Below are 461,373 nucleotides of genomic sequence, written 5' to 3'. Positions count from 1 at the left end.
TTGTGACAGGGCCACCCGAATGCTATGGCAGTGCGGCTACCGTCATGACGGCAGCCGAGTAGGCTTCATAGCCTTTGTCCTCGCTGGAGTTTTCCAAGCCAGCGCGGTCAAGGGCCTGCTCTTCGTTATCGCAGGTGAGCACGCCAAAACCGATTGGTGTTTTGGTGTCCACGCTCACATTGGTTAAGCCATTGGTCGCGGCCAAGCAGACGTAGTCAAAGTGCGGGGTACCGCCACGGATGACCACGCCGAGCGCGATGACCGCGTCGTAGTCGCCGGCAAGGGTGGAGGCAGCGACCGGCAATTCGAAGGTGCCCGGTACACGGACCAGGGTGGTGCTCGATTCCAGACCGGCATCCTTGGCGGCGCGCTCGGCGCCGTCAATCAGTCCGTTCATGATCACCTCGTGCCAGCTCGCGGCCACGATGGCCACCTTGAGCTGTGAGAACTTCTCCTGAACGGCCAGGGCCTTCAGCTGTTCGCTGACATCGGCAGGTGCGCCATGCTTGCTCATCTTGATGCTCCTTCTATTCTTCTGGATTCGTGGGGTTCAGGCGCCGTGGTAGGCGTCGGCCTGCTGGTCATCGTCGGCATCGGGCAGATCCAGGTGGTGGCCGAAGCGCGTCTGCTTGGTGCGCAGGTAGGCCGAGTTCTGCTCACGCGGTGCAATCTGCAGGCCGATCAGCTCTGCTACCTTGATTCCCGCGTCATTCAGCTGTTCCTGCTTGTCCGGGTTGTTGCTCAGCAATCGGATTTCGTCCATGCCCATGGCCTTGAGGATGGCAGCGACGGCGAAGTACTCGCGTGCGTCGGCAGGGAAGCCCAGATGCAGGTTGGCGTCCAGGGTATCCATGCCGCCTTCCTGCAGGGCGTAGGCGCGCAGCTTGTTGGCCAGGCCGATGCCGCGGCCTTCGTGCCCGCGGATGTAGATGACGTGACCGCCTTCGCGGGCGATGGTTTCCATCGAAGCATGCAGCTGTTCGCCGCAGTCGCACCGGTAGGAACCGAAAATGTCCCCGGTGAGGCACTCCGAATGGATGCGCACCAGGTTGCCGGGCTTAGCGCCGTCGGGGCCGGCGTGGCTGAGCACGACGTGCTCGTGGCCTTCTGCGGTAGCAGCGCGGGCGGTGAAGTCCCCGAAGGCGGTGGGCAGCTTGATCGGATCGGTCAGCTCGATCTCGTCGTTGACTCGGCGCCAGCGGGCCAGGTCGTCGATGGAGATCAGCGGCAAGTTGTGTTCAGCTGCGAAGACGCGCAGGTCATCCAGGCGCATCATTTCACCGTCGTCCTTGGTGATTTCGCCGATCACCCCAACCGGTTCCAAGCCGGCGGCCTGGCACAGGTCGACCGCCGCTTCGGTGTGCCCGCGACGTTCCAGCACTCCCCCGGCCGCAGCTCGCAGCGGGAAGATATGGCCCGGGCGGGAGAGCTGGGCCGGTTCGGTGGCCGGGTCGGCCAGCAGTCGGCTGGTCAGCGCACGATCGGCAGCGGAAATACCGGTGGTGATCCCTTCGGCGGCGTCGCAGGTGACGGTGAAGGCAGTGCCCTTGGCATCCTGGTTGATGCCGACCATCGGGGCCAGGCGCAGCGCGTCGGCCCGCTTGGCGCCCAAGGGCACGCAAATCACCCCTGAGGTGTAGCGGATGGTGAAGGCCATCAGCTCGGCCGTAGCGTGCTGGGCGGCGAAGATGATGTCGCCCTCGTTTTCCCGGTCCTCGTCGTCGACGACCACTACGGCTCGGCCGGCGGCCAGGGCTGCCAGCGCGGTAGGGATGGAATCCAAAGTCGAGGTGCCCATTACTGCTGGCCACCGAATTCATTCAGGCGTGCCACGTACTTGGCGAGCACGTCGACCTCGATATTGATCTTCTCGCCCACTTGGCGGGTGCCCATGGTGGTCTCGGCGAGGGTGATCGGAATGATGCCGACCTCGACCCAGTGCCCACCGGAATTCGTTGCCGGGGAGACTGCGGTAATGGTCAGCGAGATGCCGTCCAGCGCAATGGAACCCTTTTCCGCGGTCAGCGGCGCGTAAGCAGCGTCGATTCCAATGCGGAAGGTGGTCCACTGGCCGTGGTCTTCGCGGGCCAGCACCTCGCCGACGGTGTCTACGTGGCCCTGCACCACATGCCCATCGAGCCGGCCTCCGGCGGGGGTGCAGCGTTCGAGGTTGACCTGGTCGCCGGTTTTCAAGGCGCCGATGGTGGTGCGGCGCAGGGTTTCGCCCATGACGTCGACGCTGAGCGTGTCGCCTTCCAGCTCGGTGGCGGTCAGGCAGACCCCGTTGACGGCAAGAGAACCGCCAAGGCCCAGGTTTTCGGTGTGGCCCGGGGCACGCAGGGTCAGTACTGCCAGATCCTTGCCGCTGAAGGTCTCGATGCCTTCTATGACTCCCTGGCCGGTGACAATTCCGGTGAACATGATTACTCCTTGAAAAGTTTGGGGTTGCTGGCGCTTAGGCGCGGGGCAACGGTTCTAGATGCAGGGCAATATCATCGCCCAGCCGGGTCAACGATTCGTTGCTGGCCGAATCCAGCCGGAAACGCTGCGCGTCACTGAGTGTGGTGGTGCTTGGCATGTTGACCGATGAGCTGCCTGCGCCGATCAGCACTGGTGCTTGGTAGCAGTAGATTTCGTCGGCCAGATCTGCTGCGATGAAGGCCGAGGCGACCGTGGCGCCACCTTCAATCAGCAGGTGGGCCAGGCCCAACTCGTTAGCCCGGGCGATGGCCTCTTGCACGTCGTGGCTGCGGATCTGCGACCAATCGCTTCCCTGGGCGAGTGCCAGATCTGCTGGCAAATCGCGTTCGCCCATGACCAGGCGGAAGGGCTGGCGTTCATGCAGCTGCCCCTCGGGAGTGCGGGCGGTCAGCCGCGGATTGTCGATGATCGCCGTGTTCGTGCCGACCAGGATGCCATCCACGCGGGAGCGCAGGGTGTGCGCGTGGTTGCGCGAGGCCTCGGAGGTGATCCATTGGCTCGTGCCATCCGGTGCGTTGATCCGGCCGTCGAGCGACTGGGCAATTTTCACCGTGATGAACGGTCGGCCTTCGGCCTTGGCGATGAACCAGCGGTGGTTCAGCTGCTTCGCCGCGGAGAAATCCTCCAGCTGGGTGGCTTGGGTTCCGTGGCTGCGCAGGTAGTCGGCACCTCCGCTGGCGGCGGTGTTATCCGAGACTGCGTAGTACACCTGCCCGATGCCGGCTTCCACGATGGCTCGGGCACAGGGACCTGTGCGACCGGTGTGGTTGCAAGGTTCGAGGGTCACTACCATCGTCAGTTCGCGGGCCTTGGCAGGAGGCATCTTGCCCAGGCGCCGCAGTGCGTCGACCTCGGCGTGCGGATGCCCCGCCCCGATATGAAAACCGGTGGCGATGATATTTCCCTCGGCATCCAGGACGCAGGCGCCGACCAGCGGGTTGGCCCCGCGGTGGCCGCGTCCGGCGGTTTCCAGCGCGGTGCGCAATGCGGCGTCGAGCTGCTGGGTCGTAATCATGGTGCTGCTCCCCTTTCAGCGTTGGCGCGAGATGGTTGGATCGAGCATTTCGGTTTCAATCTGGGGTTTCGCGTCGCGCTTGGACTTGGCCCAGACGAAGAAGCCGACCAGGGTGAATGCCCCGTAGAACAGGTACATGAACGCGCTGGCGTAGTAGCCGGCGGAGAACAGCAGCGGCACGCCTACGGCGTCAACGGCGACCCAGATCAGCCAGAATTCGACCCAGCCCTTGGCCATGCCGTACGTGGCGAGCATCGAACCAACGAAGGTCCACGCATCAGCCCAGACAGGTTCATAGGAGCCGAGGAGGCGGAAGATCGGTGTCACTGCGAGGGTACCGAGGATCAGCACGGCGATCAGGCCCAGGCGAGCCTTGTTGGAAGCCCATTCAGGGGTGACGGCGCTACCGGTGCCGTTCTTGGCCTGCTTCCAGCGGTACCAGCCGAAGACCGAGACGGCGATGAACATGATCTGCCGGCCGGCTTGGCCCCAGAGGTTGGCAGTGTATCCGGTATCGAAAATGCTGCCCAGGAACACCGTCAGCAGCAACAGGTTGCCGACGATTCCGATAGGCCAGGCCCAGACTTTGCGGCGCATGCCGCCCACGGCGCTGGCCAGGCCGAAGATATTGCCTACGACTTCGCGCACCAAAAGTGCCGACGAGCCGATCGCAATTTGTGAGTTGAAAGCTTCAATGAGCCACCGCAGGAAATCCATCATTCCACCCTTCTCGAAGCGGCGGCTCCGGGGGTGTGCATTTGATGGGCCTGTGGCTCTGCTTTAAGAGATAGACCCGGTGCGGGCTATCGGCAGTACCAGTAGGCATATCAAATTCGTGCTTCTCCCATCCAGACTTTAACTGTCGGTACCGGAATTTCACCAGTTCAACCGTTCCCTCAGCTTGTGGCTTTGGTTGCGGGTCGCGGACTATCACCGCCGGTTCGGACTTTCACCGACCCCGGAGCACGTATTCGTGTTTACTGGGTTTATTCTGACACACTTTGTGCGCCGCTAGTGACCGCCCAGCGCAAGATTGCGTAATACATCGATTTCCACCGATGGCTCCTGGGCCGAGTACACCGCGGAACCGGCGACGAAGACATCCGCACCGGCTTCGGCGGCGCGCAGGATCGTGTCGCGCGAAATGCCGCCGTCAACCTGCAGCGCAATCGGCTTGCCGCTGCCGTCAATGGCAGCCCGGGCACGCTTGATCTTGGGAAGGACCAGATCCAGGAACTTCTGGCCGCCGAAACCTGGTTCCACGGTCATCAGCAGAACCATGTCCAGCTCGCCGAGCATGTCCAGGTAGGGTTCGATCGGCGTGGCCGGGCGCAAGGCCATGGCGGCCCTGGACCCGGCGGAACGCAATTCACGAGCCAAGCGGACAGGAGCTGCCGAAGCCTCGGCGTGGAAAGTTACCGAATCCACGCCGAGCTGCGCGTATTCCGGGGCCCAGCGATCCGCGTTCTCAATCATCAGGTGCACATCGATCGGCAGCTTGCTGACCTTGTGCAGCGCATCAACCACGGGCAAGCCCAAGGTCAGATTGGGAACGAAATGGTTGTCCATGACATCCACGTGGACCGCGTCGGCAGTGTGGATGCGGTCCAGCTCGCTAGCGAGGTTCGCAAAATCAGCGGACAGGATCGACGGGTTGATCCGCGCATTACGCATGGATGCTCCTTGGAATACTCGGGCTTGGCTAGGCTTTTTTGGTCAGGATTGCCATGAACATGGCGTCGGTGCCGTGCACGTGCGGCCACAGCTGCACGGTGCTCCCATCGCCCAGTGCATGGCCTGCCGATGGCGCGTCCTGATACATCACCGAGGAAACCGCGGCGCTGGTATCCAGCAGTGCCGCGTTTTCGTGGTGCTTCAAGAAGTCTTCCACAACCAGGCGGGTTTCGGCCTGATGCGGCGAACAGGTGACGAAGCCGATGACGCCGCCGACGCGGACCGCGTTGAAGGCTGCAGCGAGCAGCTCGCCTTGCAACTTGGTCAGTTCCGGAATGTCGCGCGGGGCTTTGCGCCAACGCGATTCCGGGCGGCGGCGCAATGCGCCCAAGCCGGAGCAAGGGGCATCGACCATGATGCGGTCGTAGTCCCCTGCATAGTCCAGACCGCCGAAGCTGCGTCCGTCGTCACCGGTGACCATCCAGTAGTCATGCGGCACCGCAGCCAACGAGTTCTCGACCAGGCGAGCGCGGTGCGGTGTTGGCTCGTTGGCAGTCAGTCGGGCGTCGCGCTGCACGGCGATCGCTGCGAGCAGCGCCGCCTTTCCGCCTGGACCTGCGCAAAGATCCAGCCAGTAGCGGTCCTCGCCGGCTTCGGGCAATTCGATAGTAGCCAGGGCGCGGGCCATGACCTGGCTGCCGGCATCCTGGACACGCACCGTGCCTTCCTTGACCCCTGGCACACGCGAGACGTCGCCGTGCTTGTAGGTGGCCGAATCAGCCAGCAAGGTGCCCGGTTCCGCCCCGGATTCCAGGGCGCCGGACAGATCGCCCAACCCCGGCAGGGACACCAGGTTCACCAACGGCGCCAGGTTATCCGCTTCCAGCAGGGCTTCGAGTTCGCTGGCGTCGCGGCCATGGGAAATCAGCGCGCCACGCAAGGCACGGACAATCCAATCCGGGTGCGAGTGCTCGATGGCCAGCCGCTCGGACTCCGAAGCGGCAGCATTGGCCAGCAGTTCGGTCCATTCGTCGGCTTCCTTGGCCGAAACGCGCCGCAGTACGGCGTTGATCAGGCCGGACGGACCGGCACCGATCTGCGCACGAGCCAGCGACACGGTTTCATCCAGGGCGGCATGCTTGGGCACACGCATGGCCAGCAGCTGGTGGGCGCCCAGGCGCAGCGCATCGAGGATGGCCGGATCCAGCTCGGCCAGCGGACGGTCAACCAGGGTGGTCAGGATCGCGTCGTAGAACCCCTGTCCGCGCAGTGCCCCGTAGGCCAGTTCGGTGGCGAAGCCCGCGTCGCGGCGGTCAAGCTGGTATTCGCGGATCATCTTCGGCAGCACCAGGTTGGCGTAGGCATCCGCGCCGGATACCTCACGCAGGGTCTTGAAAGCTACCAGGCGTGCCGGGTCGGCCGCGCGCTTTCGCTGGCCGGGTGCGGATGCCGAATACTTGCGCGGGCCGGCCTGGCCGCGGTTGCGGGTACGGCCCTGCTCATTGCGGCGATCATTGTCGCGGTATCCGCCGCGTGGTTCCTGTCCGCTCATGCGAAGCTCACTTTCGTTCCCTGGGTGAGCACTCCACGTGCCCAGTCGCTGGCGTTCATCATTTTCTTGCCCGGAGGCTGGATTCCGGTGGGCTGCAGGGCCCAGGTGGCGGTGCCGATGTATACCTTCGGCTGCTTGCCTGGCTCGATGCGCACTTCGCCTGGCGCAAGGTCGGTGATCTCGCGGTGCTCACGCAGTGGACCGAATTTGAAGCGCTTGTCTTCGGCCTTGACCCAGGCGCCCGGGGACGGGGTCGTTCCGTGGGCGCGCCGACGGATTTCCGTGGCGGTCCGGGTGAAGTCCAGCTCCGCATCCACGTCGGTAAGCTTCGGTGCGTAGGTGTGCGATCCGGACTGCGGAATGGCAATGGCCTGCCCGGAATCCAGAGCTTGCAAGGTCTGCACCAGCAGCTTCGAGCCGGACCGGCTGAGCCGTTCGAGCATGATGCCTGCGGTGTCCAGTTCACCAATTCTCTCGGTGACCTGTCCGAATACCGGACCTGTGTCCAGTCCGGTTTCCAGCTGGAAGGTGACTGCACCGGTGATGTCGTCGCCGTTGATAATGGAATGCTGCACCGGAGCGGCACCCCGCCAGTGCGGCAGCAAGGAGAAGTGCAGGTTGATCCAGCCATAGGTTGGAACTGCCAATGCCGCCTCCGGCACTAGCCCTCCATAGGCGACGATGGCCGCGGCTTGAAGATCCAAGGCCGCAAGTTCGGCGGTAGTTTCTTCGGTGATCTTGGCAGCCTTGATGATCGGCAGGCCAAGTTCTGCGGCGCGAGCGGCAACCGGCGATGGGGTCAGCACGCGTTTGCGTCCCAACGGGGCATCGGGACGGGTGAGCACTGCGGCAATTTCAAAACCGGCCTCGTGCAGGTAATCCAGGGAAGTGACGGCGACCTGTGGTGTGCCGGCGAATAAAATACGCATGAGTTAGAACCCCAATCCTGCGCCAAAGCTGGAGCCCAGGGCTCCGGAACGTTTCTTTACGGTGGCGTTAGCGGTCTGCGAGTAGTTGTTGGCCCGCAAGGTGCGCCACGCCGCTTTCTTTTCTTCTGGTGCCAGCCGGTCCAGGAACAAGATGCCGTCCAGGTGATCGGTTTCGTGCTGGAAGCAGCGGGCGAGCATGTCGGCGCCTTCGAGTTCTACCGGGTTGCCGAACTTATCGAAGCCGGTGGCCCTGGCATAGCGCCGGCGCCGAACTGGTGCTGCAATGCCCGGGATGGACAGGCAGCCCTCCACCTGGTCTTCCTGGTAATCCTCGCTGAGCTCCAGCACCGGATTCACGATATGTCCGCGTTTTTCGCCAATTTGGTAGGTGAAGACGCGCAGGGAAACACCGACCTGCGGTGCGGCAAGTCCTGCACCGGTGACGTTTTCCATCGTCTGGTCCATGTCTTCGACGAGCTTCTGGAGCTCCGGGCCAAAGTCGGTCACCTCCTGCGCTGGGGTGCGTAGAACGGGGTCTCCGATGATCCGAATTCCCAAAATCGCCATAATCCGCTGGTACCTTCCCTGCCGTGGACATTGGTATTAGGTTTCGCAATGCCGAAAGCTAACCGTTCCAGTCTACGCGGTGGGCGTGCGACTTTATTGAGCTGGCGGCGTGATTTCGGCCAGTGAGGCACGCGACTGCGCGATCCTGAATGAGGCTTCCCAATTCCGGCGCAAGGCATAGAACTTGGACCAGTAGTCGGGCAAAGCTGGAGGCGGGGCCATGAAGGTGCGCGCCCCGGTCTCGCCCAGGGCTACGGCGAGCAGCATGGCATCGGTCCCGTGCTCCCACTCTTCCCACGTGCCTTGTTCGGCATCGACGACTTGCTCTTCGGCTTTGCATGCGGCCGCGAGCTGCATGATCACCTTGTCGTCAGGACGCTTGACGAAGCCGTCGCGGTCGGTGTTTTTGGTCTTGTAGTCAACGAGACAGGTTCGACAGCCGATCTTGGCGACCAGGTCGATGGTGCCGGCGTAGCCGACGCTGTGATTCCAAACCGTCACCTCGGCGGCAAGGGGCCGGACATCGTAGTCTTCCCACCATTGGTCGAAGTGGCGTGCGAAGCCCAGCTCCATATTCGCTTCGAGCGCGGCTTGGGCTGAGCCTAGGTCATGTTCCAGATCCAGCGCTTGCAGGGCGCGCTGCTCCGCGTAGTTATGCACCCGGTCCCCGCGCATGGCCGCGGAATCCCGATAAGCTTCGGCCGCACCGGCTGCATCTCGCACGAGTGAGCGCAATTGGCGCGGGTCCCCCACCGCTTGCACCAGCCGATGATCATCGGAAAGCGACTTGGCCGCCATGTACCCGGCCCAGCCGGAGAGGTCGAGCTTGTCCATGCCAATGACTGTGGTGATGGATGGGACAATCGCTTCCCCGCCGACTTTTCGGCTGTACATGCGGCCCAGGTCTGTTTGAATAGCCAGTTTTGGTGACGTCATGCACACGATCATGGCATGCGCTCGGCTTGCTTCGCTCCTAGTCGAGACGGAAAAATCAATTTTCCGCGTAGTTCCGCGGTTTTTAGGCCATGTGAACCAGATCTCAGCGTCTCGATTTGTGGGGATGCGAAAACTCGTATAGAGTTTTTACTCGTTGGAGCGAACGGAAACGTTCACAAAACAACACATTTTGCGGACATAGCTCAGCTGGTAGAGCGCAACCTTGCCAAGGTTGAGGTCGCGAGTTCGAACCTCGTTGTCCGCTCGCAAAAAGATTCACCGACTAGGTAAAACTAGTCACTCTGACTTCGGTCAGTATGGTGGGGTGGCCGAGAGGCGAGGCAGCGGCCTGCAAAGCCGTATACGCGGGTTCGAATCCCGTCCCCACCTCGCAATGAAGATTGCTTGATCTTTTTTGCGCGATTGGCGCAGCGGTAGCGCGCTTCCCTGACACGGAAGAGGTCACTGGTTCGATCCCAGTATCGCGCACGGAATCATGGTTCACCAGACCATGGATCTAATAACTAAATATATGCGGTCATAGCTCAGCTGGTAGAGCGCAACCTTGCCAAGGTTGAGGTCGCGAGTTCGAACCTCGTTGACCGCTCTGTGAATTCATAAGGCAATTTTGAATTCTGTCGAGATTCCTTGCGAATCTTCGGCGCGATTGGCGCAGCGGTAGCGCGCTTCCCTGACACGGAAGAGGTCACTGGTTCGATCCCAGTATCGCGCACGGAATCATGGTTCACCAGACCATGGATCTACTAATTAAATATATGCGGTCATAGCTCAGCTGGTAGAGCGCAACCTTGCCAAGGTTGAGGTCGCGAGTTCGAACCTCGTTGACCGCTCCAAATAATTGAATATAGTTTTGCGGTCATAGCTCAGCTGGTAGAGCGCAACCTTGCCAAGGTTGAGGTCGCGAGTTCGAACCTCGTTGACCGCTCCAAATAAAGATGGGAATCACTTTTCGTGATTCCCATCTTTGCTTTAACCATCGTTCCAGGCGGCCACCACTTCCCTGACTAGTAAATAGCTAACCTGTGTGCAATCTGACAGCCACCAGCAAAACACCTAGGCAACTGGGGAAATGTCCCTAATGCACTTCCATGCGTTGGCCTGAGCCTTTAGGGTGGGTAGTAGTTGTGGAGCTACAGGGGTTCCCACAGACGAATGGAGGTGCAGCATGGCAGGATTTGATGATCTGCGTGGCAAGGCAGAGGAATTCGCCAAGGAGAACCCGGAGCAGGTATCCCAGGGTATCGAACAGGCTGGTGATTTTGTCGATGACAAGACCGGCGGCAAGTTCGCCGAGCAGGTAGACGGTGTCCAGCAGGGCGCTGGCGACTACCTCAATGGCCTTGGCGGAGGCGAAGGCGAGAATAACGAGGCCTAATTCCTCGACGCACTCCCCTCGGCTTGCCCGAGCATCCTGGGAAGGTACCGACCGAGGTCGGTGCCTTCCCTGCTTTAACGTCATATCAGGGGAATTAATTCATGCCGATTTTCGGCAAACCGGCGCCACCCTGTAGAAAAAGAGTATGACTCGTCACACGCCCCCGGATGGAGCTGGCCTTTTCCATTCCGTGCTTGCGGGATTGATCACCACCATGGTGGGATTCGTAGCATCCTTCGCTGTCGTACTGGCCGGATTATTCCAGGTCGGAGCTTCTAGCGAACAGGCCGCCTCAGGCTTATTCGTCCTGTCCCTCTGCGTAGGCCTGAGCACCATTGCGCTTTCGCTGCGATACCGCCAGCCGATCAGCATTGCATGGTCCACTCCCGGTGCAGCGATGCTCGCCTCACTGGCTCCCGGAGTGTTCGGGTTCAATCAGGCAGTGGGGGCATTCATCGTCAGCGGCGCACTGATCGTGTTGACCGGTCTGGTACCGTCCTTGCACCGGCTGCTCACTCGTATTCCGGTCCCAATTGCCCAAGGCATGCTCGCCGGTGTCTTGATCCCGCTGTGCCTGAAACCATTTACAGCCGTGGCCAGCATCCCGTTGCCCGCGTTGGGAATTCTCCTGGTGTTCTTCGTCGGGCTCAGGATCCTTCCGAAATTCGCCGTAGCGCTGAGCATGCTAGCGGCGGTGGGGTTCGGCCTATGGCATATTGGCCGCTCCGCGACGTGGGATTCACTCGAAGTTCTTCCGCAGCTGCAGTGGGTCAGTCCTGAATTCTCCTGGCAGGCCATTGCCAGCATCAGCGTTCCGTTGTTCGTGGTGACGATGGCATCGCAGAATATTCCGGGCGTGGCCGTGCTCAGCTCCTTCGGGTACACCGCGCCGTGGCGCCCCACCATGCTGGCGACCGGAGTGGGGTCGGCTAGCGGCGCGTTCTTCGGCGGGCATGCCATCAACCTGGCGGCAATCACCGCGGCGCTGGCTGCCGGAGAGCAGGCCGGCCCGGACCCCCGGCTGCGTTGGCGGGCGGCGGCGAGTTCAGGCGTCTTCTACTTGGTCTTCGGTGCCTTGAGTGCGCTGATCGTATCGGTGGCCAGCGCGTCGCCCGAGGGGCTGTTCCAGGCGGCGGCGGGCTTGGCCTTGCTGGCAACACTCGCCAATGCGCTGCTCGGAGCGATGGCCGATTCCTCCTGGCGGTTGAGCGCATTGGCCACGGTCCTGGTCGCTGCCGGCAATCTCACGCTCTTCGGGATCGGCGGTGCCTTCTGGGCCTTGGTGGCAGGGCTCTTAACGCACTTCATCGTCGAGCGCAGGGCTCGACGATGAAGTGGCGGGGCCGGCGTTTCCGGCTTAGAGCGCTGGTTCTCCAACTTGGCCTTCACGAGCCAAAGCGGTCAGGCGCGAGACGGCACGGAAGTACTTTTTCTGGTAGCCGCCGGACATCATTTCCGGAGTGAACAGTTCGCTGAATGGCTTGCCTGAGGCAACGATTGGCACGTCCTTGTCGTACAGGCGGTCAGCAAGAACCACGAAACGCAGGGCGATGGCCTGATCGGTGATGGTATCCACGTTGTGCAGAACCAGCACATCAGTCTCGGAAAGCAACTGGCGGTAACGCGACGGGTGAACCTTCGAAAGGTGAGCCACCAGATCGTCGAAGTTGTCATCGGCCAAGGTCTTGTCCGGGTAGCGATCCAGGGCGAATGCCTCGATGCCCGCATCTTCCAAGGGCTCGGGGGCATCGGGCAGGCCACGGTGGCGGAAGTCTTCGCCTTCGACGCGGTGCACGTCGAACTGCTCTGACAGGGTCTTGATTTCACGCTGGAAATCCACTGCCGCGAAGCGCCCCTCGCCCAGCGCACCGGGCAGGGTGTTGGAGGTTGCCGCCAGCTTCACGCCAGCATCGGACAGCTCGCGCATCAACCGGGACATCAGCACGGTGTCCCCCGGATCATCCAGTTCGAACTCGTCGATGCAGACCAGCGAGTATTGGCTGAGCACTTCAACGGTCTGGCGGAAGGACAGCGCGCCAACCAGGTTGGTGTACTCAACGAAGGTGCCGAAGGCCTTGCGGCCCGGGGCTGCATGCCACAGGGAGGCGAGCAGGTGGGTCTTGCCCACGCCGAAGCCGCCATCGAGGTAGATGCCGTTCTTGGTTTCCTTCTTCTTGCCGAAAAGCTTGGAGAGGAACGAACCGGAGCTGTTCTTGCCCACGGTTTCTGCGAAAGCCTTGAGCTTATTGACGGCTTCGGTCTGCGAAGGCTGGTTAGGATCCGGGCGATAGGTATTGAAGGACACTTCACCAAAGCGGTAGGACGGGTGGAATCCGGCCAGCAGTTCTTCGATTGAAAGATTCGGCTTGGTCTCGCTCAGGTGGGTGATCGTCGCCATTGGCTGTGGGAGTCCTTCAGTTGATTGCTCAGGAAATGGTCGGGAAGCCGTGGCTTTCCCATCGGCCAGTTTACCTTGAACGCGGCGAATCATTGCCGAAAATGTCGTAGAGCACACTGGGTTCGCAATGGATGAGGACTAGGCTAGAAGTAATGCCCGTGCCCGCTGTTTCCAGCGTGGCAAAAACTGACACCCGCAAGGATCGTGATTAGGAATGTCGTTGCCCGTCGAGTCCAACGAGAAATATGCAGCCTACGCTCACCCAGAACGACTGGTTTCCACCCAGTGGGTGGCAGACAACCTCGGAGCCGAGAATCTCGTAGTACTGGAATCGGATGAGGACATCTTGCTGTATTCCACTGGCCACGTGCCAGGCGCGCTGAAGATTGACTGGCACACGGAGCTGAACGACGAAGTCACGCGCGACTACGTCGACGGCGAAGGCTTCGCACAGCTGATGGCCGCCAAGGGCATCACCCGCGAGTCCACCGTGGTCATCTACGGCGACAAGTCCAACTGGTGGGCCGCCTATGCGCTGTGGGTCTTCACACTTTTCGGCCACGAAGATGTCCGCCTGATGGACGGCGGCCGCGACAAGTGGATCGCTGAAGGCCGCGAGCTGAGCACCGAGAAGCCAGCCGTGACCGCCACCGAATACCCGGTAATCGAGCGCGTCGACTCCGAGATCCGCGCTTTCCTTCCGGAGGTCCTGAAGCACCTGGGCAACCCGCTGATCGACGTGCGTTCGGCCGAGGAATACACCGGCGAACGTACCCACATGCCGAATTACCCGGAAGAAGGCGCCCTGCGCGGCGGGCACATCCCAACCGCCGCATCGGTGCCATGGGCCAAGGCCGCGGCCGAGGACGGCACCTTCCGCTCGCGCGGAGAATTGGAAGCCATCTACCTCGACGGCGCCGGCCTGAAGCCGGGCGACGATGTGGTGGCCTACTGCCGCATCGGTGAACGTTCGAGCCACACCTGGTTCGTGCTCAAGCACCTGCTGGGCTTCGAAACCGTGCGCAACTACGACGGTTCATGGACCGAGTGGGGCAACGCGGTTGGCGTGCCCATCGTTCGCGGCGAAGCCGCCGGCGAGATGCCTGCACAGCGCGGAGCCCGCGCATGAGCCAGCTCCCCGATGCACTGAACGAAATCGTCGAGGAGTTCACCGAGGTGCCCGAGGCCGACCGCTTGGAGCTGCTGCTGGAGTACTCGCGCGAGCTGCCCGAGCTTCCAGCACGCCTGGCTGATCATCCTGAACTATTCGAGCAGGTTGTCGAATGCCAGTCGCCGCTGTTCTTGGCCGTCGAGGTCTCGGCCGAAGCGAATAACCCGGTGGGACTGTTCTTCTCCGCTCCCCCGGAGGCTCCAACCACCCGCGGCTTCGCCTCGGTGCTGGCTGCCGGCCTGGACGGCGCGGAGGCCGCAGCGATTCTCGCCGTTCCCGATGACATGCCCCAGCAGCTGGGTCTGACCCGTGCGCTGTCGCCGTTGCGCATGCGCGGCATGACCGCCATGCTCGGCCGCATTAAGCGCCAGATCTCAGAGCAGCTGCCTGCGTAGGTTTTGCATCGAACGCAGCTAGAAGCCAATAAGCAGTAGTTAAGGATCCCCAAGCACGTGGGCAAGAAGAAGCAGGCCGCCTCCACCCCGGCGACCGCCGCGCTGGATGCGGCAGGTATCAACTATGTAGCGCACAGCTATGCGCATAGCGACTTGGCCGAAAGCTACGGCGCCGAAGCAGCCGAGCAATTGGGTGCCAGTGGCGACCGGGTCTTCAAGACCCTGATGGTCTCCACCGGGGCCAACGCCGCCCAGGATCTGGCCGTCGCAGTGGTGCCAGTGAATGCGAAGCTGGATCTGAAGGCGATTGGCACCGCGTTGGGCAAGAAGAAGGCGCAGATGGCTGACAAGGCTGCCGCCCAGCGACGCAGCGGCTATGTCCTGGGCGGGATTTCCCCGTTCGGGCAGCGCCAGAAAACCGCTACCGTCATTGACTCCAGTGCGCAGCAGTTCGAGACGGTATTCATTTCTGGCGGGCGCCGCGGTTTCAGCCTGGAGATCGCTCCGCGAGATGCCGCGAAGGCGACCGGAGCCATTTGGGCGCCGATCGCCTCCGGCTAGACAGCGATTGGCCAAAAAAGGGCCCTGCCTGCGGGATCGAGATCTGTTGATCGTTCTCGCGGGCAGGGCCCTTTGCCGCCTTGGGCTATTGGACTTGAGGCAGCGGCATGCGCTTGCTCAAGAAGTCGGTGATCGCCCGGGCAAAACCCTGTGGATCCACATTCGGCTCACGCGTGTGCCCTGCCTTGGCAAAGGTCTTGAGCGTGACCAAATCCGGGCGCAGCGCCGCCAGTTTCAAGCTCGGGCCATTAGGGACGAACTCGTCATCACGGCTGTGCATTATCAGCGTCGGGAATTTCAATTCGTCCGCGCGGTCCACCCAATTCAACCGGCGCAGATTGACCGGGGCCGCTTGGCCGGTGACCCAGCGCCCTGCCTTATTGGACAGCAGCCACTGGCCGAACAGGCCCACCGATTGCGGGATCTTATTGGCCCGGGCCTGGTGCGAAAGCACATCTACCCAATTGATTACCGGGCCGACCAGCATGAGCGAGTCAATATGGTGGGCCAGCTTGCTCCGATCGGCGGTCTGCAGGCTGATGGCACCTCCCATGGACCAGCCCAGCAAGATGATCTGCTTCGCTCCGCGGTCCAGTGCGAATTGGATACCCGATTCCACGTCATGCCATTCGGTATCGCCCAGACCGTAGCGGCCATCCGGGGCGCTCGGAGCCAAACCGTCATTGCGGTAGCTCATCAGCAAGGTCGTAACCCCGAGTTCGCTCAAGGCAGGCAGCGCCCGAATGGTCTCATTACGTCGGGCGCCTCGGCCGTGCACGCCAATCACCCAGACATCTTCGTTCGTGGAGCCACGCACCAGCCAGGCTGGACCGTCGCCGCCATCCAGGGGCACGACTACGTCTTCTGCGTCAAAGCCCAGGTCCGCGGGGTGCTCGTAAATTGCCCCGGATAGGTTGCCGCGGCGTACTCCCTGGAGGGTGCCGTGATAGATCTTCTCGATTTTGCGCGCAACCAGGCGGGATTTGCCCGGAACGGCTTCCGGCGCGGAAAGCCGCAGCGCGCAGGAGTCGAATTCGGTGAGGAAGCTGCACGGACCAGGTTCGCTGGTATCGGCGTCCTTGTTGAAATGCAACCAGAGTTTGCCCTCGGCATCGGTGACGACCTCCCGGATGATGCTGTTGCCGGTGCGGCGTTCTTCCGGGGTCACTACACGTCGGGCGAAGTAACCGGCGAGCGCTGATACGCTGGCGGCCACAAGGGAACCGGCGCCCAGTCCCAGCCCAACCCCAATCAGGGTTGCAGGCACTGCGCTGCGGGGTTGCATGGTATCTACGATGTTCCGAGCCATGTTTTCATCTTTCCATGACCTGGCCCGGGAATCATCTAGCCTGCTCAAGCGTTTTATATTGCATGAATGATGAATCGGTAAACCAATCAGCACAGCCAGCAGACGAAGCAGCCGCGCGCAGCGATGTGCAGTGGCAGCAGATCCTCTCTTCCGAGGAATTCCGCGTATTGCGCCAATCAGGGACCGAGCGTCCATTTACCGGCGAATACTGGGATACCACTACCGAGGGCGTGTACTCCTGCCGAGCCTGCGGTTCGGAACTGTTCGCCAGCACTACGAAGTTCGATGCCGGTTGCGGCTGGCCTTCCTTCTTCGCGCCGTTGGCCGAAGATCGGGTGCGCTATATCAGCGACGAGTCCATGGGCATGAAGCGTGTTGAGGTGCGTTGCGCCAATTGCGATTCGCATATGGGCCACGTTTTCGAGGGTGAAGGTTTCCAAACCCCAACCGATCTGCGTTACTGCATGAACTCTTTGAGCTTGACCCTGCGTCCTGCTCAGGGCTAATGCCTTTGTCGGTGGCAAGGCATGGATCACACTTAGAGCAAGAGTTGCTTATTCACTGATGACTTAGCATCACCTTTTCTGTTGTTTGAGCGTAGCGTTCAAGGTAAGCACTTGAGCGCTGCCCCAAACATGAAAAGAAGGTGTATGAAATGACTCAGATTTCCTCCAAGCCAGTACCGGCCACCGACGCAGAAGTACTGCAGATCGCAAACTCGGAAGCTTGGCTGACGCTGAAGTCTGCCGCCACCGAGTTCCAGGGCCTCCAGGCACAGGACGGTTCCTTGGCCGACAGCGCATCTGCACCACAGGCTGCCAAGCTTGTTGATTCCATCATCGAGTCGGTGCAGTCCTTGCGCGTGCACTTCGAGCACGACGCAGAGTATCTTGAGCAGCTGGTCACGGACCTGCGCCAGTGGGCAGATGCAGGCTTCGGCGTTCCCGACTTCCTCGATTCGCTGATGCAGTTCCAGCCCCAGGCCCAGCGCATTGACGGCCTGCTGCATCTGGTGCTTTTCCCGATGTACACCCAAAACGGTTCAACCAACCGCCACCTCGAAGCCGTGCTGGTGCAGGTCATGTGGCCTGAGTTCATTGCCGACCTGGAGAGCAAGGACTACGCCAACGCCCTGTTCGTGCCGCTGCGCTTCATCGACTTCACCGAAGGCTACAACACCAATTCCGCGGTGCTCTTCCCGGAGTCGGTCGCCATTCGGCAGACTCCGTCATTCACTTGGGGCGCGATCTTCCAGGATCGTGAGGCTGTACGCTTCCGCAAGGTCCTGCAGGAAGCTACACGCATCACCAACCTCGAACTGCCCGATGACGCCGCAGAGCTGCTCAAGGACCAGCACCTGACCGAAGAAACCTTCATCATGTGGGACCTGATTCACGACCGCACCCACATGCGTGGCGATCTGCCATTCGACCCGTTCATGATCAAGCAGCGCATGCCGTTCTTCCTTTACTCGCTCGAAGAACTGCGTTGCGATTTGACCGCGTTCCGCGAATGCATGAAGATCGCCGCCAACCCGGCTTCGGATCAGAAGAGCGCCAAGATGGCCAAGCTGGTGCAATACGCGGTGATCTTCGACCGCATCTTCCGCTTCGCCATCACCGGTTCGCGCGTACGCAACTACGACGGTCTCGGTGGCCAGTTGCTGTTCGCATGGATGCACCAGCACCATGTGCTGCACTGGACCGACACCAAGCTGAGCATCGATTGGGATCAGGTACCCGAGGTGGTTGCAGCCTTGGGGGATGCGATCGACGAACTGTATTGGAAGTCCATCGACCGTCCGAAGCTGGCCCACTGGCTTGCTGCCTACGAACTGGTTTCGGCCACCGTCACCCCGAACCCCGCGTCGGTCTGGGCCAAGGGTCCGGATGCCCTGCCGCTGACCGCACCACTACGTGAAATCACCGACCAGGTCATGGACGATGAATTCCCGCTGTCGATGTTCTACGAAGCTCTGAATAAGAAAATGGCCACCGTCATCGAATCGACCAAGGGCATGACCGGGGCAACGAAAATCTAGCCTTTCCTCTAGGCTAGAAAATGTGAGCAAAGAAAGAATCTCCTTGAACGAGACATCCAGACTAGTGCTCCTTGCCGGTGCTACTTCCGCCTCCGGCATTGCCAGCGCCACCGCGCTGGTTGATGCCGGAGCGCGTGTGCTTGCAGTGGGAAGCAACCAAGAGCGCCTCGACGAACGCCTCCCGTTCGTTCATGCCCGCTATGAATGCGATCTGGGCGACTTCGCAGCGGTCAAGCAATTGGCACTGCGGATTCATGAAGAGCACGGCAGCATCGATGCGCTGATCCACCTGGTAGGTGGCTGGCGTGGCGGTAAGTCGATCACCGGCCAAACCGACGAGGACTGGGATTTCTTGCACAGCAGCGTGCTGACCACCCTGCGCAACACCTCCCGCGCCTTCGTCGATGATCTGGTCGCCTCCCCCGCAGGCCGCTTGGCGATAGTCAGTGCCGAGGCAGTGCTGAATCCGACCCCGTCCAATGCCAACTACGGTGCGGTCAAGGCCGCAGCGGAACACTGGGTCAATGCCATCGCCCGCCTGTTCGCCAAGCAGGCAGAAAATGCCGCCGCGGTGAGTTGGGTCGTCAAGGCATTGAGCGACAAGTCTCCCGAAGAAACGCCTTCCGGGCAGACCCCGGTGCAGTTTCTTGCCCAGGCCGCAGTGGCTTTGCTTGGCCAGGATGCCCGCGAGCTCAACGGCACCCGGGTTGCATTGCCCAAGGCCTGATTATTGGTCGGTGCACACCTCTGGGCGCTGCACTGGCATAGCTTTCGACTTCACCCCTTGAACTACTAAGGACCTCCACAGCATGACTTTTACCCACGACGCTTCGATTCGCGGATTCGCTTCGGATAATTATTCTGGCGTGCACCCGCGCATCATGGATGCGATTGCCCGCGCCAACGGCGGCCACCAGATCTCCTACGGTGAGGACCAGTACACCGAGGAACTAGGCAACGTCGCCCGCAATGCCTTTGGCCCGGAAGCCCAGATCTTCCCGGTTTTCAACGGCACCGGCGCCAACGTCATCGCCTTGCAGTCCTTGCTTCCACGCTGGGGCGCTGTCATCTGCGCATCTTCTGCACATATCAACGTGGATGAGAACGGTGCGCCGGAGCGCATCGGCGGCTTCAAGCTGCTGCAGGTTGACACTCCCGTCGGCAAACTGACTCCAGAGCTGATCGACCAGGAAGCATGGGGCTGGGGCGACGAGCACCGCGCGCAGCCGCTGGCCGTGTCGATCACCCAGGCCACCGAGCTGGGCACCCTGTACACCCCTGGGGAAATCAAGGCCATCACCGACCACGCGCACAAGCTGGGCATGAAAGTGCATCTGGATGGCTCGCGCCTGTCCAACGCCGCGGCCTCCCTGGGCGTGCCGTTGCGCGCGCTGACCACTGACGTCGGCGTGGACATTGTTTCCCTCGGCGGTACCAAGAACGGCATCCTGCTCGGTGAGGGCATTTTGACCCTGCGCAGCGAACTGGCCCAGGACCTGAAGTACCTGCGCAAGATGAACATGCAGCTGGGTTCGAAAATGCGCTTCATCTCCGCACAGCTGATCGAGCTCTACGGCACCGATCTGTGGCGCGAATTGGCAAGCCACTCCAACGCCATGGCCGCCAAGCTCTCGCAGGCAGTTGAGGAAATTGACGGAGTCCAGCTGGTCTACCCGACTCAGGCCAACGGCGTCTTCGCCCAGCTGCCTACCGAGGTCAGCGACCAGCTGCGCGAGCACTTCCGCTTCTACGACTGGGATCGCGCGGCCGGCCAAGTGCGCTGGATGTGCTCGTTCGACACCACCGAGGAAGATGTTGCAGCGTTCATTGCCAAGCTGCACGAGCTGCTTGGCGCCTACGCCGCCGCTTAGCATGAACCCGCGGTCGGCGCGCCGTACCCATGCTCGGGTACGGCGCGCTTAGACTCAAATTGTGACCAATGATCGCCCTGCTTCCGCCATTCCGAAGGCCTTTGCCACGGCCCTTGAAGAGTTGTCGCATGCCAAGGTGCGCAAGGAACTGAAATTCACCGAAATTCCGGCCCCTGGCAGGCTGGCGCCGTTCGCGCTGGCACTCAGTGGCGACGTGATGGATGTGGTTGCTCCCGGACACGGCCCCCAGGGCCAGGAGATTGGCCGCACCCCGTTCCTCCAACCAGCCGAGCAGCTGGCCACCGGACGCTTCATCCTCCTCTTCGACCCCGCAGGCCAAGAACTGTGGAATGGCCAGTTCCGCATCGTCACCTACATTCGGGCCCGTCTGGATCATGAAATGGGCCAGGATTCCATGCTGGCTTCCGTCGCGTGGTCATGGCTCGAAGAAGCCCTGCGCGATCGCGACGCCGCATACCATTGCGCTGGCGGTACTGCGACTCGGGTAATTTCCGAATCCTTCGGCAATCTCGCCGGGGAACAAGACCATATCGATATCGAGCTGCGTGCTTCCTGGTCCCCGGACTCTGACCATCTGGGAACGCATCTGAGCGCGTGGGCCGATATGGTTTGCACTTTCGCCGGCCTGCCTCCCCTGCCCGAAGGCGTGCAGCAGCTGCCTCATCGCCGCCTGAGCTAGCGATTATCAATGCGATGGAGCCGAATAGTCCTAGAATGGAAGCACCATGCCGAATTCTGACTCTTCCGCTCCCGCATCATCCACCACTGCCAACGAGGCCGCCGCACCCGTTCTGACGCCACTAAGTGCGCCACGCGACGGGATCCCCGAAGTCATCGACACCGCACCTGCCTTGCGCCGTGCAGTGCGGGCGCTGGAAGCCGGCATCGGCGATCTGGCCGTGGATACCGAAAGAGCCAGCGGGTTCCGCTACGGCCAGCGCGCCTTCTTGCTGCAGATTCGCCGAGAAGGTGCGGGTACTTGGCTGATCGACCCGGAAACCCTGGACGATCTGTCCCCGTTGCGCGAGTTCGTCAACGAGCAGCCCTGGATCCTGCATGCGGCCACCCAGGATTTGCCGTGCCTGCACGAATTGGGCATGTCCCCTACCTCGCTGTTCGATACCGAGATGGCTGGCCGTCTTGCGGGATTCCCCCGCGTCTCGCTGGGTACCATGGTGGGCGAATTGCTCGAGCTGCAGTTGGCCAAAGAACATTCGGCAGTGGACTGGTCCACCCGCCCGTTGCCTGAATCGTGGCTGAACTACGCCGCACTGGATGTGGAAGTTCTCGAAGAGCTGCGCCAGGCCATCACCGCGGTGCTGGAAGAGCAGGGCAAGCTGGATTTCGCCTTCCAGGAATTCGAGTACGAACGCAATCTGCCTGACCCTTCCCCGGCACAGGTGCCGTGGCGCAAATTGTCCGGCATCCATAAGCTCAAGAGCCGACGCAACCTGGCGGTAGCTCGCGAACTGTGGCTTTCCCGCGAAGCCCTGGCGCAGAGCCGCGACGTTGCCCCGGGTCGGCTCATTCCCGACCGCGCCATCATGGCCGCTGTGGATCAGCGCGCCACCAGCGTTCCAGCGCTCTTGCAGATCCCCGGGTTCCACACGCGCAATGCCAAACGCGATGCCGCACGCTGGGTCGACGCGATCAAGCGCGGCAATAGCACCAGGGACCTGCCCGACCTGCGCGCCCCCAAGCCGGACTTGCCGCACCCTCGTTCATGGGCCGAAAAGAACCCGGCCGCGGCGAACCGGCTGGACGCGGCCAAGCTGGTCGTCAATGAGGTGAGCGAGCACTGGAATATTCCCGGCGAGAATCTCTTGACCCCGAAGTACCTGCGTGAATTGTGCTGGAATGCGCCGGCTCGCATCAGCGAGGCAAGCGTAGCGGACATGCTGGAAAATCTCGGTGCCCGCCAGTGGCAGCGTGGACTTCTTGCGGACAAGCTGGCCATCGCGTTGAAGCAGGCCTAGGCGGTTTCCAAGAAGGATTCACCGCGGGTTCCCGGATTTGCGAGGTGCTGCACTTGCACTTCAAGTTACTACTGAGTAACGTATGGTTCAGGTCACAGTGATGCTGGCCACTGCCCGGTCTTCACGGGCAGCATGAACTAACCCCAAGGAGCCCGACGGTGAGTGCCAACGCTTCGACCGTGCGCAACAATGCGCGCCCTTCGCTCGACGACCGCGATGTCGTCTTCATCGACGGGGTACGCACCCCATTTGGCAAAGCCGGCGAGAAGGGGATCTACCACGGTACCCGCGCCGATGACCTTGCCGTCAAAGCCGTACGCGGCCTGCTGGAACGCAACCCGGAAGTTCCTGCCGAGAAGATCGACGAGATCTCCATGGCCGCAACTACGCAGTCCGGCGACCAGGGCTTGACCTTGGGCCGCACCGTGGGCCTGCTCTCCGGCATCCCCAAGTCCGTTCCGGGCTTCGCCATCGACCGCATGTGCGCCGGAGCGATGACCGCCGTCACCGCGACCGCCGGCGGCATCGCTTTCGGCGCCTACGACGTAGTGGTCGCCGGCGGCGTGGAGCACATGGGCAACCACCCCATGGGCGCCGGAGCGGACCCGAACCCGCGCTTCCTCTCCGAGCGCATCGTCGACCCGCAAGCATTGAACATGGGCAATACCGCGGAGAACCTGCACGACCGCTTCCCTGCGATCACCAAGGAACGCGCCGACCGCTATGCTGTCGCATCGCAGGCCAAGCTGGCCAAGGCCTACGAGAACCAGCAGATCCAGGCCGATCTGATCCCCGTGGCAGCCAAGCGGCCGGGCGAAGGCTGGGCCGTGAACTCGGTTGACGAGCCGCCACGGCCAGGCACCACCATGGAATCGCTGGCCGAACTGCGCACCCCCTTCCGCGCCCACGGACGCGTGACCGCAGGCAACGCAGCAGGCTTGAACGACGGAGCCACCGCCGCCCTGCTGGCCAGCGGCGAGGCAGTGCGCGAACTGGGCCTGGAACCGAAGATGCGCATGGTCTCCTTCGCCTTCGCCGGCGTGGACCCGGACGTGATGGGCTACGGGCCGGTGCCGGCCACCGAAAAGGCCCTGGCCAAGGCCGGCCTTGGCATCAACGACATCGGCCTGTTCGAAATCAACGAGGCTTTCGCCGTGCAAGTGCTGTCCTTCCTCGACTACTACGGAATCGACCAGGACGATGAGCGCGTGAACCGGTACGGCGGTGCCATCGCCGTGGGCCACCCGCTGGCCTCTTCCGGCGTGCGCCTGATGTCCCAGCTGGCCCGCCAGTTCTCCGAAGACCATTCGGTGCGCTATGGCATCACCACCATGTGCATCGGCTTGGGCATGGGCGGCACAGTGATCTGGGAGAACCCAAACCACGCGGACTTCGGCAGCAAGGCATAAGGAAGAGACAATGACTGCAATGAGCAAAGATTTCCAGGCTGTCGCGCAGCTGATGCACGATGAGACCGTCACCCACACCTTCGTGAAGGACGTGGCCTTGCCAAGCGGCAAGACACTGGCACTGCTGACCCTGGATAACGGCCTGGACCACAAGAAGCCGACCACCCTCGGGCCCAATGGCCTGCTGGAACTGCGCGCCGCGCTGGAAGTCCAAGCAGAACGCGCCAAGAATGGCGAGATCGATGCCCTGGCGATCACCGGCAAGCCGTACTTCCTGATTGCCGGTGCCGACCTGTCGGCCGTCACCCGCCTGAGCGCACCGGATCAAGCAACCGCCATGGCTTCGCTGGGCCACTACACCTATGAGCTGCTTGCCGATTTGGGCGTTCCGACCTTCGCTTTCATCAACGGCCTGGCGCTCGGCGGCGGCTTGGAAATCGCGCTGGCTTGCAACTACCGCACGGTCAGCACCGCCGCGGGCGCTTTGGGCCTGCCAGAAGGTTTCCTCGGCCTGATTCCGGGTTGGGCCGGCGTATACCGCCTGCCCCGCCTAGTCGGCCCCGAGAACGCGCTGAAGGTCATGATCGAGAACCCGCTGAACAGCAACCGCACCCTCTCCGGTCCGGCAGCTGCCAAGATGGGGGTGGCCGACGCCCTGTTCGAACCAGCTGACTTCATCGAGCACTCCATTGCCTTCGCTGACGGTGTCATCTCCGGAACCACAGAGGTCAAGCGCCCCAATGCGGTCGATCCAACCGATCCCGAGGTTGCTCGCCGCTGGCTGGATGCGGCCGACGCTGCCGAAAAGTTCGTCGATGCGAAGCTGTCCGGCGCGGCCCCGGCACCGTACAAGGTGCTTGAGGTCTTCCGCAAGGGCCTGGCCATCTCGCAGCAGGAATCAGCAGTCCTTGAAGTCGAAGCGCTGACTGGCCTGATGAGCACCCCGCAGTTCCAGAACACCGTGTACGCCTTCCTGGACCTGGTCCAGAAGCGCGGCAAGCGCCCCGCCGGCGCACCGGATCCCAAGCTCGCGCGCCCCGTCACCAAAGTGGGTGTCGTTGGCGCAGGGTTGATGGCTGGCCAGCTGGCCCTGCTGTTCGCCCGCCGCCTGAACGTTCCGGTGGTTATCACCGATCTGGATCAATCGCGCGTGGACAAGGGCCTTGCCTACATCCATGGCGAGATCGACAAGCTGCGCGCCAAGGGCCGCATGAGCCAGGATGCGGTCAACCGCACCAAGGCTCTGGTTACCGGATCGGTCACCAAGAAGGCGTTCGCGGATGCCGACTTCGTCATCGAGGCCGTCTTCGAAGAGCTGAATGTGAAGAAGCAGGTTTTCGCAGAGGTTGAAGCGGTGGTCTCCCCCGAGTGCATCCTGGCCACCAACACTTCCTCGCTCTCTGTCACCGAGATGGGCCGCGACTTGTCGTATCCAGAGCGCCTGGTCGGTTTCCACTTCTTCAACCCGGTAGCCGTGATGCCACTGCTGGAAATTGCTGCTACGGAGTGGACCAACGATTCCTCGCTGTCCACTGCATTCGTGCTGGGCAAGAAGCTGAAGAAGACCACGGTGAAAACCAAGGATTCTGCCGCATTCGTGGTCAACCGCGTACTGCTTCGCCTGATGAGTGAAGTCCAGGCCGCTTTCGACGAGGGCACCGACGCGAAGACAGCTGACTCGGCACTGACCCCCATGGGCCTGCCAATGAGCCCGTTGACCTTGTTGGCGATGGTAGGTCTGCCGGTCGCGCAGCATGTCAACGAGTCGCTGAACGCCGCTTTCGGCGAACGATTTGCCGTCTCGGAGAATCTGCAGAAACTGATCGACGCGAAGATCACTGCCCTCTGGGTCAAGGATGAGGCTGGCAACCAGGTGCTGAATCCCGAGGCTGAAAAGCTGATGGCCTTCGGCGATCAGCACTCGAGCAAGGAACAGATCCTGGCTCGTGTTCAAGATGCGCTGGCCGAGGAAATCGGGCTGCTGCTGGATGAGGGCGTCGTTGCCGAAGCGGCCGACGTCGATCTGTGCATGATCACCGGTGCCGGCTGGCCAATGCACCTCGGTGGCATCACCCCGTACCTGGACCAGGTTGGCGCCTCCGAACGTGTCAACGGGAAGAAGTTCAACGGCTAGTACCTTCCAGGCCGTTCATGGTTCCGGTGCTTCTCCCTGAGTGCTGGAACCATGCGAAAAGCCGGGACCGCTTCCCGGCGGGTTCTAACGGTCGTTGCAACACCAACGGTCTAGGCTTCCGATAGTAATTCATGCATACGCTCGGCTGGAGTCTTCCAGTCGAGCGTTTTGCGTGGCCGCCCATTAAGCATCACAGCCACCTGCTCCAAATCCTCCGGACCATACATGCTCAAATCAGCACCTTTCGGAAAGAACTGACGCAACAACCCGTTAGTGTTCTCGTTCGATCCACGTTGCCAAGGACTGTGCGGATCACAGAAATACACATCCATATCCGTTGCCTCGCTAAACGACTTGTGCAACGCCATTTCAATTCCTTGATCCCAGGTCAATGAACCACGCAACGCCTCAGGCAACGACGCCATCGTCTTGATCAAGCCATCACGCACGGTCTCTGCCGTATGGTCCTCTGGCAAATGCACTAGCATCACGAACCTCGTGGCGCGTTCCACCAACGTACCAATCGCTGTTTGATTCCCTGCACCCATGATCAAGTCGCCCTCCCAATGACCTGGCACGGCACGATCTTCAACTTCGGCAGGCCGCTCACTGAAGTTGATCATCGGGTCACGGAAACGCGGACGGCGCTCGTCAACCTTCTTCTGCGGCTTACGTCGGGCCCGGCCTGAACGCAATGCTTGGGCAACTTCTCGTTTCAACCCACCGCGAGCCTGCAGATAGATCGCTTGATACACCGTTTCGTGAGTCACTCGCATCTCCAAATCCTCGGGGTGATCAGTCCTCATTCGGGAACAGATTTGTCCCGGTGACCACCTTAGACTTAAACCGTAAGTCACGTAATCACGTAACGGGCCAGGGCAAGCAAGCTTCGCTGTCTTAGACCGTGCCCGGCGTGTCACGGCCTGCCGGTGCGCTGCGTAAGGATAGTAATCATCTTGAGCAGTGCGGTTTCGTCGCAGTTCCCTGCTGATCGTGGACGGTGATCGGTGGAGCTTGATTGCGATCTGACGAATGGAATGTCCAGCGATGGTGAGCGCATAGATTTCTTCACGTTCAGTCATGGATAAGAATCGTGGATCAATCAGCTTGTCCAACGCCAGTATGCTCGGATTCGCTGTACTCTGTCGCCGGCCTGCCTCAGTGGTATAGGTAGTCATTCCACTGTTATAGTCCACCACCCGACCGTCAGGATAGATCCGTTTGTTTCCGCACTTGCGGATGCCATGGTCCCACTCTCGGCCGGTTTCCGCATGGACGCCCACCTGATTGGCGGCATCCCGAAGGCTCATACCTTCGACGCGTAGGCGTAAGAACTCCTCGCGCTTGCCCGCACGTGTTTGAGGGATTTTCAACCCCGTTTTGACCGCCCATTGATAGCAGGTGTGGATGGGGATGTTGACTTCGCGTGCTGCTTTACTGACGTTTTGGTGCTTGTCGAAAGCGTTGAAGAAAGTTTCTTTCTGTTCTTGGGTGTATCGCGTTTTGGGCTTGCCAAGTGTCGCAGACGGACCAGTTCGAGATGATGCCCAGCCGTATTTCTTAGCGAGTAGATAAGCGGTTGGCAGGGGAATACCAATGGCTTGGGCTGCGTCTTTGACGCGTTGGGTTCGGTCGAGGACTTCCTTGAATCGTCGCTTCTCGACTTCGCTTAGCCTTGCTCTTGACGCTAGTCGAGGGGTGGTAGGTACTGAAGTGCAGGTTAAATGAGGCACGGTCGTTGCAACTCCTGATTGTTCAGGTGTTGCAACGACCGTTGGAACCCGCCCCCCATGAGGAAAGCTGGTCCCGGCTTCTTGCTGCCCCGTTAAGATGCGGGAACCCCGTACAGCTGGAAAATGTTGCTGTACGGGGTTCCTGCGCTCCATGGAGCTGGGCTTCGCATGCCCAGTTACTTAGATGATGTCTTCACCATTGCGGCGGGCTTCCAGCCATTCCTGGATAAATCCCCTGCTGATGAAGAACAGTACTCCGGCCACTATAACTGGCCATACCAGTACGTACAGGCTCAGGAAAAACGTCGTCATTATTTGCCTCCCAGGCTCTTTGCGTCGTGTCCGGCTTCTGCAGCCCCGGTCTTTGCAGGTACTGCGTCGAAGTCACCGGTGCGTACTGCGATGACATCGAAGTCGAATTCCATCTTGGATCTGAATGACATGAGGTAGCAGACGATGGTACTTACCGAGTAGGCAACCAGCGAGGCGCTCAAGGTCGTGTAGTCGCGCAAGAATCCGAAGACGAATGGTGCGCTGGCCAGCATCGCGACGACCCCAACAATTTTGGCTACGCGCAGACCGAAGAACCCGAAGCTCATCAATGCCAAGACCACGCCAATGCCAATCACCGACAGCAACTCGATCAGCAAGCCGGTGACGCCATTGATAGGGATCAGCTCGAAGCGAACCGGGATGAAGATCGCCAGAGCAACCAGTACTGAAACGGTGAAAGCCTTGTTCGTGACCTTCTTCCAGTAGAAGCTGGCCAAAACCGGGAAGACCAGCGCGCCCCAAAGAGCTCCTACGAAGACCAGCAGGTCCAGGATGTTCAGTTGCATGCTCGCGAAAGCGACTGCCAACGCGGTGGCAACGACCATGGTCGCACGGCCAATGAGAAGCATCTTCTTCGGATCAGCCTTGTCCTTGCCTGCGACGTTCTGTCCGTACACGTCGGCCATCATGATCGAGGACAAAGCTGCCAAGTCCGAGTCAGCAGTTGACGACAGTGCACCAATGATCATGATGAAGAACAGCGCCAGCAGTACACCTGGCAGGTAGCTGGCTGCCATCTCAGGGATGAGGTTGTTCATGTCGCCACCGGATGGCTCGAACCCAATGTACAGGGCGAGCACGCCGAGCATGCCCACGCCAATGACCATCGCGCCGTAGCCGATGGTTGCAGTGATGAAAGTTGGCTTGATCAGGTCCTCGCGTACTGCGAAGAGACGCTGGGCAATGGTCTGGTTGCCAATTGCGTAGGCCAGAACAGCGGCAATGTATGGTGCGCCCTGGCCCAAGAATGCTTCAGAAGAGAAGAAATTGGACTGCTGCGGGGTCAAGTTGCTCGCACCGGTTTCGAATGCGGCCGGGAACCCTGAGGCAAAGAAGATTACTGGGACAATAATTGCTACAGCGCCGAGCATGGCAACGACCTGGACAAAGTCGGTCAATACCGAGGCACGGAATCCGGACCACAGCGTGTAGAGCAGAACGCCGCCGGCAACGGCCAGCACGCCTTGGATGAAGTTGAAGGGCGAAAGCATCGAAATCAATACGCCACCGGCAATGAAGTTGGACATCAAGGAGATGACCGAACCAACGATATTCGACCCGGCGAGCATCAGCTGGCTGGAGCGCCCATGGCGTGCGTGCATGACCTCTGCGAGCGTGTGCGCGCGTGGCGCGACCTTGCGTATCCGCTTGCCGAATGGGTAGATGAACAGAATCATCAACGCACCCCAGAGCCCATAGTGGATCGGGCCGGAGATTCCGTAGGTGTACCCGGACGTGGCCGAGGCATACATCGATGAGGCCCAGATCCAGGTAGCGGTCATGCTTGCAGCGGAAATGCCGAATCCAATTTTATTTCCCGCCGTCATGTAGTCATCGGCGTTTTCTTTCTTCTTCCCGATTCGGGTGGAAATATAGAAGGTTCCTCCATAGAAGAACACCAATAGCAAGACAACAGTTAGGGCGCTGAACTGCACTATTTCGTTATTCACGCGCCACCTCCCTCTAATAGACAGTGATGAGATTCGCGCCGGGAGCTAAATGCTCAACCGGCGACTTATCCTGCACGTCTTCCTGCGAGATGTCATCGCAAGGGGTAAATTTCAGCTGACGCGCACAAGCCCCTGGGCCCATGAACCACTTCCCAACACTCAAGTTTCGTTCGTTTCTCATTCGTATCGTTCATCCCTAGTCACGGGGAGCACCAGCTCGTGGATTCGCTCCAGAACCTGGCGCTTTTGGCTTCACAACGTGAATCCGGACCCATGGTTTGCCTGCATCGCACTTGCGGCTAGCCATATTGGCGCGCAATGGCGCTTCGGGTCAGTTCAGGCGCGGTACTCGCGTTGGCGAATGCCGCCTGCCTTCCATCGGAGGACTGCTGCCCGGAACTCAACACGCGATTACTGCGTGGAGTAACTCAGTCGGCGATAAAATGCCGCACGGGAAAACAGCGAAAGCTCTCTCCGAAATTAGTAGCTTCAACTAACTACATACAAATATTAGCATGAATGCAAAGATATTCGAATCTTCCGCCGCAAGGCAGCGGGGCAACCCAATCACCGATCGGCCGGCAGGGGGCACGATGTTGAATCAGCCCATCGCCTGTATCAATCACGGGACTACCTTGCAGATGCGTGTAACGGTGCGCACATAAGTGCGGAAAACCGGGGTAAAAAATATCTAGTTCTGGCCGTTCTATTCCCCACTGGGAGACGGGCGGGCATGCCCCAATTACACCACCCGAAATGCCCCACCTGGATTACTAACCTCTCCAAAGTGCGGGATTCAGAGCCATGCCGAGGGAGCACCCGGCGCTATGGATACTCTCGGGACTTCGAAAACACTGCATAAATATTCATAGTATTCGATACCGCCTGGCGAACGCATGCAGACCGCTCCCCCGCCGATCAAACTCACCGCATGCCGCATCCTCCTGACGCGGACGCTTTGCTCTTAGCGCCGGCACAGAGATCTCTGCCAGAATGGGTGCATGACTGACATCGCCCGACCAGCCCGTCGTACGTTCATGTGCGCCTCGGCAGCACTTGGTTCCGCCGCACTGCTCACCGCCTGCGGTGATGGACATTCTGAAGCCGACACCCCCGAGGCATTGCCGATCCCTGAACCAACCGGAGAAGGACAGGCGCTCATGAAGGCCAAGGACCTTGCCATCGGATCGCGTGCACTCGCTCCAGCCAAGGATCCTTCCGGAAAAGAAGTAGGCGTTTTGCTCTTCCGCAAGGATGAGAAGACAGTTTTGGCCTACTCGAACGTCTGCACCCACCAGGGTTGTGCCGTGAGCCCGAAGTCCAGCAAGGAAGATTTCTACTGCGCCTGCCATGGCTCACGATTCGCACCCGCTGACGGTACCGTGGACGAAGGTCCAGCTATCGCGGCTCTGCCACGCTACGCGGCGGCAATTGAAGGTGACGACATCGTCGCCTATATCACCGCCGCAGAGTAGTTTCCCAGCTCTTTTAAAGCACGAAAGGCTGAACCCGGATGGGTTCAGCCTTTCGTGCTTTCTAATTGGTTCGTTTAGAACAATGCAACCTTCTGTGGGGTCGGGAAGAGCTCATCCATCTGGACCCGTTCCGCAGCGCTCGGAACCCAACGCACCGCTGCAGCGTTGGCTCGAATCTGCTCGGGACGGGTGGCACCGGCAATCACTGAGGCCACCGGCGACTGCGCTGCCAGCCACGAAAACGCCAATTCGATCGGCGTCAGATCCCGTTCGGCGGCAAACGCATCGAATTGATCCAACTGCTCGAAATCGCTGGTTTCCACGAGATGCTGACGAGCGTGAGTCAGGCGACTGCCTTCTGGGGCATGCCCCTTGGAGTATTTCCCGGTCAGCAGGCCGTTTGCCAGCGGGAAGTAGGGCAAGACGCCCAGATCGAATTCACGAGCCGCTGGAAGCACTTCCAGTTCTGCACGGCGGTCAATCAGGTTGTAGTGATTCTGTGCCGAGACGAATCGCTCGGTTCCCAATTCACGGGCCACGTACTCCGCCTGGGCGATTTGCCAGCCGGCCCGGTTGGAATGACCGATGTAGCGAACCTTGCCGCTGGTGACTAGCTCATCCATAGCCCGCAAGGTTTCTTCGATGGGAGTGTTCGCATCTGGGGTATGGAACTGATACAGGTCGATGTAGTCGGTACCGAGCCGCTTGAGCGACGCTTCGACGGCTTTGACGATATAACGGCGCGAACCACGTGCATTGAAGTCCGGACCATTTGCGCCCTGCATATCCATGCCGAATTTGGTGGCCAGCACGATGTCATTGCGTGCTTGCCCTAGCGCTTTGCCCAGACGGATTTCGGAAAGCCCTGGTTCCTTTCCATAGACATCCGCGACATCGAAGAGCGTAATACCCGCATCAAGCGCCGCATGGATAACCGCGTCGGTTCCTTCTTGGGATTCGGTCGCAGTACCTGCGCGGCCAAGATTGTTGCAGCCCAGCCCGACGACGGAAACACTCAGGCCGCTGCGGCCTAGCTGACGGAATTCCATGGACACCTCATCTGTTGGTTTGTTCATCCGCTTCACTGAGCGACGTTATACCCATAGGCTATCCGGTAGGTAGTTGTGCTCAACATTTCACAGCACAATTCACTGCATTGCATATTTATCCATTAGGATGGAAACATGTCTAAAGTTCTTACCAATCTCCCTGTAGGCGAGCGCGTAGGTATCGCGTTCTCCGGTGGCCTCGACACCTCGGTGGCAGTAGCCTGGATGCGCGACAAGGGCGCCATCCCTTACACCTACACTGGCGACCTCGGCCAGTACGACGAGCCAGATATCGACGCTGTACCTGGCCGTGCACTGGAGTACGGTGCAGAGAACTCCCGCCTGGTTGATTGCAAGCCTGCTCTGGTTGAAGAAGGCTTCGCAGCACTCGCCTGCGGCGCTTTCCACATCCGCACTGGCGGCAAGACCTACTTCAACACCACCCCGCTGGGCCGCGCCGTCACCGGCACCCTGCTGGTCCGCGCAATGCGCGAAGATGGCGTGGATGTCTGGGGCGACGGTTCGACCTACAAGGGCAACGACATCGAGCGCTTCTACCGCTACGGCTTGATGGCCAACCCTAAGCTGCGCATCTACAAGCCATGGCTCGACCCCAACTTCGTTGCAGAGCTTGGTGGCCGCCAGGAAATGTCCGAATGGCTGCAGGAGCACGGTTTCCCTTACCGCGATTCGGCCGAAAAGGCCTACTCAACCGATGCCAACATCTGGGGCGCAACCCACGAGGCGAAGACCCTGGAACTGCTGAACAGCTCCATCGAGTCTGTTGAGCCGATCATGGGCGTGAAGTACTGGGACGAGAACGTAGAGATCAAGACCGAAGATGTCTCGGTTTCCTTCGTCGCTGGCCGCCCGGTAGCCATCAATGGCAAGGAGTTCACCGATCCGGTGGCTCTGGTCAACGAAGCTAATATCATCGGCGGACGCCATGGTCTGGGCATGAGCGACCAGATCGAGAACCGCATCATCGAGGCCAAGTCCCGTGGCATCTACGAAGCACCAGCAATGGCGCTGCTGTACATCGCCTACGAACGCCTCGTGAACGCGATCCACAACGAAGACACCGTGGCCAGCTACCACAACGAAGGCCGCCGCTTGGGCCGTCTGATGTACGAAGGCCGCTGGCTGGACCCGCAGGCCCTGATGCTGCGCGAATCGCTGCAGCGCTGGGTCGGCTCGGCCATCACCGGTACCGTCACCATCCGCTTGCGCCGTGGCGACGACTACACGATCGTGAACACCGAGGGCGAGAACCTGAGCTACCACCCGGACAAGCTTTCGATGGAGCGCGTAGGCGACGCCGCTTTCGGCCCAGTGGACCGCATCGGCCAGCTGACCATGCGCAACCTGGATATCGCGGACTCCCGCGGCCGCCTGGAGCAGTACGCCAACATGGGCCTGGTCGGCGGCACCACCGCTGAACTCGTCGGCTCGCTGGAAGCTGGCGGAGCTGAAGACATCGTGAACGCAACCCAGGTTGATAGCGATGACCTGGCGACCGACCGCGCTATCGAGTCTGCTGCATTCGACGCAGGCACCGACTAGACGCCAAGGCACAGCTAGTGGATCGGCCAGGTTCTCCCTTCACGGGGAGAACCTGGCCGATCTTTTATTCTGCCCGGAAACCGGTCAGCGCAAAAAAATAGTCCCAGACGTGTGAACGTCCGGGACTAGCCTGGGTTGCAGGCTGTCAGCCCTCGATCAAGGACAGCAGCGGGCTCACCGCGATGGTGAAACCAATCAAGGAAATCAGTCGAAGTACCATGCGGACACGTGCTCCCTGCTTGGTATTCGGTTCTGGCAGGCGGAAGCCCTGTTCAACGATCCACACCAATATGGCAATGACAACTCCGGTCAAGGCAACCTGCGCTGGGGCGAGGCCAGAAAGCAGGGACACCACTCCAATGCCGATGATGACACCGACGCAAGCCTGGAAAACCAGATGCAACGGCGTGCGGGTTGCTCCCATCCGCGGGACTTTACGCTGGGCACCGGGGGTCTCGTCCCGGTCTTCTTGTGGAATCATTTCTCCTTGTTTCCTGCTCGTTTAAACCTGTGCTTTCGCGGGGCCGCGCGAAGACACCACTTCCTTGGACAACAGCAGGCCACTGCCGCCGTTAAAAACCACAGTACCGAACCGTGGAGCCCGGGCTACTTCTTCGAATCCCAGGGCACGATGAAGCGCCAAAGACGCAGTATTCTGCGCGTTGACCACGCACCATGCGGTCGAAGCGCGCTGCGCAATCCATGACAGCCTGGCCTCGGTTAGGCTTCGTGCCACGCCCCGTTGCCGGTATCCGCAGGCAACCTCGATCCCGGCAAGGTAATAGCCAGCTGGCGCCAACGGATCAGCAGGCTCCCACCAATGGGCTCGAGCCCAGCCAAGCAGCTCTCCGGCCGGGTTCTTGACGACTACCTGGCATTCATCAGCGCCCCAATTTCCAGGTTCAGCCTGACGCCCCAAACTCTCCGACAGCCGACGGATGGCCGGGTGGTCCGCTGCCTGCATTGGCTGCGTCGCAACTATGGGGCTTATCATTCGTGATCAGTCGATGGACATCGGCTTTGGTGGCATCGGGTGCGCCATCTTCAGCTTGTTCAATTCCGCATAGGGCGCAACACCGATACTCATCTTGGTGAAGTCCAGCTTGGCTTCGCGGATGCACGTCTTGATCGCAGCGACTGCAAGCTTTGGAGCTGGTGATAGGACTCGGATGTTCAGCTTTCGGTTACCGAAATCGCTGGACTCCACCGTGCCAAGTCCGCGCCATGCCAAGTGGCCGGTCAGCGCTTCCTTGGCCTTCTTGTCCAGGTACTGGTCGCGCTCGGTGCCATTTGCGGATTTCAGCGCGTACTGCACGATAACCCACGACTGATCTTCTTCCTTGATCTCTGCATAGCCTTCGGCAGCACAGGCTTCAGCGAAACCAGCGAACAATTCGTCGGCGCGGTCGGTGTTTACGTCCTGGACTTCATTGGTCTTGGACATATGTCCCACGGTGCCGTGATTGATCACGAACTGACCCAATTCATCGTCCTCGAACTGCTGGAACCATGCTTCGCGGAATTCCAGTTCGTTCTTTTCGTTCATCCGGTAGGTGCGAATGATCGCCATGTGATTACCCCTTGGGTCTACGGTGTGCTTAGTTATCTAAATTTTTGGAGGCTTCGGCAAGCTGTGCGGCTAGGCGCTCAGCCTTGGATTGCCAGGTGGCGCGGTGTTCGGCATTGAACGGTGCATCGTTGTTGATCACGGTGCCGAGCAACAGTCCAGCTTCTCTTCCAATACTACGAACTAGGGAAGCTGGATAGTTCATGCCTATTTCATGTTCGGCGAATTCATCTTCATCATCAAGGAACACGCCTTGGCTACGTGAACGAATCACGTCCAAATCCATGTCAATGGAGTTGACTTCCCAAGCGCCCCGCTTCATCCGTCGCCATCCGATGTTGCTGGACAGGTCGATGTAGACATCAAAATCTTCCAGTGCATCCGCATAGAGGGTGGCAATCCACTGGCCCGAGTGTGGAATCAGGCAGAGCGCATTACTCGCTGCCAAGTGTGCGGTGCCCGGACGGGCTACCAGTGCGCCGGCCGGCTGGTGAAGCCAATGTCCGTATTTGTCCTGTCCGAGATAAAATCCGGGCACCACCCAGTGCGGGCTGGAATCATACTTCCAGGCGCGCGCTACCACCAAGGAACCCTCGGCGATAGTTTCTGGGCTACGGGGCAGGTCTACCGGGCAGCCGGACGGTGAGCTCACAGCTTCGGAATCTGACCGGTAGGCAGGTCTTGTCCAGGGAGGGGCCGGGCGAATGGAACCTTGGTTCCCAGAACCTGCGCCAGGGTATCGCGGGCTACCTGCTGTGCAGTCAGTCCAACGCGGTCCAAGACCTCAGCACGAGTTCCGTGCGCCAAGAATTCGGTAGGCAAACCTACTTCGTTCAGAGCCGTATCGACACCCGCTGCACGCATTTCGGTGCGCAAGCGCGAACCCACACCGCCGGCTCGGACGCCATCTTCGATGCAGACCACAATGCGGTGACGGGCTGCCAGTGAAATCACCGAGGTTGGCATTGGTAGAACCCAACGAGGATCCACCACGGTCACCGATACGCCCTGGCTGTTCAGTCGTTCTGCGACATCCAGCGAAAGCTCGCTCATGGCGCCCACGGAAACGATGAGAACATCCGGTGCGGAACGGTCCCCCAAGTGTGCCAGAACATCCACGCCATCTGGCAGGCGGTCCACAGCTTCGTTGGGTTCACCCACCGAGCCCTTGGAGAATCGCACGACACTTGGCGCATCATTGATGTCAAGGGCTTCACGCAGTTCCTCCCGCAGGCGGTCGGCATCGCGCGGCGCAGCCAGATGCAGGTTAGGCACGATCTGGGTCAGCGCCATATCCCACATGCCGTGGTGGCTGGCGCCGTCCGGGCCGGTGACTCCAGCGCGGTCCAGCACGATGGTGACACCTGCCTTATGCAGGGCCACGTCCATCAGCAATTGGTCAAAGGCACGGTTAAGGAAGGTCGCGTAGACGCAGACCACCGGGTGCAGTCCGCCAAAGGCAAGGCCGGCGGCAGTAGTCATGGCGTGCTGTTCGGCGATGCCCACGTCAATGACGCGTTCAGGGTGTTCCTGGGACATTTTCTTCAGGCCCACTGGCTGCAGCATGGCACCGGTGATCGCCACAATGTCCTCGCGCTCGTTGGCCACCGCCGCGATCTCTTCGCCGAAGACGCTGGTCCAGCTCTGCGCGCTGGACTTGGAAACCGGCAGACCGGTGATTGGGTCGATAACGCCAACGGCGTGGAACTGGTCAGCTTCATCGGCGCGGGCCGGAGCGTAGCCGTGGCCCTTCTCAGTCAGGGCATGCACGAGCACTGGGCCCGCGTACTGCTTGGCCTGCTGCAGCGCTTCTTCTACTGCGCGCTGGTTGTGGCCATCGATCGGGCCGATGTACTTCAGGCCCAGGTCCTCGAACAGGCCTTGCGGTGCCCACCAGTCCTTGATGCCCTTCTTGGTGGCGTGAAGGGACTTGTAAGTGAAATCGCCTACTGGCCCGGATCCCTTGAGCTTGACCTTGAGCTTGTCCATGGCGTTCTCGTAGGCCGGGTGGGTACGGAACTTGTCCAGCTGCTGGCGCAGTCCCGAAAGCTGGTTGGCCAGGCCGCCGATGGTCGGGGCGTAGGAGCGGCCGTTGTCGTTGACCACGATGACTGCTTTGCGGTCCTTGTCGGCAGCGATGTTGTTGACTGCTTCCCAGGCCATGCCGCCGGTCAAGGCGCCATCGCCCACCAGGGCTACGGCGTAGCGGTCATTGTTATTCATCAGCTTGTTGGCGCGGGAAATTCCATCAACCCACGACAGCGAGGAGGAAGCATGGGAGGACTCAACCACATCGTGTTCTGATTCACCGCGGTCAGGGTAGCCCGACAGGCCTCCTTGCTGGCGCAAGGTCTCGAAATTCTGGCGTCCGGTAACCAACTTGTGCACATACGACTGGTGTCCCGTATCGAAGACGATGGAGTCAGTTGGGGAATCGAAGACACGATGGATGCCCAAGGTCAGCTCGATAACACCGAGATTGGGACCCAAATGGCCGCCAGTACGAGCAACATTGTCGATGAGGAAGCCGCGGATTTCCTCCGCCAAGTCGTCGAGCTGCTCGAGGGTAAGCGCCCGCAGGTCACTTGGTTTCTTGATGGTCTTCAATAAAGACACGTTCATCCCCTTCACAAATTCGCCGACAATAGGCTGGAAAGCCCATGCGAAATACCTAGTTTACCGCGTTCAAGGCTTCTTTCATTATCCGTCAACGTCCGTGCTGGTGCTAATTTCCTAGCAATGACGTTCACTACCCCGAACGCATGTGCCCGTTCGCGTGCGAGCCTAGTTGCGGTCCAGCGTATCGGCCAGCATTTGCAGCCCTTGCGCTTCGAAGGATTCATCTCCAACTTCATAAGACCAGACGGCCGTGCCCAGGCCTTCACGTAGTTGCATCATTTTCCATGATAATTCTTCGCGCGGATCATAGCCGTAGCCCTGAAGGAAGGCTTGTTCCAGCTCCGGATGCCCCACCCACTGCTGTAGTGAGAGTCGCGCGAAGTCGCTGGAAGCTGGACGGAATTCAAAACGTCCAAAATCAATGACTTTCAGTTTTCCTTGGTCTACGAGCCAATTACGAGGCTGCCAGTCTCCGTGCGTTGGGACGACGGCCACGGATTTAGGCTCGTAGCTGGTGAACAGGTCCCTGATCTGCCGGCACCGTGAAGCACCAATGCGGTGCTTGCGTTCAAGCAGCTGAAGGAATTTTGCCGTCAGCCGGGCTTCGTAGCCATGAGCAACACGCTGTTCTTGATCGTGCAGCAACCTGAGCGCGTGTCCCGCCTGTCGATGCGAATCCGGCGCGTATTCATGTTCTGTCCCTACGCACAGTTCTCCGGGTTGGTAGTCCAGCACTGCCAGGCGGTGCACATCGCTTGAAAAACGCAGCCGCGCGGCCAGCCCGGCTTCGGCAAGTACACGCGTGTACCGGCGATGTGCTTCCAGCTCCCGGATGATGTGATGGTTGCTTTCGCCCGCGGTCTTGAGCACGAAGTGCTTTCCGGCTGCATCCAAATGGAGGACTTTAATGTCTGTCAGCCCCCAAGACATGTCCGAAACGACTGTTGCCTCTCCGAGCCAGGAACGCACTTGGTGCACTTGGCCCGCATTCAGCAGATCTTCAAGGGCAGGTGACGTCATCGGAAGTTCCTCTCCGCCAACAGTTTTCTGGAAGTGATTCCCGAGTCTAGCAATTGATCTCCAGGCTCCCTGCGGGCGGCGCTAAGCTGAGCGTATGCCATCTTCCTTCGATCCTCATCACGTCTCAGCGAGTTATTCGAGTCTCGCCAGCGCCTATATCGATCTGTTCGCTTCGCCCGAGCAGGCGGAGCTTGAAGACCGGGAGCTGATTGCGGCGTGGGCGGGGCAGCTGGAGGGGCCGGTCCTGGACGCTGGCTGCGGGCCTGGGCATTGGACACAGTTCATCGCCGATGCCCATCGGCCGGCTACAGGCGTTGACCTCGTTCCGGAGTTTCTGCACTTCGCACGGCGCAACTTCCAGAAGCCCGATTTCCTGCGTGCGGACTTGGCACAGTTGCCGTTCGAAGACCACCATTTTTCCGGGGTGCTCGCCTGGTACTCGGTAATCCATGCTCCTCCAGCCGAGCTTCCGCAGCTGTTGGGCGAGTTTGCCCGGGTGCTCAAGCCACGCGGCAAGCTGCTGCTCGGATTCTTTGCCGGGGATCAGCTAGAAGCCTTTGGCCACCAGGTCGCCCCGGCCTGGCATTGGCCGCCCCGGGAATTGGAGCTGTTGTTGGAAACGTCAGGCTTCAGCGTGCTGGAAGTTGGCACCCGCACCCGGTCCACGGCCCGCACCCATGGTCAGCTGAGTGCGCAAAAGGCTGGTTAAAAACCTGAGACCCAAGGCAATTGCCTTGGGTCTCAGGTTTTCCCGCGATGCGGAACTACTTAGAGATTCGCTTCGACCGGAGCCGAGGTGGATCTGCTAGTTGGCAGCGGCGATCTGGCGCAGTACGTACTGCAGGATGCCACCGTTGCGGTAGTAGTCAGCTTCACCTGGGGTGTCGATGCGCAGAACTGCGTCGAACTCGGTAACCTTGCCGTCTTGTGCGGTTGCGGTAACCTTCAGGGTCTTCGGGGTGGTGCCGTTGTTCAGCTCGGTCACGCCGGAGACAGCGAAGGTCTCGGTTCCGGTCAGACCCAGCGAATCAGCGGATTCGCCCTCTGGGAACTGCAGCGGCAGAACGCCCATGCCGATCAGGTTCGAGCGGTGGATACGCTCGAATGATTCGGTGATGACGGCCTTGACGCCCAGCAATGCGGTGCCCTTGGCAGCCCAGTCACGCGAGGAGCCCGAGCCGTATTCCTTGCCGCCAAGAACGACCAGCGGGGTGCCGGCAGCCTTGTAGTTCTCTGCAGCGTCGTAGACGTAAGCCTGCGGAGCATCAGCCTGGGTGAAGTCGCGGGTGAAGCCACCCTCGACGCCGTCCAGCAGCTGGTTCTTGATGCGGATGTTGGCGAAGGTACCGCGGATCATGACTTCGTGGTTGCCACGGCGCGAGCCGTAGGAGTTGAAGTCCTTGCGATCCACGCCGTTCTCGATCAGGTAGCGGCCAGCCGGGGTTTCCGACTTGAACGAACCTGCAGGCGAGATGTGGTCGGTGGTCACCGAGTCGCCCAGCTTCAGCAGCACGCGAGCGCCGCTGATGTCCTGGACTGGCTGCGGCTCGGCGGTCATGCCGTCGAAGTACGGTGCCTTGCGTGCGTAGGTCGACTTCTCGTCCCATGCGAAGGTCGAACCCTCCGGGGTGTCCAGTGCCTTCCAGCGAGCGTCGCCTTCGAAGACTCCGTCGTAGCCCTTGGCGAACATTTCCTTGTCGATCGACGAGTCAATGATCTCCTGGACCTCGACAGGCGATGGCCAGATGTCCTTCAGGAAGACATCGTTGCCCTCGGCGTCCTGGCCCAGTGCGTCGGTCTCGAAGTCGAAGTCCATGGTGCCAGCCAGTGCGTAGGCGATGACCAGTGGCGGGGAAGCCAGGTAGTTCATCTTCACGTCTGGGTTGATGCGGCCTTCGAAGTTGCGGTTGCCCGAAAGAACTGCGGTAGCTGCGAGGTCGTTGGCGTTGATGGCCTCGGAGATCTCGGCATCCAATGGACCGGAGTTGCCGATGCACGTTGCGCAACCGTAGCCAACAACGAAGAAGCCGAGCTTCTCCAGGTATGGCAGCAGGCCGGACTTCTCGTAGTACTCGGTAACGACCTTCGAGCCTGGCGCGACCGAAGTCTTGACCCATGGCTTGGAGGTCAGGCCCTTGTCAGCTGCGTTGCGAGCCAGTACGGCTGCGGCCAGCATGACCGAAGGGTTGGAGGTGTTGGTGCACGAGGTGATCGAAGCGATCGAAACCAGGCCGTGGTCCAGGGTGAACTGGGTGCCATCTTCCTTGGTGACATCGACGGCTACCGACGGGCGGCCAGCGCCCTGGGTGTCGTCGGCGTTCGATACGTAGTTGTGCAGGTCCTTGCGGAACTGTTCCTTCGAGGAAGACAGCTCGATGCGGTCCTGTGGACGCTTCGGGCCGGCGATCGATGGAACCACGGTCGACAGATCCAGCTCGAGGTATTCCGAGAAACGGATCTCGCGGCTTGGATCGTGCCACATGCCCTGTTCCTTGGCGTAAGCCTCGACCAGTGCCACGTTCTCGTCGCTGCGGCCGGTCAGGCGCAGGTAGTCGAGGGTGACATCGTCGATCGGGAACATCGCGGCAGTGGAGCCGAATTCTGGGGACATGTTGCCGATGGTTGCACGGTTGGCCAGTGGCACTGCTGCCACGCCTTCGCCGTAGAACTCAACGAACTTGCCAACAACGCCGTGCTTGCGCAGCATTTCGGTGATGGTCAGCACCACGTCGGTTGCGGTGGCGCCAGCTGGGATCGAGCCAGCCAGCTTGAAGCCGACAACGCGTGGGATCAGCATGGAGACAGGCTGGCCGAGCATTGCTGCCTCGGCTTCGATGCCGCCAACGCCCCAACCCAGCACGCCCAGGCCGTTGACCATGGTGGTGTGGGAGTCGGTGCCTACGCAGCTATCCGGGTAAGCGCGCAGTACGCCGTTGACCTCGCGGGTCATGACGGTGCGTGCCAGGTACTCGATGTTGACCTGGTGCACGATACCGGTGCCCGGTGGGACGACCTTGAAGTCATCGAATGCAGTCTGGCCCCAGCGCAGGAACTGGTAACGCTCGCCGTTGCGCTGGTACTCGATCTCCATGTTGCGCTCGACAGCGCCTTCGAAACCGAAGGTGTCGATCTGCACGGAGTGGTCGATGACCATTTCGGCTGGTGCCAGCGGGTTAACGCGGGTTGGGTCACCGCCGAGGTCCTTGACAGCCTCGCGCATGGTTGCCAAGTCAACGACACAAGGCACGCCGGTGAAGTCCTGCATCAGCACACGTGCAGGGGTGAACTGGATTTCGGTGTTCGGCTGAGCCGAAGCATCCCACTGACCCAGTGCATTGATGTGCTCGTTGGTTACGTTCGCGCCGTCTTCGGTGCGAAGCAGGTTCTCAAGAAGAACCTTAAGGCTGTAAGGAAGGCTGTCCGAGCCTTCAACCGTATTTAGTCGGTAAATTTCGTATTCGGTTCCATTGACGTCAAGTACGCCCTTGGCACCGAAGCTGTCCACATTGCTCACGTGGGACTCCTCTCGCCAGACACTCATTCTGTTGCACACGCACACTGTAATTCCAGTTAGGAGTTCCTAACTGAGATAGTCAGGCTCCTAGCGTGGCAGAGCTAAAAACAGTCTATCGCCTAAGCTCATAAAAAGACTCCTCGGAATAAATTTTCATCCGAATTCGTGTCTAATCGGACAATTTCAGGTGTTTAACGGCGCACGAAGAGCCCGATGGACTCCATATGGTGGGTATGCGGGTACAAATCGTGAATCTCCATATGCTCTAATTCGTAGCCGCGGCCCATCAAACGCGCGGTATCACGGGCGAATGCCGCAGGGTCGCAGGACACGTAACAAATCCGGGATGCAGCAATGGAAGCCAGCTCCGCAGCCACCTGCTTATCGATCCCGGTGCGGGGCGGGTCAAGTACCACGGCGTCCAGGGAGGCATCCCCGGCGACCTGCCGTAACACTCGCTCAACACGGCCTCGGATCACCGCGGCCTGCGAATAGGAGCGCAGATTCTTCTTCGCATCGGCATGCGTGCCCGGAGCGCCTTCAATTGAGAAGACCCGGCCCTGGGAGCCAACTGCCTTAGCCAACGGGACGGAGAACAAGCCAGCACCCGCATAGAGGTCGGCGATTTGCTCGCCAGCGGCTGGCTCGGTCAGTTCAACTACGCGCTGGGAAAGCAGGCTGGCCGCCTCTCGATGCACCTGCCAGAAGCCTTCACCGGTAATCCGGAACTTCTCCCCCAGTACCTTTTCGGTCAGGAACGCCGAACCAGCCAAGGTCTGCAAGCTGCCTTTGCCGTCAGCCGCCGAGCCGCCCCGCTGGCTGAAAGCGGCGACATTGACACCCTCCGGGAACTGCTTTGCCACCTTTGCCGCGGCGCCGGTACTTGCTTCAGCCAGCAGGATCAGCACGGTCTGGTCATCCTGGCTGGATACCGCAGCCTCGACACGCTCGATTCCGCTGTAGTCCACAGAGTACAAGCCGGTGGCCTCGATAGCCGGATGGGCCAATGGCATCTGCGCGATGCCGGTCAACTGGTTACTGCGGAATGCGCTCATCGCGAGCTTGCCCTGTGCGTCCACCGAATAGGACATCCGGGTACGCCAGCCCAGGCCGTCGGCCGCGCCCTTGACCGCTTGCACCGCAGGGAAGTTGTAGTCCTCCGCCTTCAGGCCGCCTAGACGGGTCATCTGCTCGGCAGCAACCTGCGACTTGAGCTCACGCTGGTGCTCAAGGGTGATGTGGCCGAACTCTGCGCCACCCACCGGGTCACGATGCTTCAGGGCATCAGCGGCATCCCAGAAGTGGGGCACGCGGTGCTCGCTGGCTTCGAGCACCTCGGCGACGTCGGCACGCCAGAATTTGGCCTCCGGCGCACTGTCCGTCAGGCGCACATTCACCAGCTCTCCGGGAATGCCGTGGCGCACGAAGATCACGCGGCCCTCATGGCGGGCGACGGTGTGGCCGCCATGGGCAATCTTGCCCAGGCGGACGGTGAGCATTGGTGTTTCAGTCATCGATCTTGTCTTTCATCAGAAGCATTGAATTCAGCGGTGTGCCGAAGATTCTTCGGTCGGCCCGCCGCCCAGGGCATGCGAAGCACTGAGCAGGCGCCATGGAACCGAGGCGATCAAGACGCCCGGTTCATAGTGCAGCCGGTTTTTCACTCGTAAAGCGGTTTGGTTGTGCACCAGCTGTTCCCACCAGTGGCCCACTACGTATTCAGGGATGTACACGACGATCAGTTCCCGCGGGGATTCACGCTTGATGGAACGAATATGCTCAATCAGCGCCCCGGGGATATCGCGGTACGGAGAAGCCAGGGCGGTGATCGGCACCGGAATCTGCAGGCGTTCCCAGTCCCGGAGGGTCTTTTCGGTTTTGCTTCGTTCCACATCCACGATGATTGCTTCGAGCTTCGAGGGACGCGAAGCTCGGGCGAAGGCCAAGGCCCGCAGCACCGGCTTGCGCACGGTGGAGACCAGCACCAGTGCATGCACCCGGGAGGGCAAGGCCGTGGCGGCAACGTCCTCATCCACCGCCAGCTCGTCGTCAACCTTCTGGTAGTGGCGCTGCAGTGAATCCATGATCAGCATCAAGGCCGCAATGCCCAGCACGGCCAACCACGCGCCGTGGACCAAGCGGGTGGCCAAGACGACCACCAGCACCAGTGCCGATAGGACCAGGCCCACCAGGTTCAGCAGGCGCTTGCGCTGCTTGGCCGCACGGATCCTGCGGTCGGCAATGGGAACCAGCACGCGTTTCCAGTGCTTGAGCATGGCCAGCTGGCTGAGCGTAAAGGAAACGAACACGCCCACCACGTACAGCTGGACCAGCAAGGTGACATCGCCTTGGAACAGCAGCACCAGTGCAATCGCGGCAACGCCCAGGGACAATATGCCGTTGGAGAAGCCCAGCCGATCACCGCGGGTACGCAGCTGGCGTGGCAGGAAGCCGTCGGTAGCCAGATGGCTGGCCAGCAGGGGGAAGGAGTTGAAGGCCTGGTTTCCGGCCAGCAGCAGCACGGCAATGGTCAGCACCGAAACAATGACCAGGCCGAAGGTGAAATCGCCGAACACGGCTTGCGCCAGCTGGCCAAGGACCGGGACCTGCACAAACCCTTCAGGGATCGGGGCACCGTCGAGCAAGAATGAGGCCTGCGGGTCGGCGACGACCTTGATGCCGGTGGCACGGGCAAGCATCAGCGTGCCAAGTGTCAGCACCCCGGAGAGCAGGCCCAGCACCAGCAGGATCCGCGCCGCGTTCTTGGCCCGCGGCTTGGCCAGGGTCTGCACGTTCGAGATCGGGACCTCGATACCGGTCAGCGCCGCCGAACCCGTACTGAAAGCACGCAGGATCAGCAATGCACCGACGACACCGTGCAGCCCATTGGCAAACTCTTCTTCCGGCACAATCGTGAAATCCGCGCTCGGGGCAAGCCCGAGAGTACCGGTCAGCGCCATCACCCCGCCGATAGCGACCAGCAGCAGCATGCCGATCACGAAGAGGTAGACCGGAATGGCCAGGGTCCAGCGCCCTTGTCCCCTGCCGCGCAGATTACCGACCACGAGGAATGCGACAAGGCCAGCAGCCACCCAAGCCTTGTACTCGGCCACTGCAGGGAAAATGGCGGCGAGATATAGGGCAGCTGATGAGCTGGACACAGCAACGGTGAGCACGAAGTCGACCAGCAGCGCAGCGGCGACCGCTGTTCCCGGGCGCGCACCCAGGTTCTTCTTCACGATCTCGTAGTCGCCACCGCCAGAGGGGTACTCCATGACCGATTGCCGGTAGGACAGCACCAGCACCACCAGCACGGCAAGGACAGCAAGTCCGACCATCGGCGAAAGCGCGGTGGCCGCGATGCCCGCAATGGCCAGCGTCAGCAAGATTTCGTCTGGCGCGTACGCCAAGGACGACAGGGCGCTGGACGAGAAAATCGGCAACGCGACGTTAGGTGGCAACGGCTTCTTTTTCAGCTGTTCAGTTCTGAAAGGCCGGCCCACCAAGATCCGCTTCAGACCGTCAAATAATGCAGGCACGACACAACGTTATCGCAGGGTGCAAGGCACATGGGTGCTGCACCACCGATAAACTGGGTGCGATCAGCGCTATTGTTGCATTCGGAGCACACAGCTTGTGTGCGCCACTGGACATGCAGCAAGCAGTAGACCCAAGGAGTTCTCGGTGGCACATTTCGTGATCATGGGGTGCGGACGCGTCGGTGTCTCGCTCGCCCACACGCTGGATTCAGCGGGGCATTCCGTGGCAGTCATTGACCAGGACCCGCATGCCTTCCGCCGGCTGAGCAAAGGCTTCTCAGGTTCCACGGTGACCGGCATGGGGTTCGACAAGGACACCCTGGAAGCTGCCAAAATCGATGAGGCCTATGCCTTCGCCGCCGTATCCAGCGGTGATAATTCCAACATTCTCGCTACTCGCGTATCGCGCGAAACCTACAACGTCCCCCATGTCGTGGCCCGCATCTACGATCCAGGGCGCGCCGAGATCTACCAGCGCCTGGGTATCCCCACCGTGGCCGCGGTCCGTTGGAGCACCGATCAGGTGCTGCGCCGGATCCTGCCCGACTATTCGATGCGCGGGGACTTCCGGGAGCCATCGGGGCGCCTGGTGCTTTCCGAAGTTGCCCTGCACCGCGACTGGTATGGACGGCTGGTCAAGGAGCTGGAAGCGGCCGCCGGGGTACGAGTGGCCTATCTGACCCGCTTCGGCGAAGGCACCATCCCCGAGAGCCGCACCCGATTGCAGGGCGGCGACCTGGTGCACGTGATGATGCGGCTCGATGAGTCCAAGGACATCGAAAAGATCCTTGCCAGCCCGCCGGCTGCGCAGGCCAACGAATAATCTGAGAGGCACCCCCATGAAGGTCATGATTGCCGGGGCCGGCTCGGTCGGTTCCTCCATTGCCCGCGAACTTGTGATCAACCATCACGAAGTCCTGCTTATCGACCTGCAGCCGGAAATGGCCGAGCGCGCCGACCTGGAAGCGGTGAAGTGGCTGATTGGCGATGCCTGCGAATTAGCTGTCTTGCAGCAGGCACAGCTGGAAGAGTACGACGTGGTCGTTTCGGCAACCGGCGATGACAAGGTGAACCTTGTGGTCTCGTTGCTGGCCAAGAGCGAATTCGGCATCCGGCGCACCGTAGGCCGCGTGAACAATCCGAAGAATGAGTGGATGTTCGATGACGCCTGGGGCGTAGATGTAGCGGTCAGCACCCCGCGGCTGATGACCGCGCTGGTGGAAGAAGCCGTGGAGGTGGGCGACCTGGTGCGGCTGCTGACGCTGAAGACCGGCGAGGTCTACATGGTCGAGTTCACCGTCCCGCACGATTCGGCGTTGATTGGCCGCAGCATCGGGCGCATCTCCTGGCCCGAAGACACCACCATGATGGCAGTGGTTCGCGATAAGACGCCGTTCCCGCCCAGTGCCGATGATGTGATTGAGGGTGGCGATGAAATCTTCTTCATCACCACCCCGCAAGCCGAAGCCTTGTTGCGCCGCACGCTGCGCGACGCCACCCGCTAGACGGCTTGTGCTGGAGGGCTGGTCCCGTTGCTGGCTTCTGCTGCAGGCTTCGAGACCAGCCAGGCAAACCAGAGCCCCGCTGCATACAGCGGCACCCCCATCAAGGCGCGGGCCAAGCCCAAGGCCACGACGTCATCTGCGATATACATCGGGATCTGCACTGCAAGGCGCAGCGCGAAAACAGCAATGATGATCCAGGTGGCCACCTGGTAGCGGCGCAAGCGCGCGGGTTTCTTGCGCCACTCGGTGCCTTCGTTGCGGATGAACCCGAAGAGCAGGCCGATCAGCGGCCAGCGGGCCATCACCGAAATCAGCAATCCCGCCAAGTAGGCGGCCGATACGTAGAACCCTGGAATGTAGTAGTCCTTGGCATTGCCTGAATTGCGTGCGGCGAACGCGCAGATCAGGATGCCGATCAGCCCGGAGCCGGCCTGGATCAGCGTCGAGCGCTTGGCTAGGCGGATGATCATGAACACCACGCCAAGACTGATCGAAGCGATCAGCCCCCAGCCCAGATTGGAGGTCAGCGCGAAGACCATGATGAACACGAAACCGGGAAGCACCGTTTCCAGGATTCCGCGCACGCCACCGACGGTGGAGAGCAGATCTATCCCGCCGTCGGCATTTTGCGCGATGTTGGCGTTCGAGCCAATCATTTCCGCGAAGCTTGGATGCTTTGCTTCCGGCGTGGATCCATCTTCCGGACGCGATTCGTCGTTGTTCATCATGTTTTCTTCCAGTTAGACGCCAGCATGCTCTCGTTCCCAAGACCTTGAGGGAACGCGCGGATCACCCGCGGGCCTCCGGCACGATTACGTAGCGCGGATTAAAGATCGTCGGAACTTGATCCACGGGAGCGACCATTCCCGAGTATTCCACCTTCACGCCCGGCTTGATTCCCGGAACGGATTTCTGGCCCATGAACGCCAAACGCACATGCGGTACAGTCCCGCGACGAGCAGACACCGCACCGAGCCGGTCGACCACCACCGCGGTCAGCGTGGGTGCGACGTGTGGCGCGGAATAGCTAACCGATTGGATGTAGCCCGTGTGCTCCACCCTGCCCTTGACAGGCAGCTGTTCCAAGCTGTCCAGTCGCTGGTAGCTGAGCTTTTGGCCCGAGGGGCCAAGCAGCGCAGTGACGGGTTTGTCCTTCAGCGACATGCATTAGCCGATCTGGGTGATCTCTGGTCCGCGTTCTGGACGCTTCAGCTCAGAGTTCTGCTCAGGGTTCTGCTCAGTGCCTGCCGGGCGGGCCTGCGCATTGGCCGGAACACTCAGGGGCAGGAGTTCGGCCGGTGGCAGTGGCTTGTCGCCGCGGTTGACCACGACAGTGCGCAGGATCCCGTCAACGATGCCAGCCGCTTCTTCGTCTCCAATGGCAGCGCCGCCAATGACCGCACGCAGGAACCAGCGGTGGCCGTCGATGCCGACAAAGCGCAGGGCGACATGCCCGGCGCGACCATCAGGCAGCTGCTGCGGCACCTTGGCGAGCAGCTCCTGGCCGTAATCGCCGTCGCGGGTGAAAATTTCGCCGTTCTGGGCACTGATATCGCTCTTGATCTTGTCGCTGATGCCAGGCCACAGCGATTCGGACTTCGAGGAAGAGAAAGCCATCAGCTGGATACGCGACTCGGCGATCTCCAGCGACACCGCGATGACACGCTTGTTGGACTCTTCAACGTCCATGCGGACCTTCAAGCCTGCTACTGGCTTGATCAGGATCGAGCCGAAGTCAAGGTATTCCTGCGTATTCTCGACCTCGCTGTAGTCGAACGGGCCGTCCTTCGGCTCGGCCTCACCCTGGCCTGCCTCAGCAGCTGGTGCGTCGACTGGCTGGTCTTGGGCTTTCTTGCGCTTGAAAATCATGGTGTCCTTAGAAAATCTCGTCTTGCACTCAAGGGTACTTACTTGGAACTGAATCCGCCGGTCGAACCGAACCCGCCAGCGCCGCGAGCACTGTCGTCCAGCGAATCGACTTGGATGAACGCTGCCTGCTCGACTTTCTGGATTACCAGCTGGGCGATTCGGTCGCCTCGGCTGACTTCGAAAGACTCAGACGTGTCGGTATTCAGCAAGGTGACCATGATCTCACCACGGTACCCCGCGTCAACAGTGCCCGGTGCATTCACAACGGTAATGCCGTGCTTAGCAGCCAAGCCGCTGCGCGGATGCACGAGACCGACATAGCCATGCGGGAGGGCCAGCGCAATGCCTGTTGGAATGAGCGCGCGGGCGCCAGGCTCCAGCACCAGCGACTCGCGAGCATGCAAGTCAGCACCGGCATCTGACGGATGCGCGTAGCCGGGAACCGGCAGTTCGGTGTCAAGCATCTTGATGGCAATGGAAATTGATGGCTCACTCATCGGTGTAGGTCTTCCCCCGGAGTTATGTGAAATAGTCACTCGATAGTTTCTCGTGGCTAACTCTATCGCGCGCGCAGGGCAATCCCCTGCCGCCAGCCCCGAGGTCATGGAACCAGGAAATATTGCCTAAACTTGGAACCATGAGTAATTCCAGCCCCGAGGGTTCGAACGTCCTGTACAGCGAAAAGCTCTGGCCATCAGCCAGCACCTGGATTTGGCCGATCATCATTTCCATCACCGCAGGTATCGCAGTAGCACCGATTAACAGCACCCTTGGATGGGTTGCCGGTGGCGTAGTTCTGATTTCACTGGTCGCGGTGTTCCTGCTGCGCGTGCCAGCCATCGAAGTCACCGATGATCTGGTCACCGTTGGCCGGGCCAGCATTGAACGCAAGTACATCGGCAACGTCGTCGGCTACCGTGGCGATGAGGCTTTCAAGCAGCGTGGACAGAAGCTTCACGGCTTGGCCTACATGCTGTTGCGTGGCTGGATCGACGGTGCCGTGCGCATGGAAGTGACCGACGAGCGAGACACCACGCCGTACTGGCTGACTTCCACCCGCCGTCCCGAAGAGCTGGCTGCCGCACTCTCGGGCGTGATGTACGAATTCACCGAGGAAGGCAAGGCCGAAGCAGCCAAGCAGGAACAGGCAGAAGACGCTTCAGGCGAATAGCATTCACGGCTCCATGGAATAAAGCGATGGCGTCCTGGACCTTCCGGTCCAGGACGCCATCGCTGTCAGAACTGTTGCGTAAGCTTCCTACCCTTCGCACTCGCTGCAGAATTTCTGCCCGTTGTCTTCACGGGCCAGCTGCGTGCGGTGACGCACCATGAAGCAAGATGCGCAGGTGAACTCGTCTGCCTGCTCCGGCAGGATCTCGATGCTCGCTTCTTCCTGCGATGCTTCGCCGCCGGGCAAAACATATTCCTCAGCCAAGGGTGTTTCGGCCTCATCGACCAGGTTGGCCATGGCTGCGGTCTTGCCTGCCTTGAGCTGAGCGATTTCCTTGGCTCGTTCCGCTTCTGACATTGCCACGGGTGCAGCAGATTCATTTGCCATAATCGTTTTTCGCTCTTTCCTGCAGGTCTTCGTCCTAGCCGGCTGTTTCACAAGGTGAAAACTTATACCGGCATAGAAGTATAGCGTTATTCCGGGTCATCCATTCCCGTTCTTGCCACGCTATGCCATGGGCGGAAGGTTCAAGGAATTACTGCGTGAGGTTGATGACTAATCTTGCGCCACACCCTGCGCGGTGGTAGGAATTCAGGCCTCGAGGTGGCAGAGTTTTACACAGGAAATAGAGCGTGTGGAGGGTAGGAATGCGTCAGCTGAGACTGGTAGGAATTCATGAAAATGGTTCCAGCCTGCAGGTCAGCAGCGACGACGGGATGAGCTTCGAGCTACCTGTTGACGATGCACTGCGCAGTGCAATGGCCGAAATTGCCCGTTCGCGGGCTCCAAGGAACCGTGAGGAGTCCTCGGTCCATTCGCCGCGCGAAATTCAAGCGCGAGTGCGCGCTGGTGCTTCCGCCTACGATCTGTCTCTCGAGTGGGATATCCCAGTCGAGGACATCGTCAAGTACGAAGGTCCGGTACTGGCTGAGCGCGAGCACATCGCCGAGCTAGCACGTCGTGTCGAGGTTTCAGGACCACAAACCGATGCCGAATACCGCGAAGTATTCGGCGAAGAGCCTGCGGATCTTGGTTCCATGGTGGTCCACCGCCTGCACCAGCTGCACATCGACGCCGACTCGGCTCGATGGAACGCCTGGAAAGATCCAGAAGGCCAATGGATCGTCACCGTGCAGTTCGATTCCCCGCTGCCGACCGAGAATGTCGAGTCCCTGGGCTCGGATTCCACTGAAGCTTCCTCGAACAGTGCGCGGTGGGCATTCACCCCGGCACGCAAGTCGTTGAAAAACCTGAACCGCTGGGCACAAACCTTGAGCGAACAGGTGGCCCCTGAATACTTTCGCCCGGTCTCTGCGCTGAACCAGCCAGAGCCTGAGCCGGCTCCTGCAGCCAGCACCCCGGAACCGGATGAGACCGAAGAACTGGTCACGTTGCTGAACGCTCGTCGTGGGCAGCGCACGAAGGACCAGGATCCGGAGCGCGAGTCACGCTACAACGAGATCATCGAACGCAGCATGAGCAAGTACGACGCCGACGATGAGGACTCGCTGCCGCACCTTCCGCAAGGAATTTCGGCACGCACTTCGCAGCTGGTGGTCGTCACCGATCAGGATGCCGGCGGTGCGAACAGCACTGAGGACAAGCCGTCCGAGCAGACTGCCGAGGAGTCCGCTCCGCGCAAGGCCAAGCGGTCTTCGGTTCCCAGCTGGGATGACATCATGTTCGGCAAACGCAAGAAGGACACCGATTCCTGACGCGCCGCCGAGCTAGAGCGCATACGGGTGCGGGAGCAGCATTGATTCAATGCTGCTCCCGCACCCGTATGCGCTTGTTCCGTTGAGCACTAGGTGGTGCGGTGCACCAGCAGCGGGATGAAACGCTCCCCCGCGGTGAGCGATCCGTGCTGCCCTACCATGTCAAACGCCATCGGCGTAACGCGCCGGCCGTCATAGAAAGCGATAGCTTCCGCTGCCAGGATCATCAGATCACCCAGCCGCGCTGCATGCTCTTCGGTAATGGCGCCGAAGTAGCCCAGTTCAATGGCTTCCTCGCGCGTCATCACCCAGGCTTTAGTGCCGTAGGCCTGCTGCCAGGCCTCGCGTACGCGTAACCGGCTAGCCGCGTCGGTCTGCGTGTCGAAGGTCAGTTGGACTCCACGAGGTTCGCCGCTGGTCAGCTCCACGCCTTCGATAAGCTCCGGCTGCTGGCTGTAGTCGATGCGTTGGGATGCGGGGATGTCCACCATTCCATGGTCACCGGTAATCAGCACCGTGGTTTCTTCTGGCAGCTTGGACACCAGGTTTTTAATGACGTAATCCAGTTCTTCGAGCGTGTCCCGCCATTGGCTGGAGTCCACGCCGAATTTGTGTCCGGCCTTGTCCAATTCATTGAAGTACGTGTAGACCAGCGAATTGCGGTTCGACTCGAAGATGGTTCGGGTAGCACGCGCACGGGCCGCAGGCTGGTTCGCCGGCACGAATTTGGGGCCGCGCAACGACGCGCGAGTCAGGGCCGACTTGGCGAACATCGGAATAGACACGGTGGCCACGTGGATGCCGTGCTCGGCGACTTTCTGGAAAACGGTCGGGCGAGTCTGCCACGCTTCGGGGTCCAAGTCCCCTGGCCATCCTCCGAGCTGGTTAACTACACGGCGCTTGGCCGGATCGATGACGTCATAGCCAACCATTCCATGTTCACCGGGAGCCAGGCCCGTGGCCAGGCTGCTCAGGGAAGTCGCGGTGGTCGAGGGGAATCCCGTTCCCAGCTTCTGCCCCTTTTCGAACAAGCCGCGCAGAAAGGGTGCATGCCCGAGATGGCTTTTGAGCTGGTTCCAGCCCAGTCCGTCAACCATAATCAGTGCCACACGTTTTGTCGGGGCAAAGCCCAAAGCGTTCTCGTAGCCCGGAACGCCCATTGCAGCGGCTGCCGACGGAAGGATCTCCGACAGCGTAGCTTGGCCGTATTTCGGCGCGTCCGGGATTTTCTGTGCCGGGACAGGCAGGTTGCTGCGTTTCTGTTCCTCGATCATGCTCAGGCGATCGTGGCCAGGCGCAGGCGGACAGCGAATTCCCGGGCCTTGTTCACGGCCTGCTGGCCGTCGGCCTCGGCGCTGACGCGGATGACCAAGTCCTCAGGCTGCGAGGTGCCATTCAGCCCATGGTCGGCATCGCACTGCGGATCGGCGCAGGCGGCAGGGGCCAGATCAATCCGCTTGGTTCCGTTCCAGGACAGTCCAAAGGTCAATTCCTTGACTGGATCAGCGGCCGAGTAATGCTGCGGCTGGTGGTAGACGTAACTGGTGGCAACCGAGGCGATGCGGGCCAGGGAAATCATTTCGACGGAGACCTGCGCCATGACGTCCTTGCCGTGGTCGTCAAGCTGCTGGTCATCGACGTGCACGATGAAAAGCACCTTTTCACTCATCACCATAACGGTGATATGGCGGTGCACTTCGGTATGGTCGAAGTGAGTTTCCAGATGTACATAGTGGTCAAGCACTGGTTGGCCCATCATGGCTTCAGCCAGTACATCCTGGACCATCTGCGGATAAAAACCCGCACGGACCAGATCATGCTGAAGCTCAGCGCCAGGAGTGGTCGAATACGTTGGAGAACTCATGCCCCAATTCTACTCAGTCGCCACAGGCAATTCACGTTTCGGCGATTGCACTCAGTTACGCAATGCCCGGCGGACGCTATCGGTGCGTTGCTCAGCGTTGCTGATCTGGATGTTCACCGCCAGCACGCTCAACGAATCGGTGGCAACGGTGATCGGCGCGAATTTGGCAACGGTCACTTCAGGATGGTTGTCCTTGAACAGCGAAACGCGGGTGATGAAGTCCTTCAGGGCATCAAGATCCACCGCCGGCAATCCCTGGTAGCCGAAGAGCCGCACGCTGCTGCGCGGACGGCGGATGAGCTGTTCCAGGTCATGGGTGGAGAACGGCGCCACGCCGTGGGCCCAATCATCGAGCAGGTTTACCGGATCGCCGCTGAGCCCGAAGGAAATGACTGGACCAAGCAACGGGTCTTCCACGGCCTTGACCACGCAAGCCTGGCCAGCAGGAGCCATGCTCTGCACTTCCAGGGAGTCCACGCCGTAAACCGCCATCAGCGACTTCATATGCGTGAAGTTCGCTTCCAGGCTCTGCTTGTCCGGGATGCTCAAGCGCACGCCGCCCAAGTCCAGGCGTTGGCGCAGATCAGGGTCGTTGGCTTTCAGTGCCACCGGCCAGCCGAATTCTTCGGCCGCCGCAACAGCTTCTTCTGCGGTGTGCACCACCCGATGGGACAGGAACTTGATCCCGTAGAAGTCAAGCAGCTTCTGCACCTGCGCGTCGTCCAATTCCAGCAGGTTGGTCCCCGAGATGGTCTGCACCAATTCATCAAGGTACTCCGCGGCACCGTCCACGTCGATTCCAGCTGGATCCTTCATCGGCTCGTAGGGAACGTCAACCCACTGCTGGTATCCATAGGCCTTGGCCAGGGCGCCGATGACGGTGGTTGGCGAGGTGTATACCGGAATCCCCTGCTTCAGGCCGCCAGTAATTTTCGTATCCGCCAGGCCCGGAACCAATGCCACCACTGGTTTTGGCTGGCCAATGAACTCCTTGGCGACCTTCAGAACTGCGCTGGTATCCAGCTCCGAGTAGGGCAGGTGCGCCAGCAAGATGGTGTGGACCTGCGGGTCTTCCACCAGTTCCTTGATCCGGGCGCGCAGCACCGGAATGGCCTTGGACTGGCCCATGCTGTAGTCCAGCTCTTCGCTCTGCACGACGGTGTTCAGGTTCCTGTCCTCGGCGACGTCGCACACCACCTCTGCGATGGTCGAGGAGTTGGACAGGATCGCAACGTTCGGGCCCTTCGGCGCAGGGAAGACCGAAAGCAGGGCCGTGACATCCAGCAGCTCTTCTGATGAACGCACGCGAATCACGCCAGACTGGCGAAGAATTGCGTTCATTGCACCTGGTGGCGCTTGGCCTACGCGCACCGAGTGGCCCGGTGGAAGCCGGCGGCCCATCACATCGGATTTAGCCACGATCACAGGCTTGCTGCGGGCCAGACGCCGGGCGATGCGTGCGAACTTGCGTGGGTTGCCAAAGGATTCCAGGTACAACGCGACGACATGGGTACGCGGGTCGTCTTCAAAGAACTGCATCGCGTCGTTGCCGGATACGTCAGCGCGCAGGCCTGCGGAAATGGCGCTGCTGGGGCCAACACCTTGCTGCAAGGCCACACCCTGGATGATTGTGCCCATGGCGGCCGACTGGGTGAAGAATCCGACGTTTCCGGATGGCGGAACGTGGTGGCTTCCGGTGGCATACAGCTTCACCTGCGGGTCAGTATTCATCAGCCCGGCAGAACCCGGCCCGACCACCCGCATGCCGTTGGCACGAGCCAGCGACACAAGTTCACGCTGGGCACTCAACCCTTCCGGAGTTTCGTAGCCGGTGGTCATGATGACCAGGGATTTGACCCCGTGGGTGGCGCAGTCCCTGATGGCTTCCATGACCCCTTCGCGCGGAATGCACAGGAAGGCGACATCCACCGGTCCCGGGATTTCGGTGACCTTCCCATAGGCCACCATGCCGCCCACTTCCAAGGCCGCATCGTTCACCGCATACACGGCACCGGTGTACCCGGATTCCACAATTTGTTCCAGCACGTCGTGCCCCAGCTTGCCCCAGGTGCGGCTGGCTCCGATGACGGCAACGGACCTAGGCGCCAGAAGAGCAGCAACACTGCTCGCCTCGGCGCGATGTTCTCGCGCCTCGGTCACTTCGCGGGACTTCTCGGTGGGACTGATGGAAAATTCGAGCATGACTACGCCGTCTTCAAAATGCCGTGCGACCGCGTACCCGGCATCGGAGAAGACGGTGAGCATCTTCCGGTTCTCTGGAAGTACCTCGGCCGAGAACTTCTCGATGTCGTTTTCACGGGCCGCCGCGGCCAGATGCTCCAAGAGGATCGAGCCGATACCGGTGCCCTGGTATTCGTCCGAGACGTTGAAGGCGACTTCCGCCTCCCTCGGGTCATCCAAGCGGTCGTAGCGGCCGACGCCGATGATCCTTGCGCCACGAACCACGGTGAAGGCGACGCGATTCACATGGTCGACATTGGTGAACCGTTCGAGCTCTTTAGGGGTCAGTGACGACTTATACGTAAAATAGCGTAAGTAGACTGACGTCTCAGACTGCTGCTTGTGCATCTCCTGGAGCGCTTGGGCATCCTGCGGAGTAATCGGCCGCAGGTGTGCAGTTGTCCCATCGCGAAGCACAACATCTGCTTCCCAATGCGCCGGATATGCCGCCGAAAGTTTACGATCCACCATAGGCTTAGGATAGTCGGCAGTTCGGCGTTGCGCCCAGATGCAACACGAAGATTCGGCAGTTCCGGCCCTAAGACAGTAGATGAAGGACGAACAGAGTAATGGCTCGTAAGAAGTCTGAAGAGATTCCAGCGGATTTCGTTGAAAATATCGTCGATATAGACGTCACCAATGAAATGGAATCATCCTTCTTGGAGTATGCCTACTCGGTGATCTACTCCCGCGCGCTTCCCGATGCCCGTGATGGGCTGAAGCCAGTTCAGCGCCGCATCCTCTTCCAGATGGCGCAAATGGGCTTGCGCCCGGAGAAGGGCCATGTCAAATCCGCCCGCGTGGTCGGCGAAGTGATGGGCAAGCTGCACCCCCATGGCGACACCGCGATCTACGACGCCATGGTCCGCCTGGCCCAGGACTTCTCCCTTCGGCTGCCGTTGATCGATGGCCACGGAAACTTCGGATCGCTCGATGACGGCCCGGCAGCCCCGCGTTACACCGAGGCCCGTCTGGCAGCCTCCGCTGTTGCCATGACCGCTAACCTGGATGAAGACGTCGTGAACTTCGTCCCGAACTACGACAACCAGTTCATGCAGCCCGAAGTGCTGCCGGCAGCATTCCCCAATCTGCTGGTCAATGGCACCACCGGCATTGCCGTGGGCATGGCCACCAACATGGCTCCCCACAATCTGGGCGAAGTTGTCGCTGCTGCGCAACACCTGCTCAAGGAACCCGACGCCACCGTCGAAGAACTCATGAAGTTCATTCCGGGCCCGGATTTGCCCTCGGGCGGCAGCATTACCGGTTTGGACGGCATCAAGGATGCCTACCGCACCGGTCGTGGCTTGTTCCGCACCCGAGCTACCGTGGCCCTGGAGAAGATCTCCGCACGCAAGTCGGGCCTGGTAGTCACCGAACTGCCTTATGGCGTGGGCCCTGAAAAGGTCATCGAGAAGATCAAGGATGGCGTCAACAGCAAGAAGATCTCCGGCATCTCCGATGTTGTCGACCTGACCGACCGGCATCACGGCCTGAAGCTGGTTATCGAGCTGAAGAACGGTTTCAACCCGAACGCTGTCCTGGCCAGCCTGTACAAGTACACCCCGATGGAAGACTCCTTCGGCATCAATAACGTTGCCCTGGTCGACGGCCAGCCACGCACCATGGGGCTGGGCGAGCTGCTCACCGTGTATGTGGACCACCGGCTGGATGTTGTACGCCGTCGCACCGCGCATCGCCTGGCCAAGCGTGAAGACCGATTGCATCTGGTGGAGGGCCTGCTGATTGCCATCGTTGATATTGACGATGTCATTGCCATTATCCGTTCCTCCGAGCAGACCGCAGAAGCACGCGAACGCCTGATGACGGTCTTCGACCTGAGCGAGCCGCAGGCCAGCCACATCCTGGAACTGCGGTTGCGCCAGTTGACCAAGTACTCCACGCTGGAACTGGAGACCGAAGCCGAGCAGCTGCGCAATGAAATTGAGGAACTGCGCGCCATTTTGGAGTCCGATGAGCTGCTGCGCACCCTGGTTTCCGATGAGCTCGGGGAAATGGCCGACACTTTCGGCACCCCGCGCCGGACCAAGCTGCTGAAGTCTGCTCAGCTGGCACCACTGAAGGGCACCGCGTTGCCTGAAGAAGTCGGGACAGGCAAGAAGGCCAAGTTGGCCATGGAAGTCTCCGACAGCCCGTGCTGGGTATTGCTCTCGGCCACGGGGCAGCTCGCCCGGACTCCTGATCGGGACGTCGTGGACTACTCCTCGGCGCGCATCAAGCACGACGTGCTCACCTCGCAGGTTGCCTCCAGCGCCCGTGGTGAGATCGGAGCGCTGACGAGTACCGGACGGATTATTCGCATCTCGCTGATCGATGTTCCGGTGCTTCCCGAATCCCATGGCTTCCCGCAGCTGGCCCATGGCGTGCCGATCTCCGAATTCCTCAAGCTGGGCAAGGGCGAAAGCGCGGTGGCACTGGTTCCGCTGAACCAGGTGATTGCCGTGGGCACCAAGAACGGTGTGGTCAAGCGGGTCACCCCGGACTACCCGCTGAACCGTGACGAGTTCGAGGCGATCACGCTCAAGGACACCGACGTCGTGATTGCCGCGGCGCCGGCCGAGGATGCCGATGAGCTGGTGTTCCTGACCAGGCAGGCTCAGCTGCTGCGTTTCAGCGCTTCGGCGGTGCGTGCCCAGGGCCGCACCGGACAAGGCATGGCCGGCATCAAGCTCGCAGCCGATGACCAGGTGATCTTCTTCGGTGTGGTTCCTGCCGGTGCTGGCGACGCGGTGGTGGCCACGATCGCTGCCGGTTCGCAGACCCTTCCTGGCACCTCGGGCCAGTCGGTGAAGCTCACCGACTTCTCCGAGTTCCCGGCGAAGGGCCGCGCCACCGCGGGCGTGCGCGCTCACCGTTTCGTCAAGGGTGAGGACTACCTGCAGCTAGGCTATGCCGGCCAGGGTCCTGCGCGTGCCAGCTCCACGGCAGGCGTAGTGCGTGCTTTGCCTACCGAATATGGCAAGCGCGATGGTTCGGGCGCGCCTTTGGCCCAGTCAGTGAACATCATTGGCGGAACCATTGCCGGCGGGCACGATGCTCCTGCAGCACCTGCTGCCCAGGACCTCCAGGCAACCGCGCGGCAAGAAGCGTTGATTCCCGAGCCAACCAAGGCAAAAGCGGCCCCGGCCATCACGCCGGGCGAAGACGCGCTGCCTTTCGACGACGGTGGAGTAATCCTCTAATCCAGCAGCGCCAGAACTGAACGCGGCGTCGTTTCCACCTCCTATCCGTGGGTGGAAGCGACGCCGCAGTCCTATGCGCTGACCCTGGGCTTCTGGCTTCCCAGTTCAATGCGGTGGGTGCACTGCCCGGCAAGCATCTGGTCATGGGTGATCAAGACGACGGTTCGTCCGGCAAGGGCGAGATGCAAGGTGGAAAGCAGCTCCTGGGCTTCATCCACCCCCAGATGGGCAGTCGGTTCATCAAGCAAGATGATCTGGTGGCCGCCCACCATGGCACGGGCCACGGCGAGCTTGCACCGCTGACCGCCGGAGAGCTGGTGCCCGCCGGAACCGATGCGTGCCTCGAGGCCTTCTGGCTGTGTTGCCAACCAGTCCGACAGCCCGACTTGCTCCAGCACTTCTTCCAGCTGCGCATCGCTGCGCAGCTTGCCTTCAGTGACGCCCAGCATCAGGTTCCGGCGAATCGAGGAGTCGAAGAGGTGCGCCTCTTGCGGGCACCAGGCAACCGATGACAGGTCTGCCTGCTCTAGATCCAGCAGGTTCCCGCGGGCATCGATGCCCTTCAACTTGCCCGATTGCGCTGGCAACGCGCCCAGCAACGCGGTGAGCAACGTCGATTTGCCAGAACCCGATGGACCGGTAATGGCCGTCCATTGCCCTGCCGGGATGCGGGCGTTCAGATTCTGCAGAACTGGCGTTCCCTGCTCGTACCCGAGGCTCAGCGCTTGCGCATCGAAGCCGGCGATCCTGCTTTGCTTCACCGGCGGGTTGTGCTGCGCTGCTCGTGCGCCGTGGCTTTGCATGCCGCGTTCTTCCAGCTTCGATGACAGTACCTTCAGCGCCCGCCCCTGCTGCACCGCCAGCAGGGCATTGCCAGCGCTCTCCCCCAAGGCCAGGCCCAGGAGTACGGCCAGTGCCGTAAACGATGCGCTGCTGTGCGATAGCGCGGTGATGGCAATGGCAAGCAATACGCTGGTCAACGTGGCCAGGGCCGTGGCGCTGCCTTGGCCCAGGGCATGCCGGCGAGCGCGCTGCGTATTGCGTGCTTCGGCGTCCTGGAACCGGCCAATGGTCCGTTCCATGGCCTGATTGCTGCGCAGTGCGGACTTGTGCCGCAAGATGCCCAGCACGCTCTGGTTCATCTGCATCCGGTGGCTGAGCTGATGCACGAGGTGTTCGCCTTCAATGCGCTGCACAAGCCAACGCACCGGGAAGACCAGCACCAGCAGCGCACCGAGGGCCAGATATCCGAATTCGGGCTGGATGAAGTACAAGGCCGTTGCTGCTGCAACCCACACTACGATTGCCTGCAGCGGCGGGAACAGCACCCGGGCCAATAGGTCGCGCAGTTCATCGACCTCGGCCAGCAAGAATCGCAGGATGACCGAGGAACGGGTCAGCAAGCCCCACTGTGCGGGGTTGGCCACCATCGCGTTCCACATCTTCTCGCGCAAATCCGAGGCATAGGCCAGCACCGCGTCGTGAATCGCGAGCTGTTCCAGGTAGCGGAAGGCAGCTCGTCCGATTCCCAGGCCTCGGACCATCGCGAAGGCTACGGTCAGGTGCAAGATGGGAGGCTGGTAGCTGGCTTCAACGATCAGCCAACCGCTCAGGGCCGCGAGCGCCACGGCGCATAGCACGCTGACTGTCCCCCAGAGCACGCCCTTGGGGGCAGCTTTGTACCCGGCAAGCAAGTCGCGCATCGGGGTGAACTTGGACTTCACCGGCCGTTGGCCAGTGGCGCCAGGCTGCGTTGCCGCGGTGGCTCGCGACCGGTTGCCTGCGGATTCTTCACGGTGGGCAGGGCCAGCACCATGCGCTATGCTGCCCGCACGTTCGTCCTGCCCGAAGGCGGGGTCGTGGCTGGCGACCAGCATCGCGCAGCGGGCTGGAAGTTCACTCAGCAGTTCGCGTACTTGCTGGGCGTTGCGCTCATCGAGGTGCGCGGTAGGCTCATCGGCCAGCAGCACGGTGCAGTGGTCGTCGCTGTGAACCCGCAGCAACGCGCGCAGCACTTCCAGGCGGCGCAGCTCGCCGGGTGAATATTCACCGATCGGGCGCTCGAGCATGGACTCCATCGATAGCCGGGAGCTGAGCTCTCGGCGCAGTTCAGCCGATGCCGCGGGGGCGTCCTGGTCCAGTTGCCCGTTGCCGGTTGCTGCGTTGAATTGCGGATGCTGGCTAATCACTGCAAGCTGGCCGGCTATGAAGACCCGCCCGGTGGCCAAGGCCGGATCGAAGGTGTTGTCGCTGCTGTGCGCCTCGGCGATCAGCTTGAGCAGCGTGCTCTTGCCCGAACCGCTGGCAGTGGACAATACAAGGCGCTCCCCCGCGCGCAACTGAATATTCACGGCTTGGTGGATTGGATGCATGCCATCGTAGCTGATCCGCAGGTCCGCGACGTCCAGGACGCTATCTGCATTCCTGGCAGTGCTGGCACGAAGCTGATGGACCGGGGTGGCAGCGGTGATGGCTGTGTACTTCTGGTAGGCAGCCAGCCCGTCATCGGCCGCATGGTAGGCAGAGCCCACTTCGCGCAGTGCCGAGAACAGCTCGGGTGCCAGGATGAGGATTATCAGCCCGGCGGCGAGATCCATATTCCCGCTGACCAGTCTCACGCCGATCATCACCGCGAGTACCGCCACCGAAAGGGTTGCGATCAGTTCCAGCCAGAAGCTGGACATGAATACGGTTTTCAGGTTGGCCATGGTGGCCGCCCGGTATTTGCTGCTGACGGCGGCGATGGCGCTGCCGTGGGCCCGTGCCCGGCCCAAGCCCAGCAGTGCGGGCAAGCCCTGGGCGAGTTCGTAGAGCTGGTGGGCAAGCCGATCCAAGGTGGCTTGGGATTCGTTGAGGGTGTCCTGGGTGTGCATGCCGATCAATGCCATGAACACCGGCACCAGCGGGATCGTCAGGAGCAGCACCACTGCGCTGATCCAGTCCAGCTGCAGAATGTAGAGGCCAAGCAGCAGCGGGACGGCCAGGGCGCCGATGAGCGCAGGAATGAATTTGGTGAAGTAGTCATCGAGCTTCTCAAGGCCATGGCTGGCCAAGGTGGCGGTGACCGGTATGGAATGCTGTTCCGCCGCGGGGACGATGGCCGGTTGCGCGGCTTGCCTGCGCACCAGGTTCAGCCGTAGCCGTTCCTTCGCGCCCAGGCCCATGCGGCGGGCGCCGGCGTTCAATCCCCATGCGCTGAGCGCTCGAAGCGCGGCGCCGGCCAGCGCCAGGATCAGCAGGTGCGATTTATTGGCCCCTCCATCGGCCATGGTGGCGATCCATTGGCCCAGCGCGTAGGCGACGAATACCAGCCCGACGACTTTGAGCGCGGAGAACAGCGCCAAAACCAGGAATTGTCGTGGCGTGATCAGTTCACGCGGCAGGAATCGCGGGGCTGGCATTACTACTTCTTTCCCTCGGAAATGCGGTTACTTGATGATGGAGACGACTCGATGAGTTTCTGGAATGTGCTCTTCGCGCAAGCGCTTGCGGAAGACCCAGTAGCTCCAGGCCTGGTACGCCAGGACCATTGGCACGCCGAAGGCGGCCACGACGCTCATGAGCTTCAGGGTGTAGGCAGTGCTGGACGCGTTAGCCACGGTCAGGTCGAAGGCCGGGTCGATGGTCGATGGCAGCACTACCGGGTAAGCGGCGGTGAAGATCGCTGCGACCCCGGCGAGCAAGGTGGCGCCCAGGGCGATGAAGGAGAGTCCCTCGCGCCCAGCGCGGCCGCTGGCTATCGAAATGGCCAGGCAGACCGCTGCCAGGCCCAACACCGCCCAGGCGATGGTGGAATCGTTGTCCAGCAGCACCAGCAGGACCCACGCAACTAAGGGCAGGATTGCTAGCGGCAGCCAGCGGCCTACGAGCTTTCCTGCTTCATGGCGGACTTTTCCGTCGGTTTTCAACCGCAGGAATGCCAACGCATGGATCCAGCAGAACGCCACCACTGCTGCGCCGCCGAGGACGGCATGCCAGTTCAGCCACGCGAAGGCCCCTCCGATTCGGTCGCCGTTCTCGTTCAAAGGCAGACCCAAGGTGGTCAATGCCAGCATGGCACCGACACCGAAGGCGGCCACCAGCGATCCGATTCCCAAGGCCAGGTCCCAAGCTTTCCGGGTTGCTGCGGTGATCGCCTTGCCTCGGTACTCAATGGCAACGGCACGGAAAATCAACGCCAGCAGGACAAAGGTCAGCGGAATGTAGAGGGCCGAGAACAGCGAGGCGTACCAGTGCGGAAACGCTGCGAAGGTCGCACCGCCGGCGGTCAGCAGCCATACCTCATTGCCATCCCAGACCGGGCCGATGGTATTGAGCAAGAGCCGTTTGCGCTTCTCGGTGGAACGGCCGAGACCGATGAGCATGCCCACCCCGAGGTCAAAGCCTTCGAGGAAGAGATAGCCGCACCAGAGCAGCGCGATCACAATGAACCAAAGTGTTGGAAGCCAATCCATTGATGTTCTCCTTAGTCCGTGCCGCTAGTAGGCGAAGGCCAGTACGTCGTTGTCATCGTTGTCCGGGTCCGAGGGGCCGTCCGCTGGTGAATGATCTGACGGTTCAAGCTCCGGCATTGCCGATGCCACGCCGCCACGAATGTAGCGGCTGAGCAGCACCAGTTCCACGACGAGCAGCAGACCGTAGATTGTCGTGAGCGCGATCAGCGAGAAGAGCAGTTCTCCTGCGCTCACTGTCGGAGAGACCGATGCTGCGGTGTACATGAACACCTGGTCCACGCCACCCATCTGCGGGTTGGGGACTACAGTGAATGGCTGCCGGCCCATTTCGGTGAAAATCCAGCCAGTGGCGTTTGCGCCGAAGGGTGCGGCAATGCCTAGCAGGGCAAGGCGCGAGAGCCATTTGTTTTCTGGGACGGTGCCCTTGCGAGTGATCCATAGCGCAACGCCAGCAGCCAATGCCGAGAGCCCGCCGAGGGTGATCATCAAGCGGAAGCCCCAGTAGGTCACTTCCATCACTGGCAAGTAGTTGATTTCCTGGCCTGCGTACTTGCCGAAGGATTCATCGTTCGGATAGTACTTGCCGTATTTTTCCTGGTATTCCGGAATCAGCGTGTTCACGCCCTTGATTTCGGTGGTGAAATCCCCATTGGCCAGATACGAGAGAATGCCCGGGATTTCGAAGACCGCTACGACGTTGTCGCAGTTGGTTGAACCCTTGGCGGTGATATCTCCCAAGGACAGCACCGAGAAGCCTGTTCCATCGTGGCAAGCTGCCTCCGCAGCAGCCATTTTCATCGGCTGCTGCTCGAACATGAGCTTTGCTTGTTCGTGCCCGCTCAGTGCCACACCGAGGAACGCGACCATTGCTACCGCGGCGCCGATGCGCAGGGACTTGATCCAGACTTGGTAGTCCACCTTGTCACGGCTTTTACCGCGGCTGGGATCTTCGCCCACGACAACATATCCGTTGGCATCCACCGAGTCGATGCCTTCTTTGCGTCGGCGGTAGAGATGGAACCATGAGATGCCCAGCAGGAAGCCGCCGGCAACGGCGAAGGCACCGAAAATAGTGTGCGGGAACGTCACTAGCGCCGTGTTGTTGGTGAACACCGCCCATGCGTCGGTCATCACGGCTCGGCCGTCAACTATTTTCGTTCCAACCGGGTGCTGCATCCATGAGTTCGCAACAAGGATGAAGTAGGCGGAAAAGATCGTTGCCAGGGATGCGCACCAGATGGTTGCCAGGTGCACGCGTTTGTGAAGCTTCTTCCAGCCGAAGATCCAGAGCCCCAGGAATGTAGATTCTACGAAAAAGGCCAGCAGTGCTTCCATGGCCAACGGCGCTCCGAATACGTCCCCTACATAGCGGCTGTATTCGCTCCAAGCCATGCCGAACTGGAACTCTTGGACAATGCCCGTGGCGATGCCCATGATGAAGTTGATCAGGAAAAGCTTGCCCCAGAATTTTGTCATTCGCAGCCAGTGCTCGTTGCCGGTGCGATGCCACATGGTTTGCAGCGTGGCCACGGTCAGGCCTAGTCCAATGGTCAGGGGCACCATCAGGAAGTGGTAGACCGTCGTAATGCCGAATTGCCAGCGGGCAATCTCTAGAGCATCCATGGATTCCTCAACTATCGTGGGATCGAAGTTCAATCACTTTTCTACGTTCCGTAGAAAAGTTCTCCAAGGCCACCATAGACGATTTCGACAGCGTGTAGAAATCGAGACGATGAGCAATTTCAGAAACTGGAAACTTCGCCAGTGCGCACGTGGGCGCAAATACTAAGCCTATTGACAGGGTTGTGTCTACGGTTCTTAAAAAACCCAAGTCAACAAGTTTCACCCGCGACATTCTCGCACCTCATTGCGAAACGGGTAAAGCATGTACTCACCCCTCTCTTTTACATGCCGTAGAAATATTGTGGAAAGATGGCTACAATTAAGAACCCAAGCAGTGTGCTTGCACTCCATGAGTCAAGCAACCGCGTCAAAACTAATGCAAGTGAGGTACGACCTAGTGGCCAGCCTTGGCGATCTGGAACGCTCCGTCATGGATCTTCTGTGGGATTCTGCAGAACCACTCACCGCGAATGACCTTCGTGATGATTTGGCGGCGCTTGGCACCGACGCGAAAGAACTCGCAGTCACTACGGTGCTGACTGTGCTAGCCCGTCTCGAAAAGAAGGGTTTGGTAGAGCGCGAGCGCACTACCCGCCCTCACCGGTACGCAGCTTCATCCTCCCGTGAGGATCACACCGTTGGACTGCTCAACGACGCCCTGGGCACCGCCCAGGACCGTGAAGCAGTCCTGGCACGATTCATCGGAGGCATCTCCCCCGACGAGGCAGCATCCCTGCGTGCTATCTTGGACTCAGTAAAGTCCGCATAATTTAGAAGAACTTCGGGGACTGAGTGCTTCTCACCTCATATTTCCTAGCGGCGTTGGCTATCGCATTGGCGTGGCCGACGCCGTTGGCTTTATCCAAGGCTAAATGGACCGCCCGCTCACCAGTGCAAGCGGTACTCCTTTGGCAAGCCATCGCATTAGGCGGTGGACTTTCCATGATCGGCTCGATGCTTGTTTGTGGCTTGGCCCCATTGGGCGATGACCTCATCTCCGCGCTTCATGGCGGCTGGCTCCTGATAATGGGAGATCCCAGTGTGCCCGACCCCGGCGAAGTGCACCTGTTCGCCTTGAGCGCAGCACTGCTCTTCGGATTTCACCTGGTATTAACCCTCATACGAGCGGCTTGGCGCATCTCTCGCCAACGAGCCAAGCACCGGCATCTGCTGCGCCTCTTGAGCAACCCGTCCCAGACGCGGCCAAATACCCTAGTGATTGATCACGACATGCCTGTTGCATATTGCGTGCCGGGGATTTCGCAATCGGTGACCGTGCTATCGCGCGGATTGCTCACCCAGCTCTCTGCCGAAGAGCAACAGGCGGTTATTGCCCATGAACGCTCCCATTTGGATCAACGGCATGATCTGCTGATCCTGGCATTCACGGCGTGGCACGAAGCGTTGCCTTGGCTACCGACTTCACGCCTTGCCCTCGACGCAGTGCGCCAACTGATAGAAATGCTCGCCGACGACAAAGCACTGGAAAAGGTCAATAGGCACACTTTGCTCAAAGCCATTGTCACTGTCGCCACCGCCGCAGCAATGGATGATTCGTCGTCAAAGAATCATTCGTCCAGTGCCGGCCTAGTTGGCATGCCAGATGGTGAAGTCTCCTCCCGCCGGCTGCAACGCTTGCTCTCCCCGCAGGATCCGCTGGGCCGCCCGCAGCGCGCACTAGTGCTCCTGAGCACCATCATGTTGCTGATCTGCCCGACAGTCCTGCTCATCGCACCGCGGTTGCTGGACTGGTAGCACTCTCTTGGCGCAAACAGCGAAGTCCCTGGACCCCGTTAGGGCCAGGGACTTCGCCGTTTGCATTGCTCTAGACGTCGATACGATCTCGTTCAAGATCGTCGGCGCCGTCGATAATGAACTTCTTGCGAGGCGCTACGTCGGAGCCCATCAGCAGATCAAAGACCTCCTCGGCTGCCTGCGCATGCTCGATGCCGACACGGCGCAGCATACGATGACGCAGGTCCATGGTGGTTTCAGCCAGCTGGTCCGCGTCCATTTCGCCTAGGCCCTTATAGCGCTGGATCGGCTCCTTGTAGCGTCGGCCTTCCTTCTCCAAGTTGGCCAGCAGCTTGGTCATTTCCGCCTCAGAGTAGGTGTAGATAACCTCATTCTGCTTCGACCCCGGATTGATCACCTCAATGCGGTGCAGCGGCGGAACCGCTGCATAGACGCGACCGTGCTCGATCATGGGACGCATGTAGCGATAGAACAACGTCAACAGCAATGTCCGAATGTGCGCACCGTCAACATCAGCATCAGTCATCAAGATGATCTTGCCGTATCGGGCTTGCTCAATGTCGAAGCTGCGCCCCGAACCGGCCCCAATCACCTGGATCATCGCTGCGCACTCCGCGTTCGAGAGCATGTCCGAAATCGAGGCTTTTTGCACGTTGAGGATCTTGCCTCGAATTGGCAGCAGCGCCTGGTACTCGCTGGAGCGCGCGAGACGGGCAGTGCCCAATGCGCTGTCGCCCTCGACGATGAACAGTTCAGACTTTCCAACTTCCTTGCTGCGGCAATCGAGCAGTTTGGTTGGCAGCGAAGAAGACTCCAAAGCGGTCTTGCGACGCTGGGTTTCCTTGTGCATACGTGCCGACACGCGAGATTTCATCTCGTTGACGACCTTCTCCAGCAGCGTGGACGCTTCAGCCTTCTCGTTGCGCTTATTGGATCCCAGTCGGTCGTTGAGTGCCTTCTCCAGCACCTTGGAAACAATCTGGCGCACCTGCGGTGTACCCAAAATTTCCTTGGTCTGCCCTTCGAACTGCGGCTCTGCCAGTCGGACGGTCAGCACGGCAGTCATGCCCGCCAGCACGTCGTCCTTCTCCAGCTTGTCCTTCTGGCCGAACTTGAGCTTCCGCGCATTGGCCTCCACATTCTTGCGGAAGGACTTGAGCATGGCCTGTTCGAAGCCGGCAGTATGCGTACCGCCCTTGGGGGTCGCAATGATATTCACGAAGCTGCGCAGCGAGGTTTCGTAGCCGATTCCCCAACGCACCGCGACGTCAACTTCGCAGACACGCTGCACATCTTCAATATGGCTGCGACCACTGCCATCGATGACCGGAACCTTTTCATGGAACGATCCGCTGCCATGGAAACGCCAGATGTCCGTGACCGGCGAGTCGCTGCTCAGATAGTCGACGAACTCGCTGATGCCGCCATCATGCTGGAACACTTCCTCATGAGGCCCGTCCGCACCCGGGGTATCCGGTAATCCACGTTCATCGCGCAGGGTGATGCGCAACCCAGGAACCAAGAAGGAGGTCTGGCGCGCTCGATCCTGCAAATCCTTATAGGAGAACTTCGCATCCGGGGTGAAGATATGGTTATCCGCCCAGTAGCGAATGCGCGTTCCAGTCACGCCCCGCTTGGCTTTGCCGATAACGCCCGGAGCCGTCGCCGTCTCATGAGCCTTGAAAGAAGCGTCCGCTTTCTTGCGGCCCTTATCGGTAAATTTGCCTGGCTCTCCACGACGGAACTGCAGGCCGTAGGTCTTGCCGCCGCGGTCAACTTCGACGTCCAAACGGGCCGACAAGGCGTTGACGACCGAGGCGCCCACGCCGTGCAGACCGCCCGAAGCACTGTAGGAGCCGCCACCGAACTTGCCGCCGGCGTGCAGCTTGGTGAAGACAACTTCCAAACCGCTCAAGCCTGTCTTGGGTTCAACATCGACAGGAATGCCGCGGCCGTCATCCTGGACTTCAACGGAGCCGTCAGAGTGCAAGATGACGTCAATTGCCTGGCCGAAACCGCCCAGCGCTTCGTCAACTGAGTTATCGATGATCTCCCAGAGGCAATGCATCAAGCCACGGGAGTCGGTGGAGCCGATGTACATGCCTGGGCGCTTACGAACCGCTTCCAGGCCTTCCAAGACCGAAAGGTGCCGGGCGCTGTAATTGTCGGATGAAGCCACTGAGCTGTTGTCTCCTACTTGCATGAGAAAGTACGTCTTATTCCATATTCTAATCGTTAATGTGTTCGAATACCCGCTATTTTCCGGTGCTGCCCAGCACGCCGGTCTCCTATGACCTTATCCACATGCGCTACGCGGTGAGCGAAAGAACAGGCAAATCGGGATAAAGTCGGAGCCCAAGCTGGTTGTATAGAGTAACCATCAACTTTAGGAGGCTGGCAATGACTACTACGACCGCTAGTCGTGAACTGAACGCCCTCGACCGGTGCGACCGCTGCGGCGCACAGGCCTACGTGCGAGCCGTGCTGGCTTCGACAGGCGGTGAGTTGCTCTTCTGCGCTCACCATGCCCGCGATGTAGAACCGAAACTGCGTCCGCAGACTTCGGTCTGGCAGGATGAGTCCTCGCGACTCTATGAAAAGCCCAAGGTGGACGCCAACGACTAAACTCGTTGCCAGCCACTAATTCGAGAAGGTGACCCAATTCTGGGTCACCTTCTTCTTGCATTAACGGCAAATAAAAAATGTGGCCAGCAGTTCAATGAATGAACTACTGGCCACATCCTCAGATTCTTAGTCTAGGTAATCGCGCAGTACCTGGGAACGCGATGGGTGACGAAGCTTGGACATCGTCTTGGACTCGATCTGGCGAATGCGTTCACGAGTCACACCGTAGACCTTGCCGATTTCATCCAAGGTCTTAGGCTGGCCATCGGTCAGGCCGAAGCGCATGGCCACCACGCCTGCTTCACGCTCTGAGAGCGTGTCGAGCACCGAGTGGAGCTGCTCCTGCAACAAGGTGAACGAAACTGCATCGGCTGGGACTACTGCTTCCGAGTCTTCAATGAGGTCACCGAATTCGGAGTCGCCGTCTTCACCCAATGGGGTGTGCAAGGAAATTGGTTCGCGACCATACTTCTGGACTTCGACAACCTTTTCAGGGGTCATGTCCAATTCCTTGGCCAGCTCTTCTGGGGTTGGTTCGCGGCCCAGGTCCTGGAGCATCTGGCGCTGGACACGTGCCAGCTTGTTGATGACTTCAACCATGTGCACTGGAATACGAATGGTACGTGCCTGGTCAGCCATGGCACGGGTAATTGCCTGGCGGATCCACCAGGTGGCGTAGGTCGAGAACTTGAAGCCCTTGGTGTAGTCGAATTTCTCCACTGCACGGATCAGGCCAAGGTTGCCTTCCTGGATCAGGTCCAGGAACAGCATGCCGCGGCCGGTGTAGCGCTTGGCCAGCGAAACTACGAGGCGAAGGTTGGCTTCCAGCAAGTGGTTCTTGGCGATCTTGCCGTCGTGGATGATCTGCTCATAGTCCCAGCGCAAGCGCTGGTCCATCGAGCCGTCGTCCTTTTCCAACTTGTCAGTTGCGAACAGGCCCGCTTCGATGCGCAGAGCCAAGTCAACTTCCTGCTCAGCGTTCAGCAGCGCGACCTTGCCGATCTGCTTCAGGTAATCCTTGACTGGGTCAGCGGTCGCTCCAGCGACCATGACCTGCTGCTGTGGAGCATCATCGTCACCGGTTGAAAGGGTGAAGCCCTTCGAATCATCGTCAGACTTCGAGTCCTTCGAATCGGTGCCTTGCTCAACATCGTCATCGGCGTCAGCCGACGCTCCGGTTGATTCGTCTTGCACTGCAGTTTCAGCAGCGACCTTTTTAGTCCGAGGCTTGGCCTTGGTAGCGCGCTTCTTCGCTGCAGGGGCGGCTGCCTCGACCTCGGCCGCTTCAACCTCGGCCTCAGTTGCTTTGCGATTAGCGTTCGTCTCAGAAGATGACACGAATAACCTTTCTAACGATGCGTTCCGGATGCACCTGCCGGTAACACCACTATGACCCTGTCAAGTCCGATGGCGTTTAATCATTGACTAAACACCGAGGGCTGGCACATTGATATCAACGCATCAAGCCCGCCTAATGTTCCCGAAATCCGGAGATTTCAAGACATAGGCAATTCGAACCTAACCGGGTCTGTTGTCCCATTATCCATGAATTGCCACCAGGACACCACTTGAGACACTCCGGCTGTTGCTGCTCAACTGAAACTAGCACGCCATGCCCGCAATTGGTCGGTCGCCCATTCTGGCATGATTCCATGGGACATCAGCTTTTGCAGCAGCCTGGCCAGCTCGTAATTCGGGTTTTCCTCGACCGCTCGCCCCAACAGGCACAACGCCATGGATCCCCTGCCTCGCGCCCACTCGATCCACGCAAGAATGCACAGCAGGGCGTGCCGCGCGTTGCCTTCAGCAACGCCGAGCAGGTCTCTGGCGACCAGCCACAACCGGTCAATCCTCTGCCAGTCCGGAGCATGCCAACCACGTCCCAGCAAATAGTTGGTCAACGGCGCGGCGGCAGCTTCGCGATCCCCGCGCATCACGCCGAACAGCACATCCAGTGATGCTTCAAGTCCTTGACCAGCCAGGTACGGAAGAAGGTCACGCACGATTTTCACTTCCAAGGAACCCAGTAGCAATGCGGCATGCTCATGCTCATCGTGAATCCAGGCCCGGGCTTCTGGCTCAGCCAGATCCATGGTCTGCAGCCACGCTTCCAAGCAGTTGACGACGTTGTGCTGCTGATTCGAGATGATCTTCAGGATCTCAGCAGCCTGCGGCCATTGCGGGATTCCGCTACCGTCCCATGGAATATCCAACGGAGCCGACCCGGCGAAGACCAACGACAAATGCGTTTCGTTCGTTTCCACCGGGCGCACGGGCGTCGGCTCTGCGTAATCATCGGTCGCGTAGTTCCAGACCACACGATCCTGCCGGCACCAGCTGTGACGCAGCAAGACCTTTTTGCTTGTCAGCCCCTGCTCTAGCTGCGCGACCAGATCCGCGTAGGGAATACCGGAGCCGGCCGACGTTCCTTCGGGCGCATAGACCACCAGAACCACCCCTTGGATATGGGGCATTCGTTCTAGCAGACTCAGCAGCTGCGCGGTCCACGTCCCAAGCTCTGCAGCCGTGTTTTCCTCGGGCAGATCAACTCGCAAGGTCGCTTCCAGATGGTCCTCGTCTATCAGCATCAGCACGGCCGAATTCTGAGGATAGAAACCTAGGGCATGGGGCACATACGCCAAGATGTCCTCGCAACTGGACAGCGAGAGAGGGTGGCGTTCCGGTGTAGTTGTCATGGCTCCACGGTGCAACGCTGCGCTTGGCGCATGAGGTCAGAGGCTGCGAGCTGTGGAGAACCTTTCGGATCGCCCCGGTGCGGGCTTACTGCTCGGCGAGGAAGCGGCGTGCCTTGCGGCGTTCAACGACCATGAACACCATACCGAGCAATGCCATGGCGAACTGGACTGACAGGGCCACGCGGAAGGCCTGAAGATTGTAGAGCTCGCCCACCGAGCCGTTGGCCTTATACAGCATGTCCATGATGAATCCGATGGCGTAGATCGTGACAAAGGCACCTATGAACCCGCCGGTGTTCACCAGGCCGGTGGCCGTTCCCAGCACCTGCGGCGGGTTGAACGTTCGGGCGAAGTCGAAGCCGATTACGGAGGCCGGGCCACCGGCGGCAATGGCGATCATCAATAGCACCAGAATCCATAGCGGGGCCTGCCCTGGCCAGAATAGGACGACTGCCCACATCACCAGGATTGAGCCGACAATGCCCAGGGCAAAGTTGGAACGCTGGCTGGCATGGCGCGAGGTCAGGGCGCCGAGGATCGGTCCCACCACGATGGAAACGACAACGAACACCGCCATCAAGCCCGATGCCAGCGCACCGTCTATGCCTTGGCCTTCGACAAGGAAAGGATAGCCCCAGGTCATCATGAAGGTGTTGATCATGAATGCCGTGGAGAAGTGGGTCCAGAACCCCAAACGGGTTCCTGGCTGTTTCCAGGCCCGGGCGATCCGCGAGCCGGTCTCCTGCTCCCCCTGGCCGGACCCTTCCCAGGTCCTGCCATTGCGCACGAAAGCGATCGTGGTGATGAAGGTGGCAAAAGCGAAACCGGACATGACCGAGAACGCCGAGGACCAGCCGACGCCCAGCAAGATCATATGGAAAGGAAAGAGGCTGATGAGCTGGCCGAGCTGGCCGAAGGTACCGGTGAGCTGGGTCAGCACCGGGATTCGCGAGCCGGAGAACCATAGGGGCAACAGCTTGAGCACCGATACGAAGACCATCGCATCGCCCATGCCAACCATGACGCGCCCGGCCAACCCCATGGGGACGTTGACTGAAATCGCAAGGAACGCTTGACCTGCGGCCATCAGCAGGGCGCCGCAGGTAATCAGGATGCGCGGACCGAATTTATCCAGCAGCAGCCCTACGGGCACCTGCGCGCCGGCATAGACAACCAGCTGCACGACGGAGAAGGTCGCCAAAATCTGCGCGCTGGCATCAAATCGTTCGGTGGCTTGGATGCCAGCGACGCCGAAGCTGGTGCGCTGCGAAATTGCAGAAATGTAGGCAAGAATTGCGAAGCCGAAGACAACCCACGACTTTGGTGAATTCAGATGGGCCTGGCTCACTGGTCGTGATCACCTGGCAACGGTTCGATGTGACCGTTTTTCAACCAATCTTCAGTGTTCTCAATGGCCGCAAGGAAATGCTCGGCGCTGGCGCCCAATTCCTCGGCATCCGCCATCTGCTCGTCTTCATCCAGCAACAGCGAGCGCGGTTCATGCTCTTTGGCATGCGCATCGAACCGTTCTTCGAATCCGTCGACCATTTGGCGAACATCGCTATTGGTTTCAAGCTGTTCGGCTAGCTGCTGGTCGACCAGTCGACCTGCCTCACGCAGCTTGTCCGTTGGCAAAGCCAGCTTCAGTGCCGCTCCTACGTATTCCAGCGTCGCAACGGCAACGGCCGGGTACTCGGATTCGGCGAGGTAGTGCGGGGTGTGCAGGGAGTATCCCACGACATCACGGCCAGCTTCGCTCAGGCGAATTTCGAGCAGCGAGGCCAGACCTGCTGGCGATTCCACCGTAGGGCTCCACGTCGAGATGTTCTCGATCAGATCCTTGCGGTTTCCATGTGCGGTAACGCCTACCGGGCGGGTATGCGGCACCGGCATCGGCAACGATGCGGTCCCCACAACCAGCGATACGTTGAAGGCTTCAATGAAGGAATGCAGTTCCGCGATCACGCGTTCCCACTTCAAGTCGGGTTCTACACCGGTGAGGAACCAGAACTTGCGGTCCATCTCATCGGTCATCAGGTAGATCTCCATGCGTGGAGCCTGGTATCCAGCGAAGTGGTCACCCAGGAAAGAGACCCGCGGGCGCTGGGAGGTGTAGGCGATCAGCTCATCGGCGTCGAAAGTGGCGAAGAGCTCCGAGTCGAGGCGTCCGAAAAGCTCGTTGGAGACCTGCGAATGGTTATGCCCGGCATCGCTGATGCTCTTCAGCGAGACGAACATGCCAAGACCTTGAAGGCGCGAGTCATCCAAGTCGTCTGCGACCAGCGTCATCAACGATTCCTTGGACATTTTCTCCTCATTCAGGGTCGGCATCCGGCAAAGCGGGAGCGGCAACCATCGGCTGGGACTGCACCTCAAGTACAGATCAATGGTCCATCTTATCGCTACTTGGCTTTCGCTCGCTGTGAAGTAACGCACGATGACGCGGAACCTCGGATAACCTTGGGGTAGGAGACGCACAGCCCGCCGGCATGACCTGTTCCGGAAAACCACAGGGGCTGTCGCGACCTTAGACCCTACAAAGGCATAGAAGGAATGATTTTGTGATCAACTCCAGTGATCTCACTTTGAGCGCCATTGGCGCCGACATCAAGCGCAAGAGCGCTGACACCCTCATCCTGGGTGTACTCAAGAACGGCGAAAAGGTGTCCATCGCGGCATCCCCATTCACCGCCGAAACCACCACTTCCCTGGAGCAGTCGCTTTCAGCTTTGGGCGTTGCCGGGAAGGCCGACGAAATCACCGCGCTGCCAGGCGTAGACGGTGCCAAGACCAAGACCTTGCAGTTCATCGGCCTGGGCGTTGACGAGCTAGCTGATCTGACCGAGGAGAAGCTGCGCCGTGCCGCCGGTTCGGCTGCCCGCCAGCTGAGCAACGCCAAGAGCGCCATTTTCGCCCTGCCTGCTGACAGCGTGGAGCGCGTGGCCGCCATCGCAGAAGGCATCGCGCTGGGCAGCTACCGCTACGAGAACCACCGTTCGAAGAAGAGCGAGAAGCCGGTACTGGCCGAAGCCCAGATCGTCACCTCGGTAGCGACGTCCAAGGACCTGCCAGCAGTACTCAAGCGCGCTGCCATCCTGGGCCGCGCAGTACGGGGCACCCGCGATCTGATCAACGCCCCAGCCAACGTGCTGTACCCGGAGTCCTTCGCCGCAGCAGTGAAGGACCACTCCAAGTCCCTGCCGCTGAAGGTCACCATTTTCGACGAGAAGCGCCTTGCCAAGGACGGCTTCGGCGGCCTGATCGGTGTTGGCGGCGGTTCGGTTCGCCAGCCGCGCATGGTCAAGATCGAATACGCGCCGTCGAAGGCCGCCAAGCACATCGCCTTGATCGGCAAGGGCATTACCTTCGACACCGGTGGCACCTCGCTGAAGCCTGCTGCCGGCATGCACGCCATGAAGTCCGACATGTCCGGTGCCGCCGCGGTTTTCCAGACCGTTGCCGCAGTCGCCGAGCTTGGCCTGAATGTCAAGGTCACTGCCTGGCTGTGCCTGGCAGAAAACATGCCTGGCGGCGCCTCGACCCGTCCGGGCGATGTGCTGACCATGTTCGGCGGCAAGACCGTTGAAGTGCTCAATACCGACGCCGAAGGCCGCTTGGTCATGGCCGATGGCCTGGCAGCTGCCAGCTTGGAGAAGCCGGATGTCATGATCGACATCGCTACGCTGACCGGCGCCCAGATGCTGGCCCTGGGCCTGCGCACCGCAGGTGTCATGGGCGACAAGCAGGTCGCCAGCGACTTGGTTGCCGTCTCGGACAAGGTGGGCGAATTGGCTTGGGCCATGCCGCTTCCGGAGGAGCTGCGCCCGTCCATCGAGTCGCAGGTTGCCGATCTGGCGAACATCGGTGAGCGCATGGGCGGCATGATGACTGCCGCCGTGTTCCTCGAAGAGTTCGTCGGTGAAGTGGACGGCAAGAAGATCCCTTGGGCCCACATCGACTTCGCTGGTCCTGCGTTCAACGAAGGCAGCGCCTGGGGCTACACTCCGAAGAACGGCACCGGCTCCCAGGTACGCACCCTGGTTGCCTACGCAGAGCAGCTCGCTGCAGCAAACTAGCCGCAGCAACGCAGGACTAATGGCAGTTCCTGTGTCCTGGAACTCATCCCGGTATCGCCAGAACTATCTGCACGATGCCGGGATGAGTTTAAAAATAAGAGACATACCTGACTTTTAATGCCCCGAAGGTGACTGCAACCATTGGACGGTACTAAGGTAAGTTTTGAAACATCACCGTGGATTAATGGTGCGCGCCCGCATGTGTCACGCTCCAGGAAGTCCACACCCGATCCCCTGGTCGGCCTAAGCCGGCCTCACTAAGCGAATACGAGGGAGCGTTCACGTGGCCGATTCGGCAGCAACGCAAGAATTTGATGTCCTCATCCTCGGCGGCGGATCCGCTGGATACTCGGCAGCATTGCGCGCCATCCAGCTGGGCTACACCGTTGGATTGATCGAGAAGGAAAAGCTGGGCGGCACCTGCCTGCACACCGGCTGCATCCCAACCAAGGCTTACCTGCACGCAGCAGAGCTGGCCGAGAACGCTCGCGAGGGTGCCAAGTTCGGCATCAACTCCTCGCTGGAGTCGATCGACCTGGCTGGCGTGCGCAAGTACAAGGAAGACATTGTTGCTGGAAAGCACAAGGGTCTCCAGGGCTTGCTGAAGATGAAGAAGGTCAACGTTATCACCGGTAACGGCCGACTGGTCTCCCAGGATTCCATCGATGTTGATGGCACCGTCTACAAGGGCAAGTACATCATCCTGGCTACCGGCTCCACCTCCAAGACCATGGGTCTGGAAATCGGCGGCCGCGTACTGACCAGCACCGAAGCACTGAACATGGAAGACCTGCCAAAGAGCGCCATCGTGCTCGGCGGCGGCGTCATCGGTGTCGAGTTCGCTTCCGTATGGAAGTCTTTCGGCGTCGACGTCACCATCGTCGAGGGCCTGCCTTCGCTGGTTCCGAACGAGGACCCAGCCATCATCAAGAACCTGGAGCGCGCTTTCAAGAAGCGCGGCATCAAGTTCAACACCGGCGTCTTCTTCGAGAAGGTCGAGCAGGATGCTAACGGTGCCAAGGTCTCCCTGGCTGACGGCAAGGTCCTGGAAGCAGAGATCGTTCTGGTTGCAGTGGGTCGCGGTCCGGTAACCGAGGGCCTCGGCTTCGAAGAGCAGGGCATCACCATTGACCGCGGCTTCGTGATCACCGATGAGCGCCTGCACACCGGCGTTGGCAACATCTACGCAATCGGCGACATCGTTCCAGGCGTACAGCTTGCACACCGCGGTTACCAGCATGGCCGCTTCGTAGCCGAGGAAATCCACGGCATGAAGCCAACCATCGTCGAGGACATCAACATCCCGAAGGTGACTTTCTGCGAGCCAGAGATCGCTTCCGTGGGCTACTCCGAGCCGAAGGCCAAGGAGAAGTTCGGTGCCGACCAGATTGAAACCACCGAGTACAACTTGGCTGGCAATGGCAAGTCCTCGATCCTGGGCACCAGCGGCATCATCAAGATGGTTCGCGTCAAGAACGGCCCAATCGTTGGCGTTCACGGCATCGGCGGCCGCATTGGCGAGCAGATCGGTGAAGCCCAGCTGATCGTGAACTGGGAAGCTTACCCAGAGGACGTATCGCAGCTGATCCACGCACACCCAACCCAGAACGAGTCCCTGGGCGAAGCCGCAATGGCTTTGGCCGGCGCCCCGCTGCACGGTTAATCACGCTTTGGTCATACAGGCAGCGCGTTAGTTCAACGCGCTGCCTGTATGCACTAGGCTCGGAGGCAACGCCTCCCACCACTTTTCAAGCTTTATAAAACAAGGAGATACGGGACGATGTCTGAAACCGTAAACCTACCCGCACTGGGTGAAAGCGTTACCGAAGGTACGGTAACCCGCTGGCTGAAGCAGGTCGGCGACCGTGTAGAGGTAGACGAGCCGTTGGTGGAAGTTTCCACCGACAAGGTTGACACTGAAGTTCCTTCGCCGGTTGCCGGCATCATCGAGGAAATCTTCGTAGCCGAAGACGAGGACGCTGAAGTTGGCGCCCCACTGGTTCGCATTGGCGATGGCTCCGGCGCTGGCGAAGCTGCACCAGCAGCTCCGGCTGCTGAAGAAGCACCTGCCGAACCAGCCGCTGAAGAAGCACCAGCAGCACCTGCAGCCGAAGAAGCTCCAGCAGCTGCACCAGCCGCCGGCGCTGCTTCAGGCACCGACGTGACCCTTCCAGCTCTGGGCGAGTCGGTTACCGAAGGTACCGTCACCCGCTGGCTGAAGGAAGTTGGCGAGGAAGTCTCCGTCGACGAGCCACTGCTTGAGGTTTCCACCGACAAGGTTGACACCGAAGTTCCTTCCCCCGTTGCAGGTACCCTGCTGGAAATTCGCGTTCCAGAAGATGAGACCGCTGAAGTTGGCGCTGTTCTGGCTGTTATCGGTGCAGCTGGCGCTGCTCCAGCTGCCGCCCCAGCCAAGGAAGAAGCACCTGCCGCTGCTCCGGCTCCTGCAAAGGAAGAGGCTCCGGCCGCTCCGGCTCCCGCTAAGGAAGAGGCACCTGCCGCTCCGGCCGCTCCCGCTCCTGCAAAGGAAGAGGCACCTGCCGCTGAGGCAACCAATGAGTCCGGCTACGTCACCCCACTGGTCCGCCGCTTGGCTAACCAGCACAGCATCGACATTGCTTCGGTGAAGGGTACCGGCGTTGGCGGTCGCATCCGCAAGCAGGATGTCTTGGACGCTGTTGCCGCCCAGGAAGCCGCTGCACCAGCTGCCGCCCCAGCTGCCGCCCCTGCCCCTGCCGCCGCGAAGCCAGCTGCTCCTGCAGTTGAGGTTTCCTCGCTGCGCGGCACCGAGGAGAAGGCTCCACGTATCCGCCAGGTCATCGCTCGCCGCATGCGCGAATCCCTGGACGTATCGACTCAGCTGACCCAGGTCCACGAGATCGATATGACCCGCATCGTGAAGCTGCGTGCTTCGGCAAAGGCCAACTTCAAGGCCACCAACGGCGTGAACCTCACTTACTTGCCATTCATCGCCAAGGCTGTTGCCGAGGGCCTGAAGGCACACCCTAAGTTGAACGCCGAGTACAACGAAGAGACCCAGAAGATCACTTACCACAATGCCGAGCACTTGGCATTCGCAGTCGACACCGACAAGGGCCTGCTGGTTCCTGTTGTATCGAACGCTGGCGATCTGAACCTGGCTGGCATGGCTTCGCGTATCGCTGATGTAGCTGCACGCACCCGCAGCAACAAGATCGGTCCGGATGAGCTCTCCGGTGGCACCTTCTCGATCACCAACATCGGTTCGGTTGGCGCACTGTTCGACACCCCGATCATCAACCAGCCACAGGTAGCCATCCTGGGCACCGGTGCGATCGTGAAGCGTCCAATGGTCGTTACCGACGCAGAGGGCAACGATTCGATTGCCATCCGCCACATGATGTACCTGTGCCTGACCTACGATCACCGTCTGGTAGACGGTGCCGATGCAGGCCGCTTCCTGCAGACCGTCAAGGCTCGCCTTGAAGGCGGCGCTTTCGAAGGCGAACTGGGACTGTAAAGATCCAGCTTTCGCTTTCGCAGCCTAGGTAGATAATCGCCCCTGTCGTTGGTTCGACAGGGGCGATTCTGCGTTTTCTACGATCAGTCGAAAATAGATTAGGCTAGTATCATGACTATTCTTCTTTCAATCCTGATTTTCGTGCATATCTTGGGTGCAGCAGCTATCTTCGGCGGCTGGCTTGCTAATTTCAAGACTCCAACCGTCTCCGTATGGCAGTGGTATGGCGCTATCGTTCAGGTCGTAACGGGTCTGGCCATGGTCGGTATTCTCGAGGCTGGCGACGGTTCGCCAAACCACATGAAGATTGGAATCAAGTCGCTGATTGCAATCATTATCTTGGTGGCAGCGTTCCTTGGCCGGAAGAAGATGAAGAACGGCGAGGAAGTTCCTACGGGGATCGCTCACGCCGTGGGTGGCATGGCCTTGATCAACATCGCCATCGCGGTACTCTGGAACTAATCAGCATTAGCATTGACGGCGGGAGCCGCAACCATCAGCTTGGAGCAAGCTGTGGTTGCACCTCCCGCCGTTTCGCTTTTAACGGCGCAATACCTTGCCAATTTTCCAGCGCTCGTCTTCCAGCACTAGTTCCACTTCGATGCGTTGCGGCTGCGCGGTCTGGACGGCGTGAACCGTGGCTCCGCGGGCATCCACGTAGCGGTATTCCTCTTGGGTAGAAGTGGCAGCAAGAATGACAGAGTCCCCCTGCCCACGCGCCGATACCGTGACGTCCGTGAGTCTCGTGCGCAATCCCGCAAATTCCAAACCCATTTTCCGAAGCTGATCGATTGTTTCGAGATCTCGTTGCAGCTGCTCCGCTCCTGAAGTGTAGAGCCCCTTGAGCTTCTCCCCCGCCAGCTGCCCCATCGCTTCATCGCGCTCTCTTGAAAGCGCGAGGAATGCAGAGATCACGGTGTCCCGATTCAAGGCACAAGCTGGAACGTGCGCCCCGTCTTCAATTCTGCAGCTTTGCTCTGCTGACGGTACTGCCGTAGCCGCAGTCGTTTCGGTGGCCACAGCCGCACGGAAATGATTGACGCCCACGAGGCTCCCGATAATAACCAAGGAGCCCAGTGCTGCGGCACCGGCCAATTTCACGGCCCCGGGGGTCCGGCGCAATCGATGGCTATGCCAGGAGTCATCGCGGCTGGGGCTTCGCTGCCTGCTTGCGGTATCGGCCTGGCGCTTGAAGCGCTTGTGCGCAGCATTCTGTTCCGCGGATGGATGGATGGTCTCCATCAGATGAGTAGCTTCTGGAGCTACATGCCCTTCCCAGCTGATGGGCTCTGCCGGACAGCTTGCGAACAACGTTCGAGCAAACTGATCTGCGGTCGGTCGTGCTTGCGGATCTGGATTCAGCGAATCGATCAACAGTTCATGAATGATCGAAGGGATTCCGGGGAACATCACGCTTGCCGGTGGACGCATCAGTTCCTCTTCGGGAATCCGTCCGGATAGGAGAAACCACAAGCAGGCGCCCAGCGAAAACACGTCCTGCTCTCCAACTTGGCTTTCCCGTACCCCGGCCTGCATTTCAGGGGCCATGAATCCTGGCGTACCGGAGCCGGTGAGCGCCTGCCGTGCTGAAGCTGATTCCTGGAAGTCAATGATCTTCGGCATTCCCTTGGCAGTGAGCAATATATTGGCCGGCGATAAGTCTCCATGGCGTTGGCCCTGCGCATGCATCACCGAAAGCGTCTGGGCGATGGGTGCCAGAGCGGTCACGCACTCCCCCAGGCCAAAGGCGCTTCGACTTGCCACAAGATCAGCCACGCTGCCACCGGGGCAATATTCCATAACCAGCCCCTCGCCCAATTGTGTCGACAGGGTTCCGTAGAAATCAACGACATATTTCCTTGACTGCGTTACCTGCTCTTGGCGAAGCGAAGTGATGTTTTCCATAGTCAGGCTAAGTTTTAGCGTGAGGTACAACTGGTCGCTTTCCCTCCGGATCAGCCAAACTTTACACGGTGACTTGGAACTTAGCGGCCTTACCGTGACATGCCCGGGGCTTGTCGGCCACGCTAGAACATTCGTAGAATCATCCATGACTCCGTTGTAACCCAGAATCGTAAATTGCAAGCTGGATATCCACAGATGGGTTCGACGGCTCTGAATTAGCGACCGATCGTTCAAGAGCGTAGGCTAGCCGTCATGGCGATCGAATTCGAACGAGTCGGACTAGGCTCAAAATTTGTGCCCTACATGGAAGCTTGGGATTACCAAATCCAACTGCATGATGCGGTAGCCGCGGACACGCAAACCCCAAAAGTCCTGTTCCTGGAGCACGAAGCGGTTTACACCGCAGGCAAGCGAACTGAACCTGAAGATCTCCCGATGGACGGGACCCCCGTGGTGGATGTGGATCGCGGTGGAAAGTTGACCTGGCATGGCCCGGGACAGCTCATTGGCTACCCCATCGTCAAGCTACGCAAGATCAGCGCAATCCGACTTTACGTGGAGACCTTGGAAGAAGCCCTGATTAACGTGGTCAGCGAGCTAGGCATTCCGACGGCCCAGATCAAGGGCCGCTCCGGGGTCTGGGTACCGGGCAAAGATGGCGCTCAGGACCGCAAAATCGCAGCCATTGGAATCCGCATCAACCACGGTGTCACCATGCACGGTTTCGCATTGAACTGCTCTAACGCGCTTTCCGCCTACGAACAGATCATCCCCTGCGGCATCTCCGATGCAGGTGTCACCACCATTTCCGAAGAACTCGGCCGTACCGTCACCCCCGAAGACGTCGTTGACCGCGTACAAACCGAAATAGAGCGTCTGCTCACCCCTCAAGTCGTCTAGACAGTCACGCCCTCACCAAAGAAAGAGCTGTTTAATGAGCGTCGAACCAGAAGGCCGCCGTATGCTGCGCGTAGAAAAGCGCAACGCTGCCGTACCTGTGGAGCGTAAGCCAGAATGGATCAAGGCCAAGTTGAGCATTGGCCCTGAATACGTTGGCCTGAAAAATCTCGTACAGAGCGAAGGCTTGCATACGGTCTGCGAAGAAGCAGGCTGCCCGAACATCTTCGAGTGCTGGGAAGACCGCGAGGCTTCCTTCCTGATCGGCGGTTCAGAGTGCACCCGCCGTTGCGACTTCTGCCAGATCGCCACCGGCAAGCCCTTGGCAATTGACCGCTCAGAGCCATTCAAGGTCGCCATGAGCGTGAAGAAGATGGATCTGCGCTACGCCACCGTAACCGGCGTCGCCCGTGATGACCTCGAAGACGAGGGCACCTGGCTGTATGCCGAGACTGTGCGGCAGATCCACAAGATGAATCCAAGCACCGGCGTAGAGCTGCTGATCCCCGATTTCAGCGGCAAGCCGGAGAACCTGGATACCATCTGCGATTCGGAGCCAGAAGTCTACGCCCACAACGTAGAGACTGTGCCTCGCCTGTTCAAGCGCATCCGCCCGGCTTTCCGTTACGAGCGTTCCATGGATGTGATCACCCATGGCCGCAAGCGTGGCTTGATCACCAAGTCCAACCTGATTCTGGGTATGGGCGAAACTCGAGAAGAAATTTCCGAGGCCATGCGTGATCTCCATGAGGCAGGCTGCGATCTGCTGACTTTGACCCAGTACCTGCGCCCAACCGACCTGCATCTGCCAGTCGACCGCTGGGTCACCCCGCAGGAGTTCCTGGAGCTTCAGCAAGAAGCCGAAGAACTCGGCTTTGCCGGAGTCATGGCTGGGCCGCTGGTCCGTTCTTCCTACCGCGCTGGCCGCCTGTGGGCCGGCGCCATGCGCAAGAAGGGCCGCGAAATCCCTGAGGCATTGGCACATATCGAGTCCTCGGGCAACACGCGCCAGGAAGCAGCTTCGCTGATCAAGTAGCTCGGTCCAGTGGACCCCACGGCTAAGGCCCCGGAACTCCTGATGGAATCCATCGAGGGTTCCGGGGCTTTCCCACTGCCCGTCCATGGGCAATTCAGCTGAAAATGCCGTGTTCGATCCGGCTCGGCTTAGAACTATCAACTTCATCGCGTAGAATTAAGGCACTATGGCCAAAAACTCCGACAACGACGCAGCCGCGCCTAAGCGTGGCTTGTTTTCGCGTAAACCAAAAGCTGAGAAGAAGAACAAAGAACCGGGCCGCCTGAAGCAAATTGGCCAGGTCTTCCAGATGACTCGCCGCAATGACCCGATGGTCGTGTGGTGGATGGCATTGGCAGCCTTGGCCGTCATTGCTGTCTGCTTGGTCATCGGCTTCTTGATCAAAAACTGGATCACGATGTTGATCATCGCAATCCCGCTGGCGCTCCTTGCTGCAATGTTCGTGATGTCCCGCCGCGCAGAGAAAGCTGCGTTCTCGCAGCTTGAGGGCCGCCCCGGCGCTGCCGGCGCCGCCATGAGCGTGCTGCGTCGCGGCTGGATCCTGAAGCAGGAACCAGTTGCCTACAACCGCCACCAGGATCTGGTGTTCCTCGGTATCGGTCGCCCGGGCATCGTCCTGGTCACTGAGGGACCAAAGAGCCGGGTTCGTGAGCTTGCCTCTTCCGAGCGCAAGCGCATCGCCCGCGTTCTGCCGAACGTTCCCGTGCACATCATCAACGCTGGTTCCGAAGAAGGCCAGACTCCGTTGGCTGAAGTCGGCAAGGCAATGAAGAAGCTTCCAAAGTCGATTACGAAGCTGGAAGTCAGCGCAATCGACAAGCGCTTGAGCACGTTGACCGCGAATCGTCTGCCTATCCCCAAGGGCGTAGACCCGAACCGCGTCCGTCCAAACCGCCGCGCTACGCGCGGACGCTAAAGACAACTACTAAAGAAGCCGCAACTGGAATTTCTAGTTGCGGCTTCTTTCTTGCTGTCCGGATCTATTGCTAGGAGATATTCACCAGGATGGTCTTGGGCAAACGATCATGCAGTCCACGCTGGTCCTTGTCGGTGACGAAGGCCGGAATAGCCAGGCAAAGCAGCAAGGAACGAATCAGGCCTTGCAACGGCTTGATTGCGGTTCCATCCAGCGACTGCACCTGCATTCCAAAGGTACGGTGCCCGATCGTGTGCCCGGTGAACCCGACACCGATGATCTGCCCGGCGCAGAACAGGCTCAATGTTGCCAGATCGTGGCTGTCAAACAGCCACCAGCTCAGCAGCATCGAGAGCCCCCAGTCCAAGAGCAGTGCACCGACCCGTCGCGGGAATCTGGCAATGGAGCCGGGGCCCTTCTCGGGGCGCCCCATATCCTGCCCGGGCCATTGTTGCGTATTATGCTGCGGCGGCCCTTCAAGCCACGAGCTGAAGTCTTTTCTTTCCACCAATACAGTCTATCCAGCGATTCTGTGCGCCAGTTAGAACGCGATAACCAGGTAGCAAGTATCCAAGTCAGATTGTTACAGCAGGCAATCAGCGCAGATCAGCGCGATACGACACGCCCGGATTCTCCGCTTGTAACAGGTTGGAAACAATAGAGACACCATTCAGAAATGGATTATAGGTAAGCTTGATACGTAAGCAAGAGGACCAGCCGGATCATTCCGGCTACCGGTTCCGTTTACCAAACCTTATATCTCACCAGGGAGTCACCTGCACATGTTTACCAGTCCAGAAGAAGTCTTGGCATATATTGCCGAAGAGGACATCAAGTTCGTCGATATCCGTTTCACCGACCTACCAGGTGTACAGCAGCACTTCAACGTGCCTGCCAAGTCCGTGGATGCCGACTTCTTCGTCAACGGCCAGCTCTTCGATGGTTCTTCCATCCGCGGCTTCGCCGGCATCTCTGATTCCGACATGCAGCTGATCCCGGACGTCACCACCGGCTTCATCGATCCCTTCCGCCTGGAAAAGACCCTGGCCTTCAACTTCTCGATCATCAACCCACGCACCGGTGAGCCGTACCACCGCGACCCACGTGGCGTTGCGGAACGTGCCGAGGCATACCTGGAATCGACCGGTATCGCTGACACCGCGTTCTTCGCCCCAGAAGCAGAATTCTTCATCTTCGAAGACGTTCGCTACGAATCCAAGCCACAGGGCGCGTTCTACTCGATCGATTCCGACGAGGCACCTTGGAACACCGGCCGCAAGGAAGAAGGCGGCAACCAGGGTTACAAGACCCCGTACAAGGGCGGCTACTTCCCAGTTGCACCGACTGACAAGCAGGCTGACCTGCGCGACGCGATCTGCGTCGAGCTGGACAAGGCTGGCCTTGAGGTTGAACGCAGCCACCACGAGGTGGGCGCTGCTGGCCAGGCAGAAATCAACTACAAGTTCAACACCATGGTTCACTCCGCTGATGAACTGATGCTCTTCAAGTACATCGTGAAGAACGTCGCTGACGCGTGGGGCAAGTCCGCAACCTTCATGCCAAAGCCAGTCTTCGGCGACAACGGCTCGGGCATGCACGTGCACCAGTCGCTGTGGGCCAACGGCGAACCGCTGTTCTACGATGAAAAGGGCTACGCTGGCCTGTCCGATACCGCACGCTGGTACATCGGCGGCCTGCTGAAGCACGCAGACGCCGTGCTCGCGTTCACCAACCCAACCGTGAACTCCTACCGCCGCCTGGTCAAGGGCTACGAAGCTCCAGTGAACATGGTTTACTCGCAGGGCAACCGCTCTGCCGGTATCCGTATCCCGATCACCGGTTCGAACCCTAAGGCGAAGCGCATCGAGTTCCGCGCTCCGGATGCTTCCTCGAACCCATACCTGGCGTTCGCAGCCCAGCTGATGGCTGGCCTGGACGGCATCAAGAACCGCATTGAACCTGCAGAGCCAATCGACAAGGACCTCTACGAGCTTCCTGCCGAAGAGGCCAAGGAAATCCAGCGCGCACCTGAAAGCCTCGAAGAGGCGCTCAAGGCCCTGGAAGCTGATCACGAGTTCCTGCTCGAAGGCGGCGTCTTCACCGAGGACCTGATCCAGACTTGGGTCGAGTACAAGCGTGAAAACGAAATCAAGCCATTGAGCCTGCGCCCGAACCCATACGAGTTCGAGCTCTACTACGGTTGCTAATCAGCTGACGGGGCATCGCCCCGTGTAGTTTGCAGAGGAGTCTGCACAAAGCGCAAGAACTATGTTCTGGCACTTGTGCGGACTCCTCTGTTTAAGCATCAGTGCGGGCCCGCACATGGGCGGCCATCGCGCTCAGGGCAAGTGCCGCCCCGATAACAAGTACTAGTATTCCTGCTTGTCGCTCTTTGCTTCCCAAAGCTCAAATGCCCTGAGCGCACCGGAATCTTCAACCTTGGTAAACGGAATTTTCCGCTCGCTCATGGGAAGCTCAAGCTCCTTGTAAATGAAATCATCATCGAAGCCGATCTTCGCGGCTTCGTCGCGCGTATTCGCGTAGTAGACATGCTCGAAGCGGGACCAATAGATGGCACCCAGGCACATGGGACATGGCTCGCAGCTGGTGTAGAGCTCGCATTGCGACAGATCGAAGGTTCCCAGTGCTTGTCCCGCTGCGCGGATGGCATTGATTTCGGCGTGCGCCGTTGGATCCTGGCTACCCACCACCGAGTTGTAGCCAGCGGAAACGACTTTTCCGTCAAGGACTACCACCGCGCCAAATGGTCCGCTGTCATTGGATTCCAGGGCCAGCAAGGACTGATCAATGGCAGCCTGCAGCATCTTTGGGTCCAGCATTTTCGAAGCTCCCCTGCACTCATTATTCGCGTAGAGATTACAATCCCCACCCTAGTCCCCCAGCATCCTGTTTCGGCGGGAAGCGCAGGAAATTGCCGGTTGCGGACTAAGGTTTCAGCGCACGAAGGTAACGCTGACGTGTCACCCACTGCGCCAGGAGCAGCGCCTTGAAGACTCGACGCCAAGCAGGCACATCAGAAGGTGCCGTGACCGACCTGATCAGCAGGAAAACTTGCTCGTCCGCGCGTTCAAGAATGAAAGCTTCCACACCCTGAACCGGATGCCCCGGCAGCGTCCGGTAGGAAAACCCTACCCAATCACTTTCCGCAACGACGTCAACGACCTCCACAGGTTCATGGATGCGCAACGGTCCGACACCGATGGTGATCAAGGGTTGCTGGCCCACGGCGACCGGCAACTGCGGCTGAAGCCTGAACCCGCTGCGTGTCTTGACTTCCCAACGGAGCAAGGCAGCGCACGCAACGTTCCACAGGGCTACTCCCCTACCTAGCAGCACGCGGCGTTGCCACGGCCTGGATGAAGCAGCCAGCGGGCTCCAGGTACGTTCCAGCAGCGTTTCAACGGCCACCGCGGTTCCTAGTTCTCAAAGCCGTAGAACAGCAGTTCAAAGATGCCACGCGCGTGCCGGGTTGCACGCAAGTAGTCCTCTTCGAGTTCCACGCCAAAGTGCGGCTCATAGCCGCACCACCGAGCCACGGCTTCCATATCGCGCGCCGAACTCGGCAAGACATCGCTGGAACGTCCGGACGTGATGATTTCAGCACTGCGAATCTGCGTAGCCAGCCGCCAAGCAATCGCCAGCAGTTCGCTATCGTCTTGCGCAATGAGCTCCAATTTCGCCAGCTCTTCCAACGCCCGGAGCGTCGAGGTGGTGCGCAGGGATTCGTGCTTCCAGGCGTATTGCAACTGGTAGAACTGCACCAGCCATTCAATGTCCGAGAGCGAGCCTCGTCCCAGTTTCAGGTGGCGGTTGGGGTCGGCACCTCGTGGGAGCCGTTCGGACTCAACGCGGGCCTTGATCTTGCGGATATCCCGGATCTCCGACTCGTCCAGTCCCTTGCCGTAGCGCACCGGCCTAATCAATTCCATGAAATCTTCAGCCAACTGGTCATCGCCGGCAAACGGGCGTGCACGCTGCAACGCCTGGCGTTCCCAGATTTCCACCCATCGCTGGTAATAGGTGGCGTAGGCGTCCAGAGAACGGACCAGCATTCCCTGGCGGCCCTCGGGGCGCAGATCCGAGTCCACTTTCAATTTCACTTCAGCTGGAATGGCTGGTTTCAACGGTTTGGCGGTCCACGACACCAGGTCGGTAACTACCCGAAGCGCTTGTTCTTGAGCAGCTTGGGCCGTGGCGCCAGGAACCGGGCGCTGCACGAACAGGACGTCCGCATCAGAGCCGTAGCCGATTTCCCGACCGCCTTGGCGGCCCATGGCAATGACCGAAACGACAGCATGTTCCCCGTTCTTGGCCTGGTCAGCAGCCAAGAGGACCTTCAGCACCCCGTCAACCATGGCGGCGTCGATGTTAGAGAGTGCTACGCCAACTTCGTCAACGGTCAGCAGGCCGGCGCCGTCGGCAAGCGCGACACGCAAGAACTCGCGGCGGCGCACCATGCGGATCATGCGGATGGCAGCTTCTGGCTGCTTCGTGCGATGGATGATCGAGGTGTTCTGCTGCAGCAGGTTCTCGAATGTCTGCGGCGTCAAGGACGCGTCGGAGCCCAGCCAAGCGGCCGCCGCCGGCTCATTGGCCAGCAGGTCGGTCAGGAAGCGCGTATTGGAGAGCAAGTGGCTCAGCCGTTCGGCGGCAGCGTTGGTATCGCGCAGCATGCCGAGGAACCAATGGGACTTGCCCAGCGCTTCGCTGAGCCGGCGGAAGCCCAGCAATCCAGCATCCGGGTCCACCCCGCGGGCAAACCAGTCCAGGAGTACCGGCAGCAATTGCCGTTGCAATGACGCACTGCGCGAGACCCCACCGGTCAGGGCTTCAATGTGCCGCATCGCCGCCTTCGGGTCGAGATAGCCCAGGGCGCGCAGGCGCGCTTGCGCCGATTCGGCGGTGAGCTTGACATCATCGGCCGAGAGGTTGGAACTACTGACCAGGAGCGGACGGTAGAAAATACGCTCGTGCAGCGAACGCACCATGCGCTTGGTTTCATTCCAGCGGCGCATCAGCTTCTCCGGGCTGCTGAGCTGCAGGTCTCCGGCACCACGGATCGATCGTGCAAGCACGCGCTGGGCGCTTTCTGCCCGGGGCATCAAGTGGGTACGGCGCAATTGGCTGAGCTGTATCCGGTGCTCCAGCAAGCGCAGGAAACGGTATGAGTCATCGAAATTCGTCGCATCATCACGGCCGATGTAGCCGATATCGCTCATCGCTTGGATGGCCAGGGTGGTGGTTGGCACCTGGATGGCGGGGTCGACTCGACCATGGACGAGTTGGAGCAGCTGGACGGTGAATTCGACATCGCGCAGTCCACCGGGGCCCAGCTTGATTTGCCACGCAACATCTTGCTTGTCGATGTTGTCGCTGACGCGTCGGCGCATGGCCTGGACGGATTCAACGAAGCCCTCACGCTCGGAACTGGACCAAACCATTGGCGAAACCATCCGCTCATAAGAGCGTCCCAGTTCCTTGTCGCCGGCAATCGCGCGGGCCTTGAGCAGGGCTTGGAATTCCCATGAATGAGCCCACCGGCGGTAATACGCTTCATGGGATGAGAGCGTACGGGTCAAGGCCCCGTCCTTGCCCTCGGGGCGAAGATTCGCATCCACTTCCCAGAGCATCGGCTCAGGGCCAGGGACCATCAGTGCACGTGCCGTGTTCCCGCAGATCACCGTCGCGATCGCGGCGGCCAGGTCGTCATCGATTCCCGGCGTGGAATCGTGGGCGTAAATGACATCGACGTCCGAAATATAGTTCAGTTCACGTGCACCGCACTTGCCCATGCCAATGATGGTGATCTTAACCCGATCAACGTCGCCAGCATCATATTGTTCGGCGGCTTCGGCCCGGGCAATGGCCAATGCCCCCTCCAACGCGGCACCAGCCATGTCGGCCAGTTCGGCGGCGACCAGGGGCAGAATGCGCTGCGGCTGGGTGGAACCCAAGTCCCGGTGGGCCAGCGAGAGCAAGGCCTTGCGGTAGGCGGTGCGCAAGCGCTGTCGCGCTTCAGCACCGGTATGGGAAGAGACCCAGTGCCCGCCGTCTGATTGCTTGGCCTCGATCGATGCCAGCAAGTCCTCGACCAGCTGTTCCGCGGGCACGGGTACGAATTCACCGGGTGGGGCGTGGCGGACGATCTCCAGCGCCTCGGGACAACGCATGAGGAACTCCCCGAGCGCAGAAGAGCTGCCCAGAAGCCTGACGAGCCCTTGGCAGCTATCGGGCTCCAGGAAGATATCGATGACTTCCGGGTGCCGATCTACCAACCGCAGGGCCAGCAGCAGTGCCTGGTCCGGATCTGGCGCATGCGCCATCTTGCTCACGATCAGGCTGGGATCAATCCGGGACAGTTCCTCGGCCTGAAGGAATTTCTTGGCCCTTTCGATGTCGCTGAAGCCAGCGTTGAGCAATGCTCGCGAGGGTACTTCCGGCATGGTGTCTCGTGTTCTCCCGCATTTCGCCGCGCAGCTTCACGCGGCGAAGTCTCTAGAGGATTCCCAAATACTTGTTCAGTTCGTAGGGGGTAATGACCTGACGGTACTCTTCCCATTCGGTGCGCTTGTTCGACAGGAACGAGTTGAATACCTGCTCGCCGAGGATCTCGGCCATCAGTTCCGACTCTTCCATGGCGCGCAATGCGTCGTGCAGGCTGCCAGGCAGCGGAACGTGGCCCGAGGCGCGGCGTTCTGCCGTGGACAGGCTCCAGACATCATCCTCGGTTGGCTCTTCCAGCTCGTAGCCTTCGCGGATGCCCTTCAGCCCAGCGCCCAGCAATACTGCGTAGGCCAGGTACGGATTGGCTGCCGAGTCGATACCGCGGTATTCCACGCGGGCGGACTGTCCCTTGCCTGGCTTGTACAGCGGCACGCGGACCAGTGCCGAGCGGTTGTTGTGCCCCCACGAACGGTGGCTCGGCGCCTCGCCTCCACCCCACAACCGCTTGTACGAGTTCACGTACTGGTTGGTGATGGCGGTCATTTCCGGCGCATGGTGCAAGATGCCGGCGATGAAGGACCGGGCCACATCGGAGAGCTGGTATTCGCGGCCAGCTTCGAAGAACGCGTTAGCGTCACCTTCGAACAAGGAGAAGTGGGTATGCATGCCGCTGCCCGGATGGTCGGCAAATGGCTTGGGCATGAAGGTTGCGTGGATGCCTTTCTGCATCGCCATCTCCTTGATGACGGTACGGAAGGTCATGATGTTATCGGCGGTCTGCAAGGCATCTGCGTAGCGCAGATCGATTTCGTTCTGGCCTGGACCTGTTTCGTGGTGGGAGAACTCCACCGAAATGCCCAGCGCTTCCAGCGTGGTCACGGAAGCACGGCGGAAGTCCTGCCCCACGCCATCTGGCACGTGGTCGAAGTAGCCACCGTTGTCGATCGGCTGGGGACGGCCATTGGCATCCAGTTGATCGTTCTCCAGCAAATAGAATTCGATCTCCGGGTGGGTGTAGCAAGTGAAACCCATATTCGATGCTTCGGCCAGCTGGCGCTTGAGCACCTGGCGCGGATCTGCATTGGACGGCTGGCCCTCAGGGGTCAGGATGTCGCAGAACATGCGGGAGGTCGGTTCGACTTCGCCGCGCCACGGCAGGATCTGGAAGGTGGCAGGATCTGGCTGAAGCAACATGTCAGACTCGGAGATCCGGGACAGTCCATCAATGGAGGAACCATCGAATCCCAGACCTTCTTCGAAAGCATCTTCAACTTCAGCAGGAGCCAACGCCACCGACTTGAGCGAACCAACGACGTCAGTAAACCACATTCGCACAAATCGAACGTCGCGTTCTTCAATGGTGCGCAGTACAAATTCCTGCTGACGATCCATTTTCCACCACCTTTGGGATTCTGATATCCGGCGCTGATCACAACCGGTAAGAAAATTGACCTGTGGCAACACTATATCGGTTCAGAACCGTCCCAACGATCAGCATCGCCCTGTCCAAGTGCGATAAAGTCGATTCATGCCACAACCATACCTAGGGAACCCTGAAAAAGGCCCGTCCCGTATCCGACTTCATCATTTGCAGCAGGCCAAGGACAATGGCGAAAAATTCGCGATGTTAACTGCTTATGACGTAATGATGGCAGAGATTTTCGATTCGGCCGGGATCGAGATGCTGCTGGTTGGCGACTCCGCTGCCAATACCGTACTCGGCTACGAGTCCACGCTGCCGATTACCCTCGACGAAATGATCATGTTCACCAAAGCTGTCGCCAACGGGGCCAAACGCGCCATGGTCGTTGCCGACCTCCCGTTTGGCAGCTACGAGCAGTCCCCTGCCCAGGCCGTTGCCACTGCGGTGCGCCTGATGAAGGAGGGCCATGCCCACGCGGTCAAGATGGAGGGCACCGCGCAATACGCCGAGCATGTCCGCGCCATGGTCCTTGCCGGAGTTCCCGTTATCGGGCACATCGGATTCACTCCGCAGTCCGAGCATGCATTGGGCGGGTACCGTGTGCAGGGCCGTGGCGACGCTGTAGAGCAAATGAAGCACGACGCTGTGCAATTGCAGGATGCAGGCGCCTTCTGCATCCTGATGGAAATGGTGCCAAGCCCGGTCGCTGCCAAAATCGATGCCGCGCTGAAGGTGCCGACCATCGGCATCGGCGCTGGCAATTCCACCACCGGACAGGTCCTGGTTTGGCAGGACATGCTGGGTCTTGGCGGGGGCCGCACCCCGCGCTTCGTGAAGAAGTACGCTGATCTGCGTGAGGTTGTCGGCAACGCGGTGCGCGAGTACCACCAGGACGTGGTTTCCGGCACCTTCCCCTCGGCAGAGTACGAGTTCAAGGAATAGAAGCCGGCTCACGCCATATCGCAAAGCGGTGCGCTGCCTCGATGTCATCCATCGTGGCAGCGCACCGCTTTGCCATTCGCCGCACCGGCCTGGCTCGGTGCCCTTGACTTCTACTCGTCGTCTTCCTCTGCGTCGTCCCACGCCTCATTGCGTGCCTGGACCTTCGCCATTGCCGCTTCGGCTTCAGCAACCGTGTCATATGGGCCAAGCAACTGCGACCAATCAGACTGCGGGCCATTCTCCACGGTCTTGGTCGAGACGTTGTACCAGTACTGCCCCTCGCCCGGGGTGCCAACTGAGCTCATGGAAAACTCCTCTATTCTCGATTCTTGCTGCTTCTTCCACGGTATCCCAACCGGCGGAAAATAGGTGCAACACCACCTGTTCTATCGGCTATCTCCTAGCGAAGCGGCAGATACGTGAAGCTAGAATTAAAGCATGGCTATTGCTTCAACTGCACCCCTTGGAAATCTCACCGCCGGCACGGTCTCCCCGGAACTTCCGGTACCGAAACACATTGAACGCCCCGAATACGTTGGCAAGAAGGAACCTGCCAGCAACACGGCTTCGGAAATCAAAAGCCCAGAAGTCATCGAACGCATTCGCATAGCTTCAAGGATTGCCGCTCAGGCACTGCAGGAAGTTGGCAAGGCTTGCCAGCCGGGAGCCACCACCGACCAGCTCGATCGGCTTGGCCACGAATTCCTCATGGATCACAACGCCTACCCGTCAACCTTGGGCTACCGCGGATTCCCCAAGTCGCTGTGCTCCTCGTTGAACGAGGTCATCTGCCACGGCATCCCGGACACCACCGTGTTGCAAGATGGCGACATCATCAATATCGATATCACCGCCTTCATCGGTGGCGTTCACGGAGATAACAACGCCACCTTCCTGGTCGGTGACGTGGATGAAGAATCGCGCCTGCTGGTCGAGCGCACCGAAAACTCGCTGAAGCGCGCCATCAAGGCCGTGATGCCAGGGCGTGAGATCAATGTGATCGGCCGAAGCATTGAAACCTACGCCAAGCGGTTCGGCTACGGCGTGGTCCGCGACTTCACCGGCCACGGCGTCGGCGAGGCCTTCCATTCCGGCTTGATCATCCCGCATTACGATGCGGCGCCGGCCTACAACACTCCCATCGAGCCGGGCATGGTTTTCACCATCGAGCCGATGCTCACCTTGGGCACCGTCGAATGGGACATGTGGGAAGACGACTGGACCGTGACCACCAAGGACAAGAAGCGCACCGCGCAGTTCGAGCACACCCTGCTGGTCACCGACGATGGCGCGGAAATTCTCACCCTGCCATAGCCGCTGCGACGCCTACGCCAAACGCCAGTGCCCGCGACCTCGAAAGGTCTGGGGCACTGGCGTTTGCTCTATGCGAAAACTGCTAGTCGGCCGAGAGCGGACGCTGGTTTCCCTGCGGAACCTTGCCACGGCGATCGCGCAGCCGGGCAATGGCGGTCTCGAAATCAGTCAGCGACTGGAAGTTGTGGTAGACACTGGCAAAGCGCAAGTAAGCGACCTCGTCGAGGCGCGACAATGGCTCCAAGATGGCCAAGCCCACCTGGTGGGCCGGGATTTCAGCAGCCCCGGAGGTCCGGACTGCCTCTTCGACTTCCTGGGCCAGGACGGCAAGGTCGTGATCGGTGACCGGGCGGCCCTGGCAGGCCTTGCGAACACCGTTAATGACCTTGTTGCGCGAGAACGGTTCTACGGCACCGGACTGCTTGAGCACGTTGAGGCTGGCAGTTTCGGTGGTGGTGAAACGGCGCGAACAAGCCGTGCACTGGCGTCGGCGGCGGATCGAGACGCCGTCGTCGGCAACTCGACTATCGACCACTCGGGAATCCGCATTGCGGCAATACGGGCAGTTCACGGCACCTCCATCTGTAGCCTAAGAAGCATTCTCGGTTCACCCATGGTGGCAAGAATCAACTCATGTCACCTAACAGTTTAGCGTCTATTGCGCGTTTCGCACCGCGACCGCGTCTCCATGGGCTGGCAGGTCCTCGGCATTGGCAAGATTAATCACGTGAGCGGCCACTTCGCCCAGCGCGGCCTTGTCGTAGTTGATCACCTGGATGGCTTTCAAGAAGGTATTCACGTTCAGCCCCGAGGCGTGCAGCGCGGTGCCACTGGTCGGCAGCACGTGGTTGGATCCTGCGCAGTAGTCGCCCAGCGAAACCGGGGCATAGGCGCCGACAAACACGGCGCCAGCAGCGGTGATGCGGGCCGCGGTGGATTCCGCCTCGGCCACCATGATTTCCAGGTGCTCGGCGGCGTAGGCGTTGCACACCTCGATCCCCTGCTCCAGGTCCTTGACCAAGATGACGGCCGATTGGGATCCTGACAGTGCCTCTGTCACACGGGCGGAGTGCTTGGTGGCGGCAACCTGCACCATGAGTTCCTTGCGCACGCCAGCAGCTAGTTCAGGTGAATCGGTAATCAGCACGGCCGCGGCGTTGGCATCGTGTTCTGCCTGCGAAATCATATCGGCAGCGACGAAGCCCGGGTTAGCTCCCTTGTCGGCAAGAATCGCGATTTCCGTAGGACCAGCTTCAGCGTCAATGCCTACCACGCCCTTGACCAAGCGCTTGGCGGTTGCCACGAACACGTTGCCTGGACCGGAGATCACGTCAACCGGTTCGATCCCGCCACGCTCATCGTTCGGCATGTCCACCCCGTAGGCGAACGCGGCAACAGCCTGGGCACCGCCCATGGCGTGCACCTCGTCGATGCCCAGCAGCTTGGCGGCAGCCAAGATGGTGGGGTGCGGCAGTCCGGCGAATTCCTTCTGCGGCGGGCTGGCCAGGGCTAGCGAGCTGACGCCGGCTGCCTGGGCAGGTACGGCGTTCATGATGACCGAGGACGGGTAGACGGCCAGGCCACCTGGCACGTACAGGCCGACGCGGCGCACCGGGACCCAGCGCTGGGTGACAGTTGCCCCGGTAGCGTAGCGGACTTCGGCGTCGTCCGGGCGCTGGGCCTTGGCGAATACGCGGGCGCGGTCAATGGATTCTTCCAGCGCCAGGCGGACCTGCGGGTCCAGTTCTTCCAGGGCGCGGTCCAGCTCATGCTGCGGCACACGGGTATGCTCCAGCTCAACGTGGTCAAAGCGCTGGGCCAGGTCCTTGAGTGTTTCCATGCCATGGGCGCGGACATCATCGATGATCTGCTGCACGGTTTCGGCTGCGGTCTGGGAGTTCATCTCCGGGCGCGGCAGCTTGGCTTTCAGCTGTGCGTAGCCCAGGGATTCGTTGCGCCAATCAAGGGTGGCGAGTGCTGAGAATTCGGTTTCTGGAATAGTGCTCACCTACCTAGTTTAACGCCGATGACCGGGGAAGGTTCATTAGTTACCTTCCCCGGTCATCCAAGCCGTGATCCGTTTCCCTATACGTCCAGGCAGTGAGGGCCCAGCAGCACCTTCAAATCGCCGAACAGGGCAGGATTGGGGTTCACCCTGAAGTTCATGCCCAGGCGCAGCAGCGAGGTGCCGCGGCTGCCGGTGAGCTTCACCCGCACCTCGGTGTTGCCGCTGTGGGTGCGCAGCACATCGCCCAGCTTCTGCACCAGGGTCTCGGTGGCCTTGTGTGTCGGAATGCCGATGACTACCGGTCCCCCGTTGGCATCCTCGGAAATTTCCGGGATCATCATTTCCTGCGCGTTCAGGGTGATGGAGCCGTCATCGCGGCGCTGCACGCGCCCCTTGATGACCACGATCAGGTCATCGGCCAGGATCTCGGCGATCGGCTGGTAGGCCTGGCCGAAGAACATGACCTCCATCGAACCGGAGAGGTCTTCGATCTCGCAGCGCGCATACGGGTTGCCGCTCTTCTTGGCGATGCGCCGCTGCAGACCGGAAATCATGCCGGCGATGGAAATGATGTGGCCATCCTGCGGGCCGTCATCCGAGAGCACGTGCGTGACCGGCATGTCAGCGTACTGGTCCAGGGCCGAGCCCAGTCCCTGCAGCGGGTGGTCGGAAACGTACAGGCCGAGCATGTCGCGCTCGTAGGCCAGTTTTTCCTTCTTGTCCCAATCGGGCATGTCGGGGATCGCCACGTGCATCGACTCCGAGGACTCATCCGCGCCCAGGGCGCTGAACAGGTCGAACTGGTTGGCCGCCTCGTTGCGCTTGACCTGGATCACCGAATCCACGGCTTCTTCGTGGATGGCCACCAGCGCCCGGCGTGGATGCTTCATGGAGTCGAAGGCACCGGCCTTGATCAGCGATTCAATGGTTCGCTTGTTGCAGACCACGGCCGGGACCTTGCCCAGGAAATCGTTGAAGTCGTTGTAGTTGCCCTTCTCCGTGCGGGCCTCGACCATGCCGGCCACCGCATTGGTGCCGACGTTGCGGATGGCGCCCATGCCGAAGCGGATATCCTTGCCCACTGGGGTGAAGTTCAACGCCGATTCGTTGACATCCGGCGGCAGCACGGTGATGCCGATGTGGCGGCATTCGTTCAGGTACAGTGCCAGCTTGTCCTTGTCATCGCCCACCGAGGTCAGCAGCGCGGCCATGTATTCGGCCGGGTAGTGCGCCTTGAGGTAGGCGGTCCAGTAGGAGACCACGCCGTACGCGGCCGAGTGGGCCTTGTTGAACGCGTAGTCGGAGAATGGCAGCAAGATGTCCCACAGGGTCTGCACGGCGGCGTCCGAGTAGCCGTTGTCGTTCATGCCCTGCTTGAAGCCGGCGAACTGCTTATCCAGTTCCGACTTCTTCTTCTTGCCCATGGCACGGCGCAAGATATCGGCCTGGCCCAGCGAGTAGCCGGCCAGCTTCTGCGCAATAGCCATAACCTGCTCCTGATACACGATCAGGCCGTAGGTGCCGCCGAGGATCTCTGCCAGCGGTTCAGCGAGCTCCGGGTGGATTGGGGTGACTTCCTGCAACCCGGTCTTGCGCAGGGCGTAGTTGGTGTGGGAGTTGGCGCCCATCGGGCCCGGACGGTACAGCGCGATCACTGCGGAGATGTCTTCGAAGTTATCGGGGCGCATCATCTTCAGCAGCGAGCGCATGGGACCGCCATCGAGCTGGAACACGCCCAGGGTGTCGCCGCGGGCCAGCAGGTTGTAGGCCTCGGGGTCCTCGATACTCAGGGTCTCGAGGTCGATTTTGGTGCCGGTGTTGTACTCGATGTTCTCCAGGGCATCGGAAATGATGGTGAGGTTGCGCAACCCCAGGAAGTCCATCTTGATCAGCCCCAGGCCTTCACAGGTCGGGTAGTCGAACTGGGTAATGACCTGTCCATCCTGGATGCGCCGCATGATGGGGATGACGTCGATGATCGGGTCCGAGCTCATGATCACGCCGGCGGCGTGCACGCCCCACTGGCGCTTCAGGCCTTCCAGGCCCTTGGCCGTCTCGAAGACGCGGGCCGCCTCCGGGTCATTGGCCACCAGGTTGCGGAAGTCCCCCGCCTCCGAATAGCGCTTGGATTGCGGGTTCTCGATGTCGTTCAGCGGGATGTCCTTGGCCATCACCGCCGGCGGCAGCGCCTTGGTCAGGGTCTCGCCCATGCTGAACGGGTAGCCGAGCACGCGCGATGAGTCCTTCAGCGCCTGCTTGGTCTTGATTGAACCGTAGGTCACGATCATCGATACGCGCTCATCACCGTACTTCTCGGTCACGTACTTGATGACCTCGGAACGGCGGCGATCATCGAAGTCGACATCGAAGTCGGGCATGGAAACACGTTCCGGGTTCAGGAAACGCTCGAAGATCAGGCCGTGCACCAGCGGATCGAGGTCCGTGATCCGCATGGCGTAGGCGACCATGGAGCCTGCACCCGAACCACGCCCCGGGCCAACACGGATGCCGTGGTCCTTGGACCAGTTGATGAAGTCGGCCACGACCAGGAAGTATCCCGGGAAGCCCATCTTGATGATGACGTCCAGCTCGTAGTCTGCCTGCTTGCGCGAAGCTTCTGGGATGCCGTTCGGGTAGCGGTAGTGCAGTCCCTTGTCGACTTCCTTGATCAGCCAGCTGGTTTCGTCCTCCCCCGGCGGGCAAGGGAATTTCGGCATGTAGTTGGCGTTCGTGTCGAAGGAGACCTCGACCCGGTCAGCGATCGCCAGGGTGTTGTCGCAGGCTTCAGGAAATTCCTTGAACAAATCGCGCATTTCGCGCGCCGATTTCAGGTAGTAGCCGGTGCCGGAAAAAGCGAAGCGGCTGCCGCCCTGGTCATAGGTGGGCTCGTCGAGCGTGGAGCCGGAGTTGATGGCCAGCAGCGCCTCGTGGGCTTTGGCATCGGATTCATGGGTGTAGTGCAGGTCGTTGGTAGCCACCAGCGGAATGCCCAGTTCCTTGGCCAGGCGCAGCAGGTCCTTGGTGATGCGGCGTTCGATCTCCAGACCGTGGTCCATGATCTCGCAGAAGTAGTTTTCCTTGCCGAATAAATCCTGCAGTTCAGCCGCGGCCGCCTTCGCCGCATCGTACTGGCCCAGGCGAAGCTTGGTCTGGACTTCACCCGAAGGGCAGCCGGTCGTGGCAATGAGGCCTTCGTGGTGCTCGTTGAGCAGCTCGCGGTCCCAGCGCGGGTATTTGCCGAACACGGAGTCCAGCGAGGCGCGGGACGAACCCTTGAAAAGGTTGTCCATGCCCTTGTTGTTGTACGAGAGCAGGGTCATGTGGTTGTACAGGCCGCCACCGGAAACGTCATCGCCCTTTTGCGATTCGTCGGTACGCCATTTCACGCGGGTCTTGTCGTCGCGCGCGGTGCCCGGGGTGACATAGGCTTCTACGCCGATGATCGGCTTAACGCCAGCTCCGGTGGCTTGGCGCCAGAAATCGAAGGCACCGAACAGGTAGCCATGGTCGGTAATCGCCATGGCTTCCATGCCCTGCCGGTTAGCTTCGGCGAAGAGTTCGCCTAGGCGCGCCGCACCGTCCAGCATGGAGTATTCGGTGTGGGTATGAAGATGGACAAATCCGTCACGTGTAGCACTCACCCAACCAGTCTAGCGATCAAACCCGGACTTGGGCCCACCCCGGCGCGGTGCTGTGGCTAGCACGACACAAGGTGCTGCCGGCCAGTGGCCAACAGCACCTTGGAACTCAGTATCCGCCTTCGCGCAGCAGCTCGACGGCGCCTGCCAGATCCGCAGGATATTCGCTTTCGTATTCCATCCACTGGCCGGAGACCGGATGGGAGAATCCAAGACGTTTTGCATGCAGCCACTGCCGGGTCAGGCCCAGAGCGGCACCCAGCTTGGGATCCGCTCCGTAGGTCTGGTCTCCGGCACAAGGGTGCCCGAAGGCTGAGAAGTGGACGCGGATCTGGTGGGTGCGCCCGGTTTCCAGTTGCACCTCGACCAGCGAGGCGCGGCCGAAGGCCTCGATCACCTTGTAGTGGGTGACCGAGTCCCGCCCGCCATCCAGGACAGCGAACTTCCAGTCGTGGCCCGGGTGGCGCCCGATCGGCGCGTCGATGGTGCCTTCCAGCGGGTCAGGCAGGCCCTGCACCACCGCATGGTAGATCTTCTTGGGGGTGCGTTCCTTGAAGGCGCGCTTCAGTTCGGTGTAGGCGCGCTCGGTTTTCGCCACGACCATCAGGCCGCTGGTGCCCACGTCCAAGCGGTGCACTATGCCTTGGCGTTCGGCGGCACCGGAAGTGGTGATGTTGTAGCCCTCGGCCATGAGTGCGCCGACAACTGTCGGGCCCACCCACCCCGGGGATGGATGGGCTGCGACACCCACGGGCTTGTCGATGACCACATAGTCATCGTCGTCCGCGATAATCTTCAGCTCTTCCACTTTCTCAACCTTAATTTCTAATGGGTCTGCCTGCGGCGGGATGGTGACTACCAGCTGGTCCCCCGCCTTGATCTTCAGAGATTTGGCAATGGTTCGTCCGTTGACCTGGATCTGCGAATCCTTGCAAAGGCTCGAAGCCAAGGTGCGCGGGATCTGCAGGGACCGGGAGATATAGGCGTCAAGGCGTGCGCCGGCATCGGCTGGGTCAACCAGCAGTTCGTGAATGGTGGTTTCGTTCGAGATCATGCGTTTGGTTCTGCTTCGTCCTTGTTGGACTTGTCTTTCTTTGGAGGATCGCCAATGCTGCCATCGAGGTTGCGCCCGCGGATGAGCATGTACGCCACCGCGATCATGGAACAGACGATGAACGAGTCGGCGACGTTGAAGATAGCGAAGTGGGTGACGGAAAACATGTCTACCACATGGCCGAATCCGAAGCCCGGTTCACGGAACAGCCGGTCCACGACATTGCCCAGGACACCGCCGAGCAGGCAGCCCAGGGCTATGGCCCAGCTTCTGGACAGCACCTTGCGGAAAAACAGGTAAATGACGTAGACCGCGACTGCCGATTGCAGGATCGCGAAGACTATGGTGAAGTCTTCGCCGATGGAGAAGGCGGCACCAGGGTTCAGGATGTAGTGGATGTTGAAGAATCCGGGAATCACTTCAATCGATTGGCCAAGCCGCATGTTCTGTTCAACGGCAATTTTGACGGTTTGGTCCAGTACCAGCGCGATCAGAGCGATCACGAGGCCAAGGCCAACGTATTTCTTCGCCTTCGCGCCCGCGTTTCCGGATTGAACTGCGTCCACAGTGGTACCCATTATTTCCTCTTAAACGTCAACGGTGGTGATCGGAATGTATCCGTTCACCACCGTTGATCTTACTTGATAGCTAGATCAAGTTATGAACTGTCAGCGACTAGCTGGTCTTGCCTGCCGCACCAGCATCGATCGAACCCTGGGACTCAAGGTCACGCAGCTGTCCTTCGATGTAGGTCTTCAGGCGAGCACGGTAATCGCGTTCGAAGCCACGCAACTGCTCGAGCTTGCGCTCCAGAACCGACTTCTGCTGCTCCAAGGCCGACAAGGTCTTGCGGCTCTTCTCTTCAGCGGTGGTGACCAAGGTGTTAGCTTCGGTCTTCGCTTCGGAGATGATCTTGTCGCGCTGCTCGACACCGGCAGCGACGTACTCGTCGTGCAGACGCTGAGCCATGGACAGCACGTTGGCTGCCGACTCTGCGGATTCGGAGCGAGGAGTTGCAGCTGGCGCTGCTGCTGCGGCCGGAGCTGCAGGTGCCTTCTCAGCGGCAGCTGGCTTAGCTTCTGCCTTCTTTTCCTCAGCTGGCTTGGCAGCTGGGGTTTCTGCCTTCGCTGGCTCTGCAGGCTTAGCTTCTGCCTTCTTCTCTTCAGCTGGCTTAGCAGCTGGAGCAGCAGGAGTAACTGGAGCGGCCGAAACAGGTGCAGGAACAGCCTGCTCCTTCGATACCGAACCCGCATCTTCGCCAAGTTCGGCAAGGCGGCTGCGCAGAGCCTCGTTCTCACCGGTTAGGCGACGCAGCTCCACAACGATTTCGTCGAGGAAGTCATCTACCTCGTCTTGGTCGTAGCCTTCACGGAACTTGGTCGGCTGAAACCGCTTATTGACTACGTCTTCTGGCGTCAGAGCCATTGGGTCACCTCAATACTGGGATCATTTCCGCACGACCATTGTCTTGCCTTGCGAAACACTTACCGTTTTTGTCAGTGTCGCGACCGGTGAAGTCGGAGCACCATTTCCTAAAGGATATAACGATTTGGACAATTATTACGAAATCGAGCTTACGCGCGAGTCTCTTATTCTTTGAATCTACAGCTTTTGACTGCTCAGGACAATCCCCGTGAAGCACGGAAATGCCCTAATCAGATCCCTGTCCTGAGGCCCAGGTTGGCTACCACCGCTTTAAGAATGATTACGACGATGAACAACACAAGAAAGGACAGGTCAAGACGGATTCCGCCGAGATCCAGGGGTTTGATCTTCCGGCGCAACCAGCGCAGCGGAGGATCGGTAATCGACACGATTGCACTTGCGACAATCAATGCGATGCCTTTGGGTCGCCAGTGGCGAGCAAAGCTTTCCGTTACATCCAACACAATTCTCATTAAGAGCAGAATCTGGAGGATGGCTAAGGCGAGATAGATGATCCCGAACACCATTTTGTGCTTGTGCTCCTGGTGTCTTAGCTCTGATTAAAGAAGGTTGCTTGCGCTTCGGACTGCTTGCGATCTTCGCCGAGGACCTCAACGGTCGCTGGTGAGAGCAAGAAGACCTTGTTCGTGACTCGCTCAATGGAGCCGTGCAGGGCGAAAACAAGACCGGCCGAGAAGTCGACGAGGCGCTTGGCATCGGTTTCACCCATGTCGGTGACATTCATAATCACCGGGATGCCGTCACGGAAGTTCTCACCGATGATCTTGGCATCGTTATAAGAACGAGGGTGGACGGTAGTAATCTGACGCAATTCGGAATCCTCATCCCGTACTGAAGGGGCACGCTTAATAGGGGTGACCGGAGCACGGTATTCCGTCTCTGGTTCTCTAGCTTGAGTTTGCGGCGCAGCCTGCCTTGCAACAGGCTGTGGGCGTGGGGCTTCGGCAGGTCGCTTTGGAGCTGTGTCCTCAACTACCCGAACCTGGGTTTTGGGCTCAGCGTGTTGTGTCTGGGTCTCTTCCTGCTCGACGGCGTCCGCCAAGCCGAGATATACCATTGCCTTACGCAGTCCGTCAGCCACGATGTTTCTCCTCGTTTATCCCATGCATGCAACCCCATTGCACGCTTCCGCTACTTCGACGCTACCGCACAAAATAATGCAGGCATCGTTCATTCGATCAATTCTTGGCGGTGTGTCGCGCACGCCTACGCGGCGGTCCAGATGAGTCCGGCAAGTCGTCCTGCACGGCTTGAACGCCGGTAGGAATAGTAGCTTTCGTCTTCCAAGGTGCAGACACCGGATTGCCGCACGTCCACCCCGAGGCCGCGCAGTTCTTGTTCGGCTGAGGCCGGAAGGTCCAGCCCATGGGTCCCCCAGCGAGTCGTGGTGCGAATCCCGGTGCGCAACTCTTCGGATTCCTGGGCCATGCTTTCTGGAACTTCATAGCATCGGCCGCAGATCGAAGGGCCGATCACGGCTTCCACTGTGTCGGCACCATGAGCCTTCAGGCCCTCGACCGTTTTCGCCAGGATCCCGTCGAGCAGCCCGCGCCTGCCGGCGTGGGTTGCGGCACTCAGGGTTTGCCCATTGCGCGTGTTTCTTCCGACAAAGAGCACCGGAAGGCAGTCGGCGACCATCACTGCCAGGGGCTGGGTGCCAGTTGGGTCCAGCAATCCATCGCAGGTTGGCGCTGCCGGCTCTAGCCACGAGGTGCGCCGCACCGGCGTGACCTCATATACATCGGCGGAGTGCACCTGGTTCATGAAGTTAAGCGAGAAGCGTCGAACCCCGATCAAGTCCTCCAATTTGGCTCGATTCTCCGCCACAAGGCGGGGATCGTCATTCACGTGCAGGGCGAGGTTTCCCTCAGCCTGCGATGTGAATGCCAGTTGGATGCTCGGATCGAGGTTCGACGCGAAATGTAGCACTGCTCAGCTTCTTGCTGTTTTTACTTCAGGAAGTCCGGGACATCCAGGTCGTCGTTCGAACCGTTCAGGTCCGAGTCGACAACATCTGGAAGGTCCTGGAAGGAGCTGGCCTGCTCTGCGGCAGCTGGCTTCTCATGAGCAACCTGGGCTGGCTTCGCAGCTTCGGTTGCAGCAGGTGCTGGTGTTTCTGGAATGCTCGCTGGCACTTGCTCAGCCGGGCGCGCGGAGACAGCTGGCTTTGCTGCGACCGGTGCCATTGGCTTGCTGGTGACATCTGGCTCGTCGAAGCCGGCTGCAATCACGGTGACACGTGCTTCGTCGCCCAAGGCGTCGTCAATGACGGCGCCGAAGATGATGTTGGCTTCCGGGTGGGCAACTTCCTGCACGAGGCGTGCAGCTTCGTTGATTTCGAACAAGCCGAGGTCGGAGCCGCCCTGGATGGAGAGCAGGACGCCGTGGGCGCCATCGATAGAAGCTTCGAGCAGTGGCGAGGCAATAGCCAGCTCCGCTGCCTTCACTGCACGGTCTTCGCCCCGCGCCGAACCGATGCCCATCAATGCCGAGCCTGCGCCCTGCATAACGGACTTCACGTCGGCGAAGTCGAGGTTGATCAGGCCCGAGGTGGTGATCAGGTCGGTAATGCCCTGCACGCCGGAGAGCAGAACCTGGTCTGCCTGGCGGAATGCATCGAGCACCGATACGTTGCGATCCGAGATCGACAGCAGTCGATCGTTCGGGATCACAATGAGGGTATCCACTTCGTCGCGCAGGGCTTCGATGCCCGACTCGGCGGAGTTAGCGCGGCGGCGACCCTCGAAGGTGAATGGACGGGTGACCACGCCGATGGTCAGCGCGCCAAGCGAGCGGGCAATGCGGGCCACGACCGGCGCGCCACCAGTACCAGTACCGCCGCCTTCGCCAGCGGTCACGAAGACCATGTCCGCGCCGCGCAGGACGTCTTCGATTTCTTCTACATGATCTTCCGCTGCCTGGCGTCCCACATCAGGGTTGGCGCCAGCGCCCAGGCCACGAGTCAGTTCGCGTCCTACGTCGAGTTTGACGTCGGCATCACTCATAAGCAGAGCCTGGGCATCGGTGTTAATGGCGATGAACTCTACGCCCTTGAGACCGACTTCGATCATTCGATTGACTGCGTTTACACCGCCACCGCCGATTCCGACGACTTTAATGACCGCGAGGTAATTCTGTGGAGCTGCCACGTCCCGCTTCCCTTGTTAGATGTGCTACATATTTCACGACTCCAGCTAAAGACCTTCACCTTTAGCCTTAAGGTTAAGATTCTGTCAAGCTGTCGTTATTAGAAACGCTATGAGTCGTGTGGTCTTTCTGCAACGACCGCCTAGGCGTGTCGCTTATTCAAAACTATCTTTCCAGAATTTCTTGGCTTATTGGTCTTCCCGCGCCCAGAGCACCGCGACTTAATAGACCACGGGATTTTCTGGGTTGGTGACGTCGATGGTCGTCTTGGCCGCGTGCTTTTTCTCAAGCTCTTTCAAGAAGATCGTCGCCACTTCATTTTTCAGGGCCGCTTTCTTGGCGTCTCCCCAAATCAAAGTACGGTTCTTCGGCAACGCCAGTTCGGCGAACCCTGCCTTGGACAAGGATGCCGTTGAGACTTCCTTGAGCACTTTCTTGTCAACGGTGCTCAAGATTCCGGTCAGCAGCTTGAACTGCTCCGGATCAGCAGTGACGTCGGTGGCCTTGATCTTGGGCAACTTGTCCTTGTCATTCTTGCCGACGGTGCGAAGCTTCTTGCCGGTCTCGGAGACCAGGTACTGCTTCTTGCCCTCCAGCAAGATGGCCACCGGCACAGCTTCGATTACCTCAACGACCAAGGTGTTGGGCATCTGGGCCTTGACCACGATTTCGTCGATGGCCGGCTGCTCGCCGATCAGCTCCTGGACCCTCGATTCAGAGATCCGCGGCAGCGGAACGCCCTTCAATGGTTCCAGGGACTTCCCCAGCTTCTCGGAATTGACCAGCTTGGTGCCGGTTACTTCGATCTTCTTGGCAGCGATCACCGGTGAGAAGCTCAAGATCAAAACCGCAGCGAGGCTGAGCACGACGATGCATGCCGCGAGAATAATCAGGATCTTGCGCCGTTTTTTCTCCGGGCTCTCCGGAAGTTCTACGACTTTTGCTGCTTCACCCATGGATCACCTTGGTAGACGGAAGTGGACCAACTGCGATGGCCTCGGACTCGGGACGGAATTCGTCAGCTCAGCGACTTGACGATGTCTGGACCTAGCGCTGTGACATCGCCGGCGCCAATGGTCATGATGACATCGCCCGGCTCGGACTGCTCAACCACGTGCGCTACAGCGGCTGCCGGCGAAAGTACCTGGGCAGGAACCTCGATGCGCGATGCGATCAGTTCGCTGTCCACGCCATCGATAGGTTCTTCACGTGCCGGGTAGATATCCAGCACGGCCACCGAATCGGCCAGGGACAAGGCCTGGGCAAATTGGCGGAAGAACTCTTGGGTACGGCTGAACAGGTGCGGCTGGAAGACAATGTGCAGCCGGCCGGTGCCGGCCACCGTACGGCCGGCGGTCAGCGCTGCCTGCACCTCGGTCGGGTGGTGCGCGTAGTCGTCGTAGACACGGACCTCTGCGGCTTCACCCTTGAATTCGAATCGGCGAGCTGCCCCGGAGAAACTGGAGAGCGCCTGCAGCGCTTCGTCAACGTCCACACCTGCATCAATGCCGACAGACAATGCGGCGGCAGCATTAAGCAGGTTGTGCTGGCCGGGCACTGCCAGATCCAGGATGCGGCTTTGTCCGCTGCCCCATTCGATGGTTGCGGTGAAGCGGCCGTCTTCGGTGGCGCGGGCATCGGAAAGGCGGCGGTCGGCGTGATCGCTGAAGCCGTAGGTCTGCACGCGGATTTCCGGACGCTCTGCGCGCATCTTGTGCGCCAGGTCGTTGGAACCCTCATCATCTGCACAGCAGATCAGCAAGCCGTCTGCCGGCAATAGCCTGGCGAAGTCCACGAAGGCCTGGTGCACTGCTTCAGCGGTACCGTAGTGATCCAGGTGGTCGGCTTCGACGTTGGTCACGATGATGGCATCCGGCCGGTAGTTGAGGAAGGAAGCGTCGGATTCGTCCGCTTCGGCCACGAAGTAGGATCCGGATCCGAGCTCGGCGTTGGTGCCCAGGCTTGGAATATTCGCTCCCACGGCGAAGCTCGGACGCGCGCCAATGGTCTTGAGCATATGGGCGGTCAGCGAAGTGGTGGTGGTCTTGCCGTGAGTACCGGCGATGGCCACGATCTTCTCGTGGCCGCGCATGGTAGCTTCCAGGCCTTCGGAGCGGTGCAAGATTCGCAGTCCGCGGCGCAGGGCTTCGTCGTATTCCGGGTTTCCGGCCTTGATGATCGAGGAGATCACCACGGTGTCGGCGTCGCCGAGGTTCGCTGGGTCGTAGCCTACGTGGATTCGCGCGCCGCGCTCACGCAAGCCATCGAGCACCGGGAGATCCTTGGCATCGGTGCCGGAGACAGCCAGGCCGTAGTCGAGCAGCAGCCGTGCAACCGCTGATACGCCAACCCCGCCTACACCCATCAGGTGTACCTTGCCCAGATCGGCGTTCAGTTCGTCGGCTCGCAGTGCCATGGTTCTAGCCTTCCTGACCCGCACGGCGGCGGGTTGAAACTTCATCAATAATCCGTCGCGCCATGATCTGCGCGGCGTCGCGCTGCCCCAATGAGGCAGCGGCTTGAGACATCTTTTCAATTTTATGCTGATCGGTCAGCAGATTGATGACATTTTCGCTGATATAGGACTTTGTGAACTCCGCGTCGGAAACCAGGACGGCTCCCCCGGCAGCGACCAGTTCACGGGCGTTGAGCTTTTGCTCGCCGTTGCCGATGGGCAACGGGACCAGTACCGAGGCCGTGCCAGCTACGGCCAGTTCGCAGACGGTGCCCGCGCCGGAGCGGCAGATCATCAAATCCCCGACGGCGTAGGCGTAGTCCATGCGGTCCACGTATTCGGTCTGGCTGTATCCTTCATGGGACAGCAGATTGCCCGAGGCGTCCAGAATCTGCTTTCCGCGTCCGGTGATGTGGATAGTGTGGATGCCAGCTGCGTTCAGCTCGTCCAGGGACTGCTCGATGGCGGTATTGATGCTCTGCGCTCCGGAGGATCCACCGGTGACCAGAAGTACCGGCTTCTGCCCGGTGATACCGAAGTACCCGCGTGCTTCGCCTCGCAGCGCGGCTTTGTCCATGGTGGCAACGTTGGAGCGCATCGGCATGCCCACCTGCATCTCACCGGGCAGCCCGGTGTTGGCGAAAGTGGTTCCGACGAATGCCGCGTTCTTTGCCCCGAGCTTGTTTGCCATGCCGGCAACGGAGTTGGCCTCATGCACGAAGATCGGCAGCTTCAGCTGCTTCGCGGCAAGATATGCCGGGGTGCAGACATAACCGCCGACGCCCAGGACGGCCTCGGCCTTGGTAGTGCGCAGAACGTTCTTCGCGTTGTTAATGGCCTTGATGAAACGGAAAGGAAACTTGAGCAGATCCATGTTGATGCTGCGTGGCATCGGGGCCTTGGGGATGAGTTCGAGCGGGTAGCCGGCTTCCGGTACCAGCTTGGTTTCCAGGCCACCGGGAGAACCCAGTGCTGTGACCATTGCTTCGGGATGCTCGGCCTTCACGGCATCAGCTATGGCCAGCATGGGCGAGATATGGCCGGCAGTTCCGCCGCCGGCGACGACTAGACGAAGTGCTTCGCTCATCTGTTGCTGTACTCCTTCGTCCTGCCAATGGGCAGGATCAACGTCCACCGCAGATTCAGCGATGGGCCTCTGCTTCTGATAGCGGCCGCTTGCGGCGCACTATTTGGTTTTCTTGCTCTTTGCCGGTTTCTTTTCCAGCGTTGCTTCGAATTCAAGTTTTTGCGCCCGGGCCGAGGAGAGGACATAGCCCATTGCCAGCATGATGGCGAGCATCGCCGAGCCGCCGGAGGAAATGAACGGCAGCGGAACACCGATCACGGGAAGTACGCCGGTGACGGTACCCAGATTCACGAAGGTCTGGCCGATGACCCAGGACATCAGGCAACCCATGAGCACCTTGGTGTACAAGTCCTTGGCGCGTGCTGCAATGCGATACATCGCCAAGGCCAGCAGCATGAACATGACCAGGACGAACAGCACGCCGATCAGGCCGAACTCTTCACCCAGGATGGAGAAGATGAAGTCGTTCTGCGCCTCAGGCACATAGGACCACTTCATGCGGGACTGGCCTGCGCCCACACCGAACCAGCCGCCGGAGGCGAAGGCGTGAAGGCCCATGCTGGCCTGGTAGCAAAGGTCGCTGCTCGGGCCGCAATCGGTATCAAGCCAAGCGAGGATGCGCTGGCGGCGGTTGGAGGAAGCGAAGATCGCCACGGACAGGCCCAGGACACCGACCACCGAAAACGCCGCCAGCCACTTCATCCGGATGCCGCCCAAGAACATCGCCGAGGCAATGATCATCAACAAGACCAGCGCTGTACCTACGTCCTTGCCGACCACGATGAGGCCAACAATGAAGACCCCCACCGGGGCAACCACTGGGACGACCAAATGCTTGATGTCGTGCAGCAGATGCTGCTTCTTTTCCAGCATGAACGCGGCAAAAACAGACAACGCCAGTTTGGCGAACTCGCTGGGCTGCAGGCCGAAGCCGCCGATGCGGATCCAGTTTCGGTTGCCGAGCACCGTATGGCCCAATGGCGTGAACGCCACGAGGAACAACAGGACCACTGCCGCAATAACGGAAGGCCAGGCCAGCCGCTTCAGCGTTTCCGGCTTGATCCGCTGCATGACCAGCATGCAGAGAATACCCAAGGCGGCAAAGCCACCCTGGGACAGCGCCACGGTGAAACCGTCCCTGCCCTTCGCGATCGCTTCAACCGACGCCGATGACTGGACCATGACCACACCGAAAACGGCCAGCACGATGGAGCCCACGAGCACCAGCCAGTAGTCCGTGGAGGCCATGCGGCCGCTGGAGTTCTCGACGGTTCCGAGCATCCTGCCGAATCTCACGTACCAAGGGAATTCGGCTTTGGAACCTGCTGGCTTCTTGTTCATTTTCATCGCCATCGGTGCCTCCTGCCTCGGTGTCGTTTATTCGGTCAGCTTTCGATTACTGGTCTTCGCCAGTTTTATCCATCAGATCACTGACGGCAGCGATAAATGCGTTGCCACGCTGGGCGTAGGAACTGAATTGGTCCATCGAGGCCGCGGCGGGAGCCATGAGCACGGTATCCCCTGCTTCGGCTACTTCGGCAGCCTTGGAGACCGCACGCGTCATGACCTGGGCGCCGCTTGGAACCGAACCGTCACCGCCCTGCGCTGCCCCGGTGATGTCGATGACTTCAACCTCTGGCGCGTGGGCAGCGAGTGCTTGGCGCAAACTTGCGGTGTCGGTGCCGATGAGCAAGACCTTGGCCAGGCGCTGCGCGTGCTTGGCGATCAAGTCGCCGTATTCCACGCCCTTGGACAAGCCACCGGCAATCCAGACCACACGGGTGAATGCGGCCAACGAAGCATCGGCCGCATGCGGATTAGTGGCCTTGGAATCATTGATCCACAGGATGTCGTTCTTGCGGGCGACGGCCTGGATCCGGTGATCGCCGGAGTCGAAGTTCGCCAAACCCGCAGCGACAGCTTCTGCATTCACTCCGTACGCGCGGGTCAGCGCCGCCGCGGCAGCCGCGTTCGCGGCGGTGTGGCGCGGAACAATCTCGCCGATGTCCTTCAGGGCGATCAGTTCCACGGCACTGGTCTTGCGCTCTTCGATGAAGGCGCGGTCCACCAGCAGGCCTTCGACAACACCCACCATCGATACTGCTGGGGTATCGGTGGTGAAGCCGATAGCACGGCAGCCTTCGATGACTTCCGCGTTTTCCACCATGGTGATGGTGCGCTCATCGGCGGCGTTGAAGATCGCTGCTACCTGGGTGCGTTCGTAGATCTTGGCCTTGGCGGCCTTGTAGTTGTCGAAGCCGCCATGCCAGTCCACGTGGTCTTCGGCCAGGTTCAAGACCACCGAGGCAAGCGGAGAAATGCTATGCGTGTAGTGCAGCTGGAAGCTGGAGAGCTCGACGGCGAATACGTCATAGTCCACCGGTTCGCGTACGGCATCCAGGATCGGGGTGCCGACGTTGCCGACGGAGATGGCCTTCAGCCCATCGGCGCGCAGGATCGCCTCGGTCATGCCCACAGTGGTGGTCTTGCCGTTGGTGCCGGTAATCGCCAGCCACTGTGGTGCTGTGTGGCCGGCACGGTTCTGCACGCGCCAAGCCAGCTCGATATCGCTCCAGATCTCGATGCCCTCGGACTCGGCCTCTGCGATGACCGGATTACGGGGATTCCAGCCTGGGGAAACCATGACCAGCTGGGCCGGCTTGCCATCGACCAACGGCAGGGCTTGAACGTTCCCGTCGCCCAGCAGCACCTCATGGGCCCCGACGATCTTCAGCGTCTCGGCGCGTTGCTGGTTCAGCTGGTCATCGCGGCCGTCGATGACGGTGACGATGGCACCCAGCTCGATGAGGGTGTCGGCCGCAGAGAATCCGGAGAGTCCCAATCCGGCGACGACTACGCGCAGGCCTTTCCAATCAGCATCCCAGCTGGTTAGCGAGTCAAGAGATTTGCCAGCGTCTACGCTCACAGTGCGACAACCCATTCAGAGTAGAAGAGACCCAGGCCCGCGGCCACGAACAGGCCGGCAAGGATCCAGAATCGGATAACAACGTTTTCTTCGGACCAGCCCGAAAGCTCGAAGTGGTGCTGCAGCGGCGCCATCTTGAACACGCGCTTGCCGCCCGAGAGCTTGAAGTAGCCCACCTGGATGATCACCGACAGGGAGATGATCACGAACAGGCCGGCGATTACCACCAGCAGCAGCTGGGTGCGCGAGAGGATCGCGAAGGCAGCCACGGCGCCGCCGATGGCCAGCGATCCGGTGTCGCCCATGAAGATCTTCGCCGGCTTGGCGTTGAACCAGAGGAAGGCGATCAGCGCACCGGAGAGGGTGGCCCCCAGCAGGGCCAAGTCCTGCGGGTCGCGTACCGAGTAGCAGACGTCCAGCGAGTCCATGTTGCTGCAGGCCTGGTTCTGCTGCCAGATGCCCATCAGGGTGTAGGCGCCGAAGACCATGATCGAGGCACCGGTAGCCAGTCCGTCCAGGCCATCGGTCAGGTTCACGCCGTTGGTAGCACCGGTCACGATGAAGTTCGCCCAGAGCACGAACAGGATCATGCCCAGCATCGGGCCTGCGAAGGCCAGGTCGATGTTGGTGTCGCGCAGGAAGGAGATCGCGGTAGAGCCCGGAGTCAGGCCCTGGTCATTGGGGAACTGCAAGGCCAGCACGGCGAAGCTGATGCCGAAGAATGCCTGCAGGACAATCTTCTGCCAGGCGCGCAAGCCCAATGAGCGCTTCTTGAAGATCTTGATGAAGTCATCGAGGAATCCGACCAGCCCCATGCCGCCGAAGAGCATCAGGACCAGCATTCCGCTGGCGGTAATTCCCGAAGAAGTGCGTCCCATGAGCGAAAGGATGCCATGGGTGGCGAAGTACGCCACGAACACGGCCAGGACGAAGACCACTCCGCCCATGGTCGGGGTGCCGGACTTGATGGCGTGCGAGTTCGGCCCATCGTCGCGCACGACCTGGCCGTATTGCTTCTTGGTGAGCAGGCGGATGTACAGCGGCATGGCCACCATGGTCAGCACGAGGGCAATGCCGGCCCCCAGAATCAATGCGATCATGCGTTGTCGCCTTCCTTCGCGAATGCTGCAATGTCGTCGCCGAGGAAGCGTAGACCGGCCCCGTTAGAGGACTTGAACAAGGCGATGTCGCCTGGCTGAAGCTGCTCTTGCAGCAGCGCGCGAGCCTCATCTACGTCTTCAACGTAGAAGGCCTCGTCGCCCCAGCTGCCTTCGAGCACAGCGGAGTTGTAGGCGGGCTTTGCGCCACGGCCTACCACTACAAGTTTCTTGATGTTCATGCGAACTGCCATGCGGCCCAGCAGGTCGTGCTGGTGGATGCTGTCATCGCCCAGTTCCAGCATTTCGCCCAGGACTGCCCAGGTGCGTCGGCCCGGTGCGCCGTCGGCGCCCAGGCCCAATTCGGCCAGGGTCACCAGCGCAGCGCGCATTGATTCAGGGTTCGCGTTGTACGCGTCGTTGATGATGCTCACGCCGTCAGCGCGCTCGATGCGCTCCATGCGCCAGCGGCTGCCGGCAGCGCGGCCTTCCAGGCCTGCGGCGATCACTTCCGGGGCGATATCCAGGGCCAGTGCAGCGTTGGCCGCGGCGAGGATATTCGAGACGTGATGGCGTCCCAGGAGGCCCGAGGTGATGCGCTTGCTGTAGCCGCCAGGGAATTCAAGAGTGAGTTCTGGCTGCCCGTGGGAATTCACAACAACGTCGGTGGCCCAGACCCCAGCGTTTTCCGGCTTGTTCTTTCCGGTGCCGAAGAAGCGCACGGCTCCCCCGGAACGCAAGTCCATGCGTGCCACGCGGGGGTCTTCAGCATTCAAGATGGCCGTGCCATCGGCTGGCAGGGCTTCAACGAGTTCGCCCTTGGCCTTCTCGATGTTCTCCACCCCGCCGAATTCGCCGGCGTGGGCGGTACCGACGCACAACACGACACCGACCTGCGGGTGCACCATATCTGTCAGGTACGTCAGGTGGCCAAGGCCGGTGGCCCCCATCTCGATGACAAAGTACTTGGTCTCTTCGGTGGCGCTGAATACCGTCAGCGGGACGCCGACTTCGCCATTGTATGAGCCGATTGGCGACACGGTCGGCGCCACTTGCGACAGAATACCGGCGAGCAGGTCCTTGGTGGTGGTCTTGCCGGCCGAACCGGTGATTCCCACGACCTTGGCGTCGTTCTTTTCCTTGAGAAGGGCAACGATGTGCGCGGCAATTTTGCCCATCGCTTCTACCGCGTCTTCAATGATGATCGCCGGGTGTTCCCTGCGGTCTTCATCGTGGGTAATGCGTTCGGCTAGGGCCAGCACTGCGCCGGCGGCGCGTGCACGGTCGATAAAGGCGTGCCCGTCGGAGAATTCTCCGGGCTTGGCGACGAATAAGGCACCCGGGACGACTTCGCGCGAGTCAGTGGTCACGGAAGTGATCACCGTGTCGGAGGCGGCTGTAGCAGTCGCTTTTCCGCCGGTGATTTCCAGCAGGTCGGTCAGAGACAGTTCAATCATGGCAATAAGGACTTTACACTTGAGCGGTGGCGATAGTGGACTTGTACGTTCTAGGAATTGGTCACAAATCCATGAAGATTCAGTGCTTTCGCTAGTTCCACTCGATCATCCAGTTCCACGTCAATTCCCGCGACGTCTTGGCTGACTTCATGTCCCCGCCCGGCCACGAGAATCGCGTCGTTGGCTTCGGCCAAACTCACAGCGAACTCTACGGCTTTGGCGCGTGGCGCGATGTTGTGAAGCTGCACCTGCGGACGCTCGGAATCGAGAACTTGCTGTGCTCCGGCGGCAACCTGGGCGCGGATCGGAGCCGGGTCTTCGCTGTGCGGGTCGTCGTCGGTCACAATGACGATATCCGCGTGGCGGGCTGCCACCGCTCCCATATCCGGGCGCTTGGTCTTATCGCGCTCTCCGGTGGCGCCGAAGACGACGATCCGGCGTCCCTGCTCCCCCGGACGGACGGAATCCAAAGCCTTTGCCAGCGCATCCGAATTATGGGCGAAATCGACTACGGCTACCGGAGATTCGGCTACGACCTGCATCCGCCCTGGAACGGCGACCGACAGCGGATCCTTGGAGTCCAAGGCCTGCTGCAGGGCTTCGAGGTCCGCACCGCCGGCCAGCACCATCAAGGCCGCCAGTGCTCCGTTGGCGACGTTGAACATGCCTGGAAGCAGGGTCCGGGTCCGCAGCTGGCGTCCATCCCGGTGCACCAGGGTGAAACTGTGGCCCAATCCGCAGTGCGCCAGTTCGGCAACCCTCCAGTGCGCCGAAGGGTGTTCGCCGTCGAGGCTCAGGGTCTCGGTAGGCACCAGGGCGCGCTCGGCCAGGCGCTGGCCGTATTCATCGTCTACCATGACCACTGCGCGCTCGGAGCGTTCCGCGGTGAATAGTTCGGCCTTGGTTTCGAAGTACTCGTCCATCGTGCCGTGCAGGTCCAAGTGGTCCTGGGTCAGGTTGGTGTAACCGGAAACGGCAAAGCGCAGGGCATCAACGCGGCCATAGCTCAGCGAGTGGCTGGATACCTCCATGGCCACCGACGTGACTTCCTGCTGCGCCATTCGCGAGAGCACGCCGTGCAGCTGGGTGGACTCCGGGGTGGTCAGCACGCTGGGGATGATCTGCCCGCGGGCGGACATCTCAATCGTGCCGATCAGGCCGGTTTCTTCACCCAGCGCATCCAGGATCGCGCGGATCATGAAGGTTGTGGTGGTCTTGCCGTTGGTGCCGGTGACAGCGAACAGCTTCGGGCTGCGCTGGTCGGTTCCGTAGACGCTCTGCGCGATCACGGCTGCGGATTTGCGTACATCTGCAACGACGGCCACCGGGATCGAGAGGTCATCGTTGAGGAATTCGAGTCCTGCAGTATCGGTGATCAGTGCGACAGCACCGTTGCCGATGGCGGTTTCCACGAATTCGGCACCGTGGCGCTTGGCGCCGGAAATACCCAGGAAGACGTCACCGCTCTGTACGATCTGCGGGTTGAGGCTGACGCCGAGGATTTGCGGAGCGGCATTGAGCAGCGCTCCAGTTCGCACCGCGCCAGCTGTGCCGCAGAGCTGGTCGAAGCCAAGACCGGCGATGCTCTCTGGGCGTAGGTACCGTTCTAGCTCACGCGGAGTGTCGGGGTTCTGGACTACCAAGATTTCTTCTGATCCTCACCTACAAAGACGTCATACGCCTCTGACTTTGTCGTGCTCGGTGGCACATTGAATGTGTTGAGAGTATGGCTCATAACATCGGTAAACGTGTCAGCTACCGAGAAGTCTTTCCAGTTGCCCTTTGGCCTGTACATGGTTGCCACGACGACGAACTGCGGATCTTCCAAGGGAGCGACACCTGCAAAGGAATAAGTATATCCGTCATAGCCCTTGGCGCTTGCCGCCTGGCCTGTACCGGTCTTGCCGCCCACGCGGTACCCGGGAATGCGCTCCTTGTAGCCGGTACCGTCGTCAACGACCGATTCCATGAGCTTGAGCATTTCGTCAGCGGTGCTTTTCTTGACCACGCGCTTCTTTTCCGGTGCGGGGATCTTGGTGATGGTACCGTCTTCGTTGCGGTAGCCCTCAATCAGGCTTGGCGAAAGGCGAACGCCGCCGTTGGCCAAGGACTGGAAAATTGAAGCGGTGTGCAGCACGGTCTGCGAATAGCCCTGGCCGAACATGGTGGTGTACTGCTGGCGGCGGTCCCAATTATCGGGATGCGCCAATTGGCCAGCGCTAGCGCCATTCAAGCCGACGCGGATGGGCGAACCCAATCCGAAGGCACGCATGTAGTCGTAACGGGTCTGCTTGCTCATGGTATTTCCGACCATCACGGTGCCGGTGTTGTAGGAACGAGCGAAGATGCCCGAGACCGTCATGTCGTACGTTGGGTGTTCCAACGAGTCATTGATGGTTTCCTTGGTGAACGTCTTCTTATTCGGCACACGCATCTCGGTCAGCGGATCCACTCCGCCCTGGTCGATGGCCGCCGCGAAGATCGCGGCCTTGCCGGTGGAACCTGGCTCGAAAGCACGGGTGATGGAGGTGGAGCGGCGGAACTCCGGCTTGGTAGCGCCTGGATCATTCGGGTCCAATTCAGCGGAGTCGCCGATGGCGAGGATCTTGCCGGTATCCGCTTTCATGACGACCACGGAAACCCACTCAGCGTTGAACTGAGCTTGCTTCTTTTCTGCTGCACGCTGGGCAACGTAGTTGATGTCCGAGTCGATGGTCAGGATGACGTCCTGGCCATCGACTGCAGGGGTTTCTTCGACCTCGGTGACGGGAATGCGCACGCCATCGGCGCTGATCTCGAACTTGCGGCTGCCGGCCGTACCGGCCAGGTGTTCCTCCTGGCTCAGTTCCAGGCCTTCGGCTCCCACCACGGCTGTTTGGTCTTCGGAGTTGCGCACGAACCCCAGCAGTGGTCCTGCAATTACGCCTTGCGGGTACTGGCGTTCGCTGCGCAGCAATGAGGCAAGTCGCGGAATACCGATTTCGAGGACTTCGTTGCGTACTTCCGGGGTCACGCTCTTGGCGAGCATGACGTACCCTTTGGGCTTGGCATCGCCCTGCGGGCGAACCTTCGTGGCAAGTTCCTCACGGTCCTGGTCAAGGGAATCGGCTAGTTCGTCAATGGCTTGGTCCCACGTGATGCGTTCCTGGCCATTGGTTCCATCCCGCTTCGCACGGCGAATGTTCTCACCCTGCTCGCGCTGGTCGATGACCAGATCATAGCGGTCTACTGAGACGGCGAGGGTGGTGCCATTGCGGTCTTCGATGGATCCTCGATTTGGCGCAATGTTTTCAACGCGTTCGCGGTTTTCCTGTGCAGCATTGGCAATGGTTGCCGAGTTGATGCCCTGGACCCAGACCAGCCGGCCCAGGATCACCAGCAGCAAAACCACGGAGAGGAGCAGCACAAAGCGCATTCGCTTTTTCGCAGTGTCGATTGCCGTCGAGCTCACAAAAGAACCTAACTTTCCCTCAGCGTGGTTTTCCAGCAGCGTAGGCCACCTGTATCTAGCTTAGAAAGGGCTAACTACTCTGCTGGGGATTTGATGCTTGGTGCAGGGATCGTGCCCCCGTTAAGCTCAGCGTCATTGAACACTGGGCGGCCATCACTGGCAACTTCACGTTCAGCTTTCTCCGGCTTCACCTCTGGTTCCTTGGAACCTTCAGTGGCACCGGACTCCTTCTGTGAATCTGCTGAGGCTTTACCCACAGTGGTCTTCGGCGTGTTTGATGCGTTGGCTTCAGTTTTGCTTTCACCCTTGCGGATGCTGTCGCCCGGCAGCGGAATAGTTCCGTATTCCTGCTTGCTGTTCTTTGCCTTGACCGCCTTCTCAGCGTCTTGGGCAACCTTGCCCTCAGACAGGCTGATCAGCCCTGGAGCACCTGGCGAAACCAAACCGAGGTCCTTTGCCTTGGCGGCCAGTGCCTGTGGCGCCGCCAACGACTGGGCCTCCTTCAGCAGTGCCTGATTCTCTTGGGAAAGCGCACGCTCTTGCGAACGCAAGTTCACGATGTCGTACTGCCGCTGAGCTACAGAAGTATTGAGCAGCACCAGCGTAACGATCACGCTGAATGCCAAGACAACGAGCACCGCAGACATGGTGAACATGGAGCGCTTGCTGGTTTCGTTCATCTTAGGAACCAACGAAAGAGTTACGCGCTGACGCGAATCGCCTTTAGGCAGGTTGCTAGCTGGGACGGGCTCGGGTCGCATTGCACGCGCAGTATTACCGTCGACAACAGGCTGGTTGTTCACGGCTGCGGTCTTCTGCACGCGGCGCTGGGCTCGTTGGCTCATGCTAGCTCCTCTTCAACACTCGTTCCACAGCTCGCAAGCGGGCTGAGGCTGCACGTGAATTTTCTGCTATTTCGTGGTCGCTTGGCTTCTCGGTGCCCTTGGTGAGCACCTTGTATTCAGCTTTGTGTTCGTCCAGCTCCACCGGGAATCCCGGAGGGGCCGACGAGGTAGATCCATGGACGAAGTGCCGCTTGGTGATTTTGTCTTCCAAGGAGTGGTAACTCATCACGACGACTCTTCCGCCGACGTTCAAAGCTCCCATTGCCGCCGGGATCGCACGTTCCAAGACGTCAAGTTCCTCATTCACTGCAATACGCAATGCTTGGAAGGTCCTCTTGGCCGGGTGTCCGTGGTTTCGAGCTGCCGCCGCGGGCACAACGCTGCGGATCACTTCAACTAGTTCAGCAGTGGTAGTGATGCGGCTCTTGGCGCGTGCCTCGACGATTGCCGTCGAGATGCGTCCAGCAAACTTCTCTTCGCCCCACTGTCGAATAATTCGAAGCAGTTCGTCGCGTTCCAAGTCGTTGACCAGGTCCTCGGCAGTTGGGCCAACAGAGGTGTCCATGCGCATGTCCAGCGGTGCATCATACGAATAGGCGAAACCCCGTTCACGCTCATCGAGCTGCAGCGAGGAAACGCCAAGGTCGAACAGAACGCCGTCGACCCCCGGGAACCCCAGATCTTCTACGACATCCGCAATTTCGTCATACACCGCGTGCACGAGGTCGATGCGGTCCTGGAACGGGGCGAGCCGTGCACCGGCAAGTTCGTGAGCCTGCTCGTCACGGTCTAGACCGATCAGGTGCAAATTGTCGAACCGCTTGAGGATGGCTTCGGAGTGCCCACCCATCCCGAGGGTGCAGTCAACCACAATTGCCCGACGGCCTTCAGCATTGGCTCGCTCAATACCTGGAGCTAGCAAATTAACGCATCGGTCCAGAAGTACTGGAACGTGGCGTTCGGATGCTGGTCGCTGGGAATCCTGATTTGGCACTGCGCCCCCTTTCGCTTTCGATCTGCTGTTGAGATCAGATCCCCCTCCAACCAAGTGGCGATCCAACCTTCTGGCTCCGGGGAAGTGAAGCCAGACGATTTTCTACCCCAAGGTGGCTGGAGATCTCATCTCAACAAACGTGGTGTTTTGTCGGTGTAGGGCACAAGGCCCTAATCTTCGTCAGTATCGGAGAACACGTCTTCTTGTTCATCCAAGTACTGCTGCCATGCGGTCGAATCCCAGATTTCAATACGGTTACCCGCACCGATAACTGTGACCTCCCGATCAAGGCCTCCATAAGTGCGCAGCACTTGCGGAATCGTTACGCGCCCCTGCTTATCTGGAACTTCATCCGAGGCCCCTGAGAGGAACACACGCGCATAGTCGCGTGCTCGTCGGGAGGTCAAGGATGCCTGCGCCAGCTGCTCGTGCTGCTTCTCAAATTCCCGCTGGCTGAAAACGTATATGCAACGCTCTTGGCCGCGAGTGAGAACCAGCCCATAGGACAGCTCATCTCGATATTTAGCTGGAAGAATCAACCGACCTTTTTCATCAAGACGCGGTGTGTAAGTTCCAAGGAACATGCACACCACCTTTCCCGTGAAGTGGCCAGAAGCCCCATTCTCCTCTACTTGCCTCCACTTTACTCCACTACCCTCCACTGTCAATGCAATTTCAGTGGTTTCGCGAGGGTCTGGACTTAAAAAACACCTGAATCTAGCGGATGCTCAGCCTATGTTCAGGTGGAGGGATGGGAATCGTCCCGCTGCATGATCCAGTATTTTTCAGAGATTCCACACGCAAAATCCGCGGAATATAGCTATTTTTAGGCGCGGTGGTGGGAAGTGGAGGAACCTGGGGAGGGAAGTGGGGGCCTGCCTGACCGGCGAGGTGGACGTGAACCTTGGAATCTGCAGAGAATTCAAGATCACTTGCAAAGTCGCGCGGCCCTCAGATAGGCGCACCGAATATCCAGGACATCCAACTTCCCGAATTGAACGAAACCCATGCGCCCCGGCATGAGGTGCACGGTGACCGTAGGGACGTGAGAAGCGGGGCTTAAACAAGAAAAGAGGTGCAACCCTAGGGGTCACACCTCAATATCAATGCAGATCAGCTATCGGACTGATCACGCTTTCGCTGGTTCCATTTTTCTTCCAGGCCGGAAAGGAACTGCGAATTGTTCTTGGCTGCAGATTTTGATCCCGTTCCGTTGGACGGACCAATTTTTCCAGTAGCCGATTTAGTCAGGGCAAGCAGTACACCCGCGAACATCACCGCAAATCCGAGAACGCCTACGATGATGATGTGCTGCGAGATTCCAAAGATGAGTCCCGCTAGGCCGACGATTACCAGCAAGATACCCAGAGCAATATTTCGGGTCGACAAACGTCCCGTGCCCGATGGGCCTTTCATGCTCGAAGCGAAGCGACGGTCTTCATGCAGCTGCTTTTCCAACTGCTCCAACAAACGCTGCTCGTGTTCCGATAGCGGCATCGTCTTCTCCTTCCAAAGGCAATCTCGACGGTCGTCCACCGTCTTCAAGTTCAACGTCGGGTCGAAGGGAAAAGTTCCCTGGATTCGATCGAACTTAATTCAAGGATAGTCTCTTTTGCACCCGCCCTGCTAGTTGATCTTCCCCACTGTCCAGATATCCATACGTTCTACACAGAATGTGTTTATTCCTTGGGGCGCAGAAAACGTGCTGGGGTCACGATGGACTGCGGGAATCTCTGTCCGATCTGGTCAGCGATGCGTTCCGCTTCTCGGGCTTTCTCTTCGCGGGGGTCCAAGCTAAATTGCAGACCCAACTCGTAATCTTGCAACCGTTCAGCTTTCACCCCGATCAGCCGGACCGGTTGCGGCATAGGGGTCAATTTTCGCAGAAGGGCCAGCGCGGACTCGCTAATTTTCGTTGAAGAATCTGTCGCAGCTGCGAGCGCCTTCGAACGCGTAATTCCAGAAAAGTCCTTGTACTTGATCTTGAGCCCAACACCGTTGGCTGATTTGCCGTGCCGCCGCAGCCGTTGACCGACCTTATGGCTCAGCCGCAAAAGTTCGCCCTCAAGCACCTGGGGATCGGTGATATCCACCGCAAAGGTATGTTCCGATGAAATGCTCTTCTCATCCCGGTTAACCTCCACCGGACGGTTATCGATCCCCCGCGAGAGCAAATAAAGGGCGCGGCCGTGTTCCCCCAACCGGCTAATCAATCTTGCTTCTGGCTCGCCAGCGAGTTGCCCCACGGTCTCAATCCCCAAGGAGTGAAGCTGACTAGCGGTTCGTTTTCCCACGCCCCACATTTTCGACACGGGTAATTCGTGCAGGAATTCTTCGGTTCGCTCGGGTGCAACTACCGCCATGCCGTCAGGCTTGGCGTACGTCGAAGCGAGTTTCGCAACGAATTTATTCCTTGCAATGCCCACGCTGGCCGGCAGTCCCATTTCTTTGCGTATATATTCGCGGATCTGCTGAGCGATCTGCACTGGCCCGCCAAGCATGCGCATGCTTCCAGTAACGTCTAGGAACGCTTCGTCGACACTGACTTGCTCAACCAGAGGCGTCAATGTGCGGAAGTACGCCATGATCTGGGCCGAGGCTTGCGAGTACTTGTGATGGCTCGGCTCGATCACGGTAGCTTGTGGTAGCAGCGGGATGGCTTGGCTCATCGGCATCGCCGAATGGATCCCGCGAGCTCGGCAGTCATAAGACGCAGAGAGCACCACGCTCCGGCCTGAACGGTGGCCTACAATAACTGGCTTGCCTACTAGGTCGGGGCGGTCCCGGAGTTCCACTGAAACAAAGAAGGCGTCCATATCGACATGGAGGATTGCACGATCCACCATTTCAATTCCTCTCCCCTCGTTCGGCTGCACCACCAGCTTACTCGAATGTATATTCGGATTCCGTTTGCACCCCGTGTACTTTGGGTGCCTTCTTCGCCGGGCGGGAATCACCGGTAGAGTTGTTGCTAACCACTAGTTGTTTACCCGTAGAAATGATTTTGCATGTCGATGCCTGATTCTGTGCCGGACCTCAACACTGAAGCCCAGAGCTTGAGCCGTACCTACACTTCTGACGTTGCTCAGTTATTGGAAGAATTCCTGGCTGCGAAAAGCGTTGAAGTTGGTCAGATTACTAGCAGCGCCGTCGAAATCGTCAATGCGATCACGTCACTGACTCGTGGCGGCAAGCGGCTTCGCGCCCTGTTCGCTTTCTGGGGTTACCTCGGTGCAGGTGGTCGGCCCGACGAACGCGACATCGTCCAACTCGGGGTGGCCTTGGAACTCTTCCAAGGAGCCGCGCTGATTCATGACGACATCATCGACAATTCCGATACACGACGCGGTCAGCCGAGCGTTCACAAGCGCTTCGAGGCCCAGCACCGAGAACTTGGGCTTGCGGGGAGCGCAGCGAGCTACGGCATGGCCAGCGCAATCCTTACCGGCGACCTATGCCTGTCGTTGAGCGAGGAAGTTTTCTCAGGTATTGCTTCCCTCAACGCTCGGGCGCGTACCATCTTCAATCAGATGCGCACCCAGGTGATGGCCGGGCAGTATCTTGATGTTCTAGAAGAGTCTGCGGGCCCCGCCTACGATCCGAAGGAAGCGGTCAAGCGAGCTCGCACTATCGTGCGCTTCAAGTCAGCCAAATACTCCACTGAAAACCCTTTCTTGCTTGGCGGCGCGTTGGCCGGCGCCAGCGAGGCTCTTATGGAGCGCTACTCCGCATTCGCGCTTCCGCTGGGTGAGGCATTCCAGCTACGTGACGATGTTCTGGGCGTGTTTGGCGATCCAGCAGTCACAGGGAAGCCGACCGGCGGCGATTTGCAAGAAGGCAAGCGCACGGAATTGATTGCCCACGCCCTCTTGCTATCAACTTCTGACGAACAGGACTTCATTCAGAGTCGCCTCGGCGCAGTGGATCTCAGCGAAGAAGAAGTGTTGAGACTAAGCGGTATTCTGCGCGATAGCGGCGCCCTGGCGGCCACCGAGCAGAGCATTAGTGAGTTGACCACCCAATCAGATCTCGCCCTGAACGCATTGCACGTCACGCCCCTCGCCTTAGCGGGAATGCAGCAGCTCAGTGATGCAGTGACAAAGAGAAGTAAATAGCGATTCGTTACTAAGACATAACGAAAGGTCTCAACCATCCATGCGATATGGAATACGGTTGAGACCTTTTGTTATTACTAAGGCTAGTTCGTCCGGGCCATTACCAGCCCATGGCCTGCGCCCGCCGACGGATTTCAGTTTTACGTCCGGTGCGCAGAGCATTCATTGGAGTGCCGGGCAGCGATTCATCCTCGGTGAACAGCCAAATAACCGATTCCTCATCGGAGAAGCCGGCATCCAAGAGTACCGAAAGAGTGCCCTTCAGGCTTTCCACCACTACTCCGTCTTGGAGAAAATCTGCAGGGATCGAACGGACATTGCGAGCGCCAATTCTCAACGAAACAATGGCACGCTCATCCAGCAGTCGGTGCACGCGGCGAATATCTACATCTAATTCTTCAGCCACATCGGGCAGGGTCAGCCACTGGCCGACGAGATCTACGGTTTCCTTCACTCCTTAAGGTTCCCACAAATTCCTGATCCGCGCAGAAATTTGGATGAAACTCACCTCAGCAGTTCCCATGAGTCACAGGAGTAGTGTAAATTTTCTTGTATCACTTTGATAACAATTGCATCACAGTCAACATGGGGAACCACTTCCCCTCTGTTACCTGCGGAGCAAAGCCCGTTATTTTCACCGTATAAATGAGGATTGACTCCATGCCCCACGAATCCAAACATGCTTCCAAGCATGCGTTAGGCGTTGTAGCAGGCGCGGCCATTCCCGCTGCGGTCATTGGCAGCCTCGCCTTAGCTCCCGCAGCGCAGGCAGCACCGATGACTGTTCCCAACACCTCAGGAAGCTTTGCCAAGTCGGTAACTCCGGAGACCCTCAAGGTCGCTGAAGACCAGATCAAGGCCCACCTGATCGCTTCGCGAGTATCTACGCTGGGATTGCCAGCTAAACGAGATGTTTCCGAAATCAAGATCCCGGCAGGTGCGTCCCTATGGAGCATCGCTCGGGAATATGACACAACCGTGTCAGAGCTGAAGAAGCTCAATAATCTTAAGAATGATTCAATCGTCGCCGGCAAGACACTCAAGGTCTCCGGTCATGCTTTGAAGAACAGCTCCAAGGGCAAGTCTTCGAGCTCGTCATCTTCAAGTACCGCCACTTACACCGTCAAGAACGGTGACACCCTCAGCGGCATTGCGAGCAAGCACGACATGAGCTTGTCTGATCTGTTGAAGAAGAATGACATCTCTGCAAGCAAGGTAATCTTCCCCGGCAATAAGCTGAAGGTCAAGGGTTCGGCGTCGAGCTCCAGCAATACGACGCAGACGAAGAAAACTTCTTCTTCGTCGGGTTCTTCAACCTACACTGTGAAGAACGGTGACACCCTCGGAAGCATCGCCATCAAGCACAATATGAGCTTGTCTTCGCTCCTTAGCAAGAACGATATCTCGGCCAGCAAGGTGATCTTCCCTGGCGACAAGATCAAGGTCAAGGGTTCTTCGTCCTCTGGCTCTTCGTCGAAGTCCTCCCAGAAGAAGTCCTCCTCCTCCTCCTCCGGTTCTTCAAGCTACACCGTCAAGTCCGGTGACACGCTCAGCGGCATTGCGGCCAAGCACGGCATGAGCTTGTCCGATCTGTTGAAGACCAATGACATCTCTGCCAGCAAGCCGATCTTCCCAGGCAGCAAGATCAAGGTCTCGGGTGGCACGTCGTCTTCGAGTTCCTCGCCGAAGAGCACTGCTGCGCCCAAGGCCAAGGCCAAGACGTCGACCTACTCCGTGAAGTCCGGCGATACTCTCAGTGGCATCGCGACCAGCCACGACATGAAGCTGGCCACCTTGCTGGACTTGAACCCCGAGTACAGCTCGAGCACGCCATTGAAGATCGGCGCCAAGCTGAAGGTTTCGGGCTCCTCGGTTGCACCGTCGGGTCAGGTCAAGAAGCAGAAGATCGGCAATAGCTTCGCTGGTCGTACCTACGCAGATCACGTTGTGCGAGATGCTAACTCGAACAAGGACTACCTTGACTCGATCAGCGTCCCGAGCCGCGGCGAGATGCAGGACCTCATCCGTTCCACTGCAAAGAGCATGGGCGTCGACCCGGCTCTGGCGTTGGCTCACGCGTACCAGGAGTCTGGCTTCAACATGCGTGCGGTCTCCCCTGCTAACGCCGTTGGCGCCATGCAGGTACTGCCAAGCACCGGTGACTGGATCGCATCGGTCATTGGCCAGGACCTGAACGTCCTGAACCCACGGGATAACGTTGTCGCTGGTGTCGCAGTAATTGCCTACAATTTGGACAACACCGACAACCTGGACAACGCAATCGCATCGTACTACCAGGGTCTGGCCGGTGTTCGTAACAACGGCATGTACGAAGACACCAAGCATTATGTAGCCAGCATCAAGGCTCACATGAAGAATTACCGCTAAATAGCCAAAAGGAGAGGCGCTTCCAACACGGTGTGTTGGAAGCGCCTCTTTTTTGTTGCAGCTGATCAGGCTGCTTCTAGCCTGTACGGTGGTCAAGATCCAATGGCATGTCGATTACCACCTTGGTCCCGCCCTTCTCGCTCTGTACCCAACGGATTTCACCCGATAGTTCGCTGGTAACCAGAGTGCGGACGATTTGCAGCCCAAGTCCCTCGCGGCGTGGCTCTTCTGGCAACCCGTGGCCGTCATCTTCAATGACAACCCGTAGCCAATCCTTGCTATCGGCACCCTTGTAGCGTTCGGCAACCAGCGCGACTTCACCGTTGCGATGCGCTAGTCCATGTTCCACGGCATTAGTCACCAGCTCATTGATCACCAGTGACAACGGTGTCGCCAAATCAGCGTCAAGCATGCCGAATTCGCCTTCACGACGCGTGGATACCCTTTGCTCCGGAGAAGCGATTTCCACGATCAGACGGAACTGGCGATCCATCAGATCATCAAATTTGACGGTTTCGTTCAGGCCCTTGGACAGGAAGTCGTGGACCGAAGCGATAGTGGAGACTCGTCGCATTGCCTGCTCCAGGCCCTGCTTGCCGTCCTCTGAGCTCATCCTGCGCGATTGCATGCGCAACAGCGCCGCGACAGTCTGCAAGTTGTTCTTCACGCGATGATGGATTTCACGGATCGTAGCGTCCTTGGTGACCAGTTCTTTTTCGCGACGGCGCAGTTCGGACACATCGCGGCACAGCACCAGTGCGCCCCAGCGCTTTGATTCGTTGCGCAGCGGAATGGCACGCAGGGAGAGGGTGACTCCGCGATGTTCCACCTCGGTACGCCATGGCATCTTGCCCTGGAGCACCAGCGGAAGAGTTTCGTCGACTACACGACGGTCGCTGACCAGTGCCATCGTCAGATCAGCCAGTGGCTGGCCCTGGAGGACATCAGCTGCGCCTAATCGGCGGAAAGCTGAAACAGCGTTCGGGCTGGCGAATTCGACGGCTCCATCAACGTTGAGCCGGATGAAACCATCACCGACGCGCGGCGCGCCACGGCGGGAGCCGGTAGGGCTGGCGAAGTCCGGCCACAGCCCTTGGGTACCCATCTGCAACAGGTCATCAGCGCTTTGCCGGTAGACCAATTCCAGATTGCTGGGTGTGCGGGACTGGTTCGGATCGAAGTGGGAAGTGATGACCGCAACCGGTTGGTTCTGGCGCACTAGCGGAATCGCCTGCACCGTGGTCAACCCCATGATGATATCTTTGCCGGCTTGTTCGGCCGAGCGTTGTACTTGCTTGGTTTCCCAAGCGCGGTCCACCATGATGCGCAGATCCTTGCGGATCCGTTCTCCCACGAAGTCGCTATGGAAGGCGGTATGCGAGGTGGAAGGGCGCACGTGTGCCAAAGCCGTATAGGAACCGTCCCCGGTGGGGAACCAGAGCACCAGGTCTGCGAATGCTAGATCCGAGACCAGTTGCCAGTCCCCCACCAGGAGGTGGAGCCAATCCTCATCACCGGGCGCTAGTGCAGCACGTTGACGTAATTCTTCGGTGATGAGGGCCATTGGCGGTATTTACCTTCGGACGATGGAACGCAAGAGGCGAAGTGCCACGGAAAGTGAAGCCATGTCGTCTCGTTCCAGGCTGTTCACTTCCGCGAACATAGTCTTCGCACGATCAAGGTTAGCCGCGTTTGCCTCTTCCCATGCAGCAACACGCTCTGCCGGGTCAGCAATATCGCCGTGGGCATCCAGGATGTTGCCGGTCAGGTCGATGATCGTGGTGTACAGGTCATCGCGCATTGCGGCACGAGCCAGCGCCTGCCAACGATCCGAGCGAGGAAGGTTGGTGATGCGATTCAGCAGGCTGTCCACATCGAACAAGTCGTAGAGCACGTAGTAGGTTTCTGCGACCTTGACCGGAGCGGTCCCGGTGCGGTGCACATATTCTGCCACGTCCAGCAGCGCGTAGGATTCGAACTGAGTCGCCCACATGCTGGCACGACGCTCCGGGATCCCCTGGTCCATGGCCTCTTCACGCCACTCCTGGAATCTCTGGAGGTCAGTGCCCCGAACCAAGGTTGGCAGGGCCTCACGCAGTTCGGTAACCGTCGCTTCGTAGCGTTTGACCGCTTCGGTGACCAGCAGTTCCTGATCGACGCGGTTGATGAACCAGCGGGTGGCACGGTCCAGCAGGCGGCGCATGTCGTGGTGCTGGCGGCCCCAGTGTTCCAGATCGGTTCCGGCAGGCTGTGCATTGATCGCATCGAACTGGCGGTCGAACCCGTAGATCTCACGCAGCGCGCAGAAGACCTTGGCAATCTGGACTTCGCTGGCACTGGTCTCTTCCATGGCACGGAAGACGTAGGTGATGCCGCCCATGTTCACGATGTCGTTGGCGATCACGGTCGCGATGATTTCGCGGCGCAACGGATGGCTTTCGAGCTGATCCCCGAAACGCTCTACCAACTTGGTTGGGAAGTAGCGGCGCAGGGTCCGGGTGAAGTACGGATCATCGGCGAGATCGGATTCGGTCAGCGCGTTCGCCAGCTGGATCTTCGCGTATGCGGCCAGCACCGAGAGCTCTGGGGTGGTCATCGCCTCGCCAGCGGCGCGGCGCTCTTCCAGCTGATCCGCGTTTGGCAAGAACTCCAAGCCACGGTTCAAGTCAGCATGGGCTTCCAGCCACTGCATCAGGCGCTCGTACGCTGGTGTCCAGGTCAGTGCCGCATGCTTCTCATTGAGCAGCAACACGTTCTGTTCGAAGTTGGTCGTCAGCACCAGATCACCGATGTTATCGGTCATCGAGAGCAGGAACTCCGTGCGTTCAGCCTCGGTGAGATTGCCCGCCTTGATCTGGCGGTCCACGAAAATCTTGATGTTCACTTCGCGGTCAGAAGTGTCCACGCCAGCAGAGTTGTCAATGGCATCGGTGTTCAGCAGGACGCCCTTGCGGGCTGCCTCAATACGGCCCAGCTGGGTCATGCCCAAGTTGCCGCCTTCGCCAACAACTTTCACGCGCAGATCTGCACCGTCGACGCGGATGGCGTCGTTGGCTCGGTCGCCGACCTGGCCGTGGGTTTCAGCCGCTGACTTCACGTAGGTACCAATACCGCCGTTGTAGAGCAGGTCCACTGGCGCTGAGAGGATGGCCTTGAGCAGTTCGTTAGGGCTCAACTTGGTGGTGCCGGCGTCCAAGCCCAGGACCTCGCGGACCTCGGCGCTAACCGGCACGGACTTGAGGCTGCGCGAGTACACCCCGCCTCCGGCCGAGAGCAGCTCCTTGTTGTAGTCTGCCCAGCTGGAGCGTGGCAGATCATACAGGCGCTGGCGCTCGTCAAAGGCGACCTGGGGATTCGGGTTCGGATCCAGGAAGATATCACGGTGGTCGAAGGCCGCCACCAGCTTCACGGTGGGGGTACGGCGCAAACCGTTGCCGAACACGTCTCCGGACATATCGCCCACGCCGACGGCGGTGAATTCGTCCTTCTGGGTGTCGATGCCCAGCTCGAAGAAGTGGCGCTTCACCGATTCCCAGGCGCCGCGTGCGGTGATGCCCATGCCCTTGTGGTCGTAGCCCACCGAGCCGCCCGAAGCGAAGGCATCGCCCAGCCAGTGGCCCTTGTCGGCCGAGATCGAGTTGGCGATATCGGAGAAGCTCGCGGTGCCCTTGTCGGCAGCGACCACCAGGTAGGAATCATCGCCATCGCGACGAACCACGTTGGCAGGGGCTTCGATGTGCTCACCGTTTTCGTCGGTAACCATGTTGTCGGTCAGCTCCAGCAGGGTGCGGATGAAGACCTTGTACGCGCCCTTGCCTTCTTCCATCCATGCACCGCGGTCGAGAGCTGGATTGGGAAGCTGCTTGGCGTAGAAACCGCCCTTGGCACCAGTTGGCACGATGACGGAGTTCTTGACCATCTGGGCCTTGACCAGACCCAGCACTTCCGTACGGAAATCTTCTCGGCGATCGGACCAGCGCAGGCCACCACGGGCCACGGCGCCGAAGCGGAAGTGGGTACCCTCAACACGCGGCGAGTAGACCCACAGTTCGTGCTTCGGACGCGGGAATGGCGCGAAATCGATCTCTTCCGGGGCCAGCTTGAATGCCAGTGCCTGGTGGGTGGTGAAGTAGTTGGTGCGTTTGGTCGCTTCGATCACCTTCACGAAACGGCGCAGCAAGGTGTCGGCATCCAACGTTGGCACGGATTCCAGCGCTTCGGCGACCTTTGCGTGCGCCTTCTGCCGAGCAGCTTCCGAAGCCACGGAGCTCAGCTGCGGGTCGAAGGTGGCCTGGAACAGCTCCACAATGGCGTGGGTGACTGACGGGTTGCCAACCAGGGTGCTGGCGATGAAGCCAGTGGAGTTCGGAACCCCGAGCTGCAGCAGGTAGTGGGCGTAGGCACGAAGCATCGAGACTTCCTCCCACGTGAGTCCCTCGTGCAGCACCAGTGCGTTAAGGCTGTCGGATTCGGCGAGGTTGCGGACCACTGCGCAGTAGGCCTCAGCCAGCTTGGCTTCCACGGCCTGGAAGTTGATCTCCTCATCGATCTTCAGGCCCATGTCGTAGATGTAGCGTTCGCCGATTCCTTCTGGATTCAGCTCGTAGGGGCGTTCATCGACGACTTCAAGACCCAGATGCTGCAGAACTGGCAGTATGCGCGAGAGCAGCAGCGGCTTGGTCACATAGATCTTCATGCGCTTGGAAACAGCAGAATCCTCATCCTGCTTCTCGTCATCGTAGAAGGAGACAACCGGGCCATCGACTTCTGGACTGCTCAACTCGGTGAGCAGGTCAATATCCTTCAGCGCATCTTCGATTTCGAACTGCACCTTGTAGGAAGCCGGGAAAGCTTCGGCCCAAGCGTTGGACAGCGTGTTGGCATCGCCCAGTTCCAGGCGCGCGCGGGCGGTGTCAACGATGGCGTCAGACCAGGAGCGCACGGCCTTGGCAATACGATTCTCCAGTGCCTTGCGGTCAACCACGGGGGCCAGTCCGTGGCGTTGCAGGCGCAGCCGGTAGAACAAGCGAACGAGCGCGCCCGCACCCAGCTGCGCTTCATATTCAACGGATTCTGCGTTGAAGCTGCGCTGCAGCTCCTGCTCCACCCGCAGGCGCACTGCGGTGGAGAAACGATCACGTGGCAGGAACACCATGGCAGTGACGAAGCGGCCGTAGTCGTCCTTGCGAAGGAAGACCGAGGTGCGGCGGCGTTCCTGCAGGCGCAGGATACCGAGGGCAATCTTGGTCAACTCATCGACGGAGATCTGGAACATCTCATCGCGTGGGTAGCTTTCCAGAATAGTGGTGATGTCCTTGCCCGAGTGGGAATCAGGCGCGAAGCCGGTGCGCTTCAGCACCGCTTCAACCTTTTCGCGTACCAGCGGGACGGTCTTCACGCTCGAGGTGTAAACACTGGAGGAGAAGAGGCCGATGAAACGGCGTTCGCCGTTGACTTCGCCATTGGCATCGAAGCTCTTGACTCCGACATAGTCCAGGTACACGCCACGGTGAACGGTGGAACGGGAGTTCGCCTTGGTCACGATCAGCGCTCGCTTGTCGCGAGCGGTGATGCGGCCGCGCTTGGTCAGGTGCTGTGGACCTTGGTCCGCCAGATCGCGCATCAGTCCCAAGCCGCTGCCTGGGCGGGCGACCAGGACGTCTTCGCCGTTGATGGTTTCCAGCGAGTAGTCGCGGTAGCCCAGGAACGTGAACTTTCCGTCAGCTAACCAGTCCAGCAGCTCCGATGCCTGCTGCACCTCGGCGATTTCCTCAGCCTTCGGAGTCTGCGGAAGGCTCTGCGCAATATCCTTGGCCCGGTCCAGCATGGCCGGCCAGTCCTTCACTGCAACACGCACATCTGCCAGAACGCTATAGAGGCGCTCAACAAATTCCTTGGCCTGCTCATCGCTGAGCTCGCGAGCGAGCTCGACTGAAATCCACGATTCGATGCGGGTTTCTGCACCGGCCGAAATCAGGGTGCTCAAATCCGAGAGCGCAGCGGTGTCACCGCTGGCAACATGCTGCAGACCAGCATGGCTGATCTTTGAAATTTCGCCGGTCTCGGTCTTGCGGGAGACAACGAACGTCGGATGCACTACCAGCTGAATTGGTGAATTCAGCTGCACTAGTGCGGCAGTTACCGAATCAACAAGGAATGGCATGTCATCGGTGACGATGTGGACCACTGAAATTCCGTTGTTGCGGGTAATGGCGACATTAGCGTTTTCAGCATCACGCTGATACCCGATTTCCAGATGTGCTGCCACGCGAGCTTCGAGTTCGTCTGGCCGGTAGGCCGCCACGTCTTCGGTCGCAATTTGGCCATAGTACTCGCTCACCAATTTCGAGGTGAGTGTCTCATCCATGAATGATTCTGACATGCTGGATTCCGACGAGTTCAAAAGAACGCCTCCAAGAACAAAGTTCGATCAACCCGCGCCTTTGCGGATCTCTAGTTTTACCCACATTACTCGGTTTTCACCTCTGGGGTTCAAGCTTCGGAGCGAAATCGACGACTATTCCATTTCTTGGGTGAATCCGTGGAATTTATGCCGGCCAAAGACCGTATTTCCATACGCAATAGGCACCGAGGTGCGATTTCGAGCAATGGGCTTCCTCCCAGCACTGCCGCGTTGCACGCGGCGTTGTCCTCGGGCAGATACCCTGCGATTTGGTGCGTCGGCCCAAACCGGTCCCACGCTTCAATCAACCTGCGCTTCGGGCTGCGCCCGGTACTGCTGGCTCCCACGCGGTTGAAGACGATTTTCGGATTCAGCCCGGGCAGTGCATCCTCCAATTCGTCGATGGCGCGAAGTGCACGCGGAATTCCCAAGCTGTCGGCACGCACGATCATGAAAAGCTCATCGGAGCACTGGAGCATCTCGACGGTGACAGCGTTTCGCTGTGGTGCTTGGGTATCGAAACTGAGCTGTTCGTCCAATTCAATGTACGGAGCCAAATCCAATACGACCAGGTCGTAGTGAACTTTGAGCAGCATGGCCGCTCGCCGCAGCGCCGAGGCCCGGACCTCGGGCCACCGGCTAGCACGCGGGATTCCGGTCGCCACGCGCATGGTCGCCTCCCCGACCTGGACCAAGGAACATGCAGCGTTGAGTCGGGCAACATCCAACGAGCCGGCGTCGATGGCACGGCACAACTGCGCGATGGATGCCGATTCGTCCATGAGCCCCAATTGAATGGCGATGCTGGCGGCGTAGGTATCTGCGTCCAGAAGCACCACGGTTTTTCCTGCTGCCGCCGTTTCCACCGCATAATTCAGCGCGACGGTACTGCGCCCGGGAGATCCAGGGGCGCTCCAGAAGCTGACGATCCTTCCGTTCCGGCCCGTAGAGTCGTCCTCCGGTTCGGGAACCGCGAGCGTTCCGTCGGTTCCAGAATGATTCAATGACTGAACTACGCCCCTGATGCGTCCTTCCAGCTCGGCCATGCCGGAATCCGCAGGCAGATGAAGCACATCAGGCAATGGCTTCCAGTCTTCGGGCCGGTCAAAGAACAGGACAACCGCTGTCTGGCGCATCAGCAACGCATCAAGTTGTTCCATGGGCGGCACCAGCTGGGCGTCGGCAACGATCAGCACATCAGCCATTCCGGTATCGCAAGCGGCAATGGCTTCGGCTATGCCGGAGCAGACGCGGGTGACCATCAGTTCCCCGCGGTACCCTTCGATTTGCCGGACGATTTTCTCCTGGTCTCCGAGCACTACGACCGAAATACTCATTGTTCGGTCCCGGCCGGGTTGTAGACGACGATAATTCTCGATTCGTTGGCCAGCGCTTGAAGCAGCGGTTCAAGCTGATTCGGTTCCAACAGCAGTTCCAGGTTGGTGCCTTGGGTTCCCACCAGTCCCCCGCCGCTTTCAACGCGTGCGGCGACTTCGACCATGGAGGAGAGCTTTTCCGGGACTCCGTAGGTGCTGCCGCTGGTTTCGCGTTTGGCAATCCATACGTCAACGAAGCTACCGGGGGTAATCGACGAAGAAAGGTCTGCCGGAAGATCGACATTGACCGGCCTGCGCGATCCCACTTCACTGTGCATTATCGAGGTGACTGGAATCAGCTGCCCTTCGCTGATAAAGGTGTTCGCTCGGGCGTCCTGGCCGAGCTGCGCATCTGTGTGCAGGTAGTTCTCGAGAGTTTCGCCAAGCTGGACTTCTTGAGTTTTCATGTTCTCGCTGGTCAGCTTTTCTCCGAGGGTGATATTGGTGCTGGCGACATACACCGTGGACGTCTGATGCAATTCGCCGACCAGGTACACGGTTCCCGCGACCGAAGCGACTACGAGCACCGCGCCGAGAGCCAGGCGTGGGTCCTTCCAACTAGGCCGTCGCACACGCGAGGCCGAGGTTGTCCGCGCGTCCTGGGCGATCTGTTCTGTGATCACGGCTTTGACCTTCCGCCAGCATAGGTGCTTATGGATGGTGAGCCTACGACAACTTGGTCCTGCTGGAAAGACCTTGCGTGCACTTGTGGATCACGAAAGAGTGATCGCTTCGACCCATCCGATAGCATCCAGTGGAATCAGCAGTTGCGTTGAGGCCTGCTGGGCTCTGGCGAATTCATCGCGAGGATGCACCAGAATAATCAAAAAATCCTTGGCTACCTGAGTCAGAGTTCCTTCAGCCATGGAGCTGCCCGCACGGCCAAAAACATGGCATCGTGCGCGGTCCCGGAGCAATCCCCGCAGAACCGAGGAAAACTTCACCGAGCGGCCCGGCGCCCGCCGTTCCACCGCAGGTGCGCGCCTCGGCGGAAGGGCAAAGGATTCAATCGCTCCACTGCGGATCACCCATTGGGCCTGCTCTGTTTCCAGGCAGATGTAATCGGTCGCGCAAGGGCCGAGCTTGGCGCGGAGTTCGGTTCCCCCGGCCAGCCGGAGGCTCAATTCGTGTCCGTAGAACCGCATCAGAGTAGGCAGCAGTTCGGCAGTTGCCCGTTCAACCCTGATGTTTTCGGCAATTTCTTCACGCAGCTGCGCCCGGCTCTGTTCTGCTAGCTGAGCCTCCAAGTCGTCGAAGAGTGAATCCCACCGCATGCGCCCACTGTACGAGAATAAACATTTTTGCGTAACCCTATTCACAAAACGAACTCTAAGTGTCACTATAAACATCAAACAACATCAAATGACATCAAAATTCATTCAAGGAAGTGATTCGGGTGTCTCGCCAACGGCAAATATTCGTGCTGCTGCTCTTTTCGGCAGCGTCATTGGTCATTATCTATGTGGGAATCCAGTGGATATCTGATTACTTCCGGTCCCCAGTCGATGGGCGCGCCACAGCGGACCACATAAGGCTTCTCGTCAGCCTTTCGTTCCTGGCGTTACTTACGCTGTACTTGCTGCGCGTGGCCTTGGCCCAGATGATCCGCTGGGCGTTCACCCACCGCAAGCCGAAGCTAGCGCGGTTCTTCGAACGAATCGCCCCCGCACTGAGCAGGAGAATTCTAGGCTCAATGCTTGGAACCTCGATTGCCCTCTCTTCAGTCGCTGCAGCCTACGCGGGTGAACCACTGGCAGTTTCCCTGGCACAGGTCCCGGCGGAAAACGCCAGCCAAGAACTAGCCAGCCATGCAGGCCCGCAGCAAAACTCCGTACCGAGCCCGCAATGGTTCCCCGAATCCATGAGCGTTCCCCTGAGCCCACTGGTATCCCCCGGGGCCAGGAATCCAGGCCAACGTTCGGTGCAACGCACAGAAGTTGTCGTCGCTGAAGGGCAGAATCTGTGGACCATAGCGGCAGATCATCTAGGTACCCAGGCCACCGTGGAAGAAATTTCTGCCTATTGGCCAAAGATCTATCAACGCAACAAGAAGTCCATCGGCACCGACCCGGACCTGCTGCGAGTTGGAACGGTACTTGAACTACCACCAGCCAGCTAAGCGCATTCAAGAACTTCCCCACGCCCAACTAGGAGTCATCATGAGCACCATCGCCATCAGCCCCCGTAGCGCCAACACCGGCTACTATCAACCGGACATCTACGCAGCCAACCTCCCAGACCCGAACCCGGCTGGCGCCACCTCGGCTGCCGATCCATGCCAGGCTCCGGCTCACCTGCGTCGGGCAATGGACAATATCTTCCATCGCTCTGCTGTCTACCGCAGCGAGCACCGGGCCATCGTTGAGATTTCGCATGCAGTAGCCCGCGCGGTCTTCGAAATCGTGGCTGGGTACCGCACCGTGAATCAGCTGGCATTCGTGATGGAGCCCTCTTGCATTGCCAAGCTCCGGCGCCGGGCCCTCCTGGAGACCCAGTGCTACACGCTCGAGCCGCTGCCGGGCACGGCACACGGGCAGATCATCTCATTGCACCTGGACCGGTGCATATCAGGTTCTTGGGAATGCACCGTCATCTTGGGCTTTAAATACCGCGTCCGTGCCGTGGCTCTGAAAATTCAGCCCTGGCACGGACGGTGGCAGGTGACCGATGTGGAGCTAATCTAGCTGCGCTTGGCCTTCTTGTTCTTCTTCTTGCTCGACGTTGCCTGGGCGCGAGTGGTGCTGGCTTCGCCATCTTCATCCGGGCCGGTGAACTGCAGGTTCTTCGGCTTCGCCGATTCGTCGACCGCTGGCGCGGCAACTGCTTCAGCTCCGGTGGGGATCTCCAAGTTGAAGAGGGTTCCGATGCTTTCCTCGCGGATGCCCTCCATCATGGTCTGGAACATGGTGTAGCCTTCACGCTGGTATTCCACTAGCGGGTCGCGCTGGGCCATGGCACGCAGTCCGATTCCTTCCTTGAGGTAATCCATCTCGTACAGGTGCTCCTGCCACTTGCGACCGATGGTCGAGAGCACTACACGGCGCTCCAGATCGCGCATGGTGGAAGAACCAACAAGCTTTTCCCGCTCTTCGTACTGGTACTGGGCATCCGAGAGGATTTCGCGTTCCAGGAACTGCGCGGAGAGGTGCCCCACTCCGCCGGCCTCTTCGAGAACTTCATCGATGGTGATGCCGATCGGGTACAGCTGCTTGAGGTTGGTCCACAACGACTTGAGCTCCCAATCGTCCGGATCGCCGACCTGGGTCGCTTCCAGGACCATTGCCTTGACGACATCTTCCAGGAAGTGGCCGACCTTCTCTTCGAGGTCGTCGCCTTCCAGGATGGAACGGCGGTCAGCGTAGATCGCTTCACGCTGGCGGTTCATCACGTCATCGTATTTCAGCACATTCTTGCGCTGCTCGGCGTTGACGCCTTCCACCTGTGCCTGGGCGGACTCAATGGCGCGCGAAACCATCTTGGATTCCAGCGCCACGTCATCTGGCATCGACGGGTTGTTCATGATGCGCTCGGCCATCCCGGAGTTGAACCGGCGCATCAGGTCATCGGTCATCGACAGGTAGAAACGCGATTCGCCCGGGTCGCCCTGGCGGCCGGAGCGACCACGCAGCTGGTTATCGATGCGGCGTGATTCGTGCCGTTCGGTGCCCAGCACGTACAGGCCGCCGAGCGCCGCAACTTCCTTCGATTCGTTGGCGACGGTTTCCTTCGCCTTGTCAAAGACTTCATCCCAGACCGTGTTGTACTCTTCCGGGTTGTTCTCCGCATCCAGGCCACGGCGCTCCATCTCGGCCACGGCCAGGAACTCAGCGTTGCCGCCGAGCATGATGTCGGTACCGCGGCCGGCCATGTTGGTAGAAACGGTCACCGCGTTCTTGCGGCCGGCCATCGCGACCACGGCAGCTTCGCGAGCGTGCTGCTTGGCGTTGAGCACCTCGTGGCGGATGCCCTTCTTGGAGAGCAGCCGGGAGAGGTATTCGCTCTTTTCCACGCTGGTGGTGCCCACCAGGATCGGCTGTCCCGTCGCATGGCGCTCGGCAATGTCCTCAACCACAGCATTGAACTTGGCGACTTCATTCTTGTAGATGTAGTCCGACTGGTCCATGCGGATTGCTGGCTTATTGGTAGGAATCTCCACCACGCCCAGCTTGTAGGTACCCATGAATTCCGCGGCCTCGGTCTGCGCCGTACCGGTCATGCCCGAGATCTTGGCGTACATGCGGAAGTAGTTCTGCAAGGTCACGGTGGCCAGAGTCTGGTTCTCGGCCTTGATCTCAACGTTTTCCTTGGCCTCGATGGCCTGGTGCATGCCCTCGGAGTAGCGGCGGCCAGCCAGTGCACGGCCGGTATGCTCGTCAACGATCATGACTTCGCCGTTGACAACGACGTAGTCCTTGTCCTTCTTGAACAGTTCCTTGGCCTTGATGGCGCTGTTCAGGAAGCCGATCAGCGGGGTGTTGTTCGCTTCGTAGAGGTTATCGATGCCCAGGTAGTCCTCGACCTTTTCGATGCCCGACTCCAGCACGCCGATGGTGCGCTTCTTTTCGTCGACCTCGTAATCGTCTTCACGCTTCAGTCGCGAGACGATCTTGGAGAATTCGGTGTACCAGCGGTTCACATCTCCCGAAGCCTGTCCGGAAATGATCAGCGGGGTACGCGCCTCATCGATCAGGATCGAGTCGACCTCATCGACGATGACGAAGTTGTGTCCGCGCTGGACCAGCTCGTCCTTGCTCCACGCCATGTTGTCGCGCAGGTAGTCGAATCCGAACTCGTTGTTCGTGCCGTAGGTGATATCGGCTTCATACTGCTTGCGCCGCTCGGCAGGCTTCTGACTGGAGAGAATGCAGCCGCAGGTCAGACCGAGGAAGCGGAAGACGCGACCCATCAGATCCGACTGGTACTGGGCGAGGAAGTCGTTGGTTGTCACCACGTGCACGCCGTCACCGGTCAACGCGTTCAGGTAAGCCGGTGCGGTAGCGACCAGGGTCTTGCCTTCACCGGTACGCATTTCAGCGATGTTTCCCAGATGCAGGGCAGCACCGCCCATGAGCTGGACATCGAAGTGGCGCATGCCAAGGACCCGGTCCGAGGCTTCGCGGACCACCGCAAAAGCTTCTGGGAGCAAGTCATCCAACGTCTCACCGTTAGCCAAACGTTCGCGGAACTTGTCGGTTTCACCCTTGAGCTCTTCGTCCGAAAGTTCGCGAATTTCGACTTCCAACGTATTGGTCGTGTCGGCGTACTTACGAAGAGTCTTCAGAATCTTCTTGTCGCCGGTACGCAAAATACGTTCTAGCAATGATGCCACGTGGTAGCTCCCAATATCTCAAGCACAGTAATTTCTGGCGTCTTCAGTCTACGTGAGGAAAACAGCACATCTGGCTATTTCAATCCCATTTGCGCTGTTCTTATAGCGAACAGCGATTTGATCAACAGGCCCTTCACAGCCCGATTTCCACTCGTTCAAGTTCCAGCCAGCGCGCCATGCGATCCAGCTCGGCTCGCAATCCAGCCTCGACACTGGCGTCGACACCCGGCTCGTAATGCACCTGCTTTGCGTGCAGCACCGACCTGGCCCGGTCAGCTTTCAGATCCACTCGGCCCACGAACTCTTCGCCGAAAAGCATCGGGAAAACGTAGTAGCCGTAGCGGCGCTGATTTTCCGGCACGTAGATTTCGATGCGGTATTCGAACCCGAAGAACTTCTCCAGCCGGCGGCGATTGAAAACCATCGAATCAAAAGGTGACAGCAAACGCAGGTCAGGATCGATCCTGCGCGGAATCTTGGTGCCGGCCTGCAAATAGCAAGGCTCGGCAATGCCGGCAACCTGTACTTCTTCGATGAGACCAGCACGTGTCTGCTGGGCGAGCTCTTCTTTGGCCGCGCGCACCGGAAGACGGAAATACTCTGCGACGCAGTGAGCGGTGGCGATGCCAAGGGCATCCATGGCCCGGACAACCAGCCGGGCGAGGGCCTCGTGCCGCTGCGCCGCATCGAGTTCCTGTTGCCTGCCCACCACATCCGCGGCTAGTGCGTAACGGCGTTCAAACTGGGAGTTGCGTCCCAGCGTCAAGATCTTGGCTTGGGCGAAAAGGGACTCGGTGACGAACTTGGTGTCATTCCAATTCCACCCCCAATGCTTTTTCTCCCCGACCGGGGCGACGTCCAAAGCCTGGCTGATTTGCCGGGCGCTGGAGCCTGGATTATTGGACAGGTATTCAAGGACGCGATCCGAGAGGTCATGCTGTTCGGCGGAGAACCCATCTGATTTATCGATCCAGGTTCGGCGCTGCCATACCCGCAGGTCTTGAATGAGTTCCGAGCTGACCACCGAGGCCTCATGGGCCCAATATTCGGTGATAGGGCTGAGCGGTTTGGCCAGAAGCTGGTCCAGCACCTTGGTGTCATAGGCGCCGAGCCGGGCGAACATCGGCATGTAATGGGCCCTGCGAACGACGTTCACCGAGTCAATCTGCAATTGCGCGATACTGCCGATAGCGCTGACGATTTTCCGCGCGGTGACGGGTTGTACTTTCCTGCCCTTGGACAGGCCTTGGGCGGCCAACGCGATTCTTCGTGCCTGCTTGAGACTGAGAATGCGTTGGCCGCCCACGCTAGTTGTGGCTCCGATGACTAGCCTTCTGTTGCCAAGGCTTTGTCACGGTAGCCGCGAGTTTCCCTGGTGGCTTCTTCATTGGAGTTCAGTGATGGATCCAAGGAGATGACACCGTACTGGTACTGGGTGCGGCCATAGACCACAGCGTGCTCGCCGGTGGCTTCATCGATGAATAGGTAGAACGGATGGCCGACCAGTTCCATGCGGTCCACTGCGTCATCAACGCTCATCACTTCTGCAGGGAAGGACTTGCGGCGGATGACCACTGGCGAGTACTCGGCGTTGGCCTCGACTTCGGCAGCTTCCGCGGCTTTCTGGGCTTCGATGGTTTCTTCAACCAAAGACTTGCCGCTCGATGCGGTAGGCAGGCCGCCAGTTGCCTGGTGGACAGCCAGCGGGGTGTGGTTGCCGCGATGCACCTTGCGCTTGTCGCGGGCCTTGCGCAGGCGTTCAAGCAGTTTTGCGAACGCGATGTCGAAAGCCGCGAACTTGTCAGCGCCGCGAGCCTCGGCTCGAATTGCTGGGCCACGGCCAACAACGGTCAATTCAACGGACAGTGCAGTGCTCTGATCACGAGCGTGTGCTTCTTTGAGGACCTTGACGTCGATGCGCTGTATTTTGGTGGCCAGCTGGTCAACCTTGGTGATTTTCTCGTCAACATACTCACGGAAACGATCCGAAATGGTGATGTTGCGTCCGCTGTAGTTCAGCTCCATGGTGTCCTCCAATAGGGAGTCGGGTGACACAACAGTCCGAAAGTTCCATCCTTTCGGACTGAAGATGGGCTTTTAGCTGCATCTGTGATGCATCCCATACTTCACCTTATGCCACCGTGGCCAAGATTCAAGTATCCGGGCTCACAATTTCCGATCGCGGTAAGCGTAATTACTGTTCAGGTGCATTATTTGGCGGTCTCGTCAAAGCCAGTACCACAGCGCTGGTGACGTCATATCCTGCCTCATGGCAGGCCATGGCCGCGTGCCGCAACGTAGAACCGGTGGTGAGGACGTCGTCGACCAGGATGACCGGCTGGCCATTAGCGCTGGCACGCTCGGCTACGAAATGGGTCCGGCCGCCGCGCCGGTCTGAACCGCTCTTGGATTTCTGCGCCCCGCCCAAGGCAGAACCGAGGCGGTAGTGCAGCAGCGTGCGGCACTCTAGATCTGCCGACAGCAGCCCGCGAGCGAAGCCGTGGTCGAGCATCGTCTTCACCGGAGAGTAGCCACGCTGCGCTGTTGCCTTGAGCGAACTGGGCACCGGCACCACCAGGGTAGGAAGATTCGCGCGCTGCGGGATGCATCCGGCGTTCAGCGCGGCAGCAAGATAAGGGGCGAAGAGCGAGACGAGGAAGTAGCGCTGCTTGTTCTTGAATGCCAGCAAAGCCCGAGCCAGCTCCTTGCCGTAAGCGCCGCAGGAACTAACGGCAAGCTGCTGGCCGAGCGCGGGAAGCTCGACATAGAGATGATGCGTGTCCGGCAGGGGCGGCAGGCTCAGTTGGCGTTGGATTTCACTGCGGCATTCGGGGCAAAGCCGAAAATCTGCCCGGGCGCAGACCGCGCAACAGGCCGGAAGCAGGAAGTTCGCGATTTCCCTGGTGCCGAATCCCAGCCAGCGCATGGGCCGGCTGCGGGACAGCTCATCGACGCACCGCAGCCACTCTTCGGGAATTTCCATACGGCCAGACTGGCCGATGAACCGCGTCGATCGGTCTGGTCGCCAACGAGTTGTGGAGCAAGGTCCTGCTTAGCCGGGATAGGCGACGTCCTGGGCAAAATCCTCAAGCTCGTGCCAGGAATTGCCCACGCGGGTATACAGCTTCTCGTTGGTCTCGGCATACACTTCGCGGCGACTGCCGACACCGGTAGCGATGCCGACCATGCCCAACAGCAGCTGCAGGTGCTCGCTGCCGCCTTCGAAGGTGATCTGGGCCGCTTCAACAGCTTGGTCATCACCGAGCTCGGCAACAATAATGGATCTGTCCGAATCCCATAGCGCGGTATTCACCGGAACTTCTGGATAGATCTTCATTGGCGAATCCGTGAGTCCGCGGGGCACACCTTCAGCATCGCGGATCACGCCGGCGACGTAAACCGACGTGGTCTTGCCGATGGTTGCCACGATCAGCGCCCGCGCGCCGTCACGGGAAATCCGCAAGGAATCGATCTGGGCATCTTCCAGCCAGGCCACATCGATTGGACGGGCTTCACCCTTCATTTCGGTGTCGGCAGGGACCGCCCTGATCGGGGTAGCTGCCCCGTTATCCGCGGTCCAGGTCCAGCCGGCCAGATCCATGGACGGCTGGATGAGCTCCTCGCCCTCCAGCGAAAGGCGCAGGCTGCCCTTGTCGTCAATCCCCCACAGCTGGGTGCGGCGGCCGTTGAGGAAGGCATAGCGATTGCCGACCGGAGACATGGCCGGGTCCCGTGGGTTGTATCCGGAAATATCCGGGACGCCGCCCACCGGAATGATCGAGAGTCCCTTGACGTAGACCAAGTACTGGTCCGAAATGCCGATCAGCGTATCCTGCGTGCTGGGGTTGGACGTAGCCGGCTCGAAGTTAGTGTCTTCGGTCGAAAGGTTGACTTCGTTTTCCTCCCGCAGCAGCTTTACCGAGTCCACCGGAGCTAGGCTGGTCAGCGTGGCTTCCATCTGCTGCTTCATCAGCAAGATGCTCCGGTCGGTAGCATCTGCGAAGGTATTGGAGTTCAAATCAATGGTCGCTTCGCCATCGCGCACCGGCACCGCTGAACGCACCAGTCCGCTGGCCGTCGAGAAAGCGGAGACGACAGCATTTTGCAGGTACGGGGCTGGTCCTGCCAACAAGGCTTCCACCATCGACGTGGTGGTGCCCGAACCCGAGGTGAACCACCGTATGTCGGGAACCAAATAGGCGAAGCTCGCATCGTAGAAGTACAGGGTCTGCGCGGCAAAGATCTTGGTGAACGTCGAGGCTTCGAGCATCGTGCCGTCCGGGGCTTTGGTAATGCGCCATTCGTCGTCTACCTTGGCGACTTCGATATCCACTGCACGGGTCGAGTGATCCGGGTAGTCGGTGCGCACGCCATGCGCGTCGACTTCACCGGTGATTTCGAGCTGGATGGTGTACTTGTTCGCATCGGCCCCGTTGACCACATTGAAGGCATCGTAGATCAGCGTCTGCGTATCACCGCGCCAGGTGTTGCTCAGCTGCGCGTCCATGAATTCGCGGGAGACAGCATAATCTTCGGATACCGAACGCCCAGCCTCGACGAACCCCTCGACGATGGCCCTGGCATCAGCACCTGCTGCCGGTCCATCGGCCGCATAGCTGTAGCTTTCAGCCCCGCTGGTGTCGGTTCCGGCTTCAATCTGCTGGACGGTGGAAGTTCTGGGAATCGAGGCGCAGCCAGAGATCGCAAGCGCAGCAGCAAGGATGATCGCGAGGCTGGAAAAGAATTTCTTCCGCATCAGCTCTCCCCTTCCTTCTTCTGCTCGTTGCTGCCGAGGTTCGGATTGGTGACATCGTCATCTGGCGAATCCGCATCCAAATCCGGATCAAGAACCAGCGGCGTGTATCCGATCTTTGGCACTTCACCGGTCAGCGGGAAGCTGTCTCCCAAAATCACCGTTGCCAGGCTTTCAGGAACTGGCGGTTCCAGTGGAAGCGGCGACGAAGCGATCTCCAGGTCCTCGCTGCGTGGCAAGGTCAGTCGGAAGACCGAGCCGACCCCCGGCTTGCCCCACGCTTCCAATCGGCCATCGTGCAACCTGGTGTCCTCCATCGAGATCGACAAGCCCAGGCCGGAACCTCCGGTGGTCCGTGCACGGGCCGGATCAGCGCGCCAGAATCGGTCGAAGACGTGGTTGCACGCCTCTTCGGACATGCCGATGCCGTAGTCGCGCACGGTGATCGCCACCGCGCTCTGGTTAGCGCCGATGGTGATATCGATTGGCTTGCTTTCACCGTGCTCCACCGCGTTGAGCACCAGATTGCGGATCACACGCTCGACGCGGCGCGGATCCACTTCTGCGACGCAACCGTCGCTGGGCGCGTTCAGGCGGATGAGCGAACCGTATTCATCAGCCACCGGGGTGGCGATATCGATAACCTTGCGGGCTATGACGTTCAAGTCCGTTGACTCACGGTCAAGCACCGCGACACCAGCATCGAAGCGGGACACTTCCAGCAGGTCATTGAGCAGGTGCTGGAAACGCTCGATCTGGTTGTACATCAGCTCGGCGGACCGCGCGGTAAGCGGATCGAAGTCCTCGCGGGCATCGTGGATCACTTCGGCAGCCATGCGCACGGTGGTCAGCGGGGTGCGCAATTCGTGCGAGACATCGGAAACGAAGCGTTGCTGCATGGCCGAGAGATTATTCAATGCGGTGATCTGCTCTTGCAATGAATGGGCCATGTGGTTGAAGGCCGTCCCCAATCGGGCCACCTCGTCCTTGCCGGCGACCTTCATTCGGCGGTCGAGGTCACCGGAAGCAATCCTCTCCGAAACATACGCGGCATCGGCCACCGGGCGGACCACGGTACGGGCGACCGACCACGCAACGAAGCCAACCACTGCCAGCAGAATCAGCCCGGTGAAAGCCATCGCACGATTGATGAATTCGAGGGTATCCTGCACGCTGGACAGGTCGTAGACCAGATACAGTCCGTACTCGCGTCCAGGCGGAATCAGTACCTTGGTGCCGACAATGAGACCGGGCTTGGTTGCGGTATCGGCACCCAGCTCGATGGAACGCCAATAGATGCCTTGCTCCCCTGCAACCCGCTCCGCGAGATCGCCAGGGATCACGCGGGTGGTCAGGGAACCGGAAGCCATTGGCCCAACATAAAGGCTTTGGTCACCGGCAATGGGCATCAGCACGAAATCGCGGACTACGGTTGCGCCATCGCCTTCCAGGGAAGCCAAGGTCGAATTCACCAGGGCCTGGGTGGAGGCGCGATCGGTGGTGGAAGCCGATTCGAGAATGGAGCGGGCCTGGACCAGGCCGCGTTCCGATTCCTTGGATATCTGGTTCACGCGCTCTTCGAAAAGCGTGGAGGCGATCTGGTTGGAAAGGAAGGCGCCGGCGGCAACCAAAGCCAGCGCGGTGAAAAGCAGCGTCGAAATGACGGTGCGGAACAGCAGGTGGCGTTGCCAACGCAGCTTGGCGGTGTGCCAGGGACGCTTGATCCACTGCTCGATTTTGCTCCACCGGGCGGGTTTGGACTGCGACTGGGCATGCACATCGACCGGAACCAACTCTGCACCGGTCGACGTGTGCGAACTCAACTTGCCGAACCAGCCTTGTATCCGACACCGCGAACGGTCTCGATAATCTGCGGCTTCTCCGGGTCAATTTCAATCTTCGAGCGCAGGCGCTGCACGTGCACGTTGACCAAGCGGGTATCTGCAGCGTGCCGGTAGCCCCAGACGGCTTCCAGCAGCTGCTCGCGGCTGAAGACCTGCCATGGCTTGCGGGCCATGGTGACCAGGAGGTCGAATTCCAGCGGGGTCAGCGACACGACATCGGTTCCGCGGGTCACTCGGTGCCCGGCCACGTCGATGGTCACTTCGCCAACTTGCAAAGTCTCCGCGGCGTGGGTTTCGCTTGGACGCAAGCGGGCTCGCACGCGGGCCACCAGCTCGGCTGGCTTGAAAGGCTTGGGCACGTAGTCATCGGCACCGGATTCCAGCCCGCGGACAACGTCGGCAGTGTCCGACTTGGCGGTGAGCATCACGACGGGAACGTCGGATTCCGCGCGGATCTGCTTGCATACCTCGATGCCGTCAATGCCAGGCAGCATCAGGTCAAGGAGCACCAGGTCGGGGTTCGCTTCACGGAATGCTTCCAGAGCACCGGAACCGTCGTAGCAGAATGAGGCATCGAAGCCGTCATTTTGCAGGACAATGCCAATCATTTCCGACAACGCTTCGTCATCGTCAACGACTAAAATCCGTGCCTTCATCCCATGTCCCCCTGAAACCGTAGGTTTGAGGTTTCAGCCAACTGGCCAAACCGGGTAGATCCGCTACCCCACTATTCCTAAGATACATGATCAACCGCCCTTTTCGGGCTGTGACCGGCAGGAATCAGGCAGTTAGCTACGCATCGACGCGTGTCTGCTCCAACGCTTGGGCATAACTGGCCAGCCGTCGCAGGTTCTCGATGGCCTGCGCCGAGCTGCTGCGCGAGAAGTCTCCACGCGGCATCAGGGTTAGTGCACCTAGCTGCCCCAAGCCCAAGCCCAGCTGACGCCAAGGACGAAGAATGGAGTTCACCCCTTCTACAACACCTGGTGCCCGGGTTCCGGGGGCGAGCACCTGCAAGAAGACGCGGCCCCCGCCTTCGACAAGTCCCGCTACCCGCTCCCACTTGCGGTGCGTCAAGCCTCCAGGGTCGATGACCAGCGCGCCGGCACCGGCTTGGTGCAGCAGATCCACCCGTTCAATCCAGTGTTCATCCTGGGTAGGCAGATTCAGCAGCGAGGTGACCCGTTGGCCTTCGGCCTCGCCAGCGAGCACCTTGAAGAACTGCGCATAGGCGCTTCGCACTTCGGCGCGTGGGATCGAGCGCAGGGTCCGGTATCCGCTGGCGGTACTGATTGTGCCGTCGAGCACGTCGCCCAGCAGCGGCTCATCAATCTGGATAGTGAAGTCCGCCAGCGAGGTAATGCGGGCCAGTCGGTCCAGATGCTCGCGTGCTCCGTGGGCGTAGGACTCGATGATGTCGCGGCGCGCCCCATGATCGCTGATCACCCGCTCCCCGTTCGACAGGTACAGGCTGGCGGCCAAGGTCCACGGACCGAGCAAGGTGAGCTTGAGGCGCTGGGCAGGTTTCGCTTCCGCGCCGAGTACATCAGCTAGCAGATTCTCGTCACTGCGCAGGATGCTGCGGGCACGACGGGCATCGATACCGTCCTTGGCACCGATCCTCCAGCCGTGCGGCTGCAGATCGAAGCCGAGGTCTGCCAGCAAGGTGGCGCTGCGCCCTACCGCATCGGCGCCGACGCCACGATCCGGCAGCTGCGGGAAGACCGCGAGGTTGGGTTCTCCCAATTCCCCGCGCACCACTTCGTGGATGGCCGACGGGTCGCTGCCCGGGAACTGGCAGAAAGCGGTGGCGTGAACATCGCGGCGTTCAGCTGCCTCGTGTTCCTGCTCAGTCATTGTTGTGCGAGTCAGAAATGTTCTGGTGGTGGCGGATGACTTCAGAGATCACGAAATTCAGGAATTTTTCGGCGAATTCTGGATCAAGATGCGCTTCGTGGGCCAGGGCGCGCAGGCGCTCGATCTGCGCCTTCTCGCGGCTAGGGTCGCTCGGCGGCAACTGGTGCTCGGCCTTCAGGACCCCTACGCGCTGGGTCGCCTTGAAGCGTTCAGCCAACAGGAAAACCAGCTGCGCATCGAAGTTGTCGATGCTGCCGCGGATGGCGTACAGCTCTTCGAGGACTTCATTCTGGACCTCGCCCTGCAACGAGCTGGCGTGCGGGTCGAATGACTGGGTGGTCTCAGTGTTCTTCGGCTCGTTCATGATCACCAGTTTACGGGTTCGCATGACGGATTACCCACAAGGTGACATGCCCCGGACACGGTGCCTGACCGTGCCCGGGGCATGCCCGTTGTTCCTTGATTGCCAGCTGCTCAGGAGGCGTTCAGCTGTTCAATCAGCTTGCGTCGCTGCGCCTGTTCGCGCGGGTCCGGAACCGGAAGCGAGGCGATCAGGCGCTGGGTGTATTCATGCTGCGGGTTGGCCAGGACCTTGGAGCCCAAGCCTTCTTCCAGCAAGGTGCCCCGGAACAGGACGCCCACCCAGGTAGCCAGCTGGTCCACCACTGCCAGATCATGCGAGACGAACAGGGCTGCGAAGCCCAGTTCGGTCTGCAATTCGCGGAACAGCTCCAGCACCTTGGCCTGCACCGAAACGTCCAGTGCGCTGGTTGGCTCATCGGCAATCAGCAGCTTCGGCTCCAAGGCCAGTGCGCGGGCCAGCGACGCGCGCTGGCGCTGGCCGCCGGAGAGTTCGTGCGGGTAGCGGTTGGCAAAACCGGCTGGAAGCTGCACGGCCTCAAGCAGTTCGGCCACCTTGTTGCGGGTCTGCAGCGGGTTCAGATCACGGTGCACGGCCAGTGGCTCGGCCACGCATTCGCCTACGGTCAAGTGCGGATTGAAGCTTGCCGCTGGATCCTGGAACACGAAGCCGATCTGCTCACGCAGCGGCTTGAAGGTGCGTTCCTTGAAGTGGGCCATCTCGTAGCCCAGCACCTTCAGCGAGCCACCGGTGATGCGGTTCAATCCCGCGATGCTGCGGCCGATGGTGGTTTTCCCCGAACCGGACTCGCCCACCAGTCCGTAGACCTCGCCGGCGTGGATCTTCAGATCCACCTCATCGACCGCGGTGAAGCCCGGGGCCCCGAGGCGTCCCGGGAAATGCACCTTCAGGCCCTTGGCTTCCACCAGCAATTCAGCATCCTGGTTCGGACGTTCGACTAGTCCCTCCGAGGCGCTTTCGCGCCCCAGGTGCGGCACGGCAGCCAGCAGGGACTTGGTGTAGTCCTCTTGCGGTGCTTCGAAGAGCTGGATCGATGGTGCTTGCTCAACGATCTGCCCCTGGTTCATCACGATCACGCGGTCGGCGATATCGGCCACCACCCCCATATTGTGGGTGATGATGACGATGGCGGTACCCAGCTGATCACGCAGGTCGCGCAGCAGCTGGAGAATTTCAGCCTGCACCGTGACATCCAATGCGGTGGTTGGCTCATCTGCCACAATCAGTTCCGGCTTCAGGGCCAGCGCCGCGGCGATGACCACGCGCTGCTTCTGGCCACCGGAGAACTGGTGCGGGTAGTAGTCCACGCGCTGCTCTGGATCCGGGATGCCGACCTGGCGCATCGCCTCGATGGCGCGCGTCCTGGCCTCCTTCTTGGAAATCCTGTTGTGCGCGCGGATGCCCTCCATGATCTGCCACCCCACGGTGTACACCGGGTTCAGTGCCGTGGACGGTTCCTGGAAGACCATGGCCACATCCCGGCCGCGAGCCGCGCGCAGCTCGCGGCCGCGCAGGGTGAGCATGTTCTTGCCTTTGAGGTAGACCCCGCCGTGCGAGGCACCGTTCTCGGCCAGGATGCCCAGAGCAGTGCGTGCCGTGACGGACTTGCCGGATCCGGATTCGCCCACGATGGCCAGGATCTCGCCGGCCCTGACTTGCAAATCAACGCCGCGCACTGCCGGCACTGCGCCGGCGTCCGTGACGAAATCAATGTTCAGGTCTTCGATGCGCAAGACAGCGGGTGTGCCGACGTTGGCCTCGGAGTCGAGGAGAGGACTGTTGGTCATTTGTTTGCTCCTACCTGTCCGGACTGGGTGATGCGCTTGGCCTTCTTGCGGCTGAAGCGGCGCAGGCGCGGGTCATTGAGGTCATTCATGGACTCGCCAACCAGGGTCAAGCCCATCACGGTGAGCACGATGGCCAAGCCCGGGAACAGGCCGGTCCACCAGATTCCGCTAGTGGCATCTGACATCGCTCGGTTCAGGTCGTAGCCCCATTCCGAAGCACTGGTCGGTTCGATGCCGAAGCCCAGGAAGCCCAGGCCCGCCAGGGTCAGCAATGCCTCGGTGGCATTCAGCGTGAAGATCAGCGGCAAGGTGCGGGTGGCGTTGCGCAGCAGGTGCGCGAACATCACTCGCCATGGGCTGGCGCCGATCACCTGTGCGGATTCTACGAAGGGTTCCGCCTTCAGCCGCATCACTTCGGCGCGGACCACGCGGAAGTACTGCGGGATGAATACCACGGTGATGGAGATGGCCGCTGCCATCACGCCGCCGAAGAGCGAAGACTGGCCCTGGGAAATCACGATGGACATCACGATGGCCAGCAGCAGGGATGGGAACGCGTAGATCGCATCGGCCAACACCACGGCGATGCGGTCGAACCAGCCGCCGAGGTAGCCGGAGATCAAGCCCAGCAATACGCCCAGGAACAGGGACATGACCACGGCCGCCAGGATCACCCAGATGGCCGTCTGCGCACCGAAGAGGGTCCGCGAGAACACGTCATAGCCGGTGGCGGTGGTGCCCCAGATGAATTTGCTGTCCGGAGCCGCCTGGCGCGGGAAGTCCCCGGATGCATCCGAGGACTGCGCGAAATCGAAAGGCGCAATCAGCGGCGCGAACAGGGCGGTAACGATGAACAGGCCGGAGAGCGCCAGACCGGCAACCAGCATGCCCCGCTGCAGGCCCGAGGACATGCGCAGGTGGGAGATGACCGGGAGCCGGTCCAGCCAGGACTTGTTCGAAGCCGGCAAGGTAGCTGTACTCATGATTAGTACCTGACTCTCGGGTCGATCAAGGCGGCCAGCACGTCAACGATGAAGTTGGTGACGGCGACGATAATGGCCAGCAGCACCACGATGCCCTGCACAGCCACGAAGTCGCGGGCGGTGAGGTATTCGGCGAGCTTGAAGCCCAATCCCGACCATTCGAAGGTGGTCTCGGTCAGCACTGCTCCACCGAGCAGCATGGCAATCTGCAGGCCCATGACAGTGATAATCGGAATCAGCGCCGGACGGTAGGCGTGCTTGGTGGTGAGGCGGAATTCGCTGACACCGCGCGAACGGCCGGCTTCCACGTATTCGCGGCCCAGCGTGCCAATTGCGTTGGTGCGCACCAGGCGCAGGAACACGCCGCCGGTGAGCAGGCCCAGTGCCAGGGCTGGCAGGATCGCATGCTCGGTGACATTCCAGAAGGCAGCGCTATTGCCGCTGCGCAGCGCATCGAGCCAGTAGATGCCCGATGGGCTCTGCAGGCCGGTCAGTTCAAGCTCGGTCTGCCAGTCGGCACGGCCGCTGATCGGCAGCCAGCCTAGCCATACGCCGAAGACCAGCTTGAGCAGCAAGCCGGCGAAGAACACCGGGGTGGCGTAGGAGAGGATTGCAAGGATGCGCAACACGGCATCCGGGTAGCGGTCGCGGAACTTCGCGGCAACCAGGCCCAGCGGGATGCCGACCAGCAGTGCGACGAGGACCGCGTTGATGGCCAGTTCCAAAGTTGCTGCGCCGTAGGTGGCCAGCACCTCGGTGACCGCCCGGTTATCGCTCATGGTGCGGCCCAGGTCGCCGGTGAAGATCTGGCCCAGGTACTCGAAGTACTGGATCAGGATCGGCCGGTCGTATCCGGCTTCATGGATGCGCTGGGCCAGCTGGTCCGGGGTGAGCCGTCCGCCCAAGGCTGCGGTGATCGGGTCTCCGGTCACGCGCATCAGGAAGAACACCACTGTGATGAGGATGAAGACAGTGGGAATGATCAGCAAGAATCGGGTAATCAAGTAACGGAGGAATCCTCCGCCTTTTTGCTTTGCTGGTTTGGGTGTTGCTAGCGGGCTTGCTTCTTGGCCCGGTGGCGACGTGATAGTCATCGTCTGTCCTTATGGTTCAGGATGCGTGGCAATGCGCCGCCTTGAGCGGTCAATGACGGCGCATGCCAAGGGGATCCACCGCGCGCGCCAAGGGTTGGCGCGTGGCAGATCCCCTCAGGTTTGGTGTCTGCGAGGCGAGAGCCGAATTACTTGCTCAGCACACCGAGACGGAACTTGAACGATGCGTCCAAGGTCTTGTCAACGTCCTTGACGTCCTTGCCTGCAATGGCCACCTGGGCACCCTGCAGCAGTGGAAGCGTGGACAAGTCCTCAGCCACCATCGTCTGCAGTTCTTCGATGGCCTTGGTGCGCTCCGCAGCGTCGACCATTCCTCGCTGATCGGAGATCAGCTTGTCAACCTCGGGGTTGTCGTAGTTGTTCGAAAGGAAGTTCTCCTTGGCAAAGAACGGCGACAGGTAGTTGTCGGCATCCGAGTAGTCCGGGAACCAGCCCAGCTGGTAGGCCGGGTAATCCGTGACGCGCTGCTTCTGGTAGGTCACCCATTCGGTGGACTTCAAATCCACTTCGAACAGGCCATCGGCCTCCAGCTGCTTTTCAACCAGTGCGTATTCGTCACCGGAGTTCGGGCCATAGTGATCCGGGTTGTACTGCAGCGCGAGCTTGACCGGGGTCTTCACTCCGGCATCTTCCAGAACCTTCTTGGCCTTGGCTGCATCCGGCTTCCCGTCGGTGCCGTACATGTCCTTCAGCGGCTCGGTGGCGCCGGTGAAGCCTTGCGGCACGTACGAGTAAGCCGGGGTGTAGGTGTCCTTGTAGACGTTCTTCGCGATGGCTTCGCGGTCCACAAGGTGCGCCGCTGCCTGGCGTACGGCCAGTGACTTCGCTTCATCAGCATCATCGGTCTTGGCACCGTATGGCATGGAATCGAAGTTGAAGACGATGTAGCGCAGCTCGCCACCCGGTCCCTTGTGGACCGCCAGATTCTCATCCTTGCCCAGGTCTTCGATGTCGGTTGGGGTCAGCGAACGCCATGCGACGTCGATCTTGCCTTCTTGGACTTCGAGCTTCAGGTTATTGGCGTCCGCGTAGTACTTGATCGCTGCCTTGTCGTTGGCTGCAGGGCCCAGAACGCCCTGGTAGGACTCGTTGGCACTGAAGGAGATCAGGTTGTTCTTGTTGTACGAATCAATGACGTACTGGCCGCCGAAGGCCTTGGCCTCAACGATCTTCTGGTCGTCCATGACTGCGTCTGCAGAGAACACTTCATCATCGACGATCGGGCCGACCGGGGAGGTCAGCACCTGCGGGAAGGTCTGGTCATTGCCGACCTTCAGCTTGAAGACCACTGTGGTGGCGTCAGGAGCCTCGATGGATTCAACGTTGCCCAGCAGCGAGGATGGACCGTTAGGGTCCGCGATCTTCAGCTGGCGGTCGAAGGTGAACTTGACGTCCTTGGAGTCAAGGTCGTGGCCGTTGGCCCACTTCAAGCCCGGCTTCAGCTTGACCGTGTATTCAGTCGGGGTAGTGAACTCCGCGGACTCGGCAAGGCTCATCGATGGGTCCGGGCTGCCCGGCTCGGAGTTGAGCAGGAACGGGTAAATCTGGTTCATGACCATGAACGAACCGTTGTCGTAAGATCCGGCAGGGTCCAGGGAGGTCACTTTGTCGGTGGTGCCCAGGGTGATTGGGGCGCTGGCTTCGCCATTGCCGCCCTCTTCATTGCCGCTGTCTGCGGCTTGGGTGCAGCCGGTCAGTGCCAGGGCAGAGATACCCACAACGGCTGCTGCGAGTCGCAGCCCGTTCTTCTTGCGAGCCATGAGTCATCCTTCGTCTAGGTACATGCATGGGCTGTGATGATTAGCACATGCTTCACATATCCTAAGTGATGCAAGGCACAAAATACGAATGGGGCCGGCGGAAACTGGCAAAAACGCGGTCTCGACGCCCACTTTTTGTGCTTCAGCCCATAGCCTTTCTAACTCAATGGTGAGATGGGTTGGGATTCCTTCCGGCTCGTTGGCCAGGTGGCATAAGCTAGATGTCAATGATGACTCGTAGAGACGCGGCAATCGCGTTGGATATCCCAGTAGAAATGGCCAAGCGCCACGGCATTCCTTCCAAAATGAGCGAAGCAGAATTCCGTGAGCTGAACACCAATCCACCAGCTTGGTTGGAGCAGTCGCGCGCCAACCGCACCGGCAAACGCCCCGTGTGGATTCATCTGGTCTGCGAAGTCTGCGGCTTCAGCGAATACGAACGCCCCAAGAAGTGGTGGCCTGCCTTCGATTTCGTTCACTGCCACACCCACTCCCCGGCGCAGCTTCCAAAGCTGGAAAAGGGCAAGACCCGGGTGGAGTACCAAGATATTTCCGCTCATATGTTCGGCATTGTCGATGAAGGCTAAAAGCTGACGACAACACAACGGCGAAGGGTGCCGGACCGATATTGGTCCGGCACCCTTCGCCGTCGCGCTAGCGCGTGCTCTTCACTCGGTTCATCCCCCTGGGCGTCCTTTCCGCCACGGGAATGCATGCAGCGGGCAACCGGACAGAGTCCAGCATCATCCAGTGCAGGTTCCATGCACCGGCCGTCGGCTGGATCTTGCGCAGGCCTTGAGTACTGCTGCCCGAGCCCCTCGGGCATCTAGCTCGTGGAGGCCTTCCGGATTGGTACGAATTGGTTCTGCCGACTGGAATGATCCGTTGTTCTGGACGATGCGCCCCTATCCGCCCAGCTACCGCTGGTGAGCATTCTCGAGAACATCGCAGCGAGCGCATTGGAAGCCAGGGCATCCGGTGGCGCAACAGGGTCGGCAGCCCAATTCAATAGCGAGACCTAGAGGGTCGAACCAATGCAGTGAGCCAGCAAGCCCCAAGCGGCCCTTGAAGACAGGCCGAATCCCACACACCACCGGTCATCGCCGGCAATGCCGGGCGAATACGTGCCGGACGCCCACGGCCGAAGCGGATGGCCGCCGAGCTCCGTTGCAACCAGCCGTTCGTCTAACTTGAATCACGACGCGAAGAAACCCTTGGTCCAGTTCATTATCTTGAACTTGACCAAGGGTTTCTTTGGATGGCTAATTAATTGACCATGCTGGAGTCCCATTCGCTGGAACGAGCAGAATCGATGGTCGCTTGGCCCAGCACGCGGCTGTCCTGGTAGACGACCATGGTCTGGCCCGGCGCGACTCCACGCATGCCTTCGGGAAGGTTGACAACCAACTCGTCGCGGCCTTCTTCCGAGCGCTCCATGTGGGCTACCGCGGCGACCGGATCGCCGTGCGCGCGCACCTGCACCATGCAGTCGAACTTGTCTCCGCTGAAAACTTCAGCGATCGGCAGGCCAGCCCAGGAAATGCGGATGCCGCGCAGCTGGTCCACAGCCAGCAGGGCCTCTGGACCGACGATGACCTTGTTGTCCTTCGGACGGATTTCCAAGACGAAGCGCGGTTTGCCGTCGGCGGCCGGACGACCCAGTCGAAGACCCTTGCGCTGGCCAACCGTGAAGGCTTGGGCGCCTTCGTGCTCACCGAGCTGGTTGCCCTCGTGGTCAACGATCTCGCCTGGTTTCATCTCGATGCGTTCAGCCAGCCAACCGCGGGTATCGCCATCGGGAATGAAGCAGATGTCATAGCTATCTGGCTTGTTCGCCACGGTCAGTCCGCGCGCTGCGGCTTCGGCGCGAACTTCCGCCTTGGAGGGAGTCTCGGCTAGCGGGAACATGCAGTGTTCCAGCTGTTCGTGGGTCAGCACGCCCAAAACGTAGGACTGGTCCTTGGCCCAGTCTGCGGCTCGGTGCAGCTCCGGGTTGCCCTCGGAATCGCGCAGCACCTTGGCGTAGTGCCCGGTGCATACCGCGTCGAAGCCCAGGGCCAATGCCTTTTCCAGCAAGGCAGCGAACTTGATCTTCTCATTGCATCGCATGCAGGGATTCGGGGTGCGGCCAGCTTCGTATTCATCCACGAAGTCCTGCACCACGTCTTCTGCGAAGCGGTCCGAGAAGTCCCAGACGTAGTATGGGATGCCCAGCTTGTCGCAGGCACGCCATGCATCATTGGAGTCTTCCAAGGTGCAGCAACCGCGCGAACCGGTGCGAAGGGTCCCCGGCATGCGAGACAGGGCCAGGTGCACGCCGACCACATCATGGCCGGCTTCAACTGCGCGGGCCGCGGCTACCGCCGAGTCCACGCCTCCGGACATCGCTGCTAGTACTTTCATCGTGTAAAACCTGTTCCTGCCGTGTGGATGCTGCTTTCATCGGCTGCCATGCCAGCCTTCTTTGCCTGAGCATACGCTTGGGGCAAAGCCTCTAATAATGCGTCAACGTCGGCGCGTGTGGATGTATGCCCCAATGTGAAGCGTTGCACACTGCGCGAGGTGCGCGCATCGCGTCCCATAGCCAGCAAAACATGCGAAGGCTGCGGAACACCAGCGGTGCACGCCGAACCGGTGGATGATGCGATGCCAACCATGTCCAAGCCGAATAGCAAGGAGTCCCCCTCGCATTCCGGGAAGGTGAAGTGCAGATTGCCCGGGAGGCGCTGGCCCTCATTGCCCTGATCCCGTGGTCCGTTCAGCACCGCTTCCGGAATCAAGCCGGTGATCTTCTCAATCGCATATTCACGCAGTTCGCTCAGCCGCGCAGCTTCCTGCCGCAATCCAGAACGCACCGCGGTAGCCGCGGCGGCAAAGCCGGCCGCGTGGGCAGCATTCAAAGTTCCCGATCGCAGCTTGCGTTCGTGTCCACCGCCGTGCTGGACCGGGGTGAGCACAATATCGCGGCGAACCAGTAGCCCGCCGATGCCTACCGGGCCACCGATCTTATGCGCGCTAATCGCCATGGTGGCCAGATTCGAGGAGCCGAAGTCGACCGCGAGCGCACCAAAGGCCTGCACCGCATCCGAATGCACCGGGACCCCGTACTTGCCAGCTAGGGCAGCAAATTCACGGATCGGCTGAACGGTGCCGACTTCATTGTTGGCCCACATCAAGGTGGCCAAAGCGATCTGCTCGTGCTGCTCTTCAAATAGCTTTTCGGCCGCCTGCAGATCAACGACACCGTCTTCATCCACGGCGAGCCACAGCAAGGTGGCATTCTCATGGTCCTGCAGCCAGGTAGCCGTATCCAGGACCGCGTGGTGCTCAATGCCGGTGAGCACGATGGCACGCGCCTGCTCATTGGCCGCCACGCGGTTCCAGAACAGTCCCTTCAGCGCCAAGTTATCCGATTCGGTCCCACCAGATGTGAAGATCAATTCGCTGGAGTGCGCCCCGGCGGCCATGGCGATAGCTTGGCGGGCATCATCCACCGCACGGTTGGCGCGACGTCCGGCCCCATGCAAAGAAGACGGGTTTCCGGTGCGGGAATACTGTTCGGTGATGGCAGCCAGAGCTGCTGGATTCAGATCGGTGGTTGCCGCGTGATCCAGGTATACGGCGGAAGTTTTCATAACACTTCAATGGTACGGGGTGGGGCGCCCTAGTTTGAATGGCCGATCCGTGTGAATTGGCCAACCTCAATGGCCTCCAGCGCCGGATTGTTCAAGACCGCCTCAATCAATGAAGCAGGACCACCCAGGATGGTGCAATCATCAAACGGTTCTGTCGACAGCATCCAGGAATGGTCCGCCGCAAACGCCAGCGCCGGGCGCTGGCGTTGGGCGCCGTCGGCAGTTCTGGCCCATTCGGGCTGCGCCAGGAACTCCGCGTCCGCTTCGAACAGGTGGTAGTTCCGGTATCCGCCACCCAGGTCGAACGGATCTGCCTGGATGATCTCGGGACCAAAGGCAGGTTTCTGCGCCTCGGCGAGCGCCAACTCGTACACCCGCTGGTTCTCGTCATCGCTCAATGCAGGATCCGGCTCGCGCTCAATCTGTATGCGTTCCCCGCCCGCGATAAATGCGTAACCGGCCCACAAGCCCACCACGAACTTCTGGTCTTTGGCAGAAACCCGGACCATTTCGGCGGCTAGTGCTTGCCATTGCGATTCCGGGAGCTGGTCCAGCGGCAGGTCGGTATCTACCCAGGCGTCTTCGGTCGCAGGATTGCCTTGCGCGTCCAGTCCGGCCACGGTTTCAAAAAGATCCGCGGCGGTGATGATGTGCTTGCGGCTCTGTGCCACCGTCTCCCAGCGCACCAACTGGTCATCTTCATCCAGTGCTGGGTGAAGGATGCGGACGTAGCGTTCGTAGCCATGCGGGATCTGGGCTACTACCGTGCTGGGGTCGGCTGATGCACAAGCTGCGGCGATCCATTGCCCGTGGGCTGCGGAGAGGTGTGAAAACTGCATGGTCCAAGCCTAGCGAGAGCAGCGGGCGGATTCCTCCTCCGAACCGTGGTCGGTGGTATGAATAGAGGAACAACTGATGACGTGTCGATTCCAGCTAAGGGAGCCTTCCTGCATGTTCAAGCCTGATTTCTTGGTTCCAGTCCATGATTTCTCCCAGCGCTCCCTGGATTTCTCACAGCGGATCGCGGTGATGGCAGTGATCAACCGCACTCCGGATTCTTTCTACGATGCCGGGTCGACCTTTGGCTTGGATGATGCTGTGGCCGCTGCCATGCGTGCGGTCGAGGCAGGTGCTGACTGGGTGGATATCGGCGGAGTCCCCTTCTCTCCTGGCCCGGAGCTCCCGTGGCAGGAGGAAGCAGAGCGAATTGTGCCGGTTATCCATCAAGTGCGTAGCCGCAGTTCGGTGATTATTTCTGCAGACACTTTCCATCCACAGGTGGCGCAGGCTGCCATTGATGCCGGCGCTGATGTCATCAATGACACCACAGGCTTTTCCTATCCCGGTTTGGCTCGGGTGGTAGCCAAGAACAACGTGCATGTGGTGATCACCCATTCGCTAGCCAAGCCCCGCACCGTTTACCCGCGCCCTAGTTACGACGATGTGGTGGCCGAGATCCGCCAGTATCTGCTGGAGAAAATCCAGATTGCGTTGGACGCTGGTGTTTCTGCGGCAAAGATCATTGTTGATCCAGGGCACGACCTGAACAAGAACACCCGCCACACTCTGGATTTGACCGCTGGGTTCCAGGCCTTTGCCGATTTGGGCTATCCGGCCTTGGCAGCGGTCTCGAACAAGGACTTTATCGGTGAAACCTTGAACTTGCCGAAGGCTGAGCGCATGGTTGGTTCTATGGTGGCAGCAACGATCTGTGCCATGAACGGTGCCCGCATATTGCGGATGCACAATATTCCTGAATCGGTGCAGACAGTACGCCTGCTCGAAGCAGCTCAAGGGTGGCGGGAGCCTGCCTACCAGATACATAACATGGGGGATGTCAATCCTCCTGCTCACCCAGAACCCGAAGTCAGCAAGTAAGGAGTTTCCCAGGTGCGTGCCCTGCTTCCCCAACCAGCAGATCAGGTTGATGACCAGTTCCTGCTTGAGCGCTATTCCAGCGAGCATCGCCCATTCGTTCGTTTCAACTTCGTCAGCAGCATCGACGGAAGTGCCCAGGTTGATGGGCTCTCCAAAGCATTGGGCTCTCCTGGCGATCAGAGGGTTTTCGCACTCTTGCGCCGGCTTGCCGACGTGATCATGGTGGGTGCTGGAACGGTTCGTGCCGAGGGCTACGAAGGCCAGCTCCTGTCCGCGGAGGACATGGCGTGGCGTATCGAGCATGGCCTGCCGCCACAACCCGTGCTGGCGCTCATTTCACGAGGATTGCATCTGGAGCCAACGGCCCCGGTGTTTGCCCAATCCCCGGTTCCGGTTCTGCTTTTCACCAGCGTCCAGGTCACCGACGAACAGCGTCGGTCCTTTGGACCCAATGCCACTCTCGTGCAGGTTTCCGAAACCGAGGGCGGGTGTGATCCGACCGAAATCATCGCATATCTGCATTCCAAGGGATACGGCTTCATCCACGCTGAAGGCGGTCCTCACGTTTTTGGGCAGTTCGCCTCGGCTGGCGCGGTGGATTCGGTTTGCATCAGCTACTCCCCTGTCCTTGTGGCAGGTGATGGCATGAGAATAGCGGTTCACGATCGGCAGGGGTTCCACGCCTTCGAGCTGCATTCCTTGTTTGAAGAGGACAGCATGCTCTTCTGCGACTATCGACTTAGGAAATCAGCTGGATCCCCGCGGGAATAACAGCTAGCTCAAAGGACCCGGCCCCCATGCATTCCCCGTCAGCATAGCTGTCCCGGGATGTCTCGATGCGGGCCCGCGTGAGGTTTGCGCTGACCTTCCATGGATGCGGCGCTCCGGTGAGGATCCTTGCCAGATACGGAAGGACCCGCAGAATATTTGGTCCGCGTACGATAGCCAATTCCGCGGTACCGTCGGTGAAATCAGCATGCGGGAAGAGCTTGATGCCGCCACCAAGGGACTTGATATTCGCGACGCTGGCGGCCAGGACGCTTCCGCTGAATCGCAGCCCGTCGGCCCTCACCCCACTGGGGCATCCGCGCAGCTGGGGAAGGCACAGGATCAAACCGGCGATATACCGCAGTGCTCCCAGCTGCCGCGGCAACGCGTTGGCTTTCGCGTTGACGGTGGCTTCAAATCCCCAGGACACGGCACCCAGTGCATAGCGCGGTGTTCTGCCGGCCTGGTCAAACCGCAGCTCCAGCACGTCAATGGGCATAGTTGCTCCCGGCTGCTTGCAAAACGCAATCACCTTGGCCAAGGATTCTTCTGCATTCGCGTCCCCTGTCATGCGCCAGAAGTCGTTGCCGCTGCCTGCGGGGATGACACCGATGGGAATCGAAGTTCCCGCAACGTGCTGGATGCAGTGGTGGATGAGCCCATCACCGCCAATGATGACGATCGCCCGCGAAGCTCTGAGCTGGTCCCCCACCAGTTCCACGCTCGTCCTTGAAGTATCAACTAACCCATGTTCCAGCCCGAGCTTGCCAAGCGCGTGTGCAAGCTGCTGGGCAAGGCGCATCCCCCGGCCTCGGCCTGAGGCGGGGTGGAAGATGATGCGGATTTCTGCGGTGCGACCAAACGAGCTCATGACCATAGAGATTACCCAGCAACTTGACGCTTCTACAAAGAATTTGCTGGGTTGGATTCGCTAAACTGGGGAACACTGGCCATCCGGTCTTTTTCACCGAGAGGATTCCTCCGTTCAATGAGTACACCAAGCCCATACGAAATTCTTGGTGTCGCGCCTACTGCGAGCATGGAAGATATCAAGGTCGCTTACCGAAGGGCCGCTCGCGCGACCCATCCCGATCTCGGTGGCAGCGAAGAAAAGTTCAAAGAAGTACAGCGCGCTTTCCAGCAGCTCAGCGAGATGGCGTCTCCGCTGGGTTATGAGCAGACCTTCCAGTCTCCGGGCAACGCTCCACGCGCCGGGTTCAGCGCCCGTCCTTTTGACGAGCGCCTGCGCAAGAGCCCTCAGCAGCCCAAGGCGCAGTTGCCCACCGAATATGTTCCACCGTTCTCGGATACGTCTCCTACATTGCTGGACAGAAAAGTCTGTGAGCAGCGCGTTCATGGAGAACCCCGAAAACGCGGTCTGTTCTCCAACCGTGCACGGCTGATCCGCGAGGCGCAGACCATCAACCTGCTTTCCAAGAACGTCCTGAATATCTTGCCAGCTGCCCGTTTGGTCAACGGCCTGCGTTCGCCCGCGTCGGGGCACTACGATCATGTGCTGATTGCCGGTTACCGCATGGCGGTGATCAATACGATGACTCTGCCCGATGGCTACTATTCATTTGATGGCAATGTCTTGCGCCACGGCAATAAGCTGACGCAGCCTCCGCAGTTCTCCATCTCCGGTTTGCAACGGCAATTCATGCAGATGAACGTAGTTGCGTTCACCTTGGTGCTTTCTGCCAACGGCAATCACCACGAACCGGTCATTGAGTACCGGCGCAATGCCGATCCAACACTTGCATCGACTCCGAATGTGCTCAATGCAGCGGGATTGATTCGCGAGTTGAAACTCTTCTTGGGCTCTGGCCCATCGCCGAATGTCGTCGATCGCCTAGCCCTGGCGCAGTTACGTGAAGCGATGTACTAAGGTCAATGGCCTATTTCTTGTTGGTGAGAGCTTAAACTGGTTGAGTGTTTCGTATCGTTTTCAATGCCCCAGAGATCCCGGGTAATTCCGGCAACGCTATCCGACTAGCCGCCATCACCGGCGCAGAACTGCATTTGGTCAAGCCATTAGGCTTCAACTTCGAGGATGCCAACCTGCGTCGCGCAGGATTGGACTACCACGACCTGGCTTACGTCACGGTGCATGAAAATCTTGACGCAGCCTTTGAAGCACTGGGAGAAGGCCGGGTCTTTGCCTTCACATCCGAAGGAACTACTGTCTATTCGGATATCAGCTACGAGGCCAGCGACATCCTGCTCTTCGGCCGTGAATCGGTTGGCTTGAGCGCAGAAGACAAGAAGCATCCGCGCATCAACGACCTGGTCCGCTTGCCGATGCTTCCAGGCCGCCGATCGATGAATCTGGCCAATACCGCTTCGGTGGTAGCCTTCGAAGCTTGGCGCCAGCACGGCTTCGCTGGCGCATAAAGTACCAGCCAGCCCGCGCCACGCATACAGCTTTACCTAATCTTTATAAAGTAGGCTCGAGTCTGTACCCGCAGTTTTCGGGTATTGAACTGTGCCGACTACATTTCGGGAGAATCCAAGACAATGAACGGTAGCCATTCTCAGCACCGCGACGAGCCCCAGGACGAGAACCTGGGTCTAGATCTGGTGAGCCAAGTGGCCAGCAGTTCACGTGCAGCCAAGAAAAAGCCTAAGCGCTGGATCTTCGCTGTCACGGGACTTGCCATCATCGTTGTCCTAGCGGTGGTCATTTTCTCCCTGCTCAATGGAGGCACCAAGGCGTCCAAAGCATCCAAGGCCGATGATGCAGTCACCGAGACCGTCGAATTGAAGAGCGGAGGCCAAGCGGTGCTCAGCTCGTCGAAGTCCGAAAGCGCTGTGGGTGTCGAGCTCTCCGAGCTGCCTGCCCTGGACGGTTCGGAACAGTACGTTGCATGGGCCGTGCATGAGTCCGGCAGCGTCTCCGTGATCGTTTCCAGCACCGGTGAAGATGCCGCGGCTGGGCTGTCTCCAGCTGAAGACGTGATTGCCCTCCACATCACCATTGAGGGATCCAAGATCCCTGACGCTCCATCTGAAGATGCTGAAGCATCGGTCGACCTGCCACTGGCTCAAGACAAGGCAACGGAAGACGAGAGCTAGCAGCTCACCTCTGGCCAGCCAAAAAGTTCGGGGCGAAGATCAATTCTTGATCTTCGCCCCGAACTTTTTCCGGTCTGCTTTGCCTGGATACTCAGAACCCGGCTATCGTGTCGCGGGCGTTCACGGCAACTGCGTGGAATGCTTCGGCAAGCTTGCCCTTTCCCAGCTGGCCACGCTCGGCGTTTTCCTCGCACTGCTGCAAAACGTAGTTTTCCATGGCGGCAACATCCGGGTGCTGGGTGAAGTGCGAACGCAAGGCGTCCATCTTCTTCTCGAAGAATTCGGTGATGTCCACATAGGCGTTCTCGCGTTCCTGCGGAGCCCCGCACAACCAGAGCCAAGGCACCTTGTAGGCTTCCAGTCCTTCGCCATGCAGCAGCTCCGGGTAGGAGAACGGATTCTCCACCGCCGGGTAGATCGCACGGGTGACCGCTTCACCGCAGGCCAGATGGTCTGGGTGCGAGGCCTGTATCCGATCCCACTTGCGCTCCGGGTGCATTGCAATCACGATGGTTGGCTTCACCTGGCGCATCAGCCGGACCACCTTGCGCATGACATCGTGGTTGGCTTCCAGGAAGCCATCGCGTTCGCCAAGGAAGTGGACCGTTTTCACACCCACCTTGGCGGCGGCCTGTTTCTGCTCTTCGTGGCGCAGCTTAGCCGTTTCCTCAGGATCCCGGTCATCAAAACCGCCGGCGTCGCCGTCAGTCATGATGCAATACTGAACCTCTGCCCCCGCCGCGGTCAGGGCCGCTACCGTCCCGGCTGCCCCAAAGTCCAGATCATCGGGATGGGCGCCGAAGGCCAGGACCCGTTGGGCGCCTGCACCAATGAATTGCGCTGTATCGATCATGCCTTGCGACGTCGAATCTCTTCGGCGGCCTGCGGCAGGACCTTGGCCAGGTCACCAACGATACCCAGGTCTGCGATCTCGAACACCGGGGCGTCGACATCCTTGTTGATCGCGATGATGAACTTGCTGGTCTGCATTCCGGCCTTCTGCTGTATCGCTCCCGAGATGCCGGCAGAGATGTACAGCTGCGGTGCGACGGTGGCACCGGTCTGGCCGATCTGCGCATCGTGCGAGATCCAGCCGGCATCGGTAGCTGCACGAGAAGCGCCCACGGCAGCTCCCAGGGCATCGGCAAGGTCTTCAACCGGGCCAAAGTCTCCGTTGACACCACGACCACCAGCAACCACGACGCGCGCTTCGGTCAGGGCAGGTCGATCACTTGCGACTTTCGCCTCCGCCGCAGCAATCCGGACCTTGGCATCGTTGGAGTTCTCCAAAGCCAATTCCTCAACTGCCAAGGCGGTGCTGGAGGCCGCTGGCGTGTCTTCGATGCTGTTCGGCTTCAAGGTGGCAAACAGGGTGCCGTTGGTTGCCCTGGCCTGAACGCTGTAGCTTCCTGCCAGTTCATCCTTGGTAGCTACAAGATCCCCGCTGATGCCAATGATGTCGGTGATAATCGCACCGTTGCGGCGCACAGCCAAACGGGCACCGAGCTCACGGCTGAAATTGTCATTAGCAAGCAAGACCAGTTCGGCGGCAGTAGCCTGCACGGCTGCGTCAAGCACGGAAATTTCGTGCTGGCCGAAAACTGGGGCATCGCCGGAAGCGGTGAATAGCTTCACCACGCCATAGGAAGCGAGAACCTGCTGGGCTTCGTCGCTGACTTGGTTGGCAACGGCCACGGCCGGGTTCTCGAAACCAGAGACCAGGGTCAGCAGTTCGCGCTGGCCTTTGGAGGGAGCCGCGGAAAGCTCAGTGAAAAATACTAGTGCTGAAGGCATGTTCAATATTCCTTAGATCAGCTTCTGTTCGGCCAAGAAATCAACCAAGGCGATACCTGCCTGGCCGCTGTCGTTGATGACCGTTCCGGCTTCGCGCGCAGGGCGGGCTTCAGCTGCGATAACTTCGGTGTTCGAGCCGAGGGCGCCGACCGCGGCTGCATCCAGGCCGATAGCGGCCAGGTCCAGCTCGGTGACAGTCTTCTTCTTGGCAGCCATGATGGCCTTGAAATTCGGGTAGCGCGGCTCGTTGGCCTGGTCGGTGACCGAGAGCACTGCCGGCAGGTTCGCCTTCAGGGTCAAAGTGCGGTCCAGGTGATCGCGCTTAATGGCCAGTTCACGCTGTGCGGCATCGAACTCAACGGCCAGCGCGTGAGTCAGCTGCGCAAAGCCCAGCCGTTCTGCGAGCTGGGCTGGAACAACCGAGGTTTCAGCGTCGGTCGAGGACATCCCGGTAATAACCAGGTCCACGTTGCCGGCATGCTCAACCAGCGCCGCAAGCGCTTTCGACGTGGCGATGGTGTCGGAACCGGCCAAGGCGTCATCGTTCAGATGCAGCCCTGAGCTGGCACCCATCTGCAGGGCCTTCTTGACGGAGTTGCCCGATCCCTTGCCGCCCATGGTCGCGGCGATGACTTCATGCCCGGCGGCGAATCCGCCGTTGGCTTCCACGATGGAAACAGCAGCTTCCACGGCGTATTCGTCAAGTTCGGAGAGTACTGATTCTGCACGGTCAAGGCGCAGCGTTCCCGAATCGATATGACGGTCAAATTGAACATCTGGGACGTGTTTGACCAGGACCACTATTTTCAGTGGAGTGGTGCTTTCCTCGCTCATTCGCGCCTTCCTACGAGCTTCGATGCCCGCACCGGTGCGGGGCACCGGGGCAGGCTAATTCCTTCAGTGTCTATCGTATCGACACAATGCAGTTCACTGGGTGTTTATCGCTCTCAGATCAACAAGTGACGCGGGCTAGTCGATCACCAGCCCGCGTCACTTGTTTCACAGCGTCATCATGACGATTTGTTTAGTTATTTGACAGCGCTCCGACAGTTGCTGTTGCGGTCTGTTCCTTGCCATTGCGAAGGTAGCTGATTTCCACTTCTCCCCCGGCTGGAATCTCGCGGATGGCCGCGGTCACGGTCTGCGAGTCCTGGACTGCACGGCCGTTGACGCCGGTGATCACGTCACCGGACTTCAGTCCGGCCTTATCAGCTGCCGAGTCAGGGCTAATTTCAACAACGCGGGCACCCACCGAGAACGCCGAAGCGTTCTGCTGGTTGGATCCAGCTGCTCCCTGCGGGGTCACCGTGGCTCCGAGCAGGCCGTGGGTAGCCACGCCGTTATCGATCAGTTCCTGGGCAACACGCTTTGCATAGTCGATAGGGATCGCGAAGCCCACGCCAATCGATCCGCCTTCTTCGCTGTTGCCTGCCGAGGCAATAGCAACGTTGACACCGATGATTTCACCATTGGCGTTGACCAATGCGCCGCCGGAATTGCCGTGGTTGATCGCCGCGTCAGTCTGGATGACGTTTACGTAGATCGAACCGCTTGAACGCTGCTGCTCTTGTTCCTGTCCCGGGAACTGGAAGTTGAATTGGTTGCCATCCCCGCCCTCGCTCTGGTCGCTTTCCTTCGGAACGGCCGAAGAAGCGATGGAGATGGTGCGGTTCAAGGTGGAAATGATGCCGTCGGTGACGGTGCCGCTTAGACCCAGCGGTGCGCCGATGGCGACAGCGGTATCCCCGACATTCAGCTCGGCCGAGGAACCCACGGTGGCAGGTACTAGGCCGTCGGCCTGGATATTAATGACTGCCAGGTCCGATAGAGGATCTGTGCCTACCACGGTGGCACTATGCACCGAACCGTCGTTCATCTGGACCGAAATTTTGGGATTGGCAACTTCGCCACCCAGGGTAACCACGTGGGTGTTGGTCAGAATATTGCCCTTGTCGTCCATGACGATGCCCGATCCGGAACCGCCCGAACCGTTGCCGGAAACCTCGATGGTCACCACGCTTGGGCTTGCCTTGGCGGCAGCGGCGGTGACTTCGGTGACCTTGTCCGGGTTGTTGATCACCACGCCCTCACGCGGCGAACTGCTCACCGAGGAAGACCCCGCGTCGTCATTCATCAGGTAGGTCGTGCCAGCGGCAGTGACGCCACCTACCAAGGCCGCGGCAATCATTCCGGCGATGAGCGTGCTGCCAGAGAAGGACTTCTTGTCCTTGGAAGGCTTCTCGGGCGGGATCGGGTAATTCGCAGGCTCGTTGGACGGAGGGCCGTAAGGGGAACCGTAGGGAGAGCCGTTCTGGACTTGCTGGGCGTCGGAATGCTGTCCGTGGGAGTGGGCCGCGTTCTGCGTTCTGTCAACGGACGGCGCGGGGTAAACGCTGGTTGGATTCTCGCTGGCGCTTGGAGCCTGATTCACTCGCGGGTAGCGCACCGTAGGTTCGGCCGAAGCAATTGGGTCGTTATTGGTGTCGTTAATTGGCTCTGCTGAATCGCCCGCATCGTTCCCACGTGGCTCATTCGGTGTCTGGCTCATGGCTTGCCTCTTTCGAACTGTCGAATCTCTTGAGTTCTATTATCCAACTCTGGTCTGTGGCATCGAATTGTGGTGTCTGAGCACCGGCTGTGAGTTAACTATTCTGCCAGCTGAATGTCGTAGACGTTGTTCATTAGGGCAAATAGAATCAATCATAAGTGTGAACCCAATCTCGGGGATCACCAGATCGGGATTCTCCCGATTTTAGATTGACTGATGCATTTCAGGTGGGGAACAAGACATGCGTATGAAAGCTCGACGGCTCATTGCTGGAGCAATATTGGCAACGGTAGCCTCTTTCGGCTTATCGGCACCTGCGATGGCTGAATCGCCTGTAACGATTCCACCTGGCGACTTCGTCGTCGATTCTTCAGGCGTGCTCGGCTCCGACGAAACGCGTTTGGAATCCGAAATTAAGGAACTTCGCAGCAATACCGGACTAAACCTGTTTGCGATATTCGTCGACGAGTTCTCCAACCCAGACCAGGCAGATCAATGGGCCGCCGAAGTTGCCAACCAAAAGGGTTTGGGCAGCGCTGACTCCATCCTGGTGGTGGCAACCGAGACCCGCCAAGCATATTTTGCTGGCGCCGAAGGCGGTCCGATTGCCAAAGCCGATACTGAAATCTACAGCAGCCAAATCAGCCCGGCACTCAGTGAGAAAAACTGGGCCGGTGCAGTCGAGGGGGCCATCGCTGGCATGCGCAGCGTTGAAGGTGGAGGCAGCCCAGATGGTTCATCCTCTGGCGGTGGTTTCCTAACCGTCGTACTGGCCATTGGTGCCGTTGCTGTGGTTGGGTTCCTTTTCCTTTCACGGCGCAGCAAGAAGAAGACCGCGCAACTCGGCCAGAGCCAAGGCCAACACCCAGGACAGTACGGGGCCCCTGCTCCGCAGCAGCAACTGGTCCCCCTGGACAAGCTCCGTTTGCAGGCAGACCAATTGCTGGTGGCTGCAGATGACTCGATCCGTTCTTCGCAGCAAGAATTGGGCTTCGCCGAAGCACAATACGGCAAGCAGGCTGTCCAGGTCTATGTGGAGGATATTGAACAAGCCAAGAACCACCTGACTGAATCTTTCCGCCTGCAGCAGCAGTTGGATGACGATATCCCCGATACCGAGCAAGATCAGCGTTCATGGTTGAATGAAATCATCGACCGTTGCAAGAAGGTCAACAGTTCCCTGCAGGCCCATGCCGACGAGTTCAAGCAATTGCGCCAGCTGGAGCAGAATGCCGAGGATCGCATTACTGAGGTATCGGCGAACCAGGAACCGCTCAACCAGAGGCTGTCGGCCCGCGTGGCAGACTTGGAACGCCTTGCCGGCCAATATGACGCCAGCGCAGTATCGCAGATCAAGGACAACGCCGACCAGGCCGCCGAGCGCCTGACCTTTGCTTCTTCCGCCTTGAAGCAGGCATCAGAGAAACTGGCCACTGACCGATCCAATGCCGCGATCTTGATCCAGAATGCGGAAGAAGCCCACGACCAGGCCGATGTGCTGCTCAAGGCCATCAACAAGGCTGGCGAAGCCTTGGGGCAGGCCCAGCAAGACTTGAAGTCCGCAATCGCGCTGGCCGAACGCGACCTGGCTCAAGCGAACGCCTTCGTTGGCAACGGAGCAAATCCCCGCCTTTCCAGCGCCGCGGCCGGTGTCGAAAGCACTCTGGCGAATACCAAGCAAGCACTGAGCAGCGGCAAATACAACCCGCTGGCTTTGATCACCCAGCTCGATGAGTCCGTTCGCCCGCTTTCAGAAGCTCTTTCAAGTACGCGTAACCAGGCTCAGCAGGAACAATCAGCCCGTGCACAACTGGATTCGTTGCTGCACACCGCAGCGTCGCGCATCAGCGGTACCGACGATTACATCCGTGCCCGTCGCGGCGGCGTCCGCTCTTCAGCTCGAACCCGCCTTGCTGAGGCGCAGCGCACCTTCGATGAGGCGCGCTCGCTTTCTGGCAGCGATCCGCTGCGTGCTGTAGGTTCCGCACAGCGTGCCATTCAGCTAGCTGACCAAGCTGCGCAGATGGCCGAAAGCGACGTCAGCGGATTCGACGGCTTCGGCGACTCGCGCGGTTACGGGAACTACGGCCGTGGCCGCGGGGGCGGGATGTTTGATGGCATCGGTGGCGCGATGCTCGGAGGCATCCTGATCAATACCATCCTCGGCGGCGGAGGCCATGGCGGTCATTCCGATGGCGGCGACGGTGGAGGTTTCTTTGGCGGGGGCGGCTTCGGTGGCTTCGGCGGCGGCGGAGGCGGCTTTGGAGGAGGTGACTTCGGAGGCGGAGGAGGCGGCAACTTCTAGCTTGCCGGACCAGTTTCACCAGAAGGTTTCAAGTTCATAGTGTTTTCTTGACGGACAGAAAGGTCCAACCATGATCAAGCAGTCAATCTTCGGACGCATTTCCCAGTTGGCCAAGGCCAATATCAATGCAATGCTCGACTCAGCTGAAGATCCCCAGAAAATGATGGATCAGATGGTGCGCGACTACAACGACAATATTGCTGAAGCAGAGCAGGCGATTGCCCAGACCATCGGCAACTTGCGCATGCTGGAAGACGACTTCCGCGAAGACGAGCAGGCAGCTTCCGAGTGGGGCAACAAGGCTCTGGCAGCATCCAACAAGGCAGAAGAGTTCCGAGTTGCAGGCAATGCCGATGATGCCTCGAAGTTCGACAACTTGGCTAAGGTCGCCATCCAGCGCCAGATGCAGGCAGAGTCCGAGATGAAGACCGCCGAGCCGACGATCGCCTCGCAACGCGAGATCGTGGACAAGCTCAAAAGCGGCTTAAACATGATGAAGGAAAAGCGTACCGAACTGGCAAGCAAGCGCGACGAGCTGGTCGCCCGTTCCAAGTCGGCACACGCTCAAAACCAGGTCAATGAAGCCATCAAGTCCGTGAACATCATGGATCCGTCCAGCGAAATTGGTCGCTTCGAAGAAAAGGTTCGTCGCGAAGAAGCCCGCGTTCGCGGTGCTGCAGAATTGCAGGCATCAAGCCTGGACTCCCAGTTCGAGTCTCTGGAAGATCTGGGTGAGCAGACCGAGGTGGAAGCCCGTCTGGCCGCTCTGAAGGCCAAACAAACCGATGCTTTGGAGAGCTAAACTTTCTGCTCTCTGAACTGTGTCAATTGGCTGGCAGTGCGAAAGCATTGCCAGCCAACTTCTTTAATGCTTAAACCAAAAGCGGAGACCCTTCCGGATCTCCGCTTCCACTTTCGTGGCGGGGAGAGGATTTGAACCTCTGACCTCCGGGTTATGAGCCCGGCGAGCTACCGAACTGCTCCACCCCGCGTCGGTAAATACAACATTACCAATCAGTGAATGACTTGGCCAATCCTGGGATAGTGCATTGCATCACCAAGAGACCCCTGGCTCATGAAGCGGGGAAATCGCCCCACTCCCCACGGCATCTCCACAGGGTCAAGGGAAAGCTTTTCAGGACCATCCGGCGGGCTCGAAACAAAATCAACGCCATGGGTCCGCTGCCTGTCCGCCTCGGCCCAGTGAATGCGGACATATTAGTTGCTCCCCCATCGGGAAGTCGATCATGTGCCTACTGGCGCTTGGCCACGCTCACCCGTTGGCGCCGTCCTGAGAAATCCAATTAAACCAAAAACGGAGACCCTTCCGGATCTCCGTTTCCACTTTCGTGGCGGGGAGAGGATTTGAACCTCTGACCTCCGGGTTATGAGCCCGGCGAGCTACCGAACTGCTCCACCCCGCGTCGGTAAATACAACATTACCAATCAGTGAATGACTTGGCCAATCCTGGGATAGTGCATTGCATCACCAGGACACCCCCGGCTCGCGAAGCGGGGGCAACCGCCCAACTCTGCACAGGCTCTCCCCCGGATGAAGAGAAAGCTTTTCAGACCCATCCGGCGAGCTTGAATAAAAATAAACGCCACGGTCGCCCATTGGCGCAGGCCTGAGAAGTCCGGTTAAACCAAAAACGGAGACCCTTCCGGATCTCCGTTTCCACTTTCGTGGCGGGGAGAGGATTTGAACCTCTGACCTCCGGGTTATGAGCCCGGCGAGCTACCGAACTGCTCCACCCCGCGTCGGTAAATACAACATTACCAACTGGTGAACTCAATAGCGAATCGAAAAGAGTGTCCTTAATCGCACTACGCCTAAATGTCCGACCTGATCCGAATTATCCTTTGGTTATATCCAGATGCCTTGGCCCGGCGTTACCCGGGTTTCAAAGACCCCAGGGGTCTTCCGCCGCATGATTGCACACTCCGGCGGGTAGCCCGTCGCCACAAGGTGCCTGAGAGTCTGCTGCGATCACCCTAGCCCGCTCAGGGGAAGATTCTCGGGCCTTCCAGCGCCCGGGGCCCTGCGGTAGGCCTGGAACTGCGTCAGCCTTCGGCCCCAACTTACACATATGCCGGCGACCGCCCCCTTCCCGTACATGGGTTGACGGCAGTTCCCACATCAATTCACGGGTACTGATCCGGCAACGGGCAACTTGCAGATTAACGCAAAATGGAGATCCGTTAGGATCTCCATTTTGCCATTCGTGGCGGGGGCAAGATTTGAACTTGCGACCTCCGGGTTATGAGCCCGGCGAGCTACCGAACTGCTCCACCCCGCGATGACTAGACAATTCTTGCATCATCGCGGAGTGAAAGCAAATCGGTCAGCTGATGCTAGTGCTTAGCCTTCAGTACCGTCCTGGGGTGCTGGCGATTGGGCTGCGTCCTGATTTTGTCCGTCGTCCAGTTTCACATCCCCGTCAACCTCGGTGCCGTTGATGGCCGCATCTGCGTCCATCGCGCGGGTCAAGGCATCCTCCAACTGCTTCTGCGATTCGCCGTAGGCTCCGAAGTCACTCTTGGCCAGCGCTTCCTGGCCATTCTTGATGGCTTCATTCGCATCAGCCAGAGCTTCGGAGAGCTTCTGGGTATCAGTCTTGGTTGGTTCCTTCTCGCCCTTTGGATCATCCTCTGGCGTAACGCCTTCGGTCTCACCAGTCACTGCACCGGACTCACCGCCGAAGACCTCATCCAGTGCTTCAGCCAAGGTATCGGCGAAGCCAACCTTGTCGCCGAAGGAAACCAGGACCTTACGCAAGGTCGGGTAGCTGGTCTGTCCCGAGGACTGAACGTAGACCGGCTGAACGTAGAGGATACCGCCGCCAACTGGCAGCGACAGCAGGTTGCCGTTCTTGACCTCCGAAGCACCCTGACGCAGCAGGTTCAATTCAGTGGTCACGCGTGTGTTGGTATCGAAGTTCTGCTGTGCTTGGCCTGGGCCAGGAACCGCAGTATCTCGTGGCAGCTCGAGCAGGCGCAGCTTGCCGTAGTCTTCGGCCTTCGCCCCAGGTTCGGAGCCGGCATCGGCGTTGGCCGAAAGGAAGCCGAAGAGCACGTTGCGCTGCTGGCCGTTGGCCGCGGCAGCAGGGATAAACGTCGAGGTCAGCGAGAACGACGCTTCATCCTGGGTCGGCATCTTCAAGGACATGAAGTATGGCGGCTGCTTCACGCCAGCGGCGGATGAGGTCGGATCATCCGGCACAGCCCACGCGTCGTTGGACTCGTAGAACGCGTCCGGGTTGTCCACGTGGTAGGTGGTTAGCACTTCGCGCTGCACCTTGAACATGTCTTCAGGGTAACGTACGTGCTCCATCAACTCAGCCGACATGTCATCCAACGGGTTCAATGCCGTAGGGAAGACCTTCTGCCAGGACTGCAGGATCGGGTCTTCGGTGTCCCAGGCGTAAAGCTTGACCGTTCCGTCATAGGCGTCGACGGTGGCCTTCACCGAGTTGCGCAGGTAGTTCACGCGGCCGGTCAAAGACAGGTCCTGCGCATTAGTCAGCGAGTCGGTCACTGCCGAGTCCAATTGCTGCTGCTGCGAATACGGGAAGTCGTTGGAGGTGGTGTAGCCATCGATGATCCACTGCACGCGGCCATCAATGATGGCAGGGTAAGCCTGGGAATCCAGCGTCAGGTACGGAGCAACCTTGCTCACGCGATCGCGAGGATCACGATCGTAGAGGATCTGCGATTCGCTATTGACGTTCTGTGAGAGCAAGAGGTCAGTGGAGGCGAACTTCAGTGCGTAGACCAAGCGGTTGAACATGTTGCCAACGTTCGGACCGCCATCGCCCTGGAAGGTATAGCGGGTGTCTTGGTTCTCGCCACCGGTACCTGGACGGTCAAGTTCCTGGTCGGTCCATCCCTCATCCGGCCCGCCGACAATGGAGTAGGACGGAGAATTCTCACCGAAGTAGATCCGCGGCTCGTAATCCTCGTCGGTAATCAAATCACCGGAGGTCGGGATGCCACCGAGCATGAAGTCCGGACGACCACCGGCAGCCACGCGGTTACCGTAGGCAGCCACCAGGCCGTAGCCATGGGTGTAGTTGATGTGCTGGTTCACCCACGTGTCGGTTGGGTCCACGTTCACTTCACGGGCGGCAATAACGGTATCTTCCACCTTGCCGTCGATCTCGTAACGGTCGACGTTAAGGGTCTCGGCGAAGGTGTAGTAGCCGCGGAACTGCTGCAGCTGCGCGAAAGCAGCCGAAACCAGGTTTGGATCCAGCAGGCGGATATTCGCGGTGGTTGAGGTTTCCTCGGCCAGCGCATTCTTCTCAGTCGAGATCTTCGCATCGTAGTCAGTAACTTCGACATCGTCGAGACCGAAAGCCAAGCGCGTCATTTCGATGTTGCGCTCAATATAGTCGCTCTCCAACGCCCTTTGGGAAGGGACCACCTTGTACTGCTGGATCAGGAACGGGTAGACGCCGCTGGCAACGATCATCGTTGCTACCAGCATGGCGGTGCCGATCAATGGCAAACGCCAGCGACCGTTGATTGCCGCAATCACGAAGGTGATGGCGATAAGGACTGCCACAATGGCCAGAATCATCTGTGCAGGGATGACAGCGTGGACATCCTTGTACAGTGCACCGGCGACACGGCCGGACTGGTCGGTGAGGGTCTCGTACTGGCCGATCCAGAAGTTCACAGCCTGGAAGATCAAGAAGACTCCGACAACAACTGCGGTGTGCACCCGAGCGGCCTTGCCAACGGTTATGCCGCCACGCTCTTCAACGCGGATTCCGCCGTAGAGGTAGTGGGTCAGCAGACCAGCCACGCCGCTGAGCAGCACGACCGAGATCAGGAAGCCGTTGACCAGTGCGATGAATGGAAGGGAGAAAACGAAGAAGCCCAGATCCATGTTGAACTGGGGGTCAGTGCTACCGAAACCGACCTGGTTGAAGAACAGCAAGATGGTCTGCCACTGTCCGGCCACGGCAACGGCAGCGAAAATGCCGATCACCAATGGAATGCCAACCATCAGGAATCGGCGGACTGGTTCCAGCTGGGCCTGGTAGCGCGACATGGAATCAGGTCGGGTCGAGTTTGGCGCATAGACAGGGCGGTGCTTGTAGGCACTGCGCATCGAGAACCACATTGGAACCGCCATCAGCACCAAAGCGATCAGGAAGATCACTAATTTGGAGATCCGCTCAGTCCAGTAGACCTCGGAGAAACCCAGCTGGTTGAACCAGAGGATATCAGCGTAGAAATTCGACAAGAAAACGAAGACTGCGACGAGAATGACCACCGCGAAGATGGTCAGGGTCAGCGGTGAGGCTTTCTTGCCCGAAGGGTTGGAAGGTCGTTGTGGTTCTTGGGGCCGCGGCGGACCCCCGAACGGACTATCCGATCCGAAAGACACTATCTATTCCTTACTTTGGGTTCTTCCCGTTGTTCCCAACAAGAGAACTCGTATACCTAATTCTTGTACGGGCGTTGTGTACTAGATTGGTTTCCTTGCATCACATTCTTCCCTTGATGCGCGGCTAAATCTATTCGCATGTCGTGAAAGTCGCCGGGTCTTCACCTTCGGCGATCTTCACCAATGCCTGGCGAGCTTCTGACAGGGTTGCAACCTTGATGACATCCAGTCCGGCAGGAACACGACCAATGGCTTCAGCGCAGTTATCAGCCGGGGCCAAGAAGACGGTTGCTCCGGCATTCTTCGCCGCCACCATCTTCTGGGCGATTCCACCGATTGGACCGACCTTGCCATCGGCTGAAATCTCACCGGTACCTGCGATGTGGTGGTCTCCCGCCAATGAGCCTTCCGTCAGGCGGTCAATGATCGCCAAGGCAAACATCATGCCGGCGCTGGGACCGCCAACATTTTCCAACCCGAAGCTCACATCGATAGGGAACTCGTATTCGTTGCCCAGGAAGACACCCAACTGGCGTTCGCCATTCTCGGCTTCCTTGGTGTTCACAGTGACATCTACGTCGCTGTAGACGCCATGCTTATCCGGTCTGCCAACGGTCAAGATTGCTGGTTCTGCACCGCGGGAATTCAGTTCTTCCTTCAGCTGTTCCAGCGAAGTGATCTTCTCTCCTTCGAATTTCAGAAGGCGATCCTTGGGCTCAAGCACTTTTTCATTCGTGCCGGTGGAGAACTCAGCGACCGTAAGCCACTCGGTAAAGCCCTGATCCAGCTCGGCCAAAGCCGCTGCCACAGCCAAGTCCTGCGATGAAGTCATCATGAAATCATTTTGTTCATTCTTCTCTTCTGAAGAGACACCACGAGAAATGATGGTTTCTTCAGGAACTAGATCCTTGGCCGGATTGACCAATGCTTCAAGTACGACAGGTATGGTGATTCGGTTCTGCCCGCCACCCTGGACGTAAATGGTCAACAGATCCAAGACGCTCTCCGAAGGGTATGACTGGGCTCCCTTGATGGAGACCACATCGTGCCCGTTGTCCTCGCCAAGAGTGTTAAACACTGGGCCAGGCGACCGGATCATGAAATTCGTCGGGAGAAACATCATGACGCCGATCAGGAGGAGCGCAACGACGCCGGAGCTGGTGCGTTTCATGGTTTTGGAACCTCGCGGAGTGCGGCTGGAATCGCCTGGCTCCAAAGTCGAGTCTTGTGGTTCCTGTACGTGCACTGATCCTGCTCCCGCCAACTGTCAAAAAATACGCGGATCCGTCCTTGCAGACATCCCCACCCTTAGCCTACTGAAGCCCTGGGTTTAAAAGCATCAGCATCAAGGCGTATTCGATGTGCCGAAAGCGAACTGAAGCCCAGATTCATGGGAACTATCAGCTACTCGCGGTAGTTTTAAAGGCATGGCACAGAACCCCCCGAATAACCGCCCTAACGGCGATGACGACGAAAACAATCCGCAGGACCCATTTTCTGCAATGTTTGGTCAGCTCTTCGGTGGCGGATTCGACCCGAATGACCTCCCGCCGCAGCTTCGTGATGCCCTTGGTGCTCAAGGCGATCCGGCTGCGATGCAGAAAATGATGCAGCAGGCCCAGGCCATGATGTCCGCGATGATGAGCAATAACGCGTCTTCCGGTCCGGTGAACTGGAAGCTTGCATCCGACACCGCTTTGCAGGCATATGCCAGCGATGATCCGGCGGTATCGGACGCGCGCAACAACGCCATCAGCGATGCGTCAAACCTTTCTGAACTGTGGCTGAACAACGCTACGGTGTTCGAGTCGAACGGCCGCTCGACCGAGGCATGGACTCGTAAACGATGGTATGACAAGACCCTGGCCACCTGGAAGCAGGTCACCGAGCCTGTTGCCGAGTCGGTAGCTAACGCAATCACCACCGCGATGAAGGATCAGATTCCCGAAGAGATGAAGGGCATGCTCGGCAATTCCGATGGCATGTTCCGCAATCTCGGAGCCAGCATGTTCGGCATGCAGCTGGGCACTGCGCTGGGCGGTTTGGCAACCGATGTGCTTGGCGGCACCGACATCGGCCTGCCTTTGGCAGGAACCACTCCAGGCATTATCGCGGCCAACGTCAGCAAGTTCGGCGATGGCCTTGAAATCCCTGAGCAGGAAGTCCTGCTGTATGTGATTCTGCGGGAGAACGCTCACGCACGATTGTTCAACCGGGTCCCTTGGCTAAGCTCCAAGTTGATTGGTGCCGTGGAATCCTATGCTCGGGGCATCCATATCGACATGTCGCGCATTGAAGAAGCAGTACGCGGTATCGATCCGTCCAACCCCGAAGCGCTGCAATCGATGCTGGGTGAAGGATTGTTCACCCCGCAGCGCACCCCCGCTCAGGAGAAAGCTCTAGAAAACCTAGAACTGACGTTGGCATTGATCGAGGGCTGGGTTGATCATGTGGTCTCCTTGGCCGCTCAGAACCTTCCATTTGCTGGTCACCTGCGCGAGACGATGCGTCGCCGCCGCGCTTCCGGTGGCCCAGCTGAGACTGCCTTCGCATCTCTGGTGGGACTTGAATTGCGCCCACGCAAGCTGCGCGAAGCGGCTGCCCTGTGGGAGCACTTGTACGACGAACGTGGTATCGAGGGCCGTGATGCCGTATGGGATCACCCAGATCTGATGCCTACTGCGGAAGACCTCACCGATCCCAAGGGCTTCACGCATCGCCGTGAAGTTGCCGCGACCGAGTTCGACGACTTCGACGCAGCACTGGGTAAGCTTCTGGACGGCGGCTTCGACAACGCTGAACCCGAAGCCGAAGGCGATGACGGCTCAGGGAATCCAGAGGATCCGAAGAGCTGATTAGATCGAAACCTCGAAGGAGGGATGTGCACGAGTGCACATCCCTCCTTCGTGCATTGAACTACTGTTCTTCGTCATGGCCGAAACCCGAAAGTTCATCTTGGGCCCGGCCCAATTCCTTGGCGTGAGCGTTGTAGCCTGCGTGGAATGCCTCCAAGAAAATATCCGCCTGCGCTCGGCGTTCGAACCGGTTCAGCAAAGCCTGGAACCTAGGTCCGTGGCCGGCCCGCGGGGCCACCAGATGCGCAAGCTCGTGGACTAGAACATAGTCTTGCACCCAGCTGGGCATATGCTGCAACGTGACCGATAAGCGGATGCTGCGCTGCCGATATGAAGCCGAACCCCAACGCTTATTCTGGTTGGCTACCCAACGCACGGATTGCGGCGCGGCTTCGCCGGCGAAGTACTGCTGGTCAAGAGATGCCGCTCGGCGCTCCAGCGCATCATCGGTATGACCCGCGGTACGTGCTTGGCGTCCCTTGCGATACTTCGAGATCATCTCATCAACGAAAGCGCGTTCCGTTTTTTCGTCCAGCGCTGCAGGGACTTGGATAATCAGCCGGTTATCGCGCCACTGGGAGGAAATGGTCTTCTTGCGCTTGGCCGAGCGCAGAACCCGCACTGGAATCTCATCCGGCGCTATGAAGTCGACGGAGTTTGGAAAAGCTGGCATTGCATTGCCCCTCTTTCCTCATCTATGGCAGTGGCCGCGGATCTTCCCGACCGCTCACTACGTCATCTCTCTAAGCTACGTCCTAGCCTGAACAGCTTCGGACCAATTCGCCAACTTGTGGAGAACCCTATGCTCGGCGCTCTCCAACGACCGCAAGCACCGCCTCGCCATATCGTTCAAGCTTGCTACGTCCCACCCCGGGAATCTTCGACAATCCCTGGATTGAATCCGGCTGGTGCTCCGCGATGGACATGAGGGTTGCATCGGTGAATATGACGAATGCCGGGACCGCGTTGGATTGGGCAACCTCCGATCGCCATTCACGCAAAGTCTCAAACAACGCTTCATCATAGGCAGCAGGGCACGAGGCGCAACGTTTGAGCTTTCGCTCTTTTGCACTGGTCAAGAAGGATCCACAGGTCATGCAGACTGCGGGCGTGATTTTCTGTTCGCGTTTGCGGTAGGTGGTCTGCTGCCTGCTGCTGGCTTGGCGTACCGATTTAATTCCATCGAGGAATCGTGATGGGTATCGGTGCGCGCGTCCGCCCGGGGTCCTTGCCAGCGACCAGGACAGGTACAGGTGCTTCCGTGCGCGGGTAATACCCACGTACAGCAGCCGCCGTTCTTCATCGAAGCCCGCTTGGTCCTTGGCATAGGAGATCGGGACCAGGCCTTCGTTCAATCCAACCAGGAATACAGCATCCCATTCCAGCCCCTTGGCTGCGTGGAATGATGCCAAGGTGACGCCATCCAGAGTTGGCGCGTGCTGGATCGCTGCGCGGTCTTCCAATTCCTTGACCACATCGTGCAATGTGGCATCAATGTCTTGTTCTTTTTTAAGCGCAACGACTTCGTCGGCCAGGCGAACCAGTGCCGACATCGATTCCCAACGCTGGCGCACCGCACCAGTGCCGCCGCTTGGGGCATTCGCCGAGTAGCCGTGCGAGGAGAGCACATCGCGCACCATCTGCGCAACCGGAGTATCTGCGGCGACGCTCAAGCCGGCCCGCAAGGCCAGCATCCCTTCCTTGACTTCGCGACGGGAGAAGAACCGCTCGGCACCACGCATTACGTAGGGGATGGAATACGCCGTCAGTGCTTGCTCAAAAGCCTGGGACTGCCCGTTAGTGCGGTACAAGATGGCAATCTCGGAGATGTCCTGGCCGTTTTTGAGCAGCCGCTTGATGCGCTGGGCGACTTCCTCGGCTTCATTTTCGTCATCCGTCGCTTCAAAGAATTCAGGGGCCGGACCGTGATCGCGTTGCGCGATGAGTTCCAGTGGTTCGGGCCAGGTCACGTTACGGTCAGGGACTTGGGATTCAATGCGCCGATTAGCAAGCACCTTATTCGCCAGGTTCACGACTTCAGGAGTGGAGCGGTAATCGCGTACCAGCTTCACGACCTTTGCTTCCGGAAACCGTGTGCCGAAGTTCAGCAAGAAGTCTGGGCGTGCACCGGTGAAAGAATAGATGGTCTGGGAGGCATCGCCCACCACGCACAGTTCGTTGCGCTGGCCAAGCCAGAGATCCAGGAGCCGTTGCTGCAACGGCGAAACGTCCTGGTACTCGTCGACGACGAAGTGGCGGTACTGCTGGCGTACACTGGCTGCGACTTTTTCATTGTCTTCAAGAATTGCAATGGTCAGCAGCAGTACGTCTTCAAAGTCGATAACTCCGCGGTCATCTTTGAGCTCTTCGTAGGTTTGGAAGATGCGGGCCATGCTCACTGCTTCGAGACCGTTGGGCAGTTCTCGGGAAGACGCAATCTTGGCGTAGCTTTCCGGGGTATGCATGGAGACCTTGGCCCATTCGATTTCCGCAGCCAGATCACGGACCATGGCGCGGTCGCTGGAAATGCGCAGGCGACGCGCCGCCTCCGCAATGAGCGGGGCCTTGTGTTCTACCAAGTTCGGCAGGGTACCGCCAACGGCCTGCGGCCAGAAGTACTGCAGCTGGCGCAAGGCAGCTGCGTGGAAGGTACGCGTCTGCACGCCGGGTGCGCCGAGCTGACGCAAGCGGGTACGCATCTCCGCAGCTGCACGCGTGGTGAAAGTCAGCGCGAGAACACTGGTCGGGTTGTAGATGCCAGTATGCACGCCGTGGGCGATCCGGTGGGTAATTGCCCTGGTCTTGCCGGTTCCTGCGCCCGCCAGAATACACAGTGGACCGCTGAGGGTTTCAGCTGCTTGCCGCTGTTCAGCATCCAGTCCCGCTAGCAAATTGTCTGCTGGCGGGTTGTCGTATTCGGTCACTTGCTCAGGGCCTCCGGAAGGGGTTCGCCGTACCAGGTACGGATCAATGCGTGGGCTATCGAGACTCCGCGCGGTATATCTATTGTTCCTGATTCCAGAGCTTCACGCAGTTCGGCTCGTGTGAACCAGCGAAGGTCCATGATTTCTGCACCATCCGGAACCAGCTCTTCGCTCAAGGCTTCAGCAGCGAAACCGAGCATCAGCGATCGCGGCATTGGCCAGGGCTGGGAACCGCGGTAGGCGACCTCTCCAATACGCACACCGGATTCTTCAAAGATCTCGCGGCGCACAGCAGACTCTAGGGACTCCCCTGCTTCGACGAATCCTGCAAGCACCGAGTACATCCGGTGCTTGAAGGTGGCGTTGGATCCGAGCAGCAATCGATCTTGGCTGTCGATCACCGAGGCAATGATTGCCGGGTCGGTACGTGGAAAAAGCTCGTGGTCATTGTTCACGCAACGCTGGCCCCACCCGAAGGTGGCAGCCCTAACGGGTGAACCGCAGCGTGGGCAGAATTTCTCTGAACGGATCCAATTGGCGATCGCCTGCGCTTCAACGAAGAGTTCTGCATGCAGTTCATTGAGCAGGTTGAAGCCTTCACGTAGCGTCGTCCAGCGCTCGATGCCGCTGGAGGTATAGTCCTCGGCATCAACGAGAGCCAGAACGTATTCCGTGCCTGATGCACGCCCCAGGTACACCTGGCGCTCGGAGTCTTTTGCGAGGTAGTCCGTGCCGTTGAGAAAGAAGAGATCAGAGCCGATAGTTGCCGCGCCACCACCACTGATGAGCAGCACCTTGGTGCTGCGCTGCTTAAATAGGCCAGGCAAAAGCATCGGGTCTTGCTTTTCGGTCAGTGGGCGCTCAATCAGAGACTGTCCGAAGTGAAGTCCGGTAAGTGGGGTTCGATAAGTTTCTGCCAGAGCCATACCTCTAACCTAATGCACATAGCGCTCCAGAATCTTGATGCTTGCTCAATGTGGATAGCTGTTGATCAATGAGATTCGTCGCAACTCTGAATGTTGCCGGTGAATCCCGCCATATTCCGTGCGTCATTCAACGATAGAAAAGGGAATCTCGCATACGGTGGAACTTGTGAAACGCACTGCCATGGAACTCGCCGCAATTGCCACCGCCGCCGTCCCCGGATTGACTCCGGTAGGCTTCGCGGCGCTGTCCGACGATGCAGAAGATTTTGACTCAGCATTGATCGTCGACGCACTCAAGCATCGCTGGCGCGTTCGTTCACCTCGGCATGACGAGGCAAGCATGCGTCTGGAAGCAGAGCTTTCGGCCTTGCGCGCTTTCTCCGCCAAGGTCCGCGCTTCACTGCCGTTTTCCTTGCCTGCCGTAGCCGGCACCGTGCGCCAGGGCCCACTGCGCACCTTTGTCTACAAGGATATGCCCGGACACGTTCCGACCCTCGATGAATTGGTTGATGTCGGCAGCAACCTGGCCAAGTCGCTGGGCCAGTGCATGGCTGCCATCCACCAGATCCCAGATGAAGCTGTTGAAGTAGCAGGCCTGCCGACCTACACTGCCGACGAGATTCGCCAGCGCAAACTCAACGAACTGGATACGGCCGCGGCTACGGGCAAGGTGCCAAGCGGTTTGCTGCGCCGTTGGGAACACGCCATGGAGGACGTGGCGCTGTGGCGTTTCAACGCTGCCGTAGTTCACGGCGACTTCGATGAAGAGCAGCTGCAGATTTCCCATTCCAGCATCACTGCAGTCAAGGGCTGGACAGATTTGCACGTCGGTGATCCCGCTGATGACTTCGCTTGGCTTTCGGCCATAGAAGACCAGAGCTTCAGCGAGCGCGTTTTCACCGCCTATGTCGAAGCCCGCGGCAAGGCTGCGGATCCGCACATCATGCGTCGCGCCGCGCTGGCCGCCGAATTCGCGCTGGCGCAGTGGCTGGTGAAGTCTTTGGATTCCAAGGACTACGAGCGCATCGCCGAGGCCGAAGAGATGCTACGCGAATTGGACCAGAACATCGCGGAGTACGGTGGCCAGCCATTGTCGGTCGTGGAAGCTCCGCGCCCTTTGGCTCCCCAGCCAGAAGCACCGGCCCAGAAGGCTCCGGAAAAGCCGGCCGCCGTCGCCGCGCCAAGCATTAACACCGACAAGGTCACTCCCCTGGCAGCGGAATCGCCGAACTCCGCAACACCCCGAAGCACAGCGTCCAATGTCCAGGCCGCGCCAGAGGAGTCTGGTGACCAGCCAAAATCTGATGCTGTTCAGGCTGATGCCAAGAACAGTTCGCCTGCGAAGGATGAACCCGCCTCCAAGGCCGCCGAACACGATAGTGATGCAGCGGAGGCCGAGTCAGCTGCCGCAGGGCCAATGAGCACGGCTGAGCCTGCTGAAAAGAACAACAAGCCTGTTGAGGACGCCGAGAAGTAAAGACTTCCCAGCGTCCTGAGCGGCTAGCCCTCGAGCTGTTCAAACGCGCTGCTGATCATCTGTTCCAGTTCTTGCTCATCGGAGAGATACTCCGCGTGGATCGTAATGCCCGCCGCCACATAGTAGAAGGCGGCCTTGATCTCCTCTAGCGGGATTCCGTGCAGGCGTGACCAGCCCAGACGATACACCGCGAGCTGGACCAGCTTGCTCTTCAGATCCTTGCCGCTAGGAACTCGACCGGTTTTCCAGTCCAGCATCAGCCACGTACCGTCGTCCATCCGGAAGACGGCATCAATGCGGCCACGCACAGCCACCGGACCCACACGGGTCTCCAATGGAACCTCGACATAGGCCGGCTGCAGCTTGGACCATTCGCTGGATAGGAACGCTTCCTTCATGGATTCAAGGTCCAGCGCCTCATCAAGATAGCCATCTGCCGGATCCTGCAGGTCTCCCAGATCAAGCATTGACGTCTTCTCGTAGAACTCTTCAATCCAGGCATGGAACGCGGTACCGCGCCGTGCAGCGAGCCCCGGTCGACGCGGCACCGGGCGTCGAAGGTTTTCCAGTACCCCAACCGGGTCCTCGGCCAGCTCGACAAACAACGAAGCACGCACATGCTCTGGTGCCTCGATGCTGCGCTCACGGCCAGCCAAGAACTCGCGCTGGCCTAGAAGTTTCTCGGCTTCTTCAGCCCACTGCCTCCCGAAGCTGGTCAGCGGCTCATGATCTGTTGGAACGGATTCGAGATCCTTCGCCACTTCCGCAATGACATTGCGCCGTGAATACGGGTATGGAGTCTTTTGCACTCCCCCCGTGACGACGGGGCCTTCCAATGGATCGTACGGCCACAGCGCTTCAAGGGGCGTCAAAGTGCTCGGGTTTTGTTCCGGCGCTTCTTCGTCCTTCACCCAGACCCCGATCTCCGCCTGGGGTTCCTCGCCTTCGGCCAGCGGAAGCAAACAGGTGAAGAATTCTGATGGCTCGGTTGGCTTGGTACGGGTGCTCGTCCAGACGCTGCTACTGCAAATCAGCAATGACTTGGCGCGGGTCACCGCAACATAGGCCAGGCGACGCTCTTCGGCAATGTGGTGGTCCTCTACCTGGTCCTTGAAGACCGATTCGGCTTCCAGCAGTTCCTTCAAGGCCGGCTGGTCGGTGTCCCATTGGGGCAGGTCGCGGGCGTCGCCACGGATTTCCCAGGGCAGCGCTTTGTCGCCGCTGGTCCACCGGTCAGACTTCGAACCCGGGAACACCCCGTCGTTCAAGGTCATCACCGCCACGATGTCCCATTCCAATCCCTTGGACGCGTGAACCGTCAGCAATTGGACTGCCGCGGGGTCAGCATCTTCGCTTGGCAGCGGTAGTCCCTTTTCCTTTTCGGCGGCCTGTTCCAGCCACATCAAGAAGCCGGACAGTTCAACGCGTGGCGCATTGCGGCAGTATTCGCGCACCACATCGGCGAAGGCATCGAGGTTGGCTCGCGCCTTGTCTCGAGATATCCACGGACGGGCAGCCACCTCGATGTCCAGGTTCATGGCGCGTTCGGTCTCGCGAATCAGCGTTTCAAGGTCGTCATTGGCCAGCAGCCGCAGGCCGGCGAGTTCATCGCGCAGAGCCGCCAAGCGCTCGTAGCCCGCTGCGCTAATGGTCCTGCCGTCATTGCTGGTCCACCCTTCCCTGGGCAGGAAGTCCAGTGCTTCGACGAGGCTGGCCGCATCATTGAGTTCGGCGCGGGCCGCCTCGGTCACTGCTTCTTCGGGGCTCTGCGCCTCTTCGCTTTCTGCCGGGTCTGGCTGCAGCCCGCGGGCTCGCCGCCGTTCCAGCTGGCGGGACCAATCGGCGAAGGCCATCAGGTCTGCGGCACCCAGCCGCCAGCGCGCTCCAGCCAATAAGCGCATGAGCTTGTCGGAGCGCAGCGGGTCAACCAGCACGTGCAGGTACGAGACCAGGTCGGTGAGCTCAGGGGTGCTCAGCAATCCGGATAGTCCCACGAGCTGGTATTTGATGCCCCGCTCAGCGAGCACCTCGCCCATGATGCTCAACTGGGTACGATTTCGCGAGAGCACCGCACTGGTCTTCGGCTCGGAAGATGCCCTATTCTCGGCAACAATCATGTCGGCTATGGCGTCTGCCTCGTCGCGAACCGTTGCGCAACGGTTGAGCACCACACGACCTGGCTTGGCATGCGCCGAGGAATCCAAGGGCTTGACCGAGACCGGGCCTTGATGCTGCGGCCCGCCGGCGGTGATGCTATTCGCTGCCGCGAGCACGTTGACGGTATTGCGCCATGCGATGGTCAGGTGCTTCACGTGGGCGACGTCCCGGCCTGTGTCCCGAACAATCGGGAAGACTTCTGGGAATCGGAACAGCTGTCCGGCACTGGCCCCGCGGAATCCGTAGATGGATTGGTTAGGGTCACCCACCGCGGTGACCGGATGGCCTTCGCCATAGAGTTGAGAGAAGAGCACCATCTGCGCGTGCGAGGTGTCCTGGAATTCATCCAGCAGCACCACCTTGTGGCTAGCCCGTTCGGCGAGCGCAGCTGCCGGCACCTCCTGGGCGATACGCGCTGCGTGGGCCACCAAGTCGCCGTAGTCCATCACCCCGAGGCGCTTCTTTTCCCGGGCGTACTCTTCAGCCAACTCAGCGATGGTGGCACGTGAAGCCAGCTTGTCGATGAGCTTGAGGGCTGCTTGGGTAGTTTTCTTGGGCTTCTCTGCGTCCATCGGCAAGGTGCGCAGGCGTGCCACCAGGTCATCAATCCACTGATGGGCCTCAGGTGCGGTGACCAAGTGCTCGGATGCTTCCGAACTGAAGGAAACGATGGCATCAATCAGTGTGCTGGTGGCACTGTTCAGGTGCTCGTAGTTGCCGGTGTATCTTTCCAGCACCGAGTGGGCCACCTGCCATGATTGGGCCGCGCCCAACAAGGCACTGTCTTCTTCAAGGCCAAGCCGCAGCCCATGGTCTTGGACCAGGGTGTTGGCGTAGGAGTGGTAGGTGGATACCACAGGGTCCAGGAAGTCCCGGGTTTCTTCTGGGCTGAGCAGACCGGTGGCCACAAGCTGCGCGATCTTGGCACGGATACGCACGGAAAGCTCTCCCGCTGCCTTGCGGGTAAAGGTCACCCCGAGAATCTCTTCCGGCCGGACCAGCTGGTTGGCTACCAGCCAGACGACTTTATCCGCCATGGTTTTGGTCTTGCCCGAGCCGGCGCCGGCGATGACCAGCATCGGTTCCAATGGCGCAGCGACTATCTCAGCCTGCTGCGCGGTGGGCGGAAACTGCTCGCCCAGGGCTGCGGAGAGTTCTTCTGGAGTGAATCTGATATTGCTCATGGTTCGGTGACCTGTCGTCCTTGGGCGCACAAAGGGCAGATTTCAGGCAGCGTGCAGTTGCCGAGGATCCCTGCGGCTCCCGAAACGTGCCGGGTGATGAATTCACTGTTTCCCATCAGCGAGGCAGCTTCGAAGATGAGCGCGCGGGCCCAGTCCCCTTCACCAATTGATGGTTGTTCACGGACCGAGGCGCCCTTGGTGCTGGTACCGACGTAGACCAAGGATGCGCCGGCTGGCTCATCCGGGAGTCCTGCAGTTTCCTCGTGATCTTGCAATGCACCGAGCTGGATTGCGGTTTGGTAGACGCCTAGCTGCGGGTGTTCCAAGGTTGCGTCCTTGGATGGCGCAGTGGAACCGGTTTTCAGGTCAACGACCCTCACCTTGCCGTTGGCGTCAGCTTCGACGCGGTCGATAATTCCGCGAAGCTGGATATGCGTGCCGTCAGGGGCCGGGACCTCGATCTGGAACGGCATCTCGCGAGCCACCAGTTCGCGTCCTTCTTGGCGCATGGTGACGCAGTAGGCGGCGAACTTCTTGAGCATGCTATTGGCACGGTCGAAGTCCCTTTGACCTTCCCAGTTCTCCAGTTTTTCCAGCTCTGGCCAGCGTTGATCCAGGATCTGCTGGTATTCGCTTCCGCTTGCATCGGGATGCTCTTCGGCGATGGAGTGGATCAGCGTACCCAAGGAGGCCGCGAAATCGCGGGCAGCGGTTCCACCAGCGCTTTGCACAAACCAGTTCAGCGGCGATTTCACCAGGGTTTCCACCTTCGACGGTGACACCCGCCGAGGCTGGTCTTCCGGGATAACCGGTTCATGGGTAGTCAGTTCGCGCAACCCCCACCAGGAACTTGGATGCGCTCCTCGCACCGGGCGCTCTGCCTGAGCCAGGCGTCCAAGCACGTGGGTGGCGTCCTGGTACAGGTTAGCTGCTTCCACATCGTCCGGCGCTGGCGCTGCCCCAAGGCCGGCGGCCCTGGCTCTCTCGGCGGTGCTGCGCAGCTCTGCCACCAAGGTTGGAAGCGAACGGATGCGCGGAACCGCGGTTGGTTCCCTGCCTTCTGGCCCCGGTGGCTCGACCAGATCCAGGAAAGAGGAAGGCTGGCTGTCTTCGTTATCGACCGCCGTGCAAATCAGCTGGTCTCCAGCACGGGAGACGGCATTGCTGAAGCTGCGCAATTCGTCGTTGCGGATTTGGCGTACCAGATGCGTTGGCGTTCGGGTGGCCAGGAATTCAATGCCATGCTCCGCGGCGTCGGCGAGCGCATTGGAACCGAGCAGCTCGCCACGGAGCCGGAGGTTGGGCCAGGAGCCTTCTTGCAGCCCGGGGATAAAGACCACTGGCCATTGCTTTCCGGCAGCGGCAGCGGTAGTGAGAACCGTGACGGTTTGCCCACCGGCAGCACGGGTTGCCAAGGAGTCCATGGGCAATTCCTGCTGCAAGATGTGCTCGATGAACTGCTGGACGCTGGCGCCGGGAAGCTGATCCACAAAACGTTCTGCGGCTTGGAAAAGCGACAGGACAGCATCCAGGTCATGATCTGCGCGGCGGGCGGCAGTGCCGGTGCCCAGGGCCTCTTCGCGCCAGGCCTTTGCCCGGCCCGAGGCCTCCCACATCACCCAGAGCGCTGTTTCCGGTGTAGCGGTTCCGCTGGCCAGTTCGTCTTGCAGCGCGGAGTACATCTTCAGCAGCCGGTTCAATCCGTAACCCGGCTTGCCCAATTTCTCGGCCATTGCCGGTTCACGCAGGCAGGATTCAAGCAACTCCTGGCTGGAGCGGCGTCCGCCGGCTGCGGCTTCCTGCTGGCGCAAGAGCTGGCGGATCCGGCGGATTTCCAAGGCAGTGCTCATCCCATAACGCGACAGCAGCAGGTTCTGCATCAGGAGCGGGTCATCGGTGACAGAATCGCTGAACGCCAAGTTCAACAGGTCAAGCAGCGGACGGACCGCACCTTCATCCTTCAATGGAATTTCGGCCGGCGGCACCTGCACGCCGATTCCCTGGCCTTCAAGAAAACGGCTGAAGGAGCGCACCTGTGAACCGTTGCGCACCACAATCGCAATTTCAGCGAGGCTGCGGTTCTCGTAGAGGTTCAGATGCACTATCCGCTGGGCAATGAAACGTTCTTCCAAGGTGGAATTCTCGAATACCAGTGCCTGGCACAGTTCGTGTTCCGGCACGTTCAACGGCTCAATAGCTCGTCCGCGCAAGCCTGCAGCCAGCGGCACGCGGCTGACGATCCGTTTCCATGCCTCGGTGATCTGTCCAGACATTCGATAGCCGTGGGTCAGTTCGAGGCACGTCGCTTCGCCAGCACTCGCGTAATTCTGTGCGAAACGATGCAATTCATCGGTGCGGGCACCGCGGAATCCCTGAACTACGCTGTCGGGTGCAGCGAAAGCGACCATGGCGCGGTCCTTGCCGAGCAGAGCCAGGAGGCGGTGCTGCGACAGGGTGGCTTCTTGCAGGTCATCCACGAGGATCAGGGCCAACCGGTCCTGTTCTGCGTGCAGGAACGCTTCATTGTCTTCCAGAATTTGTGCCGCCCGGGTAATCAGCCCTGCCGGGTCGAAGGCTTCGGCGCTGCCCAAGTCCAGCAGGTCGCGGTATTCCTGGTAGAACAGCGCAGCAGCGTGCCATTCGGGGCGGTTGGCTTGCTGGCCGAGGTCAGCGATGTCTGCAGGTTCCAATCCCAGCTCTGAAACACGGTCGAAGAACTCGCGGATTTCCTTGCGGAAGCCGCGAGTCCCTACTGCCAGCGCCAGTTCGCTTGGCCACTGCGGTCCTTCGGTGAGGCCTTCGGCATGGCCTTCCAGCAGGTGGCCGATGAGGGTGTCCTGTTCCGGACCGGAGAGCAAGCGGGGAATGCGTTCAAGCTGGGGCAAGAGTCCTTCAACGCGGGCACGGCGGATCAAGTCAAAGGCATAAGCCGACCAGGTGCGAACCACCGGTTCGGTGAAAGTCCGTTCTGCTCGGCGGCTGAGCTCATCACGGATCGAGGCAGCGGTCAGTCGAGTTGGCCCGATGATCAAGAGGGCCTGCGGATCGAGCCCGGCGTCAAGGTGCGCCACCGCGGTGTCGATGAGCAGATGGGTCTTGCCGGTACCCGGAGCCCCAGTGACCAGGACCGGGCTTTCCACCGAATGCAAGTGGCCAAGGACCGAGGTGGCTTCTTCGCGGGGCTGGCTTCGGGTCTCTTCCATACTCATAGTTGATCATCCATCTCGGACATTTTGGGGTTGCCCAGCGCCGTACGCAGCGCGTCAATTTTTTCCCACGCCCAGTCGTTGGGGTTCCAGCGGTATCTATTCATGTTCACGTGACGGCCAGGTGCTGCCAGTTCTTCTGCGATCCAGTGCCGTTCTGCTGCTTCGGCAAGCGCATCGGCCATGGAACCGTTGGAGCGGATAATCCGCCACCATGGTGTCCCTTCCGGCGCGCTTGCCATCGCCTTGCCCGTTTGGCGTGCTCCCCCGCTTCCGAGAAGTTCTGCCACGTCCTTGTAGCTGAGCACCGCCCCTGCCGGGACGAGTGCTGCGAGGCGATGCACCGCCTCTGAATAGTCCAGGGGCTTCTCGGCTGCGTCAGATGTCATAGCCCTATTCTGCCAATTAGCTTGCAGGACTCCACAACACGCAATTCGCAGGGCCGTCCTGTCCCGCCTTGGCTGTAGCGTTATATCCATGACTGAATGGCACAAGGGCCTGGCAATTGGCTTTGATTTGGAAACCACTGGTGTTGATACCAATACTGCACGCATCGTTACGGCATCGGTTGTCTTGCTGGATGCCGATGGCAAAGTGGTGAACAACCGCGAGTGGCTGGTAAACCCCGGGGTCGAGATTCCAGAGGCCGCGGCCGCAGTTCACGGAATCTCCACCGAGAAAGCCCGCGCCGACGGTGCCCCGGCGAAACAGTCCGTTCAGGAGATCTTGAATTTGCTGAAGTTCGCCTCGGAGCAAGCGCCAATCGTTGCTTTTAATGCTTCGTACGATTTCTCAGTGCTCTACAGCGAAGCCGTTCGCTACGACCTTGAGCCGTTTTTCCCGGGCAATGTGATCGATCCGTTCATCATCGACAAGCAGGTTGACAAGTTCCGCAAGGGGAAGCGCACCCTTGCGGCGGCTTGCGAGTTCTACGGTGTAGTCCTCGAAAATGCGCACACCTCGTTGGCCGATGCAGTTGCCTGCGTCGAGGTCGCTCGCCAGCTGGGCGAACGCTATCCGCAGTTGCAAGTAGATCCGATGGTGCTGCACGGCTGGCAGATCGGTTGGGCGAAAGAACAGGCAGAAAGTTTCCAGAAATACTTGCGCAAGACGAAGCCTGAAGCTGTTGTCGACGGCGCTTGGCCTATCACCGAGTCGTAAAGATTGAAATAATCAGCTTCTTGTGCCCCGTTTCACATGGGGTCAACAGGCCTCGCGACCACCATGCGGAAGCCAATCGTTCATTTTGTGTCACAAATCAACAAATTATATTCGAAGGCTCCCCCATTAAGGCCTCATACTAAGAATCTTGACTGTAATTTCCCCTTGATTCGGGCGATTTTGTTCGATGATGATTCAATGGAGGGTACTCTCTACACCCTTTGAGAATCTGAAGGAACACGCCTAGTGATCACAGTCAGTGACCTGCGCAAGGTCTACCAGCAAGACGGCAAGGATGTTGTTGCCCTTGATGGTGTCAGCCTTGAAGTCCCTACCGGGAAAATTCATGGCATCGTCGGACATTCCGGAGCGGGTAAATCCACTCTCGTCCGTTGCTTGACCTTGCTCGACCAGCCCACATCCGGAACCGTTGCCGTTAACGGCAAGGAGCTGACCAACGTCAGCACCGACGAGTTACGGAATGCGCGACGTCGAATTGGCATGGTTTTCCAGCACGCGAACCTCTTCGACTCGCGCACCACCGAGCAGAATGTGGCATACCCGCTGGAGCTTGGTGGCATGCCCAAAGCCGAAATTGATGCCAAGGTCGCTGAACTCCTGGAGCTCGTGGGCCTGACCAGGTTCGCCAAAGGGTACCCATCCCAGCTTTCCGGTGGCCAGCGCCAGCGCGTTGGTATCGCCCGGGCGCTGGCCACCGATCCGGATGTCCTGCTCTGTGATGAGCCGACCAGTGCCTTGGATCCGAAGACCACCGATGAAATCCTCGATTTGGTCAAGAAGCTGCGCGATCGGTTGAACATCACCGTGCTGATCATTACCCACGAAATGCACGTCGTGAAGCAAGCCTGCGATTCCGTTTCGCTGCTGGAAGGCGGCAAGATCGTGGAGCACGGCAATATCGAACAGGTCATCACCAACGCCGAAGGCACTTTGGCTTCCACGTTGCTCCCGCTTCCGGGCGACGCACCACGCATCGAGGGCGAAGGACCGATCCTGGACCTGCTCTACACCGGCGGCCAGGCGACCCAGCCTGTCATCTCTTCCATTGCCCGCTTGTTCAATACCGATGTCAATGTCTTGGCTGGTTCGGTCGAGCAGCTTGGCAACCAGCAGTACGCGCACTTGCGCCTGCAGCTGGCTCCCGACGCGGATCTGGATGCAATCGTGAACCACCTGAAGTCCACCGGCATCGCCGTAACCGTGAAGGGAGCCAAGTAAGCAATGGATTTCTTCACCCCCACCGTACTCAAGGCCGTAGGCCAAGCGACCGTCGAAACCCTGCAGATGGTCTTGATCTCAGGTGTGATCACCGTGATCATCGGACTGTTGCTGGGTATCTTGCTGCATGTCACTGGCAAAGGCGGACTGGCGCCGGTCCGCTGGCTAAACGCGATTCTCTCCACGGTGATCGTGAACATCACCCGTTCCGTCCCGTTCGCCATCTTAATGGTCGCCCTGATTCCGTTCGCCGCGATGCTCATCGGCACCGCGCTGGGCCCGATCGCTGCCTCGGTCTCTTTGACCATCGGCACGGTCCCATTTTTCGCCCGCCTGGTGGAAACCGCCTTGCGCGATGTTTCCGCTGGCAAGGTCGATGCCGCGCTGGTGATGGGTTCCACCAAGCTGCAAACCATTCGCAAGGTCCTGGTGCCTGAAGCCATGCCCGGCATCATTTCGGCCGTCACCACCACTCTGGTGACCTTGATCGGCTACTCCGCGATGGCTGGCTTGGTAGGCGGTGGCGGTTTGGGTCGTCTGGCCTACAACTACGGCTACGTCCGCTACAACATGCCCATCATGCTTGCGACCATCGTGATTATCGTGATCATGGTCCAGCTGGTGCAGGTCATCGGTGATGCGATCGCCCGCAAGGTCGATCACCGCTAGTCAAAACTTCCGCCGGTCTATCCGGCGGAGCCGTGGAACCGCTGAGGACACGGCAAATCCACTCGCATCGTGCCTCACGGCTCTACCTAAGGAAAGACAAGTTATGCGCAAGAAACTCGCACTCGCCATCACCGGTGTTGCCACCGCATTCGCCCTGACTGCTTGCGGCAGCAGCGAACCAACTGCTGATGCTGCAGCGACCCTGGATCCGGCAAACCCTACGGTTATCAAGGTAGGCGCCAGCCCGGTCCCACAGGCAGACATCCTGAACTTCATCGATGAGAACTTGGCGAAGGAAGCCGGCATCGACTTGGAAGTCATGGAGATCGATGACTACGTCACCCCGAACACCGGACTTGCCGACGGCTCGCTGGATGCCAACTACTTCCAGACCGAGGCCTACCTGGCTACCGAGATGAAGGAAAAGGGCTACGAGTTCGCGCACGGCGCTGGCGTTCATGTGGAGCCAATGACCGTCTTCTCGAAGAAGTTCAAGGACGCCAAGGACGTCGCAGAAGGCACCAAGGTACTGCTGAACAACGACCCGGTGAATCAGATCCGCGGCATGCGCGTCCTGGAAGAAGCAGGGCTGCTGCAGAACCTCAGCGATGATGATTCCCTGCTGACCGTCAACGGCAACGCGGACAAGAACCCGCTGAACCTCGAAATCACTGACGCCAACGCCGAGCAGGTCGTCCAGTACTACAAGTCCGATGATTCCATCGGCTTGGCGGTCATCAACGGCAACTACATCGTCCAGGCCAAGCTGGACAAAGCAGAGATGCTTGCCCAGGAGTCGGGCGCGAACAACCCCAACGCCAACTTCCTGACCTGGCGCGACGGCGAAGAGACCCCGGCTGTTGCGAAGCTTGAAGAGCTGTTGCACTCCGATGAGGTCCGCGATTACATCGAGAAGACCTGGACCGACGGCAGCGTTATCGCCGCTTTCTAATCCGGTTTCCAGCCACGGGGCATTCCCGAACGCTTGAACCTTGACTGCCCGAGTTCCGTATACGGAACTCGGGCAGTTCCGTTTCCCACCGTCTTTCCAGGCTTAAATGAGCCAGGGCCAGGCAAGCACCTCACGGTGCCTGCCTGGCCCTGGCTGTTGCCCTCGGGAGCCTGCAATTAGGCCGTGGCGGCCGCAGCGGCCCGGGCAGCTGCTGGGAGGGCCGCGAAGATCTTCTCCATTGCGGCATCATCATGGGCCGCCGAGACGAACCATGCTTCGAAGACGCTTGGCGGCAGGTACACCCCGGAGTCCAGCATCGAGTGGAAGAACGGTGCATAGCGGAAGGCTTCCTGCCCCTGCGCGTCAGCGTAGTTGCGCACTCCCCTTTCGGAGGTGCCGAAAGCTACCGAGAACAAGGTACCGGCGCGCTGGATCGAGTGGTCCAGGCCAGCAGCATTGAAGGATTCGGTGATGGCACCCTGCAGCGCCTCGGACTGCTTGGCCAGGTGCGCGTAGACGTCCTCGGTCGCGTGGGTCAGCTGGGCGATGCCGGCAGCCATCGCTACCGGGTTGCCCGACAGCGTGCCTGCCTGGTAGACCGGACCCAATGGTGCCAGGTAGTCCATGACCTCAGCGCGTCCGCCCAGGGCCGCGGTGGGCAAACCGCCGCCGATGACCTTGCCGAAGGTGTAGAGGTCTGCGTTCCAGCCCTCTTCCTTGCCGGTCAGGCCCCAGTAGCCCGATGAGGAAGCGCGGAAGCCGGTGAGGACCTCGTCGAGGATCAGCAGCGCGCCGTGCTTGGCGGTAGTTTCCTTCAGGAACTTGTTGAATCCGTCCTCTGGAACTACGACACCCATGTTGCACGGAGCAGATTCGGTAATCACCGCAGCGATATTCGCACCGTGCTCGGCGAAGGCCGCCTCGATGGCGGCGCGGTCGTTATAGGGCAGCACCAAGGTCTCTGCTGCCGTGGCAGCGGTCACGCCGGCGGAACCTGGCAAGGCCAGGGTGGCAACACCCGAGCCGGCGTCGGCCAGCAGGCCATCGAGGTGGCCGTGGTAGCAGCCGGAGAACTTGATGACAAGGTCACGGCCGGTGTAGCCGCGGGCCAGGCGGACGGCGGTCATGGTGGCTTCGGTGCCGGTGGAGACCATGCGCACGCGTTCCACCCCGCCCATGCGGGACTTGATCAGCGCGCCGAGCTTGGCCTCATCCGGAGTGGATGCGCCGAAGGACAAACCGCGGTCCACGGCCGCGTGCACGGCAGCCTGGATCTCCGGGTGGGCGTGGCCCAGCAGTGCCGGACCCCATGAGCACACCAGGTCGACATACTCCTTGCCGTCGGCGTCGGTCAGGTATGCGCCCTTGGCGCCGACCATGAATGGAGGAACACCGCCGACCGAACCGAAGGCGCGCACCGGGGAGTTCACGCCACCTGGCATGACTTCGCGGGCTTCGGCGAAAAGCTTTTCAGAGTTCGACATGTTATTACTTGCCTTCCTTGAGCCAGCCGGCAACTTCGGCTGCATAGTAGGTGAGGATCTGCTGGGCACCGGAGCGCTTGATCGACAGCAGCGATTCAAGCACGGACGCCTTGCGGTCAATCCAGCCGTTGGCGGCGGCGGCCTCGATCATCGAGTACTCGCCGGAAATCTGGTAGGCGGAGACTGGAACTGGGGAAATATCGGCAATATCGCGCACGATATCCAGGTAGCTCATGGCCGGCTTGACCATGATCATGTCCGCGCCTTCGGCAATATCCAGTTCAGCTTCCAGCACCGCTTCGCTGCGGTTGGCCGAATCCATCTGGTAGGTGCGGCGGTCCCCCACCAGCTGGGAGTCCACTGCCTCGCGGAACGGGCCGTAGAAGGCGCTGGCGTACTTGGCGCTGTAGGCGAGGATGGAGACATCCTGGCGCCCGGCAGCATCCAGTGCCTGGCGGATGACGCCGATCTGGCCGTCCATCATGCCCGACGGGCCCAGCATGTGGGCGCCGGCCTCGGCCTGGGCCACTGCCATCTGGCCGTAGATTTCCAAGGTGGCATCGTTATCCACGTTGCCCTGGGCATCGAGCACGCCGCAATGGCCGTGCGAGGTGAATTCATCCAGGCAGACATCGGACATGACCACCAGTTCATCGCCTACCTCGGCGCGCACCGCGGCAATGCCGCGGTTCAAGATGCCCTGCGGGTCCAGACCGGCCGAGCCGTTCTCGTCGCGTACTTCCGGGATGCCAAAGAGCATGATGCCACCCAGCCCCAGCTCGGCCGCGTACGCCGCGGCAGCCTTCAGCGAGTCCATGGTGTGCTGGTAGACCCCCGGCATGGAGGTGATCTCGTTGGGTTCGCCCAGTCCCTCGCGCACGAAGGCAGGCAAGATCAGTTGGCGTGCCGAAAGCTCATTTTCTGCCACCAGGCGGCGGATGGCAGGATTCTGCCGCAACCGGCGCGGGCGATGCTGAGGGAAACCCATGGCTCCTCTTTCTCCAGTTCTCATAACTTCTTATTCCGTTGTGCACACTTCCGGTCCCGGAGTTACCGGTGCCGGAGCAAATCTTGGGCCGCACGGGCCAGGCCCTGCGGGGTGGGAGCGGAAGCCACGGCATGCACCGGCAGCCCGGCACGCTCCATAGCCCGGGCCGTTGGATGGCCAATCGCGATGGTCTGCAGCTTCCCGGGCAGCTGCGTCCCTGCCAGCTGCACGAAGCGGCGGACCACGCTGGGCGCCGAGAAGACCACCAAATCCTGTTCTTCCAGTCTGTCACCGATCCGGTTCGCCGGTAGGACGTTGAGTCCGGCTGCCGCTTCCGGCTCAGAGACCGGGGTGCCGGGCGCCGGGGCATCCACGGTTTCATAGGCAATGAATTCGTTGACCTGCACCGGGTATTTGCCCAGCCCATCAGCCAGCGTGGAGCTGGCCAGATCGCCGTGCGGATAGCAGATCCTGGCACCCGGCTCCGGGATCCATGCCGCAAGCATGCCGGCAGCCGATTGCTCTTCAGCTTCGAAGTCCACGCTGCGGCCCAAGTGCCGCTTGATGGCCTCGGTGGTCTTCTCTCCAACCGAGGCCAGACGCAGCTGCTCCGGCAGGAGCGCTCCAGCCAGCACCTGCTGCACCACCTTGACGGTATTCACCGAGGTGAAGACCAGCCAGGAGTAGTCTCCGGCGACCAGATCGCTGGCCATGCGCTGCAATGCGCTGCGGTCGGCGGGCCAAACAGTTTCGATCAGCTGGGCGCACCACGAGGTGATGCCCAGCCGATCGAATTCCTGCACGGTGGCCGCGGCACGTGCTGGGTTGCGCAGGATCAGTGCTTGATAAGCCATGGTCCGGAACTAGGCCAGCCCGGCAACTACGGCAGCGCCATCAGCGATCATCGACTGCGCCAGCGAACGGCCCAGCTGCTGTGCTGCATCCGCCGTGCTGCAGGAGATCCGCGCACTGCGGCGCATGGTCTGCGAGCCATCGGGGTTGCAGGCCACCGCTTCGAGGACCAGCTCATCGCCCTCGATATGGGCCAAGGCGCCAATCGGGGCAGCACAGCCGGCTTCCAATTCGGAGAGCAGCGCACGTTCGGCCTCCACCTGCATGCGGGTAGCGGCATCATCGAACTGCGCCAGAGCCGCATCCAATGCGCCGTGGCCGGTGCCCGCGGTACGGGTTTCCAGCGCCAAGGCGCCCTGGCCCGGGGCGGGCAGCATGATGGAGGGATCCAGGTACTCGGTGATGTGCTTGTCCAAGCCCAGGCGGCGCATCCCGGCAGCTGCCAGGATCACCGCGTCCAGGTCACCCTGGGTGCCGCGGCCCACGCTGCCATCATCCAGCGTCTTCCCGACACCCTTGACCCGGCCTAAGCGGGTGGGGACGTTGCCGCGGATATCGACAATCTCGAAGTCGCTGCGGTAGGCCAGCAGCTGGGCTGCACGGCGCGGCGAACCGGTACCGATCTTCGCACCCTGGGGCAGCTGGTCCAAGCCCAGCGAGTCGCGCGAGCACAGGGCATCGCGGACATCCTCGCGCGGCGGGATCGAGGCCAGGACCAGGCCCTCGGGCTGCGCAGTGGGCAGGTCCTTGAGCGAGTGCACGGCCAGGTCGCAGCCGGAATCGAGCAGGTGCTGGCGCAGCGCGGCGGCGAAGACGCCGGTGCCTCCGAGGGTGGCCAGCGAGCCGGTCACCACATCGCCTTCGGTCTTGACCAGCACGGTCTGCGCGGCCAACCCGGAAATCCCGGCCAGCTTCTGCGCGGCCCATCCGGTCTGGGTGGTCGCCAGCGCGCTGCCGCGCGTTCCTACGCGAAATGCTTCGGTCATGGCTGGGGTACACCAACTTCTGAATCGACTGCGCCGATGGTCGGGCGCAAGGTTCCGTCCAGGGCGCGCTTCTCGCAGCAGCCCGGACGGCAGACATCAAACCATGGGCCGCATTCGAGAACCGAGGTGCGGCCGGCGCGCAGGGCCTTGCCATCGGGGCCGGCCAGGCGTTCTTCGACCAAGTCCACCAGTCCGGAGATGAACGCCTGGTGGGTGCCCGGGGTGGCGACGCGGTCAAAGGCCAGGCCCAGTTGGGCGCAGCTGTCCTTGGCTTCGGTATCCAGATCCCACATGACTTCCATGTGGTCCGAGATGAAGCCGATGGGCACGACCACGACGCCGGCGACACCGGCTGCGGCATCCTCTTCCAGCGCGTCGTTGATATCCGGTTCCAGCCATGGCACATGCGGTGCCCCGGAGCGGGACTGGTAGACCAGGCTGTGCTCCAGGCCCTTGGCCTCCTCTACCTGGGACAGGATGTAGTTGGCCACCGCCTGGTGCTGGCTGGTGTAGAGATTCCCGTAGCCTGCGGCCCGGATACCTTCGGGTCCTGCGGCCTCGGCGTCGGCCATCGGAATGGAGTGGGTGACGAAAACGATCTTGATCTCCCCGTCTTCCTTGCCTGCTTCGGCCAGCTGCGCACGCACGTTGGCCAGCGAGGAACGCAAGGAATCCACAAAGGGCGTCACGAAGGCAGGAGTGTCGAAGAACTGGCGCAGCTTGTCCACTTCCACCACACCGTCCAGCCCGGTGTTGACTAGGCCCATGCCCGCATCCTCGCGGTACTGGCGGCAGGCCGAGTAGCCGGAGTAGGCGCCGGTGCCCATGAGCAGCACCTTGCGGTGGCCGTCGGCAGCCAGCTGCTTGAGGGTGTCGTCGATAAACGGGTGCCAGTTGCGGTTGCCCCAGTAAATGGGCAGGTCGATGCCGCGGGTAGCCAGCTCTGCCTCCAGCGCGGCCTTCAGTGCACGGTTCTGCGCGTTGATTGGCGAGACGCCGCCGTTCTTGCGGTAGTGCACCGCAACTTCTTCCAGGCGCTCGTCAGGGATGCCGCGGCCCTCGGTGACCTTGCGCAGGAACGGGATGACATCATCCTGCCCTTCCGGTCCGCCGAAGGATGCCAGCAAGATGGCATCGTAGGACTTGGGAATCATCTGGCCGTTGCGGTCATATCCCTCGCGGGGGTCAAAGGCCTGGCTCACTTCAGTACCTCTAGCGCTTCAGCTGCCGAGATGCGGCGGCCGGTGTAGAACGGAGTCTCCTCACGCACATGGTGGCGGGCTTCGGTGTAGCGCAGGTGGCGCATCATGTCGACGAGATCGATCATGTCGTCGGCTTCGAGGCAGATCTGCCATTCGTAGTCGCCGAAGGAGAACGCCGCTACGGTGTTGGCCAGCACGTTCGGGAATTCGCGGCCCAGGATGCCGTGGTCGCGCAGCATCTTGCCGCGGGCCGCTGGATCCAGGGTGTACCACTCGGTGGAGCGGACGAATGGGTAAACGGTCATCCATTCCTTCGGATCCAGGCCGCGCGCGAACGCTGGCGAGTGGTCCTTGGCGAATTCCGCTTCACGGTGCACGGCCATGGTGGAGTAAACGATTTCGGTGCCGGCCAGCAGGGCCGAACGGCGGATCTTGCGCATCGATGCCTGCAGCAGCTGGGCCGATGGCCCGTGCACCCAGAACATCACGTCAGCGTCCTCGCGCATGGCCGAAACGTCGTAGATGCCGCGCACGGTGGCGCCTTCGGCGGCCAGCTCGGCGACCAGCGCATCGAATTCAGCGGCAGCAGCCTCGGAACGCTCGACAATTTCCGAACGCTTGAAAATGGTCCAGAGAGTGTAGAAGAACGTCGGGTTTTCTCCTGCATTTTCGCGTTCACGAATTACTGGGGAATTATGCTCCGGTGCGTTGCTCACTTGATATTCTCCTTGATCTGGTTTCGGACAAAAGTCCAGGATAGTTGGCCCGGGTGCGGTTAGCGGGCGCTGATCGCGACGGCACTGCGGGCTTGGGCGATAACTCGCGCCAGTCCGGTGCCGGCAATCCATGCGCCAACCACATCGAGCCCTTCGAAGCCCGACAGGCTGCGCTGCAGTTGCGCGCGGCGCGCGGTAGCGGCCTGGCCCTGCAGCGGAACCATGTCGCTGAAGCGTGAAACGGTGCTGCCCAAGACATCATCAAGATGCAATTGAACACCGAGAATCTTTGAAGCATCTTTGATTGCCTGGTCGATGAGAGCTGAATCATCTCCGGATTCGACAAGTTGCTCATGTTCGCCGATTCGTCCAAAGGACAGGCGCAGTACGTGGGTGCCAGGGCCGGCCTCTGCGGCGAGCCAGGGCCACTTGGCCGTGGAATGGGTCAGAGCCTTGGCCGTCAGCGGGGCGTTCCTGGAGACCAGCACACCCGATCCGCGCGGGGCATCATCGAGTTCCGGCTTATCGACCACCAAGATCGCCAAGGCAATGGCATTGGCACCGCTTTCGCCGGCGATCCGCTCTTCTGGTGCCAGCAGGGGGTTCAGCAGGTCCAGTGCCGGCTCGGCCGGCGTCGCGAGAACTACCCGGTCAGCGAGCAGTTCATGGCCCAAGGTCGTGACTGCATACGGAGTTGGCGACTGCGCATCGTGGCGCAAGGAGGTCACCGGCGAATTGCGCACCAGCGCAACGCCAGCCTGCTCCAGCTGGGACACCAGGGCTTCGACCATGGTGTACATGCCGCCGTTGAGGCCAGCCACACGGGAACCAGCCGGAGCCGAAGCCTGCAGCCGGGTGACGGCGCGGGCCAGCGAACCGGTCTCCTGCATGGCTTGGCGCAGGCCAGGCGCGGCGGCGTCAATGGAAATCTTGGCAGGGTCGGTGGAATAGACGCCGTTGATGACCGGGGCCACCAGCTGGTCCAGTACCGCCTGTCCCATGCGGGAACGGACCACTTCAGCGATGGTCAGGTTCTCCGTGGCCCACTTCTTGTTCATTGGCGTGATCAGATCCGCTGCGGCACGCACGGTGGCCGGTCGGCCAATGATGCCGCGCACCTCGTCGGTGCGCACATTGCCCGGGATGCCCAGCATTGCGGTGGCAGGCATCTGGTGAGCATGAATTTCCTGCTCTTCCCCCTGGATGAGCCAGGCCCGCTCTCCGGAGGTCCTGGCGATCTGCCCGCCTAGATCCAGCTCGTCGAGGTAGGAGGAAACAATGCCGCCACGCAGGGCGAAGGATTCCGCGCCAGCATCAATCTCCATGCCGGCAACTTCGGTGGTGCGCACGCAGCCACCGAAGTTCGCGGTTGCTTCCAGCACGGTCACTTCGTGTCCGGTCTGGCGAAGTTCACGGGCAGCGACCAGGCCGGCGATGCCGCCGCCAATCACCACCGCATGCGGGGCCAGCGGCTTCTGGGCCTGATCGGCCGATTCGGTCTTCGCTAGGCGAGCTTCGCTGGCGCTGCGCACCTTTTCCAGCAGGCGCAAGGCATGCGCTGCGGCATCGTTGGCAATATCGCGTCGCGGTTTGGACGCCCCAGTGGCTTCAGCTGAATCCCCTGCGCGCAGATTGCGCTGTTCCTTGCTCACGTGCCTAGCACCTTCTACCTTCACAATATGCCGATGCCCTGTTCCCTGCCCATGGCCTCGGGGGCCAGCTGGAACACAGCGTTAAACCTAGCTTAGACCTGTTGAATTACAGCGAGTGAATGAGCTCCACCACACGGGTCAACACGGTTGGGTCGGTGGTTGGCGGAACGCCATGGCCCAGGTTCACCACATGTCCGCGGGCCTTCTTGCCTGCTGCAACCACTTCGCGCACGTGCGCCTCGAGAACTTCCCACGGGGCATCGAGCAACGCCGGGTCGATGTTGCCCTGGACCGAAACGTCCTGGCCCAAGCGTTCAATCGCGGTTTCCAGCGGGATGCGGTAATCCACGCCCACGGTATCCACGCCAGCATCGCGCATGGCGGTGAGCAGTTCGCCGGTGCCGGTGCCGAAGTGGATCAACGGCACGCCCAGTTCGCGGACGTAGTCCAGGGACTTCACCGAGTACGGGGCGACGTGCTTCTGGTAGTCCGGAAGCGAGAGCGAACCAGCCCAGGAGTCGAAGAGCTGCGCGGCCGAGGCGCCGGCTTCAACCTGCGCCCGCAGGAACTTGCCCGAGGCGTCGGCAGCCCAGGTCATCAGTCCGTCCCAGACATCCGGGTCGGTGTGCATCATGGTGCGCGGGCCCAGGTGGTCTCGGCTTGGCTTGCCCTCGACCATGTAGGCGGCCACGGTGAATGGCGCGCCGGCGAAACCGATCAGCGGGGTCTTGCCCAGCTCGGCCACGGTCAAGCGCACGGCTTCGCGGATGGGTTCCAGCGACTCGTCCGTCAGCTCCGGAAGGGCAGCTACCTGCTCCCTGGTGCGAATCGGGGTGTCCAGCACCGGGCCAACGCCTGGCACGATGTCCACGCCAATGCCTGCAAGGCGCAGCGGGATGACGATGTCCGAGAAGAAGATGCCGGCGTCCACCTTGTGGCGGCGCACCGGCTGCAAGGTGATCTCGCTGGCCATGGCAGGGTCAAGGCAGGATTCGAGCATGCTCACCCCTTCACGCAGCTTCAGGTATTCAGGCAGCGAACGGCCAGCCTGGCGCATGAACCACACCGGGTGATGCGACGGCTTCTTGCCGGTCAAAGCTTGGATCAAAGCGGAATCTTGGGTACGTCCATCAATCAACGGATGGTTCTGCGACAGGGTCATGCCCCAATTCTGCCAACTCTTCAGATTAAAAGCCCATTTACTGCGTTCGCCCGCAGGGGAAGGTGAGCAAACTAACCCCTTGGAACCATGCGGATTTAGGCACACCTGCGTTGTCTGCCGGTATTTTCCGGCCTATTCTGGGGTCACTGTGGTTTTCTTATCTCTTGTCGCATCGCATTCCCAGCTCGATCTGGAGACCGTCGCACAAATCAGTGCTTCGGCCGACGGGCTGGCAGCTGCCTCCGTTAACGGTTCGGCGGCTATCAATGGCGCCGTCGTGCTGGCCACCTGCAACCGCTTCGAAGTCTACGCAGACGTGGACCACGTGGAGGACGCAGCAGAACATCTGGTCAACGAGCTGGCAGCAAGCACCGACCTCTCCCCCGAATTCCTGGCCCGCCGTCTCACCACGCTGGAAGGCGACCCGGTAGTTGAGCACCTCTTCTCCGTAGGCGCCGGACTGGACTCGGCCGTTGTCGGCGAACGCGAAATCGCTGGCCAGGTGCGTCGAGCACTGACCCAGGCGCAGCAAGAGAAGACCACAACCAGCAACCTCACCCGCCTGTTCCAGAACGCCACCCGCGCGGCCAAGGATGTCGGTTCGAATACCGACCTTGGCACCCAGGGCAAGTCCGTGGTTTCGGTGGCCCTCGATCTGGCCGAAGAACTGGCCACTGAAGGCCGCGACTGGTCCGAGCAGGATGTTGTGCTCTTTGGCACCGGTTCCTACGCTGGCGCCACCATGGCATTGCTCAAGGAACGCGGCGTCCAGCGAATTTCGGTTTACTCCCATTCCGGGCGCGCCGCAGATTTCACCGCGAAGCGCGGCGGCTTCCCGCTCAGCGACGAATTGCTGCCGCAGGCCCTGCGCGAAGCTGACATCATCGTCGGCTGCTCCGGCGGCGGTCACCAGTTGGCCCGTGCAGAGCTCGAAGCGCTGCGCGTGAAGAAGCACCCGCTGATCGCCATCGACATGGCGCTCACCCACGACTTCGATCCGACCATGGTCGAACTGCCCGATGTTGAACTGATTACCTTGGAATCGGTGCGCATGGCCGCCCCGACCGAGCAGGCCATGGCCGTTCACGCGGCTAGCCGCATCGTCAAGAACGCCACCGCAGAATTTGCCGCCGCTCAGCGTGAACGCGAGGCCGACTTCGCGATTGTCGCGCTGCGCCAGCACACCAAAGCCGTTCTGGATGCCGAGATCGCGAAGGTCCGTGCCCAGCACGGCTGCAGCGCCGCGGCCGAAGAAGTCGAGCTGGCCATGCGCCGCATGGTGCGCCAGCTTTTGCATGTGCCTACCGTGCGTGCCCGCGAACTGGCAGGCGAAGGCCGCACCGGCGAATATGTCTCGGCCCTGGAAACCCTCTACGGCTTGGAGCTCTCGCAGCCGGAGCCCGGGAAATCGGAGACTACGCAGGCCCCGGGCAACTGTCCAGCCGCCCCGGAAGCCAAATCAGCGTAGAAAACCTGATTTCCCCCAGCATATTTCCACTTTCCGCACAGAAGCATGGAATACTACTTCCAAGTAGATTATCCACCCGAGAATTCCTTTGATGACTTGGGAGCTGATCACTCTGCAGCTGGAAAGGCCCCATTCGACATGACGGAACTCGAAAATATCAAAGGCACCCGCCCGCAACGGATGCCCCGTGAAGCGCGTCGTCGCCAGCTGCTGCAGGCAGCGCACCGGGTTTTCGTGGCCCATGGGTACCATGGTGCGTCCATGGACGAAATCGCTGAAGTCGCCCTGGTTTCCAAGCCGGTGCTCTACCAGCATTTCCCCGGCAAACGCGAACTCTACCTCGCCTTGCTGGATTCGCACCTGGCCGACTTCAGCCGTCAGCTGGATGAAGCGATCCGCTCCACCAGCGACAATCGCGAGCGCGTCTTCGCCACCATCAACACCTACTACAGCTACATCAAGGGCGAATCCCAGGCGTACCGCCTGATCTTCGAATCCGATGTGCTCTCGGACCCGCTGATCGCCCATCGCATCGAGCAGTTCAACAGTTCGCTGGCTTCCTCCATCGCCCGCGTCGTGGTCGAAGATACCGACATGAGCGAGGAGGAAGGCCTGCTGGCAGGCCGTGCCCTGGCAGGCCTCTCCCAGGTTTCGGCGCGTTACTGGGCCACCAGCAGCTCCTCGGTGGACCAGAATGCCGCCGTGGATCTCATCTCCCGTTTAGCTTGGCGCGGAATTTCGCAGTTCCCGAAAGAAAACTAGCTAAATTAGTGTTCAGAGGCCCCATACGGGACACCTATTTCGTTCGAGAGGATCTGCGACAATCATGGAAATCCGCATTGGCATTCAGAATGTAGCCCGCGAAGTTGTACTTGAATCCGAGCTCAGCAACGCCGAAGTCAATGAGCTGGTCTCGAAGGCGATCGCCGACGGCACCGTTCTGGCACTGAAGGATCCAAAGGGCCGCGAGGTCCTGGTGCCTGCTGCTGGCATCGCTTACGTTGAGGTTGGCCCGGAAGAAGTCCGCCGCGTCGGCTTCGCACAGTAGAGCTTGTTGCGCGCCGAGGCATCGCCTTGGCAGCTGGTGGCCGGTTTCGCTTAGAAGCGAAACCGGCTATTTCTTCGCCCAAATGGTGATTTGACTCACCGAGTCATGGTATTGCTAAGGGGTGACTGAACGAAGAATCCGCAGCCCCCGCCCGGTTCCCGCCAACTCGCTGGCCCAGCTACTGCTCGGCCTTGAAGCAGAGGTCGAGGTACCGGCACCCTTCGACGAGCAAACCCTGAAAGCCGCGGAACTGGCGGTAGCCCAGGTCCAGCACCCCGAAGAAGACGCCACCGGCATCCCGTTCTTCACCATTGACCCGCTCGGCGCCACCGATCTCGACCAGGCGATGTTCCTTGAACGAAACGGCCAGGGCTATACCGTGCACTATGCGATCGCGGACGTTCCCGCGTTCGTGACCTTGGGCAGCCAGCTGGACCAGGTGGCCCGCCAACGCGGTCAGACCTATTACCTGCCGCACCGAAAGATCACCTTGCACCCGCCCCTGATTTCCGAAGACCAGGGCTCGCTGCTGCCAGACCAGGACCGGCCGGCCTTCCACTGGAAAATTTCCCTGGATGCCGATGGCGCCTTGGGCGAGGTCCAGCTGAACCGCGCGCGCATCCGTTCCCGCGCCCAGCTCGACTACGCCTCCGCCCAGGCCCGGCTGGATTCGGGGGAACCCGATGAGCAGCTGGAATTGCTCGCCGAAATCGGTGCTGCGCGCCTGCTGCAGGAGCAACTGCGCGGCGGCGCCTCATTGAACCTGCCGGACCAGGAAATTGAAGAAGCAGGCGACGGCTATAAGCTGGTCAGCCGCACCCCGCTGCCCCTGGAAGGGCACAACGCGCAGATTTCCCTGCTCACCGGCATAGCCGCAGCCCGCATCATGCTCGAGGCCGGTGTGGGCATCCTGCGCACCATGCCCGCACCGGATGAAGCGGACCAGCAGGAATTCCGCACCCAGACCCAGTTGCTGGGCACGCCGTGGGACGCAACGCAAAGCTATGGGCAGTACCTGCATGCATTGGATGTCAGCGACCCGAAGCAACTGGTGATCATGCATCGTGCCGCCGCGCTGTTCCGCGGTGCGGACTACCGGGTCATAGCCGGGCAGCCCGAAGAGGAACTGATCCAAGCGGCACTGGCGGCACCCTACGCGCACACCACCGCGCCTCTGCGCCGGCTCGTGGACCGCTTCGTGCTACTCACCTGCCACCTGCTTTCCACCGGCCAACCGATCCCCGAGCAGCTCGCCTCGGCCCTGGAAGAGCTGCCCGGGCTGATGCGTACCAGCAGCATTGCCGCCAACCGGGTGAACAATGCGGCCGTCGACCTGCTCGAAGCCTATGTGCTCAAAACACGTGTCGGGGAAGAATTCCAAGCCATCGTGCTGAAGTCAGCCGAGCAAAAGGAAGATGGAAAGATTCGTCCCGGAGTGCTGCAGCTGGCCGATGAACCGGTCACCGGAGAGTTTTCCGGTTCCGCCCAGCCGGGCACCTTGGTGCGCGTAAAGCTGGTCCAAGCTGATCCCGTGGCCCGCAAGATCAGCTTCGAAATCGTGGCCTGAGACTCCTAAACCCGGGTTTCCGGGCAAAACCGGCTATGCTTGGCCTATTAGTAAATAGGATGCCCGATCGCAATGGGCTGATAGATGAAACAGTTTTATGGCGACTTCCCAGCGGCCGCCATCCCGCAGGTGCTTGACCAAGCCACCTAACGTGAAAGTAGCGATCGGCTCCGCTGGATTCGTGCGGTATCCGCATGCTCCTGGCTTGTTGCAAGCCGGAATGGAGCAGGTACCGTGCCCACATGAAACGAGAACAAAGACATCGTGACTGACACGACGCTTTCGGCCCCAGTGGCCGAACCACAAGACAATGAGCCAACCATCGCAGAGCCGATCAAGCAGAGCTTTGCCGATTTGAAGGTTCGCGAAGACATCGTTGCTTCGCTTTCGGAAGCCGGGATCGAGTACCCGTTCCCCATCCAGGCCCTGACCCTGCCAGTTGCCCTGGGCGGCAACGACATCATCGGCCAGGCCAAGACCGGCACCGGCAAGACCCTGGGCTTTGGCATCCCTGCCCTGCAGCGCGTGATCCGCGAAGGCGACAAGGGCTACGGGGATCTTGAATTCCCCGGTGCCCCGCAGGCACTGATCGTGGCCCCGACCCGCGAGCTGGCCATCCAGGTCGGCGCCGACCTGGCCCAGGCATCGAAGCACTCGAACATCTCGATCACCACCATCTACGGCGGCCGTCCCTACGAAGAGCAGATCAATGCCCTGAAGGCCGGCACCGACGTGATTGTCGGCACCCCGGGCCGCTTGATCGACCTGAACCGCCAGCGCGTGCTGAACCTCAAGCAGGTTCGCACCGTGGTACTGGACGAGGCCGACGAGATGCTGGACCTGGGCTTCCTGCCCGATGTCGAGCGCATTCTGGCCGCCTTGCCGCCGGTACGCCAGGCGATGCTGTTCTCCGCCACCATGCCCGGCGCCGTGATCACCATGGCCCGCCGCTACATGACCCGTCCCACCCACATCCGCGCCCAGGATCCCGGCGATGATGACTCGCTGACCAAGCGCAACATCCGCCAGCTGGTCTACCGCGCGCACAACATGGACAAGGACGAGATGGTGGCCCGCCTGCTGCAGGCAGAAGGCCGCGGCAAAACCATCATCTTCACCCAGACCAAGCGCTCGGCTGCCAAGCTGTCCGATGAGCTGGTGGACCGCGGCTTCAACGCCGGTTCGCTGCACGGCGATCTGGGCCAGGGCGCCCGCGAGCAGGCCTTGAAGGCCTTCCGCGCCGGCAAGGTCGACATCCTGGTAGCTACCGATGTCGCGGCCCGCGGCATCGACGTGGATGACGTCACCCACGTGGTCAACCTGCAGTGCCCGGATGATGAGAACACCTATCTGCACCGCGTAGGCCGCACCGGTCGTGCCGGCAACACCGGTATTGCGGTCACCTTCGTGGATTGGGATTCGGTGCCCCGCTGGTCGCTGATCAACAAGGCGCTGGGCCTGAACGTTCCCGAGCCGGTAGAGACCTACTCGTCCTCGCCGCATTTCTTCGCCGACTTGGGAATCCCCAAGGGCACCAAGGGCCGCTTGCAGCGTGCCAAGAAGACCGCGGCAGCTGAGGGCGATGGCTCGCCACGCCGCGAGGATTCGGCGCGCACCCCGCGCCGCCGCAGCAATTCGCGTACCCGCACCCGCACCGTGAACGGCGAGCAAACCCAGCAGCGCGGTGCGCAGGACTCCGGCGCCGAACAGGAGGGCGCACGCCACGGCCACTCCAAGGGCAAACAGGACCGTCCGGCACGCGAAAACGAGCGCCACCGCGAAACCCATGCTTCCGGCGGGGAGCAGGAGGCGACCGAGGGCGCATCCGCTGCCCGCCGACGCCGTCCGCGCCGTCGCACCCGCAGCACCGAAGCAGGCGGCCAGGACTAATTCCCAGTCCAACCGGTCAGCCAACTTTTCCGAAAGGAACCCACACCAGCGGTGCTCGCTCTACCCGAAGAACCAGCTTTGCCCGACGCTGGAACGCAGGATGCCCCGGCGTCCGTCGTTCCAGCCTCGGGTAATACCGTGTATCACGGTGATAACCTCTCCATCCTTGGCACCCTGCCCGATCAAAGCTTCACCTTGATCTATGTGGACCCGCCGTTCAACACCGGGCGCAAGCAGACCCGTGCCCAGCGCACCATGGTTCGCGCTGCCGAAGGCGAAGGCGATCGCACCGGATTCAAGGGACGCGAGTACAACACCGAGCTGGGGATCGCCCGTTCGTATCACGATACCTTCGACGACTACCTCAGCTTCATCGAGCCGCGGCTACGCGAGGCCCACCGCCTGCTGGCCGAGGACGGCACGCTCTATGTGCACCTCGATTACCGCGAGGTGCACTACGTGAAGGTGCTGCTCGATGGGATTTTCGGCCGGGACTGCTTCCTGAACGAACTGATCTGGGCCTACGACTATGGTGCCCGCGCCAAGAGCCGCTGGCCGGCCAAGCACGACACCATCCTGGTCTACGTGAAGGATCCGAAGAAGTACCACTTCGATTCGGCCGAGGTGGACCGCGAGCCGTATATGGCTCCCGGCCTGGTCACCCCGGAGAAGCGCGCCCTGGGCAAGTTGCCGACCGATGTCTGGTGGCACACCATCGTCTCGCCGACCGGCAAGGAAAAGACCGGCTACCCGACGCAGAAGCCCGAAGGCGTGCTGCGCCGGATTGTGGCCGCGTCGTCGCGCCCCGGCGATTGGGTGCTGGACTTCTTTGCCGGCTCAGGCACCACCGGTGCGGTGTCCGCGAAGCTGGGACGCCAGTATGTGTTGATTGACCAGAACCCCGAGGCCGTCGAGGTGATGAAGGCTCGTTTGCCTGGAAGCACCAGCTATATCGAGGCCTGAGTTCCGTTCCCCTGGGCAATAATCCTATGCAGCATTTCCGGCTCGGTGAGATTCTCGCCGAGCCGGTTCAGCTTTCCGGTGCCGTGGTAGTCGGAGGATCCGGTGACAATCAGATCGCGATCTGCGGCCAGCTGGAGCAACCAGGCCTTTCCCTCGGCGGTATTGTCCCGGTGGTGCACTTCGACCCCCGCTAGCCCGGCATCGATCATCTCGTAGAAGGTGGAATCGGGAACTACCCGTCCGCGTGCAGAGGCCTTGGGATGCGCGAACACCGGAACGCCACCGGCTTCCCGCACCAATTGCACCGCAGTGGCAGGATTCACCGCTGGATGCGAAACGTAGTAGCGCGAACGCGAGGAGAGGATGTTGGCGAACGCTTCATTGCGGTTATCCACCACCCCCGCGGTCACCAGCGCATCGGCAATATGCGGGCGGCCCACGGTTGAACCCGGCAGGCAATGCTCCCCCACCAGATCCCAGCTGATCGGATAGTCCTCGGCCAGCAGGTCGACAATGCGGCGGGCACGAACGATCCGCGAGTTCAGCGCAATATCCAGCTCATCGAGCAGCGGCTGGTAGGTGGGGTCATGCAGGTAGCTGAGCAGATGCACGCTGATGCCGTGGGTATCCTGGCAGGTGATTTCCATGCCCGGTATGAATCCCAGTCCCAGCTTCCCGGCTTGCGCCGCGGCTTCGGCCCAACCGGTGGTCTGGTCATGATCTGTCAACGCCACGACATCCAGGCCCGCAACCGAAGCGGCGCGCATGAGCTCGGCCGGAGTTTCAGTTCCGTCGGACACATTGGAGTGGGTGTGCAGGTCGATTCGCATATGCCTAGGTTATCCCCTGCGCTGATTCTTTGCTGGGATACAGCTGATGGTGACACACTTGGAACATGACCAATCAAGATTCATCTGCACCAAGCACTGATCAGCCGTTGGAAGACCGCGTGAACAACCGTTCCCAGCGTCCAACGTCCAAGGCATTCCAGGACTTCATGGCCTCCTCGTGGGCGCAAGACACTTCTGATCTGCCAGAACAAGATGCCGCTGCCAGCTACGCAGCCGCTCGCCGTGCCAAGCTCTCGGAGAATTTCCCCGGTGAGCGCATCGTCATTCCGGCAGGCCCGCTCAAGGTCCGCTCCAACGATACGGACTACCGTTTCCGCCCGCATTCGGCGTTCGCCCACCTGACCGGCCTGGGCGTCGACCACGAGCCCGACGCCGTACTGGTCATGGAACCGACCGATGACGGCGTGGGCGAGCACGGCTCCAACCACGTTTCCACCCTGTATTTCGCGCCGATGGCCGGCCGCGACACCACCGATTTCTATTTGAATTCGCGTTCCGGCGAATTCTGGGTGGGCCCGCGCCCAACCCTGTCCTCGCTGTCGGCGCGCACCGGGATGCCCACCGATTCGTTGGAACAGCTGGAAATCGCGATCACCAAGAATTCCGGCCCGCAGGCCCTGGGCGGCATCCGCATCCGTCTGGTGCGCGAGGTGGATCTGAACATCGAGGCGCTGGTGGATACCTCGCGCATCAACACCGGCCAGGACCTGGAAGCCAGCGATGCCCTGGATACCGAGCTGGCCGAGTTCGTTTCCGAGCTTCGCCTGGTCAAGGACGCGTACGAAATCGCCGAACTGCGCAAGTCGGTTGCCGCGACCATCAACGGCTTCGAAGACGTGGTGCGCAACCTGGACAAGGCCGTCGCGCACGAACGCGGCGAACGCGTTGTCGAAGGCGCGTTCTTCGCCCGCGCCCGGCTTGAAGGCAACGAGCTGGGCTACGACACCATCGCCGCCTCGGGCAACAACGCCACCATCTTGCACTGGATCCGCAACACCGGAACCGTCAAGCAGGGCGAGGTGCTGCTGCTGGATGCAGGTGTCGAGGCCGAATCCCTGTACACCGCAGACATCACCCGCTCGCTGCCGGTGTCCGGCAAGTACACCGAGGTGCAGCGCAAGGTCTACCAGGCCGTGCTGGATGCCGCCGATGCCGCCTTCGCTGCGGCCAAGCCGGGCCTGAAGTTCCGCGACCTGCATCTGGTGGCTACCCGCGTTTTGGCTGAGCGGCTCTCCGAGTGGGGCATCTTGCCGGTATCTGTGGAAGAAGCCATGGATCCAGAGGGGCAGCATCACCGCCGCTGGATGCCGCATGGCACCAGCCACCATCTCGGTCTGGACGTGCACGACTGCGCCCAGGCACGCGCCGAGCTGTACCTGGATGCCGAGCTGGAGGAGGGCATGGTCTTCACCATCGAGCCCGGACTCTACTTCAAGGACGAGGATCTGGCGATCCCTGAGGAGTACCGCGGCCTGGGCGTGCGCATCGAGGATGACATCCTGGTCACCGCCGATGGCGCCGAGAACTTGAGCGTTGCCCTGCCACGCAAGCCTGAGGAAGTTGAAGCGTGGATGGCTAAATTGCGCGGCTAATTCGTCCCGCAGCGTTAACCAGCGAAAGGCATGGGCGCAGTTACCGAGGTAACTGCGCCCATGCCTTTCTTTGGCCTAGCTGGTCCCTATGCTTCAGGATCCTTGCGAGGCGCTGGTTCCTGGACCGGGGCCTGAGGCTGCTGCGAAGTATCCACTCGCGGCTCTACCTGCGACAGGTCCTGCGTGTCCTTGGCCTCGGCGGCCGGTGCTTGCGCTTCGTCCTTGGCTGGCTGCTCGACCGGCTCAACTGGCGCAGCTGGCTTGGCTTCGTTGACGCGCACGCCATAGCGGGGACGCCCATCGGGCAGGTCGGGGAACTGCGAGCTGCGCTCTTCCTCGGCGGCCGGCTGCGCAGGCGTGGCCGGCACTGCAGCGGCTGCCTGGGCCGACGGTGCGGCAGCTTCGGCAGGCTGCTGCTGCGGGGCTTGGGCAACTGGTTGCGCAGGTGCCTGCTGCGGACGCATGGGCAGCTTGGAGGCCAGGATGCGGGCCGACTGCGCATGCTCGAAATCCACCACCACGTCAAAGCTGGTGGCCACGAACTGGCTGGAGGACGCGAAATCGCGCTTGCCGCGACGGGTCGAATAGCTGATCACGCCAGCGATCATCCAAATAGCCATGCCCAGGCCGATGGCGGAGAGAATCTGGTACAGCCCGTTGCCGCCACCGCCGAAGAGGGTCAGGAGCAGGCCGACAAACAGGCCCATCATGCCGCCCTGGGCCGCGCCAGCCAGCGCCACGCGCGGGTAGGAAAGTTTCGCGGTGACTCGCTCCACGGTGCGTACGTCATTGCCGACGATGCTTACCGCGGCGACCGGGAAATCATTATCGGCCAGGTAATCCACGAGCTTCTGCGCGTCGAGATAGCTGGTGTAACGTCCAAGCAGTTCTCCGCGCGGCAGGCCGCTGGTGCTAATCGAATTTACTCCATGAGGCGAGGTCATAACTATATTGTGCACAGGTTTACTGTGAGCCTGCCTAGTTGTGAAGCAACTATCGCTGAGGGTGAAAGAAACAGCACTGGCCCTGTGGCTTTGCACACCGGGAACGGGGCTGAAACGCGATAGTCTAGGAGGGTGAGCGCACAAGTGTCTAAAATCTTCGTCGCCCGGCTGCTCGGGCTTGATGTCTTTGACCCCTTGGGCGACCGCTTAGGCCGCTTGCGCGATGTCGTGGTGGTCTCCCGCGGCCCCAAGAAACCCGCCGCCTGCGTGGGCTTGGTCGTCGAGGTCCCCGGCAAACGGCGGGTGTTCGTTCCGATGACCCGCATCCAGTCCATGGAAGCCAACCAGGTGATCTGCAACGGCCTGGTGAACATGCGCCGCTTCCAGCAGCGCGGCCAGGAAATTCTGGTTGTCGCCGAAATGTTCGACCGCACCATCACCTTCGTTGATGGTTCCGGTCGCGGTGTCATCGAGGACATCGGTTTGGCGCAGACCCGTCGCGGGGACTGGGAAATCAACGAATACTATGTCCAGCGTGGAGAACCGACGGCCAATTTGCTGGGACTGCGTTCGCGCCGCCGCAACAAGGTGCTGGTCTCCTGGGACGAGGTCAGCCACGGTTCGAAGAATGAACCGCAGTCCGCTGACACCTTCGTGGCCGCCCACGATGAGATGAAGCCTGCCGACTTTGCTGACGCCCTGCATGAAATGAATGAGAAGCGCCGCCTGGAAATCGCGGCCCATCTGCAAGATGAGCGCCTGGCCGACGTGCTCCAGGAACTTCCGGACCGCGAGCAGGTGGAGATCCTTTCCGCCCTGGGCCTGGAACGTGCCGCGGACGTGCTTGAGGAAATGGACCCGGATGACGCGGCCGACCTTCTGGCTGAAGTCAGCGAAGAGACCAAGCACCAGCTGCTGGATCTGATGAACGAGGAAGAGGCCAAGGATGTCCGCCGCTTGCTCGCCTACCCGGAAGGTACCGCCGGGTCGATCATGACCCCGGTTCCGGTGATTCTCACCCCTGAATCCACGGTCGCTGAAGCCCTGGCCTCGGTGCGCCTGGAGGAATTGAGCCCGGCGCTTGCTTCGACCGTATATGTGGTGCGCCCGCCGCTGGAGACGCCCACGGGACGCTACCTGGGCCAAGTCCACATCCAGGCGCTGCTGCGTGCCGCTCCCCCGGAGCCGCTGGGCGATATCCTTGATACGGAGCTGGAGCCCATGTCGGATCTGGCCAATATCACCGAAGTGGTTCGCCATTTGGCCACCTACAACCTCACCAGCGTAGGCGTGACCAACAAGGAAGGCCGGCTTGTAGGGGCCATCACCGTGGATGACGTGCTGGACCACATCCTCCCGGATGACTGGCGTTCCCAAGACTAGCCAACGCCCCACCCACCCATCAGCAGCAAAGGAGTTCCAGCTATGGCTGAGCAGCGCAAGAGTAACGGCCTGGATACCCCGCTTGCAGCACGACAACGCTTCTGGCCCCGGTTCTCCCCGAACCCCGACCTCTTTGGTTCGGCCACGGAGAAGTTCGCCCGCTTCATGGGCACCCCGACCTTCCTGCTGTACATGACGGTGTTCTGCGCCTTCTGGCTGATCTGGAACTCGGTCGCCCCGATCAATTGGCGTTTTGACGATGCCACCATCGGCTTCACCGCGCTGACCTTGATGCTCTCCTTGCAGGCCTCCTACGCGGCTCCGCTGCTCCTGCTGGCGCAGAACCGCCAGGATGACCGCGACCGCGTCTCGCTGACCGAGGACCGCGCCCGTGCTGAACGCAATCTGTACGACACCGAGTACCTGACCCGCGAGCTGGCTTCCCTGCGCTTGGCACTGCGCGATGTTGCCACCCGCGACTACGTGCGTTCCGAACTGCGCAATGTGCTTGAAGAGCTGCTGGAAACCTCTGATGGCGAAGAGCTGCACCTGCGCGCGAAGAAAAAGGGCGGCAATAAGAATTCGCACCCGCAAACCGGGATGATCGAAACCGTCAAGCCCCAGCAGGGCCAGCACCGGAAGAGCAAATAAGCATTGAGCACCACGCCAGAACTCCTAGCCGCCCTCGCAAAGGTCAACGACCCGGAGCTTCGCCGGCCGATCACCGAATTGGGCATGGTGGAATCAGCTGTCCTGGCCGATGGCACCGCCAAGGTCAAGATCTTGCTGACCATCGCCGGTTGCCCGATGCGCTCCACCATCGAGGAAGAGGCCACCGCGGCCCTGCTGACCGTAGCAGCGGTGCAGCGCGTTGAGGTGAGCCTGGGCGTCATGGATCCGCAGCAGCGCGCGGAGCTGCGCGAGTCACTGGCCAGCCGCCGCACCCCGTTCTCCGATCCTGCTTCCCTGACCCGGGTGATCGCTGTGGCCAGCGGCAAGGGCGGCGTGGGCAAGTCGTCGATTACCGCGAATCTGGCCTGCCAGCTAGCCTCCCAGGGCTTGAAGGTCGGCCTGATCGACGCCGATGTCCATGGTTTCTCCATTCCCTCGCTGATGGGTATTTCGCAGAACCCCACCCGGGTTGATGACATGATCCTGCCGCCGGTGGCGCACGGAGTGAAGGTCATTTCCATTGGCATGTTCCTGGATTCCAACCAGCCGGTGATCTGGCGCGGCCCGATGCTGCATCGGGCCCTGGAGCAGTTCCTCTCGGATGTCTACTTCGGGGACCTGGACTACTTGTTGCTGGACCTGCCGCCAGGCACCGGGGACATGGCCATCTCCGTGTCCCAGCTGCTGCCCAATAGCGAGCTGCTGGTGGTCACGACTCCGCAGTCCACGGCTACCGAGGTTGCCGAACGCGCCGGCACCATCGCCTTGCAGACCCATCAGAAGGTGATCGGGGTTGTTGAGAACATGAGCTTCCTGCAGCTGCCCGACGGGTCGCGCATGGAGGTCTTCGGTTCCGGTGGCGGTGCCAAGCTCAGCGAATCGCTGAGCCAGCAGCTGGGCTACCCTGTTGGGATGCTGGCCCAGATTCCGCTGGAAGAGTCCGTACGCGTGGGTTCGGATCAGGGCCAGCCGGTAGTGCTCAGCACCCCGGGGGCACCGGCCGCGGCAGCGATGCGTGAATTGGCCGGGAAATTGGAACAGCGACCGCGCGGGCTTGCCGGGCGATCACTGCCGATGTCTTTCTGAGGACTTCTGGGCCTAGGTGGCTTCTGAGTCGAAGGGGGCCGATTCGTTGGCGCCCAGCTGCAGCTGCTGCGCGGTAGCCGAAGGGACCGCGGTGCGCACCGGTGCTGGGGCCACGGTCTTGGCTGGAGAACCCTTTGCGGCATTCACGGCGTCGTCGAATTCATCGACAAGCGCCTCCTTGATGATTCGACGTGGATCATACTGGCGCGGGTCCAGCTTCTTCCAGTCGATGTCGGCAACCTCGTCGCCTACTTCCTCGCGCAGCTGCTCCTTGGCGCCATTGGCCATGCGCCGCACTTCCTTGACCAGGTTCGCTAGCTTTTTGGCGTACTCAGGAAGCTTTTCGGGGCCCAGAATAACGACCGCCAGCACGGCGAGAACGATAAACTCGCCACCATTAATACCAAAAAGATCCACGTAAGAAGATTACCTTGTTCCAGTGCCACTAACGAAGTCACCGCGCCACGCCAACGGTGAACACGCGATGAACGGGGTTAGCTGGCGGCGCGCAAGCCTCGCGGGATGCGCGGCAACGACATGGTCTTTGCAGGGCGGTTGGCTGGATTGCGGTGAGCGAGCGCATCACGAAGCATGGCGCGGCCACGGTGGATGCGAGAACGCACGGTCCCGAGCTTGACATCCAGGATGCGTGAGACTTCCTCGTAGGAGAAGCCTTCCATATCGCACAGGACAATAGCGGCACGGAACTCCGGCGACAACGCACGCAGGGCTTCTTGCACGTCGACATCCAAGTTGTTGAATTCGAAATAGCGTTCCGGGGTTACCGCGGTACCGGGCATCCGGTCTTCGGATCCCTCGGCGAAACGGTCGAAGCGGATCTTGCTCTTGCGCCGAGCCTGGTCCAGGAACAGGTTGGTGGTAATGCGGTGCAGCCACCCGCCCATGGTTCCGGGGGTGTAATTTTCCAAGGCTTTGAATGCGCGAACGAATGCCTCCTGCGAGAGGTCCTCGGCATCTTGGCGGTTACCAGTCAAACGGTAGGACAAACGGAAGACCCGTTGCCCATGTTCTTGGACCATCTGATCCCATGTCGGAGTCGTGGTTTCGGCAGTCACCGTAGAAGAAACTGTTTCACTTCGTGCATTGTTCACACTCCAAGTATGAAATGGGAAGCTGAGCTGAAGCTAAGAATACCCTGCGCGAGAACCTCCAAGTTCAACAACTTCAGGTAACGACGTAGGTACGATGGGAACTGGCCCCGCCAATTCAACCCTTGAGGACCTCCGCCGATGCCATCGATGAATCCAGAACTCTTCGCGAGCTGGACCTATACCCAGAACCACGTCAACGAACCAGAGCATGTCGCCCCGGTTCGCGAACGTGCGGAAGACCTGGGCGTGCGTTGCATCGATCAGGCCGGCCGCTCGATGCTGCAGATGCTCTGCACCCTGCGCCAGCCGCGCAATATCGTGGAGATCGGATCCGGTGTGGGTGTCGCATCGCTGGCGATGCTCGAGGTCATGGGCAACGCCATGACGTTGACCGCGATTGAATCGGATCTGGAGCACGCCAACGCGATGCGCCAGGGCCTGCGCGATTCAGGCATCCCGACGGCCCGCGCCCGCATTATCAACGAGCGCGCAGAGAACGTGCTCTCGCGCTTGGCCGACCACGCCTACGACCTGGTACTCATCGACGCCGGCGCTGAGCTGCTGCTCGAGTACGTGGCCGAGGCCAAGCGGCTGGTCGGAATCGGCGGAGTGATCATAGTGAACAACGCCTACGACGAGCACCGCCTAGCCAAGCCCGCGGTTCGCCGCCCCTCCACCGTCACGACCCGAGATGCGCTGCGCATGCTGCGCGAGGACCCGCGCTTGCAGACCCACCTGTTCCCTACCGAGCAGGGCCTGTTTGTGGCCACTGTCCTTCCTGCCAAGGCCGCGACCCGCCTCTAGCGGCTGATTTCGGGAAAAACAAAGGACCGACATTTCTGTCGGTCCTCGATTGCCGCACCAGCAACCCGTGCGGCCAAAGCTAGAACTTGGGCAAGCTTACTCAGTTACCTTGAGCAGGCACTCACGCAATTCGGTTGCCTCGTCGTTGTTCAACTCGACTACCAGTCGTCCGCCTCCGTCGATTGGCAGGCGCAAGATGAGGCTGCGGCCTTCCTTAGCGACTTCCATTGGTCCATCACCGGTGCGTGGCTTCATAGCAGCCATTAAGCTGTTCCCTTCGTCTGTGGCTAACGCATGCACTGGCGCTTGCCGTGCATACAACCGAATGCCTAGTCCATCCTCAGCAAGGATTCCCTGCTGAGTTGGGACACTTATCTTTTATTATTACTAATTTTCGCCCGTGTCGCTAATCACACGCCGTGACTCAAGGTCACGAACCGTATTCTCCAGCTCGGTAATTTCTGCCGCGAGGACATCGAGCACCTCATCCACCTGGTCGCAGCGGTAACCGCGCAAGCCCAAGGAGAAGCGAACTTTCTCCACATCTTCAGCGCGCGGATTCTTGGCCAGCAGCACCGGCGGCAACGAAGCCTGGTGCTCTACCAATCCCGTGATGGGCTCCCCAGTGGATTCGAAGTGGCGACCTGCCGGTACATTCTTCCGCTGGCTGGACAGCAGCAGCGCAACAGCACCCACCAGCAATACTGCGATGGCAACAAGGAGGAACGGCATCGCCTACTGCCCCTTCGCCAGGTCGCCGACCTTCAGGTTTTCTTTATGCGCACGCAGCACCAGATCCACCGCTTCATCAGGATCATCGGTGATAGTGAACAAGTCCAGATCACCGGGCGAAATGGTGCCTTCAGCAACGAGCGTCTTGGTCATCCAGTCCACCAGGCCGCCCCAGTATTCGGTGCCCACAAGCACAATCGGGAAGCTGGTGATCTTCTTGGTCTGGACCAAGGTCAATGCTTCGAACAGTTCGTCCAGGGTGCCAAAACCCCCGGGGAGCACGATGAAGCCCTGCGAGTACTTCACGAACATCGTCTTGCGCACGAAGAAGTAGCGGAAGTTCAGGCCCTTGTTGACCCAGGCATTCAGTCCGGTTTCAAAAGGCAGCTCAATGCCCAGGCCTACGGAAACGCCGTCCTTGTCAGCAGCTCCCTTGTTGGCCGCTTCCATGGCGCCGGGGCCGCCACCGGTGATGGTAGTGATGCCTTCCTCGGCCAAGCGGCTGCCGACACGCTGGGCCATCGCATAGTACGGGCTGCCTGGATCCGTGCGCGCGGAACCGAAAACCGCGATGGCAGGACCGGTGCCGGCCATATTTCCAAAGCCGGAGACGAATTCCGATTGGATTCGCAACACGCGCCACACGTCGCTATGCGTGACATCGACCTGCGGGCTTTCCAGAAGATGGTGGTCAAGCTGATCTTCCGGTTGCTTTCCTGGCCAGCTCGCTTCGATGTGGCGCTTTTGCCCGACCCGGGCATTTTCTTCACTCTTACGCTGATGAACCATAGCTTCACTCTATCGGTTACTCCTGCGCATCTTCGGATGTGACCTACCGCGGATTGGAGAACAGTTTGATAACAACTAGGTGTGACATGGTCGACGGGTCGCGTAGTCGCCGTCACATCAAGTAATGTCTACAACATGAAAAGCGATCATCAGGCTCAAGCTTCTTCTGAAGGCCCTATCGTCCAGCTGACTGGGGTCAATAAGCACTACGGTGCGCTGCATGTGCTCAACGGCATCAATCTCGAAGTGACCAAGGGCGAGGTCGTTGTGATCCTCGGCCCGTCGGGCTCGGGCAAGTCCACGCTGTGCCGCGCCATCAACCGACTGGAAACCATCGACGAAGGCACCATCAAGATTGATGGCAAGACCCTTCCCGAAGAGGGCAAGGCACTGGCCAATCTCCGGGCCGATGTCGGCATGGTCTTCCAGTCCTTCAACCTCTTTGCCCACAAGTCGATCTTGGAGAACGTGACCCTCGGTCCGATGAAGGTCAAGGGCATGAAGAAGGATGAGGCCAAGAAATTGGCGATGCAGCTGCTGGAGCGTGTGGGCGTGGCCAATCAGGCCGGCAAACTGCCCGCACAGCTTTCTGGCGGCCAGCAGCAGCGTGTGGCGATCGCCCGCGCACTGGCCATGAAGCCGAAGGTGATGCTTTTCGACGAGCCAACCAGTGCCCTGGACCCGGAAATGATCAACGAGGTCCTGGACACCATGGTGGGTCTTGCCAAGGAAGGCATGACCATGCTCGTGGTCACCCACGAGATGGGCTTCGCCCGCAAGGCGGCGGACCGCGTGATCTTCATGGCCGACGGCCAGATCGTCGAGCAGGCCACTCCTGAGGAATTCTTCACCAATCCCAAATCCGACCGTGCCAAGGATTTCCTTGGCAAGTTGATCACCAACCACTAATTTCATCATCACGCATCCAATAGGAGGAACAATGCGCAAGACTCGTTTCGGCACTGTAGCCGCAATGGCCGCCGTCGCAGCCCTGGCCCTGACTTCATGTGGCGGCTCCGGCGACAGCGAAGCCGACGGCGACAAGATCCGCATCGGCATCAAGTACGACCAGCCGGGACTCGGCTTCAAGGACGGCGATAACTACACCGGTTTCGACGTTGACGTCGCCAAGTACGTAGCCAGCGAACTGGGCTACACCGAGGACAAGATCGAATTCATTTCGGCACCGTCGGCCAACCGCGAGACCATGCTGCAGAACAACCAGGTTGACATGATCTTCGCAACCTACTCGATCACCGATGAGCGCAACAAGGTTGTCGACTTCGCTGGTCCATACTTTGTCGCCGGCCAGGACCTGCTGGTTCCATCCGACTCGGATATCGCCGGCCCAGAAGACCTCGATGGCAAGAACCTGTGCTCGGTCACCGGTTCCACCTCGGCCCAGAAGGTCAAGGACAACTACGCCCAGAACACCAACCTGCAGGAACTTCCGGGCTATGCAGAGTGCACCACCCAGATGAGTGGCGGCACCATTGACGCGGTTACCACCGATGACATCATCCTTGCCGGCCTGGCTGCGCAGCCTGCCTACAAGGGCAAGTTCAAGGTTGTCGGCGCGCCATTCACCGAAGAGAACTACGGCGTGGGCCTGCCTGATGGCACCGACAAGTGCGGCGACATCAATGCGGCAATCACCAAGATGATCGAGTCCGGCGAGTGGCAGAAGGCCCTGGACAAGAACACCGAAGGCACCGGTTACAAGCCGAACGCTGAAACCAACCCGCCAACCCTTTCGGATTCCTGCGCCTAGCAGCATCTGATGCGATGGGGGCCAAACGCAGCGTGTTTGGCCCCCATCTGCAATCTGCGTTTCCCAGGTACCAGCTAATGCAGGTACCGGACCCATAGCCGCTTGGCCGGTTTTCCGGCCATCGAGACAGAGGCTTGCAGTGGAGAATTACTTATCCATATTCACTGAGTACGACATTCCCGGAGCTTTCTGGGTCAATATCCAACTAACTTTCTGGGCTGCCATTGGCGCCCTCGTGCTGGGCACCATCTTGGCCTTGCTGCGCATCTCCCCCGTGGGGAGCTTCCAGGCCCTGGGCACCAGCTACGTTAACCTGATTCGCAATACCCCGCTGACCATCATCATCCTGTTCTGCGTGCTGGCCCTCTACGGCCAGCTCGGATTCGTGCTCAGCAGCGATTTCCAGGGAAACTTCTTCCGCCTCGCCGTCCTTGGCCTTGCGGTTTACCACGCGGCGTTCGTGTGCGAAGCGATCCGCTCGGGCGTGAACACGGTTCCCCTGGGACAGGCAGAAGCTGCTCGTGCCATCGGCCTGAGCTTCTTGCCCGCAGCGCGCTTGGTGATTCTGCCGCAGGCCTTCCGCGGCGCGATTGTCCCCTTGGGCAACACCTTGATCGCCTTGATCAAGAACTCCACCGTCGCAGCGGTCGGTTCGGTTGCCACGGAATCCTCCTCGGTCATGAAGACCATGATTGAGTTCCGCGCAGATATCGTGATCCCGATCTTCTTGACCTTCGCAGTGGGCTTCGTGATCATCGTCATTCCGGTGGGCCTGTTGACTACTTGGGCTTCTAAGAAACTGGCGGTGGCACGATGAGCGCGTCGATTCTTTTTGATACTCCCGGGCCAAAGGCCCGCCGCCGCATCTTGGCGGTAAACATAGTCGGCGCCTTGATTGCCTTGGGCATCGTGGCGTGGATCGTCCTCGGCCTGGCCGCCAAGGACCAGATGCAGCCTTCGCAATGGGATGACTTCATCGAAGGCAGCACCTGGAAGAACTACCTGCTTCCGGGCTTGTGGAACACCACCAAGGCAGCAGTCCTGGGCATCATCGGCTCGGTGATCTTCGGCCTGATCTTCGGTGTCGGCCGCTTGGCGCAGAATACGCTGATCAACGGAATCTCCACCGTGATTGTCGAATTCTTCCGCGCGGTACCAGTGCTGCTGATGATCGTGTTCTTCAACGTCTTCTTCTCCCGTTCCCTGCAGCTGTCAGGTGATACGGCGATGTGGGCCGTGGTCGCGGCGCTGATCTTCTACAACGGCTCGGTCGTTGCGGAGCTGGTCCGTTCCGGCGTTCACAATCTGCCCAAGGGACAGCGCGAGGCAGGCATAGCGATCGGCCTGACCCGTGGCATGTCGCTGCGCCACATCGAGATTCCGCAGGCGCTGGTCGCCATGCTGCCGGCGTTGATCGGCCAGTTCGTTGTGATCTTGAAGGACTCGGCTTTGGGCTACATCATCAGCTTCAACGAGTTGCTGTTCTTCGCCCGCACCTACTCCTCGCCTAACGGCAACGTCCTGCAGGCGCTGATTGTGGCGGCAGCCATCTTCATCATCATCAACTTCACCTTGAGCAAGATTGCCGTGATTGTCTCGCGCCGGCTGAGCAGCCGGGTGAAGAAGGAGAAGAATGCCCCGGCCGGCCCGGCCGCAGCCATAGTCGGCGCCCCAGCCGGCCTCGACGTGCCAGCGCCACAGGATCCTTCCGATCCCAAGGCCTAGCAGCTGAAACAAAAAAATCTCCGTACCGCATGATTCGCGCGGTACGGAGATTTTTTGTCTCTTCAAAGGCTGATCATCCCAGCCTCGCTAGCCCAACCAAGTACGCAGGGTCTGCAGGCAATCGCGGATGGCCTGCTGCGGCACATGCTCATCATCGCTGTGCGCCAGCAGCGCATCGCCCGGGCCGAAGTTCACGGCAGAGATGCCCAGGGCGGAGAAGCGGGAAACATCGGTCCATCCGTACTTCGGCTTCGGTTCCTGGCCCAGTACCTTGATCAGGTCTGCGGCGATCTCCTGGTCCAAACCGGGTTTGGCGCCATCAGCGCCATCGGTGCGTTCAATGTCGAAGCCGTCGAAAAGCTCAAGGACCACGGCTTCAGCTTGGGCCAGTGTCTTGTCCGGAGCGAAGCGGTAGTTCACTTCCACCTCGCAGTAATCGGGAATCACGTTGCCGGCAATGCCGCCGGCAACACGGACCGCGTTCATGCCTTCACGGTAGTCCAAGCCCTCAACGGTGATGGTCCGGGGCTGGTAGGCAGCCAAGCGCTGCAGGATCTCCCCCGCATCGTGGATCGCGTTATGCCCCATCCATGCACGTCCCGAGTGGGCTGCCTTGCCGCGGGTGCGGATGACGAAGCGGCTGGTTCCGTTGCAGCCGCCTTCGACGGTGCCGTCGGTCGGTTCCAGCAGGATCGCGAAGTCGGCCTCCAAGAGTTCCGGGCTGTTCTTGGCCAGGCGGCCCAGACCGGATTTGGCTGCTTCTACTTCCTCGTGGTCGTAGAAGACGTAGGTGATATCGTATTTGGCCTCGGTCAGTTCTGCAGCCAGCGCAAGCTGCACGGCGACCCCGCCTTTCATGTCCGTGGCACCACGGCCATAGAGCACCCCGTCGATGACTTCTGCGGGCACGGTGCCCTTGGCGCCCTCGGTGCGCGGCAAAGGCACGGTATCGAGGTGCCCGGCCAGCACGACGCGGCGTTCGCGGCCGAAGTTGGTGCGCGCTACGATGGCGTCCTGGTCCCGGTGCACATCAAGGTGCGCCTGCTTCCGCAGCGCCTGGTGCACCTTGTCGGCCAGCTCTTGCTCGTTGCCGGAAACGGATTCAATGTTCATGATCTGCTCGGTAAGCAGGGCAACGTCTTGCTGCAGGTCCAATTCGTTCACGGCTGGCTACGTCCTGAGTCTCTAGCTTCACTTTTTTGTCATTTATCAACGTTACTCCGGGCAACAAAGATACGATCAGTGTATGACTTCAGAATCTGTGACATCCAGCGAATCATCTGTCCGTTTAGCCTCAGCCCATGGCCTGGCAACGGTCGCATCCGATGGAACGATCCTTGATGTTTGGTACCCGGCTCCAGTCTTGGGCGAACTCGCCAAGGCTGAAGGGCTCTCCGGTGAACTCGCTGCCGCCGCGCAGGACGATGCAGCCCGCGGCACCACCCAGAAGGTCGTTTCACTGACCATTAATCTTGATGTAGCACCAGCTGACACCGCCGATGTGTGGCTGCGCCTGCACCTGCTCTCGCACCGTCTGGTCCAGCCGAACAGCATCAACCTCGACGGCATCTTCGGCCACCTCGCCAATGTCGTGTGGACCAACTTCGGGCCTTGCCAGGTAGAGGGCTTCGAGGTGACGCGCTTGAAGCTGCGCGCCCGTGGAGCGGTCACCGTGTACGGCGTGGACAAGTTCCCGCGCATGGTCGACTACGTGGTCCCAGCCGGCGTACGCATTGCCGACGCTGGCCGCGTGCGCCTCGGCGCACACCTGGCCGAAGGCACCACCGTCATGCATGAAGGATTCGTCAATTTCAACGCCGGCACCTTGGGCACTTCGATGGTGGAAGGCCGCGTGTCCGCTTCGGTCGTTGTCGGCGATGGTTCGGATGTCGGTGGCGGCGCCTCGATCATGGGCACCCTCTCCGGTGGCGGCAAGGAGCGCATTGTCATTGGCGAACGCGTACTGCTGGGCGCCAACGCCGGTGTAGGCATTTCCATCGGTGACGACTCGGTAGTGGAAGCTGGCCTGTACGTGACTGCCGGCACCCGAGTGGTTCTGGGCGAGAAGCAGGTCAAGGCGCTGGAGCTTTCCGGCGTGCCGAACCTGCTCTTCCGCCGCAATTCGATCACCGGCGCCGTTGAGGCGTTGCCGCGCGCCGGCCAGACCGTAGAGCTGAACAGCGCACTGCACGCCAACTAGTTCTTGCCCTGCAATCCAACTGGCAGATCACGGAAGTGATCTGCCAGTTTTTTATTGCTCGGCTATCCGCCGGGGAAGATGATGGTCACCATCGGCTGGATGAAGCCGTGGAAGGCCTTGGAGTCGCGTAGCAGCGACGTACTGGCAACGATGGTAGCCGTGCCGGTCAGCCATGCCCTGGGCTCGTCCAGGGGCACGTCAATGAGCTGGATTTCCTGGCGGGTGGATTGCATGCCGTGCTCCACCCCGTGGTCGATGAGGATTCTTTCCAGCTCATCCATGCGGTGCGGCACGTACTTGCCACTGTTTTCTGCAAAGTCCTGGGCATGCTGCTGGGCAAAAACCGTGGCCTGGCCGTAGTGCGCGCGGGCCAGCCGGGCCAGGGCCGGGTAGCCGTCGTCTTGAAGCCGTTCAATCAGTGCATCGCTGGCCGCCGGCTCCTTGGCCGGCGCTATTGCGGTCAGCGAATCCCACCAGGAGCTCCATTCCTGCTTGAGCTGTCCATGCGAGTCGTCGATCTTGTTGCGGTTCTTGATATTGGAAGCCAGCCGGCTATTGGGTCCGGCCTCCGCGGGGTGGACGCCTGACAGTTCGCGCAGGTACAACGCCATCAGCATATTCTGATTGGTATTTATGGCTAGCGACCAATTATTTCCACGACGTTGGTACATGCATACCACCTGACTCTTCGGCACACTTGTCGTTCCCTCTGCCTCATAGGATACTCCCGAAGTACCGCTTAAAACAGGGAAGGACCTGTCGCCCCACTTGTGTGGGAAGACAGGTCCTGCCGCCGGGATCCGGAAACTCGCCCTAGGCCTGGTAGCCGGGATAGTCGCGAGCGGTTTCACCCATGTACAGCTGGCGTGGGCGGCCGATCTTCAGCTCTGGGTCCTTGATCATTTCGCGCCACTGTGCGATCCAGCCTGGCAGACGGCCGATGGCGAACAGCACGGTGAACATCTTTTCCGGGAAGCCCATGGCGGTGTAGATCAAGCCGGTGTAGAAGTCCACGTTCGGGTAGAGCTTGCGCGAGATGAAGTACTCATCATTCAGCGCAGTTTCTTCCAGCTTCATCGCGATCTCAAGCAGCTCGTTCTTGCCCTGCTTTGCCAGCAGGTCGTGAGCGGTCTTCTTGATGATCTTGGCGCGTGGATCGTAGTTCTTGTACACACGGTGGCCGAAGCCCATCAGGCGTACGCCGTCTTCCTTGTTCTTGACCTTCTGCATGAAGTCTTCTGGGGAGATGCCGGAGGACTGGATCTCGCGCAGCATCTTCAGCACGGCTTCGTTGGCGCCGCCATGGGCTGGGCCGGACAGTGCATGGATACCTGCAGAAACCGAAGCGAACATGTTGGCTTCGGAGGAACCGACCAGGCGCACGGTGGAGGTGGAGCAGTTCTGCTCGTGGTCAGCGTGCAGGATCAGCAGCAAGTCGAGGGCCTTGACCACATCCGGATCCGCAAGGTAAGGCTCGGCAGCGGTGCCGAAGCACAGGCGCAGGAAGTTCTCGACCATGTTCATCGAGTTGTCCGGGTACAGCAATGCCTGGCCGATGGACTTCTTGTGCGCGTACGCAGCCAATACCGGCAGCTTTGCCAGCAGGCGCAGGGTCGAACGCTCAACCTGTGCGTCATCCTTCGGATCCAGCGAATCCTGGTACCAGGTCGACAGGGCCGAAACAGCCGAGGACAATACCGGCATCGGGTGCGCGTCGCGCGGGAAGCCGCCGAAGAAGCCCTTGAGCTCTTCGTGCAGCAGGGTATGGCGGCGCAGCGAATTGTCGAACTCGGCCAGCTGATCAGCAGTCGGCAGTTCGCCGTAGATCAGCAGGTAGGTTACCTCGATGAAGCTGGACTTCTCGGCCAGCTGCTCGATTGGGTAACCGCGGTAGCGCAGGATGCCCGCGTCGCCGTCGATGTAGGTAATCGCGGACTTGGTAGCCGCGGTGTTCATGAAGCCGGGATCGTAGGTCACGTTCCCGGTAGTCTTCAAAAGTGGGGCTACGCCAAATCCGTCATTGCCCTCTGCTGCCTGAATTACTGGCAGCTCGAGGTTGGATTCTCCAAAGTGTAGCTGTGCAGATGTGGTATCTGTCATTGCATCTCCTAACCGGAAAGCGTGTAGTTCCGAAAGGTCAGTCGTCACCGTAGAACATACCGCGATTTGACCCATTCAAGCTAATTAGGGTGTCATCTTCACCGGTTGGCGGAAGAATTCAACCGTTCAACGGCAGCCGCGATCCGCTCATCGGAGGCGGTCAAGGCCACGCGTACATGGCGTTCCCCCGCGGTGCCGTAGAAGACGCCAGGACCGGCAACGATGCCCAGTTCCGCCAGCGCCCCGATGGTTTCGAAGCTTGGCCGCCCAGCGGTGCACCACAGGTACAGTCCTGCCACCGAATCATCGATGGCCAAGCCGAAGTTCTCCAGCGCTGGCCGCAGCATGGCCCGGCGTGCCCGGTACAGCTCGCGCTGCGCCGCAACATGCTCGTCGTCATTCAATGCCACCACCATGGCGTGCTGGATTGGACCGGGCACGATCATGCCCGCATGCTTTCGACTGTTGACCAGAGTTGGCATCAGGTTCGGGGCGCCGGCAACGAAAGCGGCGCGGTATCCGGCGAGGTTCGACTGCTTGGACAGCGAGTACAGGGCGAACAGGTCATCGAGGTTTCCTCCGTTGACCGCCGGGTCCAGGATGCTTGGCACCTGGCCCTCGTATTCATCCCATCCCAGTTCGGCGTAGCACTCATCGGAGGCCACTACGGCACCCATCTCACGCGCCTGGGCCACGATGCTTGCCAGCTCGGCGGTAGCACGGACCTTGCCGGTCGGGTTGCCTGGCGAGTTGACCCAGATGAGCTTCACGCGTTCACGCTGCTCAGCAGTCAAATCCGAAAGGTCGTCGGTGGCGATGGGGGTCGCGCCAACCAGCTGGGCGCCGATGTCATAGGTGGGGTAGGCGATCTCTGGACGTACCACGATGTCGCCGGCACCCAGGCCCAGGAACAGCGGCAGCCATGCCACCATTTCCTTGGAACCGACCGTTGGCATGACATCATCGGTGCTCAAACCGGTGACATTGCGGCGACGGGCGAACCAGTCGACGATGGCCTCGCGAACTTCAATGGTGCCGTGCGTGGTCGGGTATCCGTGCGAGTTCGCCGCCTCGGCCAGCGCCTGCTGGATCAGTTGCGGCGTGCCATCGATCGGCGTGCCGATCGACAGGTCCACGACTCCCCCCGGATGCGTGGATGCTTGCTCGCGGTATGGGGCAAGCTGGTTCCAGGGGTAATCGGGGAGCTCAAGCATAAAAGTGAAAACCTAGCCTTGGTTCTGTGGTGGCAAGGCGCTGATCAGTGGGTGGTCAGTGCCGGTGTTACCAATTTTAGCGGCGCCGCCCGGGGATCCAAGTTCATCGAAAAAGTCGACGTTTGCCTTGTAATAGTCGGCCCATTCATCCGGCACGTCATCTTCGTAGTAGATGGCTTCAACGGGGCAGACAGGTTCGCAGGCGCCGCAGTCAACGCATTCATCCGGGTGAATGTAGAGCGAGCGCTCACCTTCATAGATACAATCTACCGGGCACTCTTCGACGCACGCCTTGTCTTTAACGTCGACGCACGGCTGAGCGATGATGTAAGTCACGAGGGCCGAGACCTTTCCTTGCACTGGGTGGTTTCAACAGGAGCTAGTGGTCTTCCTCAGATGCTCTTTGAATCCTTTACCAGCTCAAACTACAGTCTAGTCCTGATACCCATGCATCGGACCGCCCATTGGCTCGCTGTGACGTAATCGACCATTCACATTTCAGCTTCCCGGGGTCCAGATGAATTCTTCTTACGAAAAGATGACGTTTCCAAATGCTTAATTTCAGTGATGTGACGCCCGGTGAACGGCTTGTTGTCCGCTACCGCTTGGCCGACGGCCGGGCCGGTGAGCATTTTTCCGATGCACTGGGCGAGTTGCAGGAAGTGACGGAGGAATCGGTGAGCATCCAAACCCGGGCTGAACTGGTATGCATCCCCCGCGCGGCGATCACTCACGCCAAGCGGGTACCGCCGGCTCCGGCGCGCCGCAGGCCCCGTGCCCCTCGCGCCGAGTAGCAGCCTGCAAGCCGCGCAATTTTCCTGCTTCCATGGGTTGCTGCCGCGGGCACACCCATACCGCTTGGGACGACATGTGATTTGAAACTGCCAATCACTCAGCGCTTTTCGCGTATGCTGTTTCCATGCCCTCCGATAAACTTGTCCAATCGCGAGCACGAGCCCTCAGCTCCCCGCTGAGGCTTCGCATCTTGCGCTTGTGCCTGCATGAGTCACGAACGAACAAGGAAATTGCGGACATTCTCGATTTGAATCCCGCCACCTCCTTGCATCACGTGCGAACCCTGGTCAGCAACGGTTACCTCGCGGCAGAAGAATCGCGCCGAGGCAACCGTGGCGCCAAAGAAGTGCCCTACCGCAGCACCAAGCAGTCCTGGGGCACGCGCATTCCCGACGCGGCCCCCATGCTGGTGGACACCTTCCTGCAGGAAATCGAGGGACTTGATCCCCAGGAGATACAGGTAATCCGCTTGGGCCTGAAGCTCAATGAAGAAAGCCAGAAGGATCTCATGAGCCGGCTGCGCGCTGTGATCGAGGACTACGCGATGCGAGATCCGGATCCAGATGGCGTTGCCACCTCGTTGTTCTTGGCCCACCACCTGGATATCACCGGCAATGCGCGCAAAGACCAGTAGCCTGCTTTTCGCCTAATTAAACACAGAAGGAGCTCTTCCCGTTGGGAAGAGCTCCTTCTGTTTTCAGTTCTGGCGTTGTTGCTTGCGCAGCACTCGCAAGGAGCACAGCAGGGCAATCACCGATGGAATAACCATTCCATACATCCACAAGGCCGAGGCCAGCGTTGGCCCGGGCAGGTACTTGTAGTACTCCATGCCCAAGATCAGCTGGTCATCGCCCACATAGGAAATCAGGCCAACGGTCACATAGCAACCGATGAACCCCAGCGCACCGGCCCACAGCTTCGATGAAGAAACCGCAGCCCAGTACACCAGAACCCCGAGCAGGAGCCAGGCCAGACCCACACCCCAAACCAGCGGGATGTCGTTTCCGACATAGCTGATGGAGGCGTGGATTGCGGTCCCGAATAATCCTGCTGCCACGGCGGCAACAACACCGCGCCAGAGCGCGGAGAAGTTGCTGCCGAGGGATTTGCGCTTATTAGGAGCGAGCGCGTGCACGGGTAGCCTTGGCACGGTCGTTGGCGTTCAGCAGAACCTTGCGGATGCGGATGGCTTCCGGGGTAACCTCAACGCACTCGTCTTCGCGAGCGAATTCGAGCGACTCTTCCAAGGTCAAGTTACGTGGTGGGGTCAGGTTCTCGAACGAGTCCGAGGAAGCAGCACGCATGTTGGTGAGCTTCTTTTCCTTGGTGATGTTCACGTCCATGTCGTCGGCGCGGGAGTTCTCGCCGACGATCATGCCCTCGTAAACCTCTTCGGTTGGCTTCACGAAGAAGTTCATGCGCTCCTGCAGGTTGATCATCGCGAATGGAGTCACAACGCCTGAACGGTCGGCAACGATCGAACCGTTGATGCGGTATTCGATTGGGCCTGCCCATGGCTCGTAGCCTTCAGCCAGCGAAGCAGCAATGCCGGCGCCGCGGGTTTCGGTCATGAAGCGGGTACGGAAGCCGATCAGGCCACGTGCTGGAACCATGAATTCCATGCGAACCCAGCCGGTGCCGTGGTTAGCCATGTCGGTCATGCGGCCCTTGCGCGATGCCATCAGCTGGGTGATAGCACCCAGGTACTCTTCAGGTACGTCGATGGTCATGCGTTCCATTGGCTCGTGAACCTTGCCGTCAACCATCTTGGTAACAACCTGTGGCTTGCCAACGGTCAGCTCGAAGCCTTCACGGCGCATCTGCTCAACGAGGATGGCCAGTGCCAATTCGCCACGGCCCTGGACTTCCCAAGCATCTGGACGCTCGGTAGGCAGGATGTTCAGCGAAACGTTGCCGATCAGTTCCTTGTCCAGGCGATCCTTGACCTGTCGTGCGGTGACCTTGGCGCCCTTGACCTTGCCAGCCAGTGGCGAGGTGTTGATACCGATGGTCATCGAGATCGCAGGTGGATCAACGGTGATCAGTGGCAGCGGCTTAGGGTTCTCAAGGTCGGTGAGGGTCTCGCCGATCATGATGTCTTCGATACCGGCAACTGCAACGATCTCGCCTGGACCAGCTTCGTCAGCTGGAACGCGGGTCAGGCCCTGGGTGGCCAGCAGTTCGGTGATCTTGACCTGCTTCATGGTGCCATCCTGGCGGGCCCAGTTAACCTGCTGGCCCTTGCGCAAGGTGCCGTTGATCATGCGCAGCAGCGCCAGGCGGCCAAGGAATGGCGAAGCGTCAAGGTTGGTGACGTGGGCCTGCAGGACTTCACCTTCGGTGTAGGTCGGTGCAGGAACGTGCTTGATGATGGTCTCGAACAGTGGCTCAAGATCTTCGTTGTCCGGCAGGGTGCCATCGCCAGGCTGGTTCATCGAAGCGTAGCCGGCCTTGCCCGAGGCGAAGACGACAGGAACGTTCAAGATTGCGTCCAGATCCAGATCCGGAGCTTCGTCAGCCAAGTCCGAAGCCAAGCCCAGCAGCAGGTCCATGGAGTCGGAGATGACGCCATCGATGCGGGAGTCGGGACGGTCGGTCTTGTTGACCACGATGATCACTGGCAGGTTGGCGCTCAATGCCTTGCGCAGCACGAAGCGGGTCTGCGGGAGCGGGCCCTCGGATGCGTCAACGAGCAGAACCACGCCGTCAACCATGGACAGGCCGCGTTCCACCTCGCCACCGAAGTCGGCGTGGCCTGGGGTGTCAATGACGTTGATGGTCATCTTCTTGCCCTCGGCTGCTGGGCCGTTGTAGAACACGGTGGTGTTCTTAGCAAGAATGGTGATGCCCTTCTCGCGTTCCAGCTCACCTGAGTCCATCACGCGATCTTCGGTTTCACCATGGCTGTCGAATGCGCCAGTCTGCTGGAGCATGGCGTTGACGAGGGTGGTCTTGCCGTGGTCAACGTGCGCAACGATGGCTACATTGCGAAGTTCATCGCGAGTAATGGTGTTTGCTGACATGCGTGAAGGCTCACTTCCGCTCGAAAATTTGGGTCTGTGGAGTCGGGGCCAAAGTCGACCCAACAATCCAGTTTACGCGCTCGAGACTCATAGTCTGTTGATCTGTGTCAGAACATACAGGAATTTCATGTATCTGTCGCAAAGAATTCAGCGGATTAACCGCGTTGGCATCCAAAAACGCAGCTTGCTAGGCCCAAAGTTGACTTCAATTTCCGGGAGTTCAGCGTCAAGCAAGCCGCCGCATTTTTCTATGGTGGATTTTGAACCGATGTTATCGGAATCACAGGTAACCAGCGCATGTTCAATTCCTGATTCGCGAAGTTCCTGCAACCCGAATTTGCACAGTTCCTGTGCCGCACCACGGCGACGATACTCGGGAACTACACCATAGCCGATATGTCCGCCGACCTGAAACAGGCTCTCGTTGATTTCATATCTGACGGAAACCCGGCCAACCAGTTCCCCCTCGTCAAAGGCGGCGAACAGCGCCGAGCGAACCCAGCCTTCTGGAATGTGCTCGCCTCGGCGCCCGGCCTTCATCCGGTAGATATAGTCCTCCCAGTCCTCGGCTGCAGACCAAGTCGGCAAGAACTCGAAGTCTTCGCGAAGCATCAAGTGGTGGGCATCGATTGCCTGCTGTTCGTCCTGGCTTTCCAATTCACGGATCTCCAGCGTCTTTCCCAACGTCATAGCGCCAGTATGCCAGAGCGCCTCCACCTCCCACCGGTGAATTGCGCGCCAAAGATGCGCCTGAGCCCTAGTAGGCCACCTGCTGGCCCCGCACTTGCCTGGCCCATTCCACGGTTCCGCCGCTAAGGCTGTAGACCGCAATGCCTGCATCCCGACCGGACATGGTGATCCGCGCCGCCTGCTGCGAACGGGCACCGGTTTTGCACACGAATACGACCGCCGAAGCGCCGTGCGCGAGCTTTCCCAGTCCCCGTTCTTTGAGCTGCGCGAGCGGAAGGTGCTGGCTGTGCGGGATCGCTATGATGTCGCGTTCCCAGGATTCGCGCACATCCACCAGCAATACCGGTTCATCCGCTTCCAGCTCCGCTAGCTGCTGAACCGTGAGCTCCGGGACATGCCCGTCGACAGCGCAGGAAACCGGCTGGTACTCCCCCAGCCCGGTCACCGGCTCACGTTGCGGATCCCTGGCGAATTCGAGGGTCCGCACACTGGCTTCCAGCGCATCATAGAGCCAGAGCTTGCCGCTCAGTGTGGTCCCGATTCCGGTAATGAGCTTCAGGGCTTCGGCGCACATCACCGAACCGATAACGCCGCACAGTGCGCCGAAGACTCCTCCTTCGGCGCAGCTGGGCACGGAGTCCGCGTCGGGGATTTCAGGAAAAAGATCACGCAGCATCGGGCCGGTGCGCGGATCGAAGACGGACACCTGCCCGGAGAACTGGACGAGGGTTCCCCACACCAGCGGGGTGCCGGTGATTTCCGCGGCATCATTGGACAGGTACCGCGTGGCAAAGTTGTCGCTGCCGTCGATGACCAAGTCGTATTCACTGAAAAGCGCCACGGCGTTGGATTCATCCAGCTTTTCATCCACGGTGATGATCTGGACGTTCCGGTTCTGCTCGTGGGCCATCCGCCGCACCGAATCCACTTTCAGGCGCCCTGCATCCTGTTGCCGGTGCATGGTTTGTCGTTGCAGATTGGACAGCTCGACGGTGTCATCGTCGATGACCCCGAGGGTGCCGATTCCCGCAGCGACCAGGTAGCTGGCAATGGGACTGCCCAGGCCCCCGGCTCCGATAACCAGCACCTTGGCGTTGGCGATGCGGCGTTGCCCTTCTTCTCCCACCCCGGGCAGGGACAAGTGCCGGGAGTAGCGCGCCAGCTCTTCCGGTTCCAGCTGCGCGCCGGGTGCTACCAGGGCTTCCCGGCTCACGAGAAGTCACCGACCAGGGTTTGCATCATGCCTTCGGCCGGCGAGGAGGCCAGTGCGGTATCGCGGCGCGGGATCCGGCCAGCGAGCCGCGCGGCGCGCCCGGCACGCACAGCATCCTTCATGGCCCTGGCCATGAGCGGCGCGTTGTGCGCCCGGGTCACCGCGCTGGCCAGCAGCACCGCGTCGCAGCCGAGCTCCATGGCCAGGGCCGCATCCGAGGCGGTGCCCACCCCGGCGTCAAGGATCACCGGTACCTGCGCGCGGGAGACGATGGTGGAAATATTGTGCGGATTCAGGATCCCCAGGCCCGAGCCGATCGGCGCTCCGGCCGGCATGATTGCCGCAACCCCGGCGTCCTGCAGGCGTTGGGCAAGTGCCGGATCATCATTGGTATAGGCGAAGACCTGGAACCCGTCGGCCACTAGTTGCTCGGTGGCCGCATGCAGTTCCAGCGGGTCCGGCAGCAGCGTGTGCTCATCGGCAATGACTTCGAGCTTGATCCAATTGGTTTCCAGAGCTTCACGGGCCAGGTGCGCGGTGAGGATCGCATCGCGGGCGGTGAAGCATCCAGCGGTGTTGGGCAGCGCAATCACGTTGTTGCGCTGCAGCAGTTCATACACGTTGCCTGCGCCGGCCGCCGAAAAGTGGCGGATGGCCACGGTGGTCAGCTCCGTTCCGGAGGCCTGCAGGGCGCTTTCCAGGGTGGTCAGCGAACTCGCTCCCCCGGTGCCGAGGATCAAGCGCGAGGACAAGGTGCGTCCGGCGATCTGGAATGGGTCGCTGTGGATGTCCAGCTCGGTGATGTTGCGCGTTTCCATGCCTAGCCTCCCTGGGCCGCGGTAACGAGTTCAATGCTGTGCCCTTCGGCCAGCAGGTAGCTATTCCAGGCGCTGCGTGGAACGACAGCGCCATTGACGGCGGCGGCAACTCCGAGCTTGCTGCCGTCAGCGGCCACCGAGTTGGCGTCCAGTTCCTTGCCGATTTGCGTGCTGATGAATTCGCGAAGGGTGGTTCCTTCGTCCAGGTTCAGTTGCCGTGAATTGAAATTAATGCCGATGCTTGTCATGGTTGCTGCTCCGTTCGGTGAGCGGTCTAGGTTGCGTTGGCAAAGCGGTGGGGATCCACAGCCTGGTGCAAGGGGTGGGATTGGTGGCCGTGGGCGAGATCCGCAGTGAGCGTTGCGCCCAGCGGAGCCAGCAGCACGCCGTGCCGGGAGTACCCGGTGCAGAGCAGCAGCCCTGGATCAAGGCGTCCAAGCAGCGGCCGGTCATCTGGCGTGGCGGGACGTGCCCGGGCCGTTGCCTCGTTCAGCGTGCAGTCGCTGATGCCGGGGACCAGCTTTCTCGCGTTGTCCAGCAGCAGGTGCATCGCGCCAATGTTCACCGCTTGTTGCCGGTCTTCACGGACGCTGGCGCCAAGGACGAGGCTGCCGTCCCTTCTCGGCACCAGATACACCTGTTCCCGGTGCACGAGGCCGCGGATGGTGCGGGTGATGAGCGGCGGGCCTGCTGGTCCCTGGATCCGGAGGATGTCCCCGTAGACCGGGCGCAGCGGAAGTTCGTTCAAGCCATCGAGGGTGCCAAGACCGGTGGCCACGATGGTCTGCTCCGCTTCGAGGATTCGGCCCGATGCGGTCCGCACAGCGGTGGTCCGCTTCCCGTCGGTCACCAGTGCCTGCGCCCGTTCCTCGACCAGGTGCGGACGCAGATGCTCCAACAGGATCTTGACGATGGATCGAGGGTCGACCTGGTGGTCATCTTGGCACAGGACCGCGCCAGCAATATTGGCGGCCAAGGCTGGTTCGAGCTTGCGGGCTTGGCTGGGCAGCAGCTTTTGCGCTGACAGGCCGAGGGATATCTGCAGTTCGGCCAGCTCGTGCAGGGCTTCGCGGTCCGCAGGCTCTGCGGCGACAACGAGCGTGGAGTTCTGCAAGTAGTCCGGGCGTTGCCCGGTGGCCGATGCGATGCGCTCGATGAACTGCGGATAGGCGGCATTCGAGGCGGCAAGCAGCTGGTGCAACGGGCCATTGCCCCAGACCGTTTCAGCTGCCGGGGCCAGCATTCCTGCTGCCGCGTAGCTTGCACCTTGGCCGGGTGCCGGATCGATGAGGGTGACGGTGTGTGCGCGTGATTCCAGCTCGAACGCGACGGCCAGGCCGATTATCCCGGCGCCAACAATGTTGACATGCACAAGGGCACGCTTCCTTCCTACGGCGGCATGACCCGCATCAGGTGTAGCGGTCGGCTCGGTGCCCTCTCAGCCTGGTCGATTCAGGCTCCCGCGGATTACAGCGATTATAAGCATGATGCAGCTCATAAAGTCGAACTTCATTGAAAGCAGTTCCGTCATCTTCTGTGATGTACTTGCTGACATGGCATTCCATGACTTCCCTATCGTGCTTCCCCAAGGTTCTGCGCTATCCAGCACCATCATCTCGTTGGAGCAAGAACTCTTGGAATCCAGCCAACGCCATAGCCAGGAGCAATTGCAGCGGCGCTTGCATCCTCGGTTCGCCGAGGTGGGAGCCAGCGGGCGAGTCTATGATCGCGAGGCCATCATTGCCCAGCTGGCCCGGGAGCCGGCACGGGATGCCGGGGCGTTGAAAGTCGAAAGCCCGGTGGCTCTCCAGCTTTCAGACCAGCTGGTGCTGCTGCGCTGGAAGCTGCTCGCCGGTTCCCCCAGCGAACGCAGTTCACTGTGGATCCATGAGCAGGGCCGCTGGCAGCTGCTCTTCCACCAGGGCACGGCCGCCGCTCATCCGCAGCCATCTGCAGGACCGGAGGAAGCCGTGCATGCCGACGGTGAATTCGCGGTGCGCCGGCTGCGCCTTTCGGATGCCGAAGCGGTCTACGAGGCATTTTCCTCGAACCCCGACATGTTGCGCCAAGGCGACGCCGATTCCCCGCAAAAGGCTGAGTCGTATGTTCGCGCACTGCTGGAGGCCGGGGAACGCCAGCAGGCGTTGGCCGTCGCATATCGGGATCGGCTGGTGGGACTGGTGTGCGGTACGGTAGACCCGGCCAATCGGAACGCGTGGATTTGGTATTGGATGAACCAGAATTACCGGGGCCGGTCGCTGGCCACCCGCGCCGTGGCAACCTTGGTGGATTACCTGTTCGACGAGCTGGGACTGTACCGCTTGGAGCTGGGATTGCGGGCAAATAATCCCGGGTCGAAGCATGTGGCAGAAAGCAACGGCTTCCTGCACGAAGGTATCGAACGGGGCAAATTCCTGGTTGCCGGAGAACGCATCGATGTGCACACCTACGCACGGTTGCGTACCGATGGCGGCTCTGCGGTCATGCCCTTGCCGTGGGGCACGCAGCAGTAGCTTGGCGGGCATCAAAAAAGTCGCGGAATCCGGTCTTGGATTCCGCGACTTCTTATCTGTCCCTCAGGTTTTGTGATGCGTGGTTAGATGCCTGGGCTCGATGCCGGTGGCGTCGAGTCCGGGCCATTGGTGGTCTGTTGGGCCTCCATCTTTTTCAGCGTGCGGGCCGCAGCATCACGACCGCCGAGGCCAAAGGCCAGAGCCGCTGCCAATGCTGCGCCAATGACGATTGCGCCGAAGGCCATGTTGATGATCGAATCGGCGATACCCATGTACTTCAGGCCCATCGCCACGAACAGCGCAATTGCCGTGTAGCGGATGATCTTCGAAGCAGTAGTGTCACCCAAGAAGCGGCCAATGACGTTGGCGATGACGAAACCTGCGGCGATAATTGCTGCGCCGAAGAGGATCTTGCCGCCCAAGGCCAGGATCTCATTGAGGATATTGGTGATCGCTGGGAAGTTCAGCATCTGGGCCGCCATCACACCGAAGAACAGCACGATAGCAATCTTGACGATGCCAGCGATGATTCCCGAAGCGCTCTTGCCCTCGGGAACTACGCCCCACTGGGCAACAACAGTGTCGGTACCCACGCCGTGGAGGGTGGATTCAAGTAGCTGCCCGACGAACTTGGCAATCAGGATACCCACGGCCAAGAGCGCCAAGGCCATGATGACCTGCGGGATTGCGGTGAAGACCAGCTGCAGCATCTGCTGGGCAGGTACCGAAATTGCCGCGATGCCCAGAACCTGCAGGGCTGAAATTGCGACGACTAGCAGGATCAAGGCGAAGACGATGTTGGCAATGATGTCAACGATCTTCGCTTGGGATTCGCGAGACTGAACTTCATCTACTGGTTCGTTGCCTGGGGTGACCTTGCGGACCAGTCCGCTAAAATCGACAGTTCCCAAACCGGTCCTCAGCAGCTGGCGAACAATATTCGCGATGACGTAGCCAATGAAGAAGATGAAGCCCGCACCGATGAGGTTGGGGATGAAGGCCATGACGCCGCCGAGCATGCCCTGCACCGGCGATAGCACTTCGGATAGAGCGAAGACTTGCAGGATTGCCACGAGGCCGAAGAGCCAGACAATCAACCCCGCGACCTTGCCCAGGGATTGGCCTATTTGTTCTCCGTCATTGCCCTGCTTTTGCAGGAACTTCACCCTGTTCACCAGTTTGGCGGCAGCCCAACGAACTATGCGTGCAACTAGCCACGTAATGATGAGGATGATTAGCGCGATGCCAACCTTTTGTAGCATCGACGCCCAGTCGATATTGCCTAAAACGTTCTCAGACTGCATTGCTGCTCCTTCAACGTAGGGACAATCCGACCCTACGATGAAGGTTCTCCGCTGACTAGGGCAAAGACCCATGCTCCCAGCTTGAATCATTGGACTTTCACAGCTCGAATTGCGAAAAGCTGACTATATCCCGATGGATTCAACGAATTCCGAACAATAAGGCCCTACCGACAACCGATCCACGCAATATTAGAAAGTTCGCGGCTGCGTCCAAACCCGTGAATTGCCATGGAAGCTATTGCGGATTCAGCCATTGATCTTTATCAATCCGGGAATTACCGGAAGTCCCGCTACCTAGTTGATGACTTCGCTCCGCACGGAAGCACCCAGTTCAACGGTGCGGGAGACGGTGCAGTATTTGTCATGCGAAAGCTTGACGATGCGCTCCACCATGCTGGCTGCCTTGCGGCCTTCCTCGGTGTCGGGGAACTTCAAATCGAAACCAAGATGAATGTCCTCCATCCGGCTCGCCGAGTTCTCAGAGACCTTGTAGCCGCCCGCTTTGACTTCGAATTTCTCAGGCTCGCTTCTCCTGGTGGTCGCCACATCAACATCAATTGCGGAACACCCTGCGATGGCAGCAAGCAGCAACTCCACCGGGGTTAGCAACCCTTCGCCCTGGCCGAATTCTAGGCTGGCTCCCGATTCGAGGCTGGTGGCCTTGTACTTGCGTGCCTCGACGCGTTCGATGCTGACTTCACGGATCTCACGGCTATTTTCACTCATGAAACTATCGTGCCACGATCCAGGCTGAAGACTACACGTGGCGCAATACGACTCGTTGCGGCGACGATGCAGTTTCCCCGGGCACAGGCACGAATCCGCAGTCGCCAAAGAACGCAATGGCAGGCTGGCGCTGGCAATCGAGATGAACGCTGATCCCGGGAATGCTGGCGATGATTTCATCCAGCAGGATGCGGCCCACACCCTTCTGGCGATCAGTGTGCCTCACCCAGAGCAGTTCGATGCGTGTACTGCTCCATGCCGCAAAGCCAACAATGCGTCGACCATGCTGGGCAATCCTGACTGAGACCGATTGGCTATAGACAGCTTCCAGGGCGACGGCCACCGCATCAATATCAGCAGCCGAGAGGAAGTCTCCCCGGCGTTCCACCGAACTGCGCCAAATGTCGAGCAGGTCAGGCACTTCATCTACGCTCGACAGCTCGCGCAGCAGGAGAGTCTCTTCCATGCCATATTCCTTCATGCTCAAGCGAATCCGTACTTGCTGATTCGAAATGTAGCCGGGTGCCAGCGATTCCTCAAGTTTTCATGGATCGTTGCGGCACACCAGCATGCGGTTTTTCCCCGGCTTAAGCCGGCTCGTTCATGCGGCCCGTGCGGTGGGCCCAGTCCCGCAATTCGGCCGCGGCCTGCTCGGGCTGCTCAAGGTGCACGTTATGCCCTGCAGAATCAAGCACGCGGATCCTCATCGAGGGGTACCGGCGCGATAGCTGCTCGGGATCCCGGTATCCGGTGATGTGGTCTTGTTTCCCGCACAGGATGGTTACCGGAATATCCAGCTGGCGTTTACGCTCCACGGGCAGAGGATCCAGGAAGTAGCGCTTGGATAGCTTGGCCATAGAGCGCAAGTTCGCGCAGTCCAGCCCGGGCAGCACCCACTGCGCGAAGCTCTGCCACGCCTGCTGCGATTGCACCACGGCAATATCGGAGAATTGCTGTGCTTGGCGGGGATCTATCCGGGCCAACAGCCCGGGATCCTCTACGACTACCTGCGCTTCGGGCACAGTGCGCCGCGAGGCATCGGGAAAGACCACTGGGGCCAGGAGGAATAGTCCTTGGGTCTGGCCGGGAAACCTGTCGGCCATCTCCTGGCAGAGCAAGGCGCCAAGAGAGTTGCCCAGCAGTGCGAACGGCCCCTCTCCCGCGGTTTGCCTGATCAGTTCCTCCAACCAGTTTGCAAGTTCTGGCAGTCCCCCGGGGTTCCCTAGCGGTGGACAGGTTCCGAAGCCGGGCAAGTCGACGTAGTGCAAGTCGAAGATCTGCGCGTTGGCCAGCTCTGCTTCCAGCGGCTTGAGGATACGGTGGTCTACCCCGTTGCCATGCACCATGAACAACGGGATCCTGCTCTTTGGCGCTACTCGCATTTCACCGTGCTCTTCTCCTGTGCCTCGCGCTGGCTCGCAGCGTAGCTGATCATCCATTGGCCAGCTACGTAGGTGAGCATAATCCAGAATCCCATTCCGGGGACATCGATATCCGCAAATGAGCGCAGTGCGATCAAGGAATCAGAGAGGAAGAATATTGCGCCGCCGAAGCCTGCGATCGGACCCAGCCCGGTACTGAGGATGGCCATCATCATCAATGCCAAGCCATAGATGATCACCGGGGCGAGCAGCACTCCCGCACCGGGTGAGCAGAGGACCAGCAGCAGGGCAAATGCGGCAAGATAAGGAAGCGGCATCCACCAATGGCGCAGTATCGAAGATTTCCAGTATCTTGCCAGAGCGGCGATGTAGAAGAACTGCGCAACCAGGAATGCGCTAACCATGGCCAGGAATGCAGAATCGCCGTCCATGAACCGGGGCAAGGTGTCACCGACCCAGGAGAAGAAAAGGGCTATGAGCACCAGCCGGATCAGTGTGCCACGCGGCGAGGTGGTGAGGGCGAGAACCGTTCCTGCCAACAGCGGCATCAGCAGGATCTGCGTGGCGTCCGCCAGCAGCCCCGAAGGCCAGAACAGTTGTGCCAGCAAATGGGTGGCAGTTGCGAGCAGGAGCGCCAGAGCCGCGATCCCGCGGCGTGACTGCCCCGGGATCACCGCAACGGTGTGCTCATTGCCTAGGTGTGGTTGCACTTTCTTCCTTGGGTAGTGCCGATAATTGCGTTTAGCGGCCTCGGGGCGTTGCCGGATCCGTCACCGGTTGGAAGCCGACGGGGCCAGGACGCAGAATTCATTGCCCGAGCGGTCCTGGAATACCCGCCATGGCAGCGTACCCCACGGACGGTCCAGTTCCTTGCCGCCCAATGCGCAGATGATTCCCAACGCGTCCTCCATGCTCTCGGCCTGTTCGAGACGCAGGTCCAGATGGATCGCATTCTTCCCCGCAGTCTTGGGTGAAGCTTCCCGGACAAGGACCAGCCGCGGGCCCGCGCCTGATGGATGAGCCAGAACCACTGGAGACCGCGCAACGATGTCCCATCCCAGCAGCTGCTTCCAGAATTCTGCATCTCCGGCCGGGTCAACGCAGGCCAGTTGCAGGGCTTCAAGCACCAAGCCGCTTGCGTCCTGGTCGTGGGCACGGAGCAGAAATTCGTTGCCTGCGGCATCGAGCCTGGACTCCATGGCATCCCGGTGCCGATCGCCAAGGCGTTCGCTGAAATGGGTGCCGGATCCGAGGATCAGGTGCACGCGCTGTTGAGCACGGTCCGGGTTCCGGACAGCGGGGAAGCACAAATCCAGGTATCTCGGTCCCGCCAGCTGCAGTCGGGTTTCATAGCCGTCGGCGTTATCGGTCAGCATCTGGCACTTGAGCAGGACCTCCCAGAATTCCCCTTGCTGTTTCGGGCTTTCGGCATCGAAGACGATATTTTCCCAGTACATGCTTCCAGCTTACCGCTGAGGTGATTCCGGTCACTTCGCGCATTCGTTGAACCGGCCAATAATATCCACATATGGAAATTGATTATCGTTGACTTAGGCAATGGAAACAAGAATTCTTTTCGCAGGATTTCCATAAGAATTAGTTGCAATGCTAATTTCTAACACCATTATGACATGCTTGAATTTGAGCAAGTTGTTTATCTTAGTGCCATTAATTCCAATTCCAAGATTCTCCTGGCGGAAATTGGAGCATTTTCCGCCGGTATTATGTTGCCATGAGCAACACGGATTTTCCCCACCTGATGTCAGAAGGCCGGATCGGGCCTATGAGCACCGCCAACCGCATTGTCCTTCCCGCTATGGACATGAACGTTTCCGAAGGCGGTGAAATCGAGCAGTCGGAAATCGACCACTATGTCGCGCGTGCCGCCGGCGGAGCCGGACTTGTCATCACCGGCGCATGCGCTATCGCCTTCCCTTACGGAGCGGCCTCGATGAAAGAACCGGGACTGTCAGAGGACAAATACATCCCGGGCATCAAGGCACTGGCCGACGCCATCCACGCTGCAGGCTCCAAGCTGTGCATCCAGTCCACCCACCATGGCAAGGTAGCGCGCGTAGACACCGCCAACGGACGTCCAGTCATGGCGCCGAACAAGCCGGACTACAGCTACTCCATGAGCGCGCTGGCCGACTGCACCCCCGAGGAACTCGCGAAGATGGGTGCTGCCACCAAGGGCAAGCAAGCCAGCTACCACGAGATGGCCCAAGAGGACATCGACTGGCTGATCGCCGCATGGGCCGACGCGGCAGAACGCGTAGCCAAGGGCGGAGCAGACGCCATCGAGATCCACGCGGCGCACGGATACATCCTTGGCGTCTTCTTGAACCAGCGCGATAATCTGCGCACCGACCAGTACGGCGGCTCGCTGGAGAACCGTGCCCGCCTGGCCTGCCAGGTCATCGCCGCCGTCAAGGAACGTGTGGGAGATTCCTTGGCGATCCTGGTGCGCGTAGCCGGAGAGGAATACGGCCAGGAAGGCGCGTTGAGCCTTGCCGAATCCATCGAGGCGTCCAAGATGTTCGAAGCCGCAGGCGCTGACGGCATCCACGTGACCGGTTGGGGACGCAACCCCTTCGACAACTTCACCGACGGGCCGCTGCCGAACAAGGTCGGGGCCTACCTGGAGAATGCCGCAGAGATCAAGAAGCATGTTTCCATTCCGGTGATCGCCGTGGGCCGCATGCTCCCGGACATTTCCGAGAAGGCGATCGCCCAGAACAAGGTGGACTTCGCTGCCATGGGACGCCAGCTGCTGGCCGACCCGGAGCTTCCCAACAAGCTGCGCGACGGAAAGCTTGACCAGGTGCGCCCATGCATCAATTGCTACCTGTGCGTGGCGGAGAACTTCTTCGATGACACCCCGTTCTGCGCAGTGAACCCGGCACTGGGTAACGAGAAGCTGCTGCCGTTGAAGCCGGCAAGCGCCTCGAAGCATGTGGTTGTCGTTGGCGCGGGCCCTGCGGGCATGGAGAGCGCACGCGTGCTCACCGAGCGCGGGCACCGGGTGACCATCGTCGACAAGGCCGACCGCTTGGGCGGAACCATGTGGTTCTCCACCATGACCACCCCGGATAACGAGCGCCTGCTGCGCTGGTTGAAATCCGAGCTCAAGCGCCTGCGGGTTGCGGTGAAGCTCAATACCCCAGCCACCGCGGAAACCATCCGCGGGCTGAACCCCGACCACGTCATTGTCGCTACCGGCGCCGTGCGCCCGAAGCCGGACATGCCAGGCGGCGACCTGCCCAACGTGCAGACCGGCGACACCCTGCGCGCCATGATGCTGGGTACCGCTACAGCCGAGGAAGCCGGACTGGTGCTGAGCACCATGGGCAAGCTCGGACGACTCTCGGGCTTGACCAAGTCCCCGGAATTCGTCCGCCAGTTCACCAAGTTCTGGCTGCCGATGGGCAAGGACGTTGTAGTCATCGGCGGCTCGCTGGTGGGACTGGAACTGGCCGAGTTCCTGGCCGAGCGCGGCCGCAACGTCACTCTGGTCCATGAGAGCCAGCAGCTGGGCTTGCCGCTGGCCATGCCGCGCCGCTGGACCGCCGTCAAGGAGAATCTCGCGCATGGCGTCAAGATCCACCGCAATGTCTCGGTCACCCGCATCACCGAGAAGACCGTGGAATGGACCGAAGGCGAAGAGCAGTTCAGCGCCCCGGCCGACATGGTCATCTACGCCGATGGCACCACCAGTGCCGCGCCGGTAGCCGATCAGCTGCGCGGTGCCGGATTCAGCGTCGATGTCATCGGCGATGCCAGTGCGGTCAACTACATCCACGGTGCCGTGCATTCTGCGTGGAAGGCCACCGCCAACCTGTAGTCCGATGCAACTTGCACGCCCATAGGCAGCGGGCCAGCAGCATCCGGCGGATGCTGCTGGCCCGCTGCCTGCCGCGAACCCTTGTCCCATGGCAGGCCCAGTGCTTGAATGGGCCAATGAGCCTTAGAATGCTTACCCCCGCCGCGGCGCAGGTTGCCGACCTCGTCGATGAGCTCGCCAGCTGGCAACGCGATGGCCTGCCCCTGCAGCTGCATCCCGGGGATGTGGGCTGGTACGCAATTCGGGGTCTGGAAATCACTGCGCAAAGCCTGCGGGTCTGGGCGGATCGCGAATCGATTTATGCCATTGGCCTGCTCGATGGCCCGGATCACATGCGAATGGCCCTGCATCCGGACTACGTCGGCATCCAGCCGCTGGCCGAGCAGATCCACACCGACCTCCTCTCGCCGCAACAGCGGATCTTCCCTTCCTCATCCGCCAGCATCGAAGCCCGCGGCGCGACGGCCTTGGGCCAGGTCCTGCAGGCCAACGGGTGGGTTCCGGGCGAAGCATGGACTCCCTTGCGCCGTTCGCTGGACACTCCGGTGCATCTGCCGGAGCTTACCTTTCGGCGGGTCGATTCCGCCCAAGCCAGCCAATGGATGGAAGTCCACCTCAATGCCTTTCGCGGCGCCGATTTCTCAGCAGAAGACTTGGCGCGTGCGGTGCAGCGCTGGCATACCATGGCCAGTACTCCCATCTATGCCCAGGGGCAATGCCTGACCGCCTATGACAGCGACATGAACCCGCTGGCTGTCGCAGCGGTCTGGTCTGCTGGTCCCGGACGGCCAGGGCTGCTGGAGCCCATCGCGGTGCATCCGGCATCCCGCGGCCAGGGGTACGGCACGGCGATCAGCCTGGCGGCCGCTGCAGAACTGCGATCCATGGGAGCATCCAGCGCCTTGGTATGCACTGCCAGCGACAACACTGCCGCCGTTGCCACCTATCTCGCCGCCGAATTCATTGCCGATAACGAATCCTGCGACTGGCATCGCGGGAAGAACGAGGAATCATGAAAGTCTCCGAGCTCCTGTCAGACTTGGCCCAGCGGACAATTGACGCGGCACGCGCGCTACCGAAGCTGGGCAATGAACAGCTCAACGCGCACCCGGGCAACCACCCCAACTCCATTGCATGGCTTCTATGGCATTCAGGGCGCGAAGCAGATATCCAGCTCTCGGCGCTGAGCGGTCAGCCTGAACTCTGGGAGCAGTTCCGGGACCGCTTCAATTTGGGCGAGCTCGGCGATTCGATGGGCTTCGGGCACAGCGCCGAGCAGGCTCGCTCGATCATCGTCAACGACCAGCAGCTGCTCCTGGACTATTTGGAGGCGTGCTTTTCCGCGCTCGGCGGCTACGCCTCAAGACTGCGCGAGGACGAACTCGACGAAATCATTGATCGAAGCTGGGACCCGGCGGTTACCCGTGGGGTGCGCTTGGTATCGATCATTGACGACGCCTCGGTCCATGTCGGGCAGGCTGCCTATGCCGCTGGCGCCTTGGGCTAGGCTGCAGGCAGGCTTTTGGCCCTCTTGGCGATCCACCAGAAGATCACCAGCTGGAGCACCAGTACGATAGCCGAGATGCCGGCATCGCCCCATCCCATCGAATACCCAGCCTGCAAGGTCCCGATTCCACTGGCTACTGGGTAGAACAGCGGCCACAACACCGCGAGGTTGCGCATCATGGCAAAGGCAATCGCGAACAAGATCGCGAAAACACCGAATCCTGCTGCAGCTGCCACCGGAACCGAACCGAGGTGCTGAACCATGAAGCCGAGGCCAGTCAGCGCAATAGCTGGCAACCATCCGAAAGCGCGTTCCCACCGCAGATACAACCATCCAAAGACAAAGAACGGTTCCCACAAGACCAAGAAGTTCGCCGCCAGATGGCTTGCGATATCGGCGCCACTGGCGTTGGCCAAGGTGACCAGCTGGTAGGCGGACCCGGCACCCAGCACCAGGGAAATAGCGAGGGATGCCAGCAGGAGTTTTCTCGTGATCCCCACCCCTGCAAGAGTCTCTCGGCGCCGGTGCAGCACCGTCCAGAGAGGGACAAAGGTTCCGAAGACCAAAATGCCGAGCCAGAGAAAAAGGCTATCAATCGCGGTCCCCGCGTAGTAGCACAGGGAAAACGCCAGCAACGTGGCCAAGGCAATGAGCGTATCGGCTTCAGGTCGCCACGCGAATGCACTCCGACGGTGATCCATGGCTGTTTCAGATCGAGCAGAAAAAGCATTCATGTTGACGTGCCTCGGTGCCGTGGGTGGTTTAGCTGGCTCCGTCCGAGAATAGCAGTTCCTCAACCGTCCGATCATAAAAAGCATGAACAGATACGGAATTGAAACAAAATACTACTTGCAAATATTGCAACTAGTTGCAAAGATTGAGGCATGAGCCAAGATTCCAGTTCATCCACCCCGCTATCGCCCGGCAAGGCGCAGCAACTGCTGGGCTCGGTCCCCCACCGCCCCCGCCGCGAACTCAAGGCCGTCGATCACGCGATAGCGATCTTGGTTGTTGCCGCATCATTGGCGGCAGGACTACTGGCAATGTCCGGATACGGTTGGATCTCCATAGCGCCAGCAATTATTGCCTTTTTGTCAGCGAATCACTGGTTCGCTGCGCGGCAGCGCCGCATCAATGAACCGCGTTATCCCGGTGCCCGCACGATCCTGGCCATTTTTGCCACCTGGTTGCTCCTGCCTATTTGGCGAAGCATCGTCCATCATGAAACCGCACCTTGGCCTGAAGCGCTGCTGCTGGGAGGCTTCGCACCGATGCTGTGGCTTGGCTACTATCTCTTCCTGTTAATTCGGCGCTGAGCTCCATGAATTACCAAGAACTTGATCCCTTGCTTCTGGCGCCCAAAAGATTCGTTACGCTGGCGCATCTGAGCCAAGTAGAACAGGCGGATTTCGCTGGACTCCAAGCAGCCACGGGGCTGTCCACCGCCGACCTTTCAAAGATCCTCAAGGATCTGGAAAATCGTGAACTAATCCACCTGTCAAAGGAACGCAAAGACCGCTACGGCATCACCCTCGTGTGCCTGTCGGAGACTGGCCAGCGCACCTTCAAGAAACTGATGAAAACTCTCAACCGCATTGCGGGAGAATAGTGCAGGGCACCTGATGCCTTCACGCTTCAAGGAAAGAACTCATGAAACTCGTTATTATCGGTGGCAACAGCGGAACCGGCGCTGCGCTGGCTGAACTCGCTCGCCAGGCATCCCATGAAGTTACCGTCGTCTCGCGAAGCGGTTCCCGCACCGCGCATGGGCAAATAAATCAGCTCAACGGCGATGCCTCTGATCCTGAATTCGCGGTGCAGGCGATTGTCGGCGCCGACGCCGTAGCTATCACCGTGGGTGGCAGCAAGGGAAAGAAAAATGCCCGCACCAGCGTGACACGCAGTGTTGTCCACGCGATGCAGGCGAACGGTCCCCAGCGCCTGCTGATCCAGTCTTCCCTGGGCGCCGGAAACTCCGGTTCGCAACTTCCCGGCGTCATCGGTCTCATCTCCAAAATGCTATTGGCCCAGCCTTTGGCCGACCACACCGAGCAGGAAAAGCTAGTGGAAGATTCTGGCTTGGATTGGAGCATTGTGCGCCCCACCGGATTGGGCAGCAAGCCTGCCCTCGGCAAGTGGACCGCACTGCAAGTTGGTGAACCAGGCCGGCTGGGTGGAAGCATCACGCGTGATGATCTTGCCGCGTTCATGCTCGAAACACTTCAAAGCAACCAGAGCATCAGCAAGGCCTACGGCATCAGCAACTAATTCGGCTGCAGAAAGCCAGGGGCCCTTGACACCCGTTTGGTGCGGGCCAGTCCCGGCATTGCCGGAGCCTGCCGCCAAGGCGAAATGCCCTGGCGGCAGATTTTCCAACTATTCACAGAACACAAATGTCCTGTGAGGTGCCGGACTGTGCCCGGGTTGCCGTTCCTCGTTGCAACCAGCGTGCGGCCGTCGCCCGCCTGGCGCGCACTGCCTGATCCGGGGAAGGCCTAGAGCCAAGCTCCGAGCTGCTTGCCGGACATCTCCGCCAACCACATTTGCCACAGCGGTCCGAAGCTCACGCGACGAACCCCTAGCTCACGCAAGGCTGCGAGGTCACCGGCCGGGTGCGCGTTGACTGGGTGGGCCGTCACGTTCACCGGAATGCTGACTGCTTGCACGACCTGAGCAACCTGATCGGCATTGGCCAGGGCCACCGGATACACGCTACGCGCACCAGCCTGCTCCATCAGCTTGATGCGCTCGATTGCCTCGCCCAGCGGGTCTGCGAACTTATCGGCCAGCTTCACTGCATCGGTGCGTCCGTTGATCACGAATTCGATGCCTGCTGCATCTGCTGCTTGGCGGACGCCGTTAATGTAGTCCGCATGCTCATGGCGTTCACGGACACGGCCGCCTTCACTGTGGAGAACATCTTCGATATTCACGCCGACAGCGCCCGCTGCCGCAACGCGTTCGAAGAGTTCCTTCGGATCCAGGCCGTAGCCGGATTCAACGTCAGCGCTGACCGGCACATCGACACTGCTGGTGATTCGCTGAACCGCGGCCAGATAGTCTGCGAAGTCCATCTTCTCGCCATCTTCACTGCCCAAGGCATCGGCGACGGGGTGGCTTCCGACAGTCAGCGAGGCGAAGCCAGCGGATGCCGCGATGTTGGCGCTGAAGGCATCCCACACGGTTGGCATGACCAGCAGTTCACCTGAGGCGTGCTGCTTGGCGAGGTTCTGGGCGAGAGCTGAAATTTCAGTCAAGGATATCTCCTAGAGTCGTGACGGAATCCACCCAGTCTACGGCTCGGAGTCCACGATGGAAACAACTGGAAGATGAACTCCCAGGATTCGGCATGAGCGCTGGAACCAGGCATCATTTCAATCCTATTGCTACTTGCCAGGTAGCGGTTTAACCATGGTCAAGCAGGGCGTCCCAGCTCCCCAGAGGCTAGTTTCCTCCAGGGGAAGGAAGCCCTGCTTTTCATAGAATCGCCGAGTTTTCGCGTAGCCGGCATCCGGGTGCGAAGGACCCAGGGTCTTGACCTGCAAGAGCTGCACTCCGCCGGCGAGCGCCTCGGCTTCAATGGCTGCGCACAAAGCCGAACCGATTCCACCGCCGTGGTATCCACGGTCGACCACCATCAGATGGATCTCAACGGAGTGGTGGTAGTGCCGTTCTGCCAAGAGCACACCGAGCACTGCGCCTTGGGCATTGCGAACGGTCCAGGTTTCCTTGGTCCGCGCGGACTGGATGTACTCTGCGTTTGATTCAGGTTGGCCAAACCATTCAGGAACGGTGGCAAGCAACCGCGCAACGTCGTCTGGCACGGGATGGTCCCTGGTTGCTGCAAAGCTGGATTGTTCCACGATGGCTCCTGACCGGATAGTACTTGCGCTAGCTAGATGGGGTCATGATTTCCAGACGATTCCCGAACCCGTCGCGGGCATGGAACCGCAGATATCCTTCAAAGGTTTCGCGCTCTGCCCAAGACAGTTCATAGCCCATGGAATCGATACGGCCAGCGAGGGTTTCCCACTCCTCTACCGAGTCGCAGACCATTCCAGGATGCGCTTTCTTGGCTGGAATGAATGGATCGTCTATGCCCAGATGGATTTCCGCCACAACGGCATCTGCTTTGAAAGCGCGGAACCAGCAACCTCCCCTGCCGGCAAGGGAAGGCGGCTTGGGGACTTCGATTAGCCCCAGGGCTTCACCGTAGAACCGGCGGGCTTCAGCTTCCTGGCCGCGTGGCATCGGCAACTGAACGTGATGGAGTCTCATCTGGTCCCTCCTCGTCGCTGTTGCTGCCAATATACCTGCAAGGAGACTGCCCAGGGCTAGGTTCGGCCAATATTGAAGATCAGGGTTTCAGCCCGTGCGGCGTCGCTGTCTGGATCTTCAACCCGGCGTCCTTCCGGCTTGAATCCGGTCTTTTCAAGGACTCGGATGGAAGCTGCGTTTCTCGCATCGCAGGTTGCACTGATCCGTTCCAAACCAAGATCCTCGAATCCCCGACGGAGCAGGAGTCCAGCAGTTTCGGTGGCGTATCCGTTTCCCCAGTATTCTCGATTCAGGGTGTAGCCGATCTCCCCTGCCTTGGCTTTCCGGTCGGTGACCCACACCGAAGCCGAACCGATGAGAACATCACCGAGCATGACCGCCTGCAGGACCCTATGCGGTTGCTCGAGCAGTGCATCGGCGAGAAATTCCCGGGTGTCGGCCAGTTGGTTGGGTCCCCATGTCGAGTACTGGCACACCACTGGGTCAGCGGCAAAGGCATGGATTGCAGGCAAGTCCTGCGGTTGAAAATCAGCCAAGCGTATTCCGTGCCCAGCGGTACTCCTGCCGCGGGCTGCCTGAGCATCGCGCATTATTTCTCCTTTGCAGGGCAACGCCAGTCTATGTGTTGGGGCGGACCCTATCGGGCTGGCGGGGTTCAAGTCCAAGCATGTTGCGCAGCTGTTAAGCGGTGTTGAGATTCGTTGCGTTTTTTGGAATCGTGGCACCCACATGCCCTGAACTTGGTATGTCCTCAACCGGAAGGAGAGCCTCGTGCTCGCACTGACCGACCAAGCAGCATCGATCGTGACCGCGATCGTCACCAACCAGGCCGAGGAAGAAACCGCTGGTCTGCGCATCATGCAGGCAGACAGCACCCACCCGGAAGATGCCGCTTTCGGCCTGCAGATTGTCCCCGCTCCCGAAAGCACCGACGGCGTCGTGGCTTCCGAAGGCAGCCCAGTCTACGTGGATGAAGCGATTGCCGACGCTTTGGAGGGCAAAGTACTCGACGCGGCGGTGGATGAGCAGGGTGGCGTAAGCTTCCAGCTCCTTGAGCAGGGCTAATTCTGCACCCTGCCCTTTAGCTTTGGCTGCGGGGGTCGTCCTTCGGGACGGCCCCGCAGTTCGTTAACAATCTCCCTGCACCGGTACGCTGGACGGATCATATTTGCAGGCCAGATGCCCCGCACCCTTGTATATTGCGACGCAGTGCGTCATCGTTCAACTAAGGGAAAGGGGAAAGCAGTGGAAACGCGCGCGGTACGCAAGCATGAGTGGGCGACGATTCCGAACGCCATCACGATTATTCGCTTTCTCCTGGTGGTTCCCATCGTCGGCTATTTGCTGGCCGATACCGAACCGGCACTGACAGCGGTTCTGCTTCTCGCCTTCGGCCTGAGCGACTGGGTTGACGGGTTTATTGCCCGCAAGTTCAATCAGGTTTCGCATCTGGGCGTCCTGCTGGATCCCATAGCTGATCGTTTGGGCATCGTGGCTATCGCGATCGCCCTGGTGGCCAATGGGGCGATCCCCTTATGGGTTGGCCTGGCCATTTTCATCACCGACCTGATCCTGCTGTGCACCTATTTCTTCTTGCGCCTGGGCTCCCCGCCAGCTTCCACGTGGCTGGGAAAGATCCGCACCGCCATCATGATGCTGGGGCTGGCCTGCGTGGCGTGTGGCAGGATCCCCGATTTTTCGGTGCTGGCAACACCGGGCGTAGCCATTTTGACTGCCGGTACGGTGCTGCATTTATTTGTCGGGTTCGGCTATCTGCGCATCATGCGTGCTTCTGCCAAAGAGCAAGCTGCATCGGCCAGCTAGTCGCGGTTTTCCTGCTGCATTGCTCCGGCCAGGAGCGTCAGTTCGGGTATTCGCGGCTTCCACAAGGCTGCCCGGCAGGCAGTCAGTTCCCTGAGCTGCGTTGAGGCCAGCTCTTCAAGTGCCCGGATATAGTCGGGAACAATTTCGCGTGGCAGCCGCAACCCCATGGTCAGGTGCGGGGTCCACCGCGGTCCCCGCCCATCGGGATTCAGCGCGCTGATTTCCCGGGCTGCCATTTCCAAGGCATCCGTGGTTTCCAGCAGCCACGCAACCGTTTGCTTGCGCTTCGTGCCAAAGACAATAGTGCCCACCCGTTGGAAGCTCGCGGGGATGAGCGCAGGCAGTAATTCTGCCGCCCGCTGCGTCACGACCTCGCTCATGCTGGGCGAAAAGGTAATGGTGATATGCGGAGTCTGGTGTTGCGCGGGGAAGCCGCGCATCTCCAACTGGGCAAAGACCTCCTGTACTTGCTGCTCCTGCTCTGCTGGAAGGTGCAGCAAAATGTTGTCCGGGGACCTACTCATCAAGGTTCTCCTTCCTCATGCTGGTGATCGGGCGCGACCACGTGCGCGCCCATGACTGCTTGTCCCCCACCGCGTAGGTGCTGATTTCTCCGGTCGGCGCATAACCAAGGCTCTTCCAGAACGGTTCAACTTCAGCAGCATTGGCATCGACTATCGAAATCCGGCAGGCGGTGATCAACGGATGATCCTGGATCACATCGAGCACCGCTTCATGGATCTGCTTCCCCAGGCCCCGTCCGTGCCTGGCACCATCGACCATGAGCAATCCGATGTGGACCGTATCTGGTCTGGGCCAGCCGACGATCAGATCCGCGAATCCGGCCAGTTCTTCGCCTTCCCATAGGCCAAGATCAATTTTCTGCTCGGATTGCGCCTTCGGCGGCAGGGCGCTCAATGCCTGAATTGCGGCATCGGATGCAGGCCCGGCACCGGTGACACGTTGCGAATATCCCGGGTTGCTTTCCATCAGCCGTTGCAGGCAAGCTGAATGCTCGATGGAAAGCACGGTAACCGGCAACTTGGAAGGTTGCCTATCCATGAGCAGTCTCCCCGGCCACTTTCCTGATCGCTTCCGCTTCGAAGATCATCAGGGGTTGTTCTCCGTTGAAGCGGTTCTTCTGCCAGTCACCCCAAATTGCGCGAACTTTGAACCCTGCGGCAACTAGATCTGCACTGATCTGCTCGGCGCTGCGGAAAGCCAGGTCCAGCTTTTCGACCAGTACTTCCTGCGAGTGCTCAATCTTGGCATAGGATGTCAAGCGCACGAGTCCCGCACTGGTTTCTTCCGCATCGCTCCACTCGGTCAGCGGACCGAATTGCGTGTCCCGGGTTGCGGTTTCTTCGTCATTCCATTGCTCCCAGGCGCGAGTCGACGGGTTCCTGCTTTCAAAGGCCAGCACGGCCCCGGTCGCCGCGGCAGCGCGGAGTTGTTTCAGGGTTTGCGCCCACTGCGGATCCGGGATGTGCTGGGCTACGTTGCCGGTCATCACCATCAGGTCAAAGGGCCCGCCGTCGATTGCCGAAGCGTCGCCGTCAATCCATGTGACTCGCTCAGCGTTGGGCCGTTGTCTGGCGTAGTCCATCATTACCGGTGAGGGGTCAACTCCAACGACAGTTCTTTGCGCAATGGCAAGCGTAACCGTCAAAAGGCCGGTGCCGGAGCCGAGATCCAGAATCCGGTGCGCTTTGGTTTCAGCCGCTAAGGCACGGTAATAGTCATGATCCGGTCCGTCGGGATTATCCGTATCGTAGAGCGCAATGATTCGTGGATCGTAGTCAGCGAAGCTCACTTGGGCCTGTTCCGTTCTCAAAATTTCCGTCGAGGTGCAGTGTGCTCCATCAATTCTTGCATTGCCTAGGTGCAGCCCGCCCATTGGCAAGTACTTCCATCAGGCGTGTTCAATTCGCCGGACACCACGCCGAGTACTCGCGCCAACACCGAGGGCACCGCGCTCCTGCTTTGACCTTCCAGGACTCCAGCCTTGGCAAAGCGCGGAACCGAATTGGCTGCCTTCCATGCCCTGTCTCCACCTGGCAGCACCCGGAATCACGCCACGAGTTGACCGCGGCCTTGGGCACCGCAGGTCCAGCGGAGGCCGGATGAGTCCCGGCAATGGTTGCAGGCTTCCCGAAGCAAAAACGATCAGACGGTCTTGTGCCCGTGACTCGGCGACGTTTAGCAGGTCCGGGTTGGGGTCGCTGAACCTGGACTGGGCGCTATTCCGGTCGCAGGCAATTTCCCGGCTCGCTTCGCCCGCGCATCCGTTTTCCGTTCTGGAGCATACTCCCCAGCCAAGCCGCGCCTATCGGTAGCGAATTTGGAGCTAGTGGCATTTTCCCAAGCCAAGCGTGGCAATTGTGACCTAGACAACCGTTGATGAATTGGGCATTGTTGGTTCAGCAGACGTTTCCTGTCAAAAACTTCCTGGAGGAGCCCATGCCCGAGGCCTACATCATCGATGCGCTGCGTACACCTGTCGGACGCCGGGGAAAGTCTCTGGCGCATATGCATCCGCTGGACCTCGCCGCCGCGCCGCTGGCCGAACTGGTGAACCGCAACAACATTGATTCCGAGCAATACGATGAGGTCATCCTCGGTTGCATCGACCAGCTGGGACCCCAGGCAATGGACATCGCCCGCAACGCATGGTTGGCCGCCGGCCTTTCCGAACATGTCCCCGGGACAACGGTAGAACGCCAGTGCGGCTCCGGGCAGCAGGCGATCTCCTACGCGGCCCAAGCGGTCATGAGCGGAAGCAGCGACCTCGTGGTTGCCGGTGGCGTCCAGTCCATGTCGAGCATTCCCCTGTCCTATTCCAACTCCGCCGCCAAGGACTTCGGCTTCCCCGATCCCTACACCGGCTCCACGCTGTGGGCGTCCCGCTACGGCGAGCAGGAAATCTCGCAGTTCCGCGGCGCAGAGATGATGGCAGAACGCTGGAGCCTCACCCGCACCCAGCTAGAGGACTTCGCTGCGGCCTCCCATGAGCGGGCATTGAACGCCCAGGCGCAAGGATACTTCGACCGCGAGATCCTTGCTTTGGATTCCCTGGCTGCAGATGAGGGGCCACGCCCCGTGGACCGTGCCAAGATGCAGTCATTGGCACCGATTGCCGAAGGCGGCGCGCATACGGCAGCCACAGCATCGCAGATGTCTGACGGCGCCGCGATGCTGCTCATTGCTTCCGAGGCCGCGGTCAAACGCTATGGGCTGAAACCCCGCGCCCGCATCCACCACATCTCGGCCCGAGGCGATGACCCGGTCATGATGCTTTCGGCCCCGATCCGCGCCACCAAGCATGCCCTGGCACGCGCCGGGATGGGCATCGAAGACATGGACCGCATTGAAATCAATGAGGCCTTCGCCGCGGTAGTGCTTGCCTGGCAGCAGGAAACCGGCGCCGACATGTCCAAGGTCAACGCCAATGGCGGCGCCATCGCCCTGGGCCACCCCATCGGTGCCACCGGTGCACGGCTGATGACCTCCTTGCTCCATGAGCTGGAACGCAGCGATACCCGCTTCGGCCTGCAGACCATGTGCGAGGGCGGCGGCCAAGCCAACGTCACCATCATCGAACGCCTCTAGCTACCCGCACCCGCCGCAAAGGAAACTACCATGAGTGCATTGCGAGCCACCTCGGCGATGAATTCCGATGACCAGAACACCATTGGCGCGCTGCTGCGCCGCTCGGTGGCCCGCTGCCCCGCGGACAATGCTCTGGCCTTCGGGGAACGGAACTGGACCTACAGCCAGCTGGCCGACGGGGTGAATCGGGTGACTGCCCGGTTGCGGCAGGCAGGCCTGCCGGCCGGTTCGCGAGTTGCTGCCTATGCAGCGAACAGCGACGCCTATGCCATCTTGTTCCTCGCCTGCGCCAGTGCCGGGTTGGTCCACGTGCCGGTGAACTTCGCACTCAGGGGCGACGAGTTGCGCTACCTGCTGCACGATTCCGGGGCCGCACTGGTCATCGCCGATGAGTCCCGCCTCGAACTGGTCCAGGAACTGCGCGATGCCGGCGGCCTGCAGGCAGTCAAGGATGTTTGGCCGCTGCTGCCCGGAACCGGAAACAGCACCAGCGTGCTGGAAACGGCGATGGATGAAAGCGTGGAGGCCGCGCCGCCTGGAGCTGCGGTGGCCGGCACGGATCTGGCCCAGCTGCTCTATACCTCCGGAACCACCTCGGCACCCAAGGGCGCAATGATGACCCATTCGGCGCTGGTGGCCCAGTACGTCTCAGCCATTATCGCCCTGGATCTGGAGGGCACGGACCGGCCCCTGATCGCGATGCCGCTCTACCACTCGGCGGCCATGCACGTGTTCCTGCTTCCCTATCTGTCATTGGGTGCCAGCATCCGCTTGCTCGCCAAACCCGATATCGGCGAAATCCTGGAACGCGTCGAATCCGAACGCATCGGCTCGCTGTTCTTGGCGCCCACCGTCTGGGTGCCTCTGAGCAATCACCCGGATCTGGACACCCGCGACCTGGGCTCGCTGGCCAAGGCGCAGTACGGTGCCTCGATCATGCCGGTAACCGTGCTGGCCCGCTTGCGCGACCGCTATCCGCAGATCGGGTTCTACAACTGCTTTGGCCAGTCCGAGCTCGGCCCGTTGTGCACGGTGCTGCGCCCCGAGGAGCACGATGCACGCCCCGCGTCCTGCGGCCGCCCGGTGTTCTTCATCGAAGCGCGCGTGATGACCGCCGAGGGGAAGCTCGCCGATGCCGGTGAGCCCGGAGAGATCCAATACCGTTCTGCACAGGTCATGAGCGGCTACTGGAACAAGCCGGCGGAAACCGAGCAGGCATTTGCCGACGGCTGGTTCCGCTCCGGGGACCAAGTGGTCAAGGACCAGGGCGGCTACATCCAGGTGGTGGATCGCATCAAGGACGTCATCAATACCGGTGGGGTGCTGGTAGCCCCGCGCGAAGTGGAGGACTGCATCTACGAATTGCCCGAAATTGCGGAAGTCGCGGTGGTGGGCATCGATGATGAACGCTGGATCGAGGCGGTGACCGCGGTCATTGTGCTCAAGGCCGGCGCCACGCTCACCGCCGAAGAGGTGCGCGAGCACGTCAAGTCCAAGCTGGCGCACTACAAGGTTCCCAAGCGGGTGGACTTTGCCGCACAGCTGCCCCGCAACCAATCGGGCAAATTGCTCAAGCGCCAGCTGCGTGCCGAACGCAACAAGACTTCGGGCGGCACCCATTGACCCGGGACCCATGGGCACCCTACGACCTGGCCTCGGCTTTGGACATCGATTATCTATCCGCTTTCGATGCTGCCACCGACGAGGATCGCAAGCATTGGGCCCGCGCCCGGCACTACGGAGTAGAGATCCTGCCCAGCATCAACCAGCATTGGGAGAACGCGCATTATCCGCTGGATCTGGTTCGCCGCATGGGCGAACTCGATTTGTTCACCGACGGTCTTCGGATTCCAGGCCACGCCCACTTCTCCCCGCTGGCCGCGGGCCTAGTGGCCATGGAGCTTTCGCGCGCAGACGGTTCGATGGCCGCGGCCGCCGCGGTGCAGGGCGGCCTGGTGCTGCGCAGCCTGAAATTCTTCGGCAGCCCCGAACAGCAGGAGAAGTATCTGGAACCCGTGGCCTCCGGTGAGCTGCTCGGTGGTTTCGCCCTCAGCGAGCCGCATCATGGCTCGGACTCTGTTGGCCTGGATTCCAGTGCCCGGCGCGACGGGGATCACTGGATCATCAATGGCCATAAGAAATGGATCGGCAATGGAGCCGCCGGAGGCATCACCATTGTGTGGGCACGCGACGTCGCCGACTCCCGGGTCAAGGGGTTCATTCTCGACCAGCAGGCCCCTGGCTACGAGGCTTCCCCGGTGCGCGGCAAGGGCGTGCTTCGCGCGATCGAACAGGCAGAGATCCGGCTCACGGACGTTCGCGTTCCTGAATCCGCCAGGCTCACCGGGGCCGGCGCATTCAAGGATGTCTCGCGGGCACTGGTTGAAACCCGGGTGAATGTTGGCTGGTCGGCGCTAGGCCATGCCCAGTTCGTCTTCGAAGCGGCCCTGCAGTACGCCAAGCAGCGCACGCAGTTCGGCAAACCCCTGGGCGCGCACCAGATGGTGCAGGAACGGCTGGCGCAGATGCTCGCCGAAATCACCAATATGCAGTTGCAGTGCATGGCCGTGGCCGGTGCCCAGGCTGCCGGCCGGTTGAAAGACACGCAAGCTTCGCTGCTGAAGTACCACAACACCCGGGCTGCCCGCCGGGTGGCAGCCACCGCCAGCGACCTGCTCGGCGGCAATGGAATCTTGCTGGAAAATCACGTGATTCGCCATTTCGGCGATATCGAAGCCTTGCATACTTATGAGGGAACCGAGTCTGTGCAGGCATTGATCCTCGGCAGGGATCTGACCGGATTCAGTGCCTTCGGCTAGTTTCGCGGAGTACGATAACAACGAATTACCGAATCCACGGGGCCAACGCCCGAAGGGATGCCCATGCCATACCTTGTTGATTTCAAAGACGTATCCACCCAGGGTCTTGAGACTTCGCCTGTTGCTGACGCGCTGGCAGGCTTGCGCGCCAACGAAGCGCGCTATCTGAAGAACAAGTTCAACCACGACTTTGCCGTGGAGCAAGCAGACGACGCTAGGGAAGCCATAGCTTGGGTGCACACGATTCTGGCGCAGGAACGCGACTTGCACATCGCATCGAAGCCATTGCAGGCAGCTGTGTTCGAGGCGGATGGCGCCAAGCGCGCCTATGTCTTCTACGAGTCCGGCTTATCCATCAATGTTCTCTACGGCCTGGATCCCGGCGAGAAGCGCGCAGTGGGCTTCAAGCTTTCCGATGGCATGGCTGTGCCCAGCGAGCTGGAAGGGAAGTTCAAGTTCGCTCGCCAGAAGTCCAAGCTTGCAGGGACCATCCGCGGCTCGTACTTCGTGATCAAGAACGAATACTGACATTTCGCCCATTCCGCCGCTGCCCTCAGTCACGTGCCGGCCATGAGGTCATTTAGTGCTCTGGCTTCATGCGCCGCGTTTTCCTGGTTCCTTCGCGTTATCCGGCAGCTGCGCGTAGGCATCCTTGGCAGCTTCGAGAAGGAAATCGGCAGGCCACAGTTCTTGCAGTTCTGCAGGGAACGCAATGTCCTTGATTGCCGCACCGTTCCCATGAGCCGAACCCAGGGTCGCGGCGAGCAGCTCGAAGCAGTGCATTTGCCGAACGACGAATTCCCGGTCGACGGGCTCTCCATGGCCTGGAACAATGACGTCTCCCGGCTGGATGCGCGCTAGCAGGGATTGGAGCACCACAGGCCACTTCATCGGATAGGCGCCCGAGCCGAACATCGGTGGACCAGACTGCTCGATGATGTCGCCAAGGAACCATGCCTTGGCATCAGGAATATGGATCGCAAGGTCGGTGTCGGTATGCCCGGCACCCAGCGGGATCAGTTCAACTTCCCGTCCGCCTAGATTTGCCGTGCAGGGTTCGGCCAGCAAGTGGCTAGGCGGCGTCAGCGTTACACCGCCCCAATTCATTTCAGGTTCGAGTTCCGGCGAGCGCTGCACCATTTCAAGCCGGGGCTTCTCGAACTGCTCGAAGTGCGCGGGGATCCGGTGATGGCCGTAAATCGGGATTCCCCGCTGGGCAAAGAGCTGGTTGCCGAAGGTGTGGTCATAATGCGCGTGGGTGTTGATCACGGCAACGATCGGCAGTCCGAATTGCGTTGTGGCTTCGTCAAGGATTTCTTGTGCTTCGGGTGCGTTGTTGCGGGTATCGATGATCGCCACGCCTTGCCCGCCGAGCACCGCTCCCACGGTAATATCCAACGGATCATATCTGCGCTGGAATACTCCCTCGGCAACGTGCTTCCAGGGTCCTTCAGCCATCTTTTCCCCTCCCGCCAGCCTTGCTTGGGCTATAGCCCCGCCTTCAGCAGCTGCTTCCAGCGCTGCGGCATGGGTGCCTCGATCACCAGTTCCTGGCCATCGGGCTTGGGAATCACCAGCTTAGTCGCATGCAGGAACAGCCCGCGACCCCCAAGCTGTTCGACGCGGCGGTTGAACTTCGCGAAGCCATACCGGTCGTCTCCTGCAATCGGATGGCCTTCGCTTTGCAGGTGGACCCGGATCTGGTGCTTGCGTCCGGTCATCAGCTGCACATCCAGAATGGTGGCGCGCTGGCCTACGCGCTGCTTCACGGTGACATGGGTTTCGGCTCGCTGCCCGTTCGGATCAACCACGACCTTGTCGGCACGGCGCAGCAGCGGCGAGTGGATCGATTCGGTCTTGTAGCTCCAATGCCCTGCAACGAGCGCAAGGTAGTGGCGTTCTATCTCCTCTTCGCTCTCCCGAAGCATCTCATGCAGATAGCGCAGCATGCTCGGGGTCTTCGCCAACACCAGCAGCCCGGAAGTATCGCGATCCAGCCGGTGGCTCAATTCCAGGTCCGGCAGCTCGGGGCGCAACTGGCGGAAAGCTTCGATAACCCCCGCAGGAACATCGGTTCCCCGGTGCACGGCGACGCCGGCAGGCTTGTCAATCACCAGGACGTCTTGGTCTTCGTGCAGTACGCAGTTGCGTAGCCGCTTGAGCAAGGGTGCCGGGACACCGAAGGCTGGTGCCACGCCCTGTTCTGCATATAGCGCCGGCAGCGTGATCTGGTCGTTTACGGCTAGCCGGTAGCCTTCCTGGACTTTCTTGCCGTTGACACGCAGTTGCCCTTTGCGCATCAGCCGGAAAAGCTGCCCGGCGGGCATCGTCTTGAGCTGGACCCGGAGGAACTTCTCGATCCGCCGGCCAGCATGCCCGCCGTCGACAAGGATGGTGCGTGTCTTGGAATCAGACCGCTGTTCTGACGCTGGCTGCTGGAGGACTCCAGACAAGAATTATCACTCCGTTTATAAGGCCACATCCAGTGGTGGATCATGGCGTCACCGCTTTCGACGAGTCATTTGCGAGGGACTTCCGGGAGCTGCCGCCCCGAATTGGCCAACTTTCATGGTACCCCGATGCCGTGAGCCGGTACGAGCAAAGGCGCTGTTATGAGGACTGAACTCACACCTCGCCCGGCGCTCATCGAGCCATAGCGTTCGCTCGGCGAACCAATGAACAGCCCTGGCCCTCGCGTTGCAGCAAGGGTGCAACGGGTGAAGGTACCGCACCTCCAGAACCTGCCGGGCTCTTCGAAGCCCCGGACCTGTTTTCAGCCCAGGAGTCGCTTGCCACCATCTCCATGACTAGGCTGGGTTCATGGCCACAGTAATCCTTGTGCGGCACGGACGCACTACCGCCAACGCCACCGGCGTACTGGCCGGACGCACCCCCTCAGTATTCCTCGACCAAACCGGCGAAGAACAGGCGATTCGTACCGCCGAACGCCTAGCAGCGCTCCCCTTGGCTGGCGTTGTCTCAAGCCCGCTGGAACGCTGTGTGCAGACGGCGGAGTTCGCCATGCAACGGCAAAGCCCAGCGGCGCATTTGCTAATTGAACCCGAACTCTCGGAATGCGACTACGGCCAGTGGCAAGGCCGCACGCTGCAGGACTTGGCCGCCGAAGACCTCTGGAAAACAGTGCAGTCAGCTCCGTCCTCGGTGACCTTCCCGGATGGCGAATCCATGGCCGGAATGCAATCCCGGGCAGTAGCAGCCATCAGGCGCCATGACGCGGCCATCGAGGCCGAACATGGTGCCGGAGCAGTATGGGCAGCCTTCAGCCATGGCGATATCATCAAATCGATACTGGCTGACGCGCTGGGAATGCATTTGGATCTGTTCCAGCGACTGAATGTGGGCCCGGCTTCCGCATCAATTGTGCACTACGGGACCGGTGCGCCTCGCGTGTATTCCATCAACACCGACGCCGGAGACCTCTCCTGGCTAGCCCCAGGAATCAAGACAACCGACGCCCCAGTCGGCGGCGGAGCAGGACACTAAGGAGAGCGAAATGACGGCAACAGTCAACGAATTCAATTGGCCAGACCGCATTGTCATTGGCACCATCGGCGAGCCCGGGTCCCGCACCTTCTACCTCCAGGCAAGAGCCGGCAAGGAACTGTCCAGCATCGCCTTGGAAAAACAGCAAGCCGCGGTGGTTGCCGAGATGATTGACGAGATTCTCGATCAGCTCTCCACCGTCAAGGGCAACCCCTTCAGCGTTCCCGAACATACTCCGGTGGAACTGGTTGACAACGATCCGCTGGAAGAAGTCAACGAGTCCTTCCGGGTGGGTTCCATGAATCTCGGATGGGATGCCACCGTAGCGCAGGTAGTTCTGGAAGCCTTCTCCTTGAACGAAGAAGATGAAGCCGACTTTGATCCAGATGGACCGGGCGCGCTCCTGCGCGTGCGCATGCCCGTAGGCACTGCACGCGCTTTCGCCATGCGCACCCACGAGATCGTGGCTGCTGGGCGGCCTATGTGCGCCAACTGCGGTTATCCGATTGATCCGGATGGGCACACTTGCAAAGATGAGAACGGCGAATGAGCTCTCCCGATCTGCTGACCGCGCAGCTGGAACTCACCGGCCGCATCACCACCGCCTCCAACGCAACTTTCCTGGGCAGCATCGGCGAGAACAGCGTGGTCTACAAGCCCATTGCTGGCGAGAAACCCCTCTGGGATTTTCCCCAAGGCACCCTCGCATACCGCGAAGTTGCCGCCTTCCTCGTATCTGAAGCCCTGGGCTGGAACCTCGTCCCGCGCACTTGGCTGCGCGAAGGGCAGTTTGGCGAAGGCATGGTGCAGCTATGGCAAGAAGTTGATCGAGGACAGCACCCAGTAGACATCGTAGCCGCGGACATGGTGCCAGCTGGCGGTTGGAAGACCATTCTGCATGGGCAGGATGAATCGGGGCGGCAGATGACGTTGATCCACGAGGATACACCTGCGCTGCGGCGCATGGCGGTCTTCGATGCACTGGTCAACAACGCAGACCGCAAGGGCGACCACGTTCTAGCCATGCCCGGTGGCCACCGCTACGGAGTCGATCATGGGCTCTGCTTCAACGCAGAGCACAAGCTGCGCACCGTGCTTTGGGGTTGGGTTGGCCAACCGCTGGGTGAAGAAGAACTGGCCGGCCTCCGGACGGTCAGCGAAGCCCTGCACGCAGAACTTGGCCAAGAACTGACCAACCTGCTAGACGATGAAGAAATCGCGGCGCTCGCCGAGCGCTGCGCTACCCTGTGCAGCGAAGGGCACTTCCCTGCTCATAGGGGGCAGATGCCCGCCGTGCCCTGGCCGCTCTTCTAGAACTCCGATTCCTATTGACCCCAGGACGGCAGGCAAGCCATCCTTGGATTCTGATAGCAAAGGCAGGTCGCGCATGGGAACGGTTGAAGCCAACGGTGTGGAGCTCGGTGCCGAATCCTTCGGCAGCAAAAGTGATCCATTGGTTCTCCTCATCGGCGGAACCACCATGCTTGCTTGGCCAGATGCCCTGTGCCAGGCTCTGGCCGCTGGGGGGCGCCATGTGGTTCGCTACGACCTGCGGGATTGCGGTGAATCAACGGCCGGGAACCCGATGAAACCCGATTACAACCTGCGCGATCTGGCCTCGGATGCCGCAGCGCTGGCCAGATTACTGGATAACCGTCCAGCGCATGTAGCCGGTATCGGAGTCAGCGGCATGATCGCGCAGATTGCGGCGCTGGATCATCCCAAATCATTTGGCGCCCTGACGCTGATAGGCACACGACCAGTAGCTCCCGGTCCGGTAGACAAAGATTTGCCAGATCATGACCAGGCAACCATGGGCAAGCTGTTGTCCCGCCCTATGCCGGATTGGGCAGACCGCGCGGCCGTTGCCCAATTCTCCGCCGAGGGTTCGCAAATTCTAGGCAATGATCCAGAAGTTGCCATGGACTTGGCCTCCCGCATCTGGGACCGTACGGCCAGCGCAGAGCCCGAAGCCCATCTGGCAAACCAGATCGGGATCGTCTTTTCCAAGCTGGACTGCACTCCGCGCTGGCGCGAGCGGCTGTCCGAGCTCGATATCCCCACCTTGGTGGTTCACGGTGCAAAGGATCCGTTTTTCCCCGTCGGCAACGGCATAGTGCTAGCCGAAGAAATCCCGAACGCTTCCTTGCTCGTCCTTGAAAACGCTTCAACTGCCATTCCGTCTTCGGCGATCTCCGAGGTAGCTTCTTCGATGCTGCTGCTCTAGGAACGTAGCGATGCAATTCCTAGTCACAGGGCAATATAGGCTGTCCCCATGGATAACCGACCTAAGCGAGTCCCAGGCGGAGAACTTCGACCTGCTGAACTAGAGCTGCTGGCCTTGCTCTGCAGCGGCACAGATGCTGAATCAGCAAAGGCTCGACAGCAACTGAAGTTTGCGCGTTGGGGCGGCTACCAGTTCAAAGAATGCGAGTGCTTCTCGATTTCCTTCACAAGCAAACTCGATTGCCAAAGCGTCCGGCATGGTGGTGGCCCATTCTCCACTGTTCTCGTTTCAAAAGATGGCAAGGAGCTGGGGCATCTGGATCTCTGGGTTGTTGCCGGATACCTGCATTCAGTCGATTACATGCCGTTTGAAGACGATCCCGGGCACCTGCCAACGGCGGAGAATTACACGTTGGAATTCAGCTGACGGAACTAGGCTTCAGCACTTGCGGGCAGCCGTTCTCCACTGTCCCGAGGCATGCGTCTTTACTTGCCTGCGGGTCATTTCAACCAGCCTGGTTGCTGCTGATCAGGGCGCCATCACTGGTGGCGATTAGACGCGGAAGGCCGCAAGGATGCCAGTCGTGGAGCACACCGTGGTTCTCGTGCGCTAGCCGCGTGGCATCCTCCGGCTACTACTTCTATGCGCGGCGTGGGATTAGGTCTAGTATTCGAGGCACCTATTCATGCCTTCGAGAGGTTTCTCCATGTCATTTCAAGCCTATCTGGACACCATAGAAATGAAGACCGGGCTCACTGCTCGCCAGTTGATCGAGATCGCCCGTGAGAAAGGCCTTAGCCAAGAAGGGGTCAAAGCAGCAGAGATTCTGGCATGGCTCAAGGAGGACTACCAGCTGGGCCGGGGCCACGGCATGGCGATGGTCCATGTCATTCAAAAGGGACCGACTATCGCTAGCAAGCACGTTGGATCCGGAGGCAAGCACAATGACGAATCAGATGTTCTGTGGCTCGACGGCATCGCAACTAAGCCTTCCAACTGAACCAGCCGAAAGGCAGGGGCTATAGTTCCGGCTCGGAATACTCGGTTCCAGTGTCTTGCCGTTGGTCGCGTACCGCAGTGATAGCGGATGTAGCAAGAGCAATTGCTATCGCGATCCAGAAGCTGCCAAGAGCCTCGGCGAGCGACCGGCCGGAAATCATGCAATAGCACGCAAGGAACAAGGCCAGCCCCAAAATCGAGATGCCAAGGTACACCGAGACTCGTAGCCAGGCTACCTTGGGAAGTTTCCTCATTCGATCTGCCTCCACTTCCCTAGCGCTCGATCCTTTTTCTTCCAACGGAATGTTGAGCTGTGGGGATATACAACATCGACCGTGAAAAATAGCCCGGGCTATCGCCAAGCCCGGTCATAGCCTGCGTAGGATATCGCTTGGGCGTCACCACGCCCGCCCGCGAAGGTCGACTTCACCTTCTGGCCAGGAAGCAAGCTGGGACTCGATGGGCAAAATAAGCAGAGGTTGGCCCGGCGGGTCGTAAATTGCGTGGCCTCCACGGCTAATCGAACGCTCGGCAGCGGAAATCCGAGTCCATCCGCACGAGCTGTAGAAAGCGGCCACCTCCTCGCGACAACCGAGATAGCCGAACGCAATACCGCCGGCATCAACCATCGATGAAGCCACGAGATTCATCAGGATCCCGCCTAGGCCGCGGCCCCGCGCGCGCTCGGAAACCAACACTCCACCCACACCTGCAACGACAAGGTCGCGGCCTCCCACACCGATCGTGCGTCGCGCCCACCCGACATGGCCGACAACCTCGCCTTTGCACCGGGCCATGATGTGGAAATCATGCGGGGCATAGCCATATGGCAGATCCGGATCCCAGATGCCGGCATCCCGCAGGTACTCGGCATCGAACAGTCTGCGAAGCTCCGCGGCATCTTGCTCTGCCAGTTCTGCGTGCGCAACAATCTCCAGCGCAGTTTCAAGTATCGTGGCTTCGCTCGAATCGTCTGCTCGCGTCAACGACAGGCCTCCTTTTGGATTCCGGTAACTGCTTCAAGTATCAGGGGTATGCGTGGGATATGGATTACTGTCTCCTGCCATATTTCCCTTGCCAGTATCCCGCACCTTCCGAGCTTCCGGGATGGCTGAGTCCAACGAAAAAGAGCCGGACCCGCACCAACGTGCGGATCCTGCCCTCTGTCTGGCGCAGCTCATCCAGTAATCAGCGTGGAACGCGACTATGCATTATCCCTGGACTCCACGAGGTTCCGGCACAGGCCAGCCTCTGCTCTCGCGACCTGCAATCAGACGAGCGGCGCGACCAGCGGCACCCGCACGAGCGAGTTCGCAGGCATCCGATCAGGCGTGATCACTTCAGCCAGTCGCCGAGTCCGTACTGGCCGGGGACGCCGAGGTTCTCGCGCAACGTGGAGCCCACGTAGTCCTCGGGATAGAGGCCGCGTTCGCGCAGGATCGGCACGACCTCGTCGACGAACGCGTCAACGCCGTCCTCATAGACATCGGGCGACAGCCAGAAGCCGTCGGCAGCACCGGCCTCGAACCATTCCTGCAGGTGATCGGCGTGCACCGTTCCCGGCCCCACGGTCACGGGATGGTAGTCGATCACGCCGTGCGCGAGGATGTCGCGCGGCGACCACCCCTCGCGCGCCACCTTGAGCGCGATCCCGGAGCGCGGGTCCTGCGGCGAGGCGTGAGCGCTGGCCAGCTGTTCGGGCGTGAGCGGCTTGTCGATGCGCTCGGACAGGATCGGCACACCGATCATCGCGCTGAGGTGCGGCAGGCGCGCCTCCATGACCTCGCCTGACATCGACAGGCGCCGGTCGAGCCCTTCGCGCACCGTTGGGGACACTGTGGTCATGATGCCGACGATGAACTTCACGTCGTCGGGGTTGCGGCCAGCTTCCTCGGCGGCCCGGCGCAGCGCCCTGCGCGCAGCGCGAGCCTCGTCGATCGTCCACACCTCCGTGATGAAGCCGCTCGCATAGCGCCCCGCCAGCTCGAGCAGATGCGGGCTCGGTCCTCCCGAGGTGAAGACGACGGGCTGCCCTTGCTCCGACGGCGGCAACGCGAGCGGCCCGCGGGATGCGACGTACTCGCCGCTGAGGTTGATCGGCTGCAGCTTCGCGGGGTCGATGAAGCGGCCCGATTCCTGGTCCTTGATCCAGGCATCCATCTCCCAGCTGCCCCAGAGCGACTGCACGATCTGGATCGATTCATGGGCGCGCTGGTATCGCTCGGCCCGGTCCGCGACGGGCTTGCCGTAGTTCGACGCGACGAGCTGGTCGCTCGTCGTGACGGCGTTCCAGCCGGCGCGGCCACGGCTCATGATGTCCAGCGTCTTGAACTGCCGGGCCGTGTTGAACGGTTCCTGGAACGTTGTGGACCCCGTGAGCACGAAACCGATGTTGTTCGTCGCTTGCGAGATCGCGGCCGCCTCCATGAGCGGATCCATGATGTTGCTGACGGTCGAATGCTCCAGGCTGCCCCGCACGGCCGGGAAGTCGGGCGTGAATACGAACGAGAAGCCACCGCGCTCGGCGGCTTGGGCGTAGCGAATGTTCGCCTCGACCTTCGAGTAGTTTCCGGGGTCGACGTGCGGTGCCCGCCAGGCACCGGGCAGGGTGCCGTAGCCGTCAGTCAGCGCCAAGCGGAGAATCATCTTGCGTTGTTCCTTGTCCATGGAACCATCATCGAACATTGACATCCATGTAAAGGTCAAATTACCGTGCCTGCAGGTCCGCGGACTCTGGAGTCAAGGCCGACTGCGCGCAGCCTGCGGGCGGATTCGATGAGGGCTGCCGTGGCCGGGAGGCGGTTCCGACCCGTATCCTTGACATGGATGTGAAGGAGAACGGGAATGCGGATCGGCGAGCTGGCCAATCGAACGGGGGTGCCCACGCGCATGCTCCGGTACTACGAGGAGCAGGGACTCATCACGCCGCTACGGCTGGAGAACGGGTACCGCGACTACGACGAGTATCTCGTGGAGCGCGTGCTGAAGATCCGCAGGCTGCTCGACTCAGGGGTCCCCACCCGGATCATCCGCGACATGCTGCCGTGCCTGAACGACATTGGCAGCACGATCGTTGCCGATCCCGATCCCGAACTGCGCGCGATGCTCGTCGAACAGCGCGACAAGCTGGCCGAGCGCATCGTCCTGCTCCAGCAGAACCGCGACGCGCTGACGCGATACATCGACGCGATGGATCGCGTCCTCTGCGGGGCATGATCGGCAGGTCAGCTCCTTGCGCGCCGCGGGCAGTGGCCGCAGGGAGCTCAGGCCGATACTTGAGTGCCCATGAACTCAACAGGTCCCTAATCGCGCTTCGGGGCTCCACCCAAGTAAGAGCTCTAGAGCGCACGGCGGAGTCCGACCGGAATGCCTCGCGGATCCGGCTCCCAGACAGTCGGTTAGATCGCCGTAACGCGGGGCCTGGTGCCTTAGCCTGCTTGCGGCGTTGCCCCATAAGGGAAATGGCCCATGCACCTTGAACGGCATCGCTAATGTGGAGGAGCTTTCCTTCCGGCGCTACTTCGTGATGAATCAAGGGCACGATGCAAAAAATCGCCCCCGGCTCCAAGAGAATCCGAGGGCGATTGAGACATGAGAATTGCACGTTGAAGCGGAACTCCACCGAGTTCCGGCACTACCAACCGCTGGGTGCCGAAACGGTGCCACGAATCAATCCACCGACCACCTGGCACCTCGCGGGCACCAGCCCAGGTCGAGCACAGAGTTGTGCCGTCTGCGATCGAAGCATAAAATGAACAGAAATTCATTGAAAGGATCTTCGTGCCGCGGACGACGGAACAGAATGAAGCGTTGCGTTCAGCCACACGCGCTGCTGTGGAGACGGCCGCCGTCCGGGTCTTCGCGCACCGTGGTTTCGCGGCCACGAACATGCGTCAGATCGCCGTCGAGGCGGGGATCAGCACTGGGTCGATCTACCGGCACTATGCGAGCAAGGAAGAACTGTTCGATGAACTAATCGATCAGGCCTCACGCGGGCTCGAGGCTGTCGCCGTTCAGCTCTCGACCGAAGGGGATCCGCTCTCCATGATCCGATCCTTCACCGAGGTATACGTGGCAGACCTCGCAGCGAACAACGGCGCGGCCGAGTTCTACATGGTGATCAACCAGGGCTTCTCGACGGACACTCCTGAGGGGACTGCGGCGCGACTGGCCGCAACGCAGGGGACGCTCTGGCGGGCCTTCACCTTGCTCATCGGTCGAGGCCAGGCCGCAGGCCAAATCACCGCGGGAGACCCAACCCGAATGACTTCTCACTACTTCGCCATGCTTGCCGGTATAACGACGATGCACGTTGCTCTTCGGGAGGGATTTGCGGAGCCCGATGTCGAGCTGATCCTACGAATGTTCACAAGAGGACCCCGATGAAGATCGAAGTCGCGCGCGCAGACGAACTGGGTGAGGGGTATCGGCACAGGATCGCTGAAGTTCTCACGCAAGGGTTCGCCGAGGATTTCGCGTTCTTCTCCAAGGACCCCAGTGTGCTTGCCGACGCGTTCGCCCCGATGCTCATCCTGGAGCGCTTCCACGTCGCGCTCGTCGACGGCGAGCCCGCCGCGGTCGCGGTCGTCACCGAAGGCGAGCAGGAGTGCTTCGAGCCGGATCGGCGCGAGCTCCAGCGCGTGCTCGGTCCAATACACGGCATGATCAGCTATCGGATCATCCGCAGTCAATTCATGGGGGCCTATGGCGGTGCCCGCACCGGTCTGACGGAGATTGCGTTCGTCACGACAGCGCCGCAGCATCAGGGCAAAGGCGTAGCCACTGCGCTGATGCGCCGACTCCTGGAACTGCCCTCCGACGAGTTCGTGCTGCGCGACATCAAGGACACCAACACCCCCGCCCTCGGGCTGTACGCCAAGCTCGGCTTCACCGAAACACAGCGGCGACGCATCAAGTTCGCGAAGCGAGCGGGGTTCTCCGCGTATGTCTCCATGGGGCTCAACCGCGCTCAGGCTGATGCTTGAGGGCCCATTCACTCAACAGGTCCCTAGTCGCACTTCGGAGCTCTCTCAAGTAAGGGCTTTAGAGCGCAGGGCGGAGTCCGACCGGATTGCCGCGCGGATCCGGCTCCCAGACAGTCGGTTAGATCGCCGTAACGCGGGGCCTGGTGCCTTAGCCTGCTTGCGGCGTTGCCCCATAAGGGGAATGGCCCATGCACCTTGAACGGCATCGCTAATTTGGAGGAGCTTTCCTTCAGGCGCTACTTCGTGATGAATCAAGGGCACGATGCAAAAAATCGCCCCCGGTTCCAAAAGAAACCGAGGGCGATTGAGACATGAAATTAAACGTTGATGCGGAACTCCACCGTAGTCCGGTACAGACAAACCTCTTGCGCGTCACCTGAACGGGGATCGCAATACGCGGCGCTCAGCGCATCCGCGAGTCGAATCAATTCTCCGAGGGATAGAGGCCAACCGGCTTCCTCAGCCGACGCTCGGGCTCCTACCATGGACCCTGCCTCGCACTACGACTCCACCCGATAGCAACAGTATTCGGAGAGCGGCCGACTCAGACGGTATACCGGAGCTCCACCCCGCGTCCACAAATACCGGCCTCTAGTCACACATCAGTCATTTTCAAGTTCCAGAGAATTGTGTTCTATCGCCACTCGCACACGTGAACGTCCTTGCGCCTTAAAGCCGCCGCAAAAGTGCTCGGACTCTGGATACATTTTTGAAAAGGTTTCCAGGGTACGTATTTTCAGGAAAATGATCCTCAAAGTCTGCCACGAGTTTCGTGGCCTGAGAAGGCACAGCATCTAACACGGGCACGAGTTCCGATACAGGATTCGAAAGGAACGCCCTACCCAGGTTTTGCATAATCAGATGAGCAATCACCCTTCGTCCGTGAACGGCAATACCAGCGGTGATTCCGTCTGATGCGTCGACATAGTCATCCAACGCATCATCGACAGCTGCAACAATTTGCACAGCCCTACTTAGACGCAGTGGATCCGTTGAGGGGTTAAACAGTGCAGAATATGTATCCGTGAACAGCCTAGACACCTCACGTTTTGCTGTGACTGCGTGAGATAAATCTGAAGAGGCACAGGCCAAGGCAATCGCGGCGTCTCGGACACGAATAATGTCCTTGGGGTTGGCGCTCTTAGGGACTTCGGCGGCGCGCAGCAGGTACTCAAACCCAAGAACATGAAGCTCCTGCACAAGCCGGCCTTGTTCGGGATCCAGAAACGCGAAATCTTGAGAACTGACCTGGTTCTGAGTATTGGCGAATCTCGTGATCGATGCCCCGAGGGTCTCCTCCTCCGCTGGAACCTCGATACAACGAATCATCACAAATGCGCGCCCCAAGTTCTCCATATAAGGCCCGCTCGCGAGCTTTCCAAGCGTCGAAACTGTCTGGGCCCCGTTGACAATACTTGCATTCTTAAGCTTAAAGTAACCAACCTCACGCGATAGTCCACCGATCGGACCAATTGAAATGGAGTCAGCCAGCATTGTCAGTCCATTGTTAAAATAGAAGAAGTCCTCTGGGGAATCCTGAATCGTCTCCTTGATGCCATCGTTAATCTCAGACCGCGGAATCACGACTCGGATATTCTCGGCGAATAGGTCAGCTCCATGCTGAACATACCAGTTAGCAACTTCGGCAGCGCTTACCCTGCCGTAGTAGACACGTTGAGGCTCAGTAAGCCTGCCCCAGTCGAGAATCTGAAGGTCCACGCTAACTTCTTCATCTGCTCGAACTGAGATAGATCTGAACAGTTCGGCTTGCCCTAAGTGAACATGAATCGCTAGAGGTTCAACTTCCTGAAGGTCGTTCAGTTGCTCTAGCATCACATTGAGTGGCTGCAAGACTGCATTATCCAGCGCATGCGCGGCTGTTGTGACAGTCACTAGACGGATCTTTGCGCCTGGAGTTCGCAGCACTGTTTGCAGGGATTCCCGAGTTTCCTGAGAGGCCGTAGCTGGCTCGCCAGTGACACGCATTCCAAGCAAGGAACGGGCCCCGTCCAGAAACTTGAGCATTCCGTCCAGTCCCATCGAGCCTGTGCCGTCTGCGCGCCATTTGGCCTGAACCAGAACAACTACGTTGGAGACAGGATCTATCCCCACAGCGTCAATCCCTCGGTCGCCGCCCCCATCAACAATCTCAAGCTTTTGTGATCCGTCAGCGCCTTCACCAATGTTCATCTTGAGGGCGTGAAATGCGAGCAAACGAGAAAGGTTGTTTACATCTGTCAGCTTGGGATCCCAATGATCCTGCTCATAGAGTCCTCGAAGATGACTCTCAATCTGATGTACGTGAAACAAACTCATGGTGGCACCTTTGCGTTGTAAAAATTCAAATCCATGGTGGGGTCAGCAGCAAAGCAGCATCTAGCTGGGAAAGAGGGTTACGCTGGTGCGAACGAAAGCAGAGACGCAAAAGGCCCGGAACAGTACAACTCTCCCTACGCAACCCTACTCATTTCATAGTGGTAAATACATTTCCGTGATGCCCTCGCCAGATTGTCCGCAGTGAACTGATCAAGATTCTGAGACACAATCTCTGATTTTTCCTGAATGCTCTCAAGCCGCAACAGCCTGAGAGCTCAACCCGCCATGGACCGTATGCGGAAGCCTCCGGTTGTTCTATGCCTCGATGTTTTCCGTTACCGCGGGCCGGGCCGTCAAATGGCCGGTGAACGCCCTACGATGGAACAACGCATTCTTAACCATCGAAAATGCAGACTCGTCTACGGCGTTATCCCAACATTCCCAATTCAGCTCTTGGATTGCACGGTACCAAGCGCCTGCAAAATATCTTTCCGGCCCCAGACGGCGTACTGCCGCCCGTGATCTACATGTGCCAAAGCCCTGGAGCCTTCGTGTAGCTTTTCCGAGCCTCCGCGCAGTATCCCGTCGCTCATCGATCCGCTGGCGTTGGTCTCTATTCTTAATGCAACTACAATCCGAAATAAAACGCGAAAACGCCCCCGATTTCTTTAAGAAACCGAGGGCGTTCGGGCTAAGCAGGATTAGACGTTGAATCGGAACTCCACCGCGTTTCGACACATACGACCATCTGACGTAAACACTCACCGCTATCTTGTTACTCGTCAGATCCGCCGAATCTAGAAATCCAGACCGAGGTCGATGCTGATCCATCGCTTGATCTCACGATTGATCGAAGTATCGATATCGAAGATGTCAAACTCCTTGTACAGACGGTGGACCACGTCTGAGGGGACACGCGGCAACCGTTTTTCCTTCAAGAGCAACGTTCGCTTACCTCGGCCCATTAGATAGCCCAGTTCCAGCGACACATTCGGGTTAAAGTCGCGCTGCTCGACATCCTCAAACACCGCGATGCCGTACTGACAGCCGGTTAAATACACCTCGATGTTGGACCACAGCTCCCCGGTATAGTCCCTGTCGTCGGCTCGCACAGCAGTCATTCCCAACTCCGCGAGTGCGGCTTTAACCGACTCGTAGATCTGGTTCATCTGTACAGTGTCGGCGAAGCGCATCATGACGAAGACATTGCGGCTCGGCTCTGGGTGGTCTTCTAGAAAGCGGCGGAGGTCGCCTTCAAGGTGTCGAACATGGCTGATATCGCCGAGCTTGCCGAGCGTATTCATGGTCTCCATTTCGTGTGCGTGCTCTGCCGAGACTCGCCGCACGACGCCAGATCGCTGGGGGCTGCCGGGGAGCGGCAACGAAACCACCGCCGCAACTGGCCAACCCTGTTGGTTCTGGAGTAAGTCGACCATAGCTGAGAGCGGATAACGGTCGTTCGGGCGGTCCAGCCAGATAACCTGAGGCATACCTGTGGCCGGACTAATCCCAACCAAGATCTGCGAATTGTCGCGTATGGCAATGAACGAGAACTGTCGATAAAACGGGGAGGCATGAGGCGGCAGCCCGCGAGAAGCCAATTCGTCCTTCAAAGCGTCGCCGAACTCATCGACGACTGCTTGGCATATCTTCTGCTCCGGTTCCGGCAGCTCGTTTCCGCCCATGAATGCGCCCGGCCAGTTCAACCCCATAGTGATTCCTTTCATACGAGAGCAGGTCTATATGGATCTTAGCCACGTCCACCGACAACGAAAGACGCGTGCAGACAGCGGAAGGCATATCTGGACCTGCTGCTAGACGTTAAATCGGAACGTTCGACCCCTTTGCCCGCAGGGAACCAAGCAGTAAAGCCCCTGGCCAGGACGTCTTCCTACACGTTAAATCTAAACTCCACCGAGCGCCGGCACGATGCAAGCTTAGAGATCGCCATCGATACCGATGCTGCCAAGTCGCGCGCCAAAGCCAGCACAGAGAACGTGGGCATCGCTCAGCTTCATCCACCAGCACGTCCAGCTGACCGGTTGCCCGCCGTCAGATGCATCGTTCTCACCGCACTTCCACCTAACTTGAACGTCCGAGTCCACCAGCTCAAGTTGAAAGAAGTGCCGTTCGTGCACCTCAGGCTTCGCAGGCCACATGTCGTACGACTCGACGCCCAGCGAGCGAACGATCCTGGCTGCGAGGCCGGTCTCTTCCCCCACCTCGCGCACGACGGCATGCGCAGGCGACTCGCCCTCGGCGATTGACCCAGCGGGCACCTGCACACCAGTGACTTCCACCGGGTAATCGTCGTGTGTGAACACGAGCAGGTTTCCGTCGTGGACGACGTACCCGACTGCCTTTTTGACCGAACGTCTACTCATGCTCACGATGGTACAGCTTGTTGTACGGCAGACCACACCGTGCGTTTGAATCCCCTAGATTTGGGGGCAGCCTTTGTTCTCGACTTCCGATTTACCCGACGATACGCGTTGGACTCTGAGATCAGGCCAGCGAGAGTGGGATCACTTCATTCACCTGCTAGGCGAAGCACTGTCGGAGAATCTCAGACATTCGGCTTTCGATGCAGCGGGCGTTCCAGGGAAAAACGACACGAGCCAGCATCCATTCGGGACTATTGGACGTCTTCAAGAACTCATGACCATGAATCATGTGACTCCGGAACAAACGGAGCGGGCTGTCACGCCTCGCAAGTTGGTGAGGTCGGCTCGCCAGAAACCGGCGCACGCGCTACGCAAGAACGTCACTGACCGCACTCTAGTTCGGAAGTAGGTGGATCTGCTCCGATTCGTAAATGAAGTTCTGGTCAACATACGACAGTGGCTATCGAGTCATCCTAAGAATATGGACTGGGAAGAAAACTGGCCGGACGCTAACGACTACTTCCTCTGACGCCCTCAGCCAGCGATCAACGCCGATCTTTGGCACAGACATGGCACACAGGGCAGTTTGACACATTTATTTTGTGTCAAACTCCCCTCAAAGAAGCGCGGGATTGCGCGCAACTACACGTTGAAGCGGAGCTCAACCACGTCGCCGTCCTTACCAACCTCTCAGTACCCGGCGAATCCCCGAAGCGTCGATCCTCTCCTGGCCCAGCGAACACCAAACTCGCCGAGCAATTAGGCAACCCAGGTTGACATCCGGCCAATTAGCAACATAGGTTGACGACATGGAGTCTCCGCGGATCGCAGTAGAAGCAGCCGATACCAGCGACCCGAAAGCAGGATTGCGGGCCGTAGCGTCCTTGCGCGTGCTTGCGGACACCTTGGAACTTCGGCAGGTCGAGGCCGCGTTGCGTTCGGGCATGAGTTGGCAGGAGATCGCCGACGCGCTCGGAGTGACGCGACAAGCTGCCCACAAGAAGCACTCCAAAAGAATTGACCCCGCGATCTCGACACCTAGGAGGAACAGATGAACAAACTCGTCCGCGCCGCTCAGACCAGCCAATCGCTTTCCCTGGCCGCCATGGAGGAAGCATCACGGCTCGGGCTCCGCGAAGCCGACATCGACCACCTGTTCCTCGCATTGGTCATCAACGACCAGTCTGCCGGCCGCGCACTGCGCGAGCTGGGTATCGACATTGACAGCGCACGTCTCGCCGTCGAGGACCAACGTGATGCACAGCTGGCTTCACTCGGCATCGAGGCGTCGTTCCCCGAGGCCGGGCGCATCGTGTTCCATGAGACGGATGGGTACGAGTGGACTCGTCCCGCTCGGGACCTCATCGCGAAATCCAGCAGCAAAGGCAAGTCGGGCGACGCTGCCGCCGTTCTCCGGGAACTCGTCGTAGAGCCCAGCGGCCTGATCACGGATATCCTCGGCCGCCTTGGCACAACATCCGATGCGCTCATCGAACGCCTCGATCGGGCCGACTCGCCCTCTATGAAGTCCATGCCCTTTGCAGCGAAAGTGAAGGGGCGGACCACGGGAACGATTGAGACTTTCGTATCCGCACCACTGGACGAAGTGTGGGCGTTCCTCACAGATCCCGCACGTATCCCCGAGTGGGAACCGAGCATCGGCACCCTCGACCAGACCGGGCAAGAAGCGATGCCGGGTACGGTCTGGGAGGGCTCGGCACCCGCAATCTATCCAGACGGCAAACCTGTGAAGATCAAGCCTCAGTTTCGTCGACGCAGTGTTGAGCTCATCGCAATTCACCAACCGGACAGGATCGCATGGAGCTTTGGCTATCCCGACGTCGCGCAGGGTAATTCGATTCTGACTGAATTCACCTTGGCGAACGCGACCGGTGGCACACAGCTGCGGATCAGCAGGTCCTGGTCGCGACGCCAAGGGTGGCGAGGACTTGTCGCATGGCCGCTGCGTCCAGTCCAGAAGTTCCTGGTGTGGATCACCCTGTTCCAGACCGGCAGCGCGATCAGCCGAACATTTCGCTAGTCCCAGGCACGGCGACTCGCCTGCTGGTCGCACATAGATCAAGTGCCCGGATCTCCACAGGGAGATCCGGGCACTCGAGCGGGACACTGAAGCGGAACGCGACTACACGTTGAAGCGGAACTCCACGACGTCGCCGTCCTTCATGATGTATTCCTTGCCTTCGATGCGGGCCTTGCCCGCAGACTTGGCATTAGCCACCGAACCAGCGGCAACGAGGTCTTCGAAGCCGATGACCTCGGCCTTGATGAAGCCGCGCTGGAAGTCGGTGTGGATGACACCGGCTGCCTCAGGCGCGGTGGCGCCCTTGGCGATGGTCCATGCGCGGGTTTCCTTCGGGCCAGCGGTCAGGTAGGTCTGCAGGCCCAGGGTGTCGAAGCCGACGCGGGCCAGCTTGCCCAGGCCGGACTCGACGATGCCGGCATCTTCCATCATTTCGGCCGCTTCGTCTTCTTCCAGTTCAGCCAGTTCGGATTCGAACTGGGCATCCAGGAAGATCGCCTCGGCAGGGGCAACCAGCTCGGAGAGCTTGGCCTGCATCTCGGTATCGGCCAGGCCAGCCTCATCGGTGTTGAACACGTAGATGAATGGCTTGGTGGTCATCAGCTGCATCGGCGCGAGCACTTCAAGGTCCACGCCCTTGGTATTCGCGGCGGCGAACAAGGTGATGCCTTCTTCGAGCACCTTCTGCGCGTTGAGCACTGCGTCCAGGAACGACTTCTCGATCTTCTTGGTGCGCAGTTCCTTTTCCAGGCGAGGCAGCTGGTTCTCGATGGTCTGCAGGTCCGCGAGGATCAGCTCGGTAGCGATGGTCTCGATATCCGAGGCCGGGTCCACCTTGCCGTTCACATGGATCACGTCGTCATTCACGAATGCGCGGGTGACCTGGCAGATCGCATCAGCTTCGCGGATGGTCGCCAGGAACTTATTGCCCAGGCCTTCGCCTTCCGAAGCGCCCTTGACGATGCCGGCGATATCCACGAAGGAGACGGTCGCAGGCAGGATGCGCTCGGAATTGAAGATTCCGGCGAGCACCTTCAGCCGCGAGTCAGGCAACGGCACGACACCCACATTGGGTTCGATGGTTGCGAACGGGTAGTTGGCTGCCAGCACCTGGGCACGGGTCAGCGCGTTGAACATGGTGGACTTGCCGACGTTTGGCAGTCCGACGATTCCGATAGTAAGAGCCACGGGAGGAAATTCTACCTTTTACTAGTGATGAGCGCGCAATGGTGTACTGGCGCTTGAATTCTTATGGAGAAATCAGGCCTGCGGGCGGGCGTGCCCGCCCAGGGCACGTTCCTCGTCCCCGGCTTCCTTGAGCTTTCCGCGGATTTCCTTGGGCAGCGAGAAGATGATGTCTTCCTGCGCGGTGGTGACCTCGGAAACGTCGGTGAAGCCGTACTCTGCCAGCAGCGCCACGACTTCGCGGACCAGCACCTCTGGCACCGAGGCACCGGAGGTCACGCCGACGGTGGAGACGCCCTCGAACCAGGCCTCGTCCACTTCGTTGGCGAAGTCCACGCGGTAGGAAGCCTTTGCCCCGTGGTCCAGTGCCACCTCGACCAGGCGCACCGAGTTCGAGGAGTTCGCCGAACCGACCACGATCACCAGATCCGACTGCGGCGCAATGTTCTTGATCGCGGCCTGGCGGTTGGTGGTTGCGTAGCAGATGTCATCGCTGGGTGGATCCTGCAGGTTCGGGAAGCGCTCGCGCAGCCGGCGCACGGTTTCCATGGTCTCGTCCACGCTCAGGGTGGTCTGCGAGAGCCAGATCAGCTTGTCCGGGTTCTTCACCTGGACGGTGTCGGCTTCCTCGGGGTTGTTCACGATGGTGGTGACCTCCGGGGCTTCGCCGTAGGTGCCCTCGACCTCTTCATGGCCTTCGTGGCCGATCAGCAGGATCTCGTAGTCGTTCTTGGCGAAGCGCACGGCTTCGCGGTGCACCTTGGTGACCAGCGGGCAGGTGGCATCGATGGTCTGCAGGTTGCGGTCCGCCGCGGACTGCACCACAGCTGGGGAGACGCCGTGGGCGGAGAAGACCACCAGGGCGCCCTCGGGCACTTCCTCGTTCTCCTCGACGAAAATCGCTCCGCGGGATTCCAACTCGGAGACCACGTGCAGGTTGTGCACGATCTGCTTGCGCACGTACACCGGCGGGCCGTAGTGCTCCAGCGCCTTTTCAACGGCAACCACTGCCCGGTCCACGCCTGCGCAGTAGCCGCGAGGAGCGGCCAGCAGGACCTTGCGCTCGGTGACCGTTGGGGAGGCAGCTGCAATCTCGGCCGGAGTGCGGCGCACCCGCGGGATCCGAGGCATTGACAGCGAGACCGTAGTGGAAGTGGAAGTAGCCATACCTCTAGTCTACGAAGTGCATGCAAGTTAGCCCATGCTCATATGATGCGCGCCACCCTCCGGGGACTGTGAGATCTGCCTCCGAAGGGTGCATGCCGGTTCAGCAGGGCAGCGAACTGGGCAGCAGCACCGGGGTGCGCACCACCGCGCCGGTGCCATCGGACCCGCGGTAGGCCCGGCACACGCCCACCGAGCGGGCGCCGAGGTTCGCCTTGATCTGGCGCAGCGCATCGGGCGAGAAGCCATACCACTGCATGTGCATCAGCACGGTGTCCCCGGGCACGGCGGCCGAGGCCCGCGAGATGGTGATCGACTTGGATTTCACGTCCCAGTCGCGGGTGTCGCGGGACCAGGTCCAGATGGCCATCCCGCGGCTGTCGTAGCCGCAACGCACCGAAGCGTCGATGGCTCCGAAAGGCGGGCGCCCGAAATTCGTGTGCACTCCGGAGCCGCCCAGTTGCGCACCGGCCTGCTGGCAGGACAGCGGGCGCAGATCCGGGTGGCTGATCGAATGGTTGATCACCCATTGGCCCTTGGCCCGGGCCAGCGCGGCCAGGTCCACGCCGTAGCGCGACTTGAACGAGCCGAGGCAATCGCCGGTGGGAGCGATCACCAGGCCGATGTTGCTGCTGGCGGCGTAATCCATCACCGAGGTGAAGGCGCTCAGCGTGCGCGGGCAGTCATCGAAGGTGAGCACCACCCTCGATGTCCGGTTGGGACCGGTGGACTGCGGTGCGGAGGGCGGCTTCGGATAGGTGGTCACGTAGCTGCCGCTGACCCAGCCGGTGTACCCTCCGTAACTGGCCTTGTACCATCCGTTGGAGGCGCGGGCGTACGCGGGCACCGTCTTCCCTTTCGGGATGCTCAGCAGGACCCGGTAGCTGGTGGATGTGCCGGTGCGCAGATTCAGGTCATCGAGCGTGCGCACCGAAGCGGCGACCACGTAGTAGCCGCTGACGTACCCGGTGTACCCGTTGTAGCTGACCTTGTACCAGCCGTTGGAGGCACGCCCGGATACCGGAACCGAGGTCCCCGTGGGTATCTGCACCAGGATCCGGTAACTGGTCGAGGCGCCGGTGCGCATATTCAGATCCGCCGTGGTGCGCACCCGGACCGGCAAGTCGATGGATATGGCACTGGCAACGTGCACCGTTGCGGCCGGCACTGCCGCAGCCGCCAGCGCGGGCATCGAGGCCGCGGCGGAGAGCGGAATGGAACCGGCCAGCAAGCTGAGCGCTGCCACCCAAGTCCACCCCGAACGCGCAATATTCTTATTCCCCAATGCCCCACGCATGGCCCTGCATCCTTCTCGAGTGCTTCCCCAATGCTCAATAGTGTCCACCCGCACATTGCCCCTCGCAATGCCCGCAGGCAGGCTTGTCCCAATCGTTGGAAAACCCCGTTTCCCCGGGTCTTGCGGGGCCAATCGGGTATGAAAATCGCCCATTGCGATACCTGCGCTCCACCTGCCGCGGCCTAGCCCCAGCCCCCGGGGATCCGGCCAGCCGTCGGTGCCATGCGGTAGTCTCACAGATGCACCAGAGATTCGACTTTCCAAGGAGCGGCACCGATGGATCCCCAAGCCCCCGCCAGTTTGCCGGCGACCGCCGGGCAGACCACCGCGGACAATCCTTGGCCGCTGCGGCTGCTCTCGGAGAAGCTGAAAATCCATATCGAGAACTCTCCGGTGGTTTGGGTTGAAGGCCAGTTGCTGGAAGCCAATGTGCGCAACGGCCACGCCTACCTCACCCTGCGCGATGTCGATGCGGACTTCTCTTTCTCGGTGACCATTTGGGCCTCGACGATGCGCAAGCTGGATGCCACCCCGCAGGTGGGCTCCCGCGTGGTGGCCCAGGTGAAACCGAGCTTCTACGCCAAGACCGGCCGGCTTTCCTTGAATGCCACGGACCTGCGCCCAGTTGGCTTGGGCGAGCTGCTGGTGCGCCTGGAACGATTGCGCCAGGCGCTGGGAGCAGAAGGCCTCTTCTCCCCTGAGCACAAGCGCCCGCTGCCGGTTCTTCCCCACCGCATCGGCCTGATTACCGGGCGTGATTCGGATGCGGAGAAGGACGTGCTGCGCAATGCCAGCCTGCGCTGGCCATCCGTGCAATTCAAGGTCATCAATACCGCCGTGCAGGGAATGGATGCCGCCAACCAGGTCATCGCAGCCCTGCAGCAGCTGGATGCGGACCCGGACATCGATGTCATCGTCATCGCCCGTGGCGGCGGGGCCCTGGAAGACCTCTTGCCCTTCTCCAATGAGGATCTGGTGCGTGCGGTCTTCGCCGCCCAGACGCCGGTGGTTTCGGCCATCGGCCACGAAGCGGACCGCCCGATCCTGGACGATGTGGCCGATCTTCGCGCGTCGACCCCCACCGATGCAGCCAAGCGCATTGTCCCGGATCTGCAAGAAGAATTCGCCGGCTTGGAAATCGCCCGCAATCGCTTGGACCGTTCCATCAACAATCTTCTCCAGCGCGAAGCCCAGCTGCTGGCCTCGGTGCGCGAACGCCCGGTGCTGGCCAACCCGCAGGTGATGGTCACCTCCCGTGCCGAAGACCTGGAGCGCTGGAAGCAGCGCTCGACGGATCTGCTGCGCCACCGCGTGATGCGCGCCAACGACGAGATCAACCATCTGAAGAACCAGATGCGTGCCCTGTCCCCGCAGCAGACCCTGGACCGCGGCTATTCGGTCACCCAGCTGGAGGACGGAAGCATCGTGCGCGAGGCAGCCCAGGCGCCAGCAGACAGCAAGGTGCTCATCCGGGTGGCTTCCGGGCAGCTGGTTGCACGAACCCTTGAATCCCTCCCTGCCGGCGACAACGCAAGCTAATCACCACGAATACCAATTTGGAGTAATCATGACTGCACAAATCCCTGACGACATTGCCAAGCTTTCCTACGAGCAGGCTCGCGAAGAACTGCTGGCCGTGGTCAACCAGCTCGAGACCGGCGGAGTTGCGCTGGAAGCCTCGCTGGCATTGTGGGAGCGTGGCGAAGCACTGGCAGCCCACTGCGAGAACTGGCTCAACGGTGTCTCTCAGCGTCTGGAGCAGGCTCGCGCCAAGCACGAGCAGGCCGCCGGCGAATAGCCTGTCCTCACCCGGACCTACTTCGCGGCCGCCAGCCGGGCCTTCTCCTGCTCCACATCGAAGGTGGCAACGGGCCAGTCCGGAGCGACACGCTCCAGGGTAGCCAGCAGCAGCTCAGCGACGCACAAGCGGGCCTTCCACTTCTGGTCAGCGGGAACGATATGCCATGGTGCGCCCTGGTTATCGGTGCGGTTAATCGCCACCTCGTAGGCGGACTGGAAGTCATCCCACAGCAGGCGATCATCGACATCGCCCGGCGAATACTTCCAATGCTTGTCGGCACGCTCCAGGCGTGCCGAGAGGCGCTCGAATTGTTCTTCTCGGCTGATATGCAGCATCACCTTGATCGGGTGGATGCCCTGCTCGATCAGCTGCTTCTCGAAGTCGACTATTTTCCCGTAGCGGGACTCGACCGCATCCGGGGTGGCGAAGCCCTTCACTTTGGCGACCAGAACGTCTTCATAGTGGGAACGGTCAAAGACTCCCACTAGTCCCCCGGCGGGCAATTGCCTGGTGATGCGCCAGAGGAAGTCATGGGCTGCTTCTTCCTCGGTTGGCGCCTTGAAGGCATGGTGCTTGACGCCCTGCGGATCCAGCATGCCAAGGACGTGGCGAACAGTCCCTCCCTTGCCGGACGTATCCATTCCCTGCAAAATGAGCAGGACTGCTGGGCCTTGTCCGCCAGCTACCGAGGCGGCGAAGAGCCTCTCTTGCAGATCCGAGAGCAGTTCAGCCAGCTGCACCATGCGCTTCTCGGCGGCCTTCTTATCCTGCGGGGCGTCCCCGGGCCACCAATCAGCATCCTTGGTTGCGCGCTCTGAAAGCTTCACGCCCGGTTCTGCACGTAGTGCTTCTAACAGGTTGGCAGGGTAGGCGCTCATCATTAAGTCCTCACGCGTGTGTCGAAGTGATGCGATTCGTTGTTGCCAGCCTACTGCCACTGCAGGCGCCGTGAGAAGCGGTATTCGTCAACGGCGAAGCACCCATCACGGCTCGATGCACAGGATCGCTAAGCCTCGCGAAAGCGCCGGCAACGGGCCGATACGCCAAATCCTCAGGACACCAAATTCTCCGGTCGCAGTCGCTGGCAGGCGATATCCCTGAAGTTCCGGGGGCCGCATTCCCCGGTGGCCGCTTTAACGCACAACCGGCCCAGAATCACGTGGGTGATTCTGGGCCGGTTGCGCTTCCGGGCAGCCTATGCGCGAGCGCGCCAGTCCTCCAGGAACTGTCCGATGCGTCCAACCGCATCAGTCAGGTCGCGCACGTTGGGCAAGGTGACCAAACGGAAGTGATCCGGACGGATCCAGTTGAAGGCGGTGCCCTGGGAGATCAGGATCTTCTGCGCCTTGAGCAGCTCAAGGGCGAAGGTCTCATCGTTGTGGATCGGGTAGACCTCGGGATCCAGCTTCGGGAACATGTAGAGCGCGCCCTTGGCCTTCTGGACGCTCACGCCAGGAATCGCGCTGAGCAGGTTGTAGGCCGCATCGCGCTGTTCAAGCAGACGTCCGCCAGGCAGGATCAAGTCATTGATCGACTGGTAGCCGCCCAAGGCGGTCTGGATTGCGTGCTGCGCCGGCACATTGGCGCACAGGCGCATGTTGGTCAGCAGGTTGATGCCCTCGATGTAGTCGCCGGCCTGGTGCTTGGGACCGGAAATAGCCATCCACCCAGCACGGAAGCCGCACACGCGGTAGGCCTTGGACAGGCCGGAGAAGGTCAGTATCAGCACGTCATCTGCCAACGAAGCGGTGTTGATGTGCACGGCGTCTTCGTAGAGGATCTTTTCGTAGATCTCGTCCGAGAACACAATCAGGTTGTGCTTGCGCGCCAGCTCGAGGATCCCCTCCAAGGTTTCCTTGGGGTACACCGCACCGGTCGGGTTATTGGGGTTGATGATCACGATGCCCTTGGTGCGATCGGTGATCTTCGCTTCCATGTCCTGAAGATCAGGAAGCCAGCCCTCTTCCTCGGTATTCATGTAATGCACCGGAGTGCCGCCGGCCAGTGAAACCGAAGCGGTCCACAGCGGGTAGTCAGGGGCGGGAATCAGGATCTCGTCGCCGTTATTCAGCAGCGCATTCAACGAGAGGGTGATCAGCTCGGAGACACCGTTGCCCAGGTAGACGTCATCCACGCCGATGGTCTGGATGCCACGGGTCTGGTAGTACTGCGAGACGGCGGTACGTGCCGAGAGAATGCCGCGGGAGTCGGAGTATCCTTGGGCGTTAGGCAGGTTGCGAATCATGTCAACGAGCACCGCGTCGGGCGCCTCGAAGCCGAACGGCGCGGGATTGCCGATGTTCAGCTTCAGGATGCGGTGTCCTTCGGACTCCATGCGCGTGGCGTGCTCAAGCAGCGGGCCGCGGATGTCGTAGAGGACGTTGTGCAGTTTCGTTGATTGTTTGAATTCTGCCATGGTTACACTTTCTCACGTCAGGTGCGATCGACACACCTTGTTACTCGACCGCTATGGTCAGCGGTCGAAATCCTGGGAGAGCTGGCTGGGGCCTACTCTTCGATGATCCATTCCCAACGGGTGGCCGCTTGCTCTGGGCTCAGTCCGTCGGCCTGGCTGACCATCCGGTTCAGGTCCACGAGGGACTGCTGCGAGAATTCGCCGGTGATCTTGTCCAGTTCTGCCCGGGCCTTGTCATTCACGTCGCCGTTGGCCAGCACCATGTACTGTTCGGCGTTGAAGAAGGCGGCGCTTCCCGGAATGCTGTAGAAGCCTTCATCGGAGATGACTGCATCTCCCGACCCGAGCGCCACCGCGCTGTCCACCGAGGCACGCAGCTTGCTGGCCAGTTTCGCCGGCTCCTCAGCCACGACCTTCGGCTTCTCGCAGCCAGCGTCCTCCAATGATGCCTTCAAGGATGCGGCGTTGGCTTCATCGCTAATGATCGTCAGATCTGTGCAAGCCGCAATCAGGGTTTCCACCGAATCGACCTTGTGCAAGGTTGCCTGGGCCTGGCTCATGACCAAGACCTTTCCCGCATCAGCTGGGCTGAGTTCCAAGGCAGAAAGCTGCCCCTCAGCGTCATTGATGGCGCTGCGCAGGTTCTTGGATTCTTCGACGCTCAGCAATTGATCTTCACCAGTGATGGCCGCCGGGTCAGCAACCAGGGGCAGCGCCTTGGCCGCTTGGTCCACCGCCAAATCGGCTTTCCCGTCGACCACCTGCTGGTAAGGATCAGCACTGGGCTTGTTCAGCGACACCTTGTAGCCTTCGGCTTTCAGCGCATTGGCATAGACATGGGCCAAGGCCTGGTCTGCAGGCTGGGAACCGGCAGCAATCTGCAAGGTGATGGCCTTGCTTGGCTCGGCCGTCGGCGTTGCCTCTTCGGTGCAAGCAGACAGGGTTAGCAGCAGGGTTGCGCTGAGTGCGCCAACGGTGATGGTATTTCGCAAGTTCATGTCCCTATTGATTCTAGGGCAGGCCAGCGGCGATCCGCCGCTACTTGCCGGGTGCGGTCAGTCGCAAGATGCTCTCAACGCGTTCAATGCAGTTCAGCTTGGCGATCTCCTCGCGGGTAAACCAGGCGGCCTGGCTGGTAGAACCGTTGACTTCATGGCGCAGTTCTCCACCGGTCAGTTTGGCCCGATAGGTGACCGCCACCGTTTGCATGGCATGGCCTTCGCCCGAGTAGCGCTTGGAACCGGGAATAACTCCCGTGCTGACATCCAGGAGCGCCAGCTCGCCCACCGCGTAGCCGGTCTCTTCATAGACTTCACGGCGCGCGCCTTCTTCGATAGGCTCCCCCAAGTCGATGCCGCCGCCGGGAAGGGACCAGCGCGGGGTGAAGCGTGGATCGCGATGACGCATATCCCAGAGCGTAAGCAGTACCTTTCCTTCATGTTCCACCAAGCAATAGGCCGCCAGCCTGGTATCAAAGGATTCACCGGTGTGCTCAGAACGACGTGTCATATCCCCAATATATCCGTTTGTTCACCGATTATTTACTCGTACGCGGACGGCATACGCCGATTTTTCTGCCAAAGATCCCACTGATATCTCGCGAATATGATGAAATATTCTTATGGCCCAGCAATCAGAGCTTTCATCAAACGTCGATCTGGACGAAATCGATCGAATCATCATCGACGAATTGGTCGCTAATGCACGTATCTCCAATGCGACGCTCGCACAGCGTGCGGGCATCGCTCCATCCACCGCACTGCTGCGCACCCGTTCGCTGGTCGAGCGCGGCATCCTCACCGGCTACCACGCGGAAGTATCGCTGGGCGCTGTAGGCCGTACCGTGCAGGCACTGATCTCGGTCAAGCTGCGCGCCCACGACCGCGAGAAGATCGACGCTTTCGTGGCACGCATCCCGCAGCTGCCCGAGGTGCTGTCCATGTTCCATGTTTCCGGCGGCACCGATTACCTGCTGCATATCGCGGTCGGTTCCACCGATGCACTGCGTGACTGGGTGCTGGACAACCTCGCCACCGACGAGTCGGTGGGCCATACCGAAACCACCTTGGTCTTCGCGCACCACCGCGGCAACCGCGGCCCGCTGCCATTCGATGACATGATCAGCTAGCAGCGCTTAAGCGACTTGTGGCCCGGACCTCGCGAGGTCCGGGCCACAAGTCTTTGTGCTTGGAATGCTTATGCGCGGCGGCGCTGCATGACCGCGTCCAGGTTCAGGCGAGGCTTGGTACCTGCGCCAGCCACGGGTGCGGCTTCCGGTGCGGCAGATGGCGCTGCAACGGTTTCCTTGGCAGCTGGTGCGCTCTCGGTACGCTTGGCAACTACCGAAGCGACCGCTGCGCGCTCTTCAGCCGAAACTTCGGTGGCCAGGCGCTTTGCATCTTCCGATGCCTTCAGGCTGATCTGCTTGCTCGGACGCAGCGGTTCTTCCACCGGCAGTGCTGCCTTGTGGGTCCGCTTGGCACCCTGTTCAGCTGCCAACTCCGCGGTCTTGGCGATGCGCTCGCTGGCTTCCACGTACGTTGGCTTGGGCACGTGCGTTGGTTCCCAGGTCCCTGGCTGCTTTACGCCGCCATAGCCGTGGGCCACTCGCAGCGCTTCGGCGCGCAGCTCTTCAGCGGTAATCGCTGGAGCGCGGCGGGACGAACCCGGGCGAGCGTCGAAGACCTCGTTATCCTCATGCTTGCGCGAGATGACCTGGTTAGCCGCGTCGTCAAAAGCGGGAGTCCGCAGCGCCTGCTGCCGGGTGGCTTCGAGGTGCTCGAGCAGCTTGCGGTTGCGGTCGCGGACAGCCAGCCCGCGCAGGGTGGCGAAGGATGCTACAGCAATCAGCGCGAACAGGCCTACGGTGCCGAAGGTCAGAGCAGTGAAAGGAGCCAGGATGAGACCGAAGACGGTCGCGAGGACAGCCAAGGCACCGACGAGCGCGACGGACAACCGGCCATAGCGCACACGAATCTTGAGTTTGGTCGCAGCACTTTCCTGCGAAGCGCTCTGTGACGTGCCAGCCATGTGGGTCCTCCATCACCGATTGAGTCGGTCAAATCCTCGTGGAACTAAATATGGTTCCTCCGAATCAACACTATGCAACCTTGGGTGCGCGCTCATGCACATCCCTTGGCGTGTCTGCATGTTTTCAATCCAGTTCTCTCATATCAGAGCTCGATTGAACGAAATAGCACGAAATCCGCCTCAGTATTCGTAGATGCGTTCGAGCAGCGTCGTTTCCACCTCTTCACGGGTCAACGCAAAGGTGCGGTGATCCCGCCACTGCCCATCGATGTGCAGATAGCCTTTGCGCAGCCCTTCATCGCGGAACCCGAGCTTGTCCACCACCCGCAGGCTGGCCGAATTCTCCGGACGGATGTTGATTTCCAGGCGGTGCAGCTGCAGTTGCTCGAAGCAATGGTCTATGACCAAGGCGCAGGCTTCGGGCATCAGGCCGAAGCCGGCATGGTTGCGATCCAGCCAGTAGCCGATGGACGCTGTGCGCGCGGCACCATATTGCACCGACGCCACGGAAACCTGCCCGATTAATGGCGGGCGCCCCTTGTGCAGCTGGGGAAGAGCCAAGGCCCAGGTGAATCCGCTGCCGTCAACTGCTGATTCATCCTTGGCCCTGAGCATCTCGCGAAAAGTCATGGCTTCTGGCGGGCCCAAGGGACTGGTGGGATCCCATGGCTTGAGCCATTTGGAATTGGCGTAGCGCAGATTGATCCACTCGGCTTCGTCACTGGCAGTCAGTTGGCGCAACAACAGCCGTTCCGAGGCCAGATCCGGAACCAGGCGCTTTGCTCGACGAGAGAAGAACATGTGCACATCGTATTACTTCGTCATGCTTGCAGCTGGCAACAGCGCTAGCAGGCAGCGTTTCGTTTCTTGCACGTAAGCTGTAGGCATGAATCCCACCGCTGATCTGAATTCTGGCGCCGGCAAGAAGGCCGCGCGTGCCGCTGTGCGCACTTGGCGCAGGGCACTTGATCCGAGCAAGCGTGAGCAATTCGGACTGGATCTGGCTCACACGGTGATTGGCTATCTGAGCCAGAGCACCGGTGTCGTCCAGAAGGTCGCGGCCTATTGCTCGGGTCCGGATGAACCGTCCACCGAGGCGCTCTTGGATGCTTTGGCCAAGGAAGGCATTGAAGTCTACCTGCCGGTGTGCGAACCGGAGTATGGGCTGTCGTGGGTTGAGTACTCCCCCGGCATGGAATTCCAGCCAAGTACCTTGGCCCCGGTGATGGAGCCGGTGGGCACGCGGATGGGCACAGAGCTCTTTGACGAGATCAATACGCTGATCATGCCTGCGCTGTCCATCGATTCGAATGGGCTGCGTTTAGGCCAAGGCGGTGGCTACTACGATCGCTTCCTGCCCTTGATCGACGATGCGCCGGTCCGTGTGGCGGCCGTGGTTTATGAGCACGAGTATGTTCCGGCCGGTTCCTTCCAAATCGATGAGCATGACCAGCCCGTGGACTTGGTGTTCACTCCGCAGCAGGTGCATCAGATCATCTGATTTACCCACAGCTCGCGGGCAGCTCGCAGTGGGCCGCTGGACCTGAAGGTTGCATGGGGTTATGAGCTTCTTCTCCAGACCGCATGCCGCCTCCCGGCCCCCGGTGATTCCCAAGCCGAAGATCCGTCCCGTGCGCAACCGCAATGAGTTGTTGCGCCGCTACCGGAAGCCTTTGGCCATCGCCTGCGCGCTGCTGGCCTTGGCGGGCGTGCTCAATGTGTTTTCCTCCGGGCAATTAGCGCAGCGCGAGGTCGTGGTGGCGCTGAGCGACATTCCTGCCGGGTCCCGCATATCCGCCAACCAGCTGACGGTGCAAACGGTGCGGCTTGCCCCGGAAGATGCCGAAGTCTTTGAAAGCATCCATGCTATCTCGGGGCAACGGGCAGCCGTGGCACTGACTGCCGGAACGGTGCTGCGCAACTATTCCTTGGTGGGGCCACAACTTTTGACCGGTTCGCCGGAAGGCACCGTGGCCGTTCCCTTGCGCTTGAGCGATCCTGCCACCGTGACGCTGCTCCATCCAGGGCAACTGGTGGATATCGTATTGACCACCGGAGATGGCTTTGAAAAGGACATCAGCTCGCAGACCATCGCCAAGGCGGTGCCCGTGCTCTGGGTTCCGGATAATGCCAGCAGCTCCGAATTCGGCATGCTCAGCGGCGCGGCTCCGACCGGTGAAGGAATTGTGGTGGTCGCGGCGGCCAGCAGCCTCTCGGATGATCTGGCCGGGGCAGTATCGCGCGGCAAGGTTTCAGCCGTCTTGGTGAATTAGGAAATCAGCCCCAGTGCGGCGGCTTCTCGCGCTTCATCATTTCAGCCAGGTCTTCCTTGGCGTCGCCCCAGTTTCTCGGGTCCTGGTCTTTGGCCAGCAACTCGGACAGCGGATCGGCGGCCGGCTGTTTGGCGCGGGACGCCGTCGCCGCAGCAGAAGTCTCGGCGGGCTGGTGGCCGGCTAACGCCCGGTTCACGGAGTCTGAATGCGGCACTGGCGCGTAGCTGCCGGTGAGTTCAACGCGAGCAGTCAGATGCTGTGGGGGTGCGACAACGCGCGGCCGCTTGCGGCGGCCGCGCGTTGGTTCTTGCTCAGAAGTCATTACTTCTTTGGCTCCGGATCCTCGTTCTTGCTGGTAGCCGGGACAGGGGCTGGAGTCAGTGGCTTATCCGCGCTGTCCTTTGCAGGAGCTTGGGCAGCTTCAGCTTTGGCACCGCTTTCAGCAGCTGGCGCTTCCTGCTTGGTCTCGGCCTTTGGTTCCAGTCGTGCCTTGGCCGACTTGAGCAGATTGGACTTTTCCTTCGGCGTTTCCGCCTCGGTGGTGACTTCACGGGCCGACACCGGCCGAGCGGCGGCCACACCGGTACGGGTCGAAGCCTGGGCTGGGGCCGCAGGCTTTTTCAATCCCAGTGCATGGGCCAGGCGATCGGTGACAGCACCCGGATCGGTGAAGACGTCAATGGTCCACAGCGGAACATAGCGCCAGCCGTGCTTCTCGAAGAATTCCGGGCGCAGTCGGCTGCGTTCACGCACGGTCAGTCCGGCATAGTGCTCGGTGCCGTCGTAGACCACAGCCAATGGGCGGATGCCGCTGTGCGCAGAGTCGTAGGCGTGAGCCGACAGGTCCAGCACACCGCGGTAGTCCTCGGAAACGATGGCACCGCTTTCGCGCAGGCGGCGGGCCAGATCGGAGACCAATGGATCGAAGCGCGGATTGCGCATCGAGCTGACTCCGGAATCCCCTGCCTGCACGCGTCCGAACAGTTCGAAGAACTGGCGGGCACCACGGTAGACGCGGTTCAGGTCCACGTCTTCGGGCAACAGGCTGGACACCAAGGTCATGCGGGTCCGCGATCGGGTCATGGCGGCGACGAACAGCTGTTCGCCGCCCTCGCGGGACAGTGCACCGAATTCGTGCAGGGTCTTGCCGTGCGGAGTACGTCCGTAGCCCCAGGCGAAGATGACCGAGTCCCGGCGCAGGCCGATCAGTCGGTCCATGGTGGTCACCACGAATGGTTCGCGCTTGGAGCGCAGGTGCTCCATCGCGTACTTGTGGTTTGGCAGCTGGACACGGATCGCTTCGGCGATGGCCGAGGCATGGCTGCGGTTCGAGGCAATGACTGCCAGCGATTCGCCCCCGTGGTTCTTGAAGTGGGCGAAGACCAGATCCACCACGCGCGCCACTTCTGCTGCGGTGGTCTGCACACCGTCTTCGCTGCTGGACAGCGAGCCGGTGGCATCTGGCACGTATTCGCCGCGCAGCAGCGAGGAGTCGCCGGTGAGGTTCACCGCCATTGGCAGGCGCGAGAGCGCCGAATCGTAGTAGGTGGCGGACAGCTGTTCCACCAGGCCTTCGTCAATGCCGCGGTACACGGTGGACAGCGAACCGGTCACCAGGACCTTGTTCAGGGCTTCCAGCGCGGAACGTTCCACGCTCTGCTCGCGAACTCGTGCGGTCGGGTCTACGGAGACCTCGAAGCGCTTCGGACCGCCCAGCATTTCATCGCCAATGGCAATGACCTGGCCGGAGCGGCGGATCGCATCCAGGACTTCACGCAGGGTGAGGTAGTTGGCTTCCAGCAGGATGACCGCATCGAACTTCGTGTCCTCCGGCAGGGCGCTGCCCAGCAGCAGCGGAGCCGAGACGATGACCGGGGTCAGCGAATTGGCCAGCGGTGCTCCAAGATCCAGCAGCCCGGCAATGCTCGGGGTTCCGCCCTTGAGCATCTCGCGCAGCGCGCGGGAACCGGCTCGGTGGTCAGCCAGCGCTGCCTTCCAGTTGCGAGTCAGCGCCCAGCGGATGCGCTGCGGGCCGGCAGCGATGTGCGCGCCGTCAGCCAGACGGTAGTCAGCCTCGATCTTCTCCAGCTTGGAGCCATCATTCATGGCCAGGAAGTCGTCACCGGAGATCATGGCATCCAGCACGGACTGCCACCAGGCAAGCTCCAATTCGCTGTCTACCTGGTCGGCGTCGATCTCGCGTTCGGCGAAGTCATCAAGCAGGTCGCCCAGCCCGGCTTCGGCCAGCTGCTCGGAGATCAACGTGCGCTCGGGCAGCTCGCCCAGGTCCTCGCGGCGCTCGACCAGCGCTGCAATCACCGAGAGCAGCTCCTTGATGGGCATTTCGCGCAGGCGCGAGCCCAGGGAGGACGGCAGCATTTCGGCCAGCTTGTCGATGCGGGCACCGGCGTCGTGGTATCCGGCTTCAACATCCAGCAGGCCGCCTGGGACCTGCGGGTTGCGCTGGCTGGTGGCAATGGCTCGCCAGGCATCGCGCTGGACCGCCACCGCCTGCAGAGCGGACTGCAGGTCAGCTACGTGCATGCCCGGGCGGACGTATTCCTTGGCAATCTTGCGCAGCCGGGAACGGACAATGGAGCCCATCTCCACGCCGTGCTCGCGGCGCCATGCGCTGGTTGCGGTAGCGGCGATCAAATCATCGATGTCGCCCTCGAAGATGTCGGCCTCGAACTTGTCCAGCGATCCGCGGACGGAGACCAGCAACTGCAGCTGGTCTCCCCACTTGTCGTAGCTTTCTTCCAGGCGGATCTGCGAACGCTCGGCGATCTGCAGCATGTGCTCATGCAGGATGGGCAGGTCGCGGCCCAGCCCGCTGGCCAGGTTCAAGGCCTTTTCGGTGGCTTCGGTGTTGCGCAGCGGTGCACCATGCCATGGGCTGGTGGTGTGCATCTTGGAGAAGGCGCCAAGCTGCGCTGCGCGCTTGAGCTGTGCGGCAACATGTCCGCGCTGGCCCATGGAATCCAGCACCGAACGCTTCAGGCGCACGGTGGTGGATGGCGCTGGTTCCAGTGCGGAGAGACGTGCCAGTTCCTGCATTGCCTGGTATGGCGAGCAACCCCAACGGCTGCGCACCGAGTGCAGCGACTTCACGTGCTCGTGCAGTGCGTGGCGGGATTCGCGCAGGCGCTTGAACATGGAGCCCAGCTGCGGCTCGGCAGCGCGTTCGTTGCGCAGAATTGCCTTGGTCATCATCGCGCGCAGCGCTTCTGGATCCTCGTTGGGTTCCAGCAGCATGCTGCCTGCATCCAGGTGCTCGTTGAAGCGGGTCACGAATTCTTCGGCGGCAGAACGCTGTTCCGCAACCACCAGTACTCGCTTGCCCTGGGCGGCCAGCAGCGCGGCTGCGTTCAGCGCGGTCTGGGTAGCACCGGTACCGGCAGCGGCGTTGATGGCCACCGATTCACCGGCAGCGATGTAGTCAAGCATCTTGGACTGGGACTCATCCGCGTCCAGCAAGAACAGTTCATCTTCCGGATCACGGTCATCAGAAGACTTGGCAATGGTGGTGGTTCCGGTGTGGACCTTGCGGGCAGAAGATCCTTCGGAGGCAAGGCTCTGCTTACGCGAGCGCGCGGTTTCCTTGAGAATGTTCTTCACGCGGCTCAGGCGGGAGCCGGCAGCTTCATGGCCCTTGGCATCGGCGGCCTGCGCTTCAGGCTGCTCTTCGTCCTGCTTCTTTTCAGCGGCAGACTCGTCCTTGGCTTCTTCAGGCTTTGAGCCCTCGGTTTTGGAAGCGCCCGGCTTGGAAGCGACCAGGTTGGCCAGCGCTTCGGAGGTCTTGCTGCTTTGGCTGTTCCCAGCCTGCTTTTCCGCGGAGTCGTGACGAATTAGCGCCTCGATGACCGGGTGGGACCCATTGAGCTTGGCCGGGTCAGCTGGGTCCATCAGCTCGGAGAAGGTGGAGAGCAGCAGGCGGTGGCCCACCACTACGCCGGGAACCTCGGACATCTGGTGGCGCAGGGCATCCATTCCGCGGACCGGGTCGAAACGGGCGATGGAGTACGCTTCGGCGTCCACCGCGGCGACATCGACCTTGGCGTTGTGGTCGGCTTCGAATTGGCGCACGAAGGCCGGGGATACGGTGGCGCGGCCGACCAGCTGCAGGTCGTAGTCGTCAGCATCAACGTGCTTGGTCAGTGTGATGCGGCCGAGCATGATGGGAGCCGAGACAGGCTCGCTCTTGCCATCGTGGACCGCGCGCCAGTTGGCGACACCGGCGGCCAGGTAGCCGACGTCGATGCCGCGTTCTTCCCACAGTTCATTGATCTTGGCCGAGAGCGCACGGGCAGTGCGGCGCGCGGTAGCGTACTGGTCCGCATCGTGCAGCAGCGTGGACAGGCGGGTACGCCGTCCGGCAAGGAACTGGGCCAATCCCGATGGATTGGCATGGGTTATGTCGATGCTATTGGAGGTCGACGGAGCAAATCGCAGGGTGGTATCCGCCCCGGCACTCTGTCCCAGGGATTTCACCCAGGCAGCTACACGCTCGGCGGCAGCATTCTGTCCACTAGTCACGACAGTCATTCCCTTCACTGAACCGACCACATTCGGGCGCACCACAGGTGCAGATACGCCTCTTTCTAACGTAGTGCACGCACCGTGCAGAACCGGTGCGCGAAACACGTTTTAACTGCGGGAAGCGGAACCGGCGTACCGGATCCGCTTCCCATTCACCCGCCAAAGCGCAGTGAATTAGCAGTCTTGGGGATTTACTCCCACTCGATGGTTCCAGGTGGCTTGGAAGTAACGTCCAGCACCACGCGGTTCACCCCATCTACCTCGTTGGTGATGCGGTTGGAGATCTTCGAGAGCAGATCGTATGGCAGGTGCGACCAGTCAGCGGTCATGGCATCCTCGGAGGAAACCGGACGCAGCACGATTGGGTGGCCGTAGGTGCGGTGATCGCCCTGTACGCCTACCGAGCGTACGTCAGCGAGCAGCACTACTGGCATCTGCCAAACTTCGTCATCCAGTCCTGCAGCAGTCAGCTCGGCGCGAGCGATCGCGTCAGCCTTGCGCAGGATGGACAGGCGCTCTTCGTTGACGGCACCGATGATGCGGATGCCCAGGCCTGGGCCAGGGAATGGCTGGCGGCCAACGATTTCCTCAGGCAAGCCGAGCTCGCGGCCCACTGCACGGACCTCGTCCTTGAACAGGGTGCGCAGTGGTTCAACCAGCTCGAAGTCCAGGTCCTCTGGCAAGCCGCCCACGTTGTGGTGGCTCTTGATGTTCGAGGTGCCTTCGCCACCGCCGGATTCGACGATGTCCGGGTACAAGGTGCCCTGGACCAGGAACTTCACTGGCTCGCCCTCGGAAGCGGCCTCGGCGATGATCGCCGCTTCCGCTGCTTCGAAGGCGCGAATGAATTCGCGGCCAATGATCTTGCGCTTGGTCTCCGGGTCGGTGACACCGTCCAAAGCAGTCAGGAAGCGCTCGCGCTCGTCGGCAATGTACAGCTTGGCGCCGGTGGAAGCTACGAAGTCCTTCTCAACCTGCTCGGCTTCGCCTTCGCGCAGCAGGCCGTGGTTGACGAACACGCAGGTGAGCTGGTCGCCAATAGCGCGCTGCACCAGGGCAGCTGCAACAGCGGAGTCCACGCCGCCGGACAGGCCGCAGATGGCCTTGCCGGTGCCGACCTGGGCGCGGATGCGCTCGATCTGCTCGTCAGCGATGTTGTCAGCGGTCCAGTCGCCCTTCAGGCCAGCACCGTTGTACAGGAAATTCTCCAGGACATCCTGGCCGAACTCGCAGTGCTTCACCTCTGGGTGCCACTGCACGCCGTACAGTCGCTTTGCTTCATTTGCGAAAGCGGCAACCGGAGCACCAGCGGTGGTGGCCAGCACTTCGAAGCCTTCTGGGGCCTTGGAGACGGAGTCGCCGTGGCTCATCCAGACGGTAGGGGCCTGAGCGGCGCCTGCCAGGATGGAGCGGGCATCGCCCTCAAAGTTGGTTGCGGTGCGGCCGTACTCGCGCAGGCCGGTTTCGGCCACGGTACCGCCCAAGGCGTTAGCCATGGCCTGGAAGCCGTAGCAGATGCCCAAGACCGGCACGCCGGCTTCAAACAGGTCAGCCCCGACGGAAGGGGCGCCATCGGCGTAAACGCTGGAAGGACCACCGGAGAGGATGATCGCTGCAGGGTTCTTGGCCAGGATGGCTTCGGTGGACAGGGTGTGCGGAACGATCTCCGAGTACACACGGGCCTCACGTACGCGGCGAGCGATAAGCTGCGCGTATTGGGCCCCGTAGTCGACGACCAGAACCGGCTTATGTTCTGGATTGAGGGGAGCAGTAGTCACCGTTACAGTCTACGCGGTTCACTGCGCGCGAAACAGCCAAGGTGATGTCATCAGCGTCACCTAGTGGATTTTTGGCAAAGGCAAAGGGCAGATCTGTTCATTTTCGATGAACGGATCTGCCCTTTGGCAATGAATGCGGCCACGTGTCAGTAGCGCTTGGCGGCCTTTGGATGCGCGGCCAGCTCGCGGTCTACTTCTGCGTGCACCTTGGCTTCGGTCCAGAAGGAAAGGAACGGAACGACGCCGCCGAGCGCGATCGTAATGAAGCGCATGAATGGCCAGCGCATCAAGGTCCACAGGCGGAAGTCGGCAAAGAGGTACACCACGTATAGCCAGCCGTGGGCGATCAGGATGCCCAGCGAGAGGTTCAGTCCCCCGGCCACCTCGGCGCGGTTGTACATGCCGACGGCGTTGGAGGTGCCATCTACCAAGGTGCCACCCACGAAGAGTTCCAGGGACCAGAAGTACTTGAAAATCATTTCCAGCACGAGCAGCAGCAGCATCACGCCGGTGATGTAGGCGAAGACCTTGTAGAAGGTTGCGGCTGCACGGATCTGCTTAGGGGTGCCGCCGAATTTCCGCGGCTTCGGTGCCGGGGTGGTGCTGGACATCGTTAGTGATTCCTTCCGATTTCGGTAAGAAGTGCGGTGTGCGTGAAATGCTATTCGTTGCTGTTTCCAGCTTGGGTGGCGTTGCCGCCCTTGATATGTTTTTCGGCAGCGAGCTCAGCAATCTCGTCAAGATCCCGCTGGTAATCATCGCGCACCATGCGGTACCAGAGGAAGATGGCGAACCCTGCGAAGAGGACCCATTCCAAGCCGTAGAAAACGTTCAGCCAGTTGATCTGCGCTTCCTGGGGCTGCGGACCGACGTCGACAATTTCCAGGCCCGGCTGCGCTACGGTCTCGCCCTTGGCAGTGGTGATTTCGTGGGCCGTGACGAATCCTTCAAAGAGGACCGAATCCCAGATGTTCGCCAGCTGTGCCGAGGCGAGAGTTGGCAGCGTTGCGCTGCGCAGGTCTTCGCGGAATTCCGGGCCTTCGCTAGGCAGCAGGCGCCCGGTGATCTCCAGTTCGCCTTCAGGTGCCGGAGCTGGCTTGGTTGCTTCAGGCTGCCAGCCGCGTACCACCGCAATACCGGCGTCCTGGGCCGCGCCCTCGACCTTGAATTGGGTGATGACCCAGACACCGCGCTGATCGCCATTAAGCCGAGGCGCAATCAGCTGATCGGTGCCGGGGACGAATTCGCCCTCCATGGTGACGATCTGGTCTGCCTTGATGCCCAGCAGTTCCTTGCCGACTTCCTGATGCTCGATCAGCGCGACCGGCTTCTCGGTCTTGTCGATCTTGACCGGCGGCTCGGTTTCGGAGGCGCCGAACTGCCATCCGGACAAGAGAACGAATCCGGTGGCGAGAGCTAGCGCGGCAAAGAGGGCGCCGATCCATTTGGGCTTCAGAGCGGTTTTAAGCACACTCTAACGGTACTTCTATTTGGCGTAGAACTCGAAATGCGATGGCGTGAGATTAGCCCTGTTGCCTTATTTTCCGCTGGTGGAACCAACTTGCTTATTCATTCGTTGAGACCAAGCGCTTAAACGACACTGGCCCCACCCTTCGAAAGAAGAGCAGGGCCAGATCAGGATCCGCTAGAAGCGATCGGATTCGTACGGGGACAGCACGACGTCGACGCGCTGGAATTCCTTGAGGGTCGAGTAGCCGGTGGTGGCCATCGAGCGGCGCAGTGCGCCAACCAGGTTCGAGGTGCCGTTGGTCTCGTGCGATGGGCCGTGCAGGACCTTCTCCAGCGAGCCGACGGTGCCGACCTTGGCGCGGTCGCCACGTGGGCTGGCCTCGTGAACTGCTTCCATGCCCCAGTGGTAGCCGGCGCCTGGTGCTTCATCGGCACGGGCCAGTGCGGTACCGAGCATCACTGCGTCGGCGCCCATGGCGATGGCCTTGACGATGTCGCCGGAGTTCCCCATGCCGCCATCGGCGATGACGTGGACATAGCGTCCGCCGGACTCTTCGATGTAGTCGCGGCGTGCGGCTGCAACGTCGGCGATGGCAGTAGCCATCGGTGCGTGGATGCCCAGGGTGCGGCGGGTGGTGGAGGACGCGCCGCCACCGAAGCCAACGAGCACGCCGGCTGCACCGGTGCGCATCAGGTGCATGGCCGGGGTGTATCCTGCTGCGCCGCCCACGATCACTGGGACATCGAGTTCGTAGATGAACTGCTTGAGGTTCAGCGGTTCGGTGGTCTTCGAGACGTGCTCAGCCGAAACGGTGGTGCCGCGGATGACGAAGATGTCCACGCCGGCAGCGACAACGGTCTTGTAGTGCTCCTGGGTGCGCTGCGGGGTCAACGAGCCTGCAACGACAACGCCGGAGTCGCGGATCTCGGAGATGCGCGAGGTGATCAGCTCAGGCTGGATGGGAGCCGAGTACAGTTCCTGCAGCTTTGCGGTGATCTTCGGGTCGTTGCGGGTTGCCGCCTCGGACTTCAGGCTGGCAATTTCAGCCAGCACTGCTTCCGGGTCCTCGTAGCGGGTCCACAGGCCTTCGAGGTTCAGCACGCCCAGGCCGCCGAGCTTGCCCAAGGCGATTGCAGTAGACGGGGAGGTCACCGAATCCATTGGTGCGCCCAGGATAGGGGTGTCGAACTGGAAGGCGTCGATCTGCCAGGACACCGATACGTCCTTCGGATCACGGGTACGGCGATTCGGTACGATCGCTACGTCGTCCAGGGAATATGCCTTAGTTGCCCGCTTGCCGCGGCCGATCTCAATCTCGTTACTCACCTAACTAGGTTATCAAGATTCCCGGATAATCCCGCTTTTGATAGCGCATTGGCTTTAGGCGATGTTTCTGCGCTGGCTCTGGTGCATGGGGCCGCAAGTGGCACACCGGGACAACAATGCCCTGCCATCCGGTGAGTAAGATCACCGGATGGCAGGGCCTATGTTGAGCTAGGTTTACCTGGCTGCCTTGGATGCAAGCTTCTTGGCGGTCACGGCCAAGGAGGTGGCGGCTTGCTCTTCATAATCGGCAATGCGCTCAATCGCGTCAGCCAATACGGCGAAGTGCTCAGCACGCTTGGCGAACTCGGTCTCTGGATCAATCAGGTCCGCGAACGCATCCCACTGGGTGGTGAGCTGCTGGTAAGCATCTACGTGAGCTGCCAGCGCCGCCAAGCCTGGAAGTTCCGCCGCTTCCGAAAGGAACTCCGCGTACAGGCCGCGCAACGCGCCCTCGCCGCTGAAACGCGTGTCGGAGAAGAAACCTGCGAGCTGGTCCAAGCCGTTGGCCAGCGCTTGCTGGCTTGCGAAGATCTGGGACCAACCGGTCTTGGACTCGTTATCGCGCAGTCGCGTGGCCAAGGTGCGCATGCCGGTAATGCCGAAGTTCTTGGCAAAGTGCACTGGAACCCCGGAAAGCTCGCTGGTGCCCAGCAGGCGAGCGGTGGTTTCCCCAATCGCCTCGACAGCATTGGCGGCCAGGGTCTCGGCCTTCGGCGAGCGCGAGGACGGGATCCATGCCTGCCAGTGCTTTTCCTTCTTGCGCATCGCACGGGCGATGGCCAGTTCCTTGGGGCTAATAAGGTTCAGCGCACCTGAACCGTCATCTACCATCAGGTCTTTCTTGTGCTCGCCAACGACGACGAGATCCAGGGTCTCGGCCTCATCAACCGTGTTGCCGTCAATCCATGGCAGCGCGCTGATTGCCACGCGAACCACCACGGTGCGGCCTGCGTCCAGGGCAGCGTCCATGTATTCGACAGCGCGTTCGGCTGAGCCGGTGGTACGTTCGGTCACCGTAGCACCGCAACGAGCCAGCAGGTTCTGTGTATAGGGTTCCGGGTTGTGGCGGGTCACCAAGGTTACTGCAGTCTCTTCGCCGCCTTCATGGGTAAAAGCCATGAAGCCGATACCGCCGGCAAGGCCAGCGAGCAATGCCTGGCTCAGCGGTTCGCCGGTGTGCTTGTTGGTGACGCCAGCTTGGACTAGGACTCGGTGCCAGAGCGCAGCATCGTACTGGATGACATCTTTTGGCGCTGGGTACTCAGGCAGTTCGTCAGCTGGCGAAGCAGCCGGAGCGTTCTTGCCTTTCTGCTCCTGCGCCTTGGCCTTTTCGCGTGCTTCCTTGGCGTAGTCGCGTGCGGCGGCAGCGCGAGCGGCCCGGGGGCTTTCAGGCTTGCCGGCCAAGATGTTCTTGCGCGCGGTGGTGTAGCTCTCCCCCGTGCGTTCCATACGCTGTCGGGTTTGCTTCTTCAGGTTGGCTGGCTGGCCCATGTACTGATTGTCCTTCCGTCACCGGCGCATTGGCGCGAGGTTTCCCGCACGCGCAGGGAAGCGCCGCCATCGAACAAGTCTACGTGTCCGCGGCGAGCGAGTCCCGCGATGTTCTAGTGGGATTGGATACGCCACGGCGCGCGCCAATGCGCGGCGTCAAACTGGGACTAGGACAAAACAAGGCTCCATCTATGCCTGCATGGGGCAGGACAGATGGAGCCTCGAGTCTGTTTGATTTTGTGCTGCTATTCAGGCCGAAGGCATTTGGCGCCTAGAAACCGACTTTGTCGCGCCCCTTGAGCTCCAGCATCTCCCGGGCTTCCTCGGGAGTCGCGACCTCGAAATTCAGTGCTTCCAGTATGGTCCGGATACGGGTCACTTGCTCGGCATTGGAAGCGGCGAGCTGCCCCGGTCCGATCCACAAGGAATCTTCCAGCCCAACACGTACATGCGATCCCATGGCCGCTCCAATGGTAGCTAACGGCATCTGGTTCTTGCCTGCACCGAGGATGGACCATTCGTAGTTCTCTCCCAGCAGGCGGTCAGCCGTGCGGCGCATATGCATCAAGTCTTCCGGATGCGCCCCGATGCCGCCGAGCAGACCGAAAACCGACTGCACGAAAAGCGGGCCACGGGCCAGGTCGCGCTGGTGGAAATGACTCAGGTTATTTAGGTGGGAAATGTCGTAGCATTCGAATTCGAACCGGGTGTCATTGGCGTTACCGATTTCCAGGATCCTCTGGATATCGGCAAAGGTGTTCTTGAAGACCAGATCCCGTGAATTTTCCAGGCCTTCTCGTTCCCAATCGTGTTCGAACTCCGTGAACCGGTCCAGCATGGGATACAGTCCGAAGTTCATTGATCCCATATTGAGCGAAGCGAGTTCAGGTTCGAAGGTTGCCACCGGAAGCATGCGTTCTTCGACGGTCATATGCGGGGAGCCACCGGTGGTGATGTTGACGATGGCGTCGGTGCCGTTCTTGAGCTTCTCCAAGATCGGTTCGAAATGCTTGGGATCCTGAGATGGGCGGCCGTCCTTGGGATCACGCGCGTGCATGTGGACTATGGCCGCGCCAGCCTTGGCGGCGCCAAGCGCAGCTTCGGCAATCTCATCGGCGCTCACCGGCAGGTGCGGCGACATGCTGGGGGTATGGATAGCGCCGGTGACAGCGCTGGTAATGATGACTTTTCGCTTGTTTTTCAAAATACGCCTTCCTAGTACAGTTTCTCGGTGTTGCCATCGACTGCCATGGCCTGGCCGTTGATCCGAAGTGCCATCGGGCTGGCCAGGAACACCGCCATATTGGCGATGTCCTCGGCCTCGACCAGCTTGTTGAGCGATGACTGCGCGTGGTACAGATCGGAGACTTCGTCCACCGGACGCTGGAGCATTCGCGCCTTCGCCTCGATGACGGATTGGATGCGCGGGCCATTGACTGCCCCCGGGCAGATGGCATTGACCCTGATTCCTTCACCGCCGAGCTCGATGGCAAGCGTCTTGGTCAGCCCGATCACTGCCCATTTCGATGCCGAGTACGGACTGCGACCTGCCATGCCCAGACGGCCAGCGGCCGAGGACAAGTTGATGATGGATCCGCGGGTGGACTGGCGCAGCAACGGGAGCAAGTGCTTGATGCAGAAGAATTGTCCGTGGACATTAATATCGAAAGTCGTCATCCAATCTTCGGATTCAAGAGTCTCGATAGGCCCGGTAGGACCGGCGATTCCGGCATTGTTCACCAGGACGTCCAGTCCCCCTAGAGACTGCTGGATCTGATCGGGCAATCCACGTACCTGATCTTCATCCGACACGTCGCTCACGGAGGCGGCAAAACCCGCCGACGCGGCGGTACGCACTGCTTCAGGATTGATATCCGTAACGAAGACTTGTGCGCCATGGTTCCTGAACTCTTGAGCGATCGCCAGGCCGATGCCCGCAGCTCCAGCCGTGACGAGAACCCGGAGTCCGTCAAAGTCCATTTTCATGTTATGGGTATTCATTAGAGTTCGTTGCTCCTTAGTTAGATGCCTAGTGGCCGGACACAGCGGCTTTAGCGGGATCCTCGGTGCCTTGCTTGAGCTTGAGAGTGAGCAGTGCGCCAACGGCGCAGATCGCGACAATGAACCAGAGGCCCGACATCTTGCTTCCAGTAGCTTCTTCCATCAGCCCCATGATGTAGGGACCAAGGAATCCGCCGAACAGCCCGACGGTGTTCACGAAAGCAATGCCGCCAGCCAGAGTCGCACCGGAAAGGCGGGTTGCCGGGTAGGTGAACAGGATCGGCTGCAACGCGAAGAAGTTGAACGCGGCTAGCGAGAAGCCGATCAGTCCGAGCACCGGTCCGCCAAGCGCACCGAGGGTGAACCCGGCAACGATGCCGGTCATGGTTGCGCTGGCAACGATCCGCGATCGCGAGCCATTGGTGGCAAGTTTGGGGATCAGCAAGGCGCCTGCGGCAGAGAAGACCCACGGTATCGAGGTGAGCAAGCCGATCTGGATGGTGGATAGCTCTCCGTATGTACCGATGATCGAAGGCAAGAAGAAGCTCAATGCGTAGACTGCGATCTGGTGGGAGAAGTAGATCGCAACGACCAACAGGATCTGCTTGTCCTTGAGAACATGGAGAAGCTTGGAATTTCCAGCAGCCTTCGCGCCGGCGATTTCCTCAGCCGCGATTCGCGCTTCCAAGTCCTCGGCCTCGGCCTGGGTGAGGAATTTAGCTTCGGTGGGCTTGTTGGGCAGGAGTTTCCAAACTGCGATAGCCAAGAAGCACGCTGGCAACCCCTCGATGATGAACATCCACTGCCATCCGTGCAACCCGCCAACGCCGTCCATAGTCAGCAGCAGGCCGCTCAGTGGCGCCCCGATGACGTTCGCCAGGGCTACGCCGAGCAAGAAGAGTCCGTTGGCCCGGGCGCGGTCTTTGACGACAAACCACTGGGTGATGAAGTAGATGACTCCCGGGAATAGGCCCGCCTCAGCGATGCCCAGCAGCATGCGCAGGATATAGAAGGACCACTCCCCCTGGACCAGTGCCATGCAGGCAGACAGGATTCCCCAAGTGATCATGATCCTCATGATCCAGAACCGTGCGCCGACCTTGTGCATGATCAGGTTTGAGGGAATCTCCGAAAGCGCGTAGGTCAAGAAGAACAGCCCGGCACCCACGCCGTACGCTGTAGCCGAGATACCCAGATCGATTTCCAACCGGTCTTTGGCCATGCCGATATTCGTGCGATCAATGAAAGCCATGACATAGGCTGCGATCAGCAGCGGCATGATGCGCCGGAAAATCAGCTTGTTGAGCATTTCCGGTGAGCGCATCCGACGTGTCGCGTTGGTAGTTTGCACGGTCAGTTCCTTCCGCATGCAGGCATGACGAGTAGAGGGCACCAGGCCCTTGGCTTTGAGAATGTCTAGTGGTGAGCTAGAGGGCAGGCATTCGCCCTGTAGCAGGGCACCCGCAAGTCCTACCGATATGGAGGCTGTGCTCGCAGATCGTGTGCTTGTAGGTGTTCCGCGGCTCGACGATCTGTTCCAGGAGTAGCTCGAAGGACCTTTCCGCCATGTCTTTCACCGGCTGGACAATTGTTGTCAGCCCGATGATTTTCGAGCGGCTGTGCCTGAGTCCGTCACAGCCGACGATCGCGACATCCTGTGGAATGCGCAGGCCCAGCGACAGCGCATGCTCCATGACACCAATGGCAATTTCATCCGATCCGCAGACCACAGCCCGTGGCGGATGCGCCGAGCTGAACAATCTTTTGGCGGCCAGCTGCCCGCCTTCCGAACTGAGCTTGGTACTGATCAGGCGTTCTCCCGCAACCCGGACACCCCTTTGTTGGGCAACCCGGACAAAAGCCTGTTCGCGCAACAAAGACGCAGTAGAGGAACGCGGCCCGATGACAGTGGCCACCTCCGAATAGCCGTGATCCAGAACGTGGGACATGAGTTCCCCCGCAGCCGCGTCGTCATCGATCCCGACGAAATCACCAGGCAGATGCTCGGAATTGCGCGACAGGCAGACATAGGGAATTCGTTTCTGGCGAAAGGTCCTCAGAGAACGCGAATCTTCCTTGATTGCAGCGGCGATAATGACGCCATCAACATTCCGGGCAGCCAGGGTACGAGCAACTTGATCCAGCGCCTCGGGGTCGTCCCCCGTTGTTGCGACAAAGACATCGAACCCGGCCGCGGCGGTGGCATTGATGATGTGCTGTGCCCAGATCGTATACATCTGGTTCACGATGTTCGGCAGCACTAGGCCGACCACGCGGGTCAGAAGCGGGTCCTGCTGCTGCCCATGGTTGGCGGGACGGTAGCCAAGTTCGTTCGCCACCTTCAGCACATGGCGCCGGGTCTCAGGCGAGGCACCGGGTCGACCGTTCATGATGTAGCTGACCGTTGCAGAAGAGACCCCTGCAGCTCGGGCAACAGCAGCAGCAGAGACACGCGCTGGCCGAAGCGATAAATGCGACTGCGTGGTCAACGCGCACCTCCATTGGTGAAATCGGATAAGAACCTGCGAATGCTTGTGATCACCATTACATGGCATGGAAATACGTTAAGCAACATTAAGCTTCAAAAGCTAAATCTTCTGAATCACCTTATTCATGCACCTGAAGCACCGGGTGCAACCGGAGATAGGACGCCTAGCCACTTACGATTGCTTAATGCCGAACCGCACTAGTAGCGTCCTCGAAAGGATGTGACGGTAGTCATATTCCTCTCCAGCAAATTGATCGGCCTACTCTTGGAGGTGCACGATGCTCACAACCGCAATGAAGCCTGTGACTCGTCTTGTCGAACGATGGATGCCATCAGCAATGGTATTCGCCGTCCTGCTGACGTTGATCGTGATGCTCATGGCATTGACGATGACCGATTCGTCTCCGATCGCCGTGGTAAACGCTTGGGGCGAAGGATTGACAGGGCTACTGGCCTTCATCACGCAGATGTGCCTGGCCCTGCTCTTCGGGCATGCACTGGCCCATACCCGCCAGGTCCAGGGGGTGCTGTCGAAAGTATCAAGCATTCCAAAGAACGCGGTGCAGGCCTACGCCTGGGTCACCCTGCTGACCTGCTTGGTGTCCTGGGCCCAGTGGAGCCTGGGACTAATCGTCGGAGCGATTCTGGCCAAGAGTATCGCCACCAGCTGCCGCGAACGCGGCATCAAAGTCCACTTCCCTTTGTTGGTCGCTGCCGCCTACACCGGCTTCATTCCCTACCATATGGGATATTCAGGGGCAGCCCCGCTGACTTCGGCCACTCCTGGCAGCTTCATCGAGGAATTCCTGGGTGCTCCGGTCCCGGTCACGGAAACGGTCTTCAGCTGGTGGAATATGACTGGCCTGCTCATCATGATTCCCGCGCTGGTCATCGGCATGGTGATGTCCCGGCCTAAGACCGACGAGGAGATCCTGGAGATCCCGCTCAGCAACCCGGATTCCCAGACGGAGGCCCGTCAAGCTGGGAAACCGGGAAGCCCGGCAGATTGGATTGAATCCAAGCGCTACGTCACGACCGGACTGGGACTACTGCTCAGCGTCTTCATCGTCGGGCACTTCATGCGCCTGGGCTTCGTTTTGACCTTCGACATCGTGAACTGGTCGATGCTCGCGATCATCCTCTTGCTGGTTGACTCCCCTGTAGCGTTGGCCGGGCTGATCAAGAACGCTTCGACAGTCACCGGCGAAGTGCTGCTGCAGTATCCGCTGTACGCCGGCATCCTGGGGATCGTGACAACGACGGGACTGATCACCGTGCTCAGCGATGCGTTCATCTCGATGTCCAACGCGAACTCATTGCCGATTGTCGCCTTCCTCGCCGCCGGCTTGGTAAACATCTTCGTGCCCAGTGGTGGCGGCCAATTCGCCATTCAGGGACCGATTTTCATCGAAGCGGCCAACGCCTTGGGCACGGATCCCGCCTTGATCATCATGGCAATCGGTTACGGCGACACCTGGACCAACATGATCCAGCCGTTCTTCGCATTGCCGATCTTGGCGATCGCGGGGCTCGGAGTGAGATCCATCTTGAAGTACACCTTTGTTTCATTGGTCATCAGCGGTGCGGTATTCCTCTTCATCTTGCTGTTGCCCACCTACATTTTCTAACGAGCACGCAAACAAGGAATTCCCATGAGTCTTGAACAGTTTTTACTGGCCAACCGTCACGTTTTGGTGACCGGAGCTGGCCGCGGCATCGGGCAGGCTATGGCACTGGCAGCCGTCAAAGCCGGCGCACGTGTCAGCGCAGTGTCCCGCACGGAGTCCCAGCTGGAGCAAACACGGCAGCTTGCCGGACTCGATGGGCAACGCCTGCACACCTATACCTGGGATGTAGCGCAAACCGGCAAAGCCAATGAACTTGTAGACCTTGCCGAAGGCAACGGTCCGGTTGATTCCGTGATCCATGCTGCGGGTGTGCAGCTGCGCAAGCAGGCCATCGATTTGGATCCTGAGGAATGGCGATGGGTACAGAAGGTCAATGCCGAAGCCCCTCTGTTCCTCAGCACCGAGATCGCGCGGCGGGAGATCTCCCGCGGCAGCGCGGTCGGAAGCCACGTCTTCCTCTGCTCCCTGGCAAGCACCATTGGGCTGCCCAATGTCGCACCATACGTCATGTCGAAGTCAGCCGTACTCGGAGCTGTCCGCGCGCTGTCCCGGGAATGGTCGCAACAAGGCATCCGCGTGAACGGCATTGCTCCCGGATACGTCCAAACGCAGCTCACTTCAGATCTCCTGGCCAAACCGGCAGACAGAGAACGAATTCTCTCACGGATCCCGATGAATAGGCTGGGGCACACTGATGACTTTGCCGGACCGGTGGTTTTCTTGCTTTCGGAAGCATCCCGGTACATCACTGGACAGATGCTCAACGTCGACGGTGGCTGGCTGGCCTCCTGAATCAGCTAGCAGAGATGCGAAAAACCCCATCGCCTCTGGCAATGCGCCAGTGGTGATGGGGTTTTCCGCATCAGATGAGCCTTAGCGCGAACGGTAGTTCGGTGCCTCAACGGTCATCATGATGTCGTGCGGGTGCGATTCCTTCAGGCCTGCTGCGGTGATGCGGACGAACTTGCCGCGTGCCTTCAGCTCGGGAACGGTGCGTCCGCCAACGTAGAACATGGTCTGGCGCAGGCCGCCCACGAGCTGGTGGGTGACAGCCGACAGCGGGCCGCGGTAAGGGACCTGGCCTTCGATGCCTTCAGGGATCAGCTTCTCGTTCGATGGCGCGTCAGCCTGGAAGTAGCGGTCCTTGGAGTACGAGGTGTTCTTGCCACGGGTTTCCATTGCGCCCAGCGAGCCCATGCCGCGGTAGGCCTTGAACTGCTTGCCGCCCATGAAGACCAGATCGCCTGGGGACTCAGCGGTACCTGCCAGCAGGGAGCCGAGCATGACCGAGTCGGCGCCGGCCACCAGGGCCTTGCCGATATCGCCCGAGTGCTGCAGGCCGCCGTCAGCGATCAATGGAACGCCAGCTGGAATAGCTGCCTTGGCTGCTTCGTAGATAGCGGTAACCTGGGGAACGCCCACGCCGGCAACGATGCGGGTGGTGCAGATGGAGCCCGGGCCAACGCCGACCTTGATGGCGTCAGCGCCAGCATCGATCAGTGCCTTGGCACCGTCATAGGTGGCTGCCTGGCCGCCGATGATGTCCACGTGCGCGGCCGCTGGATCCTTCTTCAGGCGTGCAATCATCTCCAGCACGCCCTGCGAGTGGCCATTGGCGGTGTCGACAACCAGTGCGTCAACTCCGGCGTCGATCAGGGTCATGGCACGCTCGTAGCCTTCGCCGAAGAATCCAACAGCAGCTGCAACACGCAGACGGCCTTCGTCGTCCTTGGTCGCCAGCGGGTACTGCTCGGCCTTGTCGAAGTCCTTGACGGTGATCAAGCCGGTGAGCTTGCCGTCGTTATCGATGAGTGGAAGCTTCTCGATGCGGTTCTTGGACAGGAGCTCGATTACCTTCTCTGGAGCTACACCGTCATGAGCGGTCACCAGCGGCATGCCGGTCATCACTTCGTAGACCTTGGTGGTCATGTAGCGTTCGCGAGGAACAAAGCGGGTGTCGCGGTTGGTAATGATGCCCAACAGCTTGCGGTTCTCATCTACCACTGGCAGACCGGAGACGCGGTACTGAGCGCACAGCTCATCCCATTCAGCCAAGGTGGCACCCGGGTGCACAGTGACTGGGTCGGTGATCATGCCCGACTCGCTGCGCTTAACCTGGTCAACCTGCTTGGCCTGGGACTCAATGGAAAGGTTGCGGTGGATCACGCCGATACCGCCCTGGCGTGCCAGCGCGATTGCCATGGGTGCTTCGGTCACCGTGTCCATTGCAGCGGAGCTGATGGGCACCTGGATGTTGATGCGCTTGGTGAAGCGGGTGGTGGTGTCCGCCTCCGAAGGAATCACATCCGTCGGGCCAGGCAACAGCAGAACGTCGTCGTAGGTGAGTCCTTCAAAGGCAAAGGGGTTGAACTCAGTCACGGGGGAACCTTTCGGGGCGACAGCGGAGATTGATTAAATGGTAGAGCTCTTTTGGCGTTCCGGTTATTCCTTCGTGGCGCACTGTGTTCAACCTCATGCCCCATCCCGCATCAGGGGTGACTTATTCCCAGTTTGTTGCTTCCTTGAAAGAAGAAGCGAACTGGCGCTTAGCACTGAGCACGAAGGTCTTGGACAGGTGCGAATCATCCAGGTACGTCAAGACGTTGCCAATGACAGCTTTGCAGACCCCCTTGGGGCAGAGCAACCCCGTCATGTCCAGGGAAACAACCTGGTCGCCATAATCATTGGAATCCAGGAATTGCTCTACTGGATTCACGCTGTTCAAGGCGTAGCCGGCCGAACCATCGCAGTTGGCAGGAAGTCCCTTGTTCGAATCCACGCATTCCGGAATGGAGTAGGTATAGCGCGGGGTATCGCGCATCGCGATGACCCGGCTTCCGGCATCGAGCAGCGGCTGGATCATCTCGGCGTAGTTGTCCACCAGGATCTCCTGCTCCCCCGGGCTGCGAAGCATGTCATCAGGGTCCGCTACGGTCTTGCTGGCCGTGGTCAGCACCATCTGCGGAGCCAGGTCCGCTACATATTCCTGCGCCGCGTCCTGGAAGCCGGAGCAGGCTTCTTCCACGCGGTCCGCATCGGAGCCGTAGCGGCAACCCGGTTCGTACACCAGGATCCAGCTGCCGCCAGCTTCCTCGATCATTGCCGAAGCCGCCGCGGACCAGTGCTGTATGTGCGAATCGCCCAGCAGTACCAGGTCCGGCGCTCCCCCGTCGAAAGTGCCGCCCTGCTCGCAGAAGTGGATGCGCTCGTCATCTGGAGCGTTCGCCCCTTCGCAGACATCGCCGGGAGTCTGCCATTCGCTATCCAGTTCGGTCGCCAGCGGCAGGGTCAAAGCCGCAGGTGACGGATCCCAGTCATCTTCGGCGTTGGCCCCGGGGTTGTCGGTGGCGGTCTGCGCCGCGGCCATGGCCCTGCGGTGCTCGACGTTGTTCTCCCAGGCCATCACCGGAAGGCTGGCTACGCCAAGCCCCACAGCGACCACGGCAAACTGGGCAATGAGCTTGAACCCGGTTTGCGGAATCAGGCGCGAGAAGCTGGCACTGGCTTGCCAGGCGATGGCCGGTTTCTCGACGAACTTGGTGGTGGCCCATGAAGCGAGGATCGAGGCAAGAATCAAGACACTGCCGGCAGCGAAGGAGGCCTTCTCGTTCCCGGAGACCTCAAGGTAGAAGACCAGCAACGGCCAGTGCCACAGGTACATGCCGTAGGACAGGTCGCCCAGCTTTACCAGCGGGGGCAAGGAAAGCAGGCCCGACGGGTTGGCCCAGCTGCGCGGTGCCGGAGCCGAGATCACCAAGGCGGCGGCGACCGTGGGCACCAAAGCCATGAAGCCCGGGAACTGCCCCTGCACATCCAGTACGGCGCCACTGCCTATGACGGTGGCCAGGCCGGCCCAGCCTCCGATGCGGCGGATCTTCTCGGGCAGGCTGGAGAGCCACGGCAATGCCAAGGCGAGCAGCGAACCGAGGGCGAATTCCCATAGGCGCGCGCCCGTGTGGAAGTAGGCCACCTGCTGGTTGGTGGCGGTGATGTGAATGGAATACGCGAGCGAGCCGAGGAAGGTGGCTCCGAAGGCGCCGCCTGCTACGGCGGCGAAGCTGTGCCGGGAGAAGAGCTTCTTCCAGAGCAGTGCGCTGCCGGCAAGAACCAGCGGCCAGATGATGAAGATCTGTCCCTGGACAGACAGGGACCAGAAGTGCTGCAGCGGCGAGGCGGCGGCTGTGTTGAAGGCGTAGTAGTCCACCTGGTGATCCGAGAGGTACCAGTTCTGCCAGTAGAACAGCGCGGCATTGGACTGGTCGATCAGCTCCAGCCAGCGCGTACTAGGCAGGATGATCCATGCCGCGATGACCACGCCAATGATGACTACCGCCGCTTGCGGTATCAGGCGCGAGAATCGATGCAGCCAGCCGTCGAGCAGAGGCGGGCGCTGCCCGCGGGCGATGCGCCGTGCGGTGGAAGAAGTGAGGAAGAAGGCGGAGAGCATCAAGAAGATGTCCACACCGCCGGAGACCCGGGAGAACCAGATGTGATAGCACATCACCAGCAGGACTGCGAGGGCGCGAAGTCCCTGCAAATCAACTCGGAAACCGGCACGCTGGGTGCTTGTCCGAGACTGATCCAAGGTATGGCTCACTGGCTGCGCTTTCTTCGGGGACAGGTAATTGTCCTCGGCGTTTTCTACTTGATTCACGTCAGACAACCAACCATCTTATCAATTCGCCATGGCCACACCGTGCGAGTTGACGCTGCTGCCGCTGTAAAGCAGCGTATATAGATTGACCGTATTGGCCTGACCTGCTCAGGATTAGCTGTCGAAATTCGAGAACTGGCGCAAAGTTCCACGGCGGTTTGCCGCCCAGCCATCGTCGGCACGGCGGCAAATTGTTGCTTGGCCAGGTGAGCGAAGTCAATCCGCGCATTCTGAAACAACAGCTTTCTTGATTAGACTCATGAATAACTCTGATCAGTTCTAGCCGAGGGGCTCCCGGGTGACGTCTTCAACTCCTATGCCAGGACGACGCGAACGCAACAAGCAGGCGAAGCTTGAACGGATCATCTCCGCGGCCAGCGAACTCTTCGCGGCACACGGTGTCGATGAGGTCACCACGCAGCAGATCGCCGACGCGGCGGATATCGGAACCGGAACCCTTTTCCTCTACGCCAAGTCCAAATCCGAGCTGCTGCTCATGGTGCAGAACCACCGCTACGAACGCTCCTTGGAGCAAGGCATCGAGGCCTCTAAATCAGCAAAGACCGCGCTGGAGGCAACCATGGCCCTTTTGGTACCGATCATCGACTGCAATCGGAAGCATGTCGACAACGGGCGCTTTTATCTGCGCGAAATGGTTTTTGGCGATTCGGCGGAACCGCATCATGCCGAAGCCCTGCGCATAGCGGCGTTGACCGAACAGGCGATTGCCGAGCTCCTGGGCACGCATAGGAATCTGGAGGCGCCGGAGGCAGCCACGATTGCGCGGGCCATCACTTCCATCCAGTTCCTGGCGATGGCTACTGCTGCGGACCCGGCACTGGCCACAGCTGAAGTCGCCCGGGGCATCCGCGCTCAGATTGCTGCAATCCTCCCCCACTGACGAGCAAAGCGCGCCCACCGCCCAGGCGAACGCGCTCGCTTTACTTCTGCTGCATGGTGATGACGGTCTTGCCGCGCCGGCCACCAGCCTCCATCGATTCAAGGGCCTCTGCAGTTTGCGCAAAACCGAAGACCTGGCCCACCACGGGCGTCAGGACCCCGGAGTCCACCAGTTCGGCAATGCCTCGCAGCTGCTGGCCGCTGGGCTTCATGAAGAGGAACTCGTACCCGACACCCAGCTTCTTGGCCTTCTTGAGAACTGACCGGCTTAGCGCGCGGACCGCCAAGCCCATCACCGGATTCAGCCCTGCTTCCTTGGCGAATGCCGGAGTCGGCGGACCCGAGATGCCGATGACCTTCCCTCCAGGGCGCAGAACTCCCAGCGACTTGGCAAGCGTTTCGCCGCCCAGGCTGTCAAGCACCAGGTCATAGCCCGAGATACTTACCTGGAAATCCTCGGTCTTGTAGTCGATGACTTCATCGGCTCCGAGATCCTGCAAGAATTCGGCGTTCGTCGCCGACGCTGTTGTCGCGACGTAAGCGCCCAGGTGCTTGGCCAGCTGGATGGCGATGGTTCCGACGCCGCCAGCGCCAGGGTGGATGAGTACTCGCTGCCCCGGCTGCAGATTTCCCCGCTCAACTAGTGCCTGCCACGCAGTCAGTGCAACCAGGGGCAGCGAGGCCGCTTGCACCAGGTCGATGGAGACAGGTGCCTTCGCAATATCCATTTCATTCACGGCCATGCGCTGGGCGAAAGCTCCGATCCGATGATCTCGAGGGCGGGCAAAAATCTGGTCCCCTACCGTAAAGCCGCGGACTCCTGAGCCGAGCCCGATCACGGTCCCTGCGACGTCGTGGCCGAGAACCAGCGGCATCTTGTAGGGCAGGATTGCCTTGAATTCGCCTGCGCGGATCTTCTCGTCAAGCTGGTTGACGCCAGCGGCCGCAATCTCGATGAGTACCTCCCGCTCCCCCAACTCAGGTTCAGCGACCTCGGCCTGCACCAGGGCACCTTTGTAGTTTTCGAGAACGAACGCGTGCATGGAAGATCTCCTGTACGGATATGAAATGGGCATCAATCTTTGACTGAGTTCAATTATGAGCGCACTCATTTATCGTGTCAATGAGCTGGGTCACCCCGGGTGGATCGTTTTCTGAGAACAAAAAGCCGCCGCTGGATCCAGGAGATAAATCCTGGATCCAACGGCGGCTTTCGCTCACGAAGCAATGCTTCGGTGACGGGCTAAACCCTAGTGGCCGTGCGCCTCTTCAGCTTCTTCAGCCTTCTCTGCCACCAAGGTCTCGGTGGTCAGAACCAAGGCCGCGATCGATGCTGCGTTGCGCAGTGCCGAGCGGGTTACCTTGACTGGGTCGATGACGCCTGCGTGCAGCAGGTTCTCGTAGACACCGGTCTTGGCGTTGAAGCCTTCGTTGGCTGGGGACTCCGCCACCTTGGAAGCAACTACCGCACCGTCGAAGCCGGCGTTGGTAGCGATCCAGAAGAGCGGCTGCACCAGCGCGCGGCGGACAATCGCAACGCCTGCTGCTACGTCGCCTTCGGTGGCTGCGATGCGGGCATCGGTATCCAGCGAAGCCAGCGCGTCGACCAGGGCGGTACCGCCGCCGGCAACGATGCCCTCTTCCAGGGCAGCACGGGTGGAGGACACAGCATCCTCGATGCGGTGCTTGCGTTCCTTCAGCTCGACCTCGGTGGAAGCGCCCACCTTGATCACGCCGATGCCGCCGGACAGCTTGGCCAGGCGCTCGGACAGCTTCTCGCGGTCCCACTCCGAATCGGTGCGGTTCAGCTCAGCCTTCAGCTGGGCTACGCGCTCTGCGACATCTTCCTCGGTGCCAGCGCCATCAACGATGGTAGTGGAATCCTTGGTGATGGTCACGCGGCGTGCCGAGCCGAGTACCTCGGTGCCAACCTGGTCCAGGGACAGGCCCAGTTCCGGGGAGACAACCTGGGCACCGGTGAGGATAGCCAGATCCTGCATCATTGCCTTGCGGCGGTCGCCGAAGCCTGGAGCCTTGACGGCTACCACGTTCAGCAGGCCTCGCAGCTTGTTGACCACCAGAGTGGAAAGGGCTTCGCCCTCGACATCCTCGGCGATGATCAGCAGCGGCTTCTTCGCTTCCAGGACCTTTTCCAGCAGTGGCAGGAATTCTGCCACGGTGGAGATCTTGGCTGGGTTGATCAGGATCAGTGCGTCTTCCAGGACAACTTCCTGGCGCTCCTGGTCGGTGATGAACTGTGGCGAGAGGTAGCCCTTGTCGAACTGCATGCCTTCGGTCAGGACCAGCTCGGTAGCGGTAGTCGAGGACTCCTCGATGGTGATCACGCCATCGGTGCCCACGGTCTTGAAGGCCTTGGCCAGCAATTCGCCGATTTCATCCGACTGCGCGGAGATCGCGGCTACGTTAGCAACCTTGTCCTCTACGGCAACGGCGTTAGCGGCCAATGCGTCCGAAACGATCTCCACAGCCAGTTCAATGCCCTTGCGGACATCGCCCGGAGCGGCGCCTGCGGCGACGTTCTTCAGGCCTTCCTTGACCAGGGCCTGAGCGAGCACGGTGGCGGTGGTGGTGCCGTCGCCTGCTACGTCATTGGTCTTGGTGGCTACTTCCTTGGCCAGCTGCGCGCCAAGGTTCTCGTATGGATCTTCCAGATCGATCTCACGCGCAATGGTGACACCGTCATTGGTGATGGTCGGGGCGCCCCAGGTCTTGGCAAGCACCACATTGCGGCCGAGTGGGCCGAGGGTGACCTTCACCGTGTTTGCGAGCTTATCAATGCCCGCTTCGAGGGCGCGTCGCGCTTCCTCGTTGAATGCTAGCTGCTTAGCCATGCATTTTCTCCTGAAACTTTAGAGAGGTTGGCGTTACTTTACGACGACTGCCAGTACGTCGCGAGCCGAGAGCACCAGGTACTCTTCGTTGCCGACCTTGACCTCGGTTCCGCCGTACTTCGAGTACAGGACTACGTCGCCTTCTGCAACGTCCAGGGGAATGCGGTTGCCGTTGTCATCGATGCGGCCTGGGCCTACGGCGACTACGGCGCCTTCCTGTGGTTTTTCCTTAGCGGAGTCTGGGATGACCAGGCCCGAAGCGGTGGTGGTTACGGCTTCGACCTGCTTGATGACAATGCGGTCTTCGAGCGGCTTGATGGAGACAGACATGGTCTCTCCTTTTCGTGTATGAACCAATGGTTGTAGGGGTGCGCCCTATGGCATTGGACCAACCGTCGTCGCGGTGCCAGTTGGTGGTATCCAGTCAGGCGGTGTGTAACGCTGCAAGCTGCAGATGCAACTTCCATCGTGACACCCACACATGACTTTAGGACGAGCCTTAGCACTCGGTCAAGGCGAGTGCTAATCATTGCCCTACTTCTTCACACCGGTTCGCGCAGAGCGCACAGCCGCAGACTCTTCGATATCCTCCGGAGCGTCCAGATCCATCTCGGTGAGCTTGACCATCTTGGACTTGGTCACCATGCGGTGCACCAGCCACAGTCCGAGGAACAGCGGCAGCCCGATATAGGCCGAGAGCACTTCCAGCCCGTGGCCGGCCAGCACCGCTTGGTAGTTCTGACCGACGATCACGGCAATCAGCATCAGGAAGGCCACGATGGGTCCTAGCGGGAAGAGCGGGGCCAAGTAGGGCAGGTCCTTCACGCTGTAGCCCTGGGCGAGATAACCGCGGCGGAAGCGGTAGTGGGATACGGCAATACCCACCCAGACGATGAACCCGCACAGCCCCGAGACATTCAGCAGCCAGGTATAGGCCGCACCCTGGCCCACCAGGGCGGTGAGGAACCCGAAGAGGCCTACCGCAGCGGTGGCCAGCAGAGCCATGATCGGCACGCCGCGGGAGTTGGTGCGCCCGAAGATCTTCGGAGCCTTGCCATCGTGGGCCATGGAGTAGAGCATGCGGGTTGAGGCGTAGAGCCCCGAGTTGCCAGCCGAGAGGATGGCGGTGAGAATGACCGCGTTCATGGCAGCAGCGGCAAAAGCGATGCCGGCCCGCTCGAAGACAAGGGTGAAGGGCGAGGAAGCCACGTCGGCTTCGCCGCTGGCCAGCAGGCTCGGGTCGGTGAACGGAATCAGGCAGCCGATGATGAAGATGGCACCGATGTAGAAGAGCATGATGCGCCAGAACACCCGGCGGATGGCCTTGGGCACTTCGCGGCGCGGATCCTTGGCTTCGCCTGCGGCGACACCCACCAGCTCGGTGCCCTGGAAGGAGAATCCGGCAATCATGAAGACCGAGACGATGGACAGCCAGCCGCCATGGAAGACATCCTTGCCTTCGCGCCAGTTGGCCAGCGGATCGGTGTGCGTGCCGAGCACCCCGAAGATCATCAGCACGCCGGCGGCCAGGAACGCGATGACGGTGACCACCTTGATCATGGCCAGCCAGAACTCGCCTTCGCCGAAGGCCTTGGCGGACAAAGCATTCAAGGCGGTCAAGGCCACCAGGAAAGTGCCGGCCCAGACCCAACCGGGGACATCAGGCAACCAGAAGCTCATCACGATGCCAGCGGCCACCAGTTCCGCTGCAACGGTGATGGCCCAGTTGAACCAGTAGTTCCAGCCGATGGCGAAGCCGAAGGAGGGGGAAACGAAGCGGGTAGCGAAGGTCTGGAAGGATCCGGCCACCGGGATCTTCGCGGTCATCTCGCCCAGGGACTGCATGAGCAGGTACACCATGAGACCCACCGCGGCGTAGGCCAGCAGCGCGCCGCCGGGACCCGCCTGGGCAATAGTGCCGCCGGAGGCCACGAACAGCCCGGTGCCGATGGAACCGCCAATGGCGATCATCTGCAGGTGGCGGCTGCTCATGCCGCGCTTAAGCTGGTTCTGCACCAGGGGTGCGGGATCCACGGCCTTTGGACCGGTTGTCGACGTCACTGTCGTTCGCTGCATAGGTTTCATCACAGGTGCCATACAACACCAGTTCCACAGGGGAATGCGACGTGGATCACTTCAGGTCTTGCGGAGGACATGCAGCCGCTTGCAGCAAGCGGGGCAACTTGGTCCAGCGAACCGCTTCCTAGTGGCGGAGAACTGTAAAACAGCGATAGGGCTACTCGTTAGCCAGATGATCCAATTAGCAACAAGCATTACTCTCTCTAACCAAATCAATGCCCATGAGATAGCGATACTTAGTCTTTTGGTTTCAGGGCTTCACATCTCCCGGCTTCGAACTGCTCTTGGCGCAACTGCTGGGCGCCCGGATCCCGGAGCTTGGCGGAGCCCGCTTGGCGATTCTGTGAATTCTGAATGTGACGCGTTTTTGTCACATAGATCACTGGCCCTGCGGGCTGGGCACACCGAGAGGGCCAGTCTGTTCCAAGACGCATCAACGATAGTCTTGGATCATGGCCCAGGCTTCAAATGACTCAACGCTCAATGAACAATTCGCCGCCCTGCTTTCGGAAGACGGCTGGAAGCTGCTTTCCACCATCGACCCGTCCATGGTGGCCACCAAGGATGCTGCTTGGTCGCTGAATGAGAAGCTGCGCAAGGAAGGCCACGACGCCCAGGTGGTTCGCGCCGTCATGGCGCAGGCCGAGCTGCGTTTCCGGGCGAGGGTGAAATTCGGCCCCTTTGCAGACTCGTTGATCTTGACCCCGGCCGGACTGGAGCAGGCCACGCGCCTGACCATCGCCGGGCTGCATGCCCGCCGCTACACCAATGCCGGTTCCACCCACGTCGCAGACCTCGGATGCGGCATCGGCACCGACTCCATTGCGCTGGCCAGCGCTGGCCTGCAGGTCACCGCAGTAGAGATGGATGAAACCACCGCGGCAGCCACAACCTTGAACCTGATGCCCTTCGACAATGCCACCGTGATCCACGGCAGCGCCGAGGACACCGATCTGACCGGGATTGACGGCGTCTGGCTGGATCCAGCCCGGCGTACCGACGTGAAGGGAAGCACCCGCCGACTCTTCGACCCCGAGGCGTTTTCCCCGCCCCTGTCTTTCGTGGAGAAGCTGGTGGACTCCGGGCTGGACGTCGGAGTGAAACTCGGTCCGGGCCTGCCCCATGAAGCGATTCCGGTGAACGCCGAGGCTGTCTGGATTTCGGACCACGGCTCGGTCATCGAGGCCTGCCTCTGGTTCGGCAAGCTCAAGCGCAAGGACATCGCCCGTGCCGCGCTGGTCATCGACAAGGACGGCGCCCACGAGTTGGCCAGTGCAGCAGCCGCGGCAAATGACCAGCCGGCCCCGGTAGGCGAACTGGAAGCGCACATCTACGAACCCGATGGCGCAGTGATCCGTTCCCACCTGATCTCGACCTTGCTGGAGCGCACTGGCGGCCACCTGCTCGATGAGCACATCGCCTACTTCACCCATGACCAGCAGATTTCCACGCCGTTTGCCCGCGGCTACAAAGTCATGGCAGTGCATGACTACAACGTGAAGAAGCTGCGCAGCTGGGTGAAATCCAACGGCATCGGCACATTGGATATCAAGAAGCGCGGAGTCGACGTCACGCCCGAAGAATTGCGCCGCATTTTGCTGGCAGGCTCCCCCAAGAGCGCCAAGAACAAGGCAACGCTGATCCTGGCTCGCCTCGGCGACAAACGCGTAGCTTTCGAGGTCATCCCGCACTAGTCTGGGGTGACGCAGGTCCCACCGGAGCATTGTCCCGGCAGGAGCGGCGCAATACATACAATGAGTATGGAGAAACATCGAGGAATCGGTGGACGCTCCATCCACTTTGTTCGGCTCCGGAGCATTCCGTCCGAGACGTCATCAATAGGAGCGCCGTGCAGAAAATCGAGTTCGCCCACTCTTCCCAATCCACTATCGGTGTCGAATGGGAAATCGCCTTGGTCAATCGCGAAAGTGCGGACCTGTGCTCGGTTGCCGAGAGTATCCTTGACCAGCTCAAGGATGAGGCCGGTCTTGACCGCGAAGATGAGCATCCGACAGTGAAGCCGGAATTGTTGATGAATACCGTGGAGGTGGTCACCGGTGTCCATACCAACGTGGCAGACGCGGCTGAGGAACTGCGCACCAACGTGCGCATGCTCAACGAGGTCGCCGGAAACCACGGCGTGGACCTGTATTCCGCGGGCTCCCATCCTTTTGCCGCGCCGACCTTGCAGCCGGTGACGGACAAGGACCGCTATGCCAAGCTGATTGACCGCACCCAGTGGTGGGGCCGCCAGATGGTGATCTACGGCGTGCACGTGCACGTGGGCTTGGACGATCGCGAAAAAGCGCTTCCAATCACTGACGGTTTGATCAACTACCAGCCGCATTTCCAAGCACTCAGCGCCTCCTCCCCGTACTGGGGCGGGGAAGACACCGGCTACGCTTCGCAGCGTTCGCTGATGTTCCAGCAGCTGCCAGCTGCCGGGATCCCCTTCCACTTCGATTCATGGTCCGAATACGAATCCCACGTTGCAGACATGCTGCATACCGGGGTTATTGATGATGTCTCCGAGATCCGCTGGGATGTGCGTCCGGTACCTCGTTTGGGCACCGTGGAAATGCGCATCTGCGATGGCGTGAGCTCTCTGGATGACATTGCCGCTTTTACCGCACTGACCCAGTGCCTGGTGCACGACATGTCGCTATCAATCGAAGCCGGCTACAAGATTCCTGTCATGCCGGCCTGGTTCCGAGTGGAGAACAAGTGGCGCGCCGCCCGCTACGGGCTGGATGCCATCATCATCCTCAACGCCCAAGGCGACGAGATGCTGGTGACCGACCACCTGCGCTCAGAGGTCAAGCGCCTGGCACCGATTGCCGAGCAGCTGGGATGCGCCGAGGAACTGCAGGGCATCATCCGTTTGATCGAACGCGGGGCGGAATACCAGTTGCAGCGCAATACCTTTGCGGCTTCGGGCGGGGACTTCAAGGCAGTGGTGCAGGAAAACGTCCGGCGCATGAAGGCTGTCTAGTCCGGGCAGCGCCCTCGAAGTCAGGAATTAAGGCATCCAGCTCATGCAGTAATCAAGATTCTTGATAACAGTTCGAGCTGCTGCCTCGGGATCGCCTGCTTCGATTGCGTCTACCAGTGATTCGTGGCCCTCGTGCAGGCAGCCATCGAATCCGTCGGCAAGCCTCTGGACCATCTTGGTTCCGTGGAAAACATCCCCGAAGCTCTCATAGATCTCATGCATCAGCGGAACACCGGAAGCCCGCGCCACTTCCAGATGGAATTTCCAGTCGGCTTTCGCCCACGCAGGATAATCCCGGTTTCCCCATGCTTCGCTTCGCTGGCCCAGCAAAGCGCGCAGCTGTTCGACTACTTTTGCATCAGCGGCTTTGGCAGCGAGCCGGGCCGACTGGGTATCCAGGGCGAATCGCACCTGGAGCACGTCCTGGTCGGAGTGGTCGCGGTACACCCGTTGGGCGGTGCCGCTGATCTCGCTGGTCGCGCGCACATAGGTGCCATCTCCACGGCGGACCTCGAAGATCCCCGTGCTGGCCAGCGCCTTGATGGCTTCGCGCAAGGTCCCGCGGGAGACGCCCATTTCCGCCATCAGCTCGGGTTCAGCCGGAATGCGGTCCCCCACCTTCCAGCGGCCCTGCGCTACGGCGCCCTGCAGCTTCGCCACAACCTCTTCGGACAAGGGCGGACGCAACGGAGCCTTGCTCATGGCCGCTCCGCTTCAGCCGAGCCGTCCACTTCGATCAACGGATGCGAATCGGCTTCGGTACGCAGGCCGCCCAGCTTGTAGCAGAACAGAAGCTGCACCACAGCGAAGGCGAGGATGATCACCAAGCCAACCGTCCAAGATCCCAATGCGCCCTGCATGAGCCCCAGGGCGAAGGGTCCAATGGCTGCAATCAGGTAGCCGACAGATTGGGCCACCGTGGACATTGCTGTCGTTTCTTCTGCGCTGCCGCCACTGCGGCTGAGCATGAGCATCACCAGCGGGAACACCCCGAAGCCCAGGCCAATGAAGACCGAGCTGATCAAGGACAGTTCTACCGGCAAGAGCAGCAGAGCGATAAAACCGAGTACCGAGCAGCTGGTAGTCAGCACGAAGGCACTGCGCAGCAGGGCCGGCTTCGAAGCCATCCAGAGCATGATCATGACTGCCGGGATGCTGACTCCCTGCACGATGCCCAGCATCAAGCCGGCATCAACTGGCTCCAGCCCGCGCGAAATGAGGATATGCGGCAACCAGCTGACCACGGTATAGACCAGCAGCGACTGGATGCCGAAAACAGTGGTGAACAGCAAGCCCTTGCGCGTGGCCAGTAGCGGCCATGGAGAAACATGCGTGCCCTTCTGAACAGCGGAGCGCTTCCCGGAGATGGACAGCGGCACAAAGACCAGCAAAGCCAGGCCGGCGGGAATCGCCCACAAAGCCAATGCCGTCGTCGGCGAACCCGCCTTCACCGCCAGCGGGACGCTGATTGCGGAGGCCAGCGTCGCGCCGATGGACATGGTGGTCGTGTAGGCCGCGGTCATCGACGCGGCGCGGTTCCCGTGGTGCTCTCGAATAAATGAGGGCATGGCCACATTGCAGATGGCCAAGCCGCACATGCCTACCACGGTGCCGGCCAGCAAAGCCCAAGTTGAATCGACAATGCGCAAGGCCAGCCCAGCGGTGAGCAGCAGCAAGGACAGGGCGATGCCCAGTTCCAGTCCGGTCCTGCGGATCACCAAGCTCGTTGCCGCGCCAGCCACGGCAAAGCACAAAACTGGGATCGTCGGCAGCAGCGAAGCGATGAACGTGCCGTACCCCATCATCTCCTGCAGGTCATGGAAGAGCGGAGATGCCGAGGCAATACCCATGCGCAGGTTCAGCCCGACGAGGATCACCGCCGCAACTGCCAGTGCGCTTGCCCGCCAGGGATGCTTGGCGGCTTTGCTGGCAGGAGGCGGGGCCGCGGATTCTGATGCGTTGTCGATCACGTTTAAACATTAGACGTTTGATGTTTCACGCGGCGAATCCTGTGATCCAGCGCACCAGAACCTCGCGGCGTGCCCGCTTCTGTCCGCCAAGTACTGCTGCTCGGGGCCGAACTCCGGCTACGTCGTGCACTTGGCAAGCACCGCAGGATGGCCCGCGACCCAATTTACCCCAAGCCACCCTCGGGCTTCCTGGACCCTGGCAGCAGCCAGCCTCCTATGCGAAGCCCAGCTCGCGCGCCGTGAGATTCTTGTAGGACGCTTTCCCGCCGGAGACAAAGAGCTTGATCCCGGCATCAGTGGACAGCGGGAACACGCGATGAGAGTGGACGAGCCGCCCGTCGCCGAAGAACACCTCGACGCTAGAGCGATCCACCAGGATACGCACGTCGAGTTTCCCGCTCGGTACCTCCAATGGGCTCTTGGATTCGCCCTTATCCCCCGGATGGAAGCCCGGCTTGCGATTCACATAGGCGAACCCGCCGGCCAAATAGAGCCCGGTTGCCACATGACGCGTTCCGGATACGGCCCGGCACAGCTCGAAACCGATGTTTTCCGGCGGATTGGCCGGGTCCCACTGCAATTCGCACTGCAGCACATAAGCACTGCTGGAGAACGGGAGAATCTTCTCCCCCGAAACCACAGGGCTGCCGAACTTGGTGGTTGCACGGGCTAGCCTGTCCAGCTGCGCCACCGGAACAGAAGCGAGGTAATTGCCATTCGGTCCGGCAACCATCCGCACCTCGCGCACAATCATGTCGTCTCCGTTGTAGCCATCGGTGGCCATGCTCGGAGCATTATGCGGATAATCCCAGAAGTTGTTCCAGCCAATGGCGCGGCGCATTCCGGGATTTTCGCTGCCATCGGCGTGGTGGTCCGGATAGGTCACCGCGCCGTAGAAGTCGAAGCCCCAATCCAGCCATTGCGGCTCGGCCTGAGAAGCAGTGAAGGCCTTTCCGTCGAAGTCGCCAATCCAGTAGGCGTAGGTAGCGGGCAAATCGCGGGGCTTGCCGTTAGCGCTGGTTCCCAGCACCCAATGCCTGGAACCATCCGAAGCCTGGATCTGGAAGAGATCTGGGCATTCAAGAATGCCCAGAGTGGTGCGCACGAATTCGCTGGTTCTCGTCCACTGCTTCAGATCCGCCGAAGCATAGATTCCGATGCGGTCTCCCTCGGCATTGAGCAGGACCCACTGAGAGCTCTGCTCATGCCAGATCACCTTCGGGTCTCGGAAGGCATCGGTGCCCGGGTTGGCCAGAACCGGTTCGGTCCCTCCGGGTTTGAAGCTGCGTCCCTTGTCGGTGGAGTACCAGAGGTACTGGGCCTGCACGCCATTGGGGGCTTGGGTGACCAAAGCAATCAGCGTGCCCTTCCCGTATCCTGCGGTGTTTTGCTGGTCGATGACAATTGATCCGGACCAGCAGTCCCCGTTGGGGCTCTCATGCTTGCTGATAGCTACGCCGCGGTCAGTGAAATTGACGTGGTCAGTGGTGCTCGCCATGCGCCAGCTGGTCCCATTGCCGCCGAGAATGTAGTCCTCGTTGTAGAGGTAGTAGTACAGGTATTCGCCATCAAGATACACCGGACGCTGCGGGTCGTTCTTCCAATTGTCGGGGACGCTGAAGTGGTAGGTGGGACGGTAGCTCATGGCCGGGGAAACGCCCCTCTTGGTCTTGGAGCTGCCTGCGGGAGCGGCATTGGCTGCATCTGGGCCAACCCCGGCCAGCCCCAAAGCGGTGGCTGCAGCCAGGGTTTTGACAACATTTCTCCGGGAGGCGCTGCCGTAGGCGGCATTCATATCCAGATTCAATTCATTTCGCTTTCGCCGGCCAGCACCCAGTGCTGGCGTGATTCATCGATCATGTGCTTTTTCAGGGTGGTGCTGGCCGACCAGCGGTGGATCTGTTCACGCAGGGCCGCGCGCTTCGACGCATCCTGGCTGCTGTCGCGGTCCGGGTCGGGTACCGCGCCCACCAGCAGCCGGGTGTATGGATGCCGGGGATTGTCCAGCAGCTGCACGGACTCGCCCGACTCGACTATTCGCCCCTCGTTAAGTACCGCGATCCGGTCCGAGAGATAGCGGGCGGATGCCAAGTCGTGGGTGACATAGAGGATGCAGATCCCATGCTCATCGCGCAGCTTGTGCAGCAGATTCAGCACGCCGATCCGCACCGAGACATCCAGCATGGAGGTCGGCTCATCGGCCAGGATGACTTTCGGCTTGGCTGCCAGCACGCGGGCGATTGCAATGCGCTGGCGCTGTCCGCCGGAGAGCTCGTGCGGGAATGAGGACAACACATCCGGGCTCAGCCCGACGGTGGACACCAGCTTGGCCATTTCTGCGCGCTTGGACTTGATGCTTGGCTGGTGCAGCGCCAAGGCGCGTTCCAGGATGTGCTCCACTCGGAAGGCCGGGTTCAACGAACCGAAAGGGTCTTGGAACACCATTTGCACTTCGCTGCGGTAGTTCCGGGCCGCTGATCCCTTGAGCCCGGATATGTCCTTTCCATTGACCAGCATTTCCCCGGAATCCGGTACCTCAAGCAATGCCAAGCAGCGGGCCAACGTCGATTTACCGGAACCTGATTCGCCCACCAGCGCCACGATTTCACCGCGGTGCAGCTCCAGGTCGATACCCCTCAGGGCCGGAACCTTCGTGCGACGGAACAGTGCGGTGCTGGTGAAAGATTTGCTCAGCGAACGGATACGCACCACTGGCACCATAGAGGCGTGCTTGGCAGCTGTCGAGGTCATGGCAGTTCTCCTTGAGTGAGGACCGGGGCTTGGGTCGGGGCGACCCAATGGCCTTCGCCTACCTGCCTAAGGTCCTTGATGTTGGTGAATCTGGTGCCTTCGGCCAAGCCGGTGAGCTTGACTTTCGGTCCGTGCAGGGGCGGGAACGCTCCGAGCAGCGCCTGCGTATAGGGGTGCTTCGAACCATGGCGCAACGACGGCGCCGGTGCCAGCTCCACGATGCGCCCGCCGTACATGATGCCAATGCGATCGGAGAGCTCAAGCATCAGCGACATGTCATGGGTGATGAACAGGATGGCGAATCCGAGTTCGCTTTGCAGTTCCCTGATCTGCTCCAGGATTTCTTGCTGAACCACTACGTCCAGCGCCGTGGTGGGCTCATCCAGGATCAGCAACCGCGGGTTCAGCGCACAGGCCATGGCAATGACAATGCGCTGGCGCTGTCCGCCTGAAAGCTGGTGCGGATAGGCCCGCAATCGCGCCGGATCGATGCGCACCATGGTGAGCAGCTCTTCGGCGCGCTGCACCGCGGCAGCACGGGTGCCGCCACGGTGCGTGCGGATCACGTCGACAAACTGCTCGCCAATTCGAGTGACCGGGTTCAATGAGTTCATCGCCGACTGGAATACCATGGCGACGTTGTTCCAGCGCCAGGCGCGCAGTTCCGCTTCGTCCATGCCCAGCACATCTTGGCCTTCAAAGAGGATCTTGCCGTGGGTGATCCGCGCAGGATCTTTCAGCAAGCGCATGATCGAGTTGGCAATGGTGGACTTGCCGCAGCCGGACTCCCCCGCCAAACCGAAGATTTCACCGGAGTGGATGGCGAAGCTGACCCGGTCAGCGCCGCGCACAGCTCTCTCGTCGCTGACGTACTCGACGGTCAGGTCCTGGACTTCCAATACCGGGACGCTCATTTTTCTTCCTTTCGCACCACGGTAGTCGCCGCGGTGCTTTTCGTTGCATGCTTCGGGCGGCGCAGGCGCGGATTGGTGATTTCATCCACCGCGTAGTTGCACAGGGCCAAGGCGAAGGCGACCAAGGCGATGGCCAGGCCCGATGGCACGAAAATCCACCATTGGCCCAGCATCAGCGATCCGTCGCTGGTCGCCCAGAACAGGTTGGTACCCCAGGAGATGGTGTTCACGTCGCCCAAGCCCAGGAATTCAAGCCCAGCCTGTGCGCCGATGGAGCCGATGATGCAGCCAAGCAGCGTGGTCATGACGACCGAGGCCATATTGGGGAGCATTTCGCGGACCATGATGCGCAGCGGGCGCTCGCCCGATACCAAAGCCGCGGCAACATAGTCTTTTCCGCGGATGGACATGGCCTGGGAACGCATGACGCGTGCGCTGCCTGCCCATCCGGTAATCATTAGCACCACGATCACCGTGCCAAGACCAGGCGGCATGAATGCCGCCAGGATCACCAGCAACGGCAGGCCGGGCACCAGCAGGAAGACGTTGGTAACCAGGGAGAGCACCTCGTCCAGGCCGCGGCCGAAGTAGGCCCCGCTCAACCCGACCAGCACGCCGACAATGGTGGAGAGGATGCCGGCGGCGAAGCCGACGAAGAGCGACGAGCGGGCACCCCACAGGGTCAGCCCCAAAACGTCTTGGCCCTTGCTGGTGGTACCCAGCCAATGCTCCATGCTTGGTGCGCTGGCACCGGCCGAGGTAATCCGCGACGGATCCCCGGGGAAGAGCGCCGGGGCAAGCAAGGCCAGGATGATAAAGGCAAGCAGGATGCTGAGCCCAGCCACGGCCTTGCCGTTGCGGAGCAAAGTCCGCAGCAACCGGGTAGCACTGACTCTGGCACGCGCGGAGCCGCTTTCCTCCGCTGGTTGCGAGGCAGCCAGAGTCTGTGGATCTGTAGCATTCTGGGTCATGGCGATCAGCCTTTCCGCACGCGAGGGTCGAGTCGGACGTAGACAAGGTCTACGAGGAAGTTGGCTATCAGCACCGCGGCAGTAATGGTCAGGAACATGCCCTGCATCAGCGGATAGTCAAGGCCTTGGACAGCGCCGAGCAGCTGGTAGCCGACGCCTGGGTAGGCGAATACCACTTCGGTCAGCAGTGCGCCGCCGACGATGAAGCCGATGCTCATGCCCATGCTGGTGACCGATGGCAGCATCGCGTTGCGTGCCGCGTAGTTCAGCATGATGCGGTGCGGTCGCAGCCCCTTGGCCTCGGCCATCAAAATATAGTCTTCGGAGTTGGTGGCAATCATGGTGTTGCGCATGCCCAGCATCCAGCCGCCCAGGGAAACCAGCACGATGGTCAACGCGGGCAGGACCAGGTGCGCTGCAACGTCCAGGATGAATTCGAGATTGAATCCGGGAACCAGGCCTACGGAGAAGGCATGGCGCATCGGGGCGACGCCCATGTTGATGCCGAAGATGTACAAGGCCCCCATGGCTAGCCAGAAATACGGGAAAGAACCGATGAACACCAGCAGGGGTGGAGCAACCGAGTCCAAGAAGCCGCCACGGCGCCAGGCGGCAAGGATGCCCAGGAGGTTTCCGAGGATCACGGCGAAAATCAATGAAGTCAGTCCCAGCAGCAAGGTCCACGGCAGCTGCGAGGCGATGACCTCGGAGACTGGAGTGGGGAAACGGGAAATCGACATCCCAAAGTCGCCGGTCAAGACACGGCCAAGATAGCCAAAGTATTCGGGGATGATGGGGCCGCCGTCCACTCCCATCAGGGTTCGAAGTGCTTCGACTTGTTGTGGCTCAAGCCGTTGCTGCGAGCGGGACAGCATGCGGGTGACGGGATCGCCTGGCATCAGCCGCGGTAGAAGGAAATTCAGGGTGATTGACGCCCAGAAGGCTAGGAGATAAAAGCCCAAGCGCCGTAGGAGGAAACTCATGTTGTGTGTCCTTGGCTAAGGATCGCAACGCAGCGGGCGGACGGTATCCGCCCGCTGCGAAGGGAAAATGTTGCTAGTTCGCTGGTTCCAGGCTGGTGAGCACCAGAACGGTGGTCGGGGCCCGGTTGCTCAACGTGGCATACGGGTTATCTTCGGTTGGCCAACCCACGAAGTTCTCAGTGGTGTAGGCACCCCATTCCGGGCCGGCGAATAGCGGTACTACCGGTGCCAGTTCGCTGTAGCGAGCCTGCAGGTCGTTAACGATCTGCTTCTGTTCTCCCTCATCGCCGGCAGCCACGAACTTGTTCAACAGCTCATCTGCTTTTTTATCGCTGAACCGGTGGTAGTTGTCAAAGGTCTGCTTGCCCACGGGCTTGACGTTCTGGCTGCCCATGAGGTTGAGGTAGTACTGGTAAGGAGTCGGAGCGTTAGCGGTCCAAACGATTCCGGTGTCGAATTCACCGGTTTCGTAGCTTGCGGTCACCGCGGCCCAATCCGGCGAATCAACAGTGGCCTTGATGCCCACGTCCTGGAGGTTTTGGGCGATGATATTCGCTACCGAAAGCCAATCCGAGGAGGTTGAACCCACGGAGATATCGAAGGTGAATGGCTTGCCAGCGGCGGTGGTGCGCTGCCCCTGTGCATTCTCCTTGAAGCCTGCTTCATCAAGAAGCTTCTTTGCGCCTTCCACATCCCGCGTGGTCCAGTCGCACTGTTCGACGACCGCAGCGTCGCGCCACTTGTCATAGTTGCCGGACAGTCCGGTGCAGTCCGCTGGTTTGGCGTAGTCGGACATGCCGACCTTGACAACCTGTTCGCGGTCTACGGCCATGCTCAACGCCTTGCGTACGCGAACATCCGAGAATTCTTTCTTGGTAGTGTTCAGCTGCCAGTTGATTTCGGCGCCAGTGGTCGGGAACCAGAAATGACGGTGCTCCGGATCCTTGTCCACGTAGGTCGATTGGATATCCGGCATGTAGGTTTGCGTCCAGTCAACATCGCCGGAGATGGCGGCGAGGTTGGCTCCGTCGTTGCCGGCGAAAGCGAGCATGCGGATGCCGCCGATATTCTGCTTCTCGGGTTGCCAATAGTATGGGTTCTTGCCCAATTCGAAGGACTGCGCCTGGAAATTGGCTACTTCGGTGTATGGTCCGGTGCCTACCGGTTTCGGGTTCTCTTCATTTCCGGGCTTGTCGAACTTGGACCAGATGTGGGCCGGGACAATCACCTGCTGGCCCAGTTCGTAGAGGGCCGGGGTGAATGCCTGCTTGAAGTGGAACTCGATGGTCGAGTCATCGAGAGTCTTGATGGACTTCAGGTAGTCATAGCCGCCGAGCAGTTCCTTTTGCAGTTCAACTGAGAGCTTGACGTCCTTGGACGTCAGCGGGGTGCCATCGGAGAATTTAACGCCCGGACGCAGATTGAAGGCCAGCGACTTTCCGTCTTTGCCTGCACTCCACTCCGTGGCCAGCCAAGGCACGGTGTCGCCGCCTGCCGGGTTGTAGACCAGCATGGATTCGTAAATGGACTGCCCGGTCATTGGCGCAGCATTGGGCGAGAAGGGGTTGAAGTTTTTTGAGAAGGTTCCCATGTCCTCGCGCGGAATGGTCAGGAACGCGGCGTTGGCTGATCCGTCGCCCCCTTCAGTTCCGCCTGGATTCGATGCGACGCATCCGCTCAAGGCGAGGGTGCCGGCCACAGCGGTCGCGGCCACGGCAAGGTGCGCGCGACGTAAGTATTTGATTATCATTGAAGTTCCTCATCCATTCATGTGATGTGTAGCGGAGGGGAAGTTCATCTGCGGCCGTGCATGGCCACAGACGAACGAATGCGTGGGGGGCAGCCGATGGTAATTTGGCGATTCTCGATCGGCGAGCCCTCTACCATTTGATTCAATAGGGACACCCCCGCCATGCCCAGTTCTTCGAAGGGCAAGGCAATGGTTGTCAGCTTTGGCCGCATATGCGGTGCCAGAATTTCCTGATCATCGAATCCGACGATTGAAATGTCTTTTCCCACCTGCAATCCGCGTTCCTTAATTGCGTCATAGGCGCCCATGGCGATCCGGTCATTTCCGCAAAAAATTGCGGTAGGCGGATCCAGTTGGCTTAGCAGCGTTTGCGTACCGTGGTACCCGCTGTCGGCAGTTCCATCACCAGGCACGATCCGGGAATCATCGAATTCAATTCCGTAATCGCGCAGGGCCTGCTTCATACCGGCTTGGCGTCCGATTTGCGCAGGAATTCCTGTTTTGAGAGTGATGTGCCCGATGCTGGTGTGCCCGGCCTTGGCCAGGATTTCAGCGGCAGCGTATCCGCCGCCGAATTCATCCGGAACAATTGATGGCAATTGGCCTCCGGCGTCGAAGCAGTTGACCAGTACGCAGGGAACTGATTTTGCATTTTCCGGCACCGTGATTTGGCGGTGCCAGGAAGTCGCGATGATCAATCCGCCAACCTGCTGTTCAAGCAGCTTCTCAACGGCGAGGTTGTCCATGCCTGGATCATCGTCGCTGGGTGCGATAAGGAGGAAGTTGCCGTCTTTCCATGCTGCCTGCTGCGCTCCCTTGATCACGTCAGTGGCAAAGGGCGAGGTGGCAATTTCGGTCACCAGCCCGAACCAGGAGCTGCGTTTGCTGGCCAAGGTTCGTGCGGCTGCGTTGGGGCGGTAGCCCAGTTCGCGCGCCGTTTGGTTGATTCGTTCTCTTGTGGTTTCGGGGATGCTTGATTCCATCCGGCCGTTGAGTACGAATGAGACGGTTGTTCGGCTCACCCCGGCTGCTTTGGCAACGTCGGCCATGGTCACTGACTGCTGAGACATGCCCCTCCTCCCCTTCGAGATCAGTGCGTTTCGCGTCGTGCCATCGGTTTGCTAACACGATTCAGTAACGCGCGTTACTACGCTGTGAAATAAGGTAACCTACATCACTTACGGCTGTCAAGGAAGAAGTTTTGCGGCAGTGAAAATCATTGACAGGATCGATTCCTGACCGTCAAGGCCATGGATCCAAGACATGGGAATCCCTTGCTTCATTCAGCTGAGTAGGGCAAATGGGGCACGATGCCACAGGGCAGAGGCGTAATCAGCACCCCGAAGCATGGCAGCCATTCCCCGAAATGGCACTGGTAGACACAAAGGAAATCGTGGAAATCAGGTTCGCGGAACCGGCCGGCTCGGTTGCGCCCGCGAGTCAGCGGGATTTCATGGACTCGCGCTCGATGAGCGGCATGTCGATCTGATGCTCCCCGGGCTCCAGCTTTCCATCGAGCAGAAGCTCAACGGCCAGAGCACCCATCCCCTCATATGGAAGTCGAATAGAGGTCAATTGCGGGCGAAGGTAGCTGGCAATGATCTCGTCATCGAAAGACAGCACGGACAGGTCCGTTCCTGGCTTCAGGCCATTTTCGGCGAGCGCTTGGAAGACACCCATGGCCACGCGGTCATTGGCGCAAATGATGGCGTCAGGGTTGTACCCGTCGGCTAGCATCCGGATTGTTGCTTCATATCCGTCGGTGGGGTTCCAGTCGTCGAGCACCCAGTGGCCCAGTACTTCGAGGTTTGATTCCGCCAAGGCTCTGCGCAGGGAGCCGAAGCGGCGAGAGATACTTGGATAGGTTCGCGGATCCTTTTCGGCGTTTTCAAGTTCACCGATGACCGCAACACTCTTCGCCCCGGATTCGATAACCCTCTGCACGGCTTTAGCCCCCGAATCCATCTCATTGGGAAGCACTGCGACGCAAGGGCTGTCGTCAATGCCGTTGACCAGCACGGTGGGCAATCCAGTTTTCGGGATCTTCAAATCACGTTGGCGAGAATCCATGAACCCAAGAATCAGCCCGTCAACGTCCCGGTGGGTCATCTGCGTTATTGCTTCAGCCATTTGTTCTGGCTTGCCGAAGGTCTCAGCAATGAGCACCGTATGGTCTCGCTCTTCCGCTGCGCGCAGGATGCCGGTGATCATTTCGGAAGCAAAACGAGTCACGGTAACTTGATCAGAGATGAACCCCAGGGTGCGCGTCTTCCCGCTTCGCAAGGATTGGGCTGCCGCATTTGGCCGGTAACCCAGTTTCTTGGCGGCCGCGCGCACTCGTTCCGTGGCTTCGGCGGACAGTCGCGTGCCCGGCTTATTGTTCAGGATCATGCTGACGGCAGCCTTGGACATCCCCGAAGCTTCTGAAACGTCAGCAATTGTTATCCGCTTGGCTTTAGGCGATTCCACATTTCCCTCTTGAGACAGTTCGAATGCAATTATTCGACCCTAGCCTATTGCAGTGATTCGGCCACGCTGTTAGAGTCTTGTGCTAAATCCATTTAGCCAACTCATATCGAAGGATGGCAGCGTTGCCCGAAACTCAACAGGTCGCGGTGAAGCGACCACAGCTACATTTCACTGCGAAGAAAAACTGGATCAATGACCCCAATGGATTGTTCTTTGACGGAAAGCAATACCACCTGTACTTCCAGCACAATCCTCACGGCGTAGGCCACGGATTCATGTCTTGGGGCCACGCGGTCAGCACCGATCTGGTGAACTGGGAAGAACTTCCTATCGCGATTCTGCACGGCGACATGGCTGATATCTTCTCCGGCTCCATCGTGGTGGACCACGAAAATACCAGCGGCTTCGGCGACGGCACGGTTGCGCCGGTCGTTGCCATCTACACCGCGGCAGCCAAGGATGAGACCAACCAGTCCCAAGCCATCGCCTACTCGCTGGATGGTGGAATCACTTTCACCAAATACGGGCAGAATCCAGTTCTGGATCGAGGGTCCAAGGACTTCCGCGACCCAAAGGTCATCCGATACGAATCCGAGCAGGGTTCCTTCTGGGTCATGGTTGCTGTTGAAGCCATTGATCGCCGAGTGATGATCTACCGTTCTGAGAACCTCAAGGACTGGACCGAGCTCTCCAGCTTCGGACCCCAGGCTGCTGTTGCCGGAATCTGGGAATGCCCAGATCTATTCCAGCTACCAGTTGCCGGCACAGACCAGCTGAAGTGGGTTCTAATTGTTTCGCTGAACCCAGGCGGCGTGGCCGGCGGCTCAGGTACCCAGTACTTCATTGGTGAATTCAACGGCACCACCTTCACTCCTGATGAGACTCAGGAAACTTGGGATAGCTTCGGATACGAATCCTTGAAGCAGGGCGACTGGCTGGACTGGGGACGCGACTTCTATGCAGGTGTCAGCTTCCACGGCTTGCCACTAGACGAGCAAACTCTCATTGCCTGGATGAGCAACTGGGACTACGCCCGCGAGCTCCCCCACGACGGATGGCGCGGATCCATGAGCGCCGCACGCCGGCTGGATTTGGTGAAAGACTCCAACGGCAAGTTTGACATTCGCCAGCGCATTCTCGGATTGCCAAAAGCCGACGTTGCATCAAGCAAGGCCAACGCTGGCGAAAATCGTATTGAGCTGGGCTCCCCCGCTCTGGTTGAACTGACGTTTGCTACCAGCCCAACCGAACCAGCAGTCCTTTCCTTATTCCGCGCCGATGACACTCTTATCAGCGAACTCACCGTTGAATCCGCATTGATTCAGCACCGCCGCGAAGCAGGCAAGGTAGACCACGAGCTCTACGCCTCCAACCAGCGCATGCCTCTGCCCGCTGGTTCGGATGAACTAGATGTGAAAGTTCTCGTGGATCACGGATCTATCGAAATCCTAGCTGCTGGTGGTCGACGTTCCCTTACGGATCAGCTCACCGGTGAGGCAGCGCTGGCCTACGCGACCTTGCGCGTCGCAACTGGTGCGAATGCGTCTTTCAAAGTTCAAGAACTCTCTGATAACGCACTGGAGCCCAAGGCATGAGCCGCATTAGCGTAATGGGCGAATCCCTCGTCGACGTTGTTGAAGAAACTGCGCATCCTGGCGGATCACCGCTGAATGTCGCCGTCGGGCTTGCCCGGCTGGGACATGATGTTCAGTTCTATACGGAATTCGGTCAGGATTCCTACGGCATTCAAATTGCGGAGCACCTGGATCAGGCGGGAGTGCATGTTGCCGCCGGCTCAGTAACTGGGCATCCCACGTCCGTAGCCCAGGTAGTGATGGATGAGCACTTCAATGCTCGTTACACCTTCGACATCCACCAGCAGATTCCTGCTGTCCCCGCTGATGATTCCAGCGAATTGCTGCACACCGGTTCCATCGCTGCTTGGATTGAACCCTCGGGTCAAACCATTGTCGATGCTTTCAAGAATGCATCAGACGATTCACTTCGAAGCTATGACCCTAACCTCCGTCCGGATCTTGTCGAGGACAGGGACTCGGCTTTGCAACGCATTGAGCTGCTGATGGGCCTGAGCCACATCGTGAAGCTCAGCGACGTTGATGGTCAGTGGCTATACCCAGGCCTAGAGCCATGGGAGGTTCTGAAGCACGTAGCCAGCCTCGGCCCAGCCTTGGCGGTGATGACTCAGGGCGGCGATGGTTGCGTGGCGCTTTCCTCGGGACGGCAATTTGATGTCGCTGCCTCTCCCACCAATCTTGTGGACACCATAGGTGCCGGGGACGCCTTCATGTCCGGGCTGCTCTTTGGAGTGCTGGCTAATCCAGAATTCGCTCAAGCTCTTCGTCACGGCGCAACGGCTAAGTCTCAAGATGTTGAAGAGGCACTTCGTCAGGCCTTAACCTCAGCTGCACTGACAGTGGCACAAGCCGGAGCCAATCCCCCGTGGATTAAAGACTTCTCCCTCGCAATCGCTCAGTAACTACGCTTCGCAGCGTTCACGAAAGAATCCAGGACAAAGATGGCTGGCATTACGACTACTTACAAAAATCCTATTTACCTCCAGAGTTCCTTCTCGATGCTCCTGTTCTTCGCATCGTGGGGCATCTGGTGGTCCTTCTTCCAGATCTGGCTCACCAGCGAATCAGCAGGTCTAGGACTCACCGGGGCACAGGTCGGCACGCTCTACTCGGTAAACTCGCTGGCAACGCTGATCCTGATGTTTGCCTACGGGGCCATTCAGGATCGGCTTGGCGACAGAAAGCATCTGGCCACCATTCTTGCCTCGGTGACCGCCCTGATCGGGCCATTCTGCACGTGGGTCTACCAGCCACTATTGCAGTCCCAGTTCATGGCCGGCGTGCTCATTGGCGCCATTGTCTTGTCAACTGGTTTCCTAGCCGGAGTTGGGCTATTTGAAGCCTTGACCGAACGCTACAGTCGCCGTTTCAACTTTGAATACGGGCAGGCCCGCATGTGGGGGTCCTTTGGCTACGCTCTGGTCGCATTGGCGGCCGGCTTCCTGTTCACTATCAACCCCATGCTGAACTTCTGGATCGGGTCCGTTCTGGGCCTGGCCCATCTCCTGCTGCTGGTGCTGGGCCGTACCAATAGTCAGCCAGTGATCGCCGCCGGTTCCGGCAGGAAAATTCTTTCCCCCGCAACTACACCGACAATTCGTGAGATGTTCAGGCTATTCCGTCTGCCGAGTCTCTGGCTGATCATCTTGTTCGTCATGCTCTCTTGGACGTTCTATACCGTCTTCGACCAGCAGATGTTCCCCGAGTTCTACACCGGCCTATTTGAATCACCCGAGACCGGACAGCGGGTATACGGAATCTTGAACTCAGTTCAGGTGTTCGTTGAAGCGGCCATGCTTGGCATCATCCCCCTGGTCATGCGCCGGATAGGCATTCGTTCAGCATTGCTACTGGGAGTGGCCATCATGTTTGTCCGCATCATCGGCTGCGCTCTGGTTGACGATCCGGTGCTGGTCTCGGCAATCAAGATGTTGCATGCCATTGAGACACCGCTATTCATCTTGCCGATCTTCCGTTACTTCACGCTGCACTTCAATCCGGCACTGTCGGCAACCCTATACATGGTTGGGTTCCAAGTATCGGCACAGATTGGCAACGTCATTCTGTCCACTCCCCTCGGTGCGCTCCATGACCGTATGGGCTACCAGCAGACCTTCATCGTGATTTCTCTAGTTGTGCTATTAGCTGGGATCTACGGATTCTTCGCTCTCAAAAAAGATGATCAGCAGGTAGATGGTGACCCGTTCATGCGTCATTCAAAAGCTGCCATGAACTCATAGCTGACTATTAGGCGAAGCGGGGTGGGATGTTGTCGAATTCGACGACATCCCACCCCGCTCTCGTTTGAGTAAGGAATGTCAAAAATGCGCAACTTCTGCATTGGGTTTATTTATGTTGCACACCTATTGTCGATGACTTAATTTCATCATTTCGTCACTCTGGATTCCTACGATCTAAACATTGTCGCCACGATAATTACACGGCGAATCACAGAATCATTTTGAAAGGTCTCCATGAAAACATCGTCTTCTGTTCCACGTCGCGGGATATTGGTTGCCGGCACCGCAGCCGCTATCACCGGAATCTTCGCCGCCAACAGCGCCACTGCATCCCCAGCTCCGGCTGAGAATCCGGGAACGGCTCCCAGGCCAAAACTGAAATTCGCGGCAGATGGCAAGTTCAAGATCGTTCAGTTCAATGACACCCAGGATGGACCGCGCACCGATCGTCGCACCATTGAGCTGATGGAGAAGGTTCTGGATGCCGAGAAGCCCGGCTTCGCCCTGATCAACGGCGATGTAATCAATGGCTCCTCTCAAACAGTTACCGAAGTCAAGCAGGCTATCAACAACGTCGTGCAGCCGATGGAGTCCCGCGGTATCCCTTGGGCACTTACCTTCGGCAATCACGATGAAGATTCAATGCCCAATGGCACAGGCATGGACGAGGCAAAGATCCTGAACTTCATCCGAGGCTATGAGTTCAATGCCAACTCGAAGAATGACAAGATTGTTGGCGAATCGAATTCCCAGTTGCTGATCGCTTCCTCGAAGAGCGCCAAACCTGTCTTTGGCATCTGGCTGCTTGATTCGAACCGCTACGCTCCAAAGACTGTTGGCGGCCAGGACTTCGAGGGCCTCATGTCCTACGACTGGATCCGTCCCGAGCAGATCGCTTGGTATCGCGAGGCTTCCATAGCCACCGAAAACCGCTACGGCAAGGTTCAGTCGCTAATGTTCTTCCACATACCACTGTGGGAGCACAACCACATGTGGTACGGCGCCCAGTTCACCTCGAACGACGCTGACCACGAGAAGGCCATCAAGAAGCACTCTATCGTCGGAGTGAAGAACGAGGGCGTCTACACCGGCGCATTCAATTCCGGCATGTTCGCCGCGCTGCAGGAACGCGGAGATGTCCGGGGCGTGTACTGCGGCCACGACCACATCAACACCTACATGGGTGACTACTACGGCATCGAGCTCGGCTACGGTCCAGGTACCGGTTTCGGCACCTACGGCCTCGGTGGGACCGAGAACCATCACCTACGCGGCGCCCGGGTCTTCGAACTCGACGAGAACAAGAACAGCGTTTACGCCGGAACCCGCACCGTGTTCGCCAAGGATCTGGGTATCGACATGGGTACTCAGGGACAACCGATCGAAGGGCCACTGCCGCTTCCATAGCCAAGACAAGTTCTGAGCAAGACGAAACCGACCGACGAATGAGCGATTTCGTCTTGCCCAGACTTTTTTTACCGCAGCGAAACTGGTAACGGCAAATTATCGAACAGCTGGAAACCATGGCCGGCGTATTTGTAAAGCGTTCCAGACCTTCTACGAAGACGCCTCCATCCACGAGGAATCCAACCCGGCATCATCTTCGACATGATCATGAAACCGGACTCGATGGGGAGCTACAGCGACAAGGACGTGGACCAGGTCGCCACGAAGTGGGTAGCCCAACACAACCACAAGGGCTCGGACTCACACCTGCAACCTCCCATCGACGTATTCCACGACCGCCGCAGGAATGCCACGCAGGATAACAACACTCTGGAACCGGAACAACCAGTCGAATTCCGCAAAACCGCGGGCGTCTTCAACAAGTCCTACGACTTCTTCTCGCAGGTCATCGACTACGGCAGCACCCGAATCGAGAAATTCGCGATCTACCTGAAGCTACTGGCCAAGGCACTGCAGACCACAGCCACCGGCAACAGCTTGGACCTTTCCGATGCGGCGTTCACCCACTATGCCCTGAGGTGCAAGAAGCACAGGACCTGGAGCTAGTGGGTGGGCAAGGCAAGGGAATCGAGAGGTGACTGCAGCCGATTCGGGCGTTGTGCGGGAGACGACCCTACGCACTTTCGACGGACAGATTAAGCAGATCAACGAGCTATTCGAAGACACCGGAATCAGCGACGACGACCAAATCAATGCCGTCGAATCGATCATGTGCACGCCGAACCACACGAGCAGTTACAACGTGAAGCGATTGCAAATGGACCGATAGATTTCAGTTCATCGCCAAGTCTTCCCGAGACTATTGACAAGATCACCTACACCTCGGGAGAAGGACGCAAAAGGCAATCAATGCCTAGCTAGAGGTGGATGCCCCGGACGAGATAGTTCATTTTCTTCTTGCGACTGGTTTGCAAGATCGGGCTAGGAAGCCTTCGCAACGTGATGCTATGACGAATCATTACCCTGAGACACATAGACGTACATAGGTGCAAGAGGTCTTGCTGTTCGCTTTTCCACTCAGTGGCTCATGACCCCGTTAGGAGTTTTGTTTAGTCTTGGACCGACAGATCTTGACTACGAATGCCGATTAGGATGGACAACCCTAGAAATTAGTTTGGGGTCCACCGCCTGTACGTGGTGGCCCCAAACTGAGGTTGCCCAGGTGTCTAGCTTCGAGAATTCAAAACGATGTTCGTTACCGGCTGCGAAGAGTCGGTTGCGAATTCCAGCCCAGACGGAGAAACTCCATCAGCAACCAGCTGCGCGCCGAGAGCTGCAACCATTCCGCCGTTGTCCGTGCACAAGCTAAACGGAGGAACCACCAAGGCTATGCCCGCAGAAGCACATCGGGCCGCCAGAAGTTCACGCAGTCGAGTATTCGCCGCCACTCCCCCGCCCAGAAGCAGAGTCTTCAGTCCCTGTTCCTGCATTGCCCGGACTGCCTTCGACGTGATCACGTCAACGACTGCTTCCTGGAATGACGCAGCAATATCAGCGACAGGAATTTCTTCTCCGTTGGCCTCGAAGTGCTCGACGCAGCGGGCTACAGCAGTCTTCAGTCCTGAGAACGAGAAGTTGTTGCGGTGCTTGCCAGGATTCTCGGCACTGCCCACGAACTTCGGCAGCGACAAGCCGCGAGGGAATCGGAATGCCTTTCGGTCTCCATCCTTAGCCGCCTTGTCGATAGCCGGACCACCTGGATACCCGAGACCCAGCAAACGAGCAGTCTTGTCATAGGCTTCACCGGCTGCATCATCAATCGTGGAGCCCAACAGCTGCACGTCGTTAGTCAGCGAAGTGACCTTCAAGATTTCGGTGTGCCCCCCTGAGACCAGCAGTGCCCCGAAAGTTGGCGGCAATACGGTTCCTTCGAGAACTCCAACACCTACGTGAGCAACCAAGTGGTTGATCCCGTACAACGGCTTCCCTGTAGCCAACGCCAGAGCCTTGGCTGCCGAAACTCCAACCATCAGAGCACCGGCCAGGCCTGGACCGCTGGTCACGGCAATGGCGTCAATGTCATCAAGAGTCAGTTCCGCGGTGTCCAGAGCTGACTGCAGGGTGGGCACAAAGGCTTCCAGGTGTGCACGCGCTGCGATCTCTGGAATCACTCCTCCAAAGCGTACGTGCTCATCCATGGAACTGGAGACAGCGTTAGCAAGCAGCCTATTGCCGCGCACGATGCCCACGCCGGTTTCATCGCAGGAAGACTCGATGCCCAGTACTACGGGTTCTGTGTTGCTCATGCGTTGCGTTCTTCCTCTTGTCCTTGCTGGACGTCCAGCGGCAGTCTCATAATAAGCGCGTCTACCCCGCCCTTGTAGTAGCCCTTGCGACGGTGAATGGTAGTGAATCCCATGGATTCATACAGACCAATGGCACCGGGGTTATCAAAGCGAACTTCGAGCATCACATCCAATGCATTCTTCTCGCCTGCGGTCTGGATGAGCAATGCCAAAAGCTTGCGTCCCAAGCCTCGCCCTTGGTAGTCCGGGTGCATGGCAATAGTTTGCACATCGGCAATCGGCAAGACCACGCAGAGGCCGGCATAGCCGACAACTCGACCAGCGTCCGCATAGACCCAGTAGGTGCGGGTATCACTCTGAGCTAGCTCGGATTCAAAACCTGCCAGCGGCCACGCGTCTTCTGGAAACAGCTGCTGTTCCAGCTCGTGGACAGCCAGCAGATCTTCTGCGGCCATGCGGCGCAAAGTGATCTGATTTGCTTCACTCATGATTTGGTCTGCTTCATGAATGCCGGAACCTGCGCGTCGGATTCACGCAGGTACTGCGGCGAAGTATCAGACAGATCCTTGCCCGCTGCCAGTTCATTCATGCCACGGCGGGCAAGATAGCCGGCGTTTGCAATCCATTCAAAGGACTCAGGCATTGGCTGGGAGCCTGCCTCTTCAAGTTGTTCGGCGTAGATCCCGGCACCAACGCCGTAGACCGGCAATGCCGGAAGCGCTGAAGCTGCGGAAACGTGCGGGCCATCCACCATGGTGCCGTCTTGGTCATATCGAGCCCAGTACACTTCCTTGCGACGTGCATCAGATGCAACAACGAATTCAGCCGGAACCTGACTTGAGTCAAGCGCCTGTTCGGCGAGCGCGTGCAATGACATCACACCGTACACGGGGATTTGCCATACGAAGCCGAAGGTTCGTGCGGCAACCAGTCCCACGCGCAGGCCAGTGAATGGGCCTGGGCCTACGCCGACAATAATGCCGGCGAGGTCTTGGCCTTTCTGTCCATGAGCGTCCAAGAGTTCCTTGACGTATGCCGACAGGGTTTCGGTCTGGTCGTTCCCCTTGGATGAAACCCGCTGGTCGACAACTGAACCGGTGGCTTTGTCAACCAGTGCCACCGATGCGTTGGCGGAGGTGTCGATAGCTAAGTAGTTAGGCATGCTTCTCTTCCGTGTGCTGCGCAGTTACTGCAGACAGCAAAGTGTCTTTCAACTGGGCAAAGGTTTCCTCGTCCCAGCGCGGGCCGATCCCCTTCAGGCTGAACAACCGCGGCTCGTCCAGCTCTTCCTCCGATTCTTCCCACGGGTTGGCACTCGGTGCGGCCAGGACTTCGCGGTCCAGCTGGATTTCCAGACGCGAGTCCGTGAGATGTTCCACCTTGCCCAGCCCCCACTCCACAACGGTGACTGAATCAGCCAGCGTTGATTCGAGATCCAGGGTGTCCACGTCGTCGTGGCCCTTCAAGCGGTAGGCATCCACGTGGATCAGTCCGGGGCCATCGCCTAGCGCCGGGTGCTGGCGGGCCAAAACGAATGTAGGCGAGATGATTCCCTCGCGTACATTCAGTCCCACGCCCAGCGACTGAGTCAGAGTCGTCTTACCAGCGCCCAAGGCCCCTGTAAGAATCACCAAGTCTCCGGCTTTGAGCTGGGTACCAAGAGCTTCCCCCAGCGCTTCGGTAACAGTGAGGTCATCTAGTTGGCAGGAGAATTCCCGCACCGGGTTACTCACCGGCTTCACCCCAGCTGCCTTCGATGTAGTAGCGGGGCACGCGCGGAGAAATGCGGGTTACCACTTCGTAGTTGATGGTGTTCGCCGCATAGGCCCAAGTGTTCACCGACTGCCCGCCTTTACCGAAGATAATCGCCTCGGCGCCGAGGAAGTCCTCAGGCTTGATGTCCGCGCCCAGATCAATGACGCACTGGTCCATGGCGATGCGTCCGCGTACCGGGTAGGTGCGTCCGTTAACTGTTACCGGCGCACCTGTTGCGATGCGCGGCAAACCGTCTGCATAGCCCATGGGGATCAGCCCGAGGTAGGTCTCCGCTTCAGTCTTGTAATTCAGGCCGTAGGACACGCCCTGCCCCGGATGGACCTTCTTGACGTTAGCCACGCGGGTCTTCACTGTCATGGCTGGACGCAGGCCGAAACTTTCTGGCGAGTCGGTTTCAAAGGGGCTCAGGCCATACAAGCCCAACCCCAAGCGCACCATGTCGTGGTGTGAATCAGGTCGCGAAAGGATACCCGGCGTATTGGCGATATGGCGCACTTCAAGATCGAAGCCGGATGCTTCTACCAGTTCTATGGCCTTGTTGAAGATTTCCAGCTGCTCGTCCGTTTCGGGCCGCTCTGGCTCATCTGCGACCGCGAGGTGGGAGAAGATGCCAACTACGCGCAGCAGTCCTTCTTCTTGGAAGTCGCTGGCGCGGTTCAACAGATCAGGCAGGGCATCCATAGTGGAGCCATTGCGGCCAAGTCCTGTGTCCACCTTGATGTGGATACGTGCCGGTGTCTGCACGGCACGTGCTGCGGCGGCAACGTATTCAAGTTCCCAGCCTGAGACTCCCAGATCAAGACCGGCATCAATGGCGGCCTCGAATGGGGTGTCCTCGGTGTGCAGCCAGGCCATCATGGGAGCATCGATGCCCGCTTCACGCAGGGCGAGAGCTTCCGTCGCATGGGCACACCCGATCCAGCGGGCGCCACCCTCCAAGGCGGCCTTGGCTACGGGGATAGCTCCATGGCCGTAGGCGTCTGCTTTGACGACGGCCATAACTGCAGCTGGGGCTACAACATCAGAAATCTGCTTGACGTTGTTGCGGATGGCCGACAAGTCAATGACTGCACGACGTTCAAATCCGATAGCCTGTGCACCGCTGGTGCTCTTTGTCAGGTTGCTTTCTTCAAGCGCTTCAGAGTTCACCTATTCATCTTCGCACTTTTCGGTTCCGCTTGCCTTGTTCACCCGTGCGCAGTTCGGCACATAGTGCGAGTTAAAGTCGGAAGGGGCGGACCCAAGCAACTGTGTTGCTGGGTCCGCCCCTTGGAGACGGATGTTTGTCAGGGCTTAGCGCAGAGTCTTCAGCTCGTCGCGGATCTGGGCGAGCAGCTCCAGCTGTGGATCTACTTCTTCCTCTGGCTCTTCTGCACCGGCAGCACGGCGTGCAGCCAGTCGCTCGTTGAGCTTGGTCATTGGCAGAACCAGCGCGAAGTAGACAGCTGCAGCAATCAGCAGGAAGTTGACCAGTGCAGTCAGGAAGACACCGAACTTGATGTCAACGCCGTCAATGGTTAGCAACAAGAAGCTGTCGAAGTTTGGAGATCCAACCAGGGCGGCGATCAATGGCATCAGCACATTATCGACCAAGGCGGTGACTACGGCGCCGAAGGCAGCGCCGATAACAACAGCAACGGCCAGATCGACAACGTTGCCCTTCATAATAAAATCGCGGAAACCTTTTAGCATGGTTAGAGCATACACAGGAAAATCACAGCACGACTACGAATTTGGGCTCCGATCTGTAATAGTTCGGCAAACTCACAGAAATCGTTTGCTTAAATATCAGCTGAAGAAGCCTAGATTTTCCTCAATAGCATCCTGCGCACCGAGTGATCCGCCGCCTTGCGCAGTACTAATTGCGCCCGCCCACGCGTAGGCAAGACGTTTTCCCTGAGGTTCGGCTCGTTAATGCGCTTCCAGATACCGTGAGCAGTTTCCCGTGCCTCGACATCAGTGAGCTGGGCATAGCGGTGGAAGTAGCTGGCAGGGTCGGAGAAGGCACCGGAGCGCAGACGCATGAACCGCTTGATGTACCACTCTTCGATATCCGCGGTACGCGCATCCACGTAGACGGAGAAGTCGAAGAAGTCGCTCAGGGCCAGGCCCACGGTCCCATCGGAACGGGTTCGAGCAGGCTGCAATACGTTCAGTCCCTCGACAATCAATACCTGCGGTGAGCGGATTACGTTGCGCTCCCCCGGGATGATGTCGTAGGTCAGGTGCGAGTAGACCGGAGCGCTTACTTCTGGGGCACCAGACTTTACCGCCGAGACAAAGCGCAGCAGCGCCCGCCGGTCATAGGATTCGGGGAACCCTTTGCGGTGCATGATCCCGCGGCGCTCAAGCTCGGCATTCGGGTACAAGAAGCCATCAGTGGTTATGAGCTGGACATCAGGCGTATGCGGCCAGCGGCGCAGCATTTCCTGCAGAACACGGGCAGTTGTGGACTTTCCCACGGCAACCGAGCCGGCGACGCCGATGACAAAAGGCGTGCGGCTGGTCTGCTCGCCCAAGAAGGTAGTGGTTGCCTGATGCGTCGCGCCGGCACCCTCGACATAAAGCGACAGCAGGCGGCTCAGTGGCAGGTAGACGTCCCGGACCTCTTGCAAGTCCAGCTGGTCGCCGAGGCCGCGTAGCCGCTCAATGTCCGAATAATTCAGCGGCTGTTCCATTTGATTGGACAGGCGCGCCCATGTCTCGCGCTCCAGTTCAACGAAAGGCGAGATAGGCGTTTCAAGTGTTCCGTGTGGTTCCACGAGGGTAAATTCTGCCAAGAATATGCTCCACATCCCAATTAACAACATCAACAAGGCGTTTGGATTAGTCAAAAAACGGCCGACTGGTGATCTAAGACATAGGTAATTTTGAGTGCTCCGACACGATTATTCCCATCGATGGGCATTGAACCGGTAGGATTTTTCCCATGTGCGGAATTGTTGGATATGCAGGAACCTCGAGCCAGGTCGCCGATCATGGCGCCCTCGACGTTCTAATTGAAGGTTTGCGTCGGTTGGAATACCGCGGCTACGACTCGGCTGGTGTCGCTGTTGTTGCCGATGGCGCCATTCATTCTCGTAAGAAGGCCGGCAAGCTGGTCAATCTGGAAAATGAAATTGCCGAGTCCCCATTGCCTAAGTCGATGACCGGCATTGGGCATACTCGTTGGGCAACCCACGGTGGTCCGAGCGATCAGAACGCTCACCCACACCTGGCCGATGGTGGCAAACTTGCCATGATCCACAACGGAATTATTGAAAACTTCGCCGGCATCAAGGCCGGCTTGGCAGCCGAGGGCGTTGAATTCCTTTCGGATACCGATACCGAGGTTGCCGCAGCTCTGCTGGGCAAGCTCTACAGCTCCGAGGCCGAAGGCGATTTGACCCGCGCCATGCAGCTTGCTGTTCAGCAGCTCGAAGGTGCTTTCACCCTCTTGGCAGTTCACCAGGACCACCCAGGTGTTGTCGTTGCGGCTCGCCGCAACTCCCCTCTGGTTCTCGGTCTGGGCGATGGCGAAAACTTCCTGGGTTCGGATGTCTCCGGCTTCATCGACTTCACCCGTCGCGCCGTAGAACTGGGCCAGGACCAGATCGTAACCATCACCCCGGATAACCATTCCATCACCGACTTCGACGGCAACCCGGCCGAAGGCAAGGAATTCACCGTTGACTGGGATGCAGCCAGCGCTGAAAAGGGCGGCTTCCCATCCTTCATGGAGAAGGAAATCTTCGACCAGCCTGCAGCTGTTGCCGACACCCTGCTGGGCCGCTCGGACGCTGATGGCCGACTGACCCTGGACGAACTGCGTATCGCTCCAGAGGAACTGGCCGAAATCTCCAAGATTGTTGTTCTTGCTTGCGGCACCTCGGCATATGCCGGCTCCGTGGCCAAGTACGCTATCGAGTCGTGGTGCCGTATCCCGGTAGAAGTTGAGCTCTCCCACGAGTTCCGCTACCGCGAGCCAATCGTGGACGAAAAGACCCTGATCGTTTCGATCTCCCAGTCCGGCGAAACCATGGACACCTTGATGGCTGTGCGTTACGCCAAGGAGCAGGGCGCCAAGACCATGTCGATCTGCAACACCAACGGATCGACCATCCCACGCGAATCGGATGCGGTGCTGTACACCCACGCTGGTCCGGAAATTGCTGTGGCTTCCACCAAGGCATTCCTGGCACAGATCACCGCAACCTACCTGCTGGGCCTGTACCTGGCGCAGCTGCGCGGCAACCTGTTCCAGGGCCAGATCAAGGACATCCTTGCCGACCTGGGCAAGATCCCTTCCAAGATCCAGGACGTCCTGGACCGCGCGGAAGAGATCAAGGATCTGGCACGCAACATGTCAGATGCCAACTCCGTGCTGTTCCTGGGCCGCCACGTAGGCTACCCGGTAGCAATGGAAGGCGCCTTGAAGCTCAAGGAAATCGCCTACATCCATGCTGAAGGCTTCGCCGCTGGCGAGCTGAAGCACGGCCCTATCGCCCTGATCGACGATGGCCAGCCAGTGTTCGTCGTAGTTCCTTCCCCTCGTGGTCGCGACTCGCTGCACTCCAAGGTTGTCTCCAATATCCAGGAAGTGCGCGCCCGTGGCGCTAAGACCCTGGTTATTGCCGAAGATGGCGATGCTGCGGTCAAGGACTTCTCCGAGTGGGTCTTCTACGTGCCAGAAACCCCAACCCTGCTGATGCCTCTGCTGGCCACCGTGCCACTGCAGATCTTCGCTTGCGAACTGGCATCCGCCAAGGGCTTCGATGTCGACCAGCCACGCAACTTGGCCAAGTCGGTGACCGTGGAGTAATCCACCGAGCACCAGAATTGCGGGCATTCCCTTTCCGGGAATGCCCGCAATTTTTATGCCCTGCAAGCACTGGATAAACTGATAGGCATGATTGCAGGAATTGGAGTGGACATCGTTGATGTGCCGCGTTTTGGCCGCCAGCTCGAGAAGACTCCACGCTTGCGTGAACGGCTCTTCACCGAAGAAGAGCGGGGCCTGCCCCTGCGATCCCTGGCGGCCCGCTTCGCGGCCAAGGAAGCCATCGCCAAGGCGCTGGGAGCTCCTGCGGGCATGAACTGGCAGGACTGCACTATCCGCAAAGATGAAGCCGGTGATCCCCAGGTTCACAACACTGGTTCAGTGGCCGCTGCCAGCGAGCTGCGTGGCATCAAATCATGGCATCTGACCATGTCCCACGATGGAGATATGGCTATCGCAATGGTGGTTGCAGAACGCTAGGCACCAACGCCACGACGAAAGAATAACGACACGCATCTCATTAAATAGGGCATCGCACAGGTGCCTTGAGTATTGTTTGTCTTATGATTCCTGTCTACAGTGTTGCGCAAATTCGTGCGGTTGAAGCCCAGGAGAACTCCAAGCGGGGCGAGACCAGCTTAATGAAGCAAGCAGCCGCCCATTTGGCTTCAACGGCAGTCGCCATGCTGACCGAAAATTCCAGCGCCGATCCGGCTTTCGTGGTGGCGCTTATCGGCCCGGGCAACAACGGTGGAGATGGCTTGTATGCACTGGCAGAGCTCCAACTGCAGAAGATTTCCACTCTGGCCCTGCAGTGCCACGAACAGATCCATGCCGAAGGTGCTGCAGCATATCAAGCTGCCGGCGGTACCGTGCTGGACCTCTCCGACGGTCAAGGCGAATTAGCTAATGCCTCGCTCATTATTGACGCCATCTACGGCCTTGGATACCGTGCCGGCTCTGATTTGCCGAAGCTTCCTGCTGGCGCACGGGTGTTGGCCTGCGATATTCCTTCAGGCCTGGATCCTGAAACGGGCGTTGCGCAGGACTCTGTTCTTCGCGCAGAACGCACGGTAACTTTCGGTGCCATGAAATCCGGTCTTCTGTCTGTAGACGGACCGCTGGTTACCGGTGACATTACCGTGGCAGATCTCGAATTCGACTTTTCTTCCGTCCAAGCTGGAACGCAGCTTGTGGACGAGGTGGCCACTCGCGAGCTGCTGGACCAGCACCGCTCTTGGCGGGATGCCGGACGGCACAAGTACCAGCGTGGAGTCCTGGGACTCATCGCCGGTTCCGGCCTTTATCCCGGAGCTGCTCAGCTGACCGCCAAGGCCGCTGTAGCCTGCGGCGTCGGATTGCTTCGCACCCACGTGCCAGAATCCATTCAGCCGCTCATGGCCGTCGCCGTGCCGGAGTCCGTGCCACTGGATGATGAGCAGATCAAGGAAGCGCTGTCTTCCTCCCGCCGTCAGATTCACGGCAAGGGCGCCAAGATCAAGGCTTGGGCCATTGGCCCGGGCTTGGATGGACGCACTCCCCCGACTGGCGCCATCGCTGATGTCTTTGCCAGCCCGCAGCCGGCCGTCATTGACGCGTCCGGATTGGAAGTCGTTCCTGCCGGCCCAAGCGAGCAGCCTCGCGTGCTGACGCCTCATGCCAAGGAACTGCGCATGCTGCTCAGCCGCGCTGGAGTGAAGATCACTCCCGATGAGATTTCCCAGGACCCGATTCGCTGGACCCGGTGGGCCGCCCTGGCATACAACGCCGTGGTCCTGCTCAAGGGACCAACCAGCTACATTGTGGCCCCCAATGGCGACAGCCTGATGGTGAGCCACTCGGCACCAGAATTGGCCACTGCAGGCAGCGGCGATGTCCTGACCGGCATCCTGGGCTACATGCTCTCCGACAGCTCGCTCACGGGCACCGAAGGCCTGCGAACCGTGCCTAACCGCCGCATGATGGAACTGACCGCGTGTGCCGCTTACATTCATGGCCACCTGGGCCGGGTGACCGCTTCAGAGGGAACTGTCAATGCTTCGCGCCTGATCGAGAACCTGCCTAAGGTCATGAAGCAGTTCGGCTTCTAGGCTCTGGGTCCCTCTAGAGGCCGCCAGAAACTTTGAGAACGCTGCCGGTGGTGTAGGCGGCTTCGCTAGACAATAGCCAAGCCACCGCACCGGCTACTTCTTTCGGCTTGCCTGCGCGCCCCATCGGGATCGTCTCGGCGATTTGCGCAGGGCGCTGTGGATCCTCATGGAATTCAGTCCAAAGCGTTCCCGGGCTAACCGCATTCACTCGGATGCCGTCCTTAGCCAGTTCCTTGGACAGTCCCACTGTCAAGGCTTCTACTCCGGCCTTGGCAGCAGCGTAATGCACGTACGTAAAGGGGCTTCCGGATTCAGCCGCCACCGATGAAATGTTCACGATTGCACCACCGCCATGTGACCGGAGCAGGGGCAGCGCATATTTAATGCAGGTAATTGGGCCCAGAAGGTTTACGTTCAGATCCGCGGCGATATCGGTCAACTCGTTGTCTGCCAGATTTCCGATGGCCGTCGCTGATCCCGCGTTGTTTACCAGTCCTTCAAGTTCACCAATGTCCTTCACTCGGGCGAAGAACCTTGCCACTGATTCTTCATTGGCGCAGTCGATCTGCAGGACATGGCAAATCGCGCCGAGCTCACGGACTTTATCTGCCACTGCCTGCGCCGATTTCTCATCCTGCCTGTAGCCGATGATCAAGTTGCGGTCGGTGGCTAGACGCAGCGCAATCGCGGCTCCTAACCCACGACCACCGCCGGTGACCACAGTGTATGCCATGCGGCTCCCCCTCTCTTGCAGTTGCGGTCGCGTACCGCAGCTAGCTTCAGGAAGCCTGTACCGGAATCGAGGTAGTTGCCGGAGCCATGTTGCCCAGCTCGAAGTATTCACCCGGACCGGTAACAGTCCAGCCCTGATTCCGCCATTCAGGGCGGTCCAGGACGTTGCGCCCGTCAATCAGCTGCTTGTTGGCCACTAGATCCGCCAGATCCGACGGATTCAGTTCGCGGAATTCATTCCATTCGGTCAGCACCAAGGTCAGGTCCGCATCCTTCGCCGCTTCCTTGAAGGAATCAACGTAGTTCAAGCGCGGGAAACGGCCGGCAGCGTTGGCGTTGCCTTCTGGGTCGTAGACCGAGACTTCAGCGCCCTCGTTGTACAGGCGGACGGCGATATCCAGTGCTGGCGAGTCCCGCACATCATCGCTGTTCGGCTTGAAAGTCACGCCGAGTACGCAGACATGCTTGCCTGCCAGCTCATTGCCCAGCATGTGCGAGGCCAGCGAGACCACGCGGTCACGGCGTCGCAAATTGATCTGGTCGACTTCAGCCAAGAAGCCCATGGTCTGGCTCAGGCCAAGTTCGCTGACGCGTGCTTGGAGGGCTCGAATGTCCTTGGGCAGGCAACCGCCACCGAAGCCCACTCCAGCGTTCAGGAAACGGCGTCCAATGCGCTTATCGTGGCCAATGGCGTCGGCAAGGACCTTAATGTCGCCGCCTACGGTTTCAGTCACCTCCGCAAAGGCGTTGATGAAAGAAATCTTGGTAGCCAGGAAGGCGTTGGCTGCAACCTTGACCAGTTCTGCAGTCTCCAGGTCCGTGGCGATCTCCGGAGTATCCAAGGCAAGGATCGGTGCATAGACTTTGCGCAGCAGTTCCAGTCCGTGTTCATGCTCCAGGCCGTAGACCAGGCGATCGGGGCGCAGGGTATCCTGGACGGCGAAGCCTTCTCGAAGGAACTCCGGATTCCATGCCAGCGCGATGCTGCTTCCGTTCTTGGCGTCTTGGGCAATTTTCTCGCTCAGCCGGCGTGCGGTGCCTACCGGCACGGTGGACTTCCCGACAATCAGCGCTTCGCCGGTGATGTGCTCCAGCAGCGAATCCACAGCACCGTCTACGTAGGACATGTCTGCGGATTGCGAGTCGGCGCGCTGCGGGGTGCCCACGGTGATGAAGTGGATATCCGCGCCGGCAGCGACTTCTGCGTAGCTGTCGGTGAAGCGCAGGCGTCCGGAGGCCACATGCTTGCGCAGCAGTTCTGGCAGGCCTGGCTCGTGGAAGGGCAGAACGCCAGCGGCCAGTGCTTCCAGCTTGGCTTTGTCTACGTCCAGTCCAATGACTTCATAGCCCAGTTCAGCCATGCAGGCGGCATGGGTTGCACCGAGGTAGCCGGTGCCGATCACGCTGATGCGTAAAGTCACGAAAGTCCTTCTCTCCGAGAACGCGAACCGATATCAGTTTCTATTAGTTAGCATGCCACACCCCCGCAGCGTGTTCCGGCGTGGAACGCGCTGTGGGGGTGTGAGTTTTCTTGATATTTACGTGTTGGTTGCTGGGAAGCTACTGGGCCTAGAGGGCCAGATGCTCCTTGACCGATCCTGCCAGAGCTTCGGCTTCGGCCTGGGCCTGCTCGTGGGTAGCTGCCTCGACCATGACGCGAACTACTGGCTCGGTCCCCGATGGACGCAGCAGCACACGGCCGGTGGTGCCCAAGCGTGCCTCAGCAGCGGCAATTGCCCGCTGCAGCGGTTCGCATTCTGGAACGCTGGCCTTGTCTACGCCGCGTACGTTGATCAGCACCTGTGGCAGGACGGTCAGCACGGCAGCAAGTTCCTTCAGGGTCTTGCCGGTAGCCTTCACGCGGGCCGCGATCATCAGGCCGGTCAGCACGCCGTCGCCGGTGGTGGCGTGCTTGGAGAAGATCACGTGGCCGGATTGCTCGCCACCCAGGGAGTAATCGCCTTCGCGCATGCCTTCGAGCACGTAGCGGTCACCCACGCCGGTCTGCTTAACAGTGATGCCTGCTGCTTCCATGGCCAGGGTCAGGCCGAGGTTGCTCATCACGGTGGCAACCAGGGTGTTGTCCTTGAGTTCGCCGCGGTCCTTCATGTCCAGTGCCATGACGGCCATGATCTGGTCACCGTCGACGACGGTGCCTTCATGGTCTACTGCGAGACAGCGGTCAGCGTCGCCGTCGTGCGCGATGCCCAGGTCCGCGCCGTGCTCCAGCACAGCGGCCTGCAGCTTCTCCAGGTGGGTGGAGCCGTAGCCGTCATTGATGTTGATGCCGTCTGGATCTGCGCCAATCACGACGATCTCTGCGCCGGCAGCCTTGAACACCTCTGGGGAGCAGCCCGAAGCAGCGCCGTGGGCGCAGTCCAGAACTACCTTCATGCCATCCAGCCGGTTGGGCAGGGCCTGCAGCAGGTGCATGATGTAGCGGTCCTCAGCGTCGGCGAAACGCGAGACTCGACCTACCTCACCGCCGGTTGGACGTGGCTTTGGCATCTTCAAGCAGGCTTCGATGGCATCTTCCAGCGCATCGTCCAGCTTTTTGCCGCCACGGGCCAAGAACTTAATACCGTTATCCGGAGCCGCGTTGTGCGAAGCGGAGATCATGACACCGAAATCGGCGTTCAGGTCCCCTACCAGGAATGCCGCCGCAGGAGTCGGCAGCGTGCCGGCATCCATGACGTCTACGCCGGAGGCGGCCAGGCCGGCCTCAATTGCGGCAGACAGGAAGTCACCACTGATGCGCGGGTCCTTGGCAACCACAGCGACCGGCTTGTAGCCGTCCTCTGGCTGGCTCAAGCCCAGCACCACCGATGCCGCCTGCGCCAGTTCCAGCGCGAGCTCGGGAGTTAACAGTTCGTTTGCTTTTCCTCGGACCCCATCGGTCCCAAATAACCTTGCCATCGCCTTCAATCATATGCCCTCTGCATTGATTTATACGGCTTAAAGTCCCGCATTGGCAGTGAGATGAGAAAAGATTAATGGGATCTTGCAGTCTTCGGCGTTAAAAGGCCAAAGGCCCCGGCGTCCTTTGCAGGATGCCAGGGCCTTTGGAAAGACCTTGAAGCAAGGTTTAGCGCTTCGAGAACTGCGAAGCCTTACGTGCCTTCTTCAGACCAGCCTTCTTGCGCTCGATGACGCGTGCGTCACGAGTCAAGTAGCCAGCCTTCTTCAGGGTAGCGCGGTTTGCATCGCGATCGATCTCGTTCAGCGAGCGAGCGATACCCAAACGCAGTGCACCGGCCTGGCCGGAAATGCCGCCACCGTTGATACGAGCGATAACGTCGTAAGCACCCTCAAGACCAAGGATCTTGAAAGGCTCGTTGACGTCCTGCTGGTGCAGCTTGTTAGGGAAGAAGTTCTCCAGGGTGCGACCGTTAACGGTCCACTTGCCGGTGCCTGGTACCAGGCGAACGCGGGCGATAGCCTGCTTGCGACGGCCAACTGCTGCACCTGGAACGGTCAGCGGAGCGCGCTCGGTTTCGGCAACTACAGCCGAAGCAGAGGTCTCGGTGGTGTAAGTCGAAGGGGTCTCGCCTTCGAATTCAGTGGTTTCTTCAGCGTTCTGAGCCACGATAATCTCCTATTAAGTATTTCTTCTCGGGGCCAGGACTACTGAGCGACCTGGGTGATTTCCAGTGCCTTTGGCGACTGAGCAGCGTGTGGGTGCTCGGCGCCGCGGTAGACCTTCAGCTTCGACAGCTGGGCATCGGAAAGCTTGTTCTTAGGCAGCATGCCCTTGATGGCCTTCTCAACAGCCAGTACTGGGTTCTTTTCCAGCAGGTCTGCGTAGTTGATGCTCTTCAGGCCACCTGGGAAACCGGAGTGGCGGTAAGCGCGCTTGTTCAGCAGCTTCTTACCGGTCAGTGCAACCTTGTCTGCATTGATGATGATGACATGGTCGCCCATGTCCATGTGTGCAGCATAGGTTGGCTTGTGCTTGCCGCGCAGCAGGGTTGCGGCCTGGACGGCGAGACGGCCGAGTACTACGTCGGTGGCGTCAATGACAAACCACTGACGAGTCTGGTCAGCCGGCTTTGGGGTGTACGTACGCACAGTAATTGCCTTACGTTGATTCGTTTCTGGTCAAACAGTCGCTTGGCTGAAGGCGGTGAGATCCCCCAGTGACAGGCACTGTCGTGTTGTTCTTGTGTTTAGACCAGTACGCCAGGTGAGGACTGATGATAACCGGCCGTCCATATATTGTTCGCACACCCAGCAGACCAGCGACTATGCAACTAAGCCGTCACGCTTGGGCGTGTAGTGTCGAACGTGGACATACACAACTCATAAAAGTTTAGCGGATTAAAGTGTTTCCGGCCAAAAAAGCATGTACGTCGTGAGCAACAACACCCTTAAGATCCCGGGGATTATCGGTTAATCAGCTTTCCATGCAGGCTTCGTCAACTTCGGCTTCGGTTCGCCGTGCGCGGGTCAGGAGTGCTCGTTCTGCCAGTTCTTCAGCCTCTGGGTAGTAGACCTCTTCGAGGACCAGAGCCCGCGGGTGCGAAAGCTTGGTCTTGGAGTCGCGGACCATCTGTTCCAGCCGCTGGGCCAGGAACCCCGGTTGCTCACGCCCATCCCCCACCATCATCGCGGCACCGATTAGCGCACGGACCATGTTGTGGCAGAAGGCATCGGCCTTCAAATGGGCCAGCACCAAGCCGTCGGCTCCGCGGGTGAAGGTGAATTCCTGCAGGGTACGAATGGTCGTGGCATGCGGACGGGGCTTGCAGTAGGTCAAGAAGTCGTGGCGGCCCAGCACGCTTTGCGCCTCGCGATTCATCGCCTCGACATCCAGCTCTTCACGGTGCCACGTGGTCAGGTGGCGGGTCAGTGGATCCCAGCGCTGCTGCCCATCGGCAATCCGGTAGGAGTAGCGGCGGGCCAGCGCAGAGAAGCGGGCATCGAAGCCTTCTGGTGCGCGTTCGGCTTCATGCACCCAAACGGCACCATCTTGACGGCCAAGGATGCCGTTGATGCGGCGTACGAGCGCAGGACCGGGAGCCAAGGGCGCCTTGCGTGGCAGTCCCGCGTATTCTTCCTCGGTCAAATCGAAGTGCACCACCTGGTGGCGGGCATGCACACCTGCATCGGTGCGTCCGGCAACAACCACGCGCACGCGGCGCCGGATCATCATTTCCAGGGCCTCTTCAACCAGCTGCTGCACGCCCAAGACATTGGGCTGGCGAGCCCAACCGCTATAGGCGGCACCGTCGTATCCGAGCACCATGCGCATGCGGATCCATGCTGGTGCTGCAGTGGCCCCCAATGCGGTGGTGCCCATTGGATCGATGCTTTCTGGCTGAGTACTCATGTATTCAATTATGCGTAAGCAGACGCGCAACCGTCGAATCAAGTGCCCGCCTTCACGCCGTTATCCACAGGCGCCAAAACGAGAGCTGCTGCCGGGAGTAGCCTATGTGCATTCCACGGACCTGCCGCGCAGGCGGCTGGTTCACTAGCAACGTTCTAAGGACTCGCCATGTTCAGGAATGCAGTTAGCTTTATCGCGATATCAGTTGCTGTCCCGCTCTGCTTAAGCGGCTGCAGTTCGGGACAGCTGAGCACAAAGCAATCATGCGCCCTCATTAATGAACTGGCCGTAGAACATTCCATCGAGGAAAAGTGGGCCCTGGCATATATGGGAATTCTTGCGCAGAATTCACAACCTGCGATTGAGGCTATGGAAACAGCCATCGGCATCCACCGGGAAGTCTCCGAGCAAACTGGCAATAGGCACTTGCGCACTGCATTGCGGTCCGAAATCGAAAACTACCAAGACTTCATTGACCTCATTGCCAATCGCTACTTTGACGATCCAACGCTCGCGTCAGACGTTGAGGCAGCCGAGGGCGGACTGCAAGATCAATACACCGACTATGTGCGTGAAACGTGCCCAGCTTCCGCTTCTGAACCTGATCCGTCCGCTTCTTAGGAACCCGCTGCTTGCCGATCCGCTCATGTCATACACTGCCTGCAATAACTCCTGATTATAGAATAAACAGGTACTTATCGGTGCCTCACGTGCTGGGCCATCGGATCATCATCGTCTAAGGATCTCCATGTTGAAAAAGTTCGCGGCATCTTCCGCTGCGCTCACCCTTGCATCTGTCATGCTCACTGGTTGCAGTGCAGGCAAAATGTCCACCGAGGAAACCTGCGTTTACATCAACGACCAGGTGGCTGAACGCGAACTGCAGAAGAAGGCGGAGGACTCCAGCGCTGCGCTCTTGGCTGGCGATACATCGGCTTATGCCGAGATCATGAACGAGTTTGATTCCATCCTGGGCGAAGCCGCTGAGAACACGAAGGACAACAAGCTTGCCACGTCCTTGAATGCGGCATCGGAGCAGACCAAGAAAATGGCTGGCCTGATGGCTGAGGGCAACAGCAGCAACATGATGGAAATTTCGCAGAAGATCGCCGAACTGGATACGACTGAAGCTTCCGAGGCTACCGAATACCTGAATACGGCTTGCCCGGACATGGATTCGTTCAGCTAGGCAATTCCAAGATGCGGATGCCCCTGCCCTCCAACTGACGGGCAAAATCACCCGCGTCTTCACGCAAACAGGCATAAAAAAGATTCCCGTTGGTTCCTTGCGGATCCAACGGGAATCTTTTTCGCCTTTGCAGGCAGAGAGCATTAGCTCGAAGGGGCTTAGGCCTCTTCGGTCTCAGCAGCCTTCTCGGCAGCCTTGGTGGCTTCCTTGACGACAGCCTGCTTTGGCGAAACTGGCTCCATCACGAGCTCGATAACAGCCATAGGAGCGTTGTCGCCCTTGCGGTTACCGATCTTGGTGATGCGGGTGTAGCCACCCTCGCGGTTTGCCATTGCTGGTGCGATGTTCTCGAACAGTTCGTGAACGATCGACTTGTTGGTGCGCGAACGCGAAGCGATGACGGCCTGGACGCGGCGACGCGAAGCCAGGTCTCCGCGCTTAGCGAAGGTGATCAGGCGCTCTGCGTGTGGACGCAGACGCTTGGCACGGGTCAGGGTGGTGGTGATCTTCTTGTTCTCGAAGAGCTGTGCCGACATGTTAGCGAAAATCAATCGCTCATGTGCTGCACTGCCGCCGAGACGCGGACCCTTGGTAGGGGTAGGCATTGTGGTTCTCCTAGATGAATAACCCGTACTGGACGAATATTTCGTTCAGTCGGATGAAGTAGTGTGTCGCTAGACGCGGGTCTTACAGACCTTCGTCGTATTCGTCGCCATCGTCGATGGCGCTACGAGCGGCCAGATCGAAGCCTGGAGGGGAATCCTTCAGGGCCAGACCCAGTTCAACCAGCTTGGCCTTGACTTCGTCAATGGACTTCGCACCGAAGTTGCGGATGTCCATCAAGTCGGCCTCGGAGCGGGTTACGAGTTCGCCCACAGAGTGGATGCCCTCACGCTTCAAGCAGTTGTACGAACGAACGGTGAGTTCCAGATCCTCGATCGGCAGCGCCATGTCAGCAGCCATAGCTGCATCGGTTGGCGATGGACCGATTTCGATACCTTCAGCCTGAGTGTTCAGTTCGCGGAACAAACCGAACAGCTCAACCAGGGTGGTACCTGCGGATGCAACTGCATCGCGCGGGGTGATCGATTCCTTGGTCTCCACGTCAACGATCAAACGATCGAAGTCGGTGCGCTGCTCGACACGGGTTGCTTCCACGCGGAAGGTCACCTTCAACACTGGGGAGTAGATCGAATCAACTGGGATTCGACCGATCTCGCCATCAATGTTCTTGTTCTGAGCGGCAGACACATAGCCACGGCCGCGCTCAATGGTCAGTTCCATGTCGAACTTGCCATTGGCGTTGAGGGTGGCGATGTGCAGATCAGGGTTGTGGAACTCCACACCTGCTGGAGGGGTGATGTCCGCTGCAGTAACGATGCCCGGGCCCTGCTTGCGCAGGTAGGCAACGACTGGCTCGTCGTGCTCGGAAGATACCGACAGGTTCTTGATGTTCAAGACCAGTTCGGTGACATCTTCCTTGACACCGGCTACGGTGGTGAACTCGTGCAGTACACCGTCAATTCGAACACTGGTGACAGAAGCACCAGGAATCGAAGAGAGCAGAGTACGGCGGAGCGAGTTACCAAGGGTGTAGCCAAAGCCTGGCTCCAGTGGTTCGATAACGAACCGGGAGCGGTTTTCGGCAACTACTTCTTCGGTCAGGGTTGGGCGCTGCGTAATGAGCACTTACATTTCCTTTCAGCGAGCGTCCGCTATATGACGCCTCACGGGGGTGGAAACGACGGTAGCCTGAGGTGGCCGTTCGTCTTTTTGCAGGCTAATAAGTCCAAGATAGTCACCGGAGCACCCACGAGTGAATGCTTCGGTGACTTCTTAGGCTAAGCCTAGCGAATCAATTAGACGCGGCGACGCTTCGATGGGCGGCAACCGTTGTGAGCGCTTGGGGAAACATCCTGGATGGATCCAACCTCAAGGCCAGCAGCCTGCAGCGAACGGATCGCGGTTTCGCGTCCCGAGCCTGGGCCCTTGACGAAAACGTCAACCTTGCGCATGCCGTGCTCCTGAGCGCGCTTTGCAGCGGACTCAGCAGCCATCTGGGCAGCGTATGGGGTCGACTTGCGCGAACCCTTCATGCCTACCTCGCCGGCCGAAGCCCACGAGATAACAGCGCCAGTCGGATCGGTGATCGATACGATGGTGTTGTTGAAGGTGCTCTTGATATGCGCCTGTCCCTGCGCAATATTCTTTTTGTCCTTGCGACGCGGCTTACGTACCGCTCCACGAGTCTTTGGGGGCATTTCTTCTCCTACGAAAAAAGTATTTGAACTAGATCGCTAAGATTTAGCGAGTCTTCTTCTTACCTGCGACGGTACGCTTCGGGCCCTTCCGGGTACGTGCGTTGGTCTTGGTGCGCTGACCGCGGACCGGCAGGCCCTTACGGTGACGAATACCTTCGTAGGATCCGATCTCAACCTTGCGGCGAATGTCAGCCTGAACCTCACGGCGCAGGTCGCCTTCAACCTTGTAGGTGCCTTCGACGAAGTCGCGCAGCTGCACGAGCTGGTCATCGGTGAGATCCTTGACGCGAGTGTCCGGGCTGATGCCGGTCGCTGCGATGGTCTCTTCTGCACGGGTCTTGCCCACGCCGTAGATGTAAGTCAGCGCGATAATTACGCGCTTCTCGCGTGGAATGTCCACGCCTGCTAAACGAGCCAAGTGGCTACCTTTCAACGAACGGAGGTCTGGAGCAGTACCTTCCGTGATTGCTCACGGCCCCGGCCTCCGAATCCGGGGGTACACCAGGACTTTCGTCCTAGCTGATACTGCCTAATTGACTACGCGTGGGAATCCCGTAAAAACGGAATTAGCCCTGACGCTGCTTGTGGCGTGGGTTCTCGCAGATCACCATGACCACGCCGTTACGACGGATCACCTTGCACTTGTCGCAGATCGGCTTCACGCTAGGGTTAACCTTCAAGGCTTTGTCCTTTTGCGGTTGCAGTTAAATGTGGAGCAGTAAAAAGCTTTGTCCAAGAACATCCTTCAGCGGCCGTAGCACAAGATTGCGCTTCGCACGCTGGGAAAGTCTTGGATTCTGCAGATTTACTTGTAGCGGTAAACGATGCGACCTCGGTTGAGGTCGTATGGGCTCATTTCAACCTGCACTCGGTCCTCTGGGAGGATTCGAATGTAGTGCTGACGCATCTTACCCGAGATAGTGGCGAGCACTACGTGTCCATTCGGCAGCTCCACGCGGAACATCGCGTTCGGCAGTGCTTCCGAGACGGTGCCCTCTACCTGGATGACGCCTTCCTTCTTGCCCATTTTCCCCGCTAACTTTTTTTGTTGGCAATTTCCACCAACAAGTAATTGGTTCTGGTCCTTGATCCCTGTACCGAAAACCCGAGGGTTTTAGGCGCAATTAAATCAGGAACCAACAAACAACGATACGGCATTAGTCCACACAGTGCCAATCGTTCATTGACATTTAAAATGTTAGATCCAGCACGCCACAGCCATGTGGCGTACTGGATCCGATGATTTCCAGGCTGGTGCTAGCCCTGGATCGGCGATGGGGTGACGCCGAATGGGGCCAGCCCGGCCGCTCCCCCATCGTGCGCGGTCAATACCCAGATGCCGCCCATGTGGAATGCCACGGTGTGCTCCCACTGCGAGGCGTTGGACTTGTCGTTGGTGACAACAGTCCAGTCGTCTTCCAGCACGGAGGTTTCGATACCACCGCGAACCAGCATTGGCTCGATGGCCAAGCACATGCCCGGCTTGATGCGCGGGCCTCGGTGCCCGGAGTTGTAGTTCAGCACATCCGGTGCCATGTGCATCTGCGAACCGATGCCATGGCCGCAGTAATTCTCGAGGATGCCCAGCTCGTCGCCTGGCTGGCTGGTGACGAAGTCATCGATGGCCTGGCCGATCTGGCCGATGAAGCGTGCGTTGGCCGCCGCGGCGATGCCGGCCCACATGGCCTGCTCGGTGATGTCGCTCAGGCGCTGGTCAGCTGGGTCGATGTTCTCGCCCACCAGCACGGTGCGTGCCGAGTCGGAGTGCCAGCCGTCGATGATGGCGCCGCCATCGATCTTCAGCACGTCGCCGTCCTTCAGCTCGTAGTCCGATGGGAAGCCGTGGACTACCTCGTGATTGACCGAAGCGCAGATATTCGCTGGGAAGCCATGGTAGCCAAGGAAGTTGCTGGTAGCGTTATGGCGTTCGAGCACCTTGCCAAAGGCCTGGTTGATCTCTTCGGTCCGCACCCCGGGCCGAGCCATCGCAACGGCTTCATCCAGCGCTTCAGCCAGCACCAATCCGGCCTGGCGCATCTTCAGGATCTCGGAGTTGGATTTGTACTCGATTTTCGGCTGTCCTAAAGCCAATGTGATTCCCCTGCCTCAAAGTGTGATGTCCTTGCCGTGTGCCGCTGCCGGCAACCGCAAGGTCCATCAATGCAAAAAGTGCGCAGGGACCGGGCTGCAACATCCATTGTTGCTGCACGGTCCCTGCGCGTTGTAACGCTTGTGTCTACGCGTTGACGTTCAACGCTGCAAGAACACGCTCGGTGACTTCGTCGATAGCGCCCAGGCCGTCGACCTTGCGCACGATGCCGCGTTCCTCGTAGCGCTCCACAACGACGCGAGTCTCGTCGTTGTACAGGCCCAGGCGGTGGCGGATGACCTCTTCGGTGTCATCGGCGCGGCCTTCGATCTGCGCACGCTTCAGCAGACGGGCTACCAGCTCGTCGTCATCAGCGGTCAGCTGCAGCACTGCGTCCAGGGCGATGCCCTTGTTGGCCAGCATCGCATCCAGCGCGTCCACCTGCGCACTGGTGCGCGGGTAGCCATCGAGCAGGAAGCCCTTGGCGACGTCGTCCTGGTTCAGGCGGTCTTCAACCATGTTGTTGGTGACCGAATCAGGTACAAAGTCTCCGTTGTCAATGTACTTGCTGGCTTCGAGACCCAGCGGGGTTCCGCCCTTGACGTTGGCACGGAAGATGTCGCCAGTCGAGATGGCGACAATGTCCAAGCGCTCGGAGATCTTTACGGCCTGGGTGCCTTTGCCGGCACCGGGTGGTCCAATAATAAGCAGTCGACTCATCGCAGAAGCCCTTCATAGTTCCGTTGCTGCATTTGAGCATTGATTTGCTTGACGGTTTCCAAACCCACACCAACCATAATCAGGATCGATGTACCGCCAAATGGGAAGCTTTGGTCAGCGTTGAACAGCACGAAGGCAATCAGCGGGATCAACGCAACGAACGCAAGGTACAACGCGCCCGGGAAGGTAATACGGGAAATCACGTACTGCAGGTAATCAGCGGTCGGACGACCAGCACGAATGCCCGGAATGAATCCGCCGTACTTCTTCATGTTGTCGGCGACCTCTTCAGGGTTGAAGGTAATCGCAACATAGAAGTAGGTGAAGCCGATGATCATCAAGGTGTACACCAGCATGTACCACGGTGATGAAGTCGCTGAGTGCTCCTGCAGCCACATCGCCCACTGGGGCAAGGTGCCATCATCGTTCTGGTTGAACTGAACGATCATCTGCGGCAAAGCCAGGATGGAGCTGGCGAAGATCACTGGGATCACGTTCGCCATATTCAGCTTCAATGGAATATAGGTGGAGGTGCCGCCCACGGTGCGGCGTCCCACGGTGCGCTTGGCGTACTGCACCGGAACACGTCGCTGGGACTGCTCGACGAAGACCACCAGAGCAACAATCAACAAGCCCACCAGCAGCACGCCAATGAAGGTCATGATGCCCTGCGCCTGGAAGATGGCGCCCATCGAGGATGGGAAGCCCGAAGCGATGGAGATGAAGATCAGGATGGACATGCCGTTGCCGATGCCGCGCTCGGTGATCAACTCGCCCATCCACATGATCAGGCCGGTGCCTGCGGTAAGGGTGATGATCATCAGCAGGATGACAATCAACGAGTCATCCGGGACCAGCGGAAGGGTACAGCTTGGGAACAGGCTGCCGGTACGGGCCAGGGTGACCAAGGTGGTTCCCTGAAGCAGTGCCAAGGCGATGGTCAGGTAACGCGTGTACTGCGTCATCTTGGCCTGGCCGGCCTGGCCTTCCTTGTGCAGGGCCTCGAAGTGCGGGATCACCACACGCAGCAACTGGACGATAATTGCCGCAGTAATGTACGGCATGATTCCCATTGCGAAAACCGAGACCTGCAACAGGGCGCCGCCGCTGAACAGGTTCACGAATGAATAAAGTCCACCGGTGGTTTCACCCATTGCCAGACACTGCTGAACGTTGCTGTAATCAATGCCCGGAGCGGGAATGAATACACCGACACGATAGATCGCAATGATCCCAAGCGTGAACAGCAACTTGTTGCGCAGATCAGGCGTCCGAAAAACTCGGGCTATGGCGCTGAACAAGCGTCCTCCTGAAGTAAGTGCTTGAGCCTGAGGAAGAGATTCTTCCCAGACCTAACGATTCTAGCGGTCTGTTAGGCAATCCTGCCAAATGCGCCACACGAAATGCACACAAATGTTTGCAGGAATGATCCTAAACCGACTAATCAGCCAAGCAATTATAAGAAATCTTAGAATGTTTCGCCGAGAGAAAAAGAAAGTCCCGGTTCACGTTGATTGCTCAACGCGAACCGGGACCATTCAAAGGCTTGACCCTGTATTAGAGGGTGTTTGCCGAGCCGCCAGCAGCAGCGATCTTCTCGGAAGCGGAAGTCGAGAAGGCGTTAACCTTCACGTCAACCTTAACCGTGATGTCGCCGGTGCCCAGCACCTTGACAGGCTGGTTCTTGCGAACGGCGCCCTTGGCAACCAGTGCCTCGACGGTGACTTCGCCACCTTCTGGGAACAGTTCCGAGATCTTGTCCAGGTTTACAACCTGGAACTCGACGCGGAATGGGTTCTTGAAGCCGCGCAGCTTTGGCAGACGCATGTGCAGCGGAAGCTGACCACCTGCGAAGCCTGCCTTCACCTGGTAACGAGCCTTGGTACCCTTGGTACCGCGACCTGCGGTCTTACCCTTGGAGCCCTCACCGCGACCCACGCGGGTCTTAGCGGTCTTGGCACCCTCAGCTGGGCGCAGGTGGTGAACCTTAAGTGCTTTTTCTTCAGCCATCTCTACTTCGCCTCCTCGACCTTCAGCAGGTGTGGGACCTTGTTGACCATGCCAACAGTCACAGGATCGGCGGTGCGAACAACGGTGTGACCGATGCGCTTCAGACCCAGCGAGCGAACAACGTCGCGCTGGCTCTGGTTTCCACCAATGATGGACTTGACCTGGGTGATTGCCAGCTTGGCATCGCTTGGAACAATGTTCTTAGCCATTGATTAAGCACCTGCCTTCTGGGCCTGGATGTGACGCAGCATTGCTGCTGGTGCAACCTCGTCCAGCGGAAGACCGCGGCGAGCTGCAACAGCTTCAGGCTCTTCCAGAGCCTTCAGTGCAGCAATGGTGCCCTGAACGATGTTGATCTGGTTCTGCGAACCCATCGACTTCGACAGGATGTCGTGGATGCCTGCGCACTCCAACACGGCGCGCACTGGGCCACCGGCGATAACACCGGTACCAGGAGCTGCTGGACGGAGCAAGACAACGCCAGCGGCGGCCTCACCCTTGACCAGGTGTGGAATGGTGGTGCCAACGCGTGGAACGCGGAAGAAGGACTTCTTGGCCTCTTCTACGCCCTTTGCGATAGCAGCAGGAACTTCCTTGGCCTTACCGTAGCCAACGCCGACCATACCGTTGCCGTCGCCAACGACCACAAGTGCGGTGAAGCTGAAGCGACGACCACCCTTGACGACCTTGGAGACGCGGTTGATAGCTACAACGCGCTCAAGGAACTTGTCCTTGTCTTCGTTGCGGCTATCCTTCTGGTCACGACCACGACCGCGGCCTTCGCCACGTCCACGGCCTTCACCACGACCGCGGCCTTCGCCGCGACGGGATCCTGCGTTCTCGGTAGCGGGAGCCGATGCAGTCTCGACTGCTTCAGTAGCTTCAGACACCTGAGTTTCCTTCTTGTTAGTTGCTTCGCTCACAGTGCCAGCCCACCTTCACGTGCGCCGTCAGCAACAGCAGCCACGCGACCGTGGTACTTGTTGCCACCGCGGTCGAAGACAACTGCTTCGATGCCAGCAGCCTTGGCGCGCTCTGCAACGAGCTCACCAATGCGCTTGGACTTTGCGGTCTTGTCGGCATCGCTTGCGCGAAGATCTGCTTCCATGGTCGATGCGCTGGCCAGGGTGATACCCTGCGAGTCGTCTACGATCTGTACGAAGATGTGACGAGCCGAGCGGTTGACAACCAGGCGTGGACGAACGGAGGTACCAACGATGTGCTTGCGCAAACGCTGATGACGACGACCGCGCTGAGCGGACTTGCTCTTGCCCTTGATTCCGATAGCCATGATTACTTACCAGCCTTTCCGACCTTGCGGCGGATGATCTCGCCAGCGTAGCGAATGCCCTTGCCCTTGTAAGGCTCGGTCTTGCGCAGCTTGCGGATGTTAGCGGCAACTTCACCGACGTGCTGCTTGTCGATACCGGCAACGGTGATCTTGTTGTTGCCCTCGACCGAGAAGGTGATGCCCTCAACGGCAGCAACCTTCACTGGGTGCGAGTAGCCCAGAGCAAGCTCCAGCTCGGCACCCTTAGCCTGTACGCGGTAACCGGTACCGTGGATTTCGAGCTTCTTCTCGTAACCATCGGTTACACCAGTGATCATGTTGCTGATCAAGGTACGGGTCAGACCGTGCAGCGAACGAGCCTCGCGGGAGTCGTTCGGGCGGCTGACGGTAACAGTGTTCTCGTCCTTGGCAACGGTGATTGGAGCCTTAACGGTGATCGAAAGTTCACCCTTAGGACCCTTGACGGCGACCAGCTGGCCGTCGACGTTCAACTCAACGTTGGCAGGTACGGAAATCGGAAGACGTCCAATACGTGACATTGTATGTTTCCCCTTTCCCGTTACCAGACGTAGGCGAGGACTTCCCCACCCACGCCCTTCTTTGCAGCCTGACGGTCAGTAAGCAGACCGGAGGAGGTGGACAGGATAGCGATACCAAGACCACCGAGCACGTGAGGCAGGTTGGTGGACTTTGCGTAAACGCGAAGACCTGGCTTGGAGATACGGCGTACGCCAGCGATCGAACGCTCGCGCGATGGGCCGTACTTCAAAGTGATAGTCAGAGTCTTGCCGACTTCTGCTGCTACTTCCTCGAACGAGGCGATGTAGCCCTGTTCCTTGAGGATGTTAGCAATGCGCACTTTCAGCTTGCTCGACGGCATCGACACAGTGTCGTGGTAAGCCGAGTTGGCGTTGCGCAGACGAGTCAGCATATCTGCGACTGGATCTGTCATAGACATGTGGGCTTCAGCCCTTCCTCGTTACGGTTTCCTTAGCGGACCTGTAACGTAGTGAGATTAGTTGTTGGTCTTGAATGGGAAGCCCAGAGCCTTAAGCAAGGCACGGCCTTCGTCATCAGTCTTGGCGGTGGTAACGACAGTGATGTCCATACCACGTACGCGGTCAACCTTGTCCACATCGATTTCATGGAACATCGACTGTTCGGTCAGACCGAAAGTGTAGTTGCCATTGCCATCGAACTGGCGGTCGCTCAAGCCGCGGAAGTCGCGGATACGAGGCAGTGCCAGGGTGATCAGGCGGTCGACGAATTCCCACATGCGATCGTTACGCAGGGTGGTGTGGGTACCGATTGGCATGCCTTCGCGCAGCTTGAACTGTGCGATCGACTTGCGGGCCTTGGTAACCACTGGCTTCTGACCGGTAATTGCGGTCAGGTCGCGTACGGCGCCTTCAATGAGCTTCGAGTCCTTGGCTGCTTCGCCAACACCCATGTTCACGACAACCTTGGTCAGGGATGGTACCTGCATTGGGTTGGCGTAGTTGAACTGCTCCTGCAGGGCAGGGCGGATGTCAGCTGCGTACTTAGCCTTCAGACGTGGCTGGATCTTGGTGGCTGCTTCAGTCATTACAGATCCTTTCCGGAAGCCTTGGCGTAACGAACGCGTACAGTCTTGGACACGCCGTTCTTTTCTACGGTTTCCTCGCGGAAGCCGACGCGGGTTGGCTTCTTGGTCTCTGGGTCAACCACTGCAACGTTGGAAACGTGCACTGGAGCCTCGACAACCTCGATGCCGCCGGTGGTCGAACCGGATTCGGTCTGACCTGCCTTGGTGTGCTTGGTGACGCGGTTAACGCCTTCGACCAGCACGCGGTTGGACTCGGTAATGACCTTCAGGACCTTGCCCTGCAAGCCACGTTCCTTGCCAGCGATGACCTGAACCAGGTCACCCTTCTTGATCTTTGCGCCCATGGTTACAGCACCTCCGGAGCCAGCGAAACGATCTTCATGAACTTCTTGTCACGAAGCTCGCGGCCCACTGGGCCGAAAATACGAGTACCACGAGGATCGGCAGCGTCACCCTTGAGGATAACTGCAGCGTTCTCGTCGAACTTGATGTAGGAACCGTCTGCACGACGGATTTCCTTCTTGGTGCGAACGACGACTGCCTTTACGACGTCGCCCTTCTTTACGTTGCCGCCAGGAATTGCATCCTTGACGGTAGCGACAATGGTGTCGCCAATGCTTGCGTAGCGACGCTTCGAGCCACCAAGAACACGAATGGTAAGGATTTCCTTAGCACCAGTGTTATCGGCAACCTTAAGTCGCGACTCCTGCTGAATCACTTCTTACTCCTGTCGTCTCGCTGGTTCTCATGAATGAGCCTTGCGGAACGGATATGGTCTCCACGATACGTATCGCTTACCCCCACTGGCGCGGGCGCACCGAATGCTGATCCCAAATGCCGGCAGGGCCGAGGCGTAAAATATCGAGGCTGCACTTGCGCGGCCAAACGGATTTGGACCGCACTGCATTATGTCGAAGGTGGATAGTCCCCGGGCATGATGCGCACAGATTCTTAAGTCTAGCCTAGAGTGGCGCGAATCCGAAATGGTGTGGTAAGAGAAAAGCGAGCGTCGTTCGTCACACCTTGGACACCGCAGATTCGCTGAATTTCGGGGTTTTGGTGCTGCCATCCAGTTGGGCAACTGGTCGCTTGCGGCGGCATCAGGGTGCCATTCGAGGTCGCCCATGCGCCGCCGTGGATGAAAAGCGGCTGAATCGCCAAAAGTGAAATTATTTTTCGGTCAGCCCTGGGCAGCTCCAGCATCCGGCCGTCACCGGCAGGAATCATTGCTCAGCGACGGAATTCGACCGTGGCGCTCACCGCAAGATGATCCGAGCCGTCGATGATGTGAGAAGAAGAGCCCGTGATGGACAGGCCCTTCGCCACGATATGGTCAATGCCGATCAATGGCGGGAAGCTCCGGCCGGCTGGCCAGGTCGCGCGGGGCCAGACTCCATCAGCCTGCGCATACCCGTCCCCCAGGGCACGGAATCCTGGATGGGAGCGAACGGAGTTGAAGTCGCCAGCAAGGATAACGGGATGATCCCGCTGCTGATTCGACCAGTCGATGACTGCTTCCAAGCCCTGGCTCCATCGTTGCGCATCGCCAACCGGCGGATAGACATGGATGCCGGCCACTCGCACGACCCCACCGGGTGCCTGCACATCGGCAACCGGCAAGGAGTACCAACCGGTGTCCGCTGAATCCAGATCGGAGGAGCGTTCCTGCAATGGGTACTTTGAAAAAATCACGGTATCCCGTTCTCCCCCGGCGGGTGCCTCTTGGCTCCGATAGCCAAATCCATCCAGCGCGTCCAGCCCTGCGAGTTGCTGGTGCATTGGTTCGCTGGTTTCAACAAGGACGAGAATCTGCGGATCCGTGTCCCTGATCAGTTCAGCGAGCTGCGCCGGATTCGCTCCTGCCTTCAGGGCATTGAACGATAGGAGAACCAGCTCGGAGCTGCCGTTTCCGGTCTGGCCAGCGGGAGAGCTCCATTGCACGTTGGGCAGTGTACCGCAGAGCAGGAACACCAGCACGAACCCGCTGATGAGCCATAGCTTGCGCAGTAGCCCGATAACCAGAACCACTGCCGGGAAGAGCAACAGATATGGCTGGAATGCCTGAAGCTTGGGAATCAATCCTGCACCGGGGAAACCCAGATACGGGAGTATGCCAATAGCTAGGGAAGCAACAAGAAGCGTACCCATAGGCCATCCCAGGGAAGGTTTTCGGGCACGCGTCATCGTCATCATCATCCGAGCCTATTCGAAGCAGATGACAATTCCGGCAAGGACACTTCCGCCTAGGTACGATAGCGGCTCGATGCGATTGCGACTGCCCTTGGCTTCTTCATGACTGCTGCGAGGCCCACTGCGCGACGCGCTGGGCGCTCTCTTCCAGCGACAGGTCTTCCACCCTGGACATGATGGACCAGCGCACACCGAAGGGATCCAGAATCGAAGCGAAGCGGTCACCCGAGACGAAGTTGCCCAGTGGTTCTCGGATACTGGAACCGGCAGCCTCGGCCCTTGCCACCACCTCATCTGCGTTTTCGCAGTAGAAACCCAAGGAATAGCAGGCATTCGGCGAAGCTGGCGGGCTGACTAGTCCGTAGGCCGGCGAAGGTTCCCCGATCTGCAAACGGCCATTGCCGAATGCAATTTCTGCATGCACGACAACGCCTCCCATTTCGGTGGAATCTACCATTGTCGCACCGAATACTTCTTCATAGAATCCCAGCGCTGCCCTTGCGTTGGGCACAGCCAAGAATGGCGTCAGACTGGTGAATCCATGAGGGACACCGGCAGTTGTATGCATTCCCGTCACACCTTGCGTGACTTCATCTTGATTTTCCATGTCCCTAGGCTAAGTCTGTGTGGCACGCTGGTTCTTGTAGATATGCGACAACCTGCACGGGTGGTAGAGGCCATGGAATCAGCACCGGATCCGCGAGGCGTTCTCTATCCTGCCCGGCTACCGGCAATCGAGCGATTCTCCCCCGGTCCAGGACTGCAGGAATTGGTCTCCTGGTTTTGGCTGGTGGATTGGAACATCGCGCCCGGACGTACCTCACGGCAAGAACTCCTGCCCTTTCCGCAAATGAATCTGGTCATTGAGCCAGAAGGCATTACGCTATCCGGCCCGGCCAGCGGCGCTTCGCACCGCGACCTGTCCGGGAGCAGTTGGGCAGTCTCCGCCTTGTTGCGCCCAGCGGCTGCGCAGGCTCTCAATGTGTCCCCCGCAGAGTTGCTGGACCAGGAAATCCAGTTCAGCGCACCTGGGCTGCTGGCCTCGATAACAAGGATGAAGACTCAACCCGGCCACGGGAACTCCGGTTCGGCCTGTGCCGAGCTCTTCGATTCGTGGCTCACCGCTCACCTTCCAGCAGCCACAAGTTCTGGCCTCCAAGCTAATAAGCTGCTCGACACCGTCGCAGCGGAGCGCGGAATCGTAAGGGTCTCCCAACTGGCCCATCGCTTGTCGCTCAGTACACGCAGTCTGCAACGGATTTCGGAAAGGTATTTGGGACTGGCTCCGCTGGCGGTGATTCGGCGGTACCGTTTGCAAGAGGCTGCTCATCGGCTGCGCGCAGACACTGCAGTTTCTATCGCTGGCATCGCAGCGGAAATGGGGTATGCGGATCAAGCCCACCTAGCGGCAGACTTCCGCAAAGTCTTGGGCTACTCCCCTGATACCTATCGAAAGGGCCGGACCTAGTCTGGCAGTACCGCCGCCACGGCACTGATTTCAACCAGCGCACCTGGCACACCGAGCTTCGCGACGAAGGCTGCAGACACCAGGGGTGGTTCAGTGGCTGCCAACTGTTCGCCTATGGCTCCATAGACGCTGATGACGTCGGTTCCTTCCACCAGCAGCACGTTCCACTGCACAACATCCTGGAATCCCGCGCTGGCCGCCGCCAGTACGAGCTTGGCGTTTCCCAGTGCCTTGGTCGCCTGCGTTGCGGCATCCCCGGCTCCGATCAGCTGCCCTGTGCCGTCTACAGCGTTCTGCCCGCCAACATAGATAGTCGTGGCACCCGGCGGGACGATGGCTACGTGGCTGAAAACTGGGGAGTTGACAAGGCCAGCGGGACGCAGTTTCCTGATCTGTTCCATAGTCCAGTGTGGCATTTTATTCACTGCTTTTTAAGACAGAAATGCCCCGAACTCTTCTTGCGAAGTGTTCGGGGCATTCTTCAATCACGAGATCCGTGAAATCGAAGCGAAAGCTTACTTAGCCTTCTCCACGATCTCAACGAGACGCCAGCGCTTGTCAGCAGACAGCGGGCGGGTCTCAGCGATGACAACCAAGTCGCCGATGCCGGCGTCGTTGTTCTCGTCGTGAGCCTTCACGTTCTTGTTGCGACGCATGACCTTGCCGTAAAGGGCGTGCTTAACACGGTCCTCAACGTCTACGACGATGGTCTTCTGCATCTTGTCAGATACCACGTAACCACGGAGGGTCTTGCGGTCGTTACGCTCGGTAGCGTTATCCACACCGTTCTCCTTCTCGCTCATTACTTGGAATCCTTCTTGGTTTCTTCAACCGGAACAACGACATCCTGACGAATGCCCAGCTCGCGCTCGCGCAGCACAGTGTAAATGCGTGCAATATCGCGCTTGATGGTCTTCAGGTTCCCGTGGGAATCCAGCTGGCCGGTAGCCGACTGGAAACGCAGGTTGAACAGTTCTGCCTTGGCCTTCTTCAATTCCTCGTTCAAACGAGCGGTATCGAAGCCGTCCAGGGACTCAATGCTAAGGTCTTTCGAGCCGATAGACATCCCTATTCACCACCTTCACGACGCACGATGCGTGCCTTCATTGGCAGCTTGTGGATTGCAAGACGCAATGCCTCTTTAGCTACCTCTTCACTGACGCCACCGAGTTCAAACATGACTCGTCCTGGCTTTACGTTGGCGACCCACCACTCCGGCGAACCCTTACCGGAACCCATGCGGGTTTCGGCAGGCTTCTTGGTAAGCGGACGGTCTGGGTAGATGTTGATCCAGACCTTACCGCCACGCTTGATGTAACGGGTCATGGCGATACGAGCGGCTTCGATCTGACGGTTAGTCACGTAAGCCGGGGTCAACGCCTGGATGCCGTACTCACCGAAAGCAACGGTGGTACCGCCCTTGGCAGCACCCGAACGCTTTGGGTGGTGCTGCTTGCGGAACTTCACACGACGTGGGATAAGCATTTAAGCCTGTCCTCCTTCCGCAGCCGGAGCTGCAGCGCCCTTGCGATCGTTACGACGACGGCGTTCGCCGCCACGTGGACGGTCGTTGCCGCCACCGCGGCCGCCACGAGCTGGAGCAGCAGCTTGCTGTGCAGCCAGTTCCTTGGCGGTTACGTCACCCTTGTAGATCCAGACCTTCACGCCGATACGGCCGAAGGTGGTCTTGGCTTCGAACTTGCCGAAGTCGATGTTCGCGCGCAGGGTGTGCAGTGGCACACGGCCTTCGCGGTAGAACTCCTTGCGGGACATTTCTGCGCCGCCAAGTCGACCGGAGCACTGAACGCGGATGCCCTTGGCACCAGCGCGCATTGCCGACTGCATTGCCTTCTTCATCGCACGGCGGAAAGCCACGCGGGAAGCAAGCTGCTCGGCGATGCCCTGGGCGACCAGCATGGCCTCCATGTCAGGGTTCTTGACCTCGAGGATGTTCAGCTGAACCTGCTTCTTGGTGAGCTTTTCCAGCTCGCCACGAATACGGTCAGCTTCTGCACCGCGACGACCAATGACGATACCTGGACGTGCAGTGTGGATATCCACACGTACGCGGTCACGGGTACGCTCGATCTCGACGCGGGCGATGCCAGCGCGATCCATGCCGTTAGACAGCAGGGCGCGGATCTGGACATCTTCCTTCACGTAGTCAGCGTAACGCTGGCCTGGCTTGCTGGAATCAGCGAACCAGTGGGAAACGTGATCGGTGGTGATGCCGAGACGGAAACCGTTCGGGTTAATCTTCTGTCCCATTTAGTTCTCCCCACCCTTCTGCGTGGTTGAAACAACCACAGTCACGTGGCTGGTGCGCTTCTTGATCTGGAATGCGCGACCCTGTGCACGCGGCTGGAACCGCTTCATGGTCGGACCTTCGTCAACAAACGCTTCGCTGATAAACAGCTCGTCCTCATTGAATGCTTCACCTGCGCGGTCCGCGGCGGCACGGGCGTTAGCCACTGCCGATGCGACAACCTTGTATACCGGCTCCGAAGCTGCCTGTGGGGCAAACTTCAAGATGGCCAGTGCTTCGTTGGTCTGCAGACCACGAACAAGGTTGACGACGCGCCGGGCCTTCATAGGCGTTACGCGGATGTGACGCGCAATTGCCTTGGCTTCCATTGCTATCCTTCTCTCGTCTATCGAAGAAGTGCTAAGCGATACTAGTACCCTTGCGGGGCCTAGCGGCGCTTGCCCTTCTTGTCGTCCTTCACGTGGCCACGGAACGTACGGGTTGGGGCAAACTCTCCGAGCTTGTGTCCAACCATCGATTCGGTTACGAACACAGGAATGTGCTTGCGACCGTCGTGTACGGCGATGGTGTGTCCCAGCATGTCCGGGATGATCATCGAACGGCGGGACCACGTCTTGATGACGTTCTTGGTGCCCTTATCGTTTTCAGCAACGACCTTTAGGAACAGGTGCTGATCGACGAAGGGGCCTTTCTTCAGGCTGCGTGGCATGTTTCCAGGCTCCTATCGCTTGTTCTTGCCGGTCTTGCGGCGACGCACAATGAGCTTGTCGCTTTCCTTGTTTGGACGACGGGTGCGTCCCTCACGCTTACCGTTAGGGTTGACCGGGTGACGACCACCGGAGGTCTTGCCCTCACCGCCACCATGTGGGTGGTCAACTGGGTTCATGACAACACCGCGAACGGTTGGGCGTACGCCCTTCCAGCGCATACGGCCGGCCTTGCCCCAGTTGATGTTGATCTGCTCAGCGTTGCCAACTTCGCCGATGGTTGCGCGGCAGCGCACATCAACGTTGCGGATTTCACCCGAAGGCAAACGCAGCTGGGCGTAGCGGCCCTCACGGGCTACCAGCTGGATCGATGCACCAGCGGAACGAGCCATCTTAGCGCCGCCGCCTGGGCGAAGCTCAACAGCGTGAATCACGGTACCAACCGGGATGTTACGCAGTGGCAGGTTGTTGCCTGGCTTGATGTCGGCGCTTGCGCCGGCCTCAATTGGGTCACCCTGCTTGAGGTTGTTCGGTGCGATGATGTAGCGCTTGGTGCCGTCCACGTAGTGGAGCAGTGCGATACGAGCGGTACGGTTCGGGTCGTACTCGATGTGAGCGACCTTTGCCGGAACGCCGTCCTTGTCGTGACGACGGAAGTCGATAACACGGTAGGCGCGCTTGTGTCCGCCACCCTTGTGACGGGTGGTGATCTTACCGGTGTTGTTACGGCCGCCTGACTTGGTCAGGGGACGAACCAACGACTTTTCCGGAGTCGATCGGGTGATTTCTGCGAAGTCGGCTACCGACGAGCCGCGAAGGCCCGGGGTAGTCGGCTTGTACTTACGAATTCCCATTATTAATATTCCTCGTTAAAGTGGTCTCCGCTTAGGAAAGCGGACCGCCGAAGATGTCAATCGAGCCGTCCTTCAAGGTGATGATGGCGCGCTTGGTGCTCTTGCGCGATCCCCACCCGAAGCGGGTGCGCTTGCGCTTACCAGCTCGGTTGATGGTGTTTACGGAGTCAACCTTGACGTTGAAGATCGCTTCAACGGCGTACTTGATTTCCGACTTGTTGGAGCTTGGTGCCACCTCGAAGGTGTACTGACCTTGATCGATCAGACCGTAGCTCTTTTCCGATACGACAGGTGCGATGACCACGTCGTGTGGAGCCTTTGAGAACGCGCTCACTTGGCTTCCTCCTTCTGGACCAGGGCATCGAAGGCAGCCTTGGTGAAGACTACGTCATCCGAAACCAGAACATCGTAGGTGTTCAGCTGGTCGACGTACAGAACGTGCACATTGACGAGGTTGCGAACCGAAAGGGCTGCAACATCGTTGGCGCGATCGATGACGACAAGCAGGTTCTTGCGCTCGGTGAGCGAACGCAAGGTAGCCAGAGCATCCTTGGTCGAAGGCGTTTCGCCAGCAACCAAGTTCTCAATCACGTGAACGCGATCGAAGCGTGCGCGATCAGACAGGGCGCCGCGCAGTGCAGCAGCCTTCATCTTCTTCGGGGTACGCTGCGAGTAATCACGTGGGGTTGGACCGTGGACAATGCCACCGCCGGTCATGTGCGGAGCACGGATCGAACCCTGACGGGCGCGGCCGGTACCCTTCTGCTTGAACGGCTTGCGACCTGCACCCGAAACCTCGGAGCGGTCCTTGGTCTTGTGGGTACCCTGGCGGGCAGCAGCAAGCTGTGCAACGACAACCTGGTGCAGCAGCGGGACGTTGGTCTGTACGTCGAAGATCTCTGCAGGCAGTTCGACGTTAAGTGCCTTAGTCATTTACTTATGCTCCCTTCACGGCGTTGCGTACGAGAACGACGCGGCCGCGGGCGCCTGGAACGGCACCCTTGATCAGCAGGAGGTTCTTCTCAGCGTCGATAGCGTGAATGGTCAGGTTCTGAGTGGTAACACGCTCAGCACCCATGCGACCAGCCATCTTCTGTCCACGGAAAACGCGACCTGGGGTCGATGCGCCGCCGATGGAACCTGGCTTACGGTGGTTCTTGTGAGCACCGTGCGATGCGCCAACACCGTGGAAGTTGTGACGCTTCATAACGCCGGCGAAGCCCTTACCCTTCGAGGTGCCTACGACGTCGACCTTCTGGCCGGCTTCGAAGACCTCTACGGAAAGTTCCTGGCCTGCGGTGTACTCGGCAGCGTCTGCAGTGCGCAGTTCTACCAAGTGGCGACGTGGGGTGACGCCAGCAGCCTCGAAGTGACCAGCCAGTGGCTTGGTGACCTTGCGAGGATCGATCTGGCCGTAGCCGATCTGAACTGCGGTGTAGCCATCGCGCTCTTCGTTGATGAGCTTGGTGACAACGTTGCTATCAGCCTGCACGACGGTGACAGGGATCAGGTTGTTGTTCGAATCCCAAACCTGGGTCATGCCGAGCTTCGTGCCCAGCAGGCCCTTGAAATTACGGGTTGCGGTCATAGTTTTCTCGCCACCTCCCCTTAAAGCTTGATTTCGATGTTGACATCCGCTGGCAGGTCGAGACGCATCAGCGAATCAACAGCCTTCGGGGTCGGATCGACGATGTCGATCAGACGCTTGTGCGTGCGCATTTCGAAGTGCTCACGGCTGTCCTTGTACTTGTGTGGCGAACGGATAACGCAGTACACGTTCTTCTCCGTTGGCAGCGGCACTGGGCCGACTACGGTTGCGCCTGCGCGCGTGACCGTCTCAACGATCTTCCGGGCCGAAACGTCAATGACCTCGTGGTCATACGACTTCAGCCGGATGCGGATTTTCTGTCCCGCCATGGCGTCATGCCTCTTTCTGTTAGCACTATCTAAAGTTTCTGTGCCTATATACGGGTCCTTGCAGACCGGCACGCCTTGCTCTGCGGCTGAATCCGGATCAGATCCGGGTTCCTCACCCGCAGGAGGCTCCGACCCCCGCGCTCGGGCGTGTCGTGAAATTTTCAGTCACAACACTCCCACAAAGTTTTCACTTTATCGAAGGGCCTTATAGTTTGAAGCAGTCGTATCGATCCCGAACCCCAGGCATTATCCTGCGTGAGAGTCGATCCCGGTCGTTCAAACCAGACCGGTTACCCCATAAATGGGGACCGGGTTGCATTGAAGCAACTTATCTAGTCTGACAGGTCGGCAACGATCGCGCAAATCTTTTATGCCTATCCGCGCCCGTGATCTTGACCTCACACCTGGCGCGGCCCGTCCTGCCCGGACGGCTCCTGCCCCGCGGGGATCGGTGGATCAACAGGGTTTTGCGGCCTCACCGGCAGCGAATTCTGCTTGTCGACCTTCACCAGCTTGAAGACCGCGGCCGCAATCAGCCCCAAGCCAATGACCACCAGCCAGAGGAATGCCAAATCGCGCAGGAACCACAAGACGGACAAGGTGATAGCCGCCGCACCCCACCAAATGAACAGCCGCTCCCCCAGCTTCAAGCCCCAGGCCACCAATCCACCGAAGAAGACCAGGCCGATCGCCTGCGCAACACCATTGGATTGGACCAGTGCGGCGAGCAAGGCCAGGCTGCCGGCCACCGAGGCGGCCAGCAGGTATGTCCTCTCCAATCGCGCGTTGGCCCTGATATTGCGCCACGCGACCAGCACTACTGCAACAATGCAGGCGTAGGCCGCCAGGTTGCTGGCCCGCGGTGTGCCAAGGATCTGGGCATAGCTGCCCAGCGCCAGCAGCGCTCCCACGAGGATGAAGCCGTCCACCGCGTAGGGCACCAGCCGCCGCGGAAGTTCAAAGAGCCGCACCAGCACCGTAACGCCGAAGACCAGCAGCGCTCCGCCGGCCACCTGCCAAATCGCACCGCCATCCAGATGGGCGATGCCACCGGCCAGCAACAGGGCCAGGAGCATTGCCGCGAAGTACAAGCGCGAGGCGCTGCCGGGCGGATCGGCATGAAGGTAGCCGAATTCCGGATAGCCGGGAATTGGGTCCTTCATTCGCCCGTGGAAGATTGCCAGCAGGTACAGCGCGAGGCCCGCGCCAACCAGCGCCCATGCGGCATCCATCGGTGCTAGCACCACTGCCCCACCGGCTTGCCGCACCTCGAAGACTGCACGCAGGATAGCGACGCACAGCATGATGGCGGCTCCGGCCGCGTACCAGGCGCTCTTTCGCGTGTGCACCAGCAGGATGAAGCCGAGGGCCAGCAGCAGGTGCGCACCCACTGCCCACCACGACCCCGCCTGCCACGCGGCGGCCCACGCCGCCGGAAGGAAGATGGCCAGGCCCAGGGCTATCGAGTACGACTTGTTGGCGCGCAACCGCCATTCAAGCACGAGTGCCGCCAGGCTCAGGGCCAGCAGCATGGCGCAAGCAACCTGGGAACTCCACCACGTAGAGCGGACCCATCCGGTCGCATCTTCCATGGCCAGTGCCGGAATGCTGATCAGCAGGATCAGTGCCAGGATCGGGGCAAATAGATAGAGCTGTCGCTTGGCCACCGTCAAGCTGGTCTCGGCCTTGAACGCGGCCAGCCCGTGCAGCCCGAAGAATAAGCAGGCCAAGAGGATCGTTCCCCGATCCATGCCGCCCGCGAACTGCCCGTAGGCCAGCGTCGCCACTGGAATGCCAGCCAGCAGTCCCACTGCCATCCAGCGCAATTCCCGGCGCAGTGCTTTGCCGTCGCGGATGCTAGCCAGCAAGCGGAGCAGCTGCGGGACGGCTATCGAAACCAGCAGCAGGCAGAACCGGCCGTGGATGTCGAATTCCATGCTGTAGGCAATCCACCACACCATGGAACTGAAGAGCACTTGGGCCAACGCTGCATAGAGGATCTTCCACCGCGCATTGGTGCTGCGGCGCAAGCTCCAGATGAAATAGCCCAAGGTTGCCGCCCCGATGAGGATTGCCAGCGGCCAGATCTCCTTGCCGAAGCTGAGCGCATAAAGCCCCATCAGCAGGCAGGCCGCAGCGACGTTGATCGGCTGTTCCAGCTCGGGGCGCTGTGCAGGAATATCGCGAAGCCGCCAACCCGAGGCAATGACCAGGCCAACTGCGAGCACAAGGCCAGTGATGAACCACGCCAGCCCGCCGATACCCAGGAACACCACGGTGCTTTCGCTGGCGTAGGAATAGTCGCCAGCGATTGTCAGCAGGCGCAGGCTGAAGAGCAGCACCACGCCAAGCAAAGCCGAAGCGCCCACCCGTCCCAGCCGGTGCCCCTGCGCCATGCCGGAATCCAGCACGGCACGGCTCGCCAGATTCGCCGCCCACAAGATGAACAGCACGAAGAGCACCGCAATCAACGGGGATGAGCCGTCAGGATTTCCATAGTCCCCAGCCGTGAGCTCATCAAGCGCAGCACCAAGCACGCCTGCGCCAACCAGGGTAACGACCCAGCGCGCATGGAGCGTCATTTCCCTGCGCAGGTTCCGGGCGTTGCGCTGAGCCAGCGAAAGCCCGAGCAGGGCCAGGGCGAATACCACCAGCGGGCGCCAACTGTGGTTCTGCATATCTACCAGCGCCACCAGGGGAAGAACCGCGATGACTCCAACTTCCAGCTTGGCGCTGCGCAGCAAGCCGGGAATGCCCAGCGCCATGAAGATCGGAACCGCGATGTAGCTGAGCACGAAGGCCTCGAAGCCCTGCGCGTAGAGAAACGCGCCGATCACCGAAGCCACCGCTAAGCACCACAGCACCGCACGTTCACTTTGCAGGTGCCTGCGCGCCAATCCCAGCCTCTGCTGGTAGCCGGTGGAGCAGAGCAATACCGCTACGGCTTGGAGCCCGAAGGCGAAGGCGAGCACCAGCCAGCTGCTCGTTGCGGAGAAACCGAGGTAGTTGCAGCCGGCCACGAGCATCGCCATGAAAGCAGCGCGGGCAGCGTAGGTGCGCAGCAGCCGCAGGTTGGGCAGCAGCCTGACGCTGAGCAGCAACTGGGCGGTGAGCAACGCGAAGATCCAGAACAAATCCCGGCTGGCGAGCATCTCCAAGAGGATCACCGACAACGCAAAGACAAACGCAGGCAGCAGCTGCGCGGTGCCGTGCAGGGCCCGGAAGAAGATTGAGTGGCGGATCCTTTCGCTGCGTACCGCCAAGAGCATCAGCGCAATAGAGAGCACCAGCAGGATCAGCATGTAGTACAGGACGCCACGCTGCATCGCGGCCGCGCCGGCCATGGCGGTGCTGACCAGAATCAGCACGGCAACCCACGCCAGAACACGGGACTTGAACGTCAGTGTTGCGTAGCCTACGGCTAATGTGCCGATGGCTGAGAAAACCAGCCAGGTCGCCGGGCCGGATATGTTCACCGTGCTGTAGGTAGCGATGGCGCACAGCGGCAACAAAGCCAGCCCGGTGCCGGCAAAGGCGGCTCCTGCCGGACGCAAGGACGGTTTCACTGCGAAGGTGACCAGGCCTCCGCCGTAGAAAGCGGCAGACAGCAGGAATAAGGCGATGAGCTTTGACAGTGGCGGAAGCGCGAAGCTCAGGAAGAGTGCGCCGGCGGCAACGATCATCAGGGCCGCGACGTACAGTGTGATGTTGATGTTGCGCAGTTCGCGCTCGCGTTTGGTGAGCACCTTGATTGGCTTAACCGGTGCAGCAGGCTGGAGGGTGGCCGTGGGGAGCGGCGCGCGGTACGCGCGGGCAGCACCGGCCGCCCCTGGCTGGAGGTATGGCTGGCTGGAAGGTGCCATCGATGCGGCCGGCGCTGCATCTTTGCGGCTTGCAGGCTGCGCTTCGAGCGGCTGTGCGGGGACCCCCGGCGCTTGGGCAGCAGCCGGTGCCGAGGCACCCGGCGGCCCGGGTTGCCCCAGGTACTTCACTGCCTCGTCGTAGCCTTGCTGCCACGCTTCGCCCAGCGCATCAAGCTGCTGCTGGCTTTGTGATTTATCCCGACTCCCCTGGCGCCGGCCGAGGCCGAAGGCCAATAGGACCAAGATGATAGAAACGATGATCCAGCCCATCATTGATGCCACTCCCCCACTTAGCGAATTGTCGCGCCCTCCAATTAGACCACCTTCTAGATATATTCACTAGCTGGGGCTCGTATTTAACGAAAAAAATCCCCCAGCACAAAAGTGCTGGGGGATTCTTTTCAGTTCACTAGGGAACTACCTCATCAAGTAGAGACTACTTGGTGATGGTGGTTACCTTGCCCGAACCAACGGTGCGGCCGCCTTCGCGAATTGCGAAGCCGAGGCCCTCTTCCATGGCGATTGGCTGGATCAGCTCAACCGACATTTCGGTGTTGTCGCCAGGCATAACCATTTCGGTGCCCTCTGGGAGGGTGATAACGCCGGTTACGTCGGTGGTGCGGAAGTAGAACTGCGGACGGTAGTTCGAGTAGAACGGGTTGTGACGTCCGCCTTCGTCCTTCGACAGGATGTAGACGTTAGCTTCGAAGTTGGTGTGTGGGGTGATCGAGCCTGGGGCTACGATAACCTGGCCACGCTCAACATCGTCGCGCTTCAGACCGCGAAGCAGCAGACCACAGTTCTCGCCAGCCCATGCTTCGTCGAGCTGCTTGTGGAACATCTCGATACCGGTAACGGTAGTCTTCTGGATTGGGCGGATGCCAACAATCTCAACTTCCGAGTTGATAGCCAGGGTGCCACGCTCGGCGCGACCGGTAACAACGGTACCGCGGCCGGTGATGGTGAAGACGTCTTCAATTGGCATCAGGAATGGCTTGTCGCGGTCGCGAACTGGGTCTGGAATGAAGCTGTCAGCTGCATCCATCAGTTCCTCGATAGCTGCAACCCACTTTGCGTCGCCTTCCAGAGCCTTCAGGCCCGAAACGCGGATCACTGGAGCGTCATCGCCATCGAAGCCCTGCGAGGACAGAAGTTCGCGAACTTCCATCTCCACGAGCTCGAGCAGCTCTTCGTCATCAACCATGTCCGACTTGTTCAGTGCAACCATCAGGGTTGGAACACCAACCTGGCGGGCCAGCAGAACGTGCTCGCGGGTCTGAGCCATCGGGCCATCGGTAGCGGCAACAACGAGGATTGCGCCGTCCATCTGAGCAGCACCGGTGATCATGTTCTTGACATAGTCAGCGTGACCTGGAGCGTCTACGTGTGCGTAGTGGCGCTTCTCGGTCTGGTACTCGATGTGCGAGATGTTGATGGTAATACCGCGCTGGCGCTCTTCCGGTGCCGAGTCGATGTTAGCGAAGTCGCGCTGTTCGTTCAGGTCTGGGTACTTGTCAGCCAGAACCTTGGAGATTGCCGCGGTCAGAGTGGTCTTACCGTGGTCAACGTGACCGATGGTACCAATGTTGACGTGCGGCTTGTTGCGCTCGAACTTTGCCTTTGCCACAAGTTCCTCCTAGAAACATTTACAGAAGACATTCTTCGTCTGCGCGGTTCGCAAACGAACTAGAAATAGTCTACTGGGGGCTTGGATAATTTAGGAAATTCCGGTCCTCTGCGGGGCCTGCATTGTGATGCAAATCCCTCGTTGGCCGTTTGCGGTGCCGGCTCCGTTTTTCAACGGAACCGGCCCGCGATCGGCCACTTCCCCGCTAAGGGGGTCACGGCCAGGTTTTTATACCGAGACGATTACTCGCCGCGGGACTTCTGGATGATCTCGTCGGCAACTGCCTTCGGGACCTCAGAGTAGCTGTCGAAGGTCATCGAGTAAACTGCGCGACCCTGGGTCTTCGAACGCAGGTCACCAATGTAACCGAACATTTCCGACAGTGGCACACCAGCGCGGATGACCTTGACGCCAGCAGCGTCGGACATCTCGCTGATCGAACCACGACGGGAGTTCAGGTCGCCGATAACGTCGCCCATGTACTCTTCCGGGGTACGGACTTCAACAGCCATCAGCGGTTCAAGCAAAACAGGGTTAGCGCGGCGTGCGCCTTCCTTGAATACCTGCGAACCAGCGATCTTGAAGGCCATTTCCGAGGAGTCGACATCGTGGTAAGCACCATCGATGAGGGTAGCCTTGACACCGACCAGTGGGTAGCCTGCGAGGATACCGTACTGCATTGCGTCCTGGATACCAGCGTCAACGGATGGGATGTACTCACGAGGAACACGACCACCGGTCACGGCGTTCTTGAACTCGTAGGTGACGCCGTCAACAACTTCCAGAGGCTCGAACGAGACCTGGACCTTGGCGAACTGACCCGAACCACCGGTCTGCTTCTTGTGGGTGAAGTCAACCTTCTCCACAGCCTTCTTGATGGTTTCGCGGTATGCAACCTGTGGCTTGCCAACGTTTGCTTCCACACGGAATTCGCGCTTCATGCGGTCAACCAGAATGTCCAGGTGAAGCTCACCCATACCGCCAATGACGGTCTGGCCGGTGTCTTCGTTCAGGGACACGGTGAAGGTTGGATCTTCCGCCGACAGCTTCTGGATAGCGGTCGACAGCTTTTCCTGGTCACCCTTGGTCTTTGGTTCGATGGCCACAGAGATCACTGGATCCGGGAAGCTCATCGATTCGAGAACGATTGGGTGGGCTGGATCACATAGGGTGTCACCGGTGGTGGTGGCCTTCAGGCCGATCACAGCGTAGATGTGACCTGCGTGGATCTCGTCTACCGGATTCTCCTTGTTGGAGTGCATCTGGAAGAGCTTGCCTACGCGTTCCTTCTTGCCCTTGGTGGAGTTCAGCAGCTGTGCGCCGGACTCTGCCTTGCCGGAGTAAACGCGGATGAAGTTCAACTGGCCGAAGAACGGGTGAGCGGCGATCTTGAACGCAAGTGCCGAGAACGGTGCGTCCTCCGAAGGCTCGCGGGTCAGCTCAACTTCTTCGTCCTTCGGATCGTGACCGATGGTGGCGCCAACGTCCAGTGGGTTCGGCAGGAAGTCGATGACTGCATCCAGCATTGGCTGAACGCCGCGGTTCTTGAAGGCCGAACCACAGAATACTGGGTAAGCTTCCGAGTTCACGGTCAGCTTGCGGATGCCAGCCTTGAGTTCCTCAACGGAGATTTCTTCACCTTCGAGGTACTTCTCCATGAGCTCTTCGGATGCCTCAGCGACATCTTCAACCAGCTTGGCGCGGTACTCTTCAGCACGCTCAACCAAGTCGGCAGGGATTTCGCGGGTTTCGTAAGCAGCGCCCATGGTGACGTCACCCTTGGAGTCGCCTTCCCAAACGAATGCCTTCATGGACAGCAGGTCAACGACACCGGTGAACTCGGACTCGGAGCCGATTGGCAGCTGCATAACCAGCGGCTTGGCACCAAGGCGCTGGATGATGGTATCTACGGTGAAGTAGAAGTCAGCGCCCAGCTTGTCCATCTTGTTGACGAAGCAGATACGTGGAACGTCGTACTTGTCAGCCTGGCGCCAAACGGTCTCGGACTGAGGCTCAACGCCTTCCTTGCCATCGAAGACGGCAACGGCGCCATCGAGCACGCGCAGCGAGCGCTCCACCTCAACGGTGAAGTCAACGTGGCCCGGGGTGTCGATGATGTTGATCTGGTTCTTGTTCCAGAAGCAGGTAACAGCAGCGGAGGTAATGGTGATACCGCGCTCTTTTTCCTGTTCCATCCAGTCGGTGGTCGAAGCACCGTCGTGGGTTTCACCGAGCTTGTGGTTCACACCCGTGTAGAAAAGGATGCGCTCAGTAGTAGTGGTCTTACCGGCATCGATGTGAGCCATGATGCCGATATTGCGGACCTTGTTAAGGTCAGTAAGCACGTCCTGTGCCACGTTGTCTCCCTATAAGGTGAGGCCGGAATTGCTGGGCATCGGTTGATGCCCAGCTTTTCCGAGCGGTTCTTACCAGCGGTAGTGTGCGAAGGCCTTGTTGGACTCGGCCATCTTGTGAGTGTCTTCGCGACGCTTCACAGCGGCACCCAGACCGTTCGATGCGTCCAGGATCTCGTTCATCAAACGCTCGATCATGGTCTTCTCGCGGCGAGCCTTCGAGTAGCCAACCAGCCAGCGCAGAGCCAGTGCGGTTGCACGGCCTGGCTTGACCTCAACAGGAACCTGGTAGGTAGCGCCACCGACGCGGCGGGAACGAACCTCGAGGGCTGGACGGATGTTGTCCATAGCCTTCTTGAGGGTCGAAACAGCGTCGGCGCCGGACTTTGCTGCGGCACCTTCGAGTGCACCGTAAACAATGCGCTCTGCAGTGGACTTCTTGCCGTCTACGAGAACCTTGTTGATCAGCTGGGTGACCAATGGGGATTCGAAGACTGGATCAGAAACTAGTGGGCGCTTTGGCGCCGGACCCTTACGAGGCATTACTTACCATCCTTCTTTGCACCGTAGCGGGAACGAGCCTGCTTACGATCCTTCACACCCTGGGTATCCAGAGCACCACGAACAATCTTGTAGCGAACACCTGGAAGGTCCTTTACACGACCACCGCGAACGAGCACGATGGAGTGTTCCTGCAGGTTGTGTCCGACACCTGGAATGTAAGCGGTCACTTCGACGCCACCGGCAAGGCGCACACGTGCGACCTTACGCAGAGCCGAGTTTGGCTTCTTCGGGGTGGTGGTGTACACACGGGTGCACACGCCACGGCGCATTGGGTTGCCCTTAAGGGCAGGGGCCTTGGTCTTGACGACCTTAGGCGAGCGGCCCTTGCGGACCAGCTGCTGAATAGTAGGCACTTTCGTGTCCTTCCATTGTCTAAGTTCTTCGGCAACACGACGAAAACGCCTAAGCCTAGAAAAGTTTTAGCGCTTCGCAATGTAGCTAGCTGCTTGCTTTACCGCGCACTCAGAATCAAAAGTCCCTAGGCGTGCGAAAGTGTGGCATTCGTTGCGCAACCTACCCGCAACCCGGACGGAGTCCATTTTGCCACACATAAAACAATTGATCTCAGTCTAGCATTAATCCACCGAGCCACCATGTACAGTAAGCTATCTCACCGACCAGGCCACTCTTGGCCCCCGCCGCCATCGAGACGGTTTGGGTAGTGACCACGATATCGACCCCAGCTGAACGCCACGGGACCGCCAGATGAAAACCACCTGAATCCGCGGATGTCCGCTGCCGGCTTGCCAGCGGATCCGCATCAAGGCGAATACTAGTTCCTAAATCTCCCAGTGGATTCATCGACTACTATTTTCACCCCGTGTTGCGCGCAGGCCCCGGAACGCAGACCACTGGGAACTGTGGCGGTTAAACGCCCAATGCCTGCCCGCACAGTGTGCGGGCAGGCATTGGGTCAAACTACCTTACGGTGACAGTGCTCCCGGTTTAGCGGAAGTCCGAGCCGTGGTCGTAGTCGTCCATCGAGATGGCACGGAATTCAGGCGACAGCCCGCCTTCCAGCGCATCGTCGTACAGGCCCGAAGAGAAGGCCGAGGTGCCGGTGAACAAAGTTGCCTTTGCTTCATCGGTTGGCTCGACGTTGACCTGGGTGTAGCGATCCAGACCGGTACCGGCCGGGATCAGCTTACCGATGATCACGTTTTCCTTCAGACCGCGCAGTGGATCTTCCTTGCCTTCCATCGCAGCCTGGGTCAGGACGCGAGTGGTTTCCTGGAAGGAAGCAGCCGACAGCCACGAATCGGTGGCCAGCGATGCCTTGGTGATGCCCATCAGCTCGTCACGGCCGGCAGCTGGACGCTGGCCTTCCGAAACGGCCTTGCGGTTCGCAGCGGTGAAGCGCGAACGATCGGCCAACTCGCCTGGCAGCAAGTCGGTCTCGCCGGACTCGATGACGGTGACGCGGCGCAGCATCTGGCGGACGATGACTTCCACGTGCTTATCGTGGATGCCTACACCCTGGGACTGGTACACATCCTGGACCTCGCGGACCAGGAACTTCTGTGCCTCACGTGGGCCGAGGACTCGAAGAACCTGCTTCGGATCCAAGGTACCGCTGGTGAGCTGGGTGCCGGCAACGATGCTTTCGCCCTCTTCAACCAACAGGCGAGCACGGCGCAGAACCGGGTAGGCCTGCTTCTCGTCGCCGTTGTCTGGAGTAACTACAACACGCAGCTGCTTCTCGTCGTCTTCAATCGACACGCGACCGGCAACCTCGGACATCGGAGCCACACCCTTAGGGGTACGGGCTTCGAACAGTTCCTGGATACGAGGCAGACCCTGGGTGATATCGTCAGCCGACGCTACACCACCGGTGTGGAAGGTACGCATGGTCAGCTGGGTACCAGGCTCGCCGATGGACTGCGCGGCGATAATGCCAACAGCCTCGCCGATGTCCACGGTCTTGCCGCTGGCCAGCGAACGCCCGTAGCACAGAGCACAGGTTCCAACAGCCGAGTCGCAGGTCAGCACGGAGCGAACGCGGATTTCATCCACGCCTGCAGCGTACAGCTCGTCGATCAGCACGTCGCCGACATCCGAACCGGCGGTAGCCAGCACGGTGCCTTCAGCGTTCTTGACGTCGGTAGCCAGCGTACGGGTGTATGCCGAGTTCTCCACGGTCTCGTGCTTGACGCGGATGCCGGCAGAGTTATCTGCAATGGCAACGGTCAAGCCGCGCTTGGTGCCGCAGTCCTCTTCGCGAACGATAACATCCTGCGAAACGTCCACCAGACGACGGGTCAGGTAACCCGAGTTAGCGGTCTTCAGCGCGGTATCCGCCAGGCCCTTACGGGCACCGTGGGTCGCGATGAAGTACTCCAGAACCGACAGGCCTTCACGGTAGGAAGACTTGATCGGGCGAGGAATAATTTCACCCTTAGGGTTGGACACCAGACCACGGATACCCGCGATCTGACGCAATTGCAGGTAGTTACCACGAGCCTTGGAAGTCACCATTCGGTTAATGGTGTTCAGCTCTTCCATGCCGTTCTTCATTGCCTCGGCAACCTCGTCGGTAGCCTTGGTCCAGATGTCGATCAGGTCCTGGCGGCGCTCGGTATCTGCAATCAGGCCCTTGTCGTAGGAAGCCTGGACCTTGGCGGCCTTTACCTCGTAAGGAGCCAAGATGGCTGCCTTATCCATGTTCGAGGTAATGTCCGAGATCGCCACGGTGACACCCGAGCGGGTCGACCAGTAGAAACCGGCGTCCTTCAGGTTATCCAGGGTAGCTGCGGCAATGATCTTCGGGTAGCGCTCTGCCAGATCGTTGACGATCTCCGAGAGCGCATCCTTGCCCGCTACGGTGGCTACCCATGGGTAGTCCGCAGGCAGGGTGTCGTTGAACAGCACCTGGCCAAGCGAGGTATCCAGCAATGCCGGGGTACCTGGCTCCCAGCCCTCAGGGGCTGGCTGGTCTGCGGAAGGAACGAAGTTCTCCACGCGGACCTTGATCGGTGCGTTCAGGTGCAGTTCGCCCAGATCCTTGGCCATGATGGCCTCGGATACGGTAGCGAACACGCGGCCGGCGCCCTTTTCGGTTGCACGCTTGGTGGTCAAGTGGTGCAATCCGATGATCATATCCTGCGAAGGCTGTGCCACTGGGCGGCCATCGGAAGGCTTCAAGATGTTGTGCGAGGACAGCATCAAGATACGGGCTTCAGCCTGTGCTTCAGGGCTCAGCGGCAGGTGAACTGCCATCTGGTCACCGTCGAAGTCAGCGTTGAACGCGCCGCAAACCAATGGGTGCAGCTGCAGGGCCTTGCCTTCGATCAGCTGTGGTTCGAAGGCCTGGATACCCAAGCGGTGCAGGGTAGGTGCACGGTTGAGCAGTACCGGGTGCTCGGTGATGATCTCTTCGAGAACATCCCAAACCTGCGGGCGGTAACGCTCGACCATGCGCTTAGCCGACTTGATGTTCTGTGCGTGGTTGAGGTCAACCAGGCGCTTCATCACGAAAGGCTTGAACAGCTCCAGGGCCATCTGCTTTGGCAGACCGCACTGGTGCAGCTTCAGCTGCGGGCCGACAACGATGACCGAACGGCCCGAGTAGTCAACGCGCTTGCCCAGCAGGTTCTGGCGGAAACGACCCTGCTTGCCCTTGAGCATGTCGCTCAGGGACTTCAGCGGGCGGTTGCCTGGACCGGTCACCGGACGGCCACGACGGCCGTTATCGAACAGCGAGTCAACAGCTTCCTGCATCATGCGCTTTTCGTTGTTCACGATGATCTCTGGCGCACCGAGATCAAGCAGGCGCTTGAGGCGGTTGTTGCGGTTGATCACGCGGCGGTACAGGTCGTTCAGATCCGAGGTAGCGAATCGGCCACCGTCGAGCTGGACCATCGGGCGCAGTTCTGGCGGGATCACCGGAACGGCGTCAAGGACCATGCCCTTAGGCGAGTTGCCGTTGACAAGGAACGCGTTGACGACCTTCAGGCGCTTGAGCGCACGAGCCTTCTTCTGGCCCTTGCCGTTTTCGATGATGGTCTTCAGCTCTTCAGCTTCAGCCGCCAGATCGAAGTTCTCAAGGCGCTTCTGGATAGCTTCTGCACCCATGGAGCCTTCGAAGAACAGTCCGTACTTCTCACGCATGGTGCGGTACAGGCCTTCGTCGCCTTCGAGGTCGGCGACCTTCAGGTTCTTGAAGCGCTCCCAGACCGCACGCAGGCGCTCGGCTTCGGCCTTGGCGCGCTTGTCGATCTGCAGAACAGTCTTCTCGGCCAAGGTGCGGGCCTTGTTCAGCTCGGCATTCTTGGCGCCGTCAGCTTCCATGCGCTCCAGCTCGGCTTCCAGGTCGGCTGCAACAGCCTTCTTGTCAGCTTCCGAGTTGTTCGCAAGGTTGCGCAGTTCCAGGTCGTGCTGGGCCTGCAGGTTAGGCATTTCGGCGTGGCGGCGTGCTTCGTCGACACCGGTGATCATGTAGGCAGCGAAGTAGATGACCTTTTCGAGGTCCTTCGGAGCCAGATCGAGCAGGTAGCCCAAGCGCGATGGAACGCCCTTGAAGTACCAGATGTGGGTCACAGGAGCTGCCAGCTCGATGTGGCCCATGCGCTCACGGCGTACGTTCGCGCGGGTCACCTCGACGCCGCAACGCTCGCAGATGATGCCCTTGAAGCGCACGCGCTTGTACTTGCCGCAGTAGCATTCCCAGTCGCGGGAAGGGCCGAAGATCTTTTCGCAGAAAAGACCGTCCTTCTCCGGCTTCAGGGTGCGGTAGTTAATGGTTTCCGGCTTCTTGACCTCGCCGTAGCTCCATCCACGGATTTCATCCGCGGTGGCAAGGTTGATTCGCATGAGGCCGAATGAGGAATCGCTGGACATATGGTCCTTTTCTCTCTTCTGTGGTGTCTGAAGTCGATACGAATGAGGGTGGGAATTTGCCGCCGCTGCCTGCAGGTCCTGCAGGCAGGGCGCCAGATTACACTTCCTCTACGGAGTTCGGCTCCGACCGTGAAAGGTCGATGCCCAGCTCTTCAGCGGCGCGGAACGATTCCTCGTCCGACTCACGCATTTCGATAGTGTTGCCGTCGGTACCGAGTACCTCGACGTTCAAGCACAGCGACTGCATTTCCTTGATGAGCACCTTGAACGATTCTGGAACACCAGGCTCTGGAACGTTCTCGCCCTTGACGATAGCTTCGTAGACCTTCACGCGGCCGTGGATATCATCCGACTTGATGGTCAGGATTTCCTGCAGCGTGTAAGCGGCACCGTATGCTTCCAGTGCCCAAACTTCCATCTCGCCGAAGCGCTGGCCACCGAACTGGGCCTTACCGCCCAGTGGCTGCTGGGTGATCATGGAGTATGGACCGGTGGAACGGGCGTGGATCTTGTCGTCCACCAGGTGGTGGAGCTTCAAGATGTACATGTAGCCCACGGAAACCGGATCCGGCAGCGGGTCGCCGGAGCGGCCGTCGAACAGCTTCGCCTTGCCGGAGTTGCCAATCAGGCGCACACCGTCACGGGTCTTGCTGGTCGAATCCAGGATGCCGCGGATTTCCTCTTCGGAAGCGCCATCGAAGACCGGGGTTGCCACGGTGGTGGAACCGGACTCGCGTGGCAGGTTCGGCAGATCGCGGACCCATTCAGGCTCGCCTTCGATCTTCCAGCCCTGCTTGGCAGCCCAACCCAGGTGGATTTCCATAACCTGGCCGACGTTCATACGACCTGGCACACCTAGCGGGTTCAGGATGACATCCAGCGGGGTGCCGTCTTCCAGGAATGGCATGTCTTCCAGCGGCATGATGCGCGAGATGACACCCTTGTTACCGTGGCGACCTGCGAGCTTGTCGCCGATCGAGATCTTGCGCTTCTGGGCAACGTAGACGCGGACCAGCTGGTTGACACCAGGGGAAAGGTCATCGTCGTTGTCGCGGTCGAAGATGCGAACACCAATGACGGTGCCGGACTCGCCGTGCGGAACCTTCAGCGAGGTGTCGCGCACTTCGCGCGACTTCTCACCGAAGATGGCACGCAGCAGGCGCTCTTCCGGGGTCAGTTCGGTCTCGCCCTTAGGGGTGACACGGCCTACCAGCACGTCGCCGGCCTCGACCTCGGCACCGATGTAGACGATGCCGCGGTCATCGAGCTGGGAGAGGATGTCTTCCGAGACATTCGGGATGTCGCGGGTGATTTCCTCGGCACCGAGCTTGGTGTCGCGGGCATCGACTTCGTGCTCTTCGATGTGAATCGAGGTGAGTACGTCGTCGAAGATCATGCGCTGGGAGAGGATGATCGCATCCTCGTAGTTGTAGCCTTCCCAGGACATGAATGCCACGAGCAGGTTCTTGCCCAGCGAGAGCTCGCCGGAGTCGGTCGAAGGACCGTCAGCGATGATCGACTGGTATTCCAGGCGGTCGCCTTCGGACACGCGAACGCGCTGGTTGTAGGCGTTGCCCTGGTTCGAGCGGGCGAACTTCATGATCGGGTACATCGACTCGGTGCCGTCATCGTTCATGACGACAACCAGGTCAGCAGATACCTCGGTGACCACGCCTGGCTTGGCGGCGACAACGGAGTCGCCGGCGTCAACCGCGGCGAACTTCTCCATGCCGGTACCCACCAGCGGACGCTCGGACTTCAGCAGCGGCACAGCCTGGCGCTGCATGTTGGCGCCCATCAGTGCGCGGTTGGCATCGTCGTGCTCGAGGAATGGAATCAGCGCGGTTGCCACCGAAACCATCTGGCGCGGCGAAACGTCCATGAAGGTCACTTCAGCGGAATCGACGATGACAGGCTCGCCGCCACCGCCCTTTTCGCGAACCAGAACGGTCTCTTCAACGAAGCGGCCGTTCTCATCCAGAGGCGCGTTGGCCTGTGCGATGTAGTGCTGCAGCTCGTCATCGGCGGTCAGGTAGTCGACCTCGTTGGACACGACGCCATTGGCGACGCGGCGGTACGGGGTTTCGATGAAGCCGAAGGAGTTGATGCGTCCGTAGGTAGCCAACGAACCGATCAGGCCGATGTTCGGGCCTTCCGGGGTTTCAATTGGGCACATGCGTCCGTAGTGGGACGGGTGGACGTCTCGTACTTCCATGCCTGCGCGGTCACGGGACAGGCCGCCCGGGCCCAGAGCCGACAAGCGGCGCTTGTGGGTCAGGCCGGCCAGCGGGTTGTTCTGGTCCATGAACTGCGAAAGCTGCGAGGTTCCGAAGAACTCCTTGATGGCAGCCACAACAGGGCGGATGTTGATCAGGGTCTGCGGGGTGATCGCCTCGACGTCCTGGGTGGTCATGCGCTCGCGCACAACACGCTCCATGCGGGACAGGCCGGTGCGGACCTGGTTCTCGATCAGTTCGCCCACGGCGCGGATGCGGCGGTTGCCGAAGTGGTCGATGTCGTCGACGTTGACAGGAACGTCAACGATCTCGCCCTTGCGGGTGCCCTGAACAGTCTTCTCACCTGCGTGCAGCGCAACGAGGTAGCGGATCATCGCTACCAGGTCGTCCAGCGAGAGCACCGAAGCGTTCTCGGCGTTGACCGGAGTCTCCACGCCCAGCTTGCGGTTGATCTTGTAGCGGCCAACCTTTGCCAGGTCGTAGCGCTTAGGCTCGAAGTACATGTTCTTCAGCAGTGCCTGGGCGGCCTCAACCGTAGGAGGCTCGCCTGGACGCAGCTTGCGGTAGATGTCCAGCAAGGCTTCGTTCTGATCCTTGATGCTGTCCTTTTCCAAGGTTGCGCGCATCGAATCGTACTGGCCGAACTCGGACAGGATCTGCTCTTCGCTCCAGCCAAGGGCCTTGAGCAAGACGGTGACCGACTGCTTGCGCTTGCGATCAAGGCGTACGCCGATCTGGTCGCGCTTGTCGATTTCCAGCTCGAACCATGCACCACGCGATGGGATGATACGTGCCGAGAAGATCGTCTTGTCACTGGTCTTGTCCGGCGTGGACTCGAAGTACGCACCTGGGGAGCGAACCAGCTGGGACACAACGACACGCTCGGTGCCGTTGATGATGAAGGTGCCCTTTTCGCTCATCAGCGGGAAATCGCCCATGAACACGGTCTGCTGCTTGATTTCGCCGGTTTCATTGTTCATGAATTCGGCCTTGACATACAGCGGTGCCGCGTAGGTGGCGTCGCGGTCCTTGCACTCTGCGATCGAGTACTTAGGATCAGCGAACTCCGGATCCGAGAAGCTCAAGGACATGGTGTCCTGGAAGTCCTCGATTGGGGAGATTTCCTCGAAGATTTCTGCCAGGCCCGAGGTGTTGGGCACGCTGAAGTCACCAGCGGCTTCTGCCTTGGCCAGGCGCTCTACCCAGTTCTGGTTGCCGACGAGGCGGTCAAAGCTCTCGGTCTGCAATGCCAGCAGGTTAGGCACTTCAAGGGGTTCGTGAATCTTTGCAAAAGAAAGTCGGCCAGCGTATGCAGCATCGCGAGCCGAACTAGCGGTTTGGTTGTTAGGGTTGCTCGAGGCGACCAAGATGGATCCTTCCAAAGACCGTCAGGTTTCCGAACGCTTACCGTGCTAAGGTTCCTGCCATAGGACAGTTCCTCTTTTTTCGTCCGCACGAACCCACCGCTATATGAAGGCCGCGCGCGCAAACAGCAAGGCGCAAATTTCTACTCTACCGGAGGAAAATCCGGTTGTCGATACTCGGTGCAGAAATTCGTGCTATAGTTTTCGCCCCCACTTTCGCGCGGGCTGCCACTCAGGTTTCCAAGCACCGCGCCAGCGCGCAACCCGGTCGTACCGCGCACCGAAAAGTGCATGCATTTTCCCAACTGATACCCTTGTTTTCGCGGATTCTTGCGAATTGCCAAAGGTCTCGGCCCGCTGAACGCAGTCTCCGGATTCCGGGCATCAGGCAACGTTATGCTTTCTGTCACATTCTCCTCAGCAAGCATCAGAAACCCCAATTTTTCTCCGCTTCAGCCGCATGGCGAACGTTCTTGGAGATTTTTTTCCGGGTATCCGGGAGGCTTGAAGCTACACGCTCCCCCAGCAGATATAAGCCTTTGCGACCTCGTGTGTCCGGTGGCTTCTTCTTTCGCCACTAGCTATGATCGAGCAAACATCCACGGTTAGGAGACGAAGTGAATAAGCTGCAGTCAGATGAAGCACTGACCCGAGTTACCCTGGACGCCTCGCGCCGGAACATCCCAATCGAGATTGTGCCGCGCGACAAGGTCCGCTCGCTGGAAGAGGCTGCGGACGCCTTGGGAATCTCGGCCTCGGCCTTGCTCAAGACGCTGGTTATCAAACGCACAGACGGCACCTTCGTCTTCGCGCTGATCCCCGGCGGGCGGAAACTTGACTGGGCGAAGCTGCGCGGAGTCATGGGCGTCAATAAGCTCTCGCTGCCATCTTCAGATATCGCTTGGGATGTCACGCACTACGAGAGCGGAACCATTACTCCTTTTGGCTCGCACACGGTACTGCCTGTCTACATCGATGCCAGCGTCTTCGAAGAGCCCGTATCGGAACAGATAGGACTGGGCAGCGGGGACCGAGCCCATGGACTGCTGGTTCGCGCCAAGGATTTGGTTAGCGGATTTGATGCCACGATTGCTGATATTTCGACTCCGGAATAACCAGCCCTGGCTTAGCCAAGGCCTTCTTGGCCCAGGCCTGCGACTTGGTCAATCCCTTGATCGTCGCGTTGCGCAGCGGCAGACCCAGCGGCTGCTCGACGAAGCGTGCCACCAGGTAGGCAATTCCTAGCATCAGCACCAGCAAACCGGCCAGCAGCACGTACTTGTTCACGAAACCGTGCAGCTGGTTGATCAGCCACCAACCCCACAACTGGTGCACCAGGTACAGCGGGTAAGTCAATGAACCGGCCACAGCCAGCCATTTGCCCTGGACGTTCTTGAGCGGAGTCAGAGTGCACACCGCCAGCAGAACTACGCACAGGACGGTCAGCAGCTGGAAATGCCATGCGGGGATATCCATCCCGGAGAGCAAGTCCGCGTCACTTCGCCCCTTGATGCCGGTGAAAAATGCGGCGATGGCAGTATTGCCTGCGACCATGGACCACCGCAGAATGCTGTGGCCGCTTTGATAGATCAAGAAGAGCACCATGCCGGCTGCGAACAGGGCCGCATACTGCCCGGCAATCCATTCCTGCAGCTTGTCCAAGCTTGTGAAATGCAGATACAGGCCCAGAGCGGGCCAAATGGCAGAGAGCAAGAGGATGTGCTTGTTCTTCACGAAGCCCATGGACAAGAGCACTGCGAGCAACACGTAGAAACGCAACTCGACCCAAAGTGTCCAATAGACACCGTCCATATCGGTGACGCCGAATCCAGACTGCATCATGCTCAGGTTGGGCAGAATATCACTGGCCGAGCGTCCCTCGTTACCGGAGGGCCAGATCCCAAGCGAGAGTACTGTTGCTGCGAGTACCGCGAGCCAGTAGGCCGGGTAGAGGCGGCCCACACGCGAGCCGATGAAACCAATGACGTTCTTTCCCTGGAGGGACATCAGGATAACGAAGCCCGAGATGAGGAAGAATAGCTGTACACCCAGCTGTCCGTAACGGGTGAATTCGGAGAGTACTGGCCAGAACTCTGCGGCTTGCCTCCCCCAGTGATCATGTCCCCATGCGGTGTAGTGATACAGGACGACAATTAGCGCAGCTGTAATCCTCAATGCGTCTAGGAGCCCTAGCCGCGGTGCTGGTTTCTGGTTCTGGGTAGCTACGGTTTTTGACACATTTTCACTGTAAACAATGAACTTGAATAAACGCTGTTAATAGAAACGTTATAAAACAATTGCTATGGACTTCCCAGCTTAACGACCAAAGGCCCACAGACTTTCGTCTGTGGACCTTTGGCAATAAGTTGCGAGTGACCGCTGTACTTACTTAACGGTGACGGTAGCGCCGGCAGCTTCCAGAGCTTCCTTAGCCTTCTCGGCAGCGTCCTTTGCAACACCCTCAAGCAGAGCCTTTGGAGCAGCGTCAACGAGCTCCTTAGCTTCCTTCAGGCCCAGGGAAGTCAGTGCGCGAACTTCCTTGATAACTGCGATCTTCTTGTCGCCAGCCGACTCGAGGACTACGTCGAATTCGGTCTTCTCTTCAGCAGCAGCTTCGCCGCCTGCAGCTGGACCAGCAACTGCAACAGCAGCAGCGGTTACGTCGAAGGTCTCTTCGAATTCCTTAACGAACTCGGACAGTTCGATGATGGTCATTTCCTTGAATGCGGAAAGCAGCTCTTCGTTGCTGAGCTTCGCCATGGTGGGCGTCCTTTCGGTTTTTGGCCTTGAGGGCCGATGAATTTGGGTTTACGTTGCGAGAGAACTCGAAAGCTTAGGCTTCTGCCGGAGCTTCCTCGGCAGCTTCGCCACCGTTCTCGTCGAGCTTTGCACGCAGAGCTTCGACAGCGCGGGCAGCAGCGGAAGCTGGAGCCAGCAGCACTGCTGCAACGCGGGCGAGCTGAGTTTCGCGGGATTCCAGCGCAGCCAAAGCAGCGATGCCGCTCTGGTCCAGTGCCTTACCTTCGAACCAACCGGTCTTGATGACCAGCTTTTCGTTAGTCTTGGCGAATTCCGTGAGGCTCTTAGCGGCAGCAACTGCATCGCCCTTAATGAAGGCGATTGCGGTTGGACCAGAAAGCTGTTCATCGAAAGCATCGATGCCAGCGTTCTTCGCTGCGATTGCAGTCAAGGTGTTCTTTACGACTGCGTACTTGGTCTCCTGACCAAGCGAGCGGCGCAGATCCTTGAGCTGTGCAACGGTAAGCCCACGGTATTCGGTCAAGACAGCCGCCGACGAATCATTGAATTCCGCGGTGATTTCTTCAATCGCTGCAGTCTTGCTTGGGGTTGCCATAACACTCCTTCCGGGGATTTGTTCGGTACCGTTTCAAAACCGGCGAGGCCATAAAAATAGCCCCGCGCAGGAGCACAGGGCGTTTCAACTTATTCAAAGTCAAAAAATCTATGTAACCTGCGTTGGTCATCCTTGCGGATCTTTAGGAGCAGTTGGAAACCAAATGCTCAACCGACGGTCTTCGGTATTTCTAGTTTATATGAGCACTCCAGCCCACAGCAAATCGAAGCCGGAGCCAATCTCATGATCCTGGTCACTAGGGGAATTAAATTAGAATGGCGGGACTCATTTACCAACGCTTGGGGAACGCTAGTAGTAAGTCCCGCCGATACAAAAGTTTTGGGGAAACTTTCGTATCTCATCCGCGTAGGGCCTTGGGGGATCCATACGCGGATGACCGAGATACTCGGTAGTCAAAGCTTATCATCGGCTACCGGCTGGTACGAAACATGAATACGCTTGCCAGCAGCCGTGGCCATCGCGCAGATTCCTCGTTTAAAAAGGAAGGGAGCATGCCGATTATCGGCATGCTCCCCCAAGCTAGTTAGCTACTAGACTTAGGCCTCAACGCGGGTTACGTTCGCGTCAACAGGAATACCTGGACCGAAGGTGGTAGCGATGGTTGCCTTCGAGATGTAGCGACCCTTCGAAGCCGAAGGCTTCAGGCGCATAACCTCTTCCAGAGCTGCTGCGTAGTTCTCGGTCAGCTGCTTTGCGTCGAACGAAACCTTGCCAATGATGAAGTGCAGGTTCGAGTGCTTGTCGACGCGGAAGTCGATCTTGCCGCCCTTGATGTCGGTTACAGCCTTGGCCACATCCATGGTCACGGTGCCGGTCTTAGGGTTTGGCATCAGGTTACGAGGACCCAGTACCTTACCCAAGCGGCCAACCTTGCCCATCAGGTCAGGGGTTGCAACTGCTGCGTCGAAGTCGGTCCAGCCGCCCTGGATCTTTTCGATCAGGTCGTCCGAGCCAACGAAGTCGGCGCCAGCTTCGCGAGCTGCTTCTGCCTTGTCACCGTTAGCGAAAACAACCACGCGGGCGGTCTTGCCGGTGCCGTGTGGAAGGTTTACGGTACCGCGAACCATCTGGTCAGCCTTACGTGGGTCAACACCCAAGCGGAAAGCAACCTCAACGGTCGAGTTGGTCTTATCGCCTGCGGTCTCCTTAGCCAGGGCAATTGCCTCGGCTGGAGCGTAGACGTTGTTGTCGGCATCGATCTTAGCCGCGGCGGCTACGTATGCTTTGCTGCGCTTTGCCATCTGCGTTTTCTCCTTATGCAGTCGTGGTCATATGGACCGCGCGGGGTCCTGCCACGGGCGAATCGATCAGATGACCGTTTCGCCTTAGATTGAATTCTTGAGTGCTATCCAGCGTGTGAACAGCGGAAGGCGGGATTAGCCTTCTACGGTCACGCCCATGGAGCGGGCGGTGCCGGCGATGATCTTGGCTGCAGCAGCCAGGTCATTTGCGTTCAGGTCAGCCATCTTGGTGGTGGCGATTTCCTCAACCTGAGCCTGGGTCAGGTTAGCAACCTTGTCGGTGTGCGGAACACCCGAACCCTTTGCAATGCCAGCTGCCTTCTTGATCAGCTCAGCTGCAGGAGGAGTCTTGGTGATGAAAGTGAACGAACGGTCTTCGTATACGGTGATCTCAACTGGAACAACGTTACCGCGCTGCGACTCGGTCGCTGCGTTGTAAGCCTTGCAGAATTCCATGATGTTGACGCCGTGCTGACCAAGGGCTGGACCGATTGGAGGAGCTGGGTTAGCAGCACCTGCCTGGATCTGCAGCTTGATGAGTCCGGTGACCTTTTTCTTTGGGGCCATGTCGGGTCCTTCTTACTCTTGCGTTTCCCGTGGCACAGGAGCGTGGCACGGGGATCTGGCTATCGTGGCGCGACAGCCAAGCGTACCCTCGCATCGATAAGCGACCGATGCGGGGCACGAAGACTTAATACTACTGGATCTTGGTGACCTGGTTGAAGTTCAGGGTCACTGGGGTTTCACGTTCGAAGATCGAAACCAGTACAACCAGCTGTGCGGCATCCAGCTTGATCTCCGAGATGGTTGCCGGCATCGTTTCGAACGGTCCGTCATTGACGATAACCGATTCGCCGACTTCGAAGTCCACGGTGACCTCAGTAATTGGAGCACGGCCTGGCTTGGACGCCGATGGCTGCTCTACTGGATCAACGATGGTGTGCTCCAGCATGGAGAACACTTCGTCAAGGCTCAGTGGGTTTGGATCGTGGGCGTTGCCAACGAATCCAGTGACACCTGGAGTGTGTCGAACAACACCCCACGACGCGTCAGTCAGCTCCATGCGGACCAGGACATAGCCCGGGATGCGCACGCGGCGAACGATCTTGCGCTGAGTGTTCTTGACCTCGACGACCTCTTCCATTGGAACCTGGATATCGAAGATGAACTCATCCATGTCCTGGGTCTGGATACGGGTCTCAAGATTGACCTTCACGCGGTTTTCGTAACCAGCGTAGGTGTGAATGACAAACCAGTCACCTGGAAGACGACGGAGCTTAGCGCGGAATTCTTCCTTGAGCTTGGCTACGTTGTCTTCGCCCTCGGCTTCTTCAGCTTCGTTGTCTTCGCCCTCGGCTTCTTCAGCTTCGTTGTCTTCGCCTTCAGCTTCTTCAGCTGCGCCTTCGATTACCTGAGCGTCTTCAGCGTCCTGTGCTGGTGCTTCGGTTGGGTCGACGTCAGCTTCTACAGCTGGCTCAACCTGATCGCCGGCGGCTTCAACGAACTCGTTTTCGACCTCGTCATTAATCTGCGGTTCGAGTTCCTTGTCGGACACTGCAGCTCCTGCTTTCTTTGACTGAATGACACTAAATTGCCTCGGGGTAATCATACCTCCGAGGCAACAAAATTACTGTTCGACCTTGTTGGTGAACAGGAGGATCGAACCCTGCCCAAAGACGAAGTCCAGGGCCGTCACGATCAGCATCACCACGACCACGAAACCGACAACAACCAGGAAATAATTCACTAGTTCACTGCGGGTCGGGGTGACGACCTTCTTAAGTTCTGCGATTACCTGGCGGAAAAACAAGAAGATCCGGGCAAAGAAACCCAACTTCTGTCCACCCTTACCGGAGCTGAGAGCAGATTCGGTCATGTTCTTCCTCGTTTCAAAAATTTGGCCAGTTGAAACAATCACGGTGTGCCATAGTCTATTCGACTGCAACACACCGTGATGAGATAATTCGCTAAGCGATAAATCGCTATTGCGCAGGGCAGACAGGACTCGAACCTGCAACCTGCGGTTTTGGAGACCGCTGCGCTACCAATTGCGCCACTACCCTTCGGAGCTTTTTACCGCTCCCACCTAGAACATCTTAGCGGATAAAACATTCAGCTTCGTCCGTTGCGATGTCTCGGCAACGAGAAATAACTTTACGCAACGAAATCGGAAATGTCGAACTGACAACCTCCGGTGTGGCGCAGAACGCATTCCCGCGCCCCGTTGCGCACCTTATTGTGTCATTTTCAAAATTGTGATGCTGAAGTGCAAGGTTGCGAACTAAACTGAGGTGTAACAGCTGTCCCCATAGACTTCAGGACGAATCCCCAATGTCTCGCATTTCTCGCCGCATCGGCGCAATTTCCGAATCCGCGACTCTCGCAGTAGATGCCAAGGCGAAGGCTCTTAAAGCAGCAGGTCGACCAGTAATCGGTTTCGGTGCCGGTGAACCCGACTTCCCAACCCCTGGCTACATTGTCGAAGCAGCAGTCAAGGCGGCCCAGGATCCAAAGAACCACCGCTACTCCCCTGCAGCCGGCCTTCCCGAGCTGCGCGAAGCAATCGCCGCCAAAACCATGCGCGATTCGGGCTACGAGCTCAAGGCCAATCAGGTTCTGGTCACCAATGGCGGCAAGCAGGCGGTGTACAACACCTTCGCAACCCTGCTTGATCCAGGTGACGAGGTCATCGTTCCGGCTCCGTACTGGACCACCTATCCCGAAGCCATCCAGCTCGCCGGAGGCAAGGCCGTATCGGTCTTTGCCGGCCCGGAGCAGGGCTACAAGGTTACCGTCGAACAGCTCGAATCCGTACTGACCGAACGCACCAAGGTGCTGCTGTTCGTTTCTCCTTCGAACCCCACCGGTGCCGTATACACCCCGGAGCAGGTCCGCGAGATCGGCCAGTGGGCTGCTTCCAAGGGGCTGTGGGTTGTTACCGATGAGATCTACGAGCACTTGACCTACGGCGATGCAACTTTCAGCTCCATCGCGACCTTGGTCCCAGAGCTCGAAGACCGAGTTGTCGTCCTCAACGGCGTGGCAAAGACCTACGCAATGACCGGCTGGCGCGTGGGTTGGATGGCAGGTCCGCTGGATGTCATCAAGGCCGCCACCAACCTGCAGTCCCACGCCACCTCGAACGTTTCCAACGTATCGCAGCGAGCCGCCCTGGCTGCTGTTGCCGGGCCGCTGGATGCCGTGAACGACATGAAGGTTGCCTTCAACCGTCGCCGCTTGGCCATCGTCGAATCACTGAACGCGATTGACGGCCTGCACTGCCCTACTCCGGAAGGCGCGTTCTACGCGTATTCGGATGTTCGAGGCCTGCTGGGTCGCGAAATCCGCGGCGTAGTGAACAACACCAGTGCAGAACTTGCTGCTTTCATCCTGGAACAGGCAGAAGTTGCCGTCGTTCCAGGTGAAGCATTCGGCCCTTCCGGCTATATCCGCATGTCATATGCACTGGGTGATGCTGACCTCGAAGAAGGCGTCGCACGGATGGCCAAGCTGCTGGGCGAAGCCAAGTAGAAAAACCGCGCCGCCAAAGAAGCCGGGCAGTCCATGATGGACTGCCCGGCTTCTGTGCTTTTGCCGCAGTGCCGTTTAGAGGATCTTGCGGTCCACAGCCCAACGGGTAAGTTCGTGGCGGTTGGATAGCTGGAGCTTGCGCAGCACATTGGACACATGCGATTCCACGGTCTTTACCGAGATGAACAGTTCCTTGGCTACTTCCTTATAGCTATATCCCCGGGCAATCAAACGCATGACTTGCAATTCGCGGTCAGAGAGCAAATCCAGCTCCTCATCGATTTCTGCCACCGGACCGCTGCTGCCAAAGGCGTCCAGGACGAACCCGGCCAAGCGTGGCGAGAACACGGCATCTCCCCCGGCCACGCGACGTACTGCATCGGAAATTTCGGCCCCGGAAATGCTCTTGGTGACATACCCGCGAGCACCGGAACGGATGACCGTCACTACGTCCTGTGCTGCGTCGGAAACGCTCAATGCCAGGAAACGCGTGGATCCCAGCAGCCCGGTGCACCCCTTGAGCACTTCGGCCCCGCCCCCGCCGCGGCCACCGGGCAGGTGCACATCCAGGAGCACCACATCCGGTTGCTGTTCGGTGATCACCTCGATGGCTCCCTCCACGGTGCCAGCTTCCCCGACAATCTGGATGTCCTGGGCCAAATCGGCACGTAAACCGGAACGGAAGATGGCGTGGTCATCCACCAGCACTACACGGTAGTTCTCGGTGGTGTTCTCAGCGTTCATGTTTCTATTCTTCCTCCATGTTCAGTGGCATGCTCAGCTGCACCTCAGTTCCGGATTCACCGCTCCGGATATGCGCCATGCCGCCTGCGCGTTCCATGCGGCCAATGATTGATTCCCTGACGCCGTGCCGGTCCGCCGGTATTCCATCTACTTCGAAACCGGTGCCGCGGTCACGCACATACACTTCTACTTGTTCGGCCGAGCATTCGATGAATACCGAAATCTTGCCCTCGGCATGCTTCGCTGCGTTCATCATCGCCTCGCGGCTAGCGGCCACCAGTGCCTGCTGCCCGGCAAAGCCCTGAGCATTGCCTACGGATATGACTTCTACATCACGCAGTAGCAGCTGTTCGATGTGGCTTGCCTCGTGCTGGATCTCAACGATTACATCTTCATCATCAAGGTCATGGTTGCCGTACAGCCATTGGCGCAGTTCACGCTCTTGGACGCGTGCCAAGGTTCTCACCGCCGCTGGGTCTTCACTGCGTTTTTGAATCACTGCCAAGGTCTGCAAGACCGAGTCGTGCAGGTGGGCCGCGAACTCTGCACGTTGGGCCGCCGCCTGGCGCGAGCTCCGTTCAGCGATGAAATCGCGCCAAAGCCGAGTGCCCCAGGGAAGCAACACCACGACTGCGCCGACAATGATCGCCAAGGCCGCCCACAGGCCGCCGAGCAGGTCTGCGGCTCCGACGGTATTGCCCAGCAGGGCCAGCAGACCGCCGATGACCAGGACCAGGCCAAAAGCCAGGCGCAGCAAGAAAGGCAATGACGGGCGCTTCTTGTGCTCGGTGATACCTTCATCGAACTGGATCCAAGCCAGCACAATACCGGCAATCACGCCCAAGGTAGGCCAGATCAGATCCCAGCGGATATTCCAGCCGGTCCACTGTCCATAAGCCAAGACGGCGAGCGCCAGCAGGCCCGCACCGATCAGCGTGTCACGCCAGGTGGAGTTCCTTTCCCAACCTTCGCGTGGACGGAAGATGCCTTGCTGCACCCGGTTCATTTCTTCAGCCAGGCTGCGTGATCTGGTGCCCCAGGAGCGAAGCTCGTCAGCGTGCGCCTCTTCGGCGCTCGGGACGAATACCCACAGCCAGGCGTAAAGCAGAATGCCGATGCCGCCCAGTGCGGACAATCCCAGGAACCCAATACGCACGTACCCCAGCGGGATGCCGAGGTGCTCCGCGAGGCCGCCGCAGACGCCGGCGATTAGCCGGTTCTCGCTGCGCACCATCAAACGCCGTTCAGGACTTTCCATAGTTCTAAGTCAAGCACGTTCTTGTCGTTTCTTCCCGGTTGATCACCGGATCTAGGGGCACCCCTAGGGGAAGTTCAGGGTATCCCCTCATAGCGCGGGACCCCTGCCACACGAGAACATTGGACTATGAACAACGAAGGCTCTCAACGTCGTCGCGGCTTTTACGACCAGCTGCGCAAATCACCGATCACTCGCCAGGACTCGCAGTGGCTCGGTGGCGTTGCAACTGGTGTCGCCGATTATTTCAAGGTCGATGTAGTGCTGATCCGCGGCATCTTCGTGGTGCTCGGTGTCCTAGGCGGCTTGGGCATGGTGCTCTATGGACTGGCTTGGGCGTTGCTTCCTGATGCGGGAGGCAAAATGCATCTGGAAAGTGCCGTGAACCGGAACTGGACCAGCGGCATGACTGGCGCGGTGATCATCTTTGCGCTGGGCATCTTCCCTGCTCCCTGGTTCTTGGATTCGCTGGCACCGGTCCTGTGGCCCCTGGCTATTGTTGCGGCTATCGCATTCATTATCTTCAGCAGGAAGAACACCCGGTTTGCGCGTCCGGACCAAGCCCGCAATCCGGCAGCGACCGGTGACAGCTCTGCTGCCTCGCCAAGGGCTGCCGAGAAGAGCACCGCGTTGGAGCATCCTTGGCGTGAAGAGGGCGCCCAGAGTTTCAATGCGAGCGTAGCTAGCGGGTTCGGGACGAACTACCCGGATGCGCCGATGAAGGAGCACCCCATGAATTCAGGTGATTCTGGCCCAGCGGGCCAGTACGAAAATAGCTATTCGCCGGATCCCGCATATACGAAGGCCTACAGTGCCAAGGCGAATCGCAAGCCGATCAGCCGCCCGATTCCGGGTTGGCTTGGCACCACCGTCTTCGGCGTTACCGTGCTGGTGGTCGCCGTGGTCATGCTGGCCGACTACCTGGATATCGTGGCCTTGCCTGGTTCGGGCTGGACCGTGGCTTTGGCTTGCGGCCTGTTGCTTGTTGGCATCACCATTGTCCTAGCGGCCCTCTCCGGGCGAACCAGTGGAGGCCTGTTGGGTTTGGCCATTCCATTGCTGGTCCTGACGGTGATCTTCTCTGCTACGTCTTTCGAGGAATCTGCCCGCGGGTTCGTTCGATCGGCTACCGGCAGCGACAGCCAATACAGCGCTGTTTTCAGCAGCTCCACGGTTGACCTGACCCATCTGGGCAGTATCACCAAACCAACTACTGTGGAGATCGATTCTGTCTTCTCCAGAATGGATCTGCTGCTGCCGGAGAATGTTCCGGTGAAGATCGAGACCGAGGGCGCATTCCTTTCCGGAATGGATATGGAACTGCCGCAGGACCGGCGGTCCTTGCCGGGAAATGCACCAATGCTGACCATTGAAGTAGACGGAGTTTTTTCCTCGTTCTCCACGACCGTGGATGATCCCAGCATCCTGAACCCCAGCAACACGGATTTCTAAGGACTGAGCCCCATGAATACTTCTTCTACTCCCGCTAGGAAATTCCCTACCGGAACCTTGGTCTTCGGCCTGATTCTGATCGTTGTCGCCCTGGCATCGCTCAGCCGTCTGGTCTTGCAGTGGAGCTTTGACATGCCGCTGTTCTTCATCGCTATCGTCGCCTTGGCCGGCGTAGCCATGATCTTCTCCGGATTGGCATCGGCCGGCAAGGCCCGCAAATCCGAAGCCGAACCACCGGTTCCCACCGACCCCAATCTCTAAGCCTCCAAGCTTTTCCAACAATTAGGAGTTCTCTGATGGACGCATTCTTCAACTCGCTTCGTTCCATGCCGCTTCGTCGCGGGCCAGGCCGATTGGCCGGTGGCGTCGCCGGGGGCATCGCCGACAAGTTCGGGTGGGATGTCACCTTGGTGCGTATCGCCCTACTGCTTTCGTTCTTGCTTCCGGTAATGGGTGTTGCCGCATATATCCTGGCGTGGATCCTGATCCCAGCGCAGGACAACACCATCATCTTGCAGAACTGGCTTCGCAAATTCTAAATACCGTTCCCGGCTGGCCTGCTCGGGAACGATGCTTGGCATCGCTATCCGGCTAGGGCGAGGCTCGTGCACTTCCGTGACATGAGACTCGCCCTAGTGGCTTTAAGCACGTACAATGGCACGCAGAGTAGATGCTCAATGGCGCGCGGATATTGACTGAAATCCGAATGGAACTCTTTGCTGTTACAGCGTTATCACGGGGCCTGCACGCTCCAGCTGTCGCACAAGGCTTTCCCATTACTAAGCGAGGGCCAATGCGCATTGGAATCATGACCTCAGGCGGCGACTGCCCCGGTCTGAACGCCGTCATCCGCGGTGCGGTACTGAATGGCATCAAAAGCTACGACGACGAATTCGTCGGTTTCCGCGACGGCTGGCGCGGCGTCAAGGAAGGCGACTTCTTCCACCTTCCGCGAACCGCTGTGCGTGGCATCGCCAAGCAAGGCGGCACCATTTTGGGCACCTCACGCACCAATGCGTTTGAAGGGGAACTTGGTGGCGCGGAGAACATTTCCAAGGTTCTCAAATCCAATGGCATCGATGCGCTGATTGCCATCGGCGGGGAAGGCACCTTAGCTGGCGCCCAGCGCCTATGCGAAGCCGGCCTTCCTATCGTTGGCGTTCCCAAGACCATCGATAATGACTTGGACGCCACGGATTACACCTTCGGTTTCGATACCGCTAACCAGATTGCGGTCGAAGCCATTGACCGCCTGCGCACCACCGGCGATTCCCACCACCGCTGCATGGTGGCCGAGGTAATGGGCCGCCACGTAGGCTGGATTGCCCTGCACGCTGGCATGGCATCCGGTGCGCACGCGGTGCTCATCCCGGAGGTTTCCACCACCATGGAGCAGATCTGCCAGTGGGTGAACGAAGCCCATGAGCGCGGACGCGCCCCGTTGGTGGTTGTGGCCGAAGGCTTTGTGCCAGAAGGCATGGAAGAAGCGTTCTCGGTACGTGGTCTCGATTCCTTCGGACGCGCCCGCCTTGGCGGCATCGGGGAGATGCTCGCCCCGGTCATTGAGGAACGTACCGGCATCGAAACGCGTGCAACCGTGCTGGGACATATTCAGCGCGGCGGCGTCCCCACCGCTTTTGACCGTGTCCTGGCCACCCGTTTGGGAATGGCTGCGGTGGATTCCATCCATGCCGAGGCGTGGGGCACCATGGTGGCGTTGCACGGCACCAAGGTGCTGCGCGTACCGCTGCGTGCCGCACTGAACAACCTCAAGCGTGTCCCCATGGAACGCTACGAAGAGGCCGCCGTGCTCTTCGGCTAGGCCTGGAGATACACCAAGGGCGTGGGTTGGAATGCTGTGAACAGCATTTCAACCCACGCCCTTCTCTTTGGCCTTTAGCCTTGCGGCGGGGTTCTCAGGAACCCGGTAAAGCGCCCAGCGACCTGGCCGGCGTCGGTCGCCACAATGACTTCCTGCGTTGCCGGGTAGCTCGTTTCGCCGTCCACCACGGACAGAACCGCTTCCGGGTCAACGTTGCGCTTGACCACGGCCAAGGCGATTGGCCCGGCTTCATAGTGCAAAGTCGCGGAAGTGATCCGGCCAACCGTGCGCTCCCCCAGCTTCACTTCGGCGCCGGCGGCAGGCAGCGTGTGCATGGAACCGTCGAGGTCCAAGAAAACCATGCGACGAGGCGGGTGGCCGATGTTGTGCACCCGGGCAATTGTTTCCTGGCCTTTATAGCAGCCCTTGTCCATGTGCACCGCGGTACGCAGCCAATCCAACTCGTGGGGAATGGTCTTGTCGTCTATCTCGGCACCGAAGCGCGGCTCCCACGCGGCGATACGCAAGGCCTCGACAGCCATCATGCCTGACAGCTCTTCGTCAGCTACTGCGACGGCAAGCTGCTCCAACTCCACGATATGCAAGAACCACGGACGTTCCTTGCCCGGGTGATCCTCACGGGAATAGGCCCAACCACCGTCGGTGATTCCGGGCCATGGGTTCTCCCAGACCAGGCTCCCGGCAGTGCCAATCTTGCGGGTAGCCGCCAATACGCCGTAGCTCTCGGAAAGATCATTGACCTCAACGCGCAGCATGAAGCGCATTGAGTTCAGGAACTGCGCCAACGCTGCTCCGGCACCAGGTTCAACGATCAGCAGCAAGCGATCTGCGGTGGCCAGCACCTTCATTTCGTGCTCAATGCGTCCTTGAACCGAAAGCAGCAGCGTCTGGGTGCTGTCTCCTGGCTTCAGGCTGGAAATGCGCTGGCTGCTGAGCGTATCGAGCCAACTCTGGCGGTCTTCGCCGCGGATCTCCACAACATCGAAGTGGCTCAGATCGGCAATTGCCTGGCCCTCAGCGAGTTTGCGAGCTTCGCGGGTAGGAGCGCCGTAGTGGGCTGCGACGCCGGCATCTACGCCGCCAGCTTCCACTGCAGCAGCACGGTCCAGCAGGACCGAACGGTATTCAGTGGCCATGATTAGTGCACCGTGCCTTCCGAGGTGACACGCTTGAGCGCCGCCGAGGCGTGCGCTTGAAGATCCATATTGCCCTTGGAAACATCCCAGCGCCAGAACAGCTCGCCATTGACCAGACCGTAGATCCGGGTTGAGGACGCGTAAGGTTGGGCGTTCTTGCTGCGCAGCAAGCTCTCGGTGGCCAGCTGAATGCGTGGTCCATTAATCAGGCCGTAATACAGCTCTGAGATGCCGTCTGGTCGGACAATTTGCGCCTGGATCTTGAAGCCGTCTTCGGTATGCAGCTTCTGCACATCGTCGGCCGAACGCAGTACCGGGAAGATGTCACCGGGCTCCATGCCAGGACCGGCATCGGCTTCCTGCTGTTCACGGTCCAAGGACCAGAAGCCGGTTTCAACGGCTAGGATCCGCAGCTTCGTGCCATCGGCTTCGGTCAGCCAGGCTTCACTGCGGTATTCAAGGTACGGCCCGCCAACGTCACGGAAGGTGACTTGCTGCCAGAAAAACTCGTCCTCGGCTTCGCCTTCGCCAAGACGGCCAGCACCTTCCCAGGTGCCGATGAGCCATGCGAAAGGTACAAGTTCCGGGGTGAGGTCCGTAGGTAGGTCAAAAGCCATGGACTACTCGCTCCTAAGTCAGTTAGTGATGAAATGAAAACAGCGCACACGTTGTTGTGTGCGCTGTTTCTACTTCTGGCCCTGGAAGAGGCGCTTCACTACCAAGCCTGCGAACCCAGCCATTCCGAGACCGGCGATCACTACAAGTGCCTGGAAGAAAATTTCGATTGCAAGGTAATTTTCATTCATGGCTTCATCTTAGCGCGGGAGGCAGGAGAACTTCGACACGCGTGACGCAGCTAGCATCATATTTGAACCGCTCACCGCTAAATGAAAGCCAGCACTTCCATCGCGTACCAGCTGACCGCACCGCTCATCAGCAAGATGGCGCAGGCAAGGCCAAGGATTCCACTCATGTTTCGTACGCTGCGGCTGACCAAGGCCAATGCCCGTAATGAACCCACCAGCAAGCCGGTCAGCAGTCCCAGGGTCGCCCCTTGGTACCAGAGCATATCGATTGGCAGCGCGCTGGAGGCCGCGCCCAATGCGGCAGCGACCACAGGCGCCAGAATCATGGTCATCCGGTTTGGCAGGCGGGTAACGGCAACCGCACCAGCCCCAAGCAGAGCGACCACGGTTGTGACGGCCAGCCCAAAGCCGTAGGGCACATAAGCACTAGCGGCCCAGGCGGAACCCAGCACGCCCAGGACTATGCCGGTCACGCCAGAAACCACACCGGCCAGCCGGCCTTCGGCTTCTGCCCCGCGCAATACCTGGCTGATAAATACCAGAAGCACGCCAACGGCGATTGCTTCGACACTATGTGACATCACCGACCCGCCTGGCATGAACATGGTCGAAGCCGTAGCCGCCAAAGAGCACAACGCCAAGATGATGGTGATCGGCCATGGCGCATCGGAGCGGACCATTCGTGGCCAGGTATAGGCGAAAATCAGCTGCAAGACCGCGGTGAGCACACCCATCAGCCAGCTCATCGAATCCAGACTTGCAACAACGACAAGCAGTGCCGCTGCAACGAGTCCACTGAATAAAACCTTGATTCTCAAATTCTGATTCCTGACGGTAATGTGTCCGCACTTGCGTGTTCACATGCGTGCTTCAACTGATTCATTCCTTATACTGTGACACGTAAAAGTGATTTTTTCGCAACTATCTGGCAGGAGGAAGACCGATTGGCTCACCTACTGCTATTAAGTAATCATGCCGAAAATGCCGCTGAAGTTCTTCCGGCACTCGAACTGTTATTGCACGAGATTTCTTTCTTCCCTGCAACAACGGAGTCGCTGAGCCAAATCCCTGAGTGCGACGCGGTCATCCTCGATGCCCGTACAGATCTCATTCCGGCGCGCTCCCTGGCGCAGTTATTGCACGCCAATTTGAATCTGCCCTTGCTGCTGGTTGTCAGCGAAGGCGCACTGGGCATTTTGAACTCGGATTGGTTTGCGACTGATTTCCTGTTGCCTTCCGCCATCCCTGCCGAGCTTGATGCACGCATCCGCCTGATGCTCTCCGGAGCCACGGTTCCCGCCCCCGCACCGGTGGCCGCTGAAAGCACTTCGGGCCTGCGCATCGATGAGTTGAGCTACACCGCCCGTATCGATAACCGCATGCTGGACCTGACATACAAAGAGTTCGAACTGCTCAAGTACCTGGCACAGTTCCCCGGCCGAGTCTTCACCCGCGAACAGCTGCTGCATGAAGTGTGGGGATACGACTACTACGGAGGCACCCGTACCGTAGACGTGCATGTGCGACGTTTGCGCGCGAAACTCGGCACCGATCATGAACAGCTCATCGGAACGGTGCGCAACGTCGGCTACCGCTTCCACACCGAATCATAACTTTCAGATAACTCCTACCCACTTCGCACATTTTACGACTATCGTGAAATGCATGAGCGAACTGCCACAGAACACTGTTTCCATCCAGCACGTCCCCGGTGAGCTTGATGAACGGGCGCTATCCGACGTGCGCCAGCTAGCCCTCGATGCGCAGAAAGCCGATGGCAACCCGCCGTTGAGCGACCAGACCCTGGTGGCATTGGCAGCCGATGAGCCTAGCCAGAATCTGCTTGCCCTGCTGGCTGAAGCCGGCGAAGGCGCGGAGTCGACGTTGGCCGGCGTTGCCATCGCGGTTCGGGAATCCCCGGATCAGCCTTGGGTCCTGGAACTGGTAGTCCACCCCGAGCATCGCCGCGCTGGCATTGGCCGGGCCCTGCTGGGCAAGCTCGGTGAGCTGCTGGATCTCTCGAAGATCCAGGCGTGGGCGCACGGCGACCACGATGCAGCCAAGAAGCTGGCCGCAGGTGTGGGCCTGGACCGCGTACGCGAGCTGTTCCGGATGCGCCGCGAAGGCACCGATTACCTTGAAGAGCCTGCGATTGATCGCCGGATTACGGTCCGCACCTTCCGTGTTGGCGAGGACGAGCCGCAATGGCTGGAAGCTAACGCCAAGTCCTTCGTGCATCATCCCGAGCAAGGTTCGCTGACCCTCAATGACCTCGAAGCGCGCATGTCCGAGGACTGGTTCGACCCATCCGGCTTCTTCTTGGCCTTTGACGCGGAGGAGAATCTGCTCGCCTACCACTGGACCAAAATCCATCCTGCTACCGCAGACGCGGTCCGCCCCACCGGCGAGGTTTACGTTGTCGGCGTCGTTCCCGAAGCGCAGGGACTAGGCCTGGGCCGGTCCTTGACCACCACCGGCATCAACTACCTGCTGGAACTGGGCGTCGATGCGGTGATCTTGTACGTGGATGCCGATAATGAAGCTGCAGTTAAGCTCTACCGCTCGCTGGGCTTCACACTTTGGGATGCGGACATTATGTACGGTCCGCAGAAGATAGACTAGGGGTACCGGCAGTCCCTGATTTATCGCGACTGCCGCCAGCGGTGTCTTTAGCGTCCACTTGCAGGAAAGAAGTGAGTTCAGCCGATGAATAGCTACCCCAAGGAAACTGGTACTCAGCTACGTGATGTTCCTTCCTCGAAGGTCAATGAAGATCGTATAGAGCCAGCAGATTCGCTACCGGATCTGCATCCTGATGGCGGATTCAAAAATGAGCGTTTCCTTGACCGTGAGCTCAGCTGGCTGCATTTCAACGCCCGCGTTCTGGAGCTGGCCGAAGACACCGATCTGCCCTTGCTTGAACGGGTGAACTTCCTGTCCATCTTCGCCTCGAACCTTGATGAGTTCTTCATGGTTCGCGTTGCCGGGCTGAAGCGCCGCATCCACGCTGGACTGGCGGTGCCGGCGGCTAACGGAATGAACCCGGTAGACCAGTTGGAGTTGCTGCTATCCTCGGCCCACGCGCTGCAGACCCGCCATGCCAAAGTCTTCGCCGACTCGGTATACCCCGATTTGGCCGAGCAGGGTATCCGCATCACCACCTGGGAAGACCTCTCGGCATCCGAGCGTGACCTGCTTTCCAAGTGGTTCGTTTCCCAGGTATTCCCGGTACTCACTCCGCTGGCGGTTGACCCTGCTCACCCATTCCCGTACATCTCCGGGCTGTCGCTGAATCTGGCTGTGGTGGTCCGCAACCCGCTGACCGGCAAGGAACTATTTGCCCGCTTGAAGGTGCCAGACACCATCGCCCGCCTGATCAGCATCGACGGCACCCGCGCGGCGCACTCTTCGTTGCGTACGGCCCGGTTCATCCCGCTCGAAGCACTTATTGCGGTGCACTTGGAGCTGTTGTTCCCGGGGATGGAAATCGTCGAGCACCACTTCTTCCGTGTCACCCGCAACGAGGACCTGGAAGTTGAAGAGGACGATGCAGAGAACCTGCTGCAGGCGCTGGAGAAGGAATTGCTGCGCCGCCGCTTCGGTCCTCCCGTTCGCCTGGAAGTCGCCAATGACATCAACCCTGAAATCATGGAGCTGCTCACCCGCGAGCTCGGTGTTGAAGAGGACGAGGTTTTCAAGCTTCCCACCCCATTGGACCTGCGCGGTTTGGGCGTTATCGCGTCGCTGGACCGTTCAGAGCTTCACTACACCAAGCATGTTGGCCATACCTCGAACTACCTGAACGAGTCAGAAACTGCCAAAGCCGCCAATGTGTTCGCGGCCGTTCGGCGCCGCGACATCCTGCTTCACCATCCCTATGATTCCTTCTCCACCAGCGTGCAGGCCTTCCTGGAACAGGCCGCAGCTGATCCGAAGGTCATGGCCATCAAGCAGACCCTGTACCGCACCAGCGGCGACTCGCCCATCGTCGATGCGCTGATTGATGCGGCCGAAGCTGGCAAGCAGGTTCTGGCCCTGGTAGAAATCAAGGCCCGCTTCGACGAGCAGGCCAACATCTCTTGGGCGCGCAAGCTGGAACAGGCGGGCGTGCACGTGGTCTACGGCATCGTGGGCCTGAAAACCCACTCCAAGCTCTCCTTGGTGGTTCGCCGCGAAGGCGACAAGCTGCGCCGCTATTGCCACATCGGCACCGGCAACTACCACCCGCGCACCGCGCGGTATTACGAAGACTTCGGCCTGCTCACCTGCGACGACGAAGTTGGCGAGGATATCTCCAAGCTGTTCAACCAGCTTTCGGGCTACGCCCCGCGCTCGACCTACAACCGCCTGCTGGTTGCTCCGCGCTCGGTACGCACCGGCTTGCTGGCGCATATCGAGAAGGAGATAGTCAACGCCGCGGCCGGCAAGCCGGCAAAGGTCGTCATCAAGGTCAATTCCATCGTGGATGAAGCCATCATCGATGCGCTGTACCGGGCCAGCCAGGCAAGGGTCAAGGTGGAAGTCATCGTTCGCGGCATCTGCGCCCTGCGCCCGGGAGTGCCGGGACTGAGCGAGAACATCGAAGTACGTTCCATCTTGGGCCGGTTCCTTGAGCACAGCCGCGTGTTCATGTTTGAAAACGGCGGAGATCCACTGGTGTACATCGGCTCCGCCGACATGATGCACCGCAACCTGGATCGTCGCGTGGAAGCCCTGGTCTCGCTGCGCAACCAGGAGGACATTGATCGCATGATCACCCTGCTGGCCCGCTACATGGACGACAAGACCGCTTCGTGGCACCTGAACTCCGATGGCGACTGGATTCGCCATTACCAGGACGAGGATGGCAAGGCGCTCTCGGACGTCCAGTTCTGGTTAGTTGAAGAACATGCCCGCCGACGAAACAGTGGACGTAATAGCTAGTGACCGAACCAGAGCTGCGCGATACCCGCACCAGGGCTCGTGACATCATCCGTTCTGCAGATGCCGAGGAAATCCGCCTTGGCGAATACGACATCGTGGCCGCCGGGGCAATCCCCTGGCGCGTGAAGGACGGCAAACTCCAAGTTCTCCTGATCCACCGCCCAAAGTACGATGACTGGTCCTGGCCCAAGGGCAAACTCGATCAGGGTGAATCCATCGCCGAGTGTGCGCTGCGCGAGGTCCGCGAGGAAATCGGGTTGCGCATCACCTTGGGCATCCCGCTTTCAGCCACCGCCTACTCCGTGGGCCAGAAAACCAAGGTTGTCTACTATTGGGCAGCCAAGACCGATGCGCAGACGGTAATTGAGCCTGATGGCGCGGAATGCGACGAGGCTCTTTGGACCAGTCCCAAGAAGGCTGCCAAAATGCTGTCCATTGCCACGGACAACCAGCCGCTGTCCGATCTGGTCCTGGCCTATGAAGCCGGCGTGCTCGATACGCACCCGGTGCTCATTGTCCGCCATGCCAAGGCCAAGCCTCGTGGCAACTGGACTCGTGCCGAAGGAGACCGCCCGCTGGCGGCGACGGGGCGACGCCAGGCGCAGGCAGTTTCCCGGATGCTCGAAGCATGGAAGCCGATGCACGTGGCCTCTTCCCCGTGGATGCGGTGCGTCCAGACGATCACTCCCTATGCCGCCTTGCACGCCTTGAAGCTCAAGAGCATTAAAGCCCTGACCGAACATGCGGCGACACGCAATCCGGAGCGGGCACGCAAGGCCGTGCAAAAACTCTTCGACAAGTACCGTTCCCAGGTGATTTGCACCCATCGCCCGGTGCTGCCCTTCGTGTTGGAGGTTCTTGCCCAGAACTCCACTGACGAACTGGCCATGGCCCTGCCGGACCAGGATCCCTATTTGGAACCGGGGTCCCTGATCGTTGCGCAGCAGGTCCAATCCGGCAGCCCGCGAATCGTCTCCTTTGAGATTCATACGCCGTACCACGATTAGCCTGATGCGGCTGAAGCCCGGCATTGCATGCCGGGCTTCAGTGTTCTCTCAGGGCGTGGCACCAGCCGTTGCATCTGCCTCCGATTAGGGATAAGACTATGAATAGGAGACACGTCACAGCCAAGAATGAGGTAATGCCATGACTGCCCAGCAACCGAACCAGCCAGTCGAGAAGATTGTGCACCATGGACTGCGTTTGGATCACGATGCCAGCCGCGGCCGCTATTCGCTGTGGCACGGTTCCACTTTTGTCGGTTTCCTCGGCTACTACGAAGAAGATGGCATCGCCACCATCCAGCACACCATAGTCAATGAGGAATTCGGCCGTCGCGGATACGCTCGCGCGCTGGTGACCTTGGTTCTGGACAAGTTCCGCGACAAGGGGCTGAAGATCATTCCGGAGTGCAGCTACGTCCAGGACTACCTGCGCCGCTACCCGGAGTATAACGACATGGTGGCTGCGAGCTAGGCACGAGTGCGAGCAGCATCATCAATGCGCTTAGTTCCAGGAGCTTTCCGTTTGATCTAAACTGGGACGTGTGAATATGCCAGCGCCGACCACCAGCACGACAGGTAAGATGACGACTCCAATCGCAACCCCTTATGAAGATCTGCTTCGAGACGTGCTGGAGAACGGCGCCTCCAAGGAAGACCGCACCGGAACTGGAACGCTGTCGGTATTCGGCCGCCAGATCCGCTTCGATCTGAAGGATTCTTTCCCGCTGGTCACCACCAAACGCGTGCACTTCAAATCCGTGGCAGCAGAACTCTTGTGGTTCCTGCGCGGCGAATCCAATGTGAAGTGGCTGCAGGACCAGGGCGTGCGCATCTGGAATGAATGGGCTGACGAAGCCGGCGAACTCGGACCGGTCTATGGTGTCCAGTGGCGCAGCTGGCCAACTCCCGATGGCGGCCACATTGACCAGATCTCCCAGCTGGTCGACTCGCTGCGGAACAATCCGGACTCCCGCCGCCACATCGTCTCGGCGTGGAATGTCGCAGAGATCCAGAATATGGCGTTGCCTCCATGCCACGTGTTCTTCCAGTTCTACGTGGCCGAGGGCAAGCTCTCCTGCCAGCTCTACCAGCGCAGTGCAGACATGTTCCTGGGCGTACCGTTCAACATCGCTTCCTACGCACTGCTCACGCGCATGCTTGCCCACCAGCTCGATCTGGAGCCAGGCGAGTTCATCTGGACTGGTGGCGACGTGCATATCTACACCAACCACTTGGAACAGGTCAAGGAGCAGCTCTCCCGCGATCCCTACCCATACCCGACGCTCAGCTTCAATTCCAAGCCCGAGTCGATCTTCGACTACACGCTGGAAGATTTCAGCATCAATGACTACCAGCACCACCCGACGATCAAGGGAGCCGTAGCGGTATGACTCCCAAGCCTCGCCACGCACACGACGTTGAACCGCTGGTTGGCGCCATTTGGGCCCAAGCCGAGAACGGCATTATTGGCGCTGACGGCGCCATGCCATGGCACGTTCCCGAGGACCTGGCCCATTTCAAGCGCACGACCGCTGGCCATCCAGTGATCATGGGTCGTGCCACATGGAATTCCTTCCCGGCGAAGTTCCGTCCATTGCCAGGACGCACCAACATCGTGCTGACCACGCAGGCTGATGCCCACGCGCAGCTGCGCAAGGATGGCGCACTCCCCGTCTCCAGCTTGGAAGAAGCCATCGCGTTGGCACAGCGCAGCGCCGGCGGCGAAGAAGTATGGATCATTGGCGGCGGAAAGGTCTATGCCCAGGCACTGGCGCTGCTGGACGTCGCGGTGATTACCAAGCTCGATGCCTCCCCTGCTGGAGATACCTCCGCACCGAAGCTCACCGCTGACTTCGCTCTGGGCGCATCCGATCCGTCCCTAGATTCGGAAGCTGCCCACTGGCACACTTCCTCCACCGGTACCCGCTACCGCTTTGAAACCTGGCTTCGCCAAAAGGATTAGAACGACCATGAAAAAATACATCGGAGAGCTCAAGCAGCACCCCGAAGCACTCTTCATTCTCGGATACATGCTCTTCCCGCTGCTGGCCTTGGTGGTGGCCGTACTCGGCTTCTTCATGGTTCTCGGCGGCCACAAGGTATTCGGCCTGATCATGCTGCTGGTCCCGACGCAGATCTTTATCTTCTCCGCCATGTGGGCGATCAAGAACCGCAAGCTGCTGCTTGAGGAAAAGTAAAACTTTCGCTGCACCGAGTCACACCTGAACCCTGCTGGGGCTTGGGTGTGATTCTGCTTTAACTGGTGTAACGAACCGGGCTCTGCCGGATAAACGCCCCTACCATGGATACATGACTTCATCTGTTGGTTTTGTAGGTTACCGAGGCATGGTTGGTTCCGTGCTGATGCAGCGCATGCTCGACGAGGGCGATTTCGCCCAGATTGACCCGGTATTTTTCTCGACTTCCAATGCCGGCGGCAACGCCCCGGCATTTGCTGAGGGTGCTGGGCCGCTGCAGGACGCGTTCGATATTGAAACGCTGTCCAAGTTGCCGATCATCGTCACTGCCCAGGGCGGGGACTACACGACCAAGGTCCACACCGAGCTTCGCAAGTCCGGCTGGGACGGCCTGTGGATCGATGCGGCGTCCTCGCTGCGCATGAATGATGATTCGGTCATCGTTTTGGACCCGGTCAACCGAGCCGTGATCGATGAATCCCTGGCCTCTGGCGTCAAGGACTACATCGGCGGCAACTGCACCGTCTCGTGCATGCTCATGGGCTTGGGCGGGCTATTCAAGAACAACTTGGTCGAGTGGGGCACCGCGATGACCTACCAGGCCGCTTCCGGCGGCGGCGCACGCCATATGCGCGAACTGCTCACCCAGTTCGGCGACATCAATGCGTCGGTGGGCAGCGAGTTGGCTGATCCAGCCAGCGCCATCCTGGAAATCGACCGCAAGGTCCTGGAAACCCAGCGCGGAAACCTGGATGCCGCGCAATTCGGCGTACCACTGGGCGGCTCGCTGATCCCATGGATCGACGCTGATTTGGGCAACGGCCAGTCCCGCGAAGAGTGGAAGGCAGGCGTTGAGACCAACAAGATCCTGCAGACCCCCGGCGACAAGCAGATCATCATGGACGGCCTGTGCGTCCGCATCGGTGCCATGCGCTCGCACTCGCAGGCACTGACGCTGAAGCTGAAGGAAGACCTGCCGATCTCCGAAATCGAGTCGCTGCTCTCAGCAGACAACCAGTGGGCCAAGGTCGTTCCCAACGAGAAGGAAGCCACCATGGACCAGCTGACTCCGGTCGCGGCGTCCGGTACCTTGGATATCCCGGTCGGCCGTATCCGCAAGCTGGAAATGGGTCCTGAGTACATCTCGGCCTTTACCGTTGGAGACCAGCTGCTGTGGGGCGCTGCCGAGCCGCTGCGCCGCATGCTCGCTATCGCCCAGGGCCGCCTCTAGGCACCTCCGAGGCAGAACCATGGCCAAGCCCAGAACAGAAATTTCTGTTCTGGGCTTGGCCATTTCCCCTGCGGATGAGCTCTAGTGGGCCCACTCATCCCGGAGTACCGAATAGATCAGCTGGTCATGCCACGCACCGGCGCGCCACTGCGCTTGGCGGATGACACCCTCGCGGGTGAACCCCAGCTTCTCCAGGCACTTCTGCTCAGCCGCATTTTCTGCGGCTGTCGTAGCCTGGATCCGATGACGGGGGTAGTGGGTGAATAAGTAGTCGACGAGCAACTTCTGCGCCTGCGTGCCATGGCCCTGGCCGCGGTACTGGGCAAAGATGCCGATGGCGACTTCCCAGCAGGCCGAGGTGTTGGCCCGGCCCCACGACGAAACGGTGAACCAATCGACTTTGCCGATTATTTGCCCCCCCAAGCAGACTGCCAGCGCGCCATCGGCGTTGCCGATCAACTGGTCCTGGCCGACACGGGCGCGCAGCTTGTTCGTATCCCAGAAGCCGAACCACTGAGCTTCACCGGCACCCTGCACGGATTGGAAGTTCGCTTCCAGCAGGTCGATATCCTCCAGCCCGAGCTTTCGCAATGACAAGTGCACCCTTGTTTTCCTCCCGTGTTCCGGCGATGGCTGGCATGCTGCTCGCTTAGAGAGCTAGGCCGATCAGCAACGGCTCATTGACCAGTTCAATGCCAAAACGCTGCTGCACGCCGGCACGAACTGCCCGCGCAATGGCCACAATGTCCTGGGCGGTGGCTTCCCCGCGGTTGGTGATGGCCAGTGTGTGCTTGGTGGACAGGGACGCTCGGCCGCCAGCGAGCGCGAACCCCTCGGTCCCCTCCAAGCCGTAGCCCTTGCCGAAACCGGCCTGGTCGATGAGCCACGCGGCGGACAGCTTGAGGAAGCCAGCTTGTTCCGCCGGGTAGCTCGGAGCGTTCTCGGGAAGCTTGCCCATGACGCTGGATTCAACGATGGGGTTGGTGAAGAAGGAACCCGTGGAGTGCGAGTCGGCATCCCTGGCATCAAAGACCATGCCCTTGGAACGACGCAAGTCCAGAACGGTCTGGCGCACTTCGAGCGCGTCGGCGCGTTCGCCAGCTTCAACTCCGAGCCGGCGGGCCAGCTCTGCATAGCGGATAGGAGCCGATTCATTTTCACGGGTCAGCAGGAAGGCCACTTCCAGGACCACGTAGCGTGGGGATCCGTTGGTGCTCGTGCGCTTGATGACCGAATCGCGGTAGGCGAAACCAAGCTCGGAGTTATCCAGCTTGAGTACCTGGTTGCTCTGGCGGTCGTAGGCACGCACCCACGCCAGGGTCTGGGAAATGTCTGCCCCGTAGGCCCCGACGTTCTGCACCGGAGTGGCACCGGTGCACCCGGGGATGCCCGAGAGCGCTTCCAGTCCGCTCAGGCCCTCAGCCAGGCTGTATTCAACGGTCGTGTCCCAGTTCTCGCCGGCGGCAGCGCGCAGCAGCACCTTGCCATTAGGCTGCTCGTCCAGGTGCAGTCCGCGGGTGGCGATCTGCACTGCGACGCCCGGGTACCCCTCGTCGGAGATCACCAGGTTGGAACCCCCGCCAATGAGCAGAACGTCGTGCCCTGCGGTGTCTGCTGCCGCAACGGCTTGAGCCAGTTCAGCTTCGCTGGTAGCGGTCACCAATTGCTGGGCTGGCCCACCAACGTGGGTCGTGGTCAGATTCTTCAGCATTGCTTCAGTTTACTTTCCGTATGGGAACGAATAGGTGCGGCCGGCCGGCGTTCTACGCTTTGCCTGCGCCGCCGGTACGGTTTCCGGCGGCATTAGAGGACAAGCAGAAGGCCACGACCACCAGGATGGAAATGGAACCCAAAGCAGGGAGCAGGCCGATGACTTCAGCCAGCAGTCCCAAAAGCGGCGGGCCACCGAGGAAGGCGCCGTAGCCGATGGTGGACACTACCGAGACGCGGGTCGCGGCATGAACAGGATCATCCGATGCCGCGCTCATGGCCAGCGGGAAGGTCAGGGCCACTCCCATGCCCCAGATGGCCAAGGCCACGAAGGCCAGCGGCAGGTTGTTGCCAAAGGCGAAGAGCAGTACCCCGACCAGGGCGCTGATGGCGCTGGCCCGGATCATGACGACGCGGCCCAGGCGCAAGATCAGATCGCCGGACAGCAGCCGGGTCAGGGTCATGGCGGTAACGAAGACGCCGTAGCCGATGGCTCCCACGCCTTCCTTCGTGTGGTATCCATCCACCAGTGCCATGGCCACCCAGTCGCCGGCTGCGCCTTCAGCCAGGGCCATGCCCAGAACCAGAACGCCCAAGAGGACGGTCTGCGGTTCGGTCCATGCCTTCTTCAGCGAGGTCCCGCTGCTGGTGCGCGGGGTCCGGCTGTAGTCTTCTCCGTAGAATCGGGCACTGTAGAGCACGGTGAAGACGATAACCAGGCCCATGAAGCCGTAGTGGTACTGCAACGGGATCTGCAGTCGGGCACCTAGCGCACCAGCGCCGGCACCGATCACGGTGCCGATGGAGAAGAAACCGTGCAGGGCGGGCATGATGCTCTTGCCCAAGGCGCGTTCCATGGCCGCGCCTTGGACATTGGAGGCGACATTCCATGATGCGGTCCCCAGGCCCTGGGCGAAGAGGAAGATGCCGCAGATCAGGGCGCTGCCAAAGATTCCGGCGCCCACGCCTACAAGAATGAGTGAACAGCCGGCTATTGTCGCGGCGATGCGCATGACGCGGGTGGCCCCAAGGCGCAGAACCAGTTGTCCTGAGACCGAGACGGACAGGAAGGATCCTGCACTCATGCACAGCAGCAGCAGTCCAACGCTGGCGTGGTCCAGCTGCAGGGCATCACGCACTGCGGGCAAGCGCGAAACCAGGGCCGAGATCAGCAGGCCGCTGGCCAGGTAGGCGGCCATCAGCGCGTTGCGCCACTGGGTTACAGGCCTCTGCGCTTCACCGGGAAGTTGCATGCCTAGAGCTGCACCACGGCCTGGCACTTGAGCAGTACCTTGCTGTCATGGGCCGAGACTGCCAAATCGATGCGGGCGGTGCGGGCTTCGGAGTCCAAGGCGCCGACCTTGCCCTCCACCGAAATGGTGGTACCTTCGTGATTCGCCGGGTTGGTTCCTTTGGGATCTTCGACGACTACCGGCTTGGTGAAGCGGGTCTGGTAGTCGATGATGGCTCCCGGGTTGCCGACCCACTGGGAGACCAGGTCGATGACCGATCCCATGGTGAACATGCCGTGGGCGATCACCGATGGCAGTTCCACTTCCTTGGCGAAGCGCTCATTCCAGTGAATCGGGTTGAAGTCGCCCGAGGCACCTGCATAGCGGACGAGGTCCGCGCGGTTGACCTGCACCGTGTGCGAGCCAATGACCTGGCCCTTTTCGAGGCTTTCGAATTCAATCATGCTTAGTCCTCAGCTCGTACCAGTAGCGATGAAACGGTGGTTGCGATCTTCTCGCCGGCCACGGTGGTTATTTCCGCGCGGGTGGTGATCATGGCACCGGCACCCATTTCACGGACCTGGTCCACGTAGAGCTCGGCAAGCAGTTCATCGCCGGCAACGATCGGACGGTGATGGGTGAAGCGCTGGTCGGCGTGCACCACGCGGGAGAAGTCGATGCCGCTGGCAGGGTCGGCAATCAGCTGCGCGTCAGCGCGCTGGGCGATGATGATCGCGAAGGTCGGAGGGGCAACGACATCGCTATAGCCCAGCTCGCGAGCGGCCTGCACATCGTAGTGCGCCTGGTTGGCGGCCTTGGTGGCCTTGGCGAATTCGCGGATCTTTTCGCGGCCTACCTGGTAGGACTCGCCGGCAGGGTAGATGCGCCCTACCAGGTCGGGGTTGATGCCCATGGATTCTCCTGAACGTTGTTGGAAGTGGCCAGGCGAGGCTGCCGCCGGATACGGGACCCGGGCGCAGCCAAGCGGTCACACGGTGGAATTCTTGCGGAGCCCTAGTCCTGCCCGTCCGCCGGGCGCTTCTTGGCTCGAGGGGCCGCCAGGCCATTGGCAATGCGCCACTGGCGCGCATCCCTGGCGCGGACAACCAGTCCGGCGATGTGGCAGAGCATGCCGATGACCATGATGCCGATTGCTGTGTAGACCGTTGGCAGCGATGGAATGTTGGCGCCGATGATGGCCAAGATGATGCCTGCGCCCATGATGCCCATGGCAGCGAAGACGAGCTTCTTATAGCGTGATGAGGCCGATTCCCAAGGAGTGTTGGTCATGGTTCAAGTCTAGTTCAGCTCCGGCTGTGTCCGCTCATTGAGGCCGGGGCATTTCCCCGTGACTCCCCCGACAACGCTGGGCCTGATTCAGAACAGGGCGGATTGCTCTTCCCTGAAATCTGCGCAGTTCTCCACGATGGCGACCTCGCGGGTCTTCAACTCGGCGGCATCCAGCAGGCGCACGGTGGTGCCTTCGCCGCTGTCTGCGAGGATGCTTTGCCCCAGCACGCCGCGGATGCGCAGATTCACGGTGTTCCCGCCCAGCGCGGTATTCCAGGCATGCAGCGCATGGGTATCCCAGGCGTCTACTACCGGGCGGGCGAAGGCCGGTTGTTCCCACAGCTCGTCGCGCAGCTGCACGCCGTAGGTTTCCAAGCCCCGCTGGGCGCCAAGGAAGGACCGGGCCCGGCTTGCCGCTTCGGAGTTGATCTGGTCCAGCTGGGCGTAGTCCAGTTCCCAGCTGGCCAGTCCCTTGATCTTGGACTTCTGCCGGACTTGCTGGCTCAGGCCCACGTGTTCAGTGACAAGGTCTTCGAGCACTCGAATAGCGGCTCCATCAGCGGCGCGGGCAATATAGCGGGCAATGACCGCTCCCTGCTGCGCCAAGCGAGTCCATTTGCTCTGGGTTGAGGTGGTACCGACTTTGGTCGCCCCATGGGCGAAGCTTGCGACATACAAGAAGTGCGGCTGCTCCAGGTACTTGCGCATGCCTTCCGGGGCTTCGCCGGTCTTGTGGAAATGATGCATGAACTTCGAATGATCCAGCCGGTGGCAGCGTTCGCACTGGGTTCCGGTACGCAGCGCTTTGTTCTTCGGGCAAGGCAAGGTGTTGCGAGAGCCATCGCTGTTCATCGTGATGTAGCCCAGGCAGAATTTCAGTTCGCCGATGCGCAAGCTTAGGGAACGGTTGGCTTCCAGGTATTCGGTGCTCCATTTTTCCGCTTGCCTAAGCCGGAGCATGGGGGCGCGTTCATGCTCTGAGAAGCTGATGCCGTGGCAGAGCTGCCGGTGGTCGCTGGCGAATTCCATCGATGCCTTCCTCGAAGTTACCTCTTCAACGATAGTTCACCGGACATGGCTAGCTCCTGCAAGGCAGGTTGGCCGGCGCCTGCAGCCCGAAAGTTTGCTGGACGAATTCCCGATTCGTTCTGGCCTAATTCCTAGGAGAAGCCCTTAGGCTGGAACTGCACCGGAACCGTACCGCGGGCCGGGCCATAATCTGCTGAGGTGATCCAGGATTTCTGTCCCATTTGATGACAAGACTCGTGCAGTGGCCATCGCAGCTGCCGAGACCGCCCCTTCGCCGGCCGAGCTGCAGCGATTGACGCAGGCTTTCCGCCATGATTTCCAGCGTTTCATGATGGAGTACCAGTTTGCGGTGGACGAGGTGCTGACCAAGGTCTCGATCTTGCGTGAAGAGTTCTTGTATTTGCACAATTACAATCCAATTGAGCACGTCACTTCCCGGGTGAAAACTCCGGAGAGCATCATGCGCAAGGTCTCCCGCCGGAACATCTCCCCGTCCCTGCCGGCCATTCGCGAGAACATCAGCGACATTGCCGGCGTGCGCATTACCTGCAGTTTCGTCAAGGACATCTACAAGGTTCTGAACACGCTAACCTCGCAGAATGACCTGAAGGTCCTCCAAATCAAGGACTACATCAAGAACCCGAAGCCCAACGGCTATAAAAGTGTCCATGCGATCGTGCAGATCCCGGTCTACTTATCCGATGGCCCGGTCGATGTCGTGGTGGAGCTGCAGATCCGTACCATTGCCCAGGATTTCTGGGCAAGCCTGGAACATAAGATCTTCTACAAGTACGAGGGCGAAGTTCCAGAACATCTAGTGCAAGAGCTTGCCGACGCGGCGGCCATGGCGACGAAACTCGACATGCAGATGCAGCGCTTGCATACCGAAGTCCACGGCCATGATGCCAATCAGGCACCGAGCCAAGAGGCGGATTTCGATACGACAGCGATCCAGGGGCTGCTGTCGCTGGCTCAGCAAGCCAAGGACGGGAACCAGGAGAAGGACTTGGATCACTAGCCGTTCATGCCCTCGAAGGACAATGCTGCTTCGGGGCCGGAAACCAAAAAAGATCCTCGGCCGAGGCCGAGGATCTTTGATTTGGTAGCGGCGCCGGGACTCGATCCCGGGACCTCACGATTATGAGTCGTGCGCTCTAACCAGCTGAGCTACGCCGCCACAAGTGAGAAGCAATCCAGTAGAAGCCAAGAATGCTTCTCACTCAGAGCCCCCTGCCGGAATCGATCCGGCGACCTCGTTCTTACCAAGAACGCGCTCTACCACTGAGCTAAGGGGGCAACGAGTAAATACTCTACACGGATTTCCCGGCAAAGAAAAATCGGCGGATCACCCCGGAAAAGACCAGGAGAATTCTGTAAAACCACTAGTCAATGACTATTTATCCTCTTACTCGCTACCCCGGGGACGAAGGGTGGGACAAAAAGTGCCCTGGTGACGATGCTCACGAGAGTGCTCCTCGCGGTCAATCGCGGATTTGCCATGACGCGCAGGATAGAATCCCGCGGATCATCCCCGGTGGCCAAGCATCGAATTACCCCGCTTGGAACTTCGGAACGCTGACACCTTTTCCCACTCCAGAACCCCTGACCGAGCGGCACTTGGGCAACACCCGATCCACCTAGGCGCCCAGGCACGGCTCCGGTGCCCGGCAGCTGGATCCCGGGCCGTGAACCGGGGTGCTGGAAACCGCCAGGAAGGCAACAGCTCCTTGCCGCCCATTCCGGTCTTGAGTAGGAATATTGTGACCTCAGCAACAAATTCCCGACGGATTTTGCAAACCTCAAAAACCTGTGTAAAGTATTTACCTGTTGCCCCCTTAGCTCAGTGGTAGAGCGCGTTCTTGGTAAGAACGAGGTCGCCGGATCGATTCCGGCAGGGGGCTCGAAATAAGAGAGGCAATCTGGTTCCAGATTGCCTCTCTTTTCGTTTATCCCGCAGATGCCGTGTAGCCACTGCGAGCATGGCCCAAGGCGCACCCCAAGCTGCAGCACCGGCTATCGGCCGCGTCTTGCGCCCCGGATTCCAGGTGCCCCCGGCAAGAGTCTCCGGCCAATGAAAAGCATCCTGGCCCGCCACAGCCGGCCCTTCCCACTTCCTTGATGTCAGGCCCTGACCACTGGGTTTGCGTTTTCTCCTCGCAAGCGTGCTAAGTTGTTCGCGACCACACGGGTGCCCTGGCAAGGGCTGAGATCGGGCTATCGCCGTCCGCGACCGTTGAACCTGTCCGGGTAATGCCGGCGAAGGAAGTGAGTTTCCCCAGTGGAACAAATTGAACAGCACCCTGCCCACACCCTTGCCTACCGTGAATCTGCGGGAATTTCTGTTCCCGTCACGCAGATCCAATTGGCAGACTCCCCCAATGGACAGCCCAACGAGCCGCTGGCGGTATATCGCACCAGCGGACCGGGAAGCGAGCCCACCCAAGGCCTGCAACCCTTCCGCGAGCGGTGGATCCTGGAACGCGGGGACGTGGAAACCTATGCAGGCCGCGAACGCAACCTGCACGACGACGGACGCTCAGCGGTCCGCCGCGGCACGGCCAGCGCGGAATGGGCCGGACGCTCAGCCCCGCCACTGCGGGCCGTTGGCGGAGCCCGCGTGACGCAGATGCACTATGCGCGTGCCGGGATCATCACCCCGGAAATGCGCTATGTGGCCCTGCGCGAGGAATGCGATGTCGAGCTGGTGCGCAGCGAGCTCGCGGCCGGGCGAGCCATCATCCCGGCGAACATCAACCACCCGGAATCCGAGCCGATGATCATCGGCAAGGCGTTCCTGGTCAAGATCAATGCGAATATCGGCAACTCGGCGGTGACCAGCTCCATCGCAGAAGAAGTCTCCAAGCTCCAGTGGGCGGCCAAATGGGGCGCGGACACGGTAATGGACCTGTCCACCGGAGATGACATCCACACCACCCGCGAGTGGATCATCCGCAACTCCCCGGTCCCCATCGGCACCGTGCCGATCTACCAGGCGTTGGAGAAGGTCAACGGCGAAGCCAACGAACTGACCTGGGAGATCTTCCGCGACACCGTCATTGAGCAGTGCGAGCAGGGCGTGGACTACATGACCATCCACGCCGGGGTGCTGCTGCGCTACATCCCGCTGACCGCCAACCGGGTCACCGGCATGGTCTCGCGTGGCGGGTCCATCATGGCCGGCTGGTGCTTGGCGCACCACCAGGAGAATTTCCTCTACACCCACTTCGATCAGCTGTGCGAGATCTTCGCGCAGTACGACGTGGCCTTCTCGCTGGGCGACGGGCTGCGCCCGGGCTCCATCGCAGATGCGAACGACGCCGCCCAGTTCGCCGAGCTGGACACCCTGGCCGAGCTGACCAAGCGCGCCTGGAAGTACGATGTGCAGGTGATGGTCGAAGGCCCGGGGCATATCCCGTTCCATCTGGTGCGCGAGAATGTGGAACGCCAGCAGCAGCTGTGCGACGGGGCGCCGTTCTATACCCTGGGCCCGCTGGTCACCGACATCGCCCCGGGCTACGACCACATCACCAGCGCCATTGGCGCCACGGAGATCGCACGGTACGGGACCGCGATGCTCTGCTACGTCACCCCCAAGGAGCATCTGGGACTGCCCAACCGGGATGATGTGAAGACCGGGGTGATCACCTACAAGATCGCTGCGCACGCCGCCGATCTGGCCAAGGGCCACCCGGGTGCCACAGCGCGGGATGATGCGCTGAGCAAGGCGCGCTTCGAATTCCGCTGGAATGACCAGTTCGCGTTGTCCCTTGACCCGGTCACCGCACAGGAATTCCATGATGAGACCTTGCCGGCCGAGCCGGCCAAGACCGCCCACTTCTGCTCCATGTGCGGGCCGAAGTTCTGCTCCATGCGCATCTCCCAGGATATCCGCGACGAGTACGGCTCGGCCGAGGCGCAAGCCGCATTGGCCGGGATGGCGCAGAAAAGCAAGCAGTTCCTGGAAAGCGGCGGCACGGTCTATCTCGGGGACGGGATCCCGGTGGGAACTCCTGCTCCGTAAATAGCCTGCGGCGCACGAAAAACGCCCTTGGGGCAAGCTTTCGGCTTGCCCCAAGGGCGTTATTCAATGCTGTTCAGCTGCGTGCGACTGGCTTAGTAGTCGCGACGTCCACCGCTGCGGCCCGAGTCGCTGAAGCGATCCTTGCCGCCGCGTCCGCCGCCGCCGAAGCCGCCACGTCCGCCGCCGCGTCCGCCACCGAAACCGCCACGGCCGCCACTGCGTCCGCCGCCGAAGCCACCACCACGGCCGCCACGGAAGCCACCGCGGTCGCCTTCGTCGTCACGGCGCGGGCTGCGGCCATTGTCGAGCTCGAGCTCGATGGCTTCGCCGCCGATGCGGGTCTTGGACAGTGCACGCCACTGGTCCTTGCTCAGCTCTGCTGGCAGCTCGACCAGGGTGTGGTCTGAACGGATCTCGATGCCGCCGATTTCCGAAGAATCGAAGCCGCCCTCGTTGGCCAGTGCGCCAACGATCGAGCCCGGCTGCACGCGGTTGCGTCGGCCTACGGCCAGACGGTACATGGCGTTGCCTTCGGCAGCGGTCTTGCGGGCACGTGGACCGCGATCGCCACGGTCACCGCGTTCGCTACGCTCGCCGCGCTCTGGGCGATCCATGCGTGCCTTCTTCGAAGGGGACATGACTGGTTCGGTCATCAGCAGCGGGCGGCCGCCCTGGGCCATCAGAGCCAGTGCAGCTGCGATTTCCAGCTGGTCCAGGTCTTCGTGCTCGGAAGCGAACTTCTCCACGATTTCGCGGAAGGTGGTCAGGTCCTGGCCGCTGATGGTCTTGTCGATGCGATCGGTGAACTTCTGGATACGACGGTCATTGACCGAATCCAGCGAAGGCAGCTGCATCTGGGTCACCGGCTGGCGGGTAGCCTTCTCGATGGCACGCAGCAAGTACTTCTCGCGCGGGGTCATGAACAGGATCGCGTCGCCCGAGCGGCCAGCACGGCCGGTACGGCCAATGCGGTGCACGTAGGACTCGGTGTCATGCGGGATGTCGAAGTTGATAACGTGCGAAATACGCTCAACGTCCAAGCCACGAGCTGCCACGTCGGTAGCAACCAGGATATCGATCTTGCCCGAGCGCAGGTTTTCCACGGTGCGCTCACGCTGCTGCTGAGGGATGTCGCCGTTGATGGCAGCCGCGGTGAAGCCGCGGGCCTTCAGCTTGTCGGCCAGGTCCTCGGTAGCCATCTTGGTGCGGACGAAGGTGATAACGCCTTCGAACGACTCGGATTCCAGGATGCGGGTCATGGCGTCCAGCTTGTGGGCGCCCATGACCTGCAGGTAGCGCTGGGTGATGTTGGTGCCGGTGGACTGCTTGGACTTCACGGCAACTTCCTGCGGGTTGCGCAGGTATTCCGAAGCGATGCGGCGGATGGTGCGTGGCATGGTTGCCGAGAACAGGGCAACCTGCTTGTCCTCCGGGGTAGCTTCCAAGATCTTGTCGACCTCTTCGGCGAAGCCCATGCGCAGCATTTCGTCGGCCTCATCAAGGACAACGTACTGCAGGTTCGACAGGTCCAAGGAACCCTTGTTGATGTGGTCGATAACGCGACCTGGGGTACCAACGACTACCTGGGCGCCACGGCGCAAGCCGTTGAGCTGCGGGCCGTATGGCGAGCCGCCGTACACTGGCAGAACGGTGAAGTTCGGCAGGTACTTGGCGTAGGAAGTGAAGGCTTCGGCGACCTGGAGGGCCAGCTCGCGGGTTGGAGCCAGAACCAGGATCTGCGGGGTCTTGGCTGGACCATTGGTGTCAGCCAGCTCTGCCATGCGGGACAGGGCAGGAAGCGCGAAAGCAGCGGTCTTGCCGGTACCGGTCTGGGCCAGGCCGACAACGTCGCGGCCTTCGAGAAGCAGTGGAATGGTCGCTGCCTGGATTGGCGATGGCTTTTCGTAGCCAAGGTCGGCAAGCGATGCAAGCACGCGGGCATCCAGGCCAAGTTCGGAGAAGAGCACGGTTGGCTCTTCCGGGGTCTGGTTGTCGTCGGTGTTTACGGGCATGTCAGAAGACACGAAGAATTACCTCATTCGTTAGGGGATAGGCCTTGGCCGTCCCCAAAGAAACGACGTATAGGCTGCACAGTCAGATACAAGTCACGCTCATCAAGCGCTCCCCTATGACATAAAGACCCGCACACACTTTGCGGAAAATACAACACGAGAAGGCTCCGGCCTCAAAAATTGGGCTGGATGCGAGAGGGATACCCTGATGTTCGCGAACACTTAATGCTAGCTTGAACAGGCCACTATTGTCAGTGTCGAGAGCGTGTGAGATCGGGCACCGCACCAAAGCACGTAGGGTTGAGAACGTGAAGAAACCACTTTTTCCGCGACGTCCAGATGAGCCCACCCCAGGCGGATTGTTCATCGCCCAAATGCTATGGCTCCTAGCCGGAGTGCTTTTTCTCGGCTTCGGAGGCTTCCTGGCTTACGAGCATATCCAGGATTCCGCGCTGGATTTCGGAGCCATTGCGCTGATGATCTTTTTCGCCGCTGCCGGCCTTGCCTGCTGTGTGCTGGGTTACCGCTTATTCACCGGGGACCGGGCCGCGCGCGCCCAGCTGTCCTGGTTGGGCCTGATTACCGCGCTGCCGCTGTTGCTGCGATTCGGCCGCTATTCGCTGTTGGCGGCCATCATCATGTTCAGCGTGGCCTTGATGTGGATGCCAGCGAGCAACAGGTATTTCAAGATCGTGGATCCCAAACCGGCCAAGCGCCGCCGGTAGCCGATCCGGAACTTCGTTCAAAGCACCAAGGACCTGGGTTCCGTTGCCCTTTGCGGGCAGCGGAACCCAGGTCCTTTGCGCTTGGTTCTTACAGGTTGGCGAAGGCCTTATCCAGGTCTTCAATCAAATCCGCAGGGTCCTCGATGCCAACGGACAGGCGCAACAGGTTCACCGGAACCGCCAGCTCGGTACCCTTCACTGAAGCGTGGGTCATCTCCGACGGGTAGTTCATCAGCGATTCGATGCCGCCCAGGGATTCTGCCAGGGTGAATAGCTTGGTGCTCTCGGCAATCTTGCGGGCCGCTGATTCTCCGCCCTTGAACTGGACGGACACCATGCCGCCGAAGCCGGACATCTGCTTCTTGGCAATCTCGTGGCCCGGGTGGTCTTCGAAGCCCGGGTAGAGCACGCGCTCGACTTCGCTGCGCTCACGCAGCCACCCGGCAACCTGTGCGGCGTTCTCCGAGTGGGCGCGCATGCGAACGCCCAGGGTCTTCAGGCCGCGGGTGGTCAAGAAGGCGTCCATCGGGCCCGAGACGGCGCCCACAGCGAACTGGATGAAGCCGATCTTTTCTGCCAGCTGCGCATCCTTGACGATCACCGCACCGCCCACCACATCGGAGTGGCCGCCGATGTACTTGGTGGTCGAGTGGACCACGATGTCAGCACCCAGGGTCAGCGGCTGCTGCAGGAATGGGCTGGCGAAGGTGTTGTCCACGACCAGCAATGCGCCGGCAGCATGGGCGATTTCAGCGACCTTGGCGATGTCGGTGATGGTCATCATCGGGTTCGAAGGGGTTTCAACCCACACGAGCTTGGCCTTGTTCTTTTCGATAGCGGCAGCCAGGGCTGCTTCGTCAGCCATGTTCACCGGGGTGTTGCCGATGCCCCAGTCGCCCAGCACACGGTCAATCAGGCGGAAGGTTCCACCGTAGGCGTCGTTGCCCAGCACAATGTGATCGCCCGGACGCAGGATCGCACGGATCAGCGAGTCCTCGGCGGCCAGGCCGGAGCTGAAGGAGAAGGCGTGGGTGCCGAATTCTGCGCCGGCCAGCTGCGCCTGCAGCGCGTCGCGGGTCGGGTTGGTGCCGCGGCCGTACTCGTAGCCGTTGCGCAGGCCGCCAATGCCGTCCTGCGCGTAGGTCGAGGAGAAGTGCAGCGGCGGAACTACCGCGCCGGTGACCGGTTCGAATTCCTGGCCCGCATGGACAAAGCGGGTGTTTGCTCCCTGATGGTTTTCAGTCATCGATATCAATCCTTTGAGGTGTTGTCTCTAGCGGGTGGAGTAGGCCAAGAGATCGGCTGCGGTAGCCGCGGCGATCACTTCGCCGCCCTTGGTCAGCAGTACGGCCGGGTGGCTCTTGAGCAGTTCCTGTGCATGTTCCGGGGTGTCTGCGGTGCCGATGAATGGCTTGGCCAAGTCGCCCAGGTCTGCCAGCGTACTGGTTGGTTCTGCGCCAGCCAGCAGTGCGTCGGTAATGTCCCCCGCGCCAATGACACCGCGGATCTCGCCGATACGCGCTGGCAGCGGCGAAGTGGACACGACCAGTGCGTCATCGCCCTGCTCGCGCAGTGCCTTGGCCGCTTCGGCCAGGGTTGTATCCAAAGCCACCGTGGTGGTGCCCTGCTTGGCAAGTGCCGCGCCGATGAAGTCCAAGGCGGAGTATTCATCGGTGGTGAAGCCCTGGTCCAGCATCCACTGGTCGTTGAAGATCTTGGCCAGGTAGCCGCGGCCGCCATCCGGGGCGATCACGACAACTATGTCGTCTTCGCCCAGGTCCTTGGCTGCACGCAGCGCGGCGACCACTGCCATGCCCGAAGAACCGCCCAGCAGCAGGCCTTCTTCCTTGGCCAACCGGCGGGTCATTTCAAAAGCCTCAGCGTCGGTGACTGGTTCCACGGCATCCGGCACGGATGGGTCGTAGTTCCCTGGCCACATATCTTCACCGACGCCCTCGACGAAGTATGGGCGTCCGGTGCCACCGGAGTAGACCGAGCCATCCGGGTCAGCGGCAATGATCTTGACCGGGCCCGAGGCGCGGCCGGCGGAAACCTGCTTGAGGTAGCGTCCGGTGCCGGTGATGGTGCCGCCGGTTCCTGCGCTGATGACCGCATGGGTCAGCTTGCCGTCGGTGTCGTTCCAGATTTCCGGTCCGGTGGTTTCGAAGTGGCTGTCAGGTGCTGCCGGGTTGGAGAACTGGTCGGGCTTGTAGGCGCCGTCGATCTCGGTAACCAGGCGGTCCGATACGCCGTAGTAGGACTGAGGGGAATCCGGGGCCACCGCGGTTGGTGTGACTACTACCTTGGCACCGTAGGCGCGCAGTACGTCGCGCTTTTCCTCGCCGACCTTATCCGGGGTGACGAAGATGGTGTTGTAGCCCTTGAGCTGGCCCACCATGGCCAAGCCGACACCGGTGTTGCCGCTGGTTGGTTCCACGATGGTTCCGCCGGGCTTGAGCTGGCCGGATTCTTCGGCGCGCTCGACCATCTTCAATGCGATGCGGTCCTTGATGGAACCACCCGGATTCAAGTATTCAAGCTTCACCAATACAGTGGCTTTGATCCCCTCGGTGACTCGATTGAGCTTCACCAAAGGGGTATTGCCGATCAGATCTAGGACTGTGGACGCATACTTCATGTCAAGAACTTTACCGGCGGTTGTCATACATGTCGTTCCGGCACGTAGCGAAACGTCACGCAGTGGACGGGCACTTTTCATCAGTGCTAGGCAAGCCTGCCGCAAGCTACTGCAGGCACGAGGCTATAGGATGCGATTCATGGAGAAGCCGTTGAGCGCCGATTACGATCCGCACCGCCCCGTGTCCTTGCTCAAGACTTTGGGAATCCTGCGCCGGGGACTGGGAGATCCGACCATCCGCCTGTCCCAGAGCGAAGCATGGCTGGCCTTTGGAACACCGTTCGGAGATGCCACGCTGCAAATCAGCAAGCCCGCGCCCACCGCCCCGGCAACGTTTCGAGCATGGGGTCCCGGAGCCCACTGGGCCATCGGCTCAGCTCCGAACCTTCTAGGGGCGCTCGATGACTGGAGCGATTTCGACGCGAGGATCAAAGAAGGAAAGTTCCCGGAAATTATCGCGCGCACCCGCTCGTTGCATCCGGACTTCGTTCTGCCCAGTACCGGCAGGATCTTTGAGCACGCCGCCGGGGCGATCTTGGAACAGCGGGTGACCGGGATTGAAGCGAATTATGCCTGGCGCTGGCTGATCCGCCACCTGGGACAGCGGGCTCCGGGTCCGGCTCCCGAGGGCATGATGATTTTCCCCGGACCGCAAAAGCTAGCCTCGATGAGGCGCTGGGACTGGCAAAAGGCGCGCGTTGAAGGACAGCGGGCTAACACCATGGCACGCCTGCTGCAGGTTGCCGGCAGTTTGCAGTGGTGGGCAGAGAAGCCAATGGACCATGCACGGCCCACCGCCAAGGCTCCGGGCACCTTGGAAGCCGCCTTGGGTTCGGTGCCGGGCATTGGTCCCTGGACAATTGCCGAAACCCTGCAGCGCTCCCACGGATCCAGTGACCATATTTCGGTGGGAGATTTCCATCTGGCTGATTTCGTGGGCCAGGTGCTTACCGGTTGCCGAATCAGCGATGGGCAGATGCTGGAGCTATTGGCGCCATACGCCCCGCACCGTCAACGCGTAGTGCGCTTGCTGGTGCTTTCGGGGCAGAAAAAACAAAGCTTCGGGCCCCGTTACGCACCGCTGGATCACCGGCGGAGGTAAGGAGCCCGAAGCCTCTAATGGTTCTTAGGAATCAGCCTGCGCGGCTTCCTCGGCGATCTGCTTGTGCACTTCGCTCATGTCAATGCCCTTGACCGCGGTGACGAGATCTTCGAGCTGGGTCTGGTTCAACGCACCAGCCTGCGAGAACACGAGGACCTGTTCGCGGAACGCCATGATGGTAGGAATCGAGGTCACGTTAGCTGCACGTGCCAGGCCCTGCTCAGCTTCGGTATCCACCTTGGCAAAAACGACGTCGCTGAACTTGTCCGAGGTCTGGTCGTAAACCGGTGCAAACTGCTTGCACGGCCCGCACCAGTCAGCCCAGAAGTCCACGAGGACGATGTCGTTGTCTTCAATCAACTTCGCGAAGTCGTCTTCGCTCACATTTTTCGTTGCCATGGTTATACGGTAGCCGATCCTTATTTGAAATACGTAGAAAGGTGATCTTGTTCGGAACCGGGAATAGGAAAGATCCGGGTTGCCGTGCATTCCTTCCGCATGCAAAAAACTCCCGGATCCTGGGATCCGGGAGTTATTTTGTGGCAGATACTGGATTCGAACCAGTGAAGGCGTTGCCAGCTGATTTACAGTCAGCCCCCTTTGGCCACTCGGGTAATCTGCCGAGTACGTTCGCTTCAAGAACATTTGCTCTTGTCGGAACGAGAAATAACTCTACAGGAGTTTTTCGATGTTGTGAAATCGAGAGGGGCATTTTTGCTGTAAGCCTGATCACACCCCAAATCCAGGGGGTAAAACCGGTAGGCTATGAAGCGAATCAGACCCGTTTCAACTAGGAGTATTCACATGGCTAGTGATTCCACATTCGACGTCGTAAGCAAGGTTGATAGCCAGGAAGTCGCCAACGCGATGAACCAGGCCCAGAAGGAAATTGCCCAGCGCTACGACTTCAAGGGCGTTGGCGCTGAAGTTGATTTCAGCGGCGAGAAGATCCTGATGAAGGCCAACTCGGAAGAGCGCGTCAACGCAGTACTGGATGTTTTCCAGTCCAAGCTGGTCAAGCGCGGCATTTCCCTAAAGTCTTTGGATGCCGGCGAGCCATTTGCATCCGGCAAGGAATACCGCATCGAGGCAAGCATCAAGGAGGGCATTGCCCAGGATGTCGCCAAGAAGATCAACAAGCTGATTCGCGATGAGGCGCCTAAGGGCATCAAGTCAACCATTCAGGGTGACGAGCTGCGCGTCTCTTCCAAGTCCCGCGATGACCTGCAGGCCACCATGGCTCTGCTGCGCGACTTCGAAGAAGCGGATCTGCAGTTCGTGAACTTCCGCTAGGACTGACCCAGCGTTAGAAATCGCGTGATACACAGCGAGGGCTGTTTCCCATTCATCATGGGAAGCAGCCCTCGCTGCTATTCTGCGCACCACTGGAGCATGGACCCGGGAAGGATCAGCGCTCATCCTCGTCGCGTTTCTGCTTCTTCAGCCACTTTGCTTCTTCGCGGGCCTTCTTCGCGTAGTACTGTTCACGAGTCCTTTCCCTGGCCCGCCGCTTGATATCAGCAACATCATCAGCGAAGTGGTCCTTGGTCATGGCTTTGAATTCATGGAACTTCGCGGCCATTTCTTCCGGCGAAGGGCCCGGCACCCATGGTTTGATCCAGAGGATCTCAGCGGCGTTGCATGCGGCAACGAGCACTGTCACAAAACTGCTGTCACGCAATGAGCTGGTAACCGCATAGGACGCAGCAAAGCTGACCATGATGGACACCACGAATGGAAGGACGACGTACAGCACTCCCCCGGGGTTGGGACGGCGTTCTTTCAGGACAATCGGTCGAACGATGATGGCGCCGAGGATTTCCGAGAGGAGATACGAGATCGCCAGCGCGATAGCGAATGTGCCGAAAGCAGTGTCGAGGGCAATCCATGATGAGCAAATCCAGGCCACAAGCAGGCAAGCCAATCCTTTGACCGTTCCGGTGGCCAGTTGACCGGCTATGGCATCCCCAAGCCTGGGCAGAAGTGCCGCGTCGTCGTCTCGCATCCTTGCTCCTTGCTCCTTGCTCCCTGCTCCTTGCTCCTTGCTCCTTGCTCCTTGCTCCTTGCTCCTTGCTCCTTGCTCCATCATCAGACGGCAGAGAGTCTTCTCTTCGGTGCCGCTACGATCAGCCTATCTTTGCTTGACTAGGACAGACAAAGATCTTCGCCTCATCCTTTAGTAGGAGGGTAGATAACTAACAGTTCAACGGGAAAGGCCCGAAACAAGCTAAAGGCCGCATCTCCATATGAGATGCGGCCTTAAGCCCAGGAGCTGCTTTGCACTTAGTATCCGCGTCCGCCAGCCATCGCTTCAAGCCGTGCGATGCGATCCTCCATTGGCGGGTGAGTGGAGAACATGCGCTTGAGGCGCGAGCCGAATGGATTGGCGATCATCAGGTGCGAGCTGTTGACAAGCTTCTGGTCATTGGAAGCCAGCGGAGCCTGCGTAATCCCCGATTCCAGTTTCCGAAGCGCGCTCGCCAAAGCCAGCGGATCATTGGTCAGCTTGGCTCCGTCCTCGTCTGCATCATATTCGCGGGTGCGGCTCACGGCCATCTGTATGATCGACGCTGCCAGTGGCGCCAGCAGGGAAAGGGCAATCAAGGCGATCGGATTCACCCCGCGGTTGTCATTGCTGTTGCCGCCGCCGAAGAACATCAGGAACTGGGCAACGGAGGTGATGACACCCGCAACCGCGGCGGCGACCGAAGAAGTGAGGATGTCCCGGTTGTAGACATGCATCAGCTCGTGGCCCAGCACCCCGCGCAATTCGCGTTCGTTCAGCAACTGCAGGATGCCTTCGGTGCAGCACACCGCCGAATTCTGCGGGTTGCGGCCGGTGGCAAAGGCATTCGGCGAAGTGGTTGGCGAAACGTACAGTCGCGGCATCGGTTGCTGCGCGTTCATCGACAGCTCACGCACGATTCGGTACATTCCCGGCTGTTCCGCTTCGCTGACCGGGTAGGCGTGCATCGAGCGCAGAGCCAGCTTGTCGCTATTCCAATAGCTGTAGGCAGTAGTTCCGAGGCCGATCAAGGCAAATATCCAAATGAACATTGAACGGCCGGTGCCCGCAGATATCAGCGAGCCAATGGCCAGCAGCAGGGCAAACATTCCGCCCATCAAAAAGGCGGTTTTGAGTCCGTTGTTATGTCCATGCACGGCGATGCACTCCCTCAATGAAGCAAACCAAGTTGGTGTTCTCTAGTCTAGTCAACGACTGGAATTCCATTTATGTTCCGGTGAAAATATCACAGTGCCGTGTGGAATGGCAGGCACCGCCGGCCTCGGGGAATATCCAGACGGCGGGAACGTTGTAGTTTTAAGATGCGGTTCCACAACTTATTTCCCGGTGGGCCGCTCCCTTGATCCATTTTGTTTCTGAAAGTGTGCGTCCTGCATGTCCGTAAGTACCGCTAAACCGATCCGTTCAGAACATAGCTACGGACTGATCCAAGGCACCGCCGCGTACCTGATTTGGGGCATGCTCCCGGCTTACTTCCTATTGCTGCCTGACATCTCGGCCTTCGAATTCGTTGGCGTTCGCGTGATCTTCTCGCTGGTTTTCTGCCTGCTGCTGCTGGCGTTCACGCGCCAGGTCAAGCAATTCCTTGCGATGTTCAAGGATTCCAAGACCATCTGGCAGTTGGGACTGGCTAGTGTTCTGATTGCAGCTAACTGGACTCTCTATGCACTGGCGGTCTTGACCGGACATGTGCTGGAAGCCTCGCTGGGCTACTTCATCAACCCAATTGTGGCAATCCTTCTGGGTGTCGTCGTCCTGAAAGAAAAATTGCGTCGGCTGCAATGGATCGCTGTTGCCATAGCCACCGTTGCTGTACTTGTCTTGACGATCGGCTTGGGACAGGTCCCTTGGATTTCCCTCGGCTTGGCTTTCTCCTTTGGCTTCTATGGCCTGGTGAAGAACAAAGTGGGCCAAAGCGGAACTGCGCTGGGGTCCTTGACCATTGAAACCGTCTGGCTGACCCCGTTGGCCATCGGCTATCTGGTTTGGCTGGCCGTTGACGGGAAGTCTGCGCTGTTCTCGGCTGATGTTCCTGGCCTCTCGCTTTTGGCAGCGAGCGGCATCATCACCGCCGTTCCGCTCTTGCTCTTCGGGGGCGCGGCTCGCCGCCTGCCTTTGAGCACCTTGGGCTCATTGCAATTCCTCGCCCCGCTCTTGCAGTTCATCCTGGGCCTGCTGGTCTTTGGCGAGCACATGCCATTCGAACGCTGGGTTGGTTTCGCCTTGGTATGGGTTGCGGTGCTCTTCGTGCTCGTGGACATGATGCGAACTCCACGCATTGGCTCCATGCCGGAACCGAAAAAGTTGGTCTGAACGCCCGGTTGCACTCACCGCCGATACAGCGAATGCCTCGAATCTCCCGTGGGAGGTTCGAGGCATTCGCTGTTTAGGACCAGTTTTGAGCTACTTAGGCGACAGCCTTGCGGATCGCATCTTCCAATACGTTGAATGCATCTTCGAGCAGCTCGTCGCCGATCACCAGCGGAGGCAAGAGGCGAACCACGTTGCCGTAGGTGCCGCAGGTGAGGATCAAGACGCCCTGGGCCAGGCATTCGGCTGCGATGGCCTTGGTCAGCTCGGCGTCCGGCTCCTTGCCACCAGCCTTGACGAATTCCATTGCGACCATGCCGCCACGGCCACGGATGTCGCCCAGTTCCTTGATGTCCTTCTGCAGCGCACCGAAGCGGGTGAAGAACTTCTCTTCGATCTCGCGGGCGCGGCCCGCCAAGTCCTGCTCTTCCATGAACTTGATGGATTCCAGAGCCGCGGCCACAGCAACCGGGTTGCCGCCGTAGGTGCCGCCCAGGCCGCCACCGTGCACCGAATCCAGCAGTTCGGCACGGCCGATAATGCCAGACAGCGGCATGCCGCCGGCGATGCCCTTGGCCAGGGTGATGATGTCAGGCTCAATGCCTTCGATGTCCGAGGCGAACCAGGCACCAGAGCGTGCGAAGCCTGCCTGGACTTCGTCGGCAACGAAGACAATGCCGTTTTCCTTGGCCCATTCGGCGATGCGCGGCAGGAAGCCGGTGGCCGGAACGATGAAGCCGCCCTCGCCCTGGATCGGCTCGATGATGATCGCAGCGATCTGGTCGCCGCCGATCTGCTTTTCCATGGCCAGGATCGCGCGCTCGGCTGCTTCCTTGCCGGAGATGTTCGGGTTCTCTTCGCGGTATGGGTAGCTCATTGGCATACGGTAGATCTCCGGTGCCAGTGGGCCGAAGCCGCGCTTGTATGGGGCGGCCTTGGCGGTCAAGCCCATGGTGAGGTTGGTGCGGCCGTGGTAGGCGTGGTCGAAGGCGACTACTGCCTGGCGGCCGGTGGCAATGCGGGCTACCTTGATGGCGTTCTCTACCGCTTCGGCACCGGAGTTGAAGAAGACTGCACGCTTCTCGAAGTTGCCCGGAGTGATGGCAGCCAGCTTCTCGGCCAGCTCGATGTAGTTCTCGTACGGAGCGACCATGAAGCAGGTGTGGGTGAAGCGCGCGGCCTGTTCGGCGACGGCTTTGGCTACTGCCTGATTCGAGGCGCCAATGGTCGTTACGGCGATGCCGGAGCCCAGGTCAATCAGCTGGTTGCCATCGACATCGACAATGATGCCGCCATCAACCTCTGCCGCGTACACCGGCAGGCTGGAAGCTACGCCGGCAGCAACTGCTTTGGCTCGGCGTGCGGTCAGTTCCTGCGACTTCGGGCCGGGGAACGGACCGTTGATCTTGCGCTTCTGGTCAATGCGGTAGGTAACGTCCATGTGATTGTCCTTCCATAACTTATTCGTGAGCTCACTGGCCCTGTTGTCTCTATAACTAGAGAGTATTCTCCCGGCTGCCCGGCCACTACGCGGATCGGCACAACACGTTTCGTGTCGCATAGTGCATCTGCACAGGAAAAGGCCTCTTCATTCCAAGCCGGGGCTTGAAACGAAGAGGCCTTCGATCCAGATGCTGCTTGCAGGTTCTAGTTGCCTGCCGAGCCAGCTGGCTCGATCACATCGTCGTCGTGCTTTTCAGGGTGGCGGTTCAGGCTGATCAACGAGATCGCCAGGCCGCCCCAGATGGTGAGCATGGAAATAATCATGAAGACAATCGCGATAGCGCTCATGGCTAGTATTCCTTTCCGGAAGCTTCAGGAACTTCTTCCGCCTCGACATTCGCACGATGCTGCTCGAATTCGGGATCATCGATCTTCGAGTTCTTGCTCCATGGAACCAGCGACAGCAGGACTGCGCCAACAATCAGCGCTCCAGCCATGCCCCAACCGAAGACACCGTTGAACCAAACCGGGTAACCGCTGTAGGACTCAGCCATCTTGCTCTGGATTTCATTGATCAGCATGTAGCCCAAAGCTGCTGGGCCGATGCCGCCAACCAGGACCTTCCAACCGGTACCCAGCTTGATGGAACTGTGGCGGTTCAGGTGCTTGGCCAGCTTAGGCAGCATGCCCAGGCCTGCACCGAAGACGATCACCATGACCAAAGCACAGGCCAGGATGCCGAATTGGTTCACGAAAGCGTCCATGGTGTCCAGCAGATACAGGCCCGTGGTGGTCGGGAACAGCACCAGCGAAACCAGGGCCACAGGAATTCCCACGACCAGGGTCGCCGGAACACGCTTCCAGCCCAGCTTGTCCTGGAAAGCTGCCACGATAACTTCAAGGATGGAAATCAGCGATGTCAGGCCAGCGAAGACCAGCGAACCGAAGAACAGCACACCGATTAGCGCGCCCAGGGGCGCCTCGGAAACGATGGTCGGGAAGGCAATGAAGGCCAGGCCGATGCCGGAGGTGGCAACTTCGTCCACAGAGCTGCCGGCGTTGTAGGCCATGAAGCCAAGCGCCGCGAACACGCCGATACCTGCAAGCAGTTCGAAGCTTGAGTTGGCAAAGGCAACAACGTAGCCCGAACCGGTCAGATCGCTCTTGCGCTTCATGTACGACGAGTACGTCACCATGATGCCGAAAGCCACGGACAGCGAGAAGAAGATGTGCCCGAAGGCCGCAGCCCACACCGCAGGGTTTGACAGTGCCGCGAAGTCAGGGGTGAAGAATGCGTTCAGGCCATCGATAGCTCCCGGCAGGAAGACCGACTGGACTACCAGAATCAGGAACATGACGATAAGCAGCGGCATGAAGACGGCGTTTGCCCGGGAAATACCCTTGTTCACACCGGCGACCATGATCACGATGGTCACCAGCCAAACGAAGAACATCGGGATGAAGATGTTGCCGACGAAGTCGAAGCCGACGTTGACGTTTTCCGAGACCTTGAGGAAGTCGTTCATGAAGAACCCGGCGGCGCCGTCGGCGTTCTTGTCCCAAGCCTTGGTGATGGAGAACCAGCAGTACATGGCCGCCCACGCAATGATGGCCGCGTAGTAGATGGCGATGATGAAGCAGATCAGTACCTGCCACCAGCCCAGGACCTCGGCCTTGCGGTTGGCCCGGCGGTACGCCAGCGGAGCAGAGCCGCGGTAGCGGTGGCCGATGGAGTAGTCGAGGAACAGCAACGGAATACCGGCGCAGAGAATTGCGACCAGGTATGGGATCAAGAATGCGCCGCCGCCGTTTTCGTAGGCGACGTAAGGGAAACGCCAGATGTTTCCCAGACCAACGGCCGAACCAATCGCTGAAAGGATGAACAACTTTCGGGAGCTGAAAGTCTCACGCTTCTCGGTTGCGAGTGGAGCGCCCTGTGATGAAGATGGAGTGCTCATGTGTCTAAGCTACTGCAAAACTTTCACATTGTGGTCATTTCTAGGGGTCGCGTGTCCACATTTTGAGCATATTGCTAAATCGGGAACTTTTCGCCATCCCTCTAGAATGGCTATATGGCAATTAGTTTACGCGGTCTTCTGGAACATGACGAGCTCGATCTTCGACCGCTGACTGAACACACCCACCGCGATGGCATGGTCATCACCTGGGGCGCGGTGACCGAGCTGCTTGACCCGTCGCAGTTCCTGACCGGGCGAGAAATTGTGTTGACCACCGGCGTGCGCCAGAAGACAAAAGCCGCACAGCGGCAGTTCGTCAAAGTCCTTGCGGCCAACGATGCCGTCGCTTTAGGTTTCGGTACAGGTCTGGAACACGCTTCAGTACCGCAAGCGACCGTTGAAGCCGCCCGCGAAGTAGGGCTTCCTGTCTTCGAGGTGCCCTATCAGATACCCTTTGCCGCAATTACCCGGCTGATCGCCGAAGCACTGAATTCCGACCATCTCAAGCGTGTTGAAAGTCTGTTGAAATCCCACCAGAAGCTGGCCCAGACGCTGCTTTCCTCGGATCTGGACAGCATGCTCGAGGAACTCGAGCGAATGCTCGGCACCCAGGTAGCGCTGACCCTGCACGGCGAAGTGATCAGCGGGGACTATGACCCTGCACGTTCCTGGAATGAGCGCCCAGTGGCCACGGGCCTGCGTGATAAGTGCACCCTGCATATTGCAGAACCCTATGTCCACCATCCAGTAGTCGATTACGCGCAGTCGCTGATCGGGCTGGAACTGGCCAATAAATCCCGCCTGCGCGCCTCGCAGCGCCATGCCACCGGCCAGGTGCTCGAGGACCTCGCCACTGGCGCCCTGGTTGGCGCCGATGCCGCTGGCCGCCTTGGGGCACTTGGCTTGAATACCCAGCGTGAGCACTCGGTCATCCTGGTGCAGGCTCCATCACAGGTCGAGCGTTTGCAAACTCTGCCACTGCCCGCAGATCTGTCCTCGCAGGTCTCAGCCATCATAGATGGCCGCTTGGCGATCATTGTCGCGCACAGCAAGCTGCAGCTGTCCATCAAGCACCTCGATGAGTATCTGCTCGCGGCCGGCCTTCCGGCTCGGGTGGGCTACGGCGGGCGCTACCCGAATACCACCGGCATCCGCTGGAGCTACTTCGAGGCCCTGGAGTCCCTGCGCCACGGAGAGCGGGTCAACGAACCCACCAAGCTTTCTCTCACCTCGCTCTTGCTCGCCGCCCACGATGTTCCGCTGCAGGATTTGGCCATCGAAGCCCTGGGCCCGTTGCAGGAATTCGACGCCTCCCACGATTCTGACCTATTGCTGACCTTGCGTGAATACCTCAACCGCGATGGCTCGGTGGGGGCAGTGGCCGAGTCCTTGGGCCTGCACCGCAATACGGTGCGCTACCGGATCCAGCAGATTTCCGATCTTTCTGGCTACGACCCTAATGTGACTAGCGACCGAGTCCAGCTCTGGATCGCGTTGAGTGCCCTTGAGCTGGGCTAATCTCGATAGGATAAAGACATGGCAGACATGTTTCTAGAGAAGTTCTGTTCCCTGGTTCCCAAGTACTTGGAAGACCAGTGGAACGAAGCCGATGGCTTGAGCGCCGAAGAATTGCGCGAAGGGCTGGCGCAGTCCGAGGTTTCAATTCCATTTGTCCTTGAAGAGTTCTATCGTGCTCTGGGCAACAATGAGGATTTCATGGAGGCCTACCACTACTTCTTCGACCCTGAAGAACTGGAAATCGAAGACGGCTACCTCCTGTTCCTGGAAGATGAGGAAGAGAAGTTCGTGTGGGGCTTCAAGGCATCCCAGCTCGATGTTCCGGATCCAATCGTCTACCGCCGCAGCAATGCCAAGGGAAAATGGACCAGCGAGGAAGGCACCTTCAGCGAATTCACCCTGGACATGTACACCTGGGTGTTTGAAGAGCTGGCCGCCGAATTGGAGGACTAGTGATCCACCGTTCCCATGAACCAGCCAACTACCAGTGTCCCTTCTGCGAGCTGGTCAACGACCAGCCTTTCAGCCTGGACAACTTGTGCGCGCCCACGGATCTGATCTACCAGACAGATCTGGTGGCAGCAATCATGGCTTGTGATGGGTTCGGCAATTACGGCGGGCACGTGATGATCATTCCGACCGCGCACCTGGAAGCGCTCTACGATCTGGACGAGCAGACCGGCGCCGCGATCATGCGGGAGACCAAGCGCGTTGCCTTGGCGATGAAGCTCGCCTGGAATCCCGAAGGCACGAGCACTCGGCAGCATAATGAGCCTGCGGGCAATCAGCATGTTTGGCATTACCATCAGCACGTTTTCCCGCGCTACGCCGATGACGAGCTCTATCGGCAGCTGCGCCACCGGGTATCGATCCAGGATCGGGCCGGCAAAGCGCAGCAGCTGCGCCAAGCGCTCTTTTCCCCCGAGCATCCGCAGCCGCTGGTCCCGGAGAACATCGTCCGATAAGCACGAGGGCATGACGCTGGCGCGCGCGGGCCCCGGGAACGAGAATTCGTTGCCGGGGCCTGCTTGCCACTTATGGGAGACCTCAGGCATTTTCCGCTCAGCACTAGGGCCATGCTCCCGGTTTACAGGAATATCATCACTGAGGTGGTACTGCATCTGTCAGGACCTTCATAAGATGAAGACATGAATCCCCTGGTCCCGAATACCTACGAACTGATTATTTTCTACATCATCCCGGCCCTCGTGGCCATTGGCCTGGTCATTCTCGCCGTCAGATTCTTTACCGCCAGCAAGAATCGTCCTGGGAGTAAAGCGTCAACCGACGACGGGCAGAACTGCAACGACCAGCTCTAGCAGGGATCTGGCAGCAGCCGCGGGCAAAACAGAACCCCGGAAGACCTTTGCAGTCTTCCGGGGTTTTGCTTGTTCGAGCTTGCCTAGGCTTCGCGGGTAACAACCGCATCCGCGAAGGAAATCAGCGCCTGCTTCACGGTGCCCTCGGGCAGTGGGGCCAAGACGGCAATCGCGTCATCGGCCCACTGGCGTGCGGCCTTCCATGCATCATGGATTGCCTGGTGCGAGGTGACAGCTTCCACAGCGGCCGCCAGTGCTTCATCGGTGGCCAGATCCGCATCAACCAGTTCGACAGCCTGCTGCGCTTGCGCGTCGCCCTCGGCTGCTGCCTGGCGCAGCAGCAGAATTGGCAAGGTCGGCACGCCTTCACGCAAATCGGTGCCCGGAGTCTTGCCCGAGTCGGCTTCCGTGGATGCCAAGTCGATCACGTCATCGGCGACCTGGAAGGCAACGCCAACCTTTTCGCCATACTCGCGCAGTACCTCAATGTACTGCGGGGCGCCACCGAAACGGGCGCCGAAGGCTCCGGAGGTGGAGAGCAGCGACGCGGTCTTGTCGCTGATTACCTGGATGTGGTGCTCGATGGCATCGTCGCCCTCGCGCGGGCCGATGGATTCATGCAGCTGTCCGAGGCACAAGCGCTCGAAGGTGCGCGACTGCCACATGACTGCTTCTGGGCCCAGCTCGGATCCGAAGACCGATGCACGGGCGAAGATCAGGTCGCCGGCGAGAATCGCCACCGAGTTGCCCCACACCTCGTGAGCTGTTGGTGCACCGCGGCGCATTGGAGCAGAGTCCATGACGTCATCGTGGTACAGGGTTGCCAGGTGGGTGAGTTCCACTACGGCAGCGGCCTTGATGACATCGTCATTCACGCCGTCGCCCAGCAGGGAAGTCAGCAGCACCAGCAGGGGACGCACTCGCTTGCCTCCGGCCTCAACGAGGTGGCGGCTGGATGCGTCGATCAAGGGGTCGGAGTTGGCCAGCGCGTCGCGCAGCAGCTTCTCCACCTTTGCCATGCCGATGGAAATAGCCGGACCGAAGTCCGGGTCCTCGGCCAGCAAAGCGAAGCCCGAGGGAAGATTGATGGCCGCAGCTAATGCAGCGGTTTCAGGATTCAGCTCAATCGAGTCGGACACGTCGTGTCCGGCTGCGGTCCAGTTGCTCTTCGAATCAGTCACTGTTCTACGGCTTACTTATCTTTCATCGGGTTGGCCATCGCGGTATGCGAAGGCAATCTGCCTGCAAGATGCACGCAAACATCTCTTCACTCTAGCCGATGCTTTCCACTGCACATTGCTGGCATGGCCAGACCGGGCATACCGGTCTGGTACCAGCGACCTAGGAGGTCGTTTTAGAGTTTACCGGGTTCCCCCGGCACTTCTCACCAGACCCGGCCGATCTCACAGGGGTGACCACGGACACCCGCAAGCCTTTTCCCCCGGCATTGCGCGGTAGGCTTAGCCTTATCATGTCTGCAGATTCGCCCGTTCTTAGCGCCAGTGCTCATCAGCCGTCGGCTCCTGTTCTCACCAGCATCACCTTTGAATACCTTGATGCCCCCGAAACACTGGTTGCCGACTCATTGCGTCACCGAAGCTTGGTCTGGACCCGCAACGGCCACGGTCTGGTTGGCTTTGGCACTGCGGCCCGCTTGCACACCCACGGCGAAGAGCGCTTTGCACGTGCCCGCGCCTGGCTTGCACAGGTCATCGAACAGGCACAGATCATTGACCCGATCGCCCGCCCCGGCAGCGGCCTGGTGTCCTTCGGTTCTTTTGCGTTCTCCTTCACCAGCGTCTTCGAATCGCGCATGGTGATCCCGCAGCTGGTGATCGGACGCGATGAGGAAAAGTCCTGGATTACCATCACCGGCAGCGCAGAGGAACTCGACGGGCTGACCTACCAGCAGGCTTTGGCACGCGCCGAAGCCGCGATGGCCGATGCGTCGTTGCCAGCGAGCGAACCGGGCAGCATCGAACTGACCAGCGGGCAGCTGACCGCCGGTTCCTACCTTGATGCCGTGGATCAGGCGCTGGGCCGTTTCGAGGAACGCGGAATTTCCAAGCTGGTGCTGGCCCGCGATGTGTTGGCGCATAGTTCCACCCCGATCAATCTTGCCCGCGTGGTCGATGCGCTGACCGAGCACTATGGCAATTGCTGGACCTATTCAGTGGACGGCCTGGTAGGCGCTACCCCGGAGATGCTGGTGCGCGTTACCGACGGCTTGGCCGAGGCCCGCGTATTAGCTGGCACGCTGGACCGCGCGGCCACTGGCGCTGAGGACCCCGGTTTCGCGCACCGCAACCTCTTTGAAGATCCGAAGCAGCGCAACGAGCACCAGCTGGCCATAGATTCGCTCACGGCTTCCCTGAATCCCATTTCGCACGGCATGAGCGCGCCGGAAGAACCTTTTATTCTGCAGCTTCCCAATGTTTGGCATTTGGCCAGCGACGTACGCGCCCAGCTGCGCGCCGATGCCGCCGGCGTTCTGCCTACCGCACTGGATGTTGCCGAGATTTTCCATCCGACCGCTGCCGTGTGCGGCACGCCGACCAAGAAGGCTGGCGTGCTCTTGCGCGAGCTGGAAGGCATGGACCGCGGACCGTATGCCGGCCCCGTGGGCTGGGTTGACAGCCGTGGCGATGGCGAATTCGGCATCGCGCTGCGTGGCGGAATCCTGGAAGACGAAAAGCTGATGCGCTTGTACGCGGGTTGCGGCATTGTTCCGGGCTCGGTGCCCGAGGATGAACTAGCCGAATCATGGGCGAAGATGCGCCCCATGCGCCAAGCCCTCGGAGCCGAGTAGGCGCAGGCTGCACAGCGGATCAAGGCCGCTAGGATCGCACTGAGCATAAATAATACTTAGCCTCGACGCGACATGTGTGAGGTGAATCTCAGCCTAGTGTTGCCCCGGTTATGATTGTGGCTACGCACTGATCCACTCGCATAACCCGAAAGTAGGTTCTGATCCTATGCGTAGTCTCAAGAAGAAGTTCGCCTCCGCTGTTGCCGTCACGTCCGTTGCACTGCTGGCTCTCACCGCCTGCGGTTCCGGCTCCAGTTCCGAAGGTGAAGCCGAAGCTGGTTCCTTCCCGCTCAACGAAGGCAAACTCACCATTTGCTCAGACATTCCTTACGAACCATTCGAATTCGTCAAGGACGGCAAGAACGTCGGCTTCGATATGGATATCGCTGCCGAGATTGCCAAGGATGCAGAACTGGATCTGAACGTCATCGACGCCAGCTTCGACTCCATTGAATCCGGCCTGTTCAGCACCCAGTGCGATATCGCGATCTCCTCGGTATCGATCACCGAAGAGCGTTCGGCCAAGATGGACTTCTCCACCCCTTATATGGATGACGATCTGGTGCTGATTTCGGCTGACGGTTCTGAAATCAAGGATCTTGAATCCGCCAAGGACAAGAAGGTCGGCGTCCAGCAGGCCACCACCGGCGAGAAGTACGCCAAGGAACAGGGCTTGAGCAACATCGTTGGCTTCGAGGATGCCGGTTTGCAAACCCAGGCACTTCTGGCTGGCCAAGTGGATGCATTGCTGGGCAACCAGTCGGTATTGGGCTACGCGATCAAGGATAAGGACGGCTTCAGCGTCGTGGCCGACTTCAAGACCGGCGAGCAGCTGGGCATTGCAGTTCCGCAGGACCAGCCCAAGACCCTGGAACTGGTCAATGGCACCCTCAAGCGGCTGGCCGATGCAGGAACCATGGAAGAACTGACTGTGAAGTGGTTCGGCGAGAAGTAATTCTCGAGCATCAACTGATTCCAAGGCAAGCGGGGGCATGGACTGCACCCACAGGTTGGCAGTCCAGCTTCCGCTTCCTTTATGAGAGGTAATCAAGCATGGCAATGACTACACGTCAGCGCGCCCGCATGAGCAAGACCATTCAAATCGCCATCTTCATCATCGCGATCATCGCACTGGTCTTGGCCGTTGATTGGAACAAGGCCATTTATGCCTTCTTCTCCTTCGACAAATTGGGACCGATGTTCCCTGGCATGATCTTGGTCGGTCTGAAGAACACGATCTTCTACACGATCATCTCCTTCGCCTTCGGCCTCATCCTGGGTCTGCTTCTGGCCCTGATGAAAATGGCGTCCTTCGCGCCATATCGCTGGTTCGCCACTGCATTTATCGAATTCTTCCGCGGTATTCCAGCCATCCTGGTCCTATTGGCCTTCGGCTTCGGCTTGCCTCAGGCGTTCGGAACCCAGTGGCCGCAGCCGGTCAATGTCATGTGCGCCTTGGGCCTGGTCTCGGCCGCCTACATCGCTGAGACCCTGCGTGCAGGCCTGCAGGCGGTGCCCAAGGGGCAGACCGAAGCTGCCCGTTCGTTGGGCATGCCAGCGTGGCGTGCCATGGTCACCATCGTGATTCCGCAGGCGTTCAAGATCGTCTTGCCGCCCATGACCAACGAAATCATCTTGCTGACCAAGGACACCTCGTTGGCATTCATCCTCGGTGCGTCGATGGCCCAGTACGAAATGACCAAGTTTGGCCGTGACGGCATCTCGCAAATCGATGCCGGCATCACCCCGCTGGTCGTCGCCGGCCTGTTCTACTTGGTGATCACCATCCCGCTGAGCTTGGTGGCCCGCAAGTTTGAATCCCGCGCCGCCAAGACCAAGCGATAGATAGGACTTGAAAATGTCGACTGACACCAATGAACTTTCAGTCCATGCTTCGGGCGTGGAAATCACCGGACTGCGCAAGTCCTACGGTAGCAACGAAGTGCTCAAGGGCATTGACCTGAATGTTGCTCCGGGCGAGGTTGTCTGCCTGATCGGCCCATCCGGTTCAGGCAAGTCCACTCTGCTGCGTTGCGTGAATTTGCTGGAGCAGCCAAACGGAGGAACCATTATGGTCGGTGGCTTCAATGTCACCGATCCCGATGTGAACCTGGACAAGATGCGCCAGCAAGTAGGCATGGTCTTCCAGCAGTTCAACCTCTTCCCGCACCTGACCGTGCTGGAGAACTGCACGATATCCCCTATCAAGGTGCTCAAGCGCAAGAAGGCCGACGCCCAGAAGGTCGCGTTGCGCAATCTGGAACGTGTAGGCCTGGGCGACTTCGGCGATCGCTACCCCGACCAGCTTTCCGGCGGCCAGCAGCAGCGCGTGGCCATTGCCCGAGCGCTATCCATGGAACCAACGCTGATGCTCTTCGATGAGCCAACCAGTGCATTGGATCCGGAGACCGTGGGCGAGGTCCTGTCCATTATGAAGAATCTGGCCCAAGCGGGCATGACCATGCTGGTGGTCACCCACGAGATGGCTTTCGCCAAGGAAGTTGCTGACCGCGTGTTCTTCATGGACGGTGGCGTCGTGGTGGAAGAAGGCAAGGCCGTGGATGTCATTGGCAATCCGCAGCAGCCACGTACCCAGGACTTCCTGCGTCGCGTGCTCGATCCCACGCACGTGGATATCTGAGTTCAACTGCAAAAATTCCCCTGCGTTGCCCGTCTTTGCCGACGGGCAAGGCAGGGGAATTTCTTTTGCCCTAGGTCGTTGGCCAGGAAAGCTGCCCGATCTTCCGGTTCAACTCAAGATTCTCCGCGCGCAGGCTGCTCCGTGATGCCGGCACTTCAATCAGGCGCAGGTTCGCCGGCTGCCTTGCAGCCAAGATGGCGCTAAGCTCTTCCTTGCTTGCCGCCATGGCGTACTGCCAACCATAGGCTTCGGCGAGCGCAGGCAGGCTCAGCTGCTGCGGCGTGGCAAAGAGGCGTTCCACCGCATTGGCGTAGCGGCCCGAGGCATCCACGGCTCCGTGCTCCAGTGTGGAGAAGATTGCTCCTCCCCCGTCGTTGTAGACCACGATATCCACCATTGGCTGCTCCTCGCCGGGGGTCCAGGACAGCGAACTGGCGTCATGGGCGAAGGTGATATCTCCCATTACCGCCAGTGTGCGCCGCTTGCCGCCCTGGGCCAGGCCCAAGGCGGTGGCAATGGTTCCATCAATTCCGGCAAGGCCGCGGTTGGCATGCACGGTCATGGTTCGTCCGGGCGCGGGGCGGGCCGCCAAGTCGAAGTCGCGAACTATATTCGATGAGCCAAGCAGGAGAACTTCTGGTGCGTGTTCCCAAATGGCGTCGGCGACATCTACCCCGTTAATCGCCGATTCGCGGCTGAGGCCCTGGCGCACGGCCAAGGCCTGGGCATCGAGCTGCTGCCATGCTTCCAGCCACCCCTTTGCACCGGTGCCGGCGAACTCCTGCAATTCGCTCCAAGAGCTGACCGGGGTTTCGCGACGCCGGCCCGCTTCATACCAGGCCACCGGCTGAGGCTGCCAAATCACCGATTCGATCGCCGGGTTGGCCAGAAGCTGGCCCACCGGGCGGCTCAACGTCGGACGGCCAAAGAGCACCACGCGTTCAATGCGGTCCATGCCCGCCGTGATCAGGGGACGGTAGTGGCCAATGGCGTTGGCCGAGAACCGTGCGTTGGAAGATGGCTCGGCAAACAATGGCAGCCCCAGGCCATGGGCGAATCGTTGCGCTTCCTGCCCGGCGCCATGCCCGGCGACGACAATGCTCCGGCGTGGCTTCAGCTGCTGGACCGGCAAGCTCGCTCTGTCCAGCTGGTCGTGTGCCTTCCACTGCCCCGGCTCAACTGCCGTCCAGCTTTGGCTCTCGATCCTCTCGTCCTGTGCAGGGGTGAGCGGATCCCGGAACTGCAGATTCAATTGGACCGGACCTGCGGCAGTGTGCTGGTCACCGGCCAAGGCCAGTAATGCGCGTTGGACCTCGTGTTGCGGATCTGCCGCAGCGGGGACATTGGCGGCCAGACGAACGTGCTCGCCAAAGAGGGTTTTCTGGCGCGTGCTCTGGCTGGCTCCGGTGCCGTGCAGTTCATCGGGACGGTCGGCAGAAAGGACCAGAAGTGGTGTCGCGGTGTGGTTGGCTTCCATTACTGCCGGCAGCATTTGCCCGATGGCCGAGCCGCTGGTGGCGGCGAGGGCTACCGGCCGCATGGTGCTTTGGGCGAGGCCCAGTGCCATGAAGGCCGCGGAGCGTTCGTCGATGCGTACATGGATATCCAGGATCCCCGCGGCTTCTGCCTCGGCTGCAGCATAGGCCAAGGGCGCGCTGCGCGAACCGGGAGAAATCACCAGATCCCTGATCCCGGCACTGATCAGGGCGGAGAGCACATGGCGAGCTGTAGTGATGGCGCGTTGCTCGCCAGGTTGCTGCATTCCCACGCCGCATGACTCCTTAGATTCCAAAGCTGAAGGCAATGATCCAAGTCTATGCCTTGACGTGCCGGTCAACCGACTTGGAACGGCAAAGGGCGCCGGCCGGATCCCGGAGAGGATCCTGCCGACGCCCTTGCACTGCGGGCTAGTCCGACTTATTTGTCGTGTCCCTTGCCTTTGTCGTGTCCCTTGCCCTTGCCGTTGCCCGGCTTCACATCCTGCTTGAAGACCTGGACGACCGATGGGCGCGGGCCGTAGAACTCGCCCTTGCCGGCTCCTCCTGCGTTCTTCACGAAGTCCGGGAACAGCGAGGTAGGGCTGGCAAAACTGCCGCCTTCACCCGGGTGCTGCACCGCGACGAAGACCGAGTTGTCCCTGTCATGGATCAGCGGGCCGCAGGTCTCTGCACCGGTTGGCACGGCCAGGAACTGCTCGACACGGCCGCGATCCTTGCCGGTCAGGGTGACCTTGTGCAGTGCATCGGAGTAGCCGATGGTGCCAGGGGCGCCGTCGGTGGAGATCCACAGGTTGCCCTTGGAATCGAATGCCAGGTTATCCGGGCAGGAAATTGGCGAGACCTTGTCCGTTGGGTAGCCGGAGAAGTAGGTCGATCCGTTCACATTTGGATCGCCGGCAACCAGCAAGATGTTCCAGGTGAACTTCGCGGCGGTGGCGTCGTTGCCGGCTTCGGTGATTTCCAAGACGTGGCCGTCGCGGTTGCGTACCCGTGGGCTGACCTCGGTTGCGCCTTCCTTGCCGTCCTTGCCGCGGTCGGTGTTGTTGGTCAGTGCCACATAGACCTTGCCGGATACCGGGCTTGGCTCAACATCTTCGGGACGGTCCAGCTTGGTGGCGCCGACCTTGTCAGCTGCTTGGCGGGTGTAGACCAGCACCTCGTCGATGCCCATGCCCTCCACCTTGGATTCGCCGTTCTTCACCAGTGGCAGCCAGGTTCCCATGCCGTCGAAAGCACCATCAGACGGAACTGCGCCGCTGCCGTCGATCTCGCTAGCTGGAGAGTTGCCGGCGAACGTGGCAACGTACAGGTCGCCTTCGGAGAGCAAGCCCATATTGTGCTTGCGATCGTGCTTGGAGAAAGTGTTTTTCGAGACGAACTTGTACAGGTACTCGAAGCGCGAGTCATCGCCGGAGTAGGCAACAACCTTGCCGTTCTTGGCAATGCGAACGTTGGCGCCCTCGTGCTTGAAACGGCCCAGGCTGGTGTGCTTGACCGGGGTGGACGAAGGGTCCTGCGGATCGATTTCGACTACCCAGCCGAAACGGTTGGCTTCGTTTTCGAAGCCTTCGTTGTGCAGGCCGAAGCGCGGGTCGCTTTCTTCCCAGCCGCGGTCGGTCGCGGCGGTGCCAATGCCGTAGCGGGATTCCTCGGCGGTGCCCTTGCCGCGGAAATACTGGTCGAAGTTTTCTTCACCGGAGAGTACGGTGCCCCATGGGGTGGTGCCTCCGGCGCAGTTGTTCAAGGTGCCAAGAACCTTGGTACCGGTTGGATCTGCGGCGGTCTTGAGCAGGTCGCTGCCTGCGGCTGGGCCATCGACCCGGAATTCAGTACTAGCGGTGATGCGGCGGTTGCGTTCGCCGCCCTGCACGTAGCTCCACTTCTTGTCATTCTTCTTGCGCTTGACCTCGACCACTGAGAAGCCATGCGCGTTCATCGCGATCTTGCGGGCTTCTTCCTGGTTCGCTTCGAACCAAGCCGAGTCGAACATCATGTCTTCATTGGTGTATTCGTGGTTGGCAACCAGCACGCCGGTGCGTCCCGAGTACTTGTCGACAATGATGTCCAGGTAGTCGCAGTTGTAGCCGAACTGCTCAGCCTGCTTGCGGGCGGACTGCTTGGAAGCATCGAATTCCGCGGTGTTCTTGAAGAGCGGGTCGCCCCAGCGGATGATGGCATTCCAGTCATAGCCTTCTGGAACGGAAACAGTATCCACCGAACGCGACACCGGCTCAATGGCATCGAATGAAAGGTGCCCGCCCTTACCCGGCTTCATTGGCACCAGTGGTGCCGCGGTAGCGTCGGCTGCACCGAAAAGCTGCGGGCCGATGACCAGGGCTGAAGCACCGACGGCGCCCAGGCCCAGCATGCTGCGGCGGGAGAGCGATTTGTCGGCAATGTCCTTGAAGTAGCCGTTGGACGAAGTGTTGCAATCTGGCTTGGTGCAGGCGTCGGCGCACTTGAAGTGGCAAGTAGCTGCAGAACGACCGCCGCGGGTGTGGCCCAGCATTGGCAAAAGGGTACGGGTTGGATTCATGATCCGCTCACTTCCTCAGTATGTGGCTCATTGTCAGGGGAATGACTCGAACTGAGGTTTTCACTTGGAAGTGTTCTAAATGCAACGCAAAGGTTAACGCCGGGGAAATAGATTCTTGCCTGAGGTTATCCCCTAGTCAGCTCGGCATAACAGGACTCCAGGCGTTGCAGCCACCAGCGCACGCGCGCCTCTTGCGGACGCAAGCCATCCAATTTCTGGTGATCCGGCTCAATGCGACGCACCGGCAAGTACCCAGCGGTGGCCAGCAACGGCTCGGCACATACGTCTTCGGCGAACAAGGTGCCCGTCGCAAGGCCGCAGGCATAGGGCAGTTCTGGCAGCGCGCTGGCTAAGGCGGCGGCTTGGGCCAGCCCTACCGAAGTATCCAGGGCGCTGGACACGACAACATCCAGTTCGGCTTGCTTGGCAATTTCGAGCACCGCGCCGATGCCGCCCAGCGGTTGGGCCTTGATGACCATCAGATCTGCTGCGCCCAACCGCGAGACTTCCAAGGGGTCGGTGTGCTTCCGCACCGCTTCATCAGCGGCGATCTTCAAGGGGTTGCCGGCGTTGCGCAGTTGCTCGCGGACTTCTGCCAGCCCGGTAATGCCAGGCACTGGTTGCTCCGCGTATTGCAGGTCGTACTCGCTCAGGGCCTTCAAGGCCGGGACCGCCTGGGCAATATCCCATCCCATATTCGCGTCCACGCGCAGCGCTGCTTGCGGGTAGAGCCGACGGGCCTCAGCTACACGCGCCAGGTCCTGCTCGATCCCCTGGCCTTTTTCTGCCACTTTGATCTTGATGGTGTGCGGCGCGTCATAGCGTTCGAGAACCGCTCCGACATCTTTTACCGCAACTGCAGGCAAGGTGGCGTTGACCGGAATGCTGGTGCGCAACGGTTCCGGGAACGGCTGGTAAGCGGCCTCGATTCCGGCGGCTAGCCACCGTGAGGCTTCGGCCGGTCCGTACTCGGTAAATGCGGAGAACTCGCCCCAACCTTCCGGCCCGTTGATCAGCAGCGCTTCACGCTGGGTGACACCACGGAATTTCACACGCATCGGCAACCGGACAACATGGGAATTTGCCAGCAGATCTTCAAGGGGCGGAAGTTCAACACTCATGCTCTAAGACTATCGAGGGTGGGCATAGTTACATGCCTGAACTGTGCCGTTCCCCGTGCCGGATATGACACCCTAGAGATATGCCTCGCAATCCAGCATCCGCGCGCCCGCACCATATCAGGTGGTGGTGGGCTCTGCTGTTGCTGATTTCGCTGTTCTGCCTCGAATACGTATTTTTCGTCCAGCAGCGTGTGGGGCAATGGGCCGATCAGGCTGGATTCATAGCGTGGTCGCAATGGTGGCCCCGGACGGACCTGATTAATCCGATCCGTGAATTCCTTAATCTCTTGCCGGCAATCTGCGGCATCATTGCGGCAGTTTTCCTGCTGTATCGCGTGATTCGAGACCGGCGCTTCCTGCGGGCCATCGTGGCGGTCATCGCGGCCGCAGCCGCAGCGGGCAGCACGCAATTGCTCAAGCACGAGATCTTGTCCCGCCCGGATTTCAACTTCGGCACCACAGGAAATTCTTTTCCCTCAGGACACACCACCGCCGCTGCCGCCGCAATGGGACTGATGTACCTGGTTTCACCACCGAAACTGCGTCCGGTAGTCCAGCCGATCGCGTGGTTGTTCGCGACGGTGACCGGGGTGGCCACTTTGATCTGCGGTTGGCACCGTCCAAGTGACATTGCAGCTGGTTTCGTGGTGGCCGGATTCTGGATGGTCTTGGCCTCGGTCGTGCTCCAGCGCATCCAGCCGCTGAGCCATGAACTGCCAAAGGGCACCTGGTCGAGGAAAGTTGGGGCCGGCAGCCTGGTTGTCTGGGCTGCGGTAATCGGGCTCTCGTTCCTCCTGCCGCACCCGCATATCCAGAAGATCCCGGAGTTCCTGCAATTGGTCTACGCGGCATTGGGGATCATCCATGTCGTGGCCGCTTCGCTGGTATCCGGCTTGGTGCTGCGCTCGGTGGTTATCGGGCCCATGCGCACCTTCAATAAGTAGGGCGCAGGCCCAGAAACGTTATTCGCTACTGTTTCCCGCAGGCCATGCGGGCATTGAGCAAGTCTGCGGCTTGCTGCGATTCCGGGATGGTCACGGCGAAACGCTTCTTGTTCTTGAGTTCGAAAACGAGGCCTTCGTGTTCTTTCATCACGATGGCCGAACCGCCTGGAATGATTCGCCAGCCCCAGCCTCCCCACATCATGGGAACGATCTTTTCGCTGGTCGCAGATTCAATTTCGTCGATTTTGATGGTTCGCATCGGGAACCCCAAGACCGCTGATGATACCCGGAAGCGATCACCGCTGATCGATACCCGAATCCAGATCAAACCCAGAATCGATACGCACGCCACGGCCGACAGGGTCATGGCAACGATGAAGCCCACCCAGTCGCCATCTTGGCTGTCACCGGTCAGCAGCGGCAACGCAACAGCAATGAAAAGCGCCACGAACACCACCAGGCATAGCAGCCACATCCACCACGGTGCTGCCATCGTTTGATTGAATTCTTGCCGTGCCATGACTGGTGTCCCCGCCGCAACAGGCCGCTGGATGCCCTGCGCTGCATCACTTCGTGCCTGGCGGGCCTCAACGGATTGCCTGGTGTATTGCTGGTAGATGCCGCTGACCCACAGTGGCGCAATGCCCAGCAGCGAGCAGGCAATCAGCACAACCATCATGCCGCCCAGCACTGCGGTTTCAGGTGTCTCGGCGAGCGCTGTAGGCACCGCCGAGCCGACGAATACGCCAGCTGCACTCCAGGAGAGCAACCCGCCGGCGAAGAGCAGCACCATGAGCAGTGCCGGTTTGCGGCGCAGCGCCAAGGAAATCACTCCGGTGATGGCACCAAGAATGCATAGCCCGATGCAGACGGGAACAAACACCGCGGTGCGGGTAAACTCGTCCGGATAGGTCGAACTCCAGTGAGTGGCGGTCATTTCCGGCAGTTTGCCGGCGAGCAGGGCGTAGGCGCCCAGCACAATGGCCGTCGGTAGCAGGAGCAGCAGGTAGATGAATGGCCGGTTCTTGATTCCGGTCCCCGCTGTTGACATCTCAATCCCCTGTTCCTGCTGCCTAGCCCGCGTCATAAGCGGCTGGAAAGCAACCCAACATATTTCCATCATAGAAATAATAATTGGTTCAATTCTAGCAACCTATATTTGACATGCTGATAAATGATCGAACATAGATGAAATATCAGCAAAAAGGGTGATGCCCGTCAATCCTCGTGAGGTTCGACGGGCATCAAGATCACTCTTGAGAGCGAGCGCTGCGCACAGTAGGCGCTAGAGCGAAGCCAGCGCAGTCTTTGGATCCGTCATCGCGTCGGCAACATAGCGCATGAAGCCGGCAGCGGTTCCGCCATCGCAGACCCGGTGGTCAAAGCTCAGTGTCATCTCGCAGATGGAACGGACCTTGATCTTGCCATTGACCACCCACGGCTTCTCGATGATGCGCCCCAGCCCCAGAATGGCCGCTTCCGGGTAGTTGATGATGGCCGCGGAGCCATCAACATTGAACACGCCGTAGTTATTGATGGTGAAGGTGCTGCCGGACAGGTCGGCGACACCGGCCTTGCCCTCGCGGGCCACCGTAGCCAGTCGAGCGAACTCGGCTGACAGTTCCTTGGCGTTCAGCTTGTGGGCGTTGCGCACATTTGGCACAACCAGGCCGCGACCGGTCTGGGCTGCGAACCCGAGGTTCACGCCCTCGAAGAGGGTATGGCGCAAGCCCCCATCAGCTTCAGCCTCAATGCGGCTGTTCAGTTCAGGGAAGCGCCGCAAGCCGGCCACCGCGAAACGGGAGATCAGTGCCATGACGCTTGGAGCTTGGCCTTCGGCTTCCTTGATCATCGATCGCAGCTTCAGCAGCTTGGTGACATCGACATCCACCCACACGGTAGCCTCGGGGATCTCGCGGCGCGAAGTGCTCATCGCGGTGGCGATGGTCTTGCGCACGCCCGAGAGCACCTGGGAAGATGCGACCGGCAGGCCGGTCTTCGAATCCGCCCCGCCAGCCTGGGCTGGTGCAGCGGGCACCGCGGCTGCGGAAGCCGGGGCCGGTGCTGCCGGCGCAGCGGCCGCCGCATCAGCCGACAAGGCGGCTTCCACGTCGGTGCGCAGAATCAGCCCTTCTGGACCAGAGCCTCGAACCGTTGTGATATCCAAGGCGTTATCCCGCGCCAGCTTTCGTACCAGCGGGTTGATCACGCGGGCCGCTTCGGCCGGTGCCTGTGCCGCTGGCGCGGCTACCCCGCCGCGCGGCTTGCGCCGACGGCTGGTCTTGCGCTGGGCAGAGGAAGTGCCGTAGCCAATGAGCACATTGCCGCTACCCTCATCGGCTTCTGCTGATTCTTCGGCAGGTACCTGGGTGCCAGCACGCTCTTCCTCGCGGTAGGACTGCGCACGTTCGGCTTCAGGCGCTTCAGCTTCTTCGCCGCCGGTGTTCACGGAGATGAAAGGCTCATCCACCAGCATCATCTGGCCGGCGTCCCCATGCAGGGTCGACACTACGCCTTCAAACGGGCAAGGGATCTCCACCAGCGACTTCGCGGTTTCCACCTCCGCTATGGGCTGGTCAACTGCGACAACGTCACCGGCGGCAACCATCCAGCGCACCAGCTCGGCTTCGGTCAGGCCTTCGCCAAGGTCTGGCAAGAGAAAAGTCTTGATGCTCATTTACGCCTCCCACTGAAGCTGGTCAACCGCGTCGAGAATGCGTTCGGCGCTTGGAAGATGGAACTTTTCCAGCGTTGGGGCCGGGTATGGAATGTCGAATCCGGTCACGCGAAGCACTGGAGCGGCCAACGAGTGGAAGCAGCGTTCCTGCACCCGGGCCACGATTTCACTGGCTACCGAGGCGAAGCCTTGGGCTTCTGCAACCACGATAGCGCGTCCGGTCTTGCGCACCGATGCGCAGACGGTCTCGTCATCGAAGGGCACAATGCTCCGGATGTCGAGAACTTCCAGGCTGATGCCTTCCTCGGCTGCCAACTTGGCAGCTTCCAATGCGGTGGAAACGCTTGGACCATAGGTAATCAGCGTGGCATCGCTGCCCGGACGGGCGATGCGCGCCTGGCCCTCGGTCCTAGCGCTCTTCTTGGCCTCGTACTGCTCGGCCAGCTGCGCCAAGTCCACCTGCTCCTTGGACCAGTACAGCTTCTTCGGCTCGAAGAAGACCACCGGATCATCCGAATCGATGGCTTCGCGCAGCATCAGGTAGGCATCCTCTACGCACGAGGGCGTGAAGACCTTCAGCCCTGGTGTGTGGGCGTAGTAGGCTTCCGAGGAATCGCAGTGGTGCTCCACGCCGCCCACGCCGCCGGCGTACGGAATGCGGATGACCATCGGCAGGTTCAGCTTGCCCTGGGTTCGGTTGCGCATCTTGGCGACATGCGAAGCGATCTGCTCGAACGCCGGGTAGGCGAATGCATCGAACTGCATCTCGATAACCGGGCGCATGCCGTTGATGGCCATGCCCACGGCCATGCCGACAATGCCGGATTCGGCCAGCGGGGTGTCAAAGCAGCGTTCGGAACCAAAGCGTGCGGTCAGCCCGTCGGTGATGCGGAAAACGCCGCCAAGGGTTCCCACATCCTCGCCGAAGATCACTACCGAGTTGTCGGCAACCAGCGAATCAGCCAGGGCGGTATTCAGCGCCTTGCCGAAGGTCACCGGCTGGTGCTCATTGGCGGCCTTGGCTGCGGCTCGTGCGGTGGCAGCGCTGACGTTCGGGTTCAAGCGCGAAGTAGTGGCAGTCATCCTAGGCCTCCTCACGGTCTAGTTCGTCGACGAGCATGGCTTGCTGTTCAGCCAGCTGCGGGGTCTTGGCCGAGTACACGTGCTCGAACAGCTCACGTGGATCGGTGTTGGCTTCCTGGTTCATGCCATCACGCAAGGTCTTGGCGACCGACTCGGCGTCGGCGGTGATCTTGGCGACGGTGCTATCGGTCAAGAGCCCGGCATCATCCAAATACGCCTTCATGCGGGTCACCGGATCCTTGGCGATCCATTCCTGGACTTCGGAGTCCTCGCGGTAGCGCTTGTCGTCATCTGCGTTGGTGTGCGCCTGCATGCGGTAGGTGTGGGCCTCGATCAGCAGCGGGCCGTTGCCTTCGCGGGCCATGCGCACCGCACGGGTCATGATGGCCATCAAGGCCATCAGGTCGTTGCCATCCACGCGCTCGCCGGCCATGCCGTAGCCAACAGCCTTGTGGGCCAGGGACGGGGCGGCACTTTGCTGCGAGAGCGGAACCGAGATGGCGTACTTGTTGTTCTGCACGAAGAAGATCACCGGAAGGTTGAAGACCGCGGCGAAGTTCAGCGCTTCGTGGAAGTCGCCCTCGCTGGTGGCGCCATCGCCGCACATGGCCACCACTACGGTGTCTTCGCCGCGCAGCTTGGCAGCGTGGGCGACACCCACTGCGTGCAGCAGCTGGGTCGTGAGCGGGGTGGACATCGGTGCGCAGTTATACGCCTTCGGGTCATAGCCGCAGTGCCATTCGCCGCGGAAGCTGGTCATGACTTCCATCGGGGCTACGCCCTTGGTCAGCACCGCTACCGTGTCGCGGTAGGTTGGGAAAAGCCAGTCGTTCTCGCCCAGGCACAGGGCTGCTGCGATTTGGCAGGCTTCCTGCCCGTGGCTGGAGGGGTAGACAGCCATGCGGCCCTGGCGGACCAGTGCGGAGTTCTGGTCGTTGACGCGGCGGCCGGTGACCAGAGCCGCATAGGCTTCCAGCAGCCGGGCCGGGCTTGGCAGCGGGTACTCGTGGCCAGGTTCAGTACCCTGCTGGTCCTCTGGGCGCAGGGTTCCGTCCGGGTTCAACAGGTTGATCATGTGGCGTGCTGGCAGCATGTAGTCTTCGGGGGTAATCCCGAATTTCTTGCTGACATCAGAGATGCGATCTGCATGTGCTTCAGTGCTCATGTTCTCCCACCTTTCGTGGTTCTGGCTCGGTCCATGAGCACAACTGCTTGTGACTCACTTCACCTAAACATCATTTGCAATCAATTATGGGTATGCGTGGCATTCTGTATCCAGTCCGGCGTGGAATCGTGGAAAGTTGTGATTGGTATCCTTATACTCGTAGACGAAAAGTTTCGATAGATTGTGTTTGGAACAGAGACGTCCGACACGTCAACAAGGAGTACCAATGGCCGCGGAAGCGGAGTTAAAACTCGATGATGTCGACCATGCGATCCTCGCTGAGCTAACCAGCGACGGGCGCCAGTCGGTCACCAC

The 461,373-nt window shown here is 60.0% G+C and carries 426 protein-coding genes, 16 tRNA genes, 1 pseudogene and 3 riboswitches (1 of these 446 running past the window's edge); of the genes and pseudogenes, 155 read left to right on the top strand and 288 right to left on the bottom strand.

What is annotated here, in order from left to right:
- Nucleotides 1-22 precede the first annotated feature (22 nt).
- From ribH to M2368_RS02445, 10 genes are all read right to left on the bottom strand, one after another.
- Complete coding sequence (ribH, locus tag M2368_RS02490) at nt 23-514, bottom strand: 6,7-dimethyl-8-ribityllumazine synthase (RefSeq protein WP_332594955.1); 492 nt, start codon at nt 512-514, stop codon at nt 23-25.
- A 36-nt stretch (nt 515-550) separates the two neighbouring features.
- Entirely contained in the window at nt 551-1,798 is a 1,248-nt protein-coding gene (gene ribB / locus M2368_RS02485) for a 3,4-dihydroxy-2-butanone-4-phosphate synthase (RefSeq protein ID WP_105656718.1), read from the bottom strand.
- Nucleotides 1,798-2,421 carry a riboflavin synthase gene (locus tag M2368_RS02480; RefSeq protein ID WP_105656719.1) on the bottom strand — a complete coding sequence of 208 codons (624 nt, stop codon included), beginning with the start codon at nt 2,419-2,421 and terminating at the stop codon, nt 1,798-1,800. Before M2368_RS02480 ends, ribB begins: the two co-directional genes overlap by 1 nt.
- A gap of 34 nt (nt 2,422-2,455) precedes the next feature.
- Complete coding sequence (gene ribD / locus M2368_RS02475; RefSeq protein ID WP_105656720.1) at nt 2,456-3,496, bottom strand: bifunctional diaminohydroxyphosphoribosylaminopyrimidine deaminase/5-amino-6-(5-phosphoribosylamino)uracil reductase RibD; 1,041 nt, start codon at nt 3,494-3,496, stop codon at nt 2,456-2,458.
- A gap of 15 nt (nt 3,497-3,511) precedes the next feature.
- Complete coding sequence (gene pnuC, locus M2368_RS02470) at nt 3,512-4,213, bottom strand: nicotinamide riboside transporter PnuC (RefSeq protein WP_105661574.1); 702 nt, start codon at nt 4,211-4,213, stop codon at nt 3,512-3,514.
- Nucleotides 4,214-4,328: 115 nt separating this feature from the next.
- Nucleotides 4,329-4,466: riboswitch (FMN riboswitch) on the bottom strand.
- 41 nt (nt 4,467-4,507) lie between these two features.
- Nucleotides 4,508-5,170, bottom strand: a complete 663-nt coding sequence (gene rpe / locus M2368_RS02465; RefSeq protein WP_105661463.1) for a ribulose-phosphate 3-epimerase — start codon at nt 5,168-5,170, stop codon at nt 4,508-4,510.
- Between the two features lie 28 nt (nt 5,171-5,198).
- On the bottom strand, nt 5,199-6,722 hold the full coding sequence (locus tag M2368_RS02460; RefSeq protein WP_105656722.1) for an RsmB/NOP family class I SAM-dependent RNA methyltransferase: 1,524 nt from the start codon (nt 6,720-6,722) through the stop codon (nt 5,199-5,201).
- Nucleotides 6,719-7,651, bottom strand: coding sequence for a methionyl-tRNA formyltransferase (gene fmt / locus M2368_RS02455; protein ID WP_498723978.1), 933 nt, complete (start codon nt 7,649-7,651; stop codon nt 6,719-6,721). Before fmt ends, M2368_RS02460 begins: the two co-directional genes overlap by 4 nt.
- A gap of 3 nt (nt 7,652-7,654) precedes the next feature.
- Nucleotides 7,655-8,218, bottom strand: a complete 564-nt coding sequence (def, locus tag M2368_RS02450) for a peptide deformylase (protein ID WP_332486710.1) — start codon at nt 8,216-8,218, stop codon at nt 7,655-7,657.
- Nucleotides 8,219-8,311: 93 nt separating this feature from the next.
- Nucleotides 8,312-9,154 (bottom strand): cytochrome, encoded by an 843-nt coding sequence (locus tag M2368_RS02445; protein ID WP_498723977.1) that lies wholly within the window; start codon nt 9,152-9,154, stop codon nt 8,312-8,314.
- Between the two features lie 192 nt (nt 9,155-9,346).
- On the opposite strand from M2368_RS02445, the gene M2368_RS02440 reads away from it, so the two are divergent.
- The 9 genes from M2368_RS02440 to M2368_RS02400 all read left to right on the top strand — a co-directional run bounded on the left by M2368_RS02440 (nt 9,347) and on the right by M2368_RS02400 (nt 11,883).
- A tRNA-Gly gene (locus M2368_RS02440) sits at nt 9,347-9,419 on the top strand.
- Nucleotides 9,420-9,473: 54 nt separating this feature from the next.
- Nucleotides 9,474-9,544 (top strand) — tRNA-Cys (locus M2368_RS02435).
- Between the two features lie 27 nt (nt 9,545-9,571).
- Nucleotides 9,572-9,643, top strand: a tRNA-Val gene (locus M2368_RS02430).
- Nucleotides 9,644-9,688: 45 nt separating this feature from the next.
- A tRNA-Gly gene (locus M2368_RS02425) sits at nt 9,689-9,761 on the top strand.
- Between the two features lie 54 nt (nt 9,762-9,815).
- Nucleotides 9,816-9,887, top strand: a tRNA-Val gene (locus tag M2368_RS02420).
- 45 nt (nt 9,888-9,932) lie between these two features.
- Nucleotides 9,933-10,008 (top strand) — tRNA-Gly (locus M2368_RS02415).
- A gap of 19 nt (nt 10,009-10,027) precedes the next feature.
- Nucleotides 10,028-10,103: transfer RNA gene (locus tag M2368_RS02410), tRNA-Gly, on the top strand.
- A gap of 237 nt (nt 10,104-10,340) precedes the next feature.
- Nucleotides 10,341-10,550, top strand: coding sequence for an antitoxin (locus M2368_RS02405; RefSeq protein ID WP_133834248.1), 210 nt, complete (start codon nt 10,341-10,343; stop codon nt 10,548-10,550).
- Between the two features lie 145 nt (nt 10,551-10,695).
- Nucleotides 10,696-11,883 (top strand): benzoate/H(+) symporter BenE family transporter, encoded by a 1,188-nt coding sequence (locus tag M2368_RS02400; RefSeq protein WP_400342232.1) that lies wholly within the window; start codon nt 10,696-10,698, stop codon nt 11,881-11,883.
- Between the two features lie 24 nt (nt 11,884-11,907).
- Here the strand turns inward: M2368_RS02400 and zapE are convergent, their stop codons facing one another.
- A complete protein-coding gene (gene zapE / locus M2368_RS02395; protein WP_434691075.1) occupies nt 11,908-12,948 on the bottom strand; it encodes a cell division protein ZapE in 1,041 nt (346 codons plus the stop codon).
- A 214-nt stretch (nt 12,949-13,162) separates the two neighbouring features.
- Between zapE and M2368_RS02390 the strand changes: the two genes are divergently transcribed.
- Genes M2368_RS02390 through ybaK form a run of 3 tightly spaced genes read left to right on the top strand, consistent with a single transcriptional unit; the run spans nt 13,163 to nt 15,075 of the window.
- On the top strand, nt 13,163-14,077 hold the full coding sequence (locus M2368_RS02390) for a sulfurtransferase (RefSeq protein WP_332594951.1): 915 nt from the start codon (nt 13,163-13,165) through the stop codon (nt 14,075-14,077).
- Nucleotides 14,074-14,514 (top strand): SufE family protein, encoded by a 441-nt coding sequence (locus tag M2368_RS02385; RefSeq protein ID WP_105656729.1) that lies wholly within the window; start codon nt 14,074-14,076, stop codon nt 14,512-14,514. The genes M2368_RS02390 and M2368_RS02385 overlap by 4 nt, the downstream gene beginning before the upstream one ends.
- Nucleotides 14,515-14,571: 57 nt before the next feature.
- On the top strand, nt 14,572-15,075 hold the full coding sequence (gene ybaK / locus M2368_RS02380) for a Cys-tRNA(Pro) deacylase (RefSeq protein ID WP_332486060.1): 504 nt from the start codon (nt 14,572-14,574) through the stop codon (nt 15,073-15,075).
- Nucleotides 15,076-15,160: 85 nt separating this feature from the next.
- Here ybaK and M2368_RS02375 read toward each other — a convergent pair whose 3' ends face one another.
- Entirely contained in the window at nt 15,161-16,384 is a 1,224-nt protein-coding gene (locus M2368_RS02375) for an alpha/beta hydrolase family protein (protein ID WP_332503005.1), read from the bottom strand.
- A 62-nt stretch (nt 16,385-16,446) separates the two neighbouring features.
- Between M2368_RS02375 and msrB the strand changes: the two genes are divergently transcribed.
- From msrB to M2368_RS02335, 8 genes are all read left to right on the top strand, one after another.
- Entirely contained in the window at nt 16,447-16,890 is a 444-nt protein-coding gene (msrB, locus tag M2368_RS02370) for a peptide-methionine (R)-S-oxide reductase MsrB (protein WP_402696010.1), read from the top strand.
- A 149-nt stretch (nt 16,891-17,039) separates the two neighbouring features.
- Entirely contained in the window at nt 17,040-18,425 is a 1,386-nt protein-coding gene (locus M2368_RS02365; RefSeq protein WP_332486054.1) for a DUF6421 family protein, read from the top strand.
- Nucleotides 18,426-18,447: 22 nt separating this feature from the next.
- Nucleotides 18,448-19,152 carry an SDR family oxidoreductase gene (locus M2368_RS02360; RefSeq protein ID WP_286134570.1) on the top strand — a complete coding sequence of 235 codons (705 nt, stop codon included), beginning with the start codon at nt 18,448-18,450 and terminating at the stop codon, nt 19,150-19,152.
- A gap of 82 nt (nt 19,153-19,234) precedes the next feature.
- A complete protein-coding gene (locus M2368_RS02355; RefSeq protein WP_498723976.1) occupies nt 19,235-20,296 on the top strand; it encodes a threonine aldolase family protein in 1,062 nt (353 codons plus the stop codon).
- Between the two features lie 61 nt (nt 20,297-20,357).
- Nucleotides 20,358-20,996: a DUF3000 domain-containing protein gene (locus M2368_RS02350; RefSeq protein ID WP_498723975.1), complete on the top strand. Its 639-nt coding sequence runs from the start codon at nt 20,358-20,360 to the stop codon at nt 20,994-20,996.
- 46 nt (nt 20,997-21,042) lie between these two features.
- Nucleotides 21,043-22,293, top strand: a complete 1,251-nt coding sequence (locus M2368_RS02345) for an HRDC domain-containing protein (RefSeq protein ID WP_105656737.1) — start codon at nt 21,043-21,045, stop codon at nt 22,291-22,293.
- Nucleotides 22,294-22,451: 158 nt separating this feature from the next.
- Nucleotides 22,452-23,702 (top strand): thiolase family protein, encoded by a 1,251-nt coding sequence (locus M2368_RS02340; protein WP_388022393.1) that lies wholly within the window; start codon nt 22,452-22,454, stop codon nt 23,700-23,702.
- Between the two features lie 10 nt (nt 23,703-23,712).
- Nucleotides 23,713-25,836 carry a 3-hydroxyacyl-CoA dehydrogenase NAD-binding domain-containing protein gene (locus M2368_RS02335; protein WP_498723974.1) on the top strand — a complete coding sequence of 708 codons (2,124 nt, stop codon included), beginning with the start codon at nt 23,713-23,715 and terminating at the stop codon, nt 25,834-25,836.
- 110 nt (nt 25,837-25,946) lie between these two features.
- Here the strand turns inward: M2368_RS02335 and M2368_RS02330 are convergent, their stop codons facing one another.
- From M2368_RS02330 to M2368_RS02320, 3 genes are all read right to left on the bottom strand, one after another.
- Nucleotides 25,947-27,146 carry an IS30 family transposase gene (locus tag M2368_RS02330; protein ID WP_402696315.1) on the bottom strand — a complete coding sequence of 400 codons (1,200 nt, stop codon included), beginning with the start codon at nt 27,144-27,146 and terminating at the stop codon, nt 25,947-25,949.
- A 603-nt stretch (nt 27,147-27,749) separates the two neighbouring features.
- Nucleotides 27,750-27,881: a putative transporter small subunit gene (locus M2368_RS02325; RefSeq protein ID WP_219844114.1), complete on the bottom strand. Its 132-nt coding sequence runs from the start codon at nt 27,879-27,881 to the stop codon at nt 27,750-27,752.
- Nucleotides 27,881-29,572: a sodium:solute symporter family protein gene (locus M2368_RS02320; RefSeq protein WP_402696006.1), complete on the bottom strand. Its 1,692-nt coding sequence runs from the start codon at nt 29,570-29,572 to the stop codon at nt 27,881-27,883. Before M2368_RS02320 ends, M2368_RS02325 begins: the two co-directional genes overlap by 1 nt.
- Before the next feature lie 1,001 nt (nt 29,573-30,573).
- Between M2368_RS02320 and M2368_RS02315 the strand changes: the two genes are divergently transcribed.
- Nucleotides 30,574-31,047, top strand: coding sequence for a Rieske (2Fe-2S) protein (locus M2368_RS02315; RefSeq protein WP_133834257.1), 474 nt, complete (start codon nt 30,574-30,576; stop codon nt 31,045-31,047).
- 74 nt (nt 31,048-31,121) lie between these two features.
- Here M2368_RS02315 and M2368_RS02310 read toward each other — a convergent pair whose 3' ends face one another.
- Nucleotides 31,122-32,096 (bottom strand): aldo/keto reductase, encoded by a 975-nt coding sequence (locus M2368_RS02310; protein ID WP_133834303.1) that lies wholly within the window; start codon nt 32,094-32,096, stop codon nt 31,122-31,124.
- 135 nt (nt 32,097-32,231) lie between these two features.
- Here M2368_RS02310 and argG point away from each other — a divergent pair, with 135 nt between their 5' ends.
- The gene (gene argG / locus M2368_RS02305) at nt 32,232-33,659 is read left to right on the top strand and encodes an argininosuccinate synthase (protein WP_332594944.1); all 1,428 of its coding nucleotides are present in this window, start codon (nt 32,232-32,234) and stop codon (nt 33,657-33,659) included.
- A gap of 145 nt (nt 33,660-33,804) precedes the next feature.
- On the opposite strand, the gene M2368_RS02300 is transcribed toward argG, so the two are convergent.
- From M2368_RS02300 to M2368_RS02275, 6 genes are all read right to left on the bottom strand, one after another.
- Nucleotides 33,805-34,140, bottom strand: a complete 336-nt coding sequence (locus M2368_RS02300; RefSeq protein WP_105656743.1) for a hypothetical protein — start codon at nt 34,138-34,140, stop codon at nt 33,805-33,807.
- A gap of 21 nt (nt 34,141-34,161) precedes the next feature.
- Complete coding sequence (locus M2368_RS02295) at nt 34,162-34,623, bottom strand: GNAT family N-acetyltransferase (RefSeq protein WP_498723973.1); 462 nt, start codon at nt 34,621-34,623, stop codon at nt 34,162-34,164.
- Nucleotides 34,624-34,659: 36 nt separating this feature from the next.
- Nucleotides 34,660-35,229: a hypothetical protein gene (locus tag M2368_RS02290; RefSeq protein ID WP_133834259.1), complete on the bottom strand. Its 570-nt coding sequence runs from the start codon at nt 35,227-35,229 to the stop codon at nt 34,660-34,662.
- A 28-nt stretch (nt 35,230-35,257) separates the two neighbouring features.
- Nucleotides 35,258-35,809 carry a DUF402 domain-containing protein gene (locus M2368_RS02285; RefSeq protein WP_286134572.1) on the bottom strand — a complete coding sequence of 184 codons (552 nt, stop codon included), beginning with the start codon at nt 35,807-35,809 and terminating at the stop codon, nt 35,258-35,260.
- 65 nt (nt 35,810-35,874) lie between these two features.
- Complete coding sequence (gene dxs / locus M2368_RS02280) at nt 35,875-37,842, bottom strand: 1-deoxy-D-xylulose-5-phosphate synthase (RefSeq protein WP_498723972.1); 1,968 nt, start codon at nt 37,840-37,842, stop codon at nt 35,875-35,877.
- Nucleotides 37,843-38,010: 168 nt separating this feature from the next.
- Nucleotides 38,011-38,865, bottom strand: coding sequence for a phosphotransferase (locus M2368_RS02275; RefSeq protein ID WP_105656747.1), 855 nt, complete (start codon nt 38,863-38,865; stop codon nt 38,011-38,013).
- 94 nt (nt 38,866-38,959) lie between these two features.
- Here M2368_RS02275 and M2368_RS02270 point away from each other — a divergent pair, with 94 nt between their 5' ends.
- Complete coding sequence (locus M2368_RS02270) at nt 38,960-39,574, top strand: class I SAM-dependent methyltransferase (protein ID WP_498723971.1); 615 nt, start codon at nt 38,960-38,962, stop codon at nt 39,572-39,574.
- 96 nt (nt 39,575-39,670) lie between these two features.
- Here M2368_RS02270 and acnA read toward each other — a convergent pair whose 3' ends face one another.
- From acnA to M2368_RS02255, 3 genes are all read right to left on the bottom strand, one after another.
- Entirely contained in the window at nt 39,671-42,406 is a 2,736-nt protein-coding gene (gene acnA / locus M2368_RS02265) for an aconitate hydratase AcnA (RefSeq protein WP_208294266.1), read from the bottom strand.
- Between the two features lie 164 nt (nt 42,407-42,570).
- Nucleotides 42,571-43,893: a class I SAM-dependent RNA methyltransferase gene (locus M2368_RS02260; protein ID WP_498723970.1), complete on the bottom strand. Its 1,323-nt coding sequence runs from the start codon at nt 43,891-43,893 to the stop codon at nt 42,571-42,573.
- A gap of 30 nt (nt 43,894-43,923) precedes the next feature.
- Nucleotides 43,924-45,918, bottom strand: a complete 1,995-nt coding sequence (locus M2368_RS02255) for an APC family permease (protein ID WP_181148801.1) — start codon at nt 45,916-45,918, stop codon at nt 43,924-43,926.
- Between the two features lie 145 nt (nt 45,919-46,063).
- Between M2368_RS02255 and M2368_RS02250 the strand changes: the two genes are divergently transcribed.
- Nucleotides 46,064-46,741 (top strand): potassium channel family protein, encoded by a 678-nt coding sequence (locus tag M2368_RS02250; protein ID WP_133834263.1) that lies wholly within the window; start codon nt 46,064-46,066, stop codon nt 46,739-46,741.
- Between the two features lie 16 nt (nt 46,742-46,757).
- Entirely contained in the window at nt 46,758-47,423 is a 666-nt protein-coding gene (locus M2368_RS02245) for a potassium channel family protein (protein WP_105656752.1), read from the top strand.
- Here M2368_RS02245 and M2368_RS02240 read toward each other — a convergent pair.
- The 4 genes from M2368_RS02240 to dut all read right to left on the bottom strand — a co-directional run bounded on the left by M2368_RS02240 (nt 47,420) and on the right by dut (nt 49,789).
- On the bottom strand, nt 47,420-48,151 hold the full coding sequence (locus M2368_RS02240) for a DUF3159 domain-containing protein (protein ID WP_286134105.1): 732 nt from the start codon (nt 48,149-48,151) through the stop codon (nt 47,420-47,422). The genes M2368_RS02245 and M2368_RS02240 overlap by 4 nt on opposite strands.
- A gap of 61 nt (nt 48,152-48,212) precedes the next feature.
- Nucleotides 48,213-48,587, bottom strand: coding sequence for a hypothetical protein (locus M2368_RS02235; protein ID WP_105656753.1), 375 nt, complete (start codon nt 48,585-48,587; stop codon nt 48,213-48,215).
- A gap of 3 nt (nt 48,588-48,590) precedes the next feature.
- A complete protein-coding gene (locus M2368_RS02230) occupies nt 48,591-49,292 on the bottom strand; it encodes a DUF3710 domain-containing protein (protein ID WP_105656754.1) in 702 nt (233 codons plus the stop codon).
- Nucleotides 49,293-49,330: 38 nt separating this feature from the next.
- Nucleotides 49,331-49,789, bottom strand: coding sequence for a dUTP diphosphatase (dut, locus tag M2368_RS02225; RefSeq protein WP_498723969.1), 459 nt, complete (start codon nt 49,787-49,789; stop codon nt 49,331-49,333).
- 140 nt (nt 49,790-49,929) lie between these two features.
- Here dut and M2368_RS02220 point away from each other — a divergent pair, with 140 nt between their 5' ends.
- Complete coding sequence (locus M2368_RS02220; protein WP_332486014.1) at nt 49,930-50,463, top strand: DUF3093 domain-containing protein; 534 nt, start codon at nt 49,930-49,932, stop codon at nt 50,461-50,463.
- An 87-nt stretch (nt 50,464-50,550) separates the two neighbouring features.
- Here M2368_RS02220 and M2368_RS02215 read toward each other — a convergent pair whose 3' ends face one another.
- A complete protein-coding gene (locus tag M2368_RS02215; protein WP_105656757.1) occupies nt 50,551-50,850 on the bottom strand; it encodes a DUF4193 family protein in 300 nt (99 codons plus the stop codon).
- 260 nt (nt 50,851-51,110) lie between these two features.
- On the opposite strand from M2368_RS02215, the gene sepH reads away from it, so the two are divergent.
- Nucleotides 51,111-52,178 carry a septation protein SepH gene (sepH, locus tag M2368_RS02210; RefSeq protein WP_498723968.1) on the top strand — a complete coding sequence of 356 codons (1,068 nt, stop codon included), beginning with the start codon at nt 51,111-51,113 and terminating at the stop codon, nt 52,176-52,178.
- An 89-nt stretch (nt 52,179-52,267) separates the two neighbouring features.
- Here the strand turns inward: sepH and M2368_RS02205 are convergent, their stop codons facing one another.
- Genes M2368_RS02205 through M2368_RS02195 form a run of 3 tightly spaced genes read right to left on the bottom strand, consistent with a single transcriptional unit; the run spans nt 52,268 to nt 56,754 of the window.
- A complete protein-coding gene (locus tag M2368_RS02205; protein WP_133834268.1) occupies nt 52,268-53,452 on the bottom strand; it encodes an alkaline phosphatase family protein in 1,185 nt (394 codons plus the stop codon).
- Nucleotides 53,453-53,454: 2 nt separating this feature from the next.
- Entirely contained in the window at nt 53,455-54,042 is a 588-nt protein-coding gene (locus M2368_RS02200) for a DUF5998 family protein (RefSeq protein WP_105656760.1), read from the bottom strand.
- 51 nt (nt 54,043-54,093) lie between these two features.
- Nucleotides 54,094-56,754: a bifunctional acetate--CoA ligase family protein/GNAT family N-acetyltransferase gene (locus tag M2368_RS02195; RefSeq protein ID WP_498723967.1), complete on the bottom strand. Its 2,661-nt coding sequence runs from the start codon at nt 56,752-56,754 to the stop codon at nt 54,094-54,096.
- 98 nt (nt 56,755-56,852) lie between these two features.
- On the opposite strand from M2368_RS02195, the gene M2368_RS02190 reads away from it, so the two are divergent.
- A complete protein-coding gene (locus M2368_RS02190) occupies nt 56,853-59,486 on the top strand; it encodes a DNA gyrase/topoisomerase IV subunit A (RefSeq protein ID WP_454090678.1) in 2,634 nt (877 codons plus the stop codon).
- 71 nt (nt 59,487-59,557) lie between these two features.
- Here M2368_RS02190 and cydC read toward each other — a convergent pair whose 3' ends face one another.
- From cydC to M2368_RS02175, 3 genes are read right to left on the bottom strand one after another with little or no spacing between them, the layout of a single operon-like run.
- Entirely contained in the window at nt 59,558-62,887 is a 3,330-nt protein-coding gene (cydC, locus tag M2368_RS02185; protein ID WP_498723966.1) for a thiol reductant ABC exporter subunit CydC, read from the bottom strand.
- 27 nt (nt 62,888-62,914) lie between these two features.
- Nucleotides 62,915-63,940 carry a cytochrome d ubiquinol oxidase subunit II gene (gene cydB / locus M2368_RS02180; protein ID WP_105656764.1) on the bottom strand — a complete coding sequence of 342 codons (1,026 nt, stop codon included), beginning with the start codon at nt 63,938-63,940 and terminating at the stop codon, nt 62,915-62,917.
- 24 nt (nt 63,941-63,964) lie between these two features.
- Nucleotides 63,965-65,563: a cytochrome ubiquinol oxidase subunit I gene (locus tag M2368_RS02175; protein ID WP_498723965.1), complete on the bottom strand. Its 1,599-nt coding sequence runs from the start codon at nt 65,561-65,563 to the stop codon at nt 63,965-63,967.
- A gap of 397 nt (nt 65,564-65,960) precedes the next feature.
- On the opposite strand from M2368_RS02175, the gene M2368_RS02170 reads away from it, so the two are divergent.
- Nucleotides 65,961-66,332, top strand: a complete 372-nt coding sequence (locus M2368_RS02170; protein ID WP_066144398.1) for a BlaI/MecI/CopY family transcriptional regulator — start codon at nt 65,961-65,963, stop codon at nt 66,330-66,332.
- A 155-nt stretch (nt 66,333-66,487) separates the two neighbouring features.
- Here the strand turns inward: M2368_RS02170 and M2368_RS02165 are convergent, their stop codons facing one another.
- A complete protein-coding gene (locus tag M2368_RS02165; RefSeq protein ID WP_498724192.1) occupies nt 66,488-66,667 on the bottom strand; it encodes a hypothetical protein in 180 nt (59 codons plus the stop codon).
- Here M2368_RS02165 and M2368_RS02160 point away from each other — a divergent pair.
- A complete protein-coding gene (locus M2368_RS02160; RefSeq protein ID WP_332727150.1) occupies nt 66,590-67,318 on the top strand; it encodes a M56 family metallopeptidase in 729 nt (242 codons plus the stop codon). The genes M2368_RS02165 and M2368_RS02160 overlap by 78 nt on opposite strands.
- 70 nt (nt 67,319-67,388) lie before the next feature.
- On the opposite strand, the gene M2368_RS02155 is transcribed toward M2368_RS02160, so the two are convergent.
- Entirely contained in the window at nt 67,389-69,497 is a 2,109-nt protein-coding gene (locus tag M2368_RS02155) for a DNA gyrase/topoisomerase IV subunit B (RefSeq protein ID WP_105656859.1), read from the bottom strand.
- 221 nt (nt 69,498-69,718) lie between these two features.
- On the opposite strand from M2368_RS02155, the gene M2368_RS02150 reads away from it, so the two are divergent.
- Nucleotides 69,719-69,943, top strand: coding sequence for a DUF7455 domain-containing protein (locus tag M2368_RS02150; protein ID WP_105656767.1), 225 nt, complete (start codon nt 69,719-69,721; stop codon nt 69,941-69,943).
- Nucleotides 69,944-70,069: 126 nt separating this feature from the next.
- Here the strand turns inward: M2368_RS02150 and M2368_RS02145 are convergent, their stop codons facing one another.
- The 4 genes from M2368_RS02145 to M2368_RS02130 all read right to left on the bottom strand — a co-directional run bounded on the left by M2368_RS02145 (nt 70,070) and on the right by M2368_RS02130 (nt 74,946).
- Complete coding sequence (locus tag M2368_RS02145) at nt 70,070-71,281, bottom strand: RNA polymerase sigma factor (protein ID WP_105656768.1); 1,212 nt, start codon at nt 71,279-71,281, stop codon at nt 70,070-70,072.
- Nucleotides 71,282-71,535: 254 nt separating this feature from the next.
- Nucleotides 71,536-72,639, bottom strand: a complete 1,104-nt coding sequence (locus M2368_RS02140; protein ID WP_498723964.1) for a DUF4192 family protein — start codon at nt 72,637-72,639, stop codon at nt 71,536-71,538.
- 85 nt (nt 72,640-72,724) lie between these two features.
- Nucleotides 72,725-73,987 carry an MFS transporter gene (locus M2368_RS02135; RefSeq protein WP_498723963.1) on the bottom strand — a complete coding sequence of 421 codons (1,263 nt, stop codon included), beginning with the start codon at nt 73,985-73,987 and terminating at the stop codon, nt 72,725-72,727.
- Nucleotides 73,984-74,946, bottom strand: coding sequence for a proteasome assembly chaperone family protein (locus M2368_RS02130; RefSeq protein ID WP_332485992.1), 963 nt, complete (start codon nt 74,944-74,946; stop codon nt 73,984-73,986). Before M2368_RS02130 ends, M2368_RS02135 begins: the two co-directional genes overlap by 4 nt.
- Before the next feature lie 254 nt (nt 74,947-75,200).
- Between M2368_RS02130 and M2368_RS02125 the strand changes: the two genes are divergently transcribed.
- The 4 genes from M2368_RS02125 (at nt 75,201) to M2368_RS02110 (ending at nt 80,676) form a co-directional block, all read left to right on the top strand.
- Complete coding sequence (locus M2368_RS02125; RefSeq protein ID WP_105656772.1) at nt 75,201-76,715, top strand: leucyl aminopeptidase; 1,515 nt, start codon at nt 75,201-75,203, stop codon at nt 76,713-76,715.
- A 283-nt stretch (nt 76,716-76,998) separates the two neighbouring features.
- Nucleotides 76,999-78,378 carry a dihydrolipoyl dehydrogenase gene (gene lpdA / locus M2368_RS02120; protein WP_105656773.1) on the top strand — a complete coding sequence of 460 codons (1,380 nt, stop codon included), beginning with the start codon at nt 76,999-77,001 and terminating at the stop codon, nt 78,376-78,378.
- A gap of 117 nt (nt 78,379-78,495) precedes the next feature.
- Nucleotides 78,496-80,214: a 2-oxoglutarate dehydrogenase, E2 component, dihydrolipoamide succinyltransferase gene (gene sucB / locus M2368_RS02115; protein WP_402741161.1), complete on the top strand. Its 1,719-nt coding sequence runs from the start codon at nt 78,496-78,498 to the stop codon at nt 80,212-80,214.
- A gap of 111 nt (nt 80,215-80,325) precedes the next feature.
- Nucleotides 80,326-80,676: a hypothetical protein gene (locus tag M2368_RS02110; protein ID WP_105656775.1), complete on the top strand. Its 351-nt coding sequence runs from the start codon at nt 80,326-80,328 to the stop codon at nt 80,674-80,676.
- Nucleotides 80,677-80,754: 78 nt separating this feature from the next.
- On the opposite strand, the gene M2368_RS02105 is transcribed toward M2368_RS02110, so the two are convergent.
- Nucleotides 80,755-82,353, bottom strand: a complete 1,599-nt coding sequence (locus M2368_RS02105) for a serine/threonine-protein kinase (protein ID WP_498723962.1) — start codon at nt 82,351-82,353, stop codon at nt 80,755-80,757.
- Between M2368_RS02105 and lipB the strand changes: the two genes are divergently transcribed.
- The 3 genes from lipB (at nt 82,345) to M2368_RS02090 (ending at nt 84,968) form a co-directional block, all read left to right on the top strand.
- Entirely contained in the window at nt 82,345-83,019 is a 675-nt protein-coding gene (gene lipB / locus M2368_RS02100; RefSeq protein ID WP_286134117.1) for a lipoyl(octanoyl) transferase LipB, read from the top strand. The genes M2368_RS02105 and lipB overlap by 9 nt on opposite strands.
- A gap of 34 nt (nt 83,020-83,053) precedes the next feature.
- The gene (lipA, locus tag M2368_RS02095) at nt 83,054-84,052 is read left to right on the top strand and encodes a lipoyl synthase (protein ID WP_105656778.1); all 999 of its coding nucleotides are present in this window, start codon (nt 83,054-83,056) and stop codon (nt 84,050-84,052) included.
- Between the two features lie 166 nt (nt 84,053-84,218).
- On the top strand, nt 84,219-84,968 hold the full coding sequence (locus tag M2368_RS02090; RefSeq protein WP_105656779.1) for a DUF4191 domain-containing protein: 750 nt from the start codon (nt 84,219-84,221) through the stop codon (nt 84,966-84,968).
- Nucleotides 84,969-85,038: 70 nt separating this feature from the next.
- Here M2368_RS02090 and M2368_RS02085 read toward each other — a convergent pair whose 3' ends face one another.
- Nucleotides 85,039-85,476 (bottom strand): RDD family protein, encoded by a 438-nt coding sequence (locus M2368_RS02085; protein WP_400288256.1) that lies wholly within the window; start codon nt 85,474-85,476, stop codon nt 85,039-85,041.
- Nucleotides 85,477-85,750: 274 nt separating this feature from the next.
- Between M2368_RS02085 and glnA (M2368_RS02080) the strand changes: the two genes are divergently transcribed.
- Nucleotides 85,751-87,175: a type I glutamate--ammonia ligase gene (gene glnA, locus M2368_RS02080; protein WP_105656780.1), complete on the top strand. Its 1,425-nt coding sequence runs from the start codon at nt 85,751-85,753 to the stop codon at nt 87,173-87,175.
- 162 nt (nt 87,176-87,337) lie between these two features.
- On the opposite strand, the gene M2368_RS02075 is transcribed toward glnA (M2368_RS02080), so the two are convergent.
- The 4 genes from M2368_RS02075 to glnA (M2368_RS02060) all read right to left on the bottom strand — a co-directional run bounded on the left by M2368_RS02075 (nt 87,338) and on the right by glnA (M2368_RS02060) (nt 92,825).
- Complete coding sequence (locus M2368_RS02075) at nt 87,338-87,808, bottom strand: nucleoside deaminase (RefSeq protein WP_105656781.1); 471 nt, start codon at nt 87,806-87,808, stop codon at nt 87,338-87,340.
- 106 nt (nt 87,809-87,914) lie between these two features.
- Nucleotides 87,915-88,397 carry a DUF1990 domain-containing protein gene (locus M2368_RS02070; RefSeq protein WP_105661476.1) on the bottom strand — a complete coding sequence of 161 codons (483 nt, stop codon included), beginning with the start codon at nt 88,395-88,397 and terminating at the stop codon, nt 87,915-87,917.
- Nucleotides 88,398-88,405: 8 nt separating this feature from the next.
- On the bottom strand, nt 88,406-91,432 hold the full coding sequence (locus M2368_RS02065) for a bifunctional [glutamine synthetase] adenylyltransferase/[glutamine synthetase]-adenylyl-L-tyrosine phosphorylase (RefSeq protein WP_402695980.1): 3,027 nt from the start codon (nt 91,430-91,432) through the stop codon (nt 88,406-88,408).
- Between the two features lie 52 nt (nt 91,433-91,484).
- Nucleotides 91,485-92,825 (bottom strand): type I glutamate--ammonia ligase, encoded by a 1,341-nt coding sequence (glnA, locus tag M2368_RS02060; protein WP_105656784.1) that lies wholly within the window; start codon nt 92,823-92,825, stop codon nt 91,485-91,487.
- A gap of 136 nt (nt 92,826-92,961) precedes the next feature.
- Here glnA (M2368_RS02060) and panB point away from each other — a divergent pair, with 136 nt between their 5' ends.
- On the top strand, nt 92,962-93,798 hold the full coding sequence (gene panB / locus M2368_RS02055; protein ID WP_133834276.1) for a 3-methyl-2-oxobutanoate hydroxymethyltransferase: 837 nt from the start codon (nt 92,962-92,964) through the stop codon (nt 93,796-93,798).
- Nucleotides 93,799-93,908: 110 nt separating this feature from the next.
- On the opposite strand, the gene M2368_RS02050 is transcribed toward panB, so the two are convergent.
- Nucleotides 93,909-94,103, bottom strand: a complete 195-nt coding sequence (locus tag M2368_RS02050) for a hypothetical protein (RefSeq protein ID WP_105656786.1) — start codon at nt 94,101-94,103, stop codon at nt 93,909-93,911.
- A 133-nt stretch (nt 94,104-94,236) separates the two neighbouring features.
- On the opposite strand from M2368_RS02050, the gene map (M2368_RS02045) reads away from it, so the two are divergent.
- The gene (gene map / locus M2368_RS02045; protein WP_105656787.1) at nt 94,237-95,112 is read left to right on the top strand and encodes a type I methionyl aminopeptidase; all 876 of its coding nucleotides are present in this window, start codon (nt 94,237-94,239) and stop codon (nt 95,110-95,112) included.
- A gap of 82 nt (nt 95,113-95,194) precedes the next feature.
- Here map (M2368_RS02045) and nrdR read toward each other — a convergent pair whose 3' ends face one another.
- From nrdR to dinB, 24 genes are all read right to left on the bottom strand, one after another.
- Entirely contained in the window at nt 95,195-95,683 is a 489-nt protein-coding gene (nrdR, locus tag M2368_RS02040; RefSeq protein ID WP_105656788.1) for a transcriptional regulator NrdR, read from the bottom strand.
- An 84-nt stretch (nt 95,684-95,767) separates the two neighbouring features.
- Nucleotides 95,768-97,120: a histidinol dehydrogenase gene (gene hisD, locus M2368_RS02035; protein WP_105656789.1), complete on the bottom strand. Its 1,353-nt coding sequence runs from the start codon at nt 97,118-97,120 to the stop codon at nt 95,768-95,770.
- Nucleotides 97,121-97,197: 77 nt separating this feature from the next.
- Nucleotides 97,198-100,761: a DNA polymerase III subunit alpha gene (gene dnaE, locus M2368_RS02030; RefSeq protein ID WP_105656790.1), complete on the bottom strand. Its 3,564-nt coding sequence runs from the start codon at nt 100,759-100,761 to the stop codon at nt 97,198-97,200.
- 106 nt (nt 100,762-100,867) lie between these two features.
- Nucleotides 100,868-101,812: an RluA family pseudouridine synthase gene (locus M2368_RS02025; protein WP_105656791.1), complete on the bottom strand. Its 945-nt coding sequence runs from the start codon at nt 101,810-101,812 to the stop codon at nt 100,868-100,870.
- On the bottom strand, nt 101,809-102,390 hold the full coding sequence (gene lspA, locus M2368_RS02020) for a signal peptidase II (protein ID WP_332485981.1): 582 nt from the start codon (nt 102,388-102,390) through the stop codon (nt 101,809-101,811). The genes M2368_RS02025 and lspA overlap by 4 nt, the downstream gene beginning before the upstream one ends.
- Before the next feature lie 97 nt (nt 102,391-102,487).
- Entirely contained in the window at nt 102,488-103,237 is a 750-nt protein-coding gene (locus M2368_RS02015) for a DivIVA domain-containing protein (RefSeq protein WP_105656793.1), read from the bottom strand.
- A 230-nt stretch (nt 103,238-103,467) separates the two neighbouring features.
- Nucleotides 103,468-103,764 carry a YggT family protein gene (locus M2368_RS02010; RefSeq protein ID WP_105656794.1) on the bottom strand — a complete coding sequence of 99 codons (297 nt, stop codon included), beginning with the start codon at nt 103,762-103,764 and terminating at the stop codon, nt 103,468-103,470.
- Nucleotides 103,765-103,787: 23 nt separating this feature from the next.
- Nucleotides 103,788-104,339 (bottom strand): cell division protein SepF, encoded by a 552-nt coding sequence (locus M2368_RS02005; protein WP_105656795.1) that lies wholly within the window; start codon nt 104,337-104,339, stop codon nt 103,788-103,790.
- A gap of 125 nt (nt 104,340-104,464) precedes the next feature.
- The gene (locus M2368_RS02000; RefSeq protein WP_133834279.1) at nt 104,465-105,187 is read right to left on the bottom strand and encodes a purine nucleoside phosphorylase YfiH/LACC1 family protein; all 723 of its coding nucleotides are present in this window, start codon (nt 105,185-105,187) and stop codon (nt 104,465-104,467) included.
- Between the two features lie 20 nt (nt 105,188-105,207).
- The gene (ftsZ, locus tag M2368_RS01995) at nt 105,208-106,407 is read right to left on the bottom strand and encodes a cell division protein FtsZ (RefSeq protein WP_105656797.1); all 1,200 of its coding nucleotides are present in this window, start codon (nt 106,405-106,407) and stop codon (nt 105,208-105,210) included.
- A 219-nt stretch (nt 106,408-106,626) separates the two neighbouring features.
- Nucleotides 106,627-107,361 carry a cell division protein FtsQ/DivIB gene (locus tag M2368_RS01990; RefSeq protein WP_133834280.1) on the bottom strand — a complete coding sequence of 245 codons (735 nt, stop codon included), beginning with the start codon at nt 107,359-107,361 and terminating at the stop codon, nt 106,627-106,629.
- Between the two features lie 62 nt (nt 107,362-107,423).
- Complete coding sequence (gene murC, locus M2368_RS01985; RefSeq protein ID WP_133834281.1) at nt 107,424-108,821, bottom strand: UDP-N-acetylmuramate--L-alanine ligase; 1,398 nt, start codon at nt 108,819-108,821, stop codon at nt 107,424-107,426.
- Nucleotides 108,822-108,825: 4 nt separating this feature from the next.
- A complete protein-coding gene (gene murG / locus M2368_RS01980) occupies nt 108,826-109,947 on the bottom strand; it encodes an undecaprenyldiphospho-muramoylpentapeptide beta-N-acetylglucosaminyltransferase (protein ID WP_332485980.1) in 1,122 nt (373 codons plus the stop codon).
- A gap of 99 nt (nt 109,948-110,046) precedes the next feature.
- Nucleotides 110,047-111,300, bottom strand: coding sequence for a putative lipid II flippase FtsW (gene ftsW, locus M2368_RS01975; protein WP_332485979.1), 1,254 nt, complete (start codon nt 111,298-111,300; stop codon nt 110,047-110,049).
- 43 nt (nt 111,301-111,343) lie between these two features.
- Nucleotides 111,344-112,888 carry a UDP-N-acetylmuramoyl-L-alanine--D-glutamate ligase gene (gene murD, locus M2368_RS01970; protein WP_332485978.1) on the bottom strand — a complete coding sequence of 515 codons (1,545 nt, stop codon included), beginning with the start codon at nt 112,886-112,888 and terminating at the stop codon, nt 111,344-111,346.
- On the bottom strand, nt 112,870-113,973 hold the full coding sequence (mraY, locus tag M2368_RS01965) for a phospho-N-acetylmuramoyl-pentapeptide-transferase (RefSeq protein ID WP_105656803.1): 1,104 nt from the start codon (nt 113,971-113,973) through the stop codon (nt 112,870-112,872). Before mraY ends, murD begins: the two co-directional genes overlap by 19 nt.
- Nucleotides 113,970-115,427 carry a UDP-N-acetylmuramoyl-tripeptide--D-alanyl-D-alanine ligase gene (locus tag M2368_RS01960; protein WP_332485977.1) on the bottom strand — a complete coding sequence of 486 codons (1,458 nt, stop codon included), beginning with the start codon at nt 115,425-115,427 and terminating at the stop codon, nt 113,970-113,972. Before M2368_RS01960 ends, mraY begins: the two co-directional genes overlap by 4 nt.
- A gap of 50 nt (nt 115,428-115,477) precedes the next feature.
- A complete protein-coding gene (locus M2368_RS01955; RefSeq protein WP_426734006.1) occupies nt 115,478-117,070 on the bottom strand; it encodes a UDP-N-acetylmuramoyl-L-alanyl-D-glutamate--2,6-diaminopimelate ligase in 1,593 nt (530 codons plus the stop codon).
- A complete protein-coding gene (locus M2368_RS01950; protein ID WP_332485975.1) occupies nt 117,064-118,878 on the bottom strand; it encodes a peptidoglycan D,D-transpeptidase FtsI family protein in 1,815 nt (604 codons plus the stop codon). Before M2368_RS01950 ends, M2368_RS01955 begins: the two co-directional genes overlap by 7 nt.
- A 74-nt stretch (nt 118,879-118,952) precedes the next feature.
- Nucleotides 118,953-119,723: a cell division protein FtsL gene (gene ftsL / locus M2368_RS01945; RefSeq protein ID WP_105656806.1), complete on the bottom strand. Its 771-nt coding sequence runs from the start codon at nt 119,721-119,723 to the stop codon at nt 118,953-118,955.
- A 1-nt stretch (nt 119,724) separates the two neighbouring features.
- Complete coding sequence (gene rsmH, locus M2368_RS01940; RefSeq protein ID WP_181148802.1) at nt 119,725-120,717, bottom strand: 16S rRNA (cytosine(1402)-N(4))-methyltransferase RsmH; 993 nt, start codon at nt 120,715-120,717, stop codon at nt 119,725-119,727.
- Between the two features lie 170 nt (nt 120,718-120,887).
- On the bottom strand, nt 120,888-121,301 hold the full coding sequence (gene mraZ, locus M2368_RS01935) for a division/cell wall cluster transcriptional repressor MraZ (RefSeq protein ID WP_038990697.1): 414 nt from the start codon (nt 121,299-121,301) through the stop codon (nt 120,888-120,890).
- 529 nt (nt 121,302-121,830) lie between these two features.
- Entirely contained in the window at nt 121,831-122,253 is a 423-nt protein-coding gene (locus M2368_RS01930; RefSeq protein WP_448938095.1) for an SCO2097 family morphological protein, read from the bottom strand.
- 143 nt (nt 122,254-122,396) lie between these two features.
- Nucleotides 122,397-123,563: a DNA polymerase IV gene (gene dinB, locus M2368_RS01925; RefSeq protein WP_426734003.1), complete on the bottom strand. Its 1,167-nt coding sequence runs from the start codon at nt 123,561-123,563 to the stop codon at nt 122,397-122,399.
- Nucleotides 123,564-123,725: 162 nt separating this feature from the next.
- On the opposite strand from dinB, the gene M2368_RS01920 reads away from it, so the two are divergent.
- A complete protein-coding gene (locus M2368_RS01920) occupies nt 123,726-124,832 on the top strand; it encodes a polyprenyl synthetase family protein (RefSeq protein ID WP_332485974.1) in 1,107 nt (368 codons plus the stop codon).
- Nucleotides 124,833-124,932: 100 nt separating this feature from the next.
- On the opposite strand, the gene M2368_RS01915 is transcribed toward M2368_RS01920, so the two are convergent.
- Nucleotides 124,933-125,286 (bottom strand): Rv2175c family DNA-binding protein, encoded by a 354-nt coding sequence (locus M2368_RS01915; protein ID WP_105656811.1) that lies wholly within the window; start codon nt 125,284-125,286, stop codon nt 124,933-124,935.
- A 206-nt stretch (nt 125,287-125,492) separates the two neighbouring features.
- Here M2368_RS01915 and M2368_RS01910 point away from each other — a divergent pair, with 206 nt between their 5' ends.
- Nucleotides 125,493-127,220, top strand: a complete 1,728-nt coding sequence (locus M2368_RS01910; protein WP_426734001.1) for a LysM peptidoglycan-binding domain-containing protein — start codon at nt 125,493-125,495, stop codon at nt 127,218-127,220.
- A gap of 76 nt (nt 127,221-127,296) precedes the next feature.
- Here M2368_RS01910 and M2368_RS01905 read toward each other — a convergent pair whose 3' ends face one another.
- The 5 genes from M2368_RS01905 to M2368_RS01885 form a co-directional block, all read right to left on the bottom strand.
- The gene (locus M2368_RS01905) at nt 127,297-128,784 is read right to left on the bottom strand and encodes a sensor histidine kinase (RefSeq protein ID WP_105656813.1); all 1,488 of its coding nucleotides are present in this window, start codon (nt 128,782-128,784) and stop codon (nt 127,297-127,299) included.
- A gap of 9 nt (nt 128,785-128,793) precedes the next feature.
- Nucleotides 128,794-133,587, bottom strand: coding sequence for an NAD-glutamate dehydrogenase (locus tag M2368_RS01900; protein WP_332594668.1), 4,794 nt, complete (start codon nt 133,585-133,587; stop codon nt 128,794-128,796).
- 125 nt (nt 133,588-133,712) lie between these two features.
- On the bottom strand, nt 133,713-134,960 hold the full coding sequence (locus M2368_RS01895; RefSeq protein ID WP_388022491.1) for a CpaE/TadZ family protein: 1,248 nt from the start codon (nt 134,958-134,960) through the stop codon (nt 133,713-133,715).
- A complete protein-coding gene (locus M2368_RS01890; protein ID WP_426733997.1) occupies nt 134,957-135,622 on the bottom strand; it encodes a CpaB family protein in 666 nt (221 codons plus the stop codon). Before M2368_RS01890 ends, M2368_RS01895 begins: the two co-directional genes overlap by 4 nt.
- Before the next feature lie 90 nt (nt 135,623-135,712).
- Entirely contained in the window at nt 135,713-136,318 is a 606-nt protein-coding gene (locus tag M2368_RS01885) for a hypothetical protein (RefSeq protein WP_498723960.1), read from the bottom strand.
- Between the two features lie 77 nt (nt 136,319-136,395).
- On the opposite strand from M2368_RS01885, the gene M2368_RS01880 reads away from it, so the two are divergent.
- Both M2368_RS01880 and M2368_RS01875 read left to right on the top strand, forming a co-directional pair.
- Complete coding sequence (locus M2368_RS01880) at nt 136,396-137,118, top strand: hypothetical protein (RefSeq protein ID WP_498723959.1); 723 nt, start codon at nt 136,396-136,398, stop codon at nt 137,116-137,118.
- A gap of 40 nt (nt 137,119-137,158) precedes the next feature.
- On the top strand, nt 137,159-137,683 hold the full coding sequence (locus M2368_RS01875) for an Rv3235 family protein (RefSeq protein WP_426733993.1): 525 nt from the start codon (nt 137,159-137,161) through the stop codon (nt 137,681-137,683).
- On the opposite strand, the gene secA is transcribed toward M2368_RS01875, so the two are convergent.
- The 13 genes from secA to M2368_RS01810 form a co-directional block, all read right to left on the bottom strand.
- Nucleotides 137,680-140,328 (bottom strand): preprotein translocase subunit SecA, encoded by a 2,649-nt coding sequence (gene secA / locus M2368_RS01870; RefSeq protein WP_498723958.1) that lies wholly within the window; start codon nt 140,326-140,328, stop codon nt 137,680-137,682. The two genes, M2368_RS01875 and secA, sit on opposite strands and share 4 nt — an antisense overlap.
- A 133-nt stretch (nt 140,329-140,461) precedes the next feature.
- Nucleotides 140,462-141,634 (bottom strand): winged helix-turn-helix domain-containing protein, encoded by a 1,173-nt coding sequence (locus M2368_RS01865; protein WP_426733988.1) that lies wholly within the window; start codon nt 141,632-141,634, stop codon nt 140,462-140,464.
- Between the two features lie 20 nt (nt 141,635-141,654).
- The gene (gene hpf, locus M2368_RS01860) at nt 141,655-142,353 is read right to left on the bottom strand and encodes a ribosome hibernation-promoting factor, HPF/YfiA family (protein WP_105656863.1); all 699 of its coding nucleotides are present in this window, start codon (nt 142,351-142,353) and stop codon (nt 141,655-141,657) included.
- Nucleotides 142,354-142,522: 169 nt separating this feature from the next.
- Nucleotides 142,523-143,311, bottom strand: a complete 789-nt coding sequence (locus M2368_RS01855; protein WP_332485963.1) for a ComF family protein — start codon at nt 143,309-143,311, stop codon at nt 142,523-142,525.
- A gap of 69 nt (nt 143,312-143,380) precedes the next feature.
- Nucleotides 143,381-145,084, bottom strand: a complete 1,704-nt coding sequence (locus M2368_RS01850; RefSeq protein WP_105656822.1) for an LpqB family beta-propeller domain-containing protein — start codon at nt 145,082-145,084, stop codon at nt 143,381-143,383.
- Nucleotides 145,084-146,904 (bottom strand): MtrAB system histidine kinase MtrB, encoded by a 1,821-nt coding sequence (gene mtrB / locus M2368_RS01845; RefSeq protein ID WP_332498149.1) that lies wholly within the window; start codon nt 146,902-146,904, stop codon nt 145,084-145,086. Before mtrB ends, M2368_RS01850 begins: the two co-directional genes overlap by 1 nt.
- Nucleotides 146,901-147,581 carry an MtrAB system response regulator MtrA gene (mtrA, locus tag M2368_RS01840; RefSeq protein WP_105656824.1) on the bottom strand — a complete coding sequence of 227 codons (681 nt, stop codon included), beginning with the start codon at nt 147,579-147,581 and terminating at the stop codon, nt 146,901-146,903. The genes mtrB and mtrA overlap by 4 nt, the downstream gene beginning before the upstream one ends.
- A gap of 136 nt (nt 147,582-147,717) precedes the next feature.
- Entirely contained in the window at nt 147,718-148,782 is a 1,065-nt protein-coding gene (locus M2368_RS01835; protein ID WP_332485962.1) for a uroporphyrinogen decarboxylase/cobalamine-independent methonine synthase family protein, read from the bottom strand.
- Nucleotides 148,775-149,146 (bottom strand): chorismate mutase, encoded by a 372-nt coding sequence (locus tag M2368_RS01830; protein ID WP_105656864.1) that lies wholly within the window; start codon nt 149,144-149,146, stop codon nt 148,775-148,777. The genes M2368_RS01835 and M2368_RS01830 overlap by 8 nt, the downstream gene beginning before the upstream one ends.
- Before the next feature lie 110 nt (nt 149,147-149,256).
- Nucleotides 149,257-150,951, bottom strand: a complete 1,695-nt coding sequence (locus M2368_RS01825) for a dipeptide ABC transporter ATP-binding protein (protein WP_105656826.1) — start codon at nt 150,949-150,951, stop codon at nt 149,257-149,259.
- Nucleotides 150,948-151,934 (bottom strand): ABC transporter permease, encoded by a 987-nt coding sequence (locus M2368_RS01820; protein ID WP_105656827.1) that lies wholly within the window; start codon nt 151,932-151,934, stop codon nt 150,948-150,950. Before M2368_RS01820 ends, M2368_RS01825 begins: the two co-directional genes overlap by 4 nt.
- A gap of 2 nt (nt 151,935-151,936) precedes the next feature.
- Nucleotides 151,937-153,028, bottom strand: coding sequence for an ABC transporter permease (locus M2368_RS01815; protein WP_105656828.1), 1,092 nt, complete (start codon nt 153,026-153,028; stop codon nt 151,937-151,939).
- 146 nt (nt 153,029-153,174) lie between these two features.
- Nucleotides 153,175-154,806 (bottom strand): ABC transporter substrate-binding protein, encoded by a 1,632-nt coding sequence (locus tag M2368_RS01810; RefSeq protein ID WP_332498154.1) that lies wholly within the window; start codon nt 154,804-154,806, stop codon nt 153,175-153,177.
- A gap of 227 nt (nt 154,807-155,033) precedes the next feature.
- Between M2368_RS01810 and M2368_RS01805 the strand changes: the two genes are divergently transcribed.
- A complete protein-coding gene (locus M2368_RS01805) occupies nt 155,034-155,393 on the top strand; it encodes a hypothetical protein (protein ID WP_105656830.1) in 360 nt (119 codons plus the stop codon).
- Nucleotides 155,394-156,072: 679 nt separating this feature from the next.
- Here M2368_RS01805 and mnmA read toward each other — a convergent pair.
- The 3 genes from mnmA to M2368_RS01790 are packed head-to-tail and all read right to left on the bottom strand — an operon-like array spanning nt 156,073 to nt 159,280.
- Nucleotides 156,073-157,209, bottom strand: coding sequence for a tRNA 2-thiouridine(34) synthase MnmA (gene mnmA / locus M2368_RS01800; RefSeq protein WP_105656831.1), 1,137 nt, complete (start codon nt 157,207-157,209; stop codon nt 156,073-156,075).
- Nucleotides 157,206-158,441, bottom strand: coding sequence for a cysteine desulfurase family protein (locus tag M2368_RS01795; RefSeq protein ID WP_105656832.1), 1,236 nt, complete (start codon nt 158,439-158,441; stop codon nt 157,206-157,208). Before M2368_RS01795 ends, mnmA begins: the two co-directional genes overlap by 4 nt.
- 29 nt (nt 158,442-158,470) lie before the next feature.
- On the bottom strand, nt 158,471-159,280 hold the full coding sequence (locus M2368_RS01790; protein WP_426733975.1) for a hypothetical protein: 810 nt from the start codon (nt 159,278-159,280) through the stop codon (nt 158,471-158,473).
- 112 nt (nt 159,281-159,392) lie between these two features.
- Here M2368_RS01790 and folP point away from each other — a divergent pair, with 112 nt between their 5' ends.
- Together folP and M2368_RS01780 are read left to right on the top strand one after the other, a co-directional pair.
- Nucleotides 159,393-160,319, top strand: coding sequence for a dihydropteroate synthase (folP, locus tag M2368_RS01785; RefSeq protein ID WP_332503499.1), 927 nt, complete (start codon nt 159,393-159,395; stop codon nt 160,317-160,319).
- Between the two features lie 12 nt (nt 160,320-160,331).
- Entirely contained in the window at nt 160,332-161,090 is a 759-nt protein-coding gene (locus tag M2368_RS01780) for a pyrimidine reductase family protein (RefSeq protein WP_105661497.1), read from the top strand.
- Here M2368_RS01780 and M2368_RS01775 read toward each other — a convergent pair.
- Nucleotides 161,059-161,958 carry a diacylglycerol/lipid kinase family protein gene (locus M2368_RS01775; RefSeq protein WP_166650798.1) on the bottom strand — a complete coding sequence of 300 codons (900 nt, stop codon included), beginning with the start codon at nt 161,956-161,958 and terminating at the stop codon, nt 161,059-161,061. The two genes, M2368_RS01780 and M2368_RS01775, sit on opposite strands and share 32 nt — an antisense overlap.
- A 117-nt stretch (nt 161,959-162,075) precedes the next feature.
- Here M2368_RS01775 and M2368_RS01770 point away from each other — a divergent pair, with 117 nt between their 5' ends.
- The 3 genes from M2368_RS01770 to M2368_RS01760 all read left to right on the top strand — a co-directional run bounded on the left by M2368_RS01770 (nt 162,076) and on the right by M2368_RS01760 (nt 164,162).
- On the top strand, nt 162,076-162,975 hold the full coding sequence (locus M2368_RS01770) for a J domain-containing protein (protein ID WP_105656837.1): 900 nt from the start codon (nt 162,076-162,078) through the stop codon (nt 162,973-162,975).
- 44 nt (nt 162,976-163,019) lie between these two features.
- Complete coding sequence (locus tag M2368_RS01765) at nt 163,020-163,481, top strand: tRNA (cytidine(34)-2'-O)-methyltransferase (protein ID WP_105656838.1); 462 nt, start codon at nt 163,020-163,022, stop codon at nt 163,479-163,481.
- A 123-nt stretch (nt 163,482-163,604) separates the two neighbouring features.
- Entirely contained in the window at nt 163,605-164,162 is a 558-nt protein-coding gene (locus tag M2368_RS01760) for an anti-sigma factor domain-containing protein (RefSeq protein WP_105656839.1), read from the top strand.
- Between the two features lie 91 nt (nt 164,163-164,253).
- Here the strand turns inward: M2368_RS01760 and M2368_RS01755 are convergent, their stop codons facing one another.
- The 4 genes from M2368_RS01755 to M2368_RS01740 form a co-directional block, all read right to left on the bottom strand.
- Nucleotides 164,254-165,015 (bottom strand): PIG-L deacetylase family protein, encoded by a 762-nt coding sequence (locus M2368_RS01755; protein WP_105661499.1) that lies wholly within the window; start codon nt 165,013-165,015, stop codon nt 164,254-164,256.
- Nucleotides 165,012-165,956, bottom strand: a complete 945-nt coding sequence (locus M2368_RS01750) for an electron transfer flavoprotein subunit alpha/FixB family protein (RefSeq protein WP_332485957.1) — start codon at nt 165,954-165,956, stop codon at nt 165,012-165,014. Before M2368_RS01750 ends, M2368_RS01755 begins: the two co-directional genes overlap by 4 nt.
- 12 nt (nt 165,957-165,968) lie before the next feature.
- A complete protein-coding gene (locus M2368_RS01745) occupies nt 165,969-166,790 on the bottom strand; it encodes an electron transfer flavoprotein subunit beta/FixA family protein (protein ID WP_332498157.1) in 822 nt (273 codons plus the stop codon).
- A gap of 190 nt (nt 166,791-166,980) precedes the next feature.
- Nucleotides 166,981-168,504, bottom strand: coding sequence for a S1C family serine protease (locus M2368_RS01740; protein WP_105656842.1), 1,524 nt, complete (start codon nt 168,502-168,504; stop codon nt 166,981-166,983).
- A gap of 319 nt (nt 168,505-168,823) precedes the next feature.
- Here M2368_RS01740 and M2368_RS01735 point away from each other — a divergent pair, with 319 nt between their 5' ends.
- A complete protein-coding gene (locus tag M2368_RS01735) occupies nt 168,824-170,809 on the top strand; it encodes a TPM domain-containing protein (protein WP_181148806.1) in 1,986 nt (661 codons plus the stop codon).
- Between the two features lie 70 nt (nt 170,810-170,879).
- Nucleotides 170,880-171,611, top strand: coding sequence for a PspA/IM30 family protein (locus M2368_RS01730; protein ID WP_105656844.1), 732 nt, complete (start codon nt 170,880-170,882; stop codon nt 171,609-171,611).
- Between the two features lie 116 nt (nt 171,612-171,727).
- On the opposite strand, the gene M2368_RS01725 is transcribed toward M2368_RS01730, so the two are convergent.
- The 6 genes from M2368_RS01725 to M2368_RS01700 all read right to left on the bottom strand — a co-directional run bounded on the left by M2368_RS01725 (nt 171,728) and on the right by M2368_RS01700 (nt 177,285).
- Nucleotides 171,728-171,801, bottom strand: a tRNA-Met gene (locus tag M2368_RS01725).
- Nucleotides 171,802-172,159: 358 nt separating this feature from the next.
- Nucleotides 172,160-172,233 (bottom strand) — tRNA-Met (locus M2368_RS01720).
- 263 nt (nt 172,234-172,496) lie between these two features.
- Nucleotides 172,497-172,570: transfer RNA gene (locus M2368_RS01715), tRNA-Met, on the bottom strand.
- 465 nt (nt 172,571-173,035) lie between these two features.
- Nucleotides 173,036-173,109 (bottom strand) — tRNA-Met (locus M2368_RS01710).
- Nucleotides 173,110-173,171: 62 nt separating this feature from the next.
- On the bottom strand, nt 173,172-176,207 hold the full coding sequence (locus M2368_RS01705; protein ID WP_498723956.1) for a UPF0182 family membrane protein: 3,036 nt from the start codon (nt 176,205-176,207) through the stop codon (nt 173,172-173,174).
- A gap of 130 nt (nt 176,208-176,337) precedes the next feature.
- Entirely contained in the window at nt 176,338-177,285 is a 948-nt protein-coding gene (locus tag M2368_RS01700) for a YlbL family protein (protein ID WP_498723955.1), read from the bottom strand.
- Nucleotides 177,286-177,634: 349 nt separating this feature from the next.
- Here M2368_RS01700 and M2368_RS01695 point away from each other — a divergent pair, with 349 nt between their 5' ends.
- On the top strand, nt 177,635-179,062 hold the full coding sequence (locus tag M2368_RS01695) for a zinc-dependent metalloprotease (protein ID WP_498723954.1): 1,428 nt from the start codon (nt 177,635-177,637) through the stop codon (nt 179,060-179,062).
- Between the two features lie 61 nt (nt 179,063-179,123).
- Here M2368_RS01695 and M2368_RS01690 read toward each other — a convergent pair whose 3' ends face one another.
- The 3 genes from M2368_RS01690 to nudC form a co-directional block, all read right to left on the bottom strand.
- Nucleotides 179,124-179,735, bottom strand: coding sequence for a M48 family metallopeptidase (locus M2368_RS01690; RefSeq protein WP_498723953.1), 612 nt, complete (start codon nt 179,733-179,735; stop codon nt 179,124-179,126).
- 127 nt (nt 179,736-179,862) lie between these two features.
- The gene (locus tag M2368_RS01685; protein WP_498723952.1) at nt 179,863-181,986 is read right to left on the bottom strand and encodes an ATP-dependent DNA helicase UvrD2; all 2,124 of its coding nucleotides are present in this window, start codon (nt 181,984-181,986) and stop codon (nt 179,863-179,865) included.
- Nucleotides 181,983-182,819, bottom strand: a complete 837-nt coding sequence (gene nudC, locus M2368_RS01680) for an NAD(+) diphosphatase (protein ID WP_498723951.1) — start codon at nt 182,817-182,819, stop codon at nt 181,983-181,985. Before nudC ends, M2368_RS01685 begins: the two co-directional genes overlap by 4 nt.
- 250 nt (nt 182,820-183,069) lie before the next feature.
- On the opposite strand from nudC, the gene M2368_RS01675 reads away from it, so the two are divergent.
- Entirely contained in the window at nt 183,070-184,389 is a 1,320-nt protein-coding gene (locus M2368_RS01675; RefSeq protein WP_498723950.1) for a phosphotransferase, read from the top strand.
- Between the two features lie 23 nt (nt 184,390-184,412).
- Here the strand turns inward: M2368_RS01675 and M2368_RS01670 are convergent, their stop codons facing one another.
- Genes M2368_RS01670 through M2368_RS01660 form a run of 3 tightly spaced genes read right to left on the bottom strand, consistent with a single transcriptional unit; the run spans nt 184,413 to nt 191,325 of the window.
- The gene (locus M2368_RS01670; protein WP_498723949.1) at nt 184,413-187,730 is read right to left on the bottom strand and encodes an ATP-dependent helicase; all 3,318 of its coding nucleotides are present in this window, start codon (nt 187,728-187,730) and stop codon (nt 184,413-184,415) included.
- Complete coding sequence (locus tag M2368_RS01665) at nt 187,727-190,939, bottom strand: ATP-dependent helicase (RefSeq protein WP_498723948.1); 3,213 nt, start codon at nt 190,937-190,939, stop codon at nt 187,727-187,729. Before M2368_RS01665 ends, M2368_RS01670 begins: the two co-directional genes overlap by 4 nt.
- A complete protein-coding gene (locus tag M2368_RS01660; RefSeq protein WP_166650728.1) occupies nt 190,936-191,325 on the bottom strand; it encodes an MGMT family protein in 390 nt (129 codons plus the stop codon). The genes M2368_RS01665 and M2368_RS01660 overlap by 4 nt, the downstream gene beginning before the upstream one ends.
- An 88-nt stretch (nt 191,326-191,413) precedes the next feature.
- Between M2368_RS01660 and M2368_RS01655 the strand changes: the two genes are divergently transcribed.
- The 4 genes from M2368_RS01655 (at nt 191,414) to M2368_RS01640 (ending at nt 194,957) form a co-directional block, all read left to right on the top strand.
- Nucleotides 191,414-192,097, top strand: coding sequence for a 3'-5' exonuclease (locus M2368_RS01655; protein ID WP_105657505.1), 684 nt, complete (start codon nt 191,414-191,416; stop codon nt 192,095-192,097).
- Between the two features lie 246 nt (nt 192,098-192,343).
- Nucleotides 192,344-193,336: a methionine ABC transporter ATP-binding protein gene (locus M2368_RS01650; RefSeq protein WP_105657506.1), complete on the top strand. Its 993-nt coding sequence runs from the start codon at nt 192,344-192,346 to the stop codon at nt 193,334-193,336.
- A 3-nt stretch (nt 193,337-193,339) separates the two neighbouring features.
- On the top strand, nt 193,340-194,005 hold the full coding sequence (locus M2368_RS01645) for a methionine ABC transporter permease (protein ID WP_105657507.1): 666 nt from the start codon (nt 193,340-193,342) through the stop codon (nt 194,003-194,005).
- Between the two features lie 103 nt (nt 194,006-194,108).
- Complete coding sequence (locus M2368_RS01640; RefSeq protein WP_105657508.1) at nt 194,109-194,957, top strand: MetQ/NlpA family ABC transporter substrate-binding protein; 849 nt, start codon at nt 194,109-194,111, stop codon at nt 194,955-194,957.
- Nucleotides 194,958-195,133: 176 nt separating this feature from the next.
- Here M2368_RS01640 and hemL read toward each other — a convergent pair whose 3' ends face one another.
- The 8 genes from hemL to hemE form a co-directional block, all read right to left on the bottom strand.
- Entirely contained in the window at nt 195,134-196,441 is a 1,308-nt protein-coding gene (gene hemL / locus M2368_RS01635; protein WP_400288341.1) for a glutamate-1-semialdehyde 2,1-aminomutase, read from the bottom strand.
- A 4-nt stretch (nt 196,442-196,445) separates the two neighbouring features.
- The gene (gene hemB, locus M2368_RS01630; protein ID WP_498723947.1) at nt 196,446-197,429 is read right to left on the bottom strand and encodes a porphobilinogen synthase; all 984 of its coding nucleotides are present in this window, start codon (nt 197,427-197,429) and stop codon (nt 196,446-196,448) included.
- Nucleotides 197,430-197,491: 62 nt separating this feature from the next.
- A complete protein-coding gene (locus M2368_RS01625; protein ID WP_332594823.1) occupies nt 197,492-198,283 on the bottom strand; it encodes a uroporphyrinogen-III synthase in 792 nt (263 codons plus the stop codon).
- Nucleotides 198,284-198,292: 9 nt separating this feature from the next.
- On the bottom strand, nt 198,293-199,267 hold the full coding sequence (gene hemC, locus M2368_RS01620; protein WP_133833703.1) for a hydroxymethylbilane synthase: 975 nt from the start codon (nt 199,265-199,267) through the stop codon (nt 198,293-198,295).
- On the bottom strand, nt 199,264-200,469 hold the full coding sequence (locus tag M2368_RS01615) for a ferrochelatase (protein WP_498723946.1): 1,206 nt from the start codon (nt 200,467-200,469) through the stop codon (nt 199,264-199,266). The genes hemC and M2368_RS01615 overlap by 4 nt, the downstream gene beginning before the upstream one ends.
- Complete coding sequence (gene hemQ / locus M2368_RS01610; protein ID WP_105657676.1) at nt 200,466-201,152, bottom strand: hydrogen peroxide-dependent heme synthase; 687 nt, start codon at nt 201,150-201,152, stop codon at nt 200,466-200,468. The genes M2368_RS01615 and hemQ overlap by 4 nt, the downstream gene beginning before the upstream one ends.
- A 92-nt stretch (nt 201,153-201,244) precedes the next feature.
- Nucleotides 201,245-202,837 (bottom strand): protoporphyrinogen oxidase, encoded by a 1,593-nt coding sequence (gene hemG, locus M2368_RS01605; RefSeq protein ID WP_332488640.1) that lies wholly within the window; start codon nt 202,835-202,837, stop codon nt 201,245-201,247.
- Nucleotides 202,838-202,943: 106 nt separating this feature from the next.
- Nucleotides 202,944-203,999: a uroporphyrinogen decarboxylase gene (gene hemE, locus M2368_RS01600; RefSeq protein WP_498723945.1), complete on the bottom strand. Its 1,056-nt coding sequence runs from the start codon at nt 203,997-203,999 to the stop codon at nt 202,944-202,946.
- Between the two features lie 148 nt (nt 204,000-204,147).
- Here hemE and M2368_RS01595 point away from each other — a divergent pair, with 148 nt between their 5' ends.
- The 6 genes from M2368_RS01595 (at nt 204,148) to M2368_RS01570 (ending at nt 210,935) form a co-directional block, all read left to right on the top strand.
- Nucleotides 204,148-205,467 (top strand): glutamyl-tRNA reductase, encoded by a 1,320-nt coding sequence (locus tag M2368_RS01595; RefSeq protein ID WP_332498431.1) that lies wholly within the window; start codon nt 204,148-204,150, stop codon nt 205,465-205,467.
- A 138-nt stretch (nt 205,468-205,605) separates the two neighbouring features.
- Entirely contained in the window at nt 205,606-206,229 is a 624-nt protein-coding gene (locus tag M2368_RS01590) for a TetR/AcrR family transcriptional regulator (RefSeq protein ID WP_332594820.1), read from the top strand.
- A 64-nt stretch (nt 206,230-206,293) separates the two neighbouring features.
- Nucleotides 206,294-206,515: a DUF3107 domain-containing protein gene (locus M2368_RS01585; RefSeq protein ID WP_105657517.1), complete on the top strand. Its 222-nt coding sequence runs from the start codon at nt 206,294-206,296 to the stop codon at nt 206,513-206,515.
- 121 nt (nt 206,516-206,636) lie between these two features.
- A complete protein-coding gene (locus tag M2368_RS01580; RefSeq protein ID WP_498723944.1) occupies nt 206,637-208,082 on the top strand; it encodes an RNB domain-containing ribonuclease in 1,446 nt (481 codons plus the stop codon).
- Between the two features lie 264 nt (nt 208,083-208,346).
- Nucleotides 208,347-209,972, top strand: coding sequence for a DEAD/DEAH box helicase (locus tag M2368_RS01575; RefSeq protein WP_105657519.1), 1,626 nt, complete (start codon nt 208,347-208,349; stop codon nt 209,970-209,972).
- 78 nt (nt 209,973-210,050) lie between these two features.
- A complete protein-coding gene (locus tag M2368_RS01570) occupies nt 210,051-210,935 on the top strand; it encodes a DNA-methyltransferase (RefSeq protein ID WP_402734981.1) in 885 nt (294 codons plus the stop codon).
- Here the strand turns inward: M2368_RS01570 and M2368_RS01565 are convergent.
- Nucleotides 210,920-211,765, bottom strand: coding sequence for a PHP domain-containing protein (locus M2368_RS01565; protein WP_105661512.1), 846 nt, complete (start codon nt 211,763-211,765; stop codon nt 210,920-210,922). The two genes, M2368_RS01570 and M2368_RS01565, sit on opposite strands and share 16 nt — an antisense overlap.
- Before the next feature lie 65 nt (nt 211,766-211,830).
- On the opposite strand from M2368_RS01565, the gene M2368_RS01560 reads away from it, so the two are divergent.
- Entirely contained in the window at nt 211,831-213,378 is a 1,548-nt protein-coding gene (locus M2368_RS01560) for an aminopeptidase P family protein (RefSeq protein WP_332498433.1), read from the top strand.
- 86 nt (nt 213,379-213,464) lie between these two features.
- Here M2368_RS01560 and M2368_RS01555 read toward each other — a convergent pair whose 3' ends face one another.
- Nucleotides 213,465-214,322 carry a YflT domain-containing protein gene (locus M2368_RS01555; RefSeq protein WP_498723943.1) on the bottom strand — a complete coding sequence of 286 codons (858 nt, stop codon included), beginning with the start codon at nt 214,320-214,322 and terminating at the stop codon, nt 213,465-213,467.
- A 132-nt stretch (nt 214,323-214,454) separates the two neighbouring features.
- Between M2368_RS01555 and M2368_RS01550 the strand changes: the two genes are divergently transcribed.
- The 3 genes from M2368_RS01550 to M2368_RS01540 are packed head-to-tail and all read left to right on the top strand — an operon-like array spanning nt 214,455 to nt 217,463.
- A complete protein-coding gene (locus M2368_RS01550; RefSeq protein WP_105657522.1) occupies nt 214,455-215,705 on the top strand; it encodes a magnesium transporter MgtE N-terminal domain-containing protein in 1,251 nt (416 codons plus the stop codon).
- Nucleotides 215,706-215,747: 42 nt separating this feature from the next.
- Nucleotides 215,748-216,356 (top strand): DUF1003 domain-containing protein, encoded by a 609-nt coding sequence (locus M2368_RS01545; RefSeq protein WP_105657523.1) that lies wholly within the window; start codon nt 215,748-215,750, stop codon nt 216,354-216,356.
- Nucleotides 216,357-216,359: 3 nt separating this feature from the next.
- Nucleotides 216,360-217,463, top strand: coding sequence for an Mrp/NBP35 family ATP-binding protein (locus M2368_RS01540; RefSeq protein ID WP_105661514.1), 1,104 nt, complete (start codon nt 216,360-216,362; stop codon nt 217,461-217,463).
- A 12-nt stretch (nt 217,464-217,475) separates the two neighbouring features.
- Here M2368_RS01540 and M2368_RS01535 read toward each other — a convergent pair whose 3' ends face one another.
- Together M2368_RS01535 and sigE are read right to left on the bottom strand one after the other, a co-directional pair.
- Nucleotides 217,476-217,880, bottom strand: a complete 405-nt coding sequence (locus tag M2368_RS01535; RefSeq protein ID WP_105661515.1) for a sec-independent translocase — start codon at nt 217,878-217,880, stop codon at nt 217,476-217,478.
- Between the two features lie 77 nt (nt 217,881-217,957).
- Nucleotides 217,958-218,575 carry an RNA polymerase sigma factor SigE gene (sigE, locus tag M2368_RS01530; protein ID WP_105657526.1) on the bottom strand — a complete coding sequence of 206 codons (618 nt, stop codon included), beginning with the start codon at nt 218,573-218,575 and terminating at the stop codon, nt 217,958-217,960.
- Between the two features lie 138 nt (nt 218,576-218,713).
- Between sigE and M2368_RS01525 the strand changes: the two genes are divergently transcribed.
- A complete protein-coding gene (locus tag M2368_RS01525; RefSeq protein WP_332488629.1) occupies nt 218,714-219,379 on the top strand; it encodes an O-methyltransferase in 666 nt (221 codons plus the stop codon).
- 96 nt (nt 219,380-219,475) lie between these two features.
- On the opposite strand, the gene M2368_RS01520 is transcribed toward M2368_RS01525, so the two are convergent.
- The 3 genes from M2368_RS01520 to M2368_RS01510 form a co-directional block, all read right to left on the bottom strand.
- Nucleotides 219,476-219,643, bottom strand: coding sequence for a DUF3117 domain-containing protein (locus M2368_RS01520; RefSeq protein ID WP_013349509.1), 168 nt, complete (start codon nt 219,641-219,643; stop codon nt 219,476-219,478).
- Nucleotides 219,644-219,766: 123 nt separating this feature from the next.
- Nucleotides 219,767-220,111 (bottom strand): DivIVA domain-containing protein, encoded by a 345-nt coding sequence (locus tag M2368_RS01515; protein WP_105657528.1) that lies wholly within the window; start codon nt 220,109-220,111, stop codon nt 219,767-219,769.
- A gap of 3 nt (nt 220,112-220,114) precedes the next feature.
- Nucleotides 220,115-220,900: an LOG family protein gene (locus M2368_RS01510; RefSeq protein ID WP_105661516.1), complete on the bottom strand. Its 786-nt coding sequence runs from the start codon at nt 220,898-220,900 to the stop codon at nt 220,115-220,117.
- A gap of 177 nt (nt 220,901-221,077) precedes the next feature.
- On the opposite strand from M2368_RS01510, the gene M2368_RS01505 reads away from it, so the two are divergent.
- From M2368_RS01505 to M2368_RS01490, 4 genes are all read left to right on the top strand, one after another.
- The gene (locus M2368_RS01505) at nt 221,078-221,809 is read left to right on the top strand and encodes an amino acid ABC transporter ATP-binding protein (RefSeq protein WP_181148852.1); all 732 of its coding nucleotides are present in this window, start codon (nt 221,078-221,080) and stop codon (nt 221,807-221,809) included.
- A 31-nt stretch (nt 221,810-221,840) separates the two neighbouring features.
- A complete protein-coding gene (locus M2368_RS01500) occupies nt 221,841-222,671 on the top strand; it encodes a glutamate ABC transporter substrate-binding protein (RefSeq protein ID WP_105657531.1) in 831 nt (276 codons plus the stop codon).
- A gap of 139 nt (nt 222,672-222,810) precedes the next feature.
- Nucleotides 222,811-223,488: an amino acid ABC transporter permease gene (locus M2368_RS01495; RefSeq protein ID WP_105657532.1), complete on the top strand. Its 678-nt coding sequence runs from the start codon at nt 222,811-222,813 to the stop codon at nt 223,486-223,488.
- Nucleotides 223,485-224,396, top strand: a complete 912-nt coding sequence (locus M2368_RS01490; RefSeq protein ID WP_498723942.1) for an amino acid ABC transporter permease — start codon at nt 223,485-223,487, stop codon at nt 224,394-224,396. The genes M2368_RS01495 and M2368_RS01490 overlap by 4 nt, the downstream gene beginning before the upstream one ends.
- Before the next feature lie 87 nt (nt 224,397-224,483).
- Here M2368_RS01490 and dapE read toward each other — a convergent pair whose 3' ends face one another.
- A complete protein-coding gene (dapE, locus tag M2368_RS01485; protein ID WP_105661518.1) occupies nt 224,484-225,560 on the bottom strand; it encodes a succinyl-diaminopimelate desuccinylase in 1,077 nt (358 codons plus the stop codon).
- Between the two features lie 82 nt (nt 225,561-225,642).
- Between dapE and dapD the strand changes: the two genes are divergently transcribed.
- The gene (gene dapD / locus M2368_RS01480; protein WP_105657535.1) at nt 225,643-226,596 is read left to right on the top strand and encodes a 2,3,4,5-tetrahydropyridine-2,6-dicarboxylate N-succinyltransferase; all 954 of its coding nucleotides are present in this window, start codon (nt 225,643-225,645) and stop codon (nt 226,594-226,596) included.
- A gap of 62 nt (nt 226,597-226,658) precedes the next feature.
- Here the strand turns inward: dapD and M2368_RS01475 are convergent, their stop codons facing one another.
- From M2368_RS01475 to fdxA, 4 genes are all read right to left on the bottom strand, one after another.
- Entirely contained in the window at nt 226,659-227,207 is a 549-nt protein-coding gene (locus M2368_RS01475) for a hypothetical protein (RefSeq protein ID WP_133833694.1), read from the bottom strand.
- A gap of 202 nt (nt 227,208-227,409) precedes the next feature.
- Entirely contained in the window at nt 227,410-228,696 is a 1,287-nt protein-coding gene (locus M2368_RS01470) for a citrate synthase (protein WP_105657537.1), read from the bottom strand.
- A 98-nt stretch (nt 228,697-228,794) separates the two neighbouring features.
- Nucleotides 228,795-229,910 (bottom strand): succinyldiaminopimelate transaminase, encoded by a 1,116-nt coding sequence (gene dapC, locus M2368_RS01465; RefSeq protein WP_105661519.1) that lies wholly within the window; start codon nt 229,908-229,910, stop codon nt 228,795-228,797.
- Between the two features lie 12 nt (nt 229,911-229,922).
- On the bottom strand, nt 229,923-230,246 hold the full coding sequence (fdxA, locus tag M2368_RS01460) for a ferredoxin (protein WP_013349521.1): 324 nt from the start codon (nt 230,244-230,246) through the stop codon (nt 229,923-229,925).
- Nucleotides 230,247-230,461: 215 nt separating this feature from the next.
- Here fdxA and M2368_RS01455 point away from each other — a divergent pair, with 215 nt between their 5' ends.
- A complete protein-coding gene (locus M2368_RS01455) occupies nt 230,462-230,704 on the top strand; it encodes a putative acetyltransferase (RefSeq protein WP_105661520.1) in 243 nt (80 codons plus the stop codon).
- 125 nt (nt 230,705-230,829) lie between these two features.
- On the top strand, nt 230,830-231,339 hold the full coding sequence (locus M2368_RS01450; protein WP_105657540.1) for a helix-turn-helix domain-containing protein: 510 nt from the start codon (nt 230,830-230,832) through the stop codon (nt 231,337-231,339).
- 63 nt (nt 231,340-231,402) lie between these two features.
- Here the strand turns inward: M2368_RS01450 and M2368_RS01445 are convergent, their stop codons facing one another.
- From M2368_RS01445 to thiO, 7 genes are all read right to left on the bottom strand, one after another.
- Nucleotides 231,403-231,840, bottom strand: coding sequence for a hypothetical protein (locus tag M2368_RS01445; RefSeq protein ID WP_105657541.1), 438 nt, complete (start codon nt 231,838-231,840; stop codon nt 231,403-231,405).
- Nucleotides 231,821-233,728: a translational GTPase TypA gene (gene typA / locus M2368_RS01440; RefSeq protein ID WP_105657542.1), complete on the bottom strand. Its 1,908-nt coding sequence runs from the start codon at nt 233,726-233,728 to the stop codon at nt 231,821-231,823. Before typA ends, M2368_RS01445 begins: the two co-directional genes overlap by 20 nt.
- A gap of 147 nt (nt 233,729-233,875) precedes the next feature.
- Entirely contained in the window at nt 233,876-234,412 is a 537-nt protein-coding gene (locus tag M2368_RS01435; RefSeq protein ID WP_498723941.1) for a GNAT family N-acetyltransferase, read from the bottom strand.
- Nucleotides 234,413-234,485: 73 nt separating this feature from the next.
- Entirely contained in the window at nt 234,486-235,631 is a 1,146-nt protein-coding gene (moeB, locus tag M2368_RS01430; RefSeq protein ID WP_498723940.1) for a molybdopterin-synthase adenylyltransferase MoeB, read from the bottom strand.
- A complete protein-coding gene (locus tag M2368_RS01425; RefSeq protein ID WP_332727127.1) occupies nt 235,628-236,449 on the bottom strand; it encodes a thiazole synthase in 822 nt (273 codons plus the stop codon). Before M2368_RS01425 ends, moeB begins: the two co-directional genes overlap by 4 nt.
- 2 nt (nt 236,450-236,451) lie before the next feature.
- Nucleotides 236,452-236,697: a sulfur carrier protein ThiS gene (gene thiS / locus M2368_RS01420; protein ID WP_105657546.1), complete on the bottom strand. Its 246-nt coding sequence runs from the start codon at nt 236,695-236,697 to the stop codon at nt 236,452-236,454.
- 26 nt (nt 236,698-236,723) lie between these two features.
- Nucleotides 236,724-237,821, bottom strand: a complete 1,098-nt coding sequence (gene thiO / locus M2368_RS01415) for a glycine oxidase ThiO (RefSeq protein ID WP_498723939.1) — start codon at nt 237,819-237,821, stop codon at nt 236,724-236,726.
- A riboswitch (TPP riboswitch) is annotated at nt 237,819-237,923 on the bottom strand. (Overlaps the previous gene by 3 nt.)
- Before the next feature lie 79 nt (nt 237,924-238,002).
- Here thiO and M2368_RS01410 point away from each other — a divergent pair.
- Nucleotides 238,003-238,962, top strand: coding sequence for a GNAT family N-acetyltransferase (locus M2368_RS01410; protein ID WP_498723938.1), 960 nt, complete (start codon nt 238,003-238,005; stop codon nt 238,960-238,962).
- Nucleotides 238,963-239,045: 83 nt separating this feature from the next.
- Here the strand turns inward: M2368_RS01410 and M2368_RS01405 are convergent, their stop codons facing one another.
- The 6 genes from M2368_RS01405 to M2368_RS01380 form a co-directional block, all read right to left on the bottom strand.
- Nucleotides 239,046-240,266, bottom strand: a complete 1,221-nt coding sequence (locus tag M2368_RS01405) for a mechanosensitive ion channel (protein WP_332594813.1) — start codon at nt 240,264-240,266, stop codon at nt 239,046-239,048.
- A 294-nt stretch (nt 240,267-240,560) separates the two neighbouring features.
- On the bottom strand, nt 240,561-240,992 hold the full coding sequence (locus M2368_RS01400) for an OsmC family protein (protein WP_105661525.1): 432 nt from the start codon (nt 240,990-240,992) through the stop codon (nt 240,561-240,563).
- A 31-nt stretch (nt 240,993-241,023) separates the two neighbouring features.
- Nucleotides 241,024-241,458 (bottom strand): GNAT family N-acetyltransferase, encoded by a 435-nt coding sequence (locus M2368_RS01395; protein ID WP_181149015.1) that lies wholly within the window; start codon nt 241,456-241,458, stop codon nt 241,024-241,026.
- A gap of 121 nt (nt 241,459-241,579) precedes the next feature.
- A complete protein-coding gene (locus tag M2368_RS01390) occupies nt 241,580-242,374 on the bottom strand; it encodes an alpha/beta fold hydrolase (protein ID WP_181149016.1) in 795 nt (264 codons plus the stop codon).
- Nucleotides 242,365-243,084, bottom strand: coding sequence for a lysoplasmalogenase (locus M2368_RS01385; RefSeq protein WP_208294235.1), 720 nt, complete (start codon nt 243,082-243,084; stop codon nt 242,365-242,367). The genes M2368_RS01390 and M2368_RS01385 overlap by 10 nt, the downstream gene beginning before the upstream one ends.
- A 60-nt stretch (nt 243,085-243,144) precedes the next feature.
- Nucleotides 243,145-243,831: a VOC family protein gene (locus M2368_RS01380; protein WP_105661528.1), complete on the bottom strand. Its 687-nt coding sequence runs from the start codon at nt 243,829-243,831 to the stop codon at nt 243,145-243,147.
- 275 nt (nt 243,832-244,106) lie between these two features.
- On the opposite strand from M2368_RS01380, the gene M2368_RS01375 reads away from it, so the two are divergent.
- The 3 genes from M2368_RS01375 (at nt 244,107) to M2368_RS01365 (ending at nt 247,725) form a co-directional block, all read left to right on the top strand.
- Nucleotides 244,107-246,218, top strand: coding sequence for an oxidoreductase (locus M2368_RS01375; RefSeq protein WP_332488599.1), 2,112 nt, complete (start codon nt 244,107-244,109; stop codon nt 246,216-246,218).
- 116 nt (nt 246,219-246,334) lie between these two features.
- Nucleotides 246,335-247,234 carry a GNAT family N-acetyltransferase gene (locus tag M2368_RS01370; protein ID WP_498723937.1) on the top strand — a complete coding sequence of 300 codons (900 nt, stop codon included), beginning with the start codon at nt 246,335-246,337 and terminating at the stop codon, nt 247,232-247,234.
- Complete coding sequence (locus M2368_RS01365; protein ID WP_332727124.1) at nt 247,231-247,725, top strand: DinB family protein; 495 nt, start codon at nt 247,231-247,233, stop codon at nt 247,723-247,725. The genes M2368_RS01370 and M2368_RS01365 overlap by 4 nt, the downstream gene beginning before the upstream one ends.
- Here M2368_RS01365 and M2368_RS01360 read toward each other — a convergent pair.
- Nucleotides 247,722-248,426: a hypothetical protein gene (locus tag M2368_RS01360; protein WP_105657555.1), complete on the bottom strand. Its 705-nt coding sequence runs from the start codon at nt 248,424-248,426 to the stop codon at nt 247,722-247,724. The two genes, M2368_RS01365 and M2368_RS01360, sit on opposite strands and share 4 nt — an antisense overlap.
- A gap of 183 nt (nt 248,427-248,609) precedes the next feature.
- On the opposite strand from M2368_RS01360, the gene M2368_RS01355 reads away from it, so the two are divergent.
- The 3 genes from M2368_RS01355 to M2368_RS01345 are packed head-to-tail and all read left to right on the top strand — an operon-like array spanning nt 248,610 to nt 249,993.
- Entirely contained in the window at nt 248,610-249,041 is a 432-nt protein-coding gene (locus M2368_RS01355; protein ID WP_498723936.1) for a hypothetical protein, read from the top strand.
- Nucleotides 249,002-249,334: a transcriptional regulator gene (locus M2368_RS01350; protein ID WP_498723935.1), complete on the top strand. Its 333-nt coding sequence runs from the start codon at nt 249,002-249,004 to the stop codon at nt 249,332-249,334. The genes M2368_RS01355 and M2368_RS01350 overlap by 40 nt, the downstream gene beginning before the upstream one ends.
- 41 nt (nt 249,335-249,375) lie before the next feature.
- Nucleotides 249,376-249,993, top strand: a complete 618-nt coding sequence (locus M2368_RS01345) for an NAD(P)-dependent oxidoreductase (protein WP_498723934.1) — start codon at nt 249,376-249,378, stop codon at nt 249,991-249,993.
- Between the two features lie 227 nt (nt 249,994-250,220).
- Here M2368_RS01345 and M2368_RS01340 read toward each other — a convergent pair whose 3' ends face one another.
- From M2368_RS01340 to M2368_RS01325, 4 genes are all read right to left on the bottom strand, one after another.
- Complete coding sequence (locus tag M2368_RS01340) at nt 250,221-250,982, bottom strand: isocitrate lyase/PEP mutase family protein (protein ID WP_332595390.1); 762 nt, start codon at nt 250,980-250,982, stop codon at nt 250,221-250,223.
- Nucleotides 250,983-251,111: 129 nt separating this feature from the next.
- Complete coding sequence (locus tag M2368_RS01335) at nt 251,112-251,549, bottom strand: GNAT family N-acetyltransferase (protein WP_332489190.1); 438 nt, start codon at nt 251,547-251,549, stop codon at nt 251,112-251,114.
- Between the two features lie 67 nt (nt 251,550-251,616).
- The gene (locus M2368_RS01330; protein WP_332498454.1) at nt 251,617-252,003 is read right to left on the bottom strand and encodes a VOC family protein; all 387 of its coding nucleotides are present in this window, start codon (nt 252,001-252,003) and stop codon (nt 251,617-251,619) included.
- A 56-nt stretch (nt 252,004-252,059) separates the two neighbouring features.
- Nucleotides 252,060-252,539: a GNAT family N-acetyltransferase gene (locus M2368_RS01325; protein WP_332489188.1), complete on the bottom strand. Its 480-nt coding sequence runs from the start codon at nt 252,537-252,539 to the stop codon at nt 252,060-252,062.
- 235 nt (nt 252,540-252,774) lie between these two features.
- On the opposite strand from M2368_RS01325, the gene M2368_RS01320 reads away from it, so the two are divergent.
- Both M2368_RS01320 and M2368_RS01315 read left to right on the top strand, forming a co-directional pair.
- Nucleotides 252,775-253,068 (top strand): Fe-S cluster assembly protein HesB, encoded by a 294-nt coding sequence (locus M2368_RS01320; RefSeq protein WP_105657563.1) that lies wholly within the window; start codon nt 252,775-252,777, stop codon nt 253,066-253,068.
- A 180-nt stretch (nt 253,069-253,248) separates the two neighbouring features.
- Nucleotides 253,249-253,827 carry a CDP-alcohol phosphatidyltransferase family protein gene (locus M2368_RS01315; protein WP_166650721.1) on the top strand — a complete coding sequence of 193 codons (579 nt, stop codon included), beginning with the start codon at nt 253,249-253,251 and terminating at the stop codon, nt 253,825-253,827.
- Here M2368_RS01315 and M2368_RS01310 read toward each other — a convergent pair.
- The 3 genes from M2368_RS01310 to M2368_RS01300 are packed head-to-tail and all read right to left on the bottom strand — an operon-like array spanning nt 253,824 to nt 255,724.
- On the bottom strand, nt 253,824-254,351 hold the full coding sequence (locus M2368_RS01310) for a 2'-5' RNA ligase family protein (RefSeq protein ID WP_133833671.1): 528 nt from the start codon (nt 254,349-254,351) through the stop codon (nt 253,824-253,826). The genes M2368_RS01315 and M2368_RS01310 overlap by 4 nt on opposite strands.
- Nucleotides 254,344-254,889, bottom strand: a complete 546-nt coding sequence (locus M2368_RS01305) for a GNAT family N-acetyltransferase (protein ID WP_133833670.1) — start codon at nt 254,887-254,889, stop codon at nt 254,344-254,346. The genes M2368_RS01310 and M2368_RS01305 overlap by 8 nt, the downstream gene beginning before the upstream one ends.
- The gene (locus tag M2368_RS01300) at nt 254,882-255,724 is read right to left on the bottom strand and encodes a class I SAM-dependent methyltransferase (protein ID WP_133833669.1); all 843 of its coding nucleotides are present in this window, start codon (nt 255,722-255,724) and stop codon (nt 254,882-254,884) included. The genes M2368_RS01305 and M2368_RS01300 overlap by 8 nt, the downstream gene beginning before the upstream one ends.
- Nucleotides 255,725-256,287: 563 nt before the next feature.
- Between M2368_RS01300 and M2368_RS01295 the strand changes: the two genes are divergently transcribed.
- From M2368_RS01295 to M2368_RS01280, 4 genes are all read left to right on the top strand, one after another.
- Nucleotides 256,288-257,436: an acetyl-CoA C-acetyltransferase gene (locus tag M2368_RS01295; protein WP_498723933.1), complete on the top strand. Its 1,149-nt coding sequence runs from the start codon at nt 256,288-256,290 to the stop codon at nt 257,434-257,436.
- 30 nt (nt 257,437-257,466) lie between these two features.
- Nucleotides 257,467-259,059 carry a fatty acyl-CoA synthetase gene (locus tag M2368_RS01290; protein ID WP_332498456.1) on the top strand — a complete coding sequence of 531 codons (1,593 nt, stop codon included), beginning with the start codon at nt 257,467-257,469 and terminating at the stop codon, nt 259,057-259,059.
- Entirely contained in the window at nt 259,056-260,255 is a 1,200-nt protein-coding gene (locus M2368_RS01285) for an acyl-CoA dehydrogenase family protein (RefSeq protein WP_498723932.1), read from the top strand. Before M2368_RS01290 ends, M2368_RS01285 begins: the two co-directional genes overlap by 4 nt.
- Nucleotides 260,256-260,318: 63 nt before the next feature.
- A complete protein-coding gene (locus M2368_RS01280) occupies nt 260,319-260,783 on the top strand; it encodes a DUF8821 family protein (RefSeq protein WP_133833666.1) in 465 nt (154 codons plus the stop codon).
- A 66-nt stretch (nt 260,784-260,849) separates the two neighbouring features.
- Here M2368_RS01280 and M2368_RS01275 read toward each other — a convergent pair whose 3' ends face one another.
- Together M2368_RS01275 and M2368_RS01270 are read right to left on the bottom strand one after the other, a co-directional pair.
- Nucleotides 260,850-261,713, bottom strand: a complete 864-nt coding sequence (locus M2368_RS01275) for an MBL fold metallo-hydrolase (RefSeq protein ID WP_133833665.1) — start codon at nt 261,711-261,713, stop codon at nt 260,850-260,852.
- A 29-nt stretch (nt 261,714-261,742) separates the two neighbouring features.
- Nucleotides 261,743-262,708: an RluA family pseudouridine synthase gene (locus M2368_RS01270; RefSeq protein WP_498723931.1), complete on the bottom strand. Its 966-nt coding sequence runs from the start codon at nt 262,706-262,708 to the stop codon at nt 261,743-261,745.
- A 367-nt stretch (nt 262,709-263,075) separates the two neighbouring features.
- On the opposite strand from M2368_RS01270, the gene M2368_RS01265 reads away from it, so the two are divergent.
- From M2368_RS01265 to M2368_RS01240, 6 genes are all read left to right on the top strand, one after another.
- Nucleotides 263,076-263,759 carry an MSMEG_4193 family putative phosphomutase gene (locus M2368_RS01265; RefSeq protein WP_332489180.1) on the top strand — a complete coding sequence of 228 codons (684 nt, stop codon included), beginning with the start codon at nt 263,076-263,078 and terminating at the stop codon, nt 263,757-263,759.
- A 10-nt stretch (nt 263,760-263,769) separates the two neighbouring features.
- Nucleotides 263,770-264,309, top strand: coding sequence for a DUF3090 domain-containing protein (locus tag M2368_RS01260; RefSeq protein ID WP_133833662.1), 540 nt, complete (start codon nt 263,770-263,772; stop codon nt 264,307-264,309).
- The gene (locus M2368_RS01255; protein WP_332489179.1) at nt 264,306-265,073 is read left to right on the top strand and encodes an SCO1664 family protein; all 768 of its coding nucleotides are present in this window, start codon (nt 264,306-264,308) and stop codon (nt 265,071-265,073) included. The genes M2368_RS01260 and M2368_RS01255 overlap by 4 nt, the downstream gene beginning before the upstream one ends.
- Before the next feature lie 73 nt (nt 265,074-265,146).
- The gene (locus M2368_RS01250) at nt 265,147-265,986 is read left to right on the top strand and encodes an alpha/beta fold hydrolase (RefSeq protein WP_332498461.1); all 840 of its coding nucleotides are present in this window, start codon (nt 265,147-265,149) and stop codon (nt 265,984-265,986) included.
- Between the two features lie 48 nt (nt 265,987-266,034).
- A complete protein-coding gene (locus M2368_RS01245) occupies nt 266,035-266,412 on the top strand; it encodes a hypothetical protein (protein WP_332489177.1) in 378 nt (125 codons plus the stop codon).
- Between the two features lie 280 nt (nt 266,413-266,692).
- Complete coding sequence (locus M2368_RS01240) at nt 266,693-266,986, top strand: DUF4287 domain-containing protein (RefSeq protein ID WP_332489176.1); 294 nt, start codon at nt 266,693-266,695, stop codon at nt 266,984-266,986.
- Between the two features lie 397 nt (nt 266,987-267,383).
- On the opposite strand, the gene M2368_RS01235 is transcribed toward M2368_RS01240, so the two are convergent.
- On the bottom strand, nt 267,384-267,971 hold the full coding sequence (locus tag M2368_RS01235; protein WP_332489175.1) for a GNAT family N-acetyltransferase: 588 nt from the start codon (nt 267,969-267,971) through the stop codon (nt 267,384-267,386).
- A 349-nt stretch (nt 267,972-268,320) separates the two neighbouring features.
- Nucleotides 268,321-269,652, bottom strand: a complete 1,332-nt coding sequence (locus M2368_RS01230; RefSeq protein ID WP_498723930.1) for an NtaA/DmoA family FMN-dependent monooxygenase — start codon at nt 269,650-269,652, stop codon at nt 268,321-268,323.
- A 177-nt stretch (nt 269,653-269,829) separates the two neighbouring features.
- On the opposite strand from M2368_RS01230, the gene M2368_RS01225 reads away from it, so the two are divergent.
- From M2368_RS01225 to M2368_RS01215, 3 genes are all read left to right on the top strand, one after another.
- Nucleotides 269,830-270,201, top strand: a complete 372-nt coding sequence (locus M2368_RS01225; protein WP_498723929.1) for a MerR family transcriptional regulator — start codon at nt 269,830-269,832, stop codon at nt 270,199-270,201.
- 594 nt (nt 270,202-270,795) lie between these two features.
- Nucleotides 270,796-271,371, top strand: a complete 576-nt coding sequence (locus tag M2368_RS01220) for a TetR/AcrR family transcriptional regulator (protein ID WP_498723928.1) — start codon at nt 270,796-270,798, stop codon at nt 271,369-271,371.
- Complete coding sequence (locus M2368_RS01215) at nt 271,368-271,970, top strand: GNAT family N-acetyltransferase (RefSeq protein WP_332594886.1); 603 nt, start codon at nt 271,368-271,370, stop codon at nt 271,968-271,970. Before M2368_RS01220 ends, M2368_RS01215 begins: the two co-directional genes overlap by 4 nt.
- A 669-nt stretch (nt 271,971-272,639) precedes the next feature.
- Here M2368_RS01215 and M2368_RS01210 read toward each other — a convergent pair.
- The 3 genes from M2368_RS01210 to M2368_RS01200 all read right to left on the bottom strand — a co-directional run bounded on the left by M2368_RS01210 (nt 272,640) and on the right by M2368_RS01200 (nt 276,670).
- Nucleotides 272,640-274,286 (bottom strand): AIPR family protein, encoded by a 1,647-nt coding sequence (locus M2368_RS01210; RefSeq protein WP_498723927.1) that lies wholly within the window; start codon nt 274,284-274,286, stop codon nt 272,640-272,642.
- A gap of 797 nt (nt 274,287-275,083) precedes the next feature.
- Nucleotides 275,084-275,998, bottom strand: a complete 915-nt coding sequence (locus tag M2368_RS01205; protein WP_498723926.1) for a hypothetical protein — start codon at nt 275,996-275,998, stop codon at nt 275,084-275,086.
- Nucleotides 275,999-276,223: 225 nt separating this feature from the next.
- Nucleotides 276,224-276,670: an NUDIX domain-containing protein gene (locus M2368_RS01200; RefSeq protein WP_105657580.1), complete on the bottom strand. Its 447-nt coding sequence runs from the start codon at nt 276,668-276,670 to the stop codon at nt 276,224-276,226.
- Nucleotides 276,671-277,479: 809 nt separating this feature from the next.
- Here M2368_RS01200 and M2368_RS01195 point away from each other — a divergent pair.
- A complete protein-coding gene (locus tag M2368_RS01195) occupies nt 277,480-277,725 on the top strand; it encodes a hypothetical protein (RefSeq protein ID WP_498723925.1) in 246 nt (81 codons plus the stop codon).
- Nucleotides 277,722-278,711 carry an SRPBCC family protein gene (locus M2368_RS01190; RefSeq protein WP_498723924.1) on the top strand — a complete coding sequence of 330 codons (990 nt, stop codon included), beginning with the start codon at nt 277,722-277,724 and terminating at the stop codon, nt 278,709-278,711. Before M2368_RS01195 ends, M2368_RS01190 begins: the two co-directional genes overlap by 4 nt.
- 102 nt (nt 278,712-278,813) lie before the next feature.
- Here M2368_RS01190 and ychF read toward each other — a convergent pair whose 3' ends face one another.
- From ychF to M2368_RS01175, 3 genes are all read right to left on the bottom strand, one after another.
- The gene (ychF, locus tag M2368_RS01185) at nt 278,814-279,899 is read right to left on the bottom strand and encodes a redox-regulated ATPase YchF (protein WP_498723923.1); all 1,086 of its coding nucleotides are present in this window, start codon (nt 279,897-279,899) and stop codon (nt 278,814-278,816) included.
- A gap of 72 nt (nt 279,900-279,971) precedes the next feature.
- A complete protein-coding gene (locus tag M2368_RS01180) occupies nt 279,972-281,063 on the bottom strand; it encodes a 4-hydroxy-3-methylbut-2-enyl diphosphate reductase (RefSeq protein WP_105657584.1) in 1,092 nt (363 codons plus the stop codon).
- 100 nt (nt 281,064-281,163) lie between these two features.
- Complete coding sequence (locus M2368_RS01175; protein WP_166650720.1) at nt 281,164-282,357, bottom strand: SH3 domain-containing protein; 1,194 nt, start codon at nt 282,355-282,357, stop codon at nt 281,164-281,166.
- A 276-nt stretch (nt 282,358-282,633) separates the two neighbouring features.
- Between M2368_RS01175 and xseA the strand changes: the two genes are divergently transcribed.
- Together xseA and M2368_RS01165 are read left to right on the top strand one after the other, a co-directional pair.
- Nucleotides 282,634-283,896, top strand: a complete 1,263-nt coding sequence (gene xseA / locus M2368_RS01170; protein WP_105657586.1) for an exodeoxyribonuclease VII large subunit — start codon at nt 282,634-282,636, stop codon at nt 283,894-283,896.
- A 28-nt stretch (nt 283,897-283,924) separates the two neighbouring features.
- Nucleotides 283,925-284,155 carry an exodeoxyribonuclease VII small subunit gene (locus tag M2368_RS01165; RefSeq protein WP_105657587.1) on the top strand — a complete coding sequence of 77 codons (231 nt, stop codon included), beginning with the start codon at nt 283,925-283,927 and terminating at the stop codon, nt 284,153-284,155.
- Between the two features lie 17 nt (nt 284,156-284,172).
- On the opposite strand, the gene M2368_RS01160 is transcribed toward M2368_RS01165, so the two are convergent.
- From M2368_RS01160 to M2368_RS01145, 4 genes are all read right to left on the bottom strand, one after another.
- Nucleotides 284,173-285,036 carry a PPK2 family polyphosphate kinase gene (locus tag M2368_RS01160; protein ID WP_105657588.1) on the bottom strand — a complete coding sequence of 288 codons (864 nt, stop codon included), beginning with the start codon at nt 285,034-285,036 and terminating at the stop codon, nt 284,173-284,175.
- A gap of 317 nt (nt 285,037-285,353) precedes the next feature.
- Nucleotides 285,354-286,574: a pyridoxal phosphate-dependent aminotransferase gene (locus M2368_RS01155; protein WP_105657589.1), complete on the bottom strand. Its 1,221-nt coding sequence runs from the start codon at nt 286,572-286,574 to the stop codon at nt 285,354-285,356.
- A 92-nt stretch (nt 286,575-286,666) separates the two neighbouring features.
- The gene (locus M2368_RS01150; RefSeq protein ID WP_426733897.1) at nt 286,667-287,572 is read right to left on the bottom strand and encodes a glycine betaine ABC transporter substrate-binding protein; all 906 of its coding nucleotides are present in this window, start codon (nt 287,570-287,572) and stop codon (nt 286,667-286,669) included.
- Between the two features lie 40 nt (nt 287,573-287,612).
- On the bottom strand, nt 287,613-288,083 hold the full coding sequence (locus M2368_RS01145) for an NUDIX hydrolase (protein WP_402470595.1): 471 nt from the start codon (nt 288,081-288,083) through the stop codon (nt 287,613-287,615).
- 112 nt (nt 288,084-288,195) lie between these two features.
- Between M2368_RS01145 and M2368_RS01140 the strand changes: the two genes are divergently transcribed.
- Complete coding sequence (locus tag M2368_RS01140; RefSeq protein WP_105657592.1) at nt 288,196-288,702, top strand: Lrp/AsnC family transcriptional regulator; 507 nt, start codon at nt 288,196-288,198, stop codon at nt 288,700-288,702.
- A gap of 68 nt (nt 288,703-288,770) precedes the next feature.
- On the opposite strand, the gene M2368_RS01135 is transcribed toward M2368_RS01140, so the two are convergent.
- On the bottom strand, nt 288,771-289,604 hold the full coding sequence (locus M2368_RS01135; RefSeq protein WP_426733893.1) for a hypothetical protein: 834 nt from the start codon (nt 289,602-289,604) through the stop codon (nt 288,771-288,773).
- Nucleotides 289,605-289,784: 180 nt separating this feature from the next.
- Nucleotides 289,785-290,405 carry a GNAT family N-acetyltransferase gene (locus tag M2368_RS01130; RefSeq protein ID WP_105657594.1) on the bottom strand — a complete coding sequence of 207 codons (621 nt, stop codon included), beginning with the start codon at nt 290,403-290,405 and terminating at the stop codon, nt 289,785-289,787.
- 85 nt (nt 290,406-290,490) lie between these two features.
- On the opposite strand from M2368_RS01130, the gene M2368_RS01125 reads away from it, so the two are divergent.
- Together M2368_RS01125 and M2368_RS01120 are read left to right on the top strand one after the other, a co-directional pair.
- The gene (locus M2368_RS01125) at nt 290,491-291,105 is read left to right on the top strand and encodes a 5-formyltetrahydrofolate cyclo-ligase (RefSeq protein ID WP_434692907.1); all 615 of its coding nucleotides are present in this window, start codon (nt 290,491-290,493) and stop codon (nt 291,103-291,105) included.
- Nucleotides 291,106-291,166: 61 nt separating this feature from the next.
- Nucleotides 291,167-291,877: an RcpC/CpaB family pilus assembly protein gene (locus tag M2368_RS01120; RefSeq protein WP_498723922.1), complete on the top strand. Its 711-nt coding sequence runs from the start codon at nt 291,167-291,169 to the stop codon at nt 291,875-291,877.
- A gap of 4 nt (nt 291,878-291,881) precedes the next feature.
- Here the strand turns inward: M2368_RS01120 and M2368_RS01115 are convergent, their stop codons facing one another.
- From M2368_RS01115 to M2368_RS01065, 11 genes are all read right to left on the bottom strand, one after another.
- A complete protein-coding gene (locus M2368_RS01115) occupies nt 291,882-292,199 on the bottom strand; it encodes a hypothetical protein (protein ID WP_105657597.1) in 318 nt (105 codons plus the stop codon).
- Nucleotides 292,199-296,422 (bottom strand): DNA helicase, encoded by a 4,224-nt coding sequence (locus M2368_RS01110; RefSeq protein WP_498723921.1) that lies wholly within the window; start codon nt 296,420-296,422, stop codon nt 292,199-292,201. Before M2368_RS01110 ends, M2368_RS01115 begins: the two co-directional genes overlap by 1 nt.
- Nucleotides 296,423-296,607: 185 nt before the next feature.
- Nucleotides 296,608-298,194 (bottom strand): glutamine-hydrolyzing GMP synthase, encoded by a 1,587-nt coding sequence (gene guaA, locus M2368_RS01105; protein WP_105657599.1) that lies wholly within the window; start codon nt 298,192-298,194, stop codon nt 296,608-296,610.
- A gap of 146 nt (nt 298,195-298,340) precedes the next feature.
- The gene (locus M2368_RS01100) at nt 298,341-298,805 is read right to left on the bottom strand and encodes a DUF3817 domain-containing protein (protein WP_105657600.1); all 465 of its coding nucleotides are present in this window, start codon (nt 298,803-298,805) and stop codon (nt 298,341-298,343) included.
- A 50-nt stretch (nt 298,806-298,855) separates the two neighbouring features.
- Nucleotides 298,856-299,665, bottom strand: a complete 810-nt coding sequence (locus M2368_RS01095; protein ID WP_426733886.1) for an SURF1 family cytochrome oxidase biogenesis protein — start codon at nt 299,663-299,665, stop codon at nt 298,856-298,858.
- Nucleotides 299,666-299,839: 174 nt separating this feature from the next.
- Complete coding sequence (locus tag M2368_RS01090) at nt 299,840-300,991, bottom strand: GuaB3 family IMP dehydrogenase-related protein (protein WP_105657602.1); 1,152 nt, start codon at nt 300,989-300,991, stop codon at nt 299,840-299,842.
- 174 nt (nt 300,992-301,165) lie between these two features.
- Nucleotides 301,166-302,482 (bottom strand): BtrH N-terminal domain-containing protein, encoded by a 1,317-nt coding sequence (locus M2368_RS01085; protein ID WP_105657603.1) that lies wholly within the window; start codon nt 302,480-302,482, stop codon nt 301,166-301,168.
- 271 nt (nt 302,483-302,753) lie between these two features.
- Complete coding sequence (kce, locus tag M2368_RS01080) at nt 302,754-303,686, bottom strand: 3,5-dioxohexanoate:acetyl-CoA acetone transferase (protein ID WP_181148847.1); 933 nt, start codon at nt 303,684-303,686, stop codon at nt 302,754-302,756.
- Between the two features lie 11 nt (nt 303,687-303,697).
- On the bottom strand, nt 303,698-304,483 hold the full coding sequence (locus M2368_RS01075; protein WP_498723920.1) for an SDR family oxidoreductase: 786 nt from the start codon (nt 304,481-304,483) through the stop codon (nt 303,698-303,700).
- Between the two features lie 28 nt (nt 304,484-304,511).
- The gene (locus tag M2368_RS01070; protein ID WP_286134195.1) at nt 304,512-305,834 is read right to left on the bottom strand and encodes an MFS transporter; all 1,323 of its coding nucleotides are present in this window, start codon (nt 305,832-305,834) and stop codon (nt 304,512-304,514) included.
- Between the two features lie 76 nt (nt 305,835-305,910).
- Nucleotides 305,911-306,972, bottom strand: a complete 1,062-nt coding sequence (locus M2368_RS01065; RefSeq protein ID WP_286134196.1) for a LacI family DNA-binding transcriptional regulator — start codon at nt 306,970-306,972, stop codon at nt 305,911-305,913.
- Between the two features lie 277 nt (nt 306,973-307,249).
- Here M2368_RS01065 and M2368_RS01060 point away from each other — a divergent pair, with 277 nt between their 5' ends.
- Both M2368_RS01060 and M2368_RS01055 read left to right on the top strand, forming a co-directional pair.
- Complete coding sequence (locus M2368_RS01060) at nt 307,250-308,599, top strand: short-chain fatty acid transporter (protein ID WP_483561939.1); 1,350 nt, start codon at nt 307,250-307,252, stop codon at nt 308,597-308,599.
- Nucleotides 308,600-308,623: 24 nt separating this feature from the next.
- Nucleotides 308,624-309,391: an SDR family NAD(P)-dependent oxidoreductase gene (locus M2368_RS01055; RefSeq protein WP_498723919.1), complete on the top strand. Its 768-nt coding sequence runs from the start codon at nt 308,624-308,626 to the stop codon at nt 309,389-309,391.
- A gap of 81 nt (nt 309,392-309,472) precedes the next feature.
- Here M2368_RS01055 and guaB read toward each other — a convergent pair whose 3' ends face one another.
- Both guaB and M2368_RS01045 read right to left on the bottom strand, forming a co-directional pair.
- Entirely contained in the window at nt 309,473-310,978 is a 1,506-nt protein-coding gene (gene guaB / locus M2368_RS01050; RefSeq protein ID WP_105657608.1) for an IMP dehydrogenase, read from the bottom strand.
- A gap of 121 nt (nt 310,979-311,099) precedes the next feature.
- Complete coding sequence (locus M2368_RS01045) at nt 311,100-313,253, bottom strand: acyltransferase family protein (protein ID WP_498724184.1); 2,154 nt, start codon at nt 313,251-313,253, stop codon at nt 311,100-311,102.
- Nucleotides 313,254-313,569: 316 nt separating this feature from the next.
- Between M2368_RS01045 and M2368_RS01040 the strand changes: the two genes are divergently transcribed.
- Entirely contained in the window at nt 313,570-314,154 is a 585-nt protein-coding gene (locus M2368_RS01040; RefSeq protein ID WP_105657610.1) for a TetR/AcrR family transcriptional regulator, read from the top strand.
- Between the two features lie 40 nt (nt 314,155-314,194).
- On the opposite strand, the gene M2368_RS01035 is transcribed toward M2368_RS01040, so the two are convergent.
- The 4 genes from M2368_RS01035 to M2368_RS01020 all read right to left on the bottom strand — a co-directional run bounded on the left by M2368_RS01035 (nt 314,195) and on the right by M2368_RS01020 (nt 319,081).
- Nucleotides 314,195-315,196, bottom strand: coding sequence for an NADP-dependent oxidoreductase (locus tag M2368_RS01035; protein ID WP_498723918.1), 1,002 nt, complete (start codon nt 315,194-315,196; stop codon nt 314,195-314,197).
- 207 nt (nt 315,197-315,403) lie between these two features.
- Complete coding sequence (gene groL, locus M2368_RS01030) at nt 315,404-317,005, bottom strand: chaperonin GroEL (protein WP_105657612.1); 1,602 nt, start codon at nt 317,003-317,005, stop codon at nt 315,404-315,406.
- A 33-nt stretch (nt 317,006-317,038) separates the two neighbouring features.
- Entirely contained in the window at nt 317,039-317,335 is a 297-nt protein-coding gene (groES, locus tag M2368_RS01025; RefSeq protein ID WP_133833647.1) for a co-chaperone GroES, read from the bottom strand.
- Between the two features lie 204 nt (nt 317,336-317,539).
- On the bottom strand, nt 317,540-319,081 hold the full coding sequence (locus tag M2368_RS01020) for an amino acid permease (RefSeq protein ID WP_442904072.1): 1,542 nt from the start codon (nt 319,079-319,081) through the stop codon (nt 317,540-317,542).
- A 455-nt stretch (nt 319,082-319,536) separates the two neighbouring features.
- Here M2368_RS01020 and M2368_RS01015 point away from each other — a divergent pair, with 455 nt between their 5' ends.
- The gene (locus M2368_RS01015; RefSeq protein ID WP_105657615.1) at nt 319,537-320,778 is read left to right on the top strand and encodes a THUMP-like domain-containing protein; all 1,242 of its coding nucleotides are present in this window, start codon (nt 319,537-319,539) and stop codon (nt 320,776-320,778) included.
- 155 nt (nt 320,779-320,933) lie between these two features.
- Nucleotides 320,934-322,076: a glutamate--cysteine ligase gene (locus M2368_RS01010; RefSeq protein WP_105657616.1), complete on the top strand. Its 1,143-nt coding sequence runs from the start codon at nt 320,934-320,936 to the stop codon at nt 322,074-322,076.
- A gap of 27 nt (nt 322,077-322,103) precedes the next feature.
- On the opposite strand, the gene M2368_RS01005 is transcribed toward M2368_RS01010, so the two are convergent.
- From M2368_RS01005 to M2368_RS00960, 10 genes are all read right to left on the bottom strand, one after another.
- Nucleotides 322,104-322,778 (bottom strand): FadR/GntR family transcriptional regulator, encoded by a 675-nt coding sequence (locus tag M2368_RS01005; protein WP_498723917.1) that lies wholly within the window; start codon nt 322,776-322,778, stop codon nt 322,104-322,106.
- Nucleotides 322,775-324,046, bottom strand: a complete 1,272-nt coding sequence (locus M2368_RS01000) for an MFS transporter (RefSeq protein WP_498723916.1) — start codon at nt 324,044-324,046, stop codon at nt 322,775-322,777. Before M2368_RS01000 ends, M2368_RS01005 begins: the two co-directional genes overlap by 4 nt.
- A gap of 214 nt (nt 324,047-324,260) precedes the next feature.
- Entirely contained in the window at nt 324,261-325,841 is a 1,581-nt protein-coding gene (locus M2368_RS00995) for a glycoside hydrolase family 32 protein (protein WP_498723915.1), read from the bottom strand.
- Between the two features lie 8 nt (nt 325,842-325,849).
- On the bottom strand, nt 325,850-326,797 hold the full coding sequence (locus tag M2368_RS00990; protein ID WP_332487209.1) for an ABC transporter ATP-binding protein: 948 nt from the start codon (nt 326,795-326,797) through the stop codon (nt 325,850-325,852).
- A complete protein-coding gene (locus tag M2368_RS00985; RefSeq protein ID WP_105657620.1) occupies nt 326,794-327,711 on the bottom strand; it encodes an ABC transporter ATP-binding protein in 918 nt (305 codons plus the stop codon). Before M2368_RS00985 ends, M2368_RS00990 begins: the two co-directional genes overlap by 4 nt.
- The gene (locus M2368_RS00980; protein ID WP_105657621.1) at nt 327,708-328,682 is read right to left on the bottom strand and encodes an ABC transporter permease; all 975 of its coding nucleotides are present in this window, start codon (nt 328,680-328,682) and stop codon (nt 327,708-327,710) included. The genes M2368_RS00985 and M2368_RS00980 overlap by 4 nt, the downstream gene beginning before the upstream one ends.
- 5 nt (nt 328,683-328,687) lie before the next feature.
- The gene (locus M2368_RS00975) at nt 328,688-329,665 is read right to left on the bottom strand and encodes an ABC transporter permease (protein ID WP_134779750.1); all 978 of its coding nucleotides are present in this window, start codon (nt 329,663-329,665) and stop codon (nt 328,688-328,690) included.
- 73 nt (nt 329,666-329,738) lie between these two features.
- On the bottom strand, nt 329,739-331,415 hold the full coding sequence (locus M2368_RS00970) for an ABC transporter substrate-binding protein (RefSeq protein WP_332487202.1): 1,677 nt from the start codon (nt 331,413-331,415) through the stop codon (nt 329,739-329,741).
- Nucleotides 331,416-331,459: 44 nt separating this feature from the next.
- Nucleotides 331,460-332,485 (bottom strand): LacI family DNA-binding transcriptional regulator, encoded by a 1,026-nt coding sequence (locus M2368_RS00965; protein ID WP_332499206.1) that lies wholly within the window; start codon nt 332,483-332,485, stop codon nt 331,460-331,462.
- A gap of 370 nt (nt 332,486-332,855) precedes the next feature.
- Entirely contained in the window at nt 332,856-333,884 is a 1,029-nt protein-coding gene (locus M2368_RS00960) for a LacI family DNA-binding transcriptional regulator (protein WP_286134199.1), read from the bottom strand.
- A gap of 122 nt (nt 333,885-334,006) precedes the next feature.
- Here M2368_RS00960 and M2368_RS00955 point away from each other — a divergent pair, with 122 nt between their 5' ends.
- From M2368_RS00955 to M2368_RS00930, 6 genes are all read left to right on the top strand, one after another.
- Entirely contained in the window at nt 334,007-335,479 is a 1,473-nt protein-coding gene (locus M2368_RS00955) for a glycoside hydrolase family 32 protein (RefSeq protein WP_332487198.1), read from the top strand.
- A complete protein-coding gene (locus M2368_RS00950) occupies nt 335,476-336,381 on the top strand; it encodes a carbohydrate kinase family protein (protein ID WP_332487196.1) in 906 nt (301 codons plus the stop codon). Before M2368_RS00955 ends, M2368_RS00950 begins: the two co-directional genes overlap by 4 nt.
- A 39-nt stretch (nt 336,382-336,420) precedes the next feature.
- Nucleotides 336,421-337,719, top strand: coding sequence for an MFS transporter (locus M2368_RS00945; RefSeq protein ID WP_332487194.1), 1,299 nt, complete (start codon nt 336,421-336,423; stop codon nt 337,717-337,719).
- A 234-nt stretch (nt 337,720-337,953) separates the two neighbouring features.
- A complete protein-coding gene (locus M2368_RS00940; RefSeq protein ID WP_332499205.1) occupies nt 337,954-339,126 on the top strand; it encodes a metallophosphoesterase family protein in 1,173 nt (390 codons plus the stop codon).
- 201 nt (nt 339,127-339,327) lie between these two features.
- Nucleotides 339,328-339,732 carry a hypothetical protein gene (locus M2368_RS00935; RefSeq protein WP_332499204.1) on the top strand — a complete coding sequence of 135 codons (405 nt, stop codon included), beginning with the start codon at nt 339,328-339,330 and terminating at the stop codon, nt 339,730-339,732.
- 28 nt (nt 339,733-339,760) lie between these two features.
- Complete coding sequence (locus tag M2368_RS00930) at nt 339,761-339,955, top strand: hypothetical protein (RefSeq protein WP_133833641.1); 195 nt, start codon at nt 339,761-339,763, stop codon at nt 339,953-339,955.
- Nucleotides 339,956-340,352: 397 nt separating this feature from the next.
- Here the strand turns inward: M2368_RS00930 and tsaD are convergent, their stop codons facing one another.
- The 7 genes from tsaD to coaA all read right to left on the bottom strand — a co-directional run bounded on the left by tsaD (nt 340,353) and on the right by coaA (nt 345,970).
- A complete protein-coding gene (gene tsaD / locus M2368_RS00925; RefSeq protein WP_133833640.1) occupies nt 340,353-341,432 on the bottom strand; it encodes a tRNA (adenosine(37)-N6)-threonylcarbamoyltransferase complex transferase subunit TsaD in 1,080 nt (359 codons plus the stop codon).
- Nucleotides 341,429-341,920 carry a ribosomal protein S18-alanine N-acetyltransferase gene (gene rimI, locus M2368_RS00920; RefSeq protein ID WP_332487187.1) on the bottom strand — a complete coding sequence of 164 codons (492 nt, stop codon included), beginning with the start codon at nt 341,918-341,920 and terminating at the stop codon, nt 341,429-341,431. The genes tsaD and rimI overlap by 4 nt, the downstream gene beginning before the upstream one ends.
- Nucleotides 341,917-342,594: a tRNA (adenosine(37)-N6)-threonylcarbamoyltransferase complex dimerization subunit type 1 TsaB gene (gene tsaB / locus M2368_RS00915; protein ID WP_332503137.1), complete on the bottom strand. Its 678-nt coding sequence runs from the start codon at nt 342,592-342,594 to the stop codon at nt 341,917-341,919. Before tsaB ends, rimI begins: the two co-directional genes overlap by 4 nt.
- Entirely contained in the window at nt 342,587-343,165 is a 579-nt protein-coding gene (gene tsaE, locus M2368_RS00910; protein WP_332487184.1) for a tRNA (adenosine(37)-N6)-threonylcarbamoyltransferase complex ATPase subunit type 1 TsaE, read from the bottom strand. The genes tsaB and tsaE overlap by 8 nt, the downstream gene beginning before the upstream one ends.
- A complete protein-coding gene (alr, locus tag M2368_RS00905; RefSeq protein ID WP_498723914.1) occupies nt 343,158-344,357 on the bottom strand; it encodes an alanine racemase in 1,200 nt (399 codons plus the stop codon). The genes tsaE and alr overlap by 8 nt, the downstream gene beginning before the upstream one ends.
- Nucleotides 344,358-344,501: 144 nt before the next feature.
- Complete coding sequence (mscL, locus tag M2368_RS00900) at nt 344,502-344,900, bottom strand: large conductance mechanosensitive channel protein MscL (protein ID WP_105657635.1); 399 nt, start codon at nt 344,898-344,900, stop codon at nt 344,502-344,504.
- Between the two features lie 110 nt (nt 344,901-345,010).
- Nucleotides 345,011-345,970: a type I pantothenate kinase gene (gene coaA, locus M2368_RS00895; protein ID WP_105657688.1), complete on the bottom strand. Its 960-nt coding sequence runs from the start codon at nt 345,968-345,970 to the stop codon at nt 345,011-345,013.
- Between the two features lie 167 nt (nt 345,971-346,137).
- Between coaA and glmS the strand changes: the two genes are divergently transcribed.
- From glmS to M2368_RS00880, 3 genes are all read left to right on the top strand, one after another.
- Nucleotides 346,138-348,009, top strand: coding sequence for a glutamine--fructose-6-phosphate transaminase (isomerizing) (glmS, locus tag M2368_RS00890; RefSeq protein ID WP_332487181.1), 1,872 nt, complete (start codon nt 346,138-346,140; stop codon nt 348,007-348,009).
- An 87-nt stretch (nt 348,010-348,096) separates the two neighbouring features.
- Nucleotides 348,097-348,447 (top strand): holo-ACP synthase, encoded by a 351-nt coding sequence (locus tag M2368_RS00885; RefSeq protein WP_105657637.1) that lies wholly within the window; start codon nt 348,097-348,099, stop codon nt 348,445-348,447.
- A gap of 161 nt (nt 348,448-348,608) precedes the next feature.
- A complete protein-coding gene (locus tag M2368_RS00880) occupies nt 348,609-350,057 on the top strand; it encodes an NAD(P)H-hydrate dehydratase (RefSeq protein WP_166650718.1) in 1,449 nt (482 codons plus the stop codon).
- Nucleotides 350,058-350,070: 13 nt separating this feature from the next.
- Here the strand turns inward: M2368_RS00880 and M2368_RS00875 are convergent, their stop codons facing one another.
- From M2368_RS00875 to truA, 6 genes are all read right to left on the bottom strand, one after another.
- Nucleotides 350,071-350,778 carry an SDR family NAD(P)-dependent oxidoreductase gene (locus M2368_RS00875; RefSeq protein WP_498723913.1) on the bottom strand — a complete coding sequence of 236 codons (708 nt, stop codon included), beginning with the start codon at nt 350,776-350,778 and terminating at the stop codon, nt 350,071-350,073.
- Nucleotides 350,779-350,836: 58 nt separating this feature from the next.
- Entirely contained in the window at nt 350,837-352,210 is a 1,374-nt protein-coding gene (locus M2368_RS00870) for a UDP-glucose dehydrogenase family protein (RefSeq protein ID WP_105657640.1), read from the bottom strand.
- Nucleotides 352,211-352,358: 148 nt separating this feature from the next.
- Nucleotides 352,359-353,705 (bottom strand): phosphoglucosamine mutase, encoded by a 1,347-nt coding sequence (glmM, locus tag M2368_RS00865; RefSeq protein ID WP_105657641.1) that lies wholly within the window; start codon nt 353,703-353,705, stop codon nt 352,359-352,361.
- A 169-nt stretch (nt 353,706-353,874) separates the two neighbouring features.
- Complete coding sequence (gene rpsI, locus M2368_RS00860) at nt 353,875-354,375, bottom strand: 30S ribosomal protein S9 (protein WP_060702200.1); 501 nt, start codon at nt 354,373-354,375, stop codon at nt 353,875-353,877.
- Nucleotides 354,376-354,413: 38 nt separating this feature from the next.
- Complete coding sequence (gene rplM / locus M2368_RS00855; protein WP_105657642.1) at nt 354,414-354,857, bottom strand: 50S ribosomal protein L13; 444 nt, start codon at nt 354,855-354,857, stop codon at nt 354,414-354,416.
- A 325-nt stretch (nt 354,858-355,182) separates the two neighbouring features.
- Nucleotides 355,183-356,118 carry a tRNA pseudouridine(38-40) synthase TruA gene (truA, locus tag M2368_RS00850; RefSeq protein WP_286134203.1) on the bottom strand — a complete coding sequence of 312 codons (936 nt, stop codon included), beginning with the start codon at nt 356,116-356,118 and terminating at the stop codon, nt 355,183-355,185.
- Between the two features lie 168 nt (nt 356,119-356,286).
- Between truA and M2368_RS00845 the strand changes: the two genes are divergently transcribed.
- Both M2368_RS00845 and M2368_RS00840 read left to right on the top strand, forming a co-directional pair.
- Nucleotides 356,287-356,739, top strand: a complete 453-nt coding sequence (locus M2368_RS00845) for a hypothetical protein (RefSeq protein ID WP_498723912.1) — start codon at nt 356,287-356,289, stop codon at nt 356,737-356,739.
- A 127-nt stretch (nt 356,740-356,866) separates the two neighbouring features.
- Nucleotides 356,867-357,307, top strand: coding sequence for a hypothetical protein (locus M2368_RS00840; RefSeq protein ID WP_498723911.1), 441 nt, complete (start codon nt 356,867-356,869; stop codon nt 357,305-357,307).
- Nucleotides 357,308-357,471: 164 nt separating this feature from the next.
- Here the strand turns inward: M2368_RS00840 and rplQ are convergent.
- The 20 genes and pseudogenes from rplQ to M2368_RS00740 all read right to left on the bottom strand — a co-directional run.
- A pseudogene (gene rplQ / locus M2368_RS00835) lies at nt 357,472-357,912 on the bottom strand (50S ribosomal protein L17); the annotation flags it as partial.
- 82 nt (nt 357,913-357,994) lie between these two features.
- Nucleotides 357,995-358,996: a DNA-directed RNA polymerase subunit alpha gene (locus tag M2368_RS00830; RefSeq protein ID WP_105657647.1), complete on the bottom strand. Its 1,002-nt coding sequence runs from the start codon at nt 358,994-358,996 to the stop codon at nt 357,995-357,997.
- Nucleotides 358,997-359,166: 170 nt separating this feature from the next.
- Nucleotides 359,167-359,568, bottom strand: a complete 402-nt coding sequence (rpsK, locus tag M2368_RS00825) for a 30S ribosomal protein S11 (RefSeq protein WP_038992179.1) — start codon at nt 359,566-359,568, stop codon at nt 359,167-359,169.
- A gap of 43 nt (nt 359,569-359,611) precedes the next feature.
- Entirely contained in the window at nt 359,612-359,986 is a 375-nt protein-coding gene (gene rpsM, locus M2368_RS00820) for a 30S ribosomal protein S13 (protein ID WP_105657648.1), read from the bottom strand.
- A gap of 148 nt (nt 359,987-360,134) precedes the next feature.
- Nucleotides 360,135-360,248, bottom strand: a complete 114-nt coding sequence (gene rpmJ, locus M2368_RS00815) for a 50S ribosomal protein L36 (protein ID WP_013349661.1) — start codon at nt 360,246-360,248, stop codon at nt 360,135-360,137.
- A 125-nt stretch (nt 360,249-360,373) separates the two neighbouring features.
- Entirely contained in the window at nt 360,374-360,595 is a 222-nt protein-coding gene (infA, locus tag M2368_RS00810; protein ID WP_013349662.1) for a translation initiation factor IF-1, read from the bottom strand.
- Nucleotides 360,596-360,825: 230 nt separating this feature from the next.
- Nucleotides 360,826-361,659 carry a type I methionyl aminopeptidase gene (gene map, locus M2368_RS00805; RefSeq protein WP_498723910.1) on the bottom strand — a complete coding sequence of 278 codons (834 nt, stop codon included), beginning with the start codon at nt 361,657-361,659 and terminating at the stop codon, nt 360,826-360,828.
- 145 nt (nt 361,660-361,804) lie between these two features.
- Nucleotides 361,805-362,377 (bottom strand): adenylate kinase, encoded by a 573-nt coding sequence (locus M2368_RS00800; protein ID WP_105657650.1) that lies wholly within the window; start codon nt 362,375-362,377, stop codon nt 361,805-361,807.
- Complete coding sequence (secY, locus tag M2368_RS00795; RefSeq protein ID WP_105657651.1) at nt 362,374-363,678, bottom strand: preprotein translocase subunit SecY; 1,305 nt, start codon at nt 363,676-363,678, stop codon at nt 362,374-362,376. The genes M2368_RS00800 and secY overlap by 4 nt, the downstream gene beginning before the upstream one ends.
- A 256-nt stretch (nt 363,679-363,934) precedes the next feature.
- On the bottom strand, nt 363,935-364,387 hold the full coding sequence (rplO, locus tag M2368_RS00790; protein ID WP_105657652.1) for a 50S ribosomal protein L15: 453 nt from the start codon (nt 364,385-364,387) through the stop codon (nt 363,935-363,937).
- Between the two features lie 2 nt (nt 364,388-364,389).
- Entirely contained in the window at nt 364,390-364,596 is a 207-nt protein-coding gene (gene rpmD / locus M2368_RS00785; protein WP_073705901.1) for a 50S ribosomal protein L30, read from the bottom strand.
- 3 nt (nt 364,597-364,599) lie between these two features.
- Nucleotides 364,600-365,277 carry a 30S ribosomal protein S5 gene (gene rpsE / locus M2368_RS00780; RefSeq protein ID WP_181148849.1) on the bottom strand — a complete coding sequence of 226 codons (678 nt, stop codon included), beginning with the start codon at nt 365,275-365,277 and terminating at the stop codon, nt 364,600-364,602.
- A gap of 29 nt (nt 365,278-365,306) precedes the next feature.
- Nucleotides 365,307-365,678 (bottom strand): 50S ribosomal protein L18, encoded by a 372-nt coding sequence (rplR, locus tag M2368_RS00775; protein ID WP_105657654.1) that lies wholly within the window; start codon nt 365,676-365,678, stop codon nt 365,307-365,309.
- Nucleotides 365,679-365,680: 2 nt separating this feature from the next.
- Nucleotides 365,681-366,217 (bottom strand): 50S ribosomal protein L6, encoded by a 537-nt coding sequence (gene rplF, locus M2368_RS00770; RefSeq protein WP_105657655.1) that lies wholly within the window; start codon nt 366,215-366,217, stop codon nt 365,681-365,683.
- Between the two features lie 20 nt (nt 366,218-366,237).
- Nucleotides 366,238-366,636: a 30S ribosomal protein S8 gene (rpsH, locus tag M2368_RS00765; protein ID WP_013349671.1), complete on the bottom strand. Its 399-nt coding sequence runs from the start codon at nt 366,634-366,636 to the stop codon at nt 366,238-366,240.
- 57 nt (nt 366,637-366,693) lie between these two features.
- Nucleotides 366,694-367,263 carry a 50S ribosomal protein L5 gene (gene rplE, locus M2368_RS00760; RefSeq protein ID WP_038992189.1) on the bottom strand — a complete coding sequence of 190 codons (570 nt, stop codon included), beginning with the start codon at nt 367,261-367,263 and terminating at the stop codon, nt 366,694-366,696.
- A complete protein-coding gene (gene rplX / locus M2368_RS00755; protein ID WP_013349673.1) occupies nt 367,263-367,607 on the bottom strand; it encodes a 50S ribosomal protein L24 in 345 nt (114 codons plus the stop codon). Before rplX ends, rplE begins: the two co-directional genes overlap by 1 nt.
- 2 nt (nt 367,608-367,609) lie before the next feature.
- Nucleotides 367,610-367,981: a 50S ribosomal protein L14 gene (gene rplN / locus M2368_RS00750; protein ID WP_013349674.1), complete on the bottom strand. Its 372-nt coding sequence runs from the start codon at nt 367,979-367,981 to the stop codon at nt 367,610-367,612.
- 512 nt (nt 367,982-368,493) lie between these two features.
- Nucleotides 368,494-369,411 carry an endonuclease/exonuclease/phosphatase family protein gene (locus tag M2368_RS00745; protein WP_498723909.1) on the bottom strand — a complete coding sequence of 306 codons (918 nt, stop codon included), beginning with the start codon at nt 369,409-369,411 and terminating at the stop codon, nt 368,494-368,496.
- 142 nt (nt 369,412-369,553) lie between these two features.
- Entirely contained in the window at nt 369,554-370,060 is a 507-nt protein-coding gene (locus M2368_RS00740; RefSeq protein ID WP_332730658.1) for a VOC family protein, read from the bottom strand.
- A 72-nt stretch (nt 370,061-370,132) separates the two neighbouring features.
- Here M2368_RS00740 and M2368_RS00735 point away from each other — a divergent pair, with 72 nt between their 5' ends.
- On the top strand, nt 370,133-370,921 hold the full coding sequence (locus tag M2368_RS00735; RefSeq protein WP_332487148.1) for a helix-turn-helix domain-containing protein: 789 nt from the start codon (nt 370,133-370,135) through the stop codon (nt 370,919-370,921).
- Here M2368_RS00735 and M2368_RS00730 read toward each other — a convergent pair.
- The 19 genes from M2368_RS00730 to rpoB all read right to left on the bottom strand — a co-directional run bounded on the left by M2368_RS00730 (nt 370,918) and on the right by rpoB (nt 393,513).
- A complete protein-coding gene (locus M2368_RS00730; protein WP_442904071.1) occupies nt 370,918-371,337 on the bottom strand; it encodes a RidA family protein in 420 nt (139 codons plus the stop codon). The two genes, M2368_RS00735 and M2368_RS00730, sit on opposite strands and share 4 nt — an antisense overlap.
- 99 nt (nt 371,338-371,436) lie before the next feature.
- Nucleotides 371,437-371,724, bottom strand: a complete 288-nt coding sequence (gene rpsQ / locus M2368_RS00725) for a 30S ribosomal protein S17 (RefSeq protein ID WP_105657660.1) — start codon at nt 371,722-371,724, stop codon at nt 371,437-371,439.
- On the bottom strand, nt 371,724-371,987 hold the full coding sequence (rpmC, locus tag M2368_RS00720) for a 50S ribosomal protein L29 (protein ID WP_105657661.1): 264 nt from the start codon (nt 371,985-371,987) through the stop codon (nt 371,724-371,726). The genes rpsQ and rpmC overlap by 1 nt, the downstream gene beginning before the upstream one ends.
- Nucleotides 371,988-371,989: 2 nt before the next feature.
- A complete protein-coding gene (rplP, locus tag M2368_RS00715) occupies nt 371,990-372,406 on the bottom strand; it encodes a 50S ribosomal protein L16 (RefSeq protein ID WP_105657662.1) in 417 nt (138 codons plus the stop codon).
- Complete coding sequence (gene rpsC, locus M2368_RS00710; protein WP_013349682.1) at nt 372,407-373,189, bottom strand: 30S ribosomal protein S3; 783 nt, start codon at nt 373,187-373,189, stop codon at nt 372,407-372,409.
- The gene (rplV, locus tag M2368_RS00705; RefSeq protein WP_013349683.1) at nt 373,190-373,555 is read right to left on the bottom strand and encodes a 50S ribosomal protein L22; all 366 of its coding nucleotides are present in this window, start codon (nt 373,553-373,555) and stop codon (nt 373,190-373,192) included.
- Between the two features lie 59 nt (nt 373,556-373,614).
- Nucleotides 373,615-373,896 (bottom strand): 30S ribosomal protein S19, encoded by a 282-nt coding sequence (gene rpsS / locus M2368_RS00700; protein ID WP_013349684.1) that lies wholly within the window; start codon nt 373,894-373,896, stop codon nt 373,615-373,617.
- Nucleotides 373,897-373,908: 12 nt separating this feature from the next.
- Nucleotides 373,909-374,748: a 50S ribosomal protein L2 gene (rplB, locus tag M2368_RS00695; protein ID WP_105657663.1), complete on the bottom strand. Its 840-nt coding sequence runs from the start codon at nt 374,746-374,748 to the stop codon at nt 373,909-373,911.
- A 31-nt stretch (nt 374,749-374,779) separates the two neighbouring features.
- Nucleotides 374,780-375,082, bottom strand: coding sequence for a 50S ribosomal protein L23 (rplW, locus tag M2368_RS00690; RefSeq protein ID WP_013349686.1), 303 nt, complete (start codon nt 375,080-375,082; stop codon nt 374,780-374,782).
- Nucleotides 375,079-375,681 carry a 50S ribosomal protein L4 gene (rplD, locus tag M2368_RS00685; RefSeq protein ID WP_105657664.1) on the bottom strand — a complete coding sequence of 201 codons (603 nt, stop codon included), beginning with the start codon at nt 375,679-375,681 and terminating at the stop codon, nt 375,079-375,081. The genes rplW and rplD overlap by 4 nt, the downstream gene beginning before the upstream one ends.
- Before the next feature lie 4 nt (nt 375,682-375,685).
- Nucleotides 375,686-376,336, bottom strand: a complete 651-nt coding sequence (gene rplC / locus M2368_RS00680; RefSeq protein ID WP_013349688.1) for a 50S ribosomal protein L3 — start codon at nt 376,334-376,336, stop codon at nt 375,686-375,688.
- A gap of 20 nt (nt 376,337-376,356) precedes the next feature.
- A complete protein-coding gene (gene rpsJ / locus M2368_RS00675) occupies nt 376,357-376,665 on the bottom strand; it encodes a 30S ribosomal protein S10 (RefSeq protein ID WP_013349689.1) in 309 nt (102 codons plus the stop codon).
- 398 nt (nt 376,666-377,063) lie between these two features.
- Nucleotides 377,064-380,801 carry a hypothetical protein gene (locus M2368_RS00670; protein ID WP_498723908.1) on the bottom strand — a complete coding sequence of 1,246 codons (3,738 nt, stop codon included), beginning with the start codon at nt 380,799-380,801 and terminating at the stop codon, nt 377,064-377,066.
- A gap of 163 nt (nt 380,802-380,964) precedes the next feature.
- Nucleotides 380,965-382,155 carry an elongation factor Tu gene (gene tuf / locus M2368_RS00665; protein WP_105657666.1) on the bottom strand — a complete coding sequence of 397 codons (1,191 nt, stop codon included), beginning with the start codon at nt 382,153-382,155 and terminating at the stop codon, nt 380,965-380,967.
- Between the two features lie 242 nt (nt 382,156-382,397).
- Nucleotides 382,398-384,512 (bottom strand): elongation factor G, encoded by a 2,115-nt coding sequence (gene fusA, locus M2368_RS00660; protein WP_105657667.1) that lies wholly within the window; start codon nt 384,510-384,512, stop codon nt 382,398-382,400.
- 69 nt (nt 384,513-384,581) lie between these two features.
- Entirely contained in the window at nt 384,582-385,052 is a 471-nt protein-coding gene (rpsG, locus tag M2368_RS00655; protein WP_096256908.1) for a 30S ribosomal protein S7, read from the bottom strand.
- Nucleotides 385,052-385,426 (bottom strand): 30S ribosomal protein S12, encoded by a 375-nt coding sequence (rpsL, locus tag M2368_RS00650; protein ID WP_013349694.1) that lies wholly within the window; start codon nt 385,424-385,426, stop codon nt 385,052-385,054. The genes rpsG and rpsL overlap by 1 nt, the downstream gene beginning before the upstream one ends.
- Nucleotides 385,427-386,018: 592 nt before the next feature.
- Nucleotides 386,019-389,909, bottom strand: coding sequence for a DNA-directed RNA polymerase subunit beta' (locus tag M2368_RS00645; protein WP_105657668.1), 3,891 nt, complete (start codon nt 389,907-389,909; stop codon nt 386,019-386,021).
- Nucleotides 389,910-390,006: 97 nt separating this feature from the next.
- Nucleotides 390,007-393,513 (bottom strand): DNA-directed RNA polymerase subunit beta, encoded by a 3,507-nt coding sequence (gene rpoB, locus M2368_RS00640; RefSeq protein WP_105657689.1) that lies wholly within the window; start codon nt 393,511-393,513, stop codon nt 390,007-390,009.
- A 614-nt stretch (nt 393,514-394,127) separates the two neighbouring features.
- On the opposite strand from rpoB, the gene M2368_RS00635 reads away from it, so the two are divergent.
- Nucleotides 394,128-394,625, top strand: coding sequence for an aminoacyl-tRNA deacylase (locus M2368_RS00635; protein WP_105657669.1), 498 nt, complete (start codon nt 394,128-394,130; stop codon nt 394,623-394,625).
- Here M2368_RS00635 and M2368_RS00630 read toward each other — a convergent pair.
- The 8 genes from M2368_RS00630 to M2368_RS00595 form a co-directional block, all read right to left on the bottom strand.
- Nucleotides 394,579-395,748: an acyltransferase family protein gene (locus M2368_RS00630; protein WP_498723907.1), complete on the bottom strand. Its 1,170-nt coding sequence runs from the start codon at nt 395,746-395,748 to the stop codon at nt 394,579-394,581. The two genes, M2368_RS00635 and M2368_RS00630, sit on opposite strands and share 47 nt — an antisense overlap.
- Before the next feature lie 147 nt (nt 395,749-395,895).
- Nucleotides 395,896-396,270: a 50S ribosomal protein L7/L12 gene (gene rplL / locus M2368_RS00625; protein WP_133833621.1), complete on the bottom strand. Its 375-nt coding sequence runs from the start codon at nt 396,268-396,270 to the stop codon at nt 395,896-395,898.
- Between the two features lie 73 nt (nt 396,271-396,343).
- Nucleotides 396,344-396,865: a 50S ribosomal protein L10 gene (rplJ, locus tag M2368_RS00620; protein ID WP_105657672.1), complete on the bottom strand. Its 522-nt coding sequence runs from the start codon at nt 396,863-396,865 to the stop codon at nt 396,344-396,346.
- 557 nt (nt 396,866-397,422) lie between these two features.
- The gene (rplA, locus tag M2368_RS00615; RefSeq protein ID WP_105661540.1) at nt 397,423-398,127 is read right to left on the bottom strand and encodes a 50S ribosomal protein L1; all 705 of its coding nucleotides are present in this window, start codon (nt 398,125-398,127) and stop codon (nt 397,423-397,425) included.
- Nucleotides 398,128-398,262: 135 nt separating this feature from the next.
- Nucleotides 398,263-398,694 (bottom strand): 50S ribosomal protein L11, encoded by a 432-nt coding sequence (rplK, locus tag M2368_RS00610; protein WP_105657674.1) that lies wholly within the window; start codon nt 398,692-398,694, stop codon nt 398,263-398,265.
- A 130-nt stretch (nt 398,695-398,824) separates the two neighbouring features.
- Complete coding sequence (gene nusG / locus M2368_RS00605) at nt 398,825-399,682, bottom strand: transcription termination/antitermination protein NusG (RefSeq protein WP_332498267.1); 858 nt, start codon at nt 399,680-399,682, stop codon at nt 398,825-398,827.
- A 72-nt stretch (nt 399,683-399,754) separates the two neighbouring features.
- Nucleotides 399,755-400,003 (bottom strand): preprotein translocase subunit SecE, encoded by a 249-nt coding sequence (secE, locus tag M2368_RS00600; protein WP_038992215.1) that lies wholly within the window; start codon nt 400,001-400,003, stop codon nt 399,755-399,757.
- Between the two features lie 114 nt (nt 400,004-400,117).
- Nucleotides 400,118-400,190, bottom strand: a tRNA-Trp gene (locus M2368_RS00595).
- A 268-nt stretch (nt 400,191-400,458) separates the two neighbouring features.
- Here M2368_RS00595 and M2368_RS00590 point away from each other — a divergent pair.
- Nucleotides 400,459-401,658, top strand: a complete 1,200-nt coding sequence (locus tag M2368_RS00590; RefSeq protein WP_332728387.1) for a pyridoxal phosphate-dependent aminotransferase — start codon at nt 400,459-400,461, stop codon at nt 401,656-401,658.
- A 75-nt stretch (nt 401,659-401,733) separates the two neighbouring features.
- Here M2368_RS00590 and M2368_RS00585 read toward each other — a convergent pair whose 3' ends face one another.
- Together M2368_RS00585 and M2368_RS00580 are read right to left on the bottom strand one after the other, a co-directional pair.
- On the bottom strand, nt 401,734-402,402 hold the full coding sequence (locus tag M2368_RS00585; protein ID WP_105656867.1) for a LuxR C-terminal-related transcriptional regulator: 669 nt from the start codon (nt 402,400-402,402) through the stop codon (nt 401,734-401,736).
- A 4-nt stretch (nt 402,403-402,406) separates the two neighbouring features.
- Complete coding sequence (locus M2368_RS00580; RefSeq protein WP_332487095.1) at nt 402,407-403,660, bottom strand: ATP-binding protein; 1,254 nt, start codon at nt 403,658-403,660, stop codon at nt 402,407-402,409.
- Nucleotides 403,661-403,786: 126 nt separating this feature from the next.
- Here M2368_RS00580 and M2368_RS00575 point away from each other — a divergent pair, with 126 nt between their 5' ends.
- The 4 genes from M2368_RS00575 to M2368_RS00560 all read left to right on the top strand — a co-directional run bounded on the left by M2368_RS00575 (nt 403,787) and on the right by M2368_RS00560 (nt 406,931).
- Nucleotides 403,787-405,109, top strand: a complete 1,323-nt coding sequence (locus M2368_RS00575) for a PspC domain-containing protein (RefSeq protein WP_498723906.1) — start codon at nt 403,787-403,789, stop codon at nt 405,107-405,109.
- A 12-nt stretch (nt 405,110-405,121) separates the two neighbouring features.
- Nucleotides 405,122-405,370, top strand: a complete 249-nt coding sequence (locus tag M2368_RS00570) for a hypothetical protein (protein ID WP_133833616.1) — start codon at nt 405,122-405,124, stop codon at nt 405,368-405,370.
- 35 nt (nt 405,371-405,405) lie between these two features.
- Complete coding sequence (locus tag M2368_RS00565; RefSeq protein WP_105656871.1) at nt 405,406-405,648, top strand: PspC domain-containing protein; 243 nt, start codon at nt 405,406-405,408, stop codon at nt 405,646-405,648.
- A gap of 254 nt (nt 405,649-405,902) precedes the next feature.
- Complete coding sequence (locus M2368_RS00560) at nt 405,903-406,931, top strand: 6-phosphofructokinase (protein ID WP_332487090.1); 1,029 nt, start codon at nt 405,903-405,905, stop codon at nt 406,929-406,931.
- Nucleotides 406,932-407,005: 74 nt separating this feature from the next.
- On the opposite strand, the gene ygfZ is transcribed toward M2368_RS00560, so the two are convergent.
- The 3 genes from ygfZ to M2368_RS00545 all read right to left on the bottom strand — a co-directional run bounded on the left by ygfZ (nt 407,006) and on the right by M2368_RS00545 (nt 409,640).
- Nucleotides 407,006-408,088: a CAF17-like 4Fe-4S cluster assembly/insertion protein YgfZ gene (gene ygfZ, locus M2368_RS00555; protein WP_498723905.1), complete on the bottom strand. Its 1,083-nt coding sequence runs from the start codon at nt 408,086-408,088 to the stop codon at nt 407,006-407,008.
- A gap of 2 nt (nt 408,089-408,090) precedes the next feature.
- Entirely contained in the window at nt 408,091-408,705 is a 615-nt protein-coding gene (locus M2368_RS00550; protein WP_332487086.1) for a heme-binding beta-barrel domain-containing protein, read from the bottom strand.
- Nucleotides 408,706-408,971: 266 nt separating this feature from the next.
- Entirely contained in the window at nt 408,972-409,640 is a 669-nt protein-coding gene (locus tag M2368_RS00545) for a hypothetical protein (protein WP_105661542.1), read from the bottom strand.
- Between the two features lie 198 nt (nt 409,641-409,838).
- Between M2368_RS00545 and M2368_RS00540 the strand changes: the two genes are divergently transcribed.
- The 9 genes from M2368_RS00540 (at nt 409,839) to asd (ending at nt 418,250) form a co-directional block, all read left to right on the top strand.
- The gene (locus tag M2368_RS00540) at nt 409,839-410,507 is read left to right on the top strand and encodes a winged helix-turn-helix domain-containing protein (protein WP_105656876.1); all 669 of its coding nucleotides are present in this window, start codon (nt 409,839-409,841) and stop codon (nt 410,505-410,507) included.
- 52 nt (nt 410,508-410,559) lie between these two features.
- The gene (gene mshD / locus M2368_RS00535; RefSeq protein WP_133833613.1) at nt 410,560-411,516 is read left to right on the top strand and encodes a mycothiol synthase; all 957 of its coding nucleotides are present in this window, start codon (nt 410,560-410,562) and stop codon (nt 411,514-411,516) included.
- Between the two features lie 84 nt (nt 411,517-411,600).
- Nucleotides 411,601-413,817 carry an RNA degradosome polyphosphate kinase gene (locus tag M2368_RS00530; RefSeq protein WP_105656878.1) on the top strand — a complete coding sequence of 739 codons (2,217 nt, stop codon included), beginning with the start codon at nt 411,601-411,603 and terminating at the stop codon, nt 413,815-413,817.
- The gene (locus M2368_RS00525; protein ID WP_105656879.1) at nt 413,817-414,824 is read left to right on the top strand and encodes an NUDIX hydrolase; all 1,008 of its coding nucleotides are present in this window, start codon (nt 413,817-413,819) and stop codon (nt 414,822-414,824) included. The genes M2368_RS00530 and M2368_RS00525 overlap by 1 nt, the downstream gene beginning before the upstream one ends.
- A 139-nt stretch (nt 414,825-414,963) precedes the next feature.
- Nucleotides 414,964-415,293: a GNAT family N-acetyltransferase gene (locus tag M2368_RS00520; protein ID WP_105656880.1), complete on the top strand. Its 330-nt coding sequence runs from the start codon at nt 414,964-414,966 to the stop codon at nt 415,291-415,293.
- A gap of 109 nt (nt 415,294-415,402) precedes the next feature.
- The gene (locus M2368_RS00515) at nt 415,403-416,212 is read left to right on the top strand and encodes a thymidylate synthase (RefSeq protein WP_105657074.1); all 810 of its coding nucleotides are present in this window, start codon (nt 415,403-415,405) and stop codon (nt 416,210-416,212) included.
- Nucleotides 416,209-416,784 (top strand): dihydrofolate reductase, encoded by a 576-nt coding sequence (locus tag M2368_RS00510; RefSeq protein ID WP_332487075.1) that lies wholly within the window; start codon nt 416,209-416,211, stop codon nt 416,782-416,784. The genes M2368_RS00515 and M2368_RS00510 overlap by 4 nt, the downstream gene beginning before the upstream one ends.
- 7 nt (nt 416,785-416,791) lie before the next feature.
- Entirely contained in the window at nt 416,792-417,019 is a 228-nt protein-coding gene (locus M2368_RS00505; protein ID WP_105656882.1) for an NF038396 family protein, read from the top strand.
- A 112-nt stretch (nt 417,020-417,131) separates the two neighbouring features.
- Entirely contained in the window at nt 417,132-418,250 is a 1,119-nt protein-coding gene (gene asd, locus M2368_RS00500) for an aspartate-semialdehyde dehydrogenase (RefSeq protein ID WP_105656883.1), read from the top strand.
- Nucleotides 418,251-418,331: 81 nt separating this feature from the next.
- Here the strand turns inward: asd and M2368_RS00495 are convergent, their stop codons facing one another.
- The 7 genes from M2368_RS00495 to M2368_RS00465 all read right to left on the bottom strand — a co-directional run bounded on the left by M2368_RS00495 (nt 418,332) and on the right by M2368_RS00465 (nt 423,511).
- Nucleotides 418,332-418,853, bottom strand: a complete 522-nt coding sequence (locus M2368_RS00495) for a GNAT family N-acetyltransferase (RefSeq protein ID WP_498723904.1) — start codon at nt 418,851-418,853, stop codon at nt 418,332-418,334.
- Between the two features lie 46 nt (nt 418,854-418,899).
- The gene (locus tag M2368_RS00490; RefSeq protein ID WP_133833608.1) at nt 418,900-419,961 is read right to left on the bottom strand and encodes a UDP-N-acetylmuramate dehydrogenase; all 1,062 of its coding nucleotides are present in this window, start codon (nt 419,959-419,961) and stop codon (nt 418,900-418,902) included.
- A 52-nt stretch (nt 419,962-420,013) separates the two neighbouring features.
- Nucleotides 420,014-421,213: an MFS transporter gene (locus M2368_RS00485; RefSeq protein ID WP_105656886.1), complete on the bottom strand. Its 1,200-nt coding sequence runs from the start codon at nt 421,211-421,213 to the stop codon at nt 420,014-420,016.
- A gap of 2 nt (nt 421,214-421,215) precedes the next feature.
- Nucleotides 421,216-421,656 (bottom strand): MaoC family dehydratase, encoded by a 441-nt coding sequence (locus M2368_RS00480; RefSeq protein ID WP_332498258.1) that lies wholly within the window; start codon nt 421,654-421,656, stop codon nt 421,216-421,218.
- Between the two features lie 2 nt (nt 421,657-421,658).
- On the bottom strand, nt 421,659-422,105 hold the full coding sequence (locus tag M2368_RS00475) for a MaoC family dehydratase N-terminal domain-containing protein (protein WP_105656888.1): 447 nt from the start codon (nt 422,103-422,105) through the stop codon (nt 421,659-421,661).
- Nucleotides 422,106-422,206: 101 nt separating this feature from the next.
- Nucleotides 422,207-422,482, bottom strand: coding sequence for a hypothetical protein (locus tag M2368_RS00470; protein ID WP_332487064.1), 276 nt, complete (start codon nt 422,480-422,482; stop codon nt 422,207-422,209).
- Nucleotides 422,483-422,569: 87 nt separating this feature from the next.
- Nucleotides 422,570-423,511, bottom strand: coding sequence for a DUF2797 domain-containing protein (locus M2368_RS00465; RefSeq protein WP_105656890.1), 942 nt, complete (start codon nt 423,509-423,511; stop codon nt 422,570-422,572).
- Between the two features lie 241 nt (nt 423,512-423,752).
- Here M2368_RS00465 and M2368_RS00460 point away from each other — a divergent pair, with 241 nt between their 5' ends.
- Nucleotides 423,753-424,529 carry a GTP pyrophosphokinase gene (locus M2368_RS00460; protein ID WP_286134123.1) on the top strand — a complete coding sequence of 259 codons (777 nt, stop codon included), beginning with the start codon at nt 423,753-423,755 and terminating at the stop codon, nt 424,527-424,529.
- Between the two features lie 82 nt (nt 424,530-424,611).
- Here M2368_RS00460 and M2368_RS00455 read toward each other — a convergent pair.
- Both M2368_RS00455 and M2368_RS00450 read right to left on the bottom strand, forming a co-directional pair.
- A tRNA-Met gene (locus M2368_RS00455) sits at nt 424,612-424,688 on the bottom strand.
- Nucleotides 424,689-424,735: 47 nt separating this feature from the next.
- Nucleotides 424,736-424,807, bottom strand: a tRNA-Thr gene (locus M2368_RS00450).
- A gap of 533 nt (nt 424,808-425,340) precedes the next feature.
- On the opposite strand from M2368_RS00450, the gene M2368_RS00445 reads away from it, so the two are divergent.
- Nucleotides 425,341-425,412 (top strand) — tRNA-Thr (locus tag M2368_RS00445).
- A 273-nt stretch (nt 425,413-425,685) separates the two neighbouring features.
- Nucleotides 425,686-425,793, top strand: a riboswitch (TPP riboswitch).
- The gene (gene thiC / locus M2368_RS00440) at nt 425,790-427,532 is read left to right on the top strand and encodes a phosphomethylpyrimidine synthase ThiC (RefSeq protein ID WP_105656891.1); all 1,743 of its coding nucleotides are present in this window, start codon (nt 425,790-425,792) and stop codon (nt 427,530-427,532) included. (Overlaps the previous riboswitch by 4 nt.)
- Before the next feature lie 92 nt (nt 427,533-427,624).
- Here thiC and M2368_RS00435 read toward each other — a convergent pair whose 3' ends face one another.
- Nucleotides 427,625-429,544, bottom strand: coding sequence for a DEAD/DEAH box helicase (locus M2368_RS00435; RefSeq protein ID WP_105662540.1), 1,920 nt, complete (start codon nt 429,542-429,544; stop codon nt 427,625-427,627).
- Between the two features lie 308 nt (nt 429,545-429,852).
- Between M2368_RS00435 and M2368_RS00430 the strand changes: the two genes are divergently transcribed.
- Nucleotides 429,853-430,269, top strand: coding sequence for a hypothetical protein (locus M2368_RS00430; RefSeq protein ID WP_133833604.1), 417 nt, complete (start codon nt 429,853-429,855; stop codon nt 430,267-430,269).
- 88 nt (nt 430,270-430,357) lie between these two features.
- Here the strand turns inward: M2368_RS00430 and M2368_RS00425 are convergent, their stop codons facing one another.
- Nucleotides 430,358-431,515, bottom strand: a complete 1,158-nt coding sequence (locus M2368_RS00425) for a cystathionine gamma-synthase (protein ID WP_400342037.1) — start codon at nt 431,513-431,515, stop codon at nt 430,358-430,360.
- Between the two features lie 27 nt (nt 431,516-431,542).
- Entirely contained in the window at nt 431,543-432,907 is a 1,365-nt protein-coding gene (locus tag M2368_RS00420; RefSeq protein WP_105657076.1) for a pyridoxal-phosphate dependent enzyme, read from the bottom strand.
- Between the two features lie 139 nt (nt 432,908-433,046).
- Here M2368_RS00420 and M2368_RS00415 point away from each other — a divergent pair, with 139 nt between their 5' ends.
- Nucleotides 433,047-434,009: a DNA-3-methyladenine glycosylase family protein gene (locus M2368_RS00415; RefSeq protein ID WP_498723903.1), complete on the top strand. Its 963-nt coding sequence runs from the start codon at nt 433,047-433,049 to the stop codon at nt 434,007-434,009.
- Nucleotides 434,010-434,033: 24 nt separating this feature from the next.
- Here the strand turns inward: M2368_RS00415 and trxA are convergent, their stop codons facing one another.
- Entirely contained in the window at nt 434,034-434,408 is a 375-nt protein-coding gene (gene trxA, locus M2368_RS00410) for a thioredoxin (RefSeq protein WP_105656896.1), read from the bottom strand.
- Between the two features lie 141 nt (nt 434,409-434,549).
- Nucleotides 434,550-434,631: transfer RNA gene (locus M2368_RS00405), tRNA-Tyr, on the bottom strand.
- 182 nt (nt 434,632-434,813) lie between these two features.
- Between M2368_RS00405 and M2368_RS00400 the strand changes: the two genes are divergently transcribed.
- Nucleotides 434,814-435,302 carry a YajQ family cyclic di-GMP-binding protein gene (locus M2368_RS00400; RefSeq protein ID WP_105656897.1) on the top strand — a complete coding sequence of 163 codons (489 nt, stop codon included), beginning with the start codon at nt 434,814-434,816 and terminating at the stop codon, nt 435,300-435,302.
- Between the two features lie 115 nt (nt 435,303-435,417).
- Here the strand turns inward: M2368_RS00400 and M2368_RS00395 are convergent, their stop codons facing one another.
- Complete coding sequence (locus M2368_RS00395; RefSeq protein ID WP_133833600.1) at nt 435,418-436,014, bottom strand: hypothetical protein; 597 nt, start codon at nt 436,012-436,014, stop codon at nt 435,418-435,420.
- 278 nt (nt 436,015-436,292) lie between these two features.
- Nucleotides 436,293-437,171: a zinc metalloprotease HtpX gene (gene htpX, locus M2368_RS00390; protein WP_105656899.1), complete on the bottom strand. Its 879-nt coding sequence runs from the start codon at nt 437,169-437,171 to the stop codon at nt 436,293-436,295.
- A gap of 238 nt (nt 437,172-437,409) precedes the next feature.
- On the opposite strand from htpX, the gene rarD reads away from it, so the two are divergent.
- Nucleotides 437,410-438,348: an EamA family transporter RarD gene (gene rarD / locus M2368_RS00385; RefSeq protein ID WP_105656900.1), complete on the top strand. Its 939-nt coding sequence runs from the start codon at nt 437,410-437,412 to the stop codon at nt 438,346-438,348.
- Between the two features lie 94 nt (nt 438,349-438,442).
- On the opposite strand, the gene gabT is transcribed toward rarD, so the two are convergent.
- The 3 genes from gabT to M2368_RS00370 all read right to left on the bottom strand — a co-directional run bounded on the left by gabT (nt 438,443) and on the right by M2368_RS00370 (nt 441,746).
- Nucleotides 438,443-439,786: a 4-aminobutyrate--2-oxoglutarate transaminase gene (gene gabT, locus M2368_RS00380; protein WP_105662539.1), complete on the bottom strand. Its 1,344-nt coding sequence runs from the start codon at nt 439,784-439,786 to the stop codon at nt 438,443-438,445.
- Between the two features lie 206 nt (nt 439,787-439,992).
- Complete coding sequence (locus M2368_RS00375) at nt 439,993-440,136, bottom strand: methionine/alanine import family NSS transporter small subunit (protein WP_105656902.1); 144 nt, start codon at nt 440,134-440,136, stop codon at nt 439,993-439,995.
- A gap of 2 nt (nt 440,137-440,138) precedes the next feature.
- Nucleotides 440,139-441,746 (bottom strand): sodium-dependent transporter, encoded by a 1,608-nt coding sequence (locus tag M2368_RS00370; RefSeq protein WP_498723902.1) that lies wholly within the window; start codon nt 441,744-441,746, stop codon nt 440,139-440,141.
- A 114-nt stretch (nt 441,747-441,860) separates the two neighbouring features.
- Here M2368_RS00370 and M2368_RS00365 point away from each other — a divergent pair, with 114 nt between their 5' ends.
- The 4 genes from M2368_RS00365 (at nt 441,861) to M2368_RS00350 (ending at nt 444,583) form a co-directional block, all read left to right on the top strand.
- Complete coding sequence (locus M2368_RS00365) at nt 441,861-443,264, top strand: PucR family transcriptional regulator (RefSeq protein WP_332489058.1); 1,404 nt, start codon at nt 441,861-441,863, stop codon at nt 443,262-443,264.
- 18 nt (nt 443,265-443,282) lie between these two features.
- Entirely contained in the window at nt 443,283-443,717 is a 435-nt protein-coding gene (locus tag M2368_RS00360) for a hypothetical protein (protein ID WP_105656905.1), read from the top strand.
- Nucleotides 443,717-444,229, top strand: coding sequence for an HIT family protein (locus M2368_RS00355; RefSeq protein WP_332489059.1), 513 nt, complete (start codon nt 443,717-443,719; stop codon nt 444,227-444,229). The genes M2368_RS00360 and M2368_RS00355 overlap by 1 nt, the downstream gene beginning before the upstream one ends.
- Nucleotides 444,230-444,412: 183 nt before the next feature.
- Entirely contained in the window at nt 444,413-444,583 is a 171-nt protein-coding gene (locus tag M2368_RS00350) for a hypothetical protein (RefSeq protein ID WP_166650716.1), read from the top strand.
- An 83-nt stretch (nt 444,584-444,666) separates the two neighbouring features.
- Here M2368_RS00350 and M2368_RS00345 read toward each other — a convergent pair whose 3' ends face one another.
- Nucleotides 444,667-445,764: a polyprenyl synthetase family protein gene (locus M2368_RS00345; protein WP_332489060.1), complete on the bottom strand. Its 1,098-nt coding sequence runs from the start codon at nt 445,762-445,764 to the stop codon at nt 444,667-444,669.
- Between the two features lie 290 nt (nt 445,765-446,054).
- Here M2368_RS00345 and M2368_RS00340 point away from each other — a divergent pair, with 290 nt between their 5' ends.
- From M2368_RS00340 to M2368_RS00325, 4 genes are all read left to right on the top strand, one after another.
- A complete protein-coding gene (locus M2368_RS00340; RefSeq protein ID WP_105656908.1) occupies nt 446,055-447,392 on the top strand; it encodes an isochorismate synthase in 1,338 nt (445 codons plus the stop codon).
- A gap of 166 nt (nt 447,393-447,558) precedes the next feature.
- Nucleotides 447,559-448,347 (top strand): ABC transporter substrate-binding protein, encoded by a 789-nt coding sequence (locus tag M2368_RS00335; RefSeq protein WP_133833594.1) that lies wholly within the window; start codon nt 447,559-447,561, stop codon nt 448,345-448,347.
- 98 nt (nt 448,348-448,445) lie between these two features.
- Nucleotides 448,446-449,237: an amino acid ABC transporter permease gene (locus M2368_RS00330; protein WP_105656910.1), complete on the top strand. Its 792-nt coding sequence runs from the start codon at nt 448,446-448,448 to the stop codon at nt 449,235-449,237.
- A 13-nt stretch (nt 449,238-449,250) separates the two neighbouring features.
- Nucleotides 449,251-450,033: an amino acid ABC transporter ATP-binding protein gene (locus tag M2368_RS00325; RefSeq protein WP_133833593.1), complete on the top strand. Its 783-nt coding sequence runs from the start codon at nt 449,251-449,253 to the stop codon at nt 450,031-450,033.
- A gap of 70 nt (nt 450,034-450,103) precedes the next feature.
- Here M2368_RS00325 and menD read toward each other — a convergent pair whose 3' ends face one another.
- The 3 genes from menD to M2368_RS00310 form a co-directional block, all read right to left on the bottom strand.
- The gene (gene menD / locus M2368_RS00320; RefSeq protein WP_402734979.1) at nt 450,104-451,795 is read right to left on the bottom strand and encodes a 2-succinyl-5-enolpyruvyl-6-hydroxy-3-cyclohexene-1-carboxylic-acid synthase; all 1,692 of its coding nucleotides are present in this window, start codon (nt 451,793-451,795) and stop codon (nt 450,104-450,106) included.
- A 155-nt stretch (nt 451,796-451,950) separates the two neighbouring features.
- Nucleotides 451,951-454,068 carry a PhoX family protein gene (locus tag M2368_RS00315; protein ID WP_498723901.1) on the bottom strand — a complete coding sequence of 706 codons (2,118 nt, stop codon included), beginning with the start codon at nt 454,066-454,068 and terminating at the stop codon, nt 451,951-451,953.
- Between the two features lie 125 nt (nt 454,069-454,193).
- Nucleotides 454,194-455,189, bottom strand: coding sequence for an o-succinylbenzoate synthase (locus M2368_RS00310; RefSeq protein WP_332498872.1), 996 nt, complete (start codon nt 455,187-455,189; stop codon nt 454,194-454,196).
- Between the two features lie 80 nt (nt 455,190-455,269).
- On the opposite strand from M2368_RS00310, the gene M2368_RS00305 reads away from it, so the two are divergent.
- On the top strand, nt 455,270-456,133 hold the full coding sequence (locus tag M2368_RS00305; RefSeq protein WP_105656915.1) for a phosphatase PAP2 family protein: 864 nt from the start codon (nt 455,270-455,272) through the stop codon (nt 456,131-456,133).
- 25 nt (nt 456,134-456,158) lie between these two features.
- On the opposite strand, the gene M2368_RS00300 is transcribed toward M2368_RS00305, so the two are convergent.
- From M2368_RS00300 to pdhA, 4 genes are all read right to left on the bottom strand, one after another.
- Nucleotides 456,159-457,184 carry a hypothetical protein gene (locus M2368_RS00300; protein ID WP_400342016.1) on the bottom strand — a complete coding sequence of 342 codons (1,026 nt, stop codon included), beginning with the start codon at nt 457,182-457,184 and terminating at the stop codon, nt 456,159-456,161.
- Between the two features lie 234 nt (nt 457,185-457,418).
- On the bottom strand, nt 457,419-458,810 hold the full coding sequence (locus M2368_RS00295; RefSeq protein WP_402741097.1) for a dihydrolipoamide acetyltransferase family protein: 1,392 nt from the start codon (nt 458,808-458,810) through the stop codon (nt 457,419-457,421).
- Complete coding sequence (locus tag M2368_RS00290; RefSeq protein ID WP_105656918.1) at nt 458,811-459,893, bottom strand: alpha-ketoacid dehydrogenase subunit beta; 1,083 nt, start codon at nt 459,891-459,893, stop codon at nt 458,811-458,813. It abuts the gene before it with no gap.
- A 1-nt stretch (nt 459,894) separates the two neighbouring features.
- Nucleotides 459,895-461,058, bottom strand: coding sequence for a pyruvate dehydrogenase (acetyl-transferring) E1 component subunit alpha (gene pdhA / locus M2368_RS00285; RefSeq protein WP_105656919.1), 1,164 nt, complete (start codon nt 461,056-461,058; stop codon nt 459,895-459,897).
- Nucleotides 461,059-461,284: 226 nt separating this feature from the next.
- Between pdhA and M2368_RS00280 the strand changes: the two genes are divergently transcribed.
- Nucleotides 461,285-461,373 carry the beginning of an Lrp/AsnC family transcriptional regulator gene (locus M2368_RS00280; protein WP_498723900.1) on the top strand. It continues 364 nt past the right edge of the window, so the window shows 89 of its 453 coding nt (coding positions 1-89); it begins with the start codon at nt 461,285-461,287; its stop codon lies beyond the right edge, outside the window.

The sequence above is a fragment of the Arthrobacter sp. JUb119 genome (assembly GCF_024807995.1).
In the GTDB taxonomy this organism is placed as follows: Bacteria; Actinomycetota; Actinomycetes; order Actinomycetales; family Micrococcaceae; genus Glutamicibacter.
The sequence above is the reverse complement of the archived record's forward strand: the minus strand, read 5'-3'. Positions and strand labels throughout refer to the sequence as shown.

Excerpts from the sequence above, each read along its gene's own strand:
- M2368_RS02335 (WP_498723974.1), top strand. The coding sequence starts at position 23,713 with ATGACTGCAATGAGCAAAGATTTCCAGGCTGTCGCGCAGCTGATGCAC.
- M2368_RS01380 (WP_105661528.1), bottom strand. The coding sequence starts at position 243,831 with ATGTACTGGGAAAATATCGTCTTCGATGCCGAAAGCCCGAAACAGCAA.
- M2368_RS00395 (WP_133833600.1), bottom strand. The coding sequence starts at position 436,014 with ATGCGAGACGACGACGCGGCACTTCTGCCCAGGCTTGGGGATGCCATA.
- M2368_RS02445 (WP_498723977.1), bottom strand. The coding sequence starts at position 9,154 with ATGACGTCACCAAAACTGGCTATTCAAACAGACCTGGGCCGCATGTAC.
- rpsC (WP_013349682.1), bottom strand. The coding sequence starts at position 373,189 with ATGGGACAGAAGATTAACCCGAACGGTTTCCGTCTCGGCATCACCACC.
- rarD (WP_105656900.1), top strand. The coding sequence starts at position 437,410 with ATGTCCGTAAGTACCGCTAAACCGATCCGTTCAGAACATAGCTACGGA.
- rplC (WP_013349688.1), bottom strand. The coding sequence starts at position 376,336 with ATGACCGCAACCCGTAATTTCAAGGGCCTGCTGGGCACGAAGCTCGGC.
- ftsL (WP_105656806.1), bottom strand. The coding sequence starts at position 119,723 with ATGAGCCAACGAGCCCAGCGCCGCGTGCAGAAGACCGCAGCCGTGAAC.
- panB (WP_133834276.1), top strand. The coding sequence starts at position 92,962 with ATGCCACAACCATACCTAGGGAACCCTGAAAAAGGCCCGTCCCGTATC.
- M2368_RS00470 (WP_332487064.1), bottom strand. The coding sequence starts at position 422,482 with ATGACCAACACTCCTTGGGAATCGGCCTCATCACGCTATAAGAAGCTC.
- M2368_RS00530 (WP_105656878.1), top strand. The coding sequence starts at position 411,601 with ATGAATAGCTACCCCAAGGAAACTGGTACTCAGCTACGTGATGTTCCT.
- nudC (WP_498723951.1), bottom strand. The coding sequence starts at position 182,819 with ATGCTTTTGCCTGGCCTATTTAAGCAGCGCAGCACCAAGGTGCTGCTC.
- glnA (WP_105656780.1), top strand. The coding sequence starts at position 85,751 with ATGTTTACCAGTCCAGAAGAAGTCTTGGCATATATTGCCGAAGAGGAC.
- sepH (WP_498723968.1), top strand. The coding sequence starts at position 51,111 with ATGCGTCAGCTGAGACTGGTAGGAATTCATGAAAATGGTTCCAGCCTG.
- rpsG (WP_096256908.1), bottom strand. The coding sequence starts at position 385,052 with ATGCCTCGTAAGGGTCCGGCGCCAAAGCGCCCACTAGTTTCTGATCCA.
- asd (WP_105656883.1), top strand. The coding sequence starts at position 417,132 with ATGACTTCATCTGTTGGTTTTGTAGGTTACCGAGGCATGGTTGGTTCC.
- M2368_RS01215 (WP_332594886.1), top strand. The coding sequence starts at position 271,368 with ATGAAGATCGAAGTCGCGCGCGCAGACGAACTGGGTGAGGGGTATCGG.
- rplR (WP_105657654.1), bottom strand. The coding sequence starts at position 365,678 with ATGGCTATCGGAATCAAGGGCAAGAGCAAGTCCGCTCAGCGCGGTCGT.
- M2368_RS00505 (WP_105656882.1), top strand. The coding sequence starts at position 416,792 with ATGAAAAAATACATCGGAGAGCTCAAGCAGCACCCCGAAGCACTCTTC.
- mshD (WP_133833613.1), top strand. The coding sequence starts at position 410,560 with ATGAGCGAACTGCCACAGAACACTGTTTCCATCCAGCACGTCCCCGGT.
- M2368_RS01205 (WP_498723926.1), bottom strand. The coding sequence starts at position 275,998 with ATGGGGTTGAACTGGCCGGGCGCATTCATGGGCGGAAACGAGCTGCCG.
- M2368_RS00325 (WP_133833593.1), top strand. The coding sequence starts at position 449,251 with ATGTCGACTGACACCAATGAACTTTCAGTCCATGCTTCGGGCGTGGAA.
- M2368_RS01120 (WP_498723922.1), top strand. The coding sequence starts at position 291,167 with ATGAGCTTCTTCTCCAGACCGCATGCCGCCTCCCGGCCCCCGGTGATT.
- M2368_RS02275 (WP_105656747.1), bottom strand. The coding sequence starts at position 38,865 with ATGACGTCACCTGCCCTTGAAGATCTGCTGAATGCGGGCCAAGTGCAC.
- M2368_RS01490 (WP_498723942.1), top strand. The coding sequence starts at position 223,485 with ATGAGCGCGTCGATTCTTTTTGATACTCCCGGGCCAAAGGCCCGCCGC.
- M2368_RS01390 (WP_181149016.1), bottom strand. The coding sequence starts at position 242,374 with ATGCGAGTAGCGCCAAAGAGCAGGATCCCGTTGTTCATGGTGCATGGC.
- hemB (WP_498723947.1), bottom strand. The coding sequence starts at position 197,429 with ATGGGTTTCCCTCAGCATCGCCCGCGCCGGTTGCGGCAGAATCCTGCC.
- M2368_RS02405 (WP_133834248.1), top strand. The coding sequence starts at position 10,341 with ATGGCAGGATTTGATGATCTGCGTGGCAAGGCAGAGGAATTCGCCAAG.
- M2368_RS02400 (WP_400342232.1), top strand. The coding sequence starts at position 10,696 with ATGACTCGTCACACGCCCCCGGATGGAGCTGGCCTTTTCCATTCCGTG.
- M2368_RS02090 (WP_105656779.1), top strand. The coding sequence starts at position 84,219 with ATGGCCAAAAACTCCGACAACGACGCAGCCGCGCCTAAGCGTGGCTTG.
- M2368_RS01775 (WP_166650798.1), bottom strand. The coding sequence starts at position 161,958 with ATGAGCTCGTTTGGTCGCACCGCAGAAATCCGCATCATCTTCCACCCC.
- M2368_RS01360 (WP_105657555.1), bottom strand. The coding sequence starts at position 248,426 with ATGGATCACCGTCGGAGTGCATTCGCGTGGCGACCTGAAGCCGATACG.
- rplD (WP_105657664.1), bottom strand. The coding sequence starts at position 375,681 with ATGACTAAGGCACTTAACGTCGAACTGCCTGCAGAGATCTTCGACGTA.
- glmS (WP_332487181.1), top strand. The coding sequence starts at position 346,138 with ATGTGCGGAATTGTTGGATATGCAGGAACCTCGAGCCAGGTCGCCGAT.
- rpe (WP_105661463.1), bottom strand. The coding sequence starts at position 5,170 with ATGCGTAATGCGCGGATCAACCCGTCGATCCTGTCCGCTGATTTTGCG.
- secE (WP_038992215.1), bottom strand. The coding sequence starts at position 400,003 with ATGACCGAATCTGCTCTCAGCTCCGGTAAGGGTGGACAGAAGTTGGGT.
- M2368_RS01475 (WP_133833694.1), bottom strand. The coding sequence starts at position 227,207 with ATGGCGTTGTACCTGCGCGAACTGTCAGGCGTCCACCCCGCGGAGGCC.
- rpmC (WP_105657661.1), bottom strand. The coding sequence starts at position 371,987 with ATGTCTATCGGCTCGAAAGACCTTAGCATTGAGTCCCTGGACGGCTTC.
- M2368_RS00975 (WP_134779750.1), bottom strand. The coding sequence starts at position 329,665 with ATGAGTTTCCTCCTACGGCGCTTGGGCTTTTATCTCCTAGCCTTCTGG.
- acnA (WP_208294266.1), bottom strand. The coding sequence starts at position 42,406 with ATGAGTGTCTGGCGAGAGGAGTCCCACGTGAGCAATGTGGACAGCTTC.
- rplJ (WP_105657672.1), bottom strand. The coding sequence starts at position 396,865 with ATGGCAACCCCAAGCAAGACTGCAGCGATTGAAGAAATCACCGCGGAA.
- menD (WP_402734979.1), bottom strand. The coding sequence starts at position 451,795 with ATGCAGCAACCTGGCGAGCAACGCGCCATCACTACAGCTCGCCATGTG.
- M2368_RS00965 (WP_332499206.1), bottom strand. The coding sequence starts at position 332,485 with ATGTCTCAGCAGTCAGTGACCATGGCCGACGTTGCCAAAGCAGCCGGG.
- murC (WP_133834281.1), bottom strand. The coding sequence starts at position 108,821 with ATGGCACTGCGAGCCGACGAACTGAACGCCGATCTGGGCAAGGTACAC.
- M2368_RS01500 (WP_105657531.1), top strand. The coding sequence starts at position 221,841 with ATGCGCAAGACTCGTTTCGGCACTGTAGCCGCAATGGCCGCCGTCGCA.
- M2368_RS01750 (WP_332485957.1), bottom strand. The coding sequence starts at position 165,956 with ATGCCTTCAGCACTAGTATTTTTCACTGAGCTTTCCGCGGCTCCCTCC.
- M2368_RS01345 (WP_498723934.1), top strand. The coding sequence starts at position 249,376 with ATGAAACTCGTTATTATCGGTGGCAACAGCGGAACCGGCGCTGCGCTG.
- M2368_RS01770 (WP_105656837.1), top strand. The coding sequence starts at position 162,076 with ATGAGTACACCAAGCCCATACGAAATTCTTGGTGTCGCGCCTACTGCG.
- rimI (WP_332487187.1), bottom strand. The coding sequence starts at position 341,920 with ATGAGTGAAGCAAATCAGATCACTTTGCGCCGCATGGCCGCAGAAGAT.
- M2368_RS01135 (WP_426733893.1), bottom strand. The coding sequence starts at position 289,604 with ATGGCTGGCACGTCACAGAGCGCTTCGCAGGAAAGTGCTGCGACCAAA.
- M2368_RS01920 (WP_332485974.1), top strand. The coding sequence starts at position 123,726 with ATGTCGATGCCTGATTCTGTGCCGGACCTCAACACTGAAGCCCAGAGC.
- M2368_RS01145 (WP_402470595.1), bottom strand. The coding sequence starts at position 288,083 with ATGACACGTCGTTCTGAGCACACCGGTGAATCCTTTGATACCAGGCTG.
- cydB (WP_105656764.1), bottom strand. The coding sequence starts at position 63,940 with ATGGATTGGCTTCCAACACTTTGGTTCATTGTGATCGCGCTGCTCTGG.
- M2368_RS01960 (WP_332485977.1), bottom strand. The coding sequence starts at position 115,427 with ATGATTGAACTGTCTCTGACCGACCTGCTGGAAATCACCGGCGGAAAA.
- M2368_RS00375 (WP_105656902.1), bottom strand. The coding sequence starts at position 440,136 with ATGAGCGCTATCGCGATTGTCTTCATGATTATTTCCATGCTCACCATC.
- M2368_RS01230 (WP_498723930.1), bottom strand. The coding sequence starts at position 269,652 with ATGGACAAGGAACAACGCAAGATGATTCTCCGCTTGGCGCTGACTGAC.
- map (WP_105656787.1), top strand. The coding sequence starts at position 94,237 with ATGGCTATTGCTTCAACTGCACCCCTTGGAAATCTCACCGCCGGCACG.
- M2368_RS00945 (WP_332487194.1), top strand. The coding sequence starts at position 336,421 with ATGGCTGGCATTACGACTACTTACAAAAATCCTATTTACCTCCAGAGT.
- M2368_RS01795 (WP_105656832.1), bottom strand. The coding sequence starts at position 158,441 with ATGAAAACTTCCGCCGTATACCTGGATCACGCGGCAACCACCGATCTG.
- M2368_RS02205 (WP_133834268.1), bottom strand. The coding sequence starts at position 53,452 with ATGATCGAGGAACAGAAACGCAGCAACCTGCCTGTCCCGGCACAGAAA.
- M2368_RS01645 (WP_105657507.1), top strand. The coding sequence starts at position 193,340 with ATGGATTTCTTCACCCCCACCGTACTCAAGGCCGTAGGCCAAGCGACC.
- M2368_RS01165 (WP_105657587.1), top strand. The coding sequence starts at position 283,925 with ATGACTGCACAAATCCCTGACGACATTGCCAAGCTTTCCTACGAGCAG.
- M2368_RS01305 (WP_133833670.1), bottom strand. The coding sequence starts at position 254,889 with ATGGATAGGCAACCTTCCAAGTTGCCGGTTACCGTGCTTTCCATCGAG.
- M2368_RS01295 (WP_498723933.1), top strand. The coding sequence starts at position 256,288 with ATGCCCGAGGCCTACATCATCGATGCGCTGCGTACACCTGTCGGACGC.
- ribH (WP_332594955.1), bottom strand. The coding sequence starts at position 514 with ATGAGCAAGCATGGCGCACCTGCCGATGTCAGCGAACAGCTGAAGGCC.
- M2368_RS00940 (WP_332499205.1), top strand. The coding sequence starts at position 337,954 with ATGAAAACATCGTCTTCTGTTCCACGTCGCGGGATATTGGTTGCCGGC.
- M2368_RS01670 (WP_498723949.1), bottom strand. The coding sequence starts at position 187,730 with ATGAGCAATATCAGATTCACTCCAGAAGAACTCTCCGCAGCCCTGGGC.
- def (WP_332486710.1), bottom strand. The coding sequence starts at position 8,218 with ATGGCGATTTTGGGAATTCGGATCATCGGAGACCCCGTTCTACGCACC.
- M2368_RS01855 (WP_332485963.1), bottom strand. The coding sequence starts at position 143,311 with ATGGAAATTCCCGAAGAGTGGCTGCGGTGCGTCGATGAGCTGTCCCGC.
- M2368_RS01225 (WP_498723929.1), top strand. The coding sequence starts at position 269,830 with ATGCGGATCGGCGAGCTGGCCAATCGAACGGGGGTGCCCACGCGCATG.
- M2368_RS02130 (WP_332485992.1), bottom strand. The coding sequence starts at position 74,946 with ATGTCCAAGGAATCGTTGATGACGCTGGTCGCAGACGACTTGGATGAC.
- fmt (WP_498723978.1), bottom strand. The coding sequence starts at position 7,651 with ATGCGTATTTTATTCGCCGGCACACCACAGGTCGCCGTCACTTCCCTG.
- M2368_RS02150 (WP_105656767.1), top strand. The coding sequence starts at position 69,719 with ATGACTACTACGACCGCTAGTCGTGAACTGAACGCCCTCGACCGGTGC.
- M2368_RS01520 (WP_013349509.1), bottom strand. The coding sequence starts at position 219,643 with ATGGCTGCTATGAAGCCACGCACCGGTGATGGACCAATGGAAGTCGCT.
- M2368_RS00585 (WP_105656867.1), bottom strand. The coding sequence starts at position 402,402 with ATGAACGCTGAGAACACCACCGAGAACTACCGTGTAGTGCTGGTGGAT.
- argG (WP_332594944.1), top strand. The coding sequence starts at position 32,232 with ATGTCTAAAGTTCTTACCAATCTCCCTGTAGGCGAGCGCGTAGGTATC.
- M2368_RS00485 (WP_105656886.1), bottom strand. The coding sequence starts at position 421,213 with ATGCAACTTCCCGGTGAAGCGCAGAGGCCTGTAACCCAGTGGCGCAAC.
- mraZ (WP_038990697.1), bottom strand. The coding sequence starts at position 121,301 with ATGTTCCTTGGAACTTACACACCGCGTCTTGATGAAAAAGGTCGGTTG.
- M2368_RS01310 (WP_133833671.1), bottom strand. The coding sequence starts at position 254,351 with ATGAGTAGGTCCCCGGACAACATTTTGCTGCACCTTCCAGCAGAGCAG.
- M2368_RS01525 (WP_332488629.1), top strand. The coding sequence starts at position 218,714 with ATGCCATCGATGAATCCAGAACTCTTCGCGAGCTGGACCTATACCCAG.
- msrB (WP_402696010.1), top strand. The coding sequence starts at position 16,447 with ATGAATGATGAATCGGTAAACCAATCAGCACAGCCAGCAGACGAAGCA.
- M2368_RS00425 (WP_400342037.1), bottom strand. The coding sequence starts at position 431,515 with ATGACTGAAAACCATCAGGGAGCAAACACCCGCTTTGTCCATGCGGGC.
- M2368_RS01085 (WP_105657603.1), bottom strand. The coding sequence starts at position 302,482 with ATGGGCCAGCCAGCCAACCTGAAGAAGCAAACCCGACAGCGTATGGAA.
- M2368_RS00515 (WP_105657074.1), top strand. The coding sequence starts at position 415,403 with ATGACGACTCCAATCGCAACCCCTTATGAAGATCTGCTTCGAGACGTG.
- M2368_RS02195 (WP_498723967.1), bottom strand. The coding sequence starts at position 56,754 with ATGGTGGATCGTAAACTTTCGGCGGCATATCCGGCGCATTGGGAAGCA.
- pdhA (WP_105656919.1), bottom strand. The coding sequence starts at position 461,058 with ATGAGCACTGAAGCACATGCAGATCGCATCTCTGATGTCAGCAAGAAA.
- M2368_RS01665 (WP_498723948.1), bottom strand. The coding sequence starts at position 190,939 with ATGAGTATGGAAGAGACCCGAAGCCAGCCCCGCGAAGAAGCCACCTCG.
- M2368_RS01130 (WP_105657594.1), bottom strand. The coding sequence starts at position 290,405 with ATGTTCTTCTCTCGTCGAGCAAAGCGCCTGGTTCCGGATCTGGCCTCG.
- rpsS (WP_013349684.1), bottom strand. The coding sequence starts at position 373,896 with ATGCCACGCAGCCTGAAGAAAGGCCCCTTCGTCGATCAGCACCTGTTC.
- M2368_RS02200 (WP_105656760.1), bottom strand. The coding sequence starts at position 54,042 with ATGAGTTCTCCAACGTATTCGACCACTCCTGGCGCTGAGCTTCAGCAT.
- M2368_RS02010 (WP_105656794.1), bottom strand. The coding sequence starts at position 103,764 with ATGGTGTTCGGGATCATCTATCTCGCCTTAGCCATCCTCCAGATTCTG.
- typA (WP_105657542.1), bottom strand. The coding sequence starts at position 233,728 with ATGTCAGCAAACACCATTACTCGCGATGAACTTCGCAATGTAGCCATC.
- dut (WP_498723969.1), bottom strand. The coding sequence starts at position 49,789 with ATGAGTGAGCCATCAATTTCCATTGCCATCAAGATGCTTGACACCGAA.
- M2368_RS00490 (WP_133833608.1), bottom strand. The coding sequence starts at position 419,961 with ATGCTGAAGAATCTGACCACGACCCACGTTGGTGGGCCAGCCCAGCAA.
- M2368_RS01825 (WP_105656826.1), bottom strand. The coding sequence starts at position 150,951 with ATGACCAACAGTCCTCTCCTCGACTCCGAGGCCAACGTCGGCACACCC.
- folP (WP_332503499.1), top strand. The coding sequence starts at position 159,393 with ATGTTCAAGCCTGATTTCTTGGTTCCAGTCCATGATTTCTCCCAGCGC.
- M2368_RS00845 (WP_498723912.1), top strand. The coding sequence starts at position 356,287 with ATGTTCAGGAATGCAGTTAGCTTTATCGCGATATCAGTTGCTGTCCCG.
- M2368_RS02385 (WP_105656729.1), top strand. The coding sequence starts at position 14,074 with ATGAGCCAGCTCCCCGATGCACTGAACGAAATCGTCGAGGAGTTCACC.
- mscL (WP_105657635.1), bottom strand. The coding sequence starts at position 344,900 with ATGCTAAAAGGTTTCCGCGATTTTATTATGAAGGGCAACGTTGTCGAT.
- M2368_RS00565 (WP_105656871.1), top strand. The coding sequence starts at position 405,406 with ATGGACGCATTCTTCAACTCGCTTCGTTCCATGCCGCTTCGTCGCGGG.
- M2368_RS01560 (WP_332498433.1), top strand. The coding sequence starts at position 211,831 with ATGACCAATCAAGATTCATCTGCACCAAGCACTGATCAGCCGTTGGAA.
- M2368_RS02330 (WP_402696315.1), bottom strand. The coding sequence starts at position 27,146 with ATGAGCCTTCGGGATGCCGCCAATCAGGTGGGCGTCCATGCGGAAACC.
- rplL (WP_133833621.1), bottom strand. The coding sequence starts at position 396,270 with ATGGCGAAGCTCAGCAACGAAGAGCTGCTTTCCGCATTCAAGGAAATG.
- M2368_RS01400 (WP_105661525.1), bottom strand. The coding sequence starts at position 240,992 with ATGAGTGAAAATAGCCGTGAGATCCGTGAAGTCAGCATCGAACGCGTC.
- M2368_RS01740 (WP_105656842.1), bottom strand. The coding sequence starts at position 168,504 with ATGAGCCAGACACCGAATGAGCCACGTGGGAACGATGCGGGCGATTCA.
- M2368_RS01255 (WP_332489179.1), top strand. The coding sequence starts at position 264,306 with ATGAGCTCTCCCGATCTGCTGACCGCGCAGCTGGAACTCACCGGCCGC.
- M2368_RS00880 (WP_166650718.1), top strand. The coding sequence starts at position 348,609 with ATGAAGCAAGCAGCCGCCCATTTGGCTTCAACGGCAGTCGCCATGCTG.
- M2368_RS01280 (WP_133833666.1), top strand. The coding sequence starts at position 260,319 with ATGCCATACCTTGTTGATTTCAAAGACGTATCCACCCAGGGTCTTGAG.
- M2368_RS02365 (WP_332486054.1), top strand. The coding sequence starts at position 17,040 with ATGACTCAGATTTCCTCCAAGCCAGTACCGGCCACCGACGCAGAAGTA.
- M2368_RS01900 (WP_332594668.1), bottom strand. The coding sequence starts at position 133,587 with ATGGATGAGACACTCACCTCGAAATTGGTGAGCGAGTACTATGGCCAA.
- thiS (WP_105657546.1), bottom strand. The coding sequence starts at position 236,697 with ATGACAAGCATCGGCATTAATTTCAATTCACGGCAACTGAACCTGGAC.
- M2368_RS00370 (WP_498723902.1), bottom strand. The coding sequence starts at position 441,746 with ATGAGCACTCCATCTTCATCACAGGGCGCTCCACTCGCAACCGAGAAG.
- M2368_RS00590 (WP_332728387.1), top strand. The coding sequence starts at position 400,459 with ATGTCTCGCATTTCTCGCCGCATCGGCGCAATTTCCGAATCCGCGACT.
- M2368_RS01830 (WP_105656864.1), bottom strand. The coding sequence starts at position 149,146 with ATGAACGAGCCGAAGAACACTGAGACCACCCAGTCATTCGACCCGCAC.
- M2368_RS00315 (WP_498723901.1), bottom strand. The coding sequence starts at position 454,068 with ATGAATCCAACCCGTACCCTTTTGCCAATGCTGGGCCACACCCGCGGC.
- M2368_RS01150 (WP_426733897.1), bottom strand. The coding sequence starts at position 287,572 with ATGAACTTGCGAAATACCATCACCGTTGGCGCACTCAGCGCAACCCTG.
- hpf (WP_105656863.1), bottom strand. The coding sequence starts at position 142,353 with ATGGAGCTGAACTACAGCGGACGCAACATCACCATTTCGGATCGTTTC.
- M2368_RS02235 (WP_105656753.1), bottom strand. The coding sequence starts at position 48,587 with ATGTCGCTGAAGGACAAACCCGTCACTGCGCTGCTTGGCCCCTCGGGC.
- M2368_RS00735 (WP_332487148.1), top strand. The coding sequence starts at position 370,133 with ATGGAATCAGCACCGGATCCGCGAGGCGTTCTCTATCCTGCCCGGCTA.
- M2368_RS01695 (WP_498723954.1), top strand. The coding sequence starts at position 177,635 with ATGGCACAGAACCCCCCGAATAACCGCCCTAACGGCGATGACGACGAA.
- M2368_RS01375 (WP_332488599.1), top strand. The coding sequence starts at position 244,107 with ATGAGCAACACGGATTTTCCCCACCTGATGTCAGAAGGCCGGATCGGG.
- M2368_RS01160 (WP_105657588.1), bottom strand. The coding sequence starts at position 285,036 with ATGAGCGCCTACCCTGCCAACCTGTTAGAAGCACTACGTGCAGAACCG.
- M2368_RS00475 (WP_105656888.1), bottom strand. The coding sequence starts at position 422,105 with ATGGGCATCAACCCCGACCTGGTAGGGCGCATCTACCCTGCCGGCGAG.
- M2368_RS01760 (WP_105656839.1), top strand. The coding sequence starts at position 163,605 with ATGAACGGTAGCCATTCTCAGCACCGCGACGAGCCCCAGGACGAGAAC.
- cydC (WP_498723966.1), bottom strand. The coding sequence starts at position 62,887 with ATGCCAGCCCCGCGATTCCTGCCGCGTGAACTGATCACGCCACGACAA.
- M2368_RS01850 (WP_105656822.1), bottom strand. The coding sequence starts at position 145,084 with ATGCGGAAGAAATTCTTTTCCAGCCTCGCGATCATCCTTGCTGCTGCG.
- sucB (WP_402741161.1), top strand. The coding sequence starts at position 78,496 with ATGTCTGAAACCGTAAACCTACCCGCACTGGGTGAAAGCGTTACCGAA.
- rplE (WP_038992189.1), bottom strand. The coding sequence starts at position 367,263 with ATGACTGAAGCAGCCACCAAGATCCAGCCACGTCTGAAGGCTAAGTAC.
- M2368_RS01240 (WP_332489176.1), top strand. The coding sequence starts at position 266,693 with ATGTCATTTCAAGCCTATCTGGACACCATAGAAATGAAGACCGGGCTC.
- rplX (WP_013349673.1), bottom strand. The coding sequence starts at position 367,607 with ATGGGCGCAAAGATCAAGAAGGGTGACCTGGTTCAGGTCATCGCTGGC.
- M2368_RS01015 (WP_105657615.1), top strand. The coding sequence starts at position 319,537 with ATGGCCCAGGCTTCAAATGACTCAACGCTCAATGAACAATTCGCCGCC.
- M2368_RS00985 (WP_105657620.1), bottom strand. The coding sequence starts at position 327,711 with ATGAGCGTCCCGGTATTGGAAGTCCAGGACCTGACCGTCGAGTACGTC.
- M2368_RS02245 (WP_105656752.1), top strand. The coding sequence starts at position 46,758 with ATGAAGGTCATGATTGCCGGGGCCGGCTCGGTCGGTTCCTCCATTGCC.
- rplV (WP_013349683.1), bottom strand. The coding sequence starts at position 373,555 with ATGGAAGCCAAGGCAATTGCGCGTCACATCCGCGTAACGCCTATGAAG.
- M2368_RS00645 (WP_105657668.1), bottom strand. The coding sequence starts at position 389,909 with ATGTCCAGCGATTCCTCATTCGGCCTCATGCGAATCAACCTTGCCACC.
- hemC (WP_133833703.1), bottom strand. The coding sequence starts at position 199,267 with ATGACCGAAGCATTTCGCGTAGGAACGCGCGGCAGCGCGCTGGCGACC.
- M2368_RS01425 (WP_332727127.1), bottom strand. The coding sequence starts at position 236,449 with ATGGAAACGCGCAACATCACCGAGCTGGACATCCACAGCGACCCATTC.
- M2368_RS01660 (WP_166650728.1), bottom strand. The coding sequence starts at position 191,325 with ATGACATCTGACGCAGCCGAGAAGCCCCTGGACTATTCAGAGGCGGTG.
- M2368_RS01060 (WP_483561939.1), top strand. The coding sequence starts at position 307,250 with ATGCTCACAACCGCAATGAAGCCTGTGACTCGTCTTGTCGAACGATGG.
- M2368_RS02110 (WP_105656775.1), top strand. The coding sequence starts at position 80,326 with ATGACTATTCTTCTTTCAATCCTGATTTTCGTGCATATCTTGGGTGCA.
- M2368_RS01115 (WP_105657597.1), bottom strand. The coding sequence starts at position 292,199 with ATGACTTCTGAGCAAGAACCAACGCGCGGCCGCCGCAAGCGGCCGCGC.
- M2368_RS01755 (WP_105661499.1), bottom strand. The coding sequence starts at position 165,015 with ATGATCGATACAGCGCAATTCATTGGTGCAGGCGCCCAACGGGTCCTG.
- M2368_RS00435 (WP_105662540.1), bottom strand. The coding sequence starts at position 429,544 with ATGCCCGTAAACACCGACGACAACCAGACCCCGGAAGAGCCAACCGTG.
- M2368_RS02190 (WP_454090678.1), top strand. The coding sequence starts at position 56,853 with ATGGCTCGTAAGAAGTCTGAAGAGATTCCAGCGGATTTCGTTGAAAAT.
- M2368_RS01245 (WP_332489177.1), top strand. The coding sequence starts at position 266,035 with ATGGATAACCGACCTAAGCGAGTCCCAGGCGGAGAACTTCGACCTGCT.
- M2368_RS01365 (WP_332727124.1), top strand. The coding sequence starts at position 247,231 with ATGAAAGTCTCCGAGCTCCTGTCAGACTTGGCCCAGCGGACAATTGAC.
- M2368_RS00465 (WP_105656890.1), bottom strand. The coding sequence starts at position 423,511 with ATGGAATTCGCCAGCGACCACCGGCAGCTCTGCCACGGCATCAGCTTC.
- M2368_RS02025 (WP_105656791.1), bottom strand. The coding sequence starts at position 101,812 with ATGATCTCGAACGAAACCACCATTCACGAACTGCTGGTTGACCCAGCC.
- M2368_RS02050 (WP_105656786.1), bottom strand. The coding sequence starts at position 94,103 with ATGAGCTCAGTTGGCACCCCGGGCGAGGGGCAGTACTGGTACAACGTC.
- M2368_RS00935 (WP_332499204.1), top strand. The coding sequence starts at position 339,328 with ATGATCATGAAACCGGACTCGATGGGGAGCTACAGCGACAAGGACGTG.
- trxA (WP_105656896.1), bottom strand. The coding sequence starts at position 434,408 with ATGGCAACGAAAAATGTGAGCGAAGACGACTTCGCGAAGTTGATTGAA.
- M2368_RS00570 (WP_133833616.1), top strand. The coding sequence starts at position 405,122 with ATGAATACTTCTTCTACTCCCGCTAGGAAATTCCCTACCGGAACCTTG.
- M2368_RS01515 (WP_105657528.1), bottom strand. The coding sequence starts at position 220,111 with ATGCCGTTCCTCCTTGTTGCCATCGCAGTATTGCTGGTGGGTGCTGTT.
- M2368_RS01275 (WP_133833665.1), bottom strand. The coding sequence starts at position 261,713 with ATGGCTGAAGGACCCTGGAAGCACGTTGCCGAGGGAGTATTCCAGCGC.
- M2368_RS01835 (WP_332485962.1), bottom strand. The coding sequence starts at position 148,782 with ATGACTGAGCAGGAACACGAGGCAGCTGAACGCCGCGATGTTCACGCC.
- rpsH (WP_013349671.1), bottom strand. The coding sequence starts at position 366,636 with ATGTCTATGACAGATCCAGTCGCAGATATGCTGACTCGTCTGCGCAAC.
- M2368_RS01555 (WP_498723943.1), bottom strand. The coding sequence starts at position 214,322 with ATGACCTCGCCTCATGGAGTAAATTCGATTAGCACCAGCGGCCTGCCG.
- M2368_RS00550 (WP_332487086.1), bottom strand. The coding sequence starts at position 408,705 with ATGGCTTTTGACCTACCTACGGACCTCACCCCGGAACTTGTACCTTTC.
- M2368_RS02240 (WP_286134105.1), bottom strand. The coding sequence starts at position 48,151 with ATGATGAACAACGACGAATCGCGTCCGGAAGATGGATCCACGCCGGAA.
- M2368_RS01180 (WP_105657584.1), bottom strand. The coding sequence starts at position 281,063 with ATGGCTACTTCCACTTCCACTACGGTCTCGCTGTCAATGCCTCGGATC.
- M2368_RS02075 (WP_105656781.1), bottom strand. The coding sequence starts at position 87,808 with ATGCTGGACCCAAAGATGCTGCAGGCTGCCATTGATCAGTCCTTGCTG.
- ribB (WP_105656718.1), bottom strand. The coding sequence starts at position 1,798 with ATGGGCACCTCGACTTTGGATTCCATCCCTACCGCGCTGGCAGCCCTG.
- M2368_RS01250 (WP_332498461.1), top strand. The coding sequence starts at position 265,147 with ATGGGAACGGTTGAAGCCAACGGTGTGGAGCTCGGTGCCGAATCCTTC.
- M2368_RS00990 (WP_332487209.1), bottom strand. The coding sequence starts at position 326,797 with ATGACCTCGACAGCTGCCAAGCACGCCTCTATGGTGCCAGTGGTGCGT.
- M2368_RS01730 (WP_105656844.1), top strand. The coding sequence starts at position 170,880 with ATGATCAAGCAGTCAATCTTCGGACGCATTTCCCAGTTGGCCAAGGCC.
- M2368_RS02215 (WP_105656757.1), bottom strand. The coding sequence starts at position 50,850 with ATGGCAAATGAATCTGCTGCACCCGTGGCAATGTCAGAAGCGGAACGA.
- M2368_RS00740 (WP_332730658.1), bottom strand. The coding sequence starts at position 370,060 with ATGGAAAATCAAGATGAAGTCACGCAAGGTGTGACGGGAATGCATACA.
- M2368_RS00365 (WP_332489058.1), top strand. The coding sequence starts at position 441,861 with ATGGCAATTAGTTTACGCGGTCTTCTGGAACATGACGAGCTCGATCTT.
- M2368_RS01110 (WP_498723921.1), bottom strand. The coding sequence starts at position 296,422 with ATGACTGTCGTGACTAGTGGACAGAATGCTGCCGCCGAGCGTGTAGCT.
- M2368_RS01410 (WP_498723938.1), top strand. The coding sequence starts at position 238,003 with ATGGCATTCCATGACTTCCCTATCGTGCTTCCCCAAGGTTCTGCGCTA.
- M2368_RS02160 (WP_332727150.1), top strand. The coding sequence starts at position 66,590 with ATGGGAGATCCCAGTGTGCCCGACCCCGGCGAAGTGCACCTGTTCGCC.
- truA (WP_286134203.1), bottom strand. The coding sequence starts at position 356,118 with ATGAGTACTCAGCCAGAAAGCATCGATCCAATGGGCACCACCGCATTG.
- M2368_RS01510 (WP_105661516.1), bottom strand. The coding sequence starts at position 220,900 with ATGGTTCATCAGCGTAAGAGTGAAGAAAATGCCCGGGTCGGGCAAAAG.
- M2368_RS00480 (WP_332498258.1), bottom strand. The coding sequence starts at position 421,656 with ATGATTGAATTCGAAAGCCTCGAAAAGGGCCAGGTCATTGGCTCGCAC.
- hemE (WP_498723945.1), bottom strand. The coding sequence starts at position 203,999 with ATGACCCTGTCGCAGAACCATCCGTTGATTGATGGACGTACCCAAGAT.
- dapD (WP_105657535.1), top strand. The coding sequence starts at position 225,643 with ATGACTTCAGAATCTGTGACATCCAGCGAATCATCTGTCCGTTTAGCC.
- M2368_RS00840 (WP_498723911.1), top strand. The coding sequence starts at position 356,867 with ATGTTGAAAAAGTTCGCGGCATCTTCCGCTGCGCTCACCCTTGCATCT.
- zapE (WP_434691075.1), bottom strand. The coding sequence starts at position 12,948 with ATGGCGACGATCACCCACCTGAGCGAGACCAAGCCGAATCTTTCAATC.
- M2368_RS01005 (WP_498723917.1), bottom strand. The coding sequence starts at position 322,778 with ATGAGCAAGGCTCCGTTGCGTCCGCCCTTGTCCGAAGAGGTTGTGGCG.
- M2368_RS00730 (WP_442904071.1), bottom strand. The coding sequence starts at position 371,337 with ATGCCACACTGGACTATGGAACAGATCAGGAAACTGCGTCCCGCTGGC.
- M2368_RS01820 (WP_105656827.1), bottom strand. The coding sequence starts at position 151,934 with ATGAGTACAGCTACCTTGCCGGCTTCGAACAAGTCCTGGCTGGACCGG.
- M2368_RS01370 (WP_498723937.1), top strand. The coding sequence starts at position 246,335 with ATGAGCCTTAGAATGCTTACCCCCGCCGCGGCGCAGGTTGCCGACCTC.
- M2368_RS01190 (WP_498723924.1), top strand. The coding sequence starts at position 277,722 with ATGAACAAACTCGTCCGCGCCGCTCAGACCAGCCAATCGCTTTCCCTG.
- M2368_RS00400 (WP_105656897.1), top strand. The coding sequence starts at position 434,814 with ATGGCTAGTGATTCCACATTCGACGTCGTAAGCAAGGTTGATAGCCAG.
- tsaB (WP_332503137.1), bottom strand. The coding sequence starts at position 342,594 with ATGCCTAACTACTTAGCTATCGACACCTCCGCCAACGCATCGGTGGCA.
- tsaD (WP_133833640.1), bottom strand. The coding sequence starts at position 341,432 with ATGAGCAACACAGAACCCGTAGTACTGGGCATCGAGTCTTCCTGCGAT.
- infA (WP_013349662.1), bottom strand. The coding sequence starts at position 360,595 with ATGGGCAAGAAGGAAGGCGTCATCCAGGTAGAGGGCACCGTCTCGGAA.
- M2368_RS02295 (WP_498723973.1), bottom strand. The coding sequence starts at position 34,623 with ATGCAGGCAGCGGACCACCCGGCCATCCGTCGGCTGTCGGAGAGTTTG.
- gabT (WP_105662539.1), bottom strand. The coding sequence starts at position 439,786 with ATGGACGTTACCTACCGCATTGACCAGAAGCGCAAGATCAACGGTCCG.
- M2368_RS02220 (WP_332486014.1), top strand. The coding sequence starts at position 49,930 with ATGAGTAATTCCAGCCCCGAGGGTTCGAACGTCCTGTACAGCGAAAAG.
- M2368_RS00800 (WP_105657650.1), bottom strand. The coding sequence starts at position 362,377 with ATGAGTCGACTGCTTATTATTGGACCACCCGGTGCCGGCAAAGGCACC.
- M2368_RS00295 (WP_402741097.1), bottom strand. The coding sequence starts at position 458,810 with ATGAGCATCAAGACTTTTCTCTTGCCAGACCTTGGCGAAGGCCTGACC.
- M2368_RS01040 (WP_105657610.1), top strand. The coding sequence starts at position 313,570 with ATGCCAGGACGACGCGAACGCAACAAGCAGGCGAAGCTTGAACGGATC.
- dapC (WP_105661519.1), bottom strand. The coding sequence starts at position 229,910 with ATGCTTGAGCTCCCCGATTACCCCTGGAACCAGCTTGCCCCATACCGC.
- M2368_RS01175 (WP_166650720.1), bottom strand. The coding sequence starts at position 282,357 with ATGCGTGGGGCATTGGGGAATAAGAATATTGCGCGTTCGGGGTGGACT.
- mnmA (WP_105656831.1), bottom strand. The coding sequence starts at position 157,209 with ATGAAAGTACTAGCAGCGATGTCCGGAGGCGTGGACTCGGCGGTAGCC.
- xseA (WP_105657586.1), top strand. The coding sequence starts at position 282,634 with ATGGATCCCCAAGCCCCCGCCAGTTTGCCGGCGACCGCCGGGCAGACC.
- murG (WP_332485980.1), bottom strand. The coding sequence starts at position 109,947 with ATGAGCGAAGCACTTCGTCTAGTCGTCGCCGGCGGCGGAACTGCCGGC.
- M2368_RS01545 (WP_105657523.1), top strand. The coding sequence starts at position 215,748 with ATGGCTGAGCAGCGCAAGAGTAACGGCCTGGATACCCCGCTTGCAGCA.
- M2368_RS01590 (WP_332594820.1), top strand. The coding sequence starts at position 205,606 with ATGACGGAACTCGAAAATATCAAAGGCACCCGCCCGCAACGGATGCCC.
- M2368_RS01470 (WP_105657537.1), bottom strand. The coding sequence starts at position 228,696 with ATGACAGATACCACATCTGCACAGCTACACTTTGGAGAATCCAACCTC.
- M2368_RS01125 (WP_434692907.1), top strand. The coding sequence starts at position 290,491 with ATGAATCCCACCGCTGATCTGAATTCTGGCGCCGGCAAGAAGGCCGCG.
- M2368_RS01640 (WP_105657508.1), top strand. The coding sequence starts at position 194,109 with ATGCGCAAGAAACTCGCACTCGCCATCACCGGTGTTGCCACCGCATTC.
- M2368_RS02300 (WP_105656743.1), bottom strand. The coding sequence starts at position 34,140 with ATGATTCCACAAGAAGACCGGGACGAGACCCCCGGTGCCCAGCGTAAA.
- M2368_RS01210 (WP_498723927.1), bottom strand. The coding sequence starts at position 274,286 with ATGAGTTTGTTTCACGTACATCAGATTGAGAGTCATCTTCGAGGACTC.
- M2368_RS01290 (WP_332498456.1), top strand. The coding sequence starts at position 257,467 with ATGAGTGCATTGCGAGCCACCTCGGCGATGAATTCCGATGACCAGAAC.
- M2368_RS01895 (WP_388022491.1), bottom strand. The coding sequence starts at position 134,960 with ATGAGTATTTCGGTCGTAGTGCTCGGAGACCAGGAGAAAATCGTCCGG.
- M2368_RS01055 (WP_498723919.1), top strand. The coding sequence starts at position 308,624 with ATGAGTCTTGAACAGTTTTTACTGGCCAACCGTCACGTTTTGGTGACC.
- M2368_RS02175 (WP_498723965.1), bottom strand. The coding sequence starts at position 65,563 with ATGGATGCTCTAGAGATTGCCCGCTGGCAATTCGGCATTACGACGGTC.
- M2368_RS01805 (WP_105656830.1), top strand. The coding sequence starts at position 155,034 with ATGATGACTCGTAGAGACGCGGCAATCGCGTTGGATATCCCAGTAGAA.
- M2368_RS00310 (WP_332498872.1), bottom strand. The coding sequence starts at position 455,189 with ATGAGTGTTGAACTTCCGCCCCTTGAAGATCTGCTGGCAAATTCCCAT.
- M2368_RS02065 (WP_402695980.1), bottom strand. The coding sequence starts at position 91,432 with ATGCCGGAAGTACCCTCGCGAGCATTGCTCAACGCTGGCTTCAGCGAC.
- M2368_RS00305 (WP_105656915.1), top strand. The coding sequence starts at position 455,270 with ATGCCTCGCAATCCAGCATCCGCGCGCCCGCACCATATCAGGTGGTGG.
- M2368_RS01355 (WP_498723936.1), top strand. The coding sequence starts at position 248,610 with ATGAGCCAAGATTCCAGTTCATCCACCCCGCTATCGCCCGGCAAGGCG.
- rplB (WP_105657663.1), bottom strand. The coding sequence starts at position 374,748 with ATGGGAATTCGTAAGTACAAGCCGACTACCCCGGGCCTTCGCGGCTCG.
- M2368_RS02375 (WP_332503005.1), bottom strand. The coding sequence starts at position 16,384 with ATGGCTCGGAACATCGTAGATACCATGCAACCCCGCAGCGCAGTGCCT.
- M2368_RS00300 (WP_400342016.1), bottom strand. The coding sequence starts at position 457,184 with ATGTCAACAGCGGGGACCGGAATCAAGAACCGGCCATTCATCTACCTG.
- M2368_RS01655 (WP_105657505.1), top strand. The coding sequence starts at position 191,414 with ATGACTGAATGGCACAAGGGCCTGGCAATTGGCTTTGATTTGGAAACC.
- M2368_RS00350 (WP_166650716.1), top strand. The coding sequence starts at position 444,413 with ATGAATCCCCTGGTCCCGAATACCTACGAACTGATTATTTTCTACATC.
- M2368_RS01875 (WP_426733993.1), top strand. The coding sequence starts at position 137,159 with ATGAGCACCATCGCCATCAGCCCCCGTAGCGCCAACACCGGCTACTAT.
- pnuC (WP_105661574.1), bottom strand. The coding sequence starts at position 4,213 with ATGGATTTCCTGCGGTGGCTCATTGAAGCTTTCAACTCACAAATTGCG.
- M2368_RS02310 (WP_133834303.1), bottom strand. The coding sequence starts at position 32,096 with ATGGAATTCCGTCAGCTAGGCCGCAGCGGCCTGAGTGTTTCCGTCGTC.
- M2368_RS00415 (WP_498723903.1), top strand. The coding sequence starts at position 433,047 with ATGGAGAAGCCGTTGAGCGCCGATTACGATCCGCACCGCCCCGTGTCC.
- M2368_RS00980 (WP_105657621.1), bottom strand. The coding sequence starts at position 328,682 with ATGACCCAGAATGCTACAGATCCACAGACTCTGGCTGCCTCGCAACCA.
- M2368_RS01745 (WP_332498157.1), bottom strand. The coding sequence starts at position 166,790 with ATGAGCGAGGAAAGCACCACTCCACTGAAAATAGTGGTCCTGGTCAAA.
- ygfZ (WP_498723905.1), bottom strand. The coding sequence starts at position 408,088 with ATGGCCACTGAATACCGTTCGGTCCTGCTGGACCGTGCTGCTGCAGTG.
- M2368_RS02460 (WP_105656722.1), bottom strand. The coding sequence starts at position 6,722 with ATGAGCGGACAGGAACCACGCGGCGGATACCGCGACAATGATCGCCGC.
- mraY (WP_105656803.1), bottom strand. The coding sequence starts at position 113,973 with ATGATCGCATTGATTCTGGGGGCCGGCATTGCCCTCGTGCTGACCATG.
- M2368_RS01455 (WP_105661520.1), top strand. The coding sequence starts at position 230,462 with ATGCTTAATTTCAGTGATGTGACGCCCGGTGAACGGCTTGTTGTCCGC.
- M2368_RS02345 (WP_105656737.1), top strand. The coding sequence starts at position 21,043 with ATGCCGAATTCTGACTCTTCCGCTCCCGCATCATCCACCACTGCCAAC.
- M2368_RS00745 (WP_498723909.1), bottom strand. The coding sequence starts at position 369,411 with ATGGGTACGCTTCTTGTTGCTTCCCTAGCTATTGGCATACTCCCGTAT.
- M2368_RS01395 (WP_181149015.1), bottom strand. The coding sequence starts at position 241,458 with ATGGAAGAGACTCTCCTGCTGCGCGAGCTGTCGAGCGTAGATGAAGTG.
- hemL (WP_400288341.1), bottom strand. The coding sequence starts at position 196,441 with ATGTCGAACTCTGAAAAGCTTTTCGCCGAAGCCCGCGAAGTCATGCCA.
- M2368_RS02325 (WP_219844114.1), bottom strand. The coding sequence starts at position 27,881 with ATGACGACGTTTTTCCTGAGCCTGTACGTACTGGTATGGCCAGTTATA.
- M2368_RS01790 (WP_426733975.1), bottom strand. The coding sequence starts at position 159,280 with ATGCAGTTTTCACACCTCTCCGCAGCCCACGGGCAATGGATCGCCGCA.
- lipA (WP_105656778.1), top strand. The coding sequence starts at position 83,054 with ATGAGCGTCGAACCAGAAGGCCGCCGTATGCTGCGCGTAGAAAAGCGC.
- M2368_RS01905 (WP_105656813.1), bottom strand. The coding sequence starts at position 128,784 with ATGGCCCTCATCACCGAAGAATTACGTCAACGTGCTGCACTAGCGCCC.
- rpsK (WP_038992179.1), bottom strand. The coding sequence starts at position 359,568 with ATGCCCCCAAAGACTCGTGGAGCGGTACGTAAGCCGCGTCGCAAGGAC.
- M2368_RS00560 (WP_332487090.1), top strand. The coding sequence starts at position 405,903 with ATGCGCATTGGAATCATGACCTCAGGCGGCGACTGCCCCGGTCTGAAC.
- M2368_RS01195 (WP_498723925.1), top strand. The coding sequence starts at position 277,480 with ATGGAGTCTCCGCGGATCGCAGTAGAAGCAGCCGATACCAGCGACCCG.
- M2368_RS02140 (WP_498723964.1), bottom strand. The coding sequence starts at position 72,639 with ATGACAACTACACCGGAACGCCACCCTCTCTCGCTGTCCAGTTGCGAG.
- M2368_RS01585 (WP_105657517.1), top strand. The coding sequence starts at position 206,294 with ATGGAAATCCGCATTGGCATTCAGAATGTAGCCCGCGAAGTTGTACTT.
- murD (WP_332485978.1), bottom strand. The coding sequence starts at position 112,888 with ATGGGTTGTCGCACTGTGAGCGTAGACGCTGGCAAATCTCTTGACTCG.
- M2368_RS02270 (WP_498723971.1), top strand. The coding sequence starts at position 38,960 with ATGCCATCTTCCTTCGATCCTCATCACGTCTCAGCGAGTTATTCGAGT.
- M2368_RS00520 (WP_105656880.1), top strand. The coding sequence starts at position 414,964 with ATGACTGCCCAGCAACCGAACCAGCCAGTCGAGAAGATTGTGCACCAT.
- M2368_RS01035 (WP_498723918.1), bottom strand. The coding sequence starts at position 315,196 with ATGCACGCGTTCGTTCTCGAAAACTACAAAGGTGCCCTGGTGCAGGCC.
- rpmD (WP_073705901.1), bottom strand. The coding sequence starts at position 364,596 with ATGGCTAAGAACATTGTTCCAAGCGATGCCAAGCTGGCAATCACCCAG.
- rpsQ (WP_105657660.1), bottom strand. The coding sequence starts at position 371,724 with ATGAGCGAGAAGGAGAACGGTGTGGATAACGCTACCGAGCGTAACGAC.
- M2368_RS01815 (WP_105656828.1), bottom strand. The coding sequence starts at position 153,028 with ATGACTATCACGTCGCCACCGGGCCAAGAAGCAAGCCCGCTAGCAACA.
- M2368_RS00575 (WP_498723906.1), top strand. The coding sequence starts at position 403,787 with ATGAACAACGAAGGCTCTCAACGTCGTCGCGGCTTTTACGACCAGCTG.
- M2368_RS01020 (WP_442904072.1), bottom strand. The coding sequence starts at position 319,081 with ATGCAGCGAACGACAGTGACGTCGACAACCGGTCCAAAGGCCGTGGAT.
- M2368_RS01450 (WP_105657540.1), top strand. The coding sequence starts at position 230,830 with ATGCCCTCCGATAAACTTGTCCAATCGCGAGCACGAGCCCTCAGCTCC.
- mtrA (WP_105656824.1), bottom strand. The coding sequence starts at position 147,581 with ATGAAGGCACGGATTTTAGTCGTTGACGATGACGAAGCGTTGTCGGAA.
- M2368_RS00970 (WP_332487202.1), bottom strand. The coding sequence starts at position 331,415 with ATGATAATCAAATACTTACGTCGCGCGCACCTTGCCGTGGCCGCGACC.
- M2368_RS01990 (WP_133834280.1), bottom strand. The coding sequence starts at position 107,361 with ATGGGTGAAGCAGCAAAAGTCGTAGAACTTCCGGAGAGCCCGGAGAAA.
- M2368_RS02355 (WP_498723976.1), top strand. The coding sequence starts at position 19,235 with ATGACTTTTACCCACGACGCTTCGATTCGCGGATTCGCTTCGGATAAT.
- M2368_RS01100 (WP_105657600.1), bottom strand. The coding sequence starts at position 298,805 with ATGTCCAGCACCACCCCGGCACCGAAGCCGCGGAAATTCGGCGGCACC.
- M2368_RS01075 (WP_498723920.1), bottom strand. The coding sequence starts at position 304,483 with ATGAATACCCATAACATGAAAATGGACTTTGACGGACTCCGGGTTCTC.
- rplO (WP_105657652.1), bottom strand. The coding sequence starts at position 364,387 with ATGGCTGAAGAAAAAGCACTTAAGGTTCACCACCTGCGCCCAGCTGAG.
- M2368_RS01690 (WP_498723953.1), bottom strand. The coding sequence starts at position 179,735 with ATGCCAGCTTTTCCAAACTCCGTCGACTTCATAGCGCCGGATGAGATT.
- M2368_RS01330 (WP_332498454.1), bottom strand. The coding sequence starts at position 252,003 with ATGAGACTCCATCACGTTCAGTTGCCGATGCCACGCGGCCAGGAAGCT.
- M2368_RS01735 (WP_181148806.1), top strand. The coding sequence starts at position 168,824 with ATGGCTGAATCGCCTGTAACGATTCCACCTGGCGACTTCGTCGTCGAT.
- M2368_RS01265 (WP_332489180.1), top strand. The coding sequence starts at position 263,076 with ATGGCCACAGTAATCCTTGTGCGGCACGGACGCACTACCGCCAACGCC.
- M2368_RS02480 (WP_105656719.1), bottom strand. The coding sequence starts at position 2,421 with ATGTTCACCGGAATTGTCACCGGCCAGGGAGTCATAGAAGGCATCGAG.
- M2368_RS00360 (WP_105656905.1), top strand. The coding sequence starts at position 443,283 with ATGGCAGACATGTTTCTAGAGAAGTTCTGTTCCCTGGTTCCCAAGTAC.
- rplP (WP_105657662.1), bottom strand. The coding sequence starts at position 372,406 with ATGCTTATCCCACGTCGTGTGAAGTTCCGCAAGCAGCACCACCCAAAG.
- rpsJ (WP_013349689.1), bottom strand. The coding sequence starts at position 376,665 with ATGGCGGGACAGAAAATCCGCATCCGGCTGAAGTCGTATGACCACGAG.
- M2368_RS01155 (WP_105657589.1), bottom strand. The coding sequence starts at position 286,574 with ATGGCAGAATTCAAACAATCAACGAAACTGCACAACGTCCTCTACGAC.
- M2368_RS01200 (WP_105657580.1), bottom strand. The coding sequence starts at position 276,670 with ATGAGTAGACGTTCGGTCAAAAAGGCAGTCGGGTACGTCGTCCACGAC.
- M2368_RS00330 (WP_105656910.1), top strand. The coding sequence starts at position 448,446 with ATGGCAATGACTACACGTCAGCGCGCCCGCATGAGCAAGACCATTCAA.
- M2368_RS02260 (WP_498723970.1), bottom strand. The coding sequence starts at position 43,893 with ATGACTGAAACACCAATGCTCACCGTCCGCCTGGGCAAGATTGCCCAT.
- M2368_RS01625 (WP_332594823.1), bottom strand. The coding sequence starts at position 198,283 with ATGGCTTATCAAGCACTGATCCTGCGCAACCCAGCACGTGCCGCGGCC.
- M2368_RS02290 (WP_133834259.1), bottom strand. The coding sequence starts at position 35,229 with ATGGCGATCATTCGCACCTACCGGATGAACGAAAAGAACGAACTGGAA.
- M2368_RS00510 (WP_332487075.1), top strand. The coding sequence starts at position 416,209 with ATGACTCCCAAGCCTCGCCACGCACACGACGTTGAACCGCTGGTTGGC.
- M2368_RS00995 (WP_498723915.1), bottom strand. The coding sequence starts at position 325,841 with ATGAATGCCGCCTACGGCAGCGCCTCCCGGAGAAATGTTGTCAAAACC.
- M2368_RS01565 (WP_105661512.1), bottom strand. The coding sequence starts at position 211,765 with ATGCGAATCGACCTGCACACCCACTCCAATGTGTCCGACGGAACTGAA.
- M2368_RS00670 (WP_498723908.1), bottom strand. The coding sequence starts at position 380,801 with ATGATGGGCTGGATCATCGTTTCTATCATCTTGGTCCTATTGGCCTTC.
- M2368_RS01405 (WP_332594813.1), bottom strand. The coding sequence starts at position 240,266 with ATGCAGTCTGAGAACGTTTTAGGCAATATCGACTGGGCGTCGATGCTA.
- ribD (WP_105656720.1), bottom strand. The coding sequence starts at position 3,496 with ATGATTACGACCCAGCAGCTCGACGCCGCATTGCGCACCGCGCTGGAA.
- M2368_RS00885 (WP_105657637.1), top strand. The coding sequence starts at position 348,097 with ATGATTGCAGGAATTGGAGTGGACATCGTTGATGTGCCGCGTTTTGGC.
- M2368_RS02390 (WP_332594951.1), top strand. The coding sequence starts at position 13,163 with ATGTCGTTGCCCGTCGAGTCCAACGAGAAATATGCAGCCTACGCTCAC.
- groL (WP_105657612.1), bottom strand. The coding sequence starts at position 317,005 with ATGGCTAAGCAGCTAGCATTCAACGAGGAAGCGCGACGCGCCCTCGAA.
- M2368_RS02230 (WP_105656754.1), bottom strand. The coding sequence starts at position 49,292 with ATGATTTTCAAGCGCAAGAAAGCCCAAGACCAGCCAGTCGACGCACCA.
- ftsW (WP_332485979.1), bottom strand. The coding sequence starts at position 111,300 with ATGGCGATGAAAATGAACAAGAAGCCAGCAGGTTCCAAAGCCGAATTC.
- M2368_RS00290 (WP_105656918.1), bottom strand. The coding sequence starts at position 459,893 with ATGACTGCCACTACTTCGCGCTTGAACCCGAACGTCAGCGCTGCCACC.
- rplA (WP_105661540.1), bottom strand. The coding sequence starts at position 398,127 with ATGGCAAAGCGCAGCAAAGCATACGTAGCCGCCGCGGCTAAGATCGAT.
- rplK (WP_105657674.1), bottom strand. The coding sequence starts at position 398,694 with ATGGCCCCAAAGAAAAAGGTCACCGGACTCATCAAGCTGCAGATCCAG.
- glmM (WP_105657641.1), bottom strand. The coding sequence starts at position 353,705 with ATGGCAAGGTTATTTGGGACCGATGGGGTCCGAGGAAAAGCAAACGAA.
- dinB (WP_426734003.1), bottom strand. The coding sequence starts at position 123,563 with ATGGTGGATCGTGCAATCCTCCATGTCGATATGGACGCCTTCTTTGTT.
- groES (WP_133833647.1), bottom strand. The coding sequence starts at position 317,335 with ATGTCTGTCTCCATCAAGCCGCTCGAAGACCGCATTGTCATCAAGCAG.
- glnA (WP_105656784.1), bottom strand. The coding sequence starts at position 92,825 with ATGGATCGTCAGCAGGAATTTGTACTGCGCACCATTGAAGAACGCGAC.
- M2368_RS00545 (WP_105661542.1), bottom strand. The coding sequence starts at position 409,640 with ATGAGCTGGCTGATGGGTGTGCTCACCGCGGTCTTGCAGCTGATTTTC.
- M2368_RS01260 (WP_133833662.1), top strand. The coding sequence starts at position 263,770 with ATGACGGCAACAGTCAACGAATTCAATTGGCCAGACCGCATTGTCATT.
- lspA (WP_332485981.1), bottom strand. The coding sequence starts at position 102,390 with ATGGGTACCACTGTGGACGCAGTTCAATCCGGAAACGCGGGCGCGAAG.
- M2368_RS02015 (WP_105656793.1), bottom strand. The coding sequence starts at position 103,237 with ATGGCTCTGACGCCAGAAGACGTAGTCAATAAGCGGTTTCAGCCGACC.
- M2368_RS00950 (WP_332487196.1), top strand. The coding sequence starts at position 335,476 with ATGAGCCGCATTAGCGTAATGGGCGAATCCCTCGTCGACGTTGTTGAA.
- M2368_RS00340 (WP_105656908.1), top strand. The coding sequence starts at position 446,055 with ATGTCTGCAGATTCGCCCGTTCTTAGCGCCAGTGCTCATCAGCCGTCG.
- rplF (WP_105657655.1), bottom strand. The coding sequence starts at position 366,217 with ATGTCACGTATTGGACGTCTTCCGATTTCCGTACCTGCCAACGTTGAG.
- M2368_RS01810 (WP_332498154.1), bottom strand. The coding sequence starts at position 154,806 with ATGGCTCGCAAGAAGAACGGGCTGCGACTCGCAGCAGCCGTTGTGGGT.
- M2368_RS01140 (WP_105657592.1), top strand. The coding sequence starts at position 288,196 with ATGGCCCAGCAATCAGAGCTTTCATCAAACGTCGATCTGGACGAAATC.
- M2368_RS02315 (WP_133834257.1), top strand. The coding sequence starts at position 30,574 with ATGACTGACATCGCCCGACCAGCCCGTCGTACGTTCATGTGCGCCTCG.
- M2368_RS01300 (WP_133833669.1), bottom strand. The coding sequence starts at position 255,724 with ATGGGCGGGCTGCACCTAGGCAATGCAAGAATTGATGGAGCACACTGC.
- M2368_RS00420 (WP_105657076.1), bottom strand. The coding sequence starts at position 432,907 with ATGAAGTATGCGTCCACAGTCCTAGATCTGATCGGCAATACCCCTTTG.
- M2368_RS00335 (WP_133833594.1), top strand. The coding sequence starts at position 447,559 with ATGCGTAGTCTCAAGAAGAAGTTCGCCTCCGCTGTTGCCGTCACGTCC.
- M2368_RS01910 (WP_426734001.1), top strand. The coding sequence starts at position 125,493 with ATGCCCCACGAATCCAAACATGCTTCCAAGCATGCGTTAGGCGTTGTA.
- M2368_RS00580 (WP_332487095.1), bottom strand. The coding sequence starts at position 403,660 with ATGGAAAGTCCTGAACGGCGTTTGATGGTGCGCAGCGAGAACCGGCTA.